Origin of the sequence: Micromonospora sp. WMMD736, assembly GCF_049179015.1 — a bacterium.
In the GTDB taxonomy this organism is placed as follows: Bacteria; Actinomycetota; Actinomycetes; order Mycobacteriales; family Micromonosporaceae; genus Micromonospora.
This window is the reverse complement of sequence record NZ_JBMHMI010000001.1, coordinates 2,293,135-2,750,918: the sequence shown is the minus strand read 5'-3', so window position 1 is coordinate 2,750,918 and position 457,784 is coordinate 2,293,135. Positions and strand designations below refer to the sequence as shown.

The 457,784-nt window shown below is 72.5% G+C and carries 410 protein-coding genes, 1 tRNA gene and 4 pseudogenes (2 of these 415 only partly in view); 252 read left to right on the top strand and 163 right to left on the bottom strand.

The genetic code is table 11. The features are described 5' to 3' along the window. Positions 1–112, bottom strand: the 5' end (the start) of a protein-coding gene (locus ACN269_RS11685; protein WP_421472472.1) for a hypothetical protein. 245 nt of this gene lie to the left of the window's left edge; only the first 112 of its 357 coding nucleotides appear in the window; it begins with the start codon at positions 110–112; its stop codon lies beyond the left edge, outside the window. 76 nt (positions 113–188) lie between these two features. On the opposite strand from ACN269_RS11685, the gene ACN269_RS11680 reads away from it, so the two are divergent. Then, on the top strand, positions 189–545 hold the full coding sequence (locus tag ACN269_RS11680) for a hypothetical protein (protein ID WP_421472471.1): 357 nt from the start codon (positions 189–191) through the stop codon (positions 543–545). Beyond that, positions 542–1,033, top strand: coding sequence for a MerR family transcriptional regulator (locus ACN269_RS11675; protein ID WP_421472470.1), 492 nt, complete (start codon positions 542–544; stop codon positions 1,031–1,033). The genes ACN269_RS11680 and ACN269_RS11675 overlap by 4 nt, the downstream gene beginning before the upstream one ends. 64 nt (positions 1,034–1,097) lie before the next feature. On the opposite strand, the gene ACN269_RS11670 is transcribed toward ACN269_RS11675, so the two are convergent. After that, positions 1,098–3,893 (bottom strand): TIM-barrel domain-containing protein, encoded by a 2,796-nt coding sequence (locus ACN269_RS11670; protein WP_421472469.1) that lies wholly within the window; start codon positions 3,891–3,893, stop codon positions 1,098–1,100. A gap of 225 nt (positions 3,894–4,118) precedes the next feature. On the opposite strand from ACN269_RS11670, the gene ACN269_RS11665 reads away from it, so the two are divergent. Further along, positions 4,119–4,292: a hypothetical protein gene (locus ACN269_RS11665; protein ID WP_421472468.1), complete on the top strand. Its 174-nt coding sequence runs from the start codon at positions 4,119–4,121 to the stop codon at positions 4,290–4,292. Positions 4,293–4,371: 79 nt separating this feature from the next. Here ACN269_RS11665 and ACN269_RS11660 read toward each other — a convergent pair whose 3' ends face one another. Continuing rightward, positions 4,372–5,283 carry an expansin EXLX1 family cellulose-binding protein gene (locus tag ACN269_RS11660; protein WP_421472467.1) on the bottom strand — a complete coding sequence of 304 codons (912 nt, stop codon included), beginning with the start codon at positions 5,281–5,283 and terminating at the stop codon, positions 4,372–4,374. A gap of 236 nt (positions 5,284–5,519) precedes the next feature. On the opposite strand from ACN269_RS11660, the gene ACN269_RS11655 reads away from it, so the two are divergent. Beyond that, positions 5,520–5,903 carry a hypothetical protein gene (locus ACN269_RS11655; RefSeq protein ID WP_421472466.1) on the top strand — a complete coding sequence of 128 codons (384 nt, stop codon included), beginning with the start codon at positions 5,520–5,522 and terminating at the stop codon, positions 5,901–5,903. A gap of 1 nt (position 5,904) precedes the next feature. Next, positions 5,905–6,570, top strand: a complete 666-nt coding sequence (locus tag ACN269_RS11650) for a haloacid dehalogenase-like hydrolase (RefSeq protein WP_421472465.1) — start codon at positions 5,905–5,907, stop codon at positions 6,568–6,570. Positions 6,571–6,587: 17 nt separating this feature from the next. On the opposite strand, the gene ACN269_RS11645 is transcribed toward ACN269_RS11650, so the two are convergent. Then, positions 6,588–7,190 carry a TetR/AcrR family transcriptional regulator gene (locus ACN269_RS11645; protein ID WP_421472464.1) on the bottom strand — a complete coding sequence of 201 codons (603 nt, stop codon included), beginning with the start codon at positions 7,188–7,190 and terminating at the stop codon, positions 6,588–6,590. Between the two features lie 122 nt (positions 7,191–7,312). Between ACN269_RS11645 and ACN269_RS11640 the strand changes: the two genes are divergently transcribed. The 5 genes from ACN269_RS11640 to ACN269_RS11620 all read left to right on the top strand — a co-directional run bounded on the left by ACN269_RS11640 (position 7,313) and on the right by ACN269_RS11620 (position 12,038). Then, positions 7,313–8,146 carry an SDR family NAD(P)-dependent oxidoreductase gene (locus ACN269_RS11640; protein ID WP_421472463.1) on the top strand — a complete coding sequence of 278 codons (834 nt, stop codon included), beginning with the start codon at positions 7,313–7,315 and terminating at the stop codon, positions 8,144–8,146. A 130-nt stretch (positions 8,147–8,276) separates the two neighbouring features. After that, positions 8,277–9,503 carry an epoxide hydrolase family protein gene (locus ACN269_RS11635; protein WP_421472462.1) on the top strand — a complete coding sequence of 409 codons (1,227 nt, stop codon included), beginning with the start codon at positions 8,277–8,279 and terminating at the stop codon, positions 9,501–9,503. Continuing rightward, complete coding sequence (locus tag ACN269_RS11630; protein ID WP_421472461.1) at positions 9,504–10,457, top strand: redoxin domain-containing protein; 954 nt, start codon at positions 9,504–9,506, stop codon at positions 10,455–10,457. It begins immediately after the preceding gene. Positions 10,458–10,493: 36 nt separating this feature from the next. After that, positions 10,494–11,081: a GNAT family N-acetyltransferase gene (locus tag ACN269_RS11625; protein WP_421472460.1), complete on the top strand. Its 588-nt coding sequence runs from the start codon at positions 10,494–10,496 to the stop codon at positions 11,079–11,081. A 90-nt stretch (positions 11,082–11,171) separates the two neighbouring features. Beyond that, positions 11,172–12,038 carry a GyrI-like domain-containing protein gene (locus ACN269_RS11620; protein WP_421472459.1) on the top strand — a complete coding sequence of 289 codons (867 nt, stop codon included), beginning with the start codon at positions 11,172–11,174 and terminating at the stop codon, positions 12,036–12,038. A 3-nt stretch (positions 12,039–12,041) separates the two neighbouring features. Here ACN269_RS11620 and ACN269_RS11615 read toward each other — a convergent pair whose 3' ends face one another. Further along, positions 12,042–12,539: an NUDIX hydrolase gene (locus ACN269_RS11615; RefSeq protein WP_421472458.1), complete on the bottom strand. Its 498-nt coding sequence runs from the start codon at positions 12,537–12,539 to the stop codon at positions 12,042–12,044. 45 nt (positions 12,540–12,584) lie between these two features. Next, positions 12,585–13,859, bottom strand: coding sequence for a M48 family metallopeptidase (locus ACN269_RS11610; protein WP_421472457.1), 1,275 nt, complete (start codon positions 13,857–13,859; stop codon positions 12,585–12,587). 180 nt (positions 13,860–14,039) lie between these two features. On the opposite strand from ACN269_RS11610, the gene ACN269_RS11605 reads away from it, so the two are divergent. The 5 genes from ACN269_RS11605 to ACN269_RS11585 all read left to right on the top strand — a co-directional run bounded on the left by ACN269_RS11605 (position 14,040) and on the right by ACN269_RS11585 (position 18,043). Continuing rightward, on the top strand, positions 14,040–14,243 hold the full coding sequence (locus ACN269_RS11605; RefSeq protein ID WP_355051468.1) for a hypothetical protein: 204 nt from the start codon (positions 14,040–14,042) through the stop codon (positions 14,241–14,243). An 82-nt stretch (positions 14,244–14,325) separates the two neighbouring features. After that, positions 14,326–15,297, top strand: a complete 972-nt coding sequence (locus ACN269_RS11600; RefSeq protein ID WP_421472456.1) for a histone — start codon at positions 14,326–14,328, stop codon at positions 15,295–15,297. A 165-nt stretch (positions 15,298–15,462) separates the two neighbouring features. Beyond that, the gene (locus ACN269_RS11595; RefSeq protein WP_421472455.1) at positions 15,463–16,893 is read left to right on the top strand and encodes an RNB domain-containing ribonuclease; all 1,431 of its coding nucleotides are present in this window, start codon (positions 15,463–15,465) and stop codon (positions 16,891–16,893) included. Positions 16,894–16,969: 76 nt separating this feature from the next. Further along, on the top strand, positions 16,970–17,668 hold the full coding sequence (gene npdG / locus ACN269_RS11590) for an NADPH-dependent F420 reductase (protein ID WP_421472454.1): 699 nt from the start codon (positions 16,970–16,972) through the stop codon (positions 17,666–17,668). Positions 17,669–17,692: 24 nt separating this feature from the next. Beyond that, positions 17,693–18,043, top strand: coding sequence for a hypothetical protein (locus ACN269_RS11585; RefSeq protein ID WP_421472453.1), 351 nt, complete (start codon positions 17,693–17,695; stop codon positions 18,041–18,043). Between the two features lie 89 nt (positions 18,044–18,132). On the opposite strand, the gene ACN269_RS11580 is transcribed toward ACN269_RS11585, so the two are convergent. Beyond that, positions 18,133–19,383: a DUF222 domain-containing protein gene (locus ACN269_RS11580; protein WP_421472452.1), complete on the bottom strand. Its 1,251-nt coding sequence runs from the start codon at positions 19,381–19,383 to the stop codon at positions 18,133–18,135. Positions 19,384–19,517: 134 nt separating this feature from the next. On the opposite strand from ACN269_RS11580, the gene ACN269_RS11575 reads away from it, so the two are divergent. The 3 genes from ACN269_RS11575 to ACN269_RS11565 are packed head-to-tail and all read left to right on the top strand — an operon-like array spanning position 19,518 to position 21,141. Next, on the top strand, positions 19,518–19,946 hold the full coding sequence (locus ACN269_RS11575; protein ID WP_421472451.1) for a hypothetical protein: 429 nt from the start codon (positions 19,518–19,520) through the stop codon (positions 19,944–19,946). Then, positions 19,940–20,167, top strand: a complete 228-nt coding sequence (locus ACN269_RS11570) for a helix-turn-helix transcriptional regulator (RefSeq protein WP_421472450.1) — start codon at positions 19,940–19,942, stop codon at positions 20,165–20,167. The genes ACN269_RS11575 and ACN269_RS11570 overlap by 7 nt, the downstream gene beginning before the upstream one ends. Next, positions 20,164–21,141 (top strand): NAD(P)-dependent alcohol dehydrogenase, encoded by a 978-nt coding sequence (locus ACN269_RS11565; protein ID WP_421472449.1) that lies wholly within the window; start codon positions 20,164–20,166, stop codon positions 21,139–21,141. Before ACN269_RS11570 ends, ACN269_RS11565 begins: the two co-directional genes overlap by 4 nt. 119 nt (positions 21,142–21,260) lie before the next feature. On the opposite strand, the gene panB is transcribed toward ACN269_RS11565, so the two are convergent. Together panB and ACN269_RS11555 are read right to left on the bottom strand one after the other, a co-directional pair. After that, positions 21,261–22,106, bottom strand: a complete 846-nt coding sequence (gene panB / locus ACN269_RS11560; protein ID WP_421472448.1) for a 3-methyl-2-oxobutanoate hydroxymethyltransferase — start codon at positions 22,104–22,106, stop codon at positions 21,261–21,263. Between the two features lie 186 nt (positions 22,107–22,292). Then, positions 22,293–24,050, bottom strand: coding sequence for an NAD+ synthase (locus ACN269_RS11555; RefSeq protein ID WP_421472447.1), 1,758 nt, complete (start codon positions 24,048–24,050; stop codon positions 22,293–22,295). A 237-nt stretch (positions 24,051–24,287) separates the two neighbouring features. Between ACN269_RS11555 and glnA (ACN269_RS11550) the strand changes: the two genes are divergently transcribed. The 5 genes from glnA (ACN269_RS11550) (at position 24,288) to ACN269_RS11530 (ending at position 30,780) form a co-directional block, all read left to right on the top strand. Next, complete coding sequence (gene glnA, locus ACN269_RS11550) at positions 24,288–25,637, top strand: type I glutamate--ammonia ligase (protein ID WP_421472446.1); 1,350 nt, start codon at positions 24,288–24,290, stop codon at positions 25,635–25,637. 99 nt (positions 25,638–25,736) lie between these two features. After that, complete coding sequence (locus ACN269_RS11545) at positions 25,737–26,162, top strand: DUF350 domain-containing protein (protein WP_421472445.1); 426 nt, start codon at positions 25,737–25,739, stop codon at positions 26,160–26,162. 50 nt (positions 26,163–26,212) lie between these two features. After that, entirely contained in the window at positions 26,213–26,905 is a 693-nt protein-coding gene (locus ACN269_RS11540; protein ID WP_421472444.1) for a helix-turn-helix transcriptional regulator, read from the top strand. A 66-nt stretch (positions 26,906–26,971) separates the two neighbouring features. Then, positions 26,972–30,313: an NACHT domain-containing protein gene (locus ACN269_RS11535; RefSeq protein ID WP_421472443.1), complete on the top strand. Its 3,342-nt coding sequence runs from the start codon at positions 26,972–26,974 to the stop codon at positions 30,311–30,313. A gap of 92 nt (positions 30,314–30,405) precedes the next feature. Continuing rightward, a complete protein-coding gene (locus ACN269_RS11530) occupies positions 30,406–30,780 on the top strand; it encodes a VOC family protein (RefSeq protein WP_421472442.1) in 375 nt (124 codons plus the stop codon). Here the strand turns inward: ACN269_RS11530 and ACN269_RS11525 are convergent. Both ACN269_RS11525 and ACN269_RS11520 read right to left on the bottom strand, forming a co-directional pair. Then, positions 30,741–30,956, bottom strand: a complete 216-nt coding sequence (locus ACN269_RS11525) for a hypothetical protein (RefSeq protein WP_421472441.1) — start codon at positions 30,954–30,956, stop codon at positions 30,741–30,743. The two genes, ACN269_RS11530 and ACN269_RS11525, sit on opposite strands and share 40 nt — an antisense overlap. Positions 30,957–31,114: 158 nt before the next feature. After that, entirely contained in the window at positions 31,115–31,591 is a 477-nt protein-coding gene (locus tag ACN269_RS11520; protein ID WP_421472440.1) for a hypothetical protein, read from the bottom strand. Between the two features lie 178 nt (positions 31,592–31,769). Here ACN269_RS11520 and ACN269_RS11515 point away from each other — a divergent pair, with 178 nt between their 5' ends. Further along, positions 31,770–32,648, top strand: coding sequence for a virginiamycin B lyase family protein (locus ACN269_RS11515; protein ID WP_421472439.1), 879 nt, complete (start codon positions 31,770–31,772; stop codon positions 32,646–32,648). A 69-nt stretch (positions 32,649–32,717) separates the two neighbouring features. Here ACN269_RS11515 and ACN269_RS11510 read toward each other — a convergent pair whose 3' ends face one another. Then, positions 32,718–33,650, bottom strand: coding sequence for a S66 peptidase family protein (locus ACN269_RS11510; RefSeq protein ID WP_421476290.1), 933 nt, complete (start codon positions 33,648–33,650; stop codon positions 32,718–32,720). Between the two features lie 105 nt (positions 33,651–33,755). Between ACN269_RS11510 and ACN269_RS11505 the strand changes: the two genes are divergently transcribed. Both ACN269_RS11505 and ACN269_RS11500 read left to right on the top strand, forming a co-directional pair. Continuing rightward, positions 33,756–34,526 (top strand): type 1 glutamine amidotransferase, encoded by a 771-nt coding sequence (locus tag ACN269_RS11505; RefSeq protein WP_421472438.1) that lies wholly within the window; start codon positions 33,756–33,758, stop codon positions 34,524–34,526. Continuing rightward, positions 34,523–37,606: a bifunctional [glutamine synthetase] adenylyltransferase/[glutamine synthetase]-adenylyl-L-tyrosine phosphorylase gene (locus ACN269_RS11500; protein WP_421472437.1), complete on the top strand. Its 3,084-nt coding sequence runs from the start codon at positions 34,523–34,525 to the stop codon at positions 37,604–37,606. Before ACN269_RS11505 ends, ACN269_RS11500 begins: the two co-directional genes overlap by 4 nt. A gap of 5 nt (positions 37,607–37,611) precedes the next feature. Here the strand turns inward: ACN269_RS11500 and ACN269_RS11495 are convergent, their stop codons facing one another. After that, positions 37,612–39,195, bottom strand: coding sequence for a hypothetical protein (locus ACN269_RS11495; RefSeq protein WP_421472436.1), 1,584 nt, complete (start codon positions 39,193–39,195; stop codon positions 37,612–37,614). A 44-nt stretch (positions 39,196–39,239) separates the two neighbouring features. Here ACN269_RS11495 and mptB (ACN269_RS11490) point away from each other — a divergent pair, with 44 nt between their 5' ends. Both mptB (ACN269_RS11490) and mptB (ACN269_RS11485) read left to right on the top strand, forming a co-directional pair. Next, complete coding sequence (gene mptB, locus ACN269_RS11490; RefSeq protein WP_421472435.1) at positions 39,240–40,640, top strand: polyprenol phosphomannose-dependent alpha 1,6 mannosyltransferase MptB; 1,401 nt, start codon at positions 39,240–39,242, stop codon at positions 40,638–40,640. 14 nt (positions 40,641–40,654) lie between these two features. Beyond that, a complete protein-coding gene (mptB, locus tag ACN269_RS11485) occupies positions 40,655–42,154 on the top strand; it encodes a polyprenol phosphomannose-dependent alpha 1,6 mannosyltransferase MptB (RefSeq protein WP_421472434.1) in 1,500 nt (499 codons plus the stop codon). Between the two features lie 246 nt (positions 42,155–42,400). Here mptB (ACN269_RS11485) and ACN269_RS11480 read toward each other — a convergent pair whose 3' ends face one another. The 3 genes from ACN269_RS11480 to glnA (ACN269_RS11470) form a co-directional block, all read right to left on the bottom strand. After that, complete coding sequence (locus ACN269_RS11480) at positions 42,401–43,378, bottom strand: hypothetical protein (RefSeq protein WP_421472433.1); 978 nt, start codon at positions 43,376–43,378, stop codon at positions 42,401–42,403. Next, positions 43,375–43,740, bottom strand: a complete 366-nt coding sequence (locus ACN269_RS11475; RefSeq protein WP_355051491.1) for a PadR family transcriptional regulator — start codon at positions 43,738–43,740, stop codon at positions 43,375–43,377. Before ACN269_RS11475 ends, ACN269_RS11480 begins: the two co-directional genes overlap by 4 nt. A 104-nt stretch (positions 43,741–43,844) precedes the next feature. Next, entirely contained in the window at positions 43,845–45,269 is a 1,425-nt protein-coding gene (gene glnA / locus ACN269_RS11470; RefSeq protein ID WP_421472432.1) for a type I glutamate--ammonia ligase, read from the bottom strand. 261 nt (positions 45,270–45,530) lie between these two features. Between glnA (ACN269_RS11470) and ACN269_RS11465 the strand changes: the two genes are divergently transcribed. Further along, positions 45,531–45,929: an RDD family protein gene (locus tag ACN269_RS11465; RefSeq protein WP_421472431.1), complete on the top strand. Its 399-nt coding sequence runs from the start codon at positions 45,531–45,533 to the stop codon at positions 45,927–45,929. Between the two features lie 216 nt (positions 45,930–46,145). Here the strand turns inward: ACN269_RS11465 and ACN269_RS11460 are convergent, their stop codons facing one another. Then, on the bottom strand, positions 46,146–46,829 hold the full coding sequence (locus tag ACN269_RS11460; RefSeq protein ID WP_421472430.1) for a DUF4191 domain-containing protein: 684 nt from the start codon (positions 46,827–46,829) through the stop codon (positions 46,146–46,148). Between the two features lie 206 nt (positions 46,830–47,035). On the opposite strand from ACN269_RS11460, the gene ACN269_RS11455 reads away from it, so the two are divergent. Further along, complete coding sequence (locus tag ACN269_RS11455) at positions 47,036–47,206, top strand: hypothetical protein (RefSeq protein ID WP_421472429.1); 171 nt, start codon at positions 47,036–47,038, stop codon at positions 47,204–47,206. Positions 47,207–47,301: 95 nt separating this feature from the next. Beyond that, complete coding sequence (locus tag ACN269_RS11450; RefSeq protein ID WP_421472428.1) at positions 47,302–50,199, top strand: helix-turn-helix transcriptional regulator; 2,898 nt, start codon at positions 47,302–47,304, stop codon at positions 50,197–50,199. A 12-nt stretch (positions 50,200–50,211) separates the two neighbouring features. Here ACN269_RS11450 and ACN269_RS11445 read toward each other — a convergent pair whose 3' ends face one another. Together ACN269_RS11445 and lipA are read right to left on the bottom strand one after the other, a co-directional pair. Then, positions 50,212–51,822, bottom strand: a complete 1,611-nt coding sequence (locus ACN269_RS11445) for a hypothetical protein (RefSeq protein WP_421472427.1) — start codon at positions 51,820–51,822, stop codon at positions 50,212–50,214. 53 nt (positions 51,823–51,875) lie between these two features. Beyond that, positions 51,876–52,871: a lipoyl synthase gene (lipA, locus tag ACN269_RS11440; RefSeq protein ID WP_421472426.1), complete on the bottom strand. Its 996-nt coding sequence runs from the start codon at positions 52,869–52,871 to the stop codon at positions 51,876–51,878. A 443-nt stretch (positions 52,872–53,314) separates the two neighbouring features. Here lipA and aspS point away from each other — a divergent pair, with 443 nt between their 5' ends. Next, positions 53,315–54,601 carry an aspartate--tRNA(Asn) ligase gene (aspS, locus tag ACN269_RS11435; RefSeq protein WP_421472425.1) on the top strand — a complete coding sequence of 429 codons (1,287 nt, stop codon included), beginning with the start codon at positions 53,315–53,317 and terminating at the stop codon, positions 54,599–54,601. Positions 54,602–54,656: 55 nt separating this feature from the next. On the opposite strand, the gene lipB is transcribed toward aspS, so the two are convergent. The 3 genes from lipB to ACN269_RS11420 form a co-directional block, all read right to left on the bottom strand. Continuing rightward, positions 54,657–55,298: a lipoyl(octanoyl) transferase LipB gene (gene lipB / locus ACN269_RS11430; protein WP_421472424.1), complete on the bottom strand. Its 642-nt coding sequence runs from the start codon at positions 55,296–55,298 to the stop codon at positions 54,657–54,659. Positions 55,299–55,367: 69 nt separating this feature from the next. After that, on the bottom strand, positions 55,368–56,618 hold the full coding sequence (locus ACN269_RS11425; protein WP_421472423.1) for a hypothetical protein: 1,251 nt from the start codon (positions 56,616–56,618) through the stop codon (positions 55,368–55,370). Between the two features lie 63 nt (positions 56,619–56,681). Further along, positions 56,682–58,508 carry a DUF2079 domain-containing protein gene (locus tag ACN269_RS11420; RefSeq protein ID WP_421472422.1) on the bottom strand — a complete coding sequence of 609 codons (1,827 nt, stop codon included), beginning with the start codon at positions 58,506–58,508 and terminating at the stop codon, positions 56,682–56,684. 212 nt (positions 58,509–58,720) lie between these two features. On the opposite strand from ACN269_RS11420, the gene ACN269_RS11415 reads away from it, so the two are divergent. Beyond that, a complete protein-coding gene (locus ACN269_RS11415; RefSeq protein ID WP_421472421.1) occupies positions 58,721–59,959 on the top strand; it encodes a PHB depolymerase family esterase in 1,239 nt (412 codons plus the stop codon). Between the two features lie 86 nt (positions 59,960–60,045). Here ACN269_RS11415 and ACN269_RS11410 read toward each other — a convergent pair whose 3' ends face one another. Both ACN269_RS11410 and ACN269_RS11405 read right to left on the bottom strand, forming a co-directional pair. Beyond that, positions 60,046–60,945 carry a TIGR01777 family oxidoreductase gene (locus ACN269_RS11410; protein ID WP_421472420.1) on the bottom strand — a complete coding sequence of 300 codons (900 nt, stop codon included), beginning with the start codon at positions 60,943–60,945 and terminating at the stop codon, positions 60,046–60,048. Positions 60,946–61,077: 132 nt separating this feature from the next. Further along, positions 61,078–62,070 carry an aldo/keto reductase gene (locus ACN269_RS11405; RefSeq protein WP_421472419.1) on the bottom strand — a complete coding sequence of 331 codons (993 nt, stop codon included), beginning with the start codon at positions 62,068–62,070 and terminating at the stop codon, positions 61,078–61,080. Between the two features lie 61 nt (positions 62,071–62,131). On the opposite strand from ACN269_RS11405, the gene ACN269_RS11400 reads away from it, so the two are divergent. After that, the gene (locus ACN269_RS11400) at positions 62,132–62,518 is read left to right on the top strand and encodes a MerR family transcriptional regulator (protein WP_421472418.1); all 387 of its coding nucleotides are present in this window, start codon (positions 62,132–62,134) and stop codon (positions 62,516–62,518) included. A gap of 16 nt (positions 62,519–62,534) precedes the next feature. Here the strand turns inward: ACN269_RS11400 and ACN269_RS11395 are convergent, their stop codons facing one another. Together ACN269_RS11395 and ACN269_RS11390 are read right to left on the bottom strand one after the other, a co-directional pair. Beyond that, the gene (locus ACN269_RS11395) at positions 62,535–63,059 is read right to left on the bottom strand and encodes a hemerythrin domain-containing protein (protein WP_421472417.1); all 525 of its coding nucleotides are present in this window, start codon (positions 63,057–63,059) and stop codon (positions 62,535–62,537) included. Between the two features lie 47 nt (positions 63,060–63,106). Beyond that, entirely contained in the window at positions 63,107–64,444 is a 1,338-nt protein-coding gene (locus ACN269_RS11390) for a low temperature requirement protein A (protein ID WP_421472416.1), read from the bottom strand. A 140-nt stretch (positions 64,445–64,584) separates the two neighbouring features. On the opposite strand from ACN269_RS11390, the gene ACN269_RS11385 reads away from it, so the two are divergent. Next, positions 64,585–65,520, top strand: coding sequence for an SDR family NAD(P)-dependent oxidoreductase (locus ACN269_RS11385; protein ID WP_421472415.1), 936 nt, complete (start codon positions 64,585–64,587; stop codon positions 65,518–65,520). Between the two features lie 75 nt (positions 65,521–65,595). Here the strand turns inward: ACN269_RS11385 and sucB are convergent, their stop codons facing one another. Both sucB and lpdA read right to left on the bottom strand, forming a co-directional pair. After that, the gene (gene sucB / locus ACN269_RS11380) at positions 65,596–67,428 is read right to left on the bottom strand and encodes a 2-oxoglutarate dehydrogenase, E2 component, dihydrolipoamide succinyltransferase (RefSeq protein WP_421472414.1); all 1,833 of its coding nucleotides are present in this window, start codon (positions 67,426–67,428) and stop codon (positions 65,596–65,598) included. A 66-nt stretch (positions 67,429–67,494) separates the two neighbouring features. Beyond that, positions 67,495–68,886, bottom strand: a complete 1,392-nt coding sequence (gene lpdA / locus ACN269_RS11375; RefSeq protein WP_421472413.1) for a dihydrolipoyl dehydrogenase — start codon at positions 68,884–68,886, stop codon at positions 67,495–67,497. 178 nt (positions 68,887–69,064) lie between these two features. Here lpdA and ACN269_RS11370 point away from each other — a divergent pair, with 178 nt between their 5' ends. Beyond that, positions 69,065–69,394, top strand: a complete 330-nt coding sequence (locus tag ACN269_RS11370) for a hypothetical protein (protein WP_421472412.1) — start codon at positions 69,065–69,067, stop codon at positions 69,392–69,394. 49 nt (positions 69,395–69,443) lie between these two features. Here ACN269_RS11370 and ACN269_RS11365 read toward each other — a convergent pair whose 3' ends face one another. After that, positions 69,444–71,018: a leucyl aminopeptidase gene (locus ACN269_RS11365; protein WP_421472411.1), complete on the bottom strand. Its 1,575-nt coding sequence runs from the start codon at positions 71,016–71,018 to the stop codon at positions 69,444–69,446. A gap of 161 nt (positions 71,019–71,179) precedes the next feature. On the opposite strand from ACN269_RS11365, the gene gcvT reads away from it, so the two are divergent. Continuing rightward, on the top strand, positions 71,180–72,310 hold the full coding sequence (gcvT, locus tag ACN269_RS11360) for a glycine cleavage system aminomethyltransferase GcvT (RefSeq protein ID WP_421472410.1): 1,131 nt from the start codon (positions 71,180–71,182) through the stop codon (positions 72,308–72,310). A gap of 137 nt (positions 72,311–72,447) precedes the next feature. On the opposite strand, the gene ACN269_RS11355 is transcribed toward gcvT, so the two are convergent. The 3 genes from ACN269_RS11355 to ACN269_RS11345 all read right to left on the bottom strand — a co-directional run bounded on the left by ACN269_RS11355 (position 72,448) and on the right by ACN269_RS11345 (position 76,507). Continuing rightward, the gene (locus ACN269_RS11355; protein ID WP_421472409.1) at positions 72,448–73,737 is read right to left on the bottom strand and encodes a DUF2314 domain-containing protein; all 1,290 of its coding nucleotides are present in this window, start codon (positions 73,735–73,737) and stop codon (positions 72,448–72,450) included. Between the two features lie 66 nt (positions 73,738–73,803). Then, on the bottom strand, positions 73,804–74,577 hold the full coding sequence (locus ACN269_RS11350) for an adenosylcobinamide-GDP ribazoletransferase (protein ID WP_421472408.1): 774 nt from the start codon (positions 74,575–74,577) through the stop codon (positions 73,804–73,806). Next, positions 74,567–76,507, bottom strand: a complete 1,941-nt coding sequence (locus ACN269_RS11345) for a bifunctional adenosylcobinamide kinase/adenosylcobinamide-phosphate guanylyltransferase (protein WP_421472407.1) — start codon at positions 76,505–76,507, stop codon at positions 74,567–74,569. The genes ACN269_RS11350 and ACN269_RS11345 overlap by 11 nt, the downstream gene beginning before the upstream one ends. Before the next feature lie 142 nt (positions 76,508–76,649). Between ACN269_RS11345 and ACN269_RS11340 the strand changes: the two genes are divergently transcribed. Then, positions 76,650–76,850 (top strand): hypothetical protein, encoded by a 201-nt coding sequence (locus tag ACN269_RS11340; RefSeq protein WP_421472406.1) that lies wholly within the window; start codon positions 76,650–76,652, stop codon positions 76,848–76,850. Continuing rightward, entirely contained in the window at positions 76,850–77,644 is a 795-nt protein-coding gene (locus tag ACN269_RS11335) for a site-2 protease family protein (protein ID WP_421472405.1), read from the top strand. The genes ACN269_RS11340 and ACN269_RS11335 overlap by 1 nt, the downstream gene beginning before the upstream one ends. A gap of 63 nt (positions 77,645–77,707) precedes the next feature. Here the strand turns inward: ACN269_RS11335 and ACN269_RS11330 are convergent, their stop codons facing one another. From ACN269_RS11330 to nadA, 6 genes are all read right to left on the bottom strand, one after another. Then, positions 77,708–78,706: an aldo/keto reductase family protein gene (locus ACN269_RS11330; RefSeq protein ID WP_421472404.1), complete on the bottom strand. Its 999-nt coding sequence runs from the start codon at positions 78,704–78,706 to the stop codon at positions 77,708–77,710. Positions 78,707–78,750: 44 nt separating this feature from the next. Then, a complete protein-coding gene (locus ACN269_RS11325; protein WP_421472403.1) occupies positions 78,751–83,790 on the bottom strand; it encodes a WG repeat-containing protein in 5,040 nt (1,679 codons plus the stop codon). Positions 83,791–84,161: 371 nt separating this feature from the next. After that, positions 84,162–84,713 (bottom strand): helix-turn-helix domain-containing protein, encoded by a 552-nt coding sequence (locus ACN269_RS11320; protein ID WP_421472402.1) that lies wholly within the window; start codon positions 84,711–84,713, stop codon positions 84,162–84,164. Between the two features lie 142 nt (positions 84,714–84,855). Further along, positions 84,856–85,449 (bottom strand): DUF3043 domain-containing protein, encoded by a 594-nt coding sequence (locus ACN269_RS11315; protein ID WP_421472401.1) that lies wholly within the window; start codon positions 85,447–85,449, stop codon positions 84,856–84,858. A gap of 114 nt (positions 85,450–85,563) precedes the next feature. Next, the gene (gene murA / locus ACN269_RS11310) at positions 85,564–86,919 is read right to left on the bottom strand and encodes a UDP-N-acetylglucosamine 1-carboxyvinyltransferase (RefSeq protein ID WP_421472400.1); all 1,356 of its coding nucleotides are present in this window, start codon (positions 86,917–86,919) and stop codon (positions 85,564–85,566) included. Positions 86,920–87,131: 212 nt separating this feature from the next. Next, the gene (gene nadA, locus ACN269_RS11305) at positions 87,132–88,307 is read right to left on the bottom strand and encodes a quinolinate synthase NadA (protein ID WP_421472399.1); all 1,176 of its coding nucleotides are present in this window, start codon (positions 88,305–88,307) and stop codon (positions 87,132–87,134) included. 68 nt (positions 88,308–88,375) lie between these two features. Here nadA and ACN269_RS11300 point away from each other — a divergent pair, with 68 nt between their 5' ends. The 3 genes from ACN269_RS11300 to ACN269_RS11290 all read left to right on the top strand — a co-directional run bounded on the left by ACN269_RS11300 (position 88,376) and on the right by ACN269_RS11290 (position 91,181). Continuing rightward, positions 88,376–89,515: a glycerate kinase gene (locus ACN269_RS11300; protein WP_421472398.1), complete on the top strand. Its 1,140-nt coding sequence runs from the start codon at positions 88,376–88,378 to the stop codon at positions 89,513–89,515. 158 nt (positions 89,516–89,673) lie between these two features. After that, complete coding sequence (gene erpA, locus ACN269_RS11295; protein ID WP_282257478.1) at positions 89,674–90,042, top strand: iron-sulfur cluster insertion protein ErpA; 369 nt, start codon at positions 89,674–89,676, stop codon at positions 90,040–90,042. 161 nt (positions 90,043–90,203) lie between these two features. Next, on the top strand, positions 90,204–91,181 hold the full coding sequence (locus ACN269_RS11290; protein WP_421472397.1) for a carbohydrate kinase family protein: 978 nt from the start codon (positions 90,204–90,206) through the stop codon (positions 91,179–91,181). Positions 91,182–91,329: 148 nt separating this feature from the next. On the opposite strand, the gene ACN269_RS11285 is transcribed toward ACN269_RS11290, so the two are convergent. Beyond that, positions 91,330–91,563 (bottom strand): sulfurtransferase TusA family protein, encoded by a 234-nt coding sequence (locus ACN269_RS11285; RefSeq protein ID WP_421472396.1) that lies wholly within the window; start codon positions 91,561–91,563, stop codon positions 91,330–91,332. After that, the gene (locus tag ACN269_RS11280) at positions 91,560–92,711 is read right to left on the bottom strand and encodes a cysteine desulfurase family protein (RefSeq protein ID WP_421472395.1); all 1,152 of its coding nucleotides are present in this window, start codon (positions 92,709–92,711) and stop codon (positions 91,560–91,562) included. The genes ACN269_RS11285 and ACN269_RS11280 overlap by 4 nt, the downstream gene beginning before the upstream one ends. Positions 92,712–92,905: 194 nt before the next feature. Here ACN269_RS11280 and coxB point away from each other — a divergent pair, with 194 nt between their 5' ends. The 3 genes from coxB to ACN269_RS11265 all read left to right on the top strand — a co-directional run bounded on the left by coxB (position 92,906) and on the right by ACN269_RS11265 (position 94,714). Beyond that, complete coding sequence (gene coxB, locus ACN269_RS11275) at positions 92,906–93,877, top strand: cytochrome c oxidase subunit II (RefSeq protein WP_396799120.1); 972 nt, start codon at positions 92,906–92,908, stop codon at positions 93,875–93,877. Positions 93,878–93,886: 9 nt separating this feature from the next. Further along, positions 93,887–94,312, top strand: coding sequence for a cytochrome c oxidase subunit 4 (locus ACN269_RS11270; RefSeq protein ID WP_421472394.1), 426 nt, complete (start codon positions 93,887–93,889; stop codon positions 94,310–94,312). A 195-nt stretch (positions 94,313–94,507) separates the two neighbouring features. After that, complete coding sequence (locus ACN269_RS11265; protein WP_421472393.1) at positions 94,508–94,714, top strand: hypothetical protein; 207 nt, start codon at positions 94,508–94,510, stop codon at positions 94,712–94,714. Between the two features lie 36 nt (positions 94,715–94,750). On the opposite strand, the gene trpD is transcribed toward ACN269_RS11265, so the two are convergent. The 3 genes from trpD to ACN269_RS11250 form a co-directional block, all read right to left on the bottom strand. Further along, entirely contained in the window at positions 94,751–95,818 is a 1,068-nt protein-coding gene (trpD, locus tag ACN269_RS11260) for an anthranilate phosphoribosyltransferase (RefSeq protein WP_421472392.1), read from the bottom strand. A 90-nt stretch (positions 95,819–95,908) separates the two neighbouring features. Beyond that, positions 95,909–96,304, bottom strand: coding sequence for a hypothetical protein (locus ACN269_RS11255; RefSeq protein WP_355049380.1), 396 nt, complete (start codon positions 96,302–96,304; stop codon positions 95,909–95,911). Positions 96,305–96,413: 109 nt separating this feature from the next. Beyond that, on the bottom strand, positions 96,414–97,403 hold the full coding sequence (locus ACN269_RS11250) for a cytochrome c oxidase assembly protein (RefSeq protein ID WP_421472391.1): 990 nt from the start codon (positions 97,401–97,403) through the stop codon (positions 96,414–96,416). A gap of 108 nt (positions 97,404–97,511) precedes the next feature. Between ACN269_RS11250 and ACN269_RS11245 the strand changes: the two genes are divergently transcribed. The 5 genes from ACN269_RS11245 (at position 97,512) to ACN269_RS11225 (ending at position 102,691) form a co-directional block, all read left to right on the top strand. Next, the gene (locus ACN269_RS11245) at positions 97,512–98,111 is read left to right on the top strand and encodes a cytochrome c oxidase subunit 3 (protein ID WP_355236426.1); all 600 of its coding nucleotides are present in this window, start codon (positions 97,512–97,514) and stop codon (positions 98,109–98,111) included. A 72-nt stretch (positions 98,112–98,183) separates the two neighbouring features. Next, the gene (locus ACN269_RS11240) at positions 98,184–99,023 is read left to right on the top strand and encodes a cytochrome c (protein ID WP_421472390.1); all 840 of its coding nucleotides are present in this window, start codon (positions 98,184–98,186) and stop codon (positions 99,021–99,023) included. A gap of 64 nt (positions 99,024–99,087) precedes the next feature. Continuing rightward, entirely contained in the window at positions 99,088–100,188 is a 1,101-nt protein-coding gene (locus ACN269_RS11235) for a ubiquinol-cytochrome c reductase iron-sulfur subunit (protein ID WP_421472389.1), read from the top strand. Next, positions 100,185–101,816: a cytochrome b N-terminal domain-containing protein gene (locus ACN269_RS11230; protein ID WP_421472388.1), complete on the top strand. Its 1,632-nt coding sequence runs from the start codon at positions 100,185–100,187 to the stop codon at positions 101,814–101,816. Before ACN269_RS11235 ends, ACN269_RS11230 begins: the two co-directional genes overlap by 4 nt. Positions 101,817–102,010: 194 nt before the next feature. Beyond that, the gene (locus ACN269_RS11225) at positions 102,011–102,691 is read left to right on the top strand and encodes a DUF4142 domain-containing protein (RefSeq protein ID WP_355049386.1); all 681 of its coding nucleotides are present in this window, start codon (positions 102,011–102,013) and stop codon (positions 102,689–102,691) included. An 88-nt stretch (positions 102,692–102,779) separates the two neighbouring features. Here the strand turns inward: ACN269_RS11225 and ACN269_RS11220 are convergent, their stop codons facing one another. From ACN269_RS11220 to ACN269_RS11200, 5 genes are all read right to left on the bottom strand, one after another. Further along, positions 102,780–103,067 carry an Lrp/AsnC family transcriptional regulator gene (locus ACN269_RS11220; protein WP_355049387.1) on the bottom strand — a complete coding sequence of 96 codons (288 nt, stop codon included), beginning with the start codon at positions 103,065–103,067 and terminating at the stop codon, positions 102,780–102,782. Positions 103,068–103,103: 36 nt separating this feature from the next. After that, a complete protein-coding gene (locus ACN269_RS11215) occupies positions 103,104–103,958 on the bottom strand; it encodes a sugar phosphate nucleotidyltransferase (RefSeq protein ID WP_421472386.1) in 855 nt (284 codons plus the stop codon). Further along, entirely contained in the window at positions 103,955–104,497 is a 543-nt protein-coding gene (locus ACN269_RS11210) for an NUDIX hydrolase (RefSeq protein WP_421472385.1), read from the bottom strand. Before ACN269_RS11210 ends, ACN269_RS11215 begins: the two co-directional genes overlap by 4 nt. A 54-nt stretch (positions 104,498–104,551) precedes the next feature. Further along, positions 104,552–106,345: a RelA/SpoT family protein gene (locus ACN269_RS11205; RefSeq protein WP_421476288.1), complete on the bottom strand. Its 1,794-nt coding sequence runs from the start codon at positions 106,343–106,345 to the stop codon at positions 104,552–104,554. Between the two features lie 128 nt (positions 106,346–106,473). After that, positions 106,474–108,228 (bottom strand): DEDD exonuclease domain-containing protein, encoded by a 1,755-nt coding sequence (locus ACN269_RS11200; RefSeq protein WP_421472384.1) that lies wholly within the window; start codon positions 108,226–108,228, stop codon positions 106,474–106,476. Between the two features lie 127 nt (positions 108,229–108,355). Between ACN269_RS11200 and ACN269_RS11195 the strand changes: the two genes are divergently transcribed. The 3 genes from ACN269_RS11195 (at position 108,356) to ACN269_RS11185 (ending at position 111,056) form a co-directional block, all read left to right on the top strand. Beyond that, positions 108,356–109,786: an NYN domain-containing protein gene (locus tag ACN269_RS11195; RefSeq protein WP_421472383.1), complete on the top strand. Its 1,431-nt coding sequence runs from the start codon at positions 108,356–108,358 to the stop codon at positions 109,784–109,786. Between the two features lie 224 nt (positions 109,787–110,010). Beyond that, positions 110,011–110,424 (top strand): hypothetical protein, encoded by a 414-nt coding sequence (locus ACN269_RS11190; RefSeq protein ID WP_421472382.1) that lies wholly within the window; start codon positions 110,011–110,013, stop codon positions 110,422–110,424. 110 nt (positions 110,425–110,534) lie between these two features. After that, positions 110,535–111,056 (top strand): DinB family protein, encoded by a 522-nt coding sequence (locus ACN269_RS11185; protein ID WP_421472381.1) that lies wholly within the window; start codon positions 110,535–110,537, stop codon positions 111,054–111,056. Here ACN269_RS11185 and ACN269_RS11180 read toward each other — a convergent pair. Next, on the bottom strand, positions 111,050–111,442 hold the full coding sequence (locus ACN269_RS11180) for a hypothetical protein (RefSeq protein WP_421472380.1): 393 nt from the start codon (positions 111,440–111,442) through the stop codon (positions 111,050–111,052). The genes ACN269_RS11185 and ACN269_RS11180 overlap by 7 nt on opposite strands. 360 nt (positions 111,443–111,802) lie before the next feature. Between ACN269_RS11180 and ACN269_RS11175 the strand changes: the two genes are divergently transcribed. The 4 genes from ACN269_RS11175 to ACN269_RS11160 all read left to right on the top strand — a co-directional run bounded on the left by ACN269_RS11175 (position 111,803) and on the right by ACN269_RS11160 (position 114,665). After that, positions 111,803–112,018, top strand: a complete 216-nt coding sequence (locus tag ACN269_RS11175) for a hypothetical protein (protein ID WP_421472379.1) — start codon at positions 111,803–111,805, stop codon at positions 112,016–112,018. A 111-nt stretch (positions 112,019–112,129) separates the two neighbouring features. Continuing rightward, on the top strand, positions 112,130–112,288 hold the full coding sequence (locus tag ACN269_RS11170; RefSeq protein ID WP_421472378.1) for a hypothetical protein: 159 nt from the start codon (positions 112,130–112,132) through the stop codon (positions 112,286–112,288). Beyond that, on the top strand, positions 112,285–113,544 hold the full coding sequence (locus ACN269_RS11165; protein ID WP_421472377.1) for a M48 family metallopeptidase: 1,260 nt from the start codon (positions 112,285–112,287) through the stop codon (positions 113,542–113,544). Before ACN269_RS11170 ends, ACN269_RS11165 begins: the two co-directional genes overlap by 4 nt. Beyond that, positions 113,541–114,665: a glycosyltransferase family 4 protein gene (locus ACN269_RS11160; RefSeq protein ID WP_421472376.1), complete on the top strand. Its 1,125-nt coding sequence runs from the start codon at positions 113,541–113,543 to the stop codon at positions 114,663–114,665. Before ACN269_RS11165 ends, ACN269_RS11160 begins: the two co-directional genes overlap by 4 nt. Positions 114,666–114,679: 14 nt before the next feature. Here the strand turns inward: ACN269_RS11160 and ACN269_RS11155 are convergent, their stop codons facing one another. The 7 genes from ACN269_RS11155 to ACN269_RS11125 form a co-directional block, all read right to left on the bottom strand. Next, complete coding sequence (locus ACN269_RS11155) at positions 114,680–115,336, bottom strand: lysophospholipid acyltransferase family protein (RefSeq protein WP_421472375.1); 657 nt, start codon at positions 115,334–115,336, stop codon at positions 114,680–114,682. A 12-nt stretch (positions 115,337–115,348) separates the two neighbouring features. Then, complete coding sequence (locus ACN269_RS11150) at positions 115,349–115,933, bottom strand: TetR/AcrR family transcriptional regulator (RefSeq protein ID WP_421472374.1); 585 nt, start codon at positions 115,931–115,933, stop codon at positions 115,349–115,351. Between the two features lie 71 nt (positions 115,934–116,004). Then, positions 116,005–117,663 (bottom strand): putative bifunctional diguanylate cyclase/phosphodiesterase, encoded by a 1,659-nt coding sequence (locus tag ACN269_RS11145; protein WP_421476287.1) that lies wholly within the window; start codon positions 117,661–117,663, stop codon positions 116,005–116,007. A gap of 79 nt (positions 117,664–117,742) precedes the next feature. Beyond that, positions 117,743–118,552: an SAM-dependent methyltransferase gene (locus ACN269_RS11140; protein WP_421472373.1), complete on the bottom strand. Its 810-nt coding sequence runs from the start codon at positions 118,550–118,552 to the stop codon at positions 117,743–117,745. A 189-nt stretch (positions 118,553–118,741) separates the two neighbouring features. Next, positions 118,742–119,410 (bottom strand): response regulator transcription factor, encoded by a 669-nt coding sequence (locus ACN269_RS11135; protein ID WP_007072219.1) that lies wholly within the window; start codon positions 119,408–119,410, stop codon positions 118,742–118,744. Positions 119,411–119,417: 7 nt separating this feature from the next. Then, positions 119,418–121,109: a GAF domain-containing sensor histidine kinase gene (locus ACN269_RS11130; protein WP_421472372.1), complete on the bottom strand. Its 1,692-nt coding sequence runs from the start codon at positions 121,107–121,109 to the stop codon at positions 119,418–119,420. 14 nt (positions 121,110–121,123) lie between these two features. Beyond that, positions 121,124–122,941 (bottom strand): AMP-dependent synthetase/ligase, encoded by a 1,818-nt coding sequence (locus ACN269_RS11125; RefSeq protein ID WP_421472371.1) that lies wholly within the window; start codon positions 122,939–122,941, stop codon positions 121,124–121,126. A 155-nt stretch (positions 122,942–123,096) separates the two neighbouring features. On the opposite strand from ACN269_RS11125, the gene ACN269_RS11120 reads away from it, so the two are divergent. The 6 genes from ACN269_RS11120 (at position 123,097) to ACN269_RS11095 (ending at position 128,395) form a co-directional block, all read left to right on the top strand. Next, positions 123,097–123,552: an SRPBCC family protein gene (locus ACN269_RS11120; protein WP_421472370.1), complete on the top strand. Its 456-nt coding sequence runs from the start codon at positions 123,097–123,099 to the stop codon at positions 123,550–123,552. Positions 123,553–123,583: 31 nt separating this feature from the next. Continuing rightward, positions 123,584–124,276 (top strand): hypothetical protein, encoded by a 693-nt coding sequence (locus ACN269_RS11115; RefSeq protein WP_421472369.1) that lies wholly within the window; start codon positions 123,584–123,586, stop codon positions 124,274–124,276. A gap of 79 nt (positions 124,277–124,355) precedes the next feature. Then, complete coding sequence (locus ACN269_RS11110) at positions 124,356–125,303, top strand: ROK family glucokinase (protein WP_421472368.1); 948 nt, start codon at positions 124,356–124,358, stop codon at positions 125,301–125,303. 13 nt (positions 125,304–125,316) lie between these two features. Then, positions 125,317–126,009 carry an endonuclease/exonuclease/phosphatase family protein gene (locus ACN269_RS11105; RefSeq protein ID WP_421472367.1) on the top strand — a complete coding sequence of 231 codons (693 nt, stop codon included), beginning with the start codon at positions 125,317–125,319 and terminating at the stop codon, positions 126,007–126,009. A 114-nt stretch (positions 126,010–126,123) separates the two neighbouring features. Further along, a complete protein-coding gene (locus tag ACN269_RS11100; RefSeq protein WP_421472366.1) occupies positions 126,124–127,530 on the top strand; it encodes a flavin-containing monooxygenase in 1,407 nt (468 codons plus the stop codon). Between the two features lie 70 nt (positions 127,531–127,600). Beyond that, on the top strand, positions 127,601–128,395 hold the full coding sequence (locus ACN269_RS11095; protein WP_421476285.1) for an alpha/beta hydrolase: 795 nt from the start codon (positions 127,601–127,603) through the stop codon (positions 128,393–128,395). A 12-nt stretch (positions 128,396–128,407) separates the two neighbouring features. Here ACN269_RS11095 and ACN269_RS11090 read toward each other — a convergent pair whose 3' ends face one another. Continuing rightward, complete coding sequence (locus ACN269_RS11090; RefSeq protein ID WP_421472365.1) at positions 128,408–129,880, bottom strand: alpha,alpha-trehalose-phosphate synthase (UDP-forming); 1,473 nt, start codon at positions 129,878–129,880, stop codon at positions 128,408–128,410. Positions 129,881–130,051: 171 nt separating this feature from the next. After that, the gene (locus ACN269_RS11085; RefSeq protein ID WP_421472364.1) at positions 130,052–130,912 is read right to left on the bottom strand and encodes a DUF308 domain-containing protein; all 861 of its coding nucleotides are present in this window, start codon (positions 130,910–130,912) and stop codon (positions 130,052–130,054) included. Positions 130,913–131,192: 280 nt separating this feature from the next. Between ACN269_RS11085 and ACN269_RS11080 the strand changes: the two genes are divergently transcribed. Beyond that, a complete protein-coding gene (locus ACN269_RS11080) occupies positions 131,193–131,501 on the top strand; it encodes a hypothetical protein (RefSeq protein ID WP_421472363.1) in 309 nt (102 codons plus the stop codon). 157 nt (positions 131,502–131,658) lie between these two features. Next, the gene (locus ACN269_RS11075) at positions 131,659–132,339 is read left to right on the top strand and encodes a lysophospholipid acyltransferase family protein (protein WP_421472362.1); all 681 of its coding nucleotides are present in this window, start codon (positions 131,659–131,661) and stop codon (positions 132,337–132,339) included. A gap of 3 nt (positions 132,340–132,342) precedes the next feature. Here the strand turns inward: ACN269_RS11075 and ACN269_RS11070 are convergent, their stop codons facing one another. Further along, positions 132,343–135,885 carry an adenylate/guanylate cyclase domain-containing protein gene (locus ACN269_RS11070; RefSeq protein WP_421472361.1) on the bottom strand — a complete coding sequence of 1,181 codons (3,543 nt, stop codon included), beginning with the start codon at positions 135,883–135,885 and terminating at the stop codon, positions 132,343–132,345. 148 nt (positions 135,886–136,033) lie between these two features. Between ACN269_RS11070 and ACN269_RS11065 the strand changes: the two genes are divergently transcribed. Then, on the top strand, positions 136,034–136,231 hold the full coding sequence (locus ACN269_RS11065) for a hypothetical protein (RefSeq protein WP_421472360.1): 198 nt from the start codon (positions 136,034–136,036) through the stop codon (positions 136,229–136,231). Between the two features lie 96 nt (positions 136,232–136,327). Here the strand turns inward: ACN269_RS11065 and ACN269_RS11060 are convergent, their stop codons facing one another. Beyond that, positions 136,328–137,020, bottom strand: a complete 693-nt coding sequence (locus ACN269_RS11060; RefSeq protein ID WP_007463121.1) for a Crp/Fnr family transcriptional regulator — start codon at positions 137,018–137,020, stop codon at positions 136,328–136,330. 113 nt (positions 137,021–137,133) lie between these two features. On the opposite strand from ACN269_RS11060, the gene ACN269_RS11055 reads away from it, so the two are divergent. From ACN269_RS11055 to ACN269_RS11030, 6 genes are all read left to right on the top strand, one after another. Further along, on the top strand, positions 137,134–137,325 hold the full coding sequence (locus tag ACN269_RS11055) for a hypothetical protein (protein ID WP_421472359.1): 192 nt from the start codon (positions 137,134–137,136) through the stop codon (positions 137,323–137,325). Between the two features lie 11 nt (positions 137,326–137,336). Beyond that, positions 137,337–137,834, top strand: coding sequence for a polyadenylate-specific 3'-exoribonuclease AS (locus ACN269_RS11050; RefSeq protein WP_421476283.1), 498 nt, complete (start codon positions 137,337–137,339; stop codon positions 137,832–137,834). Positions 137,835–137,910: 76 nt separating this feature from the next. Continuing rightward, positions 137,911–138,414, top strand: coding sequence for a pyridoxamine 5'-phosphate oxidase family protein (locus tag ACN269_RS11045; protein WP_421472358.1), 504 nt, complete (start codon positions 137,911–137,913; stop codon positions 138,412–138,414). A gap of 158 nt (positions 138,415–138,572) precedes the next feature. Beyond that, the gene (locus ACN269_RS11040) at positions 138,573–139,601 is read left to right on the top strand and encodes a 6-phosphofructokinase (protein WP_421476282.1); all 1,029 of its coding nucleotides are present in this window, start codon (positions 138,573–138,575) and stop codon (positions 139,599–139,601) included. A gap of 72 nt (positions 139,602–139,673) precedes the next feature. Continuing rightward, positions 139,674–140,492, top strand: coding sequence for a pyrroline-5-carboxylate reductase (proC, locus tag ACN269_RS11035; RefSeq protein WP_421472357.1), 819 nt, complete (start codon positions 139,674–139,676; stop codon positions 140,490–140,492). Positions 140,493–140,543: 51 nt separating this feature from the next. Next, positions 140,544–140,894: a DUF2203 domain-containing protein gene (locus tag ACN269_RS11030; RefSeq protein WP_355049422.1), complete on the top strand. Its 351-nt coding sequence runs from the start codon at positions 140,544–140,546 to the stop codon at positions 140,892–140,894. 30 nt (positions 140,895–140,924) lie between these two features. Here the strand turns inward: ACN269_RS11030 and ACN269_RS11025 are convergent, their stop codons facing one another. Together ACN269_RS11025 and ACN269_RS11020 are read right to left on the bottom strand one after the other, a co-directional pair. Continuing rightward, positions 140,925–141,563 (bottom strand): class F sortase, encoded by a 639-nt coding sequence (locus ACN269_RS11025; protein ID WP_421472356.1) that lies wholly within the window; start codon positions 141,561–141,563, stop codon positions 140,925–140,927. After that, the gene (locus ACN269_RS11020) at positions 141,560–142,414 is read right to left on the bottom strand and encodes a DUF4397 domain-containing protein (protein WP_421472355.1); all 855 of its coding nucleotides are present in this window, start codon (positions 142,412–142,414) and stop codon (positions 141,560–141,562) included. Before ACN269_RS11020 ends, ACN269_RS11025 begins: the two co-directional genes overlap by 4 nt. A 300-nt stretch (positions 142,415–142,714) precedes the next feature. On the opposite strand from ACN269_RS11020, the gene ACN269_RS11015 reads away from it, so the two are divergent. After that, entirely contained in the window at positions 142,715–144,316 is a 1,602-nt protein-coding gene (locus ACN269_RS11015; RefSeq protein WP_421472354.1) for a glycosyltransferase 87 family protein, read from the top strand. Between the two features lie 24 nt (positions 144,317–144,340). Here the strand turns inward: ACN269_RS11015 and ACN269_RS11010 are convergent, their stop codons facing one another. Further along, positions 144,341–145,015, bottom strand: coding sequence for an NADPH-dependent F420 reductase (locus ACN269_RS11010; RefSeq protein WP_421472353.1), 675 nt, complete (start codon positions 145,013–145,015; stop codon positions 144,341–144,343). A 191-nt stretch (positions 145,016–145,206) separates the two neighbouring features. Further along, entirely contained in the window at positions 145,207–145,689 is a 483-nt protein-coding gene (locus ACN269_RS11005) for a glutathione peroxidase (RefSeq protein ID WP_421472352.1), read from the bottom strand. 167 nt (positions 145,690–145,856) lie between these two features. On the opposite strand from ACN269_RS11005, the gene ACN269_RS11000 reads away from it, so the two are divergent. From ACN269_RS11000 to ACN269_RS10985, 4 genes are all read left to right on the top strand, one after another. Beyond that, positions 145,857–147,494, top strand: coding sequence for a glycosyl hydrolase family 18 protein (locus ACN269_RS11000; protein ID WP_421472351.1), 1,638 nt, complete (start codon positions 145,857–145,859; stop codon positions 147,492–147,494). A 181-nt stretch (positions 147,495–147,675) separates the two neighbouring features. Then, complete coding sequence (locus ACN269_RS10995) at positions 147,676–148,182, top strand: hypothetical protein (protein ID WP_421472350.1); 507 nt, start codon at positions 147,676–147,678, stop codon at positions 148,180–148,182. An 87-nt stretch (positions 148,183–148,269) separates the two neighbouring features. Further along, positions 148,270–149,676 (top strand): class II 3-deoxy-7-phosphoheptulonate synthase, encoded by a 1,407-nt coding sequence (locus ACN269_RS10990; protein ID WP_421472349.1) that lies wholly within the window; start codon positions 148,270–148,272, stop codon positions 149,674–149,676. Between the two features lie 134 nt (positions 149,677–149,810). Then, a complete protein-coding gene (locus ACN269_RS10985; protein WP_421472348.1) occupies positions 149,811–150,839 on the top strand; it encodes a threonine aldolase family protein in 1,029 nt (342 codons plus the stop codon). Positions 150,840–150,901: 62 nt separating this feature from the next. Here ACN269_RS10985 and ACN269_RS10980 read toward each other — a convergent pair whose 3' ends face one another. Both ACN269_RS10980 and pknB read right to left on the bottom strand, forming a co-directional pair. Next, complete coding sequence (locus ACN269_RS10980; RefSeq protein ID WP_421472347.1) at positions 150,902–151,768, bottom strand: deoxyribonuclease IV; 867 nt, start codon at positions 151,766–151,768, stop codon at positions 150,902–150,904. Then, positions 151,768–153,756 (bottom strand): Stk1 family PASTA domain-containing Ser/Thr kinase, encoded by a 1,989-nt coding sequence (pknB, locus tag ACN269_RS10975; RefSeq protein ID WP_421472346.1) that lies wholly within the window; start codon positions 153,754–153,756, stop codon positions 151,768–151,770. The genes ACN269_RS10980 and pknB overlap by 1 nt, the downstream gene beginning before the upstream one ends. Positions 153,757–153,934: 178 nt before the next feature. Between pknB and ACN269_RS10970 the strand changes: the two genes are divergently transcribed. Further along, complete coding sequence (locus tag ACN269_RS10970; RefSeq protein ID WP_421472345.1) at positions 153,935–154,309, top strand: Rv2175c family DNA-binding protein; 375 nt, start codon at positions 153,935–153,937, stop codon at positions 154,307–154,309. A gap of 149 nt (positions 154,310–154,458) precedes the next feature. On the opposite strand, the gene ACN269_RS10965 is transcribed toward ACN269_RS10970, so the two are convergent. The 3 genes from ACN269_RS10965 to ACN269_RS10955 form a co-directional block, all read right to left on the bottom strand. Next, positions 154,459–155,541 carry a polyprenyl synthetase family protein gene (locus ACN269_RS10965; protein ID WP_421472344.1) on the bottom strand — a complete coding sequence of 361 codons (1,083 nt, stop codon included), beginning with the start codon at positions 155,539–155,541 and terminating at the stop codon, positions 154,459–154,461. A 9-nt stretch (positions 155,542–155,550) separates the two neighbouring features. Then, the gene (locus ACN269_RS10960; protein ID WP_421472343.1) at positions 155,551–155,949 is read right to left on the bottom strand and encodes a helix-turn-helix domain-containing protein; all 399 of its coding nucleotides are present in this window, start codon (positions 155,947–155,949) and stop codon (positions 155,551–155,553) included. 194 nt (positions 155,950–156,143) lie between these two features. After that, a complete protein-coding gene (locus ACN269_RS10955; RefSeq protein WP_421472342.1) occupies positions 156,144–156,920 on the bottom strand; it encodes a GntR family transcriptional regulator in 777 nt (258 codons plus the stop codon). An 804-nt stretch (positions 156,921–157,724) separates the two neighbouring features. Here ACN269_RS10955 and metF point away from each other — a divergent pair. Both metF and ACN269_RS10945 read left to right on the top strand, forming a co-directional pair. Then, entirely contained in the window at positions 157,725–158,642 is a 918-nt protein-coding gene (gene metF, locus ACN269_RS10950) for a methylenetetrahydrofolate reductase [NAD(P)H] (protein ID WP_421472341.1), read from the top strand. Positions 158,643–158,663: 21 nt separating this feature from the next. Beyond that, positions 158,664–159,377, top strand: coding sequence for a CDP-alcohol phosphatidyltransferase family protein (locus ACN269_RS10945; protein ID WP_421472340.1), 714 nt, complete (start codon positions 158,664–158,666; stop codon positions 159,375–159,377). Between the two features lie 50 nt (positions 159,378–159,427). Here ACN269_RS10945 and ACN269_RS10940 read toward each other — a convergent pair whose 3' ends face one another. From ACN269_RS10940 to ACN269_RS10915, 6 genes are all read right to left on the bottom strand, one after another. After that, complete coding sequence (locus ACN269_RS10940; protein ID WP_421472339.1) at positions 159,428–160,915, bottom strand: phytoene desaturase family protein; 1,488 nt, start codon at positions 160,913–160,915, stop codon at positions 159,428–159,430. 12 nt (positions 160,916–160,927) lie between these two features. After that, entirely contained in the window at positions 160,928–162,052 is a 1,125-nt protein-coding gene (locus ACN269_RS10935; protein ID WP_421472338.1) for a glycosyltransferase, read from the bottom strand. After that, positions 162,049–162,909 carry a carotenoid biosynthesis protein gene (locus ACN269_RS10930; protein ID WP_421472337.1) on the bottom strand — a complete coding sequence of 287 codons (861 nt, stop codon included), beginning with the start codon at positions 162,907–162,909 and terminating at the stop codon, positions 162,049–162,051. Before ACN269_RS10930 ends, ACN269_RS10935 begins: the two co-directional genes overlap by 4 nt. Continuing rightward, entirely contained in the window at positions 162,906–163,457 is a 552-nt protein-coding gene (locus ACN269_RS10925) for a GNAT family N-acetyltransferase (protein ID WP_421472336.1), read from the bottom strand. The genes ACN269_RS10930 and ACN269_RS10925 overlap by 4 nt, the downstream gene beginning before the upstream one ends. After that, positions 163,454–164,119, bottom strand: coding sequence for a monooxygenase (locus ACN269_RS10920; RefSeq protein ID WP_421476280.1), 666 nt, complete (start codon positions 164,117–164,119; stop codon positions 163,454–163,456). The genes ACN269_RS10925 and ACN269_RS10920 overlap by 4 nt, the downstream gene beginning before the upstream one ends. 101 nt (positions 164,120–164,220) lie before the next feature. Next, entirely contained in the window at positions 164,221–164,709 is a 489-nt protein-coding gene (locus ACN269_RS10915) for a YbaK/EbsC family protein (protein ID WP_421472335.1), read from the bottom strand. Between the two features lie 454 nt (positions 164,710–165,163). Between ACN269_RS10915 and ACN269_RS10910 the strand changes: the two genes are divergently transcribed. From ACN269_RS10910 to ACN269_RS10900, 3 genes are all read left to right on the top strand, one after another. After that, positions 165,164–165,613, top strand: coding sequence for an SAV_6107 family HEPN domain-containing protein (locus ACN269_RS10910; RefSeq protein WP_234589090.1), 450 nt, complete (start codon positions 165,164–165,166; stop codon positions 165,611–165,613). Positions 165,614–165,709: 96 nt separating this feature from the next. Next, positions 165,710–166,435 carry a hypothetical protein gene (locus ACN269_RS10905; protein ID WP_421472334.1) on the top strand — a complete coding sequence of 242 codons (726 nt, stop codon included), beginning with the start codon at positions 165,710–165,712 and terminating at the stop codon, positions 166,433–166,435. Further along, on the top strand, positions 166,432–168,210 hold the full coding sequence (locus ACN269_RS10900; protein WP_421472333.1) for a DNA polymerase Y family protein: 1,779 nt from the start codon (positions 166,432–166,434) through the stop codon (positions 168,208–168,210). The genes ACN269_RS10905 and ACN269_RS10900 overlap by 4 nt, the downstream gene beginning before the upstream one ends. A 207-nt stretch (positions 168,211–168,417) precedes the next feature. On the opposite strand, the gene ACN269_RS10895 is transcribed toward ACN269_RS10900, so the two are convergent. Continuing rightward, entirely contained in the window at positions 168,418–168,672 is a 255-nt protein-coding gene (locus tag ACN269_RS10895) for a hypothetical protein (RefSeq protein ID WP_421472332.1), read from the bottom strand. On the opposite strand from ACN269_RS10895, the gene ACN269_RS10890 reads away from it, so the two are divergent. The 6 genes from ACN269_RS10890 (at position 168,661) to ACN269_RS10865 (ending at position 176,107) form a co-directional block, all read left to right on the top strand. Next, a complete protein-coding gene (locus ACN269_RS10890) occupies positions 168,661–172,026 on the top strand; it encodes an error-prone DNA polymerase (RefSeq protein WP_421472331.1) in 3,366 nt (1,121 codons plus the stop codon). The genes ACN269_RS10895 and ACN269_RS10890 overlap by 12 nt on opposite strands. A 93-nt stretch (positions 172,027–172,119) precedes the next feature. Then, the gene (locus ACN269_RS10885; protein ID WP_421472330.1) at positions 172,120–172,299 is read left to right on the top strand and encodes a hypothetical protein; all 180 of its coding nucleotides are present in this window, start codon (positions 172,120–172,122) and stop codon (positions 172,297–172,299) included. Continuing rightward, the gene (locus ACN269_RS10880) at positions 172,296–173,066 is read left to right on the top strand and encodes a methyltransferase domain-containing protein (protein ID WP_421476278.1); all 771 of its coding nucleotides are present in this window, start codon (positions 172,296–172,298) and stop codon (positions 173,064–173,066) included. Before ACN269_RS10885 ends, ACN269_RS10880 begins: the two co-directional genes overlap by 4 nt. Continuing rightward, the gene (locus ACN269_RS10875; RefSeq protein ID WP_421472329.1) at positions 173,063–174,274 is read left to right on the top strand and encodes an alkaline phosphatase family protein; all 1,212 of its coding nucleotides are present in this window, start codon (positions 173,063–173,065) and stop codon (positions 174,272–174,274) included. The genes ACN269_RS10880 and ACN269_RS10875 overlap by 4 nt, the downstream gene beginning before the upstream one ends. Before the next feature lie 59 nt (positions 174,275–174,333). After that, on the top strand, positions 174,334–175,593 hold the full coding sequence (locus tag ACN269_RS10870; RefSeq protein ID WP_421472328.1) for a DNA polymerase IV: 1,260 nt from the start codon (positions 174,334–174,336) through the stop codon (positions 175,591–175,593). 115 nt (positions 175,594–175,708) lie between these two features. After that, on the top strand, positions 175,709–176,107 hold the full coding sequence (locus ACN269_RS10865; RefSeq protein WP_007463044.1) for a DUF3040 domain-containing protein: 399 nt from the start codon (positions 175,709–175,711) through the stop codon (positions 176,105–176,107). A 357-nt stretch (positions 176,108–176,464) separates the two neighbouring features. Here the strand turns inward: ACN269_RS10865 and ACN269_RS10860 are convergent, their stop codons facing one another. From ACN269_RS10860 to ACN269_RS10850, 3 genes are read right to left on the bottom strand one after another with little or no spacing between them, the layout of a single operon-like run. Next, positions 176,465–178,939: a transglutaminase TgpA family protein gene (locus ACN269_RS10860; RefSeq protein ID WP_421472327.1), complete on the bottom strand. Its 2,475-nt coding sequence runs from the start codon at positions 178,937–178,939 to the stop codon at positions 176,465–176,467. Positions 178,940–178,955: 16 nt separating this feature from the next. Then, positions 178,956–180,254 (bottom strand): DUF58 domain-containing protein, encoded by a 1,299-nt coding sequence (locus tag ACN269_RS10855; RefSeq protein ID WP_421472326.1) that lies wholly within the window; start codon positions 180,252–180,254, stop codon positions 178,956–178,958. A gap of 1 nt (position 180,255) precedes the next feature. Then, entirely contained in the window at positions 180,256–181,308 is a 1,053-nt protein-coding gene (locus ACN269_RS10850; RefSeq protein ID WP_421472325.1) for an AAA family ATPase, read from the bottom strand. Between the two features lie 401 nt (positions 181,309–181,709). On the opposite strand from ACN269_RS10850, the gene leuS reads away from it, so the two are divergent. Next, positions 181,710–184,550: a leucine--tRNA ligase gene (gene leuS, locus ACN269_RS10845; protein WP_421472324.1), complete on the top strand. Its 2,841-nt coding sequence runs from the start codon at positions 181,710–181,712 to the stop codon at positions 184,548–184,550. A gap of 158 nt (positions 184,551–184,708) precedes the next feature. Here the strand turns inward: leuS and ACN269_RS10840 are convergent, their stop codons facing one another. From ACN269_RS10840 to ACN269_RS10830, 3 genes are read right to left on the bottom strand one after another with little or no spacing between them, the layout of a single operon-like run. Continuing rightward, positions 184,709–185,392 carry a TVP38/TMEM64 family protein gene (locus ACN269_RS10840; protein WP_421472323.1) on the bottom strand — a complete coding sequence of 228 codons (684 nt, stop codon included), beginning with the start codon at positions 185,390–185,392 and terminating at the stop codon, positions 184,709–184,711. After that, positions 185,389–186,108 (bottom strand): type 1 glutamine amidotransferase, encoded by a 720-nt coding sequence (locus ACN269_RS10835; protein WP_421472322.1) that lies wholly within the window; start codon positions 186,106–186,108, stop codon positions 185,389–185,391. Before ACN269_RS10835 ends, ACN269_RS10840 begins: the two co-directional genes overlap by 4 nt. After that, complete coding sequence (locus tag ACN269_RS10830) at positions 186,098–187,345, bottom strand: MurT ligase domain-containing protein (RefSeq protein WP_421476276.1); 1,248 nt, start codon at positions 187,343–187,345, stop codon at positions 186,098–186,100. Before ACN269_RS10830 ends, ACN269_RS10835 begins: the two co-directional genes overlap by 11 nt. A 355-nt stretch (positions 187,346–187,700) precedes the next feature. Here ACN269_RS10830 and mraZ point away from each other — a divergent pair, with 355 nt between their 5' ends. From mraZ to ACN269_RS10705, 25 genes are all read left to right on the top strand, one after another. Further along, positions 187,701–188,132, top strand: coding sequence for a division/cell wall cluster transcriptional repressor MraZ (gene mraZ, locus ACN269_RS10825; RefSeq protein WP_355049459.1), 432 nt, complete (start codon positions 187,701–187,703; stop codon positions 188,130–188,132). A 205-nt stretch (positions 188,133–188,337) separates the two neighbouring features. After that, positions 188,338–189,444, top strand: coding sequence for a 16S rRNA (cytosine(1402)-N(4))-methyltransferase RsmH (rsmH, locus tag ACN269_RS10820; RefSeq protein ID WP_421476275.1), 1,107 nt, complete (start codon positions 188,338–188,340; stop codon positions 189,442–189,444). Next, on the top strand, positions 189,441–190,049 hold the full coding sequence (locus tag ACN269_RS10815) for a hypothetical protein (RefSeq protein WP_421472321.1): 609 nt from the start codon (positions 189,441–189,443) through the stop codon (positions 190,047–190,049). The genes rsmH and ACN269_RS10815 overlap by 4 nt, the downstream gene beginning before the upstream one ends. 3 nt (positions 190,050–190,052) lie before the next feature. Continuing rightward, positions 190,053–192,281, top strand: a complete 2,229-nt coding sequence (locus tag ACN269_RS10810) for a peptidoglycan D,D-transpeptidase FtsI family protein (RefSeq protein WP_421472320.1) — start codon at positions 190,053–190,055, stop codon at positions 192,279–192,281. 52 nt (positions 192,282–192,333) lie between these two features. After that, entirely contained in the window at positions 192,334–193,896 is a 1,563-nt protein-coding gene (locus tag ACN269_RS10805; RefSeq protein WP_421472319.1) for a UDP-N-acetylmuramoyl-L-alanyl-D-glutamate--2,6-diaminopimelate ligase, read from the top strand. Next, entirely contained in the window at positions 193,893–195,290 is a 1,398-nt protein-coding gene (locus ACN269_RS10800; RefSeq protein WP_421472318.1) for a UDP-N-acetylmuramoyl-tripeptide--D-alanyl-D-alanine ligase, read from the top strand. Before ACN269_RS10805 ends, ACN269_RS10800 begins: the two co-directional genes overlap by 4 nt. Then, positions 195,287–196,411 (top strand): phospho-N-acetylmuramoyl-pentapeptide-transferase, encoded by a 1,125-nt coding sequence (gene mraY, locus ACN269_RS10795; RefSeq protein WP_421472317.1) that lies wholly within the window; start codon positions 195,287–195,289, stop codon positions 196,409–196,411. Before ACN269_RS10800 ends, mraY begins: the two co-directional genes overlap by 4 nt. Before the next feature lie 535 nt (positions 196,412–196,946). Then, positions 196,947–198,359 carry an FtsW/RodA/SpoVE family cell cycle protein gene (locus ACN269_RS10790; RefSeq protein ID WP_421476273.1) on the top strand — a complete coding sequence of 471 codons (1,413 nt, stop codon included), beginning with the start codon at positions 196,947–196,949 and terminating at the stop codon, positions 198,357–198,359. After that, complete coding sequence (murG, locus tag ACN269_RS10785; RefSeq protein ID WP_421472316.1) at positions 198,359–199,465, top strand: undecaprenyldiphospho-muramoylpentapeptide beta-N-acetylglucosaminyltransferase; 1,107 nt, start codon at positions 198,359–198,361, stop codon at positions 199,463–199,465. Before ACN269_RS10790 ends, murG begins: the two co-directional genes overlap by 1 nt. Further along, complete coding sequence (murC, locus tag ACN269_RS10780) at positions 199,462–201,024, top strand: UDP-N-acetylmuramate--L-alanine ligase (RefSeq protein ID WP_421472315.1); 1,563 nt, start codon at positions 199,462–199,464, stop codon at positions 201,022–201,024. The genes murG and murC overlap by 4 nt, the downstream gene beginning before the upstream one ends. Beyond that, positions 201,021–201,839 (top strand): cell division protein FtsQ/DivIB, encoded by an 819-nt coding sequence (locus ACN269_RS10775; RefSeq protein WP_421472314.1) that lies wholly within the window; start codon positions 201,021–201,023, stop codon positions 201,837–201,839. Before murC ends, ACN269_RS10775 begins: the two co-directional genes overlap by 4 nt. Before the next feature lie 246 nt (positions 201,840–202,085). Then, positions 202,086–203,201, top strand: a complete 1,116-nt coding sequence (gene ftsZ / locus ACN269_RS10770) for a cell division protein FtsZ (RefSeq protein ID WP_421472313.1) — start codon at positions 202,086–202,088, stop codon at positions 203,199–203,201. Positions 203,202–203,210: 9 nt separating this feature from the next. Further along, entirely contained in the window at positions 203,211–203,954 is a 744-nt protein-coding gene (locus ACN269_RS10765) for a YggS family pyridoxal phosphate-dependent enzyme (RefSeq protein ID WP_421472312.1), read from the top strand. A 188-nt stretch (positions 203,955–204,142) separates the two neighbouring features. Next, the gene (locus ACN269_RS10760; protein ID WP_421472311.1) at positions 204,143–204,847 is read left to right on the top strand and encodes a cell division protein SepF; all 705 of its coding nucleotides are present in this window, start codon (positions 204,143–204,145) and stop codon (positions 204,845–204,847) included. A gap of 30 nt (positions 204,848–204,877) precedes the next feature. Beyond that, complete coding sequence (locus ACN269_RS10755; protein ID WP_355049471.1) at positions 204,878–205,183, top strand: YggT family protein; 306 nt, start codon at positions 204,878–204,880, stop codon at positions 205,181–205,183. A 44-nt stretch (positions 205,184–205,227) separates the two neighbouring features. Then, complete coding sequence (locus ACN269_RS10750; RefSeq protein ID WP_139586062.1) at positions 205,228–206,031, top strand: DivIVA domain-containing protein; 804 nt, start codon at positions 205,228–205,230, stop codon at positions 206,029–206,031. 80 nt (positions 206,032–206,111) lie between these two features. Beyond that, positions 206,112–206,810: a hypothetical protein gene (locus ACN269_RS10745; protein ID WP_421472310.1), complete on the top strand. Its 699-nt coding sequence runs from the start codon at positions 206,112–206,114 to the stop codon at positions 206,808–206,810. Positions 206,811–206,816: 6 nt separating this feature from the next. Continuing rightward, on the top strand, positions 206,817–207,128 hold the full coding sequence (locus tag ACN269_RS10740; protein ID WP_421472309.1) for a DUF167 domain-containing protein: 312 nt from the start codon (positions 206,817–206,819) through the stop codon (positions 207,126–207,128). Positions 207,129–207,150: 22 nt separating this feature from the next. Then, positions 207,151–208,650, top strand: coding sequence for a potassium/proton antiporter (locus tag ACN269_RS10735; RefSeq protein ID WP_421472308.1), 1,500 nt, complete (start codon positions 207,151–207,153; stop codon positions 208,648–208,650). Between the two features lie 222 nt (positions 208,651–208,872). After that, entirely contained in the window at positions 208,873–209,292 is a 420-nt protein-coding gene (locus tag ACN269_RS10730; protein WP_355049476.1) for a TraR/DksA family transcriptional regulator, read from the top strand. A 66-nt stretch (positions 209,293–209,358) separates the two neighbouring features. Continuing rightward, entirely contained in the window at positions 209,359–209,973 is a 615-nt protein-coding gene (gene lspA, locus ACN269_RS10725; RefSeq protein WP_421472307.1) for a signal peptidase II, read from the top strand. Beyond that, positions 209,970–210,914: an RluA family pseudouridine synthase gene (locus ACN269_RS10720; RefSeq protein WP_421472306.1), complete on the top strand. Its 945-nt coding sequence runs from the start codon at positions 209,970–209,972 to the stop codon at positions 210,912–210,914. Before lspA ends, ACN269_RS10720 begins: the two co-directional genes overlap by 4 nt. Positions 210,915–210,956: 42 nt before the next feature. Then, entirely contained in the window at positions 210,957–211,979 is a 1,023-nt protein-coding gene (locus tag ACN269_RS10715) for a hypothetical protein (protein WP_421472305.1), read from the top strand. 74 nt (positions 211,980–212,053) lie between these two features. Beyond that, a complete protein-coding gene (locus tag ACN269_RS10710; RefSeq protein ID WP_421472304.1) occupies positions 212,054–213,760 on the top strand; it encodes an AAA family ATPase in 1,707 nt (568 codons plus the stop codon). Positions 213,761–213,816: 56 nt separating this feature from the next. Next, positions 213,817–214,818 (top strand): DUF2567 domain-containing protein, encoded by a 1,002-nt coding sequence (locus ACN269_RS10705; RefSeq protein ID WP_421472303.1) that lies wholly within the window; start codon positions 213,817–213,819, stop codon positions 214,816–214,818. Here the strand turns inward: ACN269_RS10705 and ACN269_RS10700 are convergent. After that, on the bottom strand, positions 214,733–215,437 hold the full coding sequence (locus ACN269_RS10700; RefSeq protein WP_396799204.1) for an LON peptidase substrate-binding domain-containing protein: 705 nt from the start codon (positions 215,435–215,437) through the stop codon (positions 214,733–214,735). The genes ACN269_RS10705 and ACN269_RS10700 overlap by 86 nt on opposite strands. Before the next feature lie 106 nt (positions 215,438–215,543). On the opposite strand from ACN269_RS10700, the gene hisD reads away from it, so the two are divergent. The 13 genes from hisD to ACN269_RS10635 all read left to right on the top strand — a co-directional run bounded on the left by hisD (position 215,544) and on the right by ACN269_RS10635 (position 224,158). After that, positions 215,544–216,866, top strand: a complete 1,323-nt coding sequence (gene hisD / locus ACN269_RS10695) for a histidinol dehydrogenase (protein WP_421472302.1) — start codon at positions 215,544–215,546, stop codon at positions 216,864–216,866. After that, positions 216,863–217,993: a histidinol-phosphate transaminase gene (locus ACN269_RS10690; protein ID WP_421472301.1), complete on the top strand. Its 1,131-nt coding sequence runs from the start codon at positions 216,863–216,865 to the stop codon at positions 217,991–217,993. Before hisD ends, ACN269_RS10690 begins: the two co-directional genes overlap by 4 nt. Then, entirely contained in the window at positions 217,990–218,601 is a 612-nt protein-coding gene (gene hisB / locus ACN269_RS10685; protein ID WP_355049484.1) for an imidazoleglycerol-phosphate dehydratase HisB, read from the top strand. The genes ACN269_RS10690 and hisB overlap by 4 nt, the downstream gene beginning before the upstream one ends. Before the next feature lie 178 nt (positions 218,602–218,779). Continuing rightward, positions 218,780–218,953 carry a hypothetical protein gene (locus ACN269_RS10680; protein WP_354856150.1) on the top strand — a complete coding sequence of 58 codons (174 nt, stop codon included), beginning with the start codon at positions 218,780–218,782 and terminating at the stop codon, positions 218,951–218,953. Next, a complete protein-coding gene (gene hisH, locus ACN269_RS10675; RefSeq protein WP_421472300.1) occupies positions 218,950–219,585 on the top strand; it encodes an imidazole glycerol phosphate synthase subunit HisH in 636 nt (211 codons plus the stop codon). The genes ACN269_RS10680 and hisH overlap by 4 nt, the downstream gene beginning before the upstream one ends. A 39-nt stretch (positions 219,586–219,624) precedes the next feature. After that, on the top strand, positions 219,625–219,948 hold the full coding sequence (locus ACN269_RS10670; RefSeq protein ID WP_421472299.1) for a hypothetical protein: 324 nt from the start codon (positions 219,625–219,627) through the stop codon (positions 219,946–219,948). A 14-nt stretch (positions 219,949–219,962) separates the two neighbouring features. Beyond that, positions 219,963–220,688 (top strand): bifunctional 1-(5-phosphoribosyl)-5-((5-phosphoribosylamino)methylideneamino)imidazole-4-carboxamide isomerase/phosphoribosylanthranilate isomerase PriA, encoded by a 726-nt coding sequence (gene priA / locus ACN269_RS10665; RefSeq protein WP_421472298.1) that lies wholly within the window; start codon positions 219,963–219,965, stop codon positions 220,686–220,688. Beyond that, complete coding sequence (locus ACN269_RS10660) at positions 220,685–221,074, top strand: RidA family protein (RefSeq protein ID WP_421472297.1); 390 nt, start codon at positions 220,685–220,687, stop codon at positions 221,072–221,074. The genes priA and ACN269_RS10660 overlap by 4 nt, the downstream gene beginning before the upstream one ends. Positions 221,075–221,155: 81 nt before the next feature. Then, positions 221,156–221,602: a MarR family winged helix-turn-helix transcriptional regulator gene (locus tag ACN269_RS10655; RefSeq protein ID WP_421472296.1), complete on the top strand. Its 447-nt coding sequence runs from the start codon at positions 221,156–221,158 to the stop codon at positions 221,600–221,602. Positions 221,603–221,608: 6 nt separating this feature from the next. Next, entirely contained in the window at positions 221,609–222,040 is a 432-nt protein-coding gene (locus ACN269_RS10650; protein WP_421472295.1) for an organic hydroperoxide resistance protein, read from the top strand. 47 nt (positions 222,041–222,087) lie between these two features. Then, positions 222,088–223,086, top strand: coding sequence for an NADP-dependent oxidoreductase (locus tag ACN269_RS10645; RefSeq protein ID WP_421472294.1), 999 nt, complete (start codon positions 222,088–222,090; stop codon positions 223,084–223,086). Between the two features lie 73 nt (positions 223,087–223,159). Continuing rightward, positions 223,160–223,927: an imidazole glycerol phosphate synthase subunit HisF gene (gene hisF, locus ACN269_RS10640; RefSeq protein WP_421472293.1), complete on the top strand. Its 768-nt coding sequence runs from the start codon at positions 223,160–223,162 to the stop codon at positions 223,925–223,927. Between the two features lie 24 nt (positions 223,928–223,951). Then, positions 223,952–224,158, top strand: coding sequence for a DUF397 domain-containing protein (locus ACN269_RS10635; protein WP_421472292.1), 207 nt, complete (start codon positions 223,952–223,954; stop codon positions 224,156–224,158). A gap of 190 nt (positions 224,159–224,348) precedes the next feature. Here ACN269_RS10635 and ACN269_RS10630 read toward each other — a convergent pair whose 3' ends face one another. Together ACN269_RS10630 and ACN269_RS10625 are read right to left on the bottom strand one after the other, a co-directional pair. Further along, entirely contained in the window at positions 224,349–225,056 is a 708-nt protein-coding gene (locus tag ACN269_RS10630) for a 5-formyltetrahydrofolate cyclo-ligase (RefSeq protein WP_421472291.1), read from the bottom strand. A gap of 10 nt (positions 225,057–225,066) precedes the next feature. Then, positions 225,067–226,260 (bottom strand): helix-turn-helix transcriptional regulator, encoded by a 1,194-nt coding sequence (locus ACN269_RS10625; protein WP_421472290.1) that lies wholly within the window; start codon positions 226,258–226,260, stop codon positions 225,067–225,069. Between the two features lie 333 nt (positions 226,261–226,593). Here ACN269_RS10625 and ACN269_RS10620 point away from each other — a divergent pair. Beyond that, a pseudogene (locus ACN269_RS10620) lies at positions 226,594–226,875 on the top strand (hypothetical protein); the annotation flags it as partial. Positions 226,876–226,905: 30 nt separating this feature from the next. Further along, positions 226,906–227,442 (top strand): GNAT family N-acetyltransferase, encoded by a 537-nt coding sequence (locus tag ACN269_RS10615; RefSeq protein ID WP_421476271.1) that lies wholly within the window; start codon positions 226,906–226,908, stop codon positions 227,440–227,442. Positions 227,443–227,537: 95 nt separating this feature from the next. On the opposite strand, the gene ACN269_RS10610 is transcribed toward ACN269_RS10615, so the two are convergent. Both ACN269_RS10610 and ACN269_RS10605 read right to left on the bottom strand, forming a co-directional pair. Further along, a complete protein-coding gene (locus ACN269_RS10610; RefSeq protein WP_421476269.1) occupies positions 227,538–227,996 on the bottom strand; it encodes a hypothetical protein in 459 nt (152 codons plus the stop codon). A 135-nt stretch (positions 227,997–228,131) separates the two neighbouring features. Further along, positions 228,132–228,774, bottom strand: a pseudogene (locus tag ACN269_RS10605) (YczE/YyaS/YitT family protein); the annotation flags it as partial. Positions 228,775–228,833: 59 nt separating this feature from the next. Here ACN269_RS10605 and ACN269_RS10600 point away from each other — a divergent pair. Further along, the gene (locus ACN269_RS10600; protein ID WP_421472289.1) at positions 228,834–230,291 is read left to right on the top strand and encodes a PLP-dependent aminotransferase family protein; all 1,458 of its coding nucleotides are present in this window, start codon (positions 228,834–228,836) and stop codon (positions 230,289–230,291) included. A 64-nt stretch (positions 230,292–230,355) separates the two neighbouring features. Here the strand turns inward: ACN269_RS10600 and ACN269_RS10595 are convergent, their stop codons facing one another. The 3 genes from ACN269_RS10595 to ACN269_RS10585 all read right to left on the bottom strand — a co-directional run bounded on the left by ACN269_RS10595 (position 230,356) and on the right by ACN269_RS10585 (position 234,026). Beyond that, positions 230,356–232,182: an AMP-dependent synthetase/ligase gene (locus ACN269_RS10595; RefSeq protein WP_421472288.1), complete on the bottom strand. Its 1,827-nt coding sequence runs from the start codon at positions 232,180–232,182 to the stop codon at positions 230,356–230,358. 137 nt (positions 232,183–232,319) lie between these two features. Beyond that, positions 232,320–233,195, bottom strand: a complete 876-nt coding sequence (locus ACN269_RS10590; protein WP_421472287.1) for a terpene synthase family protein — start codon at positions 233,193–233,195, stop codon at positions 232,320–232,322. A 201-nt stretch (positions 233,196–233,396) separates the two neighbouring features. Continuing rightward, complete coding sequence (locus tag ACN269_RS10585; RefSeq protein ID WP_421472286.1) at positions 233,397–234,026, bottom strand: TIGR03085 family metal-binding protein; 630 nt, start codon at positions 234,024–234,026, stop codon at positions 233,397–233,399. Positions 234,027–234,197: 171 nt separating this feature from the next. On the opposite strand from ACN269_RS10585, the gene ACN269_RS10580 reads away from it, so the two are divergent. The 3 genes from ACN269_RS10580 (at position 234,198) to ACN269_RS10570 (ending at position 238,710) form a co-directional block, all read left to right on the top strand. Beyond that, a complete protein-coding gene (locus ACN269_RS10580) occupies positions 234,198–236,081 on the top strand; it encodes an ABC transporter ATP-binding protein (RefSeq protein ID WP_421472285.1) in 1,884 nt (627 codons plus the stop codon). A gap of 8 nt (positions 236,082–236,089) precedes the next feature. Further along, a complete protein-coding gene (locus ACN269_RS10575) occupies positions 236,090–237,865 on the top strand; it encodes an ABC transporter ATP-binding protein (protein WP_421472284.1) in 1,776 nt (591 codons plus the stop codon). 95 nt (positions 237,866–237,960) lie between these two features. Beyond that, positions 237,961–238,710, top strand: coding sequence for a DUF2470 domain-containing protein (locus ACN269_RS10570; protein ID WP_421472283.1), 750 nt, complete (start codon positions 237,961–237,963; stop codon positions 238,708–238,710). A gap of 64 nt (positions 238,711–238,774) precedes the next feature. Here ACN269_RS10570 and ACN269_RS10565 read toward each other — a convergent pair whose 3' ends face one another. From ACN269_RS10565 to ACN269_RS10555, 3 genes are all read right to left on the bottom strand, one after another. Further along, positions 238,775–239,371, bottom strand: a complete 597-nt coding sequence (locus ACN269_RS10565) for a TetR family transcriptional regulator (RefSeq protein WP_421472282.1) — start codon at positions 239,369–239,371, stop codon at positions 238,775–238,777. Positions 239,372–239,453: 82 nt separating this feature from the next. After that, positions 239,454–240,209, bottom strand: a complete 756-nt coding sequence (locus ACN269_RS10560; RefSeq protein WP_421472281.1) for an ABC transporter permease — start codon at positions 240,207–240,209, stop codon at positions 239,454–239,456. Beyond that, entirely contained in the window at positions 240,206–240,946 is a 741-nt protein-coding gene (locus ACN269_RS10555) for an ABC transporter ATP-binding protein (RefSeq protein ID WP_421472280.1), read from the bottom strand. The genes ACN269_RS10560 and ACN269_RS10555 overlap by 4 nt, the downstream gene beginning before the upstream one ends. A 192-nt stretch (positions 240,947–241,138) precedes the next feature. Here ACN269_RS10555 and ACN269_RS10550 point away from each other — a divergent pair. The 4 genes and pseudogenes from ACN269_RS10550 to ACN269_RS10535 form a co-directional block, all read left to right on the top strand. Then, a pseudogene (locus ACN269_RS10550) lies at positions 241,139–241,825 on the top strand (phosphoribosyl-AMP cyclohydrolase); the annotation flags it as partial. 180 nt (positions 241,826–242,005) lie between these two features. Further along, positions 242,006–242,437: a phosphoribosyl-AMP cyclohydrolase gene (gene hisI / locus ACN269_RS10545; RefSeq protein WP_421476267.1), complete on the top strand. Its 432-nt coding sequence runs from the start codon at positions 242,006–242,008 to the stop codon at positions 242,435–242,437. A gap of 46 nt (positions 242,438–242,483) precedes the next feature. Continuing rightward, positions 242,484–244,037, top strand: a complete 1,554-nt coding sequence (locus ACN269_RS10540) for an anthranilate synthase component I (protein ID WP_421472279.1) — start codon at positions 242,484–242,486, stop codon at positions 244,035–244,037. A 114-nt stretch (positions 244,038–244,151) separates the two neighbouring features. Next, positions 244,152–244,727, top strand: coding sequence for a Trp biosynthesis-associated membrane protein (locus ACN269_RS10535; protein ID WP_421472278.1), 576 nt, complete (start codon positions 244,152–244,154; stop codon positions 244,725–244,727). On the opposite strand, the gene ACN269_RS10530 is transcribed toward ACN269_RS10535, so the two are convergent. Next, entirely contained in the window at positions 244,728–245,048 is a 321-nt protein-coding gene (locus ACN269_RS10530) for a hypothetical protein (RefSeq protein WP_421472277.1), read from the bottom strand. Positions 245,049–245,534: 486 nt separating this feature from the next. Here ACN269_RS10530 and trpC point away from each other — a divergent pair, with 486 nt between their 5' ends. The 5 genes from trpC (at position 245,535) to ACN269_RS10505 (ending at position 250,983) form a co-directional block, all read left to right on the top strand. Continuing rightward, positions 245,535–246,338: an indole-3-glycerol phosphate synthase TrpC gene (trpC, locus tag ACN269_RS10525; protein WP_039906616.1), complete on the top strand. Its 804-nt coding sequence runs from the start codon at positions 245,535–245,537 to the stop codon at positions 246,336–246,338. Between the two features lie 37 nt (positions 246,339–246,375). After that, a complete protein-coding gene (trpB, locus tag ACN269_RS10520; protein ID WP_421472276.1) occupies positions 246,376–247,614 on the top strand; it encodes a tryptophan synthase subunit beta in 1,239 nt (412 codons plus the stop codon). A 1-nt stretch (position 247,615) separates the two neighbouring features. Then, entirely contained in the window at positions 247,616–248,419 is an 804-nt protein-coding gene (trpA, locus tag ACN269_RS10515; protein WP_421472275.1) for a tryptophan synthase subunit alpha, read from the top strand. 183 nt (positions 248,420–248,602) lie between these two features. After that, positions 248,603–249,781 carry a prolipoprotein diacylglyceryl transferase gene (lgt, locus tag ACN269_RS10510; protein ID WP_421472274.1) on the top strand — a complete coding sequence of 393 codons (1,179 nt, stop codon included), beginning with the start codon at positions 248,603–248,605 and terminating at the stop codon, positions 249,779–249,781. A gap of 14 nt (positions 249,782–249,795) precedes the next feature. Beyond that, positions 249,796–250,983 carry an FAD-dependent monooxygenase gene (locus tag ACN269_RS10505; protein WP_421472273.1) on the top strand — a complete coding sequence of 396 codons (1,188 nt, stop codon included), beginning with the start codon at positions 249,796–249,798 and terminating at the stop codon, positions 250,981–250,983. Positions 250,984–251,029: 46 nt separating this feature from the next. On the opposite strand, the gene ACN269_RS10500 is transcribed toward ACN269_RS10505, so the two are convergent. Continuing rightward, entirely contained in the window at positions 251,030–251,875 is an 846-nt protein-coding gene (locus ACN269_RS10500; RefSeq protein ID WP_421472272.1) for a GNAT family N-acetyltransferase, read from the bottom strand. Positions 251,876–252,019: 144 nt separating this feature from the next. On the opposite strand from ACN269_RS10500, the gene gltB reads away from it, so the two are divergent. The 4 genes from gltB to ACN269_RS10480 all read left to right on the top strand — a co-directional run bounded on the left by gltB (position 252,020) and on the right by ACN269_RS10480 (position 260,401). Next, the gene (gltB, locus tag ACN269_RS10495; protein ID WP_421472271.1) at positions 252,020–256,723 is read left to right on the top strand and encodes a glutamate synthase large subunit; all 4,704 of its coding nucleotides are present in this window, start codon (positions 252,020–252,022) and stop codon (positions 256,721–256,723) included. Further along, positions 256,716–258,236 (top strand): glutamate synthase subunit beta, encoded by a 1,521-nt coding sequence (locus tag ACN269_RS10490; RefSeq protein ID WP_421472270.1) that lies wholly within the window; start codon positions 256,716–256,718, stop codon positions 258,234–258,236. The genes gltB and ACN269_RS10490 overlap by 8 nt, the downstream gene beginning before the upstream one ends. A 175-nt stretch (positions 258,237–258,411) precedes the next feature. After that, a complete protein-coding gene (locus ACN269_RS10485; RefSeq protein WP_421472269.1) occupies positions 258,412–259,791 on the top strand; it encodes an MFS transporter in 1,380 nt (459 codons plus the stop codon). Positions 259,792–259,849: 58 nt separating this feature from the next. Next, on the top strand, positions 259,850–260,401 hold the full coding sequence (locus ACN269_RS10480; protein WP_421472268.1) for a hypothetical protein: 552 nt from the start codon (positions 259,850–259,852) through the stop codon (positions 260,399–260,401). Between the two features lie 216 nt (positions 260,402–260,617). On the opposite strand, the gene ACN269_RS10475 is transcribed toward ACN269_RS10480, so the two are convergent. Continuing rightward, entirely contained in the window at positions 260,618–262,159 is a 1,542-nt protein-coding gene (locus ACN269_RS10475; protein ID WP_421472267.1) for a M1 family metallopeptidase, read from the bottom strand. Positions 262,160–262,347: 188 nt separating this feature from the next. On the opposite strand from ACN269_RS10475, the gene ACN269_RS10470 reads away from it, so the two are divergent. Together ACN269_RS10470 and ACN269_RS10465 are read left to right on the top strand one after the other, a co-directional pair. Further along, positions 262,348–264,879 carry an FtsK/SpoIIIE domain-containing protein gene (locus tag ACN269_RS10470; RefSeq protein WP_421472266.1) on the top strand — a complete coding sequence of 844 codons (2,532 nt, stop codon included), beginning with the start codon at positions 262,348–262,350 and terminating at the stop codon, positions 264,877–264,879. Positions 264,880–264,881: 2 nt separating this feature from the next. Then, positions 264,882–265,697 (top strand): hypothetical protein, encoded by an 816-nt coding sequence (locus ACN269_RS10465; RefSeq protein WP_421472265.1) that lies wholly within the window; start codon positions 264,882–264,884, stop codon positions 265,695–265,697. On the opposite strand, the gene ACN269_RS10460 is transcribed toward ACN269_RS10465, so the two are convergent. From ACN269_RS10460 to ACN269_RS10445, 4 genes are all read right to left on the bottom strand, one after another. Further along, on the bottom strand, positions 265,667–266,719 hold the full coding sequence (locus ACN269_RS10460; protein ID WP_421472264.1) for a phosphotransferase family protein: 1,053 nt from the start codon (positions 266,717–266,719) through the stop codon (positions 265,667–265,669). The genes ACN269_RS10465 and ACN269_RS10460 overlap by 31 nt on opposite strands. Before the next feature lie 28 nt (positions 266,720–266,747). Continuing rightward, on the bottom strand, positions 266,748–267,161 hold the full coding sequence (locus tag ACN269_RS10455; RefSeq protein WP_421472263.1) for a hypothetical protein: 414 nt from the start codon (positions 267,159–267,161) through the stop codon (positions 266,748–266,750). A gap of 215 nt (positions 267,162–267,376) precedes the next feature. Continuing rightward, positions 267,377–268,357 carry an SEC-C domain-containing protein gene (locus ACN269_RS10450; protein ID WP_421472262.1) on the bottom strand — a complete coding sequence of 327 codons (981 nt, stop codon included), beginning with the start codon at positions 268,355–268,357 and terminating at the stop codon, positions 267,377–267,379. Positions 268,358–268,454: 97 nt separating this feature from the next. Further along, a complete protein-coding gene (locus tag ACN269_RS10445; RefSeq protein ID WP_421472261.1) occupies positions 268,455–269,921 on the bottom strand; it encodes an MFS transporter in 1,467 nt (488 codons plus the stop codon). Positions 269,922–270,139: 218 nt separating this feature from the next. On the opposite strand from ACN269_RS10445, the gene ACN269_RS10440 reads away from it, so the two are divergent. After that, entirely contained in the window at positions 270,140–270,721 is a 582-nt protein-coding gene (locus tag ACN269_RS10440; RefSeq protein WP_421472260.1) for a TetR/AcrR family transcriptional regulator, read from the top strand. Positions 270,722–270,727: 6 nt separating this feature from the next. On the opposite strand, the gene ACN269_RS10435 is transcribed toward ACN269_RS10440, so the two are convergent. After that, a complete protein-coding gene (locus tag ACN269_RS10435) occupies positions 270,728–272,089 on the bottom strand; it encodes a pentapeptide repeat-containing protein (protein WP_421472259.1) in 1,362 nt (453 codons plus the stop codon). A gap of 232 nt (positions 272,090–272,321) precedes the next feature. Between ACN269_RS10435 and ACN269_RS10430 the strand changes: the two genes are divergently transcribed. From ACN269_RS10430 to ACN269_RS10420, 3 genes are all read left to right on the top strand, one after another. Beyond that, positions 272,322–273,080, top strand: a complete 759-nt coding sequence (locus tag ACN269_RS10430; RefSeq protein WP_421472258.1) for an esterase/lipase family protein — start codon at positions 272,322–272,324, stop codon at positions 273,078–273,080. 174 nt (positions 273,081–273,254) lie between these two features. Then, entirely contained in the window at positions 273,255–275,480 is a 2,226-nt protein-coding gene (locus ACN269_RS10425) for a M48 family metalloprotease (protein ID WP_421472257.1), read from the top strand. A 14-nt stretch (positions 275,481–275,494) separates the two neighbouring features. Further along, the gene (locus ACN269_RS10420) at positions 275,495–275,887 is read left to right on the top strand and encodes an effector-associated constant component EACC1 (RefSeq protein WP_421472256.1); all 393 of its coding nucleotides are present in this window, start codon (positions 275,495–275,497) and stop codon (positions 275,885–275,887) included. A 23-nt stretch (positions 275,888–275,910) separates the two neighbouring features. Here ACN269_RS10420 and ACN269_RS10415 read toward each other — a convergent pair whose 3' ends face one another. Next, positions 275,911–276,783 (bottom strand): aldo/keto reductase, encoded by an 873-nt coding sequence (locus ACN269_RS10415; RefSeq protein WP_421472255.1) that lies wholly within the window; start codon positions 276,781–276,783, stop codon positions 275,911–275,913. A 199-nt stretch (positions 276,784–276,982) separates the two neighbouring features. Here ACN269_RS10415 and ACN269_RS10410 point away from each other — a divergent pair, with 199 nt between their 5' ends. Continuing rightward, positions 276,983–280,963 (top strand): CHAT domain-containing protein, encoded by a 3,981-nt coding sequence (locus tag ACN269_RS10410; RefSeq protein ID WP_421472254.1) that lies wholly within the window; start codon positions 276,983–276,985, stop codon positions 280,961–280,963. Between the two features lie 23 nt (positions 280,964–280,986). On the opposite strand, the gene ACN269_RS10405 is transcribed toward ACN269_RS10410, so the two are convergent. Continuing rightward, complete coding sequence (locus ACN269_RS10405; protein ID WP_421472253.1) at positions 280,987–281,445, bottom strand: hypothetical protein; 459 nt, start codon at positions 281,443–281,445, stop codon at positions 280,987–280,989. Next, entirely contained in the window at positions 281,442–281,756 is a 315-nt protein-coding gene (locus tag ACN269_RS10400) for a hypothetical protein (RefSeq protein ID WP_421472252.1), read from the bottom strand. Before ACN269_RS10400 ends, ACN269_RS10405 begins: the two co-directional genes overlap by 4 nt. A gap of 225 nt (positions 281,757–281,981) precedes the next feature. Between ACN269_RS10400 and ACN269_RS10395 the strand changes: the two genes are divergently transcribed. The 3 genes from ACN269_RS10395 (at position 281,982) to ACN269_RS10385 (ending at position 285,044) form a co-directional block, all read left to right on the top strand. Next, entirely contained in the window at positions 281,982–282,347 is a 366-nt protein-coding gene (locus tag ACN269_RS10395; protein ID WP_421472251.1) for a YciI family protein, read from the top strand. A 367-nt stretch (positions 282,348–282,714) separates the two neighbouring features. After that, a complete protein-coding gene (gene pyk, locus ACN269_RS10390) occupies positions 282,715–284,163 on the top strand; it encodes a pyruvate kinase (RefSeq protein ID WP_421472250.1) in 1,449 nt (482 codons plus the stop codon). Beyond that, the gene (locus ACN269_RS10385; RefSeq protein ID WP_421472249.1) at positions 284,160–285,044 is read left to right on the top strand and encodes an acyl-CoA thioesterase; all 885 of its coding nucleotides are present in this window, start codon (positions 284,160–284,162) and stop codon (positions 285,042–285,044) included. The genes pyk and ACN269_RS10385 overlap by 4 nt, the downstream gene beginning before the upstream one ends. Before the next feature lie 9 nt (positions 285,045–285,053). Here the strand turns inward: ACN269_RS10385 and ACN269_RS10380 are convergent, their stop codons facing one another. Next, the gene (locus tag ACN269_RS10380) at positions 285,054–285,716 is read right to left on the bottom strand and encodes a YceI family protein (protein ID WP_421472248.1); all 663 of its coding nucleotides are present in this window, start codon (positions 285,714–285,716) and stop codon (positions 285,054–285,056) included. Positions 285,717–285,939: 223 nt separating this feature from the next. On the opposite strand from ACN269_RS10380, the gene ACN269_RS10375 reads away from it, so the two are divergent. Then, positions 285,940–286,404, top strand: coding sequence for an RrF2 family transcriptional regulator (locus ACN269_RS10375; RefSeq protein WP_421472247.1), 465 nt, complete (start codon positions 285,940–285,942; stop codon positions 286,402–286,404). Between the two features lie 176 nt (positions 286,405–286,580). After that, positions 286,581–287,603: a sulfite exporter TauE/SafE family protein gene (locus ACN269_RS10370; RefSeq protein WP_421472246.1), complete on the top strand. Its 1,023-nt coding sequence runs from the start codon at positions 286,581–286,583 to the stop codon at positions 287,601–287,603. Between the two features lie 220 nt (positions 287,604–287,823). Here ACN269_RS10370 and ACN269_RS10365 read toward each other — a convergent pair whose 3' ends face one another. After that, positions 287,824–289,332, bottom strand: a complete 1,509-nt coding sequence (locus ACN269_RS10365; RefSeq protein WP_421472245.1) for a pyridoxal-dependent decarboxylase — start codon at positions 289,330–289,332, stop codon at positions 287,824–287,826. Positions 289,333–289,573: 241 nt separating this feature from the next. Here ACN269_RS10365 and ACN269_RS10360 point away from each other — a divergent pair, with 241 nt between their 5' ends. Further along, positions 289,574–291,874 carry a cellulose binding domain-containing protein gene (locus tag ACN269_RS10360; RefSeq protein ID WP_421472244.1) on the top strand — a complete coding sequence of 767 codons (2,301 nt, stop codon included), beginning with the start codon at positions 289,574–289,576 and terminating at the stop codon, positions 291,872–291,874. 199 nt (positions 291,875–292,073) lie between these two features. Here ACN269_RS10360 and ACN269_RS10355 read toward each other — a convergent pair whose 3' ends face one another. Together ACN269_RS10355 and ACN269_RS10350 are read right to left on the bottom strand one after the other, a co-directional pair. Further along, positions 292,074–293,084 (bottom strand): LLM class flavin-dependent oxidoreductase, encoded by a 1,011-nt coding sequence (locus ACN269_RS10355; RefSeq protein ID WP_421476265.1) that lies wholly within the window; start codon positions 293,082–293,084, stop codon positions 292,074–292,076. Between the two features lie 45 nt (positions 293,085–293,129). Beyond that, the gene (locus tag ACN269_RS10350) at positions 293,130–293,609 is read right to left on the bottom strand and encodes an Lrp/AsnC family transcriptional regulator (RefSeq protein WP_355049541.1); all 480 of its coding nucleotides are present in this window, start codon (positions 293,607–293,609) and stop codon (positions 293,130–293,132) included. Positions 293,610–293,693: 84 nt separating this feature from the next. Here ACN269_RS10350 and ACN269_RS10345 point away from each other — a divergent pair, with 84 nt between their 5' ends. Continuing rightward, complete coding sequence (locus ACN269_RS10345; protein WP_421472243.1) at positions 293,694–294,872, top strand: trans-sulfuration enzyme family protein; 1,179 nt, start codon at positions 293,694–293,696, stop codon at positions 294,870–294,872. Here ACN269_RS10345 and ACN269_RS10340 read toward each other — a convergent pair whose 3' ends face one another. The 3 genes from ACN269_RS10340 to ACN269_RS10330 form a co-directional block, all read right to left on the bottom strand. After that, positions 294,873–295,523 carry an NAD-dependent epimerase/dehydratase family protein gene (locus tag ACN269_RS10340; RefSeq protein WP_421472242.1) on the bottom strand — a complete coding sequence of 217 codons (651 nt, stop codon included), beginning with the start codon at positions 295,521–295,523 and terminating at the stop codon, positions 294,873–294,875. Between the two features lie 161 nt (positions 295,524–295,684). Continuing rightward, positions 295,685–296,434 (bottom strand): transcriptional regulator, encoded by a 750-nt coding sequence (locus tag ACN269_RS10335; protein WP_421472241.1) that lies wholly within the window; start codon positions 296,432–296,434, stop codon positions 295,685–295,687. Positions 296,435–296,466: 32 nt separating this feature from the next. Then, a tRNA-Leu gene (locus ACN269_RS10330) sits at positions 296,467–296,543 on the bottom strand. A gap of 97 nt (positions 296,544–296,640) precedes the next feature. Between ACN269_RS10330 and ACN269_RS10325 the strand changes: the two genes are divergently transcribed. The 7 genes from ACN269_RS10325 to ACN269_RS10295 all read left to right on the top strand — a co-directional run bounded on the left by ACN269_RS10325 (position 296,641) and on the right by ACN269_RS10295 (position 303,731). Then, positions 296,641–297,264, top strand: coding sequence for an ANTAR domain-containing response regulator (locus ACN269_RS10325; RefSeq protein ID WP_355049623.1), 624 nt, complete (start codon positions 296,641–296,643; stop codon positions 297,262–297,264). Positions 297,265–297,314: 50 nt separating this feature from the next. Next, complete coding sequence (locus ACN269_RS10320; RefSeq protein ID WP_421472240.1) at positions 297,315–298,496, top strand: hypothetical protein; 1,182 nt, start codon at positions 297,315–297,317, stop codon at positions 298,494–298,496. Between the two features lie 208 nt (positions 298,497–298,704). After that, the gene (locus ACN269_RS10315; RefSeq protein WP_421472239.1) at positions 298,705–299,871 is read left to right on the top strand and encodes a branched-chain amino acid ABC transporter substrate-binding protein; all 1,167 of its coding nucleotides are present in this window, start codon (positions 298,705–298,707) and stop codon (positions 299,869–299,871) included. A gap of 109 nt (positions 299,872–299,980) precedes the next feature. Then, positions 299,981–300,931: a branched-chain amino acid ABC transporter permease gene (locus tag ACN269_RS10310; protein WP_421472238.1), complete on the top strand. Its 951-nt coding sequence runs from the start codon at positions 299,981–299,983 to the stop codon at positions 300,929–300,931. Next, complete coding sequence (locus ACN269_RS10305) at positions 300,928–302,118, top strand: branched-chain amino acid ABC transporter permease (RefSeq protein ID WP_421472237.1); 1,191 nt, start codon at positions 300,928–300,930, stop codon at positions 302,116–302,118. The genes ACN269_RS10310 and ACN269_RS10305 overlap by 4 nt, the downstream gene beginning before the upstream one ends. A gap of 43 nt (positions 302,119–302,161) precedes the next feature. Beyond that, positions 302,162–303,031, top strand: coding sequence for an ABC transporter ATP-binding protein (locus ACN269_RS10300; RefSeq protein ID WP_421476262.1), 870 nt, complete (start codon positions 302,162–302,164; stop codon positions 303,029–303,031). Then, a complete protein-coding gene (locus ACN269_RS10295) occupies positions 303,021–303,731 on the top strand; it encodes an ABC transporter ATP-binding protein (protein WP_421472236.1) in 711 nt (236 codons plus the stop codon). Before ACN269_RS10300 ends, ACN269_RS10295 begins: the two co-directional genes overlap by 11 nt. A 135-nt stretch (positions 303,732–303,866) precedes the next feature. On the opposite strand, the gene ACN269_RS10290 is transcribed toward ACN269_RS10295, so the two are convergent. The 4 genes from ACN269_RS10290 to ACN269_RS10275 form a co-directional block, all read right to left on the bottom strand. Then, positions 303,867–304,172 (bottom strand): hypothetical protein, encoded by a 306-nt coding sequence (locus ACN269_RS10290; protein WP_421472235.1) that lies wholly within the window; start codon positions 304,170–304,172, stop codon positions 303,867–303,869. Positions 304,173–304,352: 180 nt separating this feature from the next. After that, a complete protein-coding gene (locus ACN269_RS10285; protein WP_421472234.1) occupies positions 304,353–307,115 on the bottom strand; it encodes a BTAD domain-containing putative transcriptional regulator in 2,763 nt (920 codons plus the stop codon). Positions 307,116–307,423: 308 nt separating this feature from the next. Next, positions 307,424–307,762, bottom strand: a complete 339-nt coding sequence (locus tag ACN269_RS10280; RefSeq protein ID WP_421472233.1) for a hypothetical protein — start codon at positions 307,760–307,762, stop codon at positions 307,424–307,426. A 48-nt stretch (positions 307,763–307,810) separates the two neighbouring features. After that, entirely contained in the window at positions 307,811–308,209 is a 399-nt protein-coding gene (locus ACN269_RS10275) for a hypothetical protein (RefSeq protein ID WP_421472232.1), read from the bottom strand. A gap of 407 nt (positions 308,210–308,616) precedes the next feature. On the opposite strand from ACN269_RS10275, the gene polA reads away from it, so the two are divergent. Beyond that, positions 308,617–311,316 (top strand): DNA polymerase I, encoded by a 2,700-nt coding sequence (gene polA / locus ACN269_RS10270; protein ID WP_421472231.1) that lies wholly within the window; start codon positions 308,617–308,619, stop codon positions 311,314–311,316. 30 nt (positions 311,317–311,346) lie between these two features. Here polA and ACN269_RS10265 read toward each other — a convergent pair. The 3 genes and pseudogenes from ACN269_RS10265 to ACN269_RS10255 form a co-directional block, all read right to left on the bottom strand. Then, positions 311,347–311,694: pseudogene (locus ACN269_RS10265) on the bottom strand (DUF3140 domain-containing protein); the annotation flags it as partial. Next, positions 311,681–311,899 (bottom strand): DUF2945 domain-containing protein, encoded by a 219-nt coding sequence (locus tag ACN269_RS10260; RefSeq protein ID WP_278148179.1) that lies wholly within the window; start codon positions 311,897–311,899, stop codon positions 311,681–311,683. The gene ACN269_RS10260 and the pseudogene ACN269_RS10265, both read right to left, overlap by 14 nt. Positions 311,900–312,340: 441 nt before the next feature. Continuing rightward, positions 312,341–313,147, bottom strand: coding sequence for a class I SAM-dependent methyltransferase (locus ACN269_RS10255; protein ID WP_421472230.1), 807 nt, complete (start codon positions 313,145–313,147; stop codon positions 312,341–312,343). A 380-nt stretch (positions 313,148–313,527) separates the two neighbouring features. On the opposite strand from ACN269_RS10255, the gene rpsA reads away from it, so the two are divergent. Next, a complete protein-coding gene (rpsA, locus tag ACN269_RS10250; RefSeq protein WP_421472229.1) occupies positions 313,528–315,027 on the top strand; it encodes a 30S ribosomal protein S1 in 1,500 nt (499 codons plus the stop codon). A gap of 165 nt (positions 315,028–315,192) precedes the next feature. Then, positions 315,193–316,377: a dephospho-CoA kinase gene (gene coaE, locus ACN269_RS10245; RefSeq protein ID WP_421472228.1), complete on the top strand. Its 1,185-nt coding sequence runs from the start codon at positions 315,193–315,195 to the stop codon at positions 316,375–316,377. A gap of 7 nt (positions 316,378–316,384) precedes the next feature. Here the strand turns inward: coaE and ACN269_RS10240 are convergent, their stop codons facing one another. Beyond that, entirely contained in the window at positions 316,385–317,992 is a 1,608-nt protein-coding gene (locus ACN269_RS10240) for a hypothetical protein (protein ID WP_421472227.1), read from the bottom strand. Positions 317,993–318,304: 312 nt separating this feature from the next. Between ACN269_RS10240 and uvrB the strand changes: the two genes are divergently transcribed. The 4 genes from uvrB (at position 318,305) to ACN269_RS10220 (ending at position 323,166) form a co-directional block, all read left to right on the top strand. Further along, positions 318,305–320,413 (top strand): excinuclease ABC subunit UvrB, encoded by a 2,109-nt coding sequence (gene uvrB / locus ACN269_RS10235; RefSeq protein ID WP_421472226.1) that lies wholly within the window; start codon positions 318,305–318,307, stop codon positions 320,411–320,413. Between the two features lie 58 nt (positions 320,414–320,471). After that, entirely contained in the window at positions 320,472–321,311 is an 840-nt protein-coding gene (locus ACN269_RS10230; RefSeq protein WP_421472225.1) for a helix-turn-helix domain-containing protein, read from the top strand. A gap of 458 nt (positions 321,312–321,769) precedes the next feature. Continuing rightward, on the top strand, positions 321,770–322,138 hold the full coding sequence (locus ACN269_RS10225) for a VOC family protein (protein ID WP_421472224.1): 369 nt from the start codon (positions 321,770–321,772) through the stop codon (positions 322,136–322,138). Between the two features lie 170 nt (positions 322,139–322,308). Further along, positions 322,309–323,166 carry a helix-turn-helix domain-containing protein gene (locus tag ACN269_RS10220; protein ID WP_421472223.1) on the top strand — a complete coding sequence of 286 codons (858 nt, stop codon included), beginning with the start codon at positions 322,309–322,311 and terminating at the stop codon, positions 323,164–323,166. Between the two features lie 267 nt (positions 323,167–323,433). On the opposite strand, the gene ACN269_RS10215 is transcribed toward ACN269_RS10220, so the two are convergent. Next, positions 323,434–323,727: an antibiotic biosynthesis monooxygenase family protein gene (locus tag ACN269_RS10215; RefSeq protein ID WP_355049563.1), complete on the bottom strand. Its 294-nt coding sequence runs from the start codon at positions 323,725–323,727 to the stop codon at positions 323,434–323,436. Between the two features lie 84 nt (positions 323,728–323,811). On the opposite strand from ACN269_RS10215, the gene pnuC reads away from it, so the two are divergent. The 3 genes from pnuC to ACN269_RS10200 all read left to right on the top strand — a co-directional run bounded on the left by pnuC (position 323,812) and on the right by ACN269_RS10200 (position 326,848). After that, on the top strand, positions 323,812–324,468 hold the full coding sequence (gene pnuC / locus ACN269_RS10210) for a nicotinamide riboside transporter PnuC (RefSeq protein WP_421472222.1): 657 nt from the start codon (positions 323,812–323,814) through the stop codon (positions 324,466–324,468). Further along, positions 324,465–325,562 carry an AAA family ATPase gene (locus tag ACN269_RS10205; protein WP_421472221.1) on the top strand — a complete coding sequence of 366 codons (1,098 nt, stop codon included), beginning with the start codon at positions 324,465–324,467 and terminating at the stop codon, positions 325,560–325,562. The genes pnuC and ACN269_RS10205 overlap by 4 nt, the downstream gene beginning before the upstream one ends. 287 nt (positions 325,563–325,849) lie before the next feature. Beyond that, positions 325,850–326,848, top strand: coding sequence for a TerC family protein (locus tag ACN269_RS10200; RefSeq protein WP_421472220.1), 999 nt, complete (start codon positions 325,850–325,852; stop codon positions 326,846–326,848). 29 nt (positions 326,849–326,877) lie between these two features. Here the strand turns inward: ACN269_RS10200 and ACN269_RS10195 are convergent, their stop codons facing one another. Continuing rightward, positions 326,878–327,795 carry an NlpC/P60 family protein gene (locus ACN269_RS10195; protein WP_421472219.1) on the bottom strand — a complete coding sequence of 306 codons (918 nt, stop codon included), beginning with the start codon at positions 327,793–327,795 and terminating at the stop codon, positions 326,878–326,880. Between the two features lie 59 nt (positions 327,796–327,854). Beyond that, entirely contained in the window at positions 327,855–328,952 is a 1,098-nt protein-coding gene (locus tag ACN269_RS10190; protein WP_421472218.1) for a mandelate racemase/muconate lactonizing enzyme family protein, read from the bottom strand. Between the two features lie 44 nt (positions 328,953–328,996). Here ACN269_RS10190 and ACN269_RS10185 point away from each other — a divergent pair, with 44 nt between their 5' ends. After that, the gene (locus tag ACN269_RS10185) at positions 328,997–329,794 is read left to right on the top strand and encodes a tyrosine-protein phosphatase (RefSeq protein WP_421472217.1); all 798 of its coding nucleotides are present in this window, start codon (positions 328,997–328,999) and stop codon (positions 329,792–329,794) included. Positions 329,795–329,806: 12 nt separating this feature from the next. On the opposite strand, the gene ACN269_RS10180 is transcribed toward ACN269_RS10185, so the two are convergent. Continuing rightward, positions 329,807–330,646 (bottom strand): serine hydrolase, encoded by an 840-nt coding sequence (locus ACN269_RS10180; protein WP_421472216.1) that lies wholly within the window; start codon positions 330,644–330,646, stop codon positions 329,807–329,809. Positions 330,647–330,751: 105 nt separating this feature from the next. Next, entirely contained in the window at positions 330,752–332,620 is a 1,869-nt protein-coding gene (gene typA / locus ACN269_RS10175) for a translational GTPase TypA (protein ID WP_421472215.1), read from the bottom strand. A 133-nt stretch (positions 332,621–332,753) separates the two neighbouring features. Here typA and ACN269_RS10170 point away from each other — a divergent pair, with 133 nt between their 5' ends. Beyond that, a complete protein-coding gene (locus tag ACN269_RS10170; protein WP_421472214.1) occupies positions 332,754–334,166 on the top strand; it encodes a VTT domain-containing protein in 1,413 nt (470 codons plus the stop codon). 32 nt (positions 334,167–334,198) lie between these two features. Beyond that, on the top strand, positions 334,199–335,083 hold the full coding sequence (locus tag ACN269_RS10165) for a transglycosylase SLT domain-containing protein (RefSeq protein ID WP_421472213.1): 885 nt from the start codon (positions 334,199–334,201) through the stop codon (positions 335,081–335,083). A gap of 57 nt (positions 335,084–335,140) precedes the next feature. On the opposite strand, the gene ACN269_RS10160 is transcribed toward ACN269_RS10165, so the two are convergent. Next, positions 335,141–337,267 (bottom strand): MMPL family transporter, encoded by a 2,127-nt coding sequence (locus ACN269_RS10160; protein WP_421472211.1) that lies wholly within the window; start codon positions 337,265–337,267, stop codon positions 335,141–335,143. Positions 337,268–337,390: 123 nt separating this feature from the next. Here ACN269_RS10160 and ACN269_RS10155 point away from each other — a divergent pair, with 123 nt between their 5' ends. The 5 genes from ACN269_RS10155 to ACN269_RS10135 all read left to right on the top strand — a co-directional run bounded on the left by ACN269_RS10155 (position 337,391) and on the right by ACN269_RS10135 (position 342,581). After that, positions 337,391–337,906 (top strand): MarR family winged helix-turn-helix transcriptional regulator, encoded by a 516-nt coding sequence (locus ACN269_RS10155; RefSeq protein WP_421476261.1) that lies wholly within the window; start codon positions 337,391–337,393, stop codon positions 337,904–337,906. 2 nt (positions 337,907–337,908) lie between these two features. Beyond that, positions 337,909–339,582 carry a CocE/NonD family hydrolase gene (locus tag ACN269_RS10150; RefSeq protein ID WP_421472210.1) on the top strand — a complete coding sequence of 558 codons (1,674 nt, stop codon included), beginning with the start codon at positions 337,909–337,911 and terminating at the stop codon, positions 339,580–339,582. Between the two features lie 159 nt (positions 339,583–339,741). Then, a complete protein-coding gene (locus tag ACN269_RS10145) occupies positions 339,742–340,614 on the top strand; it encodes a hypothetical protein (protein ID WP_421472209.1) in 873 nt (290 codons plus the stop codon). A 114-nt stretch (positions 340,615–340,728) separates the two neighbouring features. Then, positions 340,729–341,304 carry an ArsR/SmtB family transcription factor gene (locus tag ACN269_RS10140; protein WP_421472207.1) on the top strand — a complete coding sequence of 192 codons (576 nt, stop codon included), beginning with the start codon at positions 340,729–340,731 and terminating at the stop codon, positions 341,302–341,304. Then, a complete protein-coding gene (locus ACN269_RS10135; RefSeq protein WP_421472206.1) occupies positions 341,301–342,581 on the top strand; it encodes an MFS transporter in 1,281 nt (426 codons plus the stop codon). Before ACN269_RS10140 ends, ACN269_RS10135 begins: the two co-directional genes overlap by 4 nt. Before the next feature lie 48 nt (positions 342,582–342,629). Here ACN269_RS10135 and ACN269_RS10130 read toward each other — a convergent pair whose 3' ends face one another. Continuing rightward, a complete protein-coding gene (locus tag ACN269_RS10130) occupies positions 342,630–342,833 on the bottom strand; it encodes a cold-shock protein (RefSeq protein ID WP_007072071.1) in 204 nt (67 codons plus the stop codon). A gap of 185 nt (positions 342,834–343,018) precedes the next feature. Between ACN269_RS10130 and ACN269_RS10125 the strand changes: the two genes are divergently transcribed. Both ACN269_RS10125 and ACN269_RS10120 read left to right on the top strand, forming a co-directional pair. Then, positions 343,019–343,714 (top strand): class I SAM-dependent methyltransferase, encoded by a 696-nt coding sequence (locus ACN269_RS10125; protein WP_421472205.1) that lies wholly within the window; start codon positions 343,019–343,021, stop codon positions 343,712–343,714. Positions 343,715–343,815: 101 nt separating this feature from the next. Beyond that, entirely contained in the window at positions 343,816–344,424 is a 609-nt protein-coding gene (locus tag ACN269_RS10120; RefSeq protein WP_421472204.1) for a DedA family protein, read from the top strand. 194 nt (positions 344,425–344,618) lie between these two features. Here ACN269_RS10120 and ACN269_RS10115 read toward each other — a convergent pair whose 3' ends face one another. Next, positions 344,619–345,272, bottom strand: coding sequence for an MBL fold metallo-hydrolase (locus ACN269_RS10115; RefSeq protein WP_421472203.1), 654 nt, complete (start codon positions 345,270–345,272; stop codon positions 344,619–344,621). A gap of 267 nt (positions 345,273–345,539) precedes the next feature. Here ACN269_RS10115 and rsgA point away from each other — a divergent pair, with 267 nt between their 5' ends. The 5 genes from rsgA to ACN269_RS10090 all read left to right on the top strand — a co-directional run bounded on the left by rsgA (position 345,540) and on the right by ACN269_RS10090 (position 354,830). Then, on the top strand, positions 345,540–346,610 hold the full coding sequence (rsgA, locus tag ACN269_RS10110) for a ribosome small subunit-dependent GTPase A (RefSeq protein ID WP_421476259.1): 1,071 nt from the start codon (positions 345,540–345,542) through the stop codon (positions 346,608–346,610). A gap of 246 nt (positions 346,611–346,856) precedes the next feature. Next, positions 346,857–349,802, top strand: a complete 2,946-nt coding sequence (uvrA, locus tag ACN269_RS10105; RefSeq protein WP_421472202.1) for an excinuclease ABC subunit UvrA — start codon at positions 346,857–346,859, stop codon at positions 349,800–349,802. 161 nt (positions 349,803–349,963) lie between these two features. After that, complete coding sequence (locus tag ACN269_RS10100; protein WP_396799301.1) at positions 349,964–350,446, top strand: Rieske (2Fe-2S) protein; 483 nt, start codon at positions 349,964–349,966, stop codon at positions 350,444–350,446. A 277-nt stretch (positions 350,447–350,723) separates the two neighbouring features. After that, positions 350,724–352,760 (top strand): excinuclease ABC subunit UvrC, encoded by a 2,037-nt coding sequence (uvrC, locus tag ACN269_RS10095; RefSeq protein WP_421472201.1) that lies wholly within the window; start codon positions 350,724–350,726, stop codon positions 352,758–352,760. Between the two features lie 1,407 nt (positions 352,761–354,167). After that, complete coding sequence (locus ACN269_RS10090) at positions 354,168–354,830, top strand: C39 family peptidase (RefSeq protein ID WP_421472145.1); 663 nt, start codon at positions 354,168–354,170, stop codon at positions 354,828–354,830. 62 nt (positions 354,831–354,892) lie between these two features. Here the strand turns inward: ACN269_RS10090 and recQ are convergent, their stop codons facing one another. Continuing rightward, the gene (gene recQ / locus ACN269_RS10085; protein ID WP_421472200.1) at positions 354,893–356,731 is read right to left on the bottom strand and encodes a DNA helicase RecQ; all 1,839 of its coding nucleotides are present in this window, start codon (positions 356,729–356,731) and stop codon (positions 354,893–354,895) included. Between the two features lie 543 nt (positions 356,732–357,274). On the opposite strand from recQ, the gene ACN269_RS10080 reads away from it, so the two are divergent. From ACN269_RS10080 to ACN269_RS10035, 10 genes are all read left to right on the top strand, one after another. Continuing rightward, the gene (locus ACN269_RS10080; protein ID WP_421472199.1) at positions 357,275–358,129 is read left to right on the top strand and encodes a DUF5753 domain-containing protein; all 855 of its coding nucleotides are present in this window, start codon (positions 357,275–357,277) and stop codon (positions 358,127–358,129) included. A 24-nt stretch (positions 358,130–358,153) separates the two neighbouring features. Continuing rightward, positions 358,154–358,357, top strand: a complete 204-nt coding sequence (locus ACN269_RS10075; protein ID WP_421472198.1) for a DUF397 domain-containing protein — start codon at positions 358,154–358,156, stop codon at positions 358,355–358,357. A gap of 140 nt (positions 358,358–358,497) precedes the next feature. Then, on the top strand, positions 358,498–359,403 hold the full coding sequence (rapZ, locus tag ACN269_RS10070; protein ID WP_421472197.1) for an RNase adapter RapZ: 906 nt from the start codon (positions 358,498–358,500) through the stop codon (positions 359,401–359,403). Continuing rightward, positions 359,400–360,548 carry a gluconeogenesis factor YvcK family protein gene (locus ACN269_RS10065; RefSeq protein WP_421472196.1) on the top strand — a complete coding sequence of 383 codons (1,149 nt, stop codon included), beginning with the start codon at positions 359,400–359,402 and terminating at the stop codon, positions 360,546–360,548. Before rapZ ends, ACN269_RS10065 begins: the two co-directional genes overlap by 4 nt. 54 nt (positions 360,549–360,602) lie before the next feature. Next, complete coding sequence (gene whiA, locus ACN269_RS10060) at positions 360,603–361,583, top strand: DNA-binding protein WhiA (protein WP_030337350.1); 981 nt, start codon at positions 360,603–360,605, stop codon at positions 361,581–361,583. 265 nt (positions 361,584–361,848) lie between these two features. Next, a complete protein-coding gene (gene gap / locus ACN269_RS10055) occupies positions 361,849–362,853 on the top strand; it encodes a type I glyceraldehyde-3-phosphate dehydrogenase (RefSeq protein ID WP_421472195.1) in 1,005 nt (334 codons plus the stop codon). Beyond that, positions 362,850–364,049 (top strand): phosphoglycerate kinase, encoded by a 1,200-nt coding sequence (locus ACN269_RS10050; protein WP_421472194.1) that lies wholly within the window; start codon positions 362,850–362,852, stop codon positions 364,047–364,049. The genes gap and ACN269_RS10050 overlap by 4 nt, the downstream gene beginning before the upstream one ends. Before the next feature lie 2 nt (positions 364,050–364,051). Then, complete coding sequence (tpiA, locus tag ACN269_RS10045; protein ID WP_421472193.1) at positions 364,052–364,843, top strand: triose-phosphate isomerase; 792 nt, start codon at positions 364,052–364,054, stop codon at positions 364,841–364,843. Between the two features lie 95 nt (positions 364,844–364,938). After that, the gene (gene secG, locus ACN269_RS10040; protein ID WP_355049593.1) at positions 364,939–365,199 is read left to right on the top strand and encodes a preprotein translocase subunit SecG; all 261 of its coding nucleotides are present in this window, start codon (positions 364,939–364,941) and stop codon (positions 365,197–365,199) included. A gap of 139 nt (positions 365,200–365,338) precedes the next feature. Then, positions 365,339–365,680, top strand: a complete 342-nt coding sequence (locus ACN269_RS10035) for an RNA polymerase-binding protein RbpA (RefSeq protein WP_357134282.1) — start codon at positions 365,339–365,341, stop codon at positions 365,678–365,680. 56 nt (positions 365,681–365,736) lie between these two features. Here the strand turns inward: ACN269_RS10035 and pgl are convergent, their stop codons facing one another. From pgl to tkt, 6 genes are all read right to left on the bottom strand, one after another. Then, entirely contained in the window at positions 365,737–366,507 is a 771-nt protein-coding gene (gene pgl / locus ACN269_RS10030; protein WP_421472192.1) for a 6-phosphogluconolactonase, read from the bottom strand. A gap of 124 nt (positions 366,508–366,631) precedes the next feature. Next, positions 366,632–367,648 carry a glucose-6-phosphate dehydrogenase assembly protein OpcA gene (locus tag ACN269_RS10025; RefSeq protein WP_421472191.1) on the bottom strand — a complete coding sequence of 339 codons (1,017 nt, stop codon included), beginning with the start codon at positions 367,646–367,648 and terminating at the stop codon, positions 366,632–366,634. Continuing rightward, the gene (zwf, locus tag ACN269_RS10020) at positions 367,645–369,180 is read right to left on the bottom strand and encodes a glucose-6-phosphate dehydrogenase (protein ID WP_421476257.1); all 1,536 of its coding nucleotides are present in this window, start codon (positions 369,178–369,180) and stop codon (positions 367,645–367,647) included. Before zwf ends, ACN269_RS10025 begins: the two co-directional genes overlap by 4 nt. Positions 369,181–369,182: 2 nt before the next feature. Then, positions 369,183–370,832: a glucose-6-phosphate isomerase gene (locus ACN269_RS10015; RefSeq protein ID WP_421472190.1), complete on the bottom strand. Its 1,650-nt coding sequence runs from the start codon at positions 370,830–370,832 to the stop codon at positions 369,183–369,185. A 37-nt stretch (positions 370,833–370,869) separates the two neighbouring features. Then, positions 370,870–372,045 carry a transaldolase gene (tal, locus tag ACN269_RS10010; protein ID WP_421472189.1) on the bottom strand — a complete coding sequence of 392 codons (1,176 nt, stop codon included), beginning with the start codon at positions 372,043–372,045 and terminating at the stop codon, positions 370,870–370,872. Positions 372,046–372,060: 15 nt separating this feature from the next. Next, positions 372,061–374,199 (bottom strand): transketolase, encoded by a 2,139-nt coding sequence (gene tkt / locus ACN269_RS10005; protein WP_421472188.1) that lies wholly within the window; start codon positions 374,197–374,199, stop codon positions 372,061–372,063. A gap of 264 nt (positions 374,200–374,463) precedes the next feature. On the opposite strand from tkt, the gene ACN269_RS10000 reads away from it, so the two are divergent. Then, the gene (locus ACN269_RS10000; RefSeq protein WP_421472187.1) at positions 374,464–375,417 is read left to right on the top strand and encodes a heme o synthase; all 954 of its coding nucleotides are present in this window, start codon (positions 374,464–374,466) and stop codon (positions 375,415–375,417) included. Positions 375,418–375,703: 286 nt separating this feature from the next. Then, positions 375,704–376,039 carry a hypothetical protein gene (locus ACN269_RS09995; protein WP_421472186.1) on the top strand — a complete coding sequence of 112 codons (336 nt, stop codon included), beginning with the start codon at positions 375,704–375,706 and terminating at the stop codon, positions 376,037–376,039. Between the two features lie 59 nt (positions 376,040–376,098). On the opposite strand, the gene ACN269_RS09990 is transcribed toward ACN269_RS09995, so the two are convergent. The 3 genes from ACN269_RS09990 to ACN269_RS09980 form a co-directional block, all read right to left on the bottom strand. Further along, on the bottom strand, positions 376,099–376,821 hold the full coding sequence (locus tag ACN269_RS09990; protein WP_421472185.1) for a 2OG-Fe dioxygenase family protein: 723 nt from the start codon (positions 376,819–376,821) through the stop codon (positions 376,099–376,101). Then, positions 376,818–377,249 carry a hypothetical protein gene (locus ACN269_RS09985; protein WP_421472184.1) on the bottom strand — a complete coding sequence of 144 codons (432 nt, stop codon included), beginning with the start codon at positions 377,247–377,249 and terminating at the stop codon, positions 376,818–376,820. Before ACN269_RS09985 ends, ACN269_RS09990 begins: the two co-directional genes overlap by 4 nt. A 92-nt stretch (positions 377,250–377,341) precedes the next feature. Further along, positions 377,342–378,301, bottom strand: coding sequence for a COX15/CtaA family protein (locus tag ACN269_RS09980; RefSeq protein ID WP_421472183.1), 960 nt, complete (start codon positions 378,299–378,301; stop codon positions 377,342–377,344). Between the two features lie 191 nt (positions 378,302–378,492). Between ACN269_RS09980 and ACN269_RS09975 the strand changes: the two genes are divergently transcribed. The 13 genes from ACN269_RS09975 (at position 378,493) to ACN269_RS09915 (ending at position 388,538) form a co-directional block, all read left to right on the top strand. Next, complete coding sequence (locus ACN269_RS09975; RefSeq protein WP_421476255.1) at positions 378,493–379,197, top strand: helix-turn-helix transcriptional regulator; 705 nt, start codon at positions 378,493–378,495, stop codon at positions 379,195–379,197. Continuing rightward, positions 379,194–380,624, top strand: coding sequence for a Fe-S cluster assembly protein SufB (gene sufB / locus ACN269_RS09970; protein WP_421472182.1), 1,431 nt, complete (start codon positions 379,194–379,196; stop codon positions 380,622–380,624). The genes ACN269_RS09975 and sufB overlap by 4 nt, the downstream gene beginning before the upstream one ends. 55 nt (positions 380,625–380,679) lie before the next feature. Continuing rightward, positions 380,680–381,879: a Fe-S cluster assembly protein SufD gene (sufD, locus tag ACN269_RS09965; protein ID WP_421472181.1), complete on the top strand. Its 1,200-nt coding sequence runs from the start codon at positions 380,680–380,682 to the stop codon at positions 381,877–381,879. Next, positions 381,879–382,205: a non-heme iron oxygenase ferredoxin subunit gene (locus ACN269_RS09960; protein ID WP_421472180.1), complete on the top strand. Its 327-nt coding sequence runs from the start codon at positions 381,879–381,881 to the stop codon at positions 382,203–382,205. Before sufD ends, ACN269_RS09960 begins: the two co-directional genes overlap by 1 nt. Continuing rightward, positions 382,205–382,978, top strand: coding sequence for a Fe-S cluster assembly ATPase SufC (sufC, locus tag ACN269_RS09955; protein WP_421472179.1), 774 nt, complete (start codon positions 382,205–382,207; stop codon positions 382,976–382,978). The genes ACN269_RS09960 and sufC overlap by 1 nt, the downstream gene beginning before the upstream one ends. A gap of 20 nt (positions 382,979–382,998) precedes the next feature. Beyond that, a complete protein-coding gene (locus ACN269_RS09950) occupies positions 382,999–384,303 on the top strand; it encodes a cysteine desulfurase (RefSeq protein WP_421472178.1) in 1,305 nt (434 codons plus the stop codon). Further along, positions 384,303–384,779, top strand: a complete 477-nt coding sequence (gene sufU / locus ACN269_RS09945) for a Fe-S cluster assembly sulfur transfer protein SufU (protein WP_421472177.1) — start codon at positions 384,303–384,305, stop codon at positions 384,777–384,779. Before ACN269_RS09950 ends, sufU begins: the two co-directional genes overlap by 1 nt. A 64-nt stretch (positions 384,780–384,843) precedes the next feature. Further along, positions 384,844–385,317, top strand: coding sequence for a metal-sulfur cluster assembly factor (locus ACN269_RS09940; protein WP_421472176.1), 474 nt, complete (start codon positions 384,844–384,846; stop codon positions 385,315–385,317). A gap of 173 nt (positions 385,318–385,490) precedes the next feature. Next, the gene (locus ACN269_RS09935) at positions 385,491–386,099 is read left to right on the top strand and encodes a TIGR03086 family metal-binding protein (protein ID WP_421472175.1); all 609 of its coding nucleotides are present in this window, start codon (positions 385,491–385,493) and stop codon (positions 386,097–386,099) included. 237 nt (positions 386,100–386,336) lie between these two features. Continuing rightward, positions 386,337–386,969, top strand: coding sequence for a LysE family transporter (locus tag ACN269_RS09930; RefSeq protein WP_421472174.1), 633 nt, complete (start codon positions 386,337–386,339; stop codon positions 386,967–386,969). 70 nt (positions 386,970–387,039) lie between these two features. Further along, the gene (locus ACN269_RS09925; RefSeq protein ID WP_421472173.1) at positions 387,040–387,699 is read left to right on the top strand and encodes an acVLRF1 family peptidyl-tRNA hydrolase; all 660 of its coding nucleotides are present in this window, start codon (positions 387,040–387,042) and stop codon (positions 387,697–387,699) included. 171 nt (positions 387,700–387,870) lie between these two features. Next, a complete protein-coding gene (locus ACN269_RS09920) occupies positions 387,871–388,170 on the top strand; it encodes a muconolactone Delta-isomerase family protein (protein WP_421472172.1) in 300 nt (99 codons plus the stop codon). 2 nt (positions 388,171–388,172) lie between these two features. Continuing rightward, positions 388,173–388,538 (top strand): YybH family protein, encoded by a 366-nt coding sequence (locus tag ACN269_RS09915; RefSeq protein WP_421472171.1) that lies wholly within the window; start codon positions 388,173–388,175, stop codon positions 388,536–388,538. A 62-nt stretch (positions 388,539–388,600) separates the two neighbouring features. Here the strand turns inward: ACN269_RS09915 and ACN269_RS09910 are convergent, their stop codons facing one another. Then, positions 388,601–389,524: a neutral zinc metallopeptidase gene (locus ACN269_RS09910; protein WP_421472170.1), complete on the bottom strand. Its 924-nt coding sequence runs from the start codon at positions 389,522–389,524 to the stop codon at positions 388,601–388,603. 262 nt (positions 389,525–389,786) lie between these two features. On the opposite strand from ACN269_RS09910, the gene ACN269_RS09905 reads away from it, so the two are divergent. Then, entirely contained in the window at positions 389,787–391,391 is a 1,605-nt protein-coding gene (locus ACN269_RS09905; RefSeq protein WP_421472169.1) for an ABC-F family ATP-binding cassette domain-containing protein, read from the top strand. A 30-nt stretch (positions 391,392–391,421) separates the two neighbouring features. Here the strand turns inward: ACN269_RS09905 and ACN269_RS09900 are convergent, their stop codons facing one another. Further along, positions 391,422–392,021 (bottom strand): cadmium resistance transporter, encoded by a 600-nt coding sequence (locus ACN269_RS09900; RefSeq protein ID WP_421472168.1) that lies wholly within the window; start codon positions 392,019–392,021, stop codon positions 391,422–391,424. Positions 392,022–392,231: 210 nt separating this feature from the next. Between ACN269_RS09900 and ACN269_RS09895 the strand changes: the two genes are divergently transcribed. From ACN269_RS09895 to ACN269_RS09885, 3 genes are all read left to right on the top strand, one after another. Then, positions 392,232–392,459 carry a helix-turn-helix domain-containing protein gene (locus ACN269_RS09895; RefSeq protein WP_007462679.1) on the top strand — a complete coding sequence of 76 codons (228 nt, stop codon included), beginning with the start codon at positions 392,232–392,234 and terminating at the stop codon, positions 392,457–392,459. Between the two features lie 46 nt (positions 392,460–392,505). After that, on the top strand, positions 392,506–393,273 hold the full coding sequence (locus ACN269_RS09890; RefSeq protein ID WP_421472167.1) for an enoyl-CoA hydratase/isomerase family protein: 768 nt from the start codon (positions 392,506–392,508) through the stop codon (positions 393,271–393,273). A 113-nt stretch (positions 393,274–393,386) separates the two neighbouring features. After that, positions 393,387–395,363, top strand: coding sequence for an ABC transporter ATP-binding protein (locus ACN269_RS09885; RefSeq protein ID WP_421476253.1), 1,977 nt, complete (start codon positions 393,387–393,389; stop codon positions 395,361–395,363). 287 nt (positions 395,364–395,650) lie between these two features. On the opposite strand, the gene mug is transcribed toward ACN269_RS09885, so the two are convergent. From mug to ACN269_RS09855, 6 genes are all read right to left on the bottom strand, one after another. Beyond that, a complete protein-coding gene (gene mug, locus ACN269_RS09880; protein ID WP_421472166.1) occupies positions 395,651–396,232 on the bottom strand; it encodes a G/U mismatch-specific DNA glycosylase in 582 nt (193 codons plus the stop codon). A gap of 176 nt (positions 396,233–396,408) precedes the next feature. After that, the gene (locus ACN269_RS09875) at positions 396,409–397,170 is read right to left on the bottom strand and encodes an SDR family oxidoreductase (RefSeq protein ID WP_421472165.1); all 762 of its coding nucleotides are present in this window, start codon (positions 397,168–397,170) and stop codon (positions 396,409–396,411) included. Further along, positions 397,155–397,703, bottom strand: a complete 549-nt coding sequence (locus ACN269_RS09870) for a hypothetical protein (RefSeq protein ID WP_421472164.1) — start codon at positions 397,701–397,703, stop codon at positions 397,155–397,157. The genes ACN269_RS09875 and ACN269_RS09870 overlap by 16 nt, the downstream gene beginning before the upstream one ends. Beyond that, positions 397,700–398,518, bottom strand: a complete 819-nt coding sequence (locus ACN269_RS09865; protein WP_421472163.1) for a DUF692 domain-containing protein — start codon at positions 398,516–398,518, stop codon at positions 397,700–397,702. The genes ACN269_RS09870 and ACN269_RS09865 overlap by 4 nt, the downstream gene beginning before the upstream one ends. Next, positions 398,515–399,435, bottom strand: a complete 921-nt coding sequence (locus ACN269_RS09860) for a TIGR04222 domain-containing membrane protein (RefSeq protein ID WP_421472162.1) — start codon at positions 399,433–399,435, stop codon at positions 398,515–398,517. Before ACN269_RS09860 ends, ACN269_RS09865 begins: the two co-directional genes overlap by 4 nt. Before the next feature lie 104 nt (positions 399,436–399,539). Continuing rightward, positions 399,540–400,112 (bottom strand): TetR/AcrR family transcriptional regulator, encoded by a 573-nt coding sequence (locus tag ACN269_RS09855; protein WP_234591495.1) that lies wholly within the window; start codon positions 400,110–400,112, stop codon positions 399,540–399,542. Positions 400,113–400,189: 77 nt separating this feature from the next. Here ACN269_RS09855 and ACN269_RS09850 point away from each other — a divergent pair, with 77 nt between their 5' ends. From ACN269_RS09850 to ACN269_RS09840, 3 genes are all read left to right on the top strand, one after another. After that, complete coding sequence (locus ACN269_RS09850) at positions 400,190–401,050, top strand: carbon-nitrogen hydrolase family protein (RefSeq protein ID WP_421472161.1); 861 nt, start codon at positions 400,190–400,192, stop codon at positions 401,048–401,050. A 64-nt stretch (positions 401,051–401,114) separates the two neighbouring features. Beyond that, the gene (locus ACN269_RS09845; RefSeq protein ID WP_421472160.1) at positions 401,115–401,759 is read left to right on the top strand and encodes an HAD family hydrolase; all 645 of its coding nucleotides are present in this window, start codon (positions 401,115–401,117) and stop codon (positions 401,757–401,759) included. A gap of 199 nt (positions 401,760–401,958) precedes the next feature. Next, positions 401,959–402,891, top strand: a complete 933-nt coding sequence (locus ACN269_RS09840) for an RIO1 family regulatory kinase/ATPase (protein WP_421472159.1) — start codon at positions 401,959–401,961, stop codon at positions 402,889–402,891. Positions 402,892–402,940: 49 nt separating this feature from the next. Here ACN269_RS09840 and ACN269_RS09835 read toward each other — a convergent pair whose 3' ends face one another. Then, complete coding sequence (locus ACN269_RS09835) at positions 402,941–403,189, bottom strand: DUF2630 family protein (protein ID WP_421472157.1); 249 nt, start codon at positions 403,187–403,189, stop codon at positions 402,941–402,943. 465 nt (positions 403,190–403,654) lie between these two features. On the opposite strand from ACN269_RS09835, the gene ACN269_RS09830 reads away from it, so the two are divergent. The 9 genes from ACN269_RS09830 to ACN269_RS09790 all read left to right on the top strand — a co-directional run bounded on the left by ACN269_RS09830 (position 403,655) and on the right by ACN269_RS09790 (position 413,358). Continuing rightward, positions 403,655–404,992, top strand: a complete 1,338-nt coding sequence (locus tag ACN269_RS09830; protein WP_421476251.1) for a cytochrome P450 — start codon at positions 403,655–403,657, stop codon at positions 404,990–404,992. Continuing rightward, positions 404,989–405,906, top strand: coding sequence for a terpene synthase family protein (locus ACN269_RS09825; RefSeq protein ID WP_421472156.1), 918 nt, complete (start codon positions 404,989–404,991; stop codon positions 405,904–405,906). Before ACN269_RS09830 ends, ACN269_RS09825 begins: the two co-directional genes overlap by 4 nt. Then, on the top strand, positions 405,899–407,512 hold the full coding sequence (locus ACN269_RS09820; protein WP_421472155.1) for a prenyltransferase: 1,614 nt from the start codon (positions 405,899–405,901) through the stop codon (positions 407,510–407,512). Before ACN269_RS09825 ends, ACN269_RS09820 begins: the two co-directional genes overlap by 8 nt. Positions 407,513–407,636: 124 nt before the next feature. Next, positions 407,637–410,189, top strand: coding sequence for a nitrate- and nitrite sensing domain-containing protein (locus ACN269_RS09815; protein WP_421472154.1), 2,553 nt, complete (start codon positions 407,637–407,639; stop codon positions 410,187–410,189). Positions 410,190–410,280: 91 nt separating this feature from the next. Then, positions 410,281–410,703, top strand: coding sequence for a roadblock/LC7 domain-containing protein (locus ACN269_RS09810; protein ID WP_421472153.1), 423 nt, complete (start codon positions 410,281–410,283; stop codon positions 410,701–410,703). A 5-nt stretch (positions 410,704–410,708) separates the two neighbouring features. Beyond that, positions 410,709–411,095: a DUF742 domain-containing protein gene (locus ACN269_RS09805; protein WP_421472152.1), complete on the top strand. Its 387-nt coding sequence runs from the start codon at positions 410,709–410,711 to the stop codon at positions 411,093–411,095. Next, entirely contained in the window at positions 411,076–411,687 is a 612-nt protein-coding gene (locus tag ACN269_RS09800) for a GTP-binding protein (RefSeq protein WP_355053540.1), read from the top strand. The genes ACN269_RS09805 and ACN269_RS09800 overlap by 20 nt, the downstream gene beginning before the upstream one ends. Before the next feature lie 83 nt (positions 411,688–411,770). After that, positions 411,771–412,106: a YciI family protein gene (locus tag ACN269_RS09795; RefSeq protein ID WP_421472151.1), complete on the top strand. Its 336-nt coding sequence runs from the start codon at positions 411,771–411,773 to the stop codon at positions 412,104–412,106. A gap of 4 nt (positions 412,107–412,110) precedes the next feature. Next, positions 412,111–413,358, top strand: coding sequence for an RNA polymerase sigma factor (locus ACN269_RS09790; protein WP_421472150.1), 1,248 nt, complete (start codon positions 412,111–412,113; stop codon positions 413,356–413,358). 303 nt (positions 413,359–413,661) lie between these two features. Here ACN269_RS09790 and ACN269_RS09785 read toward each other — a convergent pair whose 3' ends face one another. Continuing rightward, the gene (locus ACN269_RS09785) at positions 413,662–413,886 is read right to left on the bottom strand and encodes a winged helix-turn-helix domain-containing protein (RefSeq protein WP_421472149.1); all 225 of its coding nucleotides are present in this window, start codon (positions 413,884–413,886) and stop codon (positions 413,662–413,664) included. A gap of 831 nt (positions 413,887–414,717) precedes the next feature. On the opposite strand from ACN269_RS09785, the gene ACN269_RS09780 reads away from it, so the two are divergent. Then, positions 414,718–414,963, top strand: coding sequence for a hypothetical protein (locus ACN269_RS09780; RefSeq protein ID WP_421472148.1), 246 nt, complete (start codon positions 414,718–414,720; stop codon positions 414,961–414,963). Between the two features lie 101 nt (positions 414,964–415,064). Here the strand turns inward: ACN269_RS09780 and ACN269_RS09775 are convergent, their stop codons facing one another. Beyond that, positions 415,065–417,917, bottom strand: coding sequence for an aconitate hydratase (locus tag ACN269_RS09775; RefSeq protein ID WP_421472147.1), 2,853 nt, complete (start codon positions 417,915–417,917; stop codon positions 415,065–415,067). Positions 417,918–418,178: 261 nt separating this feature from the next. Between ACN269_RS09775 and ACN269_RS09770 the strand changes: the two genes are divergently transcribed. After that, positions 418,179–418,874: a DedA family protein gene (locus ACN269_RS09770; protein ID WP_421472146.1), complete on the top strand. Its 696-nt coding sequence runs from the start codon at positions 418,179–418,181 to the stop codon at positions 418,872–418,874. Between the two features lie 129 nt (positions 418,875–419,003). On the opposite strand, the gene ACN269_RS09765 is transcribed toward ACN269_RS09770, so the two are convergent. Next, entirely contained in the window at positions 419,004–419,666 is a 663-nt protein-coding gene (locus tag ACN269_RS09765; protein WP_421472145.1) for a C39 family peptidase, read from the bottom strand. Positions 419,667–420,249: 583 nt separating this feature from the next. Further along, positions 420,250–420,429: a hypothetical protein gene (locus ACN269_RS09760; protein WP_421472144.1), complete on the bottom strand. Its 180-nt coding sequence runs from the start codon at positions 420,427–420,429 to the stop codon at positions 420,250–420,252. A 19-nt stretch (positions 420,430–420,448) separates the two neighbouring features. On the opposite strand from ACN269_RS09760, the gene ACN269_RS09755 reads away from it, so the two are divergent. The 5 genes from ACN269_RS09755 (at position 420,449) to pulA (ending at position 428,917) form a co-directional block, all read left to right on the top strand. Next, positions 420,449–421,273 carry a hypothetical protein gene (locus ACN269_RS09755; RefSeq protein WP_421472143.1) on the top strand — a complete coding sequence of 275 codons (825 nt, stop codon included), beginning with the start codon at positions 420,449–420,451 and terminating at the stop codon, positions 421,271–421,273. Between the two features lie 49 nt (positions 421,274–421,322). Continuing rightward, positions 421,323–421,712 carry a hypothetical protein gene (locus tag ACN269_RS09750; RefSeq protein WP_421472142.1) on the top strand — a complete coding sequence of 130 codons (390 nt, stop codon included), beginning with the start codon at positions 421,323–421,325 and terminating at the stop codon, positions 421,710–421,712. Between the two features lie 135 nt (positions 421,713–421,847). Continuing rightward, positions 421,848–422,513: a hypothetical protein gene (locus tag ACN269_RS09745; RefSeq protein ID WP_421472141.1), complete on the top strand. Its 666-nt coding sequence runs from the start codon at positions 421,848–421,850 to the stop codon at positions 422,511–422,513. A 93-nt stretch (positions 422,514–422,606) separates the two neighbouring features. Beyond that, positions 422,607–423,305, top strand: a complete 699-nt coding sequence (locus ACN269_RS09740) for a cellulose binding domain-containing protein (RefSeq protein WP_421472140.1) — start codon at positions 422,607–422,609, stop codon at positions 423,303–423,305. Positions 423,306–423,415: 110 nt separating this feature from the next. Next, complete coding sequence (gene pulA, locus ACN269_RS09735) at positions 423,416–428,917, top strand: pullulanase-type alpha-1,6-glucosidase (RefSeq protein ID WP_421472139.1); 5,502 nt, start codon at positions 423,416–423,418, stop codon at positions 428,915–428,917. A gap of 66 nt (positions 428,918–428,983) precedes the next feature. On the opposite strand, the gene ACN269_RS09730 is transcribed toward pulA, so the two are convergent. The 3 genes from ACN269_RS09730 to ACN269_RS09720 form a co-directional block, all read right to left on the bottom strand. Then, positions 428,984–430,633: a hypothetical protein gene (locus ACN269_RS09730; protein ID WP_421472138.1), complete on the bottom strand. Its 1,650-nt coding sequence runs from the start codon at positions 430,631–430,633 to the stop codon at positions 428,984–428,986. A 303-nt stretch (positions 430,634–430,936) separates the two neighbouring features. After that, the gene (locus ACN269_RS09725; protein WP_421472137.1) at positions 430,937–432,775 is read right to left on the bottom strand and encodes a right-handed parallel beta-helix repeat-containing protein; all 1,839 of its coding nucleotides are present in this window, start codon (positions 432,773–432,775) and stop codon (positions 430,937–430,939) included. A gap of 389 nt (positions 432,776–433,164) precedes the next feature. Next, positions 433,165–434,646, bottom strand: a complete 1,482-nt coding sequence (locus ACN269_RS09720; protein WP_421472136.1) for an aminopeptidase P family protein — start codon at positions 434,644–434,646, stop codon at positions 433,165–433,167. Between the two features lie 133 nt (positions 434,647–434,779). On the opposite strand from ACN269_RS09720, the gene asnB reads away from it, so the two are divergent. After that, positions 434,780–436,741: an asparagine synthase (glutamine-hydrolyzing) gene (gene asnB / locus ACN269_RS09715; RefSeq protein ID WP_421472135.1), complete on the top strand. Its 1,962-nt coding sequence runs from the start codon at positions 434,780–434,782 to the stop codon at positions 436,739–436,741. A gap of 87 nt (positions 436,742–436,828) precedes the next feature. Here the strand turns inward: asnB and ACN269_RS09710 are convergent, their stop codons facing one another. Then, positions 436,829–437,974 carry a lytic polysaccharide monooxygenase auxiliary activity family 9 protein gene (locus tag ACN269_RS09710; RefSeq protein ID WP_421472134.1) on the bottom strand — a complete coding sequence of 382 codons (1,146 nt, stop codon included), beginning with the start codon at positions 437,972–437,974 and terminating at the stop codon, positions 436,829–436,831. A 385-nt stretch (positions 437,975–438,359) separates the two neighbouring features. Here ACN269_RS09710 and ACN269_RS09705 point away from each other — a divergent pair, with 385 nt between their 5' ends. From ACN269_RS09705 to ACN269_RS09695, 3 genes are all read left to right on the top strand, one after another. After that, a complete protein-coding gene (locus ACN269_RS09705) occupies positions 438,360–439,496 on the top strand; it encodes an XdhC family protein (RefSeq protein WP_421472133.1) in 1,137 nt (378 codons plus the stop codon). A gap of 93 nt (positions 439,497–439,589) precedes the next feature. Then, entirely contained in the window at positions 439,590–440,525 is a 936-nt protein-coding gene (locus tag ACN269_RS09700) for a carbohydrate kinase family protein (protein ID WP_421472132.1), read from the top strand. Between the two features lie 67 nt (positions 440,526–440,592). Beyond that, a complete protein-coding gene (locus ACN269_RS09695; protein WP_421472131.1) occupies positions 440,593–442,419 on the top strand; it encodes an alpha-galactosidase in 1,827 nt (608 codons plus the stop codon). Positions 442,420–442,590: 171 nt separating this feature from the next. Here ACN269_RS09695 and ACN269_RS09690 read toward each other — a convergent pair whose 3' ends face one another. After that, entirely contained in the window at positions 442,591–443,421 is an 831-nt protein-coding gene (locus ACN269_RS09690; protein WP_421472130.1) for an MBL fold metallo-hydrolase, read from the bottom strand. Continuing rightward, positions 443,418–443,822, bottom strand: a complete 405-nt coding sequence (locus tag ACN269_RS09685) for a thioesterase family protein (protein WP_355052715.1) — start codon at positions 443,820–443,822, stop codon at positions 443,418–443,420. Before ACN269_RS09685 ends, ACN269_RS09690 begins: the two co-directional genes overlap by 4 nt. A 139-nt stretch (positions 443,823–443,961) precedes the next feature. Here ACN269_RS09685 and ACN269_RS09680 point away from each other — a divergent pair, with 139 nt between their 5' ends. Beyond that, entirely contained in the window at positions 443,962–445,011 is a 1,050-nt protein-coding gene (locus ACN269_RS09680) for a phosphatase PAP2 family protein (RefSeq protein WP_421472129.1), read from the top strand. Positions 445,012–445,228: 217 nt separating this feature from the next. On the opposite strand, the gene ACN269_RS09675 is transcribed toward ACN269_RS09680, so the two are convergent. From ACN269_RS09675 to ACN269_RS09665, 3 genes are all read right to left on the bottom strand, one after another. Further along, a complete protein-coding gene (locus tag ACN269_RS09675) occupies positions 445,229–446,407 on the bottom strand; it encodes a PH domain-containing protein (protein ID WP_421476249.1) in 1,179 nt (392 codons plus the stop codon). A 557-nt stretch (positions 446,408–446,964) separates the two neighbouring features. Beyond that, on the bottom strand, positions 446,965–447,543 hold the full coding sequence (locus tag ACN269_RS09670; RefSeq protein WP_421476248.1) for a PH domain-containing protein: 579 nt from the start codon (positions 447,541–447,543) through the stop codon (positions 446,965–446,967). Positions 447,544–447,852: 309 nt separating this feature from the next. Continuing rightward, entirely contained in the window at positions 447,853–448,083 is a 231-nt protein-coding gene (locus ACN269_RS09665; RefSeq protein ID WP_421472128.1) for a hypothetical protein, read from the bottom strand. A gap of 241 nt (positions 448,084–448,324) precedes the next feature. On the opposite strand from ACN269_RS09665, the gene ACN269_RS09660 reads away from it, so the two are divergent. Genes ACN269_RS09660 through ACN269_RS09650 form a run of 3 tightly spaced genes read left to right on the top strand, consistent with a single transcriptional unit; the run spans position 448,325 to position 451,358 of the window. After that, positions 448,325–449,431, top strand: coding sequence for an AAA family ATPase (locus ACN269_RS09660; protein WP_421472127.1), 1,107 nt, complete (start codon positions 448,325–448,327; stop codon positions 449,429–449,431). Then, positions 449,410–450,411 (top strand): DUF58 domain-containing protein, encoded by a 1,002-nt coding sequence (locus ACN269_RS09655; RefSeq protein ID WP_421476247.1) that lies wholly within the window; start codon positions 449,410–449,412, stop codon positions 450,409–450,411. Before ACN269_RS09660 ends, ACN269_RS09655 begins: the two co-directional genes overlap by 22 nt. Then, the gene (locus ACN269_RS09650) at positions 450,408–451,358 is read left to right on the top strand and encodes a VWA domain-containing protein (protein ID WP_421472126.1); all 951 of its coding nucleotides are present in this window, start codon (positions 450,408–450,410) and stop codon (positions 451,356–451,358) included. The genes ACN269_RS09655 and ACN269_RS09650 overlap by 4 nt, the downstream gene beginning before the upstream one ends. A 343-nt stretch (positions 451,359–451,701) precedes the next feature. Here the strand turns inward: ACN269_RS09650 and ACN269_RS09645 are convergent, their stop codons facing one another. The 4 genes from ACN269_RS09645 to ACN269_RS09630 all read right to left on the bottom strand — a co-directional run bounded on the left by ACN269_RS09645 (position 451,702) and on the right by ACN269_RS09630 (position 455,834). Further along, complete coding sequence (locus ACN269_RS09645; RefSeq protein WP_421472125.1) at positions 451,702–452,955, bottom strand: acyltransferase family protein; 1,254 nt, start codon at positions 452,953–452,955, stop codon at positions 451,702–451,704. Next, positions 452,952–453,848 carry an alpha/beta hydrolase gene (locus tag ACN269_RS09640; RefSeq protein ID WP_421472124.1) on the bottom strand — a complete coding sequence of 299 codons (897 nt, stop codon included), beginning with the start codon at positions 453,846–453,848 and terminating at the stop codon, positions 452,952–452,954. The genes ACN269_RS09645 and ACN269_RS09640 overlap by 4 nt, the downstream gene beginning before the upstream one ends. A 103-nt stretch (positions 453,849–453,951) precedes the next feature. Next, a complete protein-coding gene (locus ACN269_RS09635) occupies positions 453,952–454,614 on the bottom strand; it encodes a response regulator transcription factor (RefSeq protein ID WP_357128104.1) in 663 nt (220 codons plus the stop codon). After that, positions 454,611–455,834 (bottom strand): sensor histidine kinase, encoded by a 1,224-nt coding sequence (locus ACN269_RS09630; protein ID WP_421472123.1) that lies wholly within the window; start codon positions 455,832–455,834, stop codon positions 454,611–454,613. The genes ACN269_RS09635 and ACN269_RS09630 overlap by 4 nt, the downstream gene beginning before the upstream one ends. A 155-nt stretch (positions 455,835–455,989) precedes the next feature. On the opposite strand from ACN269_RS09630, the gene fabG reads away from it, so the two are divergent. From fabG to ACN269_RS09615, 3 genes are all read left to right on the top strand, one after another. Beyond that, positions 455,990–456,694 carry a 3-oxoacyl-ACP reductase FabG gene (gene fabG, locus ACN269_RS09625; protein WP_355052725.1) on the top strand — a complete coding sequence of 235 codons (705 nt, stop codon included), beginning with the start codon at positions 455,990–455,992 and terminating at the stop codon, positions 456,692–456,694. Positions 456,695–456,722: 28 nt separating this feature from the next. Beyond that, positions 456,723–457,490, top strand: coding sequence for an enoyl-ACP reductase FabI (fabI, locus tag ACN269_RS09620; RefSeq protein ID WP_421472122.1), 768 nt, complete (start codon positions 456,723–456,725; stop codon positions 457,488–457,490). Positions 457,491–457,590: 100 nt separating this feature from the next. After that, positions 457,591–457,784, top strand: partial view of a ferrochelatase gene (locus tag ACN269_RS09615; RefSeq protein WP_421472121.1) — the 5' portion only. It continues 859 nt past the right edge of the window; the window shows 194 of its 1,053 coding nt (coding positions 1–194); its start codon is at positions 457,591–457,593; the stop codon falls past the right edge of the window.

Below are 457,784 nucleotides of genomic sequence, written 5' to 3'. Positions count from 1 at the left end.
TCACCGTTGGCCAGGCCATTCGGCGGACAGCCCTGAGCGGGCTGCCTCGGGTGAAGTCGAGGCGGTCAACGTAGGTGAGCCCACCGCGCGTATCGAAGGCATTCGAGATCACTGAGGGATGGTAAGGCGCGAGCACCGGGCCGTCGGGCTTGCATCCGATACCTGGGTACGGGCTTACCGTCGAGGGTATGAGTGATCCCCACAGCACGCCGGACGAGGCCTGGGTGCCGGATGCCTGCACCCTCCCGACGGCCGAACGGCCGCTGCGGCTCGCCGAATTCGATCGGCTCTTCACCACCGCGGTACGAGGCGTCGACCGACTGTCGGCGCAGCATCTGCGGTTGCGGCTCGACGGTGCCGCGCAGACCGAGGAGTTGGCGCGGGACCTGACGGCCCGAGAGTCGTCCTGCTGCTCGTTCTTCACCTTCGACTTCTCCCGCCCGGACCCCGTCTCGCTGTCGCTTGACGTCCGGGTGCCGGCGGCCCACGTCGACGTGCTCGACGCCCTCGCCGAGCGGGCCGTGTCTTCGGGGAGCCGGAGTTGACCGGGTCGCGCCTGCGCAGCGGTCAACTGGCCGACGCGGCCGGGGTCAACCAGCAGACCCTGCGCTACTACGAGCGCCGGGGCCTGCTCGAATCGCCGCAGCGTTCGCCGGGCGGGCATCGGCTCTACCCGGCCGAGACGGTCACCCTGCTGCGGGTCATCAAGACCGCGCAACGCCTGGGTTTCACCCTCGACGAGGTAGGCGACCTGCTCGACGCCGGCAGACACCGGCACCGGGGCCGATCCGACGCCGACCTCCAGGCGCGTGCGAGGGAGAAGCTCGTCGAGATCGAGCAGAGGTTGGCGGACCTGACGTTCATCCGCGACACGTTGCGGGACGCCATCTCGGCCGGCTGCGACGACCTGGTCACCTGCGCCGCAAGCCCTCGCTGCCCACTGCCCTTCGCCGAACTGGCGGAGCAACGTCAGCGGAGTCCTGCGACTGGGTATGGGACGAGTTCCCGACTGCCGCTGGCTCGCCGACGCTGAGGCCAGCAGAAGAGACGAACCGGCCGGGTGGGGAAACCCACCCGGCCGGAATCAGGTCAGACCGTCAGTGCTTCTTGAACACCGGCATGGTGTCCAGGGTGGTGGTGATGTCCTGCGTGGTGCCGCCCCGGTACGTCCTGCCGGTGAAGATGTCCGTCCAGTCGTTGCCCGGCGGGAACCACACCGACGTGGTGGCGGTGTCACCCGGCGTCGTCACCGGCGCCACCAGGTAGTCCGGGCCGTACAGGTACTGGGAGCCGGCGGTGGCGTACGCGGCCTGCTCGTTCGGGTACGCCAGGTACATCGAGCGGACGATGGGCGTACCCGTGCGGGTTGCCTCCTTGGCGGCGGCGTAGGTGTACGGCTGTAGTTCCTTACGGAGGTTGAGGAACTTCTTGGCCGACGCGTTCGCGGCCGGGCCGTACTGCCAGGGCAGCCGGTCGCTGTGGTTGGAGTGCAGCCGGTCGATGGGCTGGAACGTGCCGAACTGCACCCACCGGGCGTACAGGTCGTCGGGCAGCTTGGTGCTGCCCGGTTCGCTGCCCGGCTCCCGCAGGCCGCCGGTGTGCCCGCCGATGTCGTGGCTGACGGCGGCGAGCCCGGTCGCGGCCGACTCGCCCGGCGTGTAGCCGACCTCCATCGTCAGGGTCGACCAGTCGCTGGTGGTGTCGCCGGTGAAGTGCAGCGTGGTGCGCTTGTCGGCCCACGGGCCGGTCGGCACGGGGGTGGGGCTGCTGTAGCCGCCGGCCTGCAACGACCCGTACGCGCGGGAGAAGGCGAAGCCGGTCTTGTCGGCGTACTGCTGGTTGATCCACGCGTCGCCGGTCACGCCGGCGAGCGAGGACTTCGTGTTGTCGCAGCACCAGTCCAGCCACCACAGGTCCGGGCCCTTGCTGCCCTTTGAGATCATCCCGTCGTGGAGCTGCATATAGGCCTTGAGCTGGTCCGGGTCGCCGAAGTCGAACGTGTAGCAGTCGGGGCCGCCGTTGCAGCCGACGCGTTGCAGCTTGCCCTTCGCGGTGGCCTGCGCCTGCGCGAACTTCGGGTCCGACCCGAGGATGCTCGGGTGGATGTTGATGCCGGTGTGCAGGCCCTGCTTCTTCGCCCAGTCGAAGAACGCCTTCGGGTCGGGGATGCGGGTGGGGTCGATGCTCCAGCCGTTCCACTTGTCCGGCGCCTTGATGTCGGTGTCGAGGACAAGGACGTCCATGGGTACGCCCTCAGCCCGAGCCCGATCCACCAGGGCCTGGAACTCGGCGGCGGTGCGGTCGTAGTACTCGGAGTACCACACCCCGTACGCCCACTGGGGCAGCAGCTTCGTGGGGCCGGTCAGGGTCGACAGGTCCTTGAGGGCACGGGTGAAGTCCTGCCCGTACGCGAAGACGTACCCGTCCTGCTCGGGGGCGGGCCGGGGCTTGGTGCTGCGCAGGGCCGAGGCCGAGTCGTCGAGCAGGTACCAGCCGTCCTGGTAGAGCAGGCCCGGGGCGGTGAGCGCGGCGCCGGTGACGCCGTCCAGGCCCCGGCGGTAGCCGCCGAGCGGCGCGTGCGGGGCGAGCAGCGGGGAGTCCTTGCCCGTGACGGCGACGGTGTCGACGTTCACGTTGCAGATGGCCTCGGTGGGGCAGCCCAGCGTCACGGTGGTGGTGCCACGGTCGAGGTGGACCGGGACGGAGACGGTGTTCCAGTAGTCCCATCCGCTGGTCGGCGGCAGGGTCGCCGTGACCGGTGCCGCCGAGCCCGCCGTCACCGACATGGTGCGCGTCTGGCTCGGCTGCGCGCCGGCCTGGCCGTTGGCGTAGCGGACCTGGAGCTGGTAGTCACCCTCGGCGGGTACGTCCGTGACGGTGAGCGCCACGGCGGCGGCGGTGCTCTCCAGGCCGGCCAGGAAACCCGTACCCGAAGCGCCGTTGTGGTCGTTCGCGGGTCGCGCGCCGCCGGTGAGCGTGCCGGTTTCGGCCTCTCCCAGGGTGCCGAAGCGTAGGGGCTGCGGCTGGGGTGCGGCCGGAGCGGGGAACGGGTCACCCGGGTTGACCACCGCGAGGCTGTCGACGTTCACGTTGCCCGAGTCGCTGGGACCCCGAACGACGCTGATCTCGTGCCGGCCGGCGGTGAGGTCGACCGGCACGCTGGCCAGGCCCCAGGTGTCCCAGTTCGCGGTGGGCGGCAGCGTCAGCGGGTGGCCGGCGTCGCCGTCGACCCGCACGGTCAGGGTGCGGTCCACGTTCTGGCCGTCGCCGCCCGTGCTGTTGGCGTAGCGGACGGCGAGCTGCTTCGTGCCGCCGTCGGGTGCGTCGAGCGCGAAGGTGACCGAGTCGCCGGACGCGGAGAAGCCTGCCGCGAAGCCGCGCCCGGTGTACCCCCGGTGGTCGGTGGCCACGCCGGGACCGTTCAGTTGCAGCGACTCGGCCTCACAGAGCGCGCCGAACGCGCACGTCGGCGCGGTGTGGCCGGCCCAGGGCTGGCCCTGCACGGTCTGCTTGCCGGTCGCGAGCCGCACGGTGAGGTTGTCGGCGGTGAACGCCCCTGAGCCGACCCGGTAGCGCAGCGTCATCGCGCCGGTGTCGATGGTGAGCCAGCCGTCCTCGACGCGCTTCGTGAAACGCGTACGGGGGAAGTCGTCACGCCCGATGGCGTTGAACGTGGCGGCGTCGGTGAAGCGGCCGTCCTTCTGGTACTCGGTGCGGATCAGGGTCGGGGACAGCACTTCGAAGCGTGCGTCGCCCGAGCGTACGGCGCCGTCCTGCGCGCCGTGGGGTTTGGCCTGGGCGGGCGCGGAGGGGGCGAGCGCCAGGCCCGTGACGAGAAGGCCAGCCGCGGCGGCTGCTGTCGCCCGGCGGCGGGGTGAGTTCCGATAGAGCAAGATGCGCTCCTCGTCTCATATGGAGGAAATGAGTCGATGACAACGCTGTCACTAGCCTGAAACCTCTGTCAACGGGCTCGGAGAAATTCTTTTCCCTCCTTCGCGGACCTGTAAGAAAGCGCCAGCCTGGACCTGTGCGTCCGCGCCGGCGCAGACTTCGGCCGACGACGGCACCGCACCTCCGACCCGGTTTACCGCCACCGGTGCGCGGGGATGGTCTGACGCATGTCTTTTTGGAGTCGGTTGAAGCAGAGGCGAGGCGAGCAGATCGAGCAGCGGCGTCAGGAGGCCATGGCCAAGGCGATGGCCCGTGGCGCCGCCCCGGAAGAAGTGGTGGCCGCCGGCGAACGTGCCGCTCGCGGCAACACCGCCGCCGTGCTGGGTGCCATCAGCACCTGACACGCCACCAGCCGCTGTGATCCACTCCAGGTCGGCGAGGTGGGGGTGTCGCGCCGCAAGCGCCGCAGCGTGGCGCGGGTCAGCAGCGGGCGGCGGCCAGCGGGGCTGCGCCGGCCAGGGCCTCGACTGTCGTCGTGGGGGCGGCCGACTCCGCCGGCGTCGGCGAGAGCGAGGGCGTAAGCGACGGCGTGGGAGTCGGCGAGGGTGGAGGCGGGGCCGCGACGAGGGACGCCGTACTTCGCTGGACCTTCCTCGGCGTCATGCGGATGCCGGTGGCGGTCGCCTGGTGGCCGTACACGTCGGTGACCCTGATCGTGTACGGGCCGGGACCGATCCCGTCCTCGATGGTCCAGTAGTTGTCGACCTGGCGGGCCGCCTTGCGGAAGCCGCCGCTCGGGCCCTTCGCCTCGACCGAGCGCAACGGGTTGCCGTGGTTGCCGACCTGCACCGCGAACCACCACTGCGACGCCCCGCCCTTGATCCGGAAGGTGAGACTGCCGTCGAGTGACGGGTCGACCACCGTCCGGTAGGTGACGGAGGCGATGCCCTGTGAGCGGTCGGCGATCCGGCCGAACGCCTCCTTGGAGAGGTCGATCTTGCTGCTTCCGCAGCCGCCGCACTGGTCCATGACCAGCACGCGGACCGTGCCCTTCGGGCCGGTGACGTCGAGGTAGCTGCCGCAGGCGGCGGCCTTGGCGTACTGCGACGAGCCGAGGGCCGCGTAGAGTCGGTCGGCCGGCGGGCCGGGGAAGGAGCAGGTGCCGCCCGAGCGGCCCGCGTCGTAGAAGCTGGCGGTTCCCCTGTGGACGGTGCCGCCGCTGGGCGGTGCGGCGCAGGCCGGGGTGGCGCCACCGCGTACGGCGAGGGTGACGGCCAGGACGGCGGCCAGCGCGGCGATTCCGGCGCCGACCAGCCAGCGCGGGACCCGCCGACTCGATCGGGGCGTACTGGCCGGGCTCTCACGTGCGGGTTCCGTGCCTGGTGCCGTCACGGGGCCTGATGTTGCCGCATGATCCGCAGGCAGCGCAAAGTCCCCAAGCGGACCGTCACGTGCCGCGCCAATGAGGTCGCAATCCGTTCGCTCCGTGGGGACGGCACGAGCCCCGGGTCGGGTGCGAGGTGGAATCGACCTGATTCACTCAGGTTCATGGAAGGCGGGCGGTTCCGTGGCCAGGGATGGGCCGGTTTCACGGAAGCCGAGCGGATCATCCTCTGCGGGGAGTACGGATGGTCGATCTGGTGATCGTCGGCGCTGTCGTCGGTGTCCTGGTCGTGGTTCGCAGGCCGGTCGACGCCCGGCGGGTCCTGCGATGGTCGGCCCTCGCGATCACCGTGCTGGTGGCCGCCGCGCTGACGCCCTTCACCGTGGATGATTCCGGCCCTGCCGCCAGCTACCTGCTCGGCGTGCCGGTCGTCGCCGCGACAATGCCGGTTCTCGCGCAGCGGTTCGGTCGGCTGGGCGGGGTCGTCGACCTGGTGGCCGCGCTGGTCATCGCTGCGTGGGGTCTGCTGCTCGGGCTGGGTATCGGCGGCGCGTTCCTGCCGGCGACGGTGCTCCTGATCGCCGGCGCCGTCGTCAGCAGGCCACCTCGACCGTCCAACGCCACCTGAGGTGGCGCCAAGTCAGGGCGGGGGCGGCACCGTCATCTTCGATTTCGACGGCGTCCTGCTGCGCGGGGACGCATTCGGGCTCTTCCTGCGACGCGTCGCCTTTGCGGGTGCCCGACTGCCGCTGGCCGTCGTCCTGCTCGTCCTCCTCGCGCCCATGATCGCTGTTCCCGCCTGGCGCGTCCGGGCGGCGCGCTGGATGAGCCGGATCGGCCTGTGGGGCCGGGACGCGGGTCAGGTGCGGGCCGAACTCGCGCATTTCGGCGCGGACCTCGGTGCCGAGCCAGGGCGGATCATCGTGCCCGCTCTTCGGATGATCCGTACCCACCTCGCGGCGGGAGACCGCGTCGTGGTGGCGACCGCGTGCGAGCACACCCTCGCGCGCGCGGTGCTCGACGTGATCGGGCTTGCCGAGGTCGAGCTCGTGGCCTCGCACATCGATGGTCCCAAGTTGATCGTGCACAACCACGGGCCGACCAAGCTGGTGCAACTGGCGGCCCACGAGGTGACGCCGCCCTGGCGGGTGGCGTACAGCGACTCGCTGTCGGATCTGCCCGTCCTCGCCGCCGCGGAGCAGGCGGTGCTGGTCAACGCGAACGCGCGTCAGGTCGCCCGGGCCCGGCGGCTGCTCGGTGCCCGGCTGACCACCGTGACCTGGACGGGCAGCTAGGCGTTCTGTCCGACGTGCTACGCGCCGGATCGGCGGGGACGCAGACCGTCGAGAGCGGTGCTGACGACGCGGTCGGCGTACCCGGCGGTGAGCGGCCCGCTGCGCTGGAGCCAGCGGCTGAACAGCGGCCCCCAGATCAGGTCCACCGCCACGTCGAGGTCGACGTCCTCGGCGAGTTGTCCCGCCCGCTGGGCGCTGCGCAGTCGCTGCCGTTTGGCCTCCTTCAACGGCCCGTCCAGCCGCTCGGCGTAGACCGCCGCCAACTCGGGGTCGTGCGCGATCTCGGTGGCCAGAGCGCGCATTGGCTGCTCGTAGCGGGGATCATTCATCTCCACGACCGTGTCGCGGAGCACGGCTGTCAGGTCCGCCGCCAGGTCGCCCGTGTCCGGCAACGTCGGCGGCTCGCCCTCGGCGCCCTCGCTGAGCATGAGGAACGCGTCGAAGATGACCGCGCCCTTGGACGGCCACCAGCGGTAGATGGTCTGTTTGCCGACGCCGGCCCGCGTGGCGATGCCCTCGATGCTGACCTTCGCGTACCCCGTCTCCTGGAGCAGCTCGAACGCCGCGGTGAGGATGGCGCGGCGCGACGTCTCGTTGCGGCGGGCCCTGTTAGGCGTCATGGGCGATGATCCTACCAGCGGCGAGACGGACCGTCTCGTCTTGACGGCGGTGGTGACGCGGCCTAGTGTTCATGGCCTGACGAGACGGACCGTATCGTCTCGCAACAACGAGGGAGACCATCATGCGTACCTGGTTCATCACCGGCGCGAGCCGCGGTCTGGGTCGCGCCTTCGCCGACGCCGCGCTGGACCGTGGCGATCGGGTGGTCGCCGCCTCCCGGACCGTGTCGCCGGACGACTTCGACGAACGGCACGCCGACCGGCTGCTGACGTTGAACCTCGACGTCAGCGACCGTACGGCGGTCCTCGCCGCCGTGGACGCCGCCGTCGCGCAGGTCGGACGCCTCGACATCGTCGTCAACAACGCCGGCACCCTGTCCATGGGCATGGTCGAGGAGTTCACCGAGGCCGAGGCGCGCTCCCAGTTCGAGGTCAACCTCTTCGGCGCACTGTGGGTCAGTCAGGCCGTGCTGCCACACCTGCGCGCCCAGCGGTCCGGCCACATCGTGCAGGTGTCCAGCATCGCCGCGCTCGGCGGCTTCCCCAGCACCGGCCTGTACAGCGCGAGCAAGTTCGCCCTGGAAGGCATGAGCGAGGCGTTGGCACGGGAGGCGGCGGCCTTCGGCGTCCGGCTCAGCATCGTGCAGCCGGGCGGCTACTGGACCGACCTTTACGCCAGCATCAGCGCCACGACGCCGCTGGAGGTCTACGCGCCGCTCCGCGCCGAGTTGGAGCGGCAGTGGGCGGACGGCTCAGTCGACAGCGAACCCCGACTCGCCGCCGAGGCGTTGCTGCGGCTGGTCGACAGCGACGATCCGCCGCTGCGGCTTCTGCTCGGCAGCATGGTGTACGACCTGGCGTTCGACATCTCCCGTCAGCGGATGGACACCTGGGCGGCGTGGGAACAGGTCAGTCGAGCCGCCGAGCACGCCGTCGCCGCCCCCAGCGACCGCTGACTTCCCGTATCGCCACGCGGTCGATCCGTTGCGTTCTACGCTCCGGGAGATGGCGGTGGCGCGCTCCTCTCAGCCTGGCGCACCCGTCGTTTCCGCAGGTCGCGCGAACTCAGAGGGAGAGGAAGCACGCATGGCGGTCAAGACGAAGACACGGCCCGGCACCACGGAGATCCGGCCATTCACGGTGGAAATCCCCCAGGCGGACCTGGACGACCTGAAACGGCGGATCGCGGCCACCCGGTGGCCGGAGAAGGAGATCGTCGACGACCAGTCGCAGGGCGTGCCACTGGCGACCATCCAGGCCGTCGCGCGTTACTGGGAGAACGAGTACGACTGGCGCAAGGTCGAGTCACGGCTGAATGCCGTACCGCAGTTCATGACCACCATCGACGGGGTGGACATCCACTTCATTCACGTCCGCTCCAAGCACGAGGACGCGCTGCCGCTCATCGTCACCCACGGGTGGCCCGGCTCGGTGATCGAGCAAATGAAGATCATCGAGCCGTTGACCGACCCGACCGCGCACGGCGCGAGCGCGTCGGACGCCTTCCACCTGGTGATCCCGTCACTGCCCGGGCACGGCTTCTCGGGTAAGCCCACCGCGACGGGCTGGAACCCGCAGAAGATCGCCACCGCCTGGACCGAGCTGATGACGCGCCTCGGGTACGACCGGTTCGTCGCCCAGGGCGGCGACTGGGGAGCGGTCATCGTGGACCAGATGGGCGTGCAGGCCCCTGCGCAGCTGCTCGGCATCCACACCAACATGCCCGGCGCGGTCCCGCCCGAGATCGACCTGCTGTTCCAGGGCGACACCACCGGCGCGAACAACGCCATGGGCTCGCTGCCCTCGGGCCTGTCGGACGACGAGATGCGCGCGGCCACCGAACTGGACTACGTCTGGAAGCACGTCGCGTACGCCCTGATGATGGCGACACGCCCGCAGACGTTGACCGCCCTGGCGGACTCCCCGGTGGGCCTGGCGTCGTTCCTGCTCGACCACGACGCGAAGAGCCTCGCCCTGATCGCGAAGGTCTTCGAGGGCGCGCAGGCGGGCCTGACCCGCGACGACATCCTGGACAACATCTCGCTCTACTGGCTGACGAACACCGCGGTCTCCGCGTCCCGCCTCTACGCGGAGAACAAGCTCTCGTTCTTCGCCACCAAGGGCGTCAACGTCCCGGTCGCCGTGAGCGTCTTCCCCGACGAGCTGTACGAAGCCCCGCAGAGCTGGGCGGAGCAGGCGTACCCGAACCTCATCTACTACAACAAGCTCGACGTCGGTGGGCACTTCGCGGCCTGGGAGCAGCCGAAGCTGTTCTCCGAGGAACTGCGCACCGCCTTCCGGTCGCTGCGCTAGATGGCCGCGTTCGGTCGGGTGCACCTGCCGCCGCTCGGCGGCGCGGTCGAGTGGCTCAATTCCGAGCCGCTCGGCCCCGCCGAGCTGCGCGGACGCGTCGTACTCGTCAACTTCTGGACGCTGACCTGCATCAACTGGCTGCGCCAGGAGCCGTACGTGCGGGCCTGGTCGCGGGCCTACCGGGACGACGGTCTGGTCGTCATCGGGGTGCACACGCCCGAATTCGGATTCGAGCACCAACTCGACTGGGTACGCGCCGCCGTCGCGGCGCGCGACATCGACTACCCGGTCGCGGTCGACAGCGACTACGCGATCTGGGGCGCGTTCGCCAACCAGTACTGGCCGGCGCTCTACTTCGTCGACGCCGACGGCGTGATCAGCGACGAGCACTTCGGTGAGGGGCGCTACGAACAGTCCGAACGGGTCATCCAGCGGCTGCTCGGCATCGAGCGGGCCCTCGTACCCGTCGAGGGGGTCGGCGTCGAGGCGGCGGCCGACTGGGACCAGTTGCGCACGCCCGAGACGTACCTCGGCTTCGGTCGCGGCGGACACTTCGCTTCGCCGCAGGGCGCCGCCCTCGACGAACGCCGCGGCTACGACCTACCCGAGAGCCTGGGTCTCCACCAGTGGGCCCTCGCCGGAGAGTGGACGATCGGCCCCGAGAAGGCGGTACTCGCGCAGGCCGGCGGACGCGTCGCGTTCCGCTTCCACGCCCGCGACGCGCACCTCGTGCTGTCGCCCGACGGGCAGGGGCCGATCCCGTACCGGGTGTCGCTCGACGGCGAGCCGCCCGGCCCGTCGCACGGGGTGGACGTCGACGCCGACGGCAACGGCGTCCTGGCGGAGGGGCGGCTGTACCAGCTCATCCGGCAGGACGGCGCGATCCGAGAGCGGACCGTCCAGATCACGTTCGACGCTCCCGGTGCCGAGGCGTACGCCTTCACGTTCGGGTAGGTCACGGGCACCCCGCCGACGGTAGTGTCGACCGTCGTGACCACGCCCGAGATCACTATCGCCACCCCCGCCGACCGGGACGCCGTGGTCGGCACGCTGGTCGCCGCGTTCGTCAGGGACCCGATCCTGCGGCACCTCTTCCCCGACGACGAGACCTATCCGCGGCACGCCGCGACCTTCTTCGGGGACCTCTTCGACAAGCGGGTGCACCGGTCGTCGATCTGGACGATCGGTGGCGGCGCCTCGGTCGCCCTGTGGGACCCACCGGCCGAGCCGCACGCCGTCGGGCACCCGTCGTCGGCGGGCGGGGATGCCGCCGATCGTTACCCCGCCGACGTGCTGGCCCGGGTGCAGAGCTACGACGACGCGGTACACGCGGCCCTGCCGACGTACCCCTTCTGGTACCTCGGCGTCCTGGGCACCCACCCGGACAGCGCCGGACGCGGCTGGGGCCGCGCGGTCATGCGGGCCGGACTGGCCCGCGCCGCCGCCGACGGCCTGCCGGCGATCCTGGAGACCAGCAACCCGGGCAACGTCGAGCTGTACCGCCGCGCCGGCTGGGAGGTGATCGGCTCCCTGCCGGAACCGGTCCCCACCTGGTTCATGCGGCAGCCACCGCGCTGAGGCACCACCCGATCATCGCGGGCATCGGATGTCGGGTGGGCCCCCTGCCCTGCCACCTAGCGTTGCTGCTCGTAAGGGAAGGAGGCCCGGATGCTGGATCGGCTCAACGAGGCCATGGCGCACATCGAGCGGCACCTCGACCAGCAGATCGAGGTGGCCGAGCTGGCGCGGATCGCGCTCACGTCGGAGTACCACTTCCGGCGGCTGTTCTCCGCGCTGGCCGGCATGCCGCTGTCCGAGTACATCCGCCGCCGTCGGCTCACCGTCGCCGGAGCGGACGTGCTGGCGGGGGAGCGGACGCTGCTCGACGTCGCGGTGCGCTACGGCTACGGATCGGCCGAGGCGTTCGCCCGGGCGTTCCACGCCGTGCACGGCGTGGGGCCCGGAGAAGCCCGGCGTACGGGGGCGGCGCTGCGTGCCCAGCCCCGGATGTCCTTCCGACTCACCGTGGAAGGGAGTGGCAGCATGGAGTACCGAATCGTCACCAAGGACGCGTTCGCGCTGGTGGGGCGAAAGGCCCGGGTCCCGCTGGTGCACGAGGGGATGAACCCGGCGATCGTCGCGTTCATCAGGAGCATCGACAAGGAGACGACCGCCCGGATCGAGGCGCTCTCCGACCAGGAGCCGGCCGGGATCGTCAACGTCAGCGACAACCTGGCCGACAGCCGGGCCGAGGGCAGCGAGCTGGACTACTGGCACGGGGCGGTCACCTCGGCCACGCCACCGGAGGACCTGGACGCGCTGCCGGTGCAGGCCGGTACGTGGGCGGTGTTCAGCACCTCCGGCGCGTTTCCGCAGGCGGTGCAGTTCCTCTGGCGGGACGTGTTCACCCAGTGGTTCCCGTCCAACCCGTACCGCAGCCGACCCGGACCGGAGATCTCCCGGGTACGGGTCTCCGCGGACGGGACCACGGCGGACGCGGAGTTGTGGATCCCCGTCGAACGGGCCGCGGCCTGAGCCTCAGTCGGGCACGTCGTCCCAGGTGGTCCCCGGCGGCAGGTGACCGGCGGACGGGTTGTCGCGCAACGCGTAGGCGATGACCAGCAGCGCGTGCTTGTCCAAATCGGGCAGCCGGTCCAGCGGAAACCACCGCACGTCCAGCGACTCGTCGTCGTTGACCCGCGCGGTGCCGGACACCACGGTGCAGACGAAGCCCAGGTTGAGGTACTCGCAGCGGTCGCCGTTGGGGTAGGTGTGCGGGTGGGAGACGGCACTGGTGAGGCGCAGCGGCGTCACGTCCAGGCCGGTCTCCTCCCGCACCTCCCGGACCAGCGCGGTGGCCGGCTGCTCGCCCGGCTCGACGAACCCGCTGATCACCGACCAGCGTCCGTCGTCCGAGCGTTCGCCGAGCAGCAGCTCACCGGCGTCGTTGCGGATGACCGCGCTGACGCTGGGCAGCCACAGCAGGTCGTGGCCGACGTGCTTGCGCATCCGCACGATGTAGTCCGGTACCGCCATCGGGCGATCATAGGCCGCCGCCCGTGCGGCGAGGTCGCGTCGTGCTCAGCCCGACCATTCGACGGTACGACGAAAGCGCGCGTACTCCTTGGTCAACTCGGCGTCGATCCGCTCCAGCCGGGCGGGGGTGAGCACCACCGACGGGTCCTGCCACGGGCGTCCGGCGAGCAGTTGGCGACGCAGCCCGAGCGGCGGGTGGGCGGCGAAGAGCGAGGACTCGTCACGGACCGACAGTTGGCGCAGCAGCGGTAGCCGGTCACCGCTCGCCGCCCGGGCCTCGGTGAACGCCGACCGCCAACGGTCCGGGCCGTGCCCGGCCCGTGCGTGGACGCGTACCGCCAATGTCAGCGACTCGGTGGCCAGCAGGGCGTCGAGCAGGTCGCTGGCGGCCGTCGTGCCGGCGACACGGGCGGCGAGGTCGTCGGCGAGGTACTCGGCACGCTGGCTGTCCCGCAGCGCCACGCTCACCAACACGAGGTGCGCGCCGAACAGCACCCGGGACAGCACCCACTGGAACGCGCGACCCAGCGCGTCACCCACCATCTCGACCAGCCCGCCCCCGACGGTGGTCCGTACCGGCCGGAACAGGTCGGCCGCCGACGCGAGTGTGGTGAACGCGGGTTGGGTGAGCAGGCCCCGACGCGGGTCGCCGTTGACGAAGTGGCCGAGTTCGTGTCCGAGCAGCGCCACCCGTTCGCCGGCGGTGAGCGAGCCCCACAGTGGCAGCCCGAGCGCCAGCACCCGGCGGCGTCGCACCCCGACCGCGCCCGCGTACGCGTTGACGGCCCCGTCGACGCCGACCACGTCCGGCACAGGCGCGCCGATCGCGGCGGCCACCTCGTCGATCAGCCCGAACAGCTCCGGTGCCCGGTCGCGGGACAGCACCTCCAGATCCGGGTCGACCCGGCCGAAGCGTGGCCGCAGGGCGACCGCCAGGGCGACCATCGCCACACCCAGCACGATCGCCAGGTTGGGGAAGGGAAACGCCACGATCAGCCAACCGCCGACGACCGCGAGGGCGAGCACGGCCGTGACCAGCAGCAGGGACACCACGGCAGTCAGTGTCCGCGCCGTACCCGATCCGGTGTCGCCGAGTGGACGGCCGAGCAACTGGCGGAACTGCTGCCCGGTCGCCCGGAACGCCAGCCGGTGGGTCCACCGGTCGATCCAGGTCCAGCCGAACTCGCGCTCGCGCCGCCCGGGGTCGTACGCGTCCAGGTTCCACTCGCAGCCGGGGCACCACGGCACCGCGTCCCTCAGCGATGCGGTGGTCGTTCCGCATCGCGGGCACGCCCCCGTGCCCGTCACCGTGTTGATCACGGCCACGAATCCTGCCCCGGACCGTCGTACGGGGGAATCAACCGTTCGGCTACGCGTCCCCACCTGCACTTCTTTCGGCGTTTTCGCCCGCGGTGCGATAAGCGTCTCTACTGTGGAGAGGGTTAGGCGACTTGCGTGATCCGGTGGCGGGCGACCGGTTCGCGGTGCACAGTGTTTCCCATGAGCGACAGCGGACGCAGTGGGCAGTTCTACTGGTGCACCCGACACCACCGGGTCGAGACGGACGCCGACGTGTGTCCGGCGAAGCACGTCCTCGGCCCGTACAACTCGGCAGCCGACGCGGAGAACGCCCTGCAGCGAGTGCAGGAGCGGAACGAGGCGTGGGAGGCCGAGGACGCGCGTTGGGCCGGGGAGGACAGGTAGACGGCGCGGGACGGTCCGCGTCGCGGTAGTTCGTGCTCCGCGAGGACGCACGCGAGAGCACGTCCCCAAGGAGGGAACCACGATGGCCGTTACACAGCAGGCCACCACCCGCCCGGCTGCCCGCAAGACCACCGCGAAGAAGACCGCCGCGGCGGAGCGTGGCACGTCGGCGAGCCGGACCACCCCCGTGCGCAAGTCCACCGCGAGCGTGGCGAAGGCGCCGGCCCGCAAGGCCGCCGGTGGCGCGGGGCGTGCCCCGGCGACGAAGACGACCACGGCGGCGAAGAAGGCCCCCGCGAAGAAGGCCACGGCCACGAAGACGGCGAAGACCACGGCGGCGGCCAAGAAGGCGCCCGCGAAGAAGACCGCGACCACGGCCAGGACCACGGTGGCCAAGAAGGCCCCCGCGAAAACCGCGTCCGCCCGCGGGACGACCACCGCCGCGAAGCGGAGTCCGGCGTCCACGACGCGCAAGAGCGCCACCGCGGCCAAGACGACCGGCGCGGCGAAGAAGACGGCGGGCGCGGCGAAGAAGACGACCAGCGCGGCGAAGAAGACCACGAGCGCGGCGAAGAAGACCACCGCGTCGGCGGCCAGGAAAACCACGGCCGCGGCGAAGGCGCCCGCCCGCAAGGTCGCGACCAAGGCGTCGGCGGCCAGGAAAACCACGGCCGCGGCGAAGGCGCCCGCCCGCAAGGTCGCGACCAAGGCGTCGGCGGTGAAGAAGACGGCGGCCAAGAAGGCCCCCGCCAAGAAGGCCCCCGCCAAGAAGGCCCCCGCCAAGAAGACCACGGCGGCGAAGAAGACGGCGACGCGTCCGGCCGTCGGCGCCCGCAAGGCAGCGGCGAAGAAGGCACCGGCCTCGAAGGTGACCGGCACGTCGTCGACGACCGCCCGTAAGGCGGCGGCGAAGAAGGCCCCGGCGAAGAAGACCACCGCCGCCAAGGCGCCGGCCCGCAAGGTGACCGCCCGCAAGTCGCCGTCGCAGCCGGTCGCCGCCCGAGCAACCGCCCCCCGGGGTACGCGCACCACGGCGCGCCGGGCGACCGGCTGACCGTCGGCCGTCCCCGGCCGGCCGCCGGTCGCCCGGGGTCGCCGCGGGCTGGCGCGGATCGCTGCCCTGGGCTGGCGCTGGTCGCTGCCCTGGGTCGGCGCGGCGCGGCGCGCACTCGGCCGGTCACCGGAAGCGGATCACCGGCGGCGCTGTCAGGATTGACCCGTGGTCATCCGACGCGTACTCGCCCCCCGCATCGACTTCGGCGCGCTGCGCCGCGAGCTCGGCCTGCCCGAGAGCTTCCCCGAGGCCGCCCAGCGGGAGGCCGACGCGGCGGCTGCCGCGCCGCCCCGACCGGCCGTCGACCGCACCGACATACCGTTCGTCACGCTCGACCCGGCCACCTCCCGTGACCTGGACCAGGCGATGCACCTGGCCCGCCGGCCGGGCGGTGGTTACCGCGTGCGGTACGCCATCGCGGACGTCGCCGCGCACGTCCGGCCCGGCGGCGCGCTTGAGGAGGAGACCTGGCGGCGGGGGCAGACGGTCTACCTGCCCGACGGCAACGTTCCGCTGCACCCGGTGACGCTCAGCGAGGGCGCGGCGAGCCTGCTGCCCGACGACGACCGCGCCGCCGTGGTGTGGACCATCGACCTGGACGCCGACGGCGGCACGGTCGCCGTCGGGCTGGAGCGCGCCATGGTCCGTAGTCGGGCCAAGCTCGACTACACCGGTATGCAGGCGGCGGCCGACGCCGGTCGACTGCCCGAGCCGATCGCGCTGCTGCCCGAGATCGGCGACCGGCTGACCGCCCGTGGGCTGCGCCGGGGAGCCATCAACCTGCCGCTGCCCGAGCAGGACGTGGAGCCCGACGGCGACGGCTGGCGGCTGGTGCTGCGCGGGCCGGTGCCCATGGAGGAGCACAACGCGCAGATCTCGCTGCTGACCGGGATGGCCGCCGCCGACATCATGCTGGCCGGCGGGATCGGCCTGCTGCGGACGATGCCCCCGCCGAAGCCGGAGGCGGTGCAACGTCTGCGGGCGGCCGCCGCCCCGCTGGGCGTGCGCTGGCCGGACGGCGCGAGCCCCGGCGAGGTCATCGCCGGTCTGGACGCCGCGCAGCCACGTGCCGCCGCGTTCATCGACCAGTCGGCCGAGTTGATGCGCGGCGCCGCGTACACCGCCTTCGACGGCAGCCGCCCGGAGCAGCCGGAACACGGCGGGGTCGCGGCCGCGTACGCCCATGTCACGGCGCCGTTGCGGCGCCTGGCCGACCGGTACGCCACCGAGGTCTGCCTGGCCCTGCACGCGGGCCGGGAGGTGCCCGACTGGGCCCGCGCCGCGCTGCCCCGGCTGCCCGAGGTGATGGCCAGCACCGACCGCACCGCCTCGGCGGCCAGCCGGGGCGCGGTCGAACTGGCCGAGGCGGTGCTCCTCGAACACCGGGTGGGGAAGACCTTCGACGCGGCGGTGCTCGACGTCGACGCTCCGCCCAACGGCAAGTCCCGGCCGCGTCCGTCCGGCGGAACCGTGGCCCTGGACGCCCCGCCGGTCCGCAGCCGCTGCCTCGGCGAGCTGCCCCTCGGCGAACGGGTCCGCGTCCGCCTGGTCACCGCCGACCCGGCGACCCGCACAGTGCTGTTCGAGCTGGCCTGAGTCGTCAGGCGTCGGGTCGCGTGGGTCACAGAGGCTGGCGACTCTGGCGCGCCCAGCGGTTTGCGAGGATGAGTCCATGGCATATGACGCGAGCACGCTGCCCGACGTTTCCGGGCTGACGGTCGGCATCATCGGCGGCACCGGCGACCAGGGCCGCGGCCTCGCCTATCGACTCGCCCGTGCCGGCCAGACGGTGCTGATCGGCTCCCGGTCCGCCGAGCGGGCCGCCGAATCCGCCGCCGAGATCGCCGCGCTGCCCCGGATGCCGGCCGACGTCCGCATCAGCGGCGCGGCCAACGAGGAGGTGGCCCGCCGCAGCGACGTGGTGATCATCGCGGTGCCGTGGGACGGGCACGCGGCCACCGTCGCCGCCCTCGCGGAGCCGCTGGCCGGCACGATCGTCGTCGACTGCGTCAACCCGCTGGGCTTCGACAAGCAGGGGCCGTACGCGCTGACCGTGGACGAGGGCAGCGCCGTCCAGCAGGCCGCCGCGCTGCTGCCCGACTCCCGCGTCTGCGCCGCGTTCAACCACGTGAGCGCCCCACTGCTGGCCGACCCGGAGGTCGACCGGATCGACCTCGACGTGCTGATCTGCACCGAGGACCGGGAACTCGTCGACATCGTGGGGGCGCTCGCCGCCCGGATCCCCGGCATGCGCGGCATCTACGCCGGTCGGCTGCGCAACGCCCACCAGATCGAGGCGTTCACCGCGAACCTGATCGCCATCAACAAGCGCTACAAGGCCCACGCCGGCATCCGCGTCACCGACCTCTGAGGGTCCCCTGCGGGATGATGGGGCGTGACCGATGCTGACGCGGTGTTGCGGATCGTGGATCTCCGCGAAGCGTGCTCGATGTTGTTGGATGCGGCGGAGAGCCGATTCGGTCCGCAGATCCAGCTGTCCCAGCTCGACGTCGACCACTACTGGAACGTGGACCTGGGGGCGGCGTTTCGGCTGGTCGAGCGGCCCGAGTTGGAGATCGACTGCGGGCAGAGCAGTGACGATGTCGCTGAGCTGACGAGCCTCCTGCGGCGGCGTGGTCCCGAGGGCTCCGTGTCGCTGTGGCACGACCTTTCGCACGTGAGCGGGCTGCTGCGGCTGCTGGCGTACCTCGACCTGCCCGACACCCGCGAGGTGCGCGAGAAGTAGGCCCGCGTCATCACCGGCACCCCGTGCTGGCGCAGCCGGCTTTTGTCACCAGGGATCCATCCGCGCGGGTGGGTCGCCCTCGGACGGGGTCAGGTTCGTCGGTGGTACTGGTTGCGGCGGGGGAGCTGTTCCGGGTCGAGCCAGGCGGGTGGGACGAATTCCGGGTGGCCGTCGCCGCCCAGGCGGACGGCCCACTCGCCACGGTGGAGGTGGCGGTGGTGGTGGCCGCAGAGGAGCACGGAGTTGGTCAGGCTGGTGTGGCCGCCGTCGGCCCAGTGGCGGATGTGGTGGGCGTCGCACCAGCGGGGTGGCCGGTCGCAGCCGGGGAAGGCGCAGCCTCGGTCGCGGAGCACCAGGGCGCGGCGCAGAGGGCCGGTGACGAGTCGTCGTTGCCGGCCCACGTCGAGTGTCTGGCCGCTGCTGCCGAGTACGGCGGGCAGGATCGCCGCGTCGCAGGCGAGTCGCCGTACGGTCTCGGCGGTGAGCCCGAGGCCGGTGTCGAGGGTGCCCGCGCCGAGCTGCCCAACCAGGCCGTCGAAGCTGGTGGTGACCACGAGCTGAGGCGGCTCCCCGCCGTGCTCGGGCAGCTCGCCGGTGCGCAGGGCGAGTCGGCAGAGGTCGCCGAGGGCGTCGTGCCGCCGTTGCCCGGGTGACCGCCGGTCGTCCTGCCCGGCGGGTGCGGTCAGCGGGTCGATGGCGGTGCGGAGCAGGCCGGCGGTCTCCGCGTCGAGGGTGCCGCTCAACCGCAGCCGGCCGTCGGTCAGCTCGGACAGGGTGAGATGACGATCCCGGGTGGCGCGGCGGGCTTCGGCGTCGAGGGCGGCCTTGGCGGCGGCATCGGCGACCTCGGGAGCGACGTGGTCGAGGATGCGGGTGCCGAGCTTGCGCAGCAGGCTCGGGTCGAACTGACCGGCCCAGTCGACGAGGACGCCGATCGCTCTGGTGGCGACCTCGGCGCCGGCGGCGGCCCGCACGGTGTCGACCGTGTCCGCGATGACGCGGGCCTGCTCCAGGCTGACGTCCCCGTCGGCCAGCGCCCGGCGGACCTCGGGAGCGCCCGCGTCGAGGGCGGAGGCGGACTCGACCAGCCGGCGGGCCGCGGGAACGGTCAGCCGTAGGCGGTCGCGCAGCCACACCGCCGTCGACGACGCGCCCTGCGCCCGGGCGATGCCCCGGCCGTCCAACTCGCGCACCAGGGCCAGCTTGACGGCCGCGAGCTGCTGCTCGAGCCGGTGCGCGGCGTCGAGCGCGGCCACCAGGTCATGCTCCGCGAGGGCCCAGACGGGCGCGGCGGCGGACACCGCCACCGCGCCCCGCGCCTGCGCCAACTCGTCGATCACACCCCGAGATTAGAACAGGTGTACGACAGAACCAGTGGTCGTGATCAATTCCGTCGTGTAAAACTTTCTAGACATGATGTCAAAGACGCCATACTGTGAGCGTGTCAATAATTCTTTACACGTAGGAGGCCGCTGTGACACACGAGGAGAAGCGCGCCTGGATCATGCTGGTGGTCAGCGTGGTGGGCTACGCCGTCTACGCCGCCGTCGTCCTGAACCGGGCCGACGGCGGCCCGCTCACCGCCACCCCGTACGCCATGGCTCTGCTGTGGACGGTCGGCGGAGCCATCGTCGCGAGCATCGTGGCCGAAATCGCGATGGGTGTGGTCAACCCGGGCGCCTCCCGGGCCAAGGACGTCCGTGACCGCGAGATCGGACGGCTCGGTGACCACGTCGGCCAGGCGTTCGTGGCCATCGGCGCGTTGTCGGCGATGCTGATGGCGCTGGCCGAGTGGGACTGGTTCTGGATCGCCAACGTCATCTACCTGTGCTTCGTCCTGTCGGCGGCGGTCGGCTCGCTGGCCAAGGTGATCGTCTACCGCAAGGGTGTCCCGCAGTGGTGAAGCCGACCCGTGTCACGAACAACATCCGCGCGCTGCGCTTCGCGCACGGCGAGATGACCCAGGCCGAGCTCGCCGAGCGGATCGGCGTGACCCGGCAGACCGTCATCGCCATCGAGCAGAGTCGCTATTCGCCGTCGCTGGAGATGGCGTTCAAGATCGCGCGTCTGTTCAACGCACGTCTCGACGACGTCTTCCAGTACCCCGAGGAGACGACACCATGAAGGCCATCGTCCAGGACAACTACGGCCCGGCCGACGTGCTGCACCTGCGCGACATCGACCAACCGACCGTGCGGGACGACGAGGTCCTCGTCCAGGTCCGCGCCGCCGCGGTCGACCCCGGAGTGTGGATCTTCATGACCGGTCGCCCCTACCTGGCGCGGCTGGCCGCAGGGCTGCGCCGGCCCCGGGTTCCGGTGCGCGGCCGGGACCTGGCCGGGGTGGTGGTCGCGGTCGGTGCTCGGGTGACCCGGTTCCGGCCCGGCGACGAGGTGTTCGGCACCTGCCTGCGCGGCTCGTACGCCGAGTTCGCGAGCACGCCGGAGCGGCGGCTGGCCCGCAAACCGGCACACCTGTCGTTCGCGCAGGCCGCCGCGGCGCCGGTCTCCGGGATGACGGCGCTGCGTGCGGTCCGCGACAGCGGGGCGGTGGGCCCGGGGCACCGCGTGCTGGTCATCGGCGCGTCCGGCGGTGTCGGGTCGCACGCCGTACAGATCGCCAAGGCGTACGGGGCAACGGTCACCGCCGTCTGCGCACCGGCCAGGGCCGCGTTCGTACGCGGCCTCGGCGCCGACGACGTGCTCGACTACACCAGCGAGGAGGTCGACAGCCGTGGCCCGATCCACGACGTGGTCATCGACACCGGCGGCGATCGGCCGATCTCTCTCCTGCGCCGCGCCCTCACCGCACACGGAACACTGGCGCTGGTCGGCGGCAGTTACACCAAGGGTCCCGTGCTCAGCGGCTACGGCCGGCAGATGTTCCGGGCGCCGCTGCTGTCGGTGTTCGTCGGTCAACGGCTGCGCAGCGTGAGCGCGGTCGAGCGCACCAGGGACCTGGAGGAGCTGGGAGACCTCATCGAGTCGGGGGCGCTCACTCCGGCGGTCGACCACGCCTATCCGCTGGCCCAGGCGGCGGACGCGATCCGCCACCTCCGGCATGGGCACCCGGCGGGGAAGATCGTCGTCACCATGTGACCCCGGCGGGTCTCGTGCGTGCCCGATCAGGCGTGCGGAGTTCCGTCGCGGCCCGGGCGAACAGCGGCCCGGGCGACGGGGGTGGACGCGGCCCCCGCCAGCCCAGGCCACCGGACCAACTAGAAGGTGTGCTCGGCGGCGGGGAACTCGCCGCCGCGGACCTCGTCGGCGAAGCGGCGGGTGGCGTCGGTGAGGACATCCGCGAGGTCCGCGTACCGCTTCACGAAGCGTGGCGCCTTACCGGTGCGCAGGCCGGCCATGTCCTGCCAGACGAGCACCTGGGCGTCGGTGTCCGGGCCGGCGCCGATGCCGACGGTGGGGATGGACAGTTCGTGGGTGATCTGCTTGGCCACCGCGCCCGGCACCATCTCCAGCACCACCGCGAAGGCGCCCGCCTCGGCCACCGCCCGCGCGTCGGCCAGCACCTCGTCGGCCGTGTCGCCCCGCCCCTGCACCCGGTAGCCGCCCAGGGTGTGTTCGCTCTGCGGGGTGAAGCCGATGTGCGCCATCACCGGGATACCGGCGCCGACGATCGCGGCGATCTGCGCGGCGCAGCGCCGGCCGCCCTCCAGCTTCACCGCGTGGCAGCCGCCCTCCTTCATGAACCGGACGGCGGTACGCAGCGCCTGGGCCGGGCCCTCCTCGTACGAGCCGAACGGCAGGTCACCGACGACGAGGGTCTGCTTCGTCGAGCGCACCACGGCGCGTACCAGCGGCAACAGGTCGTCGGCAGTGATCGGCAGGGTCGTCTCGTAGCCGAACACGTTGTTCGCCGCCGAATCACCGACCAGCAGCACCGGTACGCCGGCCCGGTCGAAGATCCCCGCCGTGTACTGGTCGTACGAGGTGAGCATCGGCCACCGTTCGCCGCGCTCCTTGGCGGCGATCAGGTCGCGGGTGCGGACCCGACGGGTGGCCGGTCCGCCGTACAGCGCGGTCACCTCGTGCGGAGTGGACTCGATCATGATTTTCTCCCTTCCTCGAGGCCGCCTGCGCGGTCCCCGGGCTCCGCCGATCGTCGCACCGCGCGACGGCCCGGCGGCAGGGCCCAGTGGAAGATGTCACTCCGCCACCCGAGCTCGCCGTGCTGCGGCCCGCCGGTAGGCCGCCGGGCCGCAGCACGGCCCGGCAACCCCAGCGGGGTACGAGGCTCAGCCGTGCTCGCGCCACCGGTTCGTGATCGGCAGCCGCCGGTCCCGGCCGAACGCCTTCATGGAGATCTTCGTGCCCGGCGCGGACTGGCGTCGCTTGTACTCGGCGGTATCCACCAGCCGCAGCACCTTGTCGACCACGGCCGGGTCGTGGCCCGACTCGACCAGCCCGTCGCGGCCCAGGTCGCCGTCGACGTAGCCGATGAGGATCGGGTCCAGCACGTCGTAGTCGGGCAGCGAGTCGCTGTCGAGCTGGCCCGGGCTCAGCTCGGCGCTCGGCGGCTTGCCGATCGAGTTCTCCGGGATCGGGGCGGTCTCGCCGCGGCGGGCCGCGTCCGCGTTGCGCCACTTCGCCAGACGCCACACCAGCGTCTTCCAGACGTCCTTGATCGGGTTGAAGCCGCCCACCGAGTCGCCGTACAGGGTGGAGTAGCCGACCGCCAGCTCGCTCTTGTTGCCGGTGGTCAGCACGAGGTGGCCCTCCTGGTTCGACAGCGCCATGAGGATGACACCGCGTACCCGGGCCTGGAGGTTTTCCACGGCGATCCCGGACAGCGACAGGTTCGCCAGGAAGGCGTCCACCATCGGCTGGATCGGCTCGACGCGGTAGTCGAGCCCGGTGCGTTTGGCCAGGTCGGCGGCGTCCTCCCGGGAGTGCTCGGAGGAGTGCTGGCTGGGCAGCGACACGCCGACCACCCGGTCCGGGCCGAGCGCGTCGACGGCGAGGGCGGCCACCACCGCCGAGTCGATGCCGCCGGAGAGGCCGAGCACCACCGACGAGAATCGGTTCTTGTTGACGTAGTCGCGCAGGCCGAGCACCAGCGCGTGCCAGACCTCGGCCTCGTCGGCGACCGGCTCGATCAGCCCGCCGGTGACGGCCGGGCCGGTCGGCGCGGGCGGGATGCCGTCCACCGTGTGGTGCGCCACCCGCATGCCGTCCGCGACGCCGTCGTTGCCCGGGTTCCCGGTGGCGGCCGGCAGCTCGACGTCGTGCACGAGCAGGTGCTCGACGAACTGCGGGGCGCGGGTGAGCAGCTCGCCGTCGGGGGTGACGATCATGGAGTCGCCCTCGAAGACCAGCTCGTCCTGGCCGCCGATCATGTTCACGTACGCGATGGTGGCGTTCGCCTCGGCCGCCCGGCGGCGGACCAGCGGCAGCCGGATGTCGTCCTTGTTCAACTCGTACGGCGAGCCGTTGATGTTGACCACGAGGCCGACGCCCGCCTGCCGGGCGGCGGCGAACGGCCCGCCGGCCTGCCACAGGTCCTCGCAGATGGTCAGCGCGACGTCCACCCCGCCGATCCGCACGACGGTCAACTCGTCGCCGGAGACGAAGTAGCGGTCCTCGTCGAAGACGCCGTAGTTGGGCAGGTGGTGCTTGAAGTAGCGGGCGATCACCTCGCCCCCGTGCAGCAGCGCGGCCGCGTTGCGGGCGCCCCGTCCCGGCTCGGCGTCCCCGCTGACCTGCGGCGGCCCGTCGGCGTCCAGGTAGCCGACCACGACCGGCAGGCCACCGAGACCATCGCTGGCGAGGTCGGCGGCGAGCTGCCGCAGGGCGGCCTGGGACGCGGCGACGAAGGAGCGCCGGAAGACCAGGTCCTCGACCGGGTAGCCGGTCAGCATCATCTCCGGGAAGAGCACCAGCTGGGCGCCGGCGGTGGCGGCCTGGCGGGTCCAGCTGCGGACCAGGTCGGCGTTGCCGGCGAGGTCACCGACGCTCGGGTTGACCTGGGACAGGGCGAGACGCAGGGTGGGCATGCCCCCATCTTGCCCCAGCTGCGCCGGACCAATCCGTACCCTCGGACGAGACGGCGGCCACGCGCGGACGCCGCGCGGACGCCGTGCCGCATCGGTACCGCTCGCCGGGCGGGACACGAGGGGACGGGCGGCGGCGGTTCGCGTAACGTCTGCGTAACCAGGCCCGGGAACACTGGGCGGTCAGGTCGGGCGCAGCCCGGCCAAGGCGGACAAAGAGTGTCGCGAGGGGTTGGGGAAGTGGACCGTCAGCAGGAGTTCGTCCTCCGTACGCTGGAAGAGCGGGACATCCGGTTCGTCCGGCTGTGGTTCACGGACGTGCTGGGCACGCTCAAGAGCGTCTCGGTGGCGCCCGCGGAGTTGGAAGCGGCCTTCGAGGAAGGCATCGGCTTCGACGGCTCGGCGATCGAGGGCTTCGCGCGCGTCTTCGAATCGGACATGGTCGCGATGCCCGACCCGACCACCTTCCAGGTCTTCCCGTTCGAGGGTGGGGTCAGCGGCGAGAGCGCCCGGATGTTCTGCGACATCCTGCTGCCCGACGGCGGCCCCTCCTGGGCCGACCCGCGGCACGTGCTGCGCCGCGCGCTGTCCAAGGCGGCCGAGAAGGGCTTCACCTTCTACACCCACCCCGAGATCGAGTTCTTCCTGCTGGAGAACGGTCCGCAGGACGGCTCGGTGCCCACCCCGGTCGACACCGGCGGCTACTTCGAGCACACCACCCACGCCGTGGCCCGCGACTTCCGCCGCCAGGGCGTGCTGGCGCTGGAGCGCATCGGCATCTCGGTGGAGTTCAGCCACCACGAGGTCGCGCCCGGCCAGCAGGAGATCGACCTGCGGTACGCCGACGCGCTGACCACCGCCGACAACATCATGACCTTCCGGCACGTGGTCAAGGAGGTCGCGCTCTCCACCGGCGTGCAGGCCAGCTTCATGCCGAAGCCGTTCACCGACCAGCCCGGCAGCGGCATGCACACCCACCTGTCGCTGTTCGAGGGCGAGCGCAACGCCTTCCACGACGGTGGCGACCCGATGAAGCTCTCCAAGGTGGCGAAGTCGTTCATCGCCGGCCTGCTGATGCACGCCCGGGAGTACACGGCGGTCACCAACCAGTGGGTCAACTCGTACAAGCGGCTCTTCCCGCAGCACCTGCCCGACCGGATCACCGAGAGCCCGGCGTACGTCTGCTGGGGTCACCTGAACCGGTCCGCGCTGGTCCGGGTGCCCGCGTACGGCAAGCCGAACTCGGCCCGGGTCGAGGTCCGCTCGCTGGACTCGGCGACCAACCCGTACCTCGCCTTCGCGGTGCTGCTCGGCGCCGGCCTCAAGGGCATCGAGGAGGGCTACGAGCTGCCGCCGGGGGCCGAGGACGACGTCTGGTCGCTGAGCAGCGCCGAGCGCCGCGCGATGGGGTACGAGGCGCTGCCGGAGAACCTCGCCGAGGCGATCGACGTGATGGCGGAGTCCGAACTGGTCGCCGAGGTGCTGGGCGAGCACGTCTTCGACTTCTTCCTGCGCAACAAGCGGGCCGAGTGGGAGCAGTACCGCCGCGAGGTCACCCCGTACGAGCGGCAGCGTTACCTGGCGCTGTAGGCAGGGCGTCGGCGCGGGGCTGACGCGCTTGCCCGCTGCCGCTATCGTCTCGATCACCGTGCCGGTACCCCTTCCGGGCGGAGAATCGGGAGGCAGTCGGTGCTGGAGGACCTGCTCAGCGGTGCCTGGCAGAGCGTCGTGTTCGGGATCGTGGGCGTCGGGCTCATGGCGGCCGGCTTCGGGCTCGTCGACCTGCTGACCCCGGGGAGGTTGCGGGACCTGATCTGGGTCGAGCGCAACACCAACGCGGGGCTGCTGCTCGCCGCCAACCAGCTCGGCATCGCCGGCATCGTCTTCACGGCGATCCTGACCAGCTACAGCGACTTCGCCAAGGGGCTCGCCTCGACCGTGCTGTTCGGGCTGGTCGGGCTGGCCATCATGGCGCTGGCCTTCGTCGTGCTGGATCTGCTCACCCCGGGCAAGCTCGGTGAGGTCATCTGCTCGTCCGAGCCGCACCCGGCGGCCCGGGTCAGCGCCGCCACGCACTTCGGTGCCGCCCTGATCGTCTGCGCCTGCATCGCCTGAGCCCGCACGGCTGAGCGCGGGCGTCGTACCCCGGTCGTAGCGTGCCGGGCATGAACCGTACGGACCGCCTCTACGCCCTGGTCGAGGAGCTGCGGGCGGTGTCGCCACGGCCGCGCAGCGCGCGCTGGCTGGCCGTCCGCTTCGAGGTGAGCAGCCGGACCATCGAACGGGACATCGGCGCGCTCCAGCAGGCCGGGGTGCCGATCTGGGCCGAGTCGGGGCGTACCGGCGGTTACGTCCTGGACCGCGCCCACACCCTGCCGCCGGTCAACCTGACCGCCGCCGAGGCGGTCGCGATGGCCGTGGCGCTGCACCGGCTCGCCGGCTCGCCGTTCGCCGGTCCGGGCGCCACCGCGCTGCGCAAGCTGCTGGCGGTGCTGCCGGCCGCCGACGCCGCCGAGGCACACCGGCTCGCCGGCCGGGTGCACCTGATCGGCGAGGGGCCGGCCACGCCCGTCCCGGCCACCGTCGCCCACGCGGTCGCCGCGCGGCGGGTGCTGCGCATCCGGTACGCCGACCGCGACGGCGTCGACTCGCTCCGGGACGTCGAGCCGCTGGGCTACCTCGGCAACTCCCACCACTGGTACCTGGTGGCGTGGTGCCGGCTGCGTGACGAGGTGCGCTGTTTCCGTACCGACCGCATCCGCGACGTCGAGGCCCGGCCAGAGCGGGTGGCCCGGGAACTCCGCCTGGCGGACCTGGACATCCCGCACGAGCGGGTTCGCGCGTTGAGTCTGGTCTGAAATCCGACAGCACGCGGCGCGGGAATCCGGAACGCTGGCAGGTCTGCCGTTCCGGGGGAGGACCGCGTGCCCGACACGCTCAGCTACGCCGACGCCGTCCGTCTGCTCGGCGGGGAGAAGAGCCGGTTCGTCACCTGGTTCGACAAGCTGACGGGCTGGTCACTGCTGGGTGCGTCGGCTGGTGGCGTGCCGGGAGCCCTGGGCATCTTCGACGCCAAGGCGGAGTTCGTCCGGCTCGGCTACGAACTCGTCCGCACCGTCTCCGAACAACGCTCCGGGTTGTCCCGGTACGGCCGGACGCAGCGTCTGGAGGCGGCGCACGCGGTGATCGCGGTGACCGCCTTCTTCGAGGCGCTGCGCGACGTCGACCTACCCCTGGACGCGGCCGAACTGGGGTTGGAGAAGCGGGAGCAGTTGGTGCTCGGCGGTGCCGGGTCGGTCGGCGACGCGGTGGTGGAATCGTTCTTCGGCACGGCGGCGCCGCTGCCGGGGCCGCATCTGCCGTACCCGGCGCTGCGCGGGTCCCTCGCCACGTACTACGACGGTCTCGCCACCCGGCTGCTGACCTTCGTCGAAGGCCTGGCCATCTGGGATCAGGCGGACCACCAGCTGCGCAGCAGATTCGCGCTGGCGCTGTCCCAGCTCCCGGAGGCGGCCGTGGGACGCCACCGCGACCTGTTGACCCGGTTGGCGGAGGACTTCTTCGAGGTCAACTTCTGGCTCGGGTTGCAGGAGCACGAGGCGACTCGTCAGCAGCTTCAGGCGATCTCGGTCGGGCTGGAGGAGATGCGCCGGACGTTGGTCGCCATGTCCACCGGCCGCGATCCCACCGACCGGCGGGCTGGTCTTGCCGCTGCGTACGCCGCCGACCTGCGGCGGCCGATCGTCGCGTCGGGGGAGATACCGGCGGGGTTGCGCATGCCGACGCTCGGTGAGGCGTACGTGCCGCCCTTGTGCCGAATCGCCGAGTTGGGTGCCGGTGCGCGTCCGAGTGACGAGAGCTGGTGGCAGGGTCACCCGCTCCGCGACGACCTGTGGCAGTCGCTCGTGGTGCATCTGACCTCGCCCGGCGCGACGACGGCACCATTGCTCGTGCTCGGTCAGCCCGGTTCGGGCAAGTCGGTGCTCACCCGGATTCTCGCCGCCCAGCTACCCGCCGCCGACTTCCTGGTGATCCGGGTGGTGCTGCGCGAGGTGTACGCGGCCGGTGACCTGCAAGATCAGATCGAACAGGCGGTGCGCGCGGCGACCGGCGAGCGGCTCACCTGGCCCGAACTGGTCCGGTCGGCCGGTGACGCCATGCCGGTCGTGTTGCTCGACGGGTTCGACGAACTGCTCCAGGCGACTGGTGCCAGCCAGACCGACTACCTGCGGAGGGTGGCGTCGTTCCAACGTCGTGAGGCGGATCAGGGACGCTCGGTCGCGGTGCTCGTCACCACCCGGACGAGCGTCGCCGACCGCGCCCAGCCGCCGCCCGGCGCGGTCGCGGTGCTGCTGGAGCCGTTCGACACGACCAGGATCGGCACCTGGGTCGCCACCTGGAACCGGGTCAACGCCGAGGTCTTCCGGGCCTCGGGCACCGGCGGGTTGGACCCGGACGTGGTGCGGGCGCACCTGGAACTCGCTGAGCAGCCGCTGCTCCTGCTGATGCTCGCTCTGTACGACGCGGACGGGCACGACCTCCGCTCGGCTGGCGCGCTGGGGCGCGGCGAGTTGTACGAACGGCTGCTGACCCGGTTCGCCAACCGGGAGGTCCTGAAGCAGTCCGCCGGCTTGTCGGAACGAGACCTGGCCCGGGCCACCGAGGAGGAACTGCGCCGGCTCTCGGTGGTCGCCTTCAGCATGTTCAACCGGGGCGTGCAGTGGGTGAGCGAGGACGATCTCGAAACCGACCTGGCCGCGCTGCCGTTCCTCGGACGGAGGGCCCCGACGATCCGCCAGGACGAGCGGGCCTCGTTGAGCGCCGCCGAGATCGTGCTGGGAAGGTTCTTCTTCGTCCACCGGTCCACCGCGGTGCGCGAGCACGGGCCCGCGCACACCTACGAGTTCCTGCACGCGACCTTCGGCGAGTTCCTCATCGCCCGCACTGCCACGCTCGTCCTGCACGACCTGGTCATGCGTGCGGCCGCAACCCTGCTCGACGACACGCCCGTCGACGATGAGCCGCTGTACGCGTTGCTCTCGTTCGCCGTGCTCTCCAACCGGGCGCCGGTGGTCGCCTTCGTGGCCGAGGCGCTGACGACGTGGCCCGCCGAGCACCGGGCCGACGCTCTGGACCTGCTGCTGCGGCTGTTCGGGCTGGCATCCGAACCGCGTCCGGCGGGCCGGTACGAGGCGTACCGGCCGCGCCGGTCACCGCTGCCGGAGCGCTGCGCGGTGTACGCCGCCAATCTGCTGCTACTCGCCCTGTGTATCCGGAACCTGCCGTGCGACGAAATGTTCCCGTCCAGTACGGACCCCGTGGGGAGCTGGCGGCGGCAGGCGTTGCAGTGGCGGGCCCACCTGGACGACGCCGCCTACCTCGGTCTGCTGACCCTCGTCCAGCCGATCCGGCACTGGCAGGAAGGTCTTCCTCAGCTCACCCTGTCACTGAGCCACGGCCGCGAGCCGGCGCCGTTGCAACCCCATCCCCGCTGGCACTTTCGCGGCCGGCGGAACAGAGCCTCCGTGGCTGACGGGGTGCACGCTTACTTCACCAGTGTCAATCTGGACCTGTGGCAGCGAAGCGTCCACTTCGAGTGCGACCCGGACGGCGAGGCGGTGCTGCACGGCATGGAGCCGGCGGCCATATTCAGCAAGACACCACGGCGCTTCGGCGCCTTCGAATACTTCCTGGCCTTTTCGGACGGTGACCGCTCGGACGCTCGGCTGTTGCTCGATCTCGCCCTCCTGCCACTTCATCGCACCCCGCTGCCCGAGCGGGAGCGGGTGTACCGGCGGACGCTCGCGAGTCTCGGACCGCCGGATCCGGAGTCGCCGGGCCCGGACCTGGCCGCTTTCCTGCTCGACCGGCTGGCCCTCGACACCGAGCTGTCGTCCGCGTTCGTCGCCGACGTCCTCTCGGAGCTCGACGAACGGGACCCGTTCATGGGACAGACCGCCGAGGCGGTCAGGTGCGTGCTCGCCTTCCTGGGCCGCGACGAGCAGGTCAACGCCAGGTGGGTAGCGCTCGTCGGCGACCTGCTTGCCAGTGCTCGGGGCAGCGCGGCCGGCGGGGGACGTCCGCTCGAGTGGCTGGACGAGCAGACCTGCGAGCTGGTGGTGCGGATGTACGAGCTGGAGCTGTACACCGAGCCGATCTCGGCGGCCGAGGCGCAGCACTTCAGCTCCCGGCACGGTACCCGCCGGCCCGACCTGGTCCGCCGGCTGCGGATGATCGCGGACGAGCCGTCCGATCCGACGGACTAGCCCGGAAACACCGACAGGACGGTGTCGCGGACGACCTCGAGACTGCACCGGAAGCCGGCCGAACGGCTGGCACGGAAAGACCTGGAGGCAGCATGTCCGCGACGCCCATCACCTGGTTCGAGATCGGCACCGACCGGCCGGAGGAGGCGGAGCGCTTCTACGGTGACCTGTTCGGCTGGACCTTCACCGAGGAGGGCGGGGCCGGCGGCTCCTACCGCACGACCGGGGCCGGAGGCGACACCGGGATCGGTGGGGCGATCCGGGCGACCGACGGCTCGACGCCGAACTACACGATCTTCTACGCCGAGGTCACCGACGTGGCGGAGACCTGCCGGCGGGCCGAGGCGGCCGGTGGTCAGGTGCTCGTGCCGCCCCGGACCACGCCGACCGGGCTCACGCTGGCCCGGCTGATCGACCCGACCGGCAATCACCTGGGCGTGTTCGCGTCCCCACCCGCGCAGAGCTGACGCCGGCGAGGGGTGCGGCGCCACGGGCCGACCGCCGCGATCAGTGACCGGGCGACCAGGAACGAGCCGGCACGCCCGTCGACCTGGACGCCGTCGCCGGCCGGTGCCCTGCGGCCTTCCAGCGGCATGATCGACTCCAGATCGCCGATGTGGCGGTGTCCGAGTGCGATGGACACCGCCACATCGGCGAAACGGAGTCGATCAAGAGGCAGACCTGGCGCTGGTCGCGGGCCGGGCCGCGCCGTCCGGGCTTGCGGCGCTGATCAACTCGACGTCGGGGAAGTCGGGGTGTCCGGGGCTGCCGGACACCCCGACTTCAGGAAAGCCGAGTGGATCAGGCCGGGCCGCGCTGTCCGGCGGGGCCGGCCGGGCCGCCGTGGCCGAGCGGGCCGCGGTGGCCGCCCGGGAAGCCGCCGCCCGGGAAGACGCCGGCCTCGACGGCCTTGGTGATGGCGTCGGCCTGCTCCTGGGTGAGCTTGCCGTCCTTGACCGCCTGGTCCAGCCGCTCCTTGAGCGCGGCCTTGCGATCCTCGGGTGAGTGTCGCTGCGGCCGGTCGGCCGGCCGGTGCTGCTCGCGGATCTTCTCCAGGGCGGCGGTCACCTTGTCGGTGGGCACGCCCAACTCCTTGGCCAACTCCTCGGCGAACCGGCCCTGCCGGTCGGATTTGGCACCGGGCGCCGGGGCGGCGCTGGCGCTCGGCGTCGGCGAGTCGGCGGCGAAGGCGATCGTCGGGGCCGCGATCCCGACGCCGAGGACGCCGGCGGCGGCCAGACCGGCCAGCAGGTGCTTCCTGCGGATGGTGCGGGACATGCTCTCCTCCAGAAGGCTCGGTGATGCGCGATGTCGTCACCGACAGTGACCGGTCAGCCTGGGTGCGACCCGTGGCGAACCTGTCAGCGCGCTGACAATTGGAGGCAAAAATCGGTTGTCTCGTCGCTTGTCGGGCGTTCAGGGTCGGTCCACCGCCAACGAAGGGACGTATGCCGAGATGAGAGTCGAGATCCGGGAGATCCCGCTCGTCGAGCCGGGCGTCGGCCCGTACGGCATCACGGTCGGGCCCGACGGCGCGCTGTGGCTGACGCTGGTCCACGGCGGCGGCATCGCCCGCCTGGACGCGGACGGACCGGTCCGGACCTACCCGCTGGAACCTGCCGGTGCCCGTCCGTTGATCATCACGACGGGTCCGGACGGAGCGCTCTGGTTCACCCGCTCCGGTGACGACCGGATCGGTCGGATCACCGTCGACGGCCAGCAGCGCACGATCGCCCTGCCGCCCGGGACCGGGCCGGGTGGCATCGCGGCCGGACCCGACGGGGCACTCTGGTACGCGGGGATGACCTCCGACACGATCGGCCGGGTCACCACCGACGGCACGGTGACCACCTTTCCGCTGCCGGTCACCGGTGGGTTCCCCTCGATGATCACCGCCGGCGCGGACGATGCCCTCTGGTTCACGCTCAACCGCGCGAACGCCATCGGCCGGATCGCCCTGGACGGCGCGGTGACGCTGTACCCGCTGCCGACCTCCGACGCCGGGCCGGTCGGCATCGCCCTCGGCCCCGACGGCACCATCTGGTTCGTCGAGATCACCGCCGGTCAGCTCGGACGGATCACGCCGGACGGCGTGATCGTCGAGGTTCCGCTGCCGGACCGGGCCGCGCGCCCGCACGCGATCGTGGCCGATCCGGCGGGTGGGGCCTGGTTCACCGAGTGGGGCGCCAACCGGATCGGCCACCTCGATCCCAGCGGACGATTCGAGAGTTACGCCCTACCCACCCCGCAGTCCGAACCCCACGGCATCGTCCACACCCAAGACGGAGTCTGGGCAGCCCTGGAAACCGGCGCCCTAGCCCACCTACCCCACTGACCCATACCCCTGCGCCCATCCGCCCCCGGCCCGTCCGGCCCGGCGGGCTCGGGTTGGGGTGGGCGTGGGTTACTGGACGGCGGGGGCGGCGGTCAGGGTGTTGGTTTCGGTGTCCAGGAGTGCTTCGGTGCCTACCGGAACGGTCAGCTGGTTGTGGCCGTGGCCGATGGAAAGGCCGCCGAGGACCGGTACGCCCAGGTCGCCGAGGCGTTCGGTGAGGACGTCGACGATCGTGGTGTCCCAGCCGTCGCCGCAGTCGGTGAACTGCCCGACCGCGACCCCGGCCAGCCCGTCCAGCGCGCCGGCCCGGCGGAGCTGGGTGAGCATCCGGTCGACCTTGTACGGGGGCTCCTGCACGTCCTCGATCAACAGCACCGCGCCGGTCAGGTCGGGCAGGTCCGGTGTGCCGATCGACGCGGCCAGCAGGCACAGGTTGCCGCCGAGCAGGGTGCCGGTGGCGCGGCCCGGGACGCGGACGTCGAAGGTCTCCTCGGTGGGTACCGCCTCGACGGTCACCGGCTCGGTGGTCATCAGCGCCGCGTGCAGGGACTCGGCGGAGCGCAGCGGCGTCCGCTCGTCCCGCCAGGCAGCCCCGGGGCCGTGTACGCCGGCCAGTCGGGCGGCCCGCCACAGGGCCAGCTGCAACGCGGTGATGTCCGAGAAGCCGGCCACCACCTTCGGGTCGCGGCGCACCGCTGCCATGTCGATGGCGTCGACGATCCGTTGGGCGCCGTAGCCGCCCCGGGTGCAGATCACCCCGCGGATCTCGGGGTCGGCGAACGCCGCGTTCAGGTCGGCGGCCCGCAGGTCGTCGGTGCCGGCGAGGTAGCCGTGGCGGGCGTACACGTTCGGGGCCGGTATCGGGCGCAGACCCCAGCTGGTGAGCAGCTCCACGCCGCGGGCCACCCGCTCCGGCGAGGTCGGCCCGGACGGCGAGACGAGCAGCACCGCGTCACCCGGGCGCAGTACGGGCGGGCGGACGGCGACGGTCTCCTGGTTGATCACAACCGCAGAGCCTAACCACCGCGCCGACACGAAGGCCGCAGCCGGTGGCACCGACCCGCGCCGGGGCGTGGCGGAGCGCGCCGCACCCGCTAGCCTCGACGGGTGGCAACCGCGCTGGTGATCGAGAACGACCCGACGGACGACGCGCGCCGGTTGGGTGAGTGGCTGACCGAGGCAGGGCTGGGTTTGTGGGTGGTCCGCCCGCACGCCGGTGAGGAACTTCCCGCCGACCTTGAGGGGTACGCGGCACTGGTGGTGCTGGGTGGCGACCAGCAGGCCTATCCGCTGCCGGACGGCTCCCCGGGGGCGCCCTGGTTCCCGGCCGTAGAAGGGCTGCTGCGCAAGGCGGTCCGGTACCGCGTGCCCACCCTGGCCGTCTGCCTGGGCGCGCAGCTGCTCGCCACGGCGCACGCCGGGCTGGTCGAGCGGAGCCCGTCCGGGCCGGAGATCGGCCCCGCCGTGGTCGGCCGGCGCGACGCCGCCGAGCAGGACCCGCTGTTCCGGTACGTGCCGCTGATCCCGGACGTGCTCCAGTGGCACTCCGACGAGATCACCGAACTGCCCCGGGGCGCCACCCTGCTGGCCGCCTCCACCCGGTACCCGCACCAGGCGTTCCGGCTCGGCGACCGGGCCTGGGGGTTGCAGTTCCACATCGAGTGCGACACCGCGATGATCGCCGACTGGGCCACCGACTCGACCCTGCTCGCCGAGTTGGGCTACGACCCGGAGCTGGTGGTGGCGGCCTGCGACTCGGTGATGGTGGACGTCGAGGAGGTCTGGCAGCCGTTCGCCGCCCGGTTCGCGGCGCTGGCCCTCGGTGAGTTGGACGACAGCACGATCCGGCGCGGCCTGCCGCTGCTCGGGCACGGATGAGCCGGCCGACGAGGGCCCCCGGCCGGCTCGCCCGCTACGGCTTCGGCACCGCCGAGGGCGACGGCGGGGCCCGCGCCGCCGACCTGCTCGGCCCGGACGGGCTGGGTCTGTGGCAGCCGGAGGAGCAGGAGCCGGTCGACGACGCGGCCGGGGAGCTGCTCGCCGCGCTGTCCCGGGCCGCCGACCCGGACCTCGCGCTGCGCCAACTGCACCGCATCGTCGAGGCCGAGAGCCGAACCAGCGCCGCCGGCAGCAGCGCCGCCGGCAGCAGCGCCGCCGGCAGCAGCGCCGCCGGCAGCAGCGCCGCCGGCAGCAGCAGCTCGCCGCTGCTCGCGGAGCTGCACGCCGACCCCGGGCTGCGGCGTCGGCTGATCGCCGTGCTGGGCGCGTCGTCGGCGCTCGGTGACCATCTGGTGGCGAACCCCGAGCACTGTCGGACGCTGCGTACGGCACCGGACGGGCTCGCGCCGATCGCCGACGGTCGGCTGGAACCGGCCGGCGACGGGCACCCGGTGGCGGTGCTGCGTGCCGCGTACCGGCTCTCCCTGCTGCGGATCGCGGCGGCCGACCTCACCGGCGGACGTGCCCTCGAACAGACCATGGCGGCGCTGTCCGCGCTGGCCGACGCGACGCTGGCCGCCGCGTACGAGATCGCCGTCGCCGAGTTGGCGGCCGGCACCGAGCGGCCCCGGCTGGCCGTGGTGGCGATGGGCAAGTGCGGCGGCGGCGAACTGAACTACGTCTCCGACGTGGACGTGATCTTCGTGGCCGCCGAGGACGCCGACCTGCCCGCCGCGACCCAGGTGGCGACCCGGCTGATCTCCGTCTGCGGGATGGTCGCCTGGCCGGTGGACGCCGCCCTGCGGCCCGAGGGCAGTCGCGGCCCGCTGGTGCGTACCCTCGCCAGCCACCTCGCCTACTACCGCCGGTGGGCGCGCACCTGGGAGTTCCAGGCGCTGCTCAAGGCCCGCCCGGCCGCCGGGGACCTGCCGCTGGCCCAGGAGTGGATCGACCAGCTCGCGCCGCTGGTGTGGCGGGCCGCCGAACGCCCCGAGGCGGTCGAGGACGTCCGTGCGATGCGCCGCCGGATCATCGACAACATTCCGCCCAAGGAGCTGGAGCGCGAGATCAAGCGTGGTCCGGGCGGGCTGCGCGACATCGAGTTCGCCGTCCAGCTCCTGCAACTCGTACACGGTCGCGGCGACGAGACACTGCGGGCGCCGGGCACCATTCCGGCGCTGCGCGCGCTGGTCGCCGGAGGCTACGTCGGCCGCGCCGACGGTGAGTCGCTGCTGCGTGGCTACCGCTTCCTGCGCGCCGTCGAGCACCGGCTCCAACTCCAGGCCCTGCGCCGTACGCACACCGTGCCCACCGAGCCGGGCGCGCTGCGCTGGCTGGCCGCCGCGCTGGGTTTCGTGGCCACGCCGGGCCGCAGTGCCGTCGAGAGCTTCCGGGCCGACTGGGTCACCCACGCCACCGAGGTACGACGGCTGCACGCCAAACTGCTCTACCGGCCGCTGCTGGAGTCGGTGGCCCGGGTACCGGCCGACGGGCTCCGGCTCACCCCGGAGGCGGCCCGGCACCGGTTGGAGATCCTCGGCTTCGCCGACCCGGCCGGCGCGCTGCGTCACCTCCAGGCGCTCACCGGCGGGGTGAGCCGTACGGCGGCCATCCAGCGCACCCTGCTGCCGGTGCTGCTGAGCGAGTTCGCCGACGCGCCGGAGCCGGATCGGGGGCTGCTCAACTACCGCAAGGTCTCCGACAAGCTGGGCAGCACCCCCTGGTACCTGCGGCTGCTGCGGGACGGCGGTCCCGTCGCCCGCCGGCTGGCGCGGGTGCTGGCCCTGTCCCGGTACGTCGCCGACCTGCTCGCCCGCGACCCGGAGGCGCTGCGGCTGCTCGCCGAGGAGAACGAGCTGTCACCGCGTCCGCGTCCGGTGCTGCGGGAGGGCTTCCTCGCGGCGGCGGCCCGGCACACCGACCCGGTCGAGGCGACCCGCGCGGTGCGGGCGCTGCGCCGCCGGGAGCTGGTCCGGGTGGCCTGCGCGGACGTGCTCTGCCGAGCCGGCGCGCTCGCACCCACCCCGACCCGGGCGGACGGCACGACGCGGCCGTCACCGGGCCTGGCCGACATCACCGAGGTCGGTACCGCGCTCGCCGACGTCACCGACGCCACCCTGGCCGCCGCGCTGCGGGCCGCGCGGGCCAGCCAGCCGGCCCCGGACGGGCTGCGGTTCGCGGTGATCGGGATGGGCCGGCTCGGCGGGTACGAGTCGAACTACCTCTCCGACGCCGACGTGCTCTTCGTCTACGACCCGCCCGCCGGCAGCAACGAGAGCGCCGCCAGCGCCGCCGCGCACGCCATCGCGGAGGAGCTGCGTCGACTGCTCGGTGTTCCCGCCCCCGATCCGCCGCTCGGGGTCGACGCCGACCTGCGTCCCGAGGGCCGGCAGGGTCCGCTGGTGCGCAGCCTCGCCGCGTACGCCCAGTACTACGCCCGCTGGTCCCGGGTGTGGGAGGCGCAGGCGCTGCTGCGCGCCCGGTTCGTCTGCGGTGACGCCGACCTGGGTGCCGAGTTCGAGGCGATGATCGAGCCGGTGCGCTACCCGGCCGACGGGCTGACCCGCGAGCAGGTCGTCGAGATCCGCCGGATCAAGGCCCGGGTGGAGACCGAGCGGCTGCCGCGCGGGGCCGACCCGGCCACCCACACGAAACTGGGCCGGGGCGGGCTGGCCGACGTCGAGTGGGCCGTCCAACTCGTCCAGCTCCGACACGCGGGCGCGATCCCGGAGCTGCGCGGCACGCGTACCCTCGATGCCCTCGCGGCGGCCGAGCGGGCCGGCCTGGTCGATCCGGCGGACGCCGCGGAGATGGCCGCCGGCTGGTCCCTGGCCGCGCAGGTCCGCAACGCGCTGATGCTGGTCCGGGGCCGGGCCGGCGACCAGCTGCCCCGGCACGGGGTGGAGCTGGCGGGGGTGGTCCGGCTGCTCGGCCGTGACGATCCGGGGGAGTTCCTCGACGAGTACCTGCGCACCGGCCGCCGCTCCCGCGCCGCCGCCCAGCGCGTGCTGGAGGGGTAGGACGGTCAGCCGAGGGTGTATTCGCCGGCCCGGGGGACGGCGACGGTGGTCCAGTCCCCGTCGGCGGCGACCGTCGCGCCACCGGACGCGGTCAGCCAGCGGCTGTGCCGCACGCGGACCGCCACCGGGCCGGCGGCCGGGGCCCGGAAGGTCACCGCGGCGCCGTCCGCGCGGACCAGCTCGGCGGGCGCGGCGACCAGCGGCGTCGGGTCGGCCACCGCCCAGACCCGCCAGTGCGGGCCGGACCAGGCCGGGGTCAGGTACGGCAGACCGCCCTCGACGAGTTCCGCCTCGGCCCGCCCCACCCAGGACAGCGGGGCGTCCGGCACCGCCACGTACTGCACGGCGTTCTCCGCCAGCCAGGCCCGGTAGCTGTCCGGGGTCAGTGGCACGCCGGTGCCGGTCGCGCCGGGCACGGTGGTGAAGAAGAGCGGGTTGCGGTCGATGTCGGCCTGCCGCAGCCAGCCTCGGGCCAGCGGCACCTCACCGAGGCGGGCCGCCTCCCAGTAGTTGCGGGTCGGCGGCACCTCCACCCGGCCGGTGAGCCGCTGCCCGGCCAGGAACGCGCGCAGCGGCGCGTGGTAGCCGGGCGCGCTGGTCGGGTCGCCGATGCCCCGCAGGTCCGCCGGCACCACCGGCGGCTGCCACCCGCAGACGGCCGTCAGCAGCGCGGCCAGGCCGATCCCACCCAGCAGCCGGGCCGGCCCGGACCCGACGGCCGGCCGGCGGGCGAGGCGGGTCGACAGCCAGGCCGGCGGGCGGGCGGCGGCGGCGAGCACCGGCAGCGCGAACATCGTCGCCAGCCGGGTCGCGTTCAGCCCCACCGGCGTGTGCACCAGCGCGGCGACCAGCACCCCGGCGGCGGCCAGCAGCGCGCCGAACCGCACCGGCCGGTACGCCACCAGCGCCGCCACCAGCAGGCTCGTCACCACCGCCCGCACGGTGTCGGTGCGGCTGATGTTCATCCAGCCGCCGTCGCCGAAGAGCACCGCGGTCGCGGCCAGCGGCACGGCCGCCGCGACACCGAGCGCCAGCCCGTCGGCGTACCGGCGGGCCAGCAGCAGCGCCGCGCCCGCCAGGCCGACGAACAGGCCGGCCACCGGGCTCGTCGCCGAGGCCAGCAACGCGCCGGCCGCCGCCAACGCGACCCGACGACCCGGGGGTACGCCCCGCGTCAGCGCGACCAGCGCCGCCAGCCCGAAAGCGACACCCAGGGCGTACGTCACCCGGCCCGAGACCAGGTTGCCGGTCAGCGTGACCACGCCGACCAGGCTGCCCAGCAGCGGGCGCGGCACCGGGCTGCGGACCAGCAGCGCGGCCAGCGCGGTGGCCGACGCCACCAGCGCCAGCGCACCGGTCACCCGCACACCGAGCACCGCCATCACGGGCTGCGACACCAGGCTGTAGCCGAACTGCTGCACCCCGCCGTACCAGCGCAGATCCACCGGGGTGAGGCCGTGGGCGGCGAAGAAGTCGGCGCGGGCGACCTGCGCGGCGAGGTCCGAGCCCATCAGCGGCAGGGCCAGCCAGAGCGCGCCGAGCACGACGGAGCAACCGGCGGCCACCGCCACCACCCGACTGCGCCGCATGCCCACCTCCGTACCGCGACAACCGTACTGGCAGCATGTCCGGCGTGCCTCACCACCTCGCGCGCTGGACCGGACTGGCGGGATCGGCGCTCCTCGCCGTCGCCGCGTTCCTCGGCGGCGCACTGCCCGACTCACCCCTGCGCAGCAACCCGGTCAGCATCTGGCAGGGCCCGAACGGACCGCTGGTGCTCATCGCCTGGCTGGTCGGCACCGCGCTGCTGGCGTACGCCTGGTGGTCGCTGCGCGACGACGTGCCGTCGACCCGCTGGGCGCTGGTCACCGTCGGGCTCTGGCTGCTGCCGCTGCTGATCGCGCCGCCGCTGGCCAGCCGCGACGTCTACGCGTACGCCTGCCAGGGTGCCAGCTACGCCGCCGGGATCAACCCGTACGAGCAGGGCGTCTCCGCGCTGCCCTGCCCGTGGCTGGACACCATCTCGTACATCTGGCGGGACACCCCCGCGCCGTACGGGCCGCTGTTCGTGGTGCTGTCCGGCGCGGTGGTCAAGGCCACCGGCTCGCTGACCGGCGCGATCGTGGTGTTCCGGCTGATCGCCGTGGCGGGGGTCGCGCTGATGGCGGTCAGCCTGCCGGTACTGGCCCGACGGGTGGGCGTACCGGCCTCCCGGGCGGTCTGGCTGACGCTCGCCTGCCCGCTGGTCGCCGTGCACCTGGTCTCCGGCGCGCACAACGACGCCCTGATGGTCGGCCTGCTCGTCGCCGGACTGGCCGTGATCGCCTCCCGGCCCGGACGCCCCGGCCCGCTGCTCGCCGGTGGTGTGCTGCTCGGTCTCGCCGCCGGCATCAAGGTGACGGCGCTGGTCGTGATGCCGTTCGCCGCGCTGGCCGCGATCGTCGGCGGGTACTCGATCCGCGCGCTGATCCGCCACGGTGGCTGGGTGGTCGGCGGCGCGGTCGCCGTCGTGGTCGGGGTGACCTTCGCCGCCGGCCTCGACTTCGGCTGGGTCGGCGGGCTGGCCCGGGGCGGCGACGTGATCGCCTGGACGTCGCCGTCCACGGCGGTCGGGCAGACCATCGGGTACCTGGCGGTGCCCTTCGGCGGGCACGTGGACGCGCTCGCGGTCACCCGGGGGATCGGCATGGCGGTGCTGGCGGTGCTGCTGGTCTGGCTGTGGTGGCGGGCCCGCACCCGGGAACCGCTGTGGTACGCCGCCGTGGCGCTGGCCGCCACGGTCGCCCTCGCCCCGCTGTTCCACCCCTGGTACTGGATCTGGCCCCTCGCGGTGCTCGCCGCCACCGCCCGACGTACCGGCTGGTTCACGGTGGTGGCGCTGGTCGCGTCGTTCCTGGTGCTGCCGGACGGCACCGGGCTGCCCCGGTACACCAAGACGGTCGGTGCGCCGCTGATGACGCTGTTGGTGATCGTGCTGGCCATCCGGTTGGTACGGTCGGCTCGGGCGGCCCGCCAACCGGTCGCCGCCGACTGAGGGAAGGTGCGCCGGTGACCACTCCCGGCGCCCCTCTCTCCCGGTACGCCGGGCTGCTCGGTGCGGCCCTGCTCGCCGTGGCCGGGTATCTCGGCGGGGCGCTGCCCGACGCCCCGCTGAACGTCACACCCGCGTCGATCTGGCGGGCCCCGGGCGGCCCGGCGACGCTGGCCTGCTGGCTGGTCGGCACCGCACTGCTCGTCGGTGCCTGGTGGTCGCTGCGCGCCGGTGCGCCGTCGGGTCGCTGGGCGTACGTCACCGCCGGGCTGTGGGCGCTGCCGCTGCTGGTCGCGCCGCCTCTGGGCAGCCGGGACGTCTACTCGTACGCCTGCCAGGGCTGGACCTACGCGCACGGTGTCGACCCGTACGCGGTTCCGGTGGCGGCGGCCGGCTGCCCGTGGGTGGAGACGGTGGCACCGATCTGGCGGGACGCGCCGACGCCGTACGGGCCGGTCTTCGTGCTGCTCGCGGCGCTGACCGTCGTCCTCGGCGGTGGGCTCACCGGCACGGTCGTGCTGCTGCGCGTGCTCGCGGTGGCGGGTGTCCTGCTGACGGCGTACTGCCTGCCTCAGCTGGCCCGGGCGGTCGGCGTACCGACCCGGCGGGCGGCCTGGCTGGCGCTGGCCGCGCCGCTGGTCGGCGTACACCTGGTGGCGGGCGCCCACAACGACGCCCTGATGCTCGGGCTGTTGCTGTGCGGGTTGCTGGTGGCGGTCCGCCGGCCGGGCCGCCCCACCGCGCTGCTGCTCGCCGGGGTGCTGCTGGGGCTGGCGGTGACCGTGAAGGCCAGCGCAGTCGTGGTGGTGCCGTTCGCCGTGCTGGCGGGAGCATCCGGCCGGACGGTGTTCCGCAGCGGCGCGTGGCTGGCGGGCGGCCTCGTCGGCGCACTGTTGGGCAGCTCGGCGCTGACCGGCCTCGGGTTCGGCTGGGTGGGTGGGCTGACCCGCAGCGGAGACTCCGAACAGTGGACGTCGCCACCCACCGCCGTCGGATTCGTCGTCGACTACGCGGGCGCGCTGCTCGGACGGGACCCGCAAGCTGTGCCGGTGACCCGCGTGCTCGCGTTGGCGCTGCTCGCGGTCGTGCTCGTGGCCCTCTGGTGGCGCACCTGGCGAACGTGGCGGCGAGCTGACGCCGGCTCCGGCGGGTTGCCGGCCGCCTCGGGTGGGTCGTCGGCCGGCTCCGCTGGCCTGTCGGCTGGCGCGGCGCGGTGCCGCGCGGCGCTGCACGGTGCTGGCCTGGCCCTGGTCGCCACCGTGGTCCTGTCCCCGGTCTTCTACCCCTGGTACGCGACCTGGCCGCTGGCGCTGCTCGCGCTCACCGCCGCCCGGACCACGTGGTTCGCGCTGCCGGTGGCGGTCGCGGCCTTCCTGGTCCTACCCGACGGCACCAACCTGGCCCGCTTCACCAAGGCCCCCGGCGCGCTGGCGATGACCGTGCTGCTCCTGTTCCTGCTCCTGTGGCGCACTGGTGTCCGCGCCCGTCGATCGTCGACGTCCGTACCGCCGCTCTGACGCGGGACCGGGTTGTCGACGCTCGCTCGTGCTGGCCTGCGTCCCGTCGCGAGCTGGCTCGGCGGAGCGGGCACCGGCCTGGTCGCGTCCTTTGCTCTGCTTCAGCGGAGGCAACACCCACTGTCCGATTATCGGACGTCAGGTGTCCCCTGGGTTGAAGCAGAGCAAAGGACGACCGGAACACCTCGCCGCCCGCACTCAGGAGACGGCCACGATCATCCCGTGGGCCGTGGCGGGCCTACTGAGTCAGTGGCGGGCACCATAGGTCCGGCCGGGGGCCGAGGGGCGAGCCAGCCGGCCGCGTACCGCGAGGGCCACCGGTAGCAGGGCGGGGCCGATCAGGCCGATCACTGCCGCCGTCACGGCGAGCGCCGTCCAGTTCGCGGCGAACGCCGACGGGACGCCGTCCGCCGCCCCCGCCAGCGGATGCAGGGCCAGCAGGCCCACCGGGGTGAGCAGGATCAGGGCCGCCCAGCCGCCCCGGTGGTCGCCGCGCAGCGCCAGCCCCACCGCGAGCAGCACCGCCACCGCGAGCACCGCCACGGCGGTGTTCCCCAGGACCGGCTCCGCCGTCAGAGCGCGGTAGCTCGAGGAGAAGACGTTCCTCGGCATCGCGCTCGCCACTGCCAGGCCGGCGACGGCGGCAACCAGCGGCGTCACCCGCAGCGACACCGGCTGGATCCGGGACGCGCCGAGCGCGACCACACCCAACCCGACCTGGGGGAGTAGCACGAACAGCGGCGGGCGGGGTAGGCCGGTGAGCGCCGCGGCGGGTACGAGCGCGACCGTGACGAGCACCGCGAGCGCGACCGCGCGCCGGTGCCACCGGCCGGGTGTCAGCGCCTGCGCCGCCGCAGCGAGCAGCCAGCCGGCCCACGCCACGATGCCGAGCGAGACGAACGGCCCCGCGGATGGCTCGCCGAAGCCGGGCGGTGCCGGGCGCAGTTCGAGCACCGTCCACATGCCGGCGAGCGCGGTGGCGGTCAGCAGGGCCAAGGCGGCCGCGAGGCGTACCCCGGGGACCAGGTCGGTGGCGCCGGTGGCGCGTACCCGCTGGCGGAGGCCGCCGCGCAGGAGGTCCACGGCGTCCGCGGGCGTCGGCCAGCGGCGGCCCGGCTCGGCCAGGTCCAGGTACGTGCCGACGATCTCGGAACCCCGGGCCCGCCGGTAGTCGGCGGGGTACGCGGCGAGGAGCCGGAAGTAGCGGCGTTCGAGGTCGGTCATGCGAGCCCTCCGGCGAGGCGTGGGGTGGTCGGTCGGGCGGCGCGGGCTCGCGCGGCGAGCCGGGCGGTGGCGGCCTCGACGTTGCGCCGGAGCCGCTCGGTCTCGGCGCTGAGGGTGGCGTCGCCATCGGGGGAGAGGCGGTAGTAGCGGCGTAGTCGGCCGTCCACCACCTCCTCCCGGTCGACCTCGACGAGACCGGCGTCGACCAGCCGGTCCAGCGCGCCGTAGAGGGTTCCGGGGCGTAGCGACACGCGGTTGTCGGAGAGGGCGGCGACCTCACCGATCAGTCCGTAGCCGTGCATCGGCTCGACGGCGAGCGCGGTCAGGATCAGGAAGGTCGGTTCGCGCAGGGGTATGTCCACCGCGACAATATATCGGACGCGAAGGTATATCGGGGGGCGTTACAAGCGGGCCGGGCCGGCTCCGCGATCGCGGAGCCGGCCCGGCCGGTGGAGCGGTGGACTGCTCAGCAGTCGTAGTACATGGCGAACTCGTGCGGGGTCGGGCGCAGACGCACCGGGTCGACCTCGTTGGCGCGCTTCCAGTCGACCCAGGTGGAGATCAGGTCGGGGGTGAAGACGCCGCCCTCGAGCAGGTAGTCGTGGTCGGCCTCGAGCGAGTCGAGCACGGCGGGCAGCGAGCCCGGGACCTGCTTGACGTCGCCCCACTCCTCCGGCGGGAGGTCGTAGAGGTCCTTGTCGATCGGCGTCGGCGGCTCGATCTTGCTCTTGATGCCGTCCAGACCGGCCATCATCATGGCCGAGAAGGCCAGGTAGACGTTGGCCGACGGGTCCGGCACGCGGAACTCGACGCGCTTGGCCTTCGGGTTGCTGCCGGTCACCGGGATACGGGTGCAGGCGGAGCGGTTGCGCTGCGAGTAGACCAGGTTGACCGGCGCCTCGAAGCCCGGCACCAGGCGGCGGTACGAGTTGACCGTCGGGTTGGTGAAGGCCAGCAGCGACGGCGCGTGGTGCAGCAGACCGCCGATGTACCAACGGGCGGTGTCGGACAGGCCGGCGTAGCCGGTCTCGTCGTAGAACAGCGGCTCACCGTTGAGCCAGAGGCTCTGGTGGGTGTGCATGCCGGACCCGTTGTCACCGAAGAGCGGCTTGGGCATGAACGTGGCGGTCTTGCCGTTGGCCCAGGCCTCGTTCTTCACGATGTACTTGAAGAGCTGGAGCTGGTCACCGGCGTGCAGCAGGGTGGAGAACTTGTAGTTGATCTCGGCCTGCCCGGCGGTGCCGACCTCGTGGTGCGAGCGCTCCACGGTGAAGCCCGTGTCGACGAGGCGACGCACGATCGAGTCGCGCAGGTCGGCGTAGTGGTCGACCGGCGGTACGGGGAAGTAGCCGCCCTTGTAGGCGGTCTTGTAGCCCCGGTTGCCGCCCTCCTCCTCGCGGCCGGTGTTCCAGGCGCCCTCGATGGAGTCGATGTAGTAGAACGACTGGTTCGCCGAGGTCTCGTGGCGAATCGAGTCGAAGATGTAGAACTCCGCCTCGGCGCCGAAGTAGGCGGTGTCGGCGATGCCGCTCGCCGCCAGGTACGCCTCGGCCTTCTTCGCGACGTTGCGCGGGTCGCGGGTGTAGGCCTCGCGGGTGAACGGGTCGTGGATGAAGAAGTTCAACGCGAGAGTCTTCTGCGCGCGGAACGGGTCGATGAACGCGGTGGCGACATCCGGGAGCAGGAGCATGTCCGACTCGTGGATCGCCTGGAAACCGCGGATCGACGAACCGTCGAACGCGAGGCCGTCGGTGAAGAGGTCGTCGTTGACGGACTCGACCGGCAGGTTGAAGTGCTGCATCACGCCGGGCAGGTCACAGAAACGCACGTCGACGAACTTCACGTCCTCGTTCTTGAGGTATCGCAGCAGTTCCTCGGGATTGGCGAACACACATCCTCCTGGCACGTCCACGGGTGGCTAGCGTCCTGGCGACGCTATGGCCGGGGAGTTGCCCGGCCATGTCTTCAGTGTTTCTGCCGTGTTACGTCCCTCGCGGAGCGTCAGGGACACTCCTGTCCACGCACTCAGCGTGCGCGAACGTCGTACCGGCTGTGCCAGTGTAATGACACTTGCGGTCATTGGCCCGAATCGGCACGCAGTGGTGACGGCTCCTCGGCGGGCTCGATCCGGGCGCGGATACCCTTGATCGCTGTGACCAATCCGCACGTCCCGGCAGCGCCGGCCACCGACCCGACCTTCACCCCGCCGAGCCTGGGCCGGCGCTTCGGCGCGCTGATCGTGGACTGGGTGCTCTGCCTGCTGGTGGCCAACATCTTCGCCGACCCGGTACGCGACGGTTGGGCACCGGTGCTGGTGCTGATCCTGGAGTACGGCCTCTTCCTCGGCCTGTTCGCCCAGACGCCGGGCATGTACATCACCAAGGTGCGCTGCGTGAACTGGCACGACGGGGGTCGGATCGGCGTGCTCCGCGCGCTGGCCCGGGGTGTGCTGCTGGCGCTCGTCGTGCCCGCGCTGATCATGGACCAGCACCGCCGGGGCATCCACGACCGGCTCGTCGACTCCGTCATCATCGACGCCCCCCGCGCCTGACACCCCCGATACCCGCCGCACCCGGCCCGACGCGATCCGGCCCGACTCGGCCGGGCGCGGCCCGGCCCGGCCCGGCCCGGCCCGGCAAGATCCGCACAACTTCGGGGATGTTGCTGCTTCCCGCGCGTCGTCGGCAGCAACATCGGCGAAGTTGCGCAGATCTTGGGCGCGGGGCGCGGGGCGCGGGGCGCGGGGCGCGGGGCGCGGGGCGCGGGGTCAGCGTCGGGGCTGGCGAGCGCCGCCCGGCGGGCGCATGTTCTTCGGGATCGCGCCCTTGGGCATCTGCGGACGGGCGGTGAGCGCCTTGAGACGCCGGTCCAGCGCGTTGACGTCCTTGCCGCTGAGGGCGCGGGGCAGCCGCAGCAGCGTCGTACGCAGCTTGCGGATCGGCAGCTCGCCCTCCTGCTGGCCGATCACGTAGTCGTGCAGCGGGGCGGAGCCGATGACCTTGGCCAGTCGACGCTTCTCCTGCCCGAGCAGGCCTCGTACGCGCTGGGGGTTGCCCTCGGCCAGCAGGATCACGCCCGGCCGGCCGATCACCAGGTGGACCATGTCCATCTGGGTGGTGGAGCTGACGGCCGGCGTGACCCGCCAGTCGCCGCGCATGTTGTCCATGATCTGCGCCGCCGCGCCGGGCTGCCCCTCGGCGGCGTTCATCATCGCCGCGTTGGACCGCAGGTTCAGCACGATCAGCACCGCGAGCAGGGCGAACAGGATGCCCAGCGGCAGCCAGATCCAGCTCCAGAGGATCACCGCGACCACGGTGAGCGCGAGCGGGATGAGCACCGCTGCGGCGACCAGCGGCGCGAACCACCGGTCCTGCTTGGCGGTGAACTGGAACACCATCCCGATCTGCTTCAGCCGCTGGCCGAACGAGACCTTCTCCTGGGGCTTTGCCATGCCGCAGAGTCTAGTGGTCCCCGTCGCCCACGTTGATCCGCGTCCGGGTGCCGCCCGGCTGAGTACCTTACGTCGCCTCAGCGGCCCGGATTCCGCGAGTAAGGAGGGTGCCGCTGGCGAAGATGAGGCGGTGTGCCCATGTCCGGTTGGGGCCTTCGCGCGAAGAGTTGTCGGCAGAGGACGACGACGCGACGAAGGAGCCTGACATGTTCGGCAACGACGTGGACTTCCTGCTTTCCCTGCACCGTACCCAGGCCGCCGAGTTGCGGGCCGAGGCCGCCGCGGAGCGACTGGCCCGCTCGGTGCCGCGCCGGGCCGGCCGTACCTGGACGGGCCGTCGCCAGCCGGCCCGTCGCACGGGCGACGACCGCCGGTGACCGCCGTGGCCCCACCCGCCGCCGTTCGACCCGGTGCCGCGACCCCGCCGATCGGCGGGGTCGCGGTGTCGTCCGGTCATGGCATGCTCGGTCCCGTGCCCCTCCGTGCCACCAGTTCCGTCCTCGTCGGCCGCCAGCGTGAGATCGCGGCGCTGCACGATGCGCTGGGTCGGGCCGGGCGAGGCGAGCCGGCCACCGTGCTGGTGGGTGGTGAGGCGGGGGTGGGCAAGACCCGGCTGTTGGAGGACTTCGCGGCCGGAGCCACCGCCTCCGGCGCCCGGGTGCTGGTCGGTCAGTGCCTGGAGCTGGGTGAGGCGGGGTTGCCGTTCGCCCCGTTCGCCGCCGCGCTGCGCAAGGTGCTGCGGGCCGACGGCCCGGAGGTCTTCGCCGGCTTCGAGGCGGAGTTCGCCCGGCTGCTGCCGGAGCTGGGCCGCACGCCGACGGCGTCGACCGTGTCGCGGGCGGGACCGCTGACCGATGCCCCGCGCGGATACCTGTTCGACCTGGTCGCCGAGCTGTTCCAGCGGCTCGCCGAGGCTCGGCCGCTACTGCTGGTCGTCGAGGACCTGCACTGGGCGGACCGGTCCACCCGGGATCTGATCGGTTTCCTGGTCCGGGCCGCCCGGCCGGGCCGGCTGCTGCTGGTCTGCACGTACCGCACCGACGAGTTGCAGCGCGGCCACCCGCTGCGCCCGTTCCTCGCCGAGCTGGACCGGGCCCGAGGTGTCGAGCGGGTCGAGTTGGGTCGGCTGGACCGCGACGGCACCGGCGCGATCCTCGCCGACCTGCTCGGCGGCGAGCCGGCGCCCCGTGCCGTCGACGACGTCCACCACCGTACGCAGGGCAATCCCTTCTTCATCGAGGAACTGGCGGTGGCCGGCGATCCGATCGGTTGCGCGGCGATTCCCGAGACGCTGCGTGACCTGCTGCTGGCCCGCGTGGACCAGCTGCCCGAGCCGACCCAGCGGGTGCTGCGGATCGCCGCGGCCGGCGGCACGCGCTTCGCCCACGACCTGCTCGCCGAGGTCGCCGGCCTGCCCGAGGCCGAGTTGGAGGACGCGCTGCGCGCCGCCGTCGCGGCCCAACTGGTGGTGGCCGACCGGGACGGCGACTACGAGTTCCGGCACGCCCTGGTCCGCGAGGCCGTGCACGACGAGTTGCTGCCCGGCGAGCACGCCCGCCTGCACGCGCGGTTCGCCGCCGCGATCGAGGCACAGCCGCACCTGGTCGTCGCCGGCCGGGCCCCGGCCGAGATCGCCCACCACTGGTACGCGGCGCACGACCACCCCCGGGCCCTCGTCGCCGCACGGGTCGCGGCCTGCGCCGCCGCCGACCGGTACGCCTACGCCGAGCAACGTCGCCTGCTGGAGCGGGCGTTGGAGCTGTGGGAGTTGGTGCCGGACGCGGCCGACCTGCTCGGCATGGACCATCTGGCGTTGCTGGAGCAGACGCTGGATGCGGCGGTGACGGCCGGCGACTTCAGCCGGGCCATCACGTTGACCCGCGCCGGACTGGCCGAGGTGGACGCCGACGCCGCGCCGCTGCGTGCCGCCCGCCTGCTGGACCAGCGGGGCCGGCTGATGGCCCTGCTGGGCAAGAGCGACGGCCGGCGGGAGCTGGACGAGGCGTACCGCCTGGCGGCCGGCGGTCCACCCGGCGTCGAGCGGGTCCGACTGCTCGCCGACATCGCCACCCACCTGGTCAAGATCGATGCTGGGCAGGCCGCCCGGGTGGCCGCCGAGGCTGCCACGGACGCCAAGGCGCTGGGCGCGGAGCCGGCCCTGCTCGCGACCCGGATCGCGCTGCTCTGTCAGGGCGAACGGGACGGCGAACGAGGGCTCGCGGAGCTTGAGCGCGCCGAGGCGGCGGCCCGGGCGTCCGGTGACGTGCCGGCCCTGGTGCTCGCCAAGGTGTTCCAGTCGGACATGCTCTGCGAGGCGGGCCGCTACGCCGAGTCCGCCGAGGCGGCCGAGGCCGGCATGGCCGAGGCGCGGCGGGTGGGGATCAGCCGCTCGACCGGGGCGTACCTGCTGTCCAACCGGGCCGAGGCGCTGATCGCGTTGGGCCGTTGGGACGAAGCGGAGACGGTCTGCGCGGAGGCGGCCCGGATCGACCTGTCCGGCGTGACCGGCCTGCACTGGCTCCAGGTGTGCGCCGGTCTGCGGCTGGCCCGGGCGCACCCGGGCGCCGACGAGCTGGTCGAGCGCGCGTTGGCCTTCCTCGGCCGGCCCTACCTGTGGCCGAACCACCGACTGCCCCTGCACGAGCTGGGGATCGAGGCGGCGCTGGCCGCCGACGACGTGTCCGAGGCGGTCCGCGCGGCCCGCGTCGCGGTGTCCGACGAGGGCCTGCCGCAGCTACCCCGCGAGGGCTGGCCGGTACTGAGCGCCGCCGCGCGTACCGCCGCCCGGACGGGTGACGCCGAGCTGGCCGCCGCGGTGGCCACGCTCGCGGCCGACCTGCCGGCGCGGCACCCGGCCGCTCAGGCGCACCGCGCCCAGGTCAGCGCTCTGCTGGCGGCCGACGACGAGGCGTTGCCGGCGTGGCGGACGGCGGTGCGGGCGTGGCGCGCCGACGGGCAGCCGTACCCGCTCGGGCGGGCGTTGCTGGCGCTGGCCGAGGCCGCCGCCGTGGCCGGCGAGCGGGACGAGGTGTCGGCGGCGATCACCGAAGCGACCGAGATCGCCTGGCGGCTCGGCGCGACACCGCTGGCCGGGATGGCCACCACCCTGGCGCGGCGGGTCGGCCTGCGCGGGGCGGGCAGCGGCGGGGCCGGCCCGGATGTGCTGACGTCCCGGGAACGGGAGGTGTTGCGGCTGGTCGCCGAGGGGCACAGCAACAGCCGCATCGCCGAGCGGCTGTTCATCTCACCGAAGACGGCAAGCGTGCACGTCTCCCGCATCATCGCCAAGCTGGACGTCACCAACCGGGGGGAGGCCGCCGCGCTGGCCCACCGCCTCGGCCTGCTGGCCGAGCCCGCCGTCCAGCGGTGACGGTGGCCGCCCTCAGCCGCGCGGCAGGTAGATCCGCCAGCCGTCGACGGTGACCAGGTCGAGGGCGTCCGGTCCCGTACCGAGTCGCCCGTCGAGCCGGGCCGCCAGCGGCGAGCCGGTCGGCGCCACCCAGGCGGGCGCCGCCGCGCGCTCCACCTCCCGGCGGTACGCGGGGTAGCGGTCGAAGCCGGGGCGCAGGTCGTCGTCGACGACGGCGCAGACCACCCGCTCGGCGGTGGCGAAGGTGAGCCGGTTGCAGGTCCAGTAGCCGGCGCGTACCTGTCGTACCCCGAGGTGACGCAGCGCGGCCACCAGCTCGGCGTGCCGGGCCTCGTCGGACCGGTTCGCCGACGTCGTCCGCGCCGCCTGCGCCGTCGCGTAGCCGGTGGTGAGCAGCGTGGCGACCAGGACGACCAGCGCGACCGGCCGGGCCGCCGTTGCCCCCGGTCGGGACCGGGCCAGCGTCCAGACCGGCCAGAGCAGCGCCGGCACGGAGATGAGCAGGGTGGACAGGTAGCGGGCGCTCTCCGTCGGGGTCAGGCCGGAGGAACTACTCACGGTGTACGCGCCGAGCGTCGCCACCGCGGCCAGCACGAGGGCCAGCCGCACCGCTGCCGCGACGCGGGGCGAGACACCGTCCGTGCCGGCCGGCGCGGGTGGGCGGCGCAGGGTCCGCCAGGCCGTGCCGGCCGCGACGGCCAGCAACACCGGCAGCGCGTACGCCCACCACAGTTGCCAGGTGGCACAGGTGCCGGGGTCGCAGAAGCCCATGCCCAGCGGCGGCCCGACCAGCAACCCGCCGTGCAGCCGGGCGCCCCACCCGGCGGTGGCGTCGGCGCCACCCGCGGCGAGCACCGCGTGCACCGGGTTCCGGCCGCTCGACAGGCTGTCCATGAGCAGCGGGGCAGCCCCCAGCAGGACGGTCACGCCGACCAGCGCGCCGGCCCGACCGCGCAGCTCGCGGTGGCGGAACCCGACGAGCACCGCACCTGTCGCCACGACGTACGGCAGCACCAGCGGATCGACCCAGAGCATCAGGCCGGCCAGGAGACCCCAGGTCGCCCAGCGGGTCAGTCGCCACCCGGGTCGGCCGGCGGCCAGGTCCACGGCGAGCAGGGCGAGCGCCACCCCGACGGCGTTCATCTCGGGATAGCCGCCACCGGCGATCAACTGGTTCTTGACGATCCGGTCGGATCCGAGGGCGAGCAGGACGACCACCAGCAGGCCGAACCAGCGGTCCCCGGTCAAGCGCAGCGTCAGCCGCCAGGCCAGCAGCAGAAACAGTGCGTACAGCGCCAGCGTGGGCAGTCGCAGCGCGAACAGCGACGGACCGGCGAGCGCGAACACCGGCGCGGCCAGGTACGCCTCCAGCGTGCCCATGTACTGCTGGCCGTAGAACCAGACCGGGAAGCCCTCGCCCCGGGCGATGTGCAGCGCGGCCAACCCCATGGTGGCCTCGTCGCTGTTCGTCGGCGGAGTCGCGTACGCCAGTAGCCAGAGCCGGTAGCCGACGCCGACGAGCACGGCCAGCCCGGTGAGGCAGCCGAGGAGCCCGAGGCGCGCGCCGGGCCGCGGGCGCGGTCGATCCGCGCCGCGCGGCTGGTCGCGTACCCCGGCGGTCATCGCACGATCATGACACCCGGGCGCCGCACGGTCCGTGCGGCGCTGTCGGCGGGTCAGCCGGCGGTGGCGACGGTGCTGGCGGCGCGGGCGTCGAGCGCCTGCTGGTAGAGCCGGCCGGCGCGGTACGACGAGCGCACCAGCGGCCCGCTCATCACCCCGGCGAAGCCGATCTCCTCGGCCTCCTCGCGCAGCTCCACGAACTCCTCCGGCTTGACCCAGCGGGTCACCGGGTGGTGCCGGGGGGAAGGGCGCAGGTACTGCGTGATGGTGATCAGCTCGCAGCCCGCGTCGTGCAGGTCGCGCAGCGCCTGCGAGACCTCGGCGCGCTCCTCGCCCATGCCCAGGATGAGGTTGCTCTTGGTGACCAGGCCGTCGGCGCGGGCCTGCCGGATCACGTCCAGCGAGCGGTCGTAGCGGAACGCGGGGCGGATCCGCTTGAAGATGCGCGGCACGGTCTCCACGTTGTGCGCCAGCACCTCGGGCCGGGAGCCGAACACCTCGGCCAACTGCTCGGGGACGGCGTTGAAGTCCGGGATCAGCAGCTCGACGCCACAGCCGGGCTGGAGGGCGTGGATCTGCCGGACCGTCTCGGCGTACAGCCAGGCGCCGCCGTCGGGCAGGTCGTCGCGGGCGACGCCGGTGATGGTGGCGTACCGCAGGCCCATCGAGACCACCGACTCGGCGACCCGACGCGGCTCGTCGGCGTCGAACTCGGCCGGCTTGCCGGTGTCGATCTGGCAGAAGTCGCAGCGCCGGGTGCACTGGTCGCCGCCGATGAGGAAGGTGGCCTCCCGGTCCTCCCAACACTCGTAGATGTTGGGGCAGCCGGCCTCCTGGCACACCGTGTGCAGGCCCTCGCGCGAGACGAGCCCGCGCAGCTGGGTGTACTCCGGGCCCATCTTGGCCTTGACTTTGATCCACGGGGGTTTGCGCTCGATCGGTGTCTCGGCGTTGCGCGCCTCGATACGCAGCAGGCGCCGCCCCTCGGGGGCGGCCGTTGCGGTACGCGCTGCCTGGCCGGTCGTCGGCGCGGAGTGCTCGATCGTCACGAAAACGAGCCTACGCCGGATGGTGGCCGTCTATGTGCGTCAGGCGACCGGCGTCACGCCGCAGACGTTGTGACGCCGGACACCGGCGAGCCGAAAAATGGCGTCACACGCTCGTGGTTGGGGTGTTAGCGTCGCCGGCAACAGCGACGACGGAGCCGAGTAGCACCCCGACCCCGCCAGCGCAGAGAGCCGCCGGTGCTGAGAGGCGGTCTGGCGCCGGGGCGCGAAGACCCTCCCGAGCTGCGGGCAGAACGGCGGCGACGCCTACTAGAGCCCGCCCGGCTGGCCCCGGTCACCAGGCGACGAACGAGGCCCTCGCTTCGGCGGGGGCGAAGGTGTGGTGGCACCGCGAGGTTCCCGCTCGCCCACACCTCCCTGGGGCTGACGCGACGCATCGCTTCCCCCGGGCGGCGACGGCGTGGCGATCGACCGAGGAGTCCGCCATGCGACGAACCCTGTCCCACCACCTGAGCACCCAGATCGGCTCGACCGTACGTATCGCCGGCTGGGTGCACCGACGCCGACTGCTCAAGTCGGTGGCCTTCCTGATCGTGCGTGACGCGTCCGGCCTGGCCCAGGTGGTCGTCACCGACCCGGCCGTCCGCGCCGAACTGGAGAAACTGACCGAGGAGACGGTTGTCGAGGTCGTCGGCACGGCCACGGCGAACGCCACGGCGCCCGCCGGGGTCGAGCTGACCGACCCGACGGTACGTCCACTCGGGCCGTCCGCCGTGCCGCCCCCGTTCGACCTGTACCGGCCGGCGCTCACCGCGAGCCTGCCCACCCAGTTGGACCACGCGCCCACCGCGCTGCGGCACCCCACCCGGTCGGCCACGCTGCGGGTCTCGGCGGCCGCGGTGGCCGGTTTCCGGGCCGCGCTCGACGCGAGCGACTTCGTGGAGATTCACACGCCGAAGGTGGTCAGTTCCAGCACGGAGAGCGGGGCGAACGTGTTCGCGCTGGACTGGTTCGGCCGGCCGGCGTACCTGGCCCAGTCGCCGCAGTTCTACAAGCAGCTCATGGTCGGCGTCTTCGAGCGGGTCTACGAGGTGGGGCCCGTCTTCCGGGCCGAGCCGCACGACACCGTGCGGCACCTCGCGCAGTACACGTCGCTCGACGTGGAGTTGGGCTTCGTCACCGACCACCGAAACGTGATGCGCGTGCTGCGCGACACTCTGACCGGGATGCTCGACGCCGTCAGTCGGCGAGCCGGCGCCGCACTGGCGACGCTCGGCGTCACGCCGCCGCGGGTGCCGGCGGAGATCCCGGCCGTGCACTTCACCGAGGCGCTGACGATCGCCGGCGCACCCGCCGACGAGCCGGACCTCGCGCCCGCCCACGAACGGGCACTCGGCGAGTGGGCCCTGCGTGAACACGGCTCCGACTTCCTCTTCGTCACCGGGTACCCGATGGCGAAGCGACCCTTCTACACCCACCCGGACCCGGCGCGGCCCGCGTACTCGAACGGTTTCGACCTGCTCTTTCGCGGCGTGGAGCTGGTCACCGGCGGACAGCGGCTGCACCGGCACGCCGACTACCTGGCGGCGTTGGCGGCCCGGGGCGAGCCGGTCGAGCCCTACGCCGGCTACCTGGACGCGTTCCGGCACGGCATGCCGCCGCACGGCGGGTTCGCCATCGGCCTGGAACGGTTCGTGGCCCGCCTGGTGGGTGCGGCCAACGTTCGGGAGGTCACCGCGTTCCCGCGCGACCTGCACCGGCTCACCCCGTGAGCAGAGCGGCCCCCGGCGTTGCCGCCGGGGGCCACTGCGCAGACCTGGAGGCCGCTCAGACCGCGATGAGGGTGGCGAGGCGGCGCTCCACCACCGGCAGCACGTCGGCGACGGTGATCGGCCGGCCCAGCTCGGCGGTGAGCGACGTGACGCCCGCGTCGCGGATGCCGCAGGGCACGATCCGGTCGAAGTACGTCAGGTCGCAGTCGCAGTTGATCGAGAAGCCGTGCAGGGTGACGCCACGGGCCACCCGGATGCCGATGGCGGCGACCTTGCGGGCCGGCCCCCGGTCGTCCTCGGGCACCCAGACTCCGCTGCGCCCGTCGACCCGGCCCGCCGTCAGGCCGAACTCGGCACACACGTCGATGAGCAGGTCTTCCGTGCGGCGGACATAGGCCACGACGTCGACCGGGTCGGGCAGCCGCAGGATCGGGTAGCCGACGAGCTGACCCGGCCCGTGCCAGGTGATCTTGCCGCCGCGGTCCACGTCGACGACCGGGGTGCCGTCCATGGGACGGTCCCACGGCTCGGTGCGCTTGCCGGCGGTGTAGACGCTCGGGTGCTCCAGGAGCAGCACGGTGTCGGCGCGCTCGCCGGCCACCACCGACTCGTGCAGGCGCCGCTGCTCGTCCCAGGCGGCCTGGTAGTCGAGCAGGCCGGCACGGACGGCCGTCAGGCCGGGGGTCGTCGTCGTCACGGCATCCAGCCTAGTCCCGTACCCGCCTCCAATCGCTGGTGAGACGTCTCACGACCGAAGACTCGCCGGTCACGCCGACGCCCTGTTCGTCGCCGTGCGCCGACGACGAACCCGCCACACGACGAGGGAGACGGCGAGCAAAGCCAGCACGGCCAGCGCGACGTACAGCCCGAGCGGGGCGGCGAACGGCGACGGCCGGCGTTCCGGACCGCCGAACTCGTACCGCTTCAGCAGGTCGCCGGGGACGGTCAGGTCGCTCGACCCGACCGGCGCGGTCACCAGCACCTCCCGTCCGCCGCCGGACGACAGCGTGGCGAGAACCGCCTGCCGGTCGGTGTCCTGCTCCGTTCCGCTCACCTCCTGCACCAGCGGGTCGTTCCCGCGCCAACCAACGATCTTGCTGGTCGAGGCGGCGACCGGCAGCGGCTGGCCGACGGCCTGGCCGGTGGCGGCGTCCAGGAACTCGATCCGTAGGGTGCGCTCCGCCATCTGCTGCGCCGTGCACGTCAGGCCGGCGCAGCCGTCGAAGGCGAGCAGGGCGATCCGCCGACCGTCCGGGTGCCAGGCGGCCGGGCCGGCCAACATCCGCCGATCGCCCAGGTCGACCTGCCAACGGGGAGCGCCGCCGGCCGAATCGACGACCACCAGCCGTTGCCGCCCGGCGACCGACGCCGCCGGGTCGGGGGGACCGGCGACCGCCAGCCGGTCACCGCCGGGCGACCACGCGGCGGCGTGGTGGGCGGCGAACGTGCCGGCGGTCACCACCTGCTCGGTGCCTCGGAACGGGTCGACGACGACCAGGTCGTCGGGCTTCTCCGGGTCGTTGAGCTGTTGGTTGTCCGGCCCATAGGTGATCACACCGTCGTCGTTGCTGCGGGTGCCCAGCACGCGTCGCCCATCCGGCGACCAGGCCAGCGGGTCCAGCCCGTCGGTCGCGGCGTGGATCTGCCGGCCGGTGGTGAGGTCGAGCAACTCGCCGTGCTGTGGCCGCAGGTAGTGCCGTCCGTCCGGCGAGAGCAGCCCGTGCCCCTCGCCGATGTCGATCGGGATCAGCCGGTACGCGCCGTCGGCGGCCACCAGCACCCCGGTCGACTCGAAGTAGCGGGTGCGGTCGGTGAAGAACACCAGCGCGGCCGGACCGGCCGGCCGCTGCTCCACGGTGGCCTGCCACAACCACGGATTGTGCACCCGCGCCGGCACCACACCCGCCGGCCCGTCGGCGGCAGCGCCGGCCGTGGCCGCTGGCGCCCCCAGGACCACGAGGGCCAGCGTGACAGCGGCCGTGGCCCAGCGCCGCAGGTGGCGGTCCGTCATTCCCATCGGTCCATTAGACGCGGTGAAGACCCGTGGCGGTGTCCCGGTCGCCCGCGCCGCGACCACCGGTCAGGCCGGTGGGACGCGCCAGAGCCAGACGTCGTCGACCCGCTGCGGCTCGCCGAACAGCGCCGTGGCGGTACGCCGGACGGCCGCCTCGTCCACCTCGAACTTCGCGCCGTGCACCGCGTCCGCGAGGACCAGCGTCTCGATCCGCCAGTGCCGCAGGTCGGACTGGACCTCCGTACGGGTGCCGTCCGTGATGATCGGCACCAGCCCGGTGCGGCCGGCCTGGTCCATGAGCGCGCTCAGGGTGCGCGGCACCGGGCCGATCCGGCCCCGCCCGTCCGGGCCGCCGGGGCCGAGGAAGAAGCCGCCCGGGATGGCGAACTCGCCCTGCCGGTGCGACAGGGCGTACGCCTGCCAGCGCTGACCGTCCGGGTAGATGTCCACGGTCAGCGGCACCGGGGTCAGCGTGTTGCCGTCGGAGACGTACTCCCGCCAGGCACCGGAGGTGATGAACGCCGGGATGGGCTCCCGCTCGTCGGTCAACAGCGGGGTGGGCAGCAGCGGCAGCAGGGCCACCGCGAACCCGATCGCCCAGGCCAGCTCCGTCGAGCGGTGCCGGGGTGGGGAGGTGCGCAACTTCTCGACGGTGTACGCCAGCAGGACTCCGATCACCGGGGCCACGACCAGCGCCAGCCGGGCGGGCAGCGCGGCGTTCACCACCGGGAACTGGCCGAGGATGTCGAACGGCATCGGCAGGTCGGTACGCCGTCCGTCGACCTTCGCGACCGGGCCGAAGGACAGCACCGAGAAGATCACCGCGACGACGCCCAGCGCCCAGAGGACCGCCCGGCGACCGGGGTCGGCGCGTCGCCACAGCACGACGAAGCAGACCACGGCGAGCACGAGCAGGGGAACGCCGAAGAACGAGTTCTCCTCGGTGGGGTTCGGCGCCAGCGCGGTGCCCAGCCCGACCTCCCCGGCCAGCGAGCGGCGTGGGAACGCGGCGAAGGCGGCGATGTCCTCGGAGTGGATCACCGGGTCGAAGCCGGTGCCGTGGAACCGCTGCGGCCCGGCGAAGTGCAACCACAACGGGTACGCCAGCAGCACGCCGGCCACCACGGCGGTAACCCCGAGCCCGCGCAGGAAGGTGGGTAGCGCGGCGCGGGCCTCGGCCCGGTTGGCCGGGTGCAGCGCCCAGACGGCGACGAACACACCGAGCGCGAGAGCGGCGAAGAACAGGCCCTCGGCGGCGATCGAGAAGGCCACCGCGACCAGCACGCCGAGGATCACCCCGTCGCGCAGCCAGTGCCCGGGTCGCCGTAGCGCGAACAGCCGCCAGATCAACAGCGGGATCAGCCAGCCGGCGGTCCAGTTCAGGTGCGCGTTGGCGTGCGAGACCATGCCGGGGGAGTAGGCGATGAAGAGGCTGCCCACGGCGGCGGCGAGCCGGCTGCGGACGAGGTGCCGCGAGAGCAGCCAGTACCAGGCCAGCGCGGTGGCGAACAGGTTCAGGGTGAGGATCACGAGGAACGTCACCGGTGGCCCGAGGAGGTACGTGAGCGGGGCGAAGACCACCGCGTACACCGTGATCGAGGTGTTGACCGCGAGGTTCACGCCGTCCGGGACGTTGATCAGGTAGGTGAAGAAGGGATTCTCCCCCTGGGTGACCGCGTGCCCGCCGAAGGCCAGCAGCCACTCGAAGAGCGCCTGGTCGCTGGAGTTCACGGTGATCGTGCGGACGTTCGGATCCCGCCACAGCCCACTGGTCACCCAGACGGCGAGCGCGAGCGCCACCAGCACGACGATCAGGTCGGCCCGGCGGTCCCGGCGGATACGCGGTGACGACGCTGGTGCGGGCCCGGTGGCCAGCGACGGGGAGGACGGCACGCAGCGGACGTTACCAATCGGACCTGGACGAGCCGGTCAGACCGGCGGTTGTTGTCGGCTCCGGGTGCTGCCGTGGCGGGAGGAGTTCGGCGTACACAACGGCTGTCGTGAATGTGTGAACGCGCCCCATACCGGGTCGGCGACACGCTGTCGTAACGTCTCGGCAACTTGACCGTGACCCAGTTCACAGTCTGCCCCGTCAGGAGGCCTCCGTGCGCCGCTCCTCGTCCCCCCTCACTCGGCTGACCGGTGCGGTCGCCGGGCTCGTCCTCGCCGTGGCGGGCGCGATCACCCTCGCCACACCCGCCCAGGCCGCCAGCCTCACCCAGGTCACCGGGTTCGGTTCGAACCCGGGCAACCTCGCCATGTACGCCTACCGGCCGGACAACCTGCCGGCCAACTCCCCGGCTGTGGTGCTGCTGCACGGGTGCGTCCAGAACGCCGCCGGCTACTTCGCGAACTCGGGCTGGCAGAAGTACGCCGACCAGTGGAAGTTCGCGTTGATCGTCGCCCAGCAACCCGCCGGCAACAACGCCAACTCCTGCTTCAACTTCTTCGAGAGCGGCGACACGGCCCGGGGGCAGGGCGAGGCGCTGTCGATCAAGCAGATGGTGGACCACGCCAAGGCGAACTACGCCGTCGACGGCTCGCGGGTCTTCGTCAGCGGCCTCTCCGCGGGCGGGGCGATGAGCGCGGTCATGCTGGCCACGTACCCGGACGTCTTCGCCGCCGGATCGATCATCGCGGGCATCCCGTACCGCTGCGCCACCAGCATGGTCAACGCGTTCAGCTGCATGAACCCGGGCACCGACAAGACGCCGGCGGCCTGGGGCGACCTGGTCCGTGGCGCCTACTCCGGCTACACCGGCCCGCGTCCCCGGGTGGCCATCTGGCACGGCACGTCGGACACCACCGTGACTCCGCTGAACGGCACCGAGTCCCGCGACCAGTGGACCAACGTGCGGGGGATCTCGCAGACGCCGACCAGCACGACCTCGCTGCCGGGCAACACCAGCCTCGAGGTGTACGGCAACGACGAGGTACGCCTGTACCGCGTCTCCGGCATGGGCCACGGGACCCCTGTCGACCCGGGCTCCGGCGCGGACCAGTGCGGCACCGCCGCCGCGTACTTCCTGGACACCATCTGCTCGACGTACCGTGACGCGCTCTTCTTCGGCCTGAACAACGGCGGCACCACCCCCACGACCCCGCCGGCCACCTCCACGCCGTCGCCCACCCCCACCGCGACGCCCACGGCGAGCCCGACCCCGACCACGCCGCCGACCTGCGTGACGGCGACCAACTACGCGCACGTGACGGCCGGTCGGGCGTACCAGTCCGGCGGCTACGCCTACGCCAACGGCTCGAACCAGCGCATGGGCCTCTACAACACCTTCTACACGAGCACCCTCAAGCAGACCGCCCCCAACTACTGGGTGATCGGCTGCTGACCTCAGCCCAGACCGCGTTGATCATGAAGTTATTGCCACGAAACGCCGACGTGGCGGGCGATAACTTCATGATCAACGCCGTCGGGTCAGGTTTGGAGGGCTGCTTTCAGGGCCTTGGGGAGGGTGGGGTGGGTGTAGGGGTAGGCGGCCTCGGTGAGGACTTTGGGGTGGACTCTTGTGCTGGTCAGGGCCTCGTGGGCGAAGCCGCCCAGGGCCACCTTGAGCGCCAGGGCGGGGATCGGGATGATCGCCGGACGGTGCAGCTGCCGGGCCAGCTCCCGGGTGAACTCGGCGTTCGTCACCGGGTGCGGACCCACCACGTTGACCGGACCGGCGATCTCGTCGTGCGCGAGCAGGAAGAGGGTCGCGTCCAGCCAGTCCCGCATGGAGATCCACGGCAGCCACTGCCGGCCACTGCCCAGCCGCCCGGCGATGCCCAGCTTGAACGGCAGCAACTGCGGCTTGAGCAGACCGCCGTCGCGGTGCAGCGGTAGGCCGGTGCGTAGGCGGACCACGCGCACCCCGGCGTCCTCGGCCGGCCGGGTCGCGGCCTCCCACACCCGGCAGACGTCGGCCAGGAAGCCCTCGCCGGCCGGCGTGTCCTCCTCGACCACCCGGTCGCCGGTGTTGCCGTACCAGCCGACGGCGGACGAGTTGAGCAGCGCCCGGGGGCGGTCGCCGTCGGGCAGGCCGGCGATCGTCGTCGCGAGCGTGGTGGTGGTGTCCACCCGGCTGGTGCGGATCAACCGCCGGTAGTCGTCGTTCCAGCGCTTGTCGCCGACGCCCGCACCGGCCAGGTTGATCACCGCGTCTGCCTCGGCGACCACGGCCGGGTCGAGCTGACCGGCCGCCGGGTCCCACTGCCGCTCGTGGGGGTCGCGCGGCGCGCGTCGCACGAGTCGGGTGACCTGGTGCCCGTCGGCGACGAGCCGGTCGACCAGCCAGGTGCCGAGGAAGCCGGACGCGCCGGCCATGAGGATCCGCATGCCGTTATCTTCGTCGAAAACCCCTTCCCCGGACGCGCCCCGCCCCCACTCCTCGCCGATCTTGCACATTGTGTCGTCGTTATGTCGGGCCAGACCCGTTTCGTCGCCACGGAAAGTGCAAGATCGGCGGGGTCAGGACGAGCGGCGTAGGTCGGTCAGGAGGGTTTCCACTTCGGTGTAGGCCGACGGGGGGAGGGGGGCCAGCGTCAGGGTTGCCAGGTTTTCGTCGGCTTGGGCCACCGTGCGCAGGCCGGGGATCGGCACCGTACGTGGGCTGCGGGCCAGCAGCCAGCCGAGCGCGCCCTGGGCGAGGGTCCGACCGTCGGCGGTGAGCGCCGCACGGACCTGCTCGACCCGCGCCGCCCACTCCGGTGTCGGACGGCCGTCGGTGAACCACTGCAACCACTCGGGCGTACGGCCGCGCACGTCGTCCGCGCCGAGGGTGCGGGTCGAGCCGGTGAGCAGCCCCATCGCCAGTGGCCCTCGGTTGAGGCTCGCCAGGTCGTGACGGTCGCAGACGGCCAGGACCGCCGCGTTGTCGTTCAGCACCGACTCGTCGTGCTGGATGGCCGCGCAGTGTGGTCCGGCGGCCGCGAACGCCTGCGCCGAGGCCGGGTCGTCGGTGCTCCAGCCGTACGACCGGATCTTGCCCTGGTCGACGAGGCCCTCCAGGGTGTCGACCAGGTCGAGCGCGGCGGACGCCGGCAGGTCGTTGAGGTGCAGTTGGTAGAGGTCGACGTAATCGGTGCCGAGGCGGCGCAGCGAGTCCTCCAGGCTGCGCACGGCGAACGTTGCGCTGGCGTCGGTGCCGAGTGCCCGTCGAGTGTCCTCGTCGCTGACGTTGCCGAACTTGGTGGCGATCACCGCCGCGGACCGGCGGCCCGCGAGGGCCCGGCCGAGGACGCGTTCGCTGTGCCCGGCGCCGTAGTTGCTGGCCGTGTCGAAGAGGGTCACGCCGAGGTCGAGGGCCCGGTGGATCGTACGGATCGACTCGTCGTCGTCGACCTCGCCCCAACCGAACGGCTGCCCGCCGTCGCCCCAGAGCGGACCACCGATCGCCCAGCAACCCATCCCGATCGCGCTCACCTCGATGCCGCTGCGTCCCAGCGTGCGTGTCGTCGTCATGTTCACCAGCCTCCAACCTGGAGTGCGCTCCAGGTCAAGGGGGAGCGTTAGCATCCGGAGCATGACCGGTTACGCCCCCGCCGAGGCCGCCCGGCGCAGCGGCTTCACCCTGGACACGCTGCGGTACTACGAGAAGATCGGCCTGCTGGCCGACGTGGGTCGTACGCCGGGTGGCCAGCGCGTCTTCACCGACGACGACCTGAGCTGGCTGCTGCTGTTCCGCTGCCTGCGGGACACCGGCATGCCGATCGCCCAGATGTGCCGGTACGCGTCGCTGGCCCGCGCGGGTGAGCACACCGTCGACGAGCGGCGGGAACTGCTGCGACAGCACGCCGCGCAGGTGGAGGAGCAGATGCGCCTGCTGCGGCGTCAGTACGACCATCTGCGCGAGAAGATCCGCTTCTACGAGCGGCTGCCCGGCGCGCCCGCCCCGGACGAAGGCCGCTGATCGTGGGCGGACCCGCTCAGTCGGCCGGCGCGGTCAGGCCGAGCAACTGCTCGGCGGTCCCGGGTCGGCCGGCGAGCGCGTTCAACGCGCTGACCAGCCGCTTCTCCTCGTAACGGAAGTGTGACTCCAGCAGGGCGGCCAACCCGTCCAGCTCGGCGCGTACCTGAGCGGTCGGCAGCGGTCGGTCGTCGCCCAGCAGCTCCTCGACCCGGGTGAGGATCCCCGCCACCACCTCGTGGTCGACGATCAGGTTGGCCAGGACCGGGCGCAGCTCGGGCACCTCGTCGGCCAGGATCCGGAACGCGCCCGCGTCCTCGCCGGTGTGGTGGCGGCCGAGTGCGGCGCAGAAGCTCAGGCAGTGGGCCCGTAGATCCCGCGAGGGGGCGTCGAGGTCGGCGCGGAGGCGGGCCAGTTCCGCGCGAAGCCAGAGGTGGATCTCGATCATCTGATTGCCGACGGCGGCGAGCCGGTCGGCCGGTGAACTCGTCGGGTGCACCTGCGTCCCATGCTGTTCCCGCGCCTCCATGCCCTCGGCGGCCATCGTGCCGGGTACACCGCGACGCTGTCCGACACCCTAGACCGTCACCGTCAGGGCGTGGTGGGCTCGTCGGGCTCATGGACGTCGTGCCAGCGCGCCCGCCAGGCCGCCTCGTGCGCCTCGTGCGTCGTCCGTTCCTGGAACACGGCCGCCCGCAGCGCGTGCCGGGAGTCCGACATCACCAGCACCTCGATCGCCACCAGCCCGACGCAGATCACGGTCGCCAGGGTGAGCGCGCCCAGCACCGGCAGGTGCAGGCCGACCGGCAGGGCCGCCGCGAGCGCCAGGATGACGCCCACCCGGGTCCAGGTGGCGGTGTGCAGGGTGCGCAGTTGGAACAGCATGTTGACGGCGAAATAAGTGATCAACCCGCCGAAGAGCATCGGTATCGCCGGCCCCTCGATCCGCTCCGCGATGCCGCCGGCCGGATCGGTGATCTTGTGCAGGATCTCCTCGTTGCCGATGGAGAAGAGGATCACCCCGGCGATCATCGGCAGGTAGAGGTACGCGTACGCGTCGCGGGCCATCGCCACCCGGGGCGCCCCCTCCGCCGCGTGCAGGGCGATCCGGGCGGCGGGCCCGACGAAGTCGAAGTGCGCCCACCAGAGCGCGGCGGTGATCACGATGCCGAGCGCGGCGGCGGCCACCGCCGGCCAGGTGACCGACTTGCCGAGCAGGTTGCCGCCCACGCCGGTGGAGATGATCGACTCGCCGAGCGCGATGATCAGGATGAGGTCGTAGCGCTCGGTCCAGTGCTCCGCGCTGGTCACTCCCCAACCCCACGTGCCGACGATGAAGCCGGTCGCGTACTGCACCACCACCACGGCGATCCACAGCCCGTCGCGGACCAGGGCGGCCTGGTCGGGGTCGGTGATCTGCGGCGGGATCAGCGCGGCGGCGAGCAGCAGCAGGATGCTCAGCGCCAACTCCGGGGCGAACCGTCGGAGCTGGCGTCGCTCCTGCGGGCTGTCCCGCACCACGTGCTGGTACAGCAACATGTGTACGGCCCGGACCACGACGTAGCTGATGGCCACCAGCATCGGGCCGGCGGCGCTGCCCTTCGGGTCGCTGAACGCCTGCGGCAGCCCCAGCGCGAACGCGAACAACGCGACCATCGAGATCACCATGAGCACCGGCACGTAGCCCTCGCCGAGCCGGACCCGGGTGGCGACCAGGCTGTGCACCACCCAGATCCACCAGAGCACGGCGAGCACCAGGGCGGCGTGCAGCAGTTGGCGGCCGGTGATGTTCGCGGCCGTCGCGCGGGTGATGATGAAGAACGAGAAGACGAAGACCAGGTCGAAGAAGACCTCGAACTTGTCCACCCGGGCGCCGGGCGCGATGGGGACGGCAGGTCCGAGTTGTCCGCGCCGCCGGTTACCGCCCACGGTCCCACTCTGGCAGCGTCCGGCCTGGTCGGAGGACGGAACGGGTCAGTGAGGTAGTCGATGAAAGGGGACATCGGGCGTTACCTCCGGCCGGGGGCGGGAAGAAGCTACGCGACCCGAAGCCTGGACGAGGATGGATCATGACGACGAGCAATCCGATCACCACGTCGTTCGCCCACGACTCCACCGCCATGGACGTGATCCGGGGCGTGGACCTGGTCGGCCGGCGGGCGATCGTCACCGGGGGGTCGTCCGGCATCGGCGTGGAGACCGCACGCGCCCTGGCCAGCGCCGGCGCGGAGGTCACCCTGGCCGTCCGCAACCCCGACGCCGGCCAGCGGGCCGCCGACGACATCACCGGCACCACCGGCAACGACCGCGTCCTGGTCGCCCCGCTCGACCTCGCCGACCAGGGTTCGGTCGCCGACTTCGTGGCCAACTGGGACGGCCCCCTGCACATCCTGGTCAACAACGCCGGCATCATGGCCGCGCCCCTGAGCCGCACCCCGCAGGGCTGGGAGATGCAGTTCGCCACCAACCACCTCGGGCACTTCGCGCTCGCCACCGGGCTGCGCCCGGCGCTCGCCGCCGCCGACGGGGCCCGCATCGCCTCGGTCAGCTCCGCCGCCCACCTGCGCTCGCCGGTGGTCTTCGAGGACATCCAGTACGACCGCCGCGAGTACGAGCCCTGGCAGGCGTACGGGCAGTCGAAGACGGCAAACGTGCTCTTCGCTGTGGAGGCGACCCGCCGCTGGTCGGACGACGGCATCTACACCAACGCGCTGATGCCCGGCGCGATCCGCACCAACCTCCAGCGCTACGTCAGCGAGGAGGAGCTGAACCGGCTGCGCGCCGGCAACGCGGCCGCGTGGAAGACCGTCGAGCAGGGCGCGGCCACGTCGGTGCTGGTGGCCGCGTCCCCGCTGCTCGACGAAGTCGGCGGACGCTACTTCGAGGACTGCCAGCAGGCCGCGCCCGCCCGACCCGACACGCGCACCGGCGTCGCGGACTACGCGCTGGACCCGGAGGCCGCCGAGCGGCTCTGGAAGGTCTCGACCGACCTGCTCAAGGGCTGAGCGGCACCGACGCGGCAGAGACGAAGGGGCGCCCCGGTCGACGACCGGGGCGCCCCTCACGGCGTACGCGATGGATCAGGCCAGGCCCAGCTCCGACTCGAAGTTGCCGCCCTCGAGGCGCTCCTTGACCGAGGTCAGGAAGCGGGCCGCGTCGGCGCCGTCGATCAGGCGGTGGTCGTACGACATGGCCAGGTAGACCATCGAGCGGACCGCGATGACCTCGCCCAGGTCGGGGTCGTTGACCACGACCGGACGCTTCACCACGGCGCCCGTGCCGAGCATCGCCGACTGCGGCGACGGCACGATCGGCGTGTCGAAGAGAGCGCCCCGGCTGCCCGTGTTGGTCAGCGTGAAGGTCGCCCCGGCCATCTCGTCCGGGGTGATCTTGTTGTTCCGGGTGCGCTCGGCGAGGTCGGCGATCCGCTTGGCGATGCCACCCATGTTGAGGTCACCGGCGTTGTGGATCACCGGCACGAGCAGCCCGCGCTCGGTGTCCACCGCGATGCCGAGGTGCTCGGCGGCCGGGTACGTGATCGTACCGCCGTCCAGGTCCATGCTGGCCTGGATGATCGGGTGGGTCTGCAGCGCCTCGATGGCGGCGAGAGCGAAGAACGGCAGGAAGGACAGCTTCACGCCGTGCTTGGCCAGGAACGAGTCCTTGGCCTGGGCCCGCAGCTTGGCGACCTTGGTGACGTCGACCTCGACGACCGTGGTCAGCTGCGCCGTCTCGTGCAGCGACTGCTGCATCCGCTTCGCGATGGTCGCCCGGATCCGCGGCAGCTTCTCCGTGGTGCCCCGCTTCGCGCTGGGCTGAGGCTTCGCGGCCGGCTTCGGCGCGGCGGCCGACGGCGCGGCAGCGGGCTGTGCCGCCGGAGCCGGCGTGGCCGCGGCGGCCTTGGCCTTCTCGGCCGCGTCGAGCACGTCCTGCTTGCGGATCCGGCCACCCACGCCGGTGCCGTTGAGCGCGGCCAGGTCCACGCCGTGCTCGCTGGCCAGCTTGCGGACCAGCGGCGTGACGTATCCGGCGGCCTCCTCGCCGCCCTGGGCCGGCGCGGACGGGCGCTGCGGCGCCGCAGTCGGCGCGGACGGCTGGGCGGCCTGCTCGGCCTTCGCCGGCTGCGCCGACGTCTCCGCCTCGGCGGCCGGCTCGTTGTACGACGCGCCCGGCGTCGGCTCCTCGACCTTGGGCTCCGGCTTCGGCTCGGCCTTGGGGGCCGGCGCGGCCTCCGCCTTCGGCTCGGTCTTCGCCGGGGCGGGGGCGCCGCCCTCGGCGCCGATGACCACGAGGTCGGCGCCGACCGCGGCGGTCTCGTCCTCGGCGACCTTGATCTCCAGCACGGTGCCGGCGACCGGCGAGGGGATCTCCGTGTCGACCTTGTCGGTGGACACCTCCAGCAGCGGCTCGTCCACCTCGACGGTGTCGCCGACCTGCTTGAGCCAGCGGGTGACCGTACCCTCGGTGACGCTCTCGCCCAGGGCCGGCATCTTGACCGCGGTGCCCTCGCCCGACGACGCGGCGGCCGGCGTCGGCGCCTCGGCCGGGGCCTCGTCCTGCGCCACCTGGTCGGCGGTGCCCTCGGCGGCGGCGGTCGGCTCGGCAGCCGGCTCGACCGCGGCCGGTGCCTGCTGCTGCTCCTGCGGGGCGGCCTCGCCGCCGCCGGTCGACTCGCCTTCACCGGCGATGACGGCCAGCTCGCTGCCGACCTCGGCGGTCTCGTCCTCGCCGACCACGATGCGGCTCAGCACGCCCGCAGCGGGCGACGGGATCTCGGTGTCGACCTTGTCGGTCGAGACCTCGAGTAGGGGCTCGTCGACCTCGACCGTGTCGCCCTCCTGCTTGAGCCAGCGCGTGACGGTGCCCTCGGTGACGCTCTCGCCGAGCCGGGGCATGGTGACCGATACCGGCATGTTCTCCAGACTCCTTCATTCCCCTAGGGGATCTTCGCCCGTCGCCGGACGCCGCGGTTTGGGTGATCAGGCGTGCGCGTGCAGCGGCTTGCCGGCGAGGGCCAGGTGCGCCTCGCCCAGGGCCTCGCTCTGGGTGGGGTGGGCGTGCACGAGCTGGGCGACCTCCGCCGGGTAGGCCTCCCAGTTGTAGATGAGCTGTGCCTCACCGACCAGCTCACCGACCCGGGCGCCGACCATGTGGACGCCGACCACCGGGCCGTCCTGGACCCGCACCAGCTTCACGAAGCCGGTGGTCTTGAGGATCTGGCTCTTGCCGTTGCCACCCAGGTTGTAGTTGAACGTGGTGACCTTGTCGGCGCCGTACTGCTCCTTGGCCTTCGCCTCGGTCAGGCCCACCGACGCCAGCTCCGGGTCGCAGTAGGTGACGCGCGGGATGCCCATCTCGTCGATGACGGCCGGGGTCTGCCCGGCGATCTCCTCGGCGACGAAGATGCCCTGCTGGAAGCCCCGGTGCGCGAGCTGGAGGCCGGGGACGATGTCGCCGACCGCGTAGACGTTCGGCACGCTGGTGCGCAGCCGCTCGTCGGTCAGCACGTAGCCGCGGTCCATCTTGACGCCCTGCTCCTCGTACCCGAGGTTCGCGGTGTTCGGACCGCGGCCCACGGCGACCAGCAGCAGCTCCGCCTCGACGGTCTCCCCGCCGGAGATGGTCAGCTTGACGCCGTTCTCGGTCTTCTCGACCTTCTCGAACGGCTTGCCGACCTTAAAGTTGATCTTGCGCTTACGGAACGCCCGCTCCAGCGCCTTCGACGACTCCTCGTCCTCGGCGGCGACCAGCCGGGGCAGCGCCTCGACGATCGTCACGTCCACGCCGAAGGACTTCCACACGCTGGCGAACTCGACGCCGATCACGCCACCGCCGAGCACGATCACCGACGAGGGGATCCGGTCCAGGGTCAGCGCGTGGTCACTCGTGATGATCCGCTCGCCGTCGACCTCCAGGCCGGGCAGGCTCTTCGCGTACGAGCCGGAGGCCAGCACGATGTTGCGGCCGGTGTAGCGCTTGCCGTCGACCTCGACCACGTTCTTGCCGACGAGCTTGCCGTGGCCCTCGATGATCGTGATCGACTTGTTGCTCTTCAACATGCCCTGGAGGCCCTTGTACAGGCGCGCGATGACGCTGTCCTTGTACGAGTTGACCCGGGCCATGTCGATGCCGACCAGCTCGGCCTTCACACCGAACTGCTCCGACTCGCGGGTCTGGTCGGCGATCTCGGCCGCGTGCAGCAGCGCCTTGGTCGGGATGCAGCCGTTGTGCAGGCAGGTACCGCCGAGCTTGCCCTTCTCGACCAGCGCGACCTTCTGGCCCAGCTGGACGGCGCGCAGCGCGGTCGCGTAGCCGCCGCTGCCACCTCCGAGGATGACGATGTCGAAGGTCGCTTCGTTCGGCTCGCTCACGTCCAACTCCCAGGTCGCGTCACTGCATCGGGGGTCCCTATGGGGTAACACGGACACACCCCACCTCGGTCATCTTGTCACCACCGGGCACAGGGTGCGTAGTGAGGTGCCCAACGACACGTCATCGACACGTACCCTTGGCACCGTTGTCGATGACGTCAGGTGGGGGAGAGGTCCGGTGGGGTTGTTCCGGCGCCGCAAACAGGCGCGTGTGGCTAGCCACGACCGTGCGGCCGATCGGGGGGATCTGGTCCATCTGGAGAACTTCATCCGGAGCCGGCGAGGTGTCGAGGCGTTCATCGAGCCCCGGACGACGGTCACCGAGACCACCGTCATCCTGATCGCCGACGACGGGGAGTGGACCCGTCGGCGCATCGACGGTCCCGACGGCGCGCGTCGCTTCGCGTACCGGATGGGCATCCCGGTGTACGACGTCCGCCTGATGGGCTACCCGCAGCGGATGCGCGACTTCAACGAGCGCCGCAAGCGCCGCCCCGAGCTGTACTGACAACGCGGGCCCCCGGCGTCGACCGGGGGCCCGCGTTGTCCGGCGGGTGTCAGCCGTTGGCGGCGACGTCCTCGACGAGCTGCACCAGGGTGCGGACCGGCACGCCGGTGCCGCCCTTGGTCCAGTAGCCGGTCGGCTCGCCCGAGTGGTAGCCCGGGCCGGCGATGTCGATGTGCGCCCACGCCACGTCGTCGGTCACGAACTCGCGCAGGAACACGCCGCCCTGCAGCATGTGCCCGGCCCGGTCCATCCCGGCGTTGACCTGCGAGATGTCCGCCACGTCGGAGTCCATGCCCTTGCGCACGTCGTCCGGCAGCGGCATCGGCCAGGCCGGCTCGCCGACCGCGTCGCCGACCGTGCGGACCCGCTCGCACAGCTCGGGAGTACCCATCACGCCGGCCACCCGCTTGCCCAACGCGATCACCTGACCGCCGGTCAGGGTGGACGTCTCGAACAGGTAGTCCGTGCCGTCGGCACAGGCGCGGGCGATGGCGTCGGCCAGCACCATCCGACCCTCGGCGTCGGTGTTGAGCACCTCCACCTTCTTGCCGTTGAACATGCTGATCACGTCGCCCGGCCGGTAGCTGGTGCCCGACGGCATGTTCTCGGCCATCGGCAGGTAGCCGCTGACCGCCACGTCCGGCTTGAGCGCGGCGATCGCCAGCATCGCCGCACCCACCGCGGCGGCGCCCGCCATGTCGGACTTCATCTCCCACATGCCCTGCGCCGGCTTGATCGAGATGCCGCCGGTGTCGAAGGTGATGCCCTTGCCGACCAGCGCGACCCGCTTGCCGTTACCGGCGTTCTGCGGGGTGTAGGTGAGCTTCACCAGCCGCGGCGGGGCCTCCGAACCCTGCCCGACCGCGATGATGCCGCCGTACCCGCCAGCGGCCAGCGCCGCCTCGTCCAGCACCTCGACGCCGAGACCGGCGTCACGGGCGGCGGCGGCCACGGCGTCGGCGAACGACGGGGGACGCAGCTCGTTCGGGGCCGTGTTCACCCAGTCCCGGCTGGTCCGGACCGCGCCGGCGACCGCCTGCGCGCGGGTGATCTCCGCCTGGGCGCTCGTGTCGGCGGCGTCCGGAACGGCGATGAGCACCTCGGCCACCGGCTCCCGCCGGGTCGGCTGCGGCCGGGTCTTGTAGCCGGCGAAGCGATAGCCGCCGAGCAGCGCGCCCTCGGCGACCGCACGCAGCGCCGCCAGCGCGTCCGCGTCGTCGGGCAGGGGCAGGCTGAGCGCCACCTTCGGCGCGCCCGCCAGGGCCCGCACCACCGCGCCGGCCGCCCGACGCAGCGTCTCCGGCGCCGGGGCGGCACCCGTCGGCTCCGGGCCGAGCCCGACCGCGACGACCAGCGGAGCCGTGACCGTACCCAGCGTGGCCAGCTTGATCACCTCGCCCGGGCCACCGGTCGCGCCGAGCAGCGCCAGCGTCTCGGTCAGCTTGCCGTCGAACGCGGCGGCGATGCTCTCCGCGCCGCTGCCGAGCAGCAGGGTGCCGGCGAGGCCGCTGGTGGCGTCCTGCTCTCCGGTCTGGCTGTGCACGCCGATCACGATCGCGTCGACGGCGAGCTCCGCCGGGTCGGTGTCGACCAGGCTCAGGGTGGTGGTGCGGGGGGTTGTCACTGAAGCTACTCCGGGCGGGCCGGGCCGGTCGCGTCGTCGCGTACCAGCGGTGAAGGTCTCCGGCGGAACCTACCCGCCGGACGTCAGGGCTGTCCCGTCGATCACACAACGGGCTCCCGCCGATGCTAACCAGCGGCGTGACCCCCGGTAAGTTGCCACCCATGACCGACGTGACCTCCGCCGCCGCCGCGACCCGGCTGCGACGTTCCCCGCTGCACGAGCGGCACACCGCCGCCGGCGCCAAATTCGCCCCCTTCGGGGGCTGGGAGATGCCGCTGGAGTACGCCGGCGGCGGGGTGCTCAAGGAGCACACCGCGGTGCGTACGGCGGTGGGGGTCTTCGACGTGTCGCACCTGGGCAAGGTCCGGGTGACCGGTCCCGGAGCGGCCGAGTTCGTCAACTCGTGCCTGAGCAACGACCTGGGCCGGATCGGGCCGGGCCGCGCGCAGTACACGCTGTGCTGCGACGACGCCACCGGCGGCGTGGTCGACGACATCATCGCCTACCTGTACGCCGACGACCACGTCTTCCTCATCCCGAACGCCGCGAACACCACCGAGGTCGTACGCCGGTTGCGCGCCGCCGCGCCGGAGCAGATCACCGTCACCGACGAGCACGAGGCGTACGCGGTGCTGGCCGTGCAGGGCCCCCGCTCCGCCGACCTGCTCGCCGCCCTGGCCCTGCCCACCGAGCACGGCTACATGAGCTTCGACGCGGCCCGCCTCGCCGCCGTGGAGCTGACCGTCTGCCGTACCGGCTACACCGGCGAGCTGGGCTACGAGCTGGTGGTGCCGGCGCAGCAGGCGGTGACCGTGTGGGACGCGCTCTTCGCCGCCGGCGAGGCGTTCGAGCTGCGCGCCTGCGGCCTCGCCGCCCGGGACACGCTGCGCACCGAGATGGGGTACCCGCTGCACGGGCAGGACCTCTCGCTGGACATCACCCCGGTGCAGGCCCGCTCCGGTTGGGCGGTCGGCTGGGACAAGCCGGCGTTCTGGGGTCGCGACGCGCTGCGCGCCGAGAAGGCCGCCGGCCCCCGCCGTACCCTGCGGGGCCTGGTGGCCGTCGACCGTGCCATCCCGCGCCCCGGCATGACCCTGCACGTGGGCGACCAGCAGGTCGGCGTAGTGACGAGCGGCACCTTCAGCCCGACGAGGAAGCAGGGCATCGCCCTGGCCCTGGTGAACACGGACGCCAACCTCCCCGACGGCGCCGAGGTCGAGATCGACATCCGCGGCCGCCGAGCCCCCCTGACGGTAACCAAACCCCCCTTCGTAACCCCCTCAACCCACTAACCCCGCCCACTAACCCCGCCGAAAGACCCTGTTGATCATGGAGTTATTGCCGTGACACGCCGACATCGGTGGCAATAACTTCATGATCACCGGGGGGCCGGGCGGGGGCCGGGGGCGGGCGGGGGCCGGGGGTGGGGTTAGGGGGTGGGGGGTTCGCCGGAGTCGAGGACGGCTTGGGTCCAGCCGCCTTCGATGACTCCGGTCGCGTCCAGGACCGCCCAGTCGACGATGTCGGACACCTCCACGACCACCGGGGCGCCGATGCGGACGCTCTGGTCGGTGTTCGCGTCGCTGGCGCTCACGCCGACGATGCGCTCCGGGGTCTCCCACGAGGTGACGCCCGCCCAGACGTACTCCGGGCCGTCGTCGCCCGGCAGGCCGTACTTGACGACGAGCTGCGACTCGGTCGGTAGCCGGCCGGCGACGAAACGGGCCCGCGCGTCGCCCAGCGCGGCGCGGGCGGTGGCCACCGCCCGGCTCATCGCGTCGCCCGAGCGGGCGTAGCGCACGTCCGGTTGGATGCCGGAGAACAGGGTCGCGCAGGCGGCCGCGTAGTATCGCCCGTCCGGGCCGGGGTGCCCGGCCGGTGGGCGCAGGCTCAGGAACGAGTCGGCCTCCGGGTCGGTCGCCGGGTCCAGCTCGAGGCGCAGCAGCACCGGGGCGGTCGCGCCGTGCTGCTCCGGGTTGCCGTACGCCACCGCGATGTCGTGCCCGGTGACCGTGGCGAGCACCGGTAGCTGCACGAACGCGGGCACCTCCGCGCCGTTGAGGCCGTCGGTCCAGTCCCGCAGCAGGCGACGGGCCGCGCCGGTCATCACCGCGCCCCAGGCGCGGGTGAGGTGGTCGGGCACCCCCTGGGTCTGCAACTCCAGCAGCCCGAAGCGACGTAGCCCCTTCGTGGTGAACCACAGCCCCTCGGCGTCCGACGAGTACGGCACCAGCACCCAGTCGACCAGCCGGATCCGGCCCTGCTCGTCGGGGAGCGAGCGCAGCGCGGTCGCCGGGTCGAGGAACTGGAGGCCGAAGACGTCCACCACGTCGCCGTCGACGGACTCGGCGACCGCCGCCGCCACCGCCCGTGCCGCCCACTCGTGTGCCGGCGGCCAACCGGGTCGGTACTCGGCCTGCACCACCACCAGGTGCGTCGCCGCCGCCAGCCGGGCCAACTGCTCCTCGGTGGCGCCGAACGCGGTGAGCAGATCCGGCGGCAGCGCGGGGAACTCGGCGATCGGCCGGGTGTCCACGCTCATCAGCGGGCTGTCCAGCATCTGTGTGGCGAGCCCGTGCACCGGTTCGGCCAGCCGCCCGGCCAGCGACGCCACCGCCGTCTTCGCGCTGACCTTCGGCAGCCCCGCCATCGGCACCAGGTAGGTCGCGCTGAGCGACTCCGGCACCGGTACGGGCAGGAAGTCGTCCGTGATGAGCATGTTCGTTCCCCCGGTGGCCGCGCCGGTGTTGTCGAGCCGAACGCTACCTGGCCTCGTGTGCCGGCCTCAGCCGGACAGCACCAAGCCCAGGTAGACCAGCGTGGTGACCACCTCGACGGTCGCGCCGAGCACGTCGCCGGTGATGCCGCCGAGCCGGCGTACCACGTGGGTCAGCAGCGCCACCGCGACGGCCAGCGCGGCGACGACGGCGATCGGCCCCTGCCAGGGGCGGCCCGGCACCGCGGCCGCCGCCAGCAGCGCGACGGTGATCGCGCCCACGGTCAGCGCCGCCGGGCCGACCGTGCCGGCCACCAGCGCGCCGAGGCCGTCCGGCCGGGCCGCGGGCACGCCCCGCCGACACGCCACCGTGACGCCCAGGCGGCCGGCTGCCGTCGCCGTGACCACCGCCGCGAGGCACGCCGGCCACGAGCGCCCGGCCAGGTCGGCGAGGGCCGCGGCCTGCACCAGGAGTACGACCACCAGCGCCACGACACCGAACGGGCCGACGTCCGGCTTCTTCATGATCTCCAGGGCGGCGGCGCCCCGCCGGTACGACCCGAGCGCGTCCACCGTGTCGGCCAGCCCGTCCAGGTGCAGCCCCCGGGTCAGCAGGGCGGCGACCCCCACCGTCACGCCGGCGGCCACCAGCGGGGGAGCGAGCAGGCCGGCCAGGAGCAGGACACCGCCCAGGAGTACGCCGAGCAGCGCGCCGACGGCCGGGGCGAGCGCCATCGCCGTACCCGCCACCGGGCGGTCGATCCGTCCGGCACGTACCGGCAGGGTGCTGAAGGTGGTGACGGCGAGCCGGACGCCCGCGACGAACCGCGACTCAGCCGGCACGCCAGCCCGACGCCGGCTGCTCGTCGACACCGGTACGGGTGGGGCCCGGCCCGGCCGGCTCCGGCTCGACGAACTCCGGATCGGTGTAGTCCGGCCCGGTGTACGCCGGCTCGTCGTCGGTGTGGTCGGGCTCCGGCTCGTCGGCGCCGTCCGGGTCGGCGTCGCCGCCGAGCGACGGGTGCACCGGCAGGGCGGCGGCCAGCGCCAGCACCGAACGCAGCATCGGGAGCGCGACCAGGGCGTTCGCGCCCTCGCCCAGGTCCAGGCGGAGGTCGAGCAGGGGCTCGAGGCCGAGCACGTCGGCCGCGAGCCGCACCGCGGGGTGCCGGCCGTGGTCGGCCAGCAGGCACCAGTGCCGAGCCTGCCCGGCCAGGTCGCGGCTGATCATCCCGGCGGCCAGGCCGACCGGCCCGTCCAGCAGCACCGGCACCCGGCGGGCGGTCGCGCCCAGCAGCACTCCGGTGGCCACCGCCACGTCGCCGCCACCCAACTCGGCCAGCACGTCCTTGGCGGAGCGCGGCGAGCGGCGGGTGCGGTGCAGGGCGTCCCGCACGGCGGCGCAGCGGACCATCCAGGCCGCGTCGTCGATCTCACCGGAATCGGTGATCACCCGACCCAGCACCGACGGCGGTTCCGCGCCCGCGGTGGCCGCCAGCACGGCGGCCGCCGCCGCTTCGGTGCCGGCGCCGCAGGCCCCCAGGACCAGCAGTTGTACGCCCGCGTCGGCCGCCTGCTCGGCCAGCCGCCAGCCGTAGCGCAGCGCCGACTCGACCTGCTCGCCGGTCAGCGCCGGCTGGGTCTCCATCGGCGCGGCGGCCGGCGTGTCCACGACCTGGAGGCTCGCGCCGGCCTCGGCGGCCAGCCGGGCCAGCGCGCCCCGGCCGGCGCGGGCCTGCGCGGCGCGACGTGCCGACTCGCCGGCGACGGTGCCGGCGGACGCGCTGCCCGCGTGGTCGCCGTTGAGCAGCAGCACCCGTACCGAACCCCAGGCGGACGGGGTCGACGTGCCCTGCGTGGCGGCGGCGAAGCCGACCACCCGGTCCAGGACGCCCAACCCGGCGCCCGGCACGTCCAGGGTGGCCAGCCGGTCCACCGCCTGCGGGCCCGCGTACTCGTCGGGCATCGGCAGTTCCATGCCCGGCTGGATGACCAGACCGGTGGCCACCATCGGCAGCGCCATGGTCGGCGCGGCCCACGGGTTGCCGGGCTCCGGGCTCGGCGCGGCCGGCGGGGTGTGGGTCAGGACCTCGGGGAGCTGCACCTCGGGCGTGGGCTCGGTGTCGTCCAGACTCGGGGTGGCGCTGGCGGGAGCGTTCCGGCTCACCGCGGCGGCGACCGCGTGTCTCCCGGTCGCCGGCGCGGCCGGGGTCGAGGTGGCGGCCGCTGCGGGCTTCAACCAGGTGGGCTGACCGGCGACCACCAGCACCACGGCGTCGCAGGCGTCCGCGACCGCGCGGTTGGCCGTGCCGAGCGCGTCGGCGAACGCCCGCCCGAGCGGGGTCGTCGGCACCAGCGACAGCCCCACCTCGGGGCTGACCAGCACCACCCGCGCCGCGCAGGCCCGGATCGCCTCGGCCAACTCGGCGATCGTGGCCACGTCGTCGGCGGGCTGGTGCTCCGGGTCGAGCAGCACGGTCACCCAGCCGCCCAGGTCGTCCACGAGCAGCGTCTCGTTCGGCTCGGCGGACGCGAGCACGTCCGCCAGCCGACGCGGCTCCCCGGCGGTCTCCTCGGTGGTCCAGCTACCCGGCCGCCGGGCGCGGTGCGTCGCCAACCGGGTGGCCCACTCGGTGTCCTCCGGGTCGCCCTCGGGCGCGGTGGCGACGTAGCGGACCACCGGCGCGTCGGCGACCAGGGACTCGGCGAACTCGGACTTGCCGGACCGGATGCCGCCGAGCACCAGGACCGTGTTCCACCCGTCAACGGACATGCCCGTACCTTAAGGCCGCCCGGGGTCGCTCTGCCTGCCGGCCCGGCGCTCGCGCGACGGGTGGGGGGCCGTCTCGCGTCGGGCCGACTACGCTGGCGGAGGTTCGTCCCACCGGGACTTCAGCGGCGAGGGGAGACGCGGCATGGCGTGGAGCTGGCGGTACGAGGGCACGGACGGCCAGTCGGTCGAGGGACCGGCGGAGTCGTTCGGCAGCCAGGCCGACGCCGAATCCTGGATCGGCCAGACCTGGCGTGAACTCGCGGCGTCCGGCGTCACCTCGGTCGCGCTCGTCGAGGACGACCGGGTCGAGTACCGGATGAGCCTGCTGCCCACGGCCGAGTGATGGCGTACGACCGGCCGGGCGACAAGCTGGTCCTCGGCGTGCCGCAGGCGGCGTTCCGGCCCAGCCCGGTCTTCCTCGGCCTGGTCGCGCTCTTCGCGGTGAGCGGGGTGCTGGCCTACAACGGCTACGGCAGTGTCCGCTTCGACGTGTTCCTGTTCGTGGTCTCCGGCTGGCTGGTGTCGCTCTGCCTGCACGAGTACGCGCACGCGGTCGTCGCCTACCGCGCCGGCGACCGGGACATCGCCCACCGCGGCTACCTGACGCTCAACCCGTTCAAGTACACCCACCCGCTGCTGTCGATCGTGCTGCCGGTGGTGGTGGTGCTGCTCGGTGGCATCGGTCTGCCCGGCGGCGCGGTGTGGGTGGACCGGCACGCCATCCCGGGGCGACTGCGGCACACCCTGGTGAGCCTCGCCGGCCCGGCGACGAACGTGTTGTTCGCGTTGCTGCTGGTGCTCGCGGTCCGACTCGGTGCGACCTCGGGTGGTCGGGTCGAGTTCTGGGCGGGGCTGGCGCTGCTGGCGTTCCTGCAACTCACCGCGAGCGTGCTCAACCTGCTGCCGGTGCCGGGCCTGGACGGCGGCAACATGATCCAGCCGTGGCTCAATCCACAGTGGCGCCGGATGTACGACCTGTTCGCTCCGTACGGCTTCATCCTGCTCTTCGCGCTGCTGTGGAACCCGCGCCTCGGCGGCTGGTTCTTCGACGCGGTCTTCGCGGTCGGTGACCTGCTCGGCCTGCCGTCCTGGCTGTACGCCGCCGGCCTCGACCTGATCCGCTTCTGGCAGAGCTGAGCTGCCGGACCGAGCTGACCGGCCCGGTCGGCGGGGTACCGCGCCGACCGGGCCGGACCCGCGTCAGGGCCGCTGCGCGGGAGACTCGGTCTTCGCCGGGTCCCGCTCGACCACCGGCTCGACGATGTCGTCGATGGCCTTGAGCAGGTCGGCGTCGAGCTTCACCCCGGCCGCCTTCACGTTGTCGTTCACCTGCTCGGGGCGGGTCGCGCCGATGATCGCCGACGAGATGTTCGGGTTCTGCAGCACCCAGGCCACGGCGAGCTGGGCCATGCTCAGGCCGGCCTGCTCGGCGAGCGGCTTGAGCTGCTGCACCCGGGTGAGCACGTCGTCGTTCATGAACCGGGCGATGAAGTTCGCGCCGGACTTCTCGTCGGTGGCACGGGAGCCGGCCGGCGGCGGCTGCCCCGGCAGGTACTTGCCGGAGAGCACGCCCTGTGCCATCGGCGACCAGACGATCTGACCGATGCCCAGCTCCTCGCTGGCCGGTACGACCTCGGCCTCGATGACCCGCCACAGCATCGAGTACTGCGGTTGGTTGGAGACCAGGGGGACGTGCAGCTCCCGGGCCAGCGGGTGGGCGGCGCGCAGCTGCTCGGCGGTCCACTCGGAGACGCCGATGTAGTGCGCCTTACCGGAGTGCACGACGTCGGCGAACGCCTCCATCGTCTCCTCCAGCGGCGTGCTGTAGTCGTACCGGTGGGCCTGGTACAGGTCCACGTAGTCGGTACGCAGCCGGCGCAGCGAGCCGTTGATCGACTCCATGATGTGCTTGCGGGACAGGCCACGGTCGTTGCGACCCGGCCCGGTCGGCCAGTAGACCTTGGTGAAGATCTCCAGGCCCTCGCGACGCTCACTCTCCAGCGCCCGGCCGAGCACGTCCTCGGCCCGGGTGCCGGCGTACACGTCGGCGGTGTCGAAGGTGGTGATCCCCGCGTCGAGGGCGGCCCGCACACAGGCGAACGCCGCGTCCTCCTCGACCTGGGAACCGTGGGTGATCCAGTTGCCGTACGAGATCTCGCTGACCATCAGGCCGGAGCGGCCCAGGTGTCGGAATTCCATGTGCCGACCCTAACGCCGGCCGGTCACGATCGCCGAGCGGCGACTCAGAGCACGGGACTGGCGTCGGTCAACAGTCGGTCGATCTCCTCCAGCACCGCCCCGCGATCGGGGTGAACCAGGTCGATCAGTGACGCGCCACGACGGTCCAGCGCGCCCCACCGACCGCCGCCGCCGACGAGGAACGCCACCGGATGGATGACCACCATCGGGTACGACGGTGGCACCACCACCGCACCCGTGCGATCCACCACACCGCGCCGCCCGGCCACGTCGACGACCGCGAGACCCTCGTCGGTGAAGCCGTCGACCGGCCCCGCGTCGGTCAACTCGGTGACGAAGGCGTGGTAGCGGGTCGGCACCACGATCCGTCCGGTCCGGTCGACCGCCCCCCAGCCCTCGCGCTTGACCGGGGCCAGTCCGCGGCGGAACGGTCGTACGTCGGCGAAGTTCGGTGGGACCTGCACCGCGCCCGTCGGGTCGATCGCCGTCCACCCGCCGTCGGTGACCACCCAGGCCAGACCGTCGCTGAACGGGCGCACGGCCCGGTACGACGGTGGGATCACCGTCGTACCCAACATGTTGATCAGCGACCACCGGTCGGTGTCCGGCCGCCGCACCCAGGCCAGCCCGTCGTGGAACGGCTGCGCCTCGGCGTACCGGGCGGGAATGGTGACCTCCCCGGCCTGGTCGGTGTAACCCCACAACGGACCGTCGCGGTCCGGCTGCGGGGGCCGGTCACGGTCGAGCACCTCGTCCCGACCCCGGGGGTACGGCCCGAAGCCGTCCGCCGCCCGCACGGTGACCGCGTCGAGGGCCACCCGCACCCGGTCCAGCAGTTCGGAGTCGGCCGCACCGCGCAGATCGAGCGCCCGCTCGAAGTGCTGGCAGGCCTCCATTAGCCGGCCCTGGTCGTAACAGCAGCGTCCGGCGTGCTCGTGCAGGGCGGCGCGCAACCGGTCGGGCAGCTCGACCGAGTTGGCCTCGGCGAAGAGCTGGTCGGCCTCGGCGAAGTCGCCCCGCCACCGCAGGACGTGCGCCAGCCGCGCCTGCGCGAGTGCGGTCCGGCGCAGCTCACCGGTGGCCTCCGCGTACGTGAGGGCGAGGCGTCCGTCGGCCAACGCGTCGTCGAGGTCGCCGAGGATCCGTGAGGCCACCGCCCGGAGGCTGAGCAACCGCGCGCGGGCCCGGTTGTCGACGGCCGTACCCAACTTCTCGGTCAGTCGCCGCCGGATGGCCCGCATGCCGTCCGGCTCGGTCAGCTCCTCGCGCAGGGTCACCGGGTCCAGCCGCCAGCGGTACGCGGCCAGGACCTGCTCCGGGTCGCCCTCGTCGGACAGCGACGGACCCACCGGCCCGGTCGCCGTCCCCGGCGGTGCCGACACGGGCACGTCCGCCCCGGACGAGGGGTCACGCGGCCCGGGAATGACGCCGGCGGCCCCGGCGGGAGCGGCTTCTGCGGGGGCGGTATCTGCGCGGGCGGCCTCCGTGGCGGTGGGCTCTGCGGAGGCGGTCTCTGCCTCTGCGGAGACGGGTGGCGTGGCATGAGGCGAAGACCCCGCTGGTGGCGCGGAGACGGGCGTGGACGCCGCTGGTGGCGCGGAGATGGGCGTGGACGCCGCTGGTGGCGCGGAGATGGGTTCCGCCTCGGCCCGGGGCGGGAAGGAGGGCTCGGGGGCGGCCTGTGCTGTGCTGGGTTCGGGGGCGGCGGGTGGTCCGGAAACGGGCTTGTCGGCGGCCGGCGGTGCGAAGGTTGGTTCGGCCGCGGGCGACTCGTAGGCGGGCCCCGATGTGCCCGGCATGGCGTCCGGTGTGGCGGGTGCCGCGGTGCCACTCTCCGCCGTGCCGGACGGCGCGGGAACGGGTTCCGGCGCGGCGGCGGATGGCGGAGAGACCGGTGGCGCGGAGAGGGGCGCGGGCGCGGCCGGCGGTGCCGACACGGGTGTGGCCGGTGGTGCCGACACGGGCGTGGCCGTTGTGGGCGCCGCGCCGGAGTCCGCGTGGACGGGCCATCCCGTCGCGGGCTCTGGTGTCGTGCGAGCCGCCTCGGTCGACGGCGCGGGCCGCGCGTCGGTGCCCGGCGTGGTGGTCGACGGCTCTGCGGCGTACGGCCCGGGTGACGACTGCCGGTCCGACGATCCCGGGCCGGCGGGACCGTCGACGGATGGCGTGCCTCGCGGAGCGGGCACGTCGTCGAAGCCGTCCGCAGTGGACTCGTTCTGCCACTCCGGCGGCTCGTCGGAGACCGGGCGGCGATCGCTGGTGGCTGCGCCGTCGGCCGGCACCTGCTCGCGGCTCGTGGTGTCGCCCAGCTCATCCGACCAGGCGTGCGGCGCGACCGGATCGGATTCCGCCGGTGGACCCGACACGGGGTCCATCCAGGTCGGGGTCGCCTCGGCCGCGGGCGTCGCGTCGTTGACCAGGTCGCCGGGCCAGGGCGGACGCCCCGCGTCGACCGGCCCGATCGGCGTCGCGGAGACAGGCCGCGCGGCGGCCGGTGGCGCGGAGACCGGCCGTGCGGGTACCTGCGGCGCGGCCGGTGGCGCGGAGACGGGCGTCGCGGCGGCCGGTGGCGTGGAGACGGGCGTCGCGGCGGCCGGTGGCGCGGCGGCCGGTGGCGCGGAGACCGGCGGCGCGGAGACGGGCGGCGCGGAGACGGGCCGTGCGGCGGCGGGTGGCGCGGAGACCGGCCGTGCGGGGGCCGGCGGCGCGGCGACGGGTGGGGCGGAGACCGGCCGTGCGGGGACCGGCGGCGCGGAGACCGGTGCCGCGTCGGCCTCGCCCGCGTCGGCTCGCGGGTCGGTGGCCGGGTGGTCGACAAGCGGTTCGATCGACGCGCTCGTGTCCTGCGGGTCCCCGGTCGCGGGCGGTGACCCTGCCGGTACGTCGACGCGGGCCCGGTCCTCGGTCGTAGCCGTCGCGTCGGCCGTCGGCGGTGTGTCGGTCGCCGCGGGCGCGTCCTGATCGGACCCGCCCGGCTGGCTGGCGGGGCTGAACCAGGCGTCGGGCCCCCGCACCGGTGTCGTCGCCGGCTCCGGGGTGGTCGGCGCGGGCGTTTCGGTGGGCGTCGGAGGCACGTAGCGACGCGGCACCCCCGGGGCGATCGGGAGCGCCGGCTCGGCATCGGGTGTCGGGGACGTCTGCGGGGCGGGCGGTTCCGGTCGCTGCCACGTGGGTGGCGGCGTGACCGGCGGCCGGCGGTCCGGGCCGGGGTAACGGGGTGCAGTGGTGGGCCGGGCGTCCGCAGTCGGCGCAGCTTCGGTGGGGCGGTGCTCGGGTCGGGGCGGCGACGCCGAGTGTTCGTCCGACGACGGGGGATCCACCGGGGCGGGCAGGAACTCCACCCGGAGCCGCGCGGCCGGCGGGCCGGAGGTCGGCGCGTCCACAGCCGGCGAGACCGGCATGCCCGACACCGGCCGGTCGTACTCCGGCCGAGCGGACGAGGTGGACGGTCGCCGCTCGTGGTCGGTGGGCGCGGGGGAGACGGGCGTCGCCGACAGCGGTGCCTCCCACCCGGCGGCGGGGGACACGGGAGCGGCGGGGGACACGGGCCGGTCCCGCCCGCCGGCGGCGGGGGACACGGGCCGGTCCGGAGGCACCCGGTCGGTGCCCGGCGCGGCCGGGGAGACGGGTGTGGGCGGGACCGGGGTGGCCCGACTGTAGGTGGGCGACGCGCTGGCGGCGGGGCGAACCTGCCGTTCGTCGTACCGGCCCGGCTCTGCCGCCGGCCGGGCGGGGGCGGTCGGCGGCCGTGACCCCACCCGCGGCTCGGTGTCGCGGTGCGGCTCGGGCCGGTAGCCCGGCTCCCGGGTGCGGTCCGGATGTACCGGCCCGGGCGCCGGCCAGGGCAGTCCGCCACCCGAGCGGGGCTCGCGGTAGGCCTCGTCGCGGCGGGTCTCTTCCCGGTACGGCTCCGGTCGGGTCGTCTCGCGCGGGCGACGGTCCGGGTACGCCTCGGTGCGCGCGGCCGCCTCGCGGGGTTGCTGGCGGTGCGGGTCGACGTCGGGACGGCGGCGGTCGTCGTCGCGGCGGGGCTGCTGCGGCGCGTCCGTCTCGGGGCGGCGTCGTCGTCCGCCCTCGGGGGTCCGGGGCGGCCCGTACATCTCGTCCGGGCGGCGCTGCCGCTCGCTGGACCCACCGGGGCCGGTCTCCCCCCGGGACCGCTCGTCGGCGACGCCGCGCTCCGCACGGCGGGCGTCGTCCGCCCAGCGTTCCGTGCGGCGGGCGTCGTCGGGGCGACGGTCGGGCTGGCCGTCGGCGCGGTAGCGGTTGCGACTGTCGATGGGCGCCCACTGGCCGGGGCCCTCGGCGGCCCAGCCGTCAGTCGGGCGGCCCTCGGGGCTCCGGGTCGGGCGGATGCCGTACCCGTCGTCGGGCTGCCGGTCGCGGGCGGCGGCCGGTCGCTCCGACGTGCCGCGGCGGCGTGGTGGCTCGTCGGGCTCGGGCACCCAGCCCGAATCACCGCGGGGCGCCGGGGAGTACGGCCCGGGGGAGACCGGCGGCGACGTCGGGTACCCCCGGTCCCGGTCGGTCGGCTCGGGTCGGCGACGACGGCTGTCGTACCCGTCGGAAGCGGGCTGCTCGCGGTGCCACGCGGCCTCGCGGCCGGGCGTCCGGTCGTCGGTGGCGCGTCGGTCGGACCAGGCGGTACGGCGGTCCGACTCGGGCGAGCGGCGCTCCTCGCGCCGGGGCGGCTCGGGGAGCGGCCGGCGGTACGGCTCGTGGTCGTAGTACGCGGTCTCGGATCGGCCGTGCCGCGACGCGTCGGGCGTCCGGTCGTCGCCGCGCGGCCAACCGTAGGGCTGGCCCGGCTCGTCCTCCCGCCACCGGGCGTCGGGCTCGACCGGAGGTTCGTCGGCCCAGGAGCGGCCGAGGTAGGTGCCGTCCGGTCGGGTGGGCGCGAGCGGGGGCACCTCGGCACGACCCACCGCGCTCGCCCGTCCGCGCGACGGCGGGGACTGGTGGGTGGCGCCGATGTCACCGGGGTAGCGCTGGCCGGGGAACTGGGGTTGCCATTCGGTGGTCGGTTCGACCACCCAGGACGGCTCGTTCGGATCCCGCCACCGGTCGGTGTAACGGCCGTTCATCCGTCGAGCCCGTCGCCACACCCGACCGCTCGGCCGCTCCCCGCCGACGGTGAGGTGGCGCTCCTGTCCCGCTGGCCGTTGGGCGTCCGGTCGCCGCCTGCCACGCTCCGGTGGCCGGCTCGCGTCCGCTCGCTCACGGCGTTGTCACCTCGTTGCACATTGTCGCGCTGGGGCCTCGCGTGCCGGTCGGGTCGCCCGTTCCGGCAGGGCGTGGCTGCGGATGGAGGGTAACGGCGCGGGCTCGCTCACCGCCACTGTGGCACCGCCCACGGACGCAAACGTTATCCGATGGTTCCGGACATTTAGGTCGATAACCGAATCTGACCTTCGACGATACCCCACCCGCCGCCCGGACGGACCGGAGCACCGGGTCAGGGATGCTCCATCACGAGGACGGCGAACGTCCCGGGGACCAGTGCCTCGTACCGGTGCGGCAGGTCGCCGGGGAACGTCGCGTAGTCACCCGGGCCGAGGTCGACCACGTCGTCCTCGGGGCCCACCCGCAACCGTCCGGCGGCCACCACCACATGCTCCACGCTGTGCGGCGTGTGGCCGTCCGCCTCCCGCACCGCGCCCGGCTCCAACTCGATCAGGTAGATGTCCCGGCGTACCCGCGACGTTCCGGCGCTGAGCAGCGTCCCGGTGAAGTCGGCCCGCTCGGAGCGGACCCGGGGGCCCTCGCCGGCACGAATCACCCGCAGATCGTCGGCCGCCGGCTCCACGAGCCGGCTGAACGGTACGCCCAGCGCCACGCCGATCGCCCACAGCGTCTCCACGCTCGGGTCGACGGTCCCCGACTCCAGGGCCGAGAGCGTGGCCTCGGCCTTACCCGAGCGGGCGGCCAACTCGGTCAACGAGACACCGGCCCGTTCGCGTTCGCGGCGCAGGGCGGCGGCGACGCTGGCCGATGGTTCTCCGGGCATGCGTGTTCGCTCCACTGGATCATCGTTCGCGGTCACGAACAACGCTGGTCACCGTGCGGGACTACGCGCACGGTACAACGAACGACGAGGGCCCGACGTCCATTGCCGGCAAAGCGCCCAGCCGGCGGACGCGTCGCCGGGATCAGACCTGGTCGCCGAGCTTCACCGCGGGCGCGGGAGCGCGCATCCGTCGGAAGGTGATCGAGCGCATCACGGCGTAGAGGTAGAGCGAGCCCATCCGCTGGTCGGTCTTCGGGAAACGCTGCCGGACCAACTTGCCGATCTTGCGGCAGATCAGCACCGAGTCGACGACCACGCCGAGGGCCAGGGCGCCCCAGAGCACGTTGGAGATCAAGCGGACCACCGGCGGCATCGCGGCGTTCGAGCCGATCAGCACGATCAGCGCGCCGCCGAAGAACCAGGTGCCGACGGTACGACGGGAGTCGACCACGTTGCGCGCCAACAGCCGCTCCGGGCCCCGGTCGCGCGGGCCACCCTCGCGACGGAAGTCGGCGGCGGCCTCGGCGCGCAGTTGACGACGCCGTTCCCGCTCCTCCTCCTTGGTGAGGGGGCGACTCGGGCCGGCCGGACGCCGGCCGACCGTCGGCCGCTTCGGCGTCTCCCGGCCCTTGGCCGGGGTGTAACCCCGGGGACGCTCGGCGGTCTCCTCGGGGGTCACCGAGGTGACGGCCTCGTCGACGAGGTCGGTGGACTTGCGGCGAAAGAGCGACGGCACGCGGCAAGGGTAGCCAACCGCCCGCGCCCGGTGCACATCGCGGTGCAACGGGCCGACGGCTCCAGGTCGTAGTGCGACCTGGAGCCGTCGGGGCCGAGCGATTGGTGCGCGGGGTTACGGGCGTTCGACGTGCGCGCCCAGGTCGGCGAGCTTCGCCTCGAAGTCCTCGTAGCCCCGGTTGATCAGGTCGACGCCGTACACGCGGGAGGTGCCCTCGGCCGCGAGCGCCGCGATCAGGTGGCTGAACCCGGCCCGGAGGTCCGGGATGACCAGGTCGGCGGCGTGCAGCTTGCTCGGCCCGGCGATCACCGCCGAGTGCTTGAAGTTGCGCCGGCCGAAGCGGCACGGGGTGCCGCCGAGGCAGTCCCGGTAGACCTGGATGTTCGCGCCCATCGAGTTCAGCGCCTCGGTGTAGCCGAGCCGCTGCTCGTAGACCGTCTCGTGCACGATCGACAGGCCACGGGCCTGGGTCAGCGCCACGACCAGCGGTTGCTGCCAGTCGGTCATGAAGCCCGGGTGCACGTCGGTCTCCAGCGCCACGGCGTTCAGCTCGCCGCCCGGGTGCCAGAACCGGATGCCGCCCTCCTGACCCGGGTCGCCCAGCTTCGGCGCGCGGGCGTCGGTGACCTCGTACTCGCCACCGACCGAGCGGAAGATGTTCAGGAAGGTCATCATGTCGGCCTGCTGCGCGCCGAGGACCTCGACGTGGCCACGGGTGGCCAGCGCGGCGGCGGCCCAGCTCGCGGCCTCGATCCGGTCCGGAATCGGCCGGTGGGTGTACCCGTGCAGCTTCGGCACGCCCTGGATCTCGATCACCCGGTCGGTGTGGACCTTGATGATCGCGCCCATCTTCTGCAGGATGCAGATCAGGTCGATGATCTCCGGCTCGACGGCGGCGTTGCGCAGCTCGGTGACGCCCTCGGCCATGACCGCGGTCAGCAGCACCTGCTCGGTGGCGCCGACGCTCGGGTACGGCAGGGCGAACTTGGTGCCGTGCAGCCCGTTCGGCGCGGACAGGTGCAGCCCCTCGGGCCGCTTCTCGACGGTCGCGCCGAACTCCCGCAGCGCCTGCAGGTGGAAGTCGATCGGTCGCGGGCCGATGTGGCAGCCGCCCAGGTCCGGAATGAACGCGTGCCCGAGCCGGTGCAGCAGCGGGCCGCAGAACAGGATCGGAATCCGGCTGGAGCCGGCGTGCACGTTGATCTGGTCGGTGCTGGCGCTCTCCACGTTCGCCGGGTCGAAGACGAGCTCGCCGTCCTCGGCGCCGTCGGTCACCTTGACGCCGTGCAGACCGAGTAGACCCCGGACCACCTCGACGTCGCGGATCTTCGGCACGTCGAACAGCCGGCTCGGGCTGTCGCCCAGCAGTGCGGCGACCATCGCCTTCGAAACCAGGTTCTTCGCGCCGCGCACGCGGATCCGCCCTTCGAGCGGGGTTCCTCCGTGCACGACCAGGACGTCGTCGGTCAACGCAACCTCCAGCGCGTCGGTGCTGCTGTGTTGATGATGGGGAGCGTGAACCTTGTCGCTACCCCGGATGCGGCCATATCGAAACGGCCCGCTCGCGTCGTCGCTCCGGCAGCATAGCCCTCGGTGACGAAAAAGGACTCGGTCAGACCGGCGTGTGTGGCATTAATCGGTGATCCGGCACTTTTGCGTACCAAGGACGTCACAGATCGTGATCACGCCCCGGGCAGGGCGAGCATCTGGTCCAGCGCCACCCGCGCGTGGTGGGCGGTGTCGGCGTCCACCGTGATCTGGTTGACCACCCGGCCCGCCACCAGCTCCTCCAGCGCCCACACCAGGTGCGGCAGATCGATCCGGTTCATCGTCGAGCAGTAGCAGACCGCCTTGTCGAGGAACATGATCTGCTTGTCCGGGTGGGCCAGGGCCAGCCGACGGACCAGGTTCAGCTCGGTGCCCAGCGCCCACGCCGAGCCGGCCGGCGCCGCCTCGATGGTCTTGATGATGTACTCGGTCGAGCCGACGTAGTCGGCGGCGGTGACCACCTCGTGCCGGCACTCCGGGTGGACCAGCACGTTGACGCCCGGCACCCGCTCCCGTACGTCGTTGACGCTGTCCAGCGTGAACCGGCCGTGCACCGAGCAGTGCCCCCGCCAGAGGATCATCTTGGCGTCGCGCAGCTGCTCCGGCGTGAGCCCGCCGCCGGGCTTGTGCGGGTCGTAGAGCACGCAGTCGTCGAGCGACAGGCCCATCTCCAACACCGCCGTGTTGCGGCCCAGGTGCTGGTCCGGCAGGAAGAGCACCTTCGCACCCTGCTCGAACGCCCAGTCCAGGGCGCGCTTGGCATTGGACGAGGTGCAGACCACGCCACCGTTGCGTCCCACGAAGCCCTTGATGTCCGCCGAGGAGTTCATGTACGTCACCGGCACGGTGTCGCTCGCGATGCCCAGTTCGGTCAGCGTGTCCCAGGCGGCCTCGACCTGACCGAGCACGGCCATGTCCGCCATCGAGCAGCCGGCCGCCAGGTCGGGCAGGATCACCCGCTGGGTGTCGGTGGTGAGGATGTCGGCGCTCTCGGCCATGAAGTGCACGCCGCAGAAGACGATGTACTCCGCCTCCGGGCGGGCCGCCGCCTCCCGGGCCAGCTTGAACGAGTCACCGGTCACGTCGGCGAACTGGATCACCTCGTCGCGCTGGTAGTGGTGCCCCAGCACGAAGACCTTGCTGCCCAGCTCCGCCTTCGCCGCCGTGGCGCGGGCCACCAGATCGGGATCGCTGGGCGCCGGCAGGTCGCCCGGACACTCGACGCCGCGCTCGGTGTCGGGGTCGCTGCCCCGGCCGAGCAGCAGCAGAGCCGTCGCCGTGTTGGAGGGTTCCACCCAGGTCGAAGTCACGTAGCCCATGGTCCCACAGCACGAGCGCGCCGCAGCTCCGCTCGGTGTGGGCTGCCACACTGCTCGGCATGCGCGTGCTGCTCTGCCCGGACAAGTTCGCCGGCACCCTGTCCGCGCCGGAGGTGGCCGCCGCGGTCGCCGCCGGTTGGCGCACCGTCACCGACGCGGACGACCTGCTGATCCGGCCCCTCGCCGACGGCGGGCCGGGCTTCGTCCAGGTGCTCGCCGACGCGCTCGGCGGCCGGCGGCTGCCGGTGTCGACGGTCGATCCGCTGGGCCGGCCGGTGGCGGGTGAGATCCTGCTCACCACCGACGGCGCGACCGCCTACCTGGAGAGCGCGCAGGCGTGCGGACTGCACCTGCTCGCCGCCGCCGAGCGCGACCCGAAGGCCACCACCTCGTACGGGCTGGGTCTGCTGGTGGCCGCCGCGGTGGAGAGCGGGGCCCGGACGGTGGTGATCGGGCTGGGCGGCTCCGCCACCAACGACGCCGGCGCGGGCATGCTGACCGCGCTGGGCGTGACACCGCTGGACGCCGCCGGCGCCGCCCTGCCGTACGGCGGAGCCGCGCTGGCCGCGGTCGACGCGCTGGACGGCGTACCCCGATTGCGGGACGCCCGGCTGGTCGCCGCCACCGACGTCGACAACCCGCTGCTCGGTCTGCACGGCGCGAGCAACGTCTTCGGTCCGCAGAAGGGCGCCGACCGGGCCGACGTGCTGCTGCTCGACGCCGCCCTGGAACGTTTCGCGGCGGTGCTGGAACGGGACCTGCCGGGTTGCCCGGCGGGACTCGGCGCGCTGCCCGGCGCGGGTGCGGCCGGCGGCCTCGGCGCGGCCATCCTCGCGCTGGGCGGCGGCTGCGAGTCCGGCATCGGCCTGGTCACCCGCGCCACCCGGCTGGACGCCGCACTGGACACCGCCGACCTGGTGATCACCGGGGAGGGGTCGTTCGACCACCAGTCGCTGCGCGGCAAGGTCGTCGCCGGGGTGGCCGGGGCCGCCCGGGACCGTGGGGTGCCCTGCGTGGTGCTCGCCGGTCAGGTCAGCACCGGCCGGCGGGAGGCCGCCTCGGCCGGGGTGACCGACGCGTACAGCCTGGTGGAGCACTTCGGCGGCGAGGAGGCCGGCGGGCTCGACGCCGCGCTGAGCCGCCCCGCGGACGGGCTGCGCGAGTTGGGCGCCCGGCTGGCCCGGCAGTGGAGCCGCTGAGCGCTCGCCCCGGTCCCACCTGGGGCGGGGGCCCGCCACGCGGGTACGTCCGGCCGGGGCGGCGTACCATCGGAACCGGACCACAACCGGGAATCACTGGACGGCGCGCGACGTTGGCCAGTGCGTCCGGACCCAAAACCGCGCAGGGAGACTTCCACGTGACCACGCCAGCGCAGACCGAGTCGACCGAGGCCCAGGCCCCTACTTCCGTCGTCCTCACCGACGTCGCGGCGCAGAAGGTCAAGGCCCTGATCGAGCAGGAGGGCCGCGACGACCTGCGGCTCCGGGTCGCGGTGCAGCCGGGCGGCTGCTCCGGCCTGCGGTACCAGCTCTTCTTCGACGAGCGCTCGCTCGACGGTGACGTCGTCACCGACTTCGGTGGCGTCGAGGTCGTCGTCGACCGCATGAGCGCCCCGTACCTGGCCGGCGCGACGATCGACTTCGCCGACCGGATCGACGCCCAGGGCTTCACCATCGACAACCCCAACGCGGGTAACTCCTGCGCCTGCGGCGACTCGTTCAACTGAGTCACGCGCCACACCAGCGACGACGGGGCCGTCCTTCGGGGCGGCCCCGTCGTCGTGACGCGCCGGTGACGAGCTGGTTGCCGTTGCCCGACGGACCGGACACGTCCCGGTTACCGGGCCGGTAGGCTGACCGCGCCCTGCTCCCGACCCTGAGGGTTGACATGAAGATCGCCGTGACCGGCTCGATCGCCACCGATCACCTGATGAGCTTCCCGGGTCGCTTCGCCGACCAGCTCATCGCCGATCAGCTGCACAAGGTTTCGCTCTCTTTCCTGGTGGACGACCTGGTGCTCCGCCGCGGTGGGGTGGCGGCGAACATCTCCTTCGGCATGGGCCAGCTCGGGCTGCGCCCGGTGCTGCTCGGGGCGGTCGGCGCGGACTTCGCCGACTACCGCTCCTGGCTGGAGCGGCACGGCGTGGACTGCGACTCGGTACACATCAGTGAGGTGGCGCACACCGCCCGGTTCGTCTGCACCACCGACACCGACATGTGCCAGATCGCCTCGTTCTACGCGGGCGCCATGAGCGAGGCGCGCAACATCGAACTGGCCCCGGTCGCCGACCGGCTCGGCGGACTGGACCTGGTGCTGGTCAGCGCCAACGACCCGGCGGCGATGCTGCGGCACTCGGCCGAATGCCGGGCCCGCGGGTACGCCTTCGCCGCCGACCCCTCGCAGCAGCTCGCCCGGATGCCCGGCGAGGACGTGGTGGCGCTGATCGAGGGCGCCGAGTACCTGATGACCAACGACTACGAGAAGTCGCTGCTGCAGAGCAAGGCGCAGCTCAGCGACGACCAGTTGCTGGACCTGGTGAAGGTGCGGGTCACCACGCTGGGCAAGGACGGCGTCGAGATCGCCGGTCGGGGTATCGACCCCATCCACGTGCCCATCGCCCGGGAGATCCGGGCCGTCGACCCCACGGGTGTCGGCGACGGCTTCCGGGCCGGTTTCTTCACCGCCCTCTCCTGGGGTCTCGGCCTGGAGCGGGCCGCCCAGGTCGGCTCGCTGCTGGCCACGCTCGTCCTGGAGACGGTCGGCACCCAGGAGTACGACGTGCGCCGCGACCTGTTCGTCAAGCGCCTCGCCGAGTCCTACGGCGACCAGGCCGCAGAAGAAGTCCGCCCCCACCTAGTCCCCTAAACCCCGCCCCGCCCCGCCTCGCCCCGCCCCCGACCTTGCACTTTGTGTCGCCGATACGCGTCTTCTGTCCACCTCTGTCGCCGCAGAAACTGCAAGATCGCGGGGGGAAGGGGGCGGGGAAGGGGCGGGGGAAGGGGGTGGGGTGGGGTTAGTGGGTGCGGCGGATGTCGTAGGCGGGGCCTTCGGGGCCGGTCAGGGCGCCCAGGAACTCCTGGCCGCGCATGCGGCACCAGGCCGGGAGGTCGACCGCCGCCGCCGGGTCGTCGGCCAGCACCCGCACGACCGTGCCGACCGGCACCTCGGGCATCCGCCGGGCCGCCGCGATCACCGGCAGCGGGCAGCGCTGACCCCGGCAGTCGATCACCTCGTCCGGCATCGTCACAGCCCGACCACCCCGGCGTCGGCCCGCAGCCCGGCGACGATCCCGGGCAGCTCCACGAGGAACCGCTCGACGTCCTCCTCGGTCGTCTCCCGGTGCAGGCTGACCCGCACGTTGCCGTGCGAGAGCACCCCCATCGCCTCCAACACGTGCGACGGCCGCAGCGTGGACGACGTACAGGACGAACCGGACGACACCGCGAACCCCCGCCGGTCCAGCGCGTGCAGCAGCGTCTCGCCGTCGACGTACAGGCAGGAGAACGTCACCAGGTGCGGCAGACGCAGCACCGGGTCGCCGACCACCTCCACGTCGGGCACCTCCGCCGCCACCCGCGCCCGGATCCGGTCCACCAGCGCAGACAGCCGGGCCTGCTCGGCAGCCGCGTCGGCCGCCGCCGCGCGCAGGCTCGCCGCCGCCGCCACCACCGCGGGCAGGTTCACCACCCCGGGGGTACGACCACCCTCCCGCTCGTCGGCCGGCCACGGCGACTCCCAGCGGGTGCCCTTACGCACCGCCAGCAACCCCACCCCGGGTGGCCCGCCCCACTTGTGGGCGCTGGCGCTGAGCACCGACCAGCCAGCCGGCAGCGGTACCCGTCCCACCGACTGCGCCGCGTCGACGTACAGCGGCACCCCGACCTCCGCGCACACGGCCGCCGCCTCGGCGACCGGCTGCACGGTGCCCACCTCGTGGCTGGCGCTGATCAGCGCGGCCAGCGCGACCCCGGGAGCGCGGACGGCGTCCGACCAGGCGGTCAGGTCCAGCCGGCCCACCCGGTCGACCGGTACGGCGGTGGCGGCGCCGCCGGCCGCGACGTGCCGCTCGGCGGCGTGCAGGACGGCGGAGTGCTCGATCGCCGAGTGCACCAGGGTCGCCCCGACCCGACGCCGTCCCGCCAGCGCGCCGAGCACCGCGCCGTGGGCTGCCGTCGTACCGCTGGGGGTGAAGGACAGCTCGTCGGCGCGGACGCCGAGCGTCTGCGCGGCGGCCTCGCGGGCGGCGTCGAGCAGTTGTCGCGCGCGGCGGGCCTGGCCGTAGAGCTTCCCCGGGTCGGCCCAGCCGTCCTCCAGGGCCGCCAGCAGCGCCTGCCGGGCGACCGGATGCAGCGGCGCGGCCGTCGCCGCGTCCAGGTAGACCGGAGATGCGCTCACGGGTCCCCACGCTGATGCGCTCACGGGTCCCCACGCTATCGCGGCGTTATGCCCAGGATCCCCCCGATGGGGGCGGACAGTGACCCCACCACGGTCCAGTCCGTCATGGTCGAGTAATCTGCGACCGTCGGTGACGCCTTTGCCGCCGGTGCTGACGAACGACGCACCGCGGCGCGCTAGGGAGGCAGGACCAGGTGGTCGCAAGGAGTTCGGAGGTACGGCCGTCGGCCGTACGGCACGGTGCTGCCCCACGGGTCGGTGGACGCCGGGGACGTGGTGCCGGTCGGCTGGCCGGGCTCGGTCTCGGGGGCGTGGCGCTGCTGGTTCTGCTCACGGGCTGTGACGTCGGCAAGACGTTCGACGGCTTCGGTTGGCCCCAGGGCGGCATCACGCCGGAGTCGCACCGGATGTACGACCTGTGGATCGCCTCCTGCGTCGCCGCGCTCGCGGTCGGCGTCTTCGTGTGGGGCCTGATCTTCTGGTGTGTCGTGCGGTACCGCAAGCGTGGCAACGCGCTGCCGGTGCAGACCCGCTACAACCTGCCGATGGAGTTCCTCTACACCATCGCGCCGATCCTGATCGTCTCCGTGCTCTTCTACTACACGGCGATCGTGCAGACCGACGTCGACAAGCTGTCGAAGAACCCGGACGTCACGGTCGAGGTCGTCGCCTTCAAGTGGAACTGGCAGTTCAACTACCGCGACGGTCAGGGCACGGAGGCCAAGACCACCGCGTCGACGCTGGGCACCAGTGAGGTCATCCCGGTGCTCGTGCTGCCGACCAACCGGTCCATCCGGTTCGAGGAGACCAGCCGCGACGTCATCCACTCGTTCTGGGTGCCGGAGCTGCTGTTCAAGCGGGACGTCATGCCGGGCAAGATCCGCAACGTCTTCGAGGTCTCCAGCCTGGACGCCGAGGGCGCGTACGTCGGCCGCTGCGCCGAGCTGTGCGGCAGCTACCACGCGTTCATGAACTTCGAGCTGCGGGTCGTCTCGCCGGAGAAGTACGACCAGTTCCTCGCGGCCAAGCAGGGTGGCAAGTCCACCCAGGAGGCGCTGGCCCAGATCGGCGAGGAGCCGTACGCGCAGACCACCAAGCCGTTCGACACCCGACGGACGCAGAGCAACTTCAACCCGGACAGCGCTCCGGCCGGCACGGGAAGCTGAGGCAGCCGCATGAAGACCGAGTGGCGTATCTTCCTGATCATCGCCGGGTTCCTCTTCGGCGCGACCATCCTCTACGGCGCCTGGACGCACGGTGAGTCCGGCAACATCGAGTGGGTGGGCACCGTCGCCCTGGCGCTGTCGTTCCTGCTCTGCTCGATGTGCGGTGGCTTCTTCTGGTTCGTCTCCCGCCGTATCGACCTGCGCCCCGAGGACCGGGCCGACGCCGAGATCTCCGACGGCGCCGGTGAGGTCGGCTTCTTCAGCCCGGGCAGCTACTGGCCGTTCGGTCTGGCGCTGGCCGCCGCGATCGCCGCGCTGGGCATGGTGTTCTGGCAGTTCTGGCTGATCGGTCTCGGCCTGGTGGCGGTCATCTTCGCCGCCTGCGGCCTGCTGTTCGAGTACTACACCGGCACCCGGCGCACCGCCGAGCACTGATCGACCCGGTCGCCCCGGCGACCGGCCGCGTACCGCTTCGAAGGCCCGCACCCCCAACCGGGGTAGCGGGCCTTCGGCGCGCAGGGGACTTGTCGGACCCGCGTGGGAAACTACAGGCGAGTAGTTCTCCGCTTCGGTTGTGCGCCGTTGTCGCATTCCGGAAGCGGGTCGCCTGGACTGGAAAGGAGACGCCCGATGTCGCACCGCGATCTCTACTGCGACGTCTGCGAGGGCGTGACGCCGTTCGAGGCGCCGCCCTGCGCCGACGGCCACGGCAGCGACTGTCCCGAGCTGGTCTGCACCGGTTGTGGCGCGGCCGTGGTGATCGCCACGTTCGTCGCGCCCGTCACCCGACTGGCCGAGCGCCGACGCCGCCAGCCCACCCGCCGCCACGCCGCCTGACCCGCAGCACCCTTCGCGGGCACCCAGGGGAGCAGGTCAGGCGGGGGTCGCGGCCTCGGCGGTGGTGGTCGCGGTCGCGATCCAGCGCTCCAGGACACCGGCCGCCGCGCCCGAGTCGATCGACTCGGCGGCGCGGTCCAGGCCGGCACGTAGCGCCTCGGTCAGGTCGCCGTCGAGCGGACCCTGCGTCGCGAGCGCCGCCGCCGCGTTGACCAGGACCGCGTCGCGCACCGGGCCGGTCTCGCCGGCCAGCAGGCGACGGGCCACACCGGCGTTGTACGCGGCGTCACCGCCGCGCAGGTCGCTCAGGGTGGCCCGGGGTACGCCCAGGTCGTTCGCGTCCAGCACGGCCTCGCGTACGGTGCCGTTCTGGGCCGCCCAGACGCGGGTCGGCGCGGCGGTGGTGAACTCGTCCAGCCCGTCCTCGCCGCGCATCACCAGGACCGAGTCGCCGCGGGCGGCGAACACGCCGGCCATCACCGGGGCCATCCGCGCGTCGAAGCAGCCGACCGCCCCGGCGCGCGGCCGGGCCGGATTGGTCAGCGGGCCGAGGAAGTTGAACACGGTGGGGACGCCCAGCTCCCGGCGGACCGGGCCGGTGTGCCGCATACCCGGGTGGAAGCGGGCGGCGAAGCAGAACCCGATACCCGCCTCGGTGACGCACCGCACGATGGCGTCGGGGTCGAGGTCGAGCGGGACGCCGAGGAACTCCAGCAGGTCGGCGGTGCCGCAGGAGGAGGACGCGGCGCGGTTGCCGTGCTTGACCACCCGGACGCCGGCGCCCGCGACGACCAGGGCGGCCATCGTGGAGATGTTGACCGTGTGGGCGAGGTCACCGCCCGTGCCCACGACGTCCAGCGCGGTGGAGCGCAGCTCGTCGGGCAGATCGACGGGGACGGCCCGGCTCAACATCGTCTCCACCAGGCCGGCCAGCTCGGCCGAGGTCTCACCCTTGGCCCGCAGCGCCACCGCGAAGCCGGCCACCTGGGCCGCGCCCGCCGAGCCGGCCATGATCTCGCCCATGGCCCAGGCGGTGTCGCCGGTGGACAGCTCCTCGCCGCGCAGCAGCGAGTTGAGCAGGTGCGGCCAGGTCCGATCGCCCATGGCGGGCCTCCCGAGCGTACGAAGTGCGGGTGGGCTGGAACCGGCGCAGGCTCGGCCGGCGCCGGGTCGGTGCCGGTTGCCGCGGGGACGTCAGGCGGGTGCGTGCGTCCGCAGCAACTCGGCCACCGTGCTGCCGGTGGTCACCGGGTCGAGCGGGTGCACCAGCGTCGCGTCGACCTCGGCGTACGCGGCGAGCCATCGGTCCGCGGCGCGGGCGATCACGAGGCAGGTGGGAGGCGCGTCGTCCCGGTCGTCCTTGATCTGCCGGGCGATGCCGATGCCGCCGCCGGGGCTGGCCTCGCCGTCGAGCAGCAGCAGGTCGATCTCGTAGTCGTCGACCAGCCGGATGGTCTCCGCGTAGGTCGACGCGTCGACGAACTCGATCCGCAGGCCGGGCGCGGGCCGGGTGCCCACGGCGAGCCGCATCCGGTCACGGACCTGCGGGTCGTCGCTGTAGAGCAGGACGGTGCACAGACGCTCACTCATGCCGACACTCCGCTTCCAACCTCGTAGCTGCCCGCCGATCGTACCGGCCGACGTGACGTACCTGACACGCCGCCCGCTCTCCGGCCGTTGGGCGTGCCGTCTGCGCAGCTCAGGCCGTGGTGGCTTCGGCCGCGCGGTCGCGCGCCTCCTGGCGGTCCAGCTCGCGGTCGACGCGGCGGGCCTCCCGCTCGGACTGCTTGACCCACTGCACGACCAGCACCGCGAGCATGGTGACGCTGACGAACTCGCCGCCGGCCCAGAGGATGCCGCCGGCCACCACCTGGTCGGCCTTGGGGTCGGCCCAGCTCAGGTTGAGCGACGGGTACCAGTCGCCGCCGAAGAGCGTGGTGCTCTGCATGATGGTGAGCCCGAGCACGGTGTGGAACGGCACGGAGAGCAGCATCAGCAGCGCCCGCGCCGGGTAGGGCCAGCGGCCGGGCAGCGGGTCGAGGCCGAGCAGCGGCCAGAAGAAGACGCAGCCGGTCAGGATGAAGTGCGCGTGCACCAGCTCGTGCGCCCAGGCGTGCTCCAGCGTGAAGCGGTACAGGTCGCTGAAGTACAGCGCGAACGGGTTGACCACGAAGATGGCGAACGCCACCAGCGGGAAGCTGTAGACCCGGGCGATCCGGCTGTGCACGATCGCCAGGAGGCGTTTGCGCGGCCCGACCGGCAGGGTCCGCAGGGCCAGCGTCATCGGCGCGCCCAGTGCCAGGAAGATCGGCGACACCATGGAGAGCACCATGTGCTGGACCATGTGCACCGACAGCAGCGCGGTGTCGTAGGCGTGCAGCCCGCTGACCGTGACCAGCGCGATGCCGCCGAGGCCGGGCCCGATGAAGAAGACGGTACGGGCGACCGGCCAGCGGTCGCCGCGGATGCGCAGCCGGTGTACGCCGTAGAGGTAGAGGCCGGCGGCGAGCACCAGGCCGAGGGCCAACCAGCTGTCCAACCGGGTCTCGGTCAGCACCGCGCCGATGGTGAACGGTGGCGGGGTCGCCTCGGCCCCGGCGGCCAGCGTCGACGGGCCCGCCGAGGTGGCCGCGAGCACATCGGCCGGGACGGCCGAGGTGGCGGCGAGGATGGGATCGACGTGCAGCACGCTTTTCAGGCTAGGCCAGGCGAACCGGACCCTGACGCCCGGGCCACGGAAGGCGCAGGTTTGCCACCCCGCTGATCGCCGGCCCCGGTCAGGGGCAATAATGACGGCGTGACTGCGGCCCCAGCCATTGACAAGAGCCGGATCCACTCTCTGACGCGACCCAACATGGTCAGCGTGGGGACGATCGTGTGGCTCTCCAGCGAACTCATGTTCTTCGCGGCGCTCTTCGCGATGTACTTCTCGATCCGCGCGGCTGCGCCGGAGCAGTGGGAGAAGCACACCGAGTCGCTGAACATCCCGTACGCGACCACCTTCACGGTGATCCTGGTGCTGTCCTCGGTGACCTGCCAGCTCGGCGTCTTCGCGGCGGAGAAGGGTGACGTGCACGCGCTGCGTCGCTGGTTCACCGTCACCTTCGTGATGGGCCTGATCTTCGTGCTCGGTCAGGTGAACGAGTACCGCCACCTGGTCGAGGACGGCGTCAAGATCAACGCCGACGGCTACGGCTCGATGTTCTACCTGACGACCGGCTTCCACGGCCTGCACGTGACCGGCGGTCTCATCGCCTTCATCATCTTCATGGTCCGCACGACCATGGGCCGGTTCACCCCGGCGCAGGCGACCTCGGCGATCGTCGTGTCGTACTACTGGCACTTCGTCGACGTCGTGTGGATCGGCCTGTACGCCATGATCTACTGGCTTCAGTGATCTTGGCGCGTCACGAACCGCGCCGCTGCTCCGTCCCCTGAGACAAGGTCCAACCGGTTAAGGACACAGCTCATGACTTCTGACAACGACCGCCGACGCGGCCTGCTCGCGCGGTTGCGCGGGCGGCCCGCCGTGCGCAGCAGGGGCCGCCGCCGGCTGGGCGCCGCGGTCCGGCTGATCGCGGCGCTGATGCTCGCCGGCGGCGCCTACACCGTCTTCGCCCCCGGCGCGCAGGCGCAGGACAATCCGCCGCTCACCGGCGCCGCAGCCGAGGGCAAGGCGCTGTTCGACGTGAGCTGTGTGACCTGTCACGGACGCAACGCCCAGGGCGTCGAGGGCCGCGGGCCGAGCCTGATCGGCGTCGGCGCGGCCTCGGTCGAGTTCCAGGTCAGCTCGGGCCGGATGCCGCTGGCCCGCCAGGAGGCCCAGGCGCACCGCAAGCCCCCGGTCTTCACCGACGAGCAGACCCGGCAGCTCGCTCAGTACATCCAGGAACTCGGCGGCGGTCCGGTCGTCCCGGGCACCGAAGAGGACCTGCACGAGGACGGCAACGTCGCGGCCGGCGGCGAGCTGTTCCGGATCAACTGCTCGCAGTGCCACGCCTTCGGCGGTGGCGGCGGCGCGCTCTCCTCGGGCAAGTTCGCCCCGAGCCTGCACCCCGCGACCGACCGGCAGATCTACGCGGCGATGCTGAGCGGCCCGCAGAACATGCCGGTGTTCGGTGACAACCAGATCACTCCGGAGCAGAAGGCCGACATCATCGCCTACATCCAGGAGACGCTGAAGACCGACCAGGACCCGGGCGGGTTCAGCCTCGGCCGGTACGGGCCGTCCACCGAGGGCCTGGCGATCTTCCTGGTTGGCATCGTGGCGCTCGTGTTCGCTAGCCTGTGGATTGCGGGCAAGTCGTGACCGAGCGGATCTTCAGTTCCACCGCCGTGGTGCCGCTCGGCGCCACCCGTAGCGAGGTGACGGCATGAGCACGCACACCGAGCACCAGGCCTCGCAGGGCCCGGAGCCGCTCGACGTGAACGACCCCCGGCTGAGCCGGTTCGACATCGTCCGCGAGGGCGCGCGTCGGGACGACATCGAGATCGTGCACTACGAGCCGCAGGTGCTGCCGGGCACCAAGGCGGAGCGTCGGCTGACCCGCGTGGTGGCCGGGTTCTTCCTGATCACGGGTCTGGCCGCGACCGCCTTCCTGGCCATCTACATCTGGTGGCCGTGGCAGTACGAGCCGGGTCGCGGCGGCGACAAGTTCTACACGCCGCTGCTGGGCGCCACCCTCGGCGTGGCCCTGCTCGGCGTCGGCTTCGGCATCCTGACCTGGGGCAAGAAGTTGCTGCCCAAGGAGGTCTCGATCCAGGACCGGCACGAGGGTCAGGTCGACTCCGAGGGTCGCACCATCACCGGTCAGACCATGCTCTACATGGCCGACGAGTTGGGTGTGAAGCGTCGTCCGCTGCTCGGCATCTCGCTGCTGGCCGGTCTCGCGCCGGTCGCCGCGGTCGCCGCGGCGCCGCTGGTCGGCGGCCTGATCTCCCAGCCGCACAAGAACAACCAGATGTTCACCACCGGGTTCGCGCCCCAGAACGGGCAGAAGATCCGCCTGGTCCGCGAGGACGGCCGCCCGGTGCGCCCGGCGGACATCAGCGCCGGTGGTCAGCTGACCGTCTTCCCGGGCATCGAGCACGGCGTGAGCAACCGGCACGCCGACTCGCCGACGTTGCTGATCCACCTGCGCGACGCGGACGCCCAGAAGTCCCGCGAGGCCAACGCGCGCCCCGGCAAGACGCAGAAGCACCACAAGGACTACATGTGGGGCAACTACGCGGCATTCTCCAAGATCTGCACGCACGCCGGCTGCCCCGCCAGCCTCTACGAGCAGCAGACCAACCGGCTGCTCTGCCCGTGCCACCAGTCCCAGTTCCTGATCACCGACAACGCCCGGCCCGTCTTCGGCCCGGCCAGCCGGTCGCTGCCGCAGCTGCCGATCGAGTTGGACTCCGAGGGCTTCTTCGTGGCGAAGTCCGACTACACCGAGACCGTCGGGCCTGATTTCTGGGAGCGGCCATGAAGCGTCGAAAGTTTGACCTGGCGGCCACGCCGGGCAAGGCCGCAGCGGGGGTGGACGACCGCTTCGCGGTGGCCACGCCGCTGCGCAAGCTGCTGAACAAGGTCTTCCCGGACCACTGGTCGTTCCTGCTGGGCGAGATCGCGCTGTTCTCGTTCATCGTGCTGCTGCTGACCGGTGTGTTCCTGACCTTCTTCTACGAGCCGGCGATGACCGAGGTGGTCTACGACGGCAGTTACGCGCCGTTGCAGGGCACCCCGATGTCCGCCGCGTACGCCTCCAGCCTGGACCTGTCGTTCGACGTCCGGGGCGGTCTGGTGATGCGGCAGATGCACCACTGGTCGGCGCTGCTGTTCATGGCCGCGATCGTCGTGCACATGCTGCGGGTGTTCTTCACCGGCGCCTTCCGCAAGCCGCGTGAGACCAACTGGATCATCGGTTCGCTGCTGTTCTGGGTCGGCTTCCTCGCCGGCTTCACCGGCTACTCGCTGCCGGACGACGGCCTGTCCGGCACCGGTCTGCGGATCGCCTCCGCGATCATGCTGTCCATCCCGGTGGTGGGCTCGTGGGTGACGTCGTCGGTCTTCGGTGGCGAGTTCCCCGGCACGATCATCATCAGCCGGTTCTTCATCGCCCACGTCCTGTTGATCCCGGGCCTGCTGCTCGCGCTGATCAGCGCCCACCTGGGGTTGGTCTTCAAGCAGAAGCACACCCAGTGGCCCGGCCCCGGCCGGACCAACAACAACGTGGTCGGCGAGCGGATGTTCCCCCGCTACGCGCTGAAGCAGGGCGGCTTCTTCATGGTCGTCTTCGGCGTCATCGCGCTGCTGGGCGGTCTGTTCCAGATCAACCCGATCTGGCTGTTCGGCCCGTACGAGGCGTGGGTGGTCTCGGCCGCCAGCCAGCCCGACTGGTACGTCATGTTCCTCGACGGGTCGACCCGACTCATGCCGGCGTGGCAGATCAACATCCCGATCGGCGACGGGTACGTCATCCCGCCGCTGTTCTGGCCGACGGTCGTGCTGCCCGGCATCCTGGTCGGCCTGTCGACGATGTACCCGTTCCTGGAGGCCCGGCACCTCAAGGACCGCAAGAGCCACAACCTGCTCCAGCGGCCCCGCGACGTTCCGGCCCGTACGGCCGTGGGCGCCATGGCCGTCGCCTTCTACATCGTGTTGACGCTCTCGGGCGCCAACGACGTGATCGCGGACAAGTTCCAGATCAGTCTGAACGCGATGACCTGGGCGGGCCGCGTCGGCCTGCTGGTGGTCCCGCCGCTGGCGTACTACGTCACCTACCGGCTCTGCCTGGGTCTGCAGCAGCACGACCGGGAGGTGCTCGCGCACGGCGTCGAGACCGGCATCATCCGGCGGCTGCCGGACGGTCGGTTCGTCGAGGTCCACCAGCCGCTCAGCGCGTCGAACGGGCACGCGGACGGCCACGGTGAGCTGGATTACGCCGGCTGGGTGGTGCCGAAGAAGATGAACCGGCTCGGGGCCCTCGGCCCGGCGGTCCGGGGCTTCTTCTACCCGATCGAGAAGCCGGTCGAGGCGCCGGTCTCGCCGGGTCACCCGCCGGTCGAGCCCCGGGAAGATCGTGCGGAGATCGGCAGCGGCGAGAGCCGCCGCTGACCTCCCGACAGCACCGTCACGTGACGCCCGCCGGACTTCCGGCGGGCGTCACGTCGTTTCCGGCGTCCCGTCGTCCAACCGAGGAGGAGTCGGACGGGCGCGGCGGGACCGGTCGACCCCGCGCGCCGGGCGATCGCAGGAATAACCCCCGTGAGCCGGGTATCCGTGCGGTCCAACGTCTCAAGGGGGGAAGCATGTTGGGTCTCAAACGCCTCGGCCTGTTGGCCGCGCTGGTGCTGGTGGGTGTCGCGCCGGCAGCGGCCGCGCAGGCGGCGGCACAGCCGTCGACGCAGGACACCCAGTACCTGCAGGCGGTGCACCAGGTGAACCTTTTCGAGATCACCGCCGGTGACCTGGCTCAGCAGAAGGGCCAGAACCAGGGGGTGAAGGACCTCGGCGCGATGTTCAAGACCGACCACACGCAGCTGGACCAGACGGTGCAGCAGACCGCGTCGCAGCTCAACGTCCAGCTGCCGAACGAGCCCACGACCGACCAGCAGGCGGTCATCGACAAGCTGAACAACGTCAGCGGCGCTGAGTTCGACCGGCTCTGGGTGACCAGTGAGCTGGCCGGTCACGTCCAGGCCATCCAGGCCACCCAGACGGAGATCTCGCAGGGCTCCGAGCAGTCGGTGGTCCAGTTGGCCCAGACCGCCCTGCCGACGCTGCAGGCGCACTACGACGAGCTGGTCCAGCTGGCCAACCAGTTGGGCATCCCGGTCCCGCAGACCAGCGCCAGCGGCACGCCCAGCCCGGGCACCTCGTCGCCGGCTCCGGGTGGCGTCACCGAGTCGCCGGCTCCGAGCGGTGGGATCACCGAGTCGCCGGAACCCGGCCTCGGCACCACCGAGCGGCCCGCTCCCAGCGAGAGCTGATCTCGCGGTAGCGCGACGGCCGGTCCACCCCGTGCGGGGTGGACCGGCCGCGTGGCGTTCCGCCCCGGCCGCGCACGCGGCCCGCGCGTCAGTCGGCGTCCGCGAGGCCGATCGCGAACGTCTCCTCAAGGTCGAGCTTCGAGTACGCCCGGAACGCGATGTGCGACTCCGTGTTCAGCACACCCGGCACCTTGGAGATGCTGCCCGCGATGACCTGCGCGATCTGGTCGAACTCGCGGACCCGGACGATGGCGATGAGGTCGACGTGCCCCGCCACCGAGTAGACCTCGCTGACGCCGGGGACGTTGGCCAGGGCGTCGGCCACCTCGGGGATCGCGTCGGTGGCGCAGTCGATCAGCACGATCGCGGTGATCACGGGTCATTTCTCCGTTCGTCGGCGTCGTCGCCCATGCTAGACCTGCACCGTCCCGTCGTCGCCGAAGCGGATCACGTTCCGCAACCGCTCGCCCCTTCGTACGGTCGCGCCCGGCCAGATCACGCTGCGCCGCACGTCACCGTCCACCCGGGCGTGCGCGCCGACGACCGATTCGACGCAGGTCCCGGGCACCGTGGCGGAGTCGTCGACGAGCACGCCGCCGGCCGCCGCGTGCAGGTTGGCGGCCAGGTAGTCGGCCGGCGTCCCGGTGTCGTAGAAGGTGCCCGCGTACGCCACCACGTCGAGCGCTCCGGCCGCCTCCGCCGGCCGCCACACCACGTGTACCAGGTCGGACGGGACCACCGGCAGGTCGCGGACCAGTCGCCACGGCAGCAGCGAGAAGCCGGTGAAGCAGTGCCCGGCGAAGGTACCCGGCGCATGCCGGTCGGCGGCGGGCTGCCCGAGCAGGCGTACGGAGTCCCGGTCCCAACCGTCGAGCAGCGCGGCCACGTCGGGGCCCGGCGCGGTGGCCGGATCGGACAGGTACGCGTCGGCGTTGCCGACCAGGACACCGCGGCCGTCGATCCAGTCCCGCAGGTTCGCCACTCCGCCCGCCGTGCCGAGCGGGTCGCCGGGCTCCACCGACAGGTGTGCGCGGTCACCGACGTGCGCGACCACCTGGTCGGCGAGGTAGCAGGCGTTCACCGCGACCCGTGCGGGACCCGTCAGGCCGAGACCGGCCAACCGATCCAGGGCTCGGTCCAGCAGCGGCACGTTACCGACCGGGCAGAGGGCCTTGGGCACCCGTTCGGTGAGCGGGCGCAGCCGGGTGCCCTCGCCCGCGGCGAGCACGATTGCGCAGACGTCCGCCGGCCAGCTCGCCCCGGTCATGGCGCGGTGTCGGGTATCGGCGGCGGGAACTGCCCGGCCAGCGGCCCGATGTCGTAGTAGGCGAGCAGCCGAGCGGTCGGCCAGGTCAGTTTGGGCAGGTCGTCCAACCGATGCCAGGCGGCCTCGAAGACCTCCCCGCCGTCCACCACCAGTTCGGTGCTGGACGCCGGCACCTCCGTCTCGAAGACCATGTCCACCCAGCCCTTGGCGTGCACGATCGCGTTCGGGACGGCGGGGCGCAGCCGGGACGGCGGCAGCCGGACGCCGGACTCCTCGAACAGTTCGCGGGCCGCACCCACGACCGGGGGCTCGCCACGGTTGAGCAGGCCGGCGGGGAGCGACCAGCCCTTGCCGGGAGGCTGGCGCAGCATCAGCAACCGACCCGCGCCCGTCGCCTCGGCGTCGCGAACCAGGGTGACCGCGCCGACGATGTACTTCGGTACGGCGAGCCGGACCAGACGCCGGCGTACCGGCAACGGCAGCCGGTAGAAGGCCTGGTAGAAGATGGCCCGACCGGTGGCGCGGGAACGGGGGATCATGACCCCAGGCTAGTGGTCACGAATCTCGTTCGGGCGTGCCGGGGCCGGCCGGAGTCACTGTCGATGGTCGACCAGGTCGATGAGCTGGCGTACCACGGCGTCCGGTTCGATCACCCGGTCGAAGACCGCGACCAGCAGGGTCTCCAGGTCGGGGTAGCCCAACTCCTCGGAGAGCCGCAGCAGCGGCAGGTCGCTGGCGAGGCCCCGGTTGTGCTGGCGCAGGGCGAGACCGATGGTGGCCCGGCCGAGGCGCACCTTGTCGCTGATCGTGATGCCCGGCTCGGTGTGCTCGGCGAACCACCTGTTGATCTGCATCTGCGCGTGCGGTGACTTGACGAAGCCCAGCCACTCCTTGCGCGGGCCGCGCGGCGCGGCGGCGGCCTCGAAGCCGTTGTCGGCGTCGTTCTCGGTGAAGATCTCCACCACGTCGCCCTCGTCCAGCTCCGAGCTCAGCGGCGCGAGTCGGCCGTTGATGCGGGCCGCGAGGCAGTGGTCACCGCGATGGTTGCCCAGCTCGTACGCCAGGTCGACGGGGGTGGCGCCGGCCGGCAGCACCACCTGACGGCCGTCGGCGAAGACCTGGATCTGACCCTCGGCGAGGTCGCAGCGCAGCGACTCGTAGAACTGCGCCGGGTCGGCGGCCTCCGGCTCCCAGTCGAGCACGCGGCGCAGCCAGTCCAACTGCTCGGCCCGGGCCGCCGCGCTGCCACTGCCCGAGCGCGGGAAGCGGAAGTCGGCGGCGATGCCGTACTCGGCCGAGCGGTGCATCTCCTGGGTGCGGATCAGCACCTCCACCGTACGGTCCTGCGGGCCGCAGACGCTGGTGTGCAGCGAGCGGTAGAGGTTGTTCTTCGGGGAGGCGATGAAGTCCTTGAAGCGGCCCGGTACCGGCCGCCACGTGCCGTGGATCGCGCCCAGTGCCGCGTAACAGTCGGTGGCCGGGCCGTCGACCACCACCGAGATGCGGGGCAGGTCGTACGGCGCGGTGTGACCGCCGGCGACGGTGTCCTTCCAGATGGAGTAGAGGTGCCGGGGACGGGGGCTCACCTCGGCGTCGACCCGGCTGCGCTTGAGCGCGACCCGGGCGCGGTTGACCACGGCGTCGAGGTAGGCGTCCCAGCCGGGCCGGTCGTGCACGTGCCGGGCCAGCCGGGCGTGCTCGTCGGGCTCCAGGTGCAGCAGCACCACGTCGTCCAGCTCACGCTTGAGGGTCTGGATGCCCAGCCGGTCGCAGAGCGGGACGAGGACCTCCTGCGTCTTGCGGGCGATCCGCTCCCGGGACGCCGCCGAACGCACCCCGAGCGTCCGCATGTTGTGCAGCCGGTCGGCCAGCTTGATGATCAGCACCCGGACGTCCTTGGCGGCCGCGACGATCATCTTGCGGATCGTCTCCGCCTCGGCGGCCTTGCCGTAGAACGCCTTGTCGAACTTGGTCACCCCGTCGACCAGGTGGGCCACCTCGTGGCCGAAGTCCTCCGAGAGCGCCTGGAGCGTGTAGCGGGTGTCCTCGACCGTGTCGTGCAGCAGCGCCGCGACCAGGGTGGTGGTGTCCATGCCCAACTCGGCGCAGATCTGCGCCACCGCGAGGGGATGGGTGATGTACGGCTCGCCGCTCTTGCGGAACTGCCCGCGGTGCATGTTCTCCGCGATCGTGTACGCCCGGCGCAGCACCGCCGGATCGGTGCCGGCGTGGATGCCCCGGTGGGTGCGCACCAGGTGGGTGACCGGGTCGGAGTCGTTGGTCGGCCAGCTGAGCAACGACCTCAGTCGGCGGGTCAGGGGCAGCTCGCCCGACTGGGTTGGCAGGGCGCCCCCCAGGGCGGCGCCGTGTCCGGCGTCGACGTCCACGAGGGACACCTCCTCACCCCGGCTCCGCGGTCACCGGACCCGGTGATCGGGAGCAGGCCCACGAAACGGGCAGGACTGCACTTCCTTAACAGCCTAAGCGAGTCGACGTAGTCCGATCGGTCAGTTGGTCATGAGCGTTCGGTCGAGAGTTGGTGCGACGCCCCGCTCTCGGCCTTCGCCAGCAGGTCACGGAAGCGGCCCGCGCCGCCCGCCGGCGAGGACCAACCGGACGACATCTCGACCAACCGGGTCTCCGGCCGCTCCAACCAGGACAGGATGCGCTCGGACTCCTCGGCGGTGGCCGACGGCACCGGCCCGTGCCCACCCGGGACCGTCTCGGCCGTGGCCCGGATGGCGTTCAGCGTGGGTCGCGGGTGGACGCCCGGCGGGGACACCCCCGCGCCGGCCAGCCGGCCGTGGCGTACCAGGGCCAGCTCCCAGCCGCCCTGGGCGGCCGGTCGGGCCGCCGCCAGCTCGGCGATCCCGGTCAGCGCCGCCAACCGCTGCATCCGCACCGTGGCGCGCAGCACCGCGGCCAGCCGGTACCGCACCACGGCGGCCTCCTCGTAACGCTGGTCGGCCGCGAGCACGTCGATCCGGGCCAGCAGCGCGTCCACCACCGGCCGCGGGTCGCTCGCGGTGGCCGTCCGGAATGGCTCGACGGCTCTGTCGTCGTACTCCTCGGGGGTGATCCGGTGCTCGCAGGGCGCCGGGCAGCGACCCAGCTCGGCCAGCGCGCAGGCCGGCGTGACGGTGCGCAGCGACAGCCGGTGCGTGCACTGACGCAGCGGCACCGCGTCGTGGAAGCCGGCGGCGGCCAGCTCCGCGGCCCGCCGGGAGGTGAACGGCCCGAGGTAGGCGGTGTCGGTGGGGGAGATGTCGCGCACGATCGACAACCGGGGGTACGGCCCGTCGGTCAGCTTGAGCCACACCATCCGCTCCGGGTACTTCGACCGCCTGTTGTACGGCGGCGCGTGCGCGGCGATCAGCCGCAGCTCGCGGACCTCCGCCTCCAACGAGTGCGCGCACTCCACGGCCTCGACCCGCTCGGCCGCGGCCAGCATCTCGGAGATCCGGGCGCGCTTCTCGCCCGCCGTGAAGTAGCTGCGCACCCGGGTGGCGATGTCGCCCGAGGTGCCGACGTAGAGCGGCCGGTCGTCGGCGGCCCGGAAGATGTAGACCCCCGGGACCTTGGGCAACCCCTCGGCAAGGTGTCGCTTGCGGCGCTGCGTCGGGGTGACCGCGCGGGCGAACTCGATGGCGTCGCCGACGGTGTCGACGCGGTGCCCGCCGAGGCGACCGATCAGACCGTGCAGCACGTCGACGGTCGCCTTGGCGTCGTCCAGGGCCCGGTGGGTGGGCTGGGTGGCGGTGCGGAAGTACGCCGCCAGGGTGCCGAGCTTGCGGTTGGGCACCTCGTCGCGGGTCAGCACCCGCCGGGCCAGCGCCGCCGTGTCCAGTACCCGGGGGTTGGGCCAGCGGTAGCCGTGCCGGGCGCAGGCGGCCTTGAGGAAACCCACGTCGTACGGAGCGTTGTGGGCCACCAGCACGGCGTCGGCGATGAACTCCAGGAAGCTGGGCAGCACCTCCTCGATCGGCGGGGCCGGCAGCAGCATGGCCTGGGTGATCCCGGTCAGCACGGTGATGAACGGAGGGATCGGCTGCCCCGGGTTGACCAGGGTGGCCAGCACCCCCAGCTCCTCGCCACCGCGTACCTTGACCGCGCCGATCTCGGTGATCCCGCCGCCGTCCGGCGCGCCGCCGGTGGTCTCCAGGTCGACCACCACAAAGGTGGTCGCGTACAGCGGCAGGGCCGGGTCCACCCCGCCCACCGTCGGGTCGAGACCGGCCAGTGACTCCTGGACGTACTCCGCCTGTGCCATCGGCGGCACGCTAGCGCCCCGGTCCGACACTCCCGTCGCAGAGGTCCCAGCAGTCACCATGGGGCTAGGATGAGAGATCGGCTCACTCACCAGGCGGTGGGCCCGCCAGCGGTGGGAGACTTGCCACATGCCCCTCGCCGAGCCGCATGACGACCACCTCCCGCAGGAGGATCCGGTCGCCCGCGACGGCGCGGTGAGCGATCCGCACACCAGTGACGATCCCGCCGATTCGGGCGCCAATCCGACGATCGAGCCGGAACCGACGCTGCCCGAGCCGGTCCGGCAGCGGATCGTGGCGCTGACCGCCGCCGTGCTGCCCAGCCTCCCCGCCGACGAGGTGCCGGTGCCGCTGCGGCGGGTGGCCAAGTTCGCCCCCAACCGGCGGGCCCGTCTCGGCGCTCCGGCCATCGCCGCCCAGCTCACCGCCGACCCGCTGTTCCGGCAGCGGGTCACCGCCCGGGTGCTGGCCGACGCCGGTGACCTCGGTGCGGCCGTGGTCGAGGGCACCGCCCCGGCAGCAGCCGACCCGGTCGAGGTCGCGGCACTGGCGTATCTGGTCCGGCCGCGCGGCTGGCGGGAGCTGATCGACGCCAGCGGCGCCGCGGTCCGCGCCGAGGCGGACAGCGCCGTCGTCGCCGAACTGGTCCGCGAGGCCGAGCAGCGGGCCACCCGCGCCGAGCACGACCGGGCGGTGGCCCGGGTCGAGGCCGACAAGCTCCGCGACGAGCTGGCCCGGGTCCGCGAGGAGCTGGGCCAGCTCCGTGAGGAGTCCCGGCAGCTGGCCCGTACCCTGCGCGAGACGCAGGCCCGCGAACGCAAGGCCAGCGAACTCCTCGCCACCGAACGTGGTCGGGCCGCCCGCGCCAGCGCGGACGTCGACGCCGAGCTGCGCCGCGCCCGCGCCCGGCTCGCCGAGGCGGAAGCCGCCGCCGGGGTGGCCCGGGCCAGCGCCAAGGAGGCCCGCTCGGTCGACGACGCCCGCCTCTGGCTGCTGCTGGAGACCATCGGTCAGGCCGCCGTCGGGCTGCGCCGGGAGCTGGCGCTCGACCCGGTGGACAAGCTGCCCGCCGACTTCGTCGCCGACGCGTTCGCCGAGCAGCCGGGGAGCGCTCCGGCGGGTCCGGCCGCTCGCGCCCGCGACACCGACGACCCGGCCCGGCTCGACCAGCTGCTCGCCCTGCCCCGGGCGCACCTCGTGGTGGACGGCTACAACGTCACCAAGCGTGGCTTCGGCGAGATGTCGCTGGAGCAGCAGCGCAAACGCCTCATCACCGGGCTGGGCGGTATCGCCGCGCAGACCGGCGACGAGGTCACCGTCGTGTTCGACGGGGCCGAGCGGATGCACGGGTTGCCGCCCGCCCCGCGTGGCGTACGGGTGCTCTTCTCCCGCAAGGGCGAGACCGCCGACGAGCTGATCCGTCGCCTGGTGCGCGCCGAGCCGGCGGGCCGTCCGGTGGTCGTGGTCTCGTCCGACCGCGAGGTCGCCGACGGGGTACGCCGGCACGGCGCGTACCCGCTGGGGGCCGACTCGCTGCTGCGCCGCCTCGCCCGCTCCTGAGGCACGCCGGGTCGCCGCGGGCCCGTGTCGCGATCAGCCCGTCCCGCCCGCCCCCGCTGGTCACGCCCCACGGTAGGAGGACGTCGCACGGCACGGTCGACGTGCGGCGGCCGGATCTGCGGGCGGGCGGGCAAGAATTCGGCGAGGTTTCGGCAGGTCCGGTCGGCGACGGTGTCCGCATCCGCCCGGCACCGTCGGGCACCGGACGAAGGCAGGCGAACGACATGGGAAAACGACTGCTGGGCACCATCCTCGGCACGGTCGTCACACTGGCGGCGCTCCTGGTCGCCCCGGGAGCGGCCCAGGCGGCTTCGGGGGGCGGCTGCACCGGCGCCTACCCGATCAGCTCGTGCATCTCGTACCAGGGCTCCAACCAGACCGTGGTGGGTGACTTCTACATGAACGCCACCCCGGACGGGTCCCGCTGCACGGCGTACCTCCAGCTGCGGACCACGAACAACGGCAACAGCTCCTGGATCTACTACGACCTCAACCGGACCGGCCGGTTCGGGCCGATCAGCCGCAACGTCAACGTGATGAACAACTTCAAGGGCTCCGCCGTGGCGGTGGTCGAGGTCTACACGTGCAGCGGAGCGTTCCACGGCACCTACACCAGCCCTCGGGTGTACTACCCGTGACGTCCGGATCCGGCCGCCGACGCGTTCAGCGCCGGCGGCCGGATCGCGGGTTGCCGATCGGGGCAAGAATCCCGATCGACCCGAAGACGCGGGTGTGGCAAGGTCGCCTCGTGCCTGCATCCCGTCTTGATCTGCTGCGGTGGCAGTTCGACCTGACCTGGTCGCTGTTCGAGTACCACCTGGAACGCCTGGAGCCGGCGGACTTGCTGTGGGAGCCCGCCACGCACTGCTGGACGGTACGCCCGGATGCCGACGGCGGGTGGACGCCGGACTGGGCGGACGCCGAACCTGACCCGATCCCGGTCCCGACGGTCGGCTGGATCACCTGGCATATCGGCTGGTGGTGGACGGTCGCCATCGACCATGCCCGAGGGCGTACGCCACGGGAGCGGACCGAGATCGGCTGGCCCGGCGACGGCGACCGGACGACGGCGTGGCTGCGTGACCTCCGTACCGAATGGTTGACGGTGTTGGACCAGCTCAGCGACGCCGACCTCGACGCTACCGCGCCGTTCCCGTGGCAGGACGACCCCGTACACACCGTCGCCCACATGATCGCCTGGGTGAACGCCGAGCTGATGAAGAACGCCGCCGAGGTCGGCCACCTTCGGTTGCTGCGAGCGGCTCAGTAGGAGCAGTACGGGGAGTCCATGATGTCGATGGCGACCGCGTAGCCGTACGCCTCCAGGCCGGCCAGCTCGCCCGGGGCGATGCACACCCAGTCGCCGTTGGAGTAGAAGATCTTCGCGCCGTCGTCGTTGCGGCTGTTGTAGACCCAGTCCGCGCCCCGGCTGCGGGACCCGAGGGTCTGGTAGTAGGTGTCCTGGAACGACGCGGTGGGCGGGTCACCGTTGTACGGGTTCCCGGTCACCCAGAAACAGACGCGGGGGTAGTTGCAGCCCAGCGCCGAGGTGGCCTGCGCCGGAGTGGCGACGAGCCCACCGGCGGCGGTCGCGGCGCCCGCGAGAATCGCGACGGCCGAGAGTCGGGAGCGTGTGATCGAGGATGGTGCGCGCATTCGACAACCTCCGTGGTCGACGTGGAACGGCCGGCTCCACTCGGCCCGGCCGGGCGGCGTTGCCTCTTCGTGGGCGGTGGATCAGCCGTACCGCAACGATCGCAGCGGCCACTGTCGACGGAACAGGCGCTTGACCGGCAGTTGACCGGAGATTCGCCGGGGTGCGCCCGACCGGGGCGCGAGGTCGGCGAGGTCGTGTTGTCCGATCGTTCGGGATACCCCGATTTCGCTGATCTGGAGTCGATCTAGCCCTCAACGGGCGGTTCTGTCGTACCCGGTGGATAACGTCGATGTGACCGACGGTGCTCGGGTGGCGACGGCAGGGTGTCGACCGCGCATCGCGAGCGATCAGGAGGCGTGATGCTCATCGACTGCGACGGGTGCGCGAAGCGGACCGACGGCTGTTCCGGCTGCCCACTGACCGCCCTGTTCGACGACACGTCCCCGGCGGCCGGGCTGGTCGCCGCCGAGGTCGAGGCGATCGAGGTGTTCGCCCGGGCCGGCTTCGACGTCGAGGTGCTTGCCGCCCCCGCCCGGCCCGGCCACGGCGCGCGCCGGGTCCGTCGGGTGGCCTGAGTCCTCGCCCCGGGGGTATGCCGGGGCCCGGTCGGCGACGTGCGTCACCGCCTCCGGAGCGGGCTTTCCGTGGGCCATAGGATGGGCGGTCACGGCGGGAGGAGCGGCGGGATGAGCGGGGAACGACGCGAGCGCGACGGGCTCGTCGGTGCCCCGCGTGCCGGCGCCCTGTGGCGGGGGCGCGGCGACGCGCGGCGGCACGAGGGCACCGCGTGCCGGCGTGATCGCGACCGGGCGGTGTGCGTGGCGGCCACGGCGGTGCCCCGGTGAGCCCGCGCGGCTGGGCATTGGTGACGCTGGCCGGGTTGACGGTGGCCCTGCTGGTGACCGTCGCCGTGTTCATCCCCTGGCACCGGCCCCCGGCTCCCCGCGCCGACCAACTCGCCGCGCTGCGCGACCTCCCGGCTGACCAGGTGGCCCGGGGGCGTGAGTTCCGCGCCGCGCTGCGCCCCGGCAGTTACGCCGGGCTCGCCGTGGGCCTGCTGATCGCTCTCGCGCTCGGTCTCACCCCGCTGGGCAGCCGCCTGGTCGAGCTGGTGGGCCGGCCCTTCGGTGGGCACTGGATCGCCCAGGCGGTGCTCGGCGGCCTCGCCGTGGTGCTCGTCGCCGACCTGCTCACCCTCCCGTTCTCCGCGTGGCGGCAGACCGTCCTGACCCGCTACGGGCTCAGCACCAACGGATGGAGTGGCTGGGCCGTCGACCTGCTCAAGTCGTACGCGGTGAGCGCCGTGATTGGTGCGGTGGCGCTCTTCGGTTTCTACCTGGTCATCCGCCTCGCGCCGCGCTGGTGGTGGGCGCTCGGCGCGGCGGGCGCGGCCCTGCTGGTGATGTTGCTGTCGTTCGTCCTGCCGGTGCTGGTGGAGCCGGTGTTCAACAAGTTCACCCCGATGGAGCAGGGTGCGCTGCGCACGGAGCTGATGAGCATGGCCGCCCGCGACGGGGTGCCGGTGCGCGACGTGCTCGTCGCCGACGCCTCCCGGCGCACCACCGCGGTCAACGCGTACGTCTCCGGCCTCGGCCCGACCCGCCGGGTGGTCGTCTACGACACGCTGCTGCGCGAGGCCACGCCCGCCGAGGTGACGGCCGTGGTGGCGCACGAGCTGGGCCACGCGAAGGACTCGGACGTGGCGGTCGGCACGCTGATCGGGGCGCTGGGCACCGCCGCCGCGGTGGTGGCCCTCTACCTGCTCGGCTCGTGGGGCCCGCTCCTGCGGTTGGCCGGCGTCGACACGATCGCCCATCCGCGCGCGTTTCCGCTGGTGATTGCCCTGGTCACGGTGGCCGGGCTGGTCGCCACCCCGGTGCAGGCGCTGGTGTCGCGGCGGGTGGAGGCGCGGGCCGACGCGCACGCGCTCGCGCTCACCGGCGACCCGGCGAGCTTCGAGTCGATGCAACGCCGTCTCGGCACGGTCAACCTCGGTGACCCCGACCCGCCGCGGTGGGAATACCTCTACTCGGCCTCGCATCCGTCCACCGTGGAGCGGATGGCCGCCGCCCGCGCGTACGCCCGGGAGGCACGCCGATGAGCCGCACGTTGCTGATCACGAACGACTTTCCGCCCCGCCCGGGTGGCATCCAGTCCTTCGTGCACAACCTCGCCGTGCGTCAGCCCGCCGGGTCGGTGGTCGTCTACGCGTCGAGCTGGCGCGGCGCGGAGAAGTTCGACGCCGACCAGCCGTTCGAGGTGATCCGGGAACGCACCCGGGTGCTCCTGCCCACCCCGCTGATCGCCCGGCGCGCGGCCCGGCTCGCCCGCGCGTACGACTGCGACACGGTGTGGTTCGGCGCGGCTGCCCCGCTGGGGTTGCTCGCCGCCGGTCTGCGCAAGCGTGCGGGCGTACGCCGGGTGGTGGCGCAGACCCACGGCCACGAGGTCGGCTGGGCGGCGCTGCCGGCCGCGCGGCTGGCGCTGCGGCGCATCGGGCGTGGCGTCGACGTGACCACCTACCTCGGCGAGTACACGCGCACCCGGCTCGCCCGGGTGCTGGCCGGGGTGACCGACCTGCGGCGGCTCGCGCCGGGCGTGGACGTGGACGCCTACCACCCGTCGGTGGACGGCGAGCCGGTCCGGGCCCGGTTGGGGCTGACCGACCGGCCGGTGGTGGTCTGCGTGTCGCGGCTCGTGCCGCGCAAGGGCCAGGACATGCTGATCCGGGCACTGCCGGAGATCCGCCGCCGGGTGCCCGACGCGGCGCTGCTGATCGTCGGCGGCGGCCCGTACCGGGCCACGTTGGAGAAGCTGGCCCGCCAGACCGGCGTCGAGCGGGACGTCGTCTTCACCGGCTCGGTGCCGGCGGCCGACCTGCCCGCGCACTACGCGGCCGGCGACGTGTACGCCATGCCCTGCCGTACCCGCAACCGCGGTCTGGACGTGGAGGGGCTGGGCATCGTCTACCTGGAGGCGTCCGCGACCGGCCTGCCGGTGGTGGCCGGCGACTCCGGCGGCGCGCCGGACGCCGTCCGGGAGGGCGAGACCGGGTACGTGGTCGGTGGGCGGGACGTCGCGCAGCTCGCCGACCGGGTCGCCCGGCTGCTCGGCGACCGGGACCTGGCCCGCCAACTCGGGGCGGCGGGCCGGGCGTGGGTGGAGCGGGAGTGGCGCTGGGAGGCGCAGGCGCAGCGGATGGCGGCTCTGCTGGCCGGCTGACCGTCGCCGCCGGTTCAGGCGCGGGGCTGCCGGGGCGGGGCGTAGCGGGGGACGTACTCCTGGTCGGTGAGGCTTTGGATCGCGGCCATCACCTCGTCGGTGATGGCCCGGATGTCGCGCGGCCCGGTGATGCGGCCGGCGACCGGGATCGCCGGGCCGAAGCGCAGGGCGACCGGGTGTCGGCGGGGGATTCGCGCGTCGACCGGCAGCACCTCGGCGGTGCCGAGCACGCCGACCGGGATGATCGGCACCTCGGCGTCGCGGGCCAGTCGGGTCATGCCGACCCGTCCCCGGTAGAGCCGCCCGTCGGGGGAGCGGGTGCCCTCCGGGAAGATGGCGACGAGACCGCCGGCGCGCAACACCGGCACGGCCGCGTCGAGGGCCGTGAGGGCGGCCCGGCCACCGGCGCGCTCGACGCGGATGGCGCCCATGCCGGCCACGACGTGCCGGCTGAGCCAGCTGCCGGTGAAGTACTCGGCCTTGGCCCAGAACGTCACCTGTCGGGGTGTCAGGCAGCCGAGGACCACCTGGTCGGCGACGGACAGGTGGTTGCTGGCGAGGATCGCCCCGCCGTGGCGGGGCAGGTGCTCCAGCCCGTCCACGCGGGGTCGCCAGCCCAGCCGCAGGGCCGATCCGACGGTCAGTTTGCTGAGGTCGTACAGCAGGGGCACGTCTTCTCCCGTTCAGGTCCGGGCGGGGCCGAGGTGCGCGTCGAGCGCGGCCCGCAGCACGGTGTCGTCGTCGCGGTCGCCGGTGGCCAGCGGCAGGCTGCCCCAGGCCCAGAGTTGCGCGATGCCGTGCAGGTTGGCCCAGAGCGCGCCGGCCACCACCGGCGCGGGCGCGGCGGTCGGCTGGCGGGTCTGGGCGACCAGGTCGGTCAGGAGGGTGAACAGCGGCAGGCTCGTCTCGCGCAGCCGCAGACGACCGCTGGCCAGCAGGTCGTGGCGGAACATCAGCTCGAACATGCCGCGGTGCGCGGCGGCGAAGTCCAGGTACGTCCGGGCCAGCGCGACCAGTCGGGTACGCGGCTCCGCGCCGGCCGCCTGCATCGTGCGCTCCACCCGGGCGGTGAGGTCGGCGAAGCCCTCCCTGGCGATGGCCGAGAGCAGGTCGACGTGGGTGGGGAAGTAGCGGCGCGGGGCCCCGTGCGACACGCCCGCCCGACGGGCTATCTCCCGCAGGGAGACGGCGGACTGGCCCTCGCGCAGCACCAGGTCGACCCCGGCGGCCACCAGTCGGGCGCGAACCCCGGCCTCCTGCACTGTCATAGACATTGTCTACCAGGTCTCCGTAGACAATGTCTACGCGGGCGGGCGCCGCAGCGGATGCGCGTGGACCCTCAGCGCATGCGGGCCAGGATGCGGTCGGCGGGGGCCGGACGGCCGAAGTGCCAGCCCTGCGCGGCGTCGCAGCCGATCGCCCGCAGCCGCTCGGCCTGCCCGGCGGTCTCCACCCCCTCGGCCGTCACCGTGAGGTCGAGCGCGTGCGCCAGCGACACCAGCGAGGCGAGGATCCGCTCGTCGGTACGCCCCACCGTCGGCGACCGCAGACCGGCCACGAACTCGCCGGCCACCTTCAGTTCGGTGACGGGCAGATCCCGCAGGTACGCCAGATTGCTGTAGCCGGTGCCGAAGTCGTCGATCGCGATGCGTACGCCCAGGTCGGCCAGCAGCCGCAGCGCCCGGACCGGCTCCTTGGCGCTGCTCATCATCGTGCTCTCGGTGATCTCCAACTGGAGTCGTTCGGGGGGCAGGCCGGTCTGGCGCAGCAGCGTACGGACCTCCCGTACCAGACCGGGCCGGTGCACCTGCCGGACGGCCAGGTTGACGCTCACGAACGGCGCGTGCGCGCCACCCGTCGACCACGCCTCCGCCTCCCGGCACGCCTCGGCGAGCACCCACCCGCCCAGTTGCACGATCAGACCGGTCTCCTCGGCCAGCGCGATGAAGCTGTCCGGCCGCAGCACGCCCAGCTCCGGGTGCCGCCAGCGGACCAGCGCCTCCACACCGAGCAGTCGGCCGTCGCGCAGCGAGGTCAGCGGCTGGTAGTCGAGATAGAACTCGCCCCGCTCCAGCGCGGCCGGGATGGCCGCCGACAGGGCGTACCGGGCCAGCTCGCGGCGGTTGCGCTCGGCGTCGTAGAGCGCCCAGCGCGCCCCACCGGCCGACTTCGCCCAGTGCAGGGTGCTGTCGGCGGCCCGCATCAGGTCACTCGGGCTGGAACCGGCCACCTGCCGCTCGACGATGCCGATGCTCGCGGTGACCTGAAGCTCGTGCCCGTCGACCACCACGGGTGTCCGGACCGCGTCCAGGGCGCTCTCGGCGACCTCCACGACGGCGTCGGTGCCGCCCGCGCCCTCGACCAGGATGACGAACTCGTCCCCACCGAGGCGGGCCACCAGATGCTCACCGACGCGCTCGCGTAGCCGGCCGGCCACCGTGGTCAGCAGCCGGTCGCCGACCTGGTGTCCGAGGGTGTCGTTGACCACCTTGAAGCGGTCCAGATCGAGGAAGCACACCCCGACCCGCTGGGCGCCCCGGCCCGGTTCGTTGAGCGCGGCGGTGAGCCGCTCGGTGAACAGCGTCCGGTTGGGCAGACCGGTGAGCGGGTCGTGGGTGGCCTGGTGGCGGAACCGCGCCTCGCTGGCCCGCAACGCTCGTTCGGCCTGCGTGCGCGCCTCCATGGCGGCCCGGCGGATGGATTCCTGCTCGTCGAGCGTGCGGTCCCGTAGCGCGCGGGCGTAACCGGTCGCCACGGCGGCCAGGAGTCGGGCCATCCGGTCCTCGACGTCCTCGGCCACCAGTCCCAGGTCCCGCACGAGCCGCAGCTGGATCACCTCGACGGTACGGCCCAGCCCTTCGGCGGAGGCGATGTGCGCGGCGACCAACTCCGCACCGACCCGGTGCCCGGCGCGCAGGTCGAACGGCTCGGCGAGCAGCGCCTGGGCCAGCTGACCGGCGAGCCGCTGTAGCAGGGCCTCGAGCTGGGCCTGTGTCATCGGCAGGTAACTCGTACCGGAGACCGCCTTGGCCCAGGCGCGGGCGAAGGTGCCGGGGCGGGTGACCGCCGAGGGCGGCTCAGTCACCGAGTCGCCCGACGCCGCCCATGAAGACCGCCCGCTCGGCGTCCTCCGCGCTCTCGGGGGTGTCCGGTCGCCACTGTGGCACCCAGACGACGCCCGGGTCGACCAGCTCGAACCCGTCGAAGAGGGCGGTCAGCTCGGCCCGGTTGCGAATCGTGAGCGGACTGTCGGTACGCCGGTAGACGCGTTCGGCCTCGGCGCGCTCCTCACCGGCGCGGCCGTCGTCGCTGGCCTGCGACAGCACCAGGTAGCTGCCGGGCGCCAACGCGTCCCGAAGCGTCGCCAGCAACTCCGCCGGCCGGTCGTCGTCGGGGACGAAGTGCAGGACGGCCACGATCATCACCGCCACCGGCTGGCTGAGGTCGAGCAGCCGACGCGTGTCGGGGTGCGCCAGGATCTCCTCCGGGTGTCGCAGGTCCTCCTGGACGATGGTGGCCCGGTCGTTGCCGGCCAGGATCTCCCGGCTGTGCGCCACCGCGACCGGGTCGACGTCCACGTAGACCACCCGGGACGCCGGGTCGATCCGCTGGGCGATCTCGTGCACGTTGCCGACCGTGGGGATGCCCGAGCCGATGTCCAGGAACTGGCGGACGCCGGCCTCGGCGAGGTGGTGGACCGCCCGGCGCAGGAACGCCCGGTTGGCCTGCGCGGCCAGCGGCGCCTCCGGTACGGCCGCCACCATCGCCTGCGCGGCGGCCCGGTCGGCGGCGAAGTTGTGCGATCCGCCGAGGTAGTAGTCGTACATCCGGGCGACGCTCGGGCGCTCGATGTCGATGGTGTCGGGCGCCCAGTCCGGCCGCTGCATGCGCTCACCCCTTGAGTCCACGACGCGGGCGTCATCGCCCGCGCGGGTATTGTGCCCCCGCGGTACCCGCCAGACCATAGCGTGCCGCCCACTCGTCGCGGACGTCGGTCGATACGCGAAGGTCCGCACCGGCGACGAGCCGGCGCGGACCTTCGGTTACCGGATTGCGCTTCGACGAACGGGCGCGGGTCAGAACTTCGGCGCGTCCGGCGCTTCGAGCAGGCCGAGCCGCAGCGCGGTCATCAGGGCCTGCGCCCGGTTGGCGGCGCCGAGCTTCTCGTAGAGCTTGGAGATGTGCGTCTTCGCCGTGGACTCGCTGACGAAGAGCTGCTTGGCGATGCCCGCCACGCTCATCCCGTCGGCGAGCAGCCGCAGCACCTGCCCCTCGCGCGGGGAGAGCTGCGGGCCGGAGGGGGCGAGTCGACGCTTCATCGCCTCGGCCAGGTCGGCGGCCGTGAACGCGCTCGGCGACGAGGCGGCGTGCCGCGCGGCGGCCACGACCTCGTCGGCCGGGGCGGTCTTGGGCACGAAGGCGCTCGCACCGGCCTCCAGCGCCCCGAAGAGCTGGTCGTCGCCGGCGTACATGGTCAGCACCACGATGCCCATCGACGCGCTGGACTTGCGCAGCGCGCGGGTGGCCTCCAGGCCGCTGCCGTCGGGCAGCCGCAGATCCATGATCACCACGTCCGGCTGGAGGGCGCCGGCCTGGCGTACCCCCTCTGCCGCGGTCGCGGCCTCGCCGACGACCTCGAACTGGCGGTCGCGCTCGAAGGCGTGCCGCAGGCCCTTACGAATCAGGTCATGATCGTCGACAAGGAGGACCTTGGTGCGGGTGGCCGGTGTCGGACTTGTGGTCATCCTCGGGTTACTCCCCTTCTGGTGCTGCGCTGTCACGCACGTTATCGCGCCGGGACGAGGTGCCGAGAACCACCGCCACGGTCGTGCCGCTGGGTTGCCGCGGCCTGATCTCCAACCGGCCCCGGATACGTTCCGCCCTCTCGGCCATGATCGCAAGACCGTACCGCCCGTCGGGGCGCTGGTCAGCCATCCCCTGACCGTCATCCGACACTTCTATTTGCGCGTACGGGGGGTCGACCTCACACGTGACCCACAAATTGGACGCTCCGGCGTGCTTGCGGGCGTTGGTCACGGCCTCCTGCGCGATGCGCAGCAACTCGGCCTCGGTGGCGGCCGGCAGGCGGGCCGTGGACTCGTCCAGCGACAGGTGCACCCGCAACCCGCCCGAGGCGCCGACGGTGCGGGCGTACTCGGCGATCGCGGCCGCCAGGCCGCCCTGCCGGTCCACCTCGCTGCGCAGCTCGAAGAGGCTCAACCGCAGCTCGGTGATCACCCGGGTCACCTCGCCGCGCAGCGTCCGCAGCGCCTCGGCCGTCTCGTCCGCGTCGTCGAAGACGGTGGCCAGGGCGTTGTCGATGCCGTAGCCGACCATCACCAGCTCCTGCGCCACCCCGTCGTGGATCTCCCGGGCCAGCCGCTGGCGCTCCTCGTTGGTGGCCAGCGACCGGACCTCGTCGAACAGCAGCGCCGCCTCCAGCCGCAGCGCGGCCGGCCGGGTCAGCGCGGTCACCCGGGACACCACCGGCGGCGGGTACGCCTGCGCGACGTCGGCCTCCAACACCACCAGCCCCACCGTGCGTACCCCCGCGACCAGCGGGACGATCAGCGCGGACACGTCCGGACCCCGGTGCGAGCGGGACTGCGAGCGGGCGGCGGTGGTGGCCTGCTGACTGGCCCAGGCGTCGGCGATCGCCGAGTCCGCGTCCAGCGTCGTCTCCCAGTCCACGCGGTCCGCCCCGGCCTGGGCGAGCACCACGAGCCGACCGCCGCCGCTGGCGGACAGCACCGCGCCCCGGTCCGCCCGGGCCACCGTGCGCAGCTCGTCGATCAGGTGCTCGGAGATGCCTCCCGGGTCCAGGGTCGCCCCGGGCAGTTGCCGGGCGACCGTCCGCAGTTGGGTCAACAGCCGGGTGGCCTCGGCGTACGGCTGGGGCTTGCCGTCGGCGCGGACGGCCATCACCCGGTGCAGGGTGCCGGCGGCGTAGAGCCCGAGCGCGGCCAGGATCAACCACTGCGCGCAGACCGCGAGGTAGCCGACCTGGCCGAGTTGACGTTCCCCGTCGATCTGGGTCAGCGCCCCGGCGACCAGCAGCGTGCCGGCGGTCACCGCGAGCAGTGCCGCGCCCTCGCGGAAGCGGCGGCGCAGCGCGGTGACGGTCACCGGCACCGCCAGGTAGGGCAGCACGGCGGAGGCGCCGAGCCCGTCGACCGTGCCGCCGATCGAGGCGACCGCGGCGACCTGGCTCGCGGCCAGCCCCAGCACCACCACCTCGGCCACCCGGCTCAACGGCCCGACCAGCCGGTGCTGCGGAGCGAGCAGGGAGGGCAGCCCGGCGACCGCCAGCAGCGCGATCCACCACAGCTGGGTGACGTCGCGGGTGGCGAACAGGGTCAGGATCGCGACCAGCGCCAGCATCACCAGGCGGGCGGCCGCGGCGAGAGGATGCGGGTGCGGGGCGGTGGGTGTGGATGCGGGCACGTGACGGATCGTAGTCAGCCGCGGTAGATGTCGGCGATCTCCGCCGCGTACGTCTTGTGCACGACCTGGCGTTTGACCTTGAGCGACGGGGTCAGCTCGCCGGTGGCCTCGGTGAAGTCGCGGGGCAGGATCCGGAAGACCTTGATCGCCTCGGCCTTCGACACGGCCTGGTTCGCGGCGTCGACGGCGGACTGCACCTCGGCGCGCAGTCCCTCGTGCTCGCGCAGCGTCTCGATCGGGGTCTCCGGGGGCAGCCCGGCGTTCGCCAGGAAGGTCGGCAGCGCCTCCTCGTCGATGGTGACCAGCGCCGCGATGAACGGCTTCGCGTCGCCGACGACGACGCACTGGCTGATCAACGGGTGCGCCCGGACCTGGTCCTCCAGCACCGCCGGGGCGACGTTCTTGCCGCCGGCGGTCACGATCAGCTCCTTCTTGCGGCCGGTGATGCTCAGGAAGCCGTCGGCGTCGAGCTGGCCCAGATCGCCCGTGCGGAACCAGCCGTCGGGGCTGAGCGCCTCCGCGGTGGCCGCCTCGTTGTGCCAGTAACCCTGGAAGACCAGCTCACCGGAGATCAGGATCTCGCCGTCGTCCTCGATCCGGACGGTCACGCCGGGCAGCGGCCGGCCGACGGTCCCGATCCGGGTGCCGGTGGGCAGGTTCGCGGCGGCGGCGGGGGACGTCTCGGTCAACCCGTACCCCTCCAGGACCGTCACGCCGACGCCGCGGAAGAAATGGCCGAGCCGCGCGCCCAGGGGTGCGCCGCCGGAGATCGCGTCGCGGCACCGCCCGCCGAGCGCCGCGCGCAGCTTGCGGTAGACGAGCCGGTCGAAGACCGCGTGCTGCGCGCGCAGCGCGAGGCCCGGACCGCGCGGGGTCTCCAGAGCCTCGCTGTACGCGATGGCGACCTGCTCGGCGCGGGCGAAGACGCCGCCCTTGCCGTCGGCCTCGGCCTTCTGCTTGGCCGCGTTGTAGACCTTCTCGAACACCCGGGGCACGGACAGCACGAAGGTCGGGCGGAACTCCTGCAATTCGCCGACCAGGTTCTTCGTGTCGGCGCAGTGCGCGAGAGTGGCCCGTGCCTGCACCACGCCGATCTGGATGAGCCGGGCGAACGCGTGCGCCAGCGGCAGGAAGAGCAGCGTGCTCGCGCCGGCGTTGAACAGGTTCGGCAGCACCGGCACCGCGTTGGCGATGTCGGCGTACATGTTGCGGTGGGTCAGCACGCAGCCCTTGGGGCGGCCGGTGGTGCCGCTGGTGTAGATGATGGTGGCCAGGTCGTCGGCGCGGACCGCCTTGCGGCGCTGGTCGACCTGGGCCAGTTCGACCGCCGCGCCGGCGGTGACCAGCTCGTCGACCGCGCCCCCGTCGATCTGCCAGACGTGGGCCAGTTCGGGCAGGCGGTCGCGGACACCGGCGATCAGGTCGGCGTGGGCACCGGTTTCGACGAGCGCGGCGACCGCGCCCGAGTCGGCGATGATCCAGGCGGTCTGCTCGGCGCTGGAGGTCTCGTAGATCGGTACGGTGACCCCGCCGGCCGCCCAGATGGCGTAGTCGAGCAGGGTCCACTCGTAGCGCGTCCGGCTCATCAGGGCGACCCGCGCGCCCGGCTGGATGCCGGCGGCGATCAGGCCCCGGGCCACGGCTGCCACCTCGTCGCGGAACGCCAGGCAGGTCACCTCGGCCCAGGTGGTGGTGTCGCCGCCGTCGGCGGAGCGGGTGGCGCGGGCGAACTGCACGGCGTCCGGCGCGATCTCGGCGTTGTCCCAGACCGGATCGGTGAGGTTGGCCGCCTCGCCAACGGTGACGATCGGCGGAACGGAGAACTCGCGCACTTGCACTCCTTCGTGCTCGCACTGGCCTGGGCCGGACTCTGCCCGAGAGCAACGGCTCTGTCGAAACCTACCCGGCGGGCGGTTCCGATGCGGTAGGCAGGGCGCGGCGGGGGCGGCGCGGGGTGTGTGCGGCGTCAGCCGGGTAGCCTCCCCCCATGGCGGACTCCTCCACCCAGTCGATCATCATCGGCGCGTCACCCGACCGGGTGGCGACGGTCATCTGCGACTTCCCGAGTTACCCCGAGTGGACCGAGGCGGTCCGCCGTGCCGAGGTGATCGAGGAGTACGAGGACGGCTACGCCAGCCAGGTGCGGTTCACCATCGACGCCGGGGTGATGGCCGACGAGTACGTGCTCGCCTACGAGTACGCCGAGGACCTGTCCCGCGTCGAGTGGCACCTGGTCGCCCCCTCGAAGATGCAGAAGAGCCAGCGCGGCTCGTACGACCTGGTGGCGAACCCGGACGGGACCACCACGGTGACGTACACGCTGGAGGTCGAGCTGTCCGTGGGGATGCTGGGCATGTTCCGGCGTAAGGCCGAGAAAATGATCATGGATACGGCGTTGAAGCAGCTCAAGCGCCGGGTAGAAGCACCCGGTGCGGCGCAGTGACGCGTCCGGCGGTGGGGTAGAGGAGCCGAGGGTGGGCGGAACGGACCCGGGTTCGGCCCGGGAAGAGGCGGAACGTCTGGTGGCGACCCTGCTCGCGGGGGCGCGTCTGGCGTCCAGCGGGTCGACGGGCGGAGCGTTCGGCCCGTTGGGCGGGATGTTGGCCGGTGTCCTCGGTCACAGTGGTGCTCCGGACGGCGGCGATCGCGCCCGAGGTGGTTTCGCCACCGGTTCGGCCGAATGCTGCGTCTGCCCGGTCTGTCGGGGCATCGCCGCGTTACGCGACCCGAGTCCGGAATTCGCCGAACGCCTCGCCACCGGCGCGGGCGACCTCGCCGCCGGCGTGGCCAGCCTCCTCCGCGCGTTCGCGCCGCCGGAGCCGTCCCCGGCGACCGTGCCGGAGTCGACCGCGTCGTCGCAGGCGGCGGCCGGTGCGGACGACGACCGCGAGGCACCGCGGGCCGCCCCGACCGCGCGGTCGGCCGAGGCCGTCGACGAGCACGTGTGGCGCGATGCCACCCGCACCGGGCATGATTCCCAACCGGCGCCGGAGCGGGATGTCTGGTCGGTCGCCACCCGGTCGGCGGACACACCCGCCCCGGCCACCGCGGCACCCGTCGACGACGCCGGGGCGGTGGCCGCGCCGGTGCCGACCAGCCGACCCGTGGTGCCCGCTTCGCGGGCGTCCGACGACACCGGCGCGGACGCGCCGGGCGGCGGCGCCTGAGCGCGGGACATCGCGATCCGGACCGGCGTGCCCCGTGGCGCGCGTGAGCCGGACAGCACAGCAGAGGGGAGCGGCGGCGGTGACGCTGACCATCGGAGTCGACGTGGGTGGCACGAAGGTGGCCGGCGGTGTCGTGGACGACACCGGCACGGTCCTCGTGCAGAGCCGACGGGACACCCCCGCCGACGACGTCGCGAAGACCCGCGACGTCATCATCGAGCTGGTCGACGAGCTGGCGGCCGGGCGGACGATCGAGGGAGTCGGTATCGGCGCGGCCGGCTGGATCGACGCCACCCGCTCGACCGTGCTCTTCGCCCCCAACCTGGCCTGGCGCGACGAGCCGCTGCGCGAGTACGTGAGTGCCGCCGTCGGCCTGCCGGTGATCGTGGAGAACGACGCCAACGTGGCCGCGTGGGCCGAGTTCCGCTACGGCGCGGCCCGCGCCGCCGACGACTCGATGATCATGTTCACCATCGGCACCGGCGTCGGCGGTGGCATCGTCCTCGGCGGCGAGCTGATGCGCGGCGCGCACGGCATCGCCGCGGAGCTGGGTCACATGCTGGCCGTGCCGGACGGGCACCAGTGCGGCTGCGGGCGGCTCGGCTGCATCGAGCAGTACGCCAGCGGCAGCGCGCTGGTCCGCTTCGCCCGGGCCGGCGCCCGACAGGAACCGCAGCGGGCCACCGCGCTGCTGGAGCTGGCCGGCGGCGAGCCCGAGGCGATCACCGGCCACATGGTGACCGCCGCCGCGCAGGGCGGCGATCCGGTCTCCGCCGAGGCGTTCGCGCAGATCGGCCGGTGGCTGGGCACCAGCCTCGCCGACATGGCGCAGATCCTCGATCCGCAGGCACTGGTCGTCGGCGGCGGTGTGATCGACGCCGGTGACCTGCTGCTCGGCCCGACGCGTCGCTCGTACCTCGACGCGCTGGCCCAGCGGGGACGCCTGCCGGTGGCCGAGGTGCTCCCCGCCGAGCTGGGCAACAGCGCCGGGGTGATCGGCGCGGCCGACCTGGCCCGCCGGATCTGAGGGCGGCCAGGAGATGGGTGTACCGCTGCGCGTGGTGTCGTACAACATCCACAGCCAGCGCGACGACACCGCCGCGCTGGCGGCGGTCGTCCGGGCCGTGCAGCCGGACGTCGTGATCGTGCAGGAGGGGCCGCGCCGGTTCCGGTGGCGGCAGAAGTCGGCCACGCTGGCCGAGTCGTTCGGCCTGGTGGTGGCCGCCGGAGGCCTGCCCGCCCTGGGCAACCTGCTGCTGACCAGCCTGCGGGTGCAGGTGCGCGGCGCCCGGTGCCAGCGCTTCCCGCTCACCCCGGGCCGGCACCTGCGCGGCGCGGCGTACGCCGACTGCCGGGTCGGCGACGCCCGCTTCACCCTCGCCGGCTCGCACCTGTCCACCGACCCGGCGGAACGGCCCGCGCAGGCCGCCGAGTTCCGGCGCGGTCTGGACGCGGCGAATGCCCCGGTGGTGGCGGGCGCCGACCTGAACGAGGGCCCGGACGGGCCGGCCTGGGCGACGGTGGCGCGCGGCCTGACCGACGCGGCGGTCGCGGCCGACCGGGCGGAACGGCTCACCTACTCGTGCGCGGACCCGCGCCGACGGATCGACGCGCTCTTCGTCGATCCCCGGATCACCGTGGTCGACTACGACGTGGTGGACACCCCGCAGACCCGCCGGGCCAGCGACCACTTTCCGGTCCTCGTCGACCTACTGCTGCCCACCACGGCCTGACCCCCACCGGTCGAGACCCGCCGATCGGTCCCCGCCGGGGCTGGACATCCGGCTCCGATGTGGAGAGGATTTCGCGGCGAACCGGCACCCGTGCCGTACGAAGGAGATGTTCCGGTGTCCACCTCCACCGACCAGGGTCGGCCCGACCCGGATGCGGTCCCGTCCGCGCAGAGCCGCGACGGCCGCTCGCTCTCCGACCGGGGCGACACGGTCTGCGTCATCGGGGCCGGGGCCAGCGGCCTCGCCGCCATCAAGAACCTGCGCGAGCACGGGTTCGGGGTGGACTGCTACGAACGCGAGACCGGCGTCGGCGGCGCCTGGAACTGGCGGCACGACCGCAGCCCGGTGTACGCCAGCACCCACCTGATCTCGTCGAAGCCGTTCACCCAGTTCCCCGACTTCCCGATGCCGGACTCCTGGCCGGACTACCCCCACCACAGCCAGCTCCTGTCGTACTTCGAGCGGTACGCCGACCACTTCGACCTGCGTTCGCACATCTGGTTCGGCACCGAGGTGGTCCGGGTCGAGCCCGCGCCGGACCAGCGGTGGGACGTGACGACCCGCTCCACCGGCGGGTACGGCCCGGAGCGCACCTCCCGCTACGCCGCCGTGGTGATCGCCAACGGGCACAACTGGTCGCCGAAGCTGCCCCGCTACGAGGGCCTGGAGGAATTCCGCGGCGAGATCATGCACGCGTCGTCCTACAAGGACCCGGCGCAGTTGCGCGGCAAGCGGGTGCTCGTGGTCGGTGCCGGCAACACCGGCTGTGACATCGCCGTCGAGGCCGCCCAGCAGGCGTCGCGCTGCTGGCACTCCACCCGGCGTGGCTACTGGTACGCCCCGAAGTACGTGCTGGGTCGTCCGGCCGACCAGATCAACGACGCGCTGCTGGCACTGCGGGTGCCGCTGCGGGTCCGCCAGTGGCTCTACCACTGGACGATGCGGTTGACCGTCGGCAACCTGACCCGCTTCGGGCTGCCCAAGCCCGACCACCGGGTGTACGAGACGCACCCGATCGCCAACAGCCAGCTCGTCTACTACGTGGGCCACGGCGGGATCGGCCCGGTGCCCGACGTCGCCCGGTTCCAGCCGTACGGCGTGGAGCTGGCCGACGGCCGCGAGATCGACCCCGAGCTGGTCATCTTCGCCACCGGCTACCTGCCGCGCTTCGAGTTCCTCGACGCGTCGGTGTTCGGCGACAGCGCCGGCACCGGCCGTCCCACGCTCTGGCTCAACGCCTTCACGCCCGGGCACCCCACGCTGGCCGTCGCCGGTCTGGTGCAGCCGGACTCCGGCCTGTTCACCCTCTCCCACTGGCAGACGGTGCTCTTCGCGCGGCTGCTGCGGGCCCGACAGGACCGACCCGACCGGGCCGCCGCGTTCGCGCAGCGGGTCCGGGACCGGGCCGGGGAGCGCTACGCGGGTCAGGTCAAGGACAGCAGCCGGCACTGGTTCGAGGTCGGGCACGCCGACTACCTGCGCGCCGTCCAGCGCGCCCTGGTCGAGCTGGAGGGTAAGTGAGCGCGAGGAGTGAGCTTGCGAGCCCCGCAGTCGCGAACGAAAGGCTGGATCAGTGACCGAGCTGCGGATCATGCGGGGCCGGGAGTGGGCTCGTCCGGTCCGGCCCGCCCGCCGGGAGGTGCTCAGCGCCGTACCCGAGTTGGAACAGGGGCGTCCGCCGTTGCTGTTCGTACCCGGGTTCGGGCACGGGGCGTGGGCGTTCGCCGAGCACTGGCTGGGCCATGCCGCGTCGCGGGGCTTCCCGGCGTACGCGCTGAGCCTGCGGGGGCACGGCGGCAGTGAGCCGGCGCCGGAGGCGACGCTGCGCGCGTACGCCCACGATGTGACCCAGGTGGCCGCGAGCCTGCCGCGCCAGGCGGTCCTGGTGGGGCACGGCGCCGGGGCGCTCGTGGTGGCCCACGCGATGGCGCGTTACCCGGCGCGCGGCGCGGTGCTGGTCGCGCCGGTCTTCGGTGGCTGGGGGATGTTCGCCACGGCGGTGCGCCGCAACCCGGCCGGGACGTTGCCGGCGGTGTTCGGCGGCCCGCTGCGGCTCAGCCGGGCGCAGCTGTTCAGTCGGGAACTGCCCGACGAGGAGGCCCGCCGGCACGTGGCGCGACTGGGCCGCGCCGGCCGCCGCGCGCAGTGGGCGCTGCTGGGCGAGCCGGCGGCCGAGCCGGCCGTGGGCGAGCCCCCGGTGCTGGTGCTGGGCAGCCCGGACGACCGGGTGGTGCCGGCGTCGACGTTGACGCGGATCGCCCGCCGGTACGGGTCGGCGCCGCTGCTCTTCCCCGGCATGGGGCACGACCTGATGCTCGACGCACGCTGGTCCGAGCCGATCGACGCGATCCTGGACTGGTTGGAGAAGGAGCCCGCCGCCCGGTGACCATGCGCCCGGTCAGCCGCCGGCGTGCTGGGTCGCCCGGCTCGCCGGGTGCGGCACCCGGGCGGCGCCGTCGGTGCTGGTGAGGCGGCCGACCAGCGCGCCCGTCTCGTCGAGGGCGCTCAGGTAGGAACGGGCCCAGGCCCGGATGTCGTGCTCGTGCAGGTGGGCGCGCATCGCCCGCATGCGGTCGGTGACGTCGGCGGGGTCGGCCCGCAGCGCCGTGCGCAGCGCCTGCTTGAGCCCCTCCAGGTCGTGCGGGTTCACCAGGTACGCCTGGGACAGCTCGGCGGCGGTGCCGGCGAACTCGCTGAGCAGCAACGCCCCGGTGTCGTCCACCCGGGCGGCGACGTACTCCTTGGCGACCAGGTTCATCCCGTCGCGTAGCGGGGTCACCGCCATCACGTCGGCGACCCGGTAGAGCGCCGCCAGCTCCGCCCGGTCGAAGGGCTGGGTGAGGTAGTGGATGGCCGGCTCGCCGACCCGCCCGAACTCGCCGTTGATCCGGCCCACCTCGCGTTCGATGCGTTCGCGCAGGATCTGGTACTGACCGACGCGTTCCCGGCTGGGCATGGCGACCTGGACGAGCACCGTGTCGCGGACCTTGACGTCGCCGCTGGCCAGCAGCTCGCTGTACGCCTTGAGCCGCTGCTCGATGCCCTTGGTGTAGTCCATCCGGTCCACGCTGAGGATGACGTGCCGGGGATCGCCGAGATCCTGCCGCAGGCGGCGGGCCCGGGCGGCCACGTCGGGGCGGGCGGCCAGGGCGGCCATCTCGGCCGTGTCGATCGAGACGGGGAACGCGCCGATCCGGACCACCCGGTCGTCGATCCCGATCCGACGGTCGGTGGCCGGCAGCTCCAGCACCCGGGTGACCAGTTGGGCGAAGTTGTGCGCCGCCTGGGCGCGCTGGAAGCCCACCAGGTCGGCCCCGAGCATGCCGCGCAGTAGCTCTGCGCGGCGCGGTAGCTGCATGAACAGCTCCGGCGGCGGGAACGGCACGTGCAGGAAGAACCCGATGCGCAGGTCGGGGCGGAGCGCGCGCAGCAGCCCGGGTACGAGTTGCAGGTGGTAGTCCTGTATCCAGACCACGCCACCCGGCTCGGCCACCTCGGCGGTCGCCTCCGCGAACCGCTGGTTGACCCGCTGGTACGCCTCCCACCAGCGCCGGTGGTGCTCGGGTTGCTCGACGGCGTCGTGGTAGAGCGGCCAGAGGGTCGCGTTGGCGAAGCCTTCGTAGTGGTCGCGCAGGTCCTCGTGGCTGAGAGCGACGGTGTGCATGTGGACGCCGTCCACGTCCGGCAGGGCGGGTGCCGGGCCGGTGCCGCCAGCCCAGCCGACCCAGATCGCCGGGGTGTGCCGCAGCAGCGGGTGTAGCGCGCTGACCAGCCCTCCGGGGCTACGTCGCCACTCGCAGGCGCCATCCGGGGCCTGGTTGTCGTCGATGGGGAGGCGGTTGGCCACCACCACGAGGGAACTCTGTCGCATCTCGGGCATTCCGATCAGCAGAGGACTGACCGCCACGAGCAACGGAAAACCGGTCAGTCAGCGGGGGAAGTGACGTACAGCGGTATTCCTACTGACAGTAAGTTACACCACTGTTACGCCCCGAGTGAGGGCGGTCGCGTCCCGCGATGCGGGCCGGGGGTAGGGCCTGTTTCAGACGACGGCGCCGTTGTCCGGGTCGTCGTCCTCCTCGTCACCGGGGCGCAGCCGCCAGATCAGCGTGACGAAACCGGCCAGGATGCCCGTGAACCCGAACAGGGTGACCGCCGAGCGGTCGATCGGGAGTAGCGACGGGAAGAGAAAGAGCACGAACCCGACGACCACGGCGAGCGCGCCGACCACCGCGTATTTGGAGATGCGGGGCAGCGGCGGCGGCGGGGGCGGGTGGTAGGTGTCCTCGTCGTCGTCCGGCAGGTCCGCGCCGAAGGTGTCCAGACCGTCCAGCAGCGAGGGCTCGTCGTCCCGGGTGTTCCGGCCGACCGAGATCCCGGAGAAGTCGGTCGCCGAGGGCAGCCGACGGACGTCGGTCGCGGTGGGTCCGGCCTCGTCGACGCCGGAGCGGGCGAGCGGACCGGCCGCCGGCTCGTCCCGGGTGTCCCGGTCGTCACGTTCGTCCACGTCCTCAGCGGCCGGCCAGGGCCGCTCCTCGACGGTCGAGGGGGTGCTGTGGAAGCCGGCCACGATCCGGGCCCACTCCGCGTCGATGTCCGGCTCGTCACGGGCCGGAGCCTGCTCCGGGGTGCTCTCGTCGGCGAGCTGCGTCAGGTAGTCGCGGGCGGTCCGCAGGTGCGAACGGTCGACGTAGAGCCGGTCGACCGGGCGGGCCGGAACGGTGGTGGTACGGGTGACCGGGTTGAGATCGGCCGACGGTTGCAGGTAGGCGGCGATCCCGCCGGCGGCCAGCACGTCGAGCAGGTGCTCGCCGACGCGCGGATCGACGTCGCCGACGACGGCGTACTCGCTCGCGTCGAGCCCGTTGTCCCGCCGTCCCCGGCGGGCCCCACCCGCTGACACCCGGCCATCCTCCTCAACGCGCCCTGCGGCGCGGCCACCTGCGCCCCCTCGACGCCCGTGCGCACGCCGTGCTCTGAATCGTGACACGTCAGGGGCCGGTTCCGGGAGTGCGTTGTGTCGCGTCTTGGAAAGTCAGGTGTGCTGCCGCTGGTCACGGCGGTGGTTCTTTGTCCGTTGTTGCGCGAGACGTGCGATCTCGGTGATCGTTGACGCCAGGTGCTCCGCCACGCCGAAGCGCAGCCCTGCCGATCTGCCACCGACCGGGAACGGAGAGGCGCACGTGGCTGCTGGAGATCACGAGGAACTGAACATCCCGCCGCACCTTCAGACCTTCGCGCAGCGTCATCACCTCGACTACCGGCAGACGCCGCCCGGGATCGCGCTCTACCTGGGCCTGGGTTCGGCCCTGCTGGGGTTGCTGTTCAGCACCGCTCCGAAGGTCACCGGCGACCGGGCGCTCGGCTACCTGATGCTGGGCGGCGGCGTCGTGCTCCTCGTCGTCTCCCGGGTGCTGCACCGGCGCACGCGACGGCGGGAGGAGCAGCTGTACCAGGAGTTCCTGCAGTGGGAGTCGGAGCAGGGCGAGTAGAGGTTGACATGGGTCCGGCGTGGGAGGCCGTCGTGGGCTACCGCGTCCGTGGCGACGTGGTGGTGGGCGTCCGTCCGTTGTGGTGAGAGCGCTCGCTTCGTAGGCTCGTCGGGGATGACGGCCGGCGCTGTCGCGGCCCCCCTCGGAAAGGACGCCGGTGCTCTACTGGCTGTTGAAGCACGTGATCCTCGGTCCGCTGCTCAAGCTGATCTTCCGCCCGCGGGTGGAGGGGCTGCGCCACGTGCCGGCGACCGGCCCGGTGATCCTGGCCAGCAATCACCTCTCCTTCTTCGACTCGATCTTCATCCCGTTGATCGTCTCGCGGAGGGTCACCTTCGTGGCCAAGGCCGAGTACTTCACCGGCAAGGGGATCAAGGGGTGGCTGATGAAGATGTTCTTCGTCGGCACCGGCACCATCCCGGTGGACCGCTCCGGCGGCCAGGCCGCCCGCGCCGCGCTGGACACCCAGTTGCGGGTGCTGCGCGCCCAGGGCGTGGCCGGCATCTACCCCGAGGGCACCCGCTCGCCGGACGGGCGGCTCTACCGGGGCAAGACCGGGGTGGCCCGGCTGGCCCTGGAGAGCGGCGCGGTGGTGGTGCCGGTGGCGATGCTCAACGCCGACGAGCTTCAGCCGCCCGGCCGGTTGCTGCCCCGGATCGGCCAGGTGCGGGTCCGCTTCGGCGCCCCGCTGGACTTCTCCCGCTACGCCGGGATGGCCGGCGACCGGTTCGTCGAGCGCGCGGTCACCGACGAGATCATGTACGAGGTGATGGAGCTCTCCGGCCGCGAGTACGTCGACGTCTACGCGCAGAAGCTCAAGACGGCCGTCGCCGCCTGAGTCTCAGCAGGCCACGGCCGGTCCGGTCGGGCTGATCGGCCGGCCGGTCAGCGCCAGCAGACCCGGCGCGTCGTTGCGCAGCGCGAACGTACGCACCTCGGCGCGGGGCACCCGGGCACCCGCCGGGTCACCCGCCCGGGTCAGTTCCGCGGCGGCCAGCGCCAGCGCCAACACCCGGTCGCTCGCGTCCGGGATCCGCCCGTACGTCTCGGCGGCGGCCAGGTGCAGCTCGGCAGCGCGCCGGTGGTCGCCGTCGGCCGCCGCCACCGCCGCCGTCACCGTCCGCAACGCCGCCTCCGACCACGGCGTGCGATGTCCGACCCGGTCCAGCATCGCCCGGACCCGCACCGCGGCATCCCGGCCGGCCAGGGCACCGGCGTACGCGGCCGCGGCGATCCACTCCCCGCTGGCCAGCGCCGGCACCTCCGACCAGGACCGCTCCAGCTCGTCGATCAGCTCCGCCGCCTCGGCGTGCCGCTCCTGCAACGCCCGGCACAGCGCGGCCATGCCCAGCATCGTCCAGCGTAGCCGGTGGAAGCCGCTGCGCCGGGCGGTGGCCAGCGCGTCGACCAGGTCGGCCGGGTCCTCGTCGTCGCGCAGCACGAGCAGGCAGCACCGCAGCCCCCGTACCTGCATGTCCCAGCTACCGGTCGGCGTGTCCACGAACGCCTCCGCCGCGGCGAGCAGCCGGCCGAAGTCACCCTCGAACCAGGCCCGCATCGCCTCGGCCGAATAGCTGGTGGTCAGCGTCTGCCCGCTGGCCGTACGCGCCGGAGCAGCCGAGAGCAGGGCGTTCGAGCGCAGCCAGTCGCCCTCCTCGCGGATGGCCCAGGCCAGGTTCTGCGTGGCCCGGGGCAGGGCGAGCAGCTGACCGGCGCGACTGAACTCGACGATGGCGTGCAACTCGTCCAGGCCGATCCGGTCGCCGGCCTGGTAGCGCGCGGTGGCCGCGGTGATCCGCGCGTTGGTCCGCGTCTCGGTCAGGCCCAGCCGCTCGGCGATCTCCGCCGCGGTGTCCGCCGCCGACACCGCCGGGTCGCGTTCGTAGTTGAGCATGTGCAGTCGGCCCAGCTCGGCGTACGCGTCGGCCTTCTGCGGGCTGTCCGGCAGCGGCTCGAAGAGCTGGACCGCGCGGTCGAGGCAGGCCAACGCCTCACCCCGCTCGGCGCGCAGCCACGCCGCCTGGCCGAGGAGCGTCCACGCCCGCGCGGCGCAGGCGTCGTCGCCGTGCGCCGCCAGCCGGTCGGCCAGCGCCTGCACCTGCTCCGGCCCGCCGCCGGAGAGGAACGCGTTGCCGTCCCGGTAGAACGAGATCTCCGTGCTCAGCAGCTCCAGTTGCAGCCGGCCCACCGGGTCGCTGTCGTCGGCCAGACCGAGTGCCCGGCCGGCGTGGCTCGCCGCCGCTTCCAGCCCGTGCAGGGCGTACGCCCGGCGGGCCGCCCGGTGCAGCGCCTGTCGCGCGGGTCCCGCGTACCGCTGGATCTCCATCCCGAGGGACCGCGCGATCTCGTGGGCCGCCCAGCGGTGGTGGGCGAGGACCTCGGCCAGGTCGGTGTCGCGGCTCTGCGACAGCGCGTCGAGCCAGTCCGCGGCCCGCTCGTGCCGCGCCACCCGTTCGGTGCGGGGCAGCCGCTGGTAGCAGACGTCGCGTACCAGCACGTGCCGGAACCGGAACTCGGCCTGCCCGGCCATCGTCGACGCGGCCTGCTCGTGCACGAAGTCACGCTGTTCGAGGCGGCGCAGCGCGCGCTCGACGGACTCGACCGGCTGCCCCAGCGCGGCGGCCACCGCGCCCGGCCAGAACTGCACCCCGACCACCGAGGCGGCGAGCAGCACCGCCCGGTCCTTGGCGTCCAACAGGTCCACCCGGTTGGCGATGACCGAGTGCACGCTCTCCGGCATGGTCAGTTCGAGTTGCTTGTCCAGCGACCAGCCCCGTCCCGACTGGCGCAGCGCGCCCTGCTCGATCAGCATCCGGACGTACTCGTGCGCGTAGAGGGGGTTGCCGCCGGCCACCTCGATGAGCGGCGTCAGCATCTCGGCGGAGAACGCCGCCTGGCCGAACAGGTGCGCGTACAGGGCGGCGATGCCGGTGTCGCGCAGCGGCGGCAGGGTGATGGTCACCGAGCCCGTGATCGTCCCTGCCCAGCTCGGGTCCCGGTCGACCAGCTCCGGGCGGGCGGTGCACAGCAGCAGGAGGGGCACCTCACGGGCCGCTGCCCCGAGCAGTTCCACGAAGCGCAGCATCGCGTCGTCGGCCCAGTGCAGGTCCTCGAAGACCAGCACGGTGGGGCGGCGGGCGGCCAGCGCCAGTAGGAAGCGCCGCCACGCCGACTCGGCCTCTTCCGCCGGCAGCGGTGTGCCGGGCAGCCCGACCAGCGGACGCAGCGCGTCGACCACCCGGTCGCGCTCACCCGGCCCGATCAGCTCCCCGACGGCGGTGCCCAGCCGCTGGGCCGCGCTGACGGCCGGGTCGGTGTCCAGGATGCCGGCCTCGGACTTGACGATGTCGGCGAGCGCGGCGAACGTGACGTTCTCGCCGAACGGCGGGCAGCGTCCCGTCCGCCACGTCAGCGGCTCGTCCACCAGCCGGCCGGTGTGCCGGTACAACTCGCGCAGCAGCCGGCTCTTGCCGATCCCGGCCCGCCCGAAGATCGTCACCACCTGGGGCAGCCGGTCGCGCAGCGACCGGTGCAGGGCGTTGACCAGCATCCCCAGCTCGTGCTCGCGGTCCACCAGGGGCGTGGTGTCCGGCTCCCGGTCGGTGGGCTGGCGGCGCAGCGGGGACAGGGCGAGCCACACCTCGGTGGGCGACGACCGCCCGCGCAGGGTGACCGGGGGCTGCTCCTCGTAGCGGATCGCGTCCTTGGTCAGAGCGTGCGTGGTGCCGCAGACCAGCACGCCGCCGGGCGGCGCGACCGACTGCATCCGCGAGGCGGTGTTCACCACGTCACCGGCCACGATCGCCTGCCCACCGTCGCGGGCGGCGGCCACGTCGACGAGGGCCTCACCGGTGGACACCCCCACCCGGAAGCGCATCTCGGTGCTGCCGGTCGGCGCGAAGCGGGTGAGCACCCGTTGCAGCTCCAGCCCCGCCCGTACGCAGCGCAGCGCGTCGGTCTCGGTGGCGATCGGCGCGCCGAAGAGCGCCATCACGGCGTCGCCGATGTACTTCTCCACCACCCCGCCGTACTGGCCGACCACCCGCCGGGCCGCCGAGAAGAAGCCGGTCTGCATGCCGCGGACCTGCTCCGGATCGGCGCGTTCGACGTACGGGGTGAAGTCGATGAGGTCGACGAAGAGCACACTCACCCGTCGGCGGTCCTCCTGTGGGGTGAGCGCGGCGGGCCGGTCCGCGCCCGGTCGGGGCGACCCGCACGAGGTGCAGAACGCGACGTCCGAGGCGAGCGGACGCAGGCAGTGCGGGCAGACGGCACCGAGCTCGGTGCCGCAGCCACCGCAGAAGCGGTCACCGTCGGCGGCCGTGCGTCCACAACGCCCACACTGCGCGGCGATGACACACCCTCCACTGGCGATACCGGCCACGCCCCCAGCGCCGCCGCCCGCAAGGAGTATCGCCGCCGGAAGGGCTGTCGGGTACCGGCCTGTTGGTTTGTGGACAGTCCACCAACGGCCTGAGCGACTACATTCAGTCCGCCACATCTTCGATCAACGACCAGAGGGGGACAGGTCAATGGTGTACGTCAAGTTGGAGAGTGACTGGACCGACGGCAAGGGCGTCAGTCACGCGGCGGGCGAGTCGGTGGACGTCGACGCCGCCACGCTCGCCACGCTGCAGGCCGAGGGGATCGTCAGCGAGCAGTCCTCGGGTCCGGGCGGCGACAGCAAGGGCCCGAACAAGTGGGCCGGCCCGGGCAGCCCCGGAGTCTGAACCACCCGGTGACACCGCGCAACGGCCGGGCCGCCCACGGGCGGCCCGGCCGTTGCGCGGGTGCGGGGGTCGACGGCGCCGGGCCGTCGAGCCAGCTCAGCGGTCGTTCATGCCCGCCCGGCGGCGTAGCGCGGCCACGTCGGTGACCACGATCCGGCGCCCCTCGGTCCGCAGCCAGCCCCGGCTGGCGAAGGAACCGATGGCCTGGTTGACGCTCTGCCGGGAACCGCCGGCCATCTCCGCCAACTGACTCTGGTTCAACTCGATCGTGATCATCGGTGCCTGGCTCTCGCCGGCCAGCCGGACCAGCGTCTTGGCGACCCGACCCGGCAGGTCGAGGAAGACGTGGTCGGCGTTCTGCTCGGTGAGCCGGCGGATCAACCCGCCCAGCGACCGCATCACCGCGTCCAGGATGCGCGGGTTGGAGTGCACCAGCTCCATGAACGCGCCCCGGGAGAGCGCGAGCGCCGCGCAGTCCTCGATGGCCTCGGCCGACGCGGAGCGCGTGGAGGCGTCCAGCAGGGAGACCTCACCGAGCACGTCCGGCGGACGGATCACCGACAGCACCGCCCGCTCGCCGGTCGGCGCGGTGCGGAACACGGCGACCGCGCCGCGGCGCAGCACGATGAGCGACTCGCCCGGGTCGTTCTCGACGAACAGCAGCTGGCCCTTGCGGTAGGTGCGCGGAACGGCGGCCGCGATGACCCGTTGCCGCACCTCGGGCTCCAGCCCAGCGAACATCTCGACACCCGTGAGCGCGTCACCCGGCTCCGGCAGGCGCATCTCCACGGCCCAACCCCTCCCCGGTCATGGACCACACAATCGCTCACCGGGTGAACCTGATGGCCCTGACGAGGTGAACTGACACCGGTTCGGCATCCGGTAGCGGTACACATCAGATCATGACGGTCCGGTCGCTTGCTGTACACCCCTCGAAGCACTTCCGTGACCGTCGCGAGCTGCGGCGTACCCCGAGGATCGTCGCCGCGGCGGTGTCGGCGGCCCGGATCGTCGCTGTCCCGGCGCGGACCGACCGGGGCCGCGACCGGCCCCGCGACCGGCCCCGCCGGAGGCCGGTGGACGGCGGTGGGTGAGGATGTCCGGAATGGTCTACCGCTACTTCTACGACTGCGAGTTCATCGAGGACGGCCGGATCGTCGACCTCGTCTCGATCGGTGTCGTCGACGAGTACGGCCGCGAGTTCTACGCGGTCTCCACCGAGTTCGACGACTCCCGTGCCGTGCCCTGGGTCCGACGTAACGTGCTGGACCGGCTCCCGTCGCCGGCGGACCGGGCCTGGCGCTCGCGCGAGCGCATCCGCGACGACCTGTACGACTTCCTCATGGAGCCGGTCCGGGACCGGCCGGCCGAGCAGTTGGAGCTGTGGGCCTGGTACGCGGCGTACGACCATGTGGTCCTGGCCCAGCTCTGGGGGGCGATGCCGGCGCTGCCCCGGGAGATTCCCCGGTTCACGAAGGATCTGCGGCAGCTCTGGGACGACCGGGGTCGGCCGACCCTGCCGGACGCGGACGCGGCCCGGCACGACGCCCTGGTCGACGCCCGGCACAACCTGGCCCGCTGGCGGGCGATGACGGCGCGTTGAGCATGGTCATTCGTCTGTAGGTTTGACCGGTTCTGTCCCGGGCAACGGTTCGTCAGCCGAGCCGAGGGAGATTGCCATGAGCAACGATCCGACCAGCGTCGCCGACGCCCGGGCGCGGGTCACCGAACTGATCCGCGCCGCACGGATCTGCATGCTCACCACCATCGCGTTGGACGGACGGCAGGTGAGCCGGCCGATGGGGTTGCAGGAGGCGGAGTTCGACGGTGACCTCTGGTTCTTCGCCTACACCGATTCGGCCAAACTGCGCCAGATCCGGGTAAATCCTGAGGTCAACGTCGCCTTCTCCGACCAGAAACACAACTCCTGGGTCTCGGTCTCGGGGACCGCCAGTGAGAGTTCCGACACCGAGCGCGCCAAGCGGCTGTGGAACCCGCTGCTCAAGACCTGGTTCCCGGACGGGCTGGACACGCCCGGTCTGACCCTGATCAAGGTGCACGCCAGCTCCGCCGAGTACTGGGACTCGCCGAGCAGCACCGTGGTCAACCTGCTCGGCTTCGCCAAGGCCGCCGTCACCGGCCGTCCGCCGTCGGCCGGCGAGAACCGCGAGGTGACCTACTGAGCCGCCGCCCCCGGGGCGCGCTGTCGTCGCGCGCGTAGGCCGACTACAGTGCGCAGTGACGGCCCGCCCCGGGCCGGCAACGGCGCCGATGGTCTGACCTGACACATACCCTGGGGCATTTCGGGCTTTACCTGATGCTCCAGGAGGATGAGCGGATCATGCGTATCGGCGTGCTCACCGGCGGCGGCGACTGCCCGGGTCTCAACGCGGTCATCCGGGCGGTGGTCCGCAAGGGCGTCGCCACTTACGGTCACGAGTTCGTGGGCTTCCGGGACGGTTGGAAGGGCCCGCTGGAGGGTCTGTCCCGCCCGCTGGGCATCGCCGACGTGCGCGGCATCCTGCCCCGGGGCGGCACCATCCTCGGCTCGTCGCGGACCAACCCGTTCAAGATCGAGAACGGCGTTGAGCGGATCAAGGACAACCTCGCCGAGCAGGGCGTGGACGCGCTGATCGCGATCGGCGGCGAGGACACCCTCGGCGTGGCCACCAAGCTGCACGAGCTGGGCGTGAACGTCATCGGCGTGCCGAAGACGATCGACAACGACCTCGGTGCCACCGACTACACCTTCGGCTTCGACACCGCGGTCAACATCGCGATGGAGGCCATCGACCGCCTGCACACGACCGCGGAGAGCCACCACCGCACCCTGGTCGTCGAGGTCATGGGCCGGCACGCCGGCTGGATCGCCCTGCACGCCGGCCTGGCCGGTGGCGCCAACGTGATCCTGCTGCCCGAGCGGCAGTTCGACGTCGACCAGGTCGCCGGCTACGTCGAGAAGCGCTTCCAGCACCAGTACGCCCCGATCGTCGTGGTCGCCGAGGGCGCCCAGCCGCTCGACGGCCAGATGGTGCTGCACAACCAGGAGCTGGACGCGTTCGGTCACGTCCGCCTCGGCGGCATCGGCCAGTGGCTCGCCGAGCAGTTGGAGGCCAAGACCGGCAAGGAGGCCCGCACCGTGGTGCTGGGTCACATCCAGCGCGGCGGCACCCCGACCGCCTTCGACCGGGTCCTCGCCACCCGCCTCGGCCTGCAGGCCATCGACGCCGCCAACGACGGCGACTGGGGCAAGATGGTCGCGATGCAGAGCACCGACATCGTCCGGGTGCCCCTGGCCGAGGCCACCCGCGAGCTGAAGACCGTGCCGCTGGAGCGGTACCAGGAGGCAGAGGTCTTCTTCGGTAGCTGATCGACGGTAGGCGGCGCGGCGGGCCTGCGGGTCCGCCGCGCCGCGACCCGACCTCGAGGGGGTACGGCGCAGATGTCAGCTGGGGTGCACACCGTCGCGGTGATCGGCGCGGGCAAGATCGGCGAGCTGATGCTCTCCGGGCTGCTGCGCTCCGGATGGCCGGTGGAGCGGCTGCTCGCCACCGCCCGCCGACCGGCCCGCGCGCAGGAGCTGACCGACCGCTACGGCGTCCGGGTGGTCGACAACCTGACCGCCGTCGACGAGGCGGCCGTGCTCGCCGTCTCGGTCAAGCCCCAGGACGCCGCCGCGCTGCTGGACGAGATCGGGCCGAAGGTGCCCGCCGACAAGCTGGTCATCTCGCTCTGCGCCGGGCTACCCACCAGCTTCTTCAACCGTCGACTGCCCGACGGGACCCCGGTGGTCCGGGTCATGACCAACACCCCGGCGCTGGTCGACGAGGCGATGACAGCCATCTCCGCCGGCACGTACGCCACCGGGGCGCACCTGAGCCTGGCCGAGGAGATGTTCAAGCCCCTCGGGCAGACCATCCGGGTGCCCGAGTCGCAGCAGGACGCGGTCACCGCGCTCTCCGGCTCCGGCCCGGCCTACTTCTACCTGCTGGTGGAAGCCATGATCGACGCCGGCATCCTGCTCGGCCTGCCGCGCCAGGTGGCGCACGAGCTGATCGTGCAGACCGCCATCGGGTCCGCCGTGATGCTGCGCGACTCCGGCGAGCACCCGGTCAAGCTGCGCGAGGCGGTCACCTCGCCCGCCGGCACCACCATCTCCGCCGTCCGCGAGCTGGAGAAGCACGGCGTCCGCGCGGCGCTGCTCGCCGCGCTGGAGGCGGCCCGGGACCGCGCCCGCGAGCTGGCCGCCCAGGCCGACTGACCGCGCCGAGCGGGGTCCCCCGCGGCGCGGCGCGTGGCGCATACTGGCGGCGTGTTCACTCTCGCCCAGGCCCGGCACCTGGTGGCCACCCTGCAACCGCGTGTCGACGAGCTGATCCGTGTCCGCGCCGACCTGGCCGAGCTGCGTGTCGACCTGGCCGACCACGGGGTCAGCGCGCTCGGCGGGCTGGCCGAGGTCAAGGGGCTGGAGGCCCGGCTGCACGCCGTCGTCGACGAGCTGCACCAGCACGAGATACAGGTCAAGGGCATCGCGCCGGTGCTGCTCGACTTCCCGGGTGAGCGCGAGGGTCGCGCCGTGCTCTGGTGCTGGCTGGAGGGCGACTCGGACGTGCGCTGGTACCACCGCGCCGAGTGCGGCTTCGCCGGCCGTCGCCCGCTCTGACCCGGCCGTCGTCCGTTCTGACCGCGCCGGTCAGCCGTCGAGGACCGCGAACACCACCACGTTGTCCCGGTAGTGCCCGCGCCGCCGGTCGAAGTCGCCCCCGCAGGTGACCAGGCGCAGCTCCGGGCCGGGTGTCGGGCCGTAGACCGTGGCCGTGGGGAACCGGTCCTTGCGGGTACGCAGCGACCCGGTCACCCGGAACGACAGCCACTGCCCGCCGCGCCACACCTGGATGCGGTCGCCGGAGCGCAGCTCGCCGAGCCGGGCGAAGACCGCCGGGCCGCGCCGAGAGTCCAGGTGTCCGGCGAGCACGGCCGGACCGGTGTCGCCGGGGGCCGGCCCACCCCCGTACCAGCCGGCCGTGTCGAAGTCGTCCGGCGGGACGAGTGCGCCAGCGGGGTCCAGGCCCAGCACGGTGAGCGCCGAGTCGACGCTGATGCGCGGCACCCGTACCCGGGTGGGTGGACCCTGTGGTCGCGGCGACGCGGCCACCGACGCGCAGCCGTCGGCGCAGCCGGGGTGCCAGGTTGCGACCGGCGGCGGCGGATCGGTCGTCGCGAGCCCGACACCGCTGCCGGCGGCGAGGCAGACCGCCGCGCCGGCCGCGACCAGCGCGGCCAGCGGCGCCCGACGGTCGCGGTGCCGTCGAATCGCGGGCCCGATGCTCACCAGGTGGTGCGCCGCCGCCGACGCCAGAGCAGCAGGCTCACCACCACGGCCGCCGCGGCCACCGCGCCGGCCACCAGGGGGTACGCCCCGAGCCCGCGCCCGGCCGTGCCACCCGCGCCGGTCTCCACCCCACCCGCTGGTACGACGGTGCCGCCCCCGGCGTCCTGACGCAGCTCGGCGGTGAGCCCGCCCTGCCTGCCGTCGAGTACCAGCAGCGAGTAGACCGCACCACCGGTGAGCCGCACCTCGGCGTCGGTGCTCGGACCGCCCGCCCCGGTCAGCCGCAGCTTCCAGGTGCCCGGCTCCACCTGCTGGTAGTCGGTGGTGGTGGCGAACTGCACGCCGTCGGCGATCCGCGGGCCGTCGGGGGCGGCCACGTCGAGGACCGGCGTACGCACCGAGGCCTGCACGACGCGCACCTTGGCCCGGCCCTGCGCGGGAGCGCTCAGGTCATCGGTGAGCACCCGCAGCCCCAGATCGGCGTGCCGCCCCACACCAGCCACCGTGTACGCGCCGCCACTTCGCACCGCGACCTCGGTGGTGAGCACCGGCGGTTCGCTGGCCGGCGTGCCGGCCTCGCGCATGGCCACCGCGTACCGGCCCGGGGGCAACTGGAGATAGTCGGAGACGACGCCGTAGCCGACGCCGGGGAAGACCCTCGGCTTGGCGGCGTCGGGGGCGGCGAGGTAGACGTCCACCGCCGGGGTGTCGGGGGAGAGGTGGGCGAGTCGGACGTAGCCGACGCTGGCCGCGCCGGCCGTCGCCGGTATCGCGGCAGCGATAAAGGTGCCGAGCAGGAGCGCGCCGGCACCGGCCAGCAGCCGGCGGGACGCGGTACGGAGCGTGTGCATGTCGCCTCCGAGGCACGTTCGGTGAGCGGGCGGCAACCCACCGACAGAGTCCCGTGCGTGAGACTCTCGCGCAAGTTGTACACGCGATGTTTCTCCCCGCCACGCCGTTCGCGGAGTCGTGCGGCCGGCCGCAAGATCGTGCTCGAACCTGGATGTAGTGGCCTCGGCGGCGGGAGGATGCCACTGGATCCATGTTCGAGCGTGATCTTGCCGGTCGGCGGGGGGTGACCCTGACCTGGGGGCGAGACTGCCAACGGACGACGGGCCCTCGCGCGCCTCGGGTTCGCTTATTCTCGGGCGATGCGGGATCGACGGGTGGCGCTGGTCTGGGCGGTCTTCGTCGTCGTCGCGACGGTGTCGTGTCTGCTCGTGCTGACCCGCCACGATCGGCTCTCCGACCTGCACATCTACTACGGCGCACTGTCCGATCTGCACGCCGGCCGCCCGCTGTACGAGTACCGCGCCGCCAACGGTGGGCCGTTCACCTACCCGCCGTTCGCCGCTCTCGTGCTGGGGCCGATCACCCTCGTGGCTGAGGGCGTACTCCAGGGGATCTGGCTGGTCGCGACGTGCGCGGCGGTCGTCGCCGTCGCCGGGATGGTCGGTGTCGCGCTGAGCGCCGATCGGTCCCGTCGCCCACTTGTCGTCGCGGTGGCCGCCACGGTCCTGATGCTCTCGGCGCCGGTGCAGAGCAACCTGCGGTTCGGGCAGGTCAGCATCTTCATCGTGCTGCTGGCACTGCTCGACGGCATGGGTCTCGTTCCGCCCCGGCTGCGGGGTGTGCTCGTGGGGGTGGCGGCGGCGATCAAGCTGACCCCGCTGCTGTTCGTCGTCTACTTCCTCGCCACCGGGCGCTACCGCGACGCCGGGCGCGCGGCGGCGACCTTCGTGGCGTGCGCCTGGCTGGCGGCGCTCGTGCTGCCCGGGGAGAGCTGGGTGTACTGGACCGAGGCCGTCCGGCAGACCTCACGGATCGGCAACCTGGCCTCGCTGGGCAACCAGTCGGTCCACGGGATGCTGTTGCGCGTCGGGGTCGACGAGGCGACCCTGCCCGTGCTCTGGGCCGCTCTGGTCGCGGTGATCTGCGGTGCGGCGCTGCTACGCGCCCGCCAGTTGGCCGCGCGGGCCCGCCCCGGCCACGCCGCCGTGCTCGTCGGCTGTGCCACGGTGGCCGCGTCCCCGGTGTCCTGGACCCACCACCAGGTGTGGCCGGTGCTCGCCGCGATGCTGCTGGTCGGCGCGTCCGGCATCACTCAGCGGGTGGCCGGCGTGGCGCTGCTCGCCGCCATGGTCGTCTCGCTGGGGGCGGTCCTCGGCCCGGTGTCGACGCGGCCGGGCGTGCAGTTCCTGCTCGAGAACGCCCGTACCGTCGGGACGTGCCTGCTGTGCCTGGCCGGCTTCGGCGGTGTCGCGGTCGCCGCCGCTCGGGGCAACCGGCGCCCGGCCGCGCGACGGGCCTGGCTGCGGGTGGGGGTCACGACCGCCGTGGCTCTCGCCTTCTTCGCCGTGCAGCCGCTGCCCGCCGGGGCGGACCCGACCTTCAAGGCGTACGGCCTCGACGACGTGGCCAATCCGCGATACTTCTTCGTCTGCCGGGGCCCGGTCGAGTGCGCGGCCTACGCCACCGACGCGCCGGTCACGTTCGGCACCCGGGCGGAGAAGACCAAGGTACGGGTCAACGGTGTGGTCGCCCATCGGGTGGCCCGACTGGAGTACTACTCCGCCCCGGGTGGCGCGCCCCGGAGCATCCCCCTGCTGGCCGCCTACCCCGGCACCCGGACGTTCTCGTTCCGGTCGGCCAGCATGGCGCAGGGTCGGCTGGTGGCGTACGACGTCGACGGTCAGCCGATCGCCAGTTACGACGACGAACTGGCCGCCGCCCTCCGGACAGCCGCCCGGTAGGCGGTCACCGGAGGGCGGCGGATCTCAGCGGGTGGCGGCGGCCAGGGCTGCGCGCAGCTTCTCGGCGTCGCCCGGCGCCGGGTGATCCCAGTCGGTCGGGGTGGCGGAGTAGAGCGTGCCGTACGCCGGGGTGTCCGGCTGGTAGCGCCAGCCCTCCGCGAGTGGGCCGACGTCGACGGCGTCGTACCCGATCCGGTCGAGGAAGGCCGTGACCTCGGCCTTCGCGGCCGCGTCGTCGCCGGCGACGGCCAGAGCGCTACGGTCGGCGGCGCCGGACGGTCGGGCGAGCGCGGCCAGGCCCTTGAAGTAGATGTTGTTGAAGACCTTGACCACCCGCGACTCCGGCAGGTGCCGCTGCAGGAGCTCGCTGCTGGTGGTCTCGCCCGAGTCCAGCTGGGGGAAGTTGCCGTCACGTTCCGGGTAGTAGTTGTTGGTGTCGATGACGACCTTGCCGGCCAGCGGCTCGACGGGCACCGCCCGGTACGCCTTGAGCGGCACGGTGACCACCACCAGGTCGCCAACCTGGGCCGCGTCCTGCGCCGTGGCGGCACTGGCCCGCTCGCCCAACTCGTCGACCAGTTCGGTGAGCGTCTCCGGCCCGCGCGAGTTGCTCAGCACCACGTCGTAGCCGGCGTCCACCGCCAGTCGGGCCACGGTGCCACCGATGTTGCCACTGCCGATCAGTCCCACAGTTGTCATGTTTCTTCCCAACTCCGTCCACCCACGACGCATTCCGGCCGATGCGCGGAGTTTCCCCGGCTGAAGCACAACGTACTGCGGACGGCCGTCGCCCGACCGGCTCCCGCCCACCTACCACCCTCCGGTGACCCCGCCCCTGCCCGGGCGACCCTGGGGTTCCGGGCCGGGGAGGGCCCCGGGTCGGGTGGGGGTCAGGCGGGGAGGAGCTTTTCGATGGGGGTGCGGAGGTCGTCGGGCTCGACCGTCGGGGCGAAGCGGCCGGCGACCGTGCCGTCCGGGGCCACCAGGAACTTCTCGAAGTTCCAGCGGATGTCTCCGGTGTGCCCGTCGGCGTCGGGGGTGTCCACCAGCGCCGCGTAGAGCGGGTGGCGGTCGGGCCCGTTCACGTCGACCTTCTCGGTCAGCGGAAACGTCACGCCGTAGTTGACCTGGCAGAAGTCGCTGATCTCGGCGGCGCTGCCCGGCTCCTGCCCGGCGAACTGGTTGCACGGCACGCCCAGCACGACGAGGCCGCGCTCGGCGTACGTGTCGGCGAGGCTCTGCAGGCCGGCGTACTGCGGGGTGAGGCCGCAGCGGGAGGCGACGTTGACGACCAGCAGCGCCTTGCCGCGGTAGCGGGCGAGGTCCGCGGGGCCGCCGTTGAGGGCGCCGATCGGGATGTCGAAGACGGTCATGGACCGAGGCTACGCGCCAGCTGTGGGGCCGCCCGGGCAGGGCGTGGCCGGCCCGTTACGCGCACCAGGAGAAATCGAAACATGGACATCTTGACGGAGTGATGACGGTGTGAGTACCGTCTCACCATCTCTTTTGGAAAGTTTCCTAACAGTACGGGAGACGCCTCATGAAAAGATCGCTCCGCCGGGCCCTCTGGGCCGGCGCCGTGGTCGCCGTGACCGTCGCGGCGGTGCCGATGACGACCGCGTTCGGCGCCGGCACGGTCACCACCACGTTCGCCAAGGCGCAGGACTGGGGGACCGGTCACGAGACGAAGGTGACCGTGACCAACGGCACCAGCGCCACGGTCGCCACCTGGCGCATCGAGTTCGACCTGCCGTCGGGCACCACCATCAGCAGCGCGTGGGACGCCGACGTCACCAGCAGCGGCAACCACTACGTCGCGGTCAAGAAGAGCTGGGCCGGCGGGCTCGCGCCCGGCGCCTCGTTCAGCTGGGGGTACAACGGCACCGGCGCGTACAAGGCGCCGCTGAACTGCACCGTCAACGGCGCGCCCTGCGGCGGGGGCACCCCGACGACCCCGCCGACCACCACCGCGCCGCCCACCACGGCACCCCCGACCACCGCGCCGCCCACCACCGCGCCGCCGACGACCGCGCCCCCGACCACCACCCCGCCGCCCAACACGGGCGGGAAGAAGGTCGTGGGCTACTTCGCCGAGTGGGGCGTCTACGGGCGCAACTACCACGTCAAGAACATCCAGACCAGCGGCTCGGCCGCCAAGCTCACCCACATCCTGTACGCCTTCGGCAACACCACCGGTGGTCGCTGCACCATCGGCGACCCGTACGCCGACTACGACAAGGCGTACACGGCGGCGGAGAGCGTGGACGGCGTCGCCGACACCTGGGACCAGCCGCTGCGCGGCAGCTTCAACCAGCTGCGCAAGCTCAAGGCGCTCAACCCGCACCTCAAGGTGATCTGGTCGTTCGGTGGCTGGACCTGGTCCGGCGGTTTCACCCAGGCCGCCCAGAACCCGGCCGCGTTTGCTGAGAGCTGCTACAACCTGGTCGAGGACCCGCGTTGGGCGGACGTGTTCGACGGCATCGACGTCGACTGGGAGTACCCGAACGCCTGCGGTCTGAGCTGTGACACCAGCGGCCCGAACGCGTTCAAGAACGTGATCGGCGCGCTGCGGTCGCGGTTCGGTTCCAACGCCCTGGTCACCGCCGCCATCACCGCGGACGGCAGCAACGGCGGCAAGATCGACGCCACCGACTACGCCGGTGCGATCGGCAACCTCAACTGGCTCATGCCGATGACGTACGACTACTTCGGCGCGTTCAACGCCCAGGGTCCGACGGCACCCCACTCGCCGCTGACGTCGTACACCGGTATCCCGCAGCAGGGCTTCAACTCCGACGCGGCGATCCAGAAGCTCAAGAGCAAGGGCATCCCGGCCAGCAAGCTGCTGCTCGGCATCGGCTTCTACGGCCGGGGCTGGACGGGCGTCACGCAGGCCGCTCCGGGCGGCAGCGCCACCGGCGCGGCACCGGGCACCTACGAGGCGGGCATCGAGGACTACAAGGTCCTCAAGAACACCTGCCCGGCCACCGGCACGATCGCCGGCACCGCGTACGCCAAGTGCGGCAGCAACTGGTGGAGCTACGACACCCCGTCCACCATCAACGGCAAGATGACGTACGCGAAGAACCAGGGCCTCGGTGGCGCGTTCTTCTGGGAGCTCTCCGGCGACACCAGCAACGGTGAGCTCATCGGCGCCATCAAGGGCGGTCTCGGCTGAGCCGAGGGCCGACGTACCACCCACACGGCGGGAAGGGGCCCGCACCGCCCCTTCCCGCCCGTGCCGTAGCGGCCCGGTCGACGCCACGCGTCGGCCGGGCCGCCGGCCTTGGGCGGGTCGGGCCCGATGTGGCAGACTCGCGGCTCGGCAGGTCTCGATTTCCCGTTCGACGGAGGTGGTCATGCGCCCGATCCACCGCGGGCTGGCGCTGACCGCTGCCGCGTTCGTGCTGCTCCCGGCCACCCTCGCCGGCTGCGGGAGTGATGGCGACGACGCCGACAAGCAGACCGCCACGCCCCAGCGGGCGCCCGCCGAGGAGGCGGCCACCCGGTCCCGCGAGCGCGTGCAGGCGTACCTTGACGCGATGACCGCCAAGGACGTCGCCGCCGGCCGCAGTCAGCTCTGCGCGGTGTTGCACGACGGGTTCGACGCCGCGGCCACGGGTCCCAACGGCGACTTCGCCGACCACTTCCAGGTGCCCCAGGCGACCATCACCGACGTCCGGTCCGGTCAGCGTGGCCAGGAGGTCAGCGTCTCGGTCTCGGTCACCGCCGGCAAGAGCAAGGTCACCCGCCCACTGCTGTTCACGGTGACGCGCGACGGCGGTGACTGGTGCATCGCGGGTGAGGCGCCGGGCGGCAATCCGGCCACCAGCCCTTCACCGGCGTCCCCCTCACCCGCGTCCTGACCGACGTGGATGGGATCGACCTCCCACTTGCCGGAACCCGCACCCTCGCCGCCCGGTCACACGCACGGTCGCCGTACGCTTTCTCTCATGCGCCATGAGTGGCATCAGCTGAGCCACCCCGCCGTGGGTAGCCCGGGCCTGCAGACCAGCCGTCCGACCGTCGACTCCGCCGAGGACGCCGCCCTCGGCCTGGACCGCTGGCGGGAGCTGCCCCGCGAGCAGGTCCCACCGTGGTCCGACCCGGCCGCCGTCGCCGAGGTCTGCAAGGTCCTCGACACCGTGCCGTCGGTCGTCGCGCCCTACGAGGTGGACCAGCTCCGGCAGAAGCTGGCGCTGGTCTGCGAGGGCAAGGCGTTCCTGCTCCAGGGCGGTGACTGCGCCGAGACCTTCGCCGACAACACCGAGAGCCACCTGCTGGCCAACGCCCGCACCCTGTTGCAGATGGCGATCGTGCTCACCTACGGCGCGTCGCTGCCGGTGGTCAAGGTCGCCCGGGTCGCCGGCCAGTACACCAAGCCCCGCTCGCTGCCCACCGACGCGCGCGGCCTGCCCGCGTACCGCGGCGACATGATCAACTCGCTGGAGGCCGATCCCGCCGCCCGGGTCGCCGACCCGCAGCGCATGATCCGGGCGTACGCCAACTCGGCCGCCGCGATGAACATGCTGCGGGCGTACCTCGCCGGTGGGCTCGCCGACCTGCACGCCGTGCACGACTGGAACAAGGGCTTCGTGCGGACCTCCCCGGCGGGGGAGCGCTACGAGGCGATCGCCCGGGAGATCGACCGGGCGTTGGCCTTCATCCGCGCCTGCGGGATGACCGACGACGAGGCGCTGCGGACCGTCACCCTCTACTGCTCCCACGAGGCCCTGGCCCTGGAGTACGACCGGGCGCTCACCCGGGTCTCCGACCGCCGGGCGTACGGGCTGTCCGGGCACTTCCTTTGGGTCGGCGAACGCACCCGGCAGATCACCGGCGCGCACATCGACTTCATCTCCCGGATTGCCAACCCGATCGGCGTCAAGCTCGGCCCGACGACCTCACCGGACGAGGCGATCGAGCTGTGCGAGAAGCTCAACCCGGACAATGTCCCCGGCCGGCTCACGCTGATCAGCCGGATGGGCAACCACCGGGTCCGCGACGCCCTGCCGCCGATCGTCTCCAAGGTCACCGCCTCCGGCGCCAAGGTGGTCTGGCAGTGCGACCCGATGCACGGCAACACCCACGAGTCGTCGAACGGCTACAAGACCCGGCACTTCGACCGGATCGTCGACGAGGTGCTCGGCTACTTCGAGGTGCACCGGGGCCTGGACACCCACCCCGGCGGCATCCACGTCGAGTTGACCGGTGAGGACGTCACCGAGTGCCTCGGCGGTGCCCAGGGCATCGAGGACCTCGACCTGCCCGACCGGTACGAGACCGCCTGCGATCCGCGGCTGAACACCCAGCAGTCGCTGGAGCTGGCCTTCCTCGTGGCGGAGATGCTTCGGGGCTGATGCGAGGAGTGAGCTTGCGAGCCCCGCAGTCGGCAGCCGAAGGCCGGTTCCGCGGCTGAGGCGGGCCCTCTGCCGGGCGAGAATGACCGTGGCCAGGTGCGCGAGACCCGCGACCGGCTACCGAAAGGATGACCGTGGCTGATCTTGTTGACCTGCGTTCCGACACGGTGACCCGACCGACCGTCGGGATGCGCGAGGCGATGGCCGCCGCCGAGGTCGGCGACGACGTCTACGGCGAGGACCCCACCGTCAACGCGCTGGAGGCGGAGGTCGCCGCGCTGTTCGGCCACGAGGCGGCGCTGTTCGCCCCGAGCGGGTCGATGGCCAACCAGATCGCCCTGCAACTGCTCGTGCGCCCCGGCGAGGAGCTGCTGTGCGACGCGGACGCGCACGTCGTCACGTACGAGATCGGGGCTGCCGCCGCATACGGCGGAATCTCCTCGCGGACCTGGCCGGCGGTCGGCGCGGACATCGACCCGGAGGTGGTCGCCCGGATGATCCGTCCGGACGGCTACTTCGCCGTGCCCACTCGCGCGATCGCCGTCGAGCAGACGCACAATCGGGCCGGCGGCGGCGTGATCCCGCTGGCCACCCTGCGGGAGCTGCGGGAGGTCGCCGACGAGGCGGGGGTGGCGCTGCACTGCGACGGCGCCCGGATCTGGCATGCGCACGTCGCCGACGGGGTGCCACTGACCGAGTACGGCCGGCTCTTCGACACGCTGTCCGTCTGCCTCTCCAAGGGGCTCGGCGCACCGGTCGGCTCGCTGGTGGTGGGCAGCGCGGACAGGATCGAGCGGGCCCGGACGATCCGCAAGCGGATGGGTGGCGGGATGCGTCAGGCCGGCATCCTCGCCGCCGCCGGCCGGTACGCGCTCGCGCACCACGTCGACCGGCTCGCGGAGGACCACGCGAGGGCGGCCCGGCTCGCCGAGGCGGTCGCGCCGTTCGGGGTGCTCGCCACCACGGTCCGCACCAACCTCGTTCCGCTGGACCTGACCAAGCACGCGCTGGACGCCCGCGCCCTGGCCGCCGCCGCGCGCGAGGAGGGCGTACTGATCTCGGCGCTCGGACCCCGGACCGCTCGCCTGGTCACCCACCTGGGCCTCGACGACGACGGGGTCGACCACGCCGCCACCGCTCTGACCAAGGTTCTGTCCGCCTGACCGACCTTGCCGTGTTGATCAAGAGGTTCGCATCAGAAATCGGCGTGAACCTCTTGATCACCTCAGGGGTCGAGGCGGGTCAGGGTTGTTATGTCGGCCCGGTGGCCGATGTGCTTCTCGGTGGGGGTCTCCACCACCACGGGGACGCCGGCGGTGGCCGGGTGGGTCATCAACTCGGCGAACGCCGGCTCGCCGATGGTGCCCTTGCCGATGTTCTCGTGCCGGTCCCGGGTGGAACCGCACAGATCCTTGGAATCGTTGGCGTGCACCAGCCGCAACCGGTCGGCTCCCACGGTGTCCACCAGCGTGTCGAGGGTGGCGGTCATGCCGCCCTCGGCGGCCAGATCGTGCCCCGCCGCCCAGGCGTGGCAGGTGTCGAAGCAGACACCGAGCATCGGATGGCGATCCACCGCCTCCAGGTACGGACCGAGGTGCTCCACCCGTGAGGCGAGGGAACGGCCGCCACCGGCGCTCGGCTCGACCAGCAGCATCGGTCCGCCAGCCTCGGCCGTCCAGTCGAGCAGAGGCAGCAGCTCCCGACGGACCTGCCGCATCGCCTCCTCGGCGTACCCCTCGTCGACCGCGCTGCCGGCGTGGAAGACCACCGCCCGCGCGCCGATGGCCACGCCCCGGCGCAGCGCGTGCGCCAGTGTCAGCGCCGACTTCTCGACGGTCGCCGGGGTGGGTGAGCCGAGGTTGACCAGCAGCGAGGCGTGGATGAACGCCGGGATGCCCCGCTCGGCGCAGCCGTCGCGGAACAGCGCGTCCTGCGCCGGGTCGCCCGGTGGCAGCGCCCAGCCCCGCGAGTTGGAGACGTACACCTGCACGGCTGCGGCGCCGGTCGCGTCCACGTACGGCAGGGCGGCCCTGGCCAGCCCGCCGGAGGTCGGGGTGTGCGCGCCCACCGGCCGCGCGGTCTTCGCCGGCATCAGAAGCACGTGAGGGTGACCGGGGTGCCCGGAGGCACCTGCGAGTTCTCGCCCGGGGCCTGGATCCGGACCGTGGCGTTCGGGTTGATGACGACCGTCACCGGATAGCCCTGGCTCTCCAGCAGCTGCTTGGCCTGCTGACAGGGCAGGTCGATCACCCGGGGCACCACGACCAGCGGTGGACCCTTGCTGATCTCCAGCTTGACCTCGGTGCCCTTCTCCACGCCCCCGCCGTCCGCCGGGCTCTGGCCGAGGATCTCGTCCTTGGGCTTGTCGGAGTCCTTGAAACTCTCCACCGGGACCAGGCCGAGCTGGCCCAGCTTGGCGCGCGCCTCGGTCAGGCTCTTGCCCACCAGGTTCGGCACCGTCACCGGCGCCCGGCCGCGGCTCAGGATCAGCGTGATCTTCGTGCCCGGCTTGACCTCGGCGCCCACCTTCGGGTTGCTGTCCAGGACGACGCCGGCCGGCAGGGTGTCGTCATAGCGGGTGGCGCCCTTGGCGACCACCAGTTGGGCGTTGACCAGATCGGCCTCGGCCAGCTCGTACTCCTTGCCGATCACGTCCGGCACGGGGAAGCGCTCCGGGCCCAGCGAGAGGGTCAGGGTGATCGTGCCGCCCTTGACGATCTTGCTCGACGACGCCGGGCTCTGCCCCAGCACGCTGTCCTTCGGAGCCTTCTCGTCGAAGCGCGGCTCCCCGTACGCCAGGGTCAGACCTGCGCGCTCGGCCTGGGCCTGCGCCTCGGCCTTGTTCAGGCTGACCAGTTGCGGCGTGGACGTGTAGCGGCCGACGCCGAACCACCAGCCACCGAGCGCGGCCACCAGGCCCAGCGCCACGACCACTGCCGCGACCGCCAACCGTCCCCGCGAATGGCCCAGCAGCGTGGCGCGCAACTCGGCGAACCGCGCGGCCAGACCCTCGGTGGGCTCCGGGGCGGCCCTGCGGCGGCCCGCGCCCTGGGCAGCGCCCTCAGGCAGCCGCGCCCAGGTCGGCCGCTGCGCCGGGCGGATCGCGGCGACCATCATCGTCGGCTGGGAGGCCGGCGGCTCGTCGGTGATCCGGCGCAGGACGGCGGTGCTGGTGCTGTTGACGTTGCCCAACTGGTCCCGGGCCACCTGGACCTCGGCCAGCAACGCGCCGGCGTCGGCGGGCCGGGCGGACGGGTCACGCCGGGTGGCGCGCTGCACCAGGGCGTCGAGGACCGGCGGCAGGCCGGGCACCAGCGTCGAGGGCGCCGGCACGTCCCGGTCGACGTGCTGCCAGGCGACGTCCACCGGACGGCCCCCGTCGTACGGCACCCGACCGGTGAGCATCTCGAACAGCACGATGCCGGCGGAGTAGACGTCGGTACGCGGATCGGCCCGACCCTCGGTGACCAGCTCCGGGGCGACGTACGCCACGGTGGCCATCAGTTGGTTGCCCTGCTCGTCGTCGGCGCTGGCCTCGACCGCGCGGGCGAGCCCGAAGTCGGCCACCTTCACGACGCTGTCCACCAGGTTGGCGACACCGCCGGTGGGCGCCTCGGCGACCAGGACGTTCTCGGGCTTGACGTCGCGGTGCACGAGGCCGGCCCGGTGCGCGGCGGCGATCGCGGCGAGCATCTGCTCGGCGATGGCCAGCGCCTCGTCCGGGTTGAGCCGGCGTCGCTCGGCCAGCACGTCGCGCAGCGTGCGGCCACGGACGTACTCCATCACCAGGTACGGCAGGCCGGCGTGGGTGCCCTGGTCGTAGACCGCGACCACGTTCGGGTGGGTCAGCCGGGCAATGGTCTTGGCCTCGTCGGTGAACCGGGCCACGAAGTTGGCGACCCGGGCCCGCGCCTCGGGCGCCTGGGTCGGGTGAATGATCTTGACCGCGACGGTGCGTTCGAGGCGCTCGTCGGTGGCGGTGTACACGGTCGCCATGCCACCACGGGCCACGCGACCGCGAATGCGGTAGCGCCCGTCGATCAGCGAGCCCAGCAACGTGTCGGCGACCTGTGTGTCCATCGGCAGGGAGTCTATGTGTCCAGGGGGTGGGAGTTGAACAGGATGCTACAGGCCGAGGGCGAACCGAGCCGTCCCGTCGTGGGTCGGCGCCCCGCCGCCGGCGCTGATCCGCTGCTCACCGGCGGTACGGGTGGGGTGCCGATGGCTCCCGCTGGCGACGACGTGGCAGGGTGATCGGGTGACCGAATCCGTACCCGACCCCGAGCTCGCCGGCCCCACCGACCCGTCCGGCTGGCTCACCCTGCCCGACGTCGCCGAGCGGCTCGACGTGTCGATCAGCAAGGTCCATCAGATGATCCGCGACCGGGAGCTGTTGGCGGTCCGCCGCGACGGCGTCCGCCGGATACCCGCGGACCTGGTGACCAACGCGACAGTCCTCAAGCACCTGCCCGGTGTGCTCAACCTGCTGGCCGACAACGGCTACGACGACGAGGCGGCCCTGCGCTGGCTCTACGAGCGGGACGACACGCTGCCCGGCAACACGCCCGCCGCGGCCCTCTCCGGCGATCAGGCCCGCGAGGTCAAACGCCGCGCCCAAGCCCTGGGCTTCTGATCCCGCACCCCGCCCCGTCCCCCCGTCTCCCGCCGCGCACGCCCATCCCCGTTGATCATGAAGTTATTGCTGCGACACGCCGCGCCGGCAGGCAATAACTTCATGATCAACGCGGCGGAAGGGTGGGGAGGGACGGGGAGGGCAGGGGGTTAGTCGGAGCGGCGGGTTGCCGCTATGGCCAGGTCTACCAGGGCCTGGCGGGCTTCGGTGTCCAGGTCTACGGCCGTCAGGGCGGCCAGAGCCGTGTCGGTGAGCGTCACGATGCGCTGCTCGGTGCGGGTCAGCGCCCCGCTCGCCTGGATCAGCTCGCGCAGGCGGGCCACACCCTGCTCGTCCAAGTCCGGGTTGCCGAGCTGACCGAGCAGCAGCTCCCGGCCCGCGTCGTCGGTGGTCTCCACGGCCGCCGCCACCAGATAGGTGCGCTTACCCTCGCGCAGGTCGTCCCCGGCCGGTTTGCCGGTCTGCGCCGGGTCGCCGAAGACCCCCAACACGTCGTCGCGGAGCTGGAACGCCTCACCCAACGGCAACCCGTACGCCGAATAGGTCGTCCGGACCTCCTCGCCCGCGTCGGCCAGCGCGGCACCGAGCAACAGCGGACGCTCGACGGTGTACTTCGCCGACTTGTAGCGGGCCACCTTGCCGGCCCGCTCCAACGAGGTGTCCCCGGTGGCCTGGGTCAACACGTCGAGGTACTGCCCGACGGTGACCTCGGTGCGCATCTCGTCGAAGACCGGCCGGGCCCGGGCCAGCGCCCGCAGGTCCAGGCCGGCGGAGTGCAGCAGTTCGTCGGACCACACCAGGCACAGGTCGCCGAGCAGGATCGCGGCGGCGTCGCCGAACCCGTCCGCGTCGCCACCCCAGCCGGCCGCCCGGTGCCGGCTGGCGAACCGTCGGTGCACCGCCGGCTCGCCCCGCCGGGTGTCGGAACGATCCATCAGATCGTCGTGAATGAGGGCGCTGGCCTGCACGAACTCCAACGCCGCAAGCGCGGTGAGCACCTCGTCGCCGTCCACCCCGCCGGCGCCCCGGAATCCCCAGTACGCGAACGCCGGGCGCAGGCGCTTGCCGCCACCGAGCACGAACGCCTCGATGGCCTCCGCCACCGGAACGAGGGCCTGGTCGACGAGGGTCAAGCGGGCCCGCTGGCCGGCCAGGAACTCGGTGAGCGCCTCGTCGACCCGCTGCCGCAGGCCGGCGCGGTCGACGGGGGACACGGGAGCAGCATGGGTCACGCCACGACGCTAGCGGTTCGCCGCGGCCCGCGCCCCACCGCCACGCGTAGTCCCGCCGGGCCGTGGGCCGGCACGGCCCCCTGCCCGCCCGGCCGGCCGCACAGCCGTCGCGCCGCGCCGGCCCGACCCACCGGCCGCGGGCGGGCCGGTCCGCCGGGTGCGCGCGGCCGCCTCGGCGAGCACCATCGGCGGTACGTCCAGCACGACGGCGAGCCAACCGAGCCAGAACCCACCGGGTACGCGTCGCTGCCGCTCCCACCGGGACACCTCGTGACGGCTCAACGTCGCGACGCCCGCCGCGGCGCACAACTCGGCGGCGGTCCGCCGTTGACTCCACCCCCGGGCCAGCCGGTGCCGGACCAGCAGTGGCCCGAGCTGCGTGCGGTACGGCGGAGCGGGCGAGGTCATGGGTCCTCCCGGCGGGTCGACGCGGTGCCGCCCGCCCACGCGACGGGCCGGGCGCACCTCGGCTGCGTGACCCCCACGCCGGAACCGGCCGCCCCCACCGCCCCTTCCGCGCCCCCCATTCCTACCCCCGGGGTACGACGACTTTGCCCGCCCGATCCGGTTCGAAATTGCCTCAGCTCAGGAGCGGAATCGGTTCAGGTGAGGTCGATCCAGTAGTCCAGATCCACCAGATCCGCACGCCTAACGATGTGCGCCACCTCGACCACGCGCTCACCGACATACGTCTGTCGAGTGATCACCACGACGTGAACGCCGCCAGGGATTTGTAGAGCCTCAACCTCATCCGGCGTCGGCATCCTCCATCTCGGCCGCTCACGGATGCCGGTGATGGTGTGCCCGAGGCTGTAGAGCTGCGACGTGTTGCCACCTGGCCAGGGCTCGTTATCCGGGTCGGCTACCGGGGTGCCGGCGACCATGTCGAGTAGCAGCGACGAGACGGACATCTGTTGCGGCACACCGTGAGTACGGAACAGGAAATGGCGCTCCAGCAGCATCGTCCCCTGTTCCACCCCGAACAGCTCGGCCACGGGCTCGGTAGCCGGCACCTCGGAGAAGCTCCTGTCGAGGCTGTAGGCAGACCACTCCACCTGCTGATCGGCAGTGAAGGACGTGCCAAGCTCGCCGCTGCGAACCTGCTCCAGTTCCTTGCGGTACCTCTCGGAGGCGAGTCGACGCACGGGCATGATCGGACGGGCGTAGGTGCCTCGTCCAACCTCTGTCATCACCAAGCCCTCTGCCCGCAGCAGTGCCAGCGCTTCACGAACAGTCCCGCGCGCGACTGCGAACTCGGCCATCAAGGTCGATTCACTGGGCAGCAAGGAGCCGGGGGCGATCGCGCCGGCCTCGATCCGGTGGCGTAGCTCGTCAGCAACCTGCCGGTAGCGCGGCGGCTGTGGGTGCGGGGTAGGCACGCCCGTCACCGTACTCCGGATCTTCCCGACCGCTTGTTCGCCATGACACGACATTACCTGTCTGGACAGGTTGCCTAGACAGGATCACGGTTGCAGTGTGGCCGGCACGCTGAGTGATCTAGGGGTAGGCACTGCGTGTCGGCCACCCAAGGAGTCTCGGGAGGCAGCTCATGCGTCGATGGAAATGGTTCCAACGTCCTGACGAGTCGATCGACGTCGTCGAGCGCTCGGCCGATCAGCCCGTGGCCTGCGACCCTTCTACGCCGCCACGGAAGCAGGACGATCCCACCAGCGCACGGCCAGCTTGGAAGCGCCGCAACCGGCGGGACGGCCGCCATGATGCTTGAGGAGATCAGGCCGGAGCCACCGTTCCCCGTGATCATGGCCGGTTTCATAGTGGATCTGCACATCCGCAAGACGTGCCCACGCTGCCGGCAGGATGGCTGTCCAAAGCTCAGAGCCGCTGGCCTGACCCTGAAGCTCTGGCGGGCAAGGAAGCAGCCGTGAAGTCCGGTGACGTCCTGCGGCTTGATCGGAAGGTCAGCGTTCAGTTCATGATCCCGATAACCGTTCGGGTCATCAGAAGGCTCGACCGGGTCACCTACGATGGTTGGTGCTGGATCGACTGCTACCAGCTCGACAGCAAAGGTGATGCCATCGCCAGACGTTCGCTGTTTATCCGACCCGAATTCGTGGAGTCCGCTACGGACCGCCTGGCCGCGTCCCAGAACCGGGATCGACCGACTCGCGTACGACGGTGGGAAGCTCCTGGGTCCCGATGGCGTCGCCCGCTAGAGTCGGGTCGTGGCGCTCGGTCTTCCCTCGGTACTCCCCAATCCGCAGCCGGCGATCGGGGCGCTCATCCGTGACCATCAGCCGACGTTCTCGTTCGAGTTCTTCCCGCCCAAGACCGAGGCCGGGGAGCGGCTGCTCTGGCAGGCGATCCGCGAGCTGGAGTCGCTGCGTCCGTCGTTCGTGTCGATCACCTACGGTGCGGGCGGTTCGACCAGGGACACCACCGTGGCGGTGACGGAGCGGATCGCCACCGACACCACCCTGCTGCCGATGGCCCACCTGACCGCCGTCAACCACTCCGTGGCCGAGCTGCGACACGTCGTCGGGCGGCTCGCCGGCGTGGGAGTACGTAACGTGCTGGCCGTCCGCGGCGACCCGCCCGGCAACCCGGGCGGCGAGTGGGTCCGGCACCCCGAGGGCGTCGACTACGCCGAGGACCTGGTCCGGCTGGTCCGCGACTCCGGTGACTTCAGCGTGGGCGTGGCGGCCTTCCCGTACAAGCACCCCCGCTCACCCGACGTGGCCAGCGACACCGCGCAGTTCGTCCGCAAGTGCCGGGCCGGCGCCGAGTTCGCGATCACCCAGATGTTCTTCGAGGCCGACGACTACCTGCGCCTGCGTGACCGGGTGGCCGCCGCCGGCTGCGCCACCCCGATCCTGGCCGGGGTGATGCCGGTGACCCAGATCGGCACCATCGAGCGGTCCGTGCAGCTCTCCGGGGCGCCCTTCCCGCCCGCGCTGGCGGCGCGTTTCGAGCGGGTGGCCGACGATCCGGAGGCGGTGCGCCAGCTCGGCATCGAGCAGGCCAGCGAGATGTGCCGTCGGCTGCTGGACGAGGGCGTCCCCGGAATCCACTTCATCACCCTCAACCGGTCCACCGCTACGCGGGAGGTCTGGCAGAACCTCAAGGCCGGCGCGCGGGTGTGAACGCGGAGTCGGCGACACCTGATGCCCGGCACGACGGTTGATCCCCAGGTGGGCACACAGCTGAACTGGGACCAGTACGCCACGGCGTGGGCGCGACTGCACGGCGGGTTCGACCCGCGGGTCGCCGCGCCGGTGGTACGCGCCTGGCTGCGGTTCGCCTACCACGTCGGGTACGTGCTGGGCCGGCTGCGGGTCGGCCCCACCCCGGTCACCGTCGTCGGGGTGCTGCTCTGCTTCTGCGTACCGTTGCTGGCGACCCGGCCGGGCGACGGCCCGTTCCTCGGCGCGTTGTTCGTGCTGTTCGCCGCCGTGGCCGACAGTGTGGACGGCGCCGTGGCCGTCGCCACCGACCGCACCACCCGGCTCGGCTACGTCTACGACTCGCTGGCCGACCGGCTCGGCGAGGTGGCCTGGCTGCTGGCGTTCTGGCTGGTCGGCGCGCCGGGCGGGCTGGTCGTCGCGGCCGGCGCGCTGTCCTGGCTGCACGAGTACGTCCGGGCCCGCGCGGCCCTGGCCGGCATGCGCGAGATCGGCGCGGTGACCGTCGGCGAGCGACCCACCCGGGTCTCGGTCGCGCTGGCGGGTCTGGTGGTCGCCGGGCTGGCCGGTCTGATCGAGCCGGACCTGGCCGCCGGCACCATCACCATGGCGACCGCGGTCTGGGTGCTGCTCGCCGGCTTCGGGCTGGGGCAGTTGCTCTCCACCGTCCGCCGCGCGCTCCTCGACGCCGGCTGAGCGACCACGCCGGTCGAGCGACCACGTCGGCGGAGCAGCGGCCCACCCGGTTACCAGGCGGGGCCGATCTCCTCGGCGACGATCTGCGCGGAGAGGGTCACCATCGGCAGGCCGCCGCCGGGGTGGCTGGAGCCGCCCACCAGCCACAGCCCGTGCGCCGGGCCCCGGTTGGCCGGGCGGAGCAGACCGCCGGCGGTGCCGTAGATCGTGCCGCCCGGTGCCCCGGTCGCGGTGTCCAGGTCGGCCGGAGTGCGGACCTCGCGGAACAGCAGCCGGTCCCGCACGTCCACGCCGCGCTCGGCCAGCACCTCCAGGATCCGGTCGGCGTACGCGTCGGCGAGCCCCGGGCGTCGCCAGTCGACCGCCCCGCCGGCGGTGCCCTGCCGGGCGGCGTTGACCAGCACGAACCACGCCTCGTGCCCGGCCGGACGGACCATCGGGTCGTCCGCCACGGTGACGAACACGGTCGGGTCGGCCGCCGGCCGGGCCCGTACGCCACGACCGGGGTCGCCGAAGACCGCGTCGAACTCGGCGTCGTAGTCGCGCGGGAAGAAGACGTTGTGGTGGGCCAGCCCGGTGCTGCCGGAGACGCCGAGCAGCAGCACGAAACCGGCGAGGCTGCGGTCGGTCAGGCCGGCCAGCCGGCGCGGGTGCGGCAGCAGGTCACGGTAGACGGTGAGGGCGTCCACGTTGGCCACCACCACGTCGGCGGGCACCGGCGCGGCGACCCCGGCGAGGCGTACCCCGTGCACCCGGCCGCCGGTCGCGTCGATCCGGGTGACCCGGGTGTCGGTCTGCACGACCACGCCCAGGTCCAGGCAACGGGTCAGCAGGGCGTCGGCGAGCGTGCCCAGCCCGCCGCGCAGGTACCAGCCGCCGAAGGCCAGCTCGGCGTAGGGGACCGCGACCAGCGCCGCCGGCGCCCGGCGTGGGTCGGCGCCGGTGTAGGTGGCGTACCGGTCCAGCAGCATCCGCAGTCGCGGGTCGGACAGGTGCCGGCGGCCCAGGCCGCGCAGGGTGCGGCCCGGCGCGATGGCGGCCAGGTCGCCCAGCCGCCAGGCCAGCGACGCGAGGTCGCGGGGGGAGTCGACGGTACGGCGCAGGATGTCCCGCGAGGACGCCTCCCACACCCGCGCGGCCCGGCGCCACAGCCGTTGCCAGTCGGCCGCCGCCCGGTCACCGAGGGCGGCCCCGATCCGCGCGGCGAACTCCGCCGGGTCGGCGCACGAGTCCAGGGTCGGGCCGCCACCGGGAAAGACGTGCCGGACGATCGGGTCCAGCGGGACCAGGTCCAGGTACTCGTCGAGCTTCGCCCCGGTCGCCTCGAACAGGTCGTGGAAGACCTCGGGCAGCGTGAGCAGGCTCGGCCCGGTGTCGAAGTGGAACGGACCGGCCGGGGTGTCGTGCGCGTACCGGCCGAGCTTGCCACCGACCGTGTCGGCGGCCTCGAAGACGGTCACCTGGTGCCCGGTGGCGGCCAGCCGGGCGGCGGTGGCGAGGCCACCTACCCCGGCGCCGACGACCACGATCCGCGCCATGCCGTGCCCTCCCTAGCTGACCGGACGGCCCCGCCAGGTGAGGCGGCGTCGCTTCCGCAGATGGTACGACCGCAGGGTCAACCAGCCGAGGACCACGACCGACACGGGGTGTGCGAGCGCGTCGGGCCACCACCGGCCGCCGGTCGCGCGGGCGGTGAGCACCCGTCCGACCACGCCCAGCAGGTATGCGATGAGCGCAACCATCGACACCCGGGGAGCTGTCCAGGCGAACCCCAGCGCCACCAGTGGTGGGGCGGTGTAGAGCAGCAGCAGCGCCGCCACGACGGCCGCCGCCGCGCCGGGGTGCCCGAACGACGCCCACAGCGACTTCGAGTACCCGTCGCGCAGTTGCGGCCAGTCGTCGTACATCCGGCAGCTGGCCAGCCGCGAGCCGTCGGCCAGGGCGATCCGCCCGCCGGCCCGCTTGACGGCGCGAGCCAGTTCGACGTCCTCCAGGATCTTGTCGGCGACCGCGGCGTGCCCACCGGCGGCGGTGTAGCCGGCCCGGTCCACCACCAGGAACTGCCCGCCCGCCGCGGCCAGCGACGGCCGCGGCGAGCGCTCCATCGCCCGCAGCGGCAGGAAGGTCAGCCAGAGCCACTGCAACAACGGCTGGACCAGCCGGTCGGCCGCCGTCGACACCACGATCCGGGGGTACGGCGACAGCAACGTCGCGCGGGCGGCGCGCAGCTCGGTGACGGCCGCTGCCACGGCGTGCGGGGCGAGCACCACGTCGGCGTCGACGAAGACCAGCGTGCTGGCCTCCGGGGCGGCCCGGGTGGCGAGCTGCCAGCAGGCGTGCGGCTTGCCCAGCCAGCCCGGCGGCGGGGCGATGCCGGTGAGCACCGTGACCCGGGGGTCGTCGCCGGCCACGGCGCGGACCACGTCGGCGGTGCCGTCGGTGGAGCCGTCGTCGAGGACCACGACGCGCAGCCCGGGTACGCCGCGCTGGGCGAGCAGCGCGCGCAGGCAGGGCGTGACCCGGGTGGCCTCGTCGCGCAGCGGCAGCAGCACGGCCACCGGCTCACCGACCTCGCCCGGCGCGTCGGTGGGCCGGCGCAGCCAGCGGGTGGCGTTGACCCAGGTGTGCGCGGTCAGCGCGGCGACGGCGACCAGCAGGACGGACAGGACGGTCATCGGTTCGCGTCGACGCCGGTGCGGTCCGGCCGGTGATCCTCCTGGCGGGTCTCGCCGCCCCGGCGGGCGCGCAGCAGCGTCACGGCCAGCGGCACGGCGGTGACCCCCATGCCAGCGGCGCCCCAGAGCGCCGAGGCGGGCAGGTCCAGGAAGACGGCGTGGGCCAGGATGCTGGAGAAGTACGTCCACAGGTAGAGCGCGACCATCGGGTGGTCCCCGGCGTCGGTGCGTTCGACGGCCGGACCGGCCAGCGGGCGCAGCGCGCTCATCATCAGCACCGCGAAGAGCAGCCAGCCCAGGTAGTTGCTGACCGGGATGCCGGTCAGGCCGGGCAACGCGGGGGTGGCGTCGCGCCAGACCCAGTAGCCCTCGGCGACCATCTGCGGGTCGAGGAAGAGGTCCCAGGCGGCCAGGCCCACCGTGGCCAACGCGATCCTGCCCACCCACCGTCCGACGGTCGAGCCCCTGCCGTCGCCGGTCGGGGCGCGGTCGCCGCCGGTCAGGCGAACCGCGGCCAACCAGGCCGGCCAGGCCATCCAGGTCCACGCCAACGGGATGATCAACGGCACCCCGGCCAGCTTGGGACCCAACTCGCCCGAGTAGTCGTAGCTGCCGAACGGCACACCGGTGGCCACCCCGATCGCCTCGATCGCGAACCCACCGCCGGTGGCCACCGCGACCAACGCCGCCGCCACCCGGGGGCCCCGACTGAGCAGCGCGTGGCCGACCGAGAGCAGCCAGCCGAGCACGACGGTGGCCACGGTCAGCCCGGCCCGGGTCGCGCCGGTGGTCAGCGGGTAGCAGATCTGGGCGAACACCAGGACGCCGAGCAGCGTCCAGGAGATCCGTCGGGTCATGACGCCGGGGGATCGAGCGGCAGGTCCCGACCGAGTACGCCGAACGGCCGCTCGTCACCGGGGAAGTGGAAGTCGCGCAGCACGTCGACGAAGCCGAAACGCCGGTACAGCCGCCAGGCCCGCGAGGTCTGCTCCTCCGCCTCCGGGGTGGACAGCAGCGTGGTGTCGCCCTCGGCCATCGTGAGCAGCGCCCGCAACTGGCCGGCGCCCAGGCCGTGCCCCTGCGCGGGCGGGCGGACGTGCAGCTCGACCACCTCGAAGCAGTGGGTGAGCCAACGCTTGCGGGTCGGGCCGTCCAGCGCCCGGTGCACCTGGTCGTGCCACCACTGGCCGGCGCCGCCCAGATAGCCGTACCCGAAGCCGGCGAGGTGGCCCTCGCTGGTCAGGCTGGCCACGGCCCGGAAACCCGGCCGGCGGACGTGGGTGGCGATGTAGCCGCGCCGGGCCTCCAACAGGTCGGTGCGGTACCCCATCGCCTCGCCGTAGACGGCCACCACGTCGTCCAGTCGTCGGACGAGATCGTCCGGCGTCCAGCGCACCAACCTCATGCCTGTCCACCCTTCACTGTCGCCTGGTCGTCGTCGGCGACCCACCCGAGGACCGTCCGGTCGCCGACCACGTCGCGTACCTCGAACCGGGCGAACAGCTCCTCGGCGTACCAGCCCGCGGTGGGGGTTCGCATGATCGCCGCCCGATGCTCCGGGTGACGGTACGCGAACGCCACCAGGTCCGTCGGGTCGCGCCACACGCTGACCGTCCCCTGCCAGCCCAACGGGGCCTCACCCACGCCGAACCGGGCGAGCAGCCCCGGCGCGTCGCGCAGGGCCGCCGCCACCGGCGGGACCGCCCGCCAGAAGGTGGCCGCCCGACGTGCCCGCAGCCGGGCCCGCGTCAACGCCAACACCGGCCCGGCCACCCGACCACCCGGCGGTTCGCCGAACGGCCGCTGGCCGGACCACTCGCCTCGGCTGCTCAGCGGGCGCAGGTCGACCCGGACCTGCGCCCGGGCGATGCGCGCCCAGGCCCGCCCGACCGGCGAGTCGTCGAAGCCGGCCGCCGCGGCGGGGGAGTCCCAGACGGTCAGCGCCGCCCACCTGGTGAGGTCGGCGTCACCCGGGCCGAAGCCGGTGCCCGTCCCCGTGCCCAGCAGCTTGCCGAACCGGACGCCCGGCAGGGCGCGCAGCCGACGCGGATCCACCGCCATCCTCATCAGCGCCCGGGGCAGCGCGCCGCGCGGGATCCGCCACACGTGCAGGGTGACCAGCTCCGGTACGGCGCTGCTGTGCCGGCTGGTTCGCTCGCTCCGCTCGCTCACGCCACCTCGGCCGGGGTGCCGACGGTCACGCGCAGCAGTTCGGCGTAGGTGGTGGGGAAGACCGCCTGCGGTACGCCGCCCGCCGCCCAGATCTGCGGGTACGCCGCCAACGCCGTGTCCACCAGGGTGCGCAGCGCCCGAGGGTGCCCGAGCGGGGCGACCCCGCCGATCGGCTGCCCGGTGTGCTCGCGGACGAACTCCGGGGTGGCCCGACGCAGCCGGGTGACGCCGATGGACGCGGCCAGACCGGCGGTGTCCACCCGGTGCGCGCCGGAGGTGAGCACGAGCAGCGGCGCGCCGTCCGCGTCGAAGATCAGCGAGTTGGCGATCTGGCCCACCTCGACGCCGAGCGCCTCGGCGGCGGCTGCCGCGGTGTGCACCGCGTCGGGCAGGAGGCGGACCGTGCTGGGCTGACCGGCGTCGTCGAGCGCGTCGGCGTCGTCCAGCGCGTCCTGCACCGCCCGTACGTTCGGGTGTGGCTGCATCCCGTCATTCTTCCCGGTCTGTGTGCGCCGCTTCACCCCGGCACACGTCACGGCGAGTCCTGGCGCGTCACACGTTGCATTTTCGTCGGAGGGGAGGTGTACTGTCAGCAGCAGTTAGAACGAGTGTTCGATTGTCTCGAACGCTCGTTCCAACCAGCCGGAGCGCGGTGTTTCGCGGCGCCAGTTCCGGCCGGTGCGGCTCCGCGGGCCGCACCTGGGTTTCCGGGCAGTCGCGAGCCCGGTCCCATCAGGCAGGAGCGTCGCCCGCCGCCCACGACCCCCGGGCGGCGGGCGACGAACCCGCCGGTACGCCGGCCGGGTGTGGTGTGGGGAAGCATCCACACCCGGCCGGCCACCCGCCCGGTGCGTCTTCCTCCGCACCACCCGACCTCGGCGTCTCGTCGGCGGCACCACCGCCCCGAGCGACGCCCCGGCCACGTGGAGGAGACAGTCCATGCCGACCAACCCGGCTCAGGCGCCGACGGTGCCGGCGCACGTGCTGCCGCACCGCACCCCTGCCCAGCTCCTCACCCTGGCCCGTCGTGGGCTGGTCGAGGCCGGCCAGACCCGACCCGACGGCCTGCGCTACGCGGCGGCCCACCTGGCGGCGCTGCGCGCGGCGGCCGCCCTGCTCGCCGCCCGGGCCCGTCCCGCCCCCAGCCGGCGCAACCGGATCACCAGCGTCTGGGTCCTGCTCTGCGCCGTCGCCCCCGAGCTCGACGAGTGGGCCCGCTTCTTCGCCGCCGGGGCCAGCAAGCGAGCCGCCGCCGAGGCTGGCATCCCCCGGGTGGTCAGCGCCCGGGAGGCCGATGACCTGCTCCGCGCCGCCGAACAGTTCGTCACGGTGGTGGAGACCGCGCTCGGCGTGGCACACCAACCAGCCCTGGACGGCCTCGCGGCGTGAGACCGCCGTGACGCCGGCCGCCTGGAAGGGAAGCCGGGCGGCTGGCGTCACGGTGCGGCCTGATCTGTTCCACAGCAACGACGGGGGGTTGGTCCAATGGCGGGCCGCATGGTGGTCGGTTCCGCCGCGCTGGCCGATCTGGTACGCCCGGCGAGCGCGCCCGATCCGGTGGGCGGCCACCGCGTGCTACCGGTGACGCCCGAGCTGACCGGCCTGTTGCCCAACCGGGGCCTACGCCGGGGCAGCACGATCGCCGTCGCCGTCGGTCAGCCCCGCCGCAGTGGGGGCACCTCACTGGTGCTCGCACTGCTGGCCGAGGCGTCCCGGGCCGGCTCGTGGTGTGCCGTGGTCGGAGTGCCGACGTTCGGCGCGGGCGCGGCTGCCGAGCTGGGCATCTCTCTGGACCGGCTCGCCCTGGTGCCGAATCCGGGTCCCGAGTGGGCCACCGTGGTCGCCGCGCTGATCGACGGGGTGGACGTCGTGGTCACCGCCGTACCGGCCGCGGTCTCCGCCTCGGTCGCCACCCGGCTGGCCGCCCGGGCCCGGCAGCGCGGCAGCGTGCTCGTCCCGTACGGCCGGTGGGATGGCGCGGACGTGACGCTGCAGGTGGTCCGCGGGGTCTGGGAAGGGCTCGGCCAGGGGCGGGGGCGGCTGCGCCGCCGGGAGGTCACCGTGTCGGCGCGCGGGCGGGGAGCAGCCGCGCGCCCCAAGGAGATCAAGGTCTGGCTCCCCGACGCCGAGCTCACCCGTGTCATTCCCCGCACGGTGCGGTCGACCGTGGGCCGACCGTCCGGGCCGCTCGCCCTGGTCGGGTCGGGGTGACCGGCTCGCCGACCCGGACCCTGCTGCTGTGGTGCCCGGACTGGCCGGTGCTCGCCGCCGAGATCGTCGACGGGATACCGGCCACCGGCCCGGTCGCCGTACTGCACGCCAACCGGGTGGTCGCCTGCTCCGAGCGGGCCCGCGCCGAAGGCGTACGCCGAGGGCTGCGCAAGCGGGAGGCGCAGGGTCGTTGCCCGCAGCTCACCGTCGTGGACTACGACCCCGGCCGGGACGCCCGGGCGTTCGAGCCGGTGGTCGCCGCGTTGGAGGAGCTGGTGGCGGGCGTCGAGGTGGTCCGGCCGGGTGCCTGTGCGGTTGCCGCCCGGGGCCCGAGTCGCTACCTCGGCGGTGAGGAGGCGGCCGCCGAACGGCTCATCGAGCACGTCGCCCAGTCGTGTCTGGTGGAGAGTCAGGTGGGCATCGCCGACGGGGTGTTCGCCGCGGGGCTGGCCGCCCGTACCGGTCGGGTGGTGGCGCCGGGTGGGACGCCGGAGTTCCTGGCCGGGATGCCGGTCGAGGCACTCGGTCGGTCCGCGCTGGCCGACCTGCTGCGCCGGCTGGGGGTGCGGACCCTCGGTGACTTCGCCGCGCTACCGGCCGGCGACGTGCTGGCCCGATTCGGGTTCGACGGCGCGCTGGCCCACCGGCTGGCCGCCGGCCGGGACCACCGCCCGCTCGCCGTCCGGCAGCCGCCGGCCGACCTGACGGTGACCGCCGGGTACGACGATCCGCTCGACCGGGTCGACGCGGCGGCGTTCGCCGCCCGTGCCCTGGCCGAGCAGTTGCACGACCGGCTCGCCGGGTACGGGCTGGCCTGCACCCGCCTCGGCATCGAGGCGGTTACCGAGCACGGGCAGGAGCTGCACCGGGTGTGGCGGCACGATGGCCTGCTCACCGCTGCCGCCATCGCCGATCGGGTGCGTTGGCAGCTCGACGGCTGGCTCTCCGGCAGCAACGGTCGCGCCGGTGCCCGTCCGGCCCGCCCGACGTCCGGCATCATCCGGCTGCGGCTGATCCCGGACGGGGTGGTCGCCCAGGCCGGCCTGCAAGCCGGCCTCTGGGGGGAGACCGGCGAGGAGCGGGAGCGGGCGCACCGGGCGTTGAGCCGCGTACAGGGCATCCTCGGCCCGGAAGCGGTGGTCACGGCGGTGCTCGGTGGCGGGCGTTCCCCGGCCGACCAGGTACGCCTCGTGCCGTGGGGCGACGAGCGGCTCCCGGCCCGACCCGGCCCACCGGCCGTTGCCGGCGCGGGCAGGGGTGCCGGTGCGGACACGGGTGCCGGTGACGGTGCCGGTGCGGACACCGGCACAGGCGCGGGCATGGGGATGGGTGCTGGTGCGGGCGCGGGCATGGGCGCGGGTGCGGGCGCGGGCATGGGCGCGGGCATGGGGATGGGTGCTGGTGGCGGTGGCGGTGCTGGTCCCGCGGCCGGTCGGGGTGGGGGCGTTCCGCCGTGGCCGGGTCGGCTGCCGCCGCCCGCGCCGGCCGTGGTGCTGCCCAGCCCACTCGCCGCGACCGTGCACGACGCCGCTGGCGAGCCGGTGGTGATCAGCGCGCGGTTGGCGGTGAGCGCCCCACCGGCCCGACTGGTGGTCGGTACCGGTCAGCCGGCGGAGATCGTGGGTTGGGCCGGACCGTGGCCGGTGGACGAGCGCTGGTGGGCGCCGGCCGAGGCCCGCCGCCGGGCCCGGTTCCAGGTCAGCCTCGCCGACGGTGCCGCTCTGCTGCTCGCCGTGGAGTCGGGGCAGTGGCTGGTGGAGGCGATCTATGACTGAGTCAGGTCGGCCCCTGACCAACATCACCTGGCTCGGCGTCGCTTGGTCCGGCGTCGCTTGGTCCGGCGTCGCTTGGTCCGGCGTCGCCTGGTCCGGCGTCGCCTGGCTCAGTGTCGACGGGTCCGGAGTTGGTCGGTCCGGCGCTGGCGGGTCCGGCGCTGGCCGGAGGGCAGATGTCGTGATGAGCGTGATGACTCACAGGCATATTTATGCCTCTGAGTCATCACGCTCATCACACCTGTCGCCGCTGGCGGAGCGACCGCCGTCGTGCTCGTCGTCAGCGCGGCCGCTCACCACCCTGCGGCCGCTCACTTCCGCCGCCACCCCCCGGCCGGCCGGCGTCGTGCCGGCCAGCGCCGTGCCGGCCAGCGCCGTGCCGGCCAGCGTCGGGCGGACTACCGCGGTCAGCGCCAGGCTGGCCGGAGCGGCCAGCGCGGTCGGAGCGGTCGGATGAGCTTTCACAACCCGAAGATGCCCTGGTCGGAGCTGGAGAGCGTGCTCTCCGGCCGGGCCGGCGGCGGGCGGCCACGCGCCGAGCGGCACCTGCACGTTGTCGACCCGCTCGCCGTGGACGCCGACGGTGGTGATTCACCGGCCTGGAGTCGCCACCGCGAGCGCTACGAGCCGCCGGAGCTGGCTCGTCCCGACGGCGTGGTGCCCTACGCGGAGCTGCACGCGCACACCAACTTCAGTTTCCTCGACGGCGCGAGCCACCCCGAGGAGTTGGCCGAGGAGGCGGCCCGGCTGGGGCTCACCGCGTTGGCCGTCACCGACCATGATGGCTTCTACGGGGTGGTCCGGTTCGCCGAGGCGGCCCGGGCGCTGGGCCTGCCGACCATCTTCGGCGCGGAGCTGTCCCTCGGGCTGCCCGGCCCGCAGAACGGCGAACCCGACCCGTGCGGCGCGCACCTGCTGGTGCTGGCGCACGGCCACGAGGGGTACGCCCGGCTGGCCACCACCATCGCCCGCGCTCAGTTACGGGGTGGGGAGAAGGGCCGCCCGGTCTACGGGGAGCTGGAGGAGGTCGCCGCCGAGCTGAAGGATCACGTGCTGGTGTTGACCGGCTGTCGCAAGGGGCACGTGCCGGGGGCGCTGCTCACCGAGGGGGTGGACGCGGCGGCCCGCGAGCTGGACCGGTTGACCGCGCTCTTCGGCGCGGAGACGGTGGCGGTGGAGTTGACCGACCACGGTCATCCGGTCGACGCCGACCGCAACGACGCGCTCGCCGAACTGGCCGCCGCTGCCGGGCTGCCGACGGTGGCCAGCAACAACGTGCACTACGCCAGCCCCGGTCGGCGGCGGTTGGCCACCACGGTCGCCGCGGTGCGGGCCCGGCGCAGCCTGGACGAGATCGACGGCTGGTTGCCCGCGGCGGCCACCGCCCACCTGCGCAGCGGCGCGGAGATGGCGGCCCGGTTCGCCGCGTACCCGGGCGCGGTGGCGCGGGCCGCCGAGTTCGGCGCCGAGCTGGCCTTCGACCTGCAACTCGTCGCGCCGCAGCTGCCGGCGTACCCGGTGCCGCTGGGGCACACCGAGATGAGTTGGCTGCGCAAGCTGACCGCCGACGGGGCACACGAGCGGTACGGGCCACCGCAGGCGCACCCGGCGGCGTACGCGCAACTCGACCACGAGCTGAACATGATCGAGGAGCTGGGCTTCCCCGGTTACTTCCTGGTGGTCTACGACATCGTCTCGTTCTGCCGCGAGCAGGACATCTACTGCCAGGGCCGGGGTTCGGCGGCCAACTCGGCGGTCTGCTACGCGCTGCGGATCACCAACGTGGACGCCGTCCGGCACCGGCTGCTCTTCGAGCGGTTCCTCGCCCCGGAGCGGGACGGTCCGCCCGACATCGACGTGGACATCGAGTCCGACCGGCGGGAGGAGGTGATCCAGCACGTCTACACCCGCTATGGCCGGGAGCACGCCGCGCAGGTCGCCAACGTCATCTCGTACCGGCCCCGGTCGGCGGTGCGGGACGTGGCCAAGGCGTTCGGCTTCTCACCCGGTCAGCAGGACGCCTGGAGCAAGCAGATCGACAGGTGGGGCTCGGTCGCCACCGTCGACGTCGAGGGCATCCCGGAGCAGGTGGTGGAGTACGCCAACGAGCTCCAGACGTTCCCCCGGCACCTGGGCATCCACTCCGGTGGCATGGTGATCTGCGACCGGCCGGTGATCGAGGTCTGCCCGGTGGAGTGGGGGCGGATGCCCGGGCGCAGCGTCCTGCAGTGGGACAAGGACGACTGCGCCGCCGTGGGCCTGGTGAAGTTCGACCTGCTCGGCCTGGGCATGCTCTCCGCGCTGCACTACGGCTACGACATGATCGGGTCCAGGCTGGACCTCGGCGACATGACGCTCGACGATCCCGAGGTCTACGACATGCTCTGCCGGGCCGACTCGGTCGGGGTGTTCCAGGTGGAGAGCCGCGCCCAGATGGCCACCCTGCCCCGGCTCAAGCCCCGCGAGTTCTACGACCTGGTGGTCGAGGTGGCGCTGATCCGCCCCGGCCCGATCCAGGGCGGCTCGGTGCACCCGTTCATCCGGCGTAAGAACGGTCAGGAGCCGGTGACGTACGCGCACCCGCTGATGCGTAACGCGCTGGAGAAGACCCTGGGGGTGCCGCTGTTCCAGGAACAGTTGATGCAGCTCGCCATCGACCTGGCCGGTTTCGACGCGGCCGAGGCCGACCAGCTGCGTCGGGCGATGGGCGCGAAACGGTCGATCGAGCGGATGACCCGCATCGCCGACCGGCTCTACGCCGGGATGGCCGAGCGGGGCATCACCGGCGAGCTGGCCGACGACGTCTACCGCAAGCTCACCGCGTTCGCCAGCTACGGCTTCCCGGAGAGCCACGCGATGAGCTTCGCCTACCTGGTGTACGCCAGCTCGTGGCTCAAGCGCTACCACCCGGCCCCGTTCCTCGCGGCGCTGCTCAACGCCCAACCGATGGGCTTCTACTCACCGCAGACCCTGGTCGACGACGCCCGCCGGCACGGGGTGGAGGTCCGCCGCCCGGACATCAACGCCAGCGGGGCCCTGGCGGTGCTGGAATCCACCCCGGACACCCGGTGGGGCAGCGCGCCGGGGGAGCCGCCGCACGCCTGGGGACTGGGCGGTCCGGCCGTCCGGCTGGGGCTGTCCAGCGTCCGTACCCTCGGGTCGGACGTGGCCGAGCGGATCGAGGCCGAGCGGACGGCCGGTGGGGCGTACCGTGACATGCCCGATCTGGCCCGGCGGGTCGGTCTGACCGCCACGCAGCTGGAGGCGCTTGCCACCGCGGACGCCTTCGCCTGTTTCGGGCTGACCCGGCGGGAGGCGCTGTGGGCCGCCGGTGCGGCGGCCCAGGACCGACCGGGCCGGCTGCCCGGCACGGTGACCGGCGCGGCGGCGCCCATGCTGCCCGGCATGGAGGCGGTGGATCGGCTGGTCGCCGACGTGTGGGCCACCGGGTTGTCGCCGGAGAGCCATCCGGCCCGGTTCATCCGGGGGCAGCTCGACGTGCTGGGCGCGGTGCCGATCGCCCGGCTCGGTCGGGTGGAGCCGGGCCAGCGGATCCGGGTCGGCGGCATCGTCACCCACCGGCAGCGCCCGGCGACCGCCGGCGGGGTGACCTTCCTCAACCTGGAGGACGAGACCGGGATGCTGAACGTCACCTGCTCACCGGGGCTGTGGCAGCGCTACCGGCGGGTGGCCCGCACCAGCGCCGCGCTGGTGGTCCGGGGGCGGCTGCAACGCCACGAAGGGGTGACCAACCTGGTCGCCGACCGGCTGGACGCCATTGAGCCGCCGGTCAGTCCCGCCTCCCGCGACTTCCGCTGAACAGTGATCCACATTACGGTTTCCGTCACCCAGGAGCGGGACACTCGTCCTGAGCGGGCAGAGCGGCCCGTGATCCGTGAGGGGGACTGACAAGTGATGGGTAACCACACGTACACCGGCGGCGGAATCGCCAACGTCCGACGGACCCGGCTGGGCGCCGGCTGGATGCCATCGCACCTCACCGACCCCCGCGAGTACGAGGTGACGAACGGGCCGGTCGCCAACGAGCGTCGATCCCGGGCTGAGGACGCGGTCGAGGGCACCGACTCCTGACCACTAGGCTCGACCGGGTGGAGCAGACCCGAGGCCGGTTCGCCGCGCCGCCGCTGACCCCCCGTACCGCCGTGATCTGGTCGGTGTTGCGCGCCGAGCTGGACCGGCGCGGCGACGCCGAGCTGACCGTGCTGGACATCGGCGGCGGCACCGGCGGCTTCGCCGTCCCGCTGGCCCGGGCCGGGCACCGCGTCACCGTCGTCGACGCCAGCCCCGACGCGCTCGCCGCGCTCACCCGCCGGGCCGCCGAGGCCGGGGTCGCCGACCGGGTGGTCGCCGTGCAGGGCGACGGCGACGCGCTCGCCGGGCTGGTCGAGCCGGCCGGGGTCGACCTGGTGCTCTGCCACGCCGTCCTGGAGGTCGTCGACGACCCGACGCCGGTGGTCGCCGCGCTGGCCACCGCGCTGCGCCCTGGCGGCGCGGCCAGTGTGCTGGTGGCCGGCCGGGCGGCGGCCGTGCTGGGTCGCGCCATGAACGGGCACCTGGACGTCGCGTCCGCGTTGGTCGCCGATTCAGCCGGCAGCGCCGGGCCGCGCGACACCCTGCGCCGCCGCTACGACGCCCCCGAGGCCGTCGCGTTGCTCACCGCCGCCGGGCTGGAGGTCGAGGACATCCACGGGGTACGCGTGCTCGCCGACCTGCTGCCGGCCGCCGTCTCCGACGGACAGCCCGCAGCCCTGGTCGAGCTGGAGCTGGCCCTGGCCGCCCAACCCCCCTACCGGGATCTGGCCGCCCAGCTGCACCTGTTCGCCCGCCGACCGGCATGACCGGTCCGGTCCTGCCCGCCGACGGGGGTACGCCGGTCGGCGGTGGTCCGGTGACCGGTGTCGACCCGCTGGCGGTCCTCGCGCCCGACCGGGCCGGCGGACGGCTCGCCGACGTGCTGCCCAGCGCGCTCGCCGTGCTGGGCGTGCCCGGCTCGCCCGACCCGCTGGGGCTGACGTCCGCCCTGGCCGGGGTACGCCGGATCGCCGTCCTGCTCGTCGACGGGCTCGGCTGGTACCAGGTGCCGACCGCCGCGCCGTACGCGCCGACGCTCGCCGGGCTGACCGCGACGGTGGGTCGGCCGCTCGTCGCCGGGTTTCCGTCCACCACCCCGACGAGCCTGGTGACGCTGGGCACCGGCGTCGCGCCCGGCGCACACGGGGTGCTCGGCTTCACCGTGCGCGTGCCGGGTACCGACCGGGTGCTCACCCACACCAACTGGGCCGCCGACCCGCCGCCGCTGCGCTGGCAGCCGGTGCCCACCCAGCTCCAACGGGCCCGCGCCGCCGGTGTGACGACGACGGTGGTGAGCCGGCCGGAGTTCGGCGGCAGCGGGTTGACCCTGGCCGCCAACCGGGGCGGCGACTTCCGGGGCGCCGTCGGCGTGGATCAGGTGGCCGCCACCATGCTGGCCGCGCTGTCCGTCGGCGACGGGCCGACCCTGGTCTCCGGCTACCACGCCGACCTCGACCGGCACGGGCACCTCAGCGGGGTCGACTCGGCGCCGTGGCGAAGCGCCGCCGCCGAGGTGGACCTGCTGCTCGCCCGGCTGGTCGACGGGCTACCGTCGGACGCGGCGCTGCTGGTCACCGCCGACCACGGGCAACTCGACATCCCCGTCGCGCACCGCTTCGACCTGGACACCGATCCACGGCTGCGCGACGGTCTGCGGGTGGTGGCCGGCGAGGCGCGGGTGCGCTACCTGCACGCCGAGCCGGGCGCGGTCGACGACGTGGTGGCCGCCTGGTCGGCGGTGCTCGGCGACGCGGCCCGGGTGCGTACCCGCGAGGAGGTAGTGGCCACCGGCTGGTTCGGGCCGGTGCCCGAGGAGCACCTGGGCCGGATCGGCGACGTGGTGGTGACCTGCAACGACACGTACGCCGTCCTGGCCAGCCGCACCGAGCCGCCGATGGCGTCGAAGCTGGTGGCGTACCACGGCGCGGACACCGCCGCCGAGCTGACCGTGCCGCTGCTGGTGGTGCGGGGCTGACCTGTCGTACCGACCGGCCGGTCGGCGGTGGTGTCGTACCGCGGGGATAACCTGCACCGATGGGCCGCAGTCAGTCGTTGCCCCGGGGCGGTGATCCGCGCTTCGGGCCGGACGCCGACGACTCCGCCAGCGGCATCCTGCACGTCGACATGGACGCGTTCTTCGCCTCGGTGGAGGTGCGCGCCCGCCCCGAGCTGCGCGGCCGTGCGGTCGTGGTGGGTGGCGTGGGCCCGCGCGGCGTGGTCAGCTCGGCCAGCTACGAGGCCCGCCGGTACGGCGTACGCAGCGCCATGCCGACCTCCCGGGCGCGGGCCCTCTGCCCGCACGCCGTCTACCTCCCGCCGAACTTCGCCGCGTACTCCGACGCCTCGCGGGCCGTCATGCAGATCTTCCGGGACGTCACTCCGTTGGTCGAGCCGCTCTCTCTCGACGAGGCGTTCCTCGACGTCACGGGCGCCCGCAAGCTGTTCGGCCCGCCGGCCACCATCGCCCGGCTGATCCGCCAGCGGGTCGCCGACGAGCAGGGGCTGACGTGTTCGGTCGGGGTGGCGCCGAACAAGTTCGTGGCCAAGCTCGGCTCCACCCGGGCCAAGCCCGACGGCCTGCTGGTCGTACCCGCCGGGCAGGTCCTCGACTTCCTGCACCCGCTTCCGGTAGACGCGCTGTGGGGTGTGGGGGAGCGGGCCGCCGAGGCGCTGCGCCGGCTCGGTCTGGCCACGGTGGGAGACCTCGCCGAGGCCCCGGTCGGCATGCTGCGCAGAGCGGTGGGCGCGGCGTCCGCGGCGCACCTGCACGAGCTGGCGTGGGGGCGCGACCCGCGCCGGGTCAGCCCCGAACAGGTCGACAAGTCGATCGGCGCCGAGGTGACCTTCGACGCCGACGTGGCAGACCCGATGGAGATCCGCCGTGCCCTGCTCGCGCTCAGCGCGAAGGTCGGCGTCCGGCTGCGGAGCGCCGGACACCTCGGGCGCACGGTCACCCTGAAGGTACGACTGGCCGACTTCCGCACCGTCAACCGCTCTCGCACCCTCGGCGTACCCACCGACACGGCCCGGGAGATGTTCGACACGGTCTGGGCGCTCTACACCGCGCTGGACCCAGGTGAGCGGATCCGCCTCGTCGGCGTCCGGGTGGAGGGGCTCAGCCCGGCGCAGGGCGCTTCCCGGCAGCTCACCCTCGGCGCGCCCGAGCGTGGCTGGCGGGAGGCGGAAGCTGCCGCGGACGCCGCCGCTGCCCGATTCGGGCGGTCCGTCATAGGTCCGGCCAGTCTGTTAGCCGACCGTGACGCTCATCGAAAGGAAAATCCACCCCACCCGTAGGTCGTCCCGCTTTCCGACGCGCGACCCCCCTCGTAGACTTGCGGGTAAGCAGCCGGTTGGCTGCCACGGTCTGTCGGCCCGAGTGGGCCGACCAACGTGACCGGGGAGGAGTGCCGTGCCGCTCTCGGAGCACGAGCAGCGGCTGTTCGAGCAGATCGAGCGGTCGCTTGCCGAGGACCCCAAATTCGCCTCGGCCGTGCGCGCCAGCGATCCGCGCTTCCACGCGCGGCGTCGCCTGCTCGTCGCTGCCGGCGTGATCATCGCTGGCTTGGCCCTACTGGTCTATGGCGCGGTGATCAAGACTCCACCGCTGGCGGTGGCGGGCTTCGTCGTCATGCTGGCGTCGGCCGCGTTCGCGGTGCAGTCGCACCGGCGGGCGCAGTCACCCGACCTGCACGTGGTGGGTGGCACGACGAGTCGTCGTCGTCCCCGCGGTGGCCGGTCCGGTCGCCGACGGTCGATCCTGGACCGGATGGAAGACCGATGGCGGCAGCGCCCGGAGGGGCACCGCTGAGCGTGCCCCGCCGCTGAGGCGGGCCGACCACACGACGAGCGGGCCATCGGGACACCCCGGTGGCCGCCGTCGCTCCTTCATGCCCAAGCACCGCGCCCGCCCCGGGCTGTGCTCGCCCCGGGGCTCGCTCCGGGCTGTGCTCGCGCTGGGCTGTGCTCGCGCTGGGCCGTGCTCGCCTCGCGCCGCGCTGCGCCGTGCTCGCGCCGCGCCGTGCTCGCCTCGCGCCAGGCGCCCCCGCTGCACCTCAAGATCGACGCTGGGCGGCGGTGGCGGCGCTGGAGCGTTGGCGCTGAGATCGATATTGGTGTTGGGGTGGCTTGGGCGTTCTGGCGCGGGGGTGGCGGGGGGCAGCGTTGGTCAGCGGGCGGCTCGATCGGCCAGCAACCGGCGCGGGTTCCACCGCAGTAGTCGGTAGCGCACCCGGGTGGTCAGCGCCACCAGGCGGCCGGAGGCGTCCGCCAGTGCGATCCGCCAGCGCAGCAGCACCGAGGGCGGCAACACGGCGGCGAGCACCCGGGTCCGTCGGTCCGCCTGGGACGAGAGCGCGCCACGGACCGCGCGGAGCGCCGACGGCAGCGGTTCACCGGTCAGCGGAGAGCGCGCGTACCGGGCCCGCTCCTCGGCCCGGCCGAGCAGCCGCGCCGCCCCGATCGCCTCGGCGTCGTCGGGGAGAGCGTCCCGGACCAGCCGGTCCGCGGTCGCCCGGGGCGTCTCGGTCCGGTCCACCGGCACCTTGTAGTCAACGAGGGTGTCGAGCAACTCGGCCCAGGCGGCGTGGGCGTCGGCGCGAGCGCGACCCGCGTCCGCCTCGACCACCATCACGCGCGCGTCGTCGGTCGGTGACCCGTCCTCAGCGGTGGTGGCGGTGGCTGCGGCGGCTGCCCGGCCGGCCCGCCGCCGACGCAGCGCCCGCCGACGAAGCGCGGGAACCATCAGCAGGGCCACCAGCGCGAGTACGACCGCCACCCACCACGGCCACACCGGTGCCTGCTCGGCCGGCGTCGAATCCCCCAGCGAGAGCCCGGAGTCGGTGTCCCGGTCGGCGTTGTCCGGGCCGGTCGGCCCGGCCGACGAGTCCGCGCTGCTCGGGCTGTCCGTGGCGCCGACGTCCGGCGCGGACGGCTCGGGGGCGTCCGTGTCCGGCGCCCAGGCCGACCGGGTGGAGCCGGGAACGCTGGACGCCGGGGTGGCGTCGAACGGCACCCAGCCGATCCCGTCGAAGAAGACCTCGGTCCAGGCGTGCAGGTTGAGGTTGGTCAGGGTGTACGTGTCACCGTCGCGCCTGCTGCCGTTGGTGAACCCGAACGCGACCCGCGCCGGGATGCCGGCGGACCGGACCAGCCAGGCCATCGCGGCGGCGTACTGCTGGCAGTAGCCGACCTTGTTGGTCAGGAAGTTCACGATGTCCTGGCCGCTGCTGCCGCTCGCGGTGCTCAACCGGTACGTGAACCCGTTGTCCGCGGAGAAGTACTGGTAGATGGCGAGCACCCGGTCGTAGTCGGTCCGCTTGCCCTGGATCAGCCCGCGCACCAGCTCCTCCACCTCGGGCACCGGCACGGGGGTGGCGGTCTGCTGCCGGCGGAGCGGGTGTTCGGCCGGCAGCGACTTCGCGGCCCGCAGGGTCGCCGGGGTGTACGTCGAGCGGATGTAGTCGAACGAGTACTTACGCCCCCGCGAGCTCTCCCGGTTGGAGAACACGATCTGCTGGTTGGGGTCGTACAGCCAGTTGCCGTTCAGGTCCTGGGTGCGCACCGGCTCGGCGTACACCGGCATCAGGGACATGCTGAGGCTCTTGGTCACCTCGACGGTCGCCCGGTATTCGTTCTGTTGCACCCCCGGCCCGACCCGCTCGCTCGGGTCGGGCAGATCGCGGTTCACCGGTCGGCCACTCGCGGCGCGGGCCTGGAAACCGTTCGGGCGCAGCTCGTCGGCGACCGCGTAGCGCAGGTAGAACGGGCTCTGCTCCGACGTGGTCACCTTGACCAGGTCCACCACCTCGGACTGGTTCAGTTGGCCGGCGAGCGACGCGAACAGGTCGATCCGACCGGACGAGCCACCCACCCCCCGACCGTTGCCGCTGCCGTTACCCGTGCCCTCGGTGATCCGGTCGAGCAGTCCGCCGCTCAGCCCGGGGACCCCCAGCGGCAGCACCACGGCCAGCACCACACCGACCACGGCGAGCCGACGGCCGGCGGACGCCAGCGGCGACGCCTCCCACACGTCCACGTCCCGACCGTCGCCGGTGAACCGCCGCCCGAACCGACGTACCCGGTCGACGTTGTCGCTCACCAGCAGCCACAGGTAACCGGCGGCGCCCACCACGAACGGCAGCGGGGGGACGCTGTCCACGTAGACGGCGACCGGCACCGAGTAGATCGCGAGCATCGGCAACCCGGCCAGCGCCGGCCGGCGCAGCCCCACGGCCAGCACGTCCACCAGCACGGCTACCCCGCCGACGCCGAGCACGGTGATGAACAGCAGCGGATCGGTGTCCGGGACCTCGACGCCGTACGAGCGCATGTCCTGCGCGGAACCGGCGAGCAGGTCGGCGAAGTGCCCGATCGTGCTCGGCGTGGGCAGCAGGGCCAACAGCTCGCTGCCGCTGGGGAACAGCCAGGTCAGCGCGAGCAGCAGGGCGGCCAGCATGCCGAGTACCTGGCCCCAGAGCGGCGCGCGGACGAGTCGGGTCAGCGCGGCGACCCCGGCCACCACGGCGACCGCGATCGCGCACTGGATCAGCCACGTCCAGGTCTGGAAGATGGCCGACAGCGGCGCGGCGGCGAGCAACGTCGCGGCGGCCGCCACCAGACCGGTGTTCCGGCTGGCGATCATGAGGGGGACCTTCCGTTCATCGAACGCGGCCAGCGACCGTCTCGGCCAGTGCGGCCCGCAGGGCGAAACCCTGGGAGCCGCGGCCCGCCTGCGGCCACAGCGCCGGCAGTCGGCTGCCGTGGTCGGCGCCGACCACACGCCAGCCGCTGCGCACCATGGTGAGCACGGCGGCGCCGTGCGCGTGCTCCGCCTCGGCGCGAGCCTTTTCGGGGAGGCTCAGCCAGGTGGAGCTGTCCAACAGGAAACCGACACACGTCGCGCCGTTGCCGCGCAGCCCGGCCAGCAACTCGGCTTCGGCCACGCTCACCGCGCCGAACAGCCCGATGATCAGCCCGCCGTCGGCGCGCTGCCGCACCCGCTGCACCAACCCGGTGACGTCGGCCCGCTGATCCAACCGCACCTCGGCCAGGTGGTCGAGCAGCACGCCGTCGCCACCGCCCTCCGAGGCGTCCACGTCGACCCCCGAGCCGGTGACCAGGCGCAGCTTGTAACCGGCCTGGCGCAGGTGTACGGCGATGCTCGCGGCGGCCGAGACCGCCCACTCGAAACTCGCCGTCGGTCCGTCACCCCGGTGGCCGTACGCCCGGGTGTCCAGTACGACGGTGGCGCGGCTCTCCCAGGGCTGCTCCTCCCGGCGCACCATCAGCTCGCCGGTACGCGCCGTGGACTTCCAGTGCACCCGGCGCAGGTCGTCGCCCCGGCGGTACTCCCGGGTCGCCGCGTCGTCCTCACCGTGCACCGCCACCGAACGCGCGCGGCTGTCGCCGCTGCCCGCGTACTCCCCGGGGAGCCGGACCGACGGCAGGGGGGTGACCTGCGGGATGACCGTGAGGTGGTCGGTGCTGGGGAAGGCGCGGGTGAGTTCGCAGAGACCGAACGGGTCGGTCATCCGGACCACCAGCGGACCCACGTCGTAGCGACCGCGCACGTCCGCGCGGACCGTGTACGCCACGGAGCTGGCCTGGTGCGCGCCGAGCCGTTCCAGTACGACGCGGGGCCGACTGCCCAGCGCGTAGGGCAGCCGGTCCTCCAGCAGCAGGGTGCCGGTGGGCAGCCGGGAGAGGTTCTGCAGGCGCAGCACGATCCGCGAGTTGGCCCCGACCGGAACCCGGTGCGGGTCCAGCGACCGGTTGCAGGCCAGCTTGTAGCGGCTGCGGCCCACGTAGGCGGCGGCCAGCAACGGCAGGATGGCCAACAGCAGGGCCACCCGGAGCAGGTCCTTCTCGCCCAGGATGACGGCCGAGACCGCCGCGGCGACCGCGGCGGCCAGGAACGAGCGCCCGCGGGTGGTCAGCCCGCGCAGCCCGGCACGCACGTCACGGCCTCCGCGGCTCGTAGGGCGCGCGGCCGTTGCCGGTGGCGGGCCGGGTGTCGTACGGGTTGCGCTGGCGATCGTGCGGCAGGGGCAGCCGGTGCACCAGCTCGGAGACGATCGCGTCGGTGGTGCGCCGGGCGAGCTGCGCGTCGGCCGTCGGAATGATCCGGTGCGCCAGCACCGGTACCGCCAGGGCCTGCAGGTCGTCGGGGAGGACGTAGTCGCGGCCCTCCAGCGCGGCGACCGCCCGGGCCGTGCGCAGGAGTTGCAGCGTCGCCCGGGGGGACGCGCCGAGCCGCAGGTCGTGGGCCTCACGGGTGGCGGTGACCAGGTCGACCGCGTACTGCTTGACCGCGTCCGCGACGTGTACCTGGCGGACGGTGGCGATGAGCTGCCGGACCGTGTCGGCGTCGGAGACCGGACGCAGCTCGTGCAGCGGGTCGGTGGCGCCGTGGCCGTCGAGCATCGCCAGCTCCGCGCCGGCGTCCGGGTAACCCATCGCGATCCGGGCGGTGAACCGGTCGCGTTGGGCCTCGGGCAGCGGGTACGTCCCCTCCATCTCGATGGGGTTCTGGGTGGCGATGACCATGAACGGGGTCTGTAGCTGGTAGGTCACGCCGTCGACGGTGACCTGCCGCTCCTCCATGCACTCCAGCAACGCCGACTGGGTCTTCGGCGAGGCCCGGTTGATCTCGTCGCCGACGACCAGGTTGGCGAAGACGGCACCCGGTCGGAACTCGAAGTCGTGGGTCTCCTGGTTGTAGACGCTGACGCCGGTGACATCGCTGGGCAGCAGGTCGGGGGTGAACTGGATCCGGCGGACCGTGCAGTCGATGGACCGCGCGAGGGCCTTGGCCAGCTTGGTCTTGCCGACGCCGGGAACGTCTTCGATGAGGAGGTGGCCCTCGGCGAGCAGCACGGCCAGAGCCAACCGCACGGTGGCGGTCTTGCCCTCGATGACCTGCTCGATGTTGGCCACGATGGCCTCGCTGGCGGCGCGGAACTCGTCGTGCGGCAACAGGCCGCCCACCTCGTCCCAGGTCTGTTGTGTCACGGGCCTCCTCCTCGTCGCCGTCACGGCAGCTCTGTAGAGAGCACCTGGACCCGCCGTTGGGTTCGCGACGCCGAGCCTCGTTTGCCGCAGGGAGCTCACTGGCCTCTCAGGCTAACCATGTTTGTCGTTATCGCCGACCCCCGCAGGTAGTCCGCCGGTTACGCCCCGATATTCGCCAGCTCGGGGGAACGGGTCGAACACGCCCGGTGGTCGGCGGCCCGAACCGGGCGCGCGGTACACTGCGGGGCATGGCCGGAGTCTTCCTGCTTCTTACCGGGCCGTGCTGATGCGCTGAACGCGCGACAGCACGGCGGCCCCTCCTGCGCGAGGGGCTTTTTTGTGCCCGCCGCCGGTCCGGCCCGGCGGTGCCGAGACGAAGCGAAGCGAAGCGAGGAGAGACGATGAGCGAGGCAGCCGCACCGGCGGGCGACATCCCCCCGTTCCGGTACACCGCGGCCATGGCCAACGAGATCGAGACGCGTTGGCAGGACACCTGGGCACGCGAGGGCACCTTCCACGCGCCGAACCCGACCGGTCCGCTGGCCGATCCGAGCCACCCCCGAGCCGACGCAGAGAAGCTGTACGTGCTGGACATGTTCCCGTACCCGTCGGGCGCGGGCCTGCACGTCGGCCACCCACTGGGCTACATCGGCACCGACTGCTACGCCCGCTACCAGCGGATGGCCGGCCGTAACGTGCTGCACGCGATGGGCTTCGACGCGTTCGGGCTGCCCGCAGAGCAGTACGCCGTGCAGACCGGTACCCACCCCCGGACCACCACCGTGGCGAACATCGAGCGGTACAAGGCGCAGCTGCGCCGCCTGGGACTGGCGCACGACGAGCGGCGCTCGGTGGCCACCATCGACACCGACTTCTACCGCTGGACTCAGTGGATCTTCCTGCAGATCTTCAACTCCTGGTACGACCGCGACGCCGGCCGGGCCCGTCCCATCGCCGAGCTGATCGCCGAGTTCGAGGGCGGCAACCGGCCCACGCCGGACGGCCGGTCCTGGGCCGAGCTGAGCGTCGCCGAGCGTCGCAGGGTCGTCGACGACCACCGGCTGGCGTACGTCTCGGAGGCGCCGGTGAACTGGTGCCCGGGGCTGGGCACCGTGCTGGCCAACGAGGAGGTCACCGCCGACGGCCGCTCCGACCGGGGCAACTTCCCGGTCTTCAAGCGCAACCTGAAGCAGTGGATGATGCGGATCACCGCGTACGGTGACCGGCTGCTGGACGACCTGGACAGCCTGGACTGGCCAGAGCCGATCAAGCTGATGCAGCGCAACTGGATCGGCCGGTCGCAGGGCGCGCACATCGACTTCGCCACGGCGGGCGAGCCGATCCGGGTGTTCACGACCCGGCCGGACACCATCTTCGGTGCCACCTACATGGTGCTGGCGCCCGAGCACGAGCTGGTCGACGCGCTGACGCCGACCGCCTGGCCGCAGGGCACCCGGGACGCCTGGACCGGCGGGCACGCCAGCCCCGCCGAGGCCATCGAGGCGTACCGCAAGGCGGCGGCCGCGAAGACCGACGTCGAGCGGCAGTCCGACTCCAAGGAGAAGACCGGCGTCTTCATCGGCGCGTACGCCACCAACCCGGTCACCGGCGGGCAGATCCCGATCTTCATCGCGGACTACGTGCTGGCCGGCTACGGCACCGGCGCGATCATGGCGGTGCCCGCGCAGGACGAGCGGGACTGGGCGTTCGCCGAGGTCTTCGAGCTGCCCATCGTGCGCACCGTGCAGCCGGCGGAGGGCTTCGACGGCACGGCGTACACCGGTGACGGCCCGGCCATCAACAGCGCCGCGCCCGAGCGCGGCCTGGACCTGAACGGCCTGGGGGTCGCCGACGCCAAGGCAGCGGTCATCCCGTGGCTGGAGGCGAACGGGCACGGGACCGGCGCGGTGACCTACCGGCTGCGGGACTGGCTGTTCTCCCGGCAGCGCTACTGGGGTGAGCCGTTCCCGATCGTCTACGACGAGACCGGCGCGGCCATCGCTCTGCCCGAGGAGATGCTGCCGGTCGAGCTGCCGGAGGTGGACGACTTCTCCCCGAAGACGTTCGACCCGGACGACGCCGACTCCAACCCGGAGACCCCGCTGTCCCGGCGGCGCGACTGGGTCGAGGTCGAGCTGGACCTGGGTGACGGGCCGAAGCGCTACACCCGCGAGACCAACGTGATGCCGCAGTGGGCCGGCTCCTGCTGGTACGAGATGCGCTACCTGGACCCGACCAACAGCGAGCGGTTCGTCGACGCCGAGAACGAGCGGTACTGGATGGGTCCGCGCGGCGACGGTGACTGCGGCGGCACCGACCTGTACGTCGGTGGCGCCGAGCACGCCGTGCTGCACCTGCTGTACGCGCGGTTCTGGCACAAGGTGCTGTTCGACCTGGGCCACGTGTCGTCGTTCGAGCCGTTCCGCAAGCTGTTCAACCAGGGCATGATCCAGGCGTACGCGTACACCGACTCGCGGGGCAGCTACGTGCAGGCCGAGGATGTGGTCGAGCGCGACGGCGCGTACTACCTGGAAGACCTGGTGGTCAACCGCGAGTACGGCAAGATGGGCAAGTCGCTGAAGAACGTGGTGACCCCCGACGAGATGTGCGCGGCGTACGGCGCGGACACCTTCCGGGTGTACGAGATGTCGATGGGCCCGCTGGAGGTGTCCCGCCCCTGGGAGACCCGGGCGGTGATCGGCTCGTACCGGTTCCTGCAGCGGGTGTGGCGGGCCGTCGTCGACGAGCAGACGGGCGAGCTGCGGGTCACCGACGACTCGGCCGACGAGGCGACCCGCCGGCTGCTGCACACGGTGATCGACGGGGTCCGTGGCGACATGGACGGCATCCGGTTCAACACCGCGATCGCCAAGCTGATCCAGCTGACCAACGGGCTGACCGGGCTGCCGGCCACGCCCCGTGAGGTGGCCGAGCCGCTGGTGCTGATGGTGGCGCCGTTCGCCCCGCACGTGGCCGAGGAGCTGTGGCGCAAGCTGGGCCACGACACCTCGCTGACGTACGCGGACTTCCCGGTCGCCGACCCGGCGCTGCTGGTGGCCGACACGGTGACCTACCCGGTGCAGGTCAACGGCAAGGTCCGGGGACGCGTCGAGGTGCCCGCCGACGCCGCCGACGAGACCGTCCGCGCGGCGGCCCTGGAGGCGGTCGCCGCGAGCCTGGCCGGCAAGGAACCCCGCAAGGTCATCGTGGTGAAGGGTCGAATGGTCTCGGTAGTCGTCTAACCCCGCCCGGCCACCCCGCCCCGCCCGGCCCGCCCGGTCGGCTTTTCCCGTCGATCTTGCACGTTCGGATGTCGTTCCGCACCCTGTGTCAGGGTTTGTCGGGACAGAAAGTGCAAGATCGACGGGCGCGGGGCGACGGGCGCGGGGCGCGGCCGGGGTTAGGTTGGGGGGTGGTGGCGGGTGCGGTTGGCGCGCCACCATTGGTGGATCAGTACGACGCTGGCGATCAGGCCGAGGCTGGCGGGGGCGGCGGCGTACCAGTTGACGTGGCCGGGGGAGCTGACGGCCGCGCCGATCGCCGCGTAGCCGAACGCGGTCGGCGCGGAGGCGATCACGCTGCCGACCAGGAACGGCACCACCCGCGCGCCGGTCGTGCCGTAGCCGTAGCTGACCAGGCCGAACCCCGCGATCGGCAGCAGCCGGACGGTGACCACGCCGAACACGCTCTGCCGGGCGAACCAGCCGTCGAGGCGGGCCAACCGACCGCGTACCCGTTCGGCCACGAACTCCCGGCCGAGGAGCCGGCCGACGGTGAAGCCGATCGCGGCGGCCACCAACGCGGCGCACAGGGCGTACGCGGCACCCTCCAGAGGGCCGAAGATCGCGCCCGCGGCGAGCGTCACGAAGGTACGGGGAACCAGCGCGACCAGGAGCAGAGCGCCGCCGAGGATCGCCGCCACCGGGGCGAGGTCGCCCAGCTGGTCGGCGAGCGCCGGCAGTCGCGCCGGATCCGGGCGGGGCACCACGAGCAGCAGCAGCCCGCAGCCGCCGATGAGCGCGAGCAGCAGCGCGAACCGGGCGGCCGACGGCTGCCGGAGCAGCCGCCGGACGTCGCGGATCATGCCCGGGCGGCGGCCACCGCTGAACGGCGCTCGTTACGGAGCCGGTCGGGCCAGGCGTCGTCGAGCGGTGGGAGCTGGTGTGCCCCGGTGGCCCAGCGCAGCAGCAGGTCGGCCAGGGCCGGGTTGCGCGCCAGCGCGGGACCGTGCGAGTAGGTGCCCAGCAGCTTGCCGCGCCAGGCGCCCTCGGTGGCGCCGTCGTTGCCCACGCCGGCGGTGACCCGGGCCAGCGGTGCGACCTCCGGGCCGAGGTGCGTGCGGCCACCGTGGTTCTCGAAACCGGTCAGCGGGGGCAGGCCCAGCCGAGGGTCGATCTCACCGGCCAACTCGCCGACGGCCCGGCTCTCGCCACGGTCGGACTTCAGGTCGAGCAGCTCCAGGCCGCGGCACTGCACACCCTTGGCGAAGAAGGACGTCCCGAGCAGCTGGTAACCGGCGCAGACACCGAAGACCACCGAGCCCTGGGCGACCGCCCGGTGCAGACCGCCGTCCGCGATGAGCCGCTGCGCGCCCAGCGCCTGCGGGCCGTCCTCACCTCCGCCGACGAGGTAGATGTCGGCCGTCGACGGCAGTTGCTGGTCGGAGCGGACCTCCAACACCTCGACGGGCATGCCGCGCTGGCGGGCCCGTCGGGCCAGGATCAGCGCGTTGCCCCGGTCACCGTAGGTGGACAGCAGGTCGGGGTAGATCCAGACGATACGCAGGCTCTCAGTTGACACGGTCCAACTCCGCTCGGATGTCCTGGAACGCGGTGTAGTTCGCGATGACCTCGAGCCGGCCGGGTGGGACCGACCGGACGGCGTCGTCGAACGTGCGGACGTGCTGGAAGGGCACGTCGTTGACGTCCAGCCGAACCGCCAGGTCGTATGCCCGGTCACCGGTGATCAACACCTGCCGGCCGCGGAGCGGGGCGAAGTCGACGTCGAACAGCCAGGAGGTGTCCAACCCGTCGGGGTCACGCGCGTTGATGGAGAGCAGGGTGGGCGCCTCGTCGGCCATGTCGAACGCCTCCAGCCAGCTGGCCGGGTTCTTGGCCAGCAGCAGCCGGATGTTGCGGCCGTCCCGGTCGACCTGCGCGTACCGGCCGGCGACCGAGGTCACGATGCCGAGCCGGGTCACCGCGTCGACGGGGCGTACGCCGAACTCGGCCGCCACCGCCAGCGCGGTCGCCGCGTTGCCCAGGTTGACCTTGCCGGGCAGCTGGAGGGAGACCTTGTGCCACGCCCCGGTGGGGTCGAGTACGCCCTCGTCCTCGACGACCCAGTTCGGCTCCGGACGGCGCAGCGCGCAGCCGGTGCACCACCACTGCTCGCCGGAGCGGGCGATGGTGGAGCCGCACTCCGGGCAGACCCAGGAGTCGTCGTGCCAGCGCTGGCCGGCGCTGAACCAGGTCACGTGCGGCGGATTGATGCCACGGGCCGGATCGGCCGGCGGGGTGGCGGCCCAGACCACCATCGGGTCGTCGGCGTTGGCCACCACCCGAACGTCGGTGTGCCGGACCAGGGCCGCGCGCCAGAGCTGCGCCATCATGGCGACCTCCTTGGCGCGGTCGAGCTGGTCGCGGGAGAGGTTGAGCAGGGCGACCACGTGCGGCTCGGTCGACTCCAGCACCTGGGCGAGGTAGTGCTCGTCGACCTCCAGCACCGCGTACGGGGTGCTGCCGGCCTTGGCCAGCGCCGAGGTGTGCCCGGTGGGCATGTTGGCGCCGAACGAGTTGGTGGCGACCCGCCCGAGTACGCCGACCGCGGCGGCGGTCAACCGGGTGGTGGTCGTCTTGCCGTTGGTGCCGGAGACCAGCGCGATGGCGCGGCCGGCCGACAGGTGCGCCAGCAGGTCCGGGTCGATCTTCAACCCGATCCATCCGCCGATCACCGAACCGTCGCCACGGCCGGCGGCCCGGGAGAGCGCCGCGGCGGTCCGTGACACGGAGCTGGCCACCTTGGCCCGTAGGGGCATTTTCGCGTCCGTCACGCGAGCGAGGTTACCGGACCGCCCGCCTCGCCAGATCGAGGCCGACGGTGAACCGTTCGGCCGTGGCATCCCGGCGGGCGGCCGGTGAGCGCTCGGCCGGACGGAGTCGATCAATGTCGGAAAGCGGACCACGCCGGGCGGGCGTACCGGCCCTCCACTCCGCTCCACCCCCTGTGACGTGCGGTTTTGCGACCGGATGGGACGCGCCACGCGGGCGAATCTGGTTGCAGGTGGAGGGAAGTGGAGTAGAGTGGGGCCCAATGGTGAGGCCGGGAGGGCTCACCGGCCCGGGGGGTCAGCGGCGCCGCGAACGCCGCTCAAGGGCGAGGGGGTTGGGCCGATGTTTCTCGGCACCCATACCCCGCGCCTGGACGAGAAGGGCCGGTTGATCCTTCCGGCCAAGTTCCGGGATGAGCTGGCAGGGGGTGTCGTGGTCACCAAAGGGCAGGATCGCTGTCTCTATGTCTTTCCGACACCCGAGTTCCAACGGATCGCGGAGCAGTTGCGCGCGCAGCCGATGACGCACAAGGCGGCCCGGGCCTACAGCCGGGTCTTCTTCGCCAGCGCGCACGACGAGGTGCCGGACAAGCAGGGCCGCGTGACGATCCCTGCGCACCTTCGGGAGTATGCGGCGCTCGACCGGGACTTGGTGGTCATCGGCGCGAGCACACGGGTCGAGATCTGGGACAAGGTCGCCTGGGAGACCTACCTCGCCGAGAGCGAAGACGACTTCGCCGACATCGAGGAGGGGGTGCTGCCCGGCGGTCTGTAGGGCGGAACGGCGCCCGACGTACTGCGAGATCTCCAGCCGCTTTCGAGTTCCTGGCATCACTTCCCCGGTGCCAGGCGCACGATCCAGTAATCCGGCGGAAGTCGGTGTCCGGCGGGAGCGGATGGGGATCTGGCGGTACGACGGGAGCGCCGTCTCGACGGCAGGCGCGCGAGAAGAACGGACGTTCAAACCAGTGGGGGTCATCATGGGGGAGTTGCGCGGCACGCACGTGCCGGTGCTGCTTGAGCGGTGTCTCGAGCTGCTGGCCCCCGCGCTGGGGCGAGGCGGCCGGACGGTGCACGTCGACGCGACGCTCGGCCTGGCCGGGCACGCGGAGGCGGTGCTCGAGGCGCATCCGGAGACCGTCCTGATCGGGCTCGACCGGGACACTGAGGCGCTCGCCCACGCACGGGTGCGGTTGGCGCGGTTCGCCGACCGGGTGCACCTGGAGCACGCCGTCTACGACGAGCTGCCCGACGTGCTCCAGCGGCTGGGTTATCCGGGCATCGACGGGATCCTGTTCGACCTGGGTGTCTCGTCGCTGCAACTGGACGCGCCCGACCGCGGGTTCGCGTACGCGCAGGACGCGCCGCTGGACATGCGGATGGACCAGACGCGGGGGGTGACCGCCGAAGAGGTGGTCAACACGTACGCCCATCCCGATCTGGCCCGGGTGCTGCGGGTGTACGGCGAGGAGAAGTTCGCCGGGCGGATCGCCTCGGCGATCATCCGGGAGCGCGAGCGCACCCGGATCACCTCGTCGGCGCGGCTGGCCGAGCTGGTCCGGGAGTCGATTCCGGCACCAGCCCGACGAACGGGCGGGCACCCGGCAAAGAGAACGTTTCAGGCTTTACGGATCGAGGTAAACAGAGAGCTGGCAGCGCTGGAGACAGCGCTGCCGTCCGCGCTCGACGCACTGACCGTGGGTGGTCGCATGGTGGTCCTGTCCTACCACTCGTTGGAGGACCGACTCACCAAGGCGGCGCTCGCGGACCGGGTCCGCAGTAAGGGCCCGGTCGACCTCCCGGTGGAGCTGCCCGGCTCCGGTCCGACGTTCCGGCTGCTCAGCCGGGGCGCCGAACTACCCGGCGAGGCGGAGGTCGCCGCGAACCCGCGCGCCGCCTCGGTGCGGTTGCGGGCAGCGGAACGGCTCGATCCGGATGCGGCAGTAAAGGGGCGGACCGACCGCGAACGGTCCCGCCGACGAGTGAGGGCGATGCACCAACCGGGGACGGGGTCGACGGGATCCGTGGGGGATCCGGCGACGCCGGCGGACGGCAGAGGGACGGATGTAGAGGGGGAGGGGACATGAACATTGACAAGCGCGACCGCCGGGACGTCACCGGCGGCGGGCAGCGCGCACCGCGGTCGGGGGGCCGGACCGCGGCGGAGCGAGCCCCGCGCGTGGGGAACGGTACGCCACGCATCGATCGGGTCAACCGGCAGGGGGAGGCTCGCGCCCGGGGGGCGCGCGAGTTCCCCACCCAGGGCAACGCCGCGCTGCGTCCGGTCGAGAAGTCCGGCGCCACGGCGAAGAACCGTCCGCCGCGGCTGCGGGTGGCGCCACCGCCACCGGTGTCGGTGCCGCGCGCGCCGTTCGCGGCGCTGATCGTGGTGCTGGTGGTCGGCGGGGTGTTCGGCATCCTGGCGGTCAATACCAAGATCAATGAGAACGCGTTCCGGCTGGAGAAGCTGCAGCAGCAGCAGGCCCGACTGGACCTGGAGAAGCAGCAGCTCGACAGGCAGATCGCCGACTTCGAGGCGCCGGGGAACCTGACCGCCGAGGCGCGTCGCCTGGGTCTGGTGGACGCCGGTGAGCCGGGCTACATCCGGCTGCCGGACGGCAAGCTGCCCCTCGGGGTGCCCAAGCCGGCGACCGGCGAGCCGTCGGTCACCAGCCAGGGCGCGGGAGGCTGACCGGTGCCACCGAGGTCGGACGAGCCGCGCCGGGACCCCACGGGGTCCCGGCGCGGCTCTCGCCGTGACGCCACCGACTCCGAGTCGCGCACGGGTGAGCTGGGGATCGGTGGCATCTCCGGCGCTCGGGCGTACACCCCGAGGGGGCGGACGGTCCGGGAGGAGCGCGGCACGCCCGCGCGCGGCGCAAACGCCGAGCAGCGGCGTACCCCTCGTGGCAGCTCGCGGTCGGGCGACCCGTTCCGGCCGGCGTTGCAGGTGCTCGACGGCGGCCGGGCCGCCGCCCGCGCCGGCCGGCGTGACGCCCCGGCAGCTGGCCGCAGCGGGGTCGTGCGCACTGTCGCGCCGCGGACCCCGCGCGGCGTCCCCGGCGACGTCCCGCCACCGCGTCGCCGCACCACGCCGCGCGCGCCCGGTCGCGGCGACCGTCCGACGGCCCGTCGGCCCTCCCGCAAGCCGCCCCGCCCGCCGAAGCTCGCCGACCCGCGGCTGCGGCTGCGCCTGGGTACCGTGCTCACCCTGGCGCTCTTCGTCGCCATCGGGGTGCGGTTGATCTTCCTACAGACGGTCGACACCCCCGCCTACGCCGGTGGTGGCGTCGCCGACCGGACCCGCACCGTGGAGTTGCCCGCGCCGCGCGGCGCGATCTACGACTTCCGGGGCGAGCCGCTGGCGCACAGCGTCGAGGCGCGATACGTGTTCGCCGACCCGACGCTTATCGAAGACCGGTCCAAGCCCGGGTGGATCGGCGCGGACGCCACCGCCAAGGCGCTCTCCCCGTTGCTCGGTATTCCGGCGTCGAAGCTGACCGAGCTGATGAAGCCCCGCAAACTGGAGAACGGCAACGCCTCGCGTTTCGAGTACCTGGCCCGGGGGGTGGAGATCCCCACCGCCAAGCAGGTGCTGGACCTGGACCTGCCCGGCATCGGGGTGCACCGAGACGAGCGTCGTGAGGTGCCCGGCGGCGACCTGGCGGCCAACCTGATCGGCTTCACCAGCCCGGACATGGACGGCCTGGAGGGGTTGGAGGCCCGCTACGACGACCTGCTCTCCGGGCAGGACGGCCGGCGGGTGTACGAGGCCGGCCTCGGTGACCTCGCGGCGCCGATCCCCGGCGGCTACAGCAAGACGACGCAGGCCAAGCCGGGCAGCTCGATCGCGCTCACCATCGACCGGGACCTGCAGTTCCGTTGCCAACAGATCCTCAGCGCGGGGATGGCGGGTCAGCGCGGCGCGACCGCCGCCGCCGTGGTCATCGACGTCGCCACCGGCGAGGTACGGGCCCAGGCCAGCGATCCCACCTACAACGCCGCGAAGCCGACCCCGAGCGACCCGGTCGCCCGGGAGGACGCGGCGACCAGCTTCGTGATCGAGCCGGGCTCGGTGCACAAGGCCATCACCTACGCCGCCGCGCTCCAGGAAGGGGTGATCACTCCGGACACCACCCTGCCGATCGCGAACAGCATCAAGATGGGCGACACCTGGTTCTCGGACACGCACCCCGCCAACGGCAAGAAGATGAGCATTCCGGGAATGCTGGCCTTCTCGTCGAACGTCGGCGCGATCACGGTCGCCGACAAGCTCGGCAAGGACCGGCTGATCGACTACCAGAAGCGGTTCGGGCTGGGTCAGCCCACCCGCGAGGGCCTGCCCGGCGAGGCCGGCGGCCGGCTGCTGCCGGCCGCCGAGTGGAGCGGCTCGTCGTACGGCTCGGTGCCGATCGGGCACAGCGTCGATGCCACGCCGCTGCAGATGGCAGCCGCGTACGCCGCCATCGCCAACGACGGCACGTACGTGCAGCCGCACCTGGTGAAGGAGACGATCGGCCCGGACGGCAAGCGGACCCCGGCGCCCGCGCCGGTCACCCGCTCCGTGCTCAGCCCGCAGAACGCGGCGGCGCTGCGCACCATGCTGGAGGCGGTCACCACTGTCGAGGGCGCCACCGGCACCCTGGCCGCGGTCCCCGGCTACCGGGTCGCCGGCAAGACCGGCACCGGGTGGCGTCGGGTCGACGGCAAGAGGCAGCCCGGTGAGGTGTCCTCGTTCATCGGCATGGCCCCCGCCGAGAAGCCCCGGTACGTGATCGCGGTCTTCGTGTACGCCCCCGGGGGTGGTGGCGCGGCGATCGCCAACCCGGCGTTCCGGGAGATGATGCAGTTCACGCTGCGTCACTACCGGGTGCCGCCGTCGCCGGCCGGTTCCGCACCGAAGTTCGTGGTCTATCCGCGCTGAGCAGCGTGGGCGCGACATCATCGGTGAGTGCCGACGAACCACCGGGGCGGCTGTGCGGCCGGAACCGGACGACCGGGTAGGGTCTGACGCCGTGCCCGGCAATCCACGTCCACGTACCGTGACCGGCGTCCGGCTCGGTGATCTCGCCGCCCGGCTCGCCGTCGACCTGCCGGCGGACGCCGCCGACGTGGTCGTCACGGGTGCCACCCACGCGAGCCAGGAGGTCCGCCCCGGCGACCTGTACGCGGCCCTGCCCGGTGCCCGCCGCCACGGCGCGGAGTTCGCCGTCGGCGCGGCCGAGGCCGGCGCGGTGGCCCTGCTGACCGACCCGGCCGGCGCGGAGCTGGCGGCGGCGAGCGGTCTGCCCGCCCTGGTCGTCCCCGACCCGCGTGCGGTGCTCGGCGAACTGGCGTCGGCCGTGTACGGCGACCCGACCGCCGACCTGACCGTCATCGGCATCACCGGCACGGCTGGAAAGACGTCCACGGCGTACCTGGTGGAGTCGGGGCTGCGCGCCGCCGGACACACCACCGGGCTGATCGGCACCGTGGAGACCCGCCTCGGTGATCTCGTGATCGACAGCGTGCGGACCACCCCGGAGGCGACCGACCTGCACGCGATGCTGGCCACCGCCCGCGAGCGTGGGGTCACCGCCGTCGTCATGGAGGTCTCCAGTCACGCGCTGGCCATGGGCCGGGTGGGTGGGGTGCGGTTCGTGGTGGGCGGTTACACGAACTTCGGCTCCGACCACCTGGACTTCCACGCCGACAGCGCCGACTACTTCGCCGCCAAGGCGCAGCTCTTCGACGGCCGGTGCGCGGTCGAGGTGCTCAACCGCGACGATCCGGCGCTCACGCCGCTCTACAAGCCGGCGACGGTCAGCTACTCGGCGGCCGGTGACCCCACCGCGACGTGGTGGGCGGACGGCGTCGACGGCGAGGGGTACGCGCAGCGGTTCACCGCCCACGGCCCGGACGGCGTGGTCGTGTCCGCCGGGGTGGCGCTGCCGGGCCGGCACAACGTGGCCAACGCGCTGTTGGCCATCGCCGCGCTGGTGGGCGCCGGGGTGGACCCGCAAACCGCCGCGGACGGGGTGGCCGCCTGCGGTGGGGTGCCCGGTCGCCTGCAACTCGTCGACGTCGCCGGGCCGGTACGCGGGGTCGTCGACTACGCGCACAAGGCGGACGCGATCGTGGCGGCGCTGGCCGCGCTGCGGGAGCTCAGCGCCGGACGCCTGATCTGCGTGATCGGCGCCGGTGGGGACCGTGACCGGGGCAAGCGGCCGGTGATGGGCGCCGCCGCCGCCGAGGGGGCCGACGTGGTGCTGGTGACCGACGACAACCCGCGCACCGAGGACCCGGCCGAGATCCGTGCCGAGGTCCTCGCCGGGGCGTACCGGGCCGACACCGCCGCCCGGATCATCGAGGTGGCCGGTCGGCGGGACGCGATCGACGAGGCGGTCCGACTGGCCGAGCCGGGCGACGTGATCGCTCTGCTCGGCAAGGGCCACGAGCGAGGCCAGGAGGTGGCGGGCGAGGTGTTCCCGTTCGACGACAGCACCGAGCTGGCCGACGCGCTGCGGGCCCGCTTCGCCGACCGGGCGGGTCAGCAGTGATCGCCCTGACCCTGGCCGAGGTGGCCACGGCCGTCGACGGGCGGCTCGTCGCCGCCGACCCGGACACCACCGTCACCGGTTCGGTCGAGTTCGACTCGCGCAAGGTCGGGCCCGGTTCGCTCTTCGTGGCGTTCCCGGGGGAGAAGGTCGACGGGCACGACTACGCGGCGACCGCCATCGAGGCTGGCGCGGTGGCCGTGCTCGGCAGCCGTGCGGTGCCCGGGGTGCCGATGGTGCTGGTCGAGGACGCGCTGACCGCGATGGGCCGGCTGGCCCGCGCGGCGGTGGCCCGGCTGCCCGAGCTGACCGTGGTCGGGGTGACCGGCTCGTCCGGCAAGACCACCACGAAGGACCTGATCGGCCAGCTCACCGCCCGGCTCGGCGCCACGGTCGCACCGCCCGGCTCGTTCAACAACGAGCTGGGTCACCCGTACACGGCTCTGCTGGCCGGGCCGGACACCCGCTACCTGGTCATGGAGAAGGGCGCGCGGGGTATCGGGCACGTGCGCTACCTGTGCGAGCTGGTGCCGCCGCGGATCTCGGTGGTGCTCAACGTCGGCACGTCGCACATCGGTGAGTTCGGCTCGCAGGAGGCGATCGCCCAGGCCAAGGGCGAACTGGTCGAGGCCCTGCCGGCCGACGGGCTGGCCGTGCTGAACGCCGACGACCCCCGGGTCGACGCCATGTCGAGCCGTACCCAGGCCCGGGTGGTCCGCTACGGCGAGGCGCCGGACGCCGACCTGCGCGCCGAGGACGTCACGCTCGACGAGCGGGGGCACCCGTCGTACACCCTGGTCACGCCGGAGGGGCGCGCGGCCGTACGGCTCGCGCTGACCGGCCGCCACCAGGTCGGTAACACGCTCGCCGCCGCCGCGGTCGCCCGGGAGCTGGGCATGCCGCTGGCCGAGCTGGCCACGGCGCTCGGCGAGCTGGGGCTGAAGTCCACCCGGCGGATGGACGTCTTCGACCGGCCGGACGGAGTGACGGTCATCGACGACTCGTACAACGCCAACCCGGCCTCGATGGCGGTCGCGCTCCGGGCGCTCTCCAGCCTCGGACGTGAGAGGCGTACCGTCGCGGTGCTCGGTTACATGGCCGAGCTGGGCCCGTTCGAGCGCGACGGCCACGCCGAGGTCGGCCGGCTCGCGGCCGAGCTGGGTGTCGACCGGCTGCTCGTGGTGGGCGAGCCGGCCGCGCCGATCCACGAAGGCGCGACAGAGGTAGCGAACTGGGGAGGAGAGTCGGTGCTGCTCACCGATCAGGCGGCGGCCGTCGAGGTGCTGCGGGGCGAGCTACGGCCGGGCGACGTCGTCCTGGTCAAGGGCTCCCGGTACCGGACCTGGGAGGTGGCGGACGCGCTGCGCGCCGACGCCGCCGGGGAGGCCGGTCGATGAGGGCGGTCATCGTCGCCATCGGGGTGGCCTTCCTCGTCTCGCTGTTCTGCACCCCGATCGCGATCAAGGTGTTCACCCGGCTCAAGGCGGGCCAGCCGATCCGGTCCGACGGCCCGGCCATGCACCAGGGCAAGAAGGGCACGCCCACGATGGGCGGTGTGGTCTTCATCCTGGCCACGGTGATCGCGTACGTGGCCGGGCACCTGGCCCTGACCACGCTGCCGGACGCCCAGATCGCGCAGGTGGAGCCGACCATCACGGCGCTGGTGCTGCTGGGGCTGATGGTGTTCTCGGGCGCGGTGGGCTTCCTCGACGACTTCCTCAAGGTGCGCAAGCGCAACAGCGCCGGCCTCAACAAGCGCGGCAAGTTGCTCGGCCAGATCCTGGTCGGCGCGATCTTCGGGGTGATCGCGCTGTGGTTCCCGAGCACGATGACCGACGCGACGGGCAAGGCCACCAACACCCAGACCGTGGGCAGCACCACACTGAGCTTCATCCGGGACATCGACTTCCTGGAGGTCAGCAAGGTCGGCGCGGTGATCATCTTCATCTTCGTGGTGATGGCCGCGACGAACGGCGTCAACCTCACCGACGGCCTGGACGGCCTCGCCACCGGCGCGTCGGTGATGGTGCTCGCCGCGTACGCGCTGATCGCGTTCTGGCAGTACCGGCACTGGTGTGCCGACCCGAGCTACAAGCAGCCGTACTGTTACGAGGTCCGGGACCCGTTGGAGATCGCGCTGATAGCCGGGGCCGCCGCCGGGGCCTGTGTGGGCTTCCTGTGGTGGAACACGTCCCCGGCGCGGATCTTCATGGGTGACACCGGGGCGCTGGGGCTGGGTGGCCTGATCGCCGGTATGGCGATGTCGACCCGCACGATCCTGCTGCTGCCGATCATCGGTGGGCTCTTCGTGATCATCACGATGTCCGTGGTGATCCAGATCATCTCCTTCCGGACCACCGGTAAACGTGTGTTCCGGATGTCACCGTTGCAGCACCACTTCGAGTTGGCCGGTTGGAGCGAGGTCAACATCGTGGTCCGGTTCTGGATCATCGCCGGCATCGGCGTGGCCATCGCCCTGGGCCTGTTCTACAGCGAGTTCCTGGCCAACATGACCTGACCCGCTGGACGCCGGCCCCGGGGTCGGGTCGGCCCCGGCGTGGGCGCTGCTGCTGGGCCCCGCATAGCGCTGCGACTGGGCCCGAGTGCCCGAGTGCCCGGGGGCTCGGTGGCACGGGGTGGCAGAGTGCTCGGCGCGTCCTTTGCTCTGCTTCAACGGAGGCAACAGTCGGGCGACCGAACTGTTGCGCGGGTTGAAGCAGAGCAAAGGACGCGGTAGGGAAGGATGCCTCGCCACCGGCCGGTGGCCCGGCGTGGGTCCGACGGACCGCGTCACCTCCCGACACGCCCGGTGCGGCGTTGTCGGCCTGTCGGGCGTGCCGAGCGGTGATGATGTCCGTGTGGGGGAGGAACGAGACACCGAAGACAGGACAGTCGGTCGGCGGCGACGGTCACCGACCGTGGAAGCGGGACGTGCCGCGGAGGCTGGGAGTCAGTCGGACGAGACGCGTGCCGCGGAACCGGGTGCGGCGGCCCGGCGGGACGTGGCAGCGGAGACGCCGTCGCCGCTGCGCGGGCTGGACGCGGCCGCTGGACTGGCCGCGCTGCGGGGCCTGCTGGACCGGCCGCTGGCCTCCTACTACCTGCTGCTGTCCAGCGCCGGCCTGCTGCTGCTCATCGGGTTGACCATGGTCTTCTCGGCGACCAGCGTGAAGGACTACGCCGAGGACGGCAACGCGTCGGCCTCGTTGACCAAGCAGGCGATCTTCGCGGTGATCGGCATCGGCGCGTTCTGGGCGTGTCAGCGACTGCCCGCCAGCACCTACCGCTCCCTCGGCCGGCCGCTGCTGTTCACCGCGGTGGCACTGCTGCTGGTGCTCAACCTGCTGGTCGCGTACGGCCGGCTCGCCAACCTGAAGTCGGTCACGCTCGGGCCGATCGAGGCGCGGCTGAACTGGCTGTTCGTCGGTGGGATCCAGCTCCAGCCGTCCGAGCTGGCCAAGTTCGCGCTGGTCCTCTGGGGCGCGCACGTGATTGCCCGCAAGGGGGCAGCGCTGGGCTGGTTGCGGGAGCTGGCCACCCCGCTCTTCCCGGTGATGGGCCTGCTCTTCGTACTGGTGGGCTACAACGACACCGGCACGATGCTCTGCCTGCTGGCCCTGGTGGTCGGCCTGCTCTGGGCAGCCGGCGTGCGGATGCGGGTCTTCGGCGCGCTGACCGTGGCCGGTCTGCTCGGCGTCGGCCTGCTCATCGCGGTCGCCTCGCTGGGCGCCGGTTCCGGCGAGCGCGGTTCGGAGAACTACCGGCTGGCGCGGCTGACGTCGTTCATCAACCCGCCCGACCCGCAGGAGTGCAAGCTCGACGGCTGCCTCCAGCTCTACCAGGGCCGGCTGGCCATCGAGCACGGTGGCTGGTTCGGCGTCGGGCTGGGCAAGGGCAGTGTCAAGTGGGACTGGCTGCCCGAGGCCCACAACGACTTCATCTTCGCGATCATCGCCGAGGAGTTGGGCGTGATCGGCTGTGCCGTGCTGCTCGCCCTGTTCGCCGTGCTCGCGTACACCGGTCTGCGGATCGCCCGGCGGGTCGACGACCCGTTCCGGAGGCTCGCCGCCGCCGCCGTCACGACCTGGCTGGTGAGCCAGGCGGTGATCAACATCGGCGGCGTGGTCGGGCTGCTGCCGATCACCGGTCTGCCGCTGCCGTTCATCTCCGACGGCGGAAGTGCCCTGGTCGTGACGTTGGCGGCGATCGGGATGCTGGCGTCCTTCGCCCGCGCCGAACCCGATGCGGCCAGAGCACTGCATGCCCGTCCGCCGGCCCGGTGGGTCCGACTACTCTGGGCCCCGTTGCCGCCGCTTCCCGGCCGGCGTCGCCGACCGGCGACGCCACCGGCGGCCCGAGGGCCAGTGCCCCGGTCGCGGGAGCGGCGGAAGGACGACCAGGCCGCACCGCGCGGCGTCCGGCAGGGCCGGAGCCGTCAGGGTACGGCGAGCGAGAGGAGACGCTGATGGGTCCGCTGCGTTCGGTGGTGCTCGCGGGAGGTGGCACCGGGGGGCACGTCTACCCGCTGCTCGCCTTCGCCGACTGCCTGCGCCGACACGACCCGGGCGTCCGGATCACCTGTCTCGGCACACCCAAGGGCATGGAGAACGACCTGATCCCGCCGCACGGCTACGACCTGCGGCAGATCCCGGCGTACCAGCTGCCCCGGTCGGTCAACATGAACCTGGTCCGTACCCCGGGCCGGATGTGGACCGCGGCCCGCGCGGCGGGCAAGGTGATCGACGAGGTGCGCGCCGACGCGGTGGTCGGCTTCGGCGGGTACGTCTCCGTGCCGGCCTACCTGGCCGCCTGGCGACGCGAGCTGCCGATGGTGATCCACGAGGTGAACGTGCCGCCGGGCGTCGCCAACCGCCTCGGCATGAAGTTCACCAAGAACGTGGCCGTCGGTTTCCCGCACCAGCCGAGTCAGGCCGAGTCGCTGCGGGACGCCACCGTGGTGGGTGTGCCGCTGCGCCGCAGCATCGCCGCGCTGGACCGGTACGCGATGCGCAATGCCGCCCGCGCCCGGTTCGGCCTCCGCCCGGATCTGCCGGTGCTCTTCGTGGCGGGCGGTTCGTCCGGCGCGCGCTCGGTCAACCTGGCGGTCTCCGGGGCGGCGAAGGAGTTGGCCCGCAACGGTGTGCAGGTGCTGCACGTGATGGGCGCCCGCAACGAGCCGGTGCCGATCCCCACCGACCTGCCGGTCCCGTACGTGACGCTGCCGTACCTGTCCGAGATGGAGCTGGGCTACGCGGCAGCCGACCTGATGCTGGCCCGGGGCGGTGCGATGACGGTCGCCGAGGTGGCCGCGATCGGCCTGCCGACGATCTTCGTGCCGTACCCGCACAGCAACCAGGAGCAGCGGCGCAACGCCCTGCCCGTGGTGGAGGCCGGCGGCGGTCTGCTCGTCGACGACGCGGAGCTGACCCCGGACTGGCTGGAGCGGGCGGTCATCCCGCTGATCCGCGACCCGCAACGGCTGTATGCGATGGGCGCCGCCGCGTCCGCGTACGGGCGGCGCGACGGTGACGAGGCGCTGCGCTCGTTCGTCCTCGAGGCGGTGGCCCGATGACCGCGCAGTTCACGCCGGCCGGCACGCTGACCGCCGAGGACCTGGGCGCCGTGCACCTGATCGGCGTGGGCGGGGTGGGCATGCTCGGCGTGGCCCGGCTGCTGCTCACCCGGGGCATCCAGGTCTCCGGTAGCGACCTGCGCGAATGGCCGTCGCTGGCGGGCCTGCGGGCGCTCGGCGGCACCATCTACCTCAGCCACGAGGCGTCCAACCTGGACGGGGTGGACACCGTCGTCTACTCCTCGGCCATCCCGGAGGACCACCTGGAACTGGTCGAGGCCCGTCGCCGTGGCCTGCGGGTGCTGCACCGCTCGGAGGCCCTCGCGGCAGCGATGACCGGCCGCCGGGCGATCGCGGTCGCCGGTACGCACGGCAAGACCACCACCACGTCGATGGTGACGATGGTGCTCCAGCAGGCCGGTGTGGACCCGTCCTTCGTGATCGGTGGGGAGATCTCCGAGGTCGGCTCGGGCGCCCACCACGGCACCGGCGAGCACTTCGTGGTCGAGGCCGACGAGAGCGACCGCTCGTTCCTCATCTACCGCCCGTACGTCTCGATCATCACGAACGTCGAGCCGGACCACCTGAACACCTACGGCGACTACGCGACGCTGGAGGCGGCGTTCGCGGAGTTCGCGCGGCTCACCGACCCGAGCGGGTTCATCATCACCTGTGCCGACGACCCGGGCGGCCGGCGGCTGGCGGCGACCCTGCGCGCCGAGGGACGGCGGGTGTTCACCTACGGCGCGGCCGACGACGCCGACCTGCGGCTGACCGAGATCGCCTCCTCCGCGCGCGGCGTGCGCTACCTGGCCGCGATCGACGGACGATCGCTGGGCGAGTTCCGGCTGCCGGTGCCGGGGCGGCACATGGGGCTCAACAGCGCCGCGGCGGTGCTGACGGCGTACCTGCTCGAACTGCCCCTGGAGGCGGCGGAGGCCGCGCTCGCGGTCTTCCCCGGCGTGCGGCGGCGTTTCGAGCGCAAGGGTGTCGCGGACGGCGTGCTGGTCTACGACGAGTACGCCTACCACCCGACCTCGATCACGCTGGCGTTGCAGACGCTGCGCGAGGTGGCCGGGGACGGGCGGCTGATCGTCGTCTTCCAGCCGTACCGGCTGTACCGCACCCGCGACAACCAGGCGGAGATCGCCGAGGCGCTGGCCATCGCCGACGAGGTGGTGCTGCTGGAGGTCTTCGGGCCGGGCGAGCTGCGCCAGCCGGGCGAGGGCTCGGCGGCGCTGATCGCGGCGGTGGACCTGCCGGCCGACCGCAAGGTGTTCGTCGACTCGTGGGAGGCCGTGCCGGGCGAGGTGGTCCGGCGGGCCCGTACGGGCGACGTCGTGGTCACCATGGGCGCCCCGCCGATCTCGTTGATGGGTGACGAGCTGCTGGCGGCGTTGGGGGCGCGTACCGTCGGCTCCTCGGCGACCGCGGCCGTCGACGAGCTGGCGACGACCCCGGCGATCGGCCAGCCGGTGCCGGGCGGGTCGACCGCCGGTGGCGACGGGGCGGCCCTCGGCGCCGCCGCACCGGACGGCGCGACGCCCACGGCCGGATGAGCCCCGGCCCCGCCCGCGGGCGGACCAGCCCGTCCGACGGCGGCTCGCCACGGCGCGGTCCGGTCCGGCGTTGGCAGTTGGTCCGGGCCGGCAGCGACGCGGTGCCGGCGTCGACCCGCCGGTTCATGGCCCGCGCCCGGCAGCGCCGGATGCGGGCGGCCATGCCGTGGGCGGTGGCTGCCGGGGTGCTGGCGCTCGTCGGGCTGATCGCCTGGACGGTGCTCGGCACCGGACTGTTCGGGGTCCGGTCGGTCACCGTCGAGGGCGCCAAGCTGGTCACGGACGTGCAGGTACGCGACGCGGTGGGGGTCGCCGACGGGGTGCCGCTGGCGCGGGTGGATCTCGCGGCCGCCGCGCGTCGGGTCGGTGAGTTGGCGCCGGTGGAGCGGGCCACGGTGACGCGGGACTGGCCGGGCACGCTGGTGGTGCGGGTGACCGAGCGGACGCCGGTGGCGGTGGTGCCGCAGGCGGACGCGTTCACCGTGATCGACGGCAGCGGTGTGGCGTTCCAGACGGTGGCCCGCCGCCCGGCCGGGCTGCCGCTGGTGCGGGTGGTCCGACCCGCCGCGGCCGATCCGGACACCCGGGCCGCGCTGGAGGTGCTCGGCGCGCTGACCCCGCAGTTGCGTGCGGAGTTGGTGGACGTGAGCGTGGCGGGTCTGGCTCGGATCAGCCTGCGGCTGCGGGGGGAGCGCACGGTGGTCTGGGGGGACGCCACGCGGAGCGCGGACAAGGCCCGGGTGGCCACCGCGCTGCTCGGGGAGGACAGCGAGCGGATCGACGTGAGCGCACCGGACGTGGTGACCTTCCGCTGACGGGTGGCCGGACCATGGACGTGACGAGTCGCGCTCCGGCCGGCGACACGCCGGCCGGGTCCTTGGCTCCTGGCGCGGCGGCGCTTACGTTGCCCCGAAGAGGATCAGTGGTTGACATAACTGTAAGCCTCTAGTAGAGGGTTAGGGTTCACCTCTGATCTTCGCTGGTGGCGCTGTCGTCGGCCGCTGGGCTGGCCACGCCGTACCCGGTCGGCCGAAGCCAATCTCGAAGGGAAAGGACCGGAGATGACACCTCCGCACAACTACCTGGCGGTCATCAAGGTCGTCGGCATCGGGGGCGGCGGCGTCAACGCCGTCAACCGGATGATCGAGGTTGGGCTCAAGGGCGTCGAGTTCATCGCGATCAACACCGATGCTCAGGCGCTGCTGATGAGTGACGCCGACGTCAAGCTCGACGTCGGCCGCGAGCTGACCCGCGGGCTGGGCGCGGGTGCCAACCCGGACGTCGGCAAGAACGCCGCCGAGGACCACCGCGACGAGATCGAGGAGGTGCTCAAGGGCGCCGACATGGTCTTCGTGACCTGCGGCGAGGGTGGCGGCACCGGCACCGGCGGCGCGCCCGTGGTGGCGAACATCGCCCGCAAGCTCGGCGCGCTGACCATCGGCGTGGTGACCCGGCCGTTCTCGTTCGAGGGCAAGCGCCGGCAGGTGCAGGCCGAGTCCGGGATAGACGAACTGCGTAACCAGTGCGACACCCTGATCGTCATCCCGAACGACCGGCTGCTGGCGCTCGGCGACCGCAACATCAGCATGATGGACGCGTTCCGCACCGCCGACCAGGTGCTGCTCTCCGGTGTCCAGGGCATCACCGACCTGATCACGACCCCGGGTCTGATCAACCTGGACTTCGCCGACGTCAAGAGCGTGATGAGCGGTGCGGGCAGCGCGTTGATGGGCATCGGCAGCGCCCGCGGGGAGAACCGCGCGGTCGAGGCGGCCGAGGCGGCCATCTCGAGCCCGCTGCTGGAGCAGAGCATGGACGGCGCGCGCGGCGTGCTGCTCTCCATCGCCGGTGGCTCCGACCTGGGCCTGTTCGAGATCAACGACGCGGCGCAGCTGGTCACCGACGCGGCCCACCCGGACGCCAACATCATTTTCGGCGCGGTCATCGACGACGCACTCGGCGACGAGGTGCGGGTGACCGTGATCGCGGCGGGCTTCGACGGCGGCACGCCGGCCTACAAGGCGGCCGAGTCGCCCCGCAAGACCAACACCAACCAGCCGGCGCCGCAGACCACCCCGGTGCCGCCGCCGGCCACCCTGCCGGCACCGACGCAGTCGCCCCGCCGGGTGCTCTTCGACGACGTCGACGTGCCCGACTTCCTCAAGAACGGCTCCTGAGCGCCGCCGATGACCGACAGCTCAGCCACGGTACGACCGGACCGGCGCGCGGAACTCGCGGCCGGTCTGGCGACGGTACGGGCCCGGATCGCCGAGGCCTGCGACCAGGCGGGCCGGGACCCCGCCGACGTCACCATGATCGCCGTGACCAAGACGTACCCGGCCGGGGACGTGGTGGCGTTGGCCGGCCTCGGGGTGGCCGACGTGGGGGAGAACCGCGATCAGGAGGCCGCCGGCAAGGCGGCCGAGGTGGCCGCCGCCGGTGTCCGTCCACGCTGGCACTTCATCGGGCAGTTGCAGCGCAACAAGGCCCGTTCGGTGGTCCGTTACGCCGACGTCGTGCACTCGGTGGACAGCGTACGGCTGGCCCGGGCCCTGGACGGCGCGGCGGCGCAGCGGGACCGGCCGTTGGACGCCTTGGTGCAGGTGAGCATCGACGGCGACCCGGCGCGGGGCGGCGCTCTGCCGGGGTCGGCCGACCCGGAGTCCGGCCTGGACACGGTCGCCGCGGCGGTCGCCGAGGCGTCCGGGCTGCGGCTGGCCGGCCTCATGGCGGTCGCGCCGCTGGGCTGGCCGCCGGATCGCGCCTTCGCCCGGCTGGCCGAGATCGCCGAGGCGTTCCGATCGGTCCATCCGGGAGCGACAGCGTTGTCGGCGGGGATGAGCGGCGACCTGGAAATCGCGATCCGCTACGGCGCGACACATGTCCGCGTCGGTAGCGCGTTGCTCGGAATGCGTCCCACGCTGCGGTAGCCTGACCGCGAGACAGGCAAATTACATCAGTGTTGTTTCAGGGACGGCCGATCCTGTGGGGGTCGTGACACGCGACGCGAATCGCATGTCAAGGGATTGCCGTCCCGGTCCGATGGGCATGGTTGTCCACTCGCGACGGGCGACATGGCACGGGGGCGAGTGCCGCACGGCGGACGGAAGGGCGCGGGATGGGTGCACTGCGCAAGGCGGGGGTCTGGCTCGGTCTCGTCGAGGAAGACGACGAGCGGGCCTACGACGACGGTGACTACGACAAGGGTGGTTACCGTGACTCGCGCTACCGGCAGAGCCGGTACGCCGAGGAGTTCGCCGACGAGGACGACGACGACACCGAGGAGCCGCCGGCTCCCCGGCCGCGCGCGAGTGAGCGGGGCCGACTCTCCGAGCGGTCGACCGGGCGGCTCGCCGATTCCGACCGTGGCGACACCGAGCGGGCCGAGCGGGCTGAGCGCTCCGAGCGCTCCAGCGTCCGGTCGATCACGCGGTCCCCGGCGAGCGAGACGTCCGGGGCGCTGACGTACCACACCCGCGACAACCTGGCCCTCGCGCCGCAGGCCGTGACGCGCGAGCGCGTGGTCGTGCCCGAGGAGGAGCAGCGCTACCAGATCACCACCCTGCACCCGACCACCTACCGGGAGGCGCGCACCATCGGTGAGCACTTCCGCGACGGTGTACCGGTGATCATCAACCTCACCGAGATGGACGAGGCCGACGCCCGCCGTCTGGTTGACTTCGCGGCCGGTCTGGCGTTCGGGCTGCGCGGTACGATCGAGCGCGTGACCAATCGGGTGTTCCTGCTCTCACCGGCCAATGTCCAGGTCACCGCTGAGGACAAGGCCAAGATCGCTGAGGGCGGTTTTTTCAGCCTGAGTTGACCCCGCCCGACCCGAGGGACGTCGCTGACCGTGTTGTCGATCTTGCTGCAAGTGTTGTACCTGGTCCTTTATGTCTTCCTGCTTCTTCTTCTGTCCCGGTTCGTGTTGAGCGCCGTCCTGCAGTACGGCCGCCGGTGGCAGCCGGGGCGCGGAGCGGCTGCAGGATTGGAATCCGTGTGGAGCGTCACTGATCCCCCTCTCAACGCGTTGAGGCGTGTGATCCCTCCGCTGCGAATTGGTACCGTGAGCATCGACCTGGCCTCCCTTGTGCTCCTGGTTATCCTGTTCGTGCTGATGGAGTTCGTGTTAGGGCCGTCGATCAGGGCATCTGCCTGATGACCGACGCGCTTTCGCGGCCGCAACTGACCCGAGGAGTTTCGATGCCGCTGACCCCGGCCGACGTCCACAACGTCGCCTTCAAAAAGCCGCCGATCGGCAAGCGGGGGTATGACGAGGAGGAGGTCGACGCCTTCCTGGACGAGGTCGAGCGCGAGCTCGCCCGTCTCATCGAGGAGAACAACGAGCTGCGCGCCCAGGTGGAGCGCGGCGGCCGTGGCGGTGCCCCCGCCGGCCCCGGCGGCGACGCCCGACTGGCGGCGGAGCTCAACGACGTCAAGGCCCAGCTCGACCGGGTCCAGCGCGACAAGTCCGCTGCCGAGCAGGCCGCCCGCGCCATGCAGGCCGAGCTGGAGCAGGTCCGCGCGACCGGCGGCCCGGCCGGCGTCACCGGTGACGGTGAGCAGCAGGCGCTGCGGGTGCTGATGATGGCCCAGCGCACCGCCGACGACCACGTGTCCGACGCGCGCCGCGAGGCCGACCAGCTGCTGTCCGAGGCGCGGAGCAAGGCCGAGGAGGTGACCCGCGAGGCTCGCGCGAAGGCCGACGCCCTGGAGCGGGACGCCCGCCAGCGGCACCAGGAGGCCATGGGCGGCCTGGACGCCAAGCGCACGGCCCTGCAGAAGCACATCGAGGAGCTCAAGCAGTTCGAGCGTGAGTACCGCACCCGGCTCAAGGCGTACCTGGAGAGCCAGCTGCGGGACCTCGACGGTCGCGGCCAGGGCCTCGAAGCCGAGATGACCCGCTCCGAGGCAGGCCGGGTCGCCGGCGGCAACGGGCTGGCCGCGGCGGGCCTCGCCGGTTCGTACGGCGGCGGGCGCTCCGGCGCCCTCGAAGCCGGACGCTGAGCACCGGCCGGCGATCGCTCTCCGCAGATGGTGACGGTCGCCGGCCCCGCCTGGACGGTACGACGCGGCAGGGGTGAGCCGTGATAGTCGCGAGTCTCCTGCTCATCCTCGTCGCCGTGGCGTTGCTGGTGTTCGGCCTGGCCGGTGGCTCCAGCACTCTGTTGACCATCTCTATCGCGGCCAGTCTGCTGGCCGCCGTGGCGTTGGTGGTGGGTGCCCGTCAGGCAGCCGCCAACCGCGCCTCGGCGGATCCCGGCCGGGTCGGCTCGCGGGAACGCGGGGCATTCCGCACGGCCAGCCGGGCCGAGCCGGGTGCCGCGTACGGGCCACCGCTGGCCGAGCCGGACGTGCCGGTCCAGCACGTACCTTCGACGGTCGGTGACGGCGGCACCGGGTGGCGGCAACCACCCGAGCCGCCGCCCGACCCCGAGCCGCCGTACGAGTTCGAGGCGGCGGCCGACCGCAGCGGGCGGTCCTCGCCGGTCAGTCCGGCGTCACCCGTCGTGGCCCGCGGCGACGAGGCGTACGAGTCCGACCCCTTGGCCGACGAGCCCGCCGAGCAACCGGTCACTCCCGCCGAGGCGGCCCGTATCGCCCGGCTGCCCGACCCCGTCGAGGTGGTGGACGGACGGCCCCGCTACCACCTGGCCGCGTGCCCGCACCTGATCGGCCGGGCCCCCGAGACGCTTCCCGTCGCCGAGGCCGTCGAGCTCGGCTTCACGCCGTGCGCGGCGTGCGCGCCGGCCACCGCCCTGCTCATCGACGCCCGGCCGATCTGAAGAGCGGTGCCGGTGCCCCCACAGGACGCGCTCACCGTGGCGGTACGGGTGAAGCCGGGCGCTTCCCGCGACGCTGTCGGCGGTCGCTTCGACGGCCCACACGGCCCCGCCCTGGTGATCGCCGTGCACGCTCCGGCGGTGGACGGTCGGGCGACCGAGGCGGCCCGCCGCGCCCTCGCCGCCGCGTTGGGCATCCGGCCGGCGACGGTGTCGTTGCGGACCGGCGCGGCCAGCCGGGACAAGCTCTTCCTCGTCGACCGGCCCACCCCCGAGGTGCCCGACGTGCTGCGCCGTCTGCGCGACGGAGCCGCGGGGTGAGGACCGCCCGGGCCCGGCGACCGTGACGCCCGGGCTGGACATCGCGCTGTTGCTCGGCGCGGCCGTGCTGCTGGTGGCGGTCGGCGCGGTCCGGCTCTCGACCCGCCTCGGGGTGCCCAGCCTGCTGGTCTACCTGGCGCTCGGCGTGGCCATCGGCGAGGCCGGGCTCGGTATCCGCTTCGACGACGTCGACCTGACCCGGACCCTCGGCTTCTGCGCGCTGATCGTGATCATCGCCGAGGGTGGCCTCACCGCCCGGTGGAGCACGCTGCGTCCGGTGCTTGGACTGGCGTCCGCGCTCTCCACGGTCGGCGTGGTGGTCAGCATCGTGGTGGTCGGCGTCGTCGTACACCTGCTGCTGGGTCTGGACTGGCGGTTGGCGCTGCTCTACGGCGCGGTGCTCTCCTCCACCGACGCGGCGGCGGTGTTCGCCACCCTGCGGCGACTGCGGTTGCCGCCCCGACTGGTGGCCACGCTGGAGGCCGAGTCGGGCATGAACGACGCTCCGGTGGTGCTGCTGGTGGTGCTGCTGTCGCACCGGGGCCTGTCGCATCCGTGGTGGTACGAGGTCGCGCTGGTCTGTTACGAGCTGGGCGTCGGCGCGGCGGTGGGCGTGGGCGCGGGTCTCGCCGGCACCTGGGCGCTGCGCCGGGCGGCGCTGCCCTCGGCCGGCCTGTACCCGATCGCGGCGGTGGGGATCACCGTCCTCGCGTACGCCGCCGGCGCCGTGCTGCACGCCTCGGGCTTCCTCGCCGTCTACGTGGCGGGGGTGCTGTTGGGCAACGCCCGCCTGCCGCACCGACAGGCGATCCTCGGCTTCGCCGACGGGCTGGCCTGGCTCGCGCAGATCGGGCTGTTCGTGCTGCTCGGCCTGCTGGTCGCGCCGGGCCGGTTGGACGCCGCGGTGCTACCGGCGGTGGTCGCCGGGCTGGCGCTGGTGCTGCTGGCCCGACCATTGTCGGTGGCGGTCTCGGCGTTGCCGTTCCGGGTGGGCCTGCGGGAGCAGGCGTTCCTGTCCTGGGCCGGGCTGCGCGGGGCGGTGCCGATCGTGCTGGCCACCATTCCGCTCTCGCAGCGGGTGCCGGGCGCGGAGCGCCTCTTCGACGCGGTCTTCGTGCTGGTAGTGATCTTCACACTGGTGCAGACCGGCACGCTCGGTCCGCTCGCCCGCCGGCTGGGGACCACCGCGCCGGCCGAGGCCGCCGAGATCCACGTGGAGACCGCGCCGCTGGAGCGGATGCGCGCCGACCTGTTGCAGCTGGAGGTGCCGCCGGGCTCCCGGCTGGCCGGTGTGCACGTCGACGAGCTGCGGCTGCCGCTGGGCGCCTCGGTGACCCTGGTGCTGCGCGACGGGGTGGGTTTCGTGCCCGGCGCGGACACTCGGCTGAAGACCGGCGACAGCCTGCTGATCGTCGCCACCGCCGGGGTACGGGACGCCGCCGAACGGCGGCTGCGGGCCGTCAGCCGACGAGGTCGGCTGGCCCGATGGTTTGGTGAGTACGGGGATGAAGCGGTCGGTTGATCTGCTAGCGTTCCCTTTGCCCCAATTAGGTAGTCTCGGGGCGGTTGAGCGGTACGACGGTGCGCCACGTTGTCGGACGCCTGTACGTTCCGTATTCTTGCCAACCTCGGGAGTGCGCGGCCATTGTCGCCGTGCGCCCCTTTTCGTACTCAGGGGACGCCTCTGTCGGCGCCCCTGACCAGGTGCCGCGACCGCGCGGCTCCCCGGCCGAGGGAGCGACCCATGGCGAAGCCCGCCGACACCAGGACCGCCGGCCGCAAGCCGGTGGCCAAGGCCACCCGCAGCGCGGCGGAGACCGAGAAGATCCGGGCGGCGCTGGCGGCGCGGCGGGACGAGCTGCGCGCCGAGTACGATCAGACGCTGAGCGAGATCACCGAGCTGCAGCGCGAGCGGTTGACGGACTCGGCCGGGGACGACCAGGCCGACACCGGCACCAAGACCTTCGAGCGGGAGCAGGAGATCTCTCTCGCCAACAGCATCCTGGAACGGATCACGCAGGTCGAGCGCGCCCTGGAGCGCCTCGACGAGGGTGGTTACGGCTGGTGCGAGCGGTGCGGCAACCCGATCCCGGTCGAGCGCCTCGCCGCCTTCCCGTCGGCCACCCTGTGTGTGACGTGCAAGCAGTTGGAGGAGCGGCGCTGAAGGCCCGGTCCCCGTCTGCGACGAGACGGTGAGCGATCACCGCCGAGACACCTCGATGGGGAGCGCATGACCGCAGTACCGCCCGCCGAACCCGGCCGCACCGACCCGGACGGCGGCAAGCCCCGACCCCGGGCTGTCGCGATCCTCGCCGGAGTGGCCCTGGTGGCCCTGCTGGCCGACCTGGTGACCAAGCACCTCGCGCTGGCCGGCCTCACCGACCGCGAGCCGGTCCGGATCCTGGGCGGGCTGGTGTACCTGAGTCTGACCCGCAACAGCGGCGCCGCGTGGAGCATCGGGGCGGACTACACCTGGGTGTTCCCGCTGATCACCATCGGCGTGGTCGGCTGGATCGTGTGGATGGCGCTGCGGCTGCGCTCGCTGCCGTGGGCGATCTCCCTCGGCCTGGTGCTCGGCGGCGCGCTGGGCAACCTGATGGACCGGATCTTCCGGGCGCCCGCGCCCTTCCACGGGCACGTCGTCGACATGATCAGCGTCTTCGGGCCGTACGGCGAGTACTTCCCGGTGTTCAACCTGGCGGACAGCTCGCTCGTCTGCGGTGTGGTGCTGGCCGTGCTGCTCGAGCTGACCGGCCGGCAGCGCGACGGCCGGCGGGCCGGCGGTGCCGGTGCCACCGGCGACGCGGACGCCACCGCCGACGCCGAGCAGCGGGAGCGGGCATGACCTCCGCCTTCGCCGCTGGCGGCGACCACCGTTCCCTGCCCGTACCCGACGGTCTCGACGGCATGCGCCTGGACCAGGCGGTGTCCCGGCTCTTCGGCCTCTCCCGGACCGCCGCGGCCGCCCTCGTCGACGCGGGCGACGCCCTGGTGGACGGCGCTGTCCGGGCCAACTCGCACAAGGTCAAGGCCGGCTCCTGGCTGGACGTCACGCTGCCCGCCCCGGTCGCCCCGCCGACCGTGGTGCCGCAGGCGGTGCCGGGCCTGCGCGTCGTGTACGCCGACGACGACATCGTCGTGGTGGACAAGCCCGTCGGGGTGGCCGCGCACCCCAGCCCGGGATGGACCGGCCCGACGGTGATCGGCGCGCTCGCCGCGATCGGCCACCGCATCTCCACCAGTGGCGCCGCCGAGCGCCAGGGCGTGGTGCACCGCCTCGACGTGGGCACCACCGGAATCATGGTGGTGGCCAAGAGTGAGCAGGCGTACACGGCGTTGAAGCGGGCCTTCAAGTACCGCGAGGTCGACAAGGGCTACCACGCCGTGGTGCAGGGCCACCTGGACCCGCTGCGGGGCACCGTCGACGCGCCGATCGACCGGCACCCCACGCACGACTACCGCTGGGCCGTGGTGTCCGGCGGCAAGCCGAGCATCACCCACTACGACACCCTCGAGGCGTTCCCGGCCGCCAGCCTGGTCGACGTCCGGTTGGAGACCGGCCGGACCCACCAGATCCGGGTGCACTTCTCCACCCTGCGGCACCCCTGCGTGGGTGACCTCACGTACGGCGCCGACCCCACCCTCTCGGCCCGTCTCGGCCTGGCCCGTCAGTGGTTGCACGCCCGCGAACTGAGCTTTTTGCATCCCCGTTCGGGGGACGAGGTCCGGTTCGTCAGCGACTACCCTGACGATCTGGAACGTGCGCTTGAGATCCTGCGTGACTGAGCGGCGACCACCCGACATCGATCTGACGAGGGGATCCCGCCCGTGCGTGCCGGCGACCTGCTGCGGCAGCTGGACCAACGGCTGCTGCCGCCGTTGAGCCGGGCGGTGGCCCGTCTCGGTGACACCTCGACGCGGTCCGGGGTGCTCAGCTGGGCCGCGGTGCTCTCCGCCGCGGCGGTGCTGGGCACGGCCGTCTGGGCGGTCGACGACGCCCCGGTCAGCGACACGACGGTGGGCGAGGTGACCCGCGTCGGGGTGGCCGACGGCGACTCCGTCCCGGGCTACCTCAGCTCCGCGGCGGCCGACCTGGCCGCACTCGGTCCGACCGCTCCGGCCGCCGTGGACGGGACGTACGCGCTGGTGACGCTCGACGCGTACCTGCCACCGCAGCGACTGGCGACGGTGCTCGGCGACGTGTCGGTCTCGACGGTCTTCGGGCGGGTGCCGCTGCCCGGTCGGCAGACCGAGATCGTCCGGATGCCCGCCCTGCGGGTGCCCGACGACGTGGTCGCGCAGATGGAGCGGGTGGCCGCGCGCAAGGACGACGAGGCCGCCGACTACCGAGCGCGGGCGGGCGCGGTGCGCGGCGACGGCGTCGCCGAGCGCGAGCTGCGGGAGCGGTACGTCGTCGGCGCGGACGTGGCGAGCGCCGAGGCCCAGGCGTACCGGGCCGGCTGCGCCTGCGTCTACGCGGCGGTGGTGCGCGCGGCACCGGAGGCGCTGCGTCGGGTTGCCACCCGCCCGGACGTGCGGGCCGTCGATCCGGCGCCCGAGGTGTACCGGCTCGACCGCACGGTCTTCACGCCACCGTTGCCCGAGCAGAGCGACGTGGTCCGGCCGCCGGTCGACACCGGGCCGAGTCCGACGCCGCGCGCGAGCGACACTTCGACGTCGAGCACGCCGAGGCCGCCGGTGCCGATGGGCGAATCGTCGGAACCCGCACCGCTCGTAACGATTGCGTCACCCGAGCCGACCCCGGCGCAGTCCACCGAGCCTGCTCCGTCGGCGCTCACCACCTCCCCGGACGCGACCGACGCCGGGTTGCTGGCCACTTCCCCGCCGTGATCTACGCCGGGCGGCGTGCGTCCGCAGGAGTGGTCCGAATAGGGTTTGGTTCGTAGCCTGTCAGGCAGAGATCGATGGCGCTGGGAGGGCGGGCCGTGGAGGGCAGTGAGACCGGCTGGGGCCGGCCGGCCGAACCAGCGCCGAGGTGGCGGGCTCTGCTCGACCGTGCCCGGCTGGGCGGCCGGGCGGCGGAACAGCCCGAGCCCGAGCGCCGTGCCGACGAGACGGCCCCGGACCCACTGCCGCGACGCGCGGCCCCCAACGGCTACGCGGGGCGCGCGTCGGCCATCGGGCATCCGGCCGATCTGTCGTACGGCCAGGAGCCCGGTTACCGGGCCGAAGGGACGTACCGGGTCGACCCCGCCTACCGTGCCGAACCGGGATACCGGTCCGAGCCGGACTACCGTGCCGAGCCGGCGTACCGGTCCGAGCCGGACTACCGTGCCGAGCCGGCGTACCGGTCCGAGCCGGACTACCGTGCCGAGCCGGCGTACCGGTCCGAGCCGGCGTACCGGTCCGAGCCGGACTACCGTGCCGAGCCCGCGTACCGCGCGGAGCCCGGTTACCGGGCCGAGCCGACGTACCGGGCCGAGCCCGGTTACCGGGCCGAGCCGACCTACCGGGCCGAGCCGGGTTACCCGGTCGAACCGAATTACCAGGCCGAGCCCGAGCCGCCGCGCCGCGCGGAACCGGAGTCGCGCTACGCCATCCTGGACAACGGCTACCGGCAGGGCAATCCCGTGGGCGAGTCCCGGTACGCGCTGCTGGAGACCGGCTACCAGCCGGAAACCGGCTACCCGGCCCCCGCTCCGCCGGTGACACCGGCCCCGGCGATCGCGCCGCCGCCGGTCGTTCCGCCGCCCGCCCCGCCGGTCGCGCCGCCGCCGGTCGCGTCGGTCACCCCGCCCGGCTCGGCCCTCGCCGAGCGGGGCTTTCCAGCCCGGGTCGAATGGCGTCCGCAGGGCGTCGACCAGGAGTCCGAGCGCGCCACCGGGGTGCTCCGCCGCGACCTGGGCACGCCTCGGGTGTTCGCGTTCGCCAACCCCAAGGGCGGCGTGCACAAGACCACGGCGACCGTGCTCGCCGCCGCCACCGTCGGCAGCGTGCGGGGGCGGGGCGTACTGGCCTGGGACGACAACGAGCTGCGGGGCACCCTCGGGTTGCGTGCCGGCAGCGCCCGGCACGCCCGCACCATCCGGCACCTGGTCAGCGACCTCGCCCAGATCGAGATCATGGAGGGCGCGACGCTGCTGGAGCGGCTGGACGACTACCTGCGGCACGCCTCCGACGGCTCGTACGACGTGCTGGCCGGCGAGGAGAGCCCCCGGTTCGCGCAGCGGCTCGACCAGTTCACCGTCAAGCGGGTGCTCGAGCTCCTGCGGCGTACGCACGACGTGATCTGCGTGGACACCGGCAACAATGTGGAGAGCCCCAACTGGCGCACCGTGATGCACGCCGCCGACCAACTGGTGGTCACCACCGTGCCCCGCGAGGACGCGGCGTTCAGCGCCGACTGGATGCTCGACCTGTTGCACGAGGAGGGGATGGGCGAGTTGGCCGACAACGCGGTCACCCTCATCTCCTGCCCCACCCCCGGCCGCTCGGCGCTACAGGACGACCTGGAACGGCACTTCGCCACGCGTACCCGCGCGGTGGCGGTGGTGCCGTACGACCCGGCGTTGGAGACCGGCTCGTCGATCGAGTACCACCAGCTCCAGCCGGAGACCCGCCAGGCGTGGCTGCGGGCCGCCGCGGCCATGGCGGAGCCGTTCGCCCGGTGAGCTGGTTCGCCGCCACCGGCGCCCCGGCCCGTCGCGGGGCCTGAGAGGATCATCGGGTGAGCCCGGACAACCCCGACCCGCAGCGGCACGTGGACATCCCCGACGACCGCTCCGCGCCACCCCGACCGTCGGCCGTGCCGCCGCCGGGCGGGTCCGCCCCGCCCACCGGGTCGGCGGTGCCGCCGCCGTCCACGACGAACGAGTCGACCGCGTCCGGGTCGGCGGTGCCGCCGGCGTCCGCGACGAACGAGTCGACCGCGTCCGGGTCGGCCGCGCCGTCACCGTCGGCCGCGCCGAGCGCGTCCGGGTCGCCGGGTGCGTCCAGCGGGTCCGCCGGGACGTCGTTCGGGTCGCTTCCCGAGCAGGATGCCGCCGTGCCGGCGTACCCGAGCGGGGTGGAGCTGACCCCCGACGAGCCGCGCCGGCCGCTGCGGACGGTGGCTACGGTGCTCGGCGCGGCGCTCGCGCTGGCCGTGCTGGGTGCGCCGCTCGGGCTGCTCTGGGCGGCGTTCGCGCCGGACACCCCGGTGCTCAAGACCGCCGAGGGCGCGATCTACGCCGAGCCCCAGCCGGAGCAGCCGATCGCCGCCGACGGCTGGTTCAGCCTGCTCGGGCTGGCGTTCGGGGTGCTCGCCGCGCTGGCCCTGTGGTTCCTGCTGCGTCGGCGACGCGGCCCGGTCGGACTGCTCGGCGCGGTGCTGGGCACGCTCGCCGCAGCCCCGGTGGCCTGGCAGGTGGGGCGTCGGGTGGGGCTGGCGACGTTCGACCGGCTGTTGGAGAGCGCCCCGGCGGGGCAGGCCTTCACCAAACCCGCCGACCTGCGGGCCGGCGGGATCGACTGGCTCGGGTACGTGCTGCCGGTGCCGCACGGCAACCTGCTGCTGCCGGCGTTCGGAGCCGCCGTCACGTACACCCTGCTGGCCGGCTGGTCGCGGTGGCCGTCGCTGCGCCCGGAGCCGGACCCGGCGTCGTTCAGTTGGGTGTCGGCGGGGACGCCAGCTCCGACAACGGCACCGGAACCGCCCGCACCTGGCGCAGCAGAGCCGCCTCGCGGTTGAGCAGCCGTAGCTCGGCGCGCAGCCGGGCGGCGGTGTCGTCGATGGCGAGCAGCCGCTGCCGGTCGTCGACGGTCAGGGCGGCGGTGGCCGCCACCAGGTGCGACAACACCGTCGGGTCCTCCGGAAGCTGCTCGGAGATCTCCTCCGGGTCGGGCCGGATCAGGCTCAGGTACTGCCGGAACACCGCGATCACGCGGGCGGCCAGCAGGTCGGCGACCTCGTCCGGCCCGCTGGCCTCGGGAAGCCATTCCACCGCGGCCGTCAGGTAGGGCGCGGTGGCGTCGTCGACGTCGGCGATCCGGAATCGACGTCGGCCCACCGTGACGATGTCGAAGCCACCGTCGGCCAGCTCGGTGACCTGGCGCAGCTCGGCGGTGCAGCCCACCTCGTGCAGGGTGACGTCGCCGACCCCGTTGCCGGCACGGGCGCCGGGCCCGGTGGGGGCCACCTCCCAGCCGGCCTGGATCGCCACCACGCCGAACTCGCGCGGCGCGCCCTCGGGCAGGTCGACCAGGTGCCGGACCAGGGCCCGGTAGCGCTCCTCGAAGATGTGCAGTGGCAGCACCAACCCGGGAAAGAGCACCGTTGCGAGCGGGAACACCGGCAGCCGTGCGGTCACGTCGTCGAGCCTAACCAATCCCGTCCGCGGCGGCGTGGCCCGGCTCACCGTCCCGCCGAGCGGACGGCTCGGGTGGGCGACGGAAGGGCCGCCTAGACTCGCAAGGGTGCTGAATCGGATCGACCTGCGCGACGGTCTCGGTGACCCGCGCCGTCTGCTGCCCCGTGCCCAGCTCGACGTGTCCGTTGCCGTCGAGCGGATCCGTCCGTTGGTGGAGGCGGTCCGCGACCATGGGTACCCGGCGATCCGGGAGGCCAGCGAGCGGTTCGACGGCGTCTCTCCGGAGGTGCTGCGGGTGCCCGTCGAGGCGATCGCCAAGGCCGAGGGAGTGCTCGACCCGGCGGTGCGCGAGGCGCTGCTGGAGTCGATCGGTCGGGCCCGCCGGGTGCACGCCGACCAGCGGCGTACCGACCACGTCACCCAGGTGGTTCCCGGCGGCACGGTCACCGAACGGTGGCTGCCCGTCGACCGGGTCGGCCTCTACGTCCCCGGCGGCCTGGCCATGTACCCGTCGACCGTGGTGATGAACGTGGTGCCGGCCCAGGCGGCCGGAGTGCGCTCGCTGGTGGTGGTCAGCCCGCCGCAGAAGGACAACGACGGCCTGCCCGACGCCCGGGTGCTCGCCGCGTGCGCGCTGCTCGGCGTCGACGAGGTGTACGCGGTCGGCGGCGCCCAGGCGGTCGCGATGCTGGCGTACGGCTCCGCCGTCGACCCGGCCGGTGAGCTGCGCTGCGAGCCCGTCGACCTGGTCACCGGCCCGGGCAACATCTGGGTGACGGCCGCCAAGCGGCTGCTGCGCGGCGTGGTCGGCATCGATGCCGAGGCCGGTCCGACCGAGATCGCCATCCTCGCCGACGACAGCGCCGACCCGGCGCACGTCGCCGCCGACCTGATCAGCCAGGCCGAGCACGACCCGCTCGCGGCGAGCGTGCTCGTCACCCCGTCGCTCGCGCTCGTCGACGCGGTCGAGGCGGAGCTGGCCCGGCAGGTGCCGGCCACCAAGCACGCCGAGCGGGTGACCACGGCGTTGACCGGCGAGCAGAGCGGCGTCGTCCTGGTCGACGACCTCGAGGCGGGGCTGCGGGTGGTCGACGCGTACGCGGCCGAGCACCTGGAGATCCAGACGGCCGACGCCCGGGAGTGGGCGCTGCGCGTGCGCAACGCCGGGGCGATCTTCGTGGGCGCCTGGTCGCCGGTGTCGCTCGGCGACTACTGCGCCGGCTCCAACCACGTGCTGCCCACCGGCGGCTGCGCCCGGCACTCCTCGGGCCTGTCGGTGCAGTCCTTCCTGCGCGGGGTGCACCTGATCGAGTACACCGAGGCCGCGCTGCGCGACGTCGCGCCGCACGTGGTGACCCTGGCGACCGTGGAGGACCTGCCGGCGCACGGCCAGGCCGTCCAGGTCCGGTTCGCGGGGGAGTCGGCGTGAGCGGCCTCGACGATCTGCCGATCCGCGACGACCTGCGTGGCCTCTCGCCGTACGGGGCACCCCAGCTCGACGTGGCGGTGCGGCTCAACACCAACGAGAACTCCTACCCGGTGCCCGAGTCGGTGGTGGACGCGATCGGCAAGGCGCTCGCCGCCGAGCTGCGTGACCTGAACCGCTACCCGGACCGGGACGCGGTGGCGCTGCGCGCCGACCTGGCCGCATACCTGGGACACGGGCTCACCGTCGAGCAGGTCTGGGCGGCGAACGGCTCCAACGAGATCCAGCAGCAGCTCCTTCAGGCGTTCGCCGGGCCGGGGCGTACTGCGCTGGGCTTCGTCCCGTCGTACTCGATGTACCCGCTGCTGGCCCTCGGCACCGGCACCCGATGGGTGCCGGCCCGGCGCGGCGTCGACTTCGGGTTGACCGCCGACGAGGCGGTCGCCCAGGTCCGCGAGCACCGGCCCGACGTGGTCTTCCTCTGCTCACCCAACAACCCGACCGGCACCGCTCTCGACCCGGCGGTCGTCGCCGCCGTGCTCGACGTCGCGCCCGGCATGGTGGTCGTCGACGAGGCGTACGCCGAGTTCGCCCGGCCCGGCACGGTCAGCGCCCTCGCGGTGCTGCCCGGCCACCCACGGCTCGTGGTGACCCGCACGATGAGCAAGGCCTTCGGTTTCGCCGGGGGCCGGCTGGGTTACCTGGCCGCCGACCCGGCCGTGGTGGAGGCGGTGCAGCTCGTCCGCCTGCCCTACCATCTGTCCGCGCTGACCCAGGCCGCCGCCCGCGCGGCGCTGACCCACCGCGACGCCCTGCTCGGTACGGTGGCTGCCGTGAAGGCGCAGCGGGACCGGATCGTGGCGACGCTGCGCGGGCGTGGCCTGCGGGTGGCCGACAGTGACGCCAACTTCGTGCTGTTCGAGGTCGGCGGTGACCAGACCACCGTCTGGCATGCCCTGCTGGAGCAGGGGGTGCTGGTCCGTGACGTCGGCCTGCCCGGCTGGCTACGGGTGACCGCCGGCACGCCGGCCGAGACCGACGCTTTTCTGACTGCGATGGAGACTGCAGCGATGGGAGCGCGAGGAGTGAGCTTGCGAGCCCCGCAGTCGCGACCGAAAGGTAAGCAATGAGCCGGACCGCCCGGGTGGAGCGGATCACCAAGGAGACCAAGGTCCTCGTCGAGATCGACCTCGACGGCACCGGCGCCGCCGAGATCAGCACCGGCGTGGGCTTCTACGACCACATGCTCCACCAGATCGCCCGGCACGGCGGCTACGACCTGACCGTCCGCACGGTGGGCGACCTGGAGATCGACGCGCACCACACGATGGAGGACACCGCCCTGGCGTTGGGCGCCGCGTTCGACCAGGCGCTCGGCGACAAGGCCGGCATCCGGCGGTACGGGTCGGCGACCGTCCCGATGGACGAGGTGCTGGTCCGGGCCGCGGTGGACCTGTCCGGCCGCCCCTACGTGGTGCACGACGAGCCGCTGCTCGCGCCGTACATCGGGCCGGTCTACGCGACGAGCATGACCCGGCACATCTGGGAGTCGTTCGGCCAGGCGGCCCGGGTGACCCTGCACGTCGACGTGCTGCGGGCGGCGCGTCCCGGTGGCCACCCGGACGCCCACCACGTGGTGGAGGCCCAGTTCAAGGCGGTCTCGCGGGCGCTGCGCGAGGCCACCGCGATCGACCCACGGGCGGCGGGCGCGATTCCGAGCACGAAGGGTGCGCTCTGATGAGCGCGAGGAGTGCAGCGAAGCGGAGCCCCGCAGTCGCGAATGAAGGGTGCGCTCTGATGAGCGCGAGGAGTGCAGCGAAGCGGAGCCCCGCAGTCGCGAATGAAGGGTGCGCTCTGATGAGCGCGAGGAGTGCAGCGAAGCGGAGCCCCGCAGTCGCGAACGAAAGGTGGCTCTGATGGGTGCCGCGCTGCCGACGCTGTTGCTGATCCTCGCCGGGGTGCTGGTCGGTGGGGCGTGGTCGCTGCACCGGCAGGGCGCTCCACGTGGTGCAGTCGTGATCACCGCCCTGTTGGCGCTGCTCGCCACGGCCGCCGGGGTGCTGCGGCTGATCCCGGAGTCGGGGTCGTGACCGCCGACGTGGTGGTGCTCGACTACGGCTCGGGCAACCTGCGCTCGGCGGAGCGGGCCCTCGAAGCGGCCGGCGCGTCCGTCCGGGTGACCGACGACCTGGCTGCGGCCGCCGCAGCGGACGGTCTGGTGGTGCCGGGGGTGGGCGCGTACGCCGCCTGCATGGCGGGTATCGAGGCGATCGGCGCGGGCCCGGTGATCGCGGAGCGGGTGGCGGCAGGCCGCCCGGTGCTCGGCATCTGCGTGGGCATGCAGGTGCTCTTCGAGTACGGCGAGGAGCACGGCGTCGTGGCGAAGGGCCTGGGGCTGCTGCCCGGCGGGGTGACCCGGTTGGCGGCGCACCGGCTGCCGCACATGGGCTGGAACACGGTCCGCGCGCCCCGGGGTTCGGTGCTGTTCGCCGGATTGCCGACGCAGAGCCGCTTCTACTTCGTGCACTCGTACGCGATGGGCGACCCGGCGGCGCTGTCGGGCGCGGGCGCGCTGGTGACCACGGCGCACCACGACACCGACTTCGTGGCGGCCGTGGAGCGTGGGCCGCTGTCGGCGGCGCAGTTCCACCCGGAGAAGTCCGCCGACACCGGTGCCGCGCTGTTGCGCAACTGGCTCGCCACCCTGCCCGCCGGTGACTGAGCGTCGGCACCACCCGGCGTCCGACCCGTGGGCGGCGCGGTGAGTCGCGAACGGGCCCGCCGGAGGGCGGAACGCGAGGCGGAGTTGGCGCGGGAGCGGGCGGTCCGGCAGCGTCGGGTGGCCCGTCGGCAGCGCCGCCGCGCGGTGCTGCGTCGGTTGACGCCGCGGGTACGGCGGGGTCGTTCGGGTCGGCTGGCCCGGCACTCGCGCGGGGAGCGCGCGGCGATCGTGCTGCTCACCGGCGCGGCGATGATCCTGATCTGGACGTTCGTCGACAATATGGCGCTGCGCGTCGCGCTGATCGTGCTGTTGCTGCTCGTACTGCCGGCGATCGTGGTGATCGCCCTGGACCGTCGTACCTGATCGAGGAGAAGACGTTGAGCCTCACCCTTTTACCCGCCGTGGACGTCGCCGACGGCCGGGCCGTTCGGCTCGTGCAGGGCGCCCTTGGCAGCGAGAGCGTCTACGGCGACCCGTTGGACGCGGCGCTGGCGTGGCAGCGCGACGGCGCCGAGTGGATCCACCTGGTGGACCTGGACGCGGCGTTCGGTCGGGGCAGCAACGCGCACCTGCTCGCCGAGGTGGTGCGCCAGTTGGACGTGCGGGTCGAGCTGTCCGGTGGGATCCGCGACGACGAGTCGCTACGCGCGGCGCTGGGCACCGGGGCGGCCCGGGTCAACATCGGCACCGCCGCCCTGGAGGACCCCGAGTGGTGCGACCGGGTGGTCGGGGAGTACGGCGACCGGGTCGCCATCGGGCTGGACGTCCGGGGTCAGACGCTGTCCGCGCGGGGATGGACCCGTGACGGCGGTGACCTGTACGAGGTGCTGGAGCGCCTGGACAAGGCGGGGGCCACGCGGTACGTCGTCACCGACATCACCAAGGACGGCACGATGCGCGGGCCGAACCTGGACCTGCTGCGGGACGTGTGCGCGCGGACCGACCGGCCGGTGATCGCCTCCGGCGGGGTGTCCACGCTGGACGACCTGCGGGCGCTGGCCACCCTGGAGCCGTTGGGTGTGGAGGGTGTGATCGCCGGCAAGGCGCTGTACGCGGGCGCGTTCACGGTGGCCGAGGCGCTGCGCACCCTGGCCGAGGCGTGACCGTCACCCGGCTGGGCTCGGGTGGGCCGTGGGAGCAGAGCTACGGCTACTCCCGGGTGGTCCGGGCCGGTGACCTGGCCCTCACGGCCGGTTGCACCTCCACCGTGGACGGTCGGGTGGTGCATGTCGGGGACGCCGCCGCGCAGACGGCGCAGGCGCTGCGGATCGGCTTGGCGGCACTCGCCGAGGTGGGCGTGGAGCCGGGTGACGTGGTCCGCACCCGGATGTACGTGACCGACCGGCTGCACGCCGACGAGGTGGGCCGGGCGCACAACGCGGTCTTCGGCGCGGTCCGGCCGGTGGCGACGCTGGTGGTGGTGGCGGGTCTGCTCGATCCGGACCACCTGGTCGAGGTGGAGTTGGAGGCGTACGTCGGCGACCGTTGAGCCCGGCCCGGTGGCCGGGGTCACGGCCGCCGTCCGCGTCGATCGGTTGTGCACAACTTAATTGCGGGCTACGGTTCAACGGTGTCCGATGACCTGGTGCTGCGCCGACAGGTGTGCTTCGCGCTCTACGCCGCGTCGCGCGCCCTCACCGACGTGTACCGGCCGATCCTCGACGAGGTCGGGCTGACCTACCCGCAGTACCTGGTGCTGCTGGTCCTCTGGGAACGCCCCGACGACCCGCCGGCGGTCTCCGAGCTGGGCGCCGAGCTGCGGCTCGACTCCGGCACACTCTCCCCGCTGCTCAAGCGACTGGAGAGCGCGGGCCTGGTGGCCCGCCGACGCTCGGCCCGCGACGAACGGCGCGTCGAGGTGAGCCTCACCGAGCAGGGACGGGCGCTGCGCGAGCGACTCTGCGACGTCCCGCTGCGGATCGCGCAGGCCACCGGCCTGGGCATCGACGAGCTGGTCGCGCTGCGCGACACCCTCACCCGGGTCACCGAGACCATCCACCCACAGAAGGAGCAGTGAGACATCATGAAGGTCCTCTACACCGCGTCCGCGACCGCCACCGGTGACGGCCGGGACGGCCACGTCGAGACCTCCGACGGCACCTTCGCCCTGGACCTCGCGTCGCCCAAGGAGATGGGTGGCGAGGGTGGCGGCGCCAACCCCGAGCAGCTCTTCGCCGCCGGCTACGCGGCCTGCTTCCACAGCGCCCTGCGCATCGTCGGTCGCCGCGCCAAGGCCGACGTGACCGGCTCGGTCGTCTCCGCCGAGGTCGGCATCGGCCCGAACGGCAGCGGTGGCTTCGGGCTCACCGCCCAGCTCATCGTGGACCTGCCCGCCGTCCCCCGGGAGACCGCCGAGCAGCTCGTCGAGCAGGCCCACCAGGTCTGCCCGTACTCCAACGCCACCCGCGGCAACATCGAGGTCGCGCTGACCGTCCGCGAGACCCTGGCCGCCTGACCGTCGCGGCCCCGGACCCCACCCGCGTACGAGAGGACGACCCCCTGATGACCAGCAACCGCGAGATCCACCTGGCCCGCCGCCCCGAGGGCTGGCCCACCGAGGACACCTTCCGACTCGTCGAGACCGACGTCCCGACGCCCGGACCGGGCCAGATCGTGGTCCGCAACCAGTACATCTCCGTCGACCCGTACATGCGGGGACGGATGAACGACGCCAAGTCGTACGTGCCGCCGTTCGCGCTCGACGCCCCGCTCGACGGGGCCGCCGTCGGCGAGGTGGTGGCCAGCGAGTCACCCGACGTCGCCGTGGGCGACACCGTCCTGCACGGGCTCGGCTGGCGGGAGTACGCGCTGCTCGACGCCGGCCGCGCCCGCGCCGTCGACGCGAGCATCGCCCCGGCCAGCGCGTACCTGAGCGTGCTCGGCGTGCCCGGACTGACCGCGTACGCCGGTCTGTTGGAGGTCGCCGCGATGCGGCCCGACGAGACGGTCTTCGTCTCCGCCGCGGCCGGCGCGGTCGGCAGTCTGGTGGGCCAGATCGCCAAGCTCAAGGGCGCGGGTCGAGTCGTCGGCAGCGCCGGCTCGGCCGCCAAGGTCGAGCGGCTCCGGGCACTCGGCTTCGACGCCGCGTTCGACTACCACGACGGGCCGGTCCGTGAGTCGCTGCGCGCCGCCGCCCCGGACGGCATCGACGTCTACTTCGACAACGTCGGCGGTGACCACCTGGAGGCGGCCATCTCGGCCATGAACCTGCACGGCCGGGTCGCCATCTGCGGCATGATCGCCCAGTACAACACCACCGAGCCGCCGGCCGCGCCGCGCAACCTCACGCTGGTCATCGGCAAGCGGCTCACCCTGCGCGGGTTCCTGGTCAACGACCACAACAACCTGCGCGCGACGTTCGTCCAGGACGTCGCCGGCTGGCTACGCGAGGGCAAACTCTCCTACGACGAGACCGTCGTCGACGGTATCGAGAACGCCCCGGCGGCGTTCCTCGGCCTGCTGCGTGGCGAGAACCTGGGCAAGATGCTCGTCCGCGTGTGACGTGGACGTCCGGCGCGGCGGTCGGCCCCCTCGGGTCGGCCGCCGTGCCGCGCGCGGAGGATAGGCTGACGGCATGACGGTGGCGGTACGGGTGATCCCCTGTCTCGACGTGGACGCCGGGCGGGTGGTCAAGGGCGTCAACTTCCTCGACCTGCGGGACGCCGGCGACCCGGTGGAGCTGGCCGCCGCGTACGACCGAGCCGGCGCCGACGAGCTGACCTTCCTCGACGTCACCGCGTCGTCGAGCGACCGGGGCACCATGCTCGACGTGGTACGCCGCACCGCCGAGTCGGTCTTCATCCCGCTCACCGTCGGGGGTGGGGTCCGGCAGGTCGCCGACGTCGACAGGCTGCTGCGCGCCGGAGCCGACAAGGTCGGCGTGAACACCGCCGCCATCGCCCGGCCGGAGCTGATCGCCGAGATCGCCGACCGGTTCGGCCGGCAGGTGCTCGTGCTCTCCCTCGACGTACGCCGTGGGCCGGCCGGCGGCACGCCGAGCGGATTCGAGGTCACCACCCACGGTGGCCGACGCGGCACCGGCATCGACGCGGTGGACTGGGCCCGGCAGGTCGCCGAGCTGGGCGCGGGGGAGATCCTGCTCAACTCGATGGACGCCGACGGCACCAAGGCGGGCTTCGACCTCGAACTGATCGGCGCGGTCCGGGCCGTGGTGGACGTTCCGGTCGTCGCCAGCGGCGGGGCCGGCGAGGTGGCGCACTTCCCGCCCGCGATCGGAGCCGGGGCCGACGCGGTCCTCGCGGCCAGCGTCTTTCACTTCGGCGAGCTGACGGTGGGCGAGGTCAAGGACGCCCTGCGCCGCAGCGGCCACCCGGTGCGCTAGCGGCTCACAGCTAAGGAGGGCCACATGAAGCGCGACTTCCTGACCACCGCCACCTGGCGCAAGAGCAGCCGTAGCCTGAACGAAAATGCGCAGTGCGTCGAAGTCGCTCTGGCGTCGCACGCGGTCGGCATCCGTGACTCCAAGGACCCGTGCGGTCCGTCCCTGGTCGTGACCGCTGCGGCGTGGACGGCATTCCTCGACGGGGTCAAGGACGCGAGTCCGCGACCCTGAACCGTGCGACTCGAACACCTCGGCCTCTCATCGGCTCCACGCTGTCCCTGTGCCAGGTGTTCTCCATGCGAAACCGGCTGGGTCTGCGGCGCAGGGCGCTCGCCATCGGCGTTGCTGCCCCGAGCGCTCCCGCCCATGCCCAGCACCGGGCGTCTGCCGCCGACCGGCATCGCGTGGGCTAGCGGAGAAGTCAGCGCAGCACGGGGATGTTGTCGAGCTGATCGGGGCGAAGATTCGCCCTGATGATGCCGCAGGGTCGCTGTCGATCCGGCGCGCATGCGACGGCCTCGTCAGGAGTGACCGCGTAGTCGACGTTGAAGTCATGATCGTCGTGCGGTAGATCCTCGTCCAGGAGTTGGCTCTGGTGGACGGTGGTGGCGATTGCCGTTTCCTCGGTCACGAGGCCGGCCTCGGCCAGGAGCGCGATCTCCAGGTCGGAGTAGCCCGCTCCCTTGCCGAGCCGTACGCCGTTGGGTCGGCTGATCGCGACGCTGCCGCAGATGACCAGGTCCACTGGGCGCATGTCGTCGGTGCCGACGGTGGGCGCGACCTCGGGCGCACCGGTGCTCGTGGCGGCAGTCTCGAACGGGACTTCCAGAATGGCCGGGTCGAGCAGGTAAAACGGCTTCGGCGTGGCGAGTCGCGGGACCGCCATGTAGAGCAGCTTGCCTTCTTGGAGGGCGCGGACCCGGACGGGCAGTTGGGCCCGGTCGGGATTGCACTTGATGACCCGTGCCTGCTGCCAGACCTCCAGATCGGCGAGCCGGGCCGCCGCGTCCTCCTTCCCGACAAAGTCGGGGATGTGGCCATGCACCCCCGGCGGTGCGACGCCTTCGCGTTCGAGGAGGTCCCAGACGCGTCGTCGAGCGGTCTGCTTGGCGTCGTCGGTGCTTGTCACGCTGGCGCTCCTAGGGAGTCATGAGGGTGAGGAGCCGGTCGTTGACTTCCTGAACCGACGGATGGTCGCTCCAGGGACGCAGTTGCCGGGCTGCGGCGAAGGCGAGGTTGAGGCCACCTCCGGCGCGGGTCTGCTCGATGACATCAACGGCGAGATGCAGGTAGGCAACGGCGGTGGCGAGGTCACGGTGGCGGATGTTGGCGATGGCGAGATTGCCGAGGACGACAGCGGTCGACTTACGGCCTGCGGCGACCAGGTGATGAGCAGATTCCAAAGCCTTGATCGCCTCGGTCGGTCTGTTCAACGACAGCCAGCAGGAGCCCGCAAGCCGCGCGTGATGGCTGGGACAGTACAGAGCCGTGGCTGGATCCTGAGGGGCCACCGAGGCGAAGTGATGCTCGGCGGCTCCAAGGGCTTCACTGACAGCGGGCACCTGACCGAGCATGGCGTGTGCCTCGGCGCGGTGCAGGTGGGCGAGGCCGGCGAGCACCTGGCTGTCGCGGCGGCTGACGGCAGCTGCCTGCATGGTCAACGCGACGGCAGCGGTTGGCCGCCTTCTGCCGTAGAGGGCGAGGTAGCTCTTGCGAAGCAACGCGTTGGCTTCGGCGACAGGATCGCGGGCCTCCCTCGCGGCGTCGACCGCTTGGTCGAAGTAGGCCGCGCTGGCGGCGTGGTCGTGTCGCTGCGTGGCGTCCCACACCAGTTGGCCCATGAGCGTTGCCGCCTCGGCCACCGCCGCAGCCAGTTCGCGCTGCACCGAGCCGACCTCAGCGTGCTGGCGGAGGAAGACCGCCTGAGCGTGCGACTGGGCTGCTTCGGCGAGCAGCAGGGTCGACGGCGTCTGGTCGTAGCGTTCGTCCAGATGCCGCACGCGCTCCCGGAGGTGTGCCACGGTGATCAGGTCGACGCGACCGGGCCGCCGTAACGCATGGTCCAGACGCCCGTCGGGCGTGGCGGGTGGCTGACGGGTATCGGCCAGAAGATCAGCCAGTTCCTCGATGGACACCTTGAGCGCCGCAGCCAGGTGGGGACGGAGCCAGGGCTGCGGATCGGTCTCCACGCGTTCCCATCGCACGATGGTGGACCGATCCACGCCGAGGATCTCGGCGAGCCGTTCCTGGCTGAGGCCGATCGTCCTGCGTCGCTCCGCCAGCCGATGCCGCCGCGAGCCCGGCATGCGTTGTCCACTCCGGTCGCTGCGCATCACAGATCCATTTATCCAGCTCACGGTGGTCATCGCAATGGGAGTGCATCGGTTCTGCGTCATTGGCGCACTGGGATTCGCCGGCGTGCAGCGGTTGGGTGAAAACGAGCGATCAAGCAACCTACTCCGCAGGGGGTGCCGGGTGAACTGCTCGAAGCGAGATCGACCTGACCATCCGGCCGACCGCCCAGGTCCTGCTCAGGTCTGGACGACTCCCCATCTGCGTACCGCCATCGGGGCTGCGTGGGTGGGTGAGCGGCGGCCTTCCCCGAGCCGCCGCGCGACGGCGGTGGGCTCGCCATTCCCCCGGCGAGCCCACCGTCGGCCGTCACGATGGGAGGTGCCGGTATGACGGCGAGCCGTGACCGGCCATGTGAAGCCGGGCATTCGCCGATGCGTCCGTTGTGGCTGTGCCGCCGGTGTGGGCAGCCATGGCCGTGCGGGTCGGCGAAGCTGGCTCTCGTGGCCGAGTACCGCGACATGTCGTTGAGCCTGTTCCTCTACCTTGCTGGCTGCCTGCACGAGGCCATCGATGACTTGCACCGGCTCAACCCGGCCGTGACAGGCACCGCAGCCGACCTGTTCGATCGGTTCCTCGGCTGGCCGGCCCGGCACCGCCGCCGGACCGCAGATACCGGAGGGGACATGACGTACACCCTGCATGGCCCCGAATCGGCCATCGCCATCTTTCCGGCGCTGGTGCGGTTGTACGCGGTCGTCTACTCGGAACCGCCGTACACCGAGGGACCGGAGCAGGTGGCCGGCTTCGCCGGTGGCCTGCCCGACGAGTCACGACGTCCGGGGTTCACCCTCGTCGCCGCCGAGGACACGGGCGATCTGGTCGGTGCGGCGTACGGGTGGACGATGGCCGCCGGCCGGTGGTGGACGCGTGCCGACATCGAGCCTCCGGCCGATCTTCGCGCTGCCGAGAAGTTCGCGGTCATGGAGTGGGTCGTGCGTCCCGACCGGCGTGGCGAGGGGATCGGCGCGGAACTCATCCGCCGGCTCCTCGACGGGCGGCCCGAACGGTGGGCGACGCTCGCGTCCAACCCGGCCGCACCCGCCCGCGCCGTCTACCGGCGCGCGGGGTGGCAGCAGGTCGGTGGATCGGCGATGCCCGACGGCACACCCATGCACCTGCTCGTCCTACCGCTACCCGCTGCGCCGATCCGACATCGCTGACCCCCCGCCATGCCCGTCGGCGCGGGCCTCCCTTGGCAATCTTGGACACTTGCCGTCTTCACGTGACGGGAAGTGTCCAAGATCTGTGTCGGCCGTCAGTGTCCGGAGTGGCCCTCGGGGGATCGGCGGGGCGTGGGGATCGAGCGGACCGCGTACTCCTGCACGGCCGCCGCGTGGTCGGCCTCCTCCAGGACCCAGTCGGCGCTGCCGGGCGCGTGCCGGCGGCTCAGCACCCCCTGCACGGTGTCCACCATGGTGGCGACGCCGGCCCGGGGGCGGCTGCGCCAGAGCTGCTCGCCCTCGGCGGTGATGCGGAACCACCCGTCGGCGACCGTGACCAGGCCCGCGCCGACCAGCCGCTGGACCGCGGCCTCCACCTCGTGTCGCCCGGGAATCGCGTGGTTGAGATGGTCGGCGGTGGACAGCACGTCGGTCAGACGTACGCCCTCCGGGCGGCGGCTCGTCGCGGACCGTCGGTGCCGCCCGGCGCCGCTCGCGATGACCAACGACACGAAGATCCAGGCGTCGCTCCAGCGCCAACCGTTCTCCCCCATGCAGAGATGATGACGGCGAGCGACGCGGAAGGGAACACCCACCCTCCAACGAGCCCACTTCCACCAGCGCGGCGTGCCGGCGCGTGAACGGTCGGTGAACGCCTCACGCGGCCGGGGCACGCGACGGATCACCGGCGGTGACCGTCGATTCGTCGTCACCGTCGGTCTCGGCGGCAGGCACCGCGACGAGCGGGATGAAGAACTGCGCCAGCGGGCCGATGGCCAACGCGTACGCCACGGTGCCCACGCCGACCGTGCCGCCGAGCAGCCAGCCCAGCGCGAGCACGGTGACCTCGATGACGGTACGCACCAGGCGTACCGAGAAACGGGGACGACGGGCGACGAAGCCGGTCATCAGCCCGTCGCGTGGACCGGGGCCGAGGCGGGCGCCGAGGTAGAGCGCGGTGGCCGCCCCGTTGGCGACGATTCCGGTGATCAACAGGGGGATGCGGACGCCGAGGGGGCCACCGGAGGGCAGCAGGACCAGGGTGGCGTCCACCACGAGGCCGACCACCACCACGTTGCTGACGGTGCCGAGGCCGGGCCGCTGTCGCAGCGGGATCCACAGCAGCAGCACCAAGGCCCCGACGCCGATGGTGACCGTGCCGAAGGAGAGCCCGGTCAGCTCGGACAGCCCCTGGTGGAAGACGTCCCAGGGGTCCAGGCCCAGGTGGGAGCGGACCATCAGGGCCATGCTGACCCCGTATAGGACGAGCCCGGCGTAGAGCTGGCCGAGCCGCCGCACCGGCCGCTCCCGAAGATTGCCAATCAGTGCCATGCATGCCACCCTAGGTGCCAATCCTCCCGGAGGAAGAAGCCAATATCCGAGGAGTGGCCATGACCGGTCAGGTGCGAGGAGTCCAATTAGCGCGACTGCTGGGGCAGTGGCACGCCCTGCCGGGCCGTCGCCGCAGTCCCGACTACGCGGCGCTCGCCGGTGCGGTACGGGGGCTGCTCGCCGACGCCCGGCTTCCCTTGGGCGTGCGGCTGCCGGCGGAGCGTGAGCTGGCCGAGGCGCTGCGGATCAGCCGTACCACGGTCAGCGCCGCGTACCGGGAGCTGCGCGAGACCGGCCACCTGGCCAGCCGCCGGGGCGCCGGCAGTTGGACGATGCTGCCGGGCAACCACCGGGTCGCCAGCACCGGCCTGTGGACCCCGCTGGACGACCGGGACATGATCGACCTCGGCGTCGCCGCGTTGGCGGCCCCGCCGCAACTGCTCGCGGCCTCCCGGGCCGCCGTCGAGGACCTGCCCCGCTACCTGGGCGGCGCCGGCTACCACCCGACCGGCATCGGCGAGCTGCGCGAGGCGGTGGCCGCCGGATACACCGCGCGGGGGCTACCCACCTCCGCCGACCAGATCATGGTCACCAGCGGCACCCAGCACGCCCTTGACCTGGTGCTGCGCCTCGCCCTGGCCCCCGGCGGGAACGTGTTGGTCGAGTCGCCGACCTACCCCAACGCGCTCGCCGCGCTGGCCGGCCGGCGGGCCCGGATCGCCACGCACGGTCTGTCCGCGGACGCCGGCGGCTGGGAGCCCGACCTGTTGTTGGGCAGCCTGCGGCAGACCCGGCCCAAGCTGGCGTACCTGATCCCGGAGTTCCAGAACCCGACCGGGCACCTGATGCCCGCCGCGTTGCGCGAGCGGGTGGTGGCCGCCGCCCACGCGGTGGGCACCGACCTCATCGTCGACGAGTCCTTCGTGGACCTGCCACTGGACGGCGTCGAGCTGCCCCCGCCCACGGCCACGTTCGACCGGCACTCCCGGGTGGTCAGCATCGGCGGGATGAGCAAGCCGTACTGGGGTGGTCTGCGGATCGGCTGGGTACGCGCCTCCGCGCCGCAGGTGCAGCGGCTGGCGGCAGTCCGGGTCGGCGTCGACATGTCCAGCCCGGTGCTCGACCAGTTGGTCGCGGTGCGCCTGCTCGCCGACGCGGCGGCCATCGTCGCCGACCGTCGGACCCAGCTCGCCGCCCAGCGCGACGCGTTGCTCGGCGCGCTGGCGCACCGGCTACCGGACTGGCGGGTGACCGTGCCGCGCGGTGGCGTGACCCTCTGGGCGGAGCTGGACGGTCCGGTCTCCAGCGCGCTCGCGCGGGCCGCCGAGGAGGTCGGCGTGCGGCTCGCGCCCGGGCCCCGGTTCGGCCTGGACGGCACCCTGGAACGCTTTCTGCGGCTGCCGTTCACCCTGCCGGCCGCCGAGCTGGTGGAGGCCGTGGAGCGGATCGCCACGGTCCGCTACGACCTGGACCGCAGCGGCCGGCAGCGGTGGCCGGAGCCGTCGGTCATCGCCTGAGCGGCCCCGGAGACGCCGTTGGCCCCACATCCGCCAGGGGTGCGGGGCCATCGGCGGTCCGTTGCTACAGCTCGGCGAGGGTGCCGGCGTACATCTTGTCGATCTCGGCGGCGAAGTTGCCCTCCACGCCCCGACGCTTGATCTTCAGCGACGGTGTGATCTCGCCGTGCTCGATGGTCAGATCACGCGGCAGGATCGCCACCTTCTTGATCGTCTCCCAGCGGTTCAGCTTGGCGTTGAGCTGGGCGACGTACTCCTCGACCATCGCCTGCGCCTCCGGCGAGGCGACGATCTCGGTGTAGTCGCGGCCCTCCAGCGGGCCACCGGCCACCCAGCCCCGGATGGCGTCCGCGTCGAGCGTGACGAGCATCGTGCAGAAGTTGCGGGCCTGCCCGATCACGACCGCCTGCGAGGTGTACGGGCAGATGGCCTTGAACATGCCCTCGATGTGCGACGGCGCGATGTACTTGCCGCCCGAGGTCTTGACCAGGTCCTTCTTGCGGTCGGTGATCCGCAGGTAGCCCTGCTCGTCGAGCGTGCCGATGTCGCCGGTGCGGAAGAAGCCGTCCTCGGTGAACGCGGCGGCGGTCTCCTCGGGCAGGTTGTGGTAGCCGCGCATCACCGGCCGACCCCGCACCAGGATCTCGCCGTCGGCGTCGATCCGGCACTCCAGGTCGCCCATCGCCTTCCCGACCGTGCCGATGCGCAGCCCGTCCGGTGGGTTGACGAAGTTGCCGGCGCTGGTCTCGGTGAGGCCGTAGCCCTCCGAGATCGGCAGGTTGGCCGCGGCGAAGAAGGTGGCGATCTCCGGACTGAGCGGCGCGGCGCCGGAGACCATCACCCGCATCCGGCCGCCCAGGCGGGCCTGGAGCTTGCTGAACACCAGCTTCTCGGCCAGCCCGTAGCGCAGCTTGAGCCCGGCCGGCACCGGCTTGCCGGCCTGCTCCAGGGCGACCTTCTCCTTGCCGACCTGCACGCCCCAGGCGAAGATCTTCGCCTTCGCGCCACCGGCGCCCTGGGCGGTGGTCACCGCCCGGTTGTAGACCTTCTCGAAGACCCGGGGAGCGCCACACATCAGCGTCGGTCGGATCACCGCGAGCAGGTCGACCAGCTTCTCCACCCGCCCGTCCACGTACGTCGGCAGGCCGACGTGGATCGCGCCGCAGAGCAGCGTCTTACCGAACGAGTGCGCCAGCGGCAGCCAGAGGTACTGCACGTCGTCGTCGCGCAGCAGCCCGACGTCGGCCTGCGCCACCGCCTCCCAGCACCACCCGCCGTGCAACAGTTCGACGCCCTTGGGCTGGCCGGTGGTGCCGGAGGTGTAGATCAGCGTGGCCAGGTGATCGGGGCCGATGCCGGCCACCAGCATGTCGATCAGATCGGGCTCGGCGGCCAGTGCCCGGCTGCCCCGCTCTTCCAGCTCGGTGAGGGTGAGCTGGGGGATCGCGGCGTTCGGGTCGGGAGTGCCGTCGAAGAGCACCACGTGGGTCAGCGCCGGCAGGTCCGCTCCGGCGATCTTGGCGGCCTGCGCCGGGTTCTCCGCGAAGAGGACGCGCGAGGCCGAGTCCGCGATGATGTACGTCGCGTCCGCCGGCTCGGTGGTCGGGTAGACGGTGGTGGTCGCGCCGCCCGCGCACATGATGCCCAGGTCGGCGACCACCCAGTCCAGCCGCGTGTTGGCGAGGATCGCGACCGGGTTCTCCTGGCCGACGCCGAGACCGTGCAGGCCGGCGGCGACGGCCTTGGCGCGCTGGCCGACCTGTTCCCAGGTCAACCAGTTGGGCCCCGAGTCGTCAGGGGTCGGGGACGCGAACGCGTGCCGGTCGGGGGTGGCCGCCACGCGCTTGAGGAACATGTCCGGGATGGAGCGGTACGGTACATCGAGAGCCATCGCTGTAGCCGCCTTCGGGGGTGGTGGCGTGACGGTCGTCACGTCATAGTGGTTACCGAAGAGTATTGCCTGATACCGGGCATCGGCTAGTGCCGGTGATCGTCCGGCGACCTCGCCGCGCCGACCGGCGGCACGAATCAGGCGTAGCGGGCAGCCACCACCGACCAGTCGTAGGTGGCCCGGACCCAGTTGCGTCGCGCCGCCAACGGGGACCGCAACCCCTCGACGCCGCTGGCGAGCAATCCCTCCTCCGCCGCCTGGTACGCCGCCAACCCCCGGTTGAAGCGGTCCGCGGCGGCCCGTAACGCGTCCACCTCGTCGAGGCCGCGTTCCTGGGCGATGACCGTCACCAGGTTGTGCGCGTCCGGGTCGGAGCGGCTCTCCTTGCCGTACGAGAAGAGGTCGTTGCACCAGCACACCAGGTCAACGGCCAGCAGGTCCAGGGCGGTCAGTGCCGCGTCGGCGCGCCCGGCCGACCCGAGTGGCTGCTCCGACGCGAGGTCGGTCAGCGTTAGGCAGGGGTGTACGCCGCCGATGTGCCGACGCAGTTGGACGTACTCCGTCATCCCCGGCACGCGGCGGCGCTCCCGGTTGGTGGCCTCCCAGAGCAACGCCAGCAGGTACTGGCGGATCTGGCTGACGAACCGCAGCAGCATCGGCGGCCGACCCTCGGCCCGGGTGCGGCGGCACAGGTCGTGCAGCGCGGCGCCGAGCGGGCCGGCGTCCGGCGGCAGCGGAGCGGCCGGATCGCCGGCGCGGTCCAGCACGTTGAGCAGGGCGGCGATGACCGGCGCCAGCCGGCTCGGATCGGCGCCGAGGCCGTCCTCGTCGCAGGTGTCGTCCATGACGAAGAGCCAGGAGATCAGGTCGGTGAGGAGGCGCAGCCCCCGCACCGGCCCGTCCGGGCAGGCGCGGCCCGCCAGACCGGCGGCGTCCGCCCGTTGCAGTCGATGAATTTGACCGGAGTTGACCAGGCCGAAAGCGCGCGCCCACTCGACGCTTTCGGTGGCCACCCGATCTGTGGACTTGTGGCGCCCCGCCATGAAGGAGGGTTCCCGTAGCGCCGAGATTGCGAAACTTCGCATCGTGTGCCCCCACATCGTGCCGCCCCGGCGCGGAACGGCGCGGTGAAGCGTACGGGAGGAGGTATCGGCACGCATCGTTGGGACTGCGGCATTCGTCCGGCGTTACGGTGACCGATTAAGCGCAGAAAGTCACATGCCCAGGCTGGCGTTGCGCAACTGCCGCGCCGACGACGCCGAGCCGTCCAACTGGACCCTGGCCACCCGCTGTCGTCCGGACAGGAACAGGGCCAACTCGGCGGGGGCGCCCACCAGACGCAGTCGTTCGCCGCCCCGGCCGACGGAGACCTCGCCGTACCCGGGTGCCTGCACGTAGAGGTCCGCCGGGAAGCGCCGCAGGGTCAGCCGGGCCATCGGTGCGGCCCGCTTCCACAGGGTGGCCTGCAGGCCACGCGGCACCTCACGCGGCTGCCATCCCCCGACGGCCCGCCGTACGTCCTCGTGGTGGATGAAGAACTCCATGGTGTTGACCAGCTCGTCGGTCAGCGGGTTGCTGACCGGGCTCCACAGCGGTGGTCGGCGTACCTTCGCCACCAGCTCCGGGTAGGGCCCGGCGGCGAGCCGGCGACGGATCCGTTCGGCGTACCCCCGCAGTGGCGGCAGCAGGATTCCACCGGCCGCGTCCAGACGGCGCTCGCGCAGCACCAGGTGCGCGGCGAGGTCGCGTGTCGCCCACCCCTCGTTGATCGTCGGTGCGTCGGGCCCGAGGGCCAGGAAGAGATCGGCCAGCGCCTCGCGCTCGGCTCGGGCGTACCGCGACATGGGCCGATCGTAGGCCCGGAGTCTGGTGGCCGCGCGGCGAGCGGGGCCGGGGGCTTCCCGCGGGCCGGGGCGTCCGGTACGTGATGGTCGACATATCCCGTCCGGGTCGGCGACGCAGGCCCGCAACGGTAAGGATGAGGTAGATAATTGTGGCTTACGGCGGGGGAGAGCGTGGCGAGCAGGACAAGCCGGGACGTGCTCGGCAGAGGGCTGGGGGTTCTGCGGCAGGCGATCCGCGAGCAGCCGCGGATCTTCACGGTCGCCGTGGTCGGCAGCGTGCTGTTCGGCTCGATGGTCATCGTCAGCGCCTACGTGGTGGGCGCGGTGGTCGGCGACGTGGTGGTGCCGGCGATCGCGCGCGGCCAGGTCGGCGTCGGCGCCCTGACGCTGGCGGCGGTGGCCCTGTTCGGGATCAGCGTGCTGCGGGTGGTCGGCATCTTCGGCCGTCGGCTCGGCGCCGGCTACATGCAGTACCGGCTCCAGGCCGCCTACCGCCGCCGGGTCACCCGCCGCTACCTGGACCTGCCGCTGTCCTGGCACCACCGCAACGCCACCGGCACGCTGCTGTCCAACGCCAACTCCGACGTGGAGGCGGCCTGGTATCCGATCGCCCCGCTGCCCTTCGCGGTGGGCACGCTGGTGATGCTGGTCGGCGCGATCGTCTCGCTGTTCGCCACCGACTGGGCCCTGGCCCTGGTCGGCCTCGCGGTGTTCCCCGCGCTGTTCGCGCTCAACGTGGTCTACTCCCGCCGGATGGCGCCCCGCCAGGCCCGCGCGCAGCGCTTGCGCGCCGAGGTCAGCGGCATCGCGCACGAGAGCTTCGACGGCGCGCTGGTGGTCAAGACCATGGGCCGCGAGGCGCAGGAGACCGCGCGGTTCGCCGGCCGCGCCGGTGAGCTGCGCGACGCGCTCATCGCGGTCGGCCGGCTGCGGGGCGTCTTCGATCCGCTGCTGGAGACACTGCCCAGCCTCGGCACCCTGGCCGTCCTGGTGGTCGGAACGTTCCGGCTGCGCCAGGGCGCGATCAGCGTCACCGAGCTGGTCAGCGTCGCCTTCCTCTTCACCGTGCTGGCTTTCCCGGTGCGGGCCATCGGCTGGGTGCTGGCCGAGCTGCCGCGCAGCGTCGCGGGCTGGGACCGGGTGCGCCGGGTCCTCGACGCCACCGGCGAGATGCCGTACGGGCAGCGGGTGCTCGACCCGGCCACCCCGGGCCCGGCCAGCCTCACCTTCACCGACGTGCACTTCTCCTATCCGCCCGCCGAGGCTCACCAACCCGGCGCGCAGGTGCTCGGCGAGGTCGGCTTCACCGTTCCGGCCGGCCGTACGGTCGCCCTGGTCGGGCCGACCGGCGCCGGCAAGTCCACCATCGCCTCGTTGGCCGTACGCCTGGTCGACCCGGACTCCGGCACCGTCGCCCTGGACGACGTGGACCTGCGCGACCTGACCGCCACGTCGCTGGCCAGCACGGTCGCGCTCGTGGCGCAGGTGCCGTTCGTCTTCGACGACACCGTACGGGCCAACATCGCCCTCGACCGGCCGGGCATCGACGACGAGGTGGTGTGGGCGGCGCTGCGCCTGGCCGAGGCGGACGGTTTCGTCGCGGCGCTGCCCGACGGGCTGGACACGATGGTCGGCGAGCGGGGTACCTCGCTCTCCGGCGGGCAGCGGCAGCGGCTCACCCTGGCGCGCGCCCTCGCCGGGCGGCCACGGCTGCTGGTGCTCGACGACGCGACGAGCGCCGTGGACCCGCGCGTGGAGGCGGCCATCCTCGCCGGCCTGCGCTCCTCGGCCGGCGAGCCGGGAGTTCCCGCCGCGTCGATCCTCGTCGTGGCGTACCGCCGGGCCACCATCGCCCTCGCCGACGAGGTCATCTACGTCGAGCAGGGCCGGGTGGTCGCTCGGGGCACGCACACCGAGCTGCTGGCCACCGTGCCCGGATACGTTGACCTGGTCACCGCATACGAGCAGGCGGAGGTCGACCGCGCGCAGGAGCGCGCGTACGACGACGAGGTGGCGCCGCTGCCGTCGGGCCTGGAGATCGAGGTGGACCATTGAGTACGACGGTGACGACCGAGCAACGCAACGAGCGGGCGGAGACGACCTGGCGGACGTTGCGGCGGGGGCTCGCCCTCTCGCCCGAGCTGCGCACCGGGCTGGCCGCCACTCTCGCCCTGGCCCTGGTCTACATGGTGGGCCGGGTGGCCGTTCCGGTGGCGGTGCAGCAGGGCATCGACCGGGGCATCGTCGGCGGTCTGAAGCTGGACGTCGTCTGGTCGGTGGTGGCGGTCACCGCGGCGATCCTCGTGGTGACCACGGCCTGCGGCTACCTGATGATGCGCCGGCTGTTCACGGTCAGCGAGACCGCGTTGGCGAACGTGCGGACGCGGGCGTTCCGGCACGTGCACGACCTGTCGATGCTGCACCAGCAGTCCGAGCGCCGCGGCTCGCTGGTCTCGCGGGTGACCAGCGACGTCGACCAGATCACCCAGTTCCTCCAGTGGGGCGGGGTGATCCTGCTGGTCAACCTGGGGCAGCTCGTGGTGACGACGGCCGTCATGCTGGCGTACTCCTGGCAGTTGACCCTGGTGGTGCTGGCGGCGTTCCTGCCGGCGGTGCTCGTCATCCGGCAGTTGCAGCGCCGACTCGGCGCGGCGTACGCGACGGTGCGCCAGCGCACCGGCGCGCTGCTGGGCGCGATCGGCGAGAGCGTCGTGGGCGCGCCGGTGATCCGGGCGTACGGCATCGCGGGGCGTACCGAGCGGCGGCTGGACGAGGCCATCGACGCGCAGCGCGTCGCGCAGCAGCGGGCCATCCGGATCAGCATCGTGGGCAGCTCGGTCGGTGAGTTGGCGGCGGGTGTGGCGCTGGCCGGCGTGGTGGTGCTCGGTGTGACGCTGGGTGTGGACGGCACGCTGTCGATCGGCCAGCTGACCGCGTTCCTCTTCCTGGTGACGCTGTTCATCCAGCCGGTGCAGATCGCCACCGAGGTGCTCAACGAGGCACAGAACGCGATCGCCGGCTGGCGGCGGGTGCTGGACGTGCTGGACGTCGCCCCGGACGTCGCGGACCCCGGTGAGCAGGGCCGGCACCTGCCAGTCGGTCCGCTGGACATCCGGTTCTCGGGGGTGCGGTTCGCCTATCCGGGTGGTCCGCCGGTGCTGCACGACATCGACCTGGAGATCCCGGCGAAGAGCCGGGTGGCGGTGGTCGGCGAGACGGGCAGCGGCAAGACGACCTTCGCGAAGCTGCTCACCCGACTGATGGACCCGTCGGCGGGGGCGGTGCTGCTGTCCGGGGTGCCGCTGGCGCAGGTGCGCTTCGACTCGCTGCGCGCGCGGGTGGTGATGGTGCCGCAGGACGGGTTCCTCTTCGACGCGACGGTCGGGGACAACGTGCGGTTCGCCCGGCCGGAGCTGACCGACGAGCAGTTGGCGGCCGCCTTCACGGAGTTGGGCCTGGCGGATTGGTTGGACGGTCTGCCGGCCGGCCTCGACACCCCGGTGGGCGAGCGCGGCGAGGCGCTGAGCGTGGGGGAGCGGCAGCTCGTCGCGCTGGCCCGGGCGTACGTGGCCGACCCCGACCTGCTGGTGCTGGACGAGGCGACCAGCGCGGTGGACCCGGCGACCGAGGTGCGTCTGCAGCGCACCCTGGACGCGGTCACGCGGGGGCGGACCACCCTCGCCATCGCGCACCGGCTCTCCACCGCCCAGGCCGCCGACGAGGTCATCGTGGTGGACCGGGGGCGCATCGTGCAGCGTGGCCCGCACGACGAGTTGGTGCGCGACGCCGACTCGGTCTACGGGCTGCTGTACGCCTCCTGGCTGGAGCAGACCAGGTAACGGGTCGATGTTCGATGGCGTCGGCTGGTGGACGCGGTGGTGCGGATGCCCTACGCTCCGGTTAGGTAAGGCTAACCTTTGAAGGAGGTTGCGCCATGCGGCCCAGCCCCGCCGAGATCGTCCGTACCCTCGTCGCCGGTCGCCTCCCCGGCCTCGTCCACCTGGCCCGCCGCCCGGGTCCGCACCACGCCCGGCACGTGACCGACCCCGACGGCCGGGTGCTGCTGCTGGTGCCGGTGGCCAGCCACCTGGGCGCCGCGCTCCAGCCCGCCGCCGGGGGCGCCGACGTCGCGGTGGTCCTGGACGTCCTCGACCTGCCCCCCGCGGCCGGCGCTCCCGGGCTCGGGCGGGCTTGGGTCTCCGGTTGGGCCGCCGAACTGCACGAGGACGAGGCCCGCCGGGCCGCGGTCGACTTCGCCGCCGTCGAGCCGACCGGCGACCTGCTCGACGTCGGCGTCCGGTTCCGGCTGTTCCGCTTCGAGGTGGCCGAGGTGCGCTGGGAGCGGGCCGGCGTCGTGCACCGGATCGACCCGGGGGAGTACGCCGAGGCGGAGCCGGACCCGGTGCACCCCTGCGAAGCCCTGCTGCTCGCCGACCTCGCCCAGCGCGACCCCGCCGCCGTCACCGACTACCTGCGCCGGCAGCTCGGGCTCACCGAAGAGGCCCCGGACGGCCCACCACGCGTGGTGCGTGTCGACCGCTACGGGCTGGTGGTCGCCCTCGGGCGTCCCGGCGCACGACGGCGCGTCCGGCTGGCGTTCCCCTGCCCGCTCAGCGGCCCCGACGAGCTGGGCAGGCTGCTCCCGCCGCTGCGCCGGCCCGCCGACGTGCACCCGCCCCGCTGACCGCGCCCCGGGCCTCCCGCCGACCGCGTCCCCGGCTCCCGCTGACCGCGCTCCGGGCCTCCCGCTAGATCGGGAGCGACCCGGTGAGGTACCGCTGGACGCTCGGGCCGATGGTGGCGACCAGGAGCTCCGGATCGGCCGACGCCACCGGCTCCAGCCGTACCACGTGCCGGATCATGGCGAGGCCGATCAGCTGGGTGGCGACCAGCGAGCCGCGCAGCGGGACCTCGGCCGGATCGACGTCGAGGTGGTCGAGCACCCGGCGCAGCACCTGCGTGGTGACGAACTCCCGCAGCAGGCGCGCGGTCCACTCGCTGCTGAGCACCGAGCGCACGAGCGCCACCCCGGCGCTGCCGGCCGGAGAGTCCCAGATGCCGATGAAGGTCCGTACCAGCCGCTCGCCGACGCTCTCCTGGTCACCGGCCAGCACCGCCGGCAGCAGCTCGGCGGGGTCCACGGGGAAGTTCATCGCGGCCCGGAAGAGCTGGTCCTTCGTGCCGAAGTAGTGGTGCACCAGAGCCGGGTCCACGCCGGCCGTGGCGGCGATGGCGCGGATCGGCGCGGCGTCGAAACCCCGTTCGGCGAACGTCGCCCGCGCCGCCTCCAGGATCGCCTCCCGGGTGTCCGGGTTGCCAGGTCGCCGGCCGGTACGCCGCGTCATCGCCGCCCCTCGTTCGTCCGCTGACGCCGCCGGTCCCCGGCGGCGGGTGGCGACCCGCAACGCGCGGGTCGCCGCCGGTCGGTCAGCCGGTGCGCCGACGCAGGGTCGCCGCCGCGAGCACCAGCGCCAACACCACCGCGCCGAACACCACGCCCACGTCCCGCCACATGGTCGCGGTCGGCTCGGCGTGCGCGCCGACCTCCTGCAACGCCTCGATGGCGTACGTCAGCGGCAGGGCGTCACTGAGCCCCTGGAGCCAGCCGGCCATCTCGTCCCGGGCCACGAACAGCCCACACAGCAGGAGCTGCGGGATCACCACGACCGGGAGGAACTGTACTGCCTGGAACTCGGTGCGGGCGAAGGCGCTGCACAGCAGACCGAGGGCAACCCCGAGTACCGCGTCGAGCACCGCGATCCCGATCACCAGACCGCTGCTGCCGAGAGTTCGCAGATCGAAGACCCAGTACGCCAGACCGGCCGCCAGGGTGGCCTGCACGGCGGCGGCCAGCCCGAACGCGATGCCGTACCCGAACAGCAGGTCGAGCTTGCCCAGCGGGGTGGTGAGCAGCCGTTCCAGGGTGCCGGAGGTGCGCTCGCGCAGCATCGCGATGCTGGTCACCAAAAACATGATCACGAAGGGGAAGGTGCCCAGCATGACCAGCGCGACCCGGTCGAACACCGACTGTTGTCCCGGCGGTGTCGGCTTGTCGGCGTACATGTAGTAGACCAGCGTGAGCAGGACGGTCGGCACCACCACGAGCAGCGCGATCGTCCGCCGGTCGTGCCGGAGCTGGCGCAGGACGCGGCCGATGGTGGCCGCCAGGATCCGCACGTTCATGAGTTTTCCCGTCCGGCGGAGGCCTTCGCTTCGCCGGCCCGGATCAGCCGCAGGAACGCCTCGTCGAGATCGTCCACGCCGGCGGCGGCGCGGATCGCGTCCGGGCTGTCGTCGGCGATCAACCGGCCCTCCCGGATCAGCAGCAGCCGGTCGCAGCGGGCCGCCTCGTCCATCACGTGACTGGACACCAGCAGGGTGGTGCCGGCGGCGGCCATGGCGTGGAACCGGGCCCACAGGTCGGCCCGCAGCACCGGGTCCTGGCCGACGGTCGGCTCGTCGAGGATGACCAGCTCCGGGTCACCGACCAGGGCACAGGCCAACGAGGCCCGACTGCGCTGGCCGCCGGAGAGGGTGGCGACCAGCTGACCGGCCGCCTGGGCCAGCCCGACGGCGCTCACCGCCTCGTCGGCCTCGGTGCGACCACGCCCGTACAGGGCCGCGAAGTAGCGGGCGTTCTCCCGCACGGTCAGGTCGGCGTAGACGCTCGGCGCCTGCGTGAGGTAGCCCACCCGGTGCCGCAGCGTCGGGGCCCCCGCCGGCTGGCCCAGCACGGTCACCGTCCCCGAGGTGACCACCTGCACGCCGACCACGGCGCGCATGAACGTGGTCTTGCCGCTGCCGCTGGGCCCCAGCAGACCGGTCACGGCGCCCTGCGGAACGGCGCAGGTGATGCCGTCCAGCACCCGCCGCCCACCTCGATCGACCACCAGGTCGTGGACGCCTATCGCGTCGTCCATCGCGCACCTCCAAGAAACTCATCGCTCGTTGAATTCCACGCTAGAGGGGAGCGCGTGGCTCGCGCAACGGCCGACCTGTCCCCTGGTGCCCGCCCTCGCGCCCAGCGCGACAACGGGCAGTAGGCTCCGGACCGGACAGCGCGTCCGGCAACGGGCATTGCGTGCTGATCGGACGTACGGCACGATGACGCCGTGGGTCACGCTCCGTTACCGCACAGCGGATTTCTCGACGACTGGGCCGCGCGGTTGCGGGACGCCGCCGAACGGCCGGTCGTCGGCATCCTGCTGCGCGGCAGTCACGCCCGGCGGGCGGCCACCGCGCACAGCGACGTCGACCTCGACGTGCTGGTCGGAGGCTCGCCGTACGCCGCCCGCCGCGCGTACCTGGCCGAGACCGCCGGCCGGGTCACCCACGTCTCGGTGGCGGCGCGCGACGTCCGCTCCTGGGTGCACCGGCTGGGCGAGCCGGCCGACTGGGCGTTCGGACTGCCGGTCACCGCACCGGCCCGGCTGCTCTGGGCGGACCCGCACTGGCGGCCCCGGATCGACCTGCCGGTGCTGTGCCAGCCCGCCGAGCCGCCCCGGCTGGAGGAGCTGATCGCCCTGCTCGGCAAGGCCGCCGCCGCCCGCGCCGCCGCCGACCGCCTCGGGGTCCGGCTCGCCGTGGCGGACCTGGCCCGCCTCTGCCCCTCGGTGCTGCGCCCGGCGAACCCGTCGGTGCGGGTGTCGTCCCGCCGCGCGGCGTTCGCGGCGGCCCTGGAGTTGCCGGTCGCTCCGGAGGGCTACCGCGAGGACATGCTCCTCTGCCTCGGCCTGCGCCCGGGCGCCACCGGCCAGCTCTGGGCCGCCGCCGTGCGGCTGGTCGCCGGCACCCTGCCGCTGATCCGCCCGTACGCCGGGGAGATCGCCGACTGCTGCGGCACCGACCTGGCCGAGGCCCTGGTCGACGGCCGCCTCGACCGTTACGTGGCCCAGCTCGCGCGGCCCGTGAGCCATGGGCCGAACCCTCGGCGGGAGCCGTCGCCGGTGCCCACGCCACGTGCGGGAGAATGGGCAACTGTGCCCGTACCTGACGCGCCGCTGACCGGCGTCCCCAGCGAACCGAGCGGCCCGGCGGCCTCGGCGCCGGTCCGTCCGTCCCGGCTCGACCCGGCCATCGCGGCCCGGCTGCGCCGCACCGCCGACGGCCTGGTCGCCGCCGTGGTACGCGCGCACGACTCCGGCGAGGTGCTGATGGTCGCCTGGATGGACGACGAGGCGTTGCACCGCACCCTCACCACCGGCCGGGCCACCTACTGGTCGCGCAGCCGGCGCGAATACTGGGTCAAGGGCGCCACCTCCGGGCACCACCAGTACGTGCGCTCGGTGGCCCTGGACTGTGACGGCGACGCCCTGCTGGTCAGCGTCGACCAGGTCGGCGCGGCCTGCCACACCGGGCACCGGACGTGCTTCTTCACCGAGCTGCCGGTCACCGCGCCGGACGCCCGGTGAGCACGGTTCGGCGGAGCCCCGCCGTGCACCAGGGGCGGGTCGGCGCATGACCGACGGCGCGGTGAGCCCCGACCTGGCCACCTTCACCGAGCTGGCCGCCCGCTGGCGGGTCGTGCCGGTCACCCGACGGCTGCTGGCCGATGCCGAGACTCCGGTGGGGGTCTACCGCAAGCTCGCCGGCGGGCCCGGCACCTTCCTGCTCGAATCGGCCGAGCAGGGGGTCGGCTCGGCGGGCATGGCCTGGTCGCGGTACTCGTTCATCGGCGTACGGAGCAGCGCGACCCTCGTCGAACGGGACGGCGCGGCGACCTGGCTCGGGCAGCCACCGGCCGGGCTGCCCACCGACGGCGACCCGGTGCGGGTGCTGCGGGACACCGTCGCGGCGCTCGCCGGGCCGCCGCCCGGCCCGGGCGACGGCCTGCCACCGCTGACCGGGGGCATGGTCGGCTACCTCGGGTACGACCTCGTCCGCCGCTTCGAGCGGCTGCCCGAGCTGACCGAGTCCGACCTCGGCGTGCCGGAGCTGGGCATGATGCTCGCGACCGACCTGGTGGTGCTCGACCACTACGACGGCTCCGCGATCCTGGTGGCCAACGCGGTACTGCCGCCGCTGGACGCGACGGACCGCGACGCGCACGTCAGGGCCGCGTACCACCACGCGGTGGGCCGCCTCGACGCGATGACCACCGCGCTGTCCCGACCCATCCCGCCGATGATCTCGACGGTCGCGCGTCCACCGGCCGGCGAGGTCGTCTGTCGTACGCCCGAGGGGGGCTACGTCAAGGCCGTGGAGGCGGCCAACGAGGCGATCCGGGCGGGCGAGTGCTTCCAGATCGTGCTGTCCCAGCGGTTCGAGCGGGCCACCCACGCCGACCCGCTGGACGTCTACCGGGTGCTGCGCACCAGCAACCCCAGCCCGTACATGTACCTGCTGCGCTTCGACGGGTTCGACATCGTGGGCTCGTCGCCCGAGGCGCACCTGAAGGTCACCGCCGGCGGCGACGGGCGGCGGCGGGCGCTGCTGCACCCGATCGCGGGCACCCGACCGCGTGGCGGCACCCCGGCGGCCGACGCGGGCCTCGCCGCCGAGCTGCTCGCCGATCCCAAGGAGCGCGCCGAGCACGTGATGCTCGTCGACCTGGGCCGCAACGACCTGGGCCGGGTCTGCGAACCGGGCAGCGTCCAGGTGCCCGAGTTCGCGACCATCGAGCGGTACAGCCACGTCATGCACATCGTCTCCACCGTGACCGGCACGCTGCGTGACGACCGCTCGGCGTTCGACGCGCTCGCCGCGACCTTCCCGGCCGGCACGCTCTCCGGCGCGCCCAAGGTGCGCGCCATGGAGATCATCGAGGAGCTGGAGCCGGTACGCCGCGGCGTCTACGGAGGCACGGTCGGCTACTTCGGCTTCGGCGGCGACCTGGACATGGCGATCGCCATCCGGACCGCACTGATCCGCGACGGCCGCGCCTACGTGCAGGCCGGGGCAGGAGTGGTCGCGGACTCGGATCCGGCCGCCGAGGAGCAGGAGACCCGCGACAAGGCCGCCGCCGTGCTGGCCGCGATCGCCGCCGCCGAAACGCTCCGGGCGGCCCGGTGAGCGCGAGGAGTGCAGCGCAGCGGAGCCCCGCAGTCGCGAACGAAAGGCTGGCACTGTGAGCGCGAGGAGTGCAGCGCAGCGGAGCCCCGCAGTCGCGAACGAAAGGCTGGCACTGTGAGCGCGCGGATCGCGACCGGCCGGCGCGAGCTGACGTACGCGATGCTGCTCTGTCTCGCCGGCGCGGGCCTGGCGCTCTGGATGGCGACCCGTGGCTGGTCGGTCGAGCTGACCGTGCGGCCGGCGCCGCTGCCGCCGGTGCGCGAGGCCCGCAGCGGGGCCGCCCTGCTGCCGTGGCTGCCGGCGCTGGCCGTGGTGGCGTTGGCCGGTGGTGGCGCGGTGCTCGCCACCAGGGGTCGGGTACGGCAGCTGCTGGGTGTGCTGCTCGCCGCGCTGGGGCTGGCGGTGTCGGCCGGTGCCGGTTACGGGCTGGTCGCCGACCTCGACGGTGTGGTGAGCCGGCAGTGGCCGGCGCTCTGCCTGGTCGGCGGCCTGCTCGTCGCCGTGGGCGGTGGGTGGACGGCGCTGCGGGGCGGCGGGTGGCCGGCGATGGGCGCCCGGTACGAGCGGCCGACGCGAACGGTCACGGAGAGTAGGCCGTCGACGCCTGCCGCCCCGGGCCCGCTGGCCGGTCGGCGGACCACCGAGGCGTGGGACGCGTTGGACCGGGGCGAGGACCCCACGGCCGGCTGATCAGCCGACCGGCTGACGGTCCCGCTCGCGGCCGACCGGCTGACGGTCCCGCTCGCGGCCGACCGGCTGACGGTCCCGCTGCGGCCGGGTGGCGGCGCGGGCGGCGGTCAGCTCGGCCACCAGGCGGTCCAGCTCGGCGCGTCGGTCGGCCCGGGCCCGGTCGGCGCAGACCGCCTCCCAGGCGTTGCCGCGTGCGGTGCGCATCCGGCCCTCGCCGACGACGGCCCGTTCCAGGGTGTGCACCACCCCGACGGCGAGCGACGCCATCGTCCGCGAGATGGTGGTCAGTCCGATGCTGGGGTTCGACTCGGCAGTGTTCATGGCTCACTCCACACGAGGAGTCGGCGACGGTCGGGCAGGCGCGTCATCGAGTCTGCCCGAGGACGATGCTCACCTGCCGACGTTTCGCCGGGGTGACCACCCCGTCAACTGTCCCGCCACGCCCGCGACCTGGGAGGGGCCGTTCGGCCTTGAGCTTGCTCACAACATCGACTGTTGTCGCTGTCGTTCGGCGGCGAGCCGCGGTAACTGGCATGATCGATGGGTCGGCCCGGTTCGACCGGAGCCGCCGGGTCATCGTCGCGTGACGGTGGTCGATACGGAGGTGGCGCTGCGTGACAACCCCTTCACGGCAAGTCGGCCATTATGCCGCAGGCCTTTTCGTGAGCAGCGCCATACCCCCGGCTTCCGGCCTCGGTCGGGTGCCCCTAGCATCGGCCCATGACACCCGGAGAGGGGAGTCCGTTGGTGACTGCTGAGCATGCGCACGCGGAGGGGGACGAGGCCGGTCAGGCGGCGTCCGTAAGCGTGCTCGACGAGATCCTGGCTGGCGTGCGCGAGGACGTCGCCCGTCGCCAGGAGCAGGTTCCGTTGGAACGGATCCGTGAACTGGCTGCGGCGGCGCCGCCGCCGCTGGACGCGTACGCCGCGCTGCGCAAGCCCGGTGTGGCGGTCATCGCCGAGGTCAAGCGCTCCTCGCCGTCGAAGGGTCGGCTGGCCGAGATCGCCGATCCGGCCGACCTCGCCGTCGACTACGCGGCGGGTGGGGCGCGGGCGATCAGCGTGCTGACCGAGGGGCGCTGGTTCGGCGGTTCGCTGGACGACCTGGCCGCCGTGCGGGCCGCGGTCACCGTGCCGGTGCTGCGCAAGGACTTCGTGGTCTCCAGCTACCAGGTGCACGAGGCGCGTGCGCACGGCGCCGACCTGGTCCTGCTGATCGTGGCCGCCCTCGAGCAGAACGTGCTGATGGGCCTGCTGGAGCGGATCGAGTCGCTGGGCATGACCGCGCTCGTCGAGGTCCACGACGAGGAGGAGGCCGACCGGGCCCTGGAGGCCGGCGCGCAGGTGATCGGGGTCAACGCCCGTGACCTGCGTACCCTTCAGGTGGACCGGTCGGTTTTCGAGCGGATCGCGCCCGGCCTGCCGAGCAGCGTCGTCAAGATCGCCGAGTCCGGTGTCCGTGGGCCGCACGACCTGATCCGGTACGCCTCGGCCGGCGCCGACGCCGTGCTGGTCGGCGAGGGCCTGGTCACCCAGAAGAGCCCACGCGAGGCGGTGGCCGAACTGGTCAACGCCGGCAACCACCCGGCGACGCCCCGGCCGGTGCGCTGACCGCGCCGGTGTGCCGCCCCACCGAGAGGATTGTCCGATGAGCGCCGACGCGCTGGCCCCGGTGGCCGGTCCGCAGCCCGACTCCGCCGGTCACTTCGGCCGCTTCGGCGGTCGGTTCGTGCCCGAGGCCCTGGTGGCCGCGCTGGACGAGCTCGACGGGGCGTGGCGTACGGCGATCGCGGACGAGTCCTTCCGGGCCGAGTTCGGCGCGTTGCTGCGCGACTACGCCGGCACGCCGTCGCTGCTCTACGAGGCCCGCCGGTTCTCCGCGAAGGTCGGCGCGCGGGTGCTGCTCAAGCGCGAGGACCTCAACCACACCGGCGCGCACAAGGTCCGCAACGTGCTCGGGCAGGCGCTGCTCACCAAGCGGATGGGCAAGACCCGGGTGATCGCCGAGACCGGTGCGGGTCAGCACGGTGTCGCCACCGCGACCGCCGCCGCCCTGTTCGACCTCGAGTGCGTGGTCTACATGGGCGAGGTCGACACCGAACGGCAGGCGCTCAACGTGGCCCGGATGCGGATGCTCGGCGCCACCGTCGTACCGGTCACCACCGGTTCGCGCACCCTGAAGGACGCCATGAACGAGGCGATGCGCGACTGGGTGGCGAACGTCGACGCGACCCACTACCTGATCGGCACCGCCGCCGGGCCGCACCCGTTCCCGGCCATGGTGCGCGACTTCGTCCGGGGCATCGGTGACGAGGCCCGGCAGCAGTGTCTCGACCTGACCGGCGCGCTGCCGGACGCGGTCACCGCCTGCGTCGGCGGCGGCTCCAACGCGCTGGGCATCTTCCACGCCTTCGTCGGCGACGAGAGCGTCCGGCTGTACGGCTTCGAGGCCGGCGGGGACGGCGTCACCACCGGCCGGCACGCGGCCAGCATCACCGGCGGGTCGGCCGGCGTGCTGCACGGCACCCGCACGTACGTGTTGCAGGACGCCGACGGGCAGACGTTGGAGTCGCACTCGATCTCCGCCGGCCTGGACTATCCGGGCGTCGGGCCCGAGCACGCCTGGCTGCACGACACCGGCCGGGCCAGCTACCTGCCCGTCACCGACGAGGAGGCGATGGCCGCCTTCGAGCTGCTCTGCCGCACCGAGGGCATCATCCCGGCGATCGAGAGCTCGCACGCGCTCGCCGGCACCGTGACGCTGGCTCCGAAGCTCGCCGCCGAGCTGGGCCGGGAGCCCACCATCGTGGTCAACCTCTCCGGCCGGGGCGACAAGGACGTGCACACCGCCGGGGACTACTTCGGCATCCTCGACAAGGAGCGCTGAGATGAGCCGCATCGGGGTGGCCTTCGACAAGGCCCGGGCCGACGGGCGGGCCGTGCTGGTGGGCTGTATGCCGGCCGGGTTCCCCACGGTGGAGGGCAGCATCGCGGCCATGACGGCGATGGTCGAGGCCGGCGTCGACGTCATCGAGGTGGAGATCCCGTACTCCGATCCGGTGATGGACGGGCCGGTCATCCAGAAGGCCAGCGACATCGCGCTGGCCGGAGGGGTCCGTACGGCCGACACGATGCGCGTCATCGAGGCCGTCGCGGCGACCGGCGCGCCGGTCGTCACGATGACCTACTGGAACCCCGTCGAGCGGTACGGCGTCGACGTGTTCGCCCGTGACCTGGCCGCCGCCGGTGGCACCGGCCTGATCACACCGGACCTCATCCCCGACGAGGCGGCGGAGTGGCTGGCCGCCTCGGACGCCCACGGGCTGGATCGCACCTTCCTGGTGTCGCCGTCGTCCACCGACGCCCGGCTCGCGATGACCGTCGAGCACTGCCGGGGTTTCGTCTACGCCACGGCGGTGATGGGGGTAACCGGCGCGCGGGCGCGTACCTCCGACGCCGCTCCCACGCTGGTCTCCCGGGTGCGCGGGGTCACCGACCTGCCCGTCGGCGTCGGCCTGGGCGTGGGCACCGGCGCGCAGGCCAGCACCGTCGCCGGGTACGCCGACGGGGTGATCGTGGGCAGCGCGCTGGTGCGGTGCGTCCTGGACGCCTCCTCCGCGGCCGACGGGCTGAGGGCGCTGCGTACCCTGTGCGCCGAACTCGCCGAGGGCGTCCGCAACCCGGCCCGCTGAGCGCCGCCACGGCCCGACGTCCGTCGCGGCTCGTCCGGTACCGGTGCGACAACTCTGATGCCTGTGCGTCATCTTGATGACGCACAGGCATCACGCTCGATCGGGCGCCACCCGTCCGTCGTCCGGCCTCTCCGGCGGCCCGGGGTGCCGCTGCGGGGGTGCGCAGCGGTAGCGTGTGCACCCGTGACCATCGCCTCGCTATCCCCCCAGGCGGCCCTGCCCAGTCCCAGCACCGCCGTCTGGCAGCTCGGGCCGTTCCCGCTGCGGGCGTACGCGCTGTGCATCATCGCCGGCATCGTGCTGGCCTGCTGGATGACCGAGCGCCGACTGCGCAGACGGGGCGTGGCGCCCGGGGCGGTGCTCGACATCGCCGTCTGGGCGGTGCCCGCCGGCATCATCGGGGCCCGGCTCTACCACGTGATCACCTCGCCGGAGAAGTACTTCGGCGCCGGCGGCGAGCCGCTCAAGGCGTTCTACATCTGGGAGGGCGGTCTCGGCATCTGGGGCGCGGTCGCGGGCGGCGCGGTCGGCGCCTGGATCGCCGCCCGGCAGCTCGGCATCCCGCTCACCGTGGTGGCCGACGCGCTGGCCCCCGGGCTGCCGCTGGCCCAGGCGGTCGGCCGGTTGGGCAACTGGTTCAACAACGAGCTGTTCGGCGGCCGCACGACGCTGCCGTGGGGCCTGGAGATCCACCGGATGGACCCGGACAATCCGGGGCACGCGCTGCGCGACGACGCCGGCCAGCCGATCCTCGAGCCGGGCCTCTACCACCCGACGTTCCTCTACGAGCTGGTGTGGAACATCGGGGTGGCGGGGTTGGTCCTCGTCCTGGACCGGCGGCTGCGCCTCGGCCGGGGCCGGGCGTTCGCGCTGTACGTCATGGGTTACACCGCCGGGCGGTTCTGGATCGAGCTGATGCGCACCGACGAGGCGAACCAGATCTTCGGCGTACGACTCAACGTGTGGACCGCGGCCCTGGTCTTCCTCGGCGCGCTGGCCTACTTCGTGCGGGTCCGTGGCCCCCGGGAGTACCTGATCCCGATCGGCGCGGCGGCCACCCCGACGCCAGCCACGACCTCCGACCTGTCGCAGGTCGACATCTCCGCACGCGAGACCGGCGCGCGCACCGCCGCCCCCGAGGGTTACCGGGTGGTCAGCGAGGAGCAGTACGCCACCTGGCGGGACACCGGCGTCGCGCCGCCGGAGCCTGACGACGACGTGCGCCCGGAGGGCGTCGAGTCATCCGTCGACGACGCGGCCGACGGGGACCGCACCGCCGAGTCGACGGACGCGACGCCCGAGGGGCGCGACGCGGCCCGGGCCGACGCCACCGGCGTACGCCCCGCCGACCGGGACAGCTGAGCGGGGGCGGTCCGATGCGAAGCGCGGTGGTGGTCGGCGCCGGGGTCGGAGGCCTCGCGGTCGCCGGCGCGCTGGCCCGGTCCGGGTGGCAGGTCACCCTGCTGGACCGTGCCGAGCGGGTTCGGCCCGAGCCGACCGCCGTGGTGCTGTGGCCCAACGGCGTGCGCGCCCTGCAGGCCCTCGGCCTGGGCGCCGGGCTGGCCGCCATCGCCACGCCGCTGCCCGATGGGGGGGTACGCCGTCCCGACGGTCACTGGCTCGTGCAGCCCCGGCCGACGCCGGCCGACCGGATGCCGGTGGTGGTGCACCGGGAGGATCTGCACGACGCCCTGATCGCCGGCCTCGGCGACCGGGTCGAGCTGCGGACCGGGGTGACCGTACGCCACGTCCGTGTCGATCCGGGCGAACGCCCGGGGGTGAACGACGGACGGCACACCATCGAAGCCGACCTGGTGGTCGCGGCGGACGGCACGGACAGCGTCATCCGCCGCCAACTGGCCCCCGAGTCCCGGGTGGTCAGCTCCGGCTGCGCCGCCTGGCGGGCCGTCATCCCCTGGTACCGGGCACCCCGGCTGCCCGCCGACGCGCCGATCGCCGGCGAGGTGCTGGGCGCGGGCTACCGCTTCGTGGCCGCCTCGCTGGGCGAGCGGGGCTCCTCGGGTGGCTCCACGCGTGGTGGCATCTACTGGGTGGCCACGGCGGCCGGCGCTCCCCGCCCGGAGCCGCCGGAGACCCAACTCGCTCTCCTGCGCCGCTGGTACGCCGGCTGGCCCGCACCGATCGGCGCGCTGCTCGACGCCACCGACCCGAGCGACCTCGTCCAGCAGGAGGTGCGCGAGCTCCGCCCGCTGCCGCGCGCGTACGGCTTCGGCGTCGGGCCGGGCGGGGTGGTGTTGCTCGGCGACGCGGCGCACGCCATGCCGCCGCACCTCGGGCAGGGCGCCTGCCTCGCGTTCGAGGACGCCGCCACCCTCGCCTCGCTGCTGCGCGAGGCCCGGCTTCCCGACGCCGTGCAGACCTACGACCGGGTACGCCGTCCCCGGGCGGCGACCGTGGTCCGGCAGACCCGGCGGATGTCCGCGGTGCTGCAGACCCGGGGCCGGTTGGCGCTGCGGGCCCGCGACGCCGCGCTCGGCACGATCAACTCACGGCTGCTCTCCAGCGCCGCCGCCTCCGCGGCCCAGTGGCGTCCGCCGTCCTGACCGACAGGTGCTGGCCCGGCCGGCTCAGCGCCGGCCGGACGGCGGCTCAGGGGACCAGGGCGGCGGGTTCGGCGATGCAGGCGGTGCCGATGCGGCGGAAGCCGGCCCGCAGGTAGACCCGGGCGATCTCTTCGCTGCCGGCGGAGAGGAAGACGAGCCCGGTACCGGCGGCGAGCAACTCCCGGGCGAGGGAGGCCGTCAGCGCGGCACCCATCCCGCGTCGACGGGCGGCCGGCAGGGTGGCCACTCCGGCGATCTCGGCGACGTCGTCCACCCGCATCGCCATGCCGCTGGCCAGCGCGCCCTCGGTCGGCGTGCCGGCCAGCGCGGAGATCCGTCGGCCGTCGGCGATGCGGGACCGCTCCTCGTCGAGCGCGGCCAGCTCCAGCTCGGTGACCGCCGCGTCCCGCTCGGCCGGTCCGGCCTCGCCGGGCGCGGTACCGGGGACGCCGAACGCCACGGCCGCCACGGCCCGCCGGGCGGCCACGTCCGCGGCGAAGTCGGGCGAGTCCGCCGCCAGCACCCGCACGGGTACGTCGGAGAGCGTCGCCGGGTCGGGCAGCGCGGCCGGGTCGAGGACCATCAGCGGGGCCTCCAGCACGGACAGCCCGGCCGAGCGGGCCACCGCGAGGAGCTCCGGGGTCGTCTCGTGCACCCACTCGAAGGCCTCGGGCAGGCCCAGCTCGCGCTGGCGGGCCCGTACGGACGTCACGTCGGACAGCGACGGCGTCTCGGTCGCGTCGATCCGGGGGCGGGCGTAGAACGGCCAGCCGGCGGCACCACGGACGAACAGCACCAGAGCGCCGTGCTCCTCGACACCGGCGACGTCCCGGGGCACGGCGTCGTAGAAACGTTCCAACCGGTCGAAGATGTCCTTGCGCACCGAATCCACCGCGCGAGACTACACGTCCCAGACTCTGGACGGTGTGATCAATCTTGAGTGGCCTTGTGCCCCCAGCCCTAACGTAGACTCAATAGACCCACGGGCCGACGTCGTCCCCATCATGATCCAACCTGAGTGACGACAGGAGGCCCGGTGGCTCAGCCGTACGCGGATTCGACACAGCCGCACCCGCACAGCCCGCAGGCGTCCCCGACGCCCGGCCCCCGCCCTGCGGCACAGGGCCTCTACGACCCGGCGCAGGAGCACGACGCCTGCGGGGTGGCCTTCGTGGCGGACCTGTACGGCCGACGGTCCCATTCCGTCGTCGCCAACGGGCTCGGCGCACTCTGCCGCCTGGACCACCGGGGTGCCCGGGGCGCGGAGCCCAACACCGGCGACGGCGCCGGCATCATGATCCAGGTTCCGGACGCGTTCCTGCGCGCCGTCGCCGAGGTGCCGCTGCCGCCGGCCGGCGAGTACGCCACCGGCCTGGTCTTCCTGCCCGACGACGACGCCGCCGAGGCGCGCGCCCGTCGGGTGGTCGAGAAGTACGCGCTGGTCGAGGGTGCGGACCTGCTCGGCTGGCGGGACGTGCCGATCGAGCCGGACGGGCTCGGTGACACCGCCCTGGCGGCCATGCCCCGGGTCCGGCAGGTCTTCGTGGCCGCGCACCGCCTCACCGACTCGCCGGCCGGGCCGGCCGGCTCCCCGCTGCGCGGCATCGAGCTGGACCGGGTGGCGTTCTGCCTCCGTAAGCAGGCCGAGCGGGAGACCGCCGAGCGGGGCGTGCCGGCGTACTTCCCGTCGCTGTCCAGCCGCACCATGGTCTACAAGGGAATGCTCACGCCCGACCAGCTGCCGGCGTTCTACCCGGACCTGCGCGACGAGCGGGTCGACAGCGCGATCGCGCTGGTGCACTCCCGCTTCTCCACGAACACGTTCCCCTCGTGGCCGCTGGCGCACCCGTACCGGTTCATCGCCCACAACGGCGAGATCAACACGATCCGCGGCAACCGGAACTGGATGCAGGCCCGCGAGGCGCTGCTGCGCTCGCCGAACCTGCCGGGGAACATCCGGCGCGTCTTCCCGGTCTGCACGCCCGCCGCCTCCGACTCGGCGAACTTCGACGAGGTGCTGGAGCTGCTGCACCTGGCCGGTCGGAGCCTGCCGCACGCGGTGCTCATGATGATCCCCGAGGCGTGGGAGAACGACCCCGGCATGGACCGGGCGAAGCGGGACTTCTACCGCTTCCACGCCAGCCTCATGGAGCCGTGGGACGGGCCCGCGTCGGTCGCGTTCACCGACGGCGAGATCGTCGGCGCGGTGCTGGACCGTAACGGGCTGCGCCCGGGGCGCTGGTGGCAGACCGACGACGGTCTCGTGGTGCTGGGCTCCGAGGCGGGCGTGCTCGACCTCGACCCCGCCCACGTGGTGGCCAAGGGCCGGCTCCAGCCGGGCCGGATGTTCCTGGTCGACACCGTGGCCGGCCGGATCGTGCACGACGACGAGATCAAGTCCGAGTTGGCCGCCGCCGAGCCGTACGCCGAGTGGCTGCACGCCGGGCTGATCGAGCTGGACGACCTGCCGGCCCGCGAGCACACCGTCTACACCCACGACTCGGTGCGTCGCCGCCAGCAGACCTTCGGCTATACGCAGGAGGAGCTCAAGGTCCTCCTCGCGCCGATGGCGCGGACCGGCGCGGAGCCGCTGGGCTCGATGGGCACGGACACCCCGATCGCGCCGCTGTCGACCCGGCCGCGACTGCTCTACGACTACTTCCACCAGCTCTTCGCGCAGGTCACCAACCCGCCGCTGGACGCCATCCGCGAGGAGCTGGTGACCAGCCTGGCGTCGACGATCGGGCCGGAGGGCAACCTGCTCGACCCGAACGCGGCGAGCTGCCGGCAGATCGTGCTGCCGCACCCGATCATCGACAACGACGAGCTGGCGAAGATCCTCTCCATCGACGAGGACGGTGACCTGCCCGGCTTCAAGGCCGTCCGGGTCTCCGGGCTGTACCGCCTCCGCGAGGGCGCGGCCGGGATGAAGGCACGCCTGATCGAGATCTGCCGGCACGTCTCCGAGGCCATCGAGGACGGCGTGCGCATCCTGGTGCTCTCCGACCGGGACTCCAACGCCGACCTCGCGCCGATCCCGTCGCTGCTGCTCACCGCCGCCGTGCACCAGCACCTGGTCCGCGAGCAGACGCGTACGCAGGCGGCGCTGATCGTGGAGTCCGGCGACTGCCGCGAGGTGCACCACGCGGCGGTCCTGATCGGGTACGGCGCGGCGGCGGTCAACCCGTACCTGGCGTTCGAGTCCGTGGAGGACATGATCTCCACGGGCGCGCTGGCCGGGGTGGAAGCGCCCGCCGCGGTCCGCAACTACGCCAAGGCGCTCGGCAAGGGCGTCCTGAAGATCATGTCCAAGATGGGCATCTCGACGGTCTCGTCGTACTGCGGCGCGCAGGTCTTCGAGGCGGTCGGCCTGGACAGCCGGCTCATCGACAGGTACTTCCGGGGCACCCCGAGCCGGATCGGCGGCGTCGGACTGGCCGGTGTGCACGCCGAGGTGGCCGCCCGGCACGCGCTGGCCTGGCCGCCGACGGGCACCGCCGAGTCGGACCGGCTGGAGGTCGGTGGCGAGTACCAGTGGCGTCGCGAGGGTGAGCTGCACCTGTTCAACCCGGAGACGGTCTTCCTGCTACAACACGCCACCCGCAGCCGGCAGTACGACGTCTTCCGCCAGTACACGTCCAAGGTGGACGCGCTCGCCGCGCAGGCCGGCTCGCTGCGGGGCCTGTTCACCCTGCGCACCGGGGTCCGTCCGCCGGTGCCGATCGACGAGGTCGAGCCGGCCTCCGAGATCGTCAAGCGGTTCGCCACCGGCGCCATGTCGTACGGCTCGATCTCGGCCGAGGCGCACGAGACGCTCGCCATCGCGATGAACCGCCTCGGCGGCAAGTCCAACACCGGCGAGGGCGGCGAGGACGTCGAGCGGCTGCACGACCCGCTGCGCCGCTCCTCGGTCAAGCAGATCGCCAGCGGCCGGTTCGGGGTGACCAGCGAATACCTGGTCAACGCCGACGACCTCCAGATCAAGATGGCCCAGGGCGCGAAGCCCGGCGAGGGCGGCCAGCTACCCGGCAACAAGGTCTGGCCGTGGATCGCCCGTACCCGGCACGCCACCCCCGGCGTCGGCCTCATCTCGCCGCCGCCGCACCACGACATCTACTCGATCGAGGACCTGGCGCAGCTCGTGCACGACCTGAAGTGCGTCAACCCGGCGGCCCGGGTGCACGTCAAGCTGGTCAGCGAGGTGGGGGTCGGCACCGTCGCCGCGGGCGTGGCCAAGCTCAAGGCCGACGTCATCCTGATCTCCGGTCACGACGGCGGCACGGGCGCGTCCCCGATGAACTCGCTCAAGCACGCCGGCACCCCGTGGGAGCTGGGCCTGGCCGAGGCGCAGCAGACGCTGCTGCTCAACAAGCTGCGGGACCGGGTCACCGTGCAGGTCGACGGCCAGCTCAAGACCGGCCGGGACGTCCTGGTCGCGGCGCTGCTCGGCGCGGAGGAGTTCGGCTTCGCGACCGCGCCACTGATCGTCTCGGGCTGCGTGATGATGCGGGTCTGCCACCTGGACACCTGCCCGGTCGGCATCGCCACCCAGAACCCGGTGCTGCGCGAGCGGTACACGGGCACCCCGGAGTTCGTCGAGAACTTCTTCCTGTTCCTCGCCGAGGAGGTCCGGGGTTATCTGGCCGAGCTGGGCCTGCGGTCCATCGAGGAGGCGATCGGGCAGAGCGAGCTGCTCGACGTGGCCCCGGCGCTGTCGCACTGGAAGGCCCACGGGCTCGACCTGGCCCCCGTCCTGCACCTGCCGGAGCTGCCCGCCGACACCATCCGACGCGGGGTACGCGCCCAGGACCACGGCCTGGAGCACGCGCTGGACAACGAGCTGATCGCGCTGGCCGCCCCGGCGTTCGCCGACCGCTCGCCGGTGCGGGTCGAGGTCGCGGTGCGCAACGAGCACCGCAGCGTCGGCGCGATGCTCGGTGGCGAGGTGACCCGCCGCTTCGGCGGTGACGGCCTCCCCGAGGACACCGTCGAGTTCGTGCTGCACGGCACCGCGGGCCAGTCCTTCGGCGCGTTCCTGCCCAAGGGCGTCACCCTGCGGCTGCACGGCGACGCCAACGACTACGTCGGCAAGGGCCTCTCCGGCGGACGCATCATCGTCCGCCCGGACGCCGCCGCGCCGTTCCTCGACCCGGACACCGAGCCGGGGCAGCGCGCGGAGGACCAGATCATCGCCGGCAACACCATCCTGTACGGCGCGACGGCGGGCGAGGTCTTCCTGCGCGGCCGGGTGGGGGAGCGGTTCGCGGTGCGCAACTCCGGCGCGGTCGCCGTGGTCGAGGGCGTCGGCGACCACGGCTGTGAGTACATGACCGGCGGCACCGTGGTGGTGCTCGGCGCGACCGGCCGTAACTTCGCCGCCGGCATGTCGGGCGGCACCGCGTTCGTGCACCGGTTGGACCGGAACCGGGTCAACGCCGAGCTGGTCGACCTGGCGCCGCTGCGTGAGCAGGAGCAGACGCTGCTGCACGAGCTGGTCCAGCGGCACGTCGCGGAGACCGGCTCGGCGGTCGCCGAGGAACTGCTCAAGCGCTGGCCGGAGGCGGTGGCCGAGTTCACCGCCGTGGTGCCCCGCGACTACCGCCGGGTGCTGGAGATCATGAAGGCCGCCGAAGCCGCCGGCCACAACATCGACGACGCGGTGATGAGCGCGCTCAGCGCGCCGGCCGCGTCCGTGCCGCCCGCGCCGCGGGCGGCCACCCCGGAGGTGGCCCGTGCCTGACCCGAACGGTTTCCTGCGTTACGACCGGCGTCTGCCGGCCCGCCGTCCGGTGCCGGTGCGGATCAGCGACTGGCGGGAGGTCTACCCGCCGGCCGGCGAGGAGCTGATCCGCGAGCAGGCCACCCGGTGCATGGACTGCGGCATCCCGTTCTGCCACGACGGCTGTCCGCTGGGCAACCGCATCCCGGACTGGAACGACCTGGTGCGGACCGGCAACTGGGACGCCGCCGTGGAGTCGCTGCACGCCACCAACAACTTCCCGGAGTTCACCGGGCGGCTCTGCCCGGCGCCCTGCGAGGCGGCGTGCGTACTCGGCATCGCCGGCGGCCAGCCGGTGACCATCAAGCAGGTCGAGGTGGAGATCGCCGACGCCGCGGCGGCGCGCGGCTTCACCCCGCGCCCGATCCCGGCGCCGTCGGGCCGGTCGGTGGCCGTCGTCGGCTCCGGGCCCGCCGGTCTCGCCGCCGCCCAGCAGCTCGCCCGCGCCGGTCACGCCGTGACGGTGTACGAGCGCGACGACGCGATCGGTGGCCTGCTCCGGTACGGCATCCCCGACTTCAAGTTGGAGAAGCGGCACATCGACGCCCGGTTGGCGCAGCTCACGGCCGAGGGGGTGCGCTTCCGCACCGGCGTGCACGTCGGCGTCGACGTCACGGCCGAGCAGTTGCGCGCCGAGCACGACGCGGTCCTGCTGGCCTGCGGGGCGTTGCAGGGCCGGGACACGCCGGAGACGCCGGGGCGGGCGCTCCGGGGCGTACACCAGGCGATGGCGCACCTGGTCGCGGCCAATCGGGCGGTCGCCACCGCGACCACCGACGCGGCCGCCGAGCGCCGGCTGGCGCGGGCGGTGCTGCCGGACGGCACCCCGATCGACGCGGCCGGCAAGCACGTGGTGATCATCGGTGGCGGTGACACGGCGGCGGACTGCCTCGGTGTCGCACACCGGCAGGGCGCGGCGGGTGTGCACCAGCTCGACCTGTACCCGCAGCCGCCGAGCGAGCGCGACGAATCCCGGGACCCGTGGCCGACCTGGCCGTGGGTGCTGCGCAACTACCCGGCGCACGAGGAGGGCGGCGAGCGGGTCTTCGCCGTGGCGGTGCAGGAGTTCGTGGACGACGGCACCGGCCAGGTGCGGGCGGTACGGATCGCCGAGGTCACCGTCGAGAAGGTGGACGGCCGACGGGTGGTGACCGTGGTGCCGGGCTCCGAGCGGGAGCTGCCCGCCGACCTGGTGCTGCTGGCGATCGGGTTCGAGGGCACCGAGCAGCAGCCGCTGCTGGAGCAGTTCGGGGTGGCCCGCAACGCCCGGGGCGCCGTCGACGCCCGGGACGACTGGCAGACCGACGCCGACGGTGTGTTCGTGGCCGGGGACATGCACCGGGGCGCTTCGTTGATCGTGTGGGCCATCGCCGAGGGGCGCGCGGCGGCCGCCGCGATCCACGGCTATCTCGGTGGGGTCGGCGCGCTGCCGGCCCCGGTCGGCCCGGCCGCGCAGCCGCTGGCCGCCCGCTGAGCTGAGGGGGTCCGGCCGGCACGGCGATGTCGTCGTGCCGGCCGGGCATTCCCCGAGGTGAAACCATTCACAAATCTGGGCAAAGAGGTTTGAGTCGGCAAGACTTGTCGACCGCCGAACCGCGCCGCGATCGGCATGCCGTCATGTCGTCGATCGCCGGAGGTTCGTCGTGGCCATGGGTGCCACCTTCGCCGCGCTGCGCCACCGCAACTACCGGATCTGGGCGCTCGCCGGTTTCGTCTCCGTCATCGGGACCTGGATGCAGGTCCTCGGAGTCAACTGGTACGTGCTGAAGGAGACCGGCTCGGCGACCTCGATGGGCGTCGCCGTGCTGCTCCAGGCCGCCCCCACGCTGCTGCTGAGTGTCTGGGGCGGGGTGCTGGCCGATCGCCTCCCCGCCCGTCCGCTGCTGATCACCGCCCAGGTGGCCCACGCCGCGTTCGCCGCAGGCCTCGCGGCGGTCGCCCTGACCGGCGTCGGCGGCCTCCCGCTGATCTTCGGGATCTCCCTGGCCAGCGGTGCTGTCTCGGCGATCGAGGGGCCGGTCATGGGCCGCTGGTCCTCGACCCTCGTGGACCGCGAGACGCTGGGCAACGCGCTGGCACTCGGTTCGCTGACCAACTCGGCCGGACGCATCCTCGGCATGAGCCTCGGCGCCGTCGGCGTCGCCGTCGTCGGCCCGGCGCTGCTCTTCGGCGTCAACGCGGCGAGCTTCGCCGCCGTGGTGGTGGCCCTGCTCGCCGTACGGCCGGGGGCCGTGGCCAGCGCGGTGGCCGCCGACGGCCCGACCCGCCACGGGGTACGTGCCGGTTTCTCCTACCTACGCGGACAGCCGGTCCTGCTGCTCGCGCTCGCCCTGTCGTTCGTGCTGGGCAGCCTGGGCCGCAACTACCAGGTGACGATGGCGGCGATGAGCGACGGGCCGCTGGCCGCTGGCGCCTCCGGCTACGGCGTGCTGTCCACGGTGTTCGCGGTCGGCACGGTGGTGGGCGCGCTCGTCGCCGCCCGGCGGCGGTCGCTGAGCTACGGGACGCTCGTCGGCGCCGGCCTGCTGGCCAGCGGTCTGCAGATCGTCGCGGGTCTCGTCCCGGGCGTCTGGAGCTTCGCCGCGGTGATCCTCCCGATCGCCGCCGCCGCGGTCGTCATCGACACCACCGTCGGCACCCGTGCCCAACTCGACACCGACGGCGCGATGCGCGGCCGGGTGCTCGCCGCGCTCGCGGTCACCGGCTCGGTCTCGGCCGCGGTCGGCGCGCCGCTGCTGGGCTGGCTGGCCGAGCACGCCGGGCCACGGCAGACGCTCGTCCTGGCCGGCTCGGTCGCCGCGATCGCCACCACGGCGGCGGCCGTCGCCCTGGACCGGCAGCACGGCCGTGCCGCCGCCCTTACCCTGGTCGTCCCTCAGCCGCGCCATCCGGTACGTCGAGCGGCGTGGCGGGCGGCCCGCGTCGTACGGCCCGCCGGTGCGGTGTGCGTCGTCGCCACCGGTGGCACCGCCGCGCGTCCGCTGCGGCTGGGCGAGCTGGCCCTCGCCGGCGAGAGCGCACGGCACTGAGACAGCGGTCACCGCTTCCGGGACCAGGCACCACGAAGATCATCGTTACGCTGCGACCATGGACAACGAGGAGCGGTTGCGGCGTACCCGTCGGTGGCTCTGGATCGTGCTGATCGGCCTCTTCCTGAGCGGTGCCACCGCATTTCCACTCGAGATCGAGGTGCGCTGGCTGCTGCGCGCGCTGGACCCGCTTGCCGGCCAGTTCCCGGCGCTCGTCAACTGGATCGAACGGGTCCACACCGGACTGGTGACGGCGGACCGGGACTACCCGTTCCTGCTCTACGGCACCGACTGGCTGGCCTTCGCCCACCTGGTGCTGGCGGTGGCGTTCTGGGGGCCGCTGCGGGACCCGGTACGCAACGTCTGGGTGGTGCAGGTCGGCATGATCGCCTGCGCGGGCATCGTCCCGTTGGCGCTGATCTGCGGCCCGATCCGGGACATTCCGTGGTTCTGGACGCTCGTCGACCTGTCCTTCGCGGTCGGCGCGTTCCCGCCCCTCTGGTTCGCCTACCGACACATCCGGGCCGTCGAAGCGAGCACAGCCGAGCCGGCGCGCGACCCGGTCGACCCCGAATCCGACAGCTGGCGACGACGCCGGCCCGGCGATTGACCACCTCTGCGCGTCCTTTGCTCTGCTTCACTCCACGCAACACCCCACGTCCGATAGTCGGACAACCGGTGTTGCGTCCGTTGAAGCAGAGCAAAGGGCGCGGGGGAGAGGCGGCGGGGCGCAGCGGTGGCAGGTGGGATCGCTCTGGCGGGACCAGCGGGGCATGCGGAAAGGCCCGCCGCACGGGCGACGGGCCTTTCCGGGTGACGACTGCCGCTAGTGCGACAGCAGGCGGTGCGCCTCGTGGGATTCGCGGATCTTGGCCCAGGACTTCGGCTCGACCGGCGGGGCGGCCTTGCGGGCGGCGCCGGTTACGTCGGGGCGGCCGGCGGTGAACAGCCAGGTGGTGAAGAGATCGTCCAGGTCCAGACCGGAGATCCGTTCGGCCAGCGCCTGGAACTGCTCGATGGTGCCGTTGCCGTACCGGTGCTCGGCCGTCCACGCCGGCAGGATCGCGAAGAACGCGTCGTCGCCGACGGCCAGCCGCAGCTGGTGCAGCGTCATCGCGCCCCGGTCGTACACCGCGTCGTCGAAGATCCGGTCGGCGCCCGGGTCACCGGGCAGCACCTGCCAGAACTCGTCGTCGGCGGGGTAGCTCGCGTACGTGAAGTCGAAGACCTCCTGCGCGGTGCCCTCGCCCTGCTCCTCCGACCAGAGCCACTCGGCGTACGAGGCGAAGCCCTCGTTGAGCCAGATGTTGCGCCACTCGGCCACCGACACCGAGTCGCCGAACCACTGGTGGGCGTTCTCGTGGGCCACCACGTACGTGTTCGCGCCGCGTCGCCAGAAGCCCGGGCCGTACACCGGGCGGGTCTGCGTCTCCAGGGCGAAGCCGATGCCGTCCACCGGGCCGGCCACGCCACCCTGCGCCTCGAACGGGTACGGGCCGAAGATCCCGCTCTCCCAGTCGACGATCTCACCGGTGCGCTCGATGCTGGCCCGGGCGGCCGGCCCGAGCGCACCCAGCGACGTGCTGTACGCGTTGACCACCGGCTGGCCGCCCGGCGTGGTGTCGGTGACGATGTCGTACTGGCCGATGGCCATGAACGCCAGGTACGGGGCGGTGGGGGAGGTGGTCCGCCAGATCCAGCGGGTGCGGTTGCCGGCCTCGGCCAGTGGCGGGCGCGGCTGCACGCCGTTGCTGATCACCTCGACGCCGGTGGGCACCGAGACGGAGATGTCGAAGGTCGCCTTGTCCAGCGGGTGGTCGTTGCTCGGGAACCACCACCACGCCGACTCGGGCTCGTTGACCGCGAGCGCACCGTCGTCGGTCCGCGTCCAGCCGGTGTAGCCGCCGACCAGGGTCTCCGACGGCACCCCGCCGTAGCGCACCACGATGGTGAGCTGCTGACCCCGGGAGATGGTGCGGGCCGGGGTGACGACCAGCTCGTGCGTGCCCGCCGTGCTGGCGTCGGCCTCCCAGCCGTTGACCCGCACCGACTCGACGTCGAGCAGGAAGTCCAGGTTGAACGTCGAGAGGTCCTGCGTCGCGGTGGCGAGGATCGTGGTGGTGCCGGTGAGTCGGTCGGTCGCCGGCTCGTAGCGCAGCCGGACGTCGTAGTGCGAGACGTCGTAGCCACCGTTGCCGTAGTCGGGGAAGTAGGTGTCGCCCAGGCCGGCCGCGCCGGGTTGCGGCGCGGCGGTGACGACCGGTCGGCCCCAGGCCGTCGGGGCGGCCGCGGCGGCCGTGCCGGTGAGCGTGGTGCCGGCGGTGGTGAGGGTCAGGGCGGCGGTGGCCGCCGTGAGGACTCGACGCACGAGGTGCACTCCCTCCATCGGGTTTTCGCACCGCCAACCTAATCGACAACTGTGAACGTCGCTGGCCCGGCGCGCGCGGCGAGGCGTCGCCGCCACGATCCGAAAGCGGGGGTCGGTTACTGTCCCGGCGTCACCGCTGTCCGTTAGGGTTTGCGCGAACCGGACGGCCGTGACGTGGGAGGCGATGCGTGGGCAGGCTCGCGTCGACGTACGGGCAGGCGGTCACCGCCCACCGGGCGGCCCGTACCCATCTGGACGCGGCCCGGTCCGTGCTCGGCGCGGCGTCGCCTCCGACACCCCGCGTCGGTGGGGCGGACCTCGTCGCCCGGCTCGCACGCCTTGGCGGCGCGCTGGCCACACCGACTCCCGGCGTCGCCACCCTCACCGACGACCCGGTCGCGGTACGCGTCGGCGAGGCCTCCACCGAGGACGGTGGGTTCGCGGTGCTCGTGCCCCTCGGCGGCGGCCACCACCTGGCACTGGACAGCGACGCGCGGGACGGGCGGGTCGCCGCGCTGCTGCGGGCGCTGGTGCTGCGGCTCGTGGCCACCGCGCCGCCCGGTCGGGTCCGGGTCGCCGGCATCGACACCGCCGCGCTGGGCGCGACCTTCGGCCCGCTGCGCCCACTGCTCGACGCCGGGGTGCTCGACCCGCCGGCCACCAGCGAGGCCGAGGTGACCGCGCTGCTGGACGCCGCCGAACGGCACGCCCGCGCCGCCCAGCACGCCGAGCCCGCCACCCGGCAGTTGCTGCTGGTGGTCGCCACCGCCGCCCCCGCGCCACGGGAGCTGGCCCGACTCGCCGCGCTCACCCACGCCGGCCCGGCCGCCGCCGTCTGCGTCCTGGTCGCCGGGCATCCGTCCCGGCTGCCCGGCGAGACGTCGCCGCCGCTGGGCAGCACCACCGCCATCCGGCTCGATGAGGGGTACGCGCACGTCGGCGACCCGCCCGGCACCCCGTTCAGCGCCGACGGCAGCGGCCTCGCCGTCCCCGTGCTGCTCGACGGCGACCCGCCGCCGGCCTCGGTCCGCGCGCTCGCCGAGCACGTCGGCGTCGCCGCCCGCCGCGCCGACGAGTTGCCCTTCGCCGCACTGCTGCCCGAGCGGCGCTGGGCCGAGTCCTCGGCCAACGGCCTGCGCACCGTCGTCGGTCGGGCCGGCGCCACGCCGCTGACGGTCGCCTTCGACGACGTAACCCCGCACTGGTTGGTCGGTGGGCGTACCGGCGCGGGCAAGACGGTCTTCCTCCTCGACGTCCTGTACGGGCTGGCCGCGCGGTACTCGCCCGCCGAGTTGCAGCTCTACCTGCTCGACTTCAAGGAGGGCGTGAGTTTCAGCGAGTTCGTGCCCACCGGCCGCGACCCGTCCTGGCTGCCGCACGCCCGCGCGGTCGGCATCGAGTCCGACCGCGAGTACGGCCTGGCGGTGCTGCGGGAGCTGCGCCGGGAGGCACAGCGTCGGGCCACCGCGTTCAAGCGGCACGGCGTCACCAAGCTCGCCGACCTGCCGAGGGACAGTCCGCTGCCGCGCATCGTGGCCGTCATCGACGAGTTCCACGTGCTGCTGGCCGGCAACGACGCCCTGGCCCGCGAATCGGTCGACCTGCTGGAGGAGTTGGCCCGCAAGGGCCGCTCGTACGGCATCCACCTGGTGCTGGCCAGCCAGAGCATGACCGGGATCGAGGCGCTCTACGGTCGGGCCGAGGCGATCTTCGGGCAGTTCGCCCTGCGGGTGGCGTTGCCCGGCGGTGGCGGCGTCCTCGACCAGCTCAACGAAGCCGCCGCGGCCCTGCCCATCGGTGCCGCCGTCATCAACACCGCCGCCGGCGCGGTCGGCGCGGACACCGTCCTGCGCTTCCCCGACGCGCACGCCGCCGCCGGGGAAATCGCCGCGCTGCGCCACGAGCTGTGGCAGGCCCGCCCGCCGGGCTCGCGGGCACCGGCGGTCTTCAAGGGGTACGAGGCGGCGCGTGTCGAGGACGATCCCACCTTCGCCGGGCTGCGTCCCGGTGGCCGACGCCCCATGGCGCTGGTCGGTCGGACGGTCGACGTGCACGGCACCACCGCGCTGTTCCTGATGGACACCACGCCCGGCCGGCACCTCGCCGTCGTCGGCACCGCACCGGCCGGCGCGGACGTGCTGCGCGCCGCCGCGCTGAGCCTGGCCCGCCAACACACCCCCGGTGACGTCCGGTTCCAGCTGGCCTCCCTGGTCACCGCCACCGACTCGGTCGCATCCGAGACCGCGGCCACGCTGCGGGCCGCCGGTCACCCGGTGCACCGCCTCGACGCGGCCGGGCTGCGCGACCGGATCGCCGCACTGGCCGCCGAGCCAGCCGGTCGGGAGTACCTGGTGGTGTTCGGAATGGACGCCGCCGCGCCGGTGCTGGGGGCGTCCGACCCGGTGACGTTCCGCTCCGGCCTGGACGACCTGCGTGCCGTGCTGCGCCAGGGGCCGGCTCAGGGCGTACACCTGCTGGGCTGGTGGCGTGGCCTGCGTCGGCTCTCCGACGACCTCGGCGGCACCCAGAACCGCGACGACGTCGCCTGCCTCGTCGCGCTCAACGTGCCCGGTGCGGAGCTGGCCCTGCACCTCGGGGTGCACGACCTGGCCTACACGCCCCGCGCCGACCGGGCGCTGCTGGTCGACCGGCACGACCAGCGGACCAGGTTGATCGTGCCGTTCGCCCGCGACGGGCACGAGCTGGACGGGGAGCGCTGACGGTGTCCTTCGAGGAGTACGCGGCGCTGGCCCGACAGCTCGCCGAGCACCGCCGCGCCGGTGAGCGGGACGCCGCCGCCGAGTCAGCGCGCCGCCGCGACCTGCACGCCGCCGCCGACTACCTGCACCAGCGACTGACCGCCCAGGGCCAGCGTCTCGACCAACTCGGTCGCGCGATCGGCGTCGACCAGCCTCCGGCCGCCGCGCCCGGCTCGCCTGCCGGGTTCGCCCCGCCTGCGGCGCCCGGAGCTGGGGACGGGGATTCCGCCGGCGTAGCCGGCATGCCGGGGCGCTCGGGTGTCGGGGCGTACCCCGAACTGCCGGCGGGTCAGGCTCGGCTGGCGCTGCCGACGGCCATGAGCCCGGCGCACGGCGGGGTGCCGACCCAGCGCGCGGCGGCGCTCGACCCGGTGGTGGAGCTGGAGTTGGCCCGGCGGATGGCCGACGAGGCCGACCGGCACGGGCAGCAGGCCGAGCTGCTGGCCCAGCGGCCGGCGCTGCTGCCGACGTGGTCGCCGCTCGCGCGGGCGGTCGCCGTCTACGCGGCCTGCGGGGCCGCGGCCGGGGTGTTGATGCTGACGCTGGTGCTCGCGTCCGGGATCGGGCTGGTCGACGGCTTCACCCTCGGCGCGTGGATCTGCGCGGGCCTGCCGGCGTTGGCGTTCTTCGCGGGCTATCTGGTGTTGGGCCGGTGGGGGAGGCCCGCGATGGTCGCCGGTACGCCCCCGCGTTACCTGCCGCTCGGGTTCGCGATCTGCTTCCTGCTGGTGCCGCTGGGCTACTGCGCCTACCTGGTGCTGTTCCGCGCCCTGCGCTGAACCCCGTCCCGCCGCAGCTCGGTCAGCTCGTGGTCGAGCAGGTCGGCCAGTCGCTCGAACCGGTCCGGCTGATTCTGCCGCGTGATGCCGCGGCTGGGCATCTCGACCGTCATCAACAGGTACAGGTGCAGGCGGTAGAGGCTGAGCCGACGCAGCGCGGCTTCCTCGAAGACCACCGGATCGGTCGCGGTGGCCCGATAGCCCCGCAGGAACGGATTGTCCGGCTCGTCCTCCACTCGCCGGTAGATCAGGGGCGACACGAGGTCCATCAGTGGGTCGCCGAAGAGGAACCGTTCGCCGTCGACGATCCCGCGTAGGTGCAGGTTGCCGTCGGTCCCGGGTTCGGCGAGCACGTTGCCGTCCCAGCCGTCGAAGTGCAGCAGCGCCGGCCGGCGTACCTCGTCCAGAACCGACGCGTACCGCTCGGGAAGCTCCCGGATCCGCTCCGGCGGGGTGGGCAGCTGGACGTCCCAGTCCGCCGCGTCGGCCAGCAGCCCGTCGAGCATGCCGGCGAAGGCCTCGCGCCACGTCGCGCCGCTGGCCCGGCCGCCGTCGTACCCGTAACGGTCGCCACCGACCCGGTGCAGCGCGGCGATCGCGGCCCCGAGGTCGTACCGGGCCGGGGCGTCGTCGAGGTGCGGTTCCGACTCCGCCCACTCCCACAGCGAGCGGCCGGGTATCAGGCCGCTGACCAGCCACTCGCCGAGGTCCGGATCATCGCCGTGGTGCAGCAACGGTGGCACGGGCACCTGCGGCGCGTGCGTGGACACCAGCCGGAAGTATCGCGCCTCGGCCGCGCACAGACCCCGCTCGTAGCGCAGCAACGGCACGTCGGGTCGCGGTGCCACCTTCAGCACCACCTCGCGCCCGTCGTCGAGCGCCACCCACCACACCGTCGCGAAGCCACCCCCGGTGATCGGCCCACAGGCGGCGATCGCGTGGTCCGCGCCGAAGGACGCCGCCACGTAGCGGCGTACCTGATCGTGGTCCAGTGGCCGCTGCGTGCGGCTCAGCGCTTCCACCCGGCGTACCTTCCTCCCCGGCGTACCGTCAGCGGGTGACGCGGACCTCGCCCTCGAAGCGCGGCGAGTATTCGCAGTCGTCAGGGGTGCACAGCGCCACACTCGCGGTGGCGAGCGCGATGCCCCGGTTGAAGGCGAAGCCACCGTTCTCCGCGTAGACCCGGCCGAGCACGGCCTGCGGGACGCCCGTGCAGGTGAAGGTCGTCCCGCTGCTGCTGCCGTACGCGACGTTGTCGCCCGAGCGTTGACGCAGACTGAAATCCGCGCCGCCGATCCGGCCGGATTCGCAGGTCACGGTGAGGGTCATGTCGACGGCGACCCCGCGTGCGACCAGTTTCGCCGAGGTGACCTCGACGGTGGTGGCCGCGCTCGCCGGGGTCGGTACGAGCAGTGCGCACAGGGACAGTCCGAACAGGGCGGCGGTGGTGGTGACGCGACGCACGGCGGTCCTCCTCGATGGAGTGGCTGCGTTTCCACGGCCACGGTAGCCATCGCCGGCAATCGCCACCATCGATCGATCGTGTCGGTGCGGGGCGACCGTCGGGTGGGGGCGGATGGGCGGGTGAGCGTGATGCCTGTGCGTCATCTTGATGACACACAGGCATCAGAGGCTCAGGGAACATCGCCCCCGGAGGCCGCACGGCGGGGCAGTGGCGATCAGGCCCGCGAGCGGGGCAGGCAGCACTTCTTGTACTTCGTACCCGACCCGCACCAGCAGGCGTCGTTGCGGCCCGGCGGCCAGGCGGTGATGCCCGCGTCGTCGAGGCTGTCGGCGTACTCGTCGAGGGTTTCCTCGTCGATGGGGTCGGTGCCGGCGAAGGCCGCCAGACCCTCGACGCTGTCCGTCACGATGCCCAGGCCGACGCCGCCGCCGAGTCCGGACGCGTCGACGAGGGCGCGCTCGGTCTGGGCGCGGTGCTCGTCCCAGGTGCTGGGGTAGCTCTCGGTCAGGGTCGGCCAGCGCACCAGCAGCGCGTCGAACTCCGGCTTCGGCCAGAACAGCAGCGTCGCCGGGCCGTCGTCGAGCGCGTCGAGGGCGTGGCTGGCCGCGTCGCGCAGCCGGTCGGCGAGGGTGTCGTGCTCGTCGTGCGGCAGACCCAGCTCCTCGCGCAGGTCGTGCCGGCGCTGGGCCAACCCGAAGATCATGGCGGCGGCCGCGTCCTGGGCGTCCTCGGACTCGTACTGGTGGGTGCGGCTGCGGTCCACCATCGCGTCGAGGGCGGCGGTGAGCCAGTCGACGGCCGTCTCGGCGTGGCCGGACTCGGCCAGCTCGTCGACCAGGTGGACGGCGTCGGGATCGGTCTCCAGCAGCGGGCGCAGCTCGGACAGCTCCGCCAGGCCCTCGTCGACCCGACCGAGGCGCAGCAGCAGGCCGCCACGCACGGCCCGGACGTAGGTGTTGTCCTCGGGCTGTTCGGCGATGGCCCGGGTGGCCAGGGCGAGCGCGTCGGCCAGGTCACCCGCCTGCTCCATGATGTCGGCGGCGACCAGCAGGGCGTAACCGGTGTCGGCGGGGTCGGCGACCCGTCCCTCGTCGACGGCGCTCACCAGTTCGGTGACCAGCGCCGCCGGGTCGGGGCTTCCCGATCCCAGGGAATCAATCTCTTCGATCCGCTCGGTGGTCAACATCTGGGGCATGGGCACATCCTGAGCGACGACGGGTGACGACCGGCCAGCGTACCCCGATGCACAGCGCAGCCCGGGCGGTGAACCGCCCGGGCTGCGACGTGGATCCTCAGCGGGTCGCCGGCATGGTGGCGAACTCGCCGGCTAGCTCGGACTCGACGATCGCCGTGGCGGACGGCCGGCGACCGGCCGACGCCCGCCGGGCGGACGGGACGGCGAGGGCCGCGAGCGCGGCGGCGAGGGCGATCGCCGTGAGGAGGAGAAATCCGGCCGTGAAGCCGGCCTCCCGGGGCAGGCCGCTGGCCTGCGGGTGGGCGGTGATCACGCCGCTGACCACGGCCGCGCCGATCGCGCCGCCGATGGTACGGATGTTGGCGTTCATGCCGGTCGCCACGCCGGTCTGGCTGGCGGGCACGCTGGCGACGATGAGGTTGGCCATCGACGCGAAGGCCAGGCCGATGCCGAGGCCGACCAGGCCACCGGCTACGGCGACCTCCCAGCGGGTGTCGTGCGCGGCGGCGAGCATCGCGGACGCGGCCACGTTGAACGCCGCGCCGGTGGCGAGCTGCGCCTTGGCGCTGAACACGGCCTGGAGCCGGCCAGCGAGGATGCCGGCGACGAACATCGCGACCAGCATCGGCAGCATGAGCAGACCGGCCTGGCTGATGCTGGCGCCGAAGCCGTAGCCGGCCGCGGTCGGGGTCTGCACGAACTGCGGCAGGAACGCGTACACGGAGAACATCGAACCGCCGTAGAGCAGGGCGACCAGATTGGTGGTCCAGACGCCGGGCAGGCGCATCATCCGCATGTCGATCAGCGGGTTGGTCGAGCGCAGCTCGGCGGTCAGCCAACCGGCCAGCAGCACCACGGCGAGGGCCAGCAGGCCGAGCACCCGGGTGCTGGTCCAGCCCCAGGACGCGCCCTGGCTGATCGGCAGCAGCAGCGCGACCAGCCAGCCGGAGAGCAGCAGGGTGGCCCGCCAGTCGATCCGGCCGGGGGTACGCACCGGGGACTCGGGGATGAAGAGGTGTGCGGCGACGGCGGTCAACCCCACCACGACCAGGGGGATCCAGAACAGCCACCGGTAGTCCAGTGCGGTGACGATCGGACCGGCCAGTACGACGCCGAGGCCACCACCGGCGGCGACGATCGCCGAGATGGCGGCGACGGCCCCGCCGACCCGTGCGGCGGGGAACTCGTCGCGGATGATGCCGAACGACAGCGGGAAGACCGCGCCGCCGATGCCCTGCACGACCCGGGCGACGATGAGCACGCCGATGTTCGGCGCGATGGCGGCCACCAGGCAGCCGAGGGCGAGGGCGGCGAGCGAGACGACGAGCATCCGCTCCTTGCCGACCATGTCGCCGACCCGCCCGAGGATCGGCGTGAAGATCGACGCGGAGAGCAGGTAGGCGGTCAGGACCCAGGTCACGGTGTTCTGGGAGGTGTGCAGGTCCTGCTGGATGGTCGGTAGCACCGGGGTGATCAGCGACTGGAGCATCGCGAAGAATCCGGCGCCGGCCGCGAGCACGGTGAAGGTGAGCCGACGCGAGCCGCGTCGGGAGGTCACTGCCACGAGAGAAAACTCCTGAAATGGTACGGAAGGAGGCGTTTGTCACCCGTCATCGGCGGCGGGCAGGTTGTCGGGGTCCGGGCGATCGGGTGGCCAGGCGGATCGGGCGGGTCCCGAGGTAAGCTATCCGGAGGCAGGCCTCCGGGAGTTCCGGAGGGGTGCCTCCACTAAGCTAGCGGAGGGTTGCCTCCGGATGCAACCAGGATGAGGTGACGCACGTCATGACCAGCGCGGGGCAGGTGCCCGAGGTCTTCGCGCAGCGGCCCAAGCGGGCCGACGCGCGGCGCAACTACGACGCGCTGGTCGCCGCTGCTCGCGACGCGTTCGCCGAGAACGGTGCGGCCGCCTCCCTGGAGGACGTGGCCCGCCGGGCCGGGGTGGGCATCGGTACCCTCTACCGCAACTTCCCGACCCGGCGGCACCTCTTCGAGGCCGTCTACGTCGAGGAGGTCCGGGCGCTGAGCCGCTCCGCCGAGGATCTGGCCGAGCTGCCCCCGTGGGACGCCCTCGTCGCCTGGCTGCACCGCTTCGTCGCGTACGTCGCCACGAAGCGGGCGCTCGCCGAGCAGTTGCTGCACGACTCGGAGATCTTCGGTACCTGCCGGACGGAGATCTACGCCGCCGGTGAGCCGCTGATGCGTCGCGCCCAGGCGGCCGGCGTGGTCCGCGACGACATCGGGTTCGACGACGTGGTGCGGCTGATCAGTGGGCTCACGATGGCCCAGTTCCCCTCGCCCGAGCAGCGCGACCGTGTCCTCGGTGTCGCCCTCGACGGGTTGCGCCCGGCGGCCGCCGCCCGCTGACGACGCTCACTGGTCGACGAGAACCAGCCACTCGTCGTCGAGCCGTTCGACGATCGTCCCCGTCGGCCACCGATGGCCGGGATCGACGACCGCCCGGGCCTGCTCGACCTGTGGTGTTCGGCTGAACTGTGTGTCGCGGAAGCTGGCCATGCCGTGGAACCGGGCCCGGCCGAAGTTCGCGGCGTCGGTGAAGCGGGCGCGGTCGAACAGCGCGTCCGCGCCGAAGGCCGTCCAGCGGAACAGCGCCATGTGGGCGAAACGGGCGGAGGGGAAACTGGCCGACCCGCCGAACTCGGTGTGCTCCATCGACAGCGCGCCGTCGAAGTCCGCCTCCTGGAAGGTGGCGGCGTCCTCGAAGCGGGTGGCGTCGAAGCTGGTGGGCTGCCCGAACGTCACCCGGCCGAACGAGGCCGGTCCGGCGAAGTGGGAGCGCCGGCAGCACAGGCCGTTGCCGAACTCGGCTCCGTCGAAGCTCGCGGTACCCCGGACGCGGATCTCGTCCAGCGTGACGTCGCCGCCGGCCTGGAGGCCGTCGAAGGCCACGTCATCGAAGCTCGTTGCCCCGAGCAGCAGCCGTCCCTGCGTGGTCGCGCCCACGAAGCTGGTCGCGCCGGTGAATGCCGCCCCCGTGAAGGTCGCGTCGACGAGCGTGCAGCCCGCGACGTCGAAGTCGACGAGCGCGGCACCGCTCAGGTCCAGCACGACGCCCGGCCAGTACACCGTCTCGTCCTGGGCGCGCAGGTGCCGGGTCAGGACCCGCTGCGCGGTGCGCCGGACCTCCGTCTCGCGCGGTTCGTCGTCCGGCGGCGACATCCGCAGGTACGCGCAGAGCACCGCCACGATCGTCGACCGCTGGGACGGATTGTCCTGCCCGAGGCGTTCGAGGGCGTGCAGCCCGCCGAGGCGTACCGCCGCGCTGTCGTTGCCCAGCAACTCGACCGCCCGGGTGTAGAGCTCGGTCAACCGGCGTTCGGCCGCGTCGTGTTCGGCGGCCGTCGACTGACGGTCCTGCTGGCGCTGCGCGGCCTCGGCCACCGACTCGGCGTGTGCCTGCACCCGGTCCCGGTGTGCCTGGTCGCGGGCGGCGACGGCCTCCTGGTGGCGCTGGGCCCGCTCGGCGATCCACTGCCGGCGCGCGGCCAGTAGCAGGGCCAGCCCGCCGCCTGTGCCGGCGACCACGGTCAGGCCGGTGCGGATCGCGTCGATGCGCAGCGTGGCCCGGGTGTCCTGCTGGACGGCCCGGTCGGCCTCGGTGAGCAGCAGGCCGAGCACCAGCCAGCCCAGGGCGGCGGCGAGCAGCAGGCCGACCAGCACCAGCCACCACGGCATCACCCGCAACTGACGCTCGGGGGGTTCGTCGGCGGCCACGGCCACAGCATGCCATCGGTCGTCGAGGGGCGGGGGTGGACGGGTGCCCGCGGTGTCCGGTGTGGAGCTTGCGCGATTTGCCGGTTTGCGCCGTCGACGGGACAACGGGTTACCGGCGCGTAACAAGTCATTGACGTTGCCGAATTGTAGCGGGCATCATCGTCGCACGGTCGACCGGACACCCCCACCCACCTGCCCGGATCGTCGGGCGCCTCCCCCCGGAGGTGCAGCCATGCTGCTCCGAAAGACCGTCCTCGTCGTGTCCCTGGCCACCGCCGCGCTGCTCGCCTCGGCGGGAACCGCGACCGCCGCCCCCGTCGCCCCGGCTGCCGCCGCCAACCCGGTCATCGTGGTCGGCGGGCTCAGCGGCGTCGCCGTCGCGTACGAGCCGATCGCCGCCCGGCTCCGCGCCGACGGCTACCGGACCTTCGTCTACCAGCTACCCGGGCTGGGCCTCGGCGACATACCCGCCTCGGCCCGCGCGTTCGCCGGGTACGTCGAGCAGGTACGCGCCAGCACCGGCGCGGCGAGCGTCGACGTCGTCGCCCACTCCGAGGGTGGCCTGGTCAGCCGCTACTACCTCAAGCGACTCGGCGGCACCGCCACCATCGGCCGGTACGTCAGCCTCGGCACACCCCAGTACGGCACGTACGTCGCCAACATCGTGGCGTTCCTCGGCCTCGGTAGCTGCGCCGGCATCGTGGCCTGCCAGCAGATGACCATCGGTTCGGCGTTCCTCGCCGACCTCAACTCCGGCGACGACACCCCCGGCCCGGTGCGCTACACCACCATCCGCACGCTCCAGGACGAGCTGGTCCGCCCGACCGGCAACGCCGCCGTCAACGACGGCGCGACGAACGTGCTCATCCAGGCGTACTGCCCGCTGCGGGTGGTCGGGCACCTGGGCCTGGTGCTGGACGGCACGGCGTACACCATCGTGCGCGGCGCCCTGGTCGACGGCCCGGTGCGGCCCAACTGCCTCGCGGTCTGACCACGTCGGGTGCGGCGGTCCTCGAGGGGACCGCCGCACCGGACCCGGGACGGCGACTGTCGGGTGCCTGACGATCCTGGGAAACGGTGTGGCAGACATCAGATGCCCTCGATAGCCTGCTGCGGCCGTCCACTCCCGACAGTGGGCGCCAGCCGTCGAGAGGGAGCAGCAGGCATGACCGAGCCGCAGCGTGTGCCGCCGGAGAGCACACCGCCGACAGTGCCGCAGCTCGACGTCCGGGCCGCCGAACCCCCGGCCGCCGACAACCCGCCGCCGTCCACCGGCGGGTTCGCCGACCGGCCACCGGGCTACCCGAACGCCCTCATCTGGCTGCGCGCCGGGATCCTGCGGGACTGGCGGGGCGTGCTCGGCGCGTTCGTCGCCACCTGGTTCTACCTGCCGGTCGCGCTGCTCCTGGCGTTCTGGGGCGGTCTCAGCTTCGCCGTCGTCGGCCTCTTCGCCGGCGGCGCGGGCGCGGACGACCAGATCCCCACGGCGTTGCGCGACGCGCCACTGATCGGCTCGCTGCTGGAGGCGTTCCTCAGCCGCTCCGGCGGGATGCTGGGCGGCGTGGCCGGCTTCGCGGTCGGCTTCCTCGCCGGCTTCCTCGCCGTGTTGGTGCTGCCCTGGCTGGCCGTCGCGGACGAGCCGCTCGCGCTGCTCACCGGCCTGATCGGCACGGTCGTCGCGGCGGCGCTGATCGGCGTCGTCTACACGCTGTACCGGGTGCTGCTCGAACCGAGCCTGCTGGTGGTGTCCGGTGCGCGCCAGCCGAGCCGCCGTGAGACCGCGCGACTGCGTCCGCTGCTGGACGACTGCGCGCGACGACTCGGCCTACCGACCGTGCCGCGGCTGCTCTTGGAGGACGACCCGGTCCTGAGCAACGCCCGCACGTACGCCCGGCACGTGGTGGTCACCACCGCCGTGCTCAGCGAGCCGGACGACGAGGTCGCGGCGCTGCTCAGCCACGAGCTGGTGCACTGGCGCACCGGGGACGAGATCACCAGCGCCTTCGTCCGCGGCGTCGGCCTGCCGCTCACCCTCGCCCACGCCCTGCCCACCTGGCTGATGCGGACGTTCCCGCACCCGGCCACCAACTTCGTGGTGTTCCTGTTCTTCTGGCCGGTGCTGCTCACCATGCGGTACGTCGTGCTGCCCCTGCACGCCCGCGACGTGCGGGCCGCCGAGTACCGGGCCGACCTGGGCGCGGTGCTGACCGGGCACGTCGACGGGCTGCGGCGCATCCTGGAGCGGCGGCTCTCCTTCGAGAGCGGGCGCAGCGGCTGGGACGAGGCGGTCTGCGCCACCCACCCGCCGCACGAGCTGCGACTCGACGCGCTGGAGCGGGCGTCGGTCATTGGCGCGCCCACCCACGCCGACGTACCCGCCGACGCCGCCGCGTCGGTCACCGCCGAGCGGCTGTTCGGCCACAGCGGCCCGGTCGGCACCCGCCGCACCTGGCTGCTGGTCGGCGTCCTCGCCCTCGTCGCCTGCCTCGGCGCCAGTGGGCTGAGCGTGGTGCAGTGGGCGTTCTTCCGCCCCCAGGCGACGGTCGACGGATTCTTCTCCGCCCTGGCCGACCGGGACAGTGCGGCCGCGCTCGACCACCTCGCCGACTCCGGCGAGGGCACCGACCGCAAGCTGCTCGCCCAACTGCTGCGCGGCAAGGGCTACCAACCACCGACGGACGTCGAGGTCACCTCCCTGGAGCGCGCCGACGACCAGGCCACCGCCACGGTGGCGTACCGGCTGGGTGACGCGCGGCAGACGGCCACCCTCACCCTGCGCCGCGAGGAGGAGACCACCGCCGGTCTGTTCCACGGCTGGCGTCTGGCCGGCGGGCCCATCCCGCTCAACTCGTCGATCGCCGAGCCGGGCGTACGCCTCAACGGGGTGGAGCTGCCCGTCGCCACCGAGGGCCCGCCGCCGGTGCTGCTGCCCGGCCTGTACACGGCGACCGGCCCGTCCAGCGCGCTGAGCGAGACGCCGGCCCAGACCCTGCTGGTCGGCCCGGGGCAGGGCTCGGCGACCCTGGAACTGGCCCCGGTGCTCAAGCCGACGGCGGTCGAGGCCGTCCAGACCCGGGTACGCGCCTGGCTGGACGACTGCGCCAAGCAGACGGTCGCCGCTCCGCCGGGCTGCCCGTTCCGCTACTACGGTGGGTCGGCGCAGAAGGTCACCTGGAAGATCCTGGAGTACCCGAAGGTCGCCGTGGAGCTGAGCGGTCCGAGCACCGCCCAGGTGTCCACGCCGCTTCAGGGTCAGGGCCGGGTGCAGGTCAGCGGCACCACCACGTACTTCGGCACCAGCTCACCGTTCAGCGACGACGACGCGCTGACCGTCGCCGGTGTCGCCACCGCCGACGGGGACGCCGTCACCTTCCAACCCGCCTTCGACTGACCGGGAGACCCACCGTGACCGACAGTGACGCCGCCGCGCGGCTGCCCGTCCGGCTGACCATCAACCCCCGGCAACGGCAGCCCGCGGCGGTCGACCTGCTGACCTGGATCCACCGCCGCCCGGAGTACCGGCCGGTGGTCCGGGCGGCCGGCGGTGGCGGGGGACGGCCCGGCTTCAGCGACGCCGTGATCATCGCGGTGCTGGCGCAGGGGTTGCTGCCAGGGCTGTTCAACCTGTTGCAGTCCTGGGTGGACCAGCAGCGCACCGAGGCGAGCATCCGGATCCAGTCCGGGGACACCGAGGTGGAGTTGCAGGTCAGCGGACGCACCGACTCGGCCCGCCTGCTGGCCCAGGCCACCGAGGCGCTGCGTGCCGCCCGCGAGATCGGTCCGGACACCGCCGACTGAGCCGGCGGCGTCCGGACCCACGGTCAGCTCGCCTTGGCCAGTGCCTCGAACTCGTCGTCGGTGAGCCGTACGTCGGCGGCGCCCACGTTCTCCTCCAGGTGCGCCACCGACGACGTGCCCGGGATCGGCAGCATCACCGGCGACCGACGCAGCAACCAGGCCAACGCGAGCTGCGCGGGCGTCGCGCCGTGCGCGTTGGAGATCGCGTCCAGCGGGCCGCCCGGCCGGGCCAGCTCCCCGGTGGCGATCGGGAACCACGGAATGAACGCCAGGTCGTTGCGCTCGCAGTAGTCGAGCACGTCCTCGGCGCTGCGGTTGGCGAGGTTGTACAGGTTCTGCACGGAGACGATCTCGGTGATCGCCCGCGACTGCTCGATCTGCTCGACGCTGACCTCGGACAACCCGATGTGCTGGATCTTGCCCTCTTGCTTCAGCAGCGCCAGCTCGCCGAGCTGGTCGGCGAGCGGGACCTGCGGGTCGATCCGGTGCAGCTGGTACAGCGGAATGCTGTCCAGGCCCAGGTGCCGCAGGCTCAGCTCGCACTGCTGACGCAGGTACTCCGGGCGGCCCAGCGCCCGCCAGTCGCCCGGACCGGATCGGCTCAGGCCGGCCTTGGTCGCGATGACCAGGTCGTCGGCGTACGGGTGCAGCGCCTCGCGGATGAGCAGCTCGGACACGAACGGCCCGTACGAGTCGGCGGTGTCGATGAACGTCACGCCCAGCTCGATCGCCCGACGCAGCACCCGTACCGCCTCGGCCGGGTCCTTCGGATCGCCCCACACGCCCGGGCCGGTGATCTGCATCGCCCCGTAGCCGAGGCGGTTGACCGTGACGTCACCCCCGATCCGGTACGTGCCGGACGCCTTCGCGGGCTGCTTACTGATGTCGGTCGCCATACGCACATCCTTCATCGTCTTCGCCGTGGCGGGGCCAGGACGACACTCCGCCACCCGGTGATCGTCCCCCGGGATCCGCCCGCCATGCCGCGGCCCGCCCGATTGTGGGCCGGGACACGGCGGCCGTTGCCCTGGCGCTCTCCGTGTCCGGTCTGCTACGCCTGATCCGAGTCGGCGCGGCCGGCGCGGGGGAGGCACGATGTGGCGACGGTTCAGGCCCGACCCGGTCGAGCGGCTACGGGAGCGGCTGGACCGCTTCGCGGCCACCGGCGACCGGCGGGCGGTCCTCGACTCCGGCGCGATCCGCGACGCGGAGGCCGTCGTCGACCTGGTGACCGCCACGCCCACCGATGGGCCGATGCCCGAGCGGGTCGCCGAGGGCATGTCCCTCCTGGCCGGCCTGCACTGGTACCGCTACCGGCTGCTGCCCTCGGGCGAGGACGCCGACGACCTCGACCAGGCGTTGCGGCTCACCGAGTTCCTGCTGCGCTTCGCGCCGGAACGGGTGCCGCCGCCGCTGCGGGAGCTGCTGCGCTCCCGGCACGCTCCCGCGGAGCCGACCCGACCGCCGCGTCCCCGGCCCGCCCCGACGGGCAGCACCGTCCGCGACGGCACGGCGAACGCCCGGTACGTCGAGGCCGTCCTCCTGATGGCCGCCGCCGAAACCAACCGCGACTACCGGGCCGCCGACCAGGCCGAGGCGCTGCTGCGGCAGGCGCTGGCGGGCACGCCTGCCGGTGCGCCGGAGCGCCTGCACTACCTGTCCGCCCTCGGCAAGGTCCACCGCGACCAGTTCCAGCACCTCGGTCGGCGAAGGGCCCTGGCGGCGGCCGTCGAGGCGCACCGGGAGAGCCTGGAGGCGACCGGAGTCGGTGACCCGGAACGCCCCGTGCGGCTGTTCAATCTCGGCAACGTCCTGGCCGACACGTACGACGTCGACCGTGACCCGGCCGCGCTGGACGAGGCGATCACCGCGCTGCGGGACGCGGTCCGGGTCGCCGCGCCGGGCACGCCGGTGCGCACGATGGCCCGGATGAACCTCGGTCAGCGGCTGCGTGACCGGTGGCGCCTGCACCGGCGCCCCGGCGACCTCGACGAGGCCGTCGACGCCTTGGCGGCGGCCCGGGACAGCGCCGATCCCCGGGTCGCCGCGCTGCACCGCGCCGCGCTCGCCGAGCGGTTCGCCCGCGACCGGACGCCCGCCGACCGGGACACCGCCATCGAGGCGTACCGGTCGGCGTTGACCGGGTTCGGTGGCCTCGATCCGGACCTGGCCGGCACCGCCCAGTTCGGGCTCGCCACCCTGCTCACCGAGCGGCACCACAGCACCGCCGACGCGACCGACCTCGATGCGGCGATCGACGCGTACCGGGCCGCCACCGCGTCCGGATCGACACCCGACGGGACGGACGGCGACGATCTGCGCCACGTCGCGGCCGGACTGCTGGTGACCCGGTACGAGCGGCGGCGACGGGCCGACGACATCATCGAGGCGGTACGGGTGCTGCGCGCCGGCGTGGCCGCGGCCCGGGACCCGGTCCAGCGGGCGCGTCGACTCACCGATCTCGGTCACGCGCTCGCCCTGGGTCACGCCGACCTCGGCGGAGTCAGCGCGCTGCGCGCCGGCCGGGACGCGCTGACCGAGGCGGAAGGGCTGCTGCCCCGCACCGACCCGCTGCGGGCGCACCTGCTCAACAATCTCGGCAACACCCTGCGCGAACTCTCCGACCTGGCCGGCGAGCCGGCGCTGCTGGAGCCGGCTGCGGTCGCGCTGCGGTCGGCCGTGGCCGCCGCCGCGCCGGACGACGTGTCCCTGCCCCGGTATCGCTCGAACCTGGGCCTCGTGCTGCAGGCGCTCTTCGCCGCCACGCAGGACCTGGCGACCCTGACCGAGGCGATCCAGGTGCTGGCACGGCTGGTCGACACGACGCCGCCCGGGCACCGGGACCGCCTGCCGGCGTTGACCAACCACGGCTCCGCCCTGAACCGCCGGGTCGAACTCTTCCTCGACGGCGCGCTGCCCGCCGACGGCCGGACCGCCGACGAGGTCGCGGCCGGCATCGCCCGGGACTCCGACACCGCCGTGGCCGCGCTGCGTGAGGCCGCCGAGCTGGCCGAACAGCAGGCCGACCCCACCGAGTACGCCCAGACGGTCGGCACCCACGCGCTGGCCCACCTGCTGCGGCACCGCCTCGACGGTGACCTGCCGGCGCTGGACGAGGCCGTTCGGCTGCTCGATGGGCTGAGCAGACGGCCGGCGGCCGGCGCGGACCGGCACCGGATCCTCACCAACCTCGGCAACGCCCTCCTGCTGCGCCACCAGGCCGGTCCCGCCGACACCGATGCCACCGCGATGCTGGCCGCCTACCGGGCGGCGGTCGACGCGCTGAGCCCCGAGCATCCCGACCGCGCCATGTGCCTGAGCAACCTGGCCACCGCCCTGGAGGCGGTCGCCGACACCGACGCGGATGGCTCCCGCGCGCTCGCCGAGGCGACCGCCGCGCTGCGCGCTGCCGCCCACGTCGAGTCTGCGCCGTCGCTGCTGCGGGCGACCGCCGCCCGCCGGTACGCGTCACTCGCCGCCCAGGCGGGCGACCTGCCGGCCGCGCTCGACGGGTACACCGCCGCCATCGAGCTGATCGACCTGGTGGCCTGGCACGGTATGGACCCGGACGACCAGACCCGCCTGCTCGGACGCTTCCCCGGCCTGGCCAGTGACGCGGCGGCGGTCGCGATCGCCCTGGGCCGCCCGGAGCGCGCGGTCGAGCTGCTCGAATACGGGCGGGGAGTCCTGCTCACCCGAGCCCACGACGCGGGCGCGGACCTGGCCGCGCTCCGCGCGCAGGCGCCCCGCCTCGCCGACCGTCTCGCCGACCTGCAGGCCGCCCTCGACGACTTCCCGACGCGGTCGCCGGCCGGGGCGGTATCGCCGGACGCGTGGGGACGTGGCGGGTCGGGCGCAGCGACGCCGGAGCAGCGGTACGACCTCGCCACCCGCCGCCGGCACCTGCTGGCCGAGATCCGCGACCGGCCCGGCTTCGCCGACTTCCTCCGCCCGCCGCCCTTCGCCGAGCTGGCCCGGGCCGCCGCCGGCGGCCCGGTGGTGCTGGTGAACGTCGCCGAACGGCGCTGCGACGCGCTGGTCGTCGCCGACGATCGGGTCACCGTGGTGCCGCTGCCGGAGCTGACCCTGGCCGAGCTGATCGTGCGGACGTCGAGTTTCCTGAGCGCGATCGCGGTGCTCACCGAGCCCGCGGCGGCGGACGTCGCCCCGCCGCAGGTACGGCGTCGGCAGGCGGTGGCCCGCGCCGAGGTCGTCCAGGTCCTGGACTGGCTGTGGCGCGTCATCGCCGTACCCGTCCTCGAGGTGGCTCTGCCGACCCCGACCGCCGCCGACGCCGAGCCGGCGGCCGGCGGCTGGCCCCGGCTGTGGTGGTGCCCCACGGGTGTGCTCACCCTGCTACCGCTGCACGCGGCCGGCCCGTCGGACGGCGGCGACGGGGTGCTCGACCGGGTGGTGCCGTCCTACACGGCCTCGCTACGGGCGCTGACGCACGCCCGCCGGGGCGGCCCGACACCTCCCGGACCGGTCGACGAGGCGCTGTTCGTCGGGATGCCGCAGACGCCCGGCCTGGCCGACCTGCCCGGCGTCGCCCGCGAGGAGGAGATCGTCCGGCGGCACCTGGGCCGGGTGCGTTCGCTCATCGGCCCGGTGGCCAGCCCGGCGACGGTGCTCGACGTCCTGCCCGAGCAGCCCGTCGTGCACCTGTCCTGCCACGGCACCCAGGACCTGCGCTTCCCGACCCGGGGCCGCCTCGACCTGGCCGGCGGCGCGCTCAGTGTCCGCGACCTGTGGCGGCCGGCGGGGCGTCCGGCCGCGCTGGCCGTCCTCTCCGCCTGCGAGACGGCACGCGGCGGCGCGGCCCTGCCGGACGAGGCGCTCACCCTCGGCACGGCCTTCCAACTGGCCGGCTTCCGGCACGTCATCGGCGCGCTGTGGTCCATCTCGGACGCGCTGACGGTGCGGCTCTGCGCCGACCTGTACGACGGGTTGGCGGTCAGCGGCGGGATCGCTCCGGAGCGCGCGGCCGTGGCCCTGCACGCGGCGGTCCGCCGCCTGCGCGCCGCCCTACCGGACCATCCGGACACCTGGGCCGGTTACGCCCACCTGGGCCTCTGACCGCCGCGCACACCCGTCGGGGATCAGCGGCCGGGGGCGTACCAGGTCACGCCCACGGCCGCGACCAGCAGCGCGGTGCACAGCAGCACCAGCCCCACCCCGGTGCGCAGGGACCGGACCGCCGCCACGGCCTCCTGGTGGTCGCCGAGCGGGGCCGGCGGGAGAGCCGCCACCGGGGTCACCGTCAGCGGACCGTGTGCCGCGCGGAGCAGCGCGAGTGCTCCGGCCACACCCGCGGCCAACGCGGCCAGCAGCAGGAACCCCACCAGCGCGCCCCAACCCGCCGCGAGGGTGCTCACGTCGGAGCGGCCCCGGATGAGGCTGAACCCGACCAGCGCCACCAGCAGGCCACCCAGGCCGTTGCGCCAGGCCAGCGCGGCCGCGCGGACCCGCTCCAGCTCGCCGCGCAGCAGCCCGGCGAGCTGCTGCGCGCGGCGCAGGTCGGCCACGGTCGCGGGCGGGCCGGGACGCAGGCGGATCATGCCTCGACCTCCAGCCACAGCGTCCAGTACGCCCCGCAGCCCCGCAGCCCGGCGGGGCACCCTGGGTGCTCGACTTCGCACTCGCACAGCAGCGTCCGGTAGCCCGGGTCGGGGGTGGCGGCGTCCTTGCGGTAGACCTCGTCGACGAGCGTGGTGGCGCTCGCGTGGTCGCACCGGGGACAGCGCCCGCTGAGCACCACCGCGAACTCGAACTCCTGCGCCCGGAAGTCCGCCGCGGCCCGCGTGGCGTACGCCTCGTCGGTCACCTCGGCGTACGGCAGGGGGCTCGGCGTCGGCCCGTCGTCACTCATCCCGACCTCCCGCCACCGACATCTGGACCGTCCACCGTAGTCGGTGACCACACCGGGGCACGCCCACGTGCGTGTCCGGATGCCGTCCGTCCCGGACCGACCTGGGGGAGTTGCGCGGAGCGACGGGTACCGCCCCGTGCGGCGTGCGAGGCTGGGCGCGTGCCGGTGACGCCGGCTCGGGCGGTCGGCGTCGGACCGGGCCGGCGCGACGGCGGAGGGAGGACCATGCCGCAGGTGCCGCAGGTCGACTTCGCGCTCGACACGTACGAGTGCATCGTGATCTATCCCGGCGCGGCCGGACGGGCGCTGCCCCCGGAGACCGTGCAGCGGTTGCAGGCCGAGCACGCCGAGCACATGCGGGCGCTGCAGCGCCGCGGGATCATCCTGGTCTCCGGTTCGGTGGACGGCCCGGCCCGTACGCCGGAGCCGCCGATCGGCTTCGGGCTGGCCCGCACCGGCAGCGTCCAGGACGTGCGCAGCGTGTTGGAGGCCGACCCGGCGGTGCAGGCAGGCCTCTACCGGGTGGACGTGTTGACCTTCCTCTGCCCGGCCGGCTCGTTGGAGTTTCCGCTGGTCAAGGCCGGTAACTGAGCGCCGGGCCAGAGACGGGTGTCAGGCCGGTGACGGCGTCGGGACCGGCGCCGGTGTTACCGTCGCGCGTACGGCGTGGACCGGTCGTCCGGGGCCGGCCAGGCGGCGCACGACTCGCCTGACCTGCTCACCGCCGTGCCCGCTCGGCCCGTTCCGGAGCCGTCGGAGGGGGTCGTCGCCGGGGAGCGGGCCGACACCGGCTCCGCGCGGAGGCGTACGATTCCCGGCGCGCGGTCGCCGTTGCCCGTCGCCACAACCTTCCCGGTGCGCTTGCGCCGGCCCGACGCGTGCCACGCGTCGTTGGACATTTGTTCTGCTGCCTGCAAGGGGTCGGCCCCGAGTCCGACCTGAAGGAGAGACTAGCCTGATGGGCGTGACACGCCGCGCGAAGATCGTTTGCACTCTTGGCCCCGCCACCTCGTCGCCGGAGCGCATCCGGGGCCTCGTCGAGGCCGGTATGAACGTGGCGAGGCTCAACTTCAGCCACGGCAGCCACGCCGACCATGAGGCCGTCTACCGGATGGTCCGGGAGGCGTCCGAGGCGGCCGGCAAGCCCGTTGCCGTCCTCGCCGACCTTCAGGGCCCCAAGATCCGGCTCGGCAAGTTCGCCGACGGCCCGCACGAGTGGCGTACCGGCGACTCCGTCGTGATCACCAGCGACGACATCCTCGGCACCAAGGAGCGGGTCTCCTGCACCTACACCAAGCTGCCGCACGAGGTGAAGCCCGGTGACCGGCTGCTGATCGACGACGGTCGGGTCGCCGTCGAGGTCACCGACGTCACCGGCAACGACATCCGCTGCCTCGTCACCGAGGGCGGCCCGGTCTCCAACAACAAGGGCGTCTCGCTGCCGAACGTGGCGGTCAGCGTGCCCGCCATGTCGGACAAGGACGCCGAGGACCTGCGTTTCTCCCTGGGCCTCGGCGTCGACCTGGTGGCGCTCTCGTTCGTGCGCTCGGCCGAGGACATCAAGCTCGTGCACAACATCATGGCCGAGGAGGGCGTCTTCCGCCCGGTGCTCGCCAAGGTCGAGAAGCCGGAGGCCGTGGAGCACCTCGAGGCCATCGTGCTGGCCTTCGACGGTGTGATGGTCGCCCGTGGCGACCTCGGTGTCGAGATGCCGCTGGACGAGGTGCCGCTGGTGCAGAAGCGCGCCGTGCAGCTGTGCCGGGAGAACGCCAAGCCGGTCATCGTGGCCACCCAGATGCTCGACTCCATGATCGAGAACTCCCGCCCCACCCGGGCGGAGGCCTCGGACGTGGCCAACGCGGTGCTCGACGGCGCGGACGCGGTCATGCTGTCCGGCGAGACCAGCGTCGGCAAGTACCCGGTGCTGACCGTCAGCACCATGGCCAAGATCGTGACGACCACCGAAGCCGGTTCCATCGGGGTGCCGCGCCTACAGCACGACCCGCGTACCCACGGTGGCGCCCTCACCGTGGCCGCCTCGTCGATCGCCCGGGCGATCAACGCCAAGGCGCTCGTCGCGTTCTCGCAGACCGGCGACACCGTCCGGCGGCTCTCCCGCCTGCACTGCGACCTGCCGCTGCTGGCCTTCACGCCGGTCCCCGAGGTGCGCGACCAGCTCGCCCTCACCTGGGGTGTGGAGACCTTCCTGATGCCGTTCGTGCAGCACACCGACGACATGTTCCGCCAGGTCGACCAGGCGCTGCTCGGCCTCGACCGGGCCAACCCCGGTGACTACGTGGTGATCGTGGCGGGTAGCCCGCCCGGTACCCCCGGCTCGACCAACACGCTGCGCGTGCACCAGCTCGGCACGCTGGTCGACGCGGCGTCGGCGCGGGCGCTGCAGTGAGCGACGGTCGGGTCGCGGTCGGCCAGGCGGCGGTCGACCAGCTGCTGGAGGTGCTGGACCTCGACCCGACCGGCGAGATGACCTTCCGGGGGATGAGCCCCCCGGTCGGTCCACAGCGGGTGTACGGCGGCCAGGTTGCCGGTCAGGCCCTGGTCGCCGCCGGCCGCACGGTGGACCCGGAGCGGTTCGTGCACTCGCTGCACGGCTACTTCGTCCGCCCCGGCGATCCCGCCGAGCCGATCGAGTACCAGGTGGAGAACATCCGCGACGGACGGTCGTTCTCGGTGCGCCGCTCGGTCGCGCTCCAACACGACAAGCCGATCTTCTTCATGTCGGCGTCGTTCCAACGGGCCGAGGAGGGGTTGGACCACCAGGCCCCCGCCCCGCTGGACGTGCCGCCGCCGCAGGACGTGCCGACGATGTCCGACCGGCTCGCCCGCTACCCCGAGCGCCTGGGCATCTGGGGGCAGATCCCCCGACCCATCGACGTGCGCTACGTGGGCGAACCCGGCTGGGTCCGCCCCGGCGACCGGCCGGCCGACCCGCACCAGCGGGTCTGGATGCGCATCGACGGCAAGTTGCCCGACGACCCGCTGCTGCACGCGTGCGCGCTCACGTACGCCTCCGACCTGACCCTGCTGGACTCGGTGCTCTCCGTGCACGGCGAGGTGTGGGGGCCGGGCGGCGTGGTCGGTGCGAGCCTGGACCACGCGCTGTGGTTCCACCGGCCGTTCCGCGCCGACGAGTGGTTCCTCTACGACTGCTGGAGTCCGTCGGCGTCCGGTGCGCGAGGGCTGGCGACCGGCCGGATGTTCACCACGGACGGCCGGCAGATCGCCAGCGCCGTCCAGGAGGGTCTGCTGCGCCGCGTCGGCGCCTGACCCGACCGGTCATGCCTGGTGGATGGCCTCTCCGGCGATCTCGATCTGCACGGTCTTGCCGACGAGGACGCCGCCGCTCTCCAACGCGACGTTCCAGAGCAGGCCGTAGTCCTCACGGTTGATCTCGGCGGTCGCGCTGAATCCGAAGATGTTGTGCCCGTACGGATCACGGCGCGCGCCGCCGAAATTCACCTGTAGGTTCACCGCACGGGTGATCCCCTTCACCGTCAACTCACCGGCGAGCACGAAACGATTGGGCTCGGACTGCGGCGGGGGATTGTGACTTCTGCCTCGTCCGCCGATTCGGTGGTTACGCAGGCGTGCCCACTGGAAGATCGGATCGTCGTTGCTCTGCCACGTGATACCCGTGCTTCGATATTCGAGAGTGGGATAACGCTCCACGTCGAGGAAGTCGGCGCTTTTCAGGTGGGTGTCCCGGTCGGCGCTCCCGGTGGAGATGCTCGCCGAGGCGATCGTGGCGGTCACCCCGGAACGCAGCGGATCCTCCCCGACCGTGATCTCGGCGGTCGCCTCGGCGAACTCGCCGCGTACGGGGCTCACCATCATGTGGCGAGACAGGAAACCGATCCGCTTGTGCGCCTGATCGAGGCGGTAGGTGCCGGCGATCGGGATGGTCATGCCATCCCAGGTGCGTGTGGCGACATCGGTCATCGTGTTGCCTTCCCCCCGGGTTAATCAATGTCCGGACCGAACTCCACGAACCGACCGGACAGGCGTACTGCCCGCCCAGCATAGGGAGGTTCGGAATCGGCCTTTCGGGCCCCACCGGTTAATGAATCGAGGTGCGCGGCGTTATTGGTTGTTCGTCGATGCGTGTCCGATCGGCCGAGGGCCGCCGGTACCGGCGGATGACCTGCGGGCTAACCTTGCCGGCATGCGTCTCTCCGCCCGGGTCGACTACGCCCTCCGTGCGGCCGCCGAGCTGGCCGCGACGGCCAGCGGCCCCGGGCGGGGCCGGCCGGTCACCGCCGACCAGATCGCCCGCGCGCAGGAGATCCCGCCGAAGTTCCTGGAGAGCATCCTGTTGCAACTGCGCCGGGGTGGCATCGTGCACGCCCAGCGTGGTCCGGAGGGTGGTTACTGGCTGGCCCGACCGGCCGAGGAGATCTCGCTCGCGGAGGTGATCCGGGTGATCGACGGGCCGCTCGCGCACGTGCGGGGGCAGCGCCCCGAACAGCTCGGCTACCACGGCCCGGCCCGCGCCCTCCAGGAGGTCTGGATCGCGCTGCGCGCCAGCGAGCGCGAGATCCTGGAACTGGTCAGCGTCGCCGACGTGGCCGCGGGGGCGCTGCCCGCGCGGGTCACCGAGCTGGCCGCCGACCCGCGCGCCTGGACCTGACGCCTCCCGCGCCTGGACCCGGGGCCTCCCGCGCCTGGACCTGACGCCTCCCGGGGCTGATACCCCGGCGCCGACCTGCTGGCGTCCCATCCACCGATCAGACACTTGACCCAGGCTCCGCCGTGCCGCATTGTCGACCAAGTCGATAGGAGATATCGAAAAGTCAGGGGGCGCTCGTGCGCAAGCTACTGGTCCTCGCTCTGGTCGGCCTCGTCGCCCAGTTGATCGATGGTTCGCTCGGCATGGCGTACGGGTTGACCTCGTCCACCTTGCTGCTGGTCGTCGGGGTCGCTCCCGCCGCCGCCTCGGCGTCGGTACACCTCGCCGAGATCGGCACCACGCTCGCTGCCGGGGTCGCGCACTGGCGGTTCGGCAACGTCGACTGGCGCGTGGTCACCCGCATCGCCCTGCCCGGCGCGATCGGCGCGTTCGCCGGGGCCACGCTGCTCAGCTCGATCTCCACCGAGTCGGCCGCGCCGTGGATGGCCGCCATCCTCTTCACGCTGGGGATGTACCTGCTGGTGCGCTTCGCCCGACCGCTGCGCACCGGTCGGGTCGGCGGACGGCTGCGCGGACGCTTCCTCGGCCCCCTGGGCCTGGTCGCCGGCTTCGTCGACGCGACCGGCGGCGGCGGGTGGGGCCCGGTCGCCACCCCGGCGCTGCTGGTCTCCGGTCGCCTGGAGCCCCGCAAGGTGATCGGCTCGGTCGACACCGCCGAGTTCGTGGTGGCCGGCGCCGCCAGCGTCGGCTTCCTGATCGGGCTGGGCACGGAGGGGTTCCTCCTCCCCACCGTCGTCGCCCTGCTGATCGGCGGGCTCATCGCCGCCCCGCTGGCCGCCTGGCTGGTGCGTATCGTGCCCGCCCAACTGCTGGGCGCGGCGGTCGGTGGCGTCATCGTGCTGACCAACGCCCGCACCCTGATCCGGTCCGCCGAGCTGGACGGCCCGCTCCGCCCCACCCTGTACGCCCTGCTCGCCGCCGGCTGGCTGACCGCGCTGGTCTTCGCCGTACGGGCCCTGCGCCGCACCCGCGCCCGCGCAACCGTCGCGGCGGCCACCGAGTCTGCTGCCACCCTGACGGCCACGGCACCCGCCGCGGGACTGCCGGTGCTTCCTGAGTCGGCCTCTGTCATCCCCGGCGCTGCCGGCGGCGGCGTACCGGCCGATCTCAGCGTGGCGGGAACGCCGGGAGTGCGTTGACCCGCGCGCCGGCCGGGGGGCACCGACCTTGTCGGCGCTCCCGTGCCGGCCGTGTGTCCTGGTGTGGCGAGAACCCGCTGAACAGCTCACCTGCGCTGCTCGTGCGACGGGTGGCTGGGGCGGGTCCCTCTCCAGCCGCCCGTCGGTGTTCGCGGCGGGGCGGCTTCCCCCTGCGAGCGTGATGCCTGTGAGTCATCAAGATGACTGACAGGCATCACGGTCACGGGAGTCGTCGCCCCCGCAGGGGCCGAGATGCGGCGCGGCCGCCGCCCATCAGATCTACCGACGGGCAGCCGGGACGCAGCTCCTCGGCCGCCTCGGAGAGGAGGTCCCACGTCTCGTCGATGTGCGCCTCGGTGGTCTGCGGTGAGCCGACGGCCAGCCGCAGGAGGTACCGACCGGCCACCCGGGTGTGGGTCAGGTGCGCCCGCCCGGTGGCGTTGACCGAGGCCAGCAGGTCGGCGTTCGTGTCGTCGTCGGCGCGCAACCGGAAGCAGACCAGCGAGAACGGGTGCGCCGCCGCCAGCTCGAACCGGTCGTCGGCGCGGACGTGACCGGCGAACCGGGCGGCCAGGGCCACACCGGAGCGGATGTGCGCCCGCAGCCCCTCGACCCCGTACCAGCGCAGCACGAACCACAGCTTCAGGGCTCGGAAGCGGCGGCCCAGGGGCACCTGCCAGTCCCGGTAGTCCAGCACCGCGCCCGACTCCGAGGCGGCGTTGCGCATGTACTCGGGGAGCACGGTCAGCGCCTCGACCAGCTCGCCGCGGTCGGCGACCCAGAACGCGTCGCAGTCGAAGCCGGTGAGCAACCACTTGTGCGGGTCGAAACAGTACGAATCGGCGTACTCCAGACCGGCGTGCGACCAGCGCAGCTCGGGGCAGACGGCGGCGGCTCCGGCGTAGGCCGCGTCCACGTGCAGCCAGATGCCGTACTCGGCGCAGATCGCCCCGATCTCCGCCACCGGGTCGATGGCGGTGGTGGAGGTGGTGCCGATGGTCGCGACCACGATGGCGGGTACGTCCCCGACGGCCAGATCCGCCTCGATGGCGGCGCGCAACGCATCCGGGCGCAGCGCCTGGGTGTCCGGGTCCACGTCGAGCGCCCGCACCCCGTCCGCGCTCAGCCCGGCGATCCGCGCGGCCTTCTCGATCGAGGAGTGCCCGTGCACCGACGTGTACGCGCGGTAGCGCCGGTCGATGCCGGTCGCGCGCCACCGACCCCCGCTGGCGCGGTACAGCGCGGCGAGGGTGGCCACCAGGGTCGCCGACGACGCCGAGTCCTGGATGACGCCGCCACCGGACCCGGTCGAGGAGAAACGCGGCGGCAGGTCGAGCAGTTCGGCCAGCCAGTCCATCATGACCGTCTCGAGTTCGGTGCAGGCCGGGCTCGTCGCCCACATCATGCCCTGCACCCCGAGTCCGGAGCTGACCAGGTCGCCGAGCAGGCTCGGACCGGAGGTGTTCGCCGGGAAGTAGCCGAAGAAGCCGGGGTGCTGCCAGTGCGTCAACCCGGGCAGGACGATGGTGTCCAGGTCGGCGAGGAGCGCCTCGACCGGTTCGCCGCCCGTGGTGGGCGGCGAGACCGGTAGGGCCTCGGCCACCGTGCCCGGCGGGTCGGCGGAGGTGACCGGTCGCTGGTGCAGGGTCGTCCAGTAGTCGGCGATCCAGTCGACGACGGCGTGGCCGGCGCGGCGGAACTCGTCCGGGTCCATGTGCGGAGCGCTCATCCGGTCGAGTCGATCAGGCGGTCTGGGGCGGGGTCAAGGGTCGCATGAGGTGACGGTCATCGATATTGCGGACCGGAAAGCGCTTGCCCTACGATGCGGCTGAGCCGGATCCGAGTTCCAGGGCGTCAATCCCCGACCCAGATCGCCGTCCCGTCGCCGCCGCGGCGGACCGTCCACCGTGCTTCCCGGGCAGGGCAGGTGGGCCAACAGCGGTCACCACCGGATCCCCCGGAGGCAGTTCATGCACCCGTCAAGACAACGGCTGACCGTGCTCGCCGCCGCGACGGCCGCGGCCGTCGCGGCCGGCGCCGCAGGTGCGGTCGTCGCCTCGGCCGCCGCCATCGGCTGTCGCGTCGACTATCAGATCACCAACCAGTGGCAGGGCGGCTTCGGCGCCAACGTCACCATCACCAACCTCGGCGACCCGATCAACGGCTGGACCCTGGCCTGGTCGTACGCCGCCGGCCAGCAGGTCTCCCAGGCCTGGAACGCCACCGTCAGCCAGTCCGGCGCGCAGGTGAGCGCGCGCAACGTCGACTACAACGGCGCGCTCGCCACCAACGGCACCGCCTCGTTCGGGTTCAACGCCTCCTGGACGAGCAGCAACCCGGCGCCGGCCAGCTTCACGCTCAACGGCGTCACCTGCACCGGCGCGCCCCCCACGGGCGAGCCGACGACTCCGGCCCCGACCACCCCACCGCCGACCACGCCGCCCCCGACCACGCCGCCCCCGACCACGCCGCCCCCGACCACGCCGCCCCCGACCACGCCGCCCCCGACCAACCCTCCGGCCGGCGCGAAACAGCTGGAGAACCTCGACCGCGGGCTGGTCAGCGTCCGCTCCGGCAACGGCAACCTGGTCTCCTGGCGGCTGCTCGGCACCGAGACGTCCGGCGTGTCGTTCAACCTCTACCGCGGCACCACCAAGGTCAACGCCAACCCCATCACCGGCGCCACCAACTACCTCGACAGCGGCGCGGCGGCCGGCTCGACGTACACCGTGCGGGCCGTGGTGGGCGGCGCCGAGCAGGCGGCGTCCGCGCCGGCCCTACAGTTCGCCAACGGCTACCTGGACGTGCCCCTCCAGGTGCCGCCCGGCGGCACCACCCCCAGCGGGGAGAGCTACACCTACAGCGCCAACGACGCCTCCGTCGGCGACCTCAACGGTGACGGCAGCTACGAGATCGTCCTCAAGTGGGACCCGTCGAACGCCAAGGACAACTCCCAGTCCGGCTACACCGGCAACGTCTACGTCGACGCGTACACCCTGACCGGCACCCGGCTGTGGCGCATCGACCTCGGCCGCAACATCCGGGCCGGCGCGCACTACACCCAGTTCCAGGTGTACGACTACGACGGCGACGGCCGCGCCGAGGTGGCCATGAAGACCGCCGACGGCACCCGCTCCGGCACCGGTCAGCTCATCGGCTCGTCGTCGGCGGACTACCGCAACTCCAGTGGCTACGTGCTGTCCGGCCCGGAGTACCTGACCATGTTCAACGGCCAGACCGGTGCGATCGCCTCCACCGTCACCTACGACCCGCCGCGCGGCACCGTGTCGTCCTGGGGCGACTCGTACGGCAACCGGGTGGACCGGTTCCTCGCCGGCACCGCGTACCTGGACGGCCAGCGCCCGTCACTGATCATGGCGCGGGGCTACTACACCCGCGCGGTGATCGCGGCCTGGGACTTCCGCAACGGCACGCTGACCAAGCGCTGGACGTTCGACTCGAACTCCTCCGGCAACGGCGCGGCAGCCGGGCAGGGCAACCACCAGCTCTCCGTGGCCGACGTCGACAACGACGGCCGCCAGGAGATCGTCTACGGCGCCGCCACCGTCGACGACAACGGACGGCTGCTCTACTCCACCGGCAACGGGCACGGCGACGCCCTGCACGTCGGGGATCTCGACCCGGGCCGCGCCGGCCTGGAGGTGTTCAAGGTCGACGAGGACGGCAGCAAGCCCAGCTCCTGGTTCGCGGACGCCCGTACCGGTCAGATCCTGTGGTCCACGCCGGCCTCCGGCGACAACGGCCGAGGCGTCTCGGCGGACATCTGGGCCGGCAGCCCCGGCGCGGAGTCCTGGTCCGCGGCGGTCTCCGGCCTCGCCAACACCCGTGGGCAGAACATCGGCCGCAAGCCCTCGTCGACGAACTTCCTCGCCTGGTGGGACGGCGATCCCGTCCGGGAGCTGCTGGACGCCACGAAGATCGACAAATACGGCACCGGCGGCGAGACCCGACTGCTCGACGGCAGCGGGGTCGCGTCCAACAACGGCACCAAGTCCACGCCGTCGCTCTCCGGCGACATCCTGGGCGACTGGCGCGAGGAGGTGATCTGGCGGACCACCGACAGCCGGGCGTTGCGGATCTACAGCACACCCACCCCGACCAGCACCCGGATCTACACGCTCATGCACGACCCGCAGTACCGGGTGGCCATCGCGTGGCAGAACACCGCCTACAACCAGCCGCCACACCCGGGGTTCTTCATCGGCGACCAGATGTCGAGCCCACCCACCCCGAACATCTACCTACGCTGATCTGACCCTGGCGGTACTGATCGCGTTCGCCTAAGGTGGCAGGCACCGGGCCGCAGCCGCGGAATCCGCACAGCTGCAGCCCGGTGCTCCACACCGCGGCATTCCCGACCCGTCCCGACCGGGAATGCCGTACCACCACCGGCACCAACATTAGGCACCGTCCGGGTCGCGGGAGTGACGCTGACGTGAAGATCGTGTTTCACGCGTCCCGGCGCAGGCCCCCGGCCACCTTTTCGGCGATCAACTCGTACGACCGCACCCGGTCGGCCACGTCGTACACCAGCGTGGTGAGCATCAGCTCGTCCGCGCCGGTGCGCTCCTGCAACTCGGTGAGCTGCCGCAGTACCGTCTCCGGCGAGCCCATCGCCTGACCCTCGCGCCGTTGCAGCACGAACTCCCGCTCGAACTCCGAGTACGGGTACGCCGCCGCCTCGTCCGGCGTCGACAGCGGCTCCGGTCGACCGGAACGCAGCTTCAGGAACGACAGCGCGCTCGGCCCGGCCAGCCACTCGGCCCGCTCGTCCGTGTCGGCGCAGACCGCGTTGACGGCGACCATCGCGTACGGCTTGTCCAGCCACTGCGACGGGCGGAAGTTCTGCCGGTACAGCGCCAGCGCCGGCAGCGTGTTCGCCGCGCTGAAGTGGTGCGCGAACGAGAACGGCAGACCCAACAGGCCGGCCAACTGGGCGCTGAAGCCGCTCGAGCCCAGCAGCCACACGGCCGGCTGCTCGCCGCGACCCGGGGTGGCGACGATCTGCCCCGGCTGCTCGCCGCTGAAGTAGTTCATCAGGTCGGCCAGCTCACGCGGGAAACCCTCCGCCGACAGGCCCTCCATGGTGCGGCGCAACGCCAGCGCGGTCACCTGGTCGGTGCCCGGGGCCCGGCCGATGCCCAGGTCGATCCGGCCCGGGTGCAGCGCCTCCAGGGTGCCGAACTGCTCGGCCACCACCAGCGGCGCGTGGTTCGGCAGCATCACCCCACCGGAACCCAGCCGGATGGTCGACGTGTTCGCCGCCAGGTGCGCCAGCAGGACCGCCGGCGCGGAGCTGGCGATCGCCGGCATGTTGTGGTGCTCGGCCACCCAGAAGCGGTGATAGCCCAGCTCCTCGGTGCGCCGGGCCAGCTCCGTGGTGGCCTGCAACGCCGCGCCGACAGTGGCGCCCCTGGCGACCGGGGCAAGATCAAGAACAGACAACGGTACGGTGATCACACGTTGTGCCAACTCCCCGGCCTGCCCGTTCATTCCGACCGCCGGTCAGCCCACCCCACGCGCCTGCTCGAAGATCAGGCTGGTCTGGGTGTGCTGCACCACCGGATCGACCGCCAGATGGTCCAGCACGAAATCCCGCAACGCGTCACCTGACGCCGCCCGCACGTGCAGCACGTAGTCCTCCGCGCCCGCCACGTGGAACACCGACACCACCCCGGGCAGCCGCACCGACCGCGCCCGGAACGCGTCCACCGCCGCCCGCTCGTGCGCCGTCAACCGCACCGACACCAGCGCCTGCAACGGCAGGCCCAACGCCGCCGGGTCCACCTCCGCGTGGAAACCCCGGATCGCCCCGCGCTCACGCAACGCCCGCGTACGCGTCAGACACGTCGACGGCGCCACCCCCACCCGCTCGGCGAGCGCGTTGTTCGGCAACCGGCCGTCCGCCACCAACTCGGCGAGGATCGCGCGATCCACCTCGTCCAGGGCCGGATACGGCCGCACATCGTTCGACTCAGAGGGCATCCGAGCATCGTCCTCCGAACCAGCGACCAAAACCAGGGGCCCTGGACAGAATCATCTACCAAACTGTTGCCCCCATGCCGGCAGATGTTCGACCCTACCCGCATGACGACGGTGGACACCCGGGCCGTACACGCCGGCCGCGACGACCTGCGCACGCTCGGCGTGCACGTACCACCGATCGACCTCTCCACCACCAACCCACTGCCCTCGGTCGACGACGGCGGCAACGCCTACGAACACCTCGCCACCGGCGGCACCCTGCCCGCCGACGCCAGCGCCGTCTACCAGCGGCTCTGGAACCCCACCGTCGCCCGCTTCGAGACCGCCCTCGCCACCCTCGAAGGCACCGAACAGGCCGTCGCCTTCGCCAGCGGCATGGCCGCCCTCACCGCCACCCTGCTCGCCGCCACCCGCGACGGCCACCGCCACATCGTCGCCGTCCGCCCCCTCTACGGCGGCACCGATCACGTCCTCGCCACCGGCCTGCTCGGCACCACCGTCACCTGGACCCACCCCGACCAGGTCGCCGCCGCCATCCGCCCCGACACCGCGCTGGTCGTCATCGAGACCCCCGCCAACCCCACCCTCGACCTCGTCGACATCGCCGCCCTCGCCGCAGCGGCCGGCGACGTACCCCTGCTCGTCGACAACACCGTCGCCACCCCCGTCCTGCAACAACCCGCCCGCCACGGCGCCGCCCTCGTCCTGCACAGCGCCACCAAGAGCATCGGCGGCCACGGCGACGTCCTCGCCGGCGTCGTCGCCTGCGACGAGGCCTGGGCCACCCGCCTGCGCCAGGTCCGCGCCGTCACCGGCGCGATCCTGCACCCCCTCGGCGGCTACCTCCTGCACCGCGGCCTGCAGACCCTGCCGCTACGGGTACGCGCCCAACAGGCCACCGCCGAGAAACTCGCCGGCTGGCTCGCCGACCACCCCGCCATACACCGGGTCCACCACCCCTCGGTGTACGACCCGGCGGCGCTCGTCGGCCGGCAGATGTCGGGACCCGGCAGCCTCCTCGCCTTCGAGGTACGCGGCGGCACGCCCGCCGCCGCCACCGTCGCCGCCTCCTGCCGACTCATCACCCACGCCGTGTCCCTCGGCGGCGTCGACACCCTCATCCAGCACCCCGCCTCGCTCACCCACCGACCCGTCGAGGGCGACGCGAAGCCCGACGGCGCGCTGCTGCGCCTCTCCGTCGGCCTCGAAGACCCCGAGGACCTGCGCGCCGACCTCGCCCAGGCGTTCGACGCCATCGCCTGATCAGCGCAGCTCGCGGTTGCCCAACACCCGGGTCGGCGAGCCCTCCCGGGCCACCCGCAACATCGCCCGGCCGATCCCGTCCGTGGTCGTCACCTGGTTCGGCAGCAGCCGCCGCAACACCGGAAACAGCGGACGGGTCACCGCGTACCCGAGCCGGTACCAGCGGGTCTTCGACACCGCCCCGTACGTCGGCTGGATGAACCCGGGCCGCGCCGCATACCCGTTCGGCAACAGCTCCATGACCGCGTTCTCGGTGCGGCCCTTCACCCGCGCCCACATCACCCGGCCCTGCCCGGTCGGGTCGGTGCCGACGCCGGAGACGTAGACGAACGTGACCTGCGGGCTCACCTCGGCCAGCAACCGCGCCGCCGCCATCGGAAAGTCGTAGCTGACCCGGGTGTACGCCGCCTCGTCCAGACCCAGCGACGAGACACCCAAGCAGTAGAAACACGCGTCGACGCCGGTCAACTCGGCGCGTACCGCCTCCAGGTCACCGACGTCGGCGACGGTCGACTCCCGCAGCTTCGGGTTCCGCTGACCGGTCGGCCGGCGACCGATGGTGAGCACCTCCCGGACGTCGTCGGCGAGCAGGCACTCCCGCAGCACGCCCTGACCGACCATGCCGGTCGCACCGAAGATGACCACCCGCATCAGATCCACCCCTGTCGTCGACAACTCGCACAGGCTCCCACGCACATGCGGGTCGCCGTCCCAACGCCGGTCGATCATGAAGTTATTGCCTGCGACATCGGCGTGTCGGCGCAATAACTTCATGATCACCGGGCTGGCAGGCTGGCAGGCTGGCCGGCTGGTCAGGATTTTGGGCCTACGTGTCGGTCGAGGGTGGCGACCGCGTCGCGTCGCGCCACCGACAGCGAGTTGCGGCGGTTCATCCGCCAGGCGATGCCGAGCAGGTCGAGGCTCCACTGGCAGAGCCCCATGATGTCGGTCGACTCGTTGACGAACATGTAGCGCGGGTAGACGTACTCCTTGCCGCGCACGGTCACCCGGTTGGCGAACCGGCAGCCGTCGGAGTGGAACAGGCCGCGGACGAAGTCGCCGGGGTGGCTCTCGACGAGCGACCGCTGCCAGTCGGCCAGGACGATCGGCCGCTCGTGCTTCTTGCCGGGACCGTGCTGTGGAAACAGACACGGCCAGTGCGTGCCGCTGCTCTCGACCGAGACACAGCCCTGCTTGGGGATTCTCTGCACGCGTGACGCGAGCACGGAGAGCATGGCCGACTCGCACGCCTCGACGAGGTGTGGATAGCTAGCCGTGCAGGCGATCCGTAGCACCGGCACCTTCGGTGAGACGGCCAGATGGCCGTCGCCCAGGTAGAGGCCGAGCAGGTAGATGTAGGCGGCGGGGTCTGTCGGACTGTCGACACCGTCGCGACAGCGGAAGCACCGAAGCTGCGTGCCTCGGAGGCGAGCCTCTGGACGATCGGTACACCAGTGCCAGACCGTCCGGTAAGGCAGCCCGGTCGCGCGGGCGGTGTCGGCAACGGTGCTGCCGGCCAGGAACATCTGCCGTGCTCGTGCGTGAATTTCGGGTGGGTGCACGAGTCGATTCTCGAACAGCCGTACGACAGTTTTGGTGCCCCCGGTGGGATTCGAACCCACACTGTCGGAGGTTTGAGCTCCGTTTCTCTGCCAGTTGGAATACGGGGACGCTTCCCTGATTCGGCCCTGACAGGATACCCACTACGCTGAGGGCGGTGACACCCGGCTGGGCGGGTGTCGGGTTCGAACTGGTGGGGGTAGGGCTGGTGGCTGAGACGCCGACGGATGCCGAGCGCAGGCGCGTGCTGATCGCCGAGGACGAGGCGCTGATCCGGCTGGACCTCGCCGAGATGCTCGTCGAAGAGGGCTACGAGGTGGTGGGGGAGGCCGGCGACGGCGAGACCGCCGTACGCCTCGCCGAGGAGCTCAAGCCCGACCTCGTCATCCTCGACATCAAGATGCCGATCATGGACGGGCTGGCCGCCGCCGAGCGCATCGCGGGCGCGCGGATCGCTCCGGTGATCATTCTCACCGCGTTCAGTCAGCGGGATCTGGTGGAGCGGGCGCGGGCGGCGGGCGCCATGGCGTACCTCGTGAAGCCCTTCCAGAAGAGTGACCTGGTCCCGGCGGTGGAGATCGCGTTGTCGCGGTACTCGGAGGTCGCGGCCCTGGAGGCCGAGGTCGCGAGCCTGACCGACCGTCTGGAGATCCGCAAGACGGTGGAGCGCGCCAAGGGTGCGCTGATGACGACGTACGGGATGACCGAGCCGCAGGCGTTCAAGTGGATCCAGCGCACGGCGATGGACCACCGGATGACCATGAAGGAGGTCGCCGAGCGGATCCTCGCGGAGACCGCCGGCGGCGAGGTGGCGCAGCAACCGTCCGTCTGAGCGCCGGTCGATCCTCGGCAGCGGCTGATCGGATCGATAGCATCTGCTGCGTGTCGGTCCGGCGTACGGTCGCGGTGGTCGGGGTTGTCGTCACGCTGCTCGCGGGCTGCCGCGCCACCGACGACGGGCGGCTTCCCGATCCGGTGCGTCCGCGGTGGGAGATGGCGGACCTGCCGATGCCCCCGGGTTCACCGGGTCGGCTCATCGCGCGTGACGTGACCGCCTGCGCGGGTCGGTGGTACGCGGTCGGCGCGGTGGGTGCGCCGGACGGTGCGACCCGGCCGGCCGCCTGGCGGAGCGTGGACGGTCGCGTGTGGACGTCGTTGCCGTTGCGGCCGATCAGCTACTACGGCGAGCGCGCGATCCTGTACGCGGTCGGTTGTCACGAGGGTCGGATCGCCGTCATCGGGGCGAAGTCGGGTGGTGCCCACGGCAACCCGCGGGTGCGGACGTGGCGGCAGGACGCCGACGGCGGTCTGGCCGAGGTGCCGGCGGAGTTCGAGTTGTACGGCGGACCGGAGGCGGTCAGCGCGAGCCGTGTCGCGGGTGGTGCTGGCGGTTGGCTGATCGCGGGCGCCCGCACGGGCGGGGCGGCGGTGTGGCGTTCCGCGGACGCGTCCGACTTCACGCTCGTCGACGATGCTCCGGGGCTGGCCAGTGACGCGGGGTTGACGACGATCGCCACGGATGTGGTGGCCTCGCCCGACGGCTGGTTGGTCGCGGGCGGCGGGCGGCCGGTGGGTCGGGCGGACCGTGACCCGTACGTCTGGTCGTCGTCGGACGGCCGGGAGTGGGCGCGGGTGGCATTGCCGGCGACGGATGCGGACGAGATCGTGCAGCGTCTCGTCCGGGTGGGTGCCGTGGTGTACGCGCTGGGGGTGCGGGGGAGCGCATTCCACGCCTGGAAATGGTCGCCTGAGGCGACGGCCGGCGCCGGAAAGTGGCGGGCTGTCGCGGATTTCGGGGCGACGGGGGCGGGCGCGGTGGCGGGCGTCGAGGCGGCTGCCGGCGACGGTCAGGTGGTGCTGGCGATGACGGTGGCGACCGGCGGGCATCGGCTGTGGCGGTCCGCCGGGGATGCCTCGTCGTGGGTGCCGGTGACCCTTCCAGTGCACGTTTCGGCAGGTGGGGACACATCTGCGGCGGTGGCGTCAGCGGCCGGTCGGATGGTGGTCACCGTCGACGACGGGGTGGCGGCGCGGGTGTGGTTCGCGCCTTCTGGGTCCCTTTGACGAGTTGTCGACAGGCGCCGATGTGACATCTAAACGCGAGGTTCTCCGCTTCTGGTAACGGTTGAGTCAATGCCGCCTACGACACCTTACGGGGAGTAGTGGTTGTGGGATAACGTCCCGCCCCAGACCGGGTGAACGGTCCGGTCCGTTGTGGCCTTGGCGTTCTGCCAGGCGCCAGCGGACTTCTGGACGGAGGAGGGTTCCAGCCTTGAGGCAAAACTTCGTGCGCGTCCTCGGCAGCGTCGCCATCGTGGCGCTTGTTGCCGGCGGCGCCAGCGCATGTAAGAAGGACGAGGGCACGTCGGGTGGTTCCGCCAGCAAGGCGTGCGACCTCAAGATCGGTTTCTTCGGGGCGCTCTCGGGCGCCGACGCCGGCCTGGTCACCCCGATGAAGCAGGGTGCCGACCTGGCCGTGGAGAAGTACAACGCGGCGAACGCGGACTGCAAGGTCACCGTTCAGGCGTTCGACTCGCAGGGCAAGGCCGACCTGGCCGGCGGTCTGGCGACCAGCGCGGTCGCCGACTCGAAGATCGTCGGCATGGTGGGCCCGGCGTTCTCCGGTGAGAGCGAGGTCGCGCTGCCGATCTTCGACACCGCTACCCTGCCCAGCATCAGCCCGTCGGCCACCCGGCCGAGCCTCTCCGAGAAGGGCTGGAAGGTCTTCCACCGGGGTGTCGGTAACGACTTCTCCCAGGGCCCGGCGATCGCCAGCTACATCAAGAACGTGCTGAAGGCCGAGAAGGCGTTCGTCATCGACGACCAGTCGGCGTACGGCGCGGGTCTGGCCGACGAGGCCAAGAAGGGCCTCGGCTCGCTGGTCATCGGCACCGACAAGGTCGTGGACAACGCGCAGGAGTTCGGCGCGCAGATCTCCAAGGTGAAGACCAGCGGCGCGACGGTGCTGTTCTACGCGGGTTACACCGAGGAGGCGGCGCCGTTCCTCAAGCAGCTGCGTGCCGCCGGCTGGACCGGCACGTTCATCGGTGGCGACGGCATCAACGACGCCAACATGCTGTCGGTGGCCGGTCAGAAGGACGTCGAGGGCACCATCGCGACCTGCCCGTGTGGTCCGGCGACCGCTGCCAAGGGCACCTTCGTGGCCGACTTCAAGGCCAAGTACAACGTCGACCCGGGCGTGTACGCGGACGTGGCGTTCGACCTGGCCAACATCTACCTCGAGGCGATCAAGGCCGGTAAGACCACCCGCACCGACATCCAGGCCTTCCTCTCCACCTACAACAAGGCTGGTTCCGCCTCTGGCGTGACCTACAAGTGGGAGCCGAACGGCGAGCTGGACCCGGCCCAGGTCAAGGTGTGGGCCTTCAAGGCGAAGGCCGGCGCGTGGGCTCCGGACGTGGAGATCCCGAAGGCCTGATCCCGCCAGGGTCACAGGTTTGAGGGCGTGACGAACAGAGTTGTTTCGATGCGGTCGGGGTGCGTAACCCCGGCCGCATCGGCTCAACGCAACACCCTTCGGAGCATCGGTGGACTTTGCAGAACTCGTCCGGGGCTTCCCGGAACTGACCACAACCGGGTTGGTGCAGGGTGCGATCTACGCGCTCATCGCCCTCGGCTACACCCTCGTCTACGGCGTACTTCGCCTGATCAACTTTGCGCACTCCGAGGTCTTCATGATCGGCACGTTCGGTGCCATCTGGACCTGGGCGGCCTTCGGGCTTGACAGCAACAGCGGCGCTCCGTCGGTCGGTAAAGCGCTGCTGCTGATCGCTCTGGCGATCGTTGTCGCGGCGCTGCTGTCCGGCAGTGTCGCTCTGCTCATCGAGGTTACCGCATATCGGCCGCTGCGACGGCGCAACGCGCCGCCGCTGGCCTTCCTGATCACCGCCATCGGCGCTTCGTACGCGTTGATGGAGCTGATGGGAACGCTGACCCAGCGGCGTCAGATCGGCGCCCCGGCCCTGCTGCCCGCCGACACGCTGTTCAAGATCGGTGGCTGGAGCGTCACGCCGGTGCAGATGCTGACGCTGAGCGTGGCCATCATCATGATGGTGGGTCTGGACTGGTTCGTTAACAAGACCCGGTTCGGCAAGGGCATCCGCGCGGTGGCGCAGGACGCCAACACGGCCGCGCTGATGGGTGTCAACAAGAGCCGTGTGATCGCGTTGGTCTTCGTGCTGGGCGGTCTGATGGCCGGCGTCGCCGCCGTCTTCAGTGACATGAAGAGCGGAAACACCCGCTACAACATCGGCTTCCTGCTCGGGCTCAAGGCGTTCTCCGCCGCGGTGCTGGGCGGTATCGGCAACCTGCGGGGTGCGGCGATCGGCGGCATCCTGCTCGGTCTGGTCGAGAACTACGGGTCGGCGCTCTTCGGCTCGCAGTGGCGGGACCTCATCGCGTTCGTGGTGCTGATCGTCCTGCTGATGTTCCGGCCGACCGGCCTCTTGGGCGAGTCGTTGGGGAGGGCGCGGGCATGACCGCTCTGCGAGAGCGCTGGCACTCCGCTTCGAGTGCCATCGGTCGGCGGGTCGACGGACTGCCGAAGTCCGCCCGGATCACCGGGTTGCTGGCCTTCATCGCCTTCCTGTACGTCCTGCCGAACAAGTGGTTCTACGAGTACCTGAACATCCCGGGTGTGTGGATCCCCCTCTACACCACCCGCAACGACATGGCGGCGGTGCTGTTCTACTGCGCGTGGATCGTGCTGCTGTCGCTCGGTCTCAACGTCGTGGTGGGCTATGCGGGTCTGTTGGACCTGGGGTTCTTCGGCTTCTTCGCCGTCGGTGCGTACACGGTGGCGCTGTTGACGTCGCCGGAGAGCAAGCTCATCACCGAGTACAACTGGTTCGAGAGCCCGTGGCCGTGGTTGGTCACGGTGCCGATCGCCATCGCGCTGGCGCTGCTGTCCGGTGTGCTCCTGGGCGCTCCGACGCTGCGGCTGCGGGGTGACTATCTGGCGATCGTGACGCTCGGTTTCGCGGAGATGATCCGGATCGTCGCCAAGAACCAGGACTGGGTCCTGAACGGCGACCGGGGCATCCCGCAGGTGGGGCACCCGCCGGGCAAGTACCCGAACGGGACGGCCATCTTCCAGTTCGAGTTCAAGCCGTACTACTGGCTGCTGCTCACCGTGATCATCGGCGCGGTCTTCCTGATCCGGAACCTGGCCAACAGCCGGGTGGGTCGCGCCTGGGTGGCGATCCGTGAGGACGAGGACGCGGCGGAGCTGATGGGTGTGCCGACGTTCCGGTTCAAGCTGTGGGCGTTCGCGATCGGCGCGGCGGTCGGCGGACTGTCCGGCACGTTGTGGGCCGGTCAGGCCAACTTCGTCAACTCGTCCACGTTCTCCCTGGAGAATTCGATCCTGGTGTTGGCGGCGGTGCTGCTCGGTGGCGCCGGCAGCATCGGTGGCGCGATCCTCGGCGGCTTCCTGGTCATCTACATTCCGGAGTGGCTGCGGTCGGTGGGTGACGTCTTCGGTCTGCCGGAGACGGCTACCGTCTTCGGCAACGACTTCGACGTCAGCCCGACGTCGTTGCGTTACTTCATCTTCGGGGTCCTGCTGATCATCGTGATGATCTTCCGCCCGCAGGGTCTGTGGCCGAACCGGCGGCGTGCCGCCGAGCTCAAGGACCGGCAGAAGGAGGTGGCTGTCGTTGAGTGAGCCACGGATGGGTAGCGAGCGCGACGTCACCAGCGAGCGTGACATGGCGATCGACGCGCGGACGACGGTGGGCAGCCCGGCGGAGACGTCGTCGACGCCGGACGAGGCCGTCAGCGAGCCGGCCCCGCCGGTGGACGGCCGCAAGCCGCTGCTGGAGGTGGACCACGTCACGCTGCGGTTCGGTGGCGTGGTGGCCCTCAACGATGTCAACTTCACCCTCTACGAGGGCGAGATCCTCGGGCTGATCGGGCCGAACGGCGCGGGCAAGACGACCTGCTTCAACGCGATGACGGGCGTCTACACCCCGACGACCGGCCAGATCCGGTTCCGGGGCGAGAAGGTCAGTGGCCGTAAGCGGTTCCAGATCACCAAGCTCGGGATCGCGCGTACCTTCCAGAACATCCGTCTCTTCCCGGAGATGACGGCGCTGGAGAACGTGCAGGTCGGCGCGGACGCCAACCACAAGACCAGTGTCCCGAGCGCCCTGCTGCGGTTGCCGCGGCACTGGCGCGAGGAGCGGCAGGGCAAGGCCAAGGCCCGCGAGCTGCTGGACTTCGTCGGCATCCAGGGCCGCGCCGGCGACCTGGCCCGTAACCTGTCGTACGGTGACCAGCGTCGACTCGAGATCGCTCGGGCGCTGGCGACCGACCCCACGCTGCTCTGCCTGGACGAGCCGGCCGCCGGGTTCAACCCGGCGGAGAAGGTGGCCCTGCTGCAGCTGATCCGCAAGATCCGCGACTCGGGCGTCACCGTCCTGCTGATCGAGCACGACATGCGACTGGTCATGGGCGTGGTGGACCGGCTGGTGGTGCTGGAGTTCGGGCAGAAGATCGCCGAGGGGTCGCCGGCCGAGGTGCGCGACGACCCGAAGGTGATCGCGGCGTACCTGGGAGGTGTCGAGGATGCTGCTTGAGATCGACAACCTGACGTTGCTCTACGGCCGCATCGAGGCGCTGCACGGCATCAGCCTGCACGTCGACCAGGGCGAGATCGTGGCGTTGATCGGTGCGAACGGCGCCGGTAAGACCACGACGATGAAGGCGATCTCCGGGTTGCACGCCATCTCCGGCGGCAGCATCAAGTTCGACGGCACCGACGTCAGCCGGCTGCGCGCCGACCTGCGGGTGATCCGGGGGATCGGGCAGTCGCCCGAGGGGCGCGGCGTCTTCCCCGGCATGACCGTGCTGGAGAACCTGGAGATGGGCGCCTACACCCGCAAGGACAGGGCCGACATCGTCAAGGACCTGGCGATGGTGTTCGACCTGTTCCCGCGGCTGCACGAGCGGCGCAAGCAGGCCGGCGGCACGCTCTCCGGCGGTGAGCAGCAGATGCTGGCGGTGGGTCGGGCGTTGATGACCCGTCCGAAGCTGCTGCTGCTGGACGAGCCGTCGATGGGGCTGGCCCCCAAGCTGATCCAGCAGATCTTCGAGATCATCACGCGGATCAACGAGCAGGGCACGACCATCCTGCTGGTCGAGCAGAACGCGCAGCAGGCACTGTCCCGGGCCCACCGGGGGTACGTGTTGGAGACCGGCCGGATCGTCAAGGAGGGCACCGGCCAGGAACTCCTGCACGACCCGGCGGTCAAGGAGGCGTACCTCGGCGTTGCGTGAGGTGGCCAACTGGTAAACCGGCCGGCAGGGTTTCCTGCCGGCCGGTTTGGTTGTGTCCGGGTCTCGCCCGCTGCGCGTCCGACCGTCAGTCGGCTACACGGAGCTGCCCGGGTAACCCCGCGTCGTACCGGCCGGCTAGCTGATGTAGAGCCGCAGCCAGAAGCCGCGGGAGCCGCAGCGGTCGCACTCCGCGGCGTCGGTGCTCGCGGAGACGACGACGTCGCTAGCGGCGATCGGACGGCTGCCGCTGTAGCCAGCCAGGCAGTAGTAGCTCTGGTAGCCGCTGGCGACCTTGCTCTTGCCGGTGGACTCACAGCTGGCCAGGCTGTAGTAGAACCCTTCGGTGATGTAGCCGCCGGCCTGTGCGGGTGCGGCTGCGGCGGCGAGTCCTCCCGCCGCTACAAGCACCGACACGGCGACCTGCGTGATCCTCTTACCCATTTCCAACCCCCGTTGATCAAGATGGTCTCCGTACCGTAGTCGATCGATCACGTCGGCGCTGACCCGTTCGCACCCGGTGTCTGCCGGTCCGTTGGGCCTAGCCGCTCCGGGGTCAGCTGACAGTGGCCTGAGGCGGCATTGGGGTGTCCCGACGCAATGGCGAGGAATCCTGGCTGTCGTTCAAGGGGTGGACTCGATCGCACCGATCAGGCGGCTCAGCTTGGCGGTGTCGCGATGACCCTTCTTCGCGTACACAGCGAGCGCGGAGCGTAGGTTCGCGAGGCCGTCGACGACCTCGCCATTGTTGACCTTGACCCTACCCAGTGCCTCCTGCGCCTCTGCCGCAATCAACACGTCACCAGCAAGGCGGGCCTGGGCGAGGGCTCGCTCGCCATATCGGATCGCCTGCTCGGGCTCGTCGAGGCCGTGATGGACCCGACTGAGCCCGACCAATATCTCCGCCACGTCCCGCGGACCACAAGCCGTCTCTGCCAGTAGCAGCGCCTCGCGGTAGTGTCCGGCCGCCTGAGGGTGCTGCCCGGCTAGTTGATGAGCCTCACCGAGGTTGCTCTGAATCAACGCGCGCAGGTGCAGGGCGTTCGGCAACCCCTGGCCCTGCTCTTCGGCCAACCTGAGCTGGCGGATAGCGGCAGTGGGTCGGCCAGCGATGTTCTCGATCGCGGCAAGGTTCAGCGAGGCGGTCGCGGCACCAAGTCGATCTCCCATGGCGTTCCGCAGCTCGTACGCCCGAGCGCAGTGTCCGGCGGCCTCGTCATGTCTGCCGAGCAGGCTCAGGGGGATGGCCAGACGACTGGAGAGCAGTGCTTCGCCGGCCGGGTCACCCGATCTCCTGGCTGCTCGCACCGCTGTCAAATACAGCTCGATCCACCGGTCACGCTCCTGCTGACGGACCAGCCATCCGTACATCGCGGCGGCGATCTGCCAGGCCAGCTGAGGATACGTCTCCTCGGCTCGCTCGACCGCAGCGCTCAGATTGTCGGCTTCGGCACTGAGCCAACCCAGAGCGGTCGAAGAATCGGTGAAGTCGACGGGCGACTTCGGGGACTCGAAGTTGGGCCGTTCCTTCGGGCGCAGCACCCGGTCGGCCGCATTGGCTACATCCCGATACCAGGTGAGCAGAGAGTGAGCCGCGCTGTCTGCTTCCGTGGCTGCCTGCTCTGCCGCGAAGAGGCGGACCAGGTCGTGCATCAGGTAGCGATCAGATCCGAGTGGTTGCACAAGGTGACAGGCGATCAGCTCGTCGAGCGAAGCCCGTGTTTCGGGCTCTGACCTGGCTGTCAATGCGATACAGGCATCCAGTGACGGCCGTGGACCGGGATGTCGGCCCAAGAGCGCGAAGAGCCGGCGTGTCGGCTCGGAGAGGCCAGCGAGCGTAACCGCAAGAGCCGCCCGCACGGAGATGTCCTCGGCAGACAGTAGACCGAGGCGGTTGCCCTCACTCGCCAATTCGTCCGCCAGCAATCTTGCGTCGTTCGCGTTGTTGAGCAGCGCGGAGGCGATTCGCAATGCCAGTGGCAGGCGGTCGCAGAGATCGGAGATGCGAGCCAGCTGCGATCCGAGCACTGCCCTTCGGTCATCGATGGCGTTGCCCAGCACCTGATGGGCGTCTCGTTCGGTGAGCGGCCCGATCAACAATCGGGTTGCGCCGTTCGTGGCGACCAGACCATCCATCCTGTGCCGGCTCGTGACCAGTAGCAGATGGTCGCCGGCGCCGGGAAGCAGGGGCCGCACCTGCGACGACGACGCAGCGTTGTCGAGCACGATCAAAGTAGCCCGTCTTGTCAACGCCGACCGGTACCGAGATGCCCGTTCCTCCGGGTCTGCCGGGATGTCGTCACCGTCAACCCCCAGGGCGCGCAGAAAGCGCTCCAACACGAGATTCGCCGGTAGGGAGGTGATTCCTCCGTTACCTCGTAGGTCGGCGTAGAGGTGAGCGGGGGTGGCCGCTTGACGTAGCCTGCCATGTGCCCAGCGGAGGGCAAGCGCCGTTTTGCCTACGCCGGCGGGTCCGACAAGCACGACAGTTCTCGCGCCCGTTTCGGCGATTGCGGCGTCGAGAAGATTCTGCTCCTGCTGTCGGCCCACAAAACCTTCCGGCTCGGCCGGCAGTTGAGCCGGCCCAGCCACGTCTTCCTGACGTGGTGTCGTCGGCAGTTCCGTCGGAGGGGTTCTGAGTATGTCGAGGTGCAGTTGCTGCAACTGCTCACACGGGTCGGTGCCCAACTCCTCAGCGAGCCAGCGTCGATGTCGCTCGTAGCAGTCGAGCGCGTCAGTGCTTCGTCCGCCGGCAACGAGTGCGTGCATCAGGTGCAGGGTGAAGGGCTCCCGGCTCGGATGCTGACGCGCGAGAGGCATCAACTCTTCGATGAGGGATGAAGCGTCTGTTCCCGCCCGCAGCTCCGCCTGGTAAAGGTGTTCCAAGGCGGTCAACCGCGCCTCCTCGAGAGCCTGCACCTCCGGCGGTGCGAGCCGATGTGGGGCCCAGCCTCCGAATGCCGATCCGCGCCAAAGCCCGACCGCCTCGCGCAGCAGGCGACGCTTGTCCGGCCAGCTCAGGGCTGGCTGCGTGTCGCGACTGCGGCGCACCAACAGGCGGAATCTGTGCGCGTCCACCAGCATCGGATCCAACCGGGCCGCGTACCCGTCGCCATTGGATGTGATCGAGATCTGGCCGTTGGTGAGGCCGGCCTTGGCGAGTGCCGCGCGCAGCTCCGAGATGCGGGAATGAATCATCGAGCGGGCAGATCGTGGGACGCGCTCCTGCGGCCAGAGGAGGTCCACCAGGTCGTCTGTGGCGACGATCGAATTAGCGTGGAGGCCGAGCAGGCCCAGAAGGAGACGGTGCATCCGCCGGCCGACGACGACCAGCTGGGAGGCTTGTCGCACCTCGATCGGACCCAGTACGCGCAGCTCCAGAGGCATCTTCGAACCTCCCCCGTTGAATCAGCCGCCGGAAGATCAGAATACAGCCGGCTGCCATCACGTGCCTGCGGAGGAGATTTATCGGTGTTAATACTGGCATTTTGGGCACAATGCCGCTCGGGTCGAGATCATCGCGTCTGTTGTCGCATTGCGGAATCAGTGTTTCCTGGCCAACGGGTTGTCCCCTCCACCGCCTGCGGGATCGTAGTCGTGCTGGCGGTGGAGGGGCCGACGCGCCCAGTTCGCGAGGCCGAGCGGGACGATCAGAGTCTGGCGGTCGAACCTGCTCGTTCAGGTTCGACGGCCGACTACTGCACGCGTATCGTGGTTCCGCATCCTTCGGTGTTCTCGCACACGTAGAAGCTGGCGATGGTGGTGTCGGGGAAAGACCGGTAACCAGTATTCCCGGAGCAGCCATCCGGATCGCTGACGCTGGTGCTACCGCCACTGGCCAGGTTGACGACCGCCCACACCCCGTGGCCGTCGCACTCGCGGTCCTGCACCTCGATGGACCGGTGGTCGCTCGAAACCCACGCCTTGTCCAGGCCCTGGTAGCCAGTCATCACGTGGGCCTGAGCCGGCGACCCCCAGAATGCGGTCAGCACCATCGCGCCGGCAACCGCGGCGCACTTTGCGGCAATTCTCATCGAAACAACCTCTCCCCGATTGATTGATTCCGAAAAAATCTGCTCATCTCAGTCGACCAAATAGCTGTCATTCCGTAGCGAGCCTCCGCCGTAGCGGGATGAGCCGGGGCCGGTGCAGTTCATCCAGTAGGAGCCGTAGAGACCCCGGATCACGATACTTGTAGAACCACCATTTTTCGTGTCTCGAACGACGCCGACCTGGGCCTGGGTGCTCTTGTCGTAGACGTAGCAGGTGACGTCATTGTCGGTGTAGGTCACTGCGGTCGCCGAGAGAGCGTGATAAGTCGAGTTGGGAAGGATCACGCCTGTCTGGCAGGAATAATCGGGCTTTGTGTATTCGCAGCTGGTGGTGGCGGCATAGGCGGGCGACCCGAGGAGTGCGCCTGTCGCCGTCACGCTTCCAACGAGCAGGGCGGACGCCACGCTCCTGAAACCGGTAATTCTCAAAGTGCCTCCTCGTCATCAAGTCTCGGGCGGCTCCCGATCCCCGTTGTCCATTGCCAGGTCAGCATTGAGGGTCATCCTTCTCGTTTCCTTCTAGTTGGCCTCTGACCTGCGCTGCCGCCTCGATCAGGTGCCCACTCCGGGCCTCCGGGCGTGCGTCAGGCCACTGGCAGTCGCGGGGATGTCCGAGGGCTCGCGGCGTGCCGGCGGCACCGCGCGCCGGATCGGAGGCCGCTGGGCTAGAACGGGGCTAGAACTGCCCTCCCGTGGTGGCAAAGACGTGATGCGCGACAAGCCGCCATGCCACCCGGTGAGCAGTTCCGCGTTCGTATCCGCATCCCGCGGGCGACCCCTCCGGCGACGCGAGGATGAGCGGGGGGATGTCGGTGCGACGGACTAGAGTCGCTGCCGTGACAGCTACGACACCGCGCCTGCTCCTCGTCGACGGACATTCCATGGCATACCGGGCTTTCTTCGCCCTTCCCGTGGAAAACTTCTCCACCACGACGGGGCAGCCGACCAACGCGGTGTACGGCTTCACCTCGATGCTGATCAACGTGCTGCGCGACGAGCAGCCCACCCACATCGTGGTGGCGTTCGACGTCTCCCGGCGGTCCTTCCGCACCGACAAGTACGCCGAGTACAAGGCCGGCCGCAGCGAGACCCCGACCGACTTCAAGGGCCAGGTGAGCCTGGTCAAGGAGGTCCTGGCCGCGCTGCAGATCCCGGTGGTGGAGAAGGAGGGCTACGAGGCCGACGACGTCATCGCCACGCTCGCCTGCCAGGCCCGCGACCAGGGCATGTCGGTGCTGATCAGCAGCGGCGACCGGGACGCGTTCCAGCTCGTCGACGACCAGATCACCGTGCTCTACCCGCGCAAGGGCGTCTCCGACCTGGCCCGGATGGACCCGGCCGCGATCGAGGCGAAGTACGGCGTCCCGCCCCAGCAGTACCGGGACCTCGCCGCGCTGGTTGGCGAGACCAGCGACAACCTGCCCGGCATTCCGGGTGTCGGCCCGAAGACCGCCGCCAAGTGGATCACCACGTACGGCGGGGTGGAGGGCGTCATCGCCCGCGCCGACGAGATCAAGGGCAAGGCCGGCGACAGCCTGCGGGAGCGGCTCGCCGACGTGATCCGCAACTACGAGATCAACTGCCTGGTCTCCGACCTGGAGCTGCCGCTGCGTCCGGAGGACGCCCGCTGGACGGGCTGGGACCGCGAGGCGGTGCACCAGGTCTTCGACACGCTGGAGTTCCGCATCCTGCGCGACCGCCTCTACCAGTATCTGGAGTCGGTCGAGCCGGAGGCCGAGTCCGGCTTCGACCTGACCGGCGAGGTGCTCACCGAGCCGGGCGCGCTCACCGCCTGGCTGGACGCACACGCCCCGACCGGCACCCCGGTCGGGCTCGCGGTCAAGCTCGACACCGGCCCCAACCGCCGGCACACCGCCTCGATCACCGGGCTCGCGCTGGCCAGTGCCGGTGGCGCGGCCGCCTGGGTCGACCCCACCGGGCTCGACGCCGCCGACGAGGGTGCCCTCGCGTCCTGGCTCGCCGACGCGCAGCGGCCCAAGGTGCTGCACGACAGCAAGCCCGCGGTGCTGGCCTGCGCCGCGCACGGCTGGGAGCTGGCCGGCATCGTCCGTGACACCCAGATCGCCGCCTACCTGGCCCGTCCCGACCAGCGGTCCTACGACCTGACCGACCTGGCCCTGCGCTACCTGCACCGCGAGCTGCGGGTGGACGCGCCCGAGACGGGCCAGCTCACCCTCGACGGGCTGGGCGACGAGGGGGTGGCCGAGCAGAACCTCATGCTCCAGGCCCGCGCCACCCTCGACCTCGCCGACTCCATCGACGCCGAGCTGTCCCGGGACGGCGAGCAGTCCGCGCGGCTGATGGCCGGGGTGGAGCTGCCGCTGATGCGGGTGCTCGCCGGGATGGAGCGCACCGGCATCGCCGCCGACACCGACTACCTCTCCGAGTTGGAGGCGCACTTCGCCGCCGAGGTGAAGGCCGCCGCCCAGGGCGCGTACGAGGCGGTGGGCCGGGAGTTCAACCTCGGCTCGCCCAAGCAGTTGCAGGAGATCCTCTTCACCGAGCTGGGCCTGCCGAAGACCAAGAAGATCAAGACGGGTTACACCACCGACGCCGACGCCCTGCAGTGGCTCTACGCGCAACAGCCCCACCCAGTGCTGGCCCACCTGCTGCGCCACCGCGACGTCGCCAAGCTCAAGTCGACGGTGGACGGTCTGCTCAAGTCCGTCTCGGACGACGCTCGGATCCACACCACCTTCAACCAGACGGTGGCGGCCACCGGCCGGCTCTCCTCCACCGAGCCCAACCTGCAGAACATCCCGATCCGCACCGAGGAGGGCCGGCGCATCCGTCGGGCCTTCGTGGTGGGTGAGGGGTACGAGTGCCTGCTCACCGCCGACTACAGCCAGATCGAGATGCGGATCATGGCGCACCTCTCCTCGGACGACGCGCTCATCGACGCGTTCAACTCCGGGGCCGACTTCCACGCCGCCACCGCCTCGTCGGTCTTCGGCGTGCCGGTCGACGAGGTCACCCCGGACCAGCGGCGCAAGATCAAGGCGATGAACTACGGCCTGGCGTACGGGCTCAGCGCGTTCGGCCTGTCCCAGCAGCTCACCATCAGCACCGAAGAGGCGCGCGGGCTGATGGAGAACTACTTCGCGGGCTTCGGAGGGGTGCGCGACTACCTGCACCAGGTGGTCGCCAAGGCCCGCCAGGACGGCTACACCTCGACCATCCTGGGCCGCCGCCGCTACCTGCCGGACCTGGTGAGCGACAACCGGCAGCGCCGCGACATCGCCGAGCGGATGGCGCTCAACGCCCCCATCCAGGGGTCCGCCGCCGACATCATCAAGGTGGCGATGCTCAACGTCGACACCGCGCTCGCCGACGCCGGTCTGCGCTCCCGGATGCTGCTACAGGTGCACGACGAGTTGGTCTTCGAGGTCGCGCCCGGTGAGCGCGAGGCCCTCGAAGCGCTGGTACGACGCGAGATGGGCGGCGCGTACCCGCTGTCGGTGCCGCTGGAGGTGTCGGTGGGCGAGGGCCGGGACTGGAACAGCGCTGATCACTGATCTTTCTGGTTGCGGTGTGGGTGTCCGCTACTTCATCGGGTCGTGGCCCCAGTTCATGAGGGACCAGCGCCACTTGGTGTCGCGCACGTTGCCGGACGGGCGCTGCGCCATGTGCCGGCGGACGTAGCCGACCACCTTGCGCATGTGCTTGTAGTCCGCCTCGGAGAGGTCCGCGCGCTTGCGGCGGAGCAGGTTGATGATCTTTCGGCCGGACTCGTGCCCGACCGACTCGCCACCGCCGGTACGGCCGCCCTTGTGCCAGCCCACCTGCTTCGACTCGTCGGTCTCCAGCCACGTGGACAGCTCACCGGGCTTCATGTTCACCACCTCGGTGAACTCCCGATAGGTGTCCCGCCCCTGGTCGTCAGCTCTGCTCATGACGCAACGCCTCCGGGCGGTGGGCCACGTCGCGGCCCGTGCCGTCACTGCGGACCCGGTACTGCGGGTCGTCCGGGGACGCGTTCACCGCGCGCCCGCGAATCCGCGTCCGTTCGGTGATCGTGCCCTGCACCACGCCGTACGCGCGGCTGCCGTGCGCCGACCAGGAGACGTGGTCGCCCTCGTGGAATCGCTGTTCGGCCATGCTGCGGGCTACCCGACCCCGCCGGGGTGAAACGACTACGGCGTGATCTCGGCGATCGGCAGCTTGATGTCGAACGGCTCGGTCAGCTCGATCACGTCGGCGCCGTCGGCGACCAGCTCGTACTGCCGCTCACCGCCCGGTCCCAGCCGGTCTCCGATCCGGTACGCGTAGACGTGTACCGGGTCCTGCTCGATCCGCCAGTAGTAGGGGATGCCGGCAGGCCCAGGGTGGGAAGGGGCGGCACCTGGACGACTCCATCGACAAGTTCGACGCGTGGGGCACCGTCCGGCAGGGTGAGGAGGTCGTCCAGCGTGTGGTCGGCACGCTGCTGGCGGGCCTGATCCGGTCGCCAGGGTTCCGGTGAGATCGGCGTCGGCTCTCTGGTCACGAGTACCTAACGCCCGCCGCACGCGGATCGGGCGGACAACGGGTGCGGCGCGCTCAGTCGGCGGGCTTCTCGGTGACGAAGATGGCGGTGCCGGGGAAGAGCCGTCCGCGCAGCGGACTCCACTGGCCCCAGACGCCCTCGTGTCCCTCGGGCCACTCCGGCTCCACCAGGTCCAGCAGGCGGAACCCCGCGCCGACCAGTTCCCGGATCCGGTCACCGAGGGTCCGGTGCTGCTCCACGTAGGTGGCGACGCCGTTCTCGTCCTGCTCGACGTAGGGGGAACGGTCGAAGTACGAGTGCACGGCCCGCAGCCCGCCCTCGCCGGGGTCGTCCAGGAAGATCCAGCGCATCGGGTGGGTCACCGAGAACACCCAGCGGCCGCCCGGGCGCAGCACCCGGTGCACCTCGGCGAGCAGGGCCGCCGAGTCGTCCACGAACGGGATCGCCCCGAACGCCGTGCAGGCCACGTCGAACGACCGGTCGGCGAACGGCAGCGCGAGCGCGTCGGCCTGCACCAGCGGCACGCGTACCCCGGTGGCGTCGGCCGCCTTGGCGGCGTGCCGCAACATGCCGGCGGACAGGTCGAAGGCGACCGCCCGCGCGCCCTGCGTGGCGAGCCAGCGGGCGGCCGCGGCGGCGCCGCAACCCACCTCGAGCACCCGCCGCCCCGACACGTCGCCGAGCAGGTGGGCGTCCGCTTCGCGGAGCCCCTCCGGGCACCAGACGAAGTCCACGTCGCCGAGGAAGGTGCCGTGCTCGGCCTGGTAGTCGTCGGCGTCGGCGTCCCACCAGCCGCGGTTGGCCCGCCTGACCTCGGCGTCACCCACGCGGCGCCGGGTCACCCGGCTGTCGTCATCCACCCGCTCACGCTAGGCCCCACCCACCCCGTCGGGTACGGCGGCGCGTCCACGACTGCGGGATTCCGTTGGAGCGGGCGAGCCGTGGCTGCTGTGACCTATGAGACAGGAGGGGTCGTTTCCGGGCGATTGTTCGCCTTTCGCAGGTCATCGCGCGGCGAGGAGACGGGAGGGCTTGCACGCTGTGGTAATGCGCACGGTAGGCTAGACGATGCGCTCGCGGATCGTGTGTCTCGGCAGGGAGCAGGTGCGCGGTCGTCGGAGCCACATCATGATCTCACTAGGCGATCGTTCGGTGTGTCCGGCGACGGATCCGCTGGCGCGAACAGGTCACCGCGACACCAGCCTGCTGTGACAACCCACCGACCGGAGCAACCGCCCACATGACGAGCAGCATCGAGGCCCCCTCGAGCGCCACCCGGGTCACCCACGACGATCTCGGTTCCGAGGAGGCTTTCCTCGCCGCGATCGACGAGACCATCAAGTACTTCAACGACGGCGACATTGTCGAAGGCACCGTCGTCAAGGTCGATCGGGACGAGGTCCTGCTCGACATCGGCTACAAGACCGAGGGTGTCATCCCCTCTCGGGAGTTGTCGATCAAGCACGACGTCGACCCCGCCGAGGTTGTGACGGTTGGCGACCACATCGAGGCCCTGGTCCTCCAGAAGGAGGACAAGGAGGGGCGTCTGATCCTCTCCAAGAAGCGGGCGCAGTACGAGCGGGCCTGGGGCACGATCGAGAAGATCAAGGACGAGGACGGGGTCGTCCGCGGCTCGGTCATCGAGGTCGTCAAGGGTGGTCTCATCCTCGACATCGGCCTGCGCGGCTTCCTGCCCGCGTCCCTGGTCGAGATGCGGCGCGTGCGTGACCTGCAGCCGTACGTCGGGCGCGAGCTCGAAGCCAAGATCATCGAGCTGGACAAGAACCGCAACAACGTGGTGCTGTCCCGCCGGGCCTGGCTCGAGCAGACGCAGTCCGAGGTGCGCACCGAGTTCCTCAACAAGCTGCAGAAGGGCCAGGTCCGCAAGGGCGTCGTGTCCTCGATCGTCAACTTCGGCGCGTTCGTGGACCTCGGCGGCGTCGACGGTCTGGTGCACGTCTCCGAGCTGTCCTGGAAGCACATCGACCACCCGTCCGAGGTCGTCGAGGTGGGCCAGGAGGTCGAGGTCGAGGTCCTGGACGTCGACCTGGACCGCGAGCGCGTCTCCCTGTCGCTGAAGGCGACGCAGGAGGACCCGTGGCGGCAGTTCGCCCGCACCCACGCGATCCAGCAGATCGTGCCGGGTAAGGTCACCAAGCTGGTTCCGTTCGGTGCGTTCGTCCGCGTGGACGACGGCATCGAGGGCCTGGTCCACATCTCCGAGCTGGCCGAGCGCCACGTGGAGATCCCGGAGCAGGTCGTCCAGGTCGGCTCCGAGGTCATGGTCAAGGTCATCGACATCGACCTGGAGCGCCGCCGGATCTCGCTGTCGCTCAAGCAGGCCAACGAGGGCTTCGTCGAGGGCGAGGAGCACTTCGACCCGACCCTCTACGGCATGGCCGCGACGTACGACGCCGAGGGCAACTACATCTACCCGGAGGGCTTCGACCCGGAGACGGGCGAGTGGCTCGAGGGGTACGACAAGCAGCGCGAGACCTGGGAGAACCAGTACGCCGAGGCCCGTCAGCGTTGGGAGGCCCACACCAAGCAGGTGCAGACCTCTCGCGCCGCCGACGCCGAGGCCGCTGCCAACCCGGCTCCCGCCGTCCCGGCTGCCACTGGCGGCACCACCTCCTCGTCCAGCCCGGCCCCGAGCCGGCAGAACGAGGAGCCGGCCGGCACCCTGGCCACCGACGAGGCGCTCGCCGCTCTGCGGGAGAAGCTCGCCGGCGGTAAGTGACCCGCTAGCACGACGACAGGCCCCGTCTCCCGCGATCCTCGGATCGCCGGAGGCGGGGCCTTCGCCGTGCCCGCCGCGCCGGTGGACGCTGATCACACGACGGGGACGGTTCCCCACGGGGTGGGACTGTTTGGCGGGTGGGCCGCGATCCGGTTGACTGTCCTGGTGCTGAGGGTGGGGTTGACCGGCGGGATCGGGTCGGGCAAGAGCGCGGTGGCCAGGCGGCTGGTGGAGCTGGGCGCGGTGCTCGTCGACGCCGACCAGATCGCCCGGGAGGTCGTGGCGCCGGGCACCGAGGGTCTCGCGGAGATCGTCGCCACCTTCTCCGCTCGGGTGCTGGACGCCGACGGCGGGCTGGACCGGGCGGCGCTGGGCGCGCTGGTCTTCTCCGACGAGGCGGCCCGCCGCCGGCTGGAGGCGATCACCCACCCCCGGGTACGGGCGCGTACCGCCGAGCTGGTCGCGGCGGCGCCGCCGGACGCGATCGTCGTCAACGACGTACCGCTGCTCGTGGAGGTGGGGCTCGCGCCGACGTACCACCTGGTGGTCGTGGTGCAGACGGCCGTGCCGACCCGGCTGGAGCGACTGACGCGCGACCGGGGTATGGACCGCGCGGAGGCCGAGCGGCGGATCGCCGCGCAGGCTGACGACGATCGTCGGCGGGCGGTCGCCGACGTGGTGGTGACCAACGACGGCAGTCTGACGGCGCTGCACGGCGCGGTGGACGCGCTGTGGCGGCAGCGGCTGCGACCCTACGAGCACAATCTGCGGCAGCGGCGGGTCGCGTCGCCGCCCGCGCGCGGCGACGCGGCGGAGGCCGACGCCCGCTGGCCCGAGCAGTACGCGCGGCTGGCGGCCCGGATCCGCCACGCGGTCGCCCCGGCGGACCTGCGGATCGACCACATCGGCGCGACGGCGGTGCCCGGCCTCGCCACCGACGACGTGATCGACGTGCAGATCGCCGTGCCCAACCTCGGGGACGCCGACGGGCCGCTGGCCGAGCAGCTGGCGGGCGCGGGCTTCCCCCGGGTCCCGGGGCACTGGTGGGACGACCCGCGTCCGGCCGACCGGGGGCGGTGGGAGAAGCGACTGCACGGCAGCGCCGACCCGGGTCGTCCGGTGCGGCTGCACGTGCGGGAGGCGGACTCGCCCGGCTGGCGGTACGCGCTGCTGATGCGGGACCACCTGCGCGCCGACCCCGATCGGCGGGCGACGTACCTGCTGCTCAAACGCGATCTGGTGGACGCGGCACCGCACGTCGGTGGCAGCGGCACGGCCCGCGACCCCTGGTTCGACGAGGAGTACCTGCGGGCCGAGCAGTGGGCCACGCAGACCGACTGGCGGCCCTGACCCCTGGTCAGCGTGTCCCCCGCGGTCGACCGGCGGCGCGCGGCGGCGGCGGGAGGCGGGGCACCACGGCGGGAGAGAGGTCCAGCTGCGCCCATGCGCCCGGGCCGGTACGTAGCTCCACCCGGCGCAGCAACCCGTCCCGGTCGATCCAGTAGCGCAGCCGCGCGGCGTTCGTGCGGAACTCCACGACGTCCACCGTCCGCCCGTCCGCGAGATCCTCGCGGACGCGCACGGGGGCGCCCCGCCGTGCCGCCGGGTCGGCGGCGGCCACCGCGGCGTCGACCAGCAGGTCCAGGTCGTCGCGGGCGGACCGGCTGGTCCGCCACGTGCCGCCGGGGACCGGGAACGGCGGTCGCCCGGGCGTCTCGGCCGTGCCACCACCACCGGCGTCGGCGGGTACGTCCGTACGGGACAGGCCGGCGGCGTCGCGGTGCAGCAGGGTACGGCGATCGGGTACGCCCAGATCGGCGACCCCTACGTAGGCGGTACGGGCGGCCCAGCTCAACCAGCCGGCGCCCCGCAGGTTGACCTCGACGCCCACCGGCGCGGTCAGCGTCAGCGTGGCACCGCCCTGGCCGCGCAGCCGGGCCGGCAGCGCGTCCCACCGCCGCTGCTCGGCCTCCGTGAGCGCTCGTGGCAGGCCGGGTCGGCCGCCGAGTGCGTCCACCGGATGCAGGGTGGGACGGTCGATCCGGTCGAGGAGCACCGTGAGTGGCCCGACACCGGGCAACCGGGTCACCAGCTTGTGCAGCCGGCCGTCCCGGTCGAGCCAGTAGCGGGCCGACAGGTCCGCGCCGGCCGACGGCGTGCCGGACGCTGTCGCGGTACCGGCGGCCGGTGCGGTGGTGGGTGACGCGGCGGGCAGTGACCCCTGGAACACGTCCAGCGTTCCGGCCGCAGCCGCCTCCTGGGCGATCCAGCGCCCGTCACCGGCCGACGGGACCGGGTCCGGGCGGTCGGCGGCGAGGCCGAGGAGCAGGTCGAGGACCGACGCCAGGCTCGTGCCGGGCGTCAGGTGGCGCAGCCGCCAGCGGTCCGCCGGCGGTACCAGCGGAGGCGCGGCCGGCGTGGGCACGGCCGTCGGGTCCGGCCGGACCACCAGGACCGGGCCGGAGCTCTGCACCAGGCCCCGGTCGGCACCCGCCCCCGGCCCTCCGACGTCCAGGTAGAGCAGGGCGCGCGACCAGTCCACCCAGCCCACCAAGTCGGTGCGGGCGGCGCCCTCACCGGCGGTGACGCGCACGCCGGCGCGCAGGTCCCGCAGGTTGGTGACCCGCATGGCGGCCAGCCGCTCGGCCTCGGCGACGGTCAGCGGCCGGGCCGGCGCGGGTGGGTCGGGCGCCCAACTCAGCAGCCCGAGCACCAGCGCCGCCGCCGACGTCACGGCGGTCAGGGCGAGCAGGAGCAGCAGCGTACGCCGACGTCGGCTGGCGCGGGCCGACCCGCCGCGGTGGCTGGTCTCGCCGGCCGGGGTGTCGTGCTCCCCGACCTCGGCACGGCCGGGCCGGCGGTCCCCGACGCCGTGCCGAACGCCGGGGTCCGCGGTGCCGGCGCGGGTGGTGCGGTCCCTGGTGTCGGTGTCGGGGGAGGGCGCCGGGGCTCCAGAGGTGTCCACGGATGTGAAACGGGTGGGACGGGATCGGGTGACGAGCCCGGAGTACGGAGCAGGGGCGCTCGCGGCGGCCGGTCTGCGCCGTGAGCGCGACCACACGGGTGCGCACGCCGGACGAGCCGGGTGCTGCGACCGCTGTGCCGGGGGCGGCCGGCCGTGATGACGGCCTGGCCACCGGCCCGGTCGGCCGCCGCGAGCGGCCTACACGAAGAGGGTAGTCCCGGTGACATGGGCCACACAATGGGAATATTGAAGCCGATCACGTACCCTGCGCGACGGCCGAACATGTCGGACCTGCGGCGTACCGTTGATGTCATGGCGCTCGACATTCCTCGGCTCGACGGCCGCTTCCAGGTCATCAGCGAATACCAGCCGGCCGGCGACCAGCCGACCGCCATCGACGACCTTGAGCGCCGGGTGCGGCGCGGCGACCGGACGTCGGTGCTCCTCGGCGCGACCGGCACCGGCAAGAGCGCCACCACCGCGTGGCTCATCGAGCGGCTGCAGCGCCCGACCCTGGTGCTCGCCCCGAACAAGACGCTCTGCGCGCAGCTGGCCAAGGAGTTCAGCGAGCTGCTGCCGCACAACGCGGTCGAGTACTTCGTGTCGTACTACGACTACTACCAGCCCGAGGCGTACATCCCGCAGACCGACACCTACATCGAGAAGGACTCCTCGATCAACGAGGAGGTCGAACGGCTGCGGCACTCGGCGACCATGTCGCTGCTCACCCGCCGCGACGTGATCGTGGTGGCCACCGTCTCGGCGATCTACGGGCTGGGCACCCCGGAGGAGTACCTGGACCGGGCGGTCAAGGTGAAGGTCGGTCAGGACCTCGACCGCGACCAGTTGCTGCGCCGGCTGGTCGACATCCAGTACACGCGCAACGACATGGCCTTCCAGCGGGGCACGTTCCGGGTCCGCGGTGACACGTTGGAGATCATCCCGGCGTACGAGGAGTTGGCGGTCCGCATCGAGCTGTTCGGCGACGAGGTGGAGAAGCTCTACTACCTCAACCCGTTGACCGGTGACGTGGTGCGCGAGGTCGACCAGTTGGTGATCTTCCCGGCGACGCACTACGCGGCGGGCCCGGAGCGGATGGAGCGGGCCATCCGCGACATCGAGGCGGAGCTGGCCGAGCGGCTGGCCGAGCTGGAGCGCCAGGGCAAGCTGCTGGAGGCGCAGCGGCTGCGGATGCGCACGACGTACGACATCGAGATGATGCGCCAGGTGGGCTTCTGCTCCGGCATCGAGAACTACTCGATGCACATGGACGGGCGGCTGCCCGGCAGTCCGCCGCACTGCCTGCTCGACTACTTCCCGGACGACTTCCTCACCGTGGTCGACGAGTCGCACGTGACGATCCCCCAGATCGGCAGCATGTACGAGGGTGACGCCTCCCGCAAGCGGATGCTCATCGACCACGGGTTCCGGCTGCCCAGCGCCGCCGACAACCGGCCGCTGCGGTTCGACGAGTTCCTGGAGCGGGTGGGCCAGATGGTCTGCCTCTCCGCGACCCCGGGCACCTGGGAGTTGGAGCAGTCCCAGGGCGAGTTCGTCGAGCAGGTCATCCGCCCCACCGGCCTGGTCGACCCGGAGGTCGTGATCAAGCCGACCAAGGGCCAGATCGACGACCTGATGCACGAGATCAAACTGCGGACCGACCGGGACGAACGGGTGCTCGTCACGACGCTCACCAAGAAGATGGCCGAGGACCTGTCCGACTACCTGCTGGAGAACGGTGTCCGGGTGCGTTACCTGCACTCCGAGGTCGACACGCTGCGCCGGGTCGAGCTGCTGCGGGAGCTGCGCAAGGGCGAGTACGACGTGCTGGTCGGCATCAACCTGCTCCGGGAGGGTCTGGACCTGCCCGAGGTGTCCCTGGTGGCGATCCTCGACGCCGACAAGGAGGGCTTCCTGCGCAGCGGCCGGTCCCTGATCCAGACCATCGGGCGGGCCGCCCGTAACGTCTCGGGCCAGGTGCACATGTACGCCGACAAGATCACGCCGTCGATGGCGGCGGCGATCGACGAGACCGACCGGCGTCGCGCCAAGCAGATCGCGCACAACGAGGCGCACGGCATCAGTCCGGAGCCGCTGCGCAAGAAGATCCACGACATCCTGGACGACATCTACCGCGAGGCGGAGGACACCGAGAACTCCCGGGTCGGCGGCGCGGTCCGCCAGCTCTCCCGGGGTAAGGCGCCGGTCAAGGAGACCCGCAGTCGCAGCCGGTCGACCGCCGCCACCACGTCGCGGGAGGGGATGGCCCGCGCCGACCTCGCCCAGCTCATCCAGGAGCTCAACGACCAGATGCTGGCCGCCGCCCGCGAGTTGCAGTTCGAGCTGGCGGCGCGGATCCGCGACGAGGTCGCCGATCTGAAGAAGGAGCTACGCGGGATGGACGCCGCCGGCGTGAAGTGACAGCCGAGCCGGCCGGGTGGGCGCTTCGTGCGGCGAGCGGGAAGGGCGGTCGGGTGCGATGACGGTGGTCGACGACGAGCTGGTCCTCGGGGTGCCCGAGATCCGCCTGCGTCCGTTCGTCGACCGGTATATCGGCTACCGCGAACGCGCGGACCTGCCCCTGGTCCGCCGGGAGACCGCTGGTGCCTTCGTGGTGCTGATCCTGGGTTGGGGCGCTCCGCTGGACGTGGCCGATCCGCGCAGCGCCGAGCGTGGGGTCGAGCGGGTGGACTCGTTCGTGGCCGGCACCTTCGACGGCTGGTGCACCACCCGCACGGTGGGCGTGGGGGAGGGCGTGGAGTTGCTGCTGACCCCGCTGACCGCCCGGCGCGTCCTCGGCCTGCCGCTCGCCGAGCTGACGAACCGGGCGGTGGGCCTCGGGCACCTCCCCGGCCGCTGGCTCGATCAGCTACGGCACCGGTTGGCCGAGGCCGGGGGCTGGCCGCAGCGCTTCGCGCTCCTGGACGCGGCACTCGTCGACCGCCTGGCGACGTCCCCACCCGTCGACGCCCGCCTCGACTGGGCCTGGCGATGGCTCGCGGCGAGCGGTGGGCTCCGCGGCGTCGGCGAGCTCGCCGCCGAGCTGGGGTGGAGCCGGCGACATCTGGCGGCCCGGTTCCGGGAGGACGTCGGCCTGCCACCGAAGACGGCGGCCCGGTTGATGCGCTTCCAGCACGCGCACGCGGTGCTGCGCGATGCCGCCGCGATCGGATCGCCGCCTGGCCGTGAACGGGCCGTCGACTGGGCCGAGGTGGCCGTCCGGTGTGGCTACTACGACCAGTCGCACCTCATCCGGGACTTCCACCAGTTCGCCGGTGCCACACCGGCGGCGCTGCTCGCCGCACGCTCCTCCGTCTGAAGCGAGACGTCGTGGGGCGTGGGGCCATCGGGCTCGTGACGCCGTGGGGCGTGGGGCCGTCGGGCATGTGACGTCGTGGGGCGTGGGGCCGTCGGGCTCGTGACGTCGTGGGGCGTGGGGCCGTCGGGCATGTGACGCCGTCGGGCACCTGCACGCCGTCGGCGCGTGGACCCGGCGGGCGGGGCCGGGCAGCCACCGAAGCCGCGTTGTCAACTCCAGATCGCCGATCTGGCGGTGTCCGGCCGCCCTGATGCCGCCATATCGGCGACCTGGTGTGGATCAACGTGCACGATCGACTCCGGTTCAGGGAAGTGGGGGCGTCCCGAGCGCGCCGACAGCCCGGTTTGCGGGAACCCGTGAGTTGGGCTGCCCTCGCGCGACGATCCGGCGCAGGGTTGGGCCACCCGGGTCACATTCGTCCAATCGCGGAGTCGACACCGGGCCGGAGACTCGTCGCTATGCGAACCGTCTATCCGATCCTTCGTTATCCCGATCCCCGCGCCGCGATCGACTGGCTCTGTTCCGCGTTCGGTTTCCAGGTGCACGCCGTGCACGAGGCGTCGGACGGCACGGTCGCCCACGCCGAGCTCGTCCTCGACACCGGCATGATCATGCTGGGTCCGCGGGTCGGCCCGGCGTCTCCGGCCGCCGAGGACGACTGGTCCGTCTACGTGGCCGTGCCCGACGTCGACGCCCACTGCGTCCGAGCGCGTGCCGCCGGGGCGGACATCACCCGGGAGCCGTTCGACACCGACTACGGGTCCCGCGACTACGCCGCCCGTGACCTCGCCGGCATCCAGTGGTCGTTCGGCACCTACCGGCCCTGAGTCGCGTGCCGGCCCTGAGTCGCATGCCGGCCCTGAGCCCTGAGCGGGGAGGGAAGGCATGGACGGCAGCGGATCCACCCCCGTGACGTGATCGCTTCGATTGCGGTGCGCCACCGCGCTATTGCACTGGGTGATCGTCCTGCGTACGCTCCCTCGATGGGGAGGCGGGGATGCCGTTGCCAACAAGTCCTGTCATTCGACGCGCGCGCCTCGGCGCTGAGCTGCGTCAGCTACGTCGGCGCGAGGCGCTGACCCTGGAACAGGTCTGCGACCGGTTGGGCTGGGCGTCGACGTCGAAGCTGTCCCGCATCGAGCTGGGGCAGAGCCGTCCGGATCTCGCCGACGTGCTGGATCTGCTCGACGTCTACCAGGTGCCCGGGCCGGTCCGGGAGGCGCTGATCGTCATCGCGCGGGACGCCGCCACCAGCCGCGGCTGGTGGAAGGCGCTCGGCGAGATGAGTGAACGGCAGCGCGTGTACGCCGAGCTGGAGGCGGGGGCGGCCGACATCGTCGAGTACCAGCCGGCGGTGGTGCCGGGGCTGCTCCAGACGGCGGCGTACGCGCGCTCGCGGGTCGCCGCCGGTGCCCTGCTCACCCCGGACGTCGACGTGGAGGCCGAGGTGCGGGCCCGGGCGCTGCGGCAGGAGGTGCTGCGCCGGGCCGACCCGCCGCGCTACACGGCGGTGCTCGCCGAGGCGGTGTGCGACCCGGGCGACCTGCCGGTCGACGTCTGGCGGGAGCAGCTTCGGCACCTGGTGGCGGTGACCGGGCTGGCGCACGTGACGGTGCGGTTGCTGCCCCGCGGACTGGCCGGCGGCGGGCTGCACCCGCTCACGCCGTACTCCTGGTATGCCTTTCCCGACCCGGCGGACCCGCGGACGGTGATGTTGGAGGCGTTGACCACCGACGTGCGCCTGGCGACCGTGCTCGACGTCGACAGGTACGAGCGGATGACCGAGGCCCTGCTGGCGGCGGCGCTGTCACCGGAGGAGACGGTCACCGCGTTGGCCCGCCGCGTCGGGCAGTAGGGCTAGGGCCTGTTTCATAAGAACTGGCCGGCCTGCGGCGGGCCCGGACGACGACCGGCGGCGTTGCGGTCACGTCCGGATACAACACCGGTATCCGAACGCGACCCCGCCTTGCCGGATCGCCGCCCGGACTCCGCCTCGGCTCGACCGCCCTTATGAAACAGGCCCTGGCCCGCGTGGCCACCGGGCCCGGCGCCCCCGAGCCCGTCGGGACCGGCGACCCGCGCGTGCGGGAGGCACGGTAACCGCCGGGTACGACAGGCTCACTCAGGCCGGTACGTCGAGGAAGTGCTCGACCAGCGGCGGTCCGGCGAAGTGCGGACCGATGAGCGCGCGCCACTGTGCGAACCGGTCGGTGTCCCGGAAGTTCTTCTCGTGCGCCTCGACCGAGTCCCACTCCACCAGCAGCACGAACCGGGTGGGCGACTCGATGCCCCGCGTCATCCGCACCGAGCGGCAGCCGGGCGTCCCGGCCAGCACCGGGTGACCCTCGGCGTACGCGGCAGCGAACGCGTCCTCGTGTCCGGGCAGTACGTCGATCAGCGCGACCTCAAGCACCATGCCGGAAAGCCTCCCACGGCCCGGGGTCGTGCGGGTGCCGTGGGGTCTGTTCCAGCGTCGACACAGGTCCTAAGGTGTGGCGACATGATCATCGACTGGCTCACCGGCACCGCGTTCCGCGTGGCGGGCGTCGGCACGACCTGGGCGGAGCTGCTGGGGTTCGCCACCGGCGTGCTCAACGTGTGGTTGGTGGCCCGGCAGCGCGTCGCGAACTGGCTGATCGGCATCGCCAACGTGCTGTTGCTCATGCTGCTGTTCTGGACGGCCGGGCTGTACGCCGACGCCGGGCTCCAGGTCGTGTACGTGGCGCTCGGCTGTTACGGCTGGTGGCACTGGTTGTTCGGGGGCGAGGAGCGGACCCGGCTGACGGTGAGTCGGACCGGCCGGCGGGAGTGGGTGGGGCTGGCGGTCGCGGGTGTGCTGCTCACCGGCGCCCTCTGGGTCCTGCTGGACCGGGCCACCGACTCGACGGTGCCGTTGCCGGACGCGCTGACGACGGCGCTGTCCCTGCTGGCGACGTACGGGCAGACCCGCAAGCGGGTGGAGAGCTGGTGGCTCTGGATCACGGCCGACCTGATCTACATCCCGCTGTACGCCTACAAGGGGCTGCACCTGACGGCCGTGCTGTACCTGGTCTTCCTCGCCCTGTGCGTGGTCGGGTTGCGGGCCTGGCGGGCCGACGAGCGCCGGCTCGACCCGGCCACCCCGACGCCGCCCGGCCCGGCCAAGGTGACCGCATGAGTGGGCCGACGCCCGCGCGGCGCCCCGAGTTCGGGCACGGGATGGTGGTCGGGAAGTTCTATCCGCCGCACGCCGGGCACCACGCGCTGATCGCGGCGGCGGCCGCCCGCTGCGCCACCGTCACCGTGGTGGTGGCGCCGTCACGCCGGGAGTCGATCCCGCTCGCGGACCGGCTGGACTGGCTGCGCGAGGCGCACGCGGACACACCGTGGGTCCGGTTCGTCGGCCGGTACGACGACCATCCGGTGGACTACGCCGACCCGGCGGTCTGGGACGCGCACTGCGCGGTGTTCCGCGAGGCGGTCGGACCGGAGCAGGTGGACGCCGTCTTCTCCTCCGAGGCGTACGGGGAGGAGTTGGCCCGCCGCTTCGGGGCCGTACCCGTGTCGGTGGATCCGGATCGGCGGACCGTGCCGGTGTCCGGGACGGCGGTCCGCGCGGACCCGGCGGGTCACTGGCGGTGGCTGAGCCCTCCGGTGCGGGCCGCTCTGGTGCGGCGGGTGGTGGTGGTCGGCGCCGAGTCGACCGGCACCACCACGATGGCCGAGGCGCTCGCCGCGCACTACGCCAGCGTCTGGATTCCCGAGTACGGCCGGGAGTTGACCGCCCGCAAGCTCGCCCGGCTGCGGGAGCGCTCGCCCGAGGCGACGATCGCCGATGTCGTCTGGGACCGCGAGGACTTCCGCGAGGTGGTGCGCGAGCAGCAGGCGGCCGAGGACGCGGCCGCCCGGTCGTCGGGGCCGTTGCTGTTCTGCGACACCGATGCGCGGGCCACCGCGATCTGGGAGGAGCGCTACCTGGGCAGCGCGTCGCCGCAGGTGCGGGCGGCGGCCCGTCGGCCGGCGCTCTACCTGCTGACCGACCACCGGGGCGTGCCGTTCACCGACGACGGGTTGCGCGACGGCGAGCACCTGCGGGCCTGGATGACCGGGCGGTTCCGCGAGGAACTGGCCGAGTCGGGGGTGCCGGTCGTGGAGTTGACCGGGTCGCACACCGAGCGGCTGGCGCGGGCCGTGCAGGTCTGCGACGACCTGCTGGCGTCCGGCTGGTCGTTCGCGGACCCGATCGTCGCACCCGACACACTAGCCTCCTAGGACGACCCACGGGGTGTGTCGGGAGCAACCTGCCCCAGGTGTGATCACGGCGCGTGGTGGGCAACAATGGTCCGCGAGGAGGGGAGTATTCCCCCGCGACGAAGTCGTCAGCACGGACGATCGCCGGATTCTCGGCGACCGACCCGGCTCCGTCGGTCGCCGTCCCGTTCGCGGGTCGGGGGCGGAAGAGACCTCCGACAGTCACCAGAGTGAGCGACAGCGGCACGCCGGCCCCGGCAGGGGCGTACGGTGTGCCCGACGCCGCGTGTCTGCCGGAGGAATGAACGTTGGACGTGTCCGGATTGGTGTGGGCGGGAACCCTCGTCGCACTGTCTGCGGTGCTGCTCGTCGATCTGCTGATCATCGGTCGGCGCCCGCACGAGCCGAGCGTGCGCGAGTCGAGCCTCTGGGTCGCCTTCTACGTCGGCCTCGCCCTGCTCTTCGGTGCCGGTGTCTGGCTGGCCTCCGGGGCCAGTTCGGCGGGGCAGTTCTACACCGGCTGGCTCACCGAGTACAGCCTCTCGGTGGACAACCTCTTCGTCTTCGTCATCATCATGGCCCGGTTCGGGGTGCCCCGGCAGTACCAGCAGAAGGTGCTGCTCATCGGCATCGTGCTGGCGTTGGTGATGCGGGGCGGGTTCATCGCCGCCGGAGCCGCGTTGATCTCGCAGTTCTCCTGGGTCTTCTACATCTTCGGCGCGTTCCTCATCTATACCGCGGTCAACCTGGCCCGCCAGGGTGAGCCGGACGAGGACGAGTTCTCCGAGAACGTCCTGATCCGGTGGAGCCGCCGGGCGCTGCCGATCTCCAAGGGCTACGACGACGCGAAGCTGACGACCCACGAGAACGGGCGACGGCTGTTCACGCCGATGCTGATCGTGATGATCGCGATCGGCACCACCGACCTGATCTTCGCGCTGGACTCGATTCCGGCGATCTTCGGCATCACGCAGGAGCCGTACCTGGTCTTCACCGCGAACGTGTTCGCGCTGATGGGTCTGCGTCAGCTCTACTTCCTGCTCGGCGGCCTGCTCGACCGGTTGATCTACCTGAGCTACGGGCTGGCCGTCGTGCTCGGCTTCATCGGCGTCAAGCTCGTGCTGGAGGCGTTGGCCGACAACAACCTGCCGTTCATCAACGGCGGAAAGCACGTCGCGTGGGCACCGCACATCCCGATCTGGCTGTCCCTGCTGGTCATCATCGGCACGCTGGGCATCGCCACCGTCGCGAGCCTGGTCAAGTCCGCCCGGGACCGGCGTCGCGAGCTGGCCGCGGCCCGGCGCTGAGCTCAGGGCCTGGTCATGGGCCCGGCCGGTCAGACCCGGTGCACACCCACCAGGGTGGCCGTCCGGTCGGCCGGCAGGGGCTCCTCCACCACCCGCCGTCGTCGGTAACAGGCGTGCAGCATCCGCCGGTCCGCCGAGCCGTCGGCGACAGCGGTGACGATGCCGATGTGGTGGATCTTGCGGCCGGGACGGGCGAAGAAGTAGAGGTCGCCGGGGCGCTCCGCGCCCAGGTCGAGGGGGGTCGTCGCGACGGCCTGGTCGTCGGCGTCGCGGGGGAGGAACACCCCGAACCGGCGCCAGGCCAGGTGGACGAGGCCCGAGCAGTCGATGCCGTACGCCGACAGCCCGCCCCAGATGTACCCCACGTCCAGCAGCCGCTGGGCCACCGCGAGCGCGTCGGCGGCGCTGGCCGGCCCGCTCGGCGGCGGGACGAGGTGCCCGTCGGGCAGCCAGAGTGGCCCGACCCGGCCCGGGACGTGGACCGCCCGCCAGCCGTCGCGCGCCGGGCCGACCGGGACGAGACGGGTGCCCACGACGACTCCGGGCAGCACGATCGGGCCGTCCGGCGCGGCGTGCAGCCCGGTGACGGTGGCGTCCACGACGAGCGGGTCGCCGCTGACGGTGGGATCGGTGGGGGTCAGCTGGTCGGCGGGGAGCCAGCCCGGGTAACCGCGGGGATCGAGCTTGGCGGCCGGCTGCTCGACGGCGACGACCCGGGCCCAACCGTCCGGGCGCAGCTCGTCGATCAGCACCCGCTCGCCGAGCAGGAGTTGACTCAACACGCAGTCGCCGACCTGCTGGTCGGTGTCCAGGCCGGAAACCCAGGTCGGGATGTCGACGCCGGTCCTGAGCGCGGGGCCGTCGACCGGCCGGACCGCCTCGGGGGCTGACCACAGGGTCGCCACCGCGACCCGGACGACGGCCTCGCGGCCCGGTTGAAGCTCCACATCGACCCCCAGCTCGTGTCGGCTGTCCGGGGAAACCCTATGAAGAAAAGCGACGGTCCTCAACCACGAGTCTGCATCTTTACTTCAGTCAGACCGGAAATGCCCAGGCCAGGCGCGTCCGGTAGCACCACCGTCGGCCCCTCGTAGCGGATCCCGCCCTGCACCGGCGACCAGGCGAGCCACCACGCCGCGTCCAGGTCGGCGACCGCCGTGGTGCCGTACGCGGCCACCAGACTCGCCGCCGCGCCGATGCCGACCTGACTCTCCATCATCGAGCCGACCACCGTGCCGAGACCGTGCGCGCGGGCCAGCTCCAGGAGCGTGCGCGCCGGATGCAGCCCACCGCACTTGGCCAGCTTGACGTTGACCAGGTCGGCGGCCCGGCGACGGATCACCTCCACCAGGTCGCGGACCCCGAAGACCGCCTCGTCCGCCAGGATCGGCACCGAGACCCGGTCGCTGACCCAGGCCAGCCCGTCCAGGTCCCAACGGGCCACCGGCTGCTCGACCAGCTCCACGTCCAGCTCGGCGTCCTCGATGCCACGGATCACCCGGACCGCCTCGCGCGGCGTCCAGCCCTGGTTGGCGTCCAGCCGGATGCGCACGTCCGCGCCGACCGCCGCGCGTACCGCCCGTACCCGGTCCAGGTCACCGGCCGCGTCCGTGCCGACCTTGAGCTTGAGCACGCCGAAGCCGTCGGCCCGCCGCTGGCGCGCGGCCGCCGCCAGGTCGACCGCGTCGCCCGCGGCGAGGGTGACGTCCGTCGGGACCCGCAGGGTCGTGCCGCCGAGCAACCGCGCCAGGGGTACGCCCAAACGCCGCGCCGCCAGGTCGTGCAGCGCGACGTCCACCGCCGCCTTCGCCGCCTCGTTGCCCACCACCGCCCGCTGCACCTCGGCGCAGCGGGCCACCAGGTCGTCCGGGTCGCGTCCGGAGAGCAGCGGACCGAGGAGTTCGCGCACGCAGGCCTCGGCCCCGGCGACCGAAGCACCGGTGACCTGCCACACCTGCGGCGCCTCGCCGAAGCCGGACCGGCCGTCCGCGTCGACCAGCTCGACGATCAACGTCTCCACCGTGGTGGTACGGCGCAGCGCGGTGACGAACGGGGTGTGTAAGGGGGCGGAAACCCGGTGGGTGCGTACCGCCGAGATCGTCATATGGGGCACCCTATAGGCAGGCACACGGCGGGAGGACGGGCCGGATGGTCGTACGGGACTGGCAACTGGTGGGCGCGCCGAACGCCCGTGACCTGGGCGGCCTGGTCGGCGCCGATGGTCGCAGGGTCCGCGTCGGCCAGCTCGTGCGCACCCCGGCGCTGGGCCGGCTCACCGACGAGGACCTGCCGGTGCTGGCGAAGCTGGGCCCAGCGTGCGTACTCGATCTGCGCGACGGCACGGAGATCGACGTCGCGCCGCCCGACCGGCTGGCCGGCGAGCCGACGGTCGCGCACCTGCCGGTGCACGATCCGGAGCACCCCGTCTTCACGTACGTCTCGGCGGTGCTGCTCGGGCACGACCTCGACGCGTACGCCGAGTTGGCCCGACAGGGCACGGCGGGGGCGATGGCCGAGATCTACCGGTGGTTCGTCACCGGCGAGTCGGCCCGGCGCAACTTCGGCGCGGCGGTACGCCTGGCCGCCGAGCCGGCGAACCTGCCGCTGCTCTACCACTGCTCGGCCGGCAAGGACCGCACCGGCTGGCTCACCGTCATCCTGCTCACCGCCCTCGGGGTGGACGAGGCGGCGATCCGGGCCGAGTACCTGCGCAACAACGCGCTGACCGAGAGCCTGCGCGTGGTGCTCGTCGAGGCGATGCGTCGCCGCCATCCCACGTTGGACGTCGACGCGGTGCTGCCGGTGCTGGAGGTCCGCGCCGCGTATCTCGACGCCGGCTATCAGGAGGTACGCCGGGTGCACGGCTCGTTCGACGGGTACCTGCGCGACGGGCTGGGGTTGACCGACGAGGTCGTCGGGGCGCTGCGGGCCAACCTGCTGGAGTGAGGCCCGTCGGGCTCAGAGCCGATGGCGGGCGGCCCAGGCCCGGGCCGAGACCCGGGCGAGGAGTGCGCAGGCGTCGTCGTCGCCGTCGGTCAGGTCGGTGGTGGTGCACACGGCGATCACGTACGGCGGGGCGTCGTCGGGCAGCACCACGCCGGCACCGTGGCGCACACCGCTCACCCAACCGTTCTTCAGCGCGATGCGGGTGCCCGCGGGCAGGCCGGCGGCCAGGTCCTCGCGGTGTTCCTGGGCGAGCAGCACGTCCAGCATGGCGGCGCACCCGGCCGGCGAGGCGAGGCGGCCGGGGGTCGTGACGCCGCGGGCCACCGCGCCCAACAGGGCCGCCAGGTCGGCGGCGGTGACGACGTTGGTGATGCCGGCGTCGCGAGCCGCGAAGTCCTCGATGCCGCGGCCGGTGACGCTGTCGCGGGCGCCCACGAGGGCCCACACCTCGGCCACCGCGGGCAGCCCCACGTGCCCGATGACCAGGTTGGTGGCCAGGTTGCTGGACCGTACGATCATCCGCTCGGCGAGCCAGCGCAGCGACGCCGTACCGCCGAGTCGGTCCCAGACCGCGTCGTCGTTGTCGTAGTGCGGGGCGCAGGAGAACCGGGGCGCGCCGGGCTGGGCCGAGTCGAACTCGTTGACCACCGGGACGTCGGCGTCCAGGTCGAGCGTGCCGGCCTCGGCGGCGCGGTGCAGCGCCGCCAGCACCGCCACCTTCATGGTGCTGGCCGCGTAGTGGCCGGCGTGGGCGTGGCGGGTCCAGGTCGGGGGCGCGTCGAGTCGACCGACGTACGCCGAGACGGTACCCGGCACCGCGTCCAGTGAGGCGTCGAGATCATCCCAGGTCATGCCGGTGACCGTAGTCGACGAGGGCGACGTCGCACGGACGTACCCGGTCCGGGAGACGAACGGGCGCGTCGGCCGCAAGCGGCCGACGCGCCCGGTGTCGATGTGTCAGTTGGCGTGCTTGCGGCGGGCGGCGGCCCGGCCGCGCTGCTGCTGGTCGAGCACCACCTTGCGGATGCGCACCGCGGTCGGGGTGACCTCGACGCACTCGTCCTCGCGGCAGAACTCCAGCGCCTGCTCCAGCGAGAGCTTGCGCGGCGGGATCAGCTTCTCGGTCTCGTCGGAGGTCGAGGCCCGCATGTTGGTGAGCTTCTTCTCCTTGGTGATGTTGACGTCCATGTCGTCGGAGCGGGAGTTCTCCCCGACGATCATGCCCTCGTACACCTCGGTGGTCGGCTCGACGAACAGCTGGCCGCGCTCCTGAAGGTTGATCATCGCGAAGGCGGTGACCACGCCGGAGCGGTCGGCGACCAGCGAGCCGTTGTTGCGGGTGCGCAGCTCGCCGAACCACGGCTCGTACGATTCGAAGACGTGGTGCAGGATGCCGGTGCCCCGGGTGTCGGTCAGGAACTCGGTACGGAAGCCGATCAGGCCGCGCGCCGGCACCAGCCACTCCATCCGGATCCAGCCGGTGCCGTGGTTGACCAGCTGCTCCATCCGCCCCTTGCGGGTGGCGAGGAGCTGGGTGATCGCGCCCAGGTACTCCTCGGGGGCGTCGATGGTCAGCCGCTCGACCGGCTCGCAGGTCTTGCCGTCGATCTCCCGGGTGACGACCTGCGGCTTGCCGACGGTCAGCTCGTAGCTCTCCCGGCGCATCTGCTCGACCAGGATGGCCAGCGCCAGCTCGCCGCGGCCCTGCACCTCCCAGGCGTCCGGCCGCTCGGTCGGCAGGACCCGCAGCGACACGTTGCCGATCAGCTCCTTGTCGAGCCGGTCCTTGACCATCCGGGCGGTGACCTTGGAGCCCTTCACCTTGCCGACCAGCGGTGAGGTGTTGGTGCCGATGGTCATCGAGATGGCCGGCTCGTCGACGGTGATCAGCGGCAGCGCCACCGGGTTCTCCACGTCGGCGAGCGTCTCGCCGATCATGATCTCCGGAATGCCGGCGACGGCGATGATGTCGCCCGGGCCGGCGGTCTCGGCCGGCTTGCGCTCCAGACCCTCGGTCATCAGCATCTCGGAGATGCGGACCCGCTGGGTGCTGCCGTCGGTGCGGCACCAGGCCACGGTCTGGCCCTTGCTGATGGTGCCCTGCCGGACGCGGCACAGCGCCAGCCGGCCGAGGAACGGCGACGCGTCGAGGTTGGTGACGTGCGCCTGAAGGGGAGCGTCGTCCTCGTACGCGGGGGCCGGGATGGTGTCCAGCAGGGTGCGGAACAGCGGCTCCAGGGAGTCGCTGTCGTCGGGCACCGAGCCGTCGGCCGGCTGGGTCAGCGAGGCGATGCCGTCGCGGGCGCAGGCGTAGACGATCGGGAAGTCGATCTGCTCCTCGTCGGCGTCCAGGTCGAGGAAGAGCTCGTAGGTGTCGTCCACGACCTCCTTGATCCGGGCGTCCGGACGGTCCACCTTGTTGATCACCAGGATGATCGGCATCCGGGCCCGCAGCGCCTTGCGCAGCACGAAGCGGGTCTGCGGGAGAGGGCCCTCACTGGCGTCGACGAGCAGCACCACGCCGTCGACCATGGTTAGGCCGCGCTCGACCTCGCCGCCGAAGTCGGCGTGGCCCGGGGTGTCGATGATGTTGATGGTGACCGGGTCCGAACCATCGGCGGGCAGGTACCGCACGCCGGTGTTCTTGGCCAGGATCGTGATGCCCTTCTCCCGCTCCAGGTCGCCGGAGTCCATCACCCGCTCGGTCGTCTCGCCTCGTGCGCCGTACGCGCCGGCCTGCCGCAACATGGCGTCGACCAGGGTGGTCTTGCCGTGGTCGACGTGAGCGATGATGGCGACGTTGCGAAGGTCGGTGCGAAGCTGCATACCCTCTATCCTTCCGCCTGCGCTCGCGCAGGCTCCGTCGGGGTCACCCCCAGGTGCCCCTGATCTATGGTGAAACCGCTGTGCCGGTCGTTCCCCCGGCTGGCATGCTGGCTCCCGTGTCCCGGGGGCCTGAGTGCACGACCTGCTGACCTGGGTGCAGGGTCTGCCCACCCTGTGGATCTACCTGGTCGCCGCGCTGATCGTGGCGGGCGAGACCGCGGTGATCTTCGGCCTGCTGGTGCCGGGTGAGGCTACCCTGCTGCTCGTCGGCTTCCTCACCTACAACGGTACCTTGCGGCTCGGGCCGGCGTTGCTCGCGATGATCGTCTCGGCGTTGGCCGGCGACGCGCTGGCGTTCCGCGCCGGGCGGCGGTACGGCCCTCGGCTGCGCGCCGGGCTGGGTCACCGGGTCGGCCACGGGCGGTGGAGCAGGGCTGACGCGATGCTCGCCCGCCTGGGTGGCCGGGGCGTGTTCGCCGCGCGGTGGGTGGCCTTCGCCCGCACCCTGGTGCCCCGGCTCGCCGGTGCGGCCGGCATGCCGTACCGGCGGTTCGCCGTCTGGAACCTGGCCGGGGTGGCGACCTGGGTGGGCGGCTCGATCCTGCTCGGCCACCTCGCCGGTGAGTCGTACGACACGGTCTCCCGGGTGCTCGGCCGGGCCACCGGCGCGGCACTGGCGTTGCTGGCGGGACTGCTGGGGGTGGTGCTCGCCGGCCGGTGGCTCGGCCGCAACCCCGACCCGGCGCGCGCGCTGCTGTCGCGGGCCGCCGCGCTGCCGCCGGTGCGCTGGCTCAGCGCCCGCTACGGGGTGCTGTTCCTCCTGGTGGCCATGCGGATCGGACCGGCCTGGACGCTGCTGCTCAACCTGATCGTCGGGCTGCTGCTGCTCTTCGCCGCCGGACTGGCCATCGCCGGCCTGCTCGCCGTGGTGGTGCGCAACAGCGGACTGGCGGCGCTGGACGGGGCGATCGACGCCTGGTTCACCGCCCGCCGTACTCCGGACGCCGCCGACGCCACCCTGGTCGTGGTGTCACTGGTACGGGGGTGGGCGCTGATCGTGCTGGTGGCGATGGTGGCGGCGGTACTGGCGTGGCGTCGCCGCCCGCTGCGTACCGACCTGCTGAGCGTGGTGGGCACGGTCGGCGCGTTCGTGCCGCTCGTGGTGCTGGCCGTGGTGGCCGAGTTGACCGGCACGCCCGGCGGCCCGGGTGGGCACGAGGCGGTCCCGTTCCCGACCCAGAACGCCGTGGTCGCTGCGAGTCTGTGCACGCTCGCCTGGTTGGTGTCGCGCAACGCCCGCTGGCCGGCGGCGGTGGCGGCGTGGACGGCCGCCGCCGCGGGCGTGCTGGGGGTCGGCGTCGCCCGGCTCTACCTGGGCGTGGACACGGCGAGCGGTACGGCGGCGGCGGTGCTGCTCGGCGTGCTGTGGACGGTGGTGTTCATGGTCGCCTGGGCCACCCGGGACCGTGCGGTCGGCGGGCAGGAGCAGTCGGGCGGTCCGGCACGCCCGGCGCAGGGGCAACCCCGGTCCGTCGAACCTTGCTAATCTGCGGCGACTGTTCGACGGGGAGGACCACCATGCGTCAACGAGCCGGTCGGGTGGGCGCGCTCGTGCTCGCCGGCCTCCTGTTCGCCGGCGGTGCGGTCGGCTGCGCCGGTAAGGGGGAACGCCCGCAGGACCAGGCCGCCGCCCCCGTCTCGGTCACCGATGCGCCGATCGACGAGGCGGTCGACGAGCCGTCGGTCGAGGCGAGCCCGTCGCCGAGCGCGGTGGCGGCGATGGGCACCGCCCCGAGTCGCAGCGCGTCGGCCACCCCGAAGCCGTCGAAGAAGCCGACACGTACGTCGCCGGCCACGAAGCCGCGCGTGGTCGCCAAGGCGCCCACCGAGACGAAGGTCCCGCCCGCGCCACCGAAGCCCGCTCCCTCGTCCTGCAAGCCCAGCTACAAGGGCACGCAGGCGAGCCGTGCCGACGTGAAGGCGGCGCTGTCCGCTGCCGCCGCCCGGACCTACTGGCCCAGCTCGGCCCCCGACCTCAAGATCCCGCTCAACCTGGTCAAGGCCACGGCCTGGCAGGAGAGCGGCTGGCAGTCCAACATCTACGCCTGCGACGGCGGCGTCGGGCTGATGCAGGTCATGCCGGGCACCGCGACCTGGATGAACCAGCGCTTCGACCAGAGCTACGACATCGCCGACTACCAGGACAACGCCTACCTGGGTGCCAACTACCTGGCCTGGCTGACCAAGTACATCGGCGACATGTACTTCGAGTCCGACTTCCGGCTCGACGCGGACCTGTGCACCGCCGAACTGGACTCCTGCCTGCTCAACGCGGTCATCGCCGCGTACAACTTCGGGCACGGGGCGGTGGCGCAGGAGGGCGAGCCGCTGGCCATCCCGAACCCGTCGTACGTGCGTAACGTGCGGGCGCTGATGACCGAGTGCGTCTGCCTGGGCTACTGAGCACGTCGACTCCGGCGGGGTCGGGTGCTTCCCGGCCCCGCCCCGTCGCGTGGGCGGTCAGTCCCGCGCGGTCACCGGCTCGGGTGTCGCCGGGGCGTCGGCGTCCGGACGCGCGTCGACCCGGCCCGGCCACCAGAAGCGGTCGCCGAGCAGAAACGCCAGCGCCGGCACCAGGACCGTGCGGACCAGCAGGGTGTCCAGCAGCACGCCGATGCACACGATGATGCCGATCTGCGTCAGCGTGATCAGCGGCAGCACGCCCAGGACGGCGAACACCGCGGCCAGCAGCACCCCGGCGCTGGTGATGACACCTCCGGTGACCCGCAGCGCGGAGAGCATGCCGTCCCGGGTGCCGGCGCGGCGGGCGTCCTCGCGGGCCCGCGTCACCAGGAAGATGTTGTAGTCCACCCCGAGCGCGACCAGGAACACGAAGGCGAGCAGCAGCACGCCGCTGTCCAGCGCCGGGAAGTCCAGCACGTGGTCGAAGAGCAGCCACGCCGCGCCCAGGCTGGCGAAGAACGACGCGATCACGGTGAGCACCAGCAGCACCGGCGCGACCAGGCCCCGCAGGAGCAGCACCAGCACCGCGCCGACCAGCAGCAGGATGATCGGCAGGATCAGCCGCAGGTCGCGGTCGTTGGCCTCGTCGGAGTCGTACGTGGCGGCCACCGAGCCACCCACGATCGCCCCGGCGGGCGGTTCGGCGCCGGTGACGGCCGGGGGAGCGGAGTCGGGAACGGCGGCGACCGCGTCGCGCAGCGCCTCGATCGCGCGGTCCGAGGCGGGGGTGCCGGGCTCGGCGTCCAGCACCACGTCGACCTGGGCGACGGCCTGGCCGGCGTCACCTGGTCGGGCCGAGGCGACGCCGGGCACGGCGCTGGCGGCTTCGGTGACCGCCCGTACCGCCGCCGGGGTGGTGAGCACGGCCACCGGCTGGGTGCTGCCGGCGGGGAACGCGCGGGCCAGGGTCTGCGCGCCGGTCACCGCCTCGGGCGCTGCCCGGAACTGCTCGGTCTCGGACAGGCCGGTGCGGATGCCGAGCCCACCGAGGGCCAGGCCGCCGAGCAGCACGGTCGACAGCACCGCGACCACCGCCGGTCGGCGTCGGACGATGCCGCCGAGCCGGCCCCAGAGCCGGCCCTCGCGGGCCGGGCCGCCGACCCGGGGTACGAACGGCCAGAACAGGCCGCGACCGAAGAGCACCAGGACGGCGGGGAGCACGAACAGCGCCGAGAGCATGGCGAAGACCACACCGGTGGCGCAGGCCACGGCGAGCGCCCGGTTCGTCTCCTGCTCGCTGAGCAGCAGGGTGAGCACACCGAGCACCACGGTGCCGCCGCTGGCCAGGATCGGCTCGGCGGTGCGGCGCAGCGCGGACCGCATGGCCGCGAAGCGGTCCTGCTCGCGTCGCAGTTCCTCCCGGTAGCGGGCGATGAGCAGCAGGGCGTAGTCGGTGGCGGCGCCGAACACCAGCACGCTGGCGATGCCGGTGACCTGACCCTGCTGGAGGTTGATGCCGAAGGCCGGCACGATCGTGTCCACCGCGCGCAGGGTGAGCTGTTCGGTCGCGGCGACGACGACCAGCGGCACGATCCACAGGAACGGACTGCGGTACGTGACCAGCAGCAGCACCGCGACCACGGCGGCGGTCACCGCGAGCAGGGTGACGTCGGCGCCCTCGAAGACCGACGACAGGTCGGCGGTGAGGGCGGGCGCGCCGGTGACCTCGGCGGTCAGCGGTTCGGGCAGGTCCGTGAGCGCCCCGCGCAGGTCGGCCACCGTCCTGGTGACGTCCTCCTGACCGCCGGCGGTGTCCAGCGGGACGGCGACGAGCGCGACCGTGCCGTCCGGGGAGACCTGCGCCGGGCTCACCCGACCGCCCACCGCGAACCGGCCCAGGTCGCCGGAGCGGGCGGCCAGGGCGGCCCGGTCGGCGTCGCTCAGCGCTCCGCCGCCCGCGCGGCTGACGACCACGATGGCCGGTTGGACGTCGCTGGTGGGCAGCTGGTCCTGGAGGCGTTGCACCTGGGTCGACTGCCAGGTGGCGTCGAGGCCGGTGGCGGAGACCGGCGCCGGGTTGTCCGGCCGCGGGACACCGAAGACGACCGCGGCGACGACGAGCGCGGCGGCGACGGTGAGCCAGGCGGCCAGCCGGCCCCGCGCGACCCTGGTGAAGACGGACATCGCTGACCCCTAGGTCTTTCGAGTGCCGAGTATCTTGATTGCCGAGATTATCGACGGCTGTTCTATGCTGCAAGCCGGGAGACCGGCATGGGGAGAGAGCGGCGCGAGGTGGCGACTCACGGCATGTACCGGCGGCGCGACACGCGCCGCGAGCAGCTGGTCGCCGAGATCACCAACAACCTCCGGCGGTACGCGGTGGACGCCCAGCACGTCGGTCACGCGTTCGCCAACCTGCACGGCCTCAACCCGACCGACCTGAACGCGCTGATCGCCGTCATGGACGCCGAACTGTTCGGCGACCCGATCACCCCCGGCCGCCTCGGTGAGCAGCTCAACCTGTCCTCCGGCTCGGTCACCGCCCTGATCGACCGCCTGGAACGGGCCGGGCACATCCGCCGCGACCGGGACACCACCGACCGGCGCAAGGTGCTGCTGCACTACGCCGACCAGGGCGCCGCCCTCGCGATGGAGTTCTTCCGGCCGCTGGGCGCCCGGACCGACACGGTGATGGACCGCTTCGACGACGACGAGCTGGAGGTGGTGCACCGGTTCCTGGCCGAGATGGGTCAGTCGCTGCGGGCGCACCGTGACGCGGTCCGTGCCGCCCGGCCCGGGGCCACCCACCGGACGACGGGCTGACCGTGCCCGGCCGGCTCGTCGCCCGCCTCGCCGCCGCCGCGCTGCGGCTGCCCGCGGTGCGTCCCCGCCCGGTCCGGGTCACCCGGGACATCCCGGTCCGCGCCCGGGACGGCGTGGCGCTGCGCACCGACCACTACGCGCCGCACTGCCCAACCGCGCCGGCCGTGCTGATCCGCACCCCGTACGGCCGGGGTGGTCCGTTGCGGCTGCTCGGCCGGTTGCTCGCCGCCCGGGGCCGGCACGCCGTGATCCAGTCCTGCCGGGGCACCGGCGGCTCCGGCGGCACCTTCGCCCCGCTGGTGCACGAGCGCGCCGACGGGCTCGACACCCTCGACTGGCTGCGCCGCCAGCCCTGGTGGTCCGGGGCGTTCGCCATGTTCGGCGTCAGCTACCAGGGCTTCGCCCAGTGGGCGCTCGCCGACGACGCCGGCGAGGAGCTGCGCGCCATGGTCGCGGTGGTGACCGCCTCGGCCACCCGGGACTCGACGTACGCGGGGGAGTCGTTCGCGCTCGACACCGTGCTGACCTGGGCCGAGCTGCTGCACGCCCAGACCGTGCCGTGGCTGGCCCGCCAGTGGGAACTCAAGCGGGGGCAGCCCCGGCTGGCCGCCGCCCTCGACCACCTGCCGCTGGCCGAGGCGGACCGGGTGGCCACCGGGGTCACCATCGCGTTCTATCAGGAGTGGCTGCGCCACCACACCCCGGAGGCGGCGTACTGGCGCGAGCGTGTCTTCGCCGACCGGGTGGCCCGCGTGCGGGCGCCGGTGGTCATGGTCACCGGCTGGCACGACATCTTCCTGCCCGCCCAACTCGACGACTACGCCACCCTGCGCGCCGCCGGCACCCGTCCCCGTCTGGTGATCGGCCCGTGGACCCACGGCAGCCCCGGGCTGTTCGTGGCGGCCCTGCGAGAGGGGTTGACCTGGCTCGACGAGCACCTCGACGGGCCGCCCGACGACGAACGCCGGGCCGGAGCGGCTCCGGTCCGGCTGCACGTGGGCGGTCGCGGCGGTGGCTGGCGGGACCTGCCGGACTGGCCGCCGCCGACCGTGGCGACCGCGTGGCACCTGCATCCGGGCGGTGAGCTGGCGGTGCGTCCCCCGGTCGCGTCGGCGGCCGACGAGTTCCGGTACGACCCGGCCGACCCCACCCCGTCGCTGGGTGGGCCGCTGTTGGTCGCCCAGCGAGCCGGTCCGGTGGACAACCGGCAGGTCGAAGCCCGCCCCGACGTGTTGACCTACACCAGCGCGCCGCTCGTCGAGCCGGTCGAGGTGATCGGCCCGGTACGCGCCGAGCTGCACATCCGGAGCGAGCTGCCACACCTGGACGTCTTCGTGCGGCTGTGCGATGTGGACCGGCGCGGTCGGTCCTGGAACGTGTGCGACGCCCTGGTGCGCGTGACGCCCGACCGCTTCACCGCCGACTCGTCCGGGGTGCTGCGGGTCCCGGTGACGCTCTGGCCGACCGCGTACCGGTTCGTCGCCGGGCACCGGCTGCGGGTGCAGATCGCCGGCGGCGCCCATCCACGGTGGGCACGCAACCCCGGCACCGGCGAACCCCTCGGTACGGCGGTGATGCTGCGTGCCGGTTGGCGGCAGGTGCTGCACGACCCGGCACACCCCTCGGCGCTGCTGTTGCCGATCGTCCACTCTGCCCCGACTCCGCCTCCAAACTGAACAGACGGCCCCTGAGCTGGGCATTTACCGGAGATGCGGGCTATGGTTGAGCCAACGCCCGGCGCCGTGCACCACCAGACCGGGCTCGCCCAAAGCCCGACACCGCATACGCGGTGTGACGTCGTGCCCGGTCCCCGCCCCAGCTGAGAGGGGGACCCCATGACGCGGGCCCCAGAGAATTTGTTGGCCGTTCGACGCCTGCTCCTCACCCACCTCGACAACGCCCCCGGCCCGGACGACCTGGATCCGGCGGAGGTCGGCATCGTCGGCGACCCGGCCCACCGGGGCGGCTATCACTGCGGCTCGGACCGGGTGGTCCCGAACGACTACTCGGTGGTCGAGTCACCCCGGGACCGGGCCGGACTGACCCTGGACGCGGCGGCGATCGACGTCGGCGAGTTCGACGTCCGCTCCGGTGGCGGTCGGCACACCCTGGCCAGTTTCTCCGTGTGGTGTGTGGGCCAGTGTGCCGCGAACGCGGCCGACACCCGGGACATCCGCGAAATCATCTACAGCCCCGACGGCACGACCGTGAAGCGGTGGGACCGGCTCGGCAAGCGCACCACCGGCGACGGCTCGCACCGCTGGCACACCCACTTCAGCTTCTTCCGCGACGCCATCAAGGCGGGCCGCGACCAGCGGCCCCTGTTCAGTCGCTACCTCAGCTCCATCGGACTCCTGGAGGACGTCGACATGACCCCCGAAGAGCACAACTGGCTGGCCACCGTCCACAAGAACCTGACCGTGCTGGACGGTCGTAACCCGATCGGACAGATCTACACCCGGTTGGCGGAGGGTCGGGACGACACCGGCGCCCCGGTCGCCGGCAACTGGAACCTGCAGTCGATGACGAAGCAGCTCACCGACCTGCAGAACGCGCTCAACGCGCTGGCCGGGAAGGACTTCACCGACGAGGCGGCCATCGTCCAGGGCGTGCTGGCCGGGCTGACGCCGGAGAAGATCGCCGCCGCCATTCCACCCACCATCGCCAAGCAGGTCGCCGACGAACTGGCCCGCCGGCTCGTCGCCTGAACGGGAGGCGGCGGCCCGTCCCCACCGGGTCGCCGCCATCGGGTGCTGCGGTCGGCAACGGATGTTGAGCAATGAGAGTTGCGCAATATCTCTTGCTGATGTCATGCTGCCGGTATGGAGAAGCCCGCCGTACGCCAGGTCACCGACTCGCGGGTCCTCGCGGCCATGGCACACCCGCTGCGCCGCCGACTGATGGACGTGTTCAAGGTGCACGGGCCGTCGACCGTCGGCATGCTCGCCGAACGCACCGACCAGGCGCCGGCGAACGTCAGCCACCACCTCAAGGTGCTCGCCGCCGCCGACCTGGTCGCCGAAGCCCCCGAGCTGGCCCGGGACCGCCGCGAACGCTGGTGGCGACTCGTCGCCCGGGGCGTGCGCTGGTCCTCGACCGACTTCGACACCGACCCCGCCGACCGCGCCGTCGCCGACGCCGCCACCTCGCTCAACCTCGACCGGCACGTCGCGCTGGCGCGCGCCTGGCACGCCGCCGAGGAGACGGCGCAGGCCCTCTGGGGCGACGCGCCGTTCTCCTCCGACCGGTGGCTGCACCTCACGCCCGACGAGCTGGACGAGCTGGGTGCCGAGATCAACGCCCTGCTGGCCCGCTGGGAGGAGCGCGAGCGGTCCGACGACGACGCCGAGCGCCACCCGGTGTTCGTGTTCGTCCACGGCGTACCGGCCCGACCGTGACGGCGGCCACCCGCATCGGTCCCGCGCCGGTCCGACCGGTCGGCGGGCTGCTGCGGCACCGCGACTTCCGCCTGCTCTGGGCCGGTCAGACGGTCAGCAGCATCGGCAGCAACATCACCGTCGTCGCACTGCCCCTGGTGGCGGTCGCCGTGCTCGACGCCAGCACCTTCCAGGTCGCGTTCCTCACCGCCGCCGCCTGGCTGCCCTGGCTGCTGATCGGCCTGCCGGCCGGCGCGTGGGTGGACCGGCTGCCGCGCCGGCCACTCATGGTGGTCTGCGACCTGATCTGCGCGCTCGCCTTCCTCAGCGTGCCGATGGCCGCCCTGCTGGGCCGTCTCACCGTCACCCAACTGCTGCTGGTGGCCCTCGGCGCGGGCGTGGCACGGGTCTTCTTCGAGACCGCCGACCAGGTCTACCTGCCGGTGCTGCTGCGACCCGAGCAACTGCCCGACGGCAACGCGAAGCTCCAGGCCACCCAGACGGCGAGCTACGTCGTCGGGCCCGGCCTCGCGGGCCTCATCGCCCAACTCGTCGGGGCGGTCGCCGCGCTGCTGCTGGACGCGCTGACCTTCCTGCTCTCCGCGCTGTTCCTGCTGCGGATCCGCACCGCCGAGCCGCGCCCCGGGCGGCGGGACCGAACCCGGTCGCTGCGCCGGGACATGGCCGATGGGCTGCGCTTCGTCGTCGGTGACCCGTACCTGCGGGTCCTGACTCTCTACGGCGCCGCCAGCAACATCGGTCTGACCGGCTACCAGGCGGTCCTGGTCGTGTTCCTGGTCCGCGAGCTACGACTCGCACCGGGTGTGGTGGGCGTGCTCGTCGGCGTGATGAGTATCGGGGGCATCGTCGGCGCGCTGCTGGCGACCGCGGTGGCCCGGCGCTTCGGCAGCGCCCGTGCCCTGCTCGTCGGGGCGGCGCTCACCGGCCCGCCCGCCCTGCTCATCCCGTTGGCCGGGCCCGGAGTCGGACTGCTCTGGCCGGCGCTCGGCGGCGTGCTCCTCAGCCTCGGAGTCGCCATCGGCAACGTGGTCAAGGGCGCGTTCCGGCAGACGTACACGCCGCACCACCTGCTCGGACGCGTGACGGTGAGCATGCAGCTACTCAACTACGGCACCATACCGCTGGCCGCCGTGCTGGCCGGGGCGCTCGGCGCGCGGTACGGCGTCGGCACCGCGATCACCGTGATGACGGCCTGGTCGGCGCTCACCCCGTTGATCCTGCTGATCGGGCCGCTCCGGCGGCGGCGGGACCTGCCCGCCGCCGCGGCAGCGTCGTGAGTGCACTGCGACGGCGGCCGGAAACCGACCGCCGTCACCGGCACGGAGCTACATCGGGCGGACGTTGTCCGCCTGCGGGCCCTTCTGGCCCTGGGTCACCTCGAACTCGACCTTCTGGCCCTCGTTGAGCTCCCGGTAGCCGCTCGTCGCGATGGCGGAGTAGTGGACGAACACGTCCGGCCCTCCACCGTCCTGCTCGATGAAGCCGAAGCCCTTTTCCGAGTTGAACCACTTAACCGTGCCGGTTGCCATGCATCTCTCCCTGTTCAAAGCGGCGGACCACCGGCCTCTAGACCGATGGTCGCCCGTACCTGTTCGACAGTAACGGGCAAAACCCCGATCCGCCGGCCGAAGTGCCGTAGGTCTTCGCTCGAACTCAGATGAACACTCCGCGTCGCCCGCGTGCCAAAGCCGCCCCGACGGCTTCGTCGTGCGGCATGCTTGCCCCGATGAGGGGTGCCGCAGCCACCGCGCTGTCCGAGCTGGAGCGCGAGATCGACGCGCCCGGCGCGGGCCTGGACCGGCTCCGGCTGGTGCCGACCCCGTTCGTCCCGGAGGTGCGCCTGCACCTCGCCGAGGACGCGATCGTCTGGTGGGCCCGCATGGAGGCGCTCGCCGGGCACGCCTTGACGCCGCCGTACTGGGCCTCCGCCTGGGCCGGCGGCCAGGCCCTGGCCCGGCACCTGCTGGACCACCCCGAGCTGGCCGCCGGGCGTCGCGTCCTCGACCTCGCCGCCGGTTCCGGACTCGTGGGCATCGCCGCCGCGCTGGCCGGCGCCGCCGACGTCGTCGCCAACGACATCGACCCGTACGCCGTGGCGGCCGTCACGGTCAACGCCCGCGCCAACCGGGTCACCGTCCACGTGGACGGCGACGACCTGCTCGACCGCGACGGTGCCGACGTCGACCTGGTGGTCGCCGGTGACGTCTTCTACAGCCGTCCGATGGCCGCCCGGATGCTGCCGTTCCTGCGACGGGCCGTCGCCTCCGGCGCCGAGGTGCTGGTCGGAGACCCCGGCCGGGCGTACCTGCCGGTCGACGGGCTGCTGGTCTTGGCCGACTACCCGGTGCCCACCACCGAGCCGTCGGTGGACCAGTCGCCACGCCGGGTGCGGGTGCTGCGACCCGCCTGACACGCCGGCCCTCTCAGGGGTGACCCCGAGGTGGACACCAGGGGGCGGTAAGGGCTGCGACCGGATGTCCACGGTGGCCCGACGGCCATAGCGTACGAGGCATGACGCATTGGCTGGCCCAGGTCGGAGAGCTGCCCATCCTGGTGCTGATGGGCGTACTCGGGTTGGTGATGCTCTTCGACGCCGTACCGCTGCTCGGCGTCCTCGTCCCCGGCGACGTGGCGATCCTCGCCGCGGTCGGAGTGGGCCGCCCGGCCACCGGGCTGGCCACCTTCGCCGCCGTGCTCGCCGGGTGCCTGGCCGGCTGGTCGCTGAGCTTCCTGATCGGTCGCCGGTACGCCGAACCCCTGCGCCGCAGTCGCATCGGAGGCTGGATCGGCGAGTCACGCTGGAGCGCGGCCGAAGGGATCCTCAGCCGCGGCGGCGGGCGGATGGTGATGGTCGCGCCGTTCCTGCCGGTGTTCAACGCCCTGCTGCCGCTCGCCGCCGGTGGCCTGCGGATGTCGTACCGGCGGTTCCTCGGCTGCGCGGCCCTCGGCGCGACGGCCTGGGCCGGTCTCTACCTGGCGCTGGGCATCACGTCACGGTCGTTGGCCGCGCTGCTGCCGGGGGCGCCCAGTCCGTTGCTGGTGACCATGGGGGTGGGGTTGGTGCTGGCCTCGGTCGTGTTGCTGGGGGCGCGGCGGCGGCTGTTCGCTCTGGCTGGCTGATCTGGCTCTTCTGGCTCAGTGGTTGCGGTGGGGGGCGGGGGCCTGCCGTGCCCGGCTCCGGGCGGTCAGGCTTGATCCCTGCGCCGGGCACGGCAGGCCCCCGCCCCGTCGCGGTCCTGGTCCGCCGGTGTGTGACCGTTCGACCCGGGGGTGTCGGCCTTCAGTGGTTTTCGGTCAGCGACGGGGGGAGGGCTTTACCAGCCTCGGGTTCGCCACTGGGGGAGGGACGGGCGTTCGGCGCCCAGCGTGCTGTCCTTGCCGTGGCCCGGGTAGAACCAGGTGTCGTCCGGCAGTTGGTCGAACAGCTTGTGCTCGACGTCGTCGATCAACGCGGCGAAGCGCTGCGGGTCCTTGTCGGTGTTCCCCACTCCGCCGGGAAAGAGACTGTCGCCGGTGAAGAGGTGGGCGGTGCCGGCCGGATCGCGGTAGAGCAGCGCGATCGAACCGGGCGTGTGCCCCTTGATGTGGATGACCTCCAGCGCGCAGTCACCCACCGCGACGGTGTCGCCCTCGGCCAGGTGCTCCGCCTCGATCGGCAGCCCGGACGCGTCGTCGGCGTGCACCAGCGCCCGCGCGCCGGTCTTGGCGACCACCTCCTCCAGCGCCACCCAGTGGTCCATGTGCTGGTGGGTGGTGACCACGGTGGTCAGGCCGCCGTCACCGATCAGCTCCAGCAGCCGGGGCGCCTCGTTGGCCGCGTCGATCAACACCTGGTCGCCGGTGCCGGTGCACCGCAGCAGGTAGGCGTTGTTGTCCATCGGGCCGACCGACAGCTTGCTGATCGTGAGCCCGGCCAACTCCCGTACCGCCGGCGGGCCGCCGTGGGTGACATCTCCGCTGTAGGTCATGACGTGTCGACATCCATTCCGGGTCCAGGAGGTGTGCTCGGCGGCCGTGCGGTGGCGTCACCGGGCCGCTCGTACGGCCCGGTTGTGCACGCGTCGACCCTAGCGGGCGGGCGTCGCGCCGTCGCTGCGGAAATCGCTTTCGGCGCGGCGCGGCGCGCCCTACCGTCGGCGTCACATGCGGCACTCGGACGTCGGACGGAGGTGGTGTTCATGCCGGACGTGGCACGCGTGTTCCGCCATCACCCGCTCGACACCGATGAGGATGCCATGACCATCGATCTGACCGCCCTCGGCTGGGACGCCGACCGGGCGTCGTACGCCGCCCGACGTGGCGAGCGCCACCCGGGCCGGGTGGCCCGGGTGGACCGGGGAGTCTGCACGGTGCTCACCGCGCACGGCCCGGTCCGCGCCAGCCTCGGCCCGTCCGTGCTGGCCGCCGCCGCCCAGGACCCCTCCGCGCTGCCCTGCGCGGGGGACTGGGTGCTGCTCACGCACTGGCCGGACCGCCGGATCACCGTGGGTGCCGTGCTGCCCCGGCGCGCCGCGCTGATCCGCCGTACCGCCGGTAAGGACGCCAGCGGCCAGGTGCTGGCCGCGAACCTCGACACGGCCGCCGTGGTGGAGCCGGTGCACCCGGAGCCGGACGTCGGCCGCATCGAGCGGCTGCTGTCCCTGGTCCACGAGTCCGGGGCCCGGCCGCTCGTGGTGCTGACCAAGTCCGACCTCGCGGCCGACCCGACCGCGCTGGCCCGCCAACTCGCCGCCGTCGCACCCGGCGTGCCGGTGCTACCGGTGAGCGCCGAGCGCGGCACCGGGCTGGCGCCGCTGCGCGCCGAGGTCGCGCCGGGTCGCACGCTGGGGCTGCTCGGGCCGTCCGGCGCGGGCAAGTCGAGCCTGGTCAACGCGCTGGCCGGCGCGGTGATGATGCCGACCCAGGCGATCCGCCGGGTCGACGGCAAGGGCCGGCACACCACCACCTGGCGGGCCCTGGTGCCCATCCCGGGCGGCGGCGCGGTGATCGACACCCCCGGCGTACGCGCGGTCGGTCTGCTCGACGGCGTGGCCGGGCTCGACCGGGCGTTCGCCGACATCGCGGGGCTGGCCGAGGGGTGCCGGTACGCCGACTGCCGGCACGACGGCGAGCCGGCCTGCGCGGTCCGGGACGCGCTGCGTACCGGTGAGCTGTCCACCCGCCGCTGGGAGAGCTGGCGGCGGTTGCAGGGCGAGGTGGCGCACGAGAGCCGGCGGCGCGAGGCGCGGGTGGCCGCCGAGCGACGCGGCGGCTGGCGGTCGGCGCGGCGTCGGGCGGCCCGCCCACCGTCGCCCGGTGGCTACTGAGCGGGCTCGCGCCGACGGGCACGTGCCCGTCGGCGCAGGCCCGCGCCGACGGTTGCCGGACGCGCGGCCGACCGGGCTGAGCTGGGGGAATGTGCGGGCGGGGGAAACTGTCGTACCTCGGGGCTAGAGTTGCCGAGGCGTGTTTTCCGCGCCCGCACGACCGCTCAAAAAGAGCAGAGACCGCTCGGAACCAGCACAGAGCGGGACAGACCCTCCGCTTCACCTTCACCCGGGAGTACACGTACCGTGGCCGACCGACTCATCATCCGTGGCGCGCGCGAGCACAACCTGCGTGACGTCAGTCTCGACCTGCCCCGGGACGCTCTCATCGTGTTCACCGGGCTGTCCGGGTCGGGCAAGTCGAGCCTGGCCTTCGACACGATCTTCGCCGAGGGGCAGCGGCGCTACGTCGAGTCGCTGTCGTCGTACGCCCGGCAGTTCCTCGGTCAGATGGACAAGCCCGACGTCGACTTCATCGAGGGGCTGAGCCCGGCCGTCTCGATCGACCAGAAGTCGACCTCGCGCAACCCGCGCTCCACCGTCGGCACCATCACCGAGGTCTACGACTACCTGCGGCTGCTCTTCGCCCGCATCGGTGAGCCGCACTGCCCGGTCTGCGGCGAGCGGATCTCCAAGCAGAGCCCGCAGCAGATCGTCGACCGGGTCCTCGCGATGGCCGAGGGCACCAAGTTCATGGTGCTCGCCCCGGTCATCCGGGGCCGCAAGGGCGAGTACGTCGACCTCTTCGCCGAGCTGCAGGCCAAGGGTTACGCCCGGGCGCGCGTCGACGGCGTGGTCCACCCGCTGACCGAGCCGCCCAAGCTCAAGAAGCAGGAGAAGCACACCATCGAGGTGGTGATCGACCGGCTCACCGTCAAGCCGAGCGCCAAGCAGCGGCTGACCGACTCGGTCGAGGCCGCGCTGGGCCTGTCCAGTGGCCTGGTACTGCTCGACTTCGTCGACCTGCCCGAGGACGACCCGGACCGGGAGCGCCGCTACTCCGAGCACCTGGCCTGCCCCAACGACCACCCGCTGGCGATCGAGGATCTCGAGCCCCGGGTCTTCTCCTTCAACGCGCCCTACGGCGCCTGCCCGGAGTGCACCGGCCTGGGCACCAAGAAGGAGGTCGACCCGGAGCTGCTGGTCCCGGACCCGGAGCGCAGCCTGCGCGAGGGCGCCATCCAGCCCTGGTCCACCGGGCACAACCTGGAATACTTCCTGCGTCTGCTGGAGGCTCTCGGCGAGTCCCAGCACTTCGACGTCGACACCCCGTGGCGGGCGTTGCCGGCACGGGCGCAGAAGACGATCCTGCACGGCTCCGACGACCAGGTGCACGTGCGCTACCGCAACAAGTACGGCCGTGAGCGCTCCTACTACACCGGCTTCGAGGGCGTGGTGCAGTGGATCGAGCGCCGGCACTCCGACACCGAGTCCGAGTGGTCCCGCGACAAGTACGAGGGCTACATGCGCGACGTGCCGTGCGCGGCGTGCGGGGGCGCCCGGCTCAAGCCCGAGGTGCTCGCCGTCACCCTGGCCGGCAAGAGCATCGCCGAGGTCTGCAACCTGTCCGTGGGGGAGTGCGCCGACCTGCTCGCCGGCATCGAGCTGACCGACCGGCAGAAGCTGATCGCCGAGCGCGTCCTCAAGGAGATCAACGCCCGGCTACGGTTCCTGCTCGACGTCGGCCTGGACTACCTCTCCCTGGACCGGCCGGCCGGCACGCTCTCCGGCGGTGAGGCGCAGCGCATCCGACTCGCCACCCAGATCGGGTCGGGCCTGGTCGGGGTGCTCTACGTGCTCGACGAGCCGTCGATCGGGCTGCACCAGCGCGACAACCACCGGCTCATCGAGACCCTGATCCGGCTGCGCGGGCTCGGCAACACGCTGATCGTGGTGGAGCACGACGAGGACACCATCCGGGTCGCCGACTGGATCGTCGACATCGGGCCCGGCGCGGGTGAGCACGGCGGCAAGATCGTGCACAGCGGTTCGGTGCCGGCGCTGCTGAAGAACAAGGAGTCGATCACCGGGGCGTACCTGTCCGGGAAGCGGTCGATCCCGACCCCCGCGACGCGTCGCCCGCAGACCAAGGACCGCGAGTTGGTGGTGCACGGGGCGCGCGAGCACAACCTGCGCAACCTGACCGTCTCGTTCCCGCTGGGTCAGCTCATCGCGGTCACCGGCGTCAGCGGCTCGGGCAAGTCGACGCTCGTCAACGACATCCTGTACGCGGTGCTGGCCAACCAGATCAACGGCGCCCGGCTGGTGCCCGGCCGGCACACCCGGGTCTCCGGGCTGGAGAACGTGGACAAGGTCGTCGGCGTGGACCAGTCGCCGATCGGCCGTACGCCCCGCTCCAACCCGGCCACCTACACGGGTGTCTGGGACCACGTCCGCAAGCTCTTCGCCGAGACCACCGAGGCCAAGGTCCGGGGGTACGGGCCGGGCCGGTTCTCGTTCAACGTCAAGGGTGGCCGCTGCGAGGCGTGCTCCGGCGACGGCACGATCAAGATCGAGATGAACTTCCTGCCCGACGTGTACGTCCCCTGCGAGGTCTGCAAGGGCGCCCGGTACAACCGGGAGACCCTGGAGGTGCACTACAAGGGCAAGACCGTCTCGGACGTGCTGGAGATGCCGATCGAGGAGGCCGCCGAGTTCTTCTCCGCCATCCCCGCCATCCACCGGCACCTCAAGACCCTCGTCGACGTCGGCCTGGGCTACGTCCGCCTCGGGCAGCCCGCGCCGACGCTCTCCGGCGGTGAGGCGCAGCGGGTCAAGCTCGCCTCCGAGTTGCAGAAGCGCTCCACCGGGCGCACGGTCTACGTGCTCGACGAGCCGACCACCGGTCTGCACTTCGAGGACATCCGCAAGCTGCTGATGGTGCTCGAAGGCCTGGTCGACAAGGGCAACACGGTGATCACCATCGAGCACAACCTCGACGTGATCAAGACGGCCGACTGGCTCATCGACATGGGTCCCGAGGGTGGTCACCGGGGTGGCACCGTGCTCGCTACCGGCACCCCGGAGGAGGTCGCCGAGGTGGCCGAGAGCCACACCGGCCAGTTCCTGCGCCAGGTGCTCAAGCTCGACGGCGTGGCCAAGGGCGCGGCGGCGGCCACCACCCGGGCAGCCAAGGCCAACGGCGCGACCAAGACGCGGGCGACCCGCAAGGTGCCGGCGGGCGCGCGCTGAGCGTTTCGCAACTCTCGCGGGGTGGGTCGGGCGACGACCCGCCCCGCCCCTTTTGCCGGGGTCGCACGGATGCCGGGGTGAACCATCCGGCAGAGTTGCGCGTGGAAAGAGAAGTGTGGCCGGCTTTCGGACCGGCGCGCTGGGCGAGAGAGAGGCGAGGCATGAGCGACGATCAGGCGCTGACCGGACCGGGTACGCAGACCCGCCGTACCCTGCTCACCGGCGTCGGGGCGGTCGGCGCGGCCGTCGTCCTGGCTGCCTGCGGCAGCGACGACGGCAGCGGCAGCGACTCACCCACCAGCGGTGGCCCGGCCGTGCCCAGCACCGGGGACGCCGGCGGCGGCGACCGGCAGAACGCCCAGTCGCTGGCCACCACCGCCGACATCCCGGTCGGCGGCGGCAAGATCCTCGCCGCCGAGGGCGTGGTGATCACCCAGCCCACGGCCGGCCAGTTCAAGGGCTTCAGCCCGATCTGTACGCACCAGAACTGCCCCGTGTCGAACGTCGACGGCGGCACCATCAACTGCACCTGCCACGGCAGCAAGTTCTCGATCGAGGACGGCTCGGTGAAGGCCGGTCCGGCCAAGAAGCCGCTGCCGCCGAAGGAGATCAAGGTCACCGGCGACCAGATCTCCCTGGCCTGACGCGATCTTCCTGGCCTGACGCGGTCTCCGTGGCCTGACGCGTGCGGTGCGGCCCGTCCGGCGCCCGTGCCTGCTGGTCCGGCCTGCTGGCCCTGCTCGCCGATCCGGCCCGCTGGCCGCCGGTGTCCGCTGGGCGAGGCGTCTGGTCTGCCGCTTGATCGACTCGCGTTGCGGGAAGTCGGGGTGTTCGTGGCACGGCGACACCCCGACTTCCCGGAAACCGAGTCGATCTAGAGGTTGCGTGGGGCTGTCGGGGGTGCGGACTAGGCTTGGTGGCGTGGCTGACCCCTCGACCTACCGTCCCGCACCCGGCACCATCCCGGAGTCACCGGGGGTCTACCGCTTCCGCGACGGCACCGGCCGGGTGATCTACGTCGGCAAGGCGAAGAACCTGCGCAGCCGGCTCAATTCCTACTTCGGCGACGTCTGGAACCTGCACGAGCGCACCCGGCAGATGGTCACCACCGCCGAGTCGGTGGACTGGATCACCGTCGGCACCGAGGTCGAGGCGCTCCAGCAGGAGTTCACCTGGATCAAGCAGTACGACCCCCGGTTCAACGTCCGCTACCGCGACGACAAGTCGTACCCCTATCTCGCCGTCACCCTCGACGAGGAGTACCCGCGACTCCAGGTGATGCGCGGCGCGAAACGCAAGGGTGTGCGCTACTTCGGGCCGTACTCGCACGCCTGGGCCATCCGCGAGACCCTCGACCTGCTGCTGCGGGTGTTCCCCGCACGGACCTGCTCGGCCGGCGTGTTCAAGCGGGCCGGTCAGGTCGGTCGCCCCTGCCTGCTGGGGTACATCGGCAAGTGCTCGGCCCCGTGCGTCGGCACCGTCTCGGCCGACGAGCACCGCGCCATCGTCGACGGGTTCTGCGACTTCATGGCCGGAAAGACCGACACCATGGTCCGCAAGATCGAACGCGAGATGACCGAGGCCAGCGAGGCGTTGGAGTTCGAGCGGGCCGCCCGGCTGCGCGACGACGTAGCCGCCCTACGCCGGGCCATGGAGAAGCAGACCGTCGTGCTCGGCGACGGCACCGACGCCGACGTGGTCGCGTTCGCCGACGACCCCCTCGAAGCGGCCGTACAGGTCTTCCACGTCCGCGACGGCCGGGTCCGCGGCCAGCGCGGTTGGGTGGTGGAGAAGACCGAGGACCTGACCACCGGCGACCTGGTCCACCACTTCTGCACCCAGGTGTACGGCGGCGAGCACGGCGAGGCGGACGTACCCCGGGAGTTGCTGGTGCCCGAGCTGCCGACGGACGCCGACGCGCTCGCCGACTGGCTCACCAGCCACCGGGGCAGCCGGGTGTCGTTGCGCGTGCCGCAGCGCGGCGACAAGCGCACCCTGCTCGAGACGGTCGAGCGCAACGCCAAGGACGCGCTGGCCCGCCACAAGCTCAAGCGCTCCGGCGACCTGACCACCCGTGGCAAGGCGCTCGACGAGATCAGCGAGGCGCTGGGCATGCGCACCTCGCCGTTGCGCATCGAGTGCTTCGACATCTCCCAGATCCAGGGCACCGACGTGGTGGCCAGCATGGTGGTCTTCGAGGACGGGTTGCCCCGCAAGAGTGAGTACCGGCGGTTCATCGTCCGGGGCGCCACCGACGACCTGTCCGCGATGTCCGAGGTGCTGCGTCGCCGCTTCGCCCGCTACCTCGACGCTCGAGCCGAGACGGGCGAGGTGGGTGTGGAGTCGGCCGACGATCCGGGTGCCCCGGCGGACCCGGTCGACCCCCAGGTCGGCGTCCTGATCGACCCGACCACCGGCCGACCCCGGAAGTTCGCGTACCCGCCGCAACTGGTGGTCGTCGACGGCGGCGCCCCGCAGGTCGCGGCCGCCGCGCAGGCCCTCGCCGACCTGGGCATCGACGACGTGGCCCTGTGCGGCCTCGCCAAGCGGCTGGAGGAGGTGTGGCTCCCGGACGACGAGTTCCCGGTCATCCTGCCGCGCACCTCCGAGGGCCTCTACCTGCTGCAACGCGTCCGCGACGAGGCACACCGCTTCGCCATCACGTTCCACCGCCAGCGCCGCTCCAAGCGGATGACCGAGTCGGCACTCGACAACGTCCCCGGCCTGGGCGAGGTACGCCGCAAGGCGCTGCTCCGGCACTTCGGCTCCCTCAAGCGGCTCTCCTCGGCGACCGTCGACGAGATCACCGAGGTGCCCGGGGTGGGACGTCGTACCGCCGAGGCGATCCTGGCCGCCCTCGACACGGGCCCACGACCCGACGACAGCACCCAGCCGCCCCCCGGCGCGGGGGCGACTTCTGCCCCTGGGTCAGCCGTCGAGGGCCTGTCCTCACCATGATCGACTCGACTTCGCCGATGTCGGGCTGTTAACCGGCTGGGATAGCCCGGTTTCGCCGAAGTCGTGTGGATCACCACCCAGCCCCGAGAATGCGCACGCTCCTACCGCCCGCCATCTGGGCGATATGCCGCCGCCGCACTCCCTGATCGCGCTCGATCCTGGTTGTAGTGGCCTCGGCGGCGCGGAGAGGCCCCTCTCTCCTGTTTCGAGCACGATCTTGAGCCCGAATGCGCCGCTTCGGATCTTCGGTGAGGCCTTCGCCCCGATCGCCAGGCAGCACCTTCGGGGATGGTGCTGCCTCACGGCGGCCTGAGGCAGCACCATCCCCGAAGGTGCGCAGATCATGAGACCCACCAGGCGTGGCCCGTCGGGTCGGTGTCGGCGTCGGCGTCTGGGTCGGTCCTGTCGGGTCGGGTGGCGTTCGGGGTGGCGTTGCGTCGGCGTCGGGCGTTGGCGTCGGAGCGTAGTTTGTCCGGTTTTGGTGGTCCGGTGCAGTGCTTGGGTACTAGTGTTCGGTCAGCCTGCGCCTTGATCGACACGAGGTCGCTGACGTGGGGGGCATCCCTTGTACGGAGATGCCGCCACTTCGGCGATGTCGAGTCGATCATCATTGGTAGGGCCGGAGGGTCTGTCGCTCCTGGGATGGTTGTCCCGTTCGGGCCGGGGTGCCGTGTCGGGCCGCACCCGGGCTGCGGAAATCCCGGGCCGGGTCGTTGTACCTGATGCGCCGCCGTGACCCTCAGGTCACAGCTGCCGCGAAACCGGTCGCCGTGCGCGACAGCCGCCGCCGGGAACACCCGCTCAGTGGGCGTCGTTACACCCCGACACCGCCGAACGACACCGTGCCCAAGGCCCGGTAGTCGCCGCCGGGAACACCCGCCGGGCCGGCGTCACTACACACCCGCACCACCGAGCACCACCGGCCCAGAGCCGGTAGCCGCTGCCGGGAACACCGGCCAGGTCGGCGTCGTTGTACACCCGCACGAGCGAGCACCACCTGCCGCGGCCGGTAGCCGCCCCGGGAACACCCGCCGGGCGGGGCTCGTTACACACCCCGCAGTACCGAGCACCACCGGCCAAGAGCCGGTAGCCGCCCCGGGAACACCCGCCGGGTCGGCGTCGTTACTCCCTCGCACCACCGAGCACCACCGCGCCGGCCGGTGCAGCCGCCCCGGGAACACCCGCCAGGCCGGCGTCGTTACACCCCCGCACGGTCGAGCACCACCGGCCAGCCCCCCGGCCCAGCGGTGCGGGAATGACCCGCCATCGCGGACCGTTGCACCACCCCCCGCGCAGACCCCCTCTTGTCGGGTCGCCGGACAGAACTCCCTCACGAACTTTCCCCGCCGGGCACACCCCCGTGTGTCGGGCGCGTATCCCCCGGATGAAGCAGAGGAGCACGCCATCATGCGTACCGATCTGATTCGTAAGACCGCCCTGACCGCTGCTGGCCTCGCGTTCACCGGTGGCGCCATCGCCGGCCCCGTGACCACCGCCTTCGCCGCCGAGAGCACCGCCAAGCCCGTGTCGCAGACCCAGACCGACCGCAAGGGCCACGGCGAGCGGCAGCTCGGCGTGCGGTACGAGGCCCAGCCGAACTTCTACTACTGCGGCCCCGCCGCGGCCCGTAATGCGCTGAGCGTGCAGGGCAAGGACATCAGCGTGGACGCCATGGCCAAGGAGATGGGCACCACCGAGGCCGGCACCAACAGCATCAACGACATCACCCCGGTCCTGAACAAGGAAACCGGCAAGACCGACGCCTACCACTCGGTCGAGATCAGCAAGCCCGACGCCGACGCCACGCAGACCGACCAGCTGCGCGCCGACATCGTCCGCACCGTGGACAACGGTCGGGCCGTGGTCGCCAACATCGCCGGCACCAGCACCGACACCGACGGTGGTATCCACTCCTTCGAGGGCGGGCACTACATCAGCGTCGTGGGCTACCGCGACAACGGCAACGTGGTGCGGATCGCCGACTCGGCCGACCCGAACACCGCCTCCTACGACATCACCGTCGAGCACCTCGCCGACTGGATCGCCACCCGCGGCTACGCCACCAGCTAAGAGAACCAACCGACAAGGGCCGGACCCCACCACGGGGCCCGGCCCTTTCGGCATGCCCAGGGTCATTCGGCCAGGACGGCCAGGATCTGCTCGCCGTACTTGGCCAGTTTGTTCTCGCCGACGCCGCTGACCCGGGACAGCTCGGCAAGCGAGGTGGGCCCGTCGCCCGCGATCTGGCGCAGCGTCGCGTCGTGGAAGATGACGTACGCGGGAACACCCTGCTCCTTGGCGGTGGCCGCCCGCCAGGCGCGCAGCCGCTCGAAGACGGACGCGGCGGCCGGAGTCAGCTCGGCCACGACCGTGGACGAGCCGCGCGGCTTCGACGAACGGCTCGACGCCGGCTTCTCCGGCTCGCGGCGCATGGTGACGGTACGGCGGCGGCCCAGCACGTCGGCGCTCGCCTCGGTCAGGGCGAGCGTGCCGTAGTCGCCCTCGACGGCGAGCAGGCCTTCGGCGAGGAGTTGGCGGACCACGCCCCGCCACTCGGCCTCGCTCAGCTCGGTGCCGATACCGAAGACGGTCAGCGAGTCGTGGCCGTACTGACTGATCTTGTCGGTCTGCTTGCCGAGCAGGATGTCGACGCAGTGCCCGGCGCCGAACCGCTGGTTGCGTTCGCGGTCGAGGCGGAACACGGTCGACAGCAGCTTCTGGGCGGCGACCGTGCCGTCCCAGGACTCCGGCGGGTTGAGGCAGGTGTCGCAGTTGCCGCAGGCCGAGGTGTCGCTCTCGCCGAAGTATTCGAGCAGCTGCATCCGGCGGCACCGGACCGTCTCGCAGAGCGCGAGCATGGCGTCCAGGTGCGCGGCGAGGTTGCGGCGGTGCGCGAGGTCGCCGTCGGACGTCTCGATCATCTTGCGCTGCTGCACCACGTCCTGGAGGCCGTACGCCAGCCAGGCGGTGGACGGCAGCCCGTCGCGGCCGGCGCGGCCGGTCTCCTGGTAGTAGCCCTCGACCGACTTGGGCAGGTCGAGGTGGGCCACGAAGCGTACGTCGGGCTTGTCGATGCCCATGCCGAAGGCGATGGTGGCCACCATGACCAGCCCGTCCTCGCGCAGGAAGCGCTGCTGGTTGGCGGCGCGGGTCGCCGCGTCGAGGCCGGCGTGGTAGGGCAGCGCGGCGATGCCGTTGGCGGTCAGGAACTCGGCGGTCTTGTCGACCGAGGCGCGGGACAGGCAGTAGACGATGCCCGCGTCACCGGGATGCTCGTCGCGCAGCAGGGCGAGGAGTTGCTTGCGCGGCTCGCGCTTGGGCACGATCCGGTACTGGATGTTGGGCCGGTCGAAGCTGGCCACGAAGTGCCGCGCGTCGTCGAGGCCCAGCCGGGTGGCGATCTCGCGGCGGGTGGCGCTGGTCGCGGTGGCGGTCAACGCGATCCGGGGGACCTGCGGCCACCGCTCGTGCAGCATCGACAGGGCCAGGTAGTCGGGCCGGAAGTCGTGCCCCCACTGCGACACGCAGTGTGCCTCGTCGATCGCGAACAGCCCGATGCGCCCCCGGTCCAGCAGGGCCAGGGTGGACCGGACGCCGAGCGCCTCCGGCGCCAGGTAGAGCAGGTCCAATTCACCTGCGACGAAGGCCGCCTCGACCCGGCGGCGGGCGTCGAGGGTCTGCGTCGAGTTGAGGAAACCGGCGCGTACGCCGACCGCGGTGAGCGCGTCCACCTGGTCCTGCATGAGCGCGATCAGCGGCGACACGACGACCGCGACGCCGTCGCGGACCAGGGCCGGGATCTGGTAGCACAGTGATTTGCCGCCACCGGTGGGCATCAGCACCAGCGCGTCGCCGCCGGCGACGACATGGTCGATGACCTGCTGCTGGAAGCCGCGGAAGGCGTCGTAGCCGAACACCCGGCGCAGCGCCGCCAGCGCGTCGTCGGTACGCAGCTCGGTCGGGGAAGCCATCCGCGGAGTCTACGAGTTGTCCCCGACAGCACCGCCCGCCCGCCGGCCCGACGCGCCCACCGCGCCTGTCACCGCCCGGCCGTGCCGTCTCCGTCGCCCCAGCAGAGACCGCCGATGCCGGCCGCGCTGTGGAAGCCGGGGTGTCCGGTGACGTCCATGCACACCTCGTTGTCGGGGCCGCTCCGGCCGCAGAACACCGGCCCGTCGGCCGCTCGCGCTCCGTGGGACCCAGCGAGATGAGGTACGACGACAGGGCCTCCGGCTTCGCCAACGCGAAAGCGATGGCGGCCCGGACCCGCTCGGACACATCGGCCCGGTCGAGCAGCGCGCTCAGGTCGTCGTGGACGTCACGCGGTCGCCGTGACTCCTGCTCCCCGCGAGCCGATCGATTGTCCGTCACGATTCCCTGCCTCTCCGTAGCGGATGCTCACCACGAGACTGGACCAGTTGAGCTTGAAATGCAACGTCGTGATTTCTTCGAGACAAGCGCTTGAACCAAGCTCACTCCTCGGTAATAATCGATCACTCAGAGTGGAGGTGGCGATGGCGCAGGTGCCCAGTCCGACGATCAGGGCCCGCCGGCTGCGGCGCGAGTTGCGCCGCCTGCGGGACCGCACCGGCCACACCGCCGAGGAGGTCGCCAAGATCCTGGGCTGGCACCGGACCAAGGTCATCCGCTTCGAACTCGGACACTCGCGGGTGATGCCCAAGGACCTGCCCCCGCTGCTCGACCTCTACGACGCAGCCGAGGACGAGCGGGAGTCGCTGACCGCGCTGCTCCGGCAGTCGCGCCAGAAGGGGTGGTGGAGCGCGTACGGCGACGTGCTGCCGGACGACTACGTCGGCTTCGAGGCGGAGGCGACCTCGATCAGCGCGTTCGAGTGTCTGTACGTCCCCGGCCTGTTGCAGACGGAGGAGTACGTCCGCGCCATCGTCAAAGCGGGCCGCAGCACCGCCGACCAGGACGAGACCGATCGAGTGGTGGCGGCCAGGCTCGCTCGTAAGGCTCTGCTCTCCCGTGACCTGCCGCCATCGTTGTGGGCGGTGCTGGACGAGGCGGCGGTCCGACGGGTGGTCGGTGGCCCAAGGGTGATGCGCGCGCAGCTCACCCGCCTGATCGAAGCGTGCGCCATGCCCTCGGTCGAGATCCAGGTCCTGCCGTTCTCCGCCGGGGCGCACGCGGCGATGGCCGGAGCCTTCACCCTGCTGGAGTACGCCGACCCGCTGCTCGACCCGGCCGTGGTGTACCTCAGCAACGACTCCAGCACGCTGTTGCTGGAGGAGGACCGGCAGGTGGCCCGATATAGACTCATGTTCGACCACCTTCGGGCCAAGGCGCTCGACCCTGACCGCTCCGCGGACCTTCTTGCGCGGATCGCTGCCGAGGTTCCCGACTGAGTCCGACACCTTGGAGCGCTGCCGATGGCCCCCGCGAAGCTGACACGGGTTTCCTGGCGCAAGAGCAGCCGTAGCGGCGCAAACGATTCGAACTGCGTCGAGGTGGCCGTACTCTCCGGCGGGCTGGCGGTGCGGGACTCCAAGGACCCGGACGGCCCGGCGCTGGTCTTCGGCCGGGACGCCTGGTCGTCGTTCGTGACCGGCCTGCGGCGTGACCCGCGCGCCTGACCATCGCCCACGAGGCCGACGGCACCGCCACATCTCCGACCCGCCATCCGCGCCCGCCCCGGTCCCGGCCGGCGGGATAGAGTCGCTGATTGACCAATCGCGGCCGACGGTGGCCGCGGCGCCACGTCTTGGGGGTACGGGTGAGCGAGGCGCACACTGCCGGTGACGGGCAGCCGACGGCCGAGTCGGAGACCACCCTGGTGGTGGTCACCGGACTGTCCGGTGGCGGTCGTAGCACCGTGGCCCGCGCGTTGGAGAACGTCGGCTACTACGTGGTGGACAACCTGCCGCAGGCGCTCATGCTCGACATGGCCGAGCTGGCGTTCAAGGCCGGCGGGGCGGCCCGGCGTACGGCGATGGTGCTGGACGTGCGCTCGCGGGCCTTCTCCACCGACCTGGCGGGGGCGATCCGGGAGCTCAAGGAGCGCGGCTTCTCGCCCCGGGTGGTGTTCGTCGACGCCGACGACGAGGTGCTGATCCGCCGCTTCGAGAGTGTGCGGCGCTCACACCCGTTGCAGGGTGACGGGCGGCTCGCCGACGGTATCGCCGTCGAGCGGGGACTGCTGGAGGAGGCCCGCGACCAGGCCGACGTGATCATCGACACCAGCCACCTGAACGTCAACCAGCTCCGCCGCCGCATCGAGGAGCTGTTCGGCGGCGAGGACGCCCGCCGGCTGCGGGTGACCGTGCTCTCGTTCGGCTTCAAGTACGGTCTGCCGCCGGACGCCGACTTCGTGCTGGACGCCCGGTTCCTGCCCAACCCGTACTGGGTGCCGGAGCTGCGCGAGCACACCGGGCGGGAGGAGGCGGTCAGCGCGTACGTGCTGGGGCAGGAGGGCGCGGACGCCTTCGTCGCCTCGTACGCCGACCTGGTCAACGCCACCACCACGGGCTTCGAGCGCGAGGGCAAGCGGTACCTGACGGTGGCCGTGGGCTGCACCGGCGGCAAGCATCGCAGCGTGGCCATCGCCGAGGAGCTGGCCGGCCGCCTGCGTCAGGCGGGGCTGGCGGCCAACGCCCAGCACCGCGACCTGGGGCGGGAATGACGACGCGCCGGGTGGTGGCGTTCGGCGGCGGGCACGGCCTGTCGGCGTCGCTGCGCGCGCTGCGGCACTGCGCCCCGGAACTCGACCTGGACATCACCGCCGTGGTGACGGTCGGCGACGACGGCGGGTCCAGTGGCCGGCTGCGCGCCGAACGGGGTGGCCTGCCCCCGGGTGACCTGCGGCAGGCCCTGGTGGCGCTGGCCGGTGACCATCCGGCCACCCGACGCAGCGCCGGTCTCTTCCAGCACCGCTTCACGGCGGCCCAGGCTGTCCGCGTACTCCAGCATGCCGGGACCGACGCGGCCCCGGCGGCGCGCGACGCGCCCGGCGCCGACGCGGGCCCGGCGGCCCGAGCGCAGGCGGCCCCGGCGGCGGGCGGACCCGGCGCGGACGCGGACCCGGTTGCCCGAAAGCCGACGGACGCGGCCCCGGCGGCGGGCGACCCGGCCCGCGCGGACGGCCTGGCCGGGCACGCGGTGGGCAACCTGGTGCTCTGCGGGCTCATGGAGCTGCTCGGCGACCCGGTGGCGGCGTTGGAGCACGCCGGGGCGATGCTCGGCGCGGTCGGGCGGGTGCTGCCGATGTCGCGCCAGCCGGTCGACATCGAGGCGCGGGTGCGCGGGGCGGACCCGGACGCCCCGGACGAGGTGCGGACCGTGCGCGGCCAGCACCAGGTGGCGGTCACCACCGGACGGGTCGAATCGCTGCGCCTGACCCCGGTCGCCCCGGCGGCCTGCGCCGAGGCCCTCGCCGCGATCGGCGCGGCGGACTGGCTGATCTTCGGGCCGGGCAGCTGGTACACGAGCGTGCTGCCGCACCTGCTGGTGCCGCAGTTGGCCGACGCGATCGTGTCCAGCTCGGCCCGGCGGTTGGTCACGTTGAACCTGGCCGCGGAGAAGGAGACCCTCGGCCTCTCGGTCGCCGATCATCTGGCGGCGCTGCACTGGTACCTGCCCGAGCTCAAGGTGGATCTCGTGCTGGCGGACGCGAAGGCGGTGGGTGACCCGGAACCGGTCGAACGTGCGGCAGAATCGCTGGGTGCCCGCCTGGTCCTCGCCCCCGTCGCCGTCACCGACGGCACTCCCCGCCATGATCCGGCTGCCCTGGGCGCCGCGCTGGTGCCTGTCCTGGGCGCCGATCGTTAGACACGTACGTAATCACCGGCGACACGCCGGAACAGGTCCGTGAGGGGACGCACAATGGCGATGACGGCTGCGGTCAAGGACGAGCTGAGTCGGGTCGACGTGCCCAAGCCCTGCTGTCGGCGGGCGGAGATGGCCGCGCTGCTGCGCTTCGCCGGAGGGCTGCACATCGTCTCCGGCCGGGTGGTGGTGGAGGCGGAGCTGGACACCGGCGCGGTGGCGCGTCGGCTGCGCCGGGAGATCGCCGAGGTCTACGGCTACCCGAGCGAGATCCACGTGCTCGCCTCCGGCGGGCTGCGCAAGGGCAGCCACTTCATCGTCCGGGTGGTCAAGGACGGCGAGGCGCTCGCCCGGCAGACCGGCCTGCTCGACGTGCGTGGCCGGCCGGTGCGCGGGCTGCCCCCGCACGTGGTGGCGGCGAACGTCTGCTGCGCGGTCTCGGCGTGGCGGGGCGCGTTCATGGCGCACGGCTCACTCACCGAGCCCGGCCGGTCCAGCGCGTTGGAGATCACCTGCCCGGGCCCGGAGTCGGCCCTCGCGCTGGTCGGCGCGGCCCGCCGGATCGGCATCACGGCCAAGAACCGTGAGGTACGCGGGGTGGACCGGGTGGTCGTCAAGGACGGTGACGCGATCGCGGCGCTGCTCACCCGCATCGGCGCGCACTCCAGCGTGCTGGCCTGGGAGGAGCGTCGGGTACGCCGCGAGGTGCGGGCCACCGCCAACCGGCTGGCCAACTTCGACGACGCGAACCTGCGCCGCTCGGCGCGCGCCGCGGTGGCCGCCGCCGCCCGGGTCACCCGGGCGCTGGAGATCCTGGCCGACGAGGCGCCCAACCACCTCACCGACGCCGGAAGGCTGCGCCTGGAGCACCGCCAGGCGTCGCTGGAGGAGCTGGGCGCGCTGGCCGACCCGCCGCTGACCAAGGACGCCATCGCCGGTCGGATCCGCCGCCTGCTGGCGTTGGCCGACAAGCGGGCCCGCGACCTCGGCATCCCGGATACGGAAGCAGCCGTCACGCCCGACATGCTCGTGGTCTGATAGGACGGTGGGCCCGTACGGTGCGCCGGGAGCACGACCCGGCGCAGCGTGCTCCCGCACGCTCGGATAGGGTCGCTGAGTACGGCAAGGGGGCCGACACCGGCACTTCTCGTCGTGCCCACCGCCTCGGGCGGTCAGGTCCTCAGACCGCGCGGCGGGGTGGCCGAGATGAACCGTCGACGGCCGGCTCCAACGGTCGGCGCACACCATTCCCGCCGGCCCGTTGAGTCAAGCCGGCGGACCAGAACGCGAGGAGATGGGACCTGTGACCATCCGGGTTGGCATCAACGGCTTTGGCCGAATCGGCCGTAACTTCTTCCGGGCAGTGCTGGCGTCCGACGCCGACATCGAGGTCGTGGCGGTCAACGACCTGACCGACAACGGCACGCTCGCCCACCTGCTCAAGTACGACAGCATCCTGGGTCGGCTGCCGTACGAGGTGAAGGCCACCGCCGACGAGATCACCGTCGGTGGCAAGACCATCAAGGCGTTCGCCGAGAAGGACCCGGCGGCGCTGCCGTGGGGCGAGGTCGGCGCGGACGTCGTCATCGAGTCGACGGGCTTCTTCACCGACGGCACCAAGGCCAAGGCGCACGTCGACGGCGGCGCCAAGAAGGTCATCATCTCCGCCCCGGCGAAGAACGAGGACGTCACCGTGGTCATGGGTGTCAACCACGACACCTACGACCCGGCGAAGCACACCATCATCTCGAACGCCTCGTGCACGACGAACTGCCTGGCCCCGATGGCGAAGGTCCTCCAGGACACGTTCGGCATCACCAAGGGTCTGATGACGACGATCCACGCGTACACCCAGGACCAGAACCTGCAGGACGCGCCGCACAAGGACCTGCGCCGGGCGCGCGCCGCCGCGCTGAACATCGTCCCGACCTCCACCGGCGCCGCGAAGGCCATCGGCCTGGTGCTGCCGGAGCTGAAGGGCAAGCTCGACGGGTACGCGCTGCGGGTGCCGATCCCGACCGGTTCGGCCACCGACCTGACCGTCGAGGTCGGCCGGGAGACCACCGTGGACGAGGTCAACGCCGCGCTGAAGGCCGCCGCGGAGGGCCCGCTCAAGGGCATCCTGGTCTACAACGAGGACCCGATCGTCTCCGCCGACATCGTCACCGACCCGGCGTCGTGCATCTTCGACGCGCCGCTGACCAAGGTCATCGGCAACCAGGTCAAGGTCGTCGGCTGGTACGACAACGAGTGGGGCTACTCGAACCGCCTCGTCGACCTCGTCAAGCTGGTCGGTTCGTCGCTGTGAGCATCCGGACCCTCGACGACCTGCTCGCCGAGGGGGTGTCGGGTCGGCGCGTGCTGGTGCGCGCCGACCTGAACGTCCCGCTCGACAAGCAGACCGGTGCCATCACGGATGACGGACGTATCCGCGCGGTGCTGCCGACCCTCGGCGCGCTGGTCGAGGCCGGCGCGAAGGTGGTCGTCTGCTCGCACCTGGGCCGCCCGAAGGGCGCGCCCGACCCGCAGTTCAGCCTGAGCCCGGTCGCCGGGCGGCTCGGTGAGCTGCTGGGCGCTCCGGTGCACTTCGCCACCGACACGGTCGGCGAGTCGGCCCGCTCGACCGTCGCCGACCTGGCCGACGGCCAGGTCGCGCTGCTGGAGAACCTGCGCTTCAACGCCGGTGAGACCAGCAAGGACGAGGCCGAGCGGGGCGCGTTCGCCGACCAGCTCGCCGCGTTCGGCGACGCGTACGTCGACGACGCGTTCGGCGCCGTGCACCGCAAGCACGCCAGCGTGTACGACGTGCCGGCGCGGCTGCCGCACGTGGCCGGCCGGCTGGTGCTGCGCGAGGTGGAGGTGCTCTCCAAGCTGACCAGCGAGCCCGAGCGGCCGTACGTGGTGGTGCTCGGCGGGTCCAAGGTCTCCGACAAGCTTGCCGTGATCGAGGCGCTGCTACCAACGGTCGACCGGCTGCTCATCGGTGGCGGCATGTGCTTCACCTTCCTCAAGGCCCAGGGCCTGGAGGTGGGCACCTCGCTGCTGGAGAAGGACATGGTCGAGACCTGCCGCAACCTGCTGGAGCGGGCCGACGGCAAGATCATGCTTCCGGTCGACGTGGTGGTCGCGGACGCGTTCGCCCCGGACGCGGCGCACGACACGGTCCGCGTCGACGGCATCCCGAGCCACCGGCTCGGCCTGGACGTCGGCCCGGAGACGGTCGCCGGCTTCGCCGCCGCCCTGTCGCAGGCCAAGACGATCTTCTGGAACGGGCCGATGGGCGTGTTCGAGATGGCCGCCTTCGCGGCGGGCACGCGGGGCATCGCCGAGGCGATCACCAAGGCCGACGCGTTCAGCGTCGTCGGCGGCGGCGACAGCGCGGCCGCCGTGCGGGCACTGGGCCTGGACGAGTCGAGCTTCGGTCACATCTCCACCGGCGGCGGCGCCTCCCTGGAGTACCTGGAGGGCAAGACCCTCCCCGGCATCGCGGCCCTGGAGAACTGAGCATGGCGAGCACGACCCGCCGGCCACTGATGGCCGGCAACTGGAAGATGAACCTCAACCACCTCGAGGCCAACCTGCTCGTGCAGAAGCTGGCCGCGAGCCTCACCGAGAAGCAGCTCACCGACGTGGAGACCGTCGTGCTGCCGCCCTTCACCGACCTGCGCACGGTGCAGACGGCGGTGGACGGCGACAAGCTGCTGATCGGCTACGGCGGACAGGACCTCTCCCCGCACGCCTCCGGCGCGTACACCGGTGACATCTCCGGTCCGCTGCTGGCCAAGCTCGGCTGCACGTACGTGGTGGTCGGGCACTCCGAGCGGCGGGCCTACCACCACGAGGACGACACGGTCGTCAACGCCAAGGTCAAGGCGGCGCTCACGCACGGCCTGACCCCCATCCTCTGCGTGGGGGAGGGGCTGGACGTGCGCGAGCAGGGCACCCACGTGGCGCACTGCTCCGACCAGCTCGACGGGGGCCTCGCCGGGCTCACCCCCGAGCAGGTACGCCAGGTCGTCATCGCGTACGAGCCGGTCTGGGCGATCGGCACCGGCAAGACGGCCACGCCGGAGGACGCCCAGGAGGTCTGCGGCGCGGTCCGTCAGCGGTTGGCGGAGCGCTTCGACGCCGAGACGGCAGACGCCGTCCGGGTCCTCTACGGCGGCTCGGTCAAGGCGTCGAACGTCGCCTCGATCATGGCCCAGCCGGACGTGGACGGCGCCCTGGTGGGTGGCGCGAGCCTGGACGCGGAGGAATTCGCGCAGATCTGCCGGTTCCCCGAGCACATCGCTCGCTGATCGCTCGCTATTCTGGACACCGCCCGTCCACCGGCCGGTGCCGGAGTGCCCGACCTGTCCGGGCGAGGATCGCTACGAGAGGACTGCCCCCAGCCATGCCGATCTGGTTCGCATACACGTTGATCGTGTTGCTGGTCATCACGAGCGTTCTGCTCACCCTGCTCATCCTGCTGCACCGCGGTAAGGGCGGCGGGTTGTCGAGCATGTTCGGCGGCGGTGTCAGCTCCAGCCTCGCCGGCTCCTCGGTGGCCGAGAAGAACCTGGATCGCTACACCGTTCTGGTGGGTGTCGTCTGGTTCGCGGCGATCGTCGGGCTGGGTCTCTGGCTCCGTCTCCAGATGAACAGCGGCACCTGAGCCAGCCCGCCAAGTCGTACAATCTGCGCGCGGTCCGTCACTCGACGGGCCGCGCGCAGTCTTTTCTCCGCTGCACCGCGTCGCCCGCCGCCCACCCCTGCCGGCGGCGGGTCCCCTCCGACGACAGGAGCGAGCAGCCGTGCCCAGTGGCAACGTCATCCGTGGCGCCCGCGTCGGGTCCGCGCCCATGCGCCCCGACGAGCGGCACCAACCGGCCCCCCGACAGGCCGTCACCTACTGGTGCCGCAACGATCACCAGACCGACATCCGGATCGCGGCCGACGCCACGGCGCCGCCGCTGTGGGACTGCCCCCGCTGCGGGCTTCCCGCCGGCCTGGACGCCGAGAACCCGCCCGGACGCGTCCGCGCCGAGCCGTACAAGAGCCACCTGGCGTACGTGAAGGAGCGGCGTACCGCCGAGGAGGGGGAGGCGTTGCTGGCCGAGGCCCTCGCCGCGCTGCGCCGCCGACGCGGCGAATAGCCGAACGGGCCCCTCGCCGCACGGCGAGGGGCCCGTTCGTCGCGGTCAGCGGGGATCTAGCGCAGGCTGCGCAGGCGGGCCGGCACGTTCGCGGCGGCCGCGCGGTCCAACAACCAGCGGGTACGGTCCACGCCGTGCACCCCGGCGGCCGGAATCTGCACCGGCCCCGCCCCGGCCAGCGCCATGCCCACCGCGCCTGCCTTGTCGGCGCCGGCGGCCACCAGCCAGACCTCCTCGGCGGTGTTGATCGCCCCCAGGGTCAGGGTGGTCCGCACCGGCGGCGGCTTCGGGCTGCCCCGCACCGCGCTGACCGGCCGCGTGTCGTGGTGCACCGGGTGCTCGGGGAAGACCGAGGCGACGTGCCCGTCCTCGCCCACCCCGAGCATCAGCACGTCGAAGTGCGGCAGCGCGGCGTGCCCCGGCCGGGCGGCGCGGGCCAGATCCTCGGCGTACGCGGCGGCGGCAGCCTCGGGGTCGTTGCCGGCCGGGCCGTCGGAGGCCGGCATGGCGTGCACCCGGGCCGGGTCCAGCGGCACCGCGTCCAACAGGGCCGCCCGGGCCTGGGTCTCGTTGCGCTCCGGGTCGCCGGACGGCAGGAACCGCTCGTCGCCCCACCACACGTCGACCCGGGACCAGTCGACCGCGTCGCGGGCCGGCAGCTGCGCCACCGCCCGGTAGACGGCGGCGGCGACCCGACCACCGGTGAGGACCACCGCGGCCGCACCCCGGTCGGCCTGGGCGTCGAGCAGCTTCACCAGCAGTCGGGCCGCCACGGCCTGCGCCAGCAGATCGGCGTCGGCGTGGACGGCGACACTCGCCTCACTCATGCGTTGTGCCTTCGTTTCCGGACCGCTGGGCGGTCGCTGTCGCGTCGTGCCCGGACGCGGAGCGTCCGGAGGGGGCGGTCGAGGGCCGGGACGTCACGTCCCGGCCCTGCCGGTGTCGTGGTGCTCAGCTCTCGCCGCTCGTGCCGGCGTGCGCGGTGACGCCGGCCTCGGCGCGCTGGGCCGTGGCCGGATCCTTCCAGACGTGCACCCGCTGCGGCGGGCGCTGCTCCAGACCGTGCAGGCCCGCGGTCGCGCCCAACGCCTCCGCGTACACCTGGTCGGCGTCGAGGCGGCGCAGCTCCTCGGCCAGCTCGTCGCCGAGCGGCCGACGGACCAGCGGCAGCGTCCGGTCCTCCTGGCCGGTCCGCCGGAACACCGCCAGGCTGTCCTCGCGGGTCAGCGTCAGCTTGTCGCCGTTGGCGCAGGTCAACTGCACCTCGCGCATGCGGGGGAACTCGTCGCTGTCCACGCGGCGCGGCGTGACGCCGAGTCGGCTGGACAGCCAACCGGCCATCAGCGTCGCCGTCGGGTCGGTGGGCGGCGCGACGATGGTCGCCTCGGTGACCTTCGCCTCGGTGGTGTCGAACGCCCCGGCCACCAGGGTCCGCCACGGGGTGATCCGGGTCCACGCCAGGTCGGTGTCGCCCGGGGCGTAGTCCCGGGCCCGCTGGCGCAGCGCCTCCACCGGGTCGGCGGCCTGCGCGGAGTCGGTGATCCGTCGGTCGGCGACCACACCGAGGAAGTCGGTGGCGATCTCCGCGGGCGGCTCACCGTGCCACCAGGTCACCACCGGTACGTCCGGCACCAGCAGCGGCATCACCACCGACTCGGCGTGCAGGGCCAGCCGCCCGTACATCCGGGTGACCACCGCCTCGCACGGACCGAGACGACCGCCGACCACGATCTCCGCGTCCAGCCGGTTCCGGTCCCGCTCGATGTCGGAGCGGACCACGACCACCAGCCGGCACGGGTGGGCGGCGGCGGCGATGGTCGCCGCCGCCTCCGCCTCGCGCACGCGCTTCTCGTCCACCACCACGATGAGGGTGAGCGCCATGCCGCTGGCCACACCACCGGCGCTGCGCCGCTCGGCCGCCAGCGCCTTGACCACCTCGTTGCCGGTGGTGTCCCACAGCCCGATCATGCTCTTCTCCAAGCGCGGCCCTCGCGGGCCAGCATCTCGTCAGCCGCCCGCGGACCCCACTCGCCGGCCCGGTACGGCTCCGGCGTCGTACCCGCCCAGGCGTGCTCCAGCGGGTCGATGACCTGCCAGCTCTGCTCGACCTCGGCGGCGTCCGGGAACAGGGTGCGGTCCCCGATCAGCACGTCCAGGACGAGCCGCTCGTACGCCTCCGGGCTGGACTCGGTGAACGCCTCGCCGTACTGGAAGTCCATGGCGATGTCGCGGACCTCCATGGTGGTGCCCGGCACCTTCGAGCCGAACTTGAGCACCACGCCCTCGTCCGGCTGCACCCGGATGACCAACTGGTTGTTGCCCAGCGACTCCATGTCGGCGTCGTTGAACGGCAGGTGCGGCGCCTTCTTGAACATGATGGCGACCTCGGTGACCCGCCGGGGGAGTCGCTTGCCGGCCCGGATGTAGAACGGCACCTCGGCCCAGCGCCGGTTCTGGATGCCGAGGCGCACCGCCACGTACGTCTCGGTGGTGGAGTCGGCGGGGACGTCCTGCTCCTCCCGATAGCCGACCGCGCGCTCGCCGCCCACCCAGCCGGGCAGGTACTGGCCCCGGACGGTGTCCCGGGCCACGTCCTTCGGCAGGGTGATCGCCTTGAGCACCTTCAGCTTCTCGGCCCGGATCTCGTCGGCGTCGAAGCTGGTCGGCTCCTCCATGGCCACCAGGGCCAGGAGTTGCAGCAGGTGGTTCTGCAGGACGTCACGGGCGGTGCCCACGGTGTCGTAGAAGCCGGCCCGGGTGCCGATGCCGACGTCCTCGGCCATGGTGATCTGCACCGAGTCGACGTACTTGGAGTTCCACAGCGGTTCGAACAGGTTGTTGGCGAACCGCAGGGCCAGGATGTTCTGGACGGTCTCCTTGCCCAGGTAGTGGTCGATCCGGAAGACGTCCTGCCGGGTGAACACGTCGTCGACCAGGTCGTTGAGCGCCTTCGCCGACGGCAGGTCGTTGCCGAACGGCTTCTCCACCACGACCCGCCGCCAACCGCCGGACTTCTCGTTGTCGGCCATCCCGGTGCGGGCCAACTGCTTGAGCACCACCGGGAAGGCGGCCGGCGGGATGGAGAAGTAGAACGCCGCGTTGCCGGCGATGCCGTGGCTCTGCCGCAGCTCGTCCAGCGTCGAGGCCAGCGTGTCGAAGGCGGCGTCGTCGTCGAACGACCCAGGAACGAACTTGATGTTGCCGGCCAGACGCGCCCAGACCTCGTCCCGCCACGGGGTGCGGGCGTGCTTCTTGGCCGCCTCGCAGGCCAGGGTCTCGAAGTCGCCGTCGCCCCAGTCGCGGCGCGCGAAGCCGAGCACCACGAAACCGGGCGGCAGCAGCCCTCGGTTCGCCAGGTCGTAGACCGCGGGAAGCAGCTTCTTGCGGGCCAGGTCGCCGGTCACCCCGAAGATCACCAGAGCGCACGGCTCAGGGATCCGGGGCAACCGGCGGTCCTGCGGATCGCGTAGCGGGTTCACGCCTTGGGTCACGTCGTCCATCCTCACGTGCGCAGCTGACCGACCGCGTCGAGCAGTTGGGCGACCCCGGCGGCCCGGTCGGTCAAGTGCAGCCGCAGCACCGGCCGCTCCCGGCCGGCGAGGGCCTGCCGGTCGCCGGCGGCCTGTGCCGCCTGCAATTCGCCGAAGGTGTACGGCTTGCCCGGCACGTCCAGGTCCTCCGCGACCGCGCCGGTCAGCTGCAGGTAGCTGCCCACCTGCGGGCCACCCTTGTGGTACTGGCCGGTGGAGTGCAGGAACCGCGGCCCCCACCCGAAGGTGACCGGCCGACCGGACGCGCCGGCCAGCAGCGGCCGCACGCCGGCCGCGTCGGCGTCGGCGAACCGATCGAGGTACGCCATGACCGCCAGGTAGCCGTCGTCGCCGAGCCCGTCGAGCAGCCACCGCAGTACCCCGGCCAGGTCGCCCGGGGCGCCCTGCGGCGCGTACACCTCGATCGCGCCCTCGGTGAACGACGGCTTCTCCGTCGGCAGCCCCGCGGCCAGGATCTTGTTGGTGTTCTCCTTGGACTCGGTGACGTTCGGCTGGTTGAACGGGTCGATGCCGAGCACCACGCCGGCAACCGCGGTGGCGTACTCCCAGGCCAGGAACTGCGCGCCGAGCGGGCCGTTGACGGCCACGTCCGGGGCGCCGCCACCGCCCGGCACGTCGCCGGCGGCCAGCGCGCCGCCGTAGCTGACGGTCAGCACGTCGGGGCCGGTCGCGCCGGGGCTCTGCGGTGACTCCACGACCACCGGCAGGATGCCCACGCCGGCCTTGCCGGTCGACTCGGCGATGAGCTGTTCGGCCCAGTCGCCCAGGCCGTCGATGCCGGTGCCGTCGGACACCAGGGCGACCTTGTCGCGGGCCAGCGTGGCGGCGGCGCCCAGCGCGGCGCCCAGCGCCAGCGCCGGGTTGTCGCTGTCGGCGGCGAGCGACCGGGCCAACGCGTCGGCCTGGTCGATCAGCTCGGACACGTCGACGCCGGCCAGCGCGGACGGCACCAGCCCGAACGCGGTCAGCGCGGAGTACCGGCCACCCACGTTCGGGTCGGCGAGCACGGTGAACGCGCCCATCTCGGTCGCGGTCGCCGCCAGCGGCGAGCCCGGGTCGGTGACGATGACGAAGTGCCGGCCGGCCTCCGCCTCGGTCATCCCGGCGTCCAGGAACGCCTGCCAGTAGGCGCGGCGGTGGCTGTCGGTCTCCACCGTCGAGCCGGACTTGCTGGCGACCACCACCACGGTGCGTTCCAGCCGGTCACCGAGGGCCGCCCGGACCTGGCCCGGGTCGGTGGTGTCCAGCACGGTCAACGGCCGGCCCAGGGTCCGCGTGATCACCTCGGGGGCGAGCGACGAGCCACCCATGCCGGCGAGTACGACGTGGTCCAGGTCCGCCAGCTCCGCCTTCAGCTCGGCGAGCTGCGCCAGCAGCTCCCGGCTGCGCTGGTGGGTGTCCACCCAACCGAGCCGGATCTTCGCCTCGGCCTCGGCGTCCGGACCCCACAGGGTGGCGTCCTTGGCGGCCAGCCGCCCGGGGACGCCGGCCTTGACCAGCGCCTCCCGGGTCGAGGCGGGCGCGGCCTTGTCGACCGCGTCCGCGCCGTACACGGCGAGCCCAGCAGCGGCCTCCGCCGGCTGGTTCAACACGTCGCTCATGCCGTCACTCCACTTCGCTGCGTGCTGATCGGCTCGCTCACGCGCCACCGGCCTTCTCGGCCGCCTTGGCGTTGCCCTTGGCGGCCTTGTTCGGAGCGCCCTCGCCCGTGCCGGCCGCCTTCAGCGACTTGCTGACGCCGTCGAGCAGCTCCTGCCAGCTCGCCTCGAACTTCTCCACGCCCTCGCGCTCCAGGGTGGCGATCACGTCGGCCATGTCCACCCCGACCGACTCCAGGTCCGCGAAGACCTTGCGGGCCGCGTCGTAGGACCCGGTGACGGTGTCGCCGCGGGTCTCGCCGTGATCGGCGTACGCGTGGATGACCGACTCCGGCATGGTGTTGACCGTTCCGGCGGCGATCAGCTCCTCGACGTAGATGACGTCCCGGTAGTCCGGGTTCTTCGTCGAGGTGGAGGCCCACAGCGGCCGCTGCGGGTGCGCGCCGGCCGCCTCGAGCGCCTTCCAACGGTCCGAGGAGAAGACCTCGGTGTAGCGCTCGTACGCGAGCTGCGCGTTGGCCACGGCGGCCTTGCCGCGCAGCGCCTTGGCCTGGTCCGAGCCGATCTTCTCCAGCCGCTTGTCGACCTCGGAATCCACCCGGGAGACGAAGAACGACGCCACGGAGCCGATGGTGGACAGGTCGTGGCCATTGGCCTTGGCCCGCTCCAGACCGGTCAGGAAGGCCTCCATGACCGCCGAGTAGCGGTCCAGGCCGAAGATCAGCGTGACGTTGACGCTGATCCCCTCGGCGAGCGTGTCGGTGATCGCCGACAGGCCCTCCTCGGTGGCCGGGATCTTGATGAAGAGGTTGGGCCGGTCGACCAGCCACCACAGCGCCTTGGCCTCGGCGACCGTCTTGTCGGCGTCGTGCGCGCTGCGCGGGTCCACCTCGATCGAGACCCGGCCGTCCACGCCGGCGCTGCCGTCGTACGACGGGCGCATCACGTCGCAGGCCCACCGTACGTCGTACGTGGTGAGCATCCGGACGGCCTCTTCCACGTCCACGCCACGGATGGCCAGGTCGCGCAGCTGCCAGTTGTACTCGTCGGCGTCGCTGAGCGCCTTCGCGAAGATGGTCGGGTTGGTGGTCACCCCGGCCACGTGCTTCTCGCGGCGGAGCTGGTCCAGCCCGCCGGAGCTCAGTCGCACCCGGGAGAGATCGTCGAGCCAGACCGCCACACCCGCGGCGGTGAGCTCATTCAGCTTGTCGGTCATGCCGTCCACGCTCCCTCAGTTGCCGGTCGTGAAACCGGTGATGTCGCCCACCCGGGCCAGCGAGGCGTGCGCCGCCGCCACGATCCGGTCGGGGGTGAACCCGAACTGCTCGAAGAGCACGGTGTGCGGGGCGCTCGCTCCGTAGTGCTCCAGGCTGACGCTCTCGCCCAGGTCACCCACGATTCCGCGCCAGGACATCGCGATGCCCGCCTCCACGCTCACCCGTGCCTTTACCCCGCGCGGGAGCACCGACTCCCGGTACGCCTCGTCCTGCTCGTAGAACCACTCCTGGCAGGGCATCGAGACGACCCGGGTCGGGGTGCCGTCCGCCTCCAGCCGCTCCCGGGCGGTCAGCGCGAGCTGCACCTCGGACCCGGTGGCGACGATGATCACCTGGGGCTTGCCGTTGGACGCCTCGGCCAGCACGTAACCGCCCTTGGCCACGCCGGCCACGTCGCCCAGGACGTCCCGGTCCAGGGTCGGCAGCGGCTGGCGGCTCAGCGCCAGCGCGGTCGGCCGGTCGGTGTGCTCCAGCGCCTGCCGCCAGGCCCACGCCGTCTCGTTGGCGTCCGCCGGGCGGACCACGTCCAGGCCCGGAATCGCCCGCAGCGCGGTCAGGTGCTCCACCGGCTGGTGGGTCGGGCCGTCCTCGCCCAGGCCGATCGAGTCGTGCGTCCAGACGTACGTCACCGGCAGCTTCATCAGCGCGGCGAGCCGTACCGACGGGCGCATGTAGTCGCTGAACACCAGGAACGTGCCGCCGTACGGGCGGGTGCCTCCGTGCAGGGCGATGCCGTTCAGGATCGCGCCCATGGCGTGCTCACGGATGCCGAAGTGCAGCGTGCGGCCGTACTCGTGGCCCGGGAAGTCCTTGGTGGCGTGCGACGCCGGGATGAACGACGGCTCGCCCTTCATGGTGGTGTTGTTGCTCTCGGCCAGGTCGGCCGAGCCGCCCCACAGCTCCGGCAGCACCGGCGCGAGCGCCTCCAGCACCTTGCCGGACGCGGCCCGGGTGGCCACACCCTTGGCGTCGGCGGGGAAGACCGGCAGCGCGTCGGTCCAGCCGTCGGGCAGCACCCGACCGGCGAGCCGCTCGTAGAGCGCGGTGCGCTCCGGGTTGGCCTTCTTCCAGGCGTCGAACGACGCGGTCCACTCCTGCTCGGCGTCGGAGCCACGACCCATCACCGTGCGGGCGTGACCCAGCACCTCCTCGTCGACCTGGAAGGTCTGCTCCGGGTCGAAGCCGAGGATGCGCTTGGTGGCCTTGACCTCGTCGGCGCCGAGCGCCGAACCGTGGATCTTGCCGGTGTTCTGCTTGTTGGGCGCGGGCCAGCCGATGATGGTGCGCAGCGCGATGAACGAGGGGCGGGTGGTCTCCGCCTTGGCGGCCATCAGCGCGTCGTACAGCGCCTCGACGTTCTCGTGGTAGTCGCCCTGGTCGGCGTCGCCGCTGCGCCAGTCGACGGTCTGCACGTGCCAGCCGTACGCCTCGTAGCGGGCCGCCACGTCCTCGCTCTTGGCGATGCGGGTGTCGTCCTCGATCGAGATCTCGTTGTCGTCGTAGATCAGCGTGAGGCTGCCCAGCTGCTGGTGCCCGGCGAGGGCGCTGGCCTCGTGGCTGATGCCCTCCTCGATGTCGCCGTCGGAGGCGATGCACCAGATGTTGTGGTCGAAGATCGACGTGCCCGGCTCGGCCTCCGGGTCGAACAGGCCACGCTCGCGGCGGGCCGCCATGGCCATGCCGACGGCGTTGCCCAGACCCTGCCCGAGCGGGCCGGTGGTGGTCTCGACGCCCGGCGTGTGGCCGTGCTCCGGGTGGCCCGGGGTCATCGAGCCCCACTGGCGCAGCGACTTCAGGTCGTCCAGGCTCAGCGGGTAGCCGGACAGGAAGAGCTGGATGTAGAGGGTCAGGCTGGAGTGGCCGGCGGAGAGCACGAACCGGTCCCGGCCGGGCCAGTTCGGGTCGGCCGGGTTGTGCCGCATGACCCGGTTGAAGAGAAGATAGGCCGCGGGCGCGAGGCTCATCGCGGTGCCCGGGTGGCCGTTGCCGGATTTCTCCACGGCATCCATGGCCAGCACGCGGACGGTGTCGACGGCCCGGCGATCGAGATCGGACCAGTTCAGTGCGGAGTGCTCGGGTCGGTTGGCAGCCACGATGGTTGTGCTCCTCGGCAGATGGGCGGAACCCTCACTGGTGACCCTATCGAGCGTGACTAAACGTCCGCCCGGGGATCTCGCATGGTGTGCGGTACGTGATGGTGGCCCAGGTCGTTCAACCCGGTGGTGTGACGGCCCGCACCGTTGTCGGGTCGGCCGGGCAGCCAAAACGACGACGCGTAGTGTGTGGGTCGGTGTGCGGTCCCCGAGCGGGCCTCGCCGATCCGATCTCCCCGTGCCGATGCCGGAAGGTGGCAATCCGTGAGCATGATCACCGAGCGCCCCGCGAGCAACCCCGCCGGGCAGCCCCCGGCACGGGCGGCCGAGGGTCCGGTGGCGCGGCGGGACGTGCGCGCGATCGTGTCGGCGTACGTGGCGCTGACCAAGCCGCGCATCGTCGAACTGCTGCTGGTCACCACCATCCCGGCGATGATGCTCGCCGAGGGCGGCCTGCCGCCGCTGTGGCTGATGGCGGTGGTGCTCGTCGGTGGCTCGCTCGCGGCGGGGGCGGCAAGCGTCATCAACTGCTACATCGACCGCGACATCGACCAGTTGATGCGGCGGACCAAGCGGCGTCCGCTGCCGGCGCACACCGTGTCACCGCGGAGCGCGCTGGTCTTCGGTCTGGTGCTGGCGGCGGTCTCGATCGTGCTGATGGCGGTGTTCACCAACCTGCTCGCCGCCGGTCTGACGCTCGCCGCGATCGTCTACTACGACGTCATCTACACGATGTGGCTCAAGCGCTCCACCCCGACGAACACGTTCTGGGGCGGCGCCTGCGGCGCGGCGCCGGTGCTCATCGGCTGGGCGGCGGTCACCGGCGGGCTCGCCCCGGCCGCCTGGGCGCTGTTCGCGGTGGTCTTCTTCTGGCAGATGCCGCACTTCTACCCGCTCGCCATGAAGTACAAGGACGACTACGCCCGTGCCGGCATCCCGATGCTGCCCGTGGTGGCCTCGACCCGCCGGGTGAACGCCGAGATCCTGATCTTCGCCTGGCTCACCGTGCTCACCTCCCTGGCTGTCTGGCCGCTGGGGCTCAGCGCGATCTACGGGGTCCCCACCCTCGTCGTGGGCGCCATCTTCATCCTCGAGGCGCACAAGCTCTGCCGACGGGCGACGCGCGGCGAGGCGGTCAAGCCGATGCGGCTGTTCCACTGGTCGACGACGTACCTGACGATCGTGTTCGTGGCCGTCGCGCTCGACGCGCTGATCTGACCCCGACCGCGCGGGGCCTCCGGTTTTCGCCGGCAATCCTCTGAACACTCATCATCATGGATGAGTTGTCCCGCTTTAACGTCACATCAGAGTAACTTTCGGCATGAGTCGGATCGGCTCAACCTGCGAGGGCTGCGGCCGGGTTTGCTCCGGAAGTTGAGGCGGGAAAGTCTGGATTTAAGCGGACAAAGAGTCTGTGCTCCTCCTTAAACCTGTAGGTAATTGGCATCACAAAAGGTTCATGGTTCTCGCCCGCGCGAGTGGAACTCTGCTTAGGCTTCGCGTCATGGCAGATGGTTCCGATACGACGCTGACGGCCGAGCAGACCTCCGGCGAGCAGGCCCCGCACGGTCTGGTCGCGGGTCTCAAGTCGTTCGCCGCCGCGCACGGCGGCGCGAAGGCCGTCATCGAGTACGTCGGTAAGCGCGGCGCACGGATCGTCCTCGTGGGCGGCGACGGTGAGTGGGGCGACCAGTTCGCCGAGGACACCGTCACGGCCCGGGAGGCGTGCGCCAAGGCGGGAGTCACCGTCGAGAACGCCTGGGAGCGTGAACTGATGGACCAGATGCGTCCGAGCAACGACCTCTGGCGGTCGATGGCCCGGCGCACGATGGCCCGCTGAGATAGATAGCTGAATTGACCAACCACCACCAGTCGACCCGGGGGAAACCCCGGGTCGACCTATATCGGCGTGTAGCTGGTGAGGAGCATGTCGCGGTGACCCCCGGCGGGGTTGTCCGCCACCAGGTCGCTCACGTTGTGGCGCAGTCGGCGGTCGTCGGCGTAGAGGCTGGCGAACCGTCCGCTCAGGGTCTGCTGCTCCACCGGCGACCCGTCGTGGTCGTAGAGCGAGGTGGCGCCGCCGGTGACCCCCTGCCGCCCGATGTGGTGCAGGGCGATGAAATCGAAGCCGTCGCGGTGCACGCCCTCCGGTGACGGACGTCCGGGCTGGTTGTCGGCCGTGACCCGGACCAGGTGGACGTGCGCCAGGAACCCGTCACCCGCAGCGGTGGCGAGTGGGGCGAACAGCCAGGCGTCGAAGCGCAGGAGGTCCAGCAGGAGCGGGTTGGTCGCGACCTCGGTGGGCAGTGCCGCGAAGGTCCGCTCCGTCCCGCCGGCGAAGGGGTTGTGCTCGCTGCTCTGGAAGTAACCCCGCTGCTCGACCGGCATCACCTCATCCCGCTGCGGGTCGCACCGGTAGACGCCGTGCCGCCTGCGCCGGTAGGTGCCGCCCCGCAGATAGGGGTCCAGCGGCAGGGTCGACCAGGCCGCCAGCAGGTTCTCCAGGGCTGCCTGCCGCGTCTCCGGCACCCGGAACGCGGACGACGGGACGAAGGCGTAGCCCACCTCGCGCACTCGGCGACGCACATCCTCCGGGTCGGCGACCAGTCGCTGCGCCGTCATGCCTTGTCGGTCCTGTTCAACAGGATCTCGTTGACCCACGGATGCCACGCCGGATGACGGTGGTGGAAGGTGCACAGCTCTGGACTGGCGTCGAGCATCTCGAGGATGTAGTGCCGCCAACCTTCCTGGTCGCGGCGGCTGAGTTCCTCCTGGCGCCGCCAGATCCACTCGAAGACGTCCAGGACGAGTTCGGCGGCCGCTTCCACCCGGTGTCGGTCGACGTCATCCTCGGCGAGTCGCGCCCCGTCGTAGAAGTACGGCCGCAGGTCCGGCTGGGCCAGGAAGAGCCGGTCGACCTCGAGGAACAGGTCTGTGCTCCGGTCGTACGCCGCGAATCGGGTGTCCGTACGGGTGTAGCGCAGCGCGACCGCGCCTGACCCCAGCGACACCAGGAGCGCGAAGACGGAGACGACATCACTCAGAACCATCGACACCCCTAGATCGAGCTTTGTGATCGCAGGGTAGCAACGCGCCGAGAACGTCGAAGCCCGCCGATGATGCTCAGCGGGGCGCGCGATGGTCAGGCGGTGACCGCGAGCGCCGTCTCGGCCGGGGGCGCGACGCGTTCGGGGGTGACCGGGTGGCGTTCGCGGGTGGACCACTGGACCGACAGTGCGGCCAGCAGCACCAGGCACGAGCCGAGCATGTGCGCGCCGACCAGGAGCGCCGGCACGTGGGTGAAGTACTGCACGAAGCCGATCAGCCCCTGACCCAGCTCCACCGCCAGCAGGACGAGGGCGGCCCGGGTGGCTCGTCGCGCGCCCACCGCGCGGAACGCGAAGACGAGCGCCACCGACAGGCCGATCAGCAGGAAGACCCCGTCGGCGTGCACCTGGGAGATGGACTCCGGGTCCAGGCCGTTGCGGGCCGCGCCGTGGTCGCCGGCGTGCGGGCCGCTGCCGGTGACCCAGGTGCCGATCACCAGCACCGCGACGGTGACGCCGGTGGTGATCCGGGCGAGCGTGCGCAGGGGAGTGGGCACCACGGCGACCGTCGGGCCGTCCGGGTCGCCGATCCGCCGCCAGAGGGCGTACGCGGCGGCGATCACCGCCATCGAGGCGAGGAAGTGCAGCCCGACCACCCACGGGTTGAGGTTGGTGAGCACCGTGATGCCGCCGATCACCGCCTGGGCGGGAATGCCCAGGAACACGGCGACGGCCAGCGCCAGGAGCCCGGGTCGGCGGGGCCGGTGGGTCAGCACCGCCAGCACGGTGGCCAGCGCGATGAGGCCGACCGCGAAGGTCAGCATCCGGTTGCTGAACTCGATCACCCCGTACACGCCCATCTCGGGGGTGGTGACGTACGAGTCGTCGGTGCACCGGGGCCAGGTGGGGCAGCCGAGGCCGGACGCGGTCAGCCGGACCGCCCCGCCGGTGACGACGATCGCCACGTTCGCGATGATCGAGGCGAGCGCGAGGCGGCGCAGCAGGACGCCGGATACCGGACGGACGATTCGGTTCACGGCGCAAATCCTACGCACCGTAGTGATCGAGGTTCGTCCGACTCCGTGGGCTCGGTGGTTCGGATCACCGGGGCCCGGGTTTGCGACCCTCCGGGCAATTACGTAACGTTGGCGTTGTGAAAAACGCGGCGGCGCTCTCCGGGCACCAGCCGGCGGCTGTCCCGGCCGTCGGCGCGTCCGCGTCCGCCCTCGTCGGGGCCGCGTCGTCCGTGCTGGGCGGCTCCCCGACGGAGACCTCCACCCGGGACCGCGTCACCCAGTTGCTCCTGGAGCGGGGTGCGACGACCGCCGCGCAGCTCGGTCTCGCGCTCGGCCTCAGCCCGGCGGCGATCCGCCGGCACCTGGACGCGATGCTCGCCGACGGTGACGTCGTCGCCCGCGAGCAGACGGTGCAGGGCAGCCGGGGCCGGGGTCGTCCGGCCAAGGTGTTCGTGCTGACCGAGGCGGCTCGGGTTCGCTGTGGCACGCACCACTACGACAACATGGCCACCGCGGCGCTGCGCTGGATCGCCCGCAACGGTGGCCCGGAGGCGGTCGAGACGTTCGCCGCCGAGCAGGTCTCCGCGCTCGAGTCGCGCTGCCGCGCCGCCATGGAGGACGCCGGCGACGACCCCCTCGCGCGGGCCGAGGCGCTCGCCGGAGCGCTGACCGCCGAGGGCTACGCTGCCAACGCGACCACGATCGCCTCCGGCGGCCAGCTCTGTCAGCACCACTGCCCGGTGGCGCACGTGGCCGCCGAGTTTCCCCAGCTGTGCGAGGCCGAGACCGCGGTTATCTCCCGTCTGGTCGGCACCCACGTGCAGCGCCTGGCCACCATCGCGCACGGCGACGGGGTGTGCACGACGCACATCCCGACCCAGCCGGGCCGTGCTCCATCCGGTAATCCCGTCACCACTGTGAGGACAGATAGATGACCGAGCAGATCGTCCAGCCCCTGACCCAGGAAGAGCAGCTCGCCGCCCTGGGCCGCTACGAGTACGGCTGGTCCGACCCGGACGTCGCCGGGGCGGTTGCCCAGCGCGGCCTCAACGAGGCGGTGGTGCGGGACATCTCGGCCAAGAAGAACGAGCCGGCCTGGATGCTCGACCTGCGCCTGAAGGGTCTGCGGCTGTTCGGCCGCAAGCCGATGCCGGCCTGGGGCGCGGACCTCACCGGCATCGACTTCGACAACATCAAGTACTTCGTGCGGTCCACCGAGAAGCAGGCCACCAGCTGGGAGGACCTGCCCGAGGACATCAAGAACACGTACGACCGGCTGGGCATCCCCGAGGCGGAGAAGCAGCGGCTGGTCGCGGGTGTCGCGGCGCAGTACGAGTCGGAGGTCGTCTACCACAAGATCCGTGAGGACCTTGAGGAGCAGGGCGTCATCTTCCTGGACACCGACACCGCGCTGCGCGAGCACGAGGACATCTTCAAGGAGTACTTCGGCACAGTGATCCCGGTCGGCGACAACAAGTTCGCCGCGCTGAACACCTCCGTGTGGTCCGGTGGCTCGTTCATCTACGTGCCGAAGGGTGTGCACGTGGAGATCCCGCTGCAGGCCTACTTCCGGATCAACACGGAGAACATGGGCCAGTTCGAGCGGACGCTGATCATCGTCGACGAGGGCGCGTACGTGCACTACGTCGAGGGCTGCACCGCGCCGCTCTACTCCTCCGACTCGCTGCACAGCGCGGTCGTGGAGATCATCGTCAAGAAGAACGCGCGCTGCCGTTACACGACCATCCAGAACTGGTCGAACAACGTCTACAACCTGGTCACCAAGCGCGCCGTTTGCCACGAGGGCGCGACCATGGAGTGGGTCGACGGCAACATCGGCTCCAAGGTGACCATGAAGTACCCGGCGGTCTACATGACCGGCGAGCACGCCAAGGGCGAGGTGCTCTCGGTGGCGATGGCCGGCGAGGGTCAGCACCAGGACGCCGGCGCCAAGATGGTGCACGCGGCACCGCACACGAGCAGCACCATCGTGTCGAAGTCGATCGCCCGTGGCGGCGGCCGGACCTCGTACCGGGGTCTGGTGCAGGTGCTGGAGGGATCGCACCACAGCCGCAGCACGGTCAAGTGTGACGCGCTGCTGGTCGACACCATCTCCCGCTCGGACACGTACCCGTACGTGGACATCCGCGAGGACGACGTGTCGATGGGGCACGAGGCGACCGTTTCCAAGATCAGCGACGACCAGCTCTTCTACCTGATGAGCCGGGGCCTGAGCGAGGACGAGGCGATGGCCATGATCGTCCGTGGCTTCATCGAGCCGATCGCCAAGGAGCTCCCGATGGAGTACGCGCTGGAGCTGAACCGGCTCATCGAGCTCCAGATGGAGGGCGCGGTCGGCTGACGCCGCCCGTACCACCAGACACCGTCGTCGCAGCAGAGAACAGACCAAGGAAGAGATGACTACCCAGGCTTCCGCGCCGCCGCCCAGCACCAAGTCGCAGGCGCTGCGCTCGTACGACGTCGCCGACTTCCCGGCCCTCACCGGCCTGGAGGAGGACTGGCGTTTCACCCCGCTCAAGCGCCTCCGCGGTCTGACCGGCGACGTGCCGGCCGCCGCCGGCACGGTCCGGCACGAGTACGGCGACCTGCCCGAGGGCGTGTCGATCACCTGGATCGGCCGCGACGACGAGCGGATCGGCAGCGTGCTCACCCCGGTGGACCGGGTCAGCGCGCTGGCGTACGGCGCTGCCGGCGATGCCCTGTTGGTCCGGGTCGCCCCGGACGTGGTGCTCGGCCAGTCGGTGGGCCTGCGGGTGGTCGGCACGGACGCCGGGCAGCCGGCGTTCGGGCACACGTTCGTCGAGATCGGCCGCTTCGCCGAGGCGACCCTGGTGCTGGAGCACGTCGGCTCGGCCACCCTGGCCGACAACGTCGAGGTGGCCGTGGCCGACGGCGCGAAGCTGACGCTGGTCACGGTCGCCGACTGGGCCGACGACGCGGTCCAGGCCCAGCACCTGAAGGTCAAGCTGGGCCGTGACGCCAAGGTCGTCCACATCCAGGTGTCCCTGGGCGGCGACCTGGTCCGGCAGTTCACCAGCGTGAAGTACACCGGCCGGGGCGGCGAGGCCGAGCTGTACGGCGTCTACTTCGCCGACGGCGGCCAGCACCTGGAGCACCGGCAGCTCGTCGACCACAACGTGCCGGACTGCCGTAGCTACGTCGGCTACCGCGGCGCGTTGCAGGGCGCGGACGCGCACACCGTCTGGGTCGGCGACGTGCTGATCCAGGCCGAGGCGACCGGCACCGACACGTACGAGATCAACCGGAACCTGCTGCTCACCGACGGCGCGCGGGCGGACTCCGTACCCAATCTGGAGATCGAGACCGGCGAGATCGCCGGCGCTGGCCATGCCAGCGCGACCGGCCGCTTCGACGACGAGCAGTTGTTCTACCTGATGGCCCGGGGTATCCCGGAGGGTGAGGCCCGCCGCCTGGTGGTCCGCGGCTTCTTCGCCGAGGTGATCAACAAGATTCCGGTCGAGGAGTTGCGCGAGCGCCTGGGCGACGCGATCGAGGCCCGGCTGGCGAGCGGGAGGAGTGAGCTTGCGAGCCCCGCACTCGCGAGCGAGGACTTCACCGCGAAGGCCGGCGCCTGATGATCCGGATCTGCTCCACCGAGGACGTGCCGAAGGGCACCGCCATCCGCGCGGAGGTCGACGGCACGCCGATCGCGCTGGTGCACGCCGAGGACGGCCAGTTCTACGCCGCCTACGACGAGTGCTCGCACGCTGCGGTCGCCCTCTCCGAGGGTGAGGTCGACGGCTGCACGCTGGAGTGCTGGTTGCACGGCTCGCGCTTCGACCTGCGCACCGGCGCGCCCAGCGGCCTGCCCGCCACTGAACCCGTACCCGTCTACCCCGTCGAAGTCCGCGACGGCGACATCTACCTGAGCCTGACGCCGAGTAATGGAGTGACCCGATAATGAGCACCCTGGAGATCCGCGACCTGAAGGTGTCGGTCAAGCTGCCCGAGGGTGAGCTCAAGCCGATCCTGGCCGGCGTCGACCTGACCGTGAAGTCCGGTGAGACCCACGCCATCATGGGCCCCAACGGCTCCGGCAAGTCCACCCTGGCGTACTCGATCGCCGGTCACCCCAAGTACGAGATCACCGGCGGCTCGGTGACCCTGGACGGCGAGGACGTCCTCGCCATGACGGTCGACGAGCGGGCCCGCGCCGGCCTCTTCCTGGCCATGCAGTACCCGGTCGAGGTGCCCGGCGTCTCGGTGGCGAACTTCCTGCGGACCGCCAAGACCGCCGTCGACGGCGAGGCGCCGAAGCTGCGTACCTGGGGCGGCGAGCTGCGCGGCGCGATGGAGCGCCTCCAGATGGACCCGGCGTTCGCCCAGCGCAACGTCAACGAGGGCTTCTCCGGCGGTGAGAAGAAGCGGCACGAGATCGTCCAGCTGGAGCTGCTCAAGCCGAAGATCGCCATCCTCGACGAGACCGACTCGGGCCTCGACGTGGACGCGCTGCGCGTGGTCAGCGAGGGCGTGAACCGGGTCCGCGACACCGGCGACACCGGCGTGCTGCTGATCACCCACTACACGCGGATCCTGCGCTACATCAAGCCGGACCACGTGCACGTCTTCGTCGCCGGTCGGATCGTCGAGCAGGGCGGCCCGGAGCTGGCCGACAAGCTCGAGGCCGAGGGTTACGAGCGGTACGCCGCCGGGGCCGGTTCGGCCAAGGCCTGAGTGGGAGAGGCGCTGTCGAGATGACCAGCATCGCGATCCCCGAGGGGATGCCGCAGTACGACGACGTGCCACGTTTCGACGTGGCCCGGGTGCGCGCCGACTTCCCGATCCTCGATCGGGAGATCAACGGGCATCCGCTGGTCTACCTCGACAGCGCCAACACCTCGCACAAGCCCCGGCAGGTGCTCGACGTGCTCGACGAGCACTACGCGCGGCACAACGCCAACGTCTCGCGCTCGGTGCACACGCTGGGTACCGAGGCCACCGAGGCGTACGAGGGGGCGCGGGCCAAGCTCGCCGCGTTCATCAACGCGCCGAGCGTCGACGAGGTGGTGTTCACCAAGAACTCCACCGAGGCGATCAACATCGTGGCGTACGCCTTCTCGAACGCCTCGCTGCGTCCGGACGGTGACCCCCGGTTCCGGCTCGGCCCCGGCGACGAGGTGGTGATCTCCGAGATGGAGCACCACTCGAACATCGTCCCGTGGCAGCTGCTCTGCGAGCGCACCGGCGCGACCCTGCGCTGGTTCCCGGTCACCGACCAGGGCCGGCTCGACGAGTCGGGCCTGGAAGACCTGGTCACCGAACGGACGAAGATCGTCTCGCTGGTGCACATGTCGAACATCCTCGGCACCGTCAACGCCACCTCCCGGATCACCGCGCGGGTGCGCGAGGTGGGCGCGCTGCTGCTGCTGGACTGCTCCCAGTCCGTGCCGCACCTGCCCATCGACGTGCTCGACCTGGACGCCGACTACATCGTGTTCACCGGGCACAAGATGCTCGGCCCGACCGGCATCGGCGTGCTCTGGGGGCGCGGTGAGCTGCTGGCGGCAATGCCGCCCGTGCTGGGTGGCGGCTCGATGATCGAGACGGTGACCATGGCCGGTTCGACGTTCGCCGCGCCGCCGGCCCGCTTCGAGGCGGGCACCCCGCCGATCGCCGAGGCGGTCGCGCTGGGCGCGGCGGTCGACTACCTCACCGGCATCGGGATGCCGGCGATCCAGTGGCACGAGAAGGAGCTGACGGCGTACGCGCTGGACGCCCTCGGCTCGGTGCCCGACCTGCGGATCTTCGGTCCGACCGTACCGATCGGCCGGGGCGGCACCATCTCGTTCGCCCTGGGCGACGTGCACCCGCACGACGTGGGCCAGGTGCTCGACTCGCTGGGCGTGCAGGTGCGGGTGGGTCACCACTGCGCCAAGCCGGTGTGCAGCCGGTTCGGCGTCCCGGCGATGACCCGGGCGTCGTTCTACCTCTACACCACCACGGGGGAGATCGACGCCCTGGTGGGTGGTCTGGAGCAGGTACGGAAGGTGTTCGACTGATGGTCCAGCTCGACCAGCTCTACCAGGAGATCATCCTGGATCACTACAAGCATCCGCACGGGCGGGGCCTGCGTGACGCCGACGACCCGGGCGACCAGGTCGCCGAGGCGCACCACGTCAACCCGACCTGCGGCGACGAGGTCACCGTCCGGGTGGCCACCGACGGCACCGTGCTGCACGACATATCGTACGACGGGATGGGCTGCTCGATCAGCCAGGCCTCGGCGAGCGTCCTGCACGAGTTGCTGCGGGGGCGGGGCGCCGGGGAAGCATTCGAGGTGCACGCGGCGTTCGTCGAGTTGATGTCCGGACGTGGCCAGGTCACGCCGGACGAGGACGTACTCGGTGACGGGGTCGCCTTCGCGGGCGTGGCCCGCTATCCCGCCCGGGTCAAGTGCGCGCTGCTGCCGTGGATGGCGTTCAAGGACGCGGCGGCACGCGCCGGTGTGAGCGTGAGCCCGGAGGTGAAGGCGTGAGCGAGCGTCAGCGGTTCGGCGCGGCGGCGCCTCATGGCGTCACGGAGCGAAGCGGAGAGATGGCATGAGCAGCGAGAACACGGCTACTGCGGCGACGCCGGAGGCCGACGAGACCGTCACGGCGCAGACCGGCGCGGTGAGTGGCGACGCCGCTCTTCCGACGGGCGATGCTCCAGCGGCGGGCGATGCCGCCGCCCCGGAGGGTGGCGTCAGCAAGGCCATGATCGCCGACATCGAGGAGGCGATGAAGGACGTCGTCGACCCGGAGTTGGGTATCAACGTGGTCGACCTGGGCCTGGTGTACGGGGTGCACGTCGACGACGAGAACGTCGCGACCCTGGACATGACGCTCACCTCGGCGGCGTGCCCGCTGACCGACGTGATCGAGGACCAGGCCCGGCAGGCGCTGACCACCGGCCCCGGCGGCGGCCTGGTCAACGACATCCGGATCAACTGGGTGTGGCTCCCGCCGTGGGGTCCGGACAAGATCACCGACGAGGGTCGGGACCAGCTCCGTTCCCTCGGCTTCAACGTCTGACCTCGTTCACCGCTCGTCGAGCGCGGCACCCGTCCGGGTGCCGCGCTCGATCGCGTTGAAGGCGAAATCAATAGTGGAACGGATCGTTCCGGTCTGATACGCTGAGCTTAGAACGGAGCGGAACGTTCCGTTTCGCGAGGTTACTCGACGGGTCAGCGGAGAGGGTCGGGACAATGAACGAGACGGCAGCGGGGCAGTGGCGGATCGTGCTCGACGAGGCGCACCGGGCGCTGCGGGTGACCGCCGAGGGGATTCCGGCCGATGCCTGGGACCTCTCCACCCCCTGCGAGCGGTGGACGGTCACCCAGGTGCTCCAGCACGCGACCGGCGACCAGCTCGCGTACGTCGCGGCGATCACCGGCGGGTCGGGGCCGGCGGAGGACCCGTTCGCGCCCTCCGGGCGGATCGAGGGGAACAAGCTGGCCGACGTGTACGCGGCCCTCGACGCGTCCGCCCGCGCCTGGGCGGGAGTCGCCGACGACGAGCCGCAGGTGCCGACGCCCCTGCCGCACGGTGCGCTGCCGGTCCACCCGGCTGCCGTCGCCGCCGCCCTCGACGCGGCGGTGCACGCCTGGGACATCGCGGTCGCCACCGGTCAGCCGTCCCCGTTGACCGACGACCTGGCCCGCCCCCTGCTCGAGGTCGCCCGGCAGATCGTCGAGCCGCTGCGGACCTACGGCGCGTACGCGGCGGCGCTCGACCCGGGGGCGGAGGCCGACGACGTGAGCGTGCTGCTCTCCTACCTCGGCCGCGACCCCCGCTGGACCGGGTCACGGCACTGATCACCCTGATTCGCGATCTTCGGCCGACGCCCGGTCGGGCTCGCCGCGCGGCGCGGCGCGGCGCGCGGGAGGCGGTGGTGGTGGCGCCGCGGGAAACTCGTTGCGGGGGGCGACTGTCGGCGCGCAGGATGCCGATGTGATTGAGGCGTACGCGATGCGGGTTCTGGTCCCTGCGACGACTGCCGGTCGTCGACAGCGGCCGGTGCCGGGGCGGGCCTCGATCCGACGCCGACGGCCGTGAGCGGGGCGTTCCTCGCCGGCCTGGTGGCCGGCTACGGCGTCGCCATCCCGGTCGGCGCGATCGCGATCCTGATCCTGGGGCTCAGCGCCCGTACCTCGTTCGGGGTCGGCGCGGCGGCGGCGCTCGCGGTGGCGACGGCCGACGGGCTCTACGCGGCGGTGGCCGCGTTGGGCGGTGCCAGCCTGGCGGGGGTCGTCGCGCCGGTCGCCGGTCCGCTGCGGGTGCTCGCCGCCGTGGTCCTGTTGGCGCTCGCGGCGCACGGCTTCTGGCGGACCTGGGCCGCCCACCGGGCGCGGGAGACACCGACGGCGCGGGGCGGGCGGGGCATGGGCACTCCGGGTCGGGCCTACGCGGCGCTGCTCGGGTTGACCCTGCTGAACCCGACGACGGTGCTCTACTTCGTCGCGCTGGTGCTCGGCCGTCCGGACACGGCCGACGCGGGACCGCTGCCGGCGGCCTCCTTCGTGGCCGGTGTGTTCCTGGCGTCGGCGAGCTGGCAGCTGCTCATCGCCGGGGGCGGCACGGTGGTCGGCCGGGCGCTGACCGGTCCGCGGGGACGGCTGATCACGGGTGTGCTGTCCAGCGTTCTCATCGCCGCGCTGGCGGTGGCCGCGCTGCTGCCCGGCTGACGACCTGCCCGCTGCGTGCGGGCGAGGCCGGGTTGTTCGTCGACCCGAGCTGGGCGTGTACGGTCGGGCGGTGACCAGTCGACCCGCCGCCGGGGGAGGCCGGTGGGTCGAGGTGGACCCGGCCCGCGTCGGCCGCTGGGTCGAGGGCTTCGCCGACCGGCACGGCCCGCCCACCACCACCATGCAGGAGTACGGGCTGCTGCTCACCGCCCTCGACGGAGCCACCGCCGAACTGCACAGCCCACCCGGGTCGCCCGCCAGCGCCGACGTGGCCGCCTTCGTGGCCGCCGCTGGCACGCCGTACCGGATCGGTCTGCTGTTGGCCCGCAAGGGTGCGGTGGCGATCGGCGTGGCGCAGGGCACCGAGCTGGTGGTCTCCAAGGTGGACACCCGGTACGTGCAGGGGCGCACCGCAGCCGGTGGCTGGTCGCAGCACCGGTTCGCCCGGCGGCGCGACAACCAGGCGAAGGCGGCGCTGGGTGACGCGGCGGACCTGGCCGTACGGCTGCTGCTGCCCGAGGCGACGAAGCTCGCGGCCCTCGTCTGCGGCGGTGACCGGCGGGCCGTGGACACCGTGCTCGCCGACCGGCGGCTGGCCCCGCTCGTGCCGCTGCGGGCCGAGCGGCTGCTCGACGTGCCGGAACCTCGGCACGCGGTGCTGGTGGCGGCGGTGGGCGCGGCCCGGGCGGTACGGATCCGGCTGCGCGACCCGCTCCCGGCCCCGGACTGACCGCGACGGCCGCCGCCCGGCCCTCGCCCACGCCCCGCCGGACCGCTGCCCAGCCGCTGCCCGCCCGGCCGTCGGTCGGCTGGCCACCCGTCCGAGCCCGGAGCGGAGACGGCCGCCACCCGAACGGGGGTTCCCGGCGTGGCGTGGCGCGGGTGGTCGGAGGATGGGCGGGTGGAGTTCCTGGTGGACATGGTGACGACGGTGCCCGACGGCACGTCGGAGGACGGGGTCGCCGAGATGCGTGCGCGGGAGGCGGCGCGCTCGGCCGAGTTGACGGCGCAGGGCAGTCTGCTGCGGCTGTGGCGGCCGCCGCTCGCGCCGGGAGAGTGGCGTACCTGGGGGCTCTTCGAGGCCGCCGACGCGGACGAGTTGGAGGCGGTCCTCGCGTCGATGCCGCTGCGCGCCTGGCGGCGGGAGACCGTCACGCCGTTGACGCCGCACCCGAACGATCCGGGTTGGCCGGGGAGGTGACCGTGGCCAGCAGCGAGGAGGAGATCCTGCGGACCGTCCTGGAGCGGTGGCGGTCGGCGGTCGACGCCCACGAGCCGGACCGCGTCGCGTCGGTCTTCACCGAGGACGCGATCTTTCAGGGCCTGCACCCGTACGCGGTCGGCCGGCAGGGAATCGCCGCGTACTACGCCGGGCAGCCGCTCGGCCTGACGGCCGCGTACGAGATCCGCCAGACCCGGCGGCTCGCCGCCGACGTGGTCCTCGGCTACCTCGAGGTCGAGTTCGACTTCGTCGACCGACCGGCGTTGGCCGTGCACCTCGGCGTGGTCGTCCGCCGGGTGGGGGACACCTGGTTGATCGGGCACTACCAGGTGTCGAAGCTCGACTGAGCGCCGAAACGACGATCGTGGCAGGCCGCCGAGCGGGCCTGCCACGATCGAGGTGCACGGTGTCAGAGCTGGTCGGTGCCGAACGTGTCGCAGGACTTCGGGTCACCCCGGTCGTAGCCCTGGCTGAACCAGCGCTTGCGCTGCTCGGACGTGCCGTGGGTGAACTGGTCCGGGTTGACCCGTCCGCCCGAGCGCTCCTGGATGCTGTCGTCACCGATCGCCTCGGCGGTGTCGACGGCCTGGCTGATGTCGGTCTCGGTGATCGACTTGAACAGCGGCTCCTTGCCGCTCTTGTCCTTGCTCTCGGTGGCGTGCCTGGCCCAGGCGCCGGCGTAGCAGTCGGCCTGCAACTCCAGCCGCACCGAGGCGGACTTGGGGCCGCTCTGGTCGCCCTGGCCGGCCTTCGCGTTGGTGCCGAGCAGGTCCTGGACGTGGTGGCCGTACTCGTGGGCGAGCACGTACGGCTGGGCGAACTCGCCCTTGGCGCCGAACCGGGTGGCCAGCTCGTCGTAGAAGCTCAGGTCGATGTAGACCTTCTGGTCGGCGGGGCAGTAGAACGGGCCGACGCCCGAGTCGGCCTGCCCACAGCCGGTGTTCACGGCCTGCTGGAAGAAGTTCGTGGTGGTGGGCTCGTAGTTGCCGTTGCCCAGCTCGGGGTACGCCTTCTTCCAGTAGTCCTGGATGCTGTTGACGAAGAGCAGGTTGCGGCAGCGCGCGTCGTCGAGACGGTCGGGGTTGGCGGTGGAGCACACCTGGTCGATGTCCTCACCCCCGGCCTGGCCGCCCTCGTCGCCGTTGGTCATCGCGTTGAGGCCGAAGCCGCCGCCGAGCAGGGCGACGATGACGGCGACCACGATGCCGATGATGCCGCCCCGGCCGCCGCCTCCCGGGATGGGGATGCCCATGCCGCCACCCCCGCCGCCGCTGCCGCGGCCCAGGTCGTTGGCCTGGGAGGTGTCGAGCTCGGCCCGCTCGTTGAGTTCCATGCTGACCCCGATCGCCTAATGCCGGTGAATGTCGTATGTGTGTCGGTTAGTCGCCTGAGTGCCGGACGGGGTCCGGACAGGCGTTCCGGTACCCGATGATCTTGATTGGTAATCCGGGCGGGCCGTACGTGAGCGCCCGGTACACTTGTCGCCGTGCCGCGCTGCGAAGGCTGAACCGCCCCGCGCCGACGGGCCCACCGCCCGCCGGCGCTTTCGCGTGCCCTGAGTCAGCCTTCCAGACCCCGAGAGCGAGTCCCACGACATGATCACTGCCACCGGCCTGGAACTGCGTGCCGGCTCCCGGATCCTGCTGTCCGACACCACCCTGCGCGTGCAGCCCGGTGACCGGATCGGCCTGGTCGGCCGCAACGGCGCCGGCAAGACCACCACGCTGAAGGTGCTCGCCGGTGAGGGGCAGCCATACGGCGGCCAGATCGACCAGCGCAGCGCCATCGGCTACCTCCCGCAGGACCCCCGCACCGGCGACCTCGAGGTCACCGGCCGCGACCGGGTGCTCTCCGCCCGGGGCCTGGACGTGCTGATGTCCCAGATGAAGGAGATCGAGGCCCAGCTCGCCGAGGACGCGAACGACAAGCTGGTCCGCCGCTACGGCGCGCTGGAGGACCAGTTCGCCGCGCTCGGTGGGTACGCCGCCGAGGCCGAGGCCGCCCGGATCTGCGCCAACCTCGGGCTGCCGGACCGCGCGCTCGCCCAGACCATCGGCACCCTCTCCGGCGGTCAGCGTCGGCGCATCGAGCTGGCCCGGATCCTGTTCCGCGACGCCGGCGAGAACGGCGGCGGCATCCTGCTGCTCGACGAGCCGACCAACCACCTGGACGCCGACTCGATCACCTGGCTGCGCGGCTTCCTCGCCAACCACAAGGGCGGGCTCATCGTGATCTCCCACGACGGCGCGCTGCTGGAGTCGGTGGTCAACAAGGTCTGGTTCCTCGACGCCACCCGCTCGGTCATCGACGTCTACAACCTGGGCTGGAAGGCGTACCTGGAGGCCCGCGAGACCGACGAGCGCCGTCGCCGCCGTGAGCGGGCCAACGCCGAGAAGAAGGCCGGCGCGCTGATGGCGCAGGCCGACAAGATGCGGGCCAAGGCCACCAAGACGGTCGCCGCGCAGAACATGGCCCGCCGCGCCGAGAAGCTGATCTCGGGCCTGGAGGAGGTACGGGTCGCCGACCGGGTGGCGAAGGTCCGCTTCCCCAGCCCAGCCCCGTGTGGCAAGACGCCGCTGACCGCGACCGGGCTGTCCAAGTCGTACGGCTCGTTGGAGATCTTCACCGACGTGAACGTGGCGGTGGACCGGGGTTCCCGGGTGGCCATCCTCGGACTCAACGGCGCGGGGAAGACGACGCTGCTGCGGATGCTCGGCGGGCTGCTCAGCCCCGACACCGGCGAGGTGCACGCGGGGCACGGCCTGCGGTTGGGCTACTACGCGCAGGAGCACGAGACGCTGGACGTGGAGCGGACGGTGCTGGAGAACATGCGCGCCGCCGCGATCGAGCAGTCCGACACCGACCTCCGCAAGATCCTCGGTGCGTTCCTGTTCTCCGGCGACGACGTGAACAAGCCGGCCGGGGTGCTCTCCGGCGGCGAGAAGACCCGGCTGGCCCTCTCCACCCTGGTCTGCTCGGGCGCCAACGTGCTGCTGCTCGACGAGCCGACCAACAACCTGGACCCGGTCAGCCGCGAGCAGGTGCTCGACGCGATCGCCAACTACCCGGGCGCGATCGTGCTGGTCACGCACGACCCGGGCGCGGTGCTCGCGCTCAAGCCGGACCGCGCGATCCTGCTGCCCGACGGCGACGAGGACGCCTGGAGCGACGACCTGCTCGAACTGGTCGAGCTGGCCTGACCATCGGGCCGCCAAGGCGGCCGCCGGGCCTCAGCCCAGCAGGTCGACCAGCCGGCCCAGCACGCCGGAGCTGACCAGGATCACCACGCCGATGCCGACGAAGATCGCCGGTACCAGCCAGTGCCCGGCCCGCTCCACCAGGGCGACCACCCGCCGGTGGCCGCCCAGCCAGGCCGCGGCGGCGCACCACAGGCCGATCAACACCACGAAGACCAGCAGGAACACCGCGCTGTCGCCGGGGCCGAGGGCCCGGAACACGGGTACGTAGACGGCCACGTTGTCCGCCCCGTTGGCGATCGTCACCCCGGCCACGCCGAGGGCGCCGGTGACCACGGTGGCCGGCTCGTCGTCGTCCCGGTGCCACAGCGCGCGGACGCCCAGCGCGATCGGCAGCAGGCCGAGCAGCCCGGTCCACGGGTCCGGCACGACCAGCAGCCCGGCGGCGACCACCGCGCTGGCCAGCGCGAGCGCGCCGATGCCGAGGTACTGGCCGGCGACGATCTGCGCGGTGCGCGGGCGGCCGGTGGTCCGGGCCGCGACGAAGAACAGCGTGAGGACGACGATGTCGTCGATGTCGGTGGCGGCGAAGACGACGGCCGCGCCGGCCGCCGTCCCGAACAGGTCGATCACCCCGGGAGCGTACGGGTGGAGGCGTCATCGCGCCTGCGTGGCCCGTCCGGCGGCACGGCGGGACCTTTCGGGAGGATCACTCTATCGGGAAACTGACATTGCATAGCGTGTCGGTTGGCGAAGAGTTGATATCTGGCGCATGATCGTTCGAGGCGGTCTAATAGGTGGGACCGTATCCGAACCGCACAGTCTGGGACGTGAGGACACAGCATGGCAGCCACTGGCACAGCCACCAGCACTGAGAAGGGTCGCCGGATCGTCGGAGCCGAGCGTCAGACGCTCGCCAAGGACCTGGTAAAGCGGTACACCTCGGGGGAGAGCATCCGCGCGCTGGCGGCCTCGACCGGCCGTTCCTACGGGTTCATCCACCGAGTGCTCACCGAGTCCGGGGTTCAGCTGCGTCAGCGCGGCGGTGCCCGGCGCCGCAAGAAGGCGTGACCCGCCCCTTCGCGTCGTTGACCAGCGCCGCTCCCCGGGTGGTCCGGTGACCGCCGAGGCGACCGGGGTTCGGCTGACCTGCGACGGGCCGGTTGCCACGGTGACGTTGTGCCGGCCCGACGTGCTCAATGCCCAGACGCCCGCGATGTGGCGCGCGATGAGCGAATTCTCGCGCGACCTGCCCGGTGACGTACGGGTGGTGGTGGTACGGGGTGAGGGGCGTGCGTTCTCCGCCGGCCTCGACCTCGCGGTGGCCGGCGCGTCCGGCCCGGGGTCGTTCGCCGAGTTGGCCACGCTGCCCGAGGACGAGTGCGCCGACCGGATCGCCGAGTTCCAGGGCGGTTTCACCTGGCTGCACCGGCCGGACGTCATCTCGGTGGCGGCGGTGCAGGGGCACGCGATCGGTGCCGGCTTCCAGCTCGCCCTCGCCTGCGACCTGCGCGTCCTCGCCACCGACGCGAAGTTCTCGATGGCCGAGGTGACGCTCGGGCTGGTGCCCGACCTGGCCGGCACGAAGCGCCTCGTGGAGCTCGTCGGCTACTCCCGGGCGCTGGAGATCTGCGCCACGGGCCGCCGACTGGACGCCGCCGAGGCGGACCGGATCGGGCTGGCCACTCTCGTCGTACCCCCGGCGGAGTTGGACGACGCGGTCCGTGACCTCACGGCGGGCCTGCTGTCCGGCGCGCGCGAGGCGGTGGTGGAGATCAAGGCGCTGCTCGCGGGCGCGGCGGCGCGGTCGCACGCCGACCAGCAGCGGGCCGAGCGGGAGGCGCAGACCCGCCGCCTCCGCGATCTCGCCGGCCGGGGCGAATAGTAAGGACCGCGCGGGAAGATCCGGGTTACGACCGAGGTTGTCACACCTGTCGGGAGAATTGACCCGACAGCGCGGTCCGCCCGACGACCCGGAGGTGAGTGGTGTCCAGCCCGATGTCCGGCGGTGGCATGGCCGGGTGGAGCATGCTCCGGTCAATGCGCAACCGCGACGAGGTCTCCACCCACCGGCTCAAGCGCGGGGTGGCCCGCCGCATCGTCGCCTTCGCCCAGCCCTACCGGCGCGACATCGTCGTCTTCCTGGCCACCGTCGTGCTCGCCGCGATGATCGGCGTCGCCACGCCGGTGCTCGCCGGTGACGTGATCAACGCGATCAACCGGGGCGGCACCGAGGCCGGCCAGCTCGTCGTCCGGCTGGCCCTGTTCATCGCCGGGCTGGCGGTCGCGGACGCGCTGCTCTCCCTGGCCCAGCGGTGGTATTCCGCCCGCATCGGCGAGGGCATCATCCTCGACCTGCGCACCCGCGTCTACGACCACGTGCAGCGGATGCCGTTGCAGTTCTTCACCCGCACCCAGACCGGTGCCCTGGTCAGCCGGCTCAACAACGACGTTCTCGGCGCCCAGCGGGCGTTCACCTCCACCCTGTCCGGCGTGGTCAGCAACGTCATCCAACTGGTGCTCACCGCCGCGGTGATGTTCACCCTCTCCTGGCAGATCACCGCGCTCTCGCTGGTGCTGCTGCCGATCTTCATCATTCCGGCGCGTCGGGTGGGCCGGCGGCTGGCCGACATCACCCGCGAGGCGTACAACCTGGACGCCAAGATGAACGCGACGATGACCGAGCGGTTCGGGGTGGCCGGCGCGCTGCTGGTGAAGCTCTTCGGTCAGCCCGACATCGAGGCCCGCCGGTTCGCCGGTCGCGCCGAGCGGGTCCGCGACATCGGCATCCAGTCCGCCATGTACTCGCGGACGTTCTTCGTGGCGATGCTGCTGGTCGCCTCGCTGGCGCAGGCGCTGACCTACGGGCTCGGCGGTTGGCTCGCCGTCACCGGCGGCGTCAGCGCGGGCACCGTCGTGACCCTCGCACTGCTGCTCACCCGCCTCTACGGGCCGCTCACCGCGCTTTCCAACGTCCGCGTGGACGTGATGAGCGCGCTGGTCTCCTTCGACCGGGTCTTCGAGGTGCTCGACCTGCGGCCCGGCATCGTGGAGAAGCCCGACGCGGTGCCGGTGCCCCGGGGCGCCGGCCGGATCGACTTCCGCGACGTGCGCTTCCGCTACCCGAGCGCCGCCGAGATCTCCCTCGCCTCGCTGGAGGAGGTGGCCACCCTCGACCGGACGGTCAACGAGCCGGTGCTCAAGGGCGTCTCGTTCAGCGTCGAGCCGGGGCAGATGGTCGCCCTGGTCGGGCCGTCGGGCGCGGGCAAGTCGACGCTGTCCATGCTCGTCTCCCGGATCTACGACGTCACCGACGGCCAGGTCCTGGTCGGTGGGGTGGACGTGCGCGACGCGACGCTCGCCTCGCTGCGCGACGAGATCGGCGTGGTCACCCAGGATTCGCACCTGTTCCACGAGACGATCGCCGAGAACCTGCGCTACGCCAAGCCCGACGCCACCGACGACGAGATCTGGGCCGCGCTCGCCGGTGCCCAGGTCGCCGACCTGGTCCGGTCGTTGCCCGACGGGCTGGACACGACGGTGGGGGAGCGCGGCTACCGCTTCTCCGGCGGCGAGAAGCAGCGCATCGCCATCGCCCGACTGCTGCTCAAGGCCCCGTCGATCGTCATCCTCGACGAGGCGACCGCCCACCTCGACTCGGAGAGCGAGGCCGCGGTGCAGCGCGCGCTGTCGGTGGCGCTCGCCGGACGTACCGCCCTGGTGATCGCGCACCGGCTCTCCACCGTCCGGGACGCCGACCAGATCCTGGTGCTCGACGGCGGTCGGATCGTCGAGCGGGGCCGGCACGACGAGCTGGTCGCCGTCGGCGGGCTCTACGCCGAGCTGTACCGCACCCAGTTCGCGGTCGCCGACTCGCCCCGCCCCTTCGTGGACGCGACCGGCCCCGAGCCGGTGGTCATGCCCCTGGGCACGTACGTCGCCGACGAGGCGATGCCGCCCGCCGCCGCCAACTGACAGGCGCCGCATTGATCGGCTCGGGTTGCTGAGGGTCGCGGTATTCCGGCCGTTTCGAAGGCCCGACTTCCATGACGTCGAGTCGATCAATCGGACTACGGAGCGCCGCCGGAATCGCTCGTCACGCCCACGTCGATGGCCAGGTTGTCGTCACCGCCGCCCTTACCGCGAAGACTGCAGGGTATCGGCACCAGGCAATACAGCCCCGGTGCCCGCCGGGCCCCCACCCTAATTGACCATGGAGTTGTTGCCACTCACATCGGCGTGTCGCGGCAACAACTTCATGATCAACTGGATGCGGCGCGCCGGTCGGGCAGGGCCGTCGCCGCGCGGAGTTCGGCGAACGCGGCACCGAGTGTCACCGGCGTGAAGTGGGCGTTCAGGCCGCTCGGGTTGGGCAGCACCCAGAGCCGGGAGCCGGCCAGCGACTCGGGCTGCGGCCCGAACGTGGCCTTGGGCCGTTGGAAACCGATCCGGTACGCGGTCACCCCCACCACGGCCACCCACTGTGGCCGGTACCGGGCCACCTTGTCGGTCAGGATCGCCGCGCCGTCGAGGAGTTCCCCGGCGGTCAGCTCATCGGCGCGGGCGCTGGCCCGGGCGGCCATGTTGGTGATGCCGAGCCCGAGGGCCGGCAGCTCGTCCTGCTCGCTCGGGTGCAGCAGGCGGGGAGTGAACCCGCCCAGATGCAGCGCGGGCCAGAACCGGTTACCGGGCCGGGCGAAGTGCCAGCCGGTTGCCGCCGACCAGAGGCCGGGGTTGATGCCGACGAAGAGCACCGCCAGCCCCGGTGCGAGGACGTCGGGGATGGTCCGGTCCGCAGCCGCGGCCAGCTCCGCCTTGGTGGGACGGGACGTTCCGGGCAGCACCGCTCGACGACAATCCGCTGGCCGCGTGGTGATCGACTCAGGTTCTTGCAAGTCGGGCTGTCCTGGTCGCGTCGACGGCCCGACTTCCTGCAAGCCGGGTCGATCAATGGCCGGGTGACCGGGTTGGGTCTGCTCGTGCGGCGTCACCGCACGGGCAGCTCGCGGTCGGTCAGATGTCACAGGCCCCGCAGCGCGCCGCCGTCGACCGGCACGGTGAGACCGGTCAGGTAGCTCGCCGCGGGGGAGAGCACGAAGGCGGCTACCCGGCCGAACTCGGCCGGATCGCCGAGGCGTCGCAACGGAATGCTCGCCTCCGCCTCGGCGCGGGCGCGCTCCGGGTCGCCGGTCGCGGCGAACAGCTCCCGGTTGCGGTCCGTCATGATCCGGCCTGGCAGCAGGCCGACGACGCGTACGCCGCGCGGGCCGTAGTCGTCGGCGATGTCCTTGGCGACACCGACGAGGCCGGGTCGCAGGCCGTTGGAGATGCCGAGGCCGGGCACCGGGCCACGGGCCGAGGTGGACAGCACCAGCCCGATCGCGCCCCCGTCGGGCAGCGCCGCGGCGACGGTGCGCGCCGTGCGGACGGTGCCCAGGAAGACGGTCTCGAAGGAGTTCCGCCACTGCTCGTCGGTGATCGAGGCGGCGTTGCCGGCGGGCGGGCCGCCGACCGAGATCAGCGCGCCGTCGAGCCGGCCGAAGTGGGTGCGGGCCGCCGCGACGAGCCGCTCCGGGGTCTGCGGGTCGGTCAGGTCCGCCGTGACCCCGACCGCGCTGCCCGGACCGCCGAGCTGCTCGGCGGCGGCGGCCACCGCGTCCGCGTCCCGCGCCGAGAGCACCACCCGGGCGCCGTCGGCGACCAGGCACTGCGCCGTCGCGTATCCCAGGCCGCGGGAGGCGCCGGTCAGCACGTACACGCGGTCGGTCAGTCCGAGATCCATGACGCCGATCTTGCCCCATCCGGTGCGTCCCCGCCAACGTTCGCGGCGGGACGCAGCAGCCGTACCCGACCGGCGACCTGCACCGCGACGGCGCCGCCGGCGCGGCTCACGGCGGGCAGTCGGCGCGGACGTGGCGCGCTGCGCCCGTCGTAGCGCAGCGTCGCCTCCCGGACCGCCAGCTCCTGGGCGCCGGCCGGCGGCAGCGTCGCCCGCCCGCGCAGGGTCCGGGCCAGATCCCAGCCGTCGCGCAGCGAGCCCGCTGTGGGGCGGCCGGCGGCCCAGTCGGCGAAGGTCGCGGTCCATGCGGCACCGAGGCCGGCGGCGAGTCCCGGCCAGTGCCGGGCTACCTCGCCGGCACGCTTGTTCAGCAGCGCCGCCCGGGCGGCGGCCAACGGCCCCAGCGCGAAACCGGCCGGCGACGGACCTCCGGCGACCAGTGCCGCGACCAGCTCCGCCTGCCGCGCGGCCAGGCCGGGGTGGGGTCGGGCCGGCTCGTGCACGCCCTCCCGGTCGCCCGGGGCGGCGCCGGTCATGTCACGGCCGGGAAGCCGGACGCCGCGGCCAGGGCGTCCAGCTCGGCGCGCAGCTCGGCGGCCGGCGGGTACCCACCGTCGCGTTCCAACAGCAGCGCCGGCGGCCGTCGCCGGGCACAGAGCGCGCCGACCAGCTCCAGCACCTCCGGCGGCACCGGATGGGTGTGCGTGTCGTGGTAGAAGCCGCCGCGCTCGGCACCGCCGGCCACGTGCACGTAGCCGACCCGGTCCAGCGGCAGCCGGTCGAGCAGCGCGAGCGGGTCGGTGCCCCGGTTACGGGCGTTGGCGTGCACGTTGGCGACGTCCAGCAGCAGCAGCGCGCCGGTCCGGTCCACGATCTCGGTGAGGAAGTCCGCCTCGTCCAGTTCGTCGTCGGGCCAGTCGAAGAGGGCGGCGATCGGCTCCAGCGCGATCGGCACCGGCAGCTCGGCCTGCGCGCGGGCCACGTTCGCGCAGACCGCGTCGACCGCCTCCCGGCTGCGGGGCAGCGGCAGCAGGTGCCCGGCCTCCAGCCCACCGGCCCGCACGAACGCGATGTGCTCGCTGACCAGCGGGGCATCCACCCGCTGCGCGACGGCGGCCAGGTGGGCGACGCGGGCCGGGTCGACCGGCTCGGCGCCGCCGAGGGAGAGCCGCACCCCATGGGGTACGACTGTCACACCGCGCTCCCGCAGTCGGGTCAGCCCGACCGGAAGTGGCCCGGTCGACGCCACCGACTCGGCCACCACCTCCACGAAGCGCAGCCCGGGCAGCTCGGCCACGAAACCGGCGATCTCGGGCCGCCAGCCGATGCCGACGCCGTACGGGCCGGTCATCCGCCGCACCCACCGCCGCCGCACCCGCCGCCGCCACCGCAGGAGCTGCCACCGCCGCAGGAGCTGCCGGTCGTACCGGACGATCCGCTGCCGGCTCCCGACCAGCCGCTGCTGCTGGCGATCGCCTGGCGTTGGATCTCGGCCTGCTCGGCGAAGCCCGGGTCGATGGCCCACAGCGACGCCGTGCCGTACAGCGCCACACCCATCGCCGCGCCGGCCGCGCCGTAGGTGGCGTACGCGGGGGACGAGTCGGGGGCGAGGTGGTGGTGTCGGTTCCGCAGGTCGCGCAGCGCGTGGCGACCGGCCCGGGTGGTCTGCGGCACCCGCCAGAGCAGCAGTACCGCCACCGCCACGCCGATCAGGGTGAGCAGCAGGAAGCCCACCGGCCGCCCGTTGGCCAGGCCGGCGAAGAGCCGTACGACGCCGAACACCAGCAGGGCGGCGAGGAGGATCCGCCACTGTCGTGCGGTGGTCTGCTGCGCCTGGCTCACCCGCAGTCCCCGCCCTTCGAGGCTCGTGCCGAGCTGGTCGAGCGCGGCGGCCACCCGCTCGTCCTGGGCCAGGTCCCGGGCTCGGGCACCCTGGTGGGCGGCCCAGTGGATCGCCTGCTCCAGCGGGGTGAGCCCGGTCGGGGTCGGGCCGGTGGTGCGCAGCCGGCGATCCGGACCGACGTCGATCGCGCCGCCGCCCCGCAGGCCGCCCAGCGCCGCGTGCACCGCGAGGGCCGGCCCACCGTTGAGGTAGGCGACCTCCTGGGGGCCGAGTGGCTCGGCGACCAGGGGTTCCGCGCCGGTGACGAGACGCACCCGGTGCAGGATCGCGACGGTGACCAGCACGACGGCCGCCACCAGGTAGAGCCGCAGGAAGGTCGGGCCGGGGATACCCCAGGTGTCACCCGAGGAGGCGTAATCGATCATCGGCTGCTCCTGTCGCCGGAGGGGTCGGCGGCCCCATTGTGGAGCACCGTCGCCATCCGATCCGGCCGGGGCACCCGCGCCGTCGGCGGTGGCGGAAACACCGCTCAGCGGCGGCGGACCGCCTCCTCGACAAGGTCGAGCACCGGGCCCAGGTCGCCGGCCGGTCGGCCCATGGCCAGGTGCAGCACCAGGCCGTCGTAGGCCAGCTCCAGGAACTGGGCCAGCACGTCGATCGGTACGTCCTCGCGCAGCACCCCGGCGTCGCGTTGGCGGGCCAGCCGGTCCCGGGTCGCCTCGGCGATCGCCGCCGAGCGTTCCGCCCAGCGCTTGGCGAACGCCGGATCGGTGCGCAGCCGGCGGGAGACCTCCAGTTGACTGCCCAGCCAGCCGGTGGTGTCCGGCGAGACGGCGCGGGCCAGCAGGTCGCGCATCACCTGCACCAGACCGTTGCGGGCGACCGTCTCGACCATGGCGGCGGCGTCGTCCTCCGCGACCGCGAGGAACAGCGAGTCCTTGTCGCGGAAGTGGTGGAAGATGGCGCCCCGGGACAACCCGGTGGCCTCCTCGAGGCGGCGGACGGTGGCCCCCTCGTAGCCGAGTCGGGCGAAACACGCCCGGGCCGCGGCAAGGATCTCCTGCCGGCGCGCGTCGAGCTGGTCCTGACTTACTCTGGGCACACCTCGATCGTCGCAGGTCACCTCGGGCGGTGCAAACCGTACGTACGGCTTGGTAACGTGCCGTTTACGATCCACCGGTGACCCGCCCGTACCCTGCGCCGTCCGGCCCGCTGACCATCGCCACCGTCCAGGCCACCCCGACGCCCGGTGACGTCGCCGGCAACGCGGCGGCCGCCGCCGAGCTGGTCCGGCGTGCCGCCGGGCAGGGCGCCCGGGTGGTCGTCCTCCCCGAGCTGTACCTGTGCGCGTACCACCCGCCGACCCTCGCCGCCGACCCGGTCGGCACCCACGTGACGGCCGACCCGGCCGGGGTGGTCGCCGACGGCCGGCTCGACCCGCTGCGCGCCGCGGCACGGACCGGCGGGATCACCGTGGTGGTCGGCGCGGCGGTCCGGCATTCGGACGACCGGCGGACCATCGCCGCCCTCGTGGTCGACCGCGCCGGCACCGTCCGGGTCGGATACGACAAGCAGCAGCTCTGGGGCGACGAACGCGACCTGTTCCACCCCGGCGGGCGGGGCGCCACGCTGCTCGTCGACGACTGGCGGCTCGGACTGGGCATCTGCTACGACGGCTGCTTCCCGGAGCACGGCCGGGCCGCCGCGCTCGACGGCGCGCACGCCTACCTGTGTCCCAGCGGCTACCTGGCCGGTTCCGAGCACCGCCGGGACCTGTACTACGCGGCGCGGGCACTGGACAACACGATGTTCGTGGTCTTCGCCAACGCCGTCGGCGGCAGCGACCCCTGGCGGTTCAACGGCGGCGCGGCGATCTACGACCCGCAGGGACGTACGCTCGCCCGGGGCGCCGACGAGGGCACCGAGACGCTCGTGGCGACCCTCGATCCGGCCGTGCTCACGGCCACCCGCGCAGCCCATTCGATGCTCGCCGATCTGCTGCCGGGCCAGGGCGGCGCGCGGGTGTCGCTGACCGGTTAAGCCCATCGTCAACTCGAAACACGCGGGTCTGTTGGCGGACACGTCGGTCCCGTAGGGTGCCCGAGTGCCACTGCTCCTGCTGGACCTGGACAACACCCTGCTGGACCGGGCCGGGCCGTTCCGCCGCTGGGGTGAGCGCTTCCTGGACGGCATCGGCGCGCCCCCCACCGACATCGACTGGCTGGTCTCGCTCGACGCGGACGGGTTGACCGACCGCTGGGACCTGGCCGACGCGATCCGGGACCGCTACGAGCTGCGTATCCCCTCGATCGACCTGGTGGAGGAGCTGCACGACGGGGTGGTGGCGCAGACCCGGCTCGATCCGCTGACGGCCTGCGCGCTGCGCATCGCCGACGACGCGGGGTGGGTGCCCGTGGTGGTGTGCAACGGCACGGTACGCCTGGAGGACGCCAAGATCCGTCGTACCGGCCTGGACCGCTACGTCGCCGACTGGGTGATCTCCGAGGAGGCGGGGGTCAGCAAGCCCAACCCGCGGATCTTCGCGCTCGCCGCGCAGCGGGTCCGGATGCCGCTGCGCGGGGCGTGGGTGGTCGGCGACAGCCCGGAGGCGGACATCGGTGGCGCCGCCGCCGTGGGGCTGCCCAGCGTCTGGCTGCATCGGGGCCGGACCTGGTCGGACGTCCGGTTCGCGCCGAGCCGCACGGTGGACGGGCTGATCGCGGCGGTCGCGACGGTGCTCGCGAGCTGAGCTGGGCCGCGCTGATTCGGTCCGATGCGCGCGTCCCCGCCGTAATTCGGTTGACCCGCCGTTTCGGCTGCCCTGAGGATGGGCGGCGCAACGTGCACCGGGCGAGCAGCCCGATCGAGGAGAGGAGGCCGGTCATGACCGTCTTCACCTGTCGCTTTTCGCCGCCTACCTCCGCCTCGATCAAGGGAACCTCACCACAGTGCGCGATCATGACCTTCCGGCGCTGGAGCGCCGGACCCGCGGCAAGCGCCGCTTCGACGACGACGAACCGCAGTTCCTGAAGCGGGCCCGGCCCACCGAGTCGCCCGCGGATCCCGACACCGAGCCCGATCCCGACACCGGCGAGCGCTGGTCGTCCTGGGACGACGCGGTGCACGGGCCCCAGCCGTACCCGGGCTGGCTGGTCACCGAGTTGGCCGCCAAGGACACCGAGCTGGGTGTGCTGAAGACCGGCAAGGAGGCGGACGTCCACCTGGTCCGCCGGGCGGTGCCGGACACGGACCGATCCTGCCTGCTGGCGGTGAAGCGGTACCGGGACGCCGACCATCGGCTGTTCCACCGCGACGCCGGTTATCTGGAGGGCCGCCGCGTGCGGCGTTCCCGGGAGATGCGGGCGATGGTCGGCCGCACGGCCTTCGGTCGTCAGATGATCGCCGGGCAGTGGGCGGCGGCCGAGTTCGCCGCGCTGGCACGGCTCTGGGAGATCGGCTCCGGAAACGACCGGATCGCCGTGCCCTACCCCGTGCAGTTGCGGGGCACCGAGCTGATGTTGGAGTTCGTCGGCGACGCCGAGTCGGGGCAGGCCGCGCCCCGGCTGGCCCAGCTGCGGCCCGGTCCGGCCGAGCTGCGCGACCTGTGGGGCCAGCTGGTCGAGGCGCTGCGCGTGCTGGCCCGGGCGGGTTATGCGCACGGCGACCTGTCGCCGTACAACCTGCTCGTGCACTCCGGGCGGCTGGTCGTGATCGACCTGCCGCAGGTCGTCGACGTGGTGGCGAACCCGCAGGGGCCCGAGTTCCTGGCCCGCGACGTGCGGGTGGTCGGCGCCTGGTTCGTGGCCCGGGGGCTGAGCGCCGAACAGGTCGATCCCGGCGCGCTGACCGGGGAGTTGCTGCGCGAGGCGGGTATCCGCTGACCGGAGCGGGTCGGGTGGCCGAGGTGGCCGCCCGACCCGCCCGGGCCGATCACTGCAGGTAGCGCTCCACCTCGGGCTTGGGGCGTTCGCCCTGCGAGTCGGGGTCGCCGTGGGTGGCTCGGGCGGCCCGGCGGCGGCGCAGCAGGTCCCAGCACTGGTCGAGGGATTCCTCCAGGGCGCGCAGCCGCTCGCTGGTCTCGCCCTCGGTGCCGGACTCGTGGGCCTGTGCCTCCGCGCGCAGCCGGTGCTCCTCGTCGACCAGCTCGGAGATCCGGTTCAGGATGGTCTTGTCGTCCATGCCACCGAGCCTGGCACAGGCTGCCCGCCATCGCCCGGATTCGGGGGTACCGGTGCGTCCTTGCTCACTGCGCTGCCCGCCCTCTGGGATCGCCCGGGTGCGACCCGTCCCGGCGGGTCCGGTGGCCAACCGGCCCGCAGGCCGTCGTCCACCGGAGCCGTCCGGCAGCGTCGACGGATCGGTGGATGGGCGCGACCTGCGCCGGGGCCGACAGCTGACAATCCACTCAGGACTCCGGACCGCCTTGGACATCGATGCCCGTCTAGGAAATCGGTGAAATCTCACCGGTCGAAGATCTAGAGGTGTCCTGGAATTGGTGAGATGCTTCCGACGCCCAGAAGGTGAAAAATCCACAGTCCCAACCGGCCGAAGTGGACCGACCAGGCCGCCGGGGCGACGAGGAGACAGCACATGTCCCAGGTTTCCGATGCCGGCCCCGCCCCCGTCAGCACCGAACCCCGGATGATTCCACTCGGTCGCGCCCTGCCCGCGCTGGTCCGCGATCCGCTCGGTGCGCTCGTCGGCTTCGCGGACGCCGCCGCCGGCGAGGTGGTCCGGCTGAACCTCGGCTCGTTCCGCCCGTACCTCGTCAGCCATCCCGAGCACCTGCAACGAGTGCTGAGGGACAACGTTGCCAACTACACCCGCGACGGTGAGGGCCTGTTGTGGCGGCCGGTCCGCCGGATCGTCGGCGACGCCATCCTGGTCGCCGAGGGTGAGATCTGGGAGTCCAGCCGCGGCGCGCTGCAACCCCTGTTCACCGCGAAGCGGGCCGAGACACTCGTGGACCGGATGGCCGAGGCGATCAACGAGGCCGTCGACGAGTGGCTGGAACCGGCCCGCGACGGCCGACCCATCGACGGCGGCGCGGAACTGACCCGGATCGTGTTGCGGACCACCATGCGGGTGCTCTTCGCCGACCGCATCTCGGTGCCGGACGCGCTGCGGATCAGCGCCGCGCTGGATACCGTCACCACCGCGATGCTCCCGCGCCTGCTGGTGCCGTTCGTGCCGTACGCCGTGCCGATGCCCGGCGACCGGCGCTTCCGCGAGGCGGTGCGGACCATCGACGAGGTCGTGCTGCCGATCATCCGGGAGGCCCGGGCCCGGCCCACCGACGGCGACGACATCATCTCCACCCTCTGCCGGCCCCGCGCCGACGGCAGCGAGCCCGACGAGTACGCGATCCGCGGCGACGTGGTCGCGATGTTCTCCACCGCCACCGAGACCACGATCGCGCTGCTCTCCTGGCTGTGGCCGGTGCTGGCGTCCCGGCCCGACGTGGCCGAGCGGATGACCGACGAGATCGAGCAGGTGGTCGGCTCCGAACGGGTCGGCCGTGAGCACCTGCCGCAGCTGCGCTACGGCCGCATGGTGCTCGACGAGATGCTGCGGCTCTACCCGGCCGGCTGGATGATCCCCCGTACCGCCGTCGCGGACGACGTGCTGGGCGGTGTGCGGATCAAGGCGGGTGGCACCGTGTTGGTCAGCCCGTACGTCACCCAGCGGATGTCGACCTTCTGGGACGATCCGACCCTGTTCGATCCGGAGCGCTTCGCGCCGGAGAAGCCCCGTCGGCGCTACCGCTACTCGTACTTCCCGTTCGGTGGTGGGCCGCACCAGTGCCTCGGGCAGTACCTCTTCCTGCTGGAGGCGCAGCTCATCGTCAGCACCGTGCTGAGCCGCTACCGGTTCCGGTTGCGCGAGCCCGTCGGCCTGACACCCCGGCTCGGCGCCTCGCTGCAACCCAAGCAGCGGGCCGAGCTGATCGTCACCCCGGTCGAACGTCCGGTCGCCCCGTGACCGGCACGCCGTGGCCGGTGCAGGCCGGGCCCGACGCCGTCGCCGAGCAGGGCCGGGTGTGCGCGCTCGCCGTACGCGGCGTCCGCGACCTCCAGGGCGTCACCGCCGCCCATCCGGAACTCTTCGACGCCGCGCCGTTCGACGCCGCGCTGCTCAGCTCGGTGGCCACCGCGATCGCGTTCACCGCGCCGTGGCACACCGCCGCCGAACTGCGGATCACCACCCGTACCCTGCTCTGGGTCTTCGCCGCCGACTGGCAGGTCGACTACCTCGCCCGGTCGGCCGACGACGTCCGGGCGATCGTGACCGACTGCCTGGCGGTCGCCGACGGCGCCGCGCCCCCGCCCGGCCGGCACCTCGCGCGGCTCCTTGCCGACCTGCGCGACGAGCTGGCCGCCGTGCCGGCGTTCCGCCGGCTGCGCCCGATCTGGCGCGACGAGCTGGCCCGGATGCTCGCCGCCGTGTCGCGGGAGTGGGACTGGAAGAACCTGCCGACCGACCCGACCACCGGGCAGCGCCTGCCGGATCTGGACCGCTACCTGGACAACGCCGACAACCTGGCCTGCTCCTTCGTCAACGTCACCCACTGGATCGCCACCGGCGACGACAGGACCCTCGCGCAGTTGACCGACCTGCTCGACGCCGGCCGTGGCGTGCAGCGGGTGCTGCGGCTGGTCAACGACCTCGCCACGCACGAGCGGGACGCCGAGTGGGGCGACCTGAACGCCCTGCTGCTGGTCGACGACCCGGCGCGGGTGCACGCCCGGCTCGCCGAGCTGACCAGCCGGTCCCGGGGTGACCTGACGGCCCTCGCCGAGCGCTGCCCCCGCCAGGCGGACTACCTGCACCGGCAGATCTCCTTCACGGGTGGCTTCTACCAGCTCTCGGACTTCTGGGGAGCACGCGATGAGTGACGGCCGGGGGCACGTGCTGGTCCAACCCGCCACGGACGCCGCGCGCGAGCTGATCGCCGGCCTGGCGCTGCGACCGTGGGGGCAGGTCGCCCCCTCGGTGTACGAGAGCGCCCGGCTGGTCGCCGACGCGCCCTGGCTGCCCGGTCACGAGAAGCGGATCGGCTTCCTGCTGCGCGAGCAGCGCCCGGACGGGGCCTGGGGCCCGCCCGAGGGGTACGCGCTGGTGCCCACACTCAGCGCCATCGACGCCCTGCTGGCGGCGCTGGCCACCGCCGGATCGGCCGGTGCGCACCTGCTCGCCCCGACGGCGCGCGGGCTGGACGCGCTCACCGGCCGCCTGCTCGCCACGCCCGCGCGGGCACTGCCCGACACCCCGGCGCTGGATCTCATCGTCCCGGCGCTCGTCGAGTCGATCAACGGCCGGCTTTCCCGACTGGCCCGGCTGTCCCGGGCGACCGCCGAGCGGCTGCCGCGCTCCCCGCTGGCGCTGCCCGCCGGGCTCGGCCCCGACCGGCTGCACGCGGTACGCGCCGCGGTCGCCGCCGGGGTGGTGCTGCCCGCGAAGCTGGCCCACTTCTACGAGGTGCTGGGCGCGACACCGGCCGACGCCGGACCGACCCTCACCGCCGTCGGCGCGTCACCTGCCGCGACCGCCGCCTGGCTCAGCGCCGTCGGCCCGGATGCCGGCCCCGCCGCGCACACCTTCCTGCGGACGCTGATCCGTGACGGCGACGGTCCGGTGCCCTGCCCGACCCCGATCACCGTGTTCGAGCGGGCCTGGGTGCTCAGCGGCCTACGCCGCGCCGGTGTCGCGGTCAACCCGCCGGCCAGCCTGCTGCGGACCCTGGCCGCCGCCACCGCTGCCGAGGGCGTCGCCACCGGCGAGGGTCTGCCGACCGACGCCGACACCACCTCGGTCACGTTGGACGCGCTGGCCCGGCTCGGTCACCCCGCCGACCCGGCGGGCCTGTGGGCGTACGAGACGGCGGACGGGTTCTGCACCTGGCCGGGGAGCGAGGACGGCTTCTCGGTCACCACCAACGCGCACGTGCTGGACGCGTTCGGCCAGCACGTGACCGGGCACCCCGGCGCGGACGCGCGGTACCACCGGACGGTCGACCGGCTCAGCGCCGTGTTGCCGGCACACCAGCTCGCCGATGGCCGCTGGCAGGACCGGTGGCACGCCTCGCCGTACTACGCCACGGCCTGCTGCGTGCTGGCCCTGGCGGAGTTCGGCCGCGGCGGCGTGGCGGCCGAGGCGCTCGACCGGGCGGCCCGTTGGGTGCTGGACAGCCAGCGGGCCGACGGATCGTGGGGGCGGTGGGACGGCACGGTCGAGGAGACCGCGTACGCCCTGCAGGTGCTGGTGGCCGTGCCGACCGGAGCGCCCCGGGTCGACGACGCGGTGGCGCGCGGCCATGCCTATCTCCACCGCCGGTCCGACCGGTCGGACCCTCCACTGTGGTACGGCAAGGAGCTGTACTGTCCTACCGCGATCGTTCGCGCGGCTGTCCTGGCTGCCTGTCGACTCGCCTCCGTCCAGCTGGGCGAGGTCGACCGTTCGGTGGTGGATTGTGCTTACCAGGCAACAAAAACAGCGACTTGAGGGGTTGTGTGGACACTGCTAGCGTACGCAGAGCCTCAGCCCCGTACGCCCCGCCGTGGCGGGACGTCGTCCTCCATGATCACCCGTTGATGAGCTGAGTCAACGCCCTGCCTGGGACGGTTCAATGCGTTCTCGCGGTACGAGTATCCGCACCAAGGTCGTCGCCCTGCTGCTCTCCCTGGTCGCGCTCTGGATGTTCGCGGCGTGGGTCACCCTGCGGGACGGCTTCAACCTGCTCGGTGTCCAGCTGCTCAACAGCAAGGTCTACGCGCCCAGCGAACCCCTGTTGCAGGAGCTTCAGCTCGAGCGGCGGCTGACCCAGGCGTACCTGAGCAACCCCGACGCCGCGCAGCGCGCGGCCCTGGAGACCGAGCAGCGCAAGGCCGCCCAGCTGGCGGACGACTTCGCCGACTCGGTCCGCAACTGGCAGGTCGACGTGGCCGGCAGCAAGGCCCTCGACGCCCAACTCGACGCCACGATCGCGCAGATCAACGAGTTGAAGCAGACCCGGGCCGACGTGCTCGGTCGTAAGGTCGACCGGATCTCCGCCGCCGACGCCTACACGGAAGCCATCGAATCGATCTTCCGGATCTACGACGTCACCGGCAGCCTCGACGACAAGGAGATCGCCGCAGACGCGGCCGCCCTGATCCAGCTCAACCGGATGAAGGAGCTGATCTCGCAGGAGGACGCGCTGCTCAGCGGCCTCTTCGGCACCGGTCGGATCAGTGGTCCGGAGTACGCCCGCTACGTCAGCCTGGTCGGCGCCGAGCGGTTCCTCGGCGAGGAGACGCGCGCCCGGCTCGCCGACGCCGATCAGCGCCGCTACCAACAGCTCGTCGAGGGTGAGGCGTTCAGCCGGCTGCGCGCCGTACAGGACAGCATCATCCGGGAGGGCCGGCCGGCGACCCAGTTGCCGATCGGCTCCGAACAGTGGCGTGCCACCGTCGAGCCGGCGCTCGCCGAGGTGAACGACGCCGTCGTCGACGGCGGCGAGGGCATCGTCGGTCGAGCCACCGGCGTGGCCGTGATGGTCGTCGTCCGACTCGTGCTCGCCACCGGCCTGGGTCTGCTCGCCGTCATCGCCTCGGTCGTCGTCTCGATCACCACGGCTCGTACCCTGCTGCGTCAGCTCGACCGCCTGCGGCAGGCCGCCTGGCAGCTCGCCGACGAGCGGTTGCCCCGCGTGGTCGAGCGGCTCGGCCGGGGCGAGGAGGTCGACGTCGCCACCGAAGCGCCGCCGCTGGAGTTCGGCACCGACGAGATCGGCCAGGTCGGCAAGGCGTTCAACGCCGTCCAGGAGACCGCCCTGCGCACCGCCGTCGAGCAGGCCGAGCTGCGCCGCAACGTCCGCGAGGTCTTCCTCAGCCTGGCCCGGCGGACCCAGGCTCTGGTGCACCGTCAGCTCACCCTGCTCGACGCGATGGAGCGGCGGGAACACGACGCGGAGGAGCTGGAGGACCTGTTCCGGGTCGACCACCTGGCCACCCGGATGCGGCGCAACGCGGAGAACCTGATCGTGCTCTCCGGCTCCACCCCGGGCCGGGCCTGGCGGCGCAACGTCCCCATGGTGGACGTCGTGCGCGGCGCGGTGGCCGAGGTGGAGGACTACACCCGGGTCAACGTGCTGCCGCTGGGGGCCGTCTCGCTCGCCGGCCGGGCGGTCGGCGACGTCATCCACCTGCTCGCCGAGCTGATCGAGAACGGCCTGTCGTTCTCGCCACCACACACCACCGTGGAGGTTCGCGGCCAGCTCGTCGCGAACGGCTTCGCCATCGAGATCGAGGACCGTGGCCTCGGCATGAGCGAGGAGGACCTGGCGGCCGCGAACCATCGTATCGTCGACCAGTCCGAGCTGAACCTGGCCAACGCCGCCCGCCTCGGCCTCTACGTGGTGAGCCGGCTGACCGAGCGGCACGGCGTGCGGGTCCGCCTCAAGGAATCGGCGTACGGCGGCACCACCGCCGTCGTCCTCATCCCACAGGAGCTGATCACGGCGAACGGGACCGACCCGGACGGCTCCGGTGCCATTCCGGCCGGTTCGACGGCCATCGCGTTGCCGGCCGGTCCGACCGCCGCCGGCCCCGTCGAGGGCGGTCGTCCCGCCAGCCTCTCGACGGTCGCGGTCGCCACCGTGGCGACGGACACCAGCGCCGCAGGCGCGCCGCAGCCGGTGACCCCGGTCGCCCCGGCGCGGGCCGACAGCAGTACCACCACCGAGCAGACGGACGAGGGCGACAAGGACGTCGTACTCCCCACCCGCCAGCGGACCGCGGCGGCGGACCTGCCCACCCGGGCCCGGCGTGTCCTGGGCCAGCCGGCCCTGGAGGGCCCGACGGTGCCGACCGGCCTGCCCGCCGTGGAGCGGGCCGGGACGGGTGGCAGCGAGCCGAGCGCCGACGGCGGGCCGGTCCCCGCACGGACCGAGACGGACCGCACCGGCTCCGGCCTGCCGGTCCGCGTCCGCCAGGCGAACATCGTGCCCGAGCTGCGCGACGACCCGGCGGTGACCGAGTCCGACGAGGAGGACGTGGTACGGCCACCCGAGCAGGTACGCCGGATGATGAGCTCCTATCAGACCGGCACCCGGCGCGGTCGGACCGACGCGGCGCGACTGCTCGGCGGCGCGTCGGGCACGACACCCGACTCGACCGACGAGGAACCGCAAGCCACCTGACCGAGCACCGGCGCTGCGGGTTCCCACGTGGTGTGACGGTCAAGCCCAAGACGAATACGGCGCAACTGCCGGGCGAGAAGAGGACGACGAAGTGGCCCAGAAGACGGCTTCGAGTGCCGACCTGACGTGGTTGCTGGATGATCTGGTGGGCCGGGTGAAGCAGGCCGAGCATGCGGTCGCGCTCTCCAGCGACGGGTTGTTGATGGCTTCCTCGCAGGGGCTGAGCCGGGACGACGGCGAGCACCTCGCGGCGATGGCGGCCGGCATCCAGAGCCTGGCCCGGGGCGCCGGCAAGCGCTTCGGCGGCGGGCAGGTGCAGCAGACCATCATCGAGATGCAGTCGTCGTTCCTGTTCGTCACGGCCGCCGGCCGCAACGCCTGCCTGGCCGTCCTCGCCACCGAGGACGCCGACGTCGGTCTCATCGCGTACGAGATGGCGATGCTCGTCACCCGCGTCGGCAAGTACGTGGCCTCCCCGTCGCGGGGCACCGAACAGTCGGCTGGCGAGAGGTAACGGCCATGACGGTGCAGGGAGAGTCCGCAGAACATCAGTGGGTGGATGACCATGCGGGCCCGGTGGTGCGCCCGTACGCGGTGACACGCGGGCGCGCCCGCCCGGTCACCGGCACGTTCGACCTGATCTCCCTGGTCACCGCGACCCGCGCCGACGTGACGCCGGAGGTCGGGATCGGTCCTGAGCACCTGGCGATCGTCGGCCTGTGCCAGCGAATACAGTCCGTCGCCGAGATCGCGGCCCACCTCGACCTGCCGGTGGGAACCATCCGGGTGCTCCTCGGCGACCTGGCGGCCCGCAACCTCGTGCAGGTACGCGAGCCGCACACCACGGCCGGCCTTCCCGACAACAGCATCTTCGAGGCGGTAATCAATGGACTACGGGCACTCTGACCGGCCGGCGGGAGCGACGCCACTGCCCACCGCGATCAAGATCCTGGTCGCCGGTGGTTTCGGCGTGGGCAAGACCACCATGGTCGGAGCGGTGAGCGAGACCCGACCGTTGCGCACCGAGGAGGTGCTGACCGAGACCGGCGTCGGCATCGACGACCTGTCCGGGGTGGAGGGCAAGACCACCACCACGGTGGCGATGGACTTCGGCCGGATCACCATCAGCGACGACCTGGTGCTCTACCTGTTCGGCACGCCCGGGCAGGACCGGTTCTGGTTCGTCTGGGACGAACTGGCGTTGGGCGCGATCGGCGCGGTCGTCCTGGCCGACACGCGTCGGCTCGCCGACTGCTTTCCGTCGATCGACTACTTCGAGGGCCGGGGCACCCCGTTCGTGGTGGCGGTCAACTGCTTCGAGGGCGCGCGTCAGTACCGGCTCGACGAGGTGCAGACCGCGCTGAACCTCGACCCGGGTGTACCGGTGCTGCTCTGCGACGCGCGCCAGCGGGAGTCCAGCAAGGAGGTGCTGGTGACCCTCATGGAGCACGCCATGAAGACCCGCGAGGCCCGTCGCCGCGCCGCCAGCGGAGACTGACCCAGGTTTTCTCCGGGACGCTGTCCGGATCGCTCCGGTCCGCTCGTCATGCTGGCGACAACCCGAGCGACAGGGAGCGATCGATGAAGTTCATGATGTTCGTCTGCAGCGACACCGCACCGGACACCGACCCGCCCGAGCTGCCCGACATCCACACGTGGGTGGCCGACAACGACGCCCGTGGCCGCCGCCTGACCGGCAACGTGCTGGCACCGCCCAGCGCGGCCACCACGGTCCGTGTCCGTGCCGGCGAACTGCTGGTCTCCGAGGGACCGTTCGCGGAGACCGCCGAGGTCATCGTGGGCTTCGACCTGCTCGACTGCGCGGATCTGGACGAGGCGATCGAGGTGGCCCGTACCCACCCGATGGCCCGGGAGGGGCGGCTGGAGCTGCGCCCGTTCGGCGCGCTGTCCAGCTGACCGGATGACCCGCACCGACACCACGACCGGTGCGCCGGACAGCGTCGGCTCGGCCGCGGCGGCGCGGGCCGTCGCGGCCGCCGGCGTGGACGCGTACCCCCGGATCGTCGCGACCCTGATCCGACTGACCGGGGACTGGGCGTTGGCCGAGGACTGCGCCCAGGAAGCCCTGGCCGTCGCATTGGAACGCTGGCCCGGCGACGGTGTGCCGACGAACCCGGGCGCCTGGCTCATGACGGTGGCCCGCAACCGGGCGCTCGACGTGCTGCGGCGGGCCACCGTGGAGCGTCGCAAGCGGCACGACCTGGCGCTGCTCGCGCCGACCGACGCGCGGCCCGAGCACGACGTCGAGGACGACCGCTTGAGACTCATCTTCACCTGCTGCCATCCGGCGCTCGCGCTCGACGCCCGGGTGGCGCTGACCCTGCGGACCGTCTGCGGGGTGCCGACCGCCGCCATCGCCCGTCTGCTGCTGGTCAGCGAGTCGACGATGACCCGCCGGCTGACCCGCGCCCGGACCCGCATCGCGCTGGCCGGCATCCCGTACCGGGTGCCGAACGGTCCGGCGCTGGCCGAACGGCTGCCCGGCGTGCTCGCCGTGCTGTACCTGTTGTTCACCCGCGGCTACGTCCCCGACGGCGAACCGGCGTTCGCCGACGAGGCCGTGCGGCTGGCCCGGTTGCTGGACGAATTGATGCCGGAGCAGTCCGAGGTCACCGCGCTGCGGGCGCTGCTGCTGCTCCAGCACTCCCGCCGGGCTGCCCGCCGGGACGCCGCCGGCAACCTGCTCACCCTCGCGCGCCAGGACCGGGCCCGGTGGGACCGCGTCGCCATCGCCGAGGGCCGGGCCGCCCTTGCTCGGGTACGCGACGACGGGCCGTACGCGTGGCAGGCCCGGATCGCCGCCTGCCACGCCGTCGCCGCCTCGGTCGACGACACCGACTGGCCGACGATCGCGCGGGCGTACGACGCTCTGGCCGGCCTCCGGCCCTCACCGGTGATCGCGCTCAATCGCGCGGTCGCGCACGGCTACGCGTACGGGCCGGCCGCCGGGCTGGCCCTGCTCCACGAGGCGCGTGCCGGGGGAGGGCTGTCCGACCACCCGCTCGCCGTGGCGGTGGAGGCCGACCTGCTGGCCCGGCAGGGCGACCGGAGCCGCGCGGTCACGCTGTTCCGGGCGGCGGCGGCAGCGGTGGAGTCGGCCGCCGAGCGCCGCGCCCTGCTCAACCGTGCGAACGAACTGTCTGGCTAACGAACCGCCCGCCCTGCCCCCGCGCCCGCCCAGCCCCGCCGCGCCGATCATGGAGTTGTGGTGGGCAACAAAACCCCCGTGCAACCTCAAACCAGGCACCACAACTCCATGATCGGCGGGCCGGTACCGCCCTTGCTCCGCGATCTTGCACTTTCTGTCCCGGCAAAAGGGGTATCCCACTCATGTGGACAACAGAAACTGCAAGATCGGCGCGATCTTCTCGCTCGGCGTACTCCAGGCTGCCGGGTCGTTGGAATCGCGTACGCCGATGACGCCCGTGAGGTTGTCGGTCACCTCGACGCGCTACTCCGCGACGAAGGTTCCTGAGCCCGGCACGCCGACCACCAGTCCGCGAGACTTGAGCGCGTCCACGGCACGGGCGACCGTCCGCCGGGCTGACCCGTACTCCTGGGCCAGCGCGTCGTACGTGGGTAGGCGTGAGCCCGGTCGGAACTCCCCAGCGGCGATGCGTCGAGTCAGATCGTCCTCGATCTCTCGGGCCGTGTACGGGATGGGCACGGATGTCATCGTCCTTCCTACCCACTCGGACCCTGCTTGCACCTATGGCACTGCTTGCCTTGCTGGCACTACTGGCACTACCTTGGGGAGTGAGGCGTGGCCCCTGGTGGACATCGGGTCGGCACGGGTCGCTGCCGGAGAAAGGGGCGTCCCGCCTCCTGGCTGGAGGCGGGCGGCCCGCCCGTCGTGTGGAGGTGGTGCTGATGCTGTCCGAGGAGAAGCCGATGCAGGTGCCCGTCAACGTCGATGCGTGACGATGGCCGATCCGGACCGAGCGGATCGAGTGTGGAGAGTGCGGCGATGCGCTGCCGGTTGAGCGGTGCACGGCCTTGTCCGAGCTGGCCGAGACCCTCAGCGAGCACCCGTCGCGCTGTCGTGTCTTCCTCTGAGGACGCGACCGGCCGGCTGCCCTGGCCCCGTTCGGCGACAGCCGACCCGACCGGACCACGCCAGCGGTCGTACCGCGCCCCGGATGTCGTACCCGAATCGCGCTGGCGCCCCCGGTGCGGGCCGCCGGCCGCGCACACCGCCGATGGTCCTTCCTGGAAATGCGACTCCTGCGGTCAGGACTGGCCACGCCCGACGCTGCGCGCGACCCCGACGGACGCCGCCCGACGGGCGACCCTGATCCCCGAGTTCTCGCGGATCACCCGCCGGGCCATCCGCGACCTGCGCGGCCGCCCGGGCGGGCCTGACCCGGTCGCCATCGTCCGTCGTTTTCTCTGATTCCTGCCCCTCACCGACGAGGAGGCTCGCGCGGTCGCGCTGCGGCTGCGCTGAGCGTTCACCCCCGTTGCACGACCCAGTCGGACACGAGCCGGCGACCGATATGGTGGCCGCATGACCTTGCCGTTCGATCTTGCTGTGCGCGGCTATGACATGCGTCAGGTCGAGAGTCTCCTCGCGAAGGTGGATGAGGCTCTGGCTACTGACAGCGCTGTCGCGCGGGCTGCGGCGCGGGACGCGCTTCGGGCGGCCGGCCTGCGACGGCGGCTACGTGGCTACGAGGTGCGGCAGGTGGACGCGGCGTTGGACCAACGGCTGGCCGCCCTCGCGCTGCCGGACACCCACGGCGGACCGGCGTGACCAACGGGCATCCCGCCCGTGCTCTGACGGCAAACCTTCCTCGGCCCTGACGGCGAAGGCCGCCCCCGCCGAAGCGGGAGCGGCCTTCGACCAGTGGTACGTCAGTTGGCGATCATGCGGCGCAGCACGTACTGCAGGATGCCGCCGTGGCGGTAGTAGTCCGCCTCACCCGGGGTGTCGATCCGCACGACGGCCTCGAACTCCACGCCCGTGTCGGTCGTGACCGTCACCGTGCGGGGGGTCTCGCCGTCGTTCAGGGCCGTCACACCGGTGATGGTGAACATCTCGGCGCCGGTCAGGCCCAGCGACTCGGCGGTGACGTCCACCGGGAACTGCAGCGGCAGCACGCCCATGCCGATGAGGTTGGAGCGGTGGATCCGCTCGTACGACTCGGCGATGACCGCCCGGACACCCAGCAGCATGGTGCCCTTGGCCGCCCAGTCCCGCGACGAGCCGGAGCCGTACTCCTTGCCGGCCAGGATGACCAGCGGGATGCCCGCCTCCTGGTAGGCCATCGAGGCGTCGTAGATCGAGGTCTGCTCGCCGGTCAGGTGGTTGACCGTGAAGCCGCCCTCCACCCCGGGCACCAGCTGGTTGCGCAGCCGGATGTTGGCGAAGGTGCCCCGGATCATCACCTCGTGGTTGCCCCGGCGCGAGCCGTACGAGTTGAACTCGTGGCGCGGCACGCCGTGCTCGGCCAGGTAGGTGCCGGCGGGGGAGTCCGCCTTGATCGCACCGGCCGGCGAGATGTGGTCGGTGGTCACCGAGTCACCCAGCTTGGCCAGCACCCGCGCGCCGGAGATGTCGACGACCGGGCTCGGCTCCTGCTGCATGCCCTCGAAGTACGGGGGCTTGCGCACGTAGGTCGAGTCGCTGTCCCACGCGAAGGTGTCGCCGGTCGGGGTGGGCAGCGACTGCCACCGCTCGTCACCGGCGAAGACGTCGGCGTACGCGGCGCTGAAGCCGGTCGCGCCGATCGCCTGGGCGATGACGTCCTGGATCTCGGCGGTGTTCGGCCAGATCTCCCGCAGGTAGACCGGGTTGCCCTCGGTGTCCTCACCGATCGGCTCGTTGGCCAGGTCGATGTCCATCGTGCCGGCGAGGGCGTACGCGACGACCAGCGGCGGGGACGCCAGGTAGTTCATCTTGACGTCCGGGTTGATCCGGCCCTCGAAGTTGCGGTTGCCGGAGAGCACCGAGACGACCGACAGGTCGTGCTCGTTGACCGCGGCGGACACCTCCTCGGGCAGCGGGCCCGAGTTGCCGATGCAGGTCGTGCAGCCGTAGCCGACCAGGTTGAAGCCGAGCTTGTCCAGGTACGGCGTGAGGCCGGCGCGCTCGTAGTAGTCCATGACGACCTTCGAGCCCGGGGCCAGGGTGGTCTTCACCCACGGCTTGCGGGTGAGGCCCTTCTCGACGGCGTTGCGGGCCAGCAGGGCCGCCCCGATCATCACCTGCGGGTTGGACGTGTTGGTGCAGGAGGTGATCGCGGCGATCACCACGGCGCCGTGGTCCAGCTCGTACTCGACACCGTCGGTGCCGGTGACCCGGATCGGGTTGCTGGCCCGACCGCCGGCGCCGGTGGCCGCGGTCTCCAGGTCGCGCGGCTCGTCGGCCGGGTCGCTGAACTCGTTGGCGGGCGGGTCGCTGGCCGGGAACGACTCGGCGCTGGCCTCGTCGGCCGGGCCGTTCGCGCCGCGCGGCAGCTCCTCGCGGGCCACGCTCGGCTTGAGGTCACGCTCGCCGGAGGAGTCGTCGGCCACGTAGTCGGTCAGCGCCGAGCGGAACAGCGTCTTGGCGCTGCCCAGCGGCACCCGGTCCTGCGGGCGCTTCGGACCGGCGAGCGACGGCTCGATGGTGCTCAGGTCGAGCTCGAGGCGCTCCGAGTAGGAGGGCTCGGCCGCCGGGTCGTGCCAGAGGCCCTGCTCCTTGGCGTACGCCTCGACGAGCGCGACCTGCGCGGCGTCCCGACCGGTCAGCTCCAGGTAGCGGACGGTCTCCGCGTCGATCGGGAAGATCGCCACGGTGGAGCCGTACTCCGGGGACATGTTGCCGATGGTGGCGCGGTTGGCCAGCGGCACGGCGCTCACGCCGGGGCCGTAGAACTCGACGAACTTGCCGACCACGCCGTGCTTGCGCAGCATCTCGGTGATGGTGAGCACCAGGTCGGTGGCGGTGGTGCCGGCCGGCATCTCGCCGGAGAGCTTGAAGCCGACGACCCGGGGGATCAGCATGCTGACCGGCTGGCCGAGCATCGCGGCCTCGGCCTCGATGCCGCCGACGCCCCAGCCCAGCACGCCCAGGCCGTTGACCATCGTGGTGTGCGAGTCGGTGCCGACGACGGTGTCCGGGTACGCCTGCCCGTTGCGCTCCATCACGGTGCGGGCCAGGTACTCGATGTTGACCTGGTGCACGATGCCGGTGCCCGGCGGGACGACCTTGAACTCGTTGAACGCGGTCTGGCCCCAGCGCAGGAACTGGTAGCGCTCCTTGTTGCGCTCGTACTCCAGCTCGACGTTGCGGGCGAACGCGTCCTCGCGGCCGAACAGGTCGGCGATCACCGAGTGGTCGATGACCAGCTCGGCGGGGGCGAGGGGGTTGACCTTGGTGGCGTCGCCGCCCAGGTCACGCACGGCCTCGCGCATGGTGGCCAGGTCGACCACGCAGGGCACGCCGGTGAAGTCCTGCATGAGCACCCGCGCCGGGGTGAACTGGATCTCCACGCTCGGGTCGGCGGTCGGGTCCCACCCGCCGAGCTGCTGGATGTGGTCGGCGGTGATGTTCGCGCCGTCCTCGGTCCGCAGCAGGTTCTCCAGCAGGATCTTCAGGCTGTACGGCAGCCGGTCGTGGCCGTCCACCTTGTCGATCTTGAAAATCTCGTAGCTCGCGTCTCCGACGCGTAGCTGGGTCTTCGCACCGAAGGTGTCGAGGCTCGCCACGTCGTACTCCTTCACACCAGCGACCGTGAGTAGTCCTGAGCAGTCTGTCGCACCGGCCGGGGCGCCGCCGAGGTTAGGTAACACTTACCGCCGATTCTGCTCTCAAACAAAACCGTACGTCCGTCTTGCTATTTGCGCAACCCGGGCTGGTCCGCCCGCCACCCCTCATCCCTAGCCTCCTAGGACGCGTTACGGAATGTGCGACAGCCGCCGACGGGCCCGTCGAGCGCGTCGACCGCAGGTAGGGTTCGAGGCCCGGCCGGAGGAGGGTCACCCGTGTTCGACGTCCAGCACTGGCTCGTGTCGCTGCCGCCGGTCGCGGTCTACCTGCTCGTCGCCGGGGTGATCGGCGTGGAGAGCATGGGCGTGCCCCTACCCGGCGAGATCGTCCTGGTCAGCTCCGCACTGCTCGCGGCCACCGGAGTGGTGGAGCCGGAGTGGGTGGCGACAGCAGCCGCGACCGGAGCGATCGTGGGTGACTCCATCGGGTACGCGGTGGGTCGTCGCGGGGGCCGCCCGCTGCTCGCCCGGCTGGGCCGACGCTTCCCCCGTCATCTCGGCCCCGCCCAACTCGCCCGCGCCGAGCAGAGCTTCGCCCGGCACGGCGTCTGGGCGGTGTTCTTCGGTCGGTTCGTGGCACTGCTACGGATCCTGGCCGGCCCGCTCGCCGGAGCCCTGCACGTGCCGTACCGGCGGTTCCTGGTGGCAAACGCCGCCGGCGGGCTGGTCTGGGCGTTCGGCACCACGTACCTGCTGTTCAGCGTCGGTCGGGCGGCCGAGCACTGGCTCAAGGACATCTCCTGGGCCGGCCTGGTCCTCGCCGTACTGGCCGGCCTGGGCAGCACCTGGTGGTTGCGTCGACGTGCCCACCGTCTGGAGGCCGCCGAGCCGGTGTCGTCGGGCCAGGCGGCGTCGGCCACCGGTTCGGAGCGGCCCGTCGACCCGGCGCTGGCGCGGGCCCGACACCGGTAGCGCACCATCGCCGGTCGTGTCCCGGTCCGCACGAACGAGCCGGCTTACGCCGGCAGGAAAATCCCTGACCCGGGTACGCCGAAAGGGCCGGGCCCCGTGGTGGGGTCCGGCCCTTGTCGGTTGGTTCTCTTAGCTGGTGGCGTAGCCGCGGGTGGCGATCCAGTCGGCGAGGTGCTCGACGGTGATGTCGTAGGAGGCGGTGTTCGGGTCGGCCGAGTCGGCGATCCGCACCACGTTGCCGTTGTCGCGGTAGCCCACGACGCTGATGTAGTGCCCGCCCTCGAAGGAGTGGATACCACCGTCGGTGTCGGTGCTGGTGCCGGCGATGTTGGCGACCACGGCCCGACCGTTGTCCACGGTGCGGACGATGTCGGCGCGCAGCTGGTCGGTCTGCGTGGCGTCGGCGTCGGGCTTGCTGATCTCGACGCTGTGGTAGGCGTCGGTCTTGCCGGTTTCCTTGTTCAGGACCGGGGTGATGTCGTTGATGCTGTTGGTGCCGGCCTCGGTGGTGCCCATCTCCTTGGCCATGGCGTCCACGCTGATGTCCTTGCCCTGCACGCTCAGGGCGTTGCGGGCGGCGGCGGGGCCGCAGTAGTAGAAGTTCGGCTGGGCCTCGTAGCGCACGCCGAGCTGCCGCTCGCCGTGGCCCTTGCGGTCGGTCTGGGTCTGCGACACGGGCTTGGCGGTGCTCTCGGCGGCGAAGGCGGTGGTCACGGGGCCGGCGATGGCGCCACCGGTGAACGCGAGGCCAGCGGCGGTCAGGGCGGTCTTACGAATCAGATCGGTACGCATGATGGCGTGCTCCTCTGCTTCATCCGGGGGATACGCGCCTGGCACACGGGGGTGTGCCCGGCGGGGAAAGTTCGTGAGGGAGTTCTGTCCGGCGACCCGACAAGAGGGGGTCTGCGCGGGGGGTGGTGCAACGGTCCGCGATGGCGGGTCATTCCCGCACCGCTGGGCCGGGGGATGGCCGGTGGTGCTCGGCCGTGCGGGGGTGTAACGACGCCGACCCGACGGGTGTTCCCGGCGGCCAGCCCGCGACCCGGGGGTCGTGGCGGCGTACCCGGTATAACGACCCCGCCCGGCCGCCGATTCCGCCCGCACGGTGTCACCGACCACAGCACGTCGGCGGCGGAAACCCGGACAGACTTCGCATGAGTGACGTCAAGCGCGGCGTTCGCGGGCACGCTCGACCGCGAGTGCCAAGCGCCGCCCGAACACCGAAAGCGGACAAATCGCGACCCGTCGCTCGGACAGATCCCATGATCCGCGCAATATCGGGGATGTTGTTGCCTCAGCGGGTCGTGAGGCAACAACATCCCCGAAAGTGCTCTCTCACGGACCAGGGCGTACCAGAGGTTGACGCAGCGGGTGGTCAGGCGGAGTCCGCTGCCTCATTGGCCTGGGCGTGGCGTTCCCGCAGCCGCTGCCGGATCTCCTCCGGGGTGTACGCGCGCCGCCGCCGTTCGGCTCGGGCGATGACCACACCGGACGCTGCCACTCCGGCGAGGCCGGCCAGGCCGAGGACCTTCCACCACCGCATTCGATGCCCCATCGGCTTAGGCTAGACCCTCATGAGCATCAGCCTGGATGAGGCCGTCGAGTTGACCCGTACCGGCGACGTGTGGGTGTTCCGGGGTCGCAGCGTGCCGGACCGGGCGATCCAGTTCACCACGAACAGTCCGGTCAACCATGTCGGAATGGCCGTCGTGCTGGACGATATGCCGCCGCTGATGTGGCACGCCGAGTTGGGTAAGTCCCTGCCGGACCTGTGGTCGGGCACCCACCAGCGTGGCGTCCAACTGCACGACCTGCGGGACGCGGTCTGCGTGTGGGCCAACCGGTACGGGCAGCGGGCGTGGTTGCGGCAGCTCGACCCGCCGGCCGAGGGTGAGATGGAGCGCGCGGTGCTGCGGACCGTCGCGCGGTTGGACGGTACGCCGTTCCCGTCGACCGCGCAGCTGGCGTGGCGGTGGGTGCGCGGCCGGGTGCCGTCGTTGCCGGGTCCCGGCCGGGCGGCACTGCGAGCGGTGTCGCGGGCCGCCCAAGCCGTGCCGGGAATGCCGCCGACCGCGGGCGCTCCGGCAACCCCGCGCACGCCGGCAACCCCCGGCACGGCGGGCACACCGCGCACGCCGGCAAGCCCGGGCACGCCAGGCGAGCCGGCAAGTCCCGGCACGCCGGCCGCCCCGAGCAGCGCGGCGGCGAAGGAGCGGGCGTTGGAGACGGCGTACTGCGCCGAGGTGGTGGCCGTGACCTACGAGGCGATGGGCCTGCTGCCCGCCGGTAAGCGTCCGAACTGGTACGACCCGGGCCGGTTCTGGAGTGGTGACGACCTGGGACTGGCCGGGGGCGCCCGACTGGGTACGGAGATCGAGGTGCGGGTCCCGCCCCGCTGAGGATCGCCCCGAGGTTTGGCCCACCCGGTGCGGGGCAATTGCTGTCGCCGTGAACGCCTCCACGGATCTCGACACGCTGACCGGCTTCTTCGACCGGTACGGTGCCGCGTTGACCTCGGGGGATCTGCCGGCCCTCGGCGGTTGTTACGCCCTGCCCGGGCTGGTGGTGGCAGACACGTACAGCTTCTCGTTCACCTCGCTGGCGGCGGTCGCGTTGTCCTTCGTGGGCGCCGCACCCGACTATCAGGACCGGGAGCTGATCGCCGCGCATGCCGGGATCGAGGATGTGCAGCCGGTGTCCGCGCTGCTGACCCTGGTGTCGGTCGAGTGGGAGTTCCTGGACAGCCAGGGGCGTGCGGTGCCGGGGGAGCGGTACCGCTACCTGCTGCGGACCTCGGATGAGGGGCCGCAGATCTGCACGGTCGTCCGGACGGGCTGATCGCCAGCGGAGCGTCGCCGCGTCCGAGCCGTTTTCCGTACGGAGGGGGCCGGTCGGTCTGATCCGTACCCGCACGGTTTCCGGTCCGCCCGGCGCTGGCTACGCTGTCGCGTCGGTGGGACGAGGGGAGACCTGATGGCGGTGGGGCCGGACGGCGCGGGAGGCCCGCGGACGGCGCGAGTGGTGTTGTCGCTGCCGTGGATCGTGGTGCTGGTGGGCATCTGCGCGCTGGCGGTGCTGTTGGTGGTCGCGCTGTTGTCGTTCCGTACCCGGGAGGGGAAGGGAACGCCGCAGGCCGCGCCGCCGGTGTTCCTGCCGACGACGCCGGCCGTGGCGTCGTCGGCGCCGACGCCGGGTGGGTTGGAGCGACGGACGGCGTCGCCGCGCGCCTCGCGCACCAGCCGGACGCCGTCGCCGCGTGCCACCACGAAGTCGCCGTCGCCGGGCGCGACGAGCGCCGCGGCCCTGGCGACGAAGGAGCCGGTGGTGTCGGCGCAGTACAAGGTCGGTACGGATGGCTGGAACGCGACCGACGCCACGCTGTCGGTGACCAACGGGTCGGACCGGTCGGTGGACTGGCGGGTGGAGTTGGCCTTCGCGGACGACACGCGGGGTCTGCGCGTCAGCGGCGCGGCGGGGATCTCGGTGGCGGCGCAGGGTGACGGTGCGTTCGTGCTCAGCGGCGGAGAGTCGTTGGGTGCGGGTGACACGCAAACCCTGCGGTTGCGGGTCAGTTGGGATGGATCGGCGCAGCGTCCGGTGCGGTGCGTGATCAACGGGGTGGAGTGCCGGCTCAGCTGACCGGGCGTCGGGCTGCGTCGTACGTGGCCGCGGCGCTTTCCGGGGCGGGCCGTCGATCGCTAGGCTGCGCGGACGGCCCGCTGAGGGAGGTACATGTCCGGCTTGCGTCGTGCCCCGCGACCGTCGCACGGTCCGGCGGCCATCGCCTCGTCGCCGTGGATCGTGGTGGGCGCCGGTGTCGTCGTGATGGTGGTCCTGCTGTTCGTGGCCCTGGGCGCGTACCGGGGGCGTAGTCCGGCGCGGGACGGCGGGCCGCCACCGGCGGGTCTGCCGTTGCCGCAGGCGCCGGTGTCGCCGTCCGAACTGTCGCCGACGCCGCTGCCGGAGAACTCGGCGCTGCTGCCCGGGTTGTCACCACGGGCCAGCGGGCTGCCGCCGAGCGCACCGGTCACGCCGGTCACGTCGCGGCCTTCGACGGTCGGTCCGCCGGTGGCGTCGGCGTCGGCGCGGCCGTCGACCCGGCCGCCGCAGCCGCCGTCGGCGGTGACTGGACGCTACCGGGTGATGCAGAGCTTCGACGGAGGTTTCATCGGCGAGGTGCTGATCGTGAACGCGTCCGGTGTGGACCGTGGGTGGACGGTGCGGTTCGAGTTCGCCGGTGGTCGACTGGTGACCGCCTGGGTGGAGGGCGTACCCCAGGGGACGCTGCGGCAGTTCGACGGCGGCTTCACGTACGTCAGCGGGGTGGACGTACCGGCGGGTGGGTCGGTGGCGCTGCGGTTCCACCTGGAGCGGGCGTCCTCGACGCCGCGCGGGTGCACTGTCGACGGGACGCGCTGTAGCGGGTTCTGAGCGAACCTTCCGCAAGTTTGCTGCTCTGTTACGACTTTTTTTGCAAGGTATTGCAGATCGTTGCGGCAAGGGTTAGCGTGCGGCCAATCACGACCAGAGGAAGGCCGTCGATGAAACCCCCGCCGATACGCCGTACCGCCCTGCTCGCGCTCGTCAGCCTGCTCACCGTCACCCTCGTCGGCGTGCCGGCGTCCGCCCGTCCACTCGATGCCGACGGCGACCCCCGGCCGTCCAGCGCCGATCCCCTGGCCGTGGCCGGGGCCGTGCAGTGGCGCGACGAGCCCAGCGCCGACGCGCTGCTGGCCGCGGGCACCGACGCCGCGCGTGCCGAGCAGTTCTACTTCGTCCTGCCGGACCGGTTCGCCAACGGCGACCGCCGCAACGACTCCGGCGGGCTCACCGGTGACCGGCTGCGTACCGGTCTCGACCCGGCCGACAAGGGCTTCTACCACGGCGGTGACCTCAAGGGCGTCATCGACAAGCTGGCCTACATCCAGGGTCTGGGCACCACCGCCATCTGGCTCGCCCCGATCTTCAAGAACCGCCCGGTGCAGGGCGAGGGGAACGACATCTCCGCCGGCTACCACGGCTACTGGATCACCGACTTCACCCAGGTCGACCCGCACTTCGGCACGAACGCCCAGCTCAAGGAGCTGGTCTCGCTGGCACACCGGCGAGGCATCAAGGTCTATCTCGACGTGGTGGTCAACCACACCGCCGACGTCATCAGGTACGCCGAGGACCGCTACGCCTACGTGGACAAGGCGACCTCGCCGTACACGGACGCGCGGGGGCGGGCCTTCGAGGACCGCAACTACGCCGACGGCAGCCGGGACTTCCCGACCGTCGACGCGAACGCCGGCCCGTACACGCCGGTCTTTCCCGCGCCGGGGGACGCGACCGTGAAGGTGCCAGCCTGGCTCAACGACGCCAGCATGTACCACAACCGGGGCGACTCCACGTTCTCCGGCGAGAACAGCGAGTACGGCGACTTCTTCGGTCTCGACGACCTGTGGACCGAACGACCCGAGGTGGTCCAGGGGATGACCAAGGCGTACGGGGACTGGATCGGCGCGACCGGTGTCGACGGGTTCCGGCTGGACACCGTCAAGCACGTCAACATGGACTTCTGGCCGCAGTTCACCCGGGGCGTCGAGCGGGCCGCCGAGAAGGCGGGAAAGAAGGACTTCTTCGTCTTCGGCGAGGTGTACAGCGCCGATCCGGAGGTCACGTCGACGTACGTGCGTCGGGGCGGCCTGCCGGCCACCCTCGACTTCGCGTTCCAGGAGGCCGCGCGGGGCTACACGGCGGGCGGCGGCTCGGCGAAGGCCCTCGCCGACGTGTACGCCCGGGACGACCTCTACGCCGCCCGGGACACCGACGCCGGTCGGCTGACCACCTTCCTGGGCAACCACGACATGGGCCGGATCGGCTCGTTCATCGCCGGCGGCGGCACCGACCCGGCCAGTCACCTGCGCCGCGACCAGCTCGCCCACCAGCTCATGTTCCTCACCCGTGGCCAGCCGGTGATCTACTCCGGTGACGAGCAGGGCTTCACCGGCCCCGGCGGGGACAAGGACGCCCGGCAGGACATGTTCGCGTCGAAGGTGCCCGACTACCTCGACGACGACCTGCTCGGCACCGACCGCACCCACGCCAGCGACCAGTTCGACACCGCCCACCCGCTGTACCGGACGATCGCGGAGTTGGGCCGGCTGCGCCAGGCGCACCCCGCGCTGCGCGACGGCATCCAGGTCACCCGGTACGCCGCCGACGGTCCCGGCGTGTTCGCCGCCTCCCGCGTCGCGCCCGGAGACCGGACCGAGTACGTCGTCGCCGTGAACAACGCCGCGACCGCGCAGACTGTCAGCGTGGACACCTGGTCGGCCGGCGCCACCTTCACCGGCATCTACGGCACTTCCGCCGCCGCGAAGGCCGGCGGCGACGGGAAGGTCACGCTGACCGTGCCGCCGTTGTCGGCGGCCGTGTACCGCGCGGGCAGCCCCATCGCCCAGGCGGGCGGCACGCCGACCATCAGCATCACCACCCCCGCGCCGGACGCGTCGGTGGCGACCCACGCGGCGGTCACCGCGCAGGTGGCCGGCGACCCGCTGTCGACCGTCACGGTGGCGGCCCGGGTCGGCGGCGGCCGGTGGACGCTGCTGGGCAGCGCCGACCACGCGCCGTACACGGTGCACCACGACCTGGACGGGCTGGCCGGCGGCACCCGCGTCGAGTACCGCGCGGTCGTCCGGGACGGCCGGGGCCGCACCGCCACCGCCCGGTCCGTCGCCGTCGTCGGCACGCCCGAGCTGGGTGGATCCCGGGAGTGGGCGGTCGTGCACTACCAGCGTCCAACCGGAGGGTACGACGACTGGGGCCTGTACGCCTGGGGCGACATCGACCCGGCGTACGTCACGCAGTGGCCCACCGGGCAACCGTTCGCCGGGGAGGACTCCTACGGCCGGTTCGCCTGGGTGAAGCTCAAGCCGGGCGCGAAGTCGGTGGGCTTCGTGGTGGTCGACAGGAACGGCACCAAGGACGTCGCCCAGGACCGCACGATGGACGTCACCCGGACCGGCGAGATCTGGCTCAAACAGGGCGACGCCACCGTCTATCCGAGCCGGCAGGCGGCCACCGGCGAGCCGGACCCGTCCGTGCAGGAGGGCACCGCGGTGATCCACTATCGGCGGGCCGACGGCAACTACGACGGGTGGGGTCTGCACCTGTGGGACGGCGCTGCCAGCCCGACGGACTGGGCCAGCCCGCTCGCGCCCACGTCGACCGACGCGTTCGGCGCGGTGTTCCGGGTGCCGCTGGCGGCCGGTGCCACCGGGCTGAACTACATCGTGCACAAGGGTGACGCCAAGGACCTGCCCGACGACCAGCGGCTCGACTTCGCCAGCGCGGGCCGGGAGGTGTGGCTGTTGGCCGCCACCCCGGGGCGGCTGCTGCCGTCCACCGCGACCAGCTCCGGCGGGGACACCGACATCACCCGGCAGAAGGCGCACTGGATCGACCGGTCCACCGTCGCCTGGCAGACCCCGCCGACCGACGGTCGGGTGTACGCCCTGGTGGCTGCCCCGACCGGTGGGGTGAGCGTCGTCGACGGGGAGCTGTCCGGGACGTACACCAGTCTGCCGTTGCGCGCGCAGCGCAACGGGCTCACCGAGGCCCAGCGCGCGGCGTTCCCGCACCTGTGGGCCCACCGGGCCTTCACGCTCGATCGGGGTGACCTGGCGAAGGTGCCGGCGGCGCTGCGCGGGCAGCTCCTGGTCACCGAGCGCGACGCCCGGGGGAAGCTGCTCGCCGCCACCGGCGTGCAGATCCCCGGTGTGCTCGACGACGTGTACGCGCGGGCCACCCAGGTCACGCTCGGTCCGACCTTCGCCGGCCGGACGCCGAGCCTCGCGCTCTGGGCGCCGACCGCCCGCACGGTGGAGCTGGAACTGTTCGACTCGCCCACGGCCGCGCCGAAGACGGTGCCGATGCGCCGCGACGACCGCACCGGCGTCTGGTCGGTACGGGGCAGCCACGCCTGGACGGGGACGTACTACCGCTACCGGGTGCAGGCGTGGCAGCCGGCCGTGCAACGGATGGTCACCGCGTCGGTCACCGACCCCTACTCGGTGGCCCTCGCGGCGGACTCCACGCACAGCCAGCTCGTCGACCTCAACGACCCGACGCTGGCCCCGCCCGGGTGGCGCACGCTGCGCAAGCCCGCCCCGGTGCCCGCGTCGAAGGCGCAGATCTCCGAGTTGTCGGTGCGCGACTTCTCCATCGCCGACGAGACCGTGCCGGCGCAGCGGCGGGGAACGTTCCTGGCGTTCACCGACCCGGGGACCGCCGGCATGAGACACCTGCGGGCGCTCGGCGACGCGGGGGTCACCCACCTGCACCTGCTGCCGGCGTTCGACTTCGCCACGATCCCCGAGAGGCGAGCCGACCAGCGCCAGCCGGCCTGTGACCTGGCGGCGCTCGCGCCGGACTCCGACCAGCAGCAGAAGTGCGTCGCGGCCGTCGCCGACACCGACGGCTACAACTGGGGGTACGACCCGCTGCACTACACCGTTCCGGAGGGCGGTTACGCGCTCGACCCGAGCGGGGCGGCGCGGACCGCCGAGTTCCGCCGCATGGTGGCCGGAGTGAACGACGCCGGCCTGCGGGTCGTCATGGACGTGGTCTACAACCACACGGCGGCGGCCGGCGTCGACGCCAAGTCGGTGCTCGACCAGGTGGTACCCGGCTACTACCACCGGCTGCTCAACGACGGCACGGTCGCCAACTCCACGTGCTGCGCCAACACCGCGCCCGAGCACGCGATGATGGGCAAGCTGGTGGTCGACTCGCTGGTCACCTGGGCCCGGCAGTACAAGGTGGACGGTTTCCGGTTCGACCTGATGGGCCACCACCCGAAGGCGAACATCCTGGCCGTCCGTCAGGCCCTGGACACGCTGACCGTCGCCCGGGACGGCGTGGACGGCAAGGCGATCATGCTCTACGGCGAGGGCTGGAACTTCGGCGAGGTCGCCAACGACGCCCGTTTCGTGCAGGCCACCCAGGCCAACATGGCCGGCACCGGCATCGGCACGTTCAACGATCGGCTGCGCGACGCCGTGCGCGGCGGCGGCCCGTTCGACGCCAACCCCCGTACGCAGGGCTTCGCCTCCGGGCTCTACACGGACCCCAACGGGGACGAGGTGAACGGGTCGGCGGCCACCCAGAAGGCCCGACTGCTGCACGCGCACGACCTGATCAAGGTGGGCCTGGTCGGCAACCTGCGGGACTACCGCTTCACCGACACCTCCGGTCGTACGGTCACCGGCGCGCAGGTGGACTACAACGGCTCGCCCGCCGGATACACCGCCGCGCCGGGGGAGGCGGTCACGTACGTCGACGCGCACGACAACGAGATCCTGTACGACGCGTTGGCGTACAAGCTGCCGCAGCACACCAGCGCGGCGGACCGGTCCCGGATGCAGGTGCTGGCGCTGAGCACGGTGGTGCTGGGGCAGGGCACCGGGTTCGTCACCGCCGGCACGGAACGGCTGCGGTCGAAGTCGTTGGACCGCAACTCGTTCAACTCCGGTGACTGGTTCAACCAGATCCGCTGGGACTGCGCCGACGGCAACGGGTTCGGCGTCGGTCTGCCCCCGGCGCCGGACAACCAGGACAAGTGGCCGTACGCCAAGCCGCTGCTCGCGGACCGGGCCCTGGTGCCTGACTGCGCGGCGATCGACACCACCGACGCCCGGTACGCCGAGCTGCTGCGCATCCGGGCGTCGTCGCCGGTGTTCGGGTTGGGCACCGCCGAGCAGGTGCAGCGGCGGGTGGCGTTCCCGCTGTCCGGCGAGTCGGAGACCCCGGGCGTACTGACCATGACGCTGGACGCCCGCGGCCTGGGTGGGCCGTGGACGTCGCTGACCGTGGTCTTCAACGGCACCCCGGAGGCGGCGACGCAGACGGTGACCGGGCTGCGGGGCGCGGACGTGGCGCTGCACCCGGTGTTGGTCGACTCGGCCGACCCGACGCTGCGGACGGCGTCGTTCGACCGGACGGCCGGCGCCTTCACGGTGCCGGGGCGCAGCGTGGCGGTGTTCGTCCAGAAATGAGCCGGGGCCGGCCCCCTTCCGCGTCGCGCGGAAGGGGGCCGGTCCGTGTGGTGCTTGGTGCGTCGATCAGGCGAAGCAGTTCTCGATGGCGCCGCCCGGGATGGCCAGGCAGTTCGTCGGGCGGTTCGCGGTGATGGCGGACTTGTCGTCCACGTTCACCGGCCCGAAGAAGGTGAACACACCGCCCGGCGCGAAGGTCGAGAAGTTGTTGGCGACCTTCGTCTTCGACAGGTTGACCTCGCCGAAGATGTTGAAGATGCCGCCGCCGACCCCGATCGGGCCGATGGCCCGGTTGCCGACGACCTCGGTGTCCCGCAGCGTGAGGACGCTGCCGGCGTTGAAGACCCCGCCGCCGAAGAAGCCGGCGGTGTTCTCCTTGATCCAGCTGTTCTCGACGGTCACCGCGCTGTCGAAGGCGATGGCCAGACCGCCACCGACCCCGGCGGTGCTGTTCTTCGCCACCGTCACCTTGTGCAGGTTCAGCTGGCTGTCCGCCGCCGCCAGACCACCACCGGCGAGGACCGCCGTGTTCGAGGTGATCTCGGTGTCGTACGCGGTGGTGTTGCCCTCGATGTCGAGGTAGCCGCCGCCGAAGCCCAGCGTCTCGTTGTCGCTGATCACGGTCTTCTTCAGCTCGACCGTGCCGCCGTCGACGTCGTCGGCGAAGATCCTCGCGGCACCGTTGGAGATACCGCCACCGCCGATGATCGCGGTGTTGTCCTTGATCTTCGACTCCTCGACCTTGAGCAGGCCGGCGTTGAACACACCGCCACCGAAGAAGAAGGCGGTGTTGCCCGCGACGGTGCTGTGCCAGATCTTCGTGGTGCCGAAGTTGGCCACACCACCGCCGTTGCCGCCGGACTGGTTGAGGACGACCTCGGACTCGATGATCTCGGCCGAGCCGCCCGGCTGCACCAGGATGCCCGCGCCGTCGGTGGACTCCGGGTACTCGACGAGCGGCGTGACAGCGCCCGGCGCGGCCTTCGTGGTGGCGGCCTTCGCCGTCACCTTCGGCGCGGCCGTCAGACCGGCCTTCGGGTTGGCCTGCCGAGCGGTGAGGGCCTGCTCCAGCGGAGTGCCGGCCTTCACCTGCGCCGCGATCGCCTCGGAGTCCGAGTAGGACGCCCAGACGGCCGCCGGCTCGACGGCGCTGAGCAGTTCCAGGGTCTGACCACCCTTGACGGTCAGGCCCTTGATGGTGAGGTGTCCGCCCGCGCCGACGTTGAGGATCCGGAAGTAGTCGGCGGTGGCCTCGCGGGCGATCGTGGTGTGCTCGCCCTTCAGGGTGATGTTCTCGGTGATGACCGGCAGACCATTGCCCTGGTAGTCGTTGCGGGTCAGGTTGTAGGTGCAGCCCTTGGCCAGCTCCAGCACACCGCCGTGCTTGTTGTTGGCGAACACGATCGCCTGGATCAGCTTGTCGGTGTCGCAGGGCACCTCCTTCCCACGCTCGTGGTCCTTGTCCCGGTCCTTGCCCTTGTCCTCGTCCCGGTCCTTGTCCCAGTCACGACCCTCGTCACCGTGCTGGTCGCCGTCCTTGCTGACCTGCGCGGTGTTCCAGTTCAGGCCGACCGCCCCGGCGCTGCCCGCGACGCCCACCGCCGCGAGGCTGATCACGCCCGTCAGACCGGCCACGCCGCTGGCGAGCCAGAGCTTGCGGCGGCTCTTCGCCGTCGCCCGCCCGGAGGCTTCGTTGTTCGTTAGGTAGTTGGACATCGGAGCTCTCTGCCCTCTCCTCGTACCAGACAGGGTCGCCGCCCTCAGACGGTCGTCCCCTGCTACAAATCGGTTGTAGCTCCCAAAAACACCGTATGAGAATGTTCCTCGCCTCGCGGGCGTATCCGAAACAACCCCACATTAGGTTCATGTTGGCGCGTTGAGCGGCCAGGAGGCCCCGGGCGGGCACATCGCTCCCAAGCCGGGCCGTCGGGCCCGTGAGCAGCCCAAATGGGTACGCCCCTCCGTGCCGTGACCGGCTCGGAGGGGCACGCCCTCTCTATGTGGTTCAGCCCCACCCGATCAGGCGAAGCAGTCCGGAACGTTGAAGCAGTTGGTGGGGCGGTTTGCCGTGACCGCGGAGTCGTCGTCCAGCCTCACCGTGCCGCCGAGGCTGTTGAAGATGCCTCCCGGCGCAAGGGTCGAGAAGTTGTGCGCCACCGTCGTCCGGTGAAGCGTGACCTCGCTGCCCTCGGTGTTGAGGATGCCGCCGCCGCGGGCGAACGGACCGATCGCCCGGTTACCGACGATCTCGCTGTCGCGCAGCGTCGTGCGGCTCTCGTCGTTGAAGAGGCCGGCACCGCCGGACCCCGCGGTGTTCTCCTTGATCGCGGTGTCCTCGATCGTCGCGGTGCTGTCGGAGACGACCGCCACACCGCCACCGTCGCGGCCAGCGCTGTTCCTGGCCACCGTGGCCTGCTTCAGGGTGAGCTGGCTGTCTGCCACGGCGACGCCGCCGCCGTCCAGGACCGCCGTGTTGCCGGTGACCTTCGTGTCGTGCAGGGTCGTGCTGCCCTCGACGTCCAGGACGCCGCCACCGAAACCGAGCGTCTCGTTCTCGGTGATCTCGCTCTTGTAGACCCAGACCGCGCCGCCGTCGACGCCCTCGGTACGGATGTCGGGCGCCCCGTTGGCGATGCCGCCGCCGCCGATGATGCCGGTGTTGTCCTTGACCGGGGACTCGTCGACCTGGAGCACCCCGGCGTTGAAGATGCCGCCGCCGAAGAAGAAGGCGGTGTTGTGTGCCACGGTGCTCTTGCTGAGCCGCGTCGAACCGAAGTTCGCCAACCCACCGCCGTTGCCGCCGGACTGGTTGTAGAGCAGTTCACTGTCCAGGATCTCGGCCCGACCCCCGGGCTGTACGAGCACCCCGGCGCCGTCGTTGAAGCCGGGATCCTCCACCAGCGGCACCACCGCCGTGCCGGCCGCCGGGGTCGTGCCGGCCGCCGCGGTGACCGTGGCGGCGGGCTTGGCAGCCGCCGTCTTGGTGGCCGCCGTGGCCGGTGCCGTCGGCTGCGCCGGCTTGACCGCCGCCTTCGTGACCGCCGCCGCGTTGGCTGCCGCCGCCGGCTTCGCTGCCGTCCCGGAGGCCGGTGGGGCCGCTGCCGCCGCTGGCTTCGCCGCCGCTGCTGGCTTCGCCGCGGTCGCTGGGTTGGCTGCCGTCGCCGGCTTGCCGGTAGCGCCCGCCGTGGCGGCTCGCCCGGAGGTCGAGTACGACCCCCAGACCGTGGCCGGCTCCACCATGGCCGGCTGCCGGATGGTCTGCCCACCCCGGATGCTCAGGCCCTTGAGGGTGAGGTTCCCGCCCGGACCGACGTTCAGGATCCGGAAGTAGTCGGCGTTGGCCGCGCGGCCGATGGCCGTGTGCTCGCCCCTGAGGGTGATGGGCTGGGTGATCACCGGAAGGCCGTTGCCGTCCTGGTTGCGGGTCAGGGTGTAGGTGCAGCCCTTGGCCAGTTCGAGGACGCCGCCGTCGCTGCTGTTGGCGAAGGTGATCGCCTGGATCAGCTTGTCCGAGTCGCAGGGCACCTGCCTGCCGCGGTCCTTGTCGTGGCGGTCGTCGGCACCGCCGCGATCGTCGAAGCCGCTCCAGTCGTCGCCGCTGGACTCCTCGTCGCCGCGTGCCTTGCCCTCGTCGGCGTTCCCGCCGGCGTCGCTGACGTTCTGCCGGTTCGGAGACGACTGGGCATCCGACACCCGGTCGGAGGTGGGTTTGTCGTCCCGCGCGGCGACACCGCCGAGGGCGGCCAGGCCCACCACCCCGGTCAGGCCGGCCACGCCGGCGACCCAGAGCGCCCGTCGTCGTCGTGTCGGCGGCGCCGTCGAGGCTCCGCCCTCGGTACTCGTTATGTCATCGGACATCAGAGCCTTCCGCCCTTCCTGCTACCAGACGGGGTCGCACCGCCCGCAGCGCCACGACCAGCCACAAATGGGTTGTAGCCTCTGATGACCACCGTATGAGAACTATCTTCGCGAGGCGGACGTATCCGAGAAAAGCCCACATATGCCTCAGGTTAGGGCACGCGCCGCTAAGGGGTCGGGCGGACCGGAAGGGGCGTGAGCAGGCCAAACGCCCCTCGGATTCGGGAAAGCGCGGTATCCGGGCGCCCACGACGCCCCGACATCAAGAAAGCCGAGTCGATCACGCACGGGCCGGCCGGACGAGCCGCCAGTAAGGCCGGGCGGGCGGACGAAAAACGGCCGGGCCGGACGTTGGGACGTCCGGCCCGGCCGAGGGTCGTACCCGAGGGTCAGCCGGGCAGGCGGGGGCCGGCCTCGCGCTGCTCGGCCAGCCAGGTCTCCACCTCGTCAGAGGTACGCGGCAGGCCAGCCGACAGGTTGACCGCGCCGGTCGCGGTGACCAGGACGTCGTCCTCGATGCGGATGCCGATGCCGCGCAGCTCGGCCGGGACCAACTCGTCCTCGGGCTGGAAGTAGAGCCCCGGCTCGACGGTGAGGACGTAGCCCTCACCCAGGGCGCCGTCGCGGTAGGTCTCCTTGCGGGCGTTCGAGCAGTCGTGCACGTCGATGCCGAGCATGTGACCGAAGCCGTGCAGCGTCCAGCGTCGGTAGACCGAGGACTTCTCGTCCATGGCCTCGTCCACGCTCACCGGCAGCAGGCCCAGGTCGGACAGGCCCTCGGCGAGCACCCGCATGCAGGTCAGGTGGACGTCCTTGAACTTCACGCCGGGCCGGATGGCGTCCATGCCGGCCTGCTGCGAGGCATGCACGATGTCGTAGACCTGGCGTTGCAGGGGGGTGAACCGGCCGTCGACCGGCAGCACCCGGGTCACGTCCGCGGTGTAGAGGTTGCGCCCTTCGACGCCCATGTCCATGAGCAGCAGGTCACCCGGGCGGGTGGCGCCGTGGTTGTGCACCCAGTGCAGGATCGTGGCGTGCTCGCCGGCACCGACGATCGAGCCGTACCCGACGTCGTTGCCGTCGTGGCGGGCGCGCAGCGCGAAGATGCCCTCCAGCAGCCGCTCGGAGACGGCCCGGTCGGCCGGCAGGATGCGGGCCACGTCCTCGAAGCCCCGGACGGTGGCGTCGATCGCGTCCTGGAGTTGGCCGATCTCCCACTCGTCCTTGACCAGCTTCAGCTCCGAGATGGCGACGGCCAGCTCCCGGTCGCGGGCCGGCTGCCCCTCGGCGCGCGGCCCGTCGTAGGGGCGCACGGCCGCGTCCACCTGGGCGTCGAAACCGCGCAACACCCGGGTACGCCCCGGAGCGAGGTCGGCCAGCGCCGCCTCCAGACCGCTGAGGTCGGCGGTGGGCAGGTCCAGTTCGGTGGACTTCTCGCCGAGGGTGTGCCGCCGGCCCACCCACAGCTCACCGTGCCGGCTGCGGAAGAACTCGTCGGTCTCTCGGGACGAGCGGGGCCGCATGTACAGCGTCGCGTCGTGGCCCGAGCCGTTCGGGCGCAGCACGAGGACGCTGTCCGGGTCGTGGTCGCCGGTCAGGTAGGCGAAGTCGCTGCCCGGCCGGAACGGATACGCGGTGTCGTTGGCGCGCACCTTCTCGCCGCCGGTCGGGATGACCAGCGTCTCGCCCGGGAAGGCGGCCGACAGCGCGGCCCGCCGCTTGGCGTAGTTGGGGACCTCGGGACGCGGCGTGACCGGGAGTTCGGTGTCGCGCCAGCCCTGCCGCATGAACGACAGGAACGCCTCCGGGAAGTCCGGATCGTGCGATTCCGTGCCGTCTGTCGGCGTACCCTCGGTGCGTTCCTCGGTCATTGCGCCGCTCCCTTCCGCTCGTGGCTGGTCCCGACGGTACCGCGCGTCCGGTTCGCGGTGGTGAGGGCCGGGAGCGCCCCCGAACGACGGACGGCTGCGACGGGCCGACGGAGCGCGTGGAAAGATGACGACCATGTGCGGACTCCTGGCCTTCTTCAGCGCGAACGGCAACGCCGCCGCGCACCGCGACCACATCGCCGGAGCATTGGAATGCCTGCACCACCGGGGCCCGGACGAGACAGGGGTCGAGGTGGTCGGCGACGCGTCCGGCCGGTACGCGGACGGAGTGTTCGCCCACAAGCGGCTCGCCATCATCGACGTCGCGTCGAGTCACGAGCCGCTGCCCTACGCGAACGGCCGTTACCTGCTGACCTTCAACGGTGAGATCTACAACTACATCGAGCTGCGCGACGAGCTGGTGCGGGACTTCGGTGCGCAGTTCGCCACCGCCGGTGACGGCGAGGTGATCGTCGCCGGTTACCACTACTGGGGCGAGCAGGTGCTCACCCGGCTGCGCGGCATGTTCGCCTTCGTCATCTGGGACCGGCAGGAGCGGCGCGCGTTCGGTGCCCGCGACTACTTCGGCATCAAGCCGCTGCACTACCTGGAGACCGCCGACGGCCTCTACCTGGCGTCGGAGAAGAAGGCGCTGCTGCCGTTCGCGCACAGCAACTACCAGGGCGACGCGGGCGTGGACGCGGCCAACCTGAGCCACTACCTGACCCTGCAGTACGTGCCGGAGCCGGGCACGCTGCACAAGGGCATCAGCCGGATCGGCTCGGGGGAGTACCTGACCTGGACCCCGGGCGGGCGGATCGACGTACGGCGGTGGTACCGGCCGGTGTTCCGGCCCGCGCCGGTCGACGACGAGCAGAAGCTCTACCACGAGATCCGCGAGACTCTGCGCGAGAGCGTGCGCATGCACATGCGCTCGGACGTGCCGGTCGGCTCGTTCCTGTCCAGCGGCATCGACTCGACCGCCGTGGTGGCGTTGGCCCGTGAGTTCAACCCGAACATCCTGACCTTCACCGTCGGCTACGACGTCCCGGGTTACTCCGAGATCGACGTCGCCCAGGACTCGGCGCGGCACCTGGACGTCACCACCATCCCCACCAAGATCGGTCCGCAGGACATGATCGACGCGTTGCCGAAGATCGTCTGGCACCTGGACGACCCGGTGGCCGACCCCGCGCTGGTGCCGCTGTACTTCGTGGCGAAGAAGGCCGCCGAGCACGTCACGGTGGTGCTCTCCGGTGAGGGGGCCGACGAGTTCTTCGGTGGTTACACGATCTACCGGGAGCCGCTGTCGCTGGGCGCCGTCAACGGTCTGCCCGGTGGCGTGCAGAAGGGCCTGCGGGCGGTCTCCAAGGCGATCCCGCAGGGTGTGAAGGGCAAGAGCTTCCTGGAGCGCGGCACCACCCCGATCGAGGAGCGCTACTACGGCAACGCCCGGATGTTCACCGAGGAGGAGAAGCAGCACCTGCTGCGTCGCTACGACCCCTCGGTGCGCTACACCGACGTGACCGCTCCGATCTACGCCGAGTGCACCGAGCTGGACGACGTCACCAAGATGCAGTACGTCGACCTCTACACCTGGCTGCGCGGCGACATCCTGGTCAAGGCCGACCGGATCTCGATGTCGCACTCGCTGGAGGTGCGGGTGCCGTTCCTCGACCGCGAGGTGTTCGACGTCGCGGCGAAGATTCCGGTGGACCTGAAGCTGCCGCCGCGCTCCGACGCCACCAAGTACGCGATGCGCCAGGCGTTGCAGGGCGTCGTCCCGCCGGCGATCGTCAACCGCAAGAAGCTGGGCTTCCCCACCCCGACCCGGGTGTGGCTGCGCGGCGAGATGTACGAGTGGGCCCGCCACGTGCTGAGCACCTCCGGCGCGGGTGACCTGCTCGACCTGTCGTACGCGCTGCGGCTGCTCGACGAGCACAAGCGGGAGGAGTTCGACCACTCCCGCAAGGTGTGGACCGTGCTGATCTTCTGCATCTGGCACGCCATCTTCGTGGCCAAGACCCTCGACCCGGGCATCCAGCGCAACCAGTCCGCCCTGCTCACGAAGCCGGTGGTCGGTTCCATGGTCCGCTGACCCGCGTCCCCACCCTGTCGATCAAGAGGTTTGCGTCACCGGATGTGCTCCGGATGACGCAAACCTCTTGATCATTTCAGGACGACCTCAGCGACCGGTGCAGGTGACCGTCGGGAGGGTGTTCGTTCCGGTGCTGCTCGCCAGGAAGCCGAACGTGGTTGTGCCTTCTGGCGCGACCGTGCCGTTGTACTGGACGTTCGTCGCGGTCACCGAGGCGCCGGACGTCGTCTGGGTGGCGCTCCAGATCTGGTTGATCTTTTGTCCGCTGGGCCAGGTCCAGCTCGCGGTCCAGCCGGAGAACGCCGCACTGCTGTGGTTCATGATCGTGACTTCGCCCTGGAATCCGCCCTGCCAGGAACTGGTCACCTTGTAGACGGCCATGCAGTCACCCGTCGGCGCCGGCGTGGTCGGCGGCGGGGTGGTCGGCGGCGGCGTGGTGGGCGGGGGAGTGGTGGGCGGCGGCGTGGTGGGCGGCGGGGTGGTGGGCGGCGGGGTGGTGGGCGGCGGGGTGGTCGGGTTCGACCCGCCCGGACCCACACCGGTCACCTGACCGTTGCCACCGTCGAACGTCACGTCGGAGCAGCCGAAGAAGTTCTCCTGCGAGTCCGAACGCACCCAGCGGGAGTAGATGATGTGCCGGCCGCTCTTGCCCGACGGCAGGTTGCCGCTGAAGTAGTAGTGCCCGTCGGCGGTGCCGACCGAGCCGCGCTGCGGCGGGTTGGTCACCGTCAGGAACGGCTCCTCCAGGTCGCTCCAGGCCAGCGCCCGGGTCGGGCTCCAACTGTCCTTCGTCACGTAGAAGTAGAACGTGCCCGGGTGGTGCGCCCAGTTGCTGTACCGGAAGTCCAGCCGCGCGCCGGAGGTCAGGTGGGTCAGCGGCCAGTCGGTACGGGGCAGGTCGTAGCCCCGGAAACCGGTGGCGCCACCACTGCACAGCTGCCCGTCCGGGATGAATCCGGTGGTACGACCACCGGCGTCCGAGCGCAGCACGCTGAACCAGTTGTAGAGCGAGTTGGTCCCGCTCTGCGCCACGGCCGCGGCACAGGCCGGGTTGTTCGGCCTGATCTCGCCGGTCTGGCTGAGGCCGTCCTGCCAGCAGAGGTAGGTGCGGCTGCCCGGCGTCATCGCCGCGCCGTGCGCGGCCGCCGGTTGTGGACTGGACGCCAGGGCGACGGCGCCCAGCGCAAAGGTCAGGGCCGCGGTGAGCACTGCGGCCGTACGGGAACGGTTCACGGGTTCTCCTGACTCGCGAGGCGTGCCGCCCGAGCACCCCCGCCGCAAGCGGATACGACGATCACCCTGGCCCGCGCCCGGCAGCAGATCGGCCGGCGGACACGCGCCATCGACGGTCCTGTCCTGGACCGGTGCCCTCGCGTCTAACCAACCCGGCAACCGGTGGCGCGGCAGCCCTCGCACCGCCCGGTACGGGCCATCCCACCACGTCGTCGGTTGCCGACGCAATAGTCGGTCCTCGATGCGTCAAACAGGGCGGGGTCGGGCGAGCTCCGGCGACCGGCGATCTCTCCTATAGTGATTGTCTGCATACTCATCGTGACGACGGAGTCCGTGCGCCATTCGGCCTGCCGTGACGCCGCGCAGACGAAGGAGGTGGCGGCGGGTGCCCGACGTGTTCGACGAACTGCACCGCCGCTGCCGGGCCGGCGAGTCGGCCGTCCTGGCCACCGTGGTCGCCACCTGGCGATCCGCGCCGCAGCCGCCCGGCGCCGCCATGCTCGTCGCCGCCGACGCGACGGTCACCGGCAGCGTCTCCGGCGGCTGCGTCGAGGCGGACCTCTACGAGCGGGCCCGCCAGGTGCTCGCCACCGGCGTACCGGAGCTGGTCCACTACGGCGTCAGCGACGACGAGGCGTACGCCGTGGGTCTGACCTGCGGCGGCATGCTCGACGTGTTCGTCCAGCGGTTCGACGGCACTGCCCTGGCGCAGCTCGACGCGGTCGCCGCCGCGCGGCAGGCCGGCGAACCCGCCGCCATGGTCACCTGCGTGGCCGCCGACGCCGGCGACGCGTCCGACCCGGCCGGGCGGCTGGGTCGCCGGCTGGTGCTCGCCGGTCGGCAGGTGACCGGCTCGCTCGGCGACGACCGGCTGGACGACGCCGTGGCCGCCGACGCGCTCGGGCTGCTCGCGGCCGGGCACAGTGGCGTGCTCCGGTACGGCTACCAGGGGCAGCGCCGGGGCAAGGGCCTGAGCCTGTTCGTGGCCGCCCACACCACCGCACCCCGGATGATCGTCTTCGGGGCGATCGACTTCGCGGCGGCGGTGGCCCGCATCGGCGCCTTCCTCGGTTACCGGGTGACCGTCTGCGACGCCCGGCCGGTCTTCGCCACCGGCCGGCGCTTCCCCGAGGCGCACGAGGTGGTGGTGCGGTGGCCGCACCGCTACCTGCGGGACGAGATCGACGCCGGCCGCGTCGACGGGCGCACGGTCGTCTGCGTGCTCACCCACGACCCGAGGTTCGACGTGCCACTGCTGGCGCTGGCCCTGCGCCAACCCCTGGCGTACGTCGGCGCGATGGGGTCGCGGCGCACCCACGACGAACGGCACAAGCTGCTGCGCGAGGCGGGGCTCAGCGCCGCCCACCTCGACCGGCTGGCCTCCCCGATCGGGCTGGACCTCGGTGGTCGTACCCCCGAGGAGACCGCGGTCAGCGTGGCCGCGCAGATCGTCGCGGCCCGCTGGGGCGGCAGTGGCCGCCCGCTCGCCGCGACCGACGGGCCGATCCACCACCCGGGCTGACCGCGGCGCCGCGTCTTCGCGCCCACCGGGCCGCGCGCTGTGCCAGCCTGGGGCGAGACGGCCGTCGCGGCCGCCGAGGGCGAGGGGGCTGTGATGGGGTACGCGGTGGTGCTCGGCGAGGCGCTCGTCGACCTGCTGGACAGCGACGTCGACGGGGAGCGGGTCTACCGACAGGCCATCGGTGGCGGCCCGCTCAACGTCGCCGTCGGGGTGAGCAGACTCGGCGGGGCGGCGGAGTTCGTCGGCTCGCTCGGTGACGACGTGCTGGGCCAGCGGATCCGCGACTTCCTGAGCGGGGTCGGCGTCGGCCTGGCCGGTGCGGTCACGGTGTTCGCGCCGACCACGCTCGCGGTGGTGACGTACGCCGGCCCGGAGCCGGACTTCCGCTTCTACGGCGAGCCGCGCTCCTACGGCCTGCTTGGCCCGGACGACGTGGACCTGGCGCTGACGGAGGGCGCGGACGTGCTCTACTGCGGCTCGATCGTGCTGCTCGAGCCGGGCACGCTGGCCGCCGCCCGCCGCGCCTGGTCGCTCGCCACCGGCCTGCGGGTCCTCGACCCGAACGTGCGCCCGCGACTGCTCGACGGGCCGGTCGCCCTGGACGGGTTGCGGCAGGTCGTGGCGGAGTTCGCCGCGGGCGCGCACCTGGTCAAGTTGAGCAGCGCCGACGCCGCGCTGCTCTATCCGGGCGAGCCGGTCGAGGGGGTGGCCGCGTACCTGCGGGAGTTGGGCGCGTCCACCGTGGTGGTGACGCTCGGCGCGGCGGGGGCGGTGCTGGCCGCCGCCGAGGCCGACCCGGTGCGGGTGCCGGCGCCGAAGGTGGACGCCGTCGACGCCACCGGTGCCGGTGACTCGGTCATGGCCGCGCTCATCGCCAACCTGCTCCGCGACGGCGAGCCGGCCGATCCGGCGGGCTGGGTCGAATCGGTGGCGTTCGCGCTCCGGGTCGCCGGTCTGGTCTGCGAGTCGCCGGGTGGGGCCACCGCCATGCCCACCCGCGCCGAGGTGGCCCGCCGCTTCGGCGGTTGACGGTCCTGTTATGTGAACGTTAACATCGGCGTCCGCCTATTTCCTGCGTGTTATCCGGGAGACTCCGATGAGACTCGTCCTGGTACCACCGACATTCCGCCGCCTCGCCGCCGTACTGGTCGTCGCCCTGGTCGTCGTCGGCGGTGTCGCCGTCAGAGCGCCGGAGCCGGCGCGCGCCTGGGACAACGCGGTGGCCAGCACCCCGCCGATGGGGTGGAACAGCTACGACTCGTTCAACTGGAGCGTCACCGAGGCCGACGTACGGGCAAACGCCGACTACATGGCCACCAACCTGCGGCAGTCCGGCTGGCAGTACATCGTCATCGACTGGGGGTGGTACTACCCCGGACGACACAACAACAGCCCCAACCAGGACTCCAACCTGCAACCCCGGCTCCGGATGGATGCCAACGGGCGACTGCTGCCCGACACCACCCGCTTCCCCTCCGCCGCCGGTGACAACGGGTTCAAGCCCCTGGCCGACTACATCCACGCCCAGGGCTTGAAGGTCGGGGTCCACCTGATGCGGGGCATCCCCCGCCAGGCGGTGGCCGACAACGTCGCCATCTCGGGCACCAACTGCCGCGCCAACCAGATCAACAACAGCACCACCGCGGCCTGGCTCAACCTCATGTGGGGCCTCAACATGTCCAACCCCTGCGCGCAGAGCTACCTGGACTCGGTGTTCCAACTGCTGGCGTCCTGGGGGATCGACTTCGTGAAGGTGGACGACATCGCCGCGCCGACCTACCGGCAGGCGGAGGTCGAGGGCTACAAGTTGGCGATCCAGCGCAGTGGACGGCCCATGGTGCTGAGCCTGTCGCCCGGCGCGACCCCGCTGGCCAGTGGCGGCCACGTGCAGGCCAACGCGCACATGTGGCGGATCGTCAACGACCTCTGGGACAACTGGTCGTCCGTCGACGCCCTCTTCGACCAACTCCGCAACTGGACCCCGTACCGCGCCACCGGCGCCTGGCCCGACCCGGACATGATCCCCATCGGCCGGCTCTCGAAGTACGGGCCCGTGGGCTCACCGCGCTACTCCAACCTGAGCGCGGACGAGCAGCGCACCCTGATGACGCTCTGGGCGATCAACCGCGCGCCGCTGATGTGGGGCGGCAACCTGGTCGAGAACCGCGCCTCGGAACTGGCGTTGATGACCAACACCGCCGTACTGGCCGTGGACCAGAACAGTGCCAACAACCGCCAGCTCACCGGCGGCACCCGGCAGGCGTGGACCGCCGACGTGCCGGGCAGCACCGACCGCTACCTCGCCCTGTTCAACCGCGAGAGCGGCACGGCGAACGTCTCGGTCAACCTGGCCGACCTCGGAATCGGTTCGGCCACCGTGACCGACCTGTGGTCCGGCGCGGCCCTCGGCACGGTGACCGGGACCCTCGCCCGTTCGCTCCCCGCCCACGGCGCCGGGCTGTACCGGCTGACCCCGGGAAGCACCGTGCCCGTCCCGACGACGTACACGCTCGCCGCCCAGCACAGCGGCAAGCTGCTGGACGTCTCCAACAACGCCACGACCGACGGCGCCGACATCGTGCAGTGGAGCGCGAACGGGCAGGCCAACCAGCGGTGGCGGTTCCAGGACGCCGGCAGCGGCTACCAGACGGTGGTCAGCGCGCACAGCGGCAAGTGCCTCGACGTCTACGGCGGCGCGGGCGCCACCGCCGACGGCGTCCGGGTCACCCAGTGGACCTGCAACGGGGGCACCAACCAGCAGTGGCGCGTCCAGGACCCCGGCACCGGCGTGATCCAGCTGGTCGCGAGGCACAGCAACAAGTGCCTGACCATCCTCAACGCCGCCACCACCGACGGCGCCCGAGCGGTCCAATCCACCTGCACCACCGCCACAAACCAACAGTGGCGCCGCACCCCCGCCTAACCGCGCCCCCGCTCCCCGCCCCCACCCCCCGCCCCGCGCCCCCCTGATCCGCGTCGATCTTGCACTTTCTACGCCGACATTGCCCGGATAACGGACTTATCGGCAACCGAAAGTGCAAGATCGGCGCGGGGAGAGGGTGGGGTGCGGTGGGGGAGGGGTGGGTTTGCGGGGTTAGGCTTCGCCGTTCAGCTCGCGGTAGCCGCGGTGAGCCGCGATCAGGGCCGCGCGGGCGCCGAAGGGCGCCTCGGCGGCCACCCGCTCCGGCGGCGCTCCGCCGGTGTGCGCGGCCCGGATCAGCCAGGCCAGCCGAACCAGCTCGGCGTGCTGGGCGCGGACGAAATCGACGTCCACCGCAGCACCGTGGCCCGGGACCACCACCGTGTCCGGCGTCGTCAGCCGCAGCAGGTCCGCGACCGCGTCCGGCCACTGCAGCGGGTACGAGTCCTCGAAGGCGGGCGGACCACTCTGCTCCACCAGGTCGCCCGCCACGAGCACGTCCGCGTCGGGCACGTGCGCCACCAGGTCGGCGTCGGTGTGCCCGCGCCCCGGGTGCCGCAGCACCACCCGCCGGCCGCCCAGGTCCAGCGTCGTCTCCGTGTGCACCGTGTGCGTCGGAGCCAGCAACGGGGTGTCGGCCAGGTCGGCGGCCAGCCCCGGGTGCTCCGCGCGCACCTCCTCGTACGCCTCGCGGCGAAGCCGCTCCGGGTCCTCGCGCAGCGCTGCGGCGGCCCGCTCGTGCGCGTACACCGGGCGGGCTGGGTCGCCGGCCAGGACGGCGTTGCCGAAGCAGTGGTCGTAGTGGTGGTGCGTGTTGACCAGGGTCAGCGGACGGTCGGTGACCGCCCGGACGGCGGCGGCCAGCTCAACGGCCTGCCCCGTCGAGGAGAGCGTGTCCACCACCAGCGCGGCGTCGTCGCCGACGACGAGCGTGACGTTGACCCGCAGCAAGGGCTCGCCCCGCACGTACACCCGGTCGGCGACCTCGACGAACCCTCCGCTCACGACGCCCGCCCGGCCCGGTCGACGAAGCGTTGCCGGTCCACCAGGAGCCGGTCCACCCGGCCCCGGGCCACCGTCTGGTCGCCGTCGGAGACGCTTACCTCGAACGACAACCGGCGACCGTCGACGGTCGTCAACAGCGCCTGCGCCCGGACCGTGCGGCCCACCACCGTCGGCGCGAGGTGCTCCAGCTCGACTCGGGTGCCGACCGTCGTCGAACCGGGCGGCATCGCCGTGGCCGTGGCCGCGACGGTGGCCGCCTCCGCGAGCGCGAGCGCCCGGGGCGTGCCCAGCACCGGTACGTCCCCCGAACCGACCGCCTGGGCGGTGTCCGCGTCGGTGACGGTCAGCTCGACCTGGGCGGTCAGACCCGGCGCGAGGGCCGGCTCGGGCTGCTCCTGCATGGTCGTCAGCCTAGGTGTTCGGCGACCCGGTCGAGCACGCGCCCGGCGATCCCGGCGCTGCCCGCCCTCCCACCTGTGCGCCGCCCCGCCGGGTGGTACCCGTCGGTCGATGCCGTAGCCGTCGTTAACCTTGACCGCGATGGCCGTCGTGACTGACCCCCAGCCCCCCGCCCGGACCGACCCACCCGCGTCCCCGGACGCGGGTCGTCGCCGCATCGTCGCCATGACGATCTGGGCGGTCGCCTTCGTCGCCGCGTGGCTCGGCATCGGGCTGCCCACCGACCCGGCGTACGCCTTCGTCTGGATCTGGCTGGGGACCATCGCCTGGAACAGCGACCGCCCGTGGCGCAGCCACCTGCGCTTCGCCCGGGACTGGGTGCCGGTCGTGCTGCTGCTGGCCGCGTACAACCTCTCACGCGGGTTCGCCGACAACGGCGCCACCCCGCACGCCATGGAGCTGATCGTCGCCGACCGGTTCATGTTCGGCTGGGCCACCGGCGGGGAGGTGCCCACCGTCTGGTTGCAGGAGCACCTCTACCGCCCTCAGGTGCACTGGTGGGACGTCGCGGCGAGCTGGGTGTACTTCTCGCACTTCGTGGTGGCGCTGGCCGCCGCCGCCGTGCTCTGGGTCCGCGACCGGCACCGCTGGGCCGCCTACATGCGGCGGTGGGGATTCCTGTGCGCCGCCGGCCTGGTCACGTACTTCATCTACCCGGCCGCGCCGCCCTGGTGGGCCGCGCAGAACGGCCTGCTCACCGAGGTCGCCCGGATCTCCACCCGGGGCTGGAAGGCGTTCGGCATGCACGGCGCCGGCAACCTGCTCAACGCCGGCCAGATCGCCTCGAACCCGGTCGCCGCCATGCCGTCGCTGCACACCGCGTGGGCGCTGTTCGTGGTGCTGTTCTTCCTGCACAACACCCGCCGCCGGTGGTGGCCGCTGCTGCTCGCGTACCCCCTGGCGATGACCTTCACCCTGGTCTACTCCGGCGAGCACTACGTGATCGACGTGCTGGTGGGCTGGGCGTACGTCGGGCTGACCTACCTGGTCGTCGGCCTGGCCGAGCGCGCCTGGCGGACCTACCGCGCGCGCCGAGCCCCCACCCCACCCGCCACCACGGCACCTTCCACCACGGCACCCCCACCCACGCCCACCGAAACCCCCACCCCGCCCCTGACGGCCAACCACTAACCCGGCTCCCCACCCGCCCTCCGCCCGGCCCTCCGGCGCCCGACTACCCCGCTGATCAAGTCCGTGCGTCGACGCGAGCGATGATCATGAACTTATTGCCCCGACACGCCGGGGCGCGGGGCAATAACTTCATGATCAACCGGGGCGGGTCCGGGGCGGGGCGGGGCGGGTCCGGGGCGGGGCGGGGCGGGTCCGGGCGGGGTGGGGTGGGGTGGGGTTAGGGGGTTTGGTGGCGGGCTGTTCTTGCTCGGGTGGTTAGTTCGGCGGCCAGGATCCAGGCTTCGGCGAGGTCGCGGTCCTGGGCCGCCGCGCCCGAGCCGCCGGCCGTGTCCGCGTACACGGTCGCGAGCCGCAGCCGGCGCTGCACCGGCCCCTGTACGACGCGCACGCTCTGGATCCGGGCGTACGGCACGATCGCCAACTGCCGGGTGAGCAGCCCGGACCGGGTGGCGAAGACCCGATCGAACAGGCCCGCGCCGAGCGCGCCGCGGCCGAGGGGATGCAGCCAGCGCGTCCGGGGCGGTGGCGGGCTCAGCGTCAGCGCGTCCAGGCGTACGCCGGGCAGCACCTCGCCGACGATCATCGTGGCGGTCGGCAGGTCACCCACCGGCAGCAGTCGATCCGGTCGGTTGCGGTCGTCGGCCTCCGCGACCGAGTAGCCGGCCACCTCCAACCGCAGTCGCAGCCAGCTGTTCACCCGCCACAGCAGCGGCCAGGTGGCCCGTACGGTCTGGACCCGGTCCAGCGGCACGGTCTGCGCGCGGGTCTCCAGTAGGCCGTTGTGCACCCGCAGGGTGCCACCGTCGCGGGCCAGCCGGAAGTTCCAGTCGTCGAGGACCCGGCGGATCGGTTGCAGGAGCACACCGGCCATCGCGGTCAGCGTGCTCGCCACCGCGATGAACGACCACGATCCGGCGGTGACGAACTGCACCACGACGAAGGCCAGGCCGAACGGGAGCAGGAACGCCTGCGGCGTGAGCAGCTGACTGACCAGGAGGTTCTGGTTGCGTACCGCGTGCAGTGGCCGCCCCCGCACGGCCGTCGGCGTCTCGACCTGCGTCGCGGGGGTGGTGTCGCCCGGCGGCATCGCGCGCCCGGCGAGCGCCAGCAGCCGCTCCCGCAGGCGGGTCGCGTCGGCCACCCCGAGGTATGCCAGCGGCGCTTCGGTCTTGCCTCCGCCGACGACCTCCAGGCGCAGTTCGGCCAGGCCGGTGAGCTGGGCGAGCAGGGGCCGGACCACCTCCACGGCCTGCAACCGCTCCAACGGGATGGCCCGGGTACGTCTCCAGAGCAGCCCCTCGTGCACCCGCAACTCGCGGCCCACCACGTGGTAGCCGGTGTTGTACCAACTGATGACCGACAGCACGGTCGCGCCGAGCGCCAGCACCACCACCATGGCGGCGAACCAACCGAAGCCGACCCGCGACAGCGTCGACCAGGACAGGCCGGCGATCACCACGACAAGTGACTTGGCACCGTGCAGCAGCGGGCTGAGCGGGTGCAGCCGCTGTCGAGGCTCCCCGCCACCACCGCTCCCCGGTGCCGGCCAGGGCCGGACCGCCCCGGGCGGCCCTGCCGGATACGGCGGCCTTGCCGGATACGGCGGCCCTGCCGGATACGGCGGTCCGGCCGCGTACGGCGGCCCGGTGGGATGGTGCGGCGTTGCGGGATGCGGTGTCCCGCCGGCATCCGGAAACGCCACCGGGTGCGGAGGCACACCACCATGCGCGGGGCCACCGACGTGCGGCGGGCCACCACCGTGCGGCGGGCCACCACCGTGCGGCGGGCCACCACCGTGCGGCGGGCCACCACCGTGCGGCGGGCCTCCGGTGTGCGGTGGGCCGGGAGGGGACGCGTCGCCGTCGGGAGGCGGCGGCACGGTGCCGGGCTCGACGGGACTCTCGCCCGTCGGGTCGGCGCCCGGCGGTGTCGGCGGTCGCCCGCGCGGGGTGGTCACAGCCCCTCCGCCCGGTCCTCACCGAGCGCGGTGAGCCGGTCGCGCAGTCGGGATGCCTCCGCCGGACGCAGGCCGGGCACCCGCGCGTCACTGGCCGCCGCCGCCGTGTGCAACTGCACGGTGGCCAGGTCGAAGGCGCGTTCCAGCGGGCCGGCGCTCACGTCGACGAACTGCATGCGGGAGTACGGGACGATGGACAACCGCCGGACCAGCAGTCCGTGTCGCACGAGCAGGTCGTCGTCGCGTTCGGCGTAGCCCCAGGCGCGTACCGCCCGGACGATGGCCGTGGCCCGCCACCCGCCGAGCACCAGCACGATGGCGAGGGCGAGTCCGAACAGCCAGTGACCGCTCAGCGCCCAGCCCACCGCCGTCACGGTCAGGCCGATGGCCACCACGATCGCGAGCCGGATCAACTCCACCCAGATCAGGTCGGTGGAGATCGGCTGCCACCGCACGGTGTCGGGCCACGGCTCCAACGGGCCACGGCCCGCCGACGCGGGGCCGGGGCCGGGAGCCGGCGCGGGGCCGGGAGCCGGCGCGGGGCCGGGAGCCGGCGCGGGGCCGGGCGGTGGCAGGAGGCCAGGGGCCGGCAGGTCGGGCGGGGACGAGCGGGCGGCGTCACCGCCGGACGGGGGCAGGGCGTTCGGCGGCAGCGGGGCCGGCGACGAGGCGTCCGGCGGGGACGGGTCGGGGCCGAGCGTGCCAGGCGCCGGGAACGCGCCGGGCGGTGGTGCGATGCCGGGCGGTGCCGCCGCCGGGGAGGTCGGTGGGGGCGGGGCGGTGGGGCCGGGGGAGGCCGGCGGGTCGGCGCGGTCGTCCGGGCTCATCGACCAGATCCGTTCCACGGGCCCCGCGCCGCCGCGCTGCTGTGCCTCATCGCTCGCTCACACGTCGAGGGTAGGCGATCCGGACACCGGAGTGACGGTACGGAGAAAGCCACGGGCGTCCAGGAACGCTCCGAGGGTGGCCCGGTGCTCGGTGCAGGCGAGCCAGGTCTTGCGACGTTCGGCGGTGTGCAGGCGCGGATTGTTCCACTCCAGCGCCCAGGCGGCGGGGGCGCGGCAGCCGCGTGCCGAGCAGACCAGGGCCTCGTCGGCGGGGGTGGGGACGCTCATCCGGGCCAGTCTAGGGCCGTCAGAGGAGGAAGTTTGAGCGCCGGGCGGCCACGGGGGGAGCCGCCCGGCGACGGGATGAATCGTACACGCGGCGGCCCGGTCCCTGTCCACCCATGACGCGCGATTCGATGCTCGGAACGGCGTGGCGAAAATCGGCTTCTCCCCACCTCGACACTCAGGAAGGCATGCGAGTCTTGATACCGCACCAGCCGCGACGACCGACGAACGCTGTGGAGGACCGGTGGCCCAGCCGACCACGCCCGACGCCCCGACGCCCAACGGGGCGGCACCCCAGGCGCCCGCCCCGGTGACCACGCCCGCACAGGACGCCACTCTGTTGGAGAAGGCGTTGTTCGAGATCAAACGGGTGATCGTCGGCCAGGACCGGATGGTCGAGCGGATGTTCGTCGCGCTGCTCGCGCGCGGCCACTGCCTGCTCGAAGGCGTCCCCGGTGTGGCCAAGACCCTGGCCGTGGAGACCCTCGCCAAGGTCGTCGGCGGGTCCTTCGCCCGGGTGCAGTTCACCCCCGACCTGGTGCCGGCCGACATCATGGGCACCCGGATCTACCGGCAGTCGAGCGAGAAGTTCGACGTGGAGTTGGGCCCGGTGTTCGTCAACTTCCTGCTCGCCGACGAGATCAACCGTGCTCCCGCCAAGGTGCAGTCGGCGCTGCTGGAGGTGATGAGCGAGCGGCAGGTGTCCATCGGCGGGGAGAGCCACCGGGTGCCCGACCCGTTCCTGGTGATGGCCACCCAGAACCCGATCGAGCAGGAGGGTGTCTACCCGCTGCCGGAGGCTCAGCGGGACCGGTTCCTCATGAAGATCGTCGTGGGCTATCCGACCGATGCCGAGGAACGCGAGATCGTCTACCGGATGGGTGTGGCCGCGCCGGAGCCGACGGCGGTCTTCGACACCCCCGAGCTGATCGCGCTGCAACGCAAGGCCGACCAGGTCTTCGTGCACAACGCGCTCGTCGACTACGCGGTTCGCCTGGTGCTGGCCACCCGTACGCCCGCCGAGCACGGCATGCCGGACGTCGCCCAACTGATCCAGTACGGGGCCAGTCCGCGCGCCTCGCTCGGTCTGGTCCGGGCCACCCGCGCGCTGGCGTTGCTGCGGGGACGCGACTACGCCCTGCCGCAGGACGTCCAGGACATCGCGCCGGACATCCTGCGGCATCGGCTGGTGCTCAGCTACGACGCGCTCGCCGACGACGTGCCGGCCGACCACATCGTGCAGCGGGTGATGTCGACGATCCCGCTCCCGTCGGTCGCGCCCCGGCAGCAGGCCACCCCGCCGTCGAGCACCCCACCACCCGGCGCGGGCTGGCCCGGGCAGCGGCCGTGACCTCACCCACCCCTCGTCCCGCCCCTCTGGGTGACCGCAGCGAGGCCGTGCTCTCCCGACTCCAGTTGCTGGTCACCCGCAAGCTCGACGGTCTGCTCCAGGGCGACTACGCCGGCCTGCTCCCCGGGCCGGGCAGCGAGGCGGGAGAATCGCGGGAGTACCGCCCCGGTGACGACGTACGCCGGATGGACTGGCCGGTGACCGCGCGCACCACGACCGCGCACGTGCGGCGTACGGTCGCGGACCGGGAGTTGGAGACCTGGCTGGCGTTGGACCTGTCGGCCAGCCTCGACTTCGGCACCGGGCAGTGGCTCAAGCGGGAGGTGGTGGTGGCCGCCGCCGCCGCCATCACCCACCTGACCGTGCGCGGCGGCAACCGGATCGGCGCGGTGATCGGCACCGGTGGCGGCGCGTCCGCACCTGCGCGGCGCTGGCGGGGCGGTCCGCCTCCGGTCGGTCCGGGCGTGCTGACCCGCCTGCCGGCCCGCTCCGGCCGCAAGGAGGCGCAGGGCCTGCTACGCGCCGTCGCCGGCACGGTGATCCAGCCCGGTCGGGGCGACCTGGGCGCGCTCGTCGACATGCTCAACCGTCCGCCCCGGCGGCGCGGGGTGGCCGTGGTGGTCTCGGACTTCCTGGCGCCGGCCGAGCAGTGGGCCCGACCGATGCGCAAGCTGCGGGTCCGGCACGACGTGCTGGCGATCGAGGTGGTCGACCCGCGTGAGCTGGAGCTGCCCGACGTGGGGGTGCTGCCGGTGGTCGACCCGGAGAGCGGCGAGCTGCACGAGGTGCAGACCGCCGATCCCCGGCTGCGGCAGCGCTACGCCGAGGCCGCCGCCGCCCAACGGGCCACGATCGCCGCCGCGCTGCGCGGCGCCGGCGCGGCCCACCTGCGTCTGCGTACGGACCGAGACTGGCTGCTGGACATGGTGCGTTTCGTGGCCGCGCAGCGGCACGCGCGTACCCGGGGGACGACACGATGATCCGTTTTCTGCAACCGTGGTGGTTGCTCGCCGTGCTGCCGGTGCTCGCGCTCGCCGCGTTCTACGTCTGGCGGCAACTGCACCGCCGGGCGTACGCGATGCGGTTCACCAACGTCGACCTGCTGCGGACCGTCGCGCCCAAGGGCCTGGGTTGGCGGCGGCACGTGCCGGCGACCGCGTTCCTGCTCTGTCTGCTGGTGCTCGCGACGGCCCTGGCCCGCCCCTCGGTGGACACGAAGGAGCCGTTGGAGCGGGCCACCGTGATGCTCGCCATCGACGTGTCGCTGTCGATGCAGGCCGACGACGTGGCGCCGAACCGGTTGGAGGCCGCGCAGGAGGCGGCCAAGCAGTTCGTGGCGGAGTTGCCGGGGAGCTACAACCTGGGCCTCGTCTCGTTCGCCAAGGCGGCGAACGTGTTGGTGCCGCCGGGCAAGGACCGGGACGCGGTGACCGCCGCGATCGACGGGCTGGTGCTGGCCGAGGCGACCGCCACGGGCGAGGCGGTGTTCACCTGTCTGGAGGCGATCCGGTCGGTGCCGGCCGACGGCGCGGCGGGTATCCCACCGGCGCGCATCGTGCTGCTGTCGGACGGGTTCCGTACCTCGGGTCGGTCGGTGGAGGAGGCGGCGGCCGCCGCGCAGGCGGCCAACGTGCCGGTCTCCACCATCGCGTTCGGCACCGACACGGGTCAGGTCGACATCGGCGGGCAGCTCCAACGGGTGCCGGTGGACCGGCTGGCCCTCGCCGAGCTGGCCGAGACGACCGAGGGCTACTTCTACGAGGCGGCCTCGGTGAGCGAGCTGAAGCAGGTCTACCAGGACATGGGCAGTTCGATCGGGTTCCGGACCGAGCCGCGCGAGGTGACCCAGTGGTACGCCGGGGTGGCGCTGCTGCTGGCGCTCTGCGCCGGCGCGCTCAGCCTGCTCTGGTCGTCGCGGATGATCTGACCGCCGGCCGGAGCGGCCGACGGACGGGAAGCGAAACGAGCGGCCGACGAACGGCCGGTGGTGGTCAGTGACCGCCGCCGGCCAGGACGAAGACGACGGCCACCCAGACGGCGGCGAGGGTGAAGCCCAGCGGGGCGACGTAGCGGCTCATGGACGGCTCCGAGTGGCGGCTGGACGGTCCGCGGGCGGGGGCGGACCGCAGGGGGTGGGGACGCGCACACGAAGTCGTGACCGGGCGGCTCCCGGCGACCGTCCGGTGACCGGACGGCGCGGCACACACCCCGGCGTCGGCCGAGGTGGTGCGGGAGCGGAGCGGGGTCAGCTCGCCAGACTGAGTCGTGGCTCAGCGGGGCTGACCATCGGCCCGGCCACGACTAGGAGGATCGCTATCTCGCACAGCGATCACCTCCTGCAGGTCGGCCCGGCCCGAACGTCGATGATCGTACACCTGAGCGGGCCCCGGCACGCACTCGGCCGACCGGTCCGCGAGCGCTCCGCCGCCCGGTCGGCCCGGCTCGGCCGGACGCGGCATCGAGCCGCTCCCGCGCCCGCCGCGCACCACCGTGACCAGCACCGCGGCGAGCAGCGGCAACCAGCAGAACCGGGCCAGCACCCACCCCGGGCCGTCCGGCGTGGTGTGCAGTCCGGGCAGGGCCAGGCCACCCCGGGCGGTGAGCGCGGTCACCGCGACCAGTACCGGCTGGTGCCAGAGGTAGATCCGCACGGCGTCGCCGTTCACCACGGCCACCGCCCGGCCTGCAAGCGGCCGGGCCAGCAGCCGTTCCCACCCGGCACGGGCCAGCAGACCCAGCCCGACCTGGGTGACCGCCAGCGCCACGGCCAGCAGCGACGGCGGGTTCAGGTTGGACACGCCGGCACCGGGCACGCCCACCGCGCTGATCGGATACCCCACCGCCACCAGCACGGCCAGCGCCACGGCCCCGCCACCGGCCAGCAGCGCCGCCGCCCGCCGGTCGGTCAGCCGTCCGTCGGCGTACGCGACGCCGAGCAGGTACGGCACCGACCAGGCCGCCACCACGCTGACCGGCGGCACGGTCACCCCGTCCGGCAGCAGGCGGACCGCGAGGTCGCTCGCCGCCACCACGGCCACCGCCGGCAGCGCGCAGCGTGCCACCCCCCATCGGCGTACGGCGGTGCGCAGCGGACCGCTCACGGCGACCAGGAGCAGCAGCGGCGCCAGGAACCAGAGCGGACTCGTCGCGAGCCGCAGCCCGACGGCGAGCGTGTCGTCCGACGCGCCCGCCACGGTGGCGGCCAGCAGCACGGCGGCCCCGGTGCCCAGCAGCGCCACCGTGGGCAGTAGCAACCGACGCGCACGGCGGGCCAGCCAGCCGCCCCACCCGCCCCGGTGCCGCGCCAACGACCGGGCCGAGCCGAAGCCGGCGGCGAAGAAGAACAGGCCGAGCGTCTGCACCACCCAGGTCACCGGGGCCAGTCCGGGCATCGCCACCAGCGGGCTGGCCTGGCGCAGCCCGCCGTCACCGGTCAGCACCAGGCCGGTGACCAGCCAGTGCCCGAGCACCACCCCGCCGATCGCGTACGCCCGCAGCGCGTCCACCGCGCGGTCGCGGCTCACCGGGCGTCCTCGACCGGTCCGACGCCCAGCACGACCCCCGCGACCGCGTCGAGCGTGGCGCTGCCCGGCGTCAGGTAACCGTCGTGCCCGGCCACCCCGTCCACCGGCAGCGGGCGGGCACCGAACGCGGGGTCGCCCGGCCGACGTCCGTGCCCGAGGCCGGCGAGGCGCACCGCCGGCACCCGGCGGATCCAGTCGGACGGTGCCTCGGCCGCCCAGAACCGTAGGCCGTCGCGGCACTCGTCGGCCCGCTGCACACCCGCGCCGACCCCACCGAGGCTGACCACGTCCCCGACCTGCGCCGGGGCGTGTGCCGCCGCGAGCGCCACCACCAACGCCCCGTAGCTGTGCCCGACCACCGTGATCGTCGCGGTAGGACGCCGGGCCGCCACCTCCCGCAGCAACCCGGTCAGCGCGACCGCCCCGCGCCGGGCGCTGGCGTCGCCGGCGGCGGCCAACACACCGTCGGGCGGGTCGTAGCCGAGCCAGGCCAGCACCGCGACCCGCGCCGACGGGTCGGTCGACCGCAGCCGGCCGTAGAGCTGCCGGGCCTGCACCGCCGGCGCGCGCCCGGCCACCCCACCCAGCCCCCGGTCGAAGTCGGCGAGCGTACTGCCCACCCCCGGCACCAGCACCGCGATCCGGTCCGCGCCGGTCAGGTCGCCGACCACCTCCACGACGCGGCCGTCACCGCGCGGATCGAACATCAGAAACCGGCGTCCGTCGGCCGTCCAGTCCGCGTACGGGGAGCCGGCCGCGCGCATCGCCGCCGCGGTGACCGGGTACGCCTCGACGAACCCCGCCGCCGCGACCGGTTCCGAGCCGCCGGGCAGCATCAGGTTCACACCGAGCAGGGTGCTCACCGCCACCCGTGCGGCAGTCCGTCGTCGCATGTGTGTTCTCCCCTTTCCGGAATGTCGTCCGGAGGGAGAGTGCGCGGGCGAACGGGTCGCCGTCGTCGTACCGGAGAGCCGTCTCCCGGGTGGTCCCGAGGTGCTACTCGCCGGCGGCGACCAGACCCGTCTCGTACGCCAGCACCACGGCCTGGGCCCGGTCGCGCAGGCCGAGCTTGGCCAGGATGCGCCCGACGTGCGTCTTGACGGTCTGCTCCGCCACCACCAGATCGGCGGCGATCTCCGCGTTGTTGCGGCCCCGGGCGATCAACCGCAGCACCTCGGTCTCGCGTGGGGTCAACCCGGCCAGGTCGGTGGGGCGGGGCCGGCGGCGGTCCGGGCGGGCCGCGAACTCGGCGATCAGTCGACGGGTCACCGCCGGGGCGAGCAACGCGTCCCCGGCCGCCACCACCCGCACCGCCTGCACCAGGTCGGCGGCGGGCGCGTCCTTGAGCAGGAAGCCGCTCGCACCGGCGCGCAGCGCCTCGTACACGTAGTCGTCCAGGTCGAACGTGGTGAGGATGAGCACCCGGGGGCGCTGCGCCGAGCGGTCGCCCAGCAGTTGACGGGTGGCGGCCAGCCCGTCCAGGACCGGCATCCGCACGTCCATCAGCACCACGTCCGGGTCGAGGCGACGGGCGGCGGCGACCCCCTGCGCGCCGTCGGCGGCGTCGCCCACCACCAGCAGATCGGGCTGGGCGGCGAGCAGCGCGCCGAAGCCCTGCCGGACCATCGCCTGGTCGTCGACGATCAGCACCTTGATCATGTGTCCAGGCTCCCCACCTCGTACGGCAGTTCGGCCGCCACCGCGTACCCGCCGTCGGGTAGCGGCCCGGCGGTGAACGTACCGCCGAGCGAGGTGGCGCGCTCGCGCATACCGGTCAACCCGTGCCCCGGGCCGCCGTCGGCGGTCGGTGGGGCGTCGGGCGGGGAGTTGTCGACGCGTACTCCCAGACCGGCCGGACCGGAGCGGACGGTGACGCGCACCGCGGCGCCGGGCGCGTGCCGGGCCGCGTTCGCCAGGCCCTCCTGGACGATGCGGTACGCGGCCAGCCCGACCGGCGCGGGCACCGCGGGAGACGGGTCGGCGTCCAGGGTCACGGCCAGCCCGGCGCGACGGGCCGCGTCCACCATCGCGCCCAGGTCGGCCAGGTCGGGCTGCGGAGCCGTCTGCGGCCCGCTGGCCTCGCTGCGCAGCACCCCCAGCAGCCGTCGCATGTCGGTCAGCGCGTCGCGGGCCGAGCCGGCGATGGCGGCGAACTCGGCGGCGGCCGGGGCGGGCACGTCGTCGAGGCGGTACGGCGCGGTCTCGGCCTGCACGGCGATCAGCGACATGTGGTGTGCCACCACGTCGTGCAGCTCACGGGCGATTCGGGTGCGTTCCTCCAGCACCGCGCGGCGCTCCTGCTCGCGCTCGCTCAGCTCGGTCTGCGCCGCGAGCGCCCGCCGGGACAGCCGGTTGCGCCGGATCAGGTCGCCGACGATCGCCAGCGCGCCGAGCAGCGCCAGGACGGCGGCGCGGTTCTCCGGGCGGACCAGGGTGAGCACCGGTACCGCCGTGATCGCCACCAGCCACGCCAGCACCGGCCGGTCGACCCGCGCGGCGGCCACCGCGACCACGGCGACCGACCCGAGGGCCAGCGGTGGGGTCCACGGCCCGGGCAGGTCGGCCGGCGCGTTGAAGGTGCACACCAGCAGGGCCAGCACGGTCAACCGCCAGGCCAACAGCGGACGCCGGGGCAACGCCAGCAGCGGTGCCGTGGTCATGGCCGCGAACAGCACCGCCACCGGCGTCGGCAGCTCCAGTTCCAGTTCCACGCTCAGCGTGATCCAGAAGAAGCCGAGGGCGGCGAGCAGGCCGATCGGGGTGAGGGCGCGGGCCAGTCGGGGCCAGCGGGCCCGCAGCGGTCGGTCGGATGGGACGTCCCGGCCCCACAGGGTCTGCCCCAGCGCGCCCAGAGCCAGGACGAGAGGTTGCCGGTTCACCACCCGGAGGCTACGGGTCGAGGGGACCACCGGGCGTGCCCCCGCAGGTTGATCCCCACGTCGTACCTGGGTGGGACGCCACACCCGTTAGCGCTTACTTGCGGGTAACGCCTAGGCTCCGACGCGTCCATGCTGAGCAGTCGCAAGGAGGAACCGTGGCCCGTACCGTGCTGGTGACCGGCGGCAACCGGGGAATCGGCCTGGCCATCGCGCAGGCCTTCGCCAAGCAGGGCGACCGGGTGGCGGTCACCCATCGCAGCGGCGAGGCCCCCGAAGGGCTGTTCGGTGTGCGGGCCGACGTCACCGACGCGGCCTCGATCGACGCCGCGTTCACCGCCGTCGAGGCGGAGTTGGGCCCGGTCGAGGTGGTCGTCGCCAACGCCGGCATGACCGACGACACGCTGCTGCTGCGGATGTCCGAGGAGCAGTTCACAAATGTGGTGGACACCAACCTCACCGGTGCGTTCCGGGTCGCCAAGCGCGCCTCCGGCAAGATGCTGCGGGCCAAGTGGGGCCGCATGATCTTCATCTCCTCGGTGGTGGGTCTCTCCGGTGGCGCCGGGCAGGTCAACTACGCCGCCAGCAAGGCCGGCCTGGTCGGCGTCGCCCGCTCGGTCACCCGCGAGCTGGGCAGCCGCAACATCACCGCGAACGTGGTGGCGCCCGGCTTCATCGACACCGACATGACCGCCGGTCTCTCCGACGACCGCAAGGCGGAGATCCGCAAGTCCATCCCCGCCGGGCGGATGGCCAGCCCGGACGAGGTGGCCGCCGTGGTCACCTGGCTGGCCTCGGACGGCGCCGGGTACGTCTCCGGGGCCGTGATCCCGGTCGACGGCGGCCTCGGCATGGGCCACTGACCTTCCCTGACTACGGAGGAAACCCTGCATGTCCGGACTGCTCGCCGGTAAGCGGCTGCTCGTCACCGGTGTCATCACCGACGCCTCGATCGCCTTCTCGGTGGCGAAGCTCGCCCAGGAGAACGGCGCTCAGGTCGTGCTCACCGGCTTCGGCCGGCTCTCCCTGGTCGAGCGGATCGCCAAGCGGCTGCCCGAGCCCGCGCCGGTGATCGAGGTCGACGTGACCAACGCCGAGCACCTGGCCAGCCTCGCCGACCGGGTCCGCGAGCACGTCGACGGGCTCGACGGCGTCGTGCACTCGATCGGCTTCGCCCCGCAGAGCTGCCTCGGCGGTGGCTTCCTCGACGCTCCGTGGGAGGACGTGGCGACCGCCCTGCACGTGTCGACCTACTCGTACAAGTCGCTCGCGATGGCGGCGCTGCCGCTGATGTCGGCCGGCGGCGCGGTGGTCGGCCTGACCTTCGACGCCACCAAGGCGTGGCCGGTCTACGACTGGATGGGCGTGGCCAAGGCCGGCCTGGAGTCCGCGTCCCGCTACCTGGCCCTGCACCTGGGCAAGCAGGGCATCCGCAGCAACCTGGTCGCCGCCGGGCCGCTGCGCACCATCGCCGCCAAGTCGATTCCCGGCTTCGACCAGTTCGAGACCGCCTGGAGCGAGCGCGCCCCGCTCGGCTGGAACCTCACCGACCAGGAGCCGGCCGCGCGGGCCTGCCTGGCGCTGCTCTCCGACTGGTTCCCGGCCACCACCGGCGAGATCGTGCACGTCGACGGCGGCTACCACGCCATCGGCGCCTGACGCTCCTTCGGCGACGCCCCCGGAGGCCGCGCGCGTGATCTGCGCGTCCGGACCAGGGGGCGTCGCCGGGTCGTCGTGGGCGAGGTACCAGAATGACCCCATGGCGTACGACGCGGTGGTCTTGGTGTCCTTCGGCGGGCCCGAACGGCCCGAGGACGTGATGCCGTTCCTGCAGAACGTGACCCGCGGCCGGGGGGTGCCGCCCGAGCGGCTCGCCGAGGTCGCCGAGCACTACCAGCACTTCGGCGGGGTGTCCCCGATCAACCAGCAGTGCCGTGACCTGCTGGCCGCCGT

Bases quoted from the DNA above. Each gene is read 5' to 3' on its own strand.
- ACN269_RS11680 (WP_421472471.1), top strand. From the start codon at position 189: ATGAGTGATCCCCACAGCACGCCGGACGAGGCCTGGGTGCCGGATGCC.
- ACN269_RS11665 (WP_421472468.1), top strand. From the start codon at position 4,119: ATGTCTTTTTGGAGTCGGTTGAAGCAGAGGCGAGGCGAGCAGATCGAG.
- ACN269_RS11655 (WP_421472466.1), top strand. From the start codon at position 5,520: ATGGTCGATCTGGTGATCGTCGGCGCTGTCGTCGGTGTCCTGGTCGTG.
- ACN269_RS11645 (WP_421472464.1), bottom strand. From the start codon at position 7,190: ATGACGCCTAACAGGGCCCGCCGCAACGAGACGTCGCGCCGCGCCATC.
- ACN269_RS11640 (WP_421472463.1), top strand. From the start codon at position 7,313: ATGCGTACCTGGTTCATCACCGGCGCGAGCCGCGGTCTGGGTCGCGCC.
- ACN269_RS11635 (WP_421472462.1), top strand. From the start codon at position 8,277: ATGGCGGTCAAGACGAAGACACGGCCCGGCACCACGGAGATCCGGCCA.
- ACN269_RS11630 (WP_421472461.1), top strand. From the start codon at position 9,504: ATGGCCGCGTTCGGTCGGGTGCACCTGCCGCCGCTCGGCGGCGCGGTC.
- ACN269_RS11620 (WP_421472459.1), top strand. From the start codon at position 11,172: ATGCTGGATCGGCTCAACGAGGCCATGGCGCACATCGAGCGGCACCTC.
- ACN269_RS11615 (WP_421472458.1), bottom strand. From the start codon at position 12,539: ATGGCGGTACCGGACTACATCGTGCGGATGCGCAAGCACGTCGGCCAC.
- ACN269_RS11605 (WP_355051468.1), top strand. From the start codon at position 14,040: ATGAGCGACAGCGGACGCAGTGGGCAGTTCTACTGGTGCACCCGACAC.
- ACN269_RS11600 (WP_421472456.1), top strand. From the start codon at position 14,326: ATGGCCGTTACACAGCAGGCCACCACCCGCCCGGCTGCCCGCAAGACC.
- npdG (WP_421472454.1), top strand. From the start codon at position 16,970: ATGGCATATGACGCGAGCACGCTGCCCGACGTTTCCGGGCTGACGGTC.
- ACN269_RS11565 (WP_421472449.1), top strand. From the start codon at position 20,164: ATGAAGGCCATCGTCCAGGACAACTACGGCCCGGCCGACGTGCTGCAC.
- panB (WP_421472448.1), bottom strand. From the start codon at position 22,106: ATGATCGAGTCCACTCCGCACGAGGTGACCGCGCTGTACGGCGGACCG.
- ACN269_RS11555 (WP_421472447.1), bottom strand. From the start codon at position 24,050: ATGCCCACCCTGCGTCTCGCCCTGTCCCAGGTCAACCCGAGCGTCGGT.
- ACN269_RS11540 (WP_421472444.1), top strand. From the start codon at position 26,213: ATGAACCGTACGGACCGCCTCTACGCCCTGGTCGAGGAGCTGCGGGCG.
- ACN269_RS11530 (WP_421472442.1), top strand. From the start codon at position 30,406: ATGTCCGCGACGCCCATCACCTGGTTCGAGATCGGCACCGACCGGCCG.
- ACN269_RS11520 (WP_421472440.1), bottom strand. From the start codon at position 31,591: ATGTCCCGCACCATCCGCAGGAAGCACCTGCTGGCCGGTCTGGCCGCC.
- ACN269_RS11515 (WP_421472439.1), top strand. From the start codon at position 31,770: ATGAGAGTCGAGATCCGGGAGATCCCGCTCGTCGAGCCGGGCGTCGGC.
- ACN269_RS11500 (WP_421472437.1), top strand. From the start codon at position 34,523: ATGAGCCGGCCGACGAGGGCCCCCGGCCGGCTCGCCCGCTACGGCTTC.
- ACN269_RS11495 (WP_421472436.1), bottom strand. From the start codon at position 39,195: ATGCGGCGCAGTCGGGTGGTGGCGGTGGCCGCCGGTTGCTCCGTCGTG.
- ACN269_RS11480 (WP_421472433.1), bottom strand. From the start codon at position 43,378: ATGACCGACCTCGAACGCCGCTACTTCCGGCTCCTCGCCGCGTACCCC.
- ACN269_RS11460 (WP_421472430.1), bottom strand. From the start codon at position 46,829: ATGGCAAAGCCCCAGGAGAAGGTCTCGTTCGGCCAGCGGCTGAAGCAG.
- ACN269_RS11455 (WP_421472429.1), top strand. From the start codon at position 47,036: ATGTTCGGCAACGACGTGGACTTCCTGCTTTCCCTGCACCGTACCCAG.
- ACN269_RS11445 (WP_421472427.1), bottom strand. From the start codon at position 51,822: ATGACCGCCGGGGTACGCGACCAGCCGCGCGGCGCGGATCGACCGCGC.
- aspS (WP_421472425.1), top strand. From the start codon at position 53,315: ATGCGACGAACCCTGTCCCACCACCTGAGCACCCAGATCGGCTCGACC.
- ACN269_RS11425 (WP_421472423.1), bottom strand. From the start codon at position 56,618: ATGGGAATGACGGACCGCCACCTGCGGCGCTGGGCCACGGCCGCTGTC.
- ACN269_RS11410 (WP_421472420.1), bottom strand. From the start codon at position 60,945: ATGCGGATCCTCATGGCCGGCGCGTCCGGCTTCCTCGGCACCTGGCTG.
- ACN269_RS11405 (WP_421472419.1), bottom strand. From the start codon at position 62,070: ATGACGACGACACGCACGCTGGGACGCAGCGGCATCGAGGTGAGCGCG.
- ACN269_RS11400 (WP_421472418.1), top strand. From the start codon at position 62,132: ATGACCGGTTACGCCCCCGCCGAGGCCGCCCGGCGCAGCGGCTTCACC.
- ACN269_RS11395 (WP_421472417.1), bottom strand. From the start codon at position 63,059: ATGGCCGCCGAGGGCATGGAGGCGCGGGAACAGCATGGGACGCAGGTG.
- ACN269_RS11385 (WP_421472415.1), top strand. From the start codon at position 64,585: ATGACGACGAGCAATCCGATCACCACGTCGTTCGCCCACGACTCCACC.
- sucB (WP_421472414.1), bottom strand. From the start codon at position 67,428: ATGCCGGTATCGGTCACCATGCCCCGGCTCGGCGAGAGCGTCACCGAG.
- gcvT (WP_421472410.1), top strand. From the start codon at position 71,180: ATGACCGACGTGACCTCCGCCGCCGCCGCGACCCGGCTGCGACGTTCC.
- ACN269_RS11355 (WP_421472409.1), bottom strand. From the start codon at position 73,737: ATGCTCATCACGGACGACTTCCTGCCCGTACCGGTGCCGGAGTCGCTC.
- ACN269_RS11345 (WP_421472407.1), bottom strand. From the start codon at position 76,507: ATGTCCGTTGACGGGTGGAACACGGTCCTGGTGCTCGGCGGCATCCGG.
- ACN269_RS11340 (WP_421472406.1), top strand. From the start codon at position 76,650: ATGGCGTGGAGCTGGCGGTACGAGGGCACGGACGGCCAGTCGGTCGAG.
- ACN269_RS11335 (WP_421472405.1), top strand. From the start codon at position 76,850: ATGGCGTACGACCGGCCGGGCGACAAGCTGGTCCTCGGCGTGCCGCAG.
- ACN269_RS11330 (WP_421472404.1), bottom strand. From the start codon at position 78,706: ATGGAATTCCGACACCTGGGCCGCTCCGGCCTGATGGTCAGCGAGATC.
- ACN269_RS11325 (WP_421472403.1), bottom strand. From the start codon at position 83,790: ATGAACGGCCGTTACACCGACCGGTGGCGGGATCCGAACGAGCCGTCC.
- ACN269_RS11320 (WP_421472402.1), bottom strand. From the start codon at position 84,713: ATGCCCGGAGAACCATCGGCCAGCGTCGCCGCCGCCCTGCGCCGCGAA.
- ACN269_RS11300 (WP_421472398.1), top strand. From the start codon at position 88,376: ATGCGCGTGCTGCTCTGCCCGGACAAGTTCGCCGGCACCCTGTCCGCG.
- ACN269_RS11290 (WP_421472397.1), top strand. From the start codon at position 90,204: ATGAAGATCGCCGTGACCGGCTCGATCGCCACCGATCACCTGATGAGC.
- ACN269_RS11270 (WP_421472394.1), top strand. From the start codon at position 93,887: ATGAAGACCGAGTGGCGTATCTTCCTGATCATCGCCGGGTTCCTCTTC.
- ACN269_RS11265 (WP_421472393.1), top strand. From the start codon at position 94,508: ATGTCGCACCGCGATCTCTACTGCGACGTCTGCGAGGGCGTGACGCCG.
- trpD (WP_421472392.1), bottom strand. From the start codon at position 95,818: ATGGGCGATCGGACCTGGCCGCACCTGCTCAACTCGCTGCTGCGCGGC.
- ACN269_RS11255 (WP_355049380.1), bottom strand. From the start codon at position 96,304: ATGAGTGAGCGTCTGTGCACCGTCCTGCTCTACAGCGACGACCCGCAG.
- ACN269_RS11240 (WP_421472390.1), top strand. From the start codon at position 98,184: ATGACTTCTGACAACGACCGCCGACGCGGCCTGCTCGCGCGGTTGCGC.
- ACN269_RS11235 (WP_421472389.1), top strand. From the start codon at position 99,088: ATGAGCACGCACACCGAGCACCAGGCCTCGCAGGGCCCGGAGCCGCTC.
- ACN269_RS11230 (WP_421472388.1), top strand. From the start codon at position 100,185: ATGAAGCGTCGAAAGTTTGACCTGGCGGCCACGCCGGGCAAGGCCGCA.
- ACN269_RS11225 (WP_355049386.1), top strand. From the start codon at position 102,011: ATGTTGGGTCTCAAACGCCTCGGCCTGTTGGCCGCGCTGGTGCTGGTG.
- ACN269_RS11215 (WP_421472386.1), bottom strand. From the start codon at position 103,958: ATGACCGGGGCGAGCTGGCCGGCGGACGTCTGCGCAATCGTGCTCGCC.
- ACN269_RS11210 (WP_421472385.1), bottom strand. From the start codon at position 104,497: ATGATCCCCCGTTCCCGCGCCACCGGTCGGGCCATCTTCTACCAGGCC.
- ACN269_RS11200 (WP_421472384.1), bottom strand. From the start codon at position 108,228: ATGGCACAGGCGGAGTACGTCCAGGAGTCACTGGCCGGTCTCGACCCG.
- ACN269_RS11195 (WP_421472383.1), top strand. From the start codon at position 108,356: ATGCCCCTCGCCGAGCCGCATGACGACCACCTCCCGCAGGAGGATCCG.
- ACN269_RS11190 (WP_421472382.1), top strand. From the start codon at position 110,011: ATGGGAAAACGACTGCTGGGCACCATCCTCGGCACGGTCGTCACACTG.
- ACN269_RS11180 (WP_421472380.1), bottom strand. From the start codon at position 111,442: ATGCGCGCACCATCCTCGATCACACGCTCCCGACTCTCGGCCGTCGCG.
- ACN269_RS11175 (WP_421472379.1), top strand. From the start codon at position 111,803: ATGCTCATCGACTGCGACGGGTGCGCGAAGCGGACCGACGGCTGTTCC.
- ACN269_RS11170 (WP_421472378.1), top strand. From the start codon at position 112,130: ATGAGCGGGGAACGACGCGAGCGCGACGGGCTCGTCGGTGCCCCGCGT.
- ACN269_RS11160 (WP_421472376.1), top strand. From the start codon at position 113,541: ATGAGCCGCACGTTGCTGATCACGAACGACTTTCCGCCCCGCCCGGGT.
- ACN269_RS11150 (WP_421472374.1), bottom strand. From the start codon at position 115,933: ATGACAGTGCAGGAGGCCGGGGTTCGCGCCCGACTGGTGGCCGCCGGG.
- ACN269_RS11145 (WP_421476287.1), bottom strand. From the start codon at position 117,663: ATGACACAGGCCCAGCTCGAGGCCCTGCTACAGCGGCTCGCCGGTCAG.
- ACN269_RS11140 (WP_421472373.1), bottom strand. From the start codon at position 118,552: ATGCAGCGGCCGGACTGGGCGCCCGACACCATCGACATCGAGCGCCCG.
- ACN269_RS11135 (WP_007072219.1), bottom strand. From the start codon at position 119,410: ATGACCACAAGTCCGACACCGGCCACCCGCACCAAGGTCCTCCTTGTC.
- ACN269_RS11120 (WP_421472370.1), top strand. From the start codon at position 123,097: ATGGCGGACTCCTCCACCCAGTCGATCATCATCGGCGCGTCACCCGAC.
- ACN269_RS11105 (WP_421472367.1), top strand. From the start codon at position 125,317: ATGGGTGTACCGCTGCGCGTGGTGTCGTACAACATCCACAGCCAGCGC.
- ACN269_RS11095 (WP_421476285.1), top strand. From the start codon at position 127,601: ATGCGGGGCCGGGAGTGGGCTCGTCCGGTCCGGCCCGCCCGCCGGGAG.
- ACN269_RS11090 (WP_421472365.1), bottom strand. From the start codon at position 129,880: ATGCGACAGAGTTCCCTCGTGGTGGTGGCCAACCGCCTCCCCATCGAC.
- ACN269_RS11065 (WP_421472360.1), top strand. From the start codon at position 136,034: ATGGTGTACGTCAAGTTGGAGAGTGACTGGACCGACGGCAAGGGCGTC.
- ACN269_RS11055 (WP_421472359.1), top strand. From the start codon at position 137,134: ATGACGGTCCGGTCGCTTGCTGTACACCCCTCGAAGCACTTCCGTGAC.
- ACN269_RS11050 (WP_421476283.1), top strand. From the start codon at position 137,337: ATGGTCTACCGCTACTTCTACGACTGCGAGTTCATCGAGGACGGCCGG.
- ACN269_RS11045 (WP_421472358.1), top strand. From the start codon at position 137,911: ATGAGCAACGATCCGACCAGCGTCGCCGACGCCCGGGCGCGGGTCACC.
- ACN269_RS11040 (WP_421476282.1), top strand. From the start codon at position 138,573: ATGCGTATCGGCGTGCTCACCGGCGGCGGCGACTGCCCGGGTCTCAAC.
- proC (WP_421472357.1), top strand. From the start codon at position 139,674: ATGTCAGCTGGGGTGCACACCGTCGCGGTGATCGGCGCGGGCAAGATC.
- ACN269_RS11020 (WP_421472355.1), bottom strand. From the start codon at position 142,414: ATGCACACGCTCCGTACCGCGTCCCGCCGGCTGCTGGCCGGTGCCGGC.
- ACN269_RS11015 (WP_421472354.1), top strand. From the start codon at position 142,715: ATGCGGGATCGACGGGTGGCGCTGGTCTGGGCGGTCTTCGTCGTCGTC.
- ACN269_RS11010 (WP_421472353.1), bottom strand. From the start codon at position 145,015: ATGACAACTGTGGGACTGATCGGCAGTGGCAACATCGGTGGCACCGTG.
- ACN269_RS11005 (WP_421472352.1), bottom strand. From the start codon at position 145,689: ATGACCGTCTTCGACATCCCGATCGGCGCCCTCAACGGCGGCCCCGCG.
- ACN269_RS11000 (WP_421472351.1), top strand. From the start codon at position 145,857: ATGAAAAGATCGCTCCGCCGGGCCCTCTGGGCCGGCGCCGTGGTCGCC.
- ACN269_RS10995 (WP_421472350.1), top strand. From the start codon at position 147,676: ATGCGCCCGATCCACCGCGGGCTGGCGCTGACCGCTGCCGCGTTCGTG.
- ACN269_RS10990 (WP_421472349.1), top strand. From the start codon at position 148,270: ATGCGCCATGAGTGGCATCAGCTGAGCCACCCCGCCGTGGGTAGCCCG.
- ACN269_RS10980 (WP_421472347.1), bottom strand. From the start codon at position 151,768: ATGCCGGCGAAGACCGCGCGGCCGGTGGGCGCGCACACCCCGACCTCC.
- pknB (WP_421472346.1), bottom strand. From the start codon at position 153,756: ATGGACACACAGGTCGCCGACACGTTGCTGGGCTCGCTGATCGACGGG.
- ACN269_RS10960 (WP_421472343.1), bottom strand. From the start codon at position 155,949: ATGACCTCGCCCGCTCCGCCGTACCGCACGCAGCTCGGGCCACTGCTG.
- ACN269_RS10945 (WP_421472340.1), top strand. From the start codon at position 158,664: ATGCCCGGCACGACGGTTGATCCCCAGGTGGGCACACAGCTGAACTGG.
- ACN269_RS10940 (WP_421472339.1), bottom strand. From the start codon at position 160,915: ATGGCGCGGATCGTGGTCGTCGGCGCCGGGGTAGGTGGCCTCGCCACC.
- ACN269_RS10935 (WP_421472338.1), bottom strand. From the start codon at position 162,052: ATGACCGTCCTGTCCGTCCTGCTGGTCGCCGTCGCCGCGCTGACCGCG.
- ACN269_RS10930 (WP_421472337.1), bottom strand. From the start codon at position 162,909: ATGACCCGACGGATCTCCTGGACGCTGCTCGGCGTCCTGGTGTTCGCC.
- ACN269_RS10925 (WP_421472336.1), bottom strand. From the start codon at position 163,457: ATGAGGTTGGTGCGCTGGACGCCGGACGATCTCGTCCGACGACTGGAC.
- ACN269_RS10920 (WP_421476280.1), bottom strand. From the start codon at position 164,119: ATGAGGATGGCGGTGGATCCGCGTCGGCTGCGCGCCCTGCCGGGCGTC.
- ACN269_RS10915 (WP_421472335.1), bottom strand. From the start codon at position 164,709: ATGCAGCCACACCCGAACGTACGGGCGGTGCAGGACGCGCTGGACGAC.
- ACN269_RS10910 (WP_234589090.1), top strand. From the start codon at position 165,164: ATGCCGACCAACCCGGCTCAGGCGCCGACGGTGCCGGCGCACGTGCTG.
- ACN269_RS10905 (WP_421472334.1), top strand. From the start codon at position 165,710: ATGGCGGGCCGCATGGTGGTCGGTTCCGCCGCGCTGGCCGATCTGGTA.
- ACN269_RS10890 (WP_421472331.1), top strand. From the start codon at position 168,661: ATGAGCTTTCACAACCCGAAGATGCCCTGGTCGGAGCTGGAGAGCGTG.
- ACN269_RS10875 (WP_421472329.1), top strand. From the start codon at position 173,063: ATGACCGGTCCGGTCCTGCCCGCCGACGGGGGTACGCCGGTCGGCGGT.
- ACN269_RS10870 (WP_421472328.1), top strand. From the start codon at position 174,334: ATGGGCCGCAGTCAGTCGTTGCCCCGGGGCGGTGATCCGCGCTTCGGG.
- ACN269_RS10860 (WP_421472327.1), bottom strand. From the start codon at position 178,939: ATGATCGCCAGCCGGAACACCGGTCTGGTGGCGGCCGCCGCGACGTTG.
- leuS (WP_421472324.1), top strand. From the start codon at position 181,710: ATGAGCGAGGCAGCCGCACCGGCGGGCGACATCCCCCCGTTCCGGTAC.
- ACN269_RS10840 (WP_421472323.1), bottom strand. From the start codon at position 185,392: ATGATCCGCGACGTCCGGCGGCTGCTCCGGCAGCCGTCGGCCGCCCGG.
- ACN269_RS10830 (WP_421476276.1), bottom strand. From the start codon at position 187,345: ATGCCCCTACGGGCCAAGGTGGCCAGCTCCGTGTCACGGACCGCCGCG.
- mraZ (WP_355049459.1), top strand. From the start codon at position 187,701: ATGTTTCTCGGCACCCATACCCCGCGCCTGGACGAGAAGGGCCGGTTG.
- rsmH (WP_421476275.1), top strand. From the start codon at position 188,338: ATGGGGGAGTTGCGCGGCACGCACGTGCCGGTGCTGCTTGAGCGGTGT.
- ACN269_RS10815 (WP_421472321.1), top strand. From the start codon at position 189,441: ATGAACATTGACAAGCGCGACCGCCGGGACGTCACCGGCGGCGGGCAG.
- mraY (WP_421472317.1), top strand. From the start codon at position 195,287: ATGAGGGCGGTCATCGTCGCCATCGGGGTGGCCTTCCTCGTCTCGCTG.
- murG (WP_421472316.1), top strand. From the start codon at position 198,359: ATGGGTCCGCTGCGTTCGGTGGTGCTCGCGGGAGGTGGCACCGGGGGG.
- murC (WP_421472315.1), top strand. From the start codon at position 199,462: ATGACCGCGCAGTTCACGCCGGCCGGCACGCTGACCGCCGAGGACCTG.
- ACN269_RS10775 (WP_421472314.1), top strand. From the start codon at position 201,021: ATGAGCCCCGGCCCCGCCCGCGGGCGGACCAGCCCGTCCGACGGCGGC.
- ftsZ (WP_421472313.1), top strand. From the start codon at position 202,086: ATGACACCTCCGCACAACTACCTGGCGGTCATCAAGGTCGTCGGCATC.
- ACN269_RS10765 (WP_421472312.1), top strand. From the start codon at position 203,211: ATGACCGACAGCTCAGCCACGGTACGACCGGACCGGCGCGCGGAACTC.
- ACN269_RS10760 (WP_421472311.1), top strand. From the start codon at position 204,143: ATGGGTGCACTGCGCAAGGCGGGGGTCTGGCTCGGTCTCGTCGAGGAA.
- ACN269_RS10750 (WP_139586062.1), top strand. From the start codon at position 205,228: ATGCCGCTGACCCCGGCCGACGTCCACAACGTCGCCTTCAAAAAGCCG.
- ACN269_RS10730 (WP_355049476.1), top strand. From the start codon at position 208,873: ATGGCGAAGCCCGCCGACACCAGGACCGCCGGCCGCAAGCCGGTGGCC.
- lspA (WP_421472307.1), top strand. From the start codon at position 209,359: ATGACCGCAGTACCGCCCGCCGAACCCGGCCGCACCGACCCGGACGGC.
- ACN269_RS10720 (WP_421472306.1), top strand. From the start codon at position 209,970: ATGACCTCCGCCTTCGCCGCTGGCGGCGACCACCGTTCCCTGCCCGTA.
- ACN269_RS10710 (WP_421472304.1), top strand. From the start codon at position 212,054: ATGGCGCTGGGAGGGCGGGCCGTGGAGGGCAGTGAGACCGGCTGGGGC.
- hisB (WP_355049484.1), top strand. From the start codon at position 217,990: ATGAGCCGGACCGCCCGGGTGGAGCGGATCACCAAGGAGACCAAGGTC.
- ACN269_RS10680 (WP_354856150.1), top strand. From the start codon at position 218,780: ATGGGTGCCGCGCTGCCGACGCTGTTGCTGATCCTCGCCGGGGTGCTG.
- ACN269_RS10650 (WP_421472295.1), top strand. From the start codon at position 221,609: ATGAAGGTCCTCTACACCGCGTCCGCGACCGCCACCGGTGACGGCCGG.
- ACN269_RS10645 (WP_421472294.1), top strand. From the start codon at position 222,088: ATGACCAGCAACCGCGAGATCCACCTGGCCCGCCGCCCCGAGGGCTGG.
- hisF (WP_421472293.1), top strand. From the start codon at position 223,160: ATGACGGTGGCGGTACGGGTGATCCCCTGTCTCGACGTGGACGCCGGG.
- ACN269_RS10635 (WP_421472292.1), top strand. From the start codon at position 223,952: ATGAAGCGCGACTTCCTGACCACCGCCACCTGGCGCAAGAGCAGCCGT.
- ACN269_RS10625 (WP_421472290.1), bottom strand. From the start codon at position 226,260: ATGCGCAGCGACCGGAGTGGACAACGCATGCCGGGCTCGCGGCGGCAT.
- ACN269_RS10615 (WP_421476271.1), top strand. From the start codon at position 226,906: ATGACGTACACCCTGCATGGCCCCGAATCGGCCATCGCCATCTTTCCG.
- ACN269_RS10610 (WP_421476269.1), bottom strand. From the start codon at position 227,996: ATGGGGGAGAACGGTTGGCGCTGGAGCGACGCCTGGATCTTCGTGTCG.
- ACN269_RS10600 (WP_421472289.1), top strand. From the start codon at position 228,834: ATGACCGGTCAGGTGCGAGGAGTCCAATTAGCGCGACTGCTGGGGCAG.
- ACN269_RS10595 (WP_421472288.1), bottom strand. From the start codon at position 232,182: ATGGCTCTCGATGTACCGTACCGCTCCATCCCGGACATGTTCCTCAAG.
- ACN269_RS10585 (WP_421472286.1), bottom strand. From the start codon at position 234,026: ATGTCGCGGTACGCCCGAGCCGAGCGCGAGGCGCTGGCCGATCTCTTC.
- ACN269_RS10570 (WP_421472283.1), top strand. From the start codon at position 237,961: ATGCGGCCCAGCCCCGCCGAGATCGTCCGTACCCTCGTCGCCGGTCGC.
- ACN269_RS10565 (WP_421472282.1), bottom strand. From the start codon at position 239,371: ATGACGCGGCGTACCGGCCGGCGACCTGGCAACCCGGACACCCGGGAG.
- ACN269_RS10560 (WP_421472281.1), bottom strand. From the start codon at position 240,209: ATGAACGTGCGGATCCTGGCGGCCACCATCGGCCGCGTCCTGCGCCAG.
- ACN269_RS10555 (WP_421472280.1), bottom strand. From the start codon at position 240,946: ATGGACGACGCGATAGGCGTCCACGACCTGGTGGTCGATCGAGGTGGG.
- ACN269_RS10540 (WP_421472279.1), top strand. From the start codon at position 242,484: ATGACCGACGGCGCGGTGAGCCCCGACCTGGCCACCTTCACCGAGCTG.
- ACN269_RS10530 (WP_421472277.1), bottom strand. From the start codon at position 245,048: ATGAACACTGCCGAGTCGAACCCCAGCATCGGACTGACCACCATCTCG.
- trpB (WP_421472276.1), top strand. From the start codon at position 246,376: ATGAGCGCCGACGCGCTGGCCCCGGTGGCCGGTCCGCAGCCCGACTCC.
- trpA (WP_421472275.1), top strand. From the start codon at position 247,616: ATGAGCCGCATCGGGGTGGCCTTCGACAAGGCCCGGGCCGACGGGCGG.
- ACN269_RS10505 (WP_421472273.1), top strand. From the start codon at position 249,796: ATGCGAAGCGCGGTGGTGGTCGGCGCCGGGGTCGGAGGCCTCGCGGTC.
- ACN269_RS10485 (WP_421472269.1), top strand. From the start codon at position 258,412: ATGGGTGCCACCTTCGCCGCGCTGCGCCACCGCAACTACCGGATCTGG.
- ACN269_RS10480 (WP_421472268.1), top strand. From the start codon at position 259,850: ATGGACAACGAGGAGCGGTTGCGGCGTACCCGTCGGTGGCTCTGGATC.
- ACN269_RS10450 (WP_421472262.1), bottom strand. From the start codon at position 268,357: ATGCCCCAGATGTTGACCACCGAGCGGATCGAAGAGATTGATTCCCTG.
- ACN269_RS10440 (WP_421472260.1), top strand. From the start codon at position 270,140: ATGACCAGCGCGGGGCAGGTGCCCGAGGTCTTCGCGCAGCGGCCCAAG.
- ACN269_RS10430 (WP_421472258.1), top strand. From the start codon at position 272,322: ATGCTGCTCCGAAAGACCGTCCTCGTCGTGTCCCTGGCCACCGCCGCG.
- ACN269_RS10425 (WP_421472257.1), top strand. From the start codon at position 273,255: ATGACCGAGCCGCAGCGTGTGCCGCCGGAGAGCACACCGCCGACAGTG.
- ACN269_RS10415 (WP_421472255.1), bottom strand. From the start codon at position 276,783: ATGGCGACCGACATCAGTAAGCAGCCCGCGAAGGCGTCCGGCACGTAC.
- ACN269_RS10410 (WP_421472254.1), top strand. From the start codon at position 276,983: ATGTGGCGACGGTTCAGGCCCGACCCGGTCGAGCGGCTACGGGAGCGG.
- ACN269_RS10405 (WP_421472253.1), bottom strand. From the start codon at position 281,445: ATGATCCGCCTGCGTCCCGGCCCGCCCGCGACCGTGGCCGACCTGCGC.
- ACN269_RS10400 (WP_421472252.1), bottom strand. From the start codon at position 281,756: ATGAGTGACGACGGGCCGACGCCGAGCCCCCTGCCGTACGCCGAGGTG.
- ACN269_RS10395 (WP_421472251.1), top strand. From the start codon at position 281,982: ATGCCGCAGGTGCCGCAGGTCGACTTCGCGCTCGACACGTACGAGTGC.
- pyk (WP_421472250.1), top strand. From the start codon at position 282,715: ATGGGCGTGACACGCCGCGCGAAGATCGTTTGCACTCTTGGCCCCGCC.
- ACN269_RS10380 (WP_421472248.1), bottom strand. From the start codon at position 285,716: ATGACCGATGTCGCCACACGCACCTGGGATGGCATGACCATCCCGATC.
- ACN269_RS10375 (WP_421472247.1), top strand. From the start codon at position 285,940: ATGCGTCTCTCCGCCCGGGTCGACTACGCCCTCCGTGCGGCCGCCGAG.
- ACN269_RS10365 (WP_421472245.1), bottom strand. From the start codon at position 289,332: ATGAGCGCTCCGCACATGGACCCGGACGAGTTCCGCCGCGCCGGCCAC.
- ACN269_RS10360 (WP_421472244.1), top strand. From the start codon at position 289,574: ATGCACCCGTCAAGACAACGGCTGACCGTGCTCGCCGCCGCGACGGCC.
- ACN269_RS10350 (WP_355049541.1), bottom strand. From the start codon at position 293,609: ATGCCCTCTGAGTCGAACGATGTGCGGCCGTATCCGGCCCTGGACGAG.
- ACN269_RS10345 (WP_421472243.1), top strand. From the start codon at position 293,694: ATGTTCGACCCTACCCGCATGACGACGGTGGACACCCGGGCCGTACAC.
- ACN269_RS10340 (WP_421472242.1), bottom strand. From the start codon at position 295,523: ATGCGGGTGGTCATCTTCGGTGCGACCGGCATGGTCGGTCAGGGCGTG.
- ACN269_RS10305 (WP_421472237.1), top strand. From the start codon at position 300,928: ATGACCGCTCTGCGAGAGCGCTGGCACTCCGCTTCGAGTGCCATCGGT.
- ACN269_RS10300 (WP_421476262.1), top strand. From the start codon at position 302,162: ATGGCGATCGACGCGCGGACGACGGTGGGCAGCCCGGCGGAGACGTCG.
- ACN269_RS10295 (WP_421472236.1), top strand. From the start codon at position 303,021: ATGCTGCTTGAGATCGACAACCTGACGTTGCTCTACGGCCGCATCGAG.
- ACN269_RS10290 (WP_421472235.1), bottom strand. From the start codon at position 304,172: ATGGGTAAGAGGATCACGCAGGTCGCCGTGTCGGTGCTTGTAGCGGCG.
- ACN269_RS10285 (WP_421472234.1), bottom strand. From the start codon at position 307,115: ATGCCTCTGGAGCTGCGCGTACTGGGTCCGATCGAGGTGCGACAAGCC.
- ACN269_RS10280 (WP_421472233.1), bottom strand. From the start codon at position 307,762: ATGAGAATTGCCGCAAAGTGCGCCGCGGTTGCCGGCGCGATGGTGCTG.
- ACN269_RS10260 (WP_278148179.1), bottom strand. From the start codon at position 311,899: ATGGCCGAACAGCGATTCCACGAGGGCGACCACGTCTCCTGGTCGGCG.
- rpsA (WP_421472229.1), top strand. From the start codon at position 313,528: ATGACGAGCAGCATCGAGGCCCCCTCGAGCGCCACCCGGGTCACCCAC.
- uvrB (WP_421472226.1), top strand. From the start codon at position 318,305: ATGGCGCTCGACATTCCTCGGCTCGACGGCCGCTTCCAGGTCATCAGC.
- ACN269_RS10230 (WP_421472225.1), top strand. From the start codon at position 320,472: ATGACGGTGGTCGACGACGAGCTGGTCCTCGGGGTGCCCGAGATCCGC.
- ACN269_RS10225 (WP_421472224.1), top strand. From the start codon at position 321,770: ATGCGAACCGTCTATCCGATCCTTCGTTATCCCGATCCCCGCGCCGCG.
- ACN269_RS10220 (WP_421472223.1), top strand. From the start codon at position 322,309: ATGCCGTTGCCAACAAGTCCTGTCATTCGACGCGCGCGCCTCGGCGCT.
- ACN269_RS10215 (WP_355049563.1), bottom strand. From the start codon at position 323,727: ATGGTGCTTGAGGTCGCGCTGATCGACGTACTGCCCGGACACGAGGAC.
- pnuC (WP_421472222.1), top strand. From the start codon at position 323,812: ATGATCATCGACTGGCTCACCGGCACCGCGTTCCGCGTGGCGGGCGTC.
- ACN269_RS10205 (WP_421472221.1), top strand. From the start codon at position 324,465: ATGAGTGGGCCGACGCCCGCGCGGCGCCCCGAGTTCGGGCACGGGATG.
- ACN269_RS10190 (WP_421472218.1), bottom strand. From the start codon at position 328,952: ATGACGATCTCGGCGGTACGCACCCACCGGGTTTCCGCCCCCTTACAC.
- ACN269_RS10185 (WP_421472217.1), top strand. From the start codon at position 328,997: ATGGTCGTACGGGACTGGCAACTGGTGGGCGCGCCGAACGCCCGTGAC.
- ACN269_RS10180 (WP_421472216.1), bottom strand. From the start codon at position 330,646: ATGACCTGGGATGATCTCGACGCCTCACTGGACGCGGTGCCGGGTACC.
- typA (WP_421472215.1), bottom strand. From the start codon at position 332,620: ATGCAGCTTCGCACCGACCTTCGCAACGTCGCCATCATCGCTCACGTC.
- ACN269_RS10165 (WP_421472213.1), top strand. From the start codon at position 334,199: ATGCGTCAACGAGCCGGTCGGGTGGGCGCGCTCGTGCTCGCCGGCCTC.
- ACN269_RS10160 (WP_421472211.1), bottom strand. From the start codon at position 337,267: ATGTCCGTCTTCACCAGGGTCGCGCGGGGCCGGCTGGCCGCCTGGCTC.
- ACN269_RS10155 (WP_421476261.1), top strand. From the start codon at position 337,391: ATGTACCGGCGGCGCGACACGCGCCGCGAGCAGCTGGTCGCCGAGATC.
- ACN269_RS10145 (WP_421472209.1), top strand. From the start codon at position 339,742: ATGACGCGGGCCCCAGAGAATTTGTTGGCCGTTCGACGCCTGCTCCTC.
- ACN269_RS10140 (WP_421472207.1), top strand. From the start codon at position 340,729: ATGGAGAAGCCCGCCGTACGCCAGGTCACCGACTCGCGGGTCCTCGCG.
- ACN269_RS10130 (WP_007072071.1), bottom strand. From the start codon at position 342,833: ATGGCAACCGGCACGGTTAAGTGGTTCAACTCGGAAAAGGGCTTCGGC.
- ACN269_RS10125 (WP_421472205.1), top strand. From the start codon at position 343,019: ATGCTTGCCCCGATGAGGGGTGCCGCAGCCACCGCGCTGTCCGAGCTG.
- ACN269_RS10120 (WP_421472204.1), top strand. From the start codon at position 343,816: ATGACGCATTGGCTGGCCCAGGTCGGAGAGCTGCCCATCCTGGTGCTG.
- ACN269_RS10115 (WP_421472203.1), bottom strand. From the start codon at position 345,272: ATGACCTACAGCGGAGATGTCACCCACGGCGGCCCGCCGGCGGTACGG.
- rsgA (WP_421476259.1), top strand. From the start codon at position 345,540: ATGACCATCGATCTGACCGCCCTCGGCTGGGACGCCGACCGGGCGTCG.
- ACN269_RS10100 (WP_396799301.1), top strand. From the start codon at position 349,964: ATGAGCGACGATCAGGCGCTGACCGGACCGGGTACGCAGACCCGCCGT.
- ACN269_RS10090 (WP_421472145.1), top strand. From the start codon at position 354,168: ATGCGTACCGATCTGATTCGTAAGACCGCCCTGACCGCTGCTGGCCTC.
- recQ (WP_421472200.1), bottom strand. From the start codon at position 356,731: ATGGCTTCCCCGACCGAGCTGCGTACCGACGACGCGCTGGCGGCGCTG.
- ACN269_RS10080 (WP_421472199.1), top strand. From the start codon at position 357,275: ATGGCGCAGGTGCCCAGTCCGACGATCAGGGCCCGCCGGCTGCGGCGC.
- ACN269_RS10075 (WP_421472198.1), top strand. From the start codon at position 358,154: ATGGCCCCCGCGAAGCTGACACGGGTTTCCTGGCGCAAGAGCAGCCGT.
- ACN269_RS10065 (WP_421472196.1), top strand. From the start codon at position 359,400: ATGACGACGCGCCGGGTGGTGGCGTTCGGCGGCGGGCACGGCCTGTCG.
- whiA (WP_030337350.1), top strand. From the start codon at position 360,603: ATGGCGATGACGGCTGCGGTCAAGGACGAGCTGAGTCGGGTCGACGTG.
- tpiA (WP_421472193.1), top strand. From the start codon at position 364,052: ATGGCGAGCACGACCCGCCGGCCACTGATGGCCGGCAACTGGAAGATG.
- secG (WP_355049593.1), top strand. From the start codon at position 364,939: ATGCCGATCTGGTTCGCATACACGTTGATCGTGTTGCTGGTCATCACG.
- pgl (WP_421472192.1), bottom strand. From the start codon at position 366,507: ATGAGTGAGGCGAGTGTCGCCGTCCACGCCGACGCCGATCTGCTGGCG.
- ACN269_RS10025 (WP_421472191.1), bottom strand. From the start codon at position 367,648: ATGATCGGGCTGTGGGACACCACCGGCAACGAGGTGGTCAAGGCGCTG.
- zwf (WP_421476257.1), bottom strand. From the start codon at position 369,180: ATGGACGACGTGACCCAAGGCGTGAACCCGCTACGCGATCCGCAGGAC.
- ACN269_RS10015 (WP_421472190.1), bottom strand. From the start codon at position 370,832: ATGAGCGACGTGTTGAACCAGCCGGCGGAGGCCGCTGCTGGGCTCGCC.
- tal (WP_421472189.1), bottom strand. From the start codon at position 372,045: ATGACCGACAAGCTGAATGAGCTCACCGCCGCGGGTGTGGCGGTCTGG.
- ACN269_RS09995 (WP_421472186.1), top strand. From the start codon at position 375,704: ATGGCAGATGGTTCCGATACGACGCTGACGGCCGAGCAGACCTCCGGC.
- ACN269_RS09990 (WP_421472185.1), bottom strand. From the start codon at position 376,821: ATGACGGCGCAGCGACTGGTCGCCGACCCGGAGGATGTGCGTCGCCGA.
- ACN269_RS09985 (WP_421472184.1), bottom strand. From the start codon at position 377,249: ATGGTTCTGAGTGATGTCGTCTCCGTCTTCGCGCTCCTGGTGTCGCTG.
- sufB (WP_421472182.1), top strand. From the start codon at position 379,194: ATGACCGAGCAGATCGTCCAGCCCCTGACCCAGGAAGAGCAGCTCGCC.
- sufD (WP_421472181.1), top strand. From the start codon at position 380,680: ATGACTACCCAGGCTTCCGCGCCGCCGCCCAGCACCAAGTCGCAGGCG.
- ACN269_RS09960 (WP_421472180.1), top strand. From the start codon at position 381,879: ATGATCCGGATCTGCTCCACCGAGGACGTGCCGAAGGGCACCGCCATC.
- sufC (WP_421472179.1), top strand. From the start codon at position 382,205: ATGAGCACCCTGGAGATCCGCGACCTGAAGGTGTCGGTCAAGCTGCCC.
- ACN269_RS09950 (WP_421472178.1), top strand. From the start codon at position 382,999: ATGACCAGCATCGCGATCCCCGAGGGGATGCCGCAGTACGACGACGTG.
- sufU (WP_421472177.1), top strand. From the start codon at position 384,303: ATGGTCCAGCTCGACCAGCTCTACCAGGAGATCATCCTGGATCACTAC.
- ACN269_RS09940 (WP_421472176.1), top strand. From the start codon at position 384,844: ATGAGCAGCGAGAACACGGCTACTGCGGCGACGCCGGAGGCCGACGAG.
- ACN269_RS09935 (WP_421472175.1), top strand. From the start codon at position 385,491: ATGAACGAGACGGCAGCGGGGCAGTGGCGGATCGTGCTCGACGAGGCG.
- ACN269_RS09910 (WP_421472170.1), bottom strand. From the start codon at position 389,524: ATGGAACTCAACGAGCGGGCCGAGCTCGACACCTCCCAGGCCAACGAC.
- ACN269_RS09905 (WP_421472169.1), top strand. From the start codon at position 389,787: ATGATCACTGCCACCGGCCTGGAACTGCGTGCCGGCTCCCGGATCCTG.
- ACN269_RS09895 (WP_007462679.1), top strand. From the start codon at position 392,232: ATGGCAGCCACTGGCACAGCCACCAGCACTGAGAAGGGTCGCCGGATC.
- ACN269_RS09885 (WP_421476253.1), top strand. From the start codon at position 393,387: ATGTCCGGCGGTGGCATGGCCGGGTGGAGCATGCTCCGGTCAATGCGC.
- ACN269_RS09875 (WP_421472165.1), bottom strand. From the start codon at position 397,170: ATGGATCTCGGACTGACCGACCGCGTGTACGTGCTGACCGGCGCCTCC.
- ACN269_RS09870 (WP_421472164.1), bottom strand. From the start codon at position 397,703: ATGACCGGCGCCGCCCCGGGCGACCGGGAGGGCGTGCACGAGCCGGCC.
- ACN269_RS09865 (WP_421472163.1), bottom strand. From the start codon at position 398,518: ATGACCGGCCCGTACGGCGTCGGCATCGGCTGGCGGCCCGAGATCGCC.
- ACN269_RS09860 (WP_421472162.1), bottom strand. From the start codon at position 399,435: ATGATCGATTACGCCTCCTCGGGTGACACCTGGGGTATCCCCGGCCCG.
- ACN269_RS09835 (WP_421472157.1), bottom strand. From the start codon at position 403,189: ATGGACGACAAGACCATCCTGAACCGGATCTCCGAGCTGGTCGACGAG.
- ACN269_RS09820 (WP_421472155.1), top strand. From the start codon at position 405,899: ATGAGTGACGGCCGGGGGCACGTGCTGGTCCAACCCGCCACGGACGCC.
- ACN269_RS09815 (WP_421472154.1), top strand. From the start codon at position 407,637: ATGCGTTCTCGCGGTACGAGTATCCGCACCAAGGTCGTCGCCCTGCTG.
- ACN269_RS09805 (WP_421472152.1), top strand. From the start codon at position 410,709: ATGACGGTGCAGGGAGAGTCCGCAGAACATCAGTGGGTGGATGACCAT.
- ACN269_RS09800 (WP_355053540.1), top strand. From the start codon at position 411,076: ATGGACTACGGGCACTCTGACCGGCCGGCGGGAGCGACGCCACTGCCC.
- ACN269_RS09795 (WP_421472151.1), top strand. From the start codon at position 411,771: ATGAAGTTCATGATGTTCGTCTGCAGCGACACCGCACCGGACACCGAC.
- ACN269_RS09790 (WP_421472150.1), top strand. From the start codon at position 412,111: ATGACCCGCACCGACACCACGACCGGTGCGCCGGACAGCGTCGGCTCG.
- ACN269_RS09785 (WP_421472149.1), bottom strand. From the start codon at position 413,886: ATGACATCCGTGCCCATCCCGTACACGGCCCGAGAGATCGAGGACGAT.
- ACN269_RS09780 (WP_421472148.1), top strand. From the start codon at position 414,718: ATGACCTTGCCGTTCGATCTTGCTGTGCGCGGCTATGACATGCGTCAG.
- ACN269_RS09765 (WP_421472145.1), bottom strand. From the start codon at position 419,666: ATGCGTACCGATCTGATTCGTAAGACCGCCCTGACCGCCGCTGGCCTC.
- ACN269_RS09760 (WP_421472144.1), bottom strand. From the start codon at position 420,429: ATGGGGCATCGAATGCGGTGGTGGAAGGTCCTCGGCCTGGCCGGCCTC.
- ACN269_RS09755 (WP_421472143.1), top strand. From the start codon at position 420,449: ATGAGCATCAGCCTGGATGAGGCCGTCGAGTTGACCCGTACCGGCGAC.
- ACN269_RS09745 (WP_421472141.1), top strand. From the start codon at position 421,848: ATGGCGGTGGGGCCGGACGGCGCGGGAGGCCCGCGGACGGCGCGAGTG.
- ACN269_RS09740 (WP_421472140.1), top strand. From the start codon at position 422,607: ATGTCCGGCTTGCGTCGTGCCCCGCGACCGTCGCACGGTCCGGCGGCC.
- pulA (WP_421472139.1), top strand. From the start codon at position 423,416: ATGAAACCCCCGCCGATACGCCGTACCGCCCTGCTCGCGCTCGTCAGC.
- ACN269_RS09730 (WP_421472138.1), bottom strand. From the start codon at position 430,633: ATGTCCAACTACCTAACGAACAACGAAGCCTCCGGGCGGGCGACGGCG.
- ACN269_RS09725 (WP_421472137.1), bottom strand. From the start codon at position 432,775: ATGTCCGATGACATAACGAGTACCGAGGGCGGAGCCTCGACGGCGCCG.
- ACN269_RS09720 (WP_421472136.1), bottom strand. From the start codon at position 434,646: ATGACCGAGGAACGCACCGAGGGTACGCCGACAGACGGCACGGAATCG.
- asnB (WP_421472135.1), top strand. From the start codon at position 434,780: ATGTGCGGACTCCTGGCCTTCTTCAGCGCGAACGGCAACGCCGCCGCG.
- ACN269_RS09700 (WP_421472132.1), top strand. From the start codon at position 439,590: ATGGGGTACGCGGTGGTGCTCGGCGAGGCGCTCGTCGACCTGCTGGAC.
- ACN269_RS09695 (WP_421472131.1), top strand. From the start codon at position 440,593: ATGAGACTCGTCCTGGTACCACCGACATTCCGCCGCCTCGCCGCCGTA.
- ACN269_RS09685 (WP_355052715.1), bottom strand. From the start codon at position 443,822: ATGCAGGAGCAGCCCGAGCCGGCCCTCGCGCCGGGTCTGACCGCCCAG.
- ACN269_RS09680 (WP_421472129.1), top strand. From the start codon at position 443,962: ATGGCCGTCGTGACTGACCCCCAGCCCCCCGCCCGGACCGACCCACCC.
- ACN269_RS09675 (WP_421476249.1), bottom strand. From the start codon at position 446,407: ATGGTGGTGGTGCTGGCGCTCGGCGCGACCGTGCTGTCGGTCATCAGT.
- ACN269_RS09665 (WP_421472128.1), bottom strand. From the start codon at position 448,083: ATGAGCGTCCCCACCCCCGCCGACGAGGCCCTGGTCTGCTCGGCACGC.
- ACN269_RS09650 (WP_421472126.1), top strand. From the start codon at position 450,408: ATGATCCGTTTTCTGCAACCGTGGTGGTTGCTCGCCGTGCTGCCGGTG.
- ACN269_RS09640 (WP_421472124.1), bottom strand. From the start codon at position 453,848: ATGCGACGACGGACTGCCGCACGGGTGGCGGTGAGCACCCTGCTCGGT.
- ACN269_RS09635 (WP_357128104.1), bottom strand. From the start codon at position 454,614: ATGATCAAGGTGCTGATCGTCGACGACCAGGCGATGGTCCGGCAGGGC.
- fabI (WP_421472122.1), top strand. From the start codon at position 456,723: ATGTCCGGACTGCTCGCCGGTAAGCGGCTGCTCGTCACCGGTGTCATC.